395 protein-coding genes, 17 tRNA genes, 1 other RNA gene and 5 pseudogenes (1 of these 418 cut by a window edge) are annotated in these 372,303 nt (G+C 43.2%); 395 read left to right on the plus strand and 23 right to left on the minus strand.

Annotated elements, in window-relative coordinates:
• The 50 genes from PHG87_03995 to PHG87_04240 all read left to right on the plus strand — a co-directional run.
• Window positions 1-206: the final stretch of a hypothetical protein gene (locus PHG87_03995; GenBank protein ID MDD5477349.1), read on the plus strand. The gene continues 15,418 nt to the left of window position 1, outside the view; the window shows 206 of its 15,624 coding nt (coding positions 15,419-15,624); its start codon lies off the left edge, out of view; its stop codon occupies window positions 204-206.
• A 132-nt stretch (window positions 207-338) separates the two neighbouring features.
• Window positions 339-1,025, plus strand: a complete 687-nt coding sequence (locus PHG87_04000) for a hypothetical protein (protein MDD5477350.1) — start codon at window positions 339-341, stop codon at window positions 1,023-1,025.
• Between the two features lie 5 nt (window positions 1,026-1,030).
• A complete protein-coding gene (locus PHG87_04005; GenBank protein MDD5477351.1) occupies window positions 1,031-1,900 on the plus strand; it encodes a hypothetical protein in 870 nt (289 codons plus the stop codon).
• Between the two features lie 115 nt (window positions 1,901-2,015).
• Window positions 2,016-2,687 (plus strand): transposase, encoded by a 672-nt coding sequence (locus tag PHG87_04010; GenBank protein MDD5477352.1) that lies wholly within the window; start codon window positions 2,016-2,018, stop codon window positions 2,685-2,687.
• A 39-nt stretch (window positions 2,688-2,726) separates the two neighbouring features.
• A complete protein-coding gene (locus PHG87_04015) occupies window positions 2,727-3,605 on the plus strand; it encodes a diguanylate cyclase (GenBank protein MDD5477353.1) in 879 nt (292 codons plus the stop codon).
• A gap of 6 nt (window positions 3,606-3,611) precedes the next feature.
• Complete coding sequence (locus PHG87_04020) at window positions 3,612-3,836, plus strand: hypothetical protein (GenBank protein MDD5477354.1); 225 nt, start codon at window positions 3,612-3,614, stop codon at window positions 3,834-3,836.
• A gap of 74 nt (window positions 3,837-3,910) precedes the next feature.
• Complete coding sequence (locus PHG87_04025; GenBank protein ID MDD5477355.1) at window positions 3,911-4,123, plus strand: ATP synthase F0 subunit C; 213 nt, start codon at window positions 3,911-3,913, stop codon at window positions 4,121-4,123.
• A 12-nt stretch (window positions 4,124-4,135) separates the two neighbouring features.
• Window positions 4,136-4,849, plus strand: coding sequence for a F0F1 ATP synthase subunit delta (locus tag PHG87_04030; GenBank protein ID MDD5477356.1), 714 nt, complete (start codon window positions 4,136-4,138; stop codon window positions 4,847-4,849).
• A gap of 4 nt (window positions 4,850-4,853) precedes the next feature.
• Window positions 4,854-6,311 (plus strand): F0F1 ATP synthase subunit alpha, encoded by a 1,458-nt coding sequence (locus PHG87_04035; protein ID MDD5477357.1) that lies wholly within the window; start codon window positions 4,854-4,856, stop codon window positions 6,309-6,311.
• A gap of 72 nt (window positions 6,312-6,383) precedes the next feature.
• Window positions 6,384-7,226: a F0F1 ATP synthase subunit gamma gene (locus tag PHG87_04040; GenBank protein MDD5477358.1), complete on the plus strand. Its 843-nt coding sequence runs from the start codon at window positions 6,384-6,386 to the stop codon at window positions 7,224-7,226.
• 3 nt (window positions 7,227-7,229) lie between these two features.
• Window positions 7,230-8,624: a F0F1 ATP synthase subunit beta gene (gene atpD, locus PHG87_04045; protein ID MDD5477359.1), complete on the plus strand. Its 1,395-nt coding sequence runs from the start codon at window positions 7,230-7,232 to the stop codon at window positions 8,622-8,624.
• Window positions 8,625-8,626: 2 nt separating this feature from the next.
• Entirely contained in the window at window positions 8,627-10,246 is a 1,620-nt protein-coding gene (locus PHG87_04050; GenBank protein ID MDD5477360.1) for an ATPase, T2SS/T4P/T4SS family, read from the plus strand.
• 1 nt (window position 10,247) lies between these two features.
• Window positions 10,248-11,486 carry a type II secretion system F family protein gene (locus tag PHG87_04055; protein ID MDD5477361.1) on the plus strand — a complete coding sequence of 413 codons (1,239 nt, stop codon included), beginning with the start codon at window positions 10,248-10,250 and terminating at the stop codon, window positions 11,484-11,486.
• Between the two features lie 78 nt (window positions 11,487-11,564).
• Window positions 11,565-12,938 carry a hypothetical protein gene (locus PHG87_04060; GenBank protein MDD5477362.1) on the plus strand — a complete coding sequence of 458 codons (1,374 nt, stop codon included), beginning with the start codon at window positions 11,565-11,567 and terminating at the stop codon, window positions 12,936-12,938.
• Window positions 12,935-13,468 (plus strand): hypothetical protein, encoded by a 534-nt coding sequence (locus PHG87_04065; GenBank protein ID MDD5477363.1) that lies wholly within the window; start codon window positions 12,935-12,937, stop codon window positions 13,466-13,468. Before PHG87_04060 ends, PHG87_04065 begins: the two co-directional genes overlap by 4 nt.
• Before the next feature lie 78 nt (window positions 13,469-13,546).
• Window positions 13,547-13,972, plus strand: coding sequence for a type II secretion system major pseudopilin GspG (gene gspG / locus PHG87_04070; GenBank protein ID MDD5477364.1), 426 nt, complete (start codon window positions 13,547-13,549; stop codon window positions 13,970-13,972).
• Window position 13,973: 1 nt separating this feature from the next.
• Entirely contained in the window at window positions 13,974-14,381 is a 408-nt protein-coding gene (locus PHG87_04075) for a prepilin-type N-terminal cleavage/methylation domain-containing protein (protein MDD5477365.1), read from the plus strand.
• Entirely contained in the window at window positions 14,329-14,937 is a 609-nt protein-coding gene (locus tag PHG87_04080) for a prepilin-type N-terminal cleavage/methylation domain-containing protein (protein MDD5477366.1), read from the plus strand. Before PHG87_04075 ends, PHG87_04080 begins: the two co-directional genes overlap by 53 nt.
• Window positions 14,906-15,844, plus strand: coding sequence for a DUF3964 family protein (locus PHG87_04085; GenBank protein MDD5477367.1), 939 nt, complete (start codon window positions 14,906-14,908; stop codon window positions 15,842-15,844). The genes PHG87_04080 and PHG87_04085 overlap by 32 nt, the downstream gene beginning before the upstream one ends.
• 145 nt (window positions 15,845-15,989) lie before the next feature.
• Window positions 15,990-16,256, plus strand: coding sequence for a hypothetical protein (locus PHG87_04090; protein ID MDD5477368.1), 267 nt, complete (start codon window positions 15,990-15,992; stop codon window positions 16,254-16,256).
• Window positions 16,256-17,260 (plus strand): 2-dehydropantoate 2-reductase, encoded by a 1,005-nt coding sequence (locus PHG87_04095; protein ID MDD5477369.1) that lies wholly within the window; start codon window positions 16,256-16,258, stop codon window positions 17,258-17,260. Before PHG87_04090 ends, PHG87_04095 begins: the two co-directional genes overlap by 1 nt.
• A 4-nt stretch (window positions 17,261-17,264) precedes the next feature.
• Window positions 17,265-17,861: a TIGR04076 family protein gene (locus PHG87_04100; protein ID MDD5477370.1), complete on the plus strand. Its 597-nt coding sequence runs from the start codon at window positions 17,265-17,267 to the stop codon at window positions 17,859-17,861.
• Between the two features lie 4 nt (window positions 17,862-17,865).
• On the plus strand, window positions 17,866-19,128 hold the full coding sequence (locus PHG87_04105; GenBank protein MDD5477371.1) for a beta-ketoacyl-[acyl-carrier-protein] synthase family protein: 1,263 nt from the start codon (window positions 17,866-17,868) through the stop codon (window positions 19,126-19,128).
• On the plus strand, window positions 19,128-20,357 hold the full coding sequence (locus PHG87_04110) for a beta-ketoacyl-[acyl-carrier-protein] synthase family protein (GenBank protein MDD5477372.1): 1,230 nt from the start codon (window positions 19,128-19,130) through the stop codon (window positions 20,355-20,357). Before PHG87_04105 ends, PHG87_04110 begins: the two co-directional genes overlap by 1 nt.
• A gap of 93 nt (window positions 20,358-20,450) precedes the next feature.
• Entirely contained in the window at window positions 20,451-21,911 is a 1,461-nt protein-coding gene (locus tag PHG87_04115) for a radical SAM protein (protein ID MDD5477373.1), read from the plus strand.
• A 209-nt stretch (window positions 21,912-22,120) separates the two neighbouring features.
• A complete protein-coding gene (locus tag PHG87_04120) occupies window positions 22,121-22,357 on the plus strand; it encodes a phosphopantetheine-binding protein (GenBank protein ID MDD5477374.1) in 237 nt (78 codons plus the stop codon).
• The gene (locus PHG87_04125) at window positions 22,354-23,151 is read left to right on the plus strand and encodes a cyclase family protein (GenBank protein MDD5477375.1); all 798 of its coding nucleotides are present in this window, start codon (window positions 22,354-22,356) and stop codon (window positions 23,149-23,151) included. Before PHG87_04120 ends, PHG87_04125 begins: the two co-directional genes overlap by 4 nt.
• A gap of 15 nt (window positions 23,152-23,166) precedes the next feature.
• Window positions 23,167-23,604: an SRPBCC family protein gene (locus PHG87_04130; GenBank protein ID MDD5477376.1), complete on the plus strand. Its 438-nt coding sequence runs from the start codon at window positions 23,167-23,169 to the stop codon at window positions 23,602-23,604.
• A gap of 73 nt (window positions 23,605-23,677) precedes the next feature.
• Window positions 23,678-24,454 (plus strand): SDR family oxidoreductase, encoded by a 777-nt coding sequence (locus PHG87_04135; protein ID MDD5477377.1) that lies wholly within the window; start codon window positions 23,678-23,680, stop codon window positions 24,452-24,454.
• 12 nt (window positions 24,455-24,466) lie between these two features.
• Window positions 24,467-25,078, plus strand: a complete 612-nt coding sequence (locus PHG87_04140) for a carbohydrate binding domain-containing protein (GenBank protein MDD5477378.1) — start codon at window positions 24,467-24,469, stop codon at window positions 25,076-25,078.
• 55 nt (window positions 25,079-25,133) lie between these two features.
• Window positions 25,134-25,550, plus strand: a complete 417-nt coding sequence (locus tag PHG87_04145) for a hypothetical protein (protein ID MDD5477379.1) — start codon at window positions 25,134-25,136, stop codon at window positions 25,548-25,550.
• Window positions 25,551-25,580: 30 nt separating this feature from the next.
• Window positions 25,581-26,492 carry an amidohydrolase family protein gene (locus PHG87_04150; GenBank protein MDD5477380.1) on the plus strand — a complete coding sequence of 304 codons (912 nt, stop codon included), beginning with the start codon at window positions 25,581-25,583 and terminating at the stop codon, window positions 26,490-26,492.
• A gap of 224 nt (window positions 26,493-26,716) precedes the next feature.
• The gene (gene crcB, locus PHG87_04155) at window positions 26,717-27,091 is read left to right on the plus strand and encodes a fluoride efflux transporter CrcB (protein MDD5477381.1); all 375 of its coding nucleotides are present in this window, start codon (window positions 26,717-26,719) and stop codon (window positions 27,089-27,091) included.
• Window positions 27,088-27,417, plus strand: coding sequence for a DUF190 domain-containing protein (locus PHG87_04160; protein MDD5477382.1), 330 nt, complete (start codon window positions 27,088-27,090; stop codon window positions 27,415-27,417). Before crcB ends, PHG87_04160 begins: the two co-directional genes overlap by 4 nt.
• 78 nt (window positions 27,418-27,495) lie before the next feature.
• Window positions 27,496-28,068: a nucleotidyltransferase domain-containing protein gene (locus PHG87_04165; GenBank protein MDD5477383.1), complete on the plus strand. Its 573-nt coding sequence runs from the start codon at window positions 27,496-27,498 to the stop codon at window positions 28,066-28,068.
• Window positions 28,061-28,525, plus strand: a complete 465-nt coding sequence (locus PHG87_04170; protein ID MDD5477384.1) for a hypothetical protein — start codon at window positions 28,061-28,063, stop codon at window positions 28,523-28,525. Before PHG87_04165 ends, PHG87_04170 begins: the two co-directional genes overlap by 8 nt.
• Before the next feature lie 43 nt (window positions 28,526-28,568).
• Window positions 28,569-29,042 (plus strand): hypothetical protein, encoded by a 474-nt coding sequence (locus tag PHG87_04175; protein ID MDD5477385.1) that lies wholly within the window; start codon window positions 28,569-28,571, stop codon window positions 29,040-29,042.
• A gap of 70 nt (window positions 29,043-29,112) precedes the next feature.
• Entirely contained in the window at window positions 29,113-29,856 is a 744-nt protein-coding gene (locus PHG87_04180; protein MDD5477386.1) for a hypothetical protein, read from the plus strand.
• Between the two features lie 87 nt (window positions 29,857-29,943).
• Window positions 29,944-30,858, plus strand: coding sequence for an S-methyl-5-thioribose-1-phosphate isomerase (locus PHG87_04185; GenBank protein MDD5477387.1), 915 nt, complete (start codon window positions 29,944-29,946; stop codon window positions 30,856-30,858).
• Entirely contained in the window at window positions 30,859-31,854 is a 996-nt protein-coding gene (locus tag PHG87_04190; GenBank protein ID MDD5477388.1) for a class II aldolase/adducin family protein, read from the plus strand.
• Window positions 31,851-33,338, plus strand: coding sequence for an aldehyde dehydrogenase family protein (locus tag PHG87_04195; protein ID MDD5477389.1), 1,488 nt, complete (start codon window positions 31,851-31,853; stop codon window positions 33,336-33,338). The genes PHG87_04190 and PHG87_04195 overlap by 4 nt, the downstream gene beginning before the upstream one ends.
• On the plus strand, window positions 33,338-34,879 hold the full coding sequence (locus tag PHG87_04200) for an AMP-binding protein (protein ID MDD5477390.1): 1,542 nt from the start codon (window positions 33,338-33,340) through the stop codon (window positions 34,877-34,879). The genes PHG87_04195 and PHG87_04200 overlap by 1 nt, the downstream gene beginning before the upstream one ends.
• A 31-nt stretch (window positions 34,880-34,910) precedes the next feature.
• Window positions 34,911-35,942, plus strand: coding sequence for a 23S rRNA (adenine(2503)-C(2))-methyltransferase RlmN (rlmN, locus tag PHG87_04205; protein MDD5477391.1), 1,032 nt, complete (start codon window positions 34,911-34,913; stop codon window positions 35,940-35,942).
• A complete protein-coding gene (locus PHG87_04210; GenBank protein ID MDD5477392.1) occupies window positions 35,929-36,537 on the plus strand; it encodes a GDSL-type esterase/lipase family protein in 609 nt (202 codons plus the stop codon). Before rlmN ends, PHG87_04210 begins: the two co-directional genes overlap by 14 nt.
• An 88-nt stretch (window positions 36,538-36,625) precedes the next feature.
• Window positions 36,626-37,054 (plus strand): transcriptional repressor, encoded by a 429-nt coding sequence (locus PHG87_04215; GenBank protein ID MDD5477393.1) that lies wholly within the window; start codon window positions 36,626-36,628, stop codon window positions 37,052-37,054.
• 55 nt (window positions 37,055-37,109) lie between these two features.
• On the plus strand, window positions 37,110-37,307 hold the full coding sequence (locus PHG87_04220; GenBank protein ID MDD5477394.1) for a hypothetical protein: 198 nt from the start codon (window positions 37,110-37,112) through the stop codon (window positions 37,305-37,307).
• Between the two features lie 54 nt (window positions 37,308-37,361).
• Window positions 37,362-37,832 carry a hypothetical protein gene (locus PHG87_04225; protein MDD5477395.1) on the plus strand — a complete coding sequence of 157 codons (471 nt, stop codon included), beginning with the start codon at window positions 37,362-37,364 and terminating at the stop codon, window positions 37,830-37,832.
• 29 nt (window positions 37,833-37,861) lie between these two features.
• On the plus strand, window positions 37,862-38,440 hold the full coding sequence (locus PHG87_04230; GenBank protein MDD5477396.1) for a FeoB small GTPase domain-containing protein: 579 nt from the start codon (window positions 37,862-37,864) through the stop codon (window positions 38,438-38,440).
• On the plus strand, window positions 38,424-39,872 hold the full coding sequence (locus PHG87_04235; GenBank protein MDD5477397.1) for a ferrous iron transporter B: 1,449 nt from the start codon (window positions 38,424-38,426) through the stop codon (window positions 39,870-39,872). Before PHG87_04230 ends, PHG87_04235 begins: the two co-directional genes overlap by 17 nt.
• Entirely contained in the window at window positions 39,869-40,246 is a 378-nt protein-coding gene (locus PHG87_04240) for a FeoA domain-containing protein (GenBank protein MDD5477398.1), read from the plus strand. The genes PHG87_04235 and PHG87_04240 overlap by 4 nt, the downstream gene beginning before the upstream one ends.
• A 151-nt stretch (window positions 40,247-40,397) precedes the next feature.
• Here PHG87_04240 and PHG87_04245 read toward each other — a convergent pair whose 3' ends face one another.
• Entirely contained in the window at window positions 40,398-41,057 is a 660-nt protein-coding gene (locus tag PHG87_04245; GenBank protein ID MDD5477399.1) for an LAGLIDADG family homing endonuclease, read from the minus strand.
• 8 nt (window positions 41,058-41,065) lie between these two features.
• Window positions 41,066-41,148, minus strand: a tRNA-Leu gene (locus PHG87_04250).
• A gap of 66 nt (window positions 41,149-41,214) precedes the next feature.
• Here PHG87_04250 and PHG87_04255 point away from each other — a divergent pair.
• The 4 genes from PHG87_04255 to PHG87_04270 all read left to right on the plus strand — a co-directional run bounded on the left by PHG87_04255 (window position 41,215) and on the right by PHG87_04270 (window position 45,323).
• Window positions 41,215-41,290: transfer RNA gene (locus tag PHG87_04255), tRNA-Ala, on the plus strand.
• Window positions 41,291-41,375: 85 nt separating this feature from the next.
• The gene (locus PHG87_04260) at window positions 41,376-42,224 is read left to right on the plus strand and encodes a deoxyribonuclease IV (GenBank protein MDD5477400.1); all 849 of its coding nucleotides are present in this window, start codon (window positions 41,376-41,378) and stop codon (window positions 42,222-42,224) included.
• A gap of 1 nt (window position 42,225) precedes the next feature.
• Window positions 42,226-44,625, plus strand: a complete 2,400-nt coding sequence (gene leuS / locus PHG87_04265; protein ID MDD5477401.1) for a leucine--tRNA ligase — start codon at window positions 42,226-42,228, stop codon at window positions 44,623-44,625.
• 107 nt (window positions 44,626-44,732) lie between these two features.
• Window positions 44,733-45,323, plus strand: a complete 591-nt coding sequence (locus PHG87_04270) for a transposase (GenBank protein ID MDD5477402.1) — start codon at window positions 44,733-44,735, stop codon at window positions 45,321-45,323.
• A gap of 25 nt (window positions 45,324-45,348) precedes the next feature.
• On the opposite strand, the gene PHG87_04275 is transcribed toward PHG87_04270, so the two are convergent.
• Window positions 45,349-45,717: a response regulator gene (locus PHG87_04275; protein ID MDD5477403.1), complete on the minus strand. Its 369-nt coding sequence runs from the start codon at window positions 45,715-45,717 to the stop codon at window positions 45,349-45,351.
• Window positions 45,718-45,851: 134 nt separating this feature from the next.
• On the opposite strand from PHG87_04275, the gene PHG87_04280 reads away from it, so the two are divergent.
• The 5 genes from PHG87_04280 (at window position 45,852) to PHG87_04300 (ending at window position 49,819) form a co-directional block, all read left to right on the plus strand.
• A complete protein-coding gene (locus PHG87_04280) occupies window positions 45,852-46,181 on the plus strand; it encodes a helix-hairpin-helix domain-containing protein (protein MDD5477404.1) in 330 nt (109 codons plus the stop codon).
• Entirely contained in the window at window positions 46,178-47,593 is a 1,416-nt protein-coding gene (locus PHG87_04285) for a ComEC/Rec2 family competence protein (GenBank protein ID MDD5477405.1), read from the plus strand. Before PHG87_04280 ends, PHG87_04285 begins: the two co-directional genes overlap by 4 nt.
• A 67-nt stretch (window positions 47,594-47,660) precedes the next feature.
• Entirely contained in the window at window positions 47,661-48,614 is a 954-nt protein-coding gene (bamD, locus tag PHG87_04290; GenBank protein MDD5477406.1) for an outer membrane protein assembly factor BamD, read from the plus strand.
• Window positions 48,598-49,179 (plus strand): LptE family protein, encoded by a 582-nt coding sequence (locus PHG87_04295; protein MDD5477407.1) that lies wholly within the window; start codon window positions 48,598-48,600, stop codon window positions 49,177-49,179. Before bamD ends, PHG87_04295 begins: the two co-directional genes overlap by 17 nt.
• Before the next feature lies 1 nt (window position 49,180).
• On the plus strand, window positions 49,181-49,819 hold the full coding sequence (locus tag PHG87_04300) for a hypothetical protein (GenBank protein ID MDD5477408.1): 639 nt from the start codon (window positions 49,181-49,183) through the stop codon (window positions 49,817-49,819).
• Here PHG87_04300 and rpsT read toward each other — a convergent pair.
• Window positions 49,802-50,065, minus strand: a complete 264-nt coding sequence (gene rpsT / locus PHG87_04305) for a 30S ribosomal protein S20 (GenBank protein MDD5477409.1) — start codon at window positions 50,063-50,065, stop codon at window positions 49,802-49,804. The genes PHG87_04300 and rpsT overlap by 18 nt on opposite strands.
• Before the next feature lie 98 nt (window positions 50,066-50,163).
• Here rpsT and murJ point away from each other — a divergent pair, with 98 nt between their 5' ends.
• From murJ to PHG87_04415, 22 genes are all read left to right on the plus strand, one after another.
• Window positions 50,164-51,714 carry a murein biosynthesis integral membrane protein MurJ gene (murJ, locus tag PHG87_04310; GenBank protein MDD5477410.1) on the plus strand — a complete coding sequence of 517 codons (1,551 nt, stop codon included), beginning with the start codon at window positions 50,164-50,166 and terminating at the stop codon, window positions 51,712-51,714.
• On the plus strand, window positions 51,693-52,937 hold the full coding sequence (locus PHG87_04315) for an excinuclease ABC subunit UvrC (protein ID MDD5477411.1): 1,245 nt from the start codon (window positions 51,693-51,695) through the stop codon (window positions 52,935-52,937). Before murJ ends, PHG87_04315 begins: the two co-directional genes overlap by 22 nt.
• Complete coding sequence (locus tag PHG87_04320) at window positions 52,931-53,923, plus strand: PEGA domain-containing protein (GenBank protein MDD5477412.1); 993 nt, start codon at window positions 52,931-52,933, stop codon at window positions 53,921-53,923. The genes PHG87_04315 and PHG87_04320 overlap by 7 nt, the downstream gene beginning before the upstream one ends.
• Window positions 53,916-55,409 (plus strand): glycosyltransferase family 2 protein, encoded by a 1,494-nt coding sequence (locus PHG87_04325; protein ID MDD5477413.1) that lies wholly within the window; start codon window positions 53,916-53,918, stop codon window positions 55,407-55,409. The genes PHG87_04320 and PHG87_04325 overlap by 8 nt, the downstream gene beginning before the upstream one ends.
• A gap of 62 nt (window positions 55,410-55,471) precedes the next feature.
• Window positions 55,472-56,545, plus strand: a complete 1,074-nt coding sequence (locus tag PHG87_04330; protein ID MDD5477414.1) for a PilT/PilU family type 4a pilus ATPase — start codon at window positions 55,472-55,474, stop codon at window positions 56,543-56,545.
• A 120-nt stretch (window positions 56,546-56,665) separates the two neighbouring features.
• Window positions 56,666-57,764, plus strand: a protein-coding gene (gene prfB, locus PHG87_04335; GenBank protein MDD5477415.1) for a peptide chain release factor 2 whose coding sequence is annotated in 2 segments (ribosomal slippage) — window positions 56,666-56,725 and window positions 56,727-57,764 — 1,098 coding nt in all. Because the reading frame shifts where the segments join, the coding sequence is not laid out codon by codon here.
• A gap of 6 nt (window positions 57,765-57,770) precedes the next feature.
• On the plus strand, window positions 57,771-60,701 hold the full coding sequence (secA, locus tag PHG87_04340; protein ID MDD5477416.1) for a preprotein translocase subunit SecA: 2,931 nt from the start codon (window positions 57,771-57,773) through the stop codon (window positions 60,699-60,701).
• Complete coding sequence (gene lnt / locus PHG87_04345; GenBank protein MDD5477417.1) at window positions 60,698-62,194, plus strand: apolipoprotein N-acyltransferase; 1,497 nt, start codon at window positions 60,698-60,700, stop codon at window positions 62,192-62,194. The genes secA and lnt overlap by 4 nt, the downstream gene beginning before the upstream one ends.
• Window positions 62,184-63,590 carry a PIG-L family deacetylase gene (locus PHG87_04350; protein MDD5477418.1) on the plus strand — a complete coding sequence of 469 codons (1,407 nt, stop codon included), beginning with the start codon at window positions 62,184-62,186 and terminating at the stop codon, window positions 63,588-63,590. The genes lnt and PHG87_04350 overlap by 11 nt, the downstream gene beginning before the upstream one ends.
• A 55-nt stretch (window positions 63,591-63,645) precedes the next feature.
• Window positions 63,646-64,131 (plus strand): adenosine-specific kinase, encoded by a 486-nt coding sequence (locus tag PHG87_04355; GenBank protein MDD5477419.1) that lies wholly within the window; start codon window positions 63,646-63,648, stop codon window positions 64,129-64,131.
• Window positions 64,132-64,174: 43 nt separating this feature from the next.
• The gene (locus PHG87_04360) at window positions 64,175-65,086 is read left to right on the plus strand and encodes a lysophospholipid acyltransferase family protein (protein MDD5477420.1); all 912 of its coding nucleotides are present in this window, start codon (window positions 64,175-64,177) and stop codon (window positions 65,084-65,086) included.
• 13 nt (window positions 65,087-65,099) lie between these two features.
• Entirely contained in the window at window positions 65,100-65,324 is a 225-nt protein-coding gene (locus PHG87_04365; GenBank protein ID MDD5477421.1) for a hypothetical protein, read from the plus strand.
• Window positions 65,325-65,356: 32 nt separating this feature from the next.
• On the plus strand, window positions 65,357-66,718 hold the full coding sequence (locus PHG87_04370) for an SLC13 family permease (GenBank protein MDD5477422.1): 1,362 nt from the start codon (window positions 65,357-65,359) through the stop codon (window positions 66,716-66,718).
• Between the two features lie 183 nt (window positions 66,719-66,901).
• Window positions 66,902-67,447 (plus strand): hypothetical protein, encoded by a 546-nt coding sequence (locus PHG87_04375; GenBank protein ID MDD5477423.1) that lies wholly within the window; start codon window positions 66,902-66,904, stop codon window positions 67,445-67,447.
• A 93-nt stretch (window positions 67,448-67,540) separates the two neighbouring features.
• A complete protein-coding gene (locus PHG87_04380) occupies window positions 67,541-68,194 on the plus strand; it encodes an HAD family hydrolase (GenBank protein ID MDD5477424.1) in 654 nt (217 codons plus the stop codon).
• A gap of 46 nt (window positions 68,195-68,240) precedes the next feature.
• Window positions 68,241-68,891, plus strand: coding sequence for a CsgG/HfaB family protein (locus tag PHG87_04385; protein MDD5477425.1), 651 nt, complete (start codon window positions 68,241-68,243; stop codon window positions 68,889-68,891).
• A 143-nt stretch (window positions 68,892-69,034) separates the two neighbouring features.
• Window positions 69,035-69,775, plus strand: coding sequence for a ZIP family metal transporter (locus PHG87_04390; protein MDD5477426.1), 741 nt, complete (start codon window positions 69,035-69,037; stop codon window positions 69,773-69,775).
• 22 nt (window positions 69,776-69,797) lie between these two features.
• Complete coding sequence (locus PHG87_04395; protein MDD5477427.1) at window positions 69,798-70,778, plus strand: tRNA 4-thiouridine(8) synthase ThiI; 981 nt, start codon at window positions 69,798-69,800, stop codon at window positions 70,776-70,778.
• A complete protein-coding gene (amrS, locus tag PHG87_04400) occupies window positions 70,775-71,848 on the plus strand; it encodes an AmmeMemoRadiSam system radical SAM enzyme (protein MDD5477428.1) in 1,074 nt (357 codons plus the stop codon). The genes PHG87_04395 and amrS (PHG87_04400) overlap by 4 nt, the downstream gene beginning before the upstream one ends.
• A 175-nt stretch (window positions 71,849-72,023) precedes the next feature.
• Complete coding sequence (locus PHG87_04405; protein MDD5477429.1) at window positions 72,024-72,698, plus strand: MtnX-like HAD-IB family phosphatase; 675 nt, start codon at window positions 72,024-72,026, stop codon at window positions 72,696-72,698.
• A complete protein-coding gene (locus tag PHG87_04410) occupies window positions 72,695-74,110 on the plus strand; it encodes an aspartate aminotransferase family protein (protein MDD5477430.1) in 1,416 nt (471 codons plus the stop codon). Before PHG87_04405 ends, PHG87_04410 begins: the two co-directional genes overlap by 4 nt.
• 9 nt (window positions 74,111-74,119) lie before the next feature.
• Window positions 74,120-75,049: a hypothetical protein gene (locus tag PHG87_04415; protein ID MDD5477431.1), complete on the plus strand. Its 930-nt coding sequence runs from the start codon at window positions 74,120-74,122 to the stop codon at window positions 75,047-75,049.
• Here the strand turns inward: PHG87_04415 and PHG87_04420 are convergent.
• Both PHG87_04420 and PHG87_04425 read right to left on the minus strand, forming a co-directional pair.
• Window positions 75,046-75,918, minus strand: a complete 873-nt coding sequence (locus PHG87_04420) for an alpha/beta hydrolase (protein MDD5477432.1) — start codon at window positions 75,916-75,918, stop codon at window positions 75,046-75,048. The genes PHG87_04415 and PHG87_04420 overlap by 4 nt on opposite strands.
• A gap of 10 nt (window positions 75,919-75,928) precedes the next feature.
• On the minus strand, window positions 75,929-77,149 hold the full coding sequence (locus PHG87_04425) for a DegT/DnrJ/EryC1/StrS family aminotransferase (protein ID MDD5477433.1): 1,221 nt from the start codon (window positions 77,147-77,149) through the stop codon (window positions 75,929-75,931).
• A gap of 113 nt (window positions 77,150-77,262) precedes the next feature.
• Between PHG87_04425 and PHG87_04430 the strand changes: the two genes are divergently transcribed.
• The 20 genes and pseudogenes from PHG87_04430 (at window position 77,263) to PHG87_04525 (ending at window position 91,818) form a co-directional block, all read left to right on the plus strand.
• Window positions 77,263-78,384, plus strand: a complete 1,122-nt coding sequence (locus tag PHG87_04430) for a GNAT family N-acetyltransferase (protein ID MDD5477434.1) — start codon at window positions 77,263-77,265, stop codon at window positions 78,382-78,384.
• A gap of 5 nt (window positions 78,385-78,389) precedes the next feature.
• The gene (locus PHG87_04435; protein ID MDD5477435.1) at window positions 78,390-78,803 is read left to right on the plus strand and encodes an EamA family transporter; all 414 of its coding nucleotides are present in this window, start codon (window positions 78,390-78,392) and stop codon (window positions 78,801-78,803) included.
• A complete protein-coding gene (locus PHG87_04440) occupies window positions 78,803-79,186 on the plus strand; it encodes an EamA family transporter (GenBank protein MDD5477436.1) in 384 nt (127 codons plus the stop codon). Before PHG87_04435 ends, PHG87_04440 begins: the two co-directional genes overlap by 1 nt.
• 36 nt (window positions 79,187-79,222) lie before the next feature.
• The gene (locus PHG87_04445; protein ID MDD5477437.1) at window positions 79,223-80,491 is read left to right on the plus strand and encodes an SLC13 family permease; all 1,269 of its coding nucleotides are present in this window, start codon (window positions 79,223-79,225) and stop codon (window positions 80,489-80,491) included.
• 232 nt (window positions 80,492-80,723) lie between these two features.
• Complete coding sequence (locus PHG87_04450) at window positions 80,724-81,116, plus strand: Rrf2 family transcriptional regulator (GenBank protein MDD5477438.1); 393 nt, start codon at window positions 80,724-80,726, stop codon at window positions 81,114-81,116.
• Between the two features lie 11 nt (window positions 81,117-81,127).
• Window positions 81,128-81,328 (plus strand): annotated as a pseudogene (locus PHG87_04455) (4Fe-4S dicluster domain-containing protein).
• Between the two features lie 206 nt (window positions 81,329-81,534).
• Complete coding sequence (hcp, locus tag PHG87_04460; protein MDD5477439.1) at window positions 81,535-82,830, plus strand: hydroxylamine reductase; 1,296 nt, start codon at window positions 81,535-81,537, stop codon at window positions 82,828-82,830.
• Window positions 82,831-82,895: 65 nt separating this feature from the next.
• Window positions 82,896-83,237 carry a hypothetical protein gene (locus PHG87_04465; GenBank protein ID MDD5477440.1) on the plus strand — a complete coding sequence of 114 codons (342 nt, stop codon included), beginning with the start codon at window positions 82,896-82,898 and terminating at the stop codon, window positions 83,235-83,237.
• A gap of 32 nt (window positions 83,238-83,269) precedes the next feature.
• A complete protein-coding gene (locus PHG87_04470; protein ID MDD5477441.1) occupies window positions 83,270-83,431 on the plus strand; it encodes a rubredoxin in 162 nt (53 codons plus the stop codon).
• Between the two features lie 12 nt (window positions 83,432-83,443).
• Complete coding sequence (gene tpx / locus PHG87_04475) at window positions 83,444-83,971, plus strand: thiol peroxidase (GenBank protein MDD5477442.1); 528 nt, start codon at window positions 83,444-83,446, stop codon at window positions 83,969-83,971.
• Window positions 83,972-83,973: 2 nt separating this feature from the next.
• Window positions 83,974-84,678, plus strand: coding sequence for an FAD-dependent oxidoreductase (locus PHG87_04480; protein MDD5477443.1), 705 nt, complete (start codon window positions 83,974-83,976; stop codon window positions 84,676-84,678).
• Window positions 84,679-84,691: 13 nt separating this feature from the next.
• Window positions 84,692-85,879 (plus strand): flavodoxin domain-containing protein, encoded by a 1,188-nt coding sequence (locus PHG87_04485; GenBank protein ID MDD5477444.1) that lies wholly within the window; start codon window positions 84,692-84,694, stop codon window positions 85,877-85,879.
• Entirely contained in the window at window positions 85,876-86,346 is a 471-nt protein-coding gene (locus PHG87_04490) for a pyridoxamine 5'-phosphate oxidase family protein (GenBank protein ID MDD5477445.1), read from the plus strand. The genes PHG87_04485 and PHG87_04490 overlap by 4 nt, the downstream gene beginning before the upstream one ends.
• A 1-nt stretch (window position 86,347) precedes the next feature.
• Window positions 86,348-86,584 (plus strand): glutaredoxin domain-containing protein, encoded by a 237-nt coding sequence (locus PHG87_04495; protein ID MDD5477446.1) that lies wholly within the window; start codon window positions 86,348-86,350, stop codon window positions 86,582-86,584.
• A gap of 187 nt (window positions 86,585-86,771) precedes the next feature.
• Window positions 86,772-87,683 (plus strand): FAD-dependent oxidoreductase, encoded by a 912-nt coding sequence (locus tag PHG87_04500; GenBank protein MDD5477447.1) that lies wholly within the window; start codon window positions 86,772-86,774, stop codon window positions 87,681-87,683.
• Between the two features lie 64 nt (window positions 87,684-87,747).
• Window positions 87,748-87,969 carry a NifU family protein gene (locus PHG87_04505; GenBank protein MDD5477448.1) on the plus strand — a complete coding sequence of 74 codons (222 nt, stop codon included), beginning with the start codon at window positions 87,748-87,750 and terminating at the stop codon, window positions 87,967-87,969.
• Between the two features lie 13 nt (window positions 87,970-87,982).
• Complete coding sequence (gene larE / locus PHG87_04510; GenBank protein ID MDD5477449.1) at window positions 87,983-88,786, plus strand: ATP-dependent sacrificial sulfur transferase LarE; 804 nt, start codon at window positions 87,983-87,985, stop codon at window positions 88,784-88,786.
• The gene (nifS, locus tag PHG87_04515) at window positions 88,783-89,952 is read left to right on the plus strand and encodes a cysteine desulfurase NifS (protein ID MDD5477450.1); all 1,170 of its coding nucleotides are present in this window, start codon (window positions 88,783-88,785) and stop codon (window positions 89,950-89,952) included. The genes larE and nifS overlap by 4 nt, the downstream gene beginning before the upstream one ends.
• On the plus strand, window positions 89,933-90,889 hold the full coding sequence (locus PHG87_04520) for a biotin--[acetyl-CoA-carboxylase] ligase (protein MDD5477451.1): 957 nt from the start codon (window positions 89,933-89,935) through the stop codon (window positions 90,887-90,889). The genes nifS and PHG87_04520 overlap by 20 nt, the downstream gene beginning before the upstream one ends.
• Before the next feature lie 110 nt (window positions 90,890-90,999).
• Window positions 91,000-91,818 (plus strand): Bro-N domain-containing protein, encoded by an 819-nt coding sequence (locus tag PHG87_04525; protein MDD5477452.1) that lies wholly within the window; start codon window positions 91,000-91,002, stop codon window positions 91,816-91,818.
• A 78-nt stretch (window positions 91,819-91,896) separates the two neighbouring features.
• Here the strand turns inward: PHG87_04525 and PHG87_04530 are convergent, their stop codons facing one another.
• Complete coding sequence (locus PHG87_04530) at window positions 91,897-92,109, minus strand: helix-turn-helix transcriptional regulator (GenBank protein MDD5477453.1); 213 nt, start codon at window positions 92,107-92,109, stop codon at window positions 91,897-91,899.
• 677 nt (window positions 92,110-92,786) lie between these two features.
• On the opposite strand from PHG87_04530, the gene bioB reads away from it, so the two are divergent.
• The 46 genes from bioB to PHG87_04760 all read left to right on the plus strand — a co-directional run bounded on the left by bioB (window position 92,787) and on the right by PHG87_04760 (window position 133,660).
• Complete coding sequence (gene bioB / locus PHG87_04535; GenBank protein ID MDD5477454.1) at window positions 92,787-93,704, plus strand: biotin synthase BioB; 918 nt, start codon at window positions 92,787-92,789, stop codon at window positions 93,702-93,704.
• Window positions 93,692-94,843 (plus strand): 8-amino-7-oxononanoate synthase, encoded by a 1,152-nt coding sequence (bioF, locus tag PHG87_04540; GenBank protein ID MDD5477455.1) that lies wholly within the window; start codon window positions 93,692-93,694, stop codon window positions 94,841-94,843. Before bioB ends, bioF begins: the two co-directional genes overlap by 13 nt.
• Window positions 94,818-95,519 carry an alpha/beta fold hydrolase gene (locus PHG87_04545; GenBank protein MDD5477456.1) on the plus strand — a complete coding sequence of 234 codons (702 nt, stop codon included), beginning with the start codon at window positions 94,818-94,820 and terminating at the stop codon, window positions 95,517-95,519. Before bioF ends, PHG87_04545 begins: the two co-directional genes overlap by 26 nt.
• On the plus strand, window positions 95,512-96,276 hold the full coding sequence (bioC, locus tag PHG87_04550; protein ID MDD5477457.1) for a malonyl-ACP O-methyltransferase BioC: 765 nt from the start codon (window positions 95,512-95,514) through the stop codon (window positions 96,274-96,276). The genes PHG87_04545 and bioC overlap by 8 nt, the downstream gene beginning before the upstream one ends.
• On the plus strand, window positions 96,273-96,950 hold the full coding sequence (gene bioD / locus PHG87_04555; GenBank protein MDD5477458.1) for a dethiobiotin synthase: 678 nt from the start codon (window positions 96,273-96,275) through the stop codon (window positions 96,948-96,950). Before bioC ends, bioD begins: the two co-directional genes overlap by 4 nt.
• Complete coding sequence (gene bioA, locus PHG87_04560; protein ID MDD5477459.1) at window positions 96,947-98,287, plus strand: adenosylmethionine--8-amino-7-oxononanoate transaminase; 1,341 nt, start codon at window positions 96,947-96,949, stop codon at window positions 98,285-98,287. The genes bioD and bioA overlap by 4 nt, the downstream gene beginning before the upstream one ends.
• Window positions 98,288-98,304: 17 nt before the next feature.
• Window positions 98,305-98,598 (plus strand): hypothetical protein, encoded by a 294-nt coding sequence (locus PHG87_04565; protein MDD5477460.1) that lies wholly within the window; start codon window positions 98,305-98,307, stop codon window positions 98,596-98,598.
• 185 nt (window positions 98,599-98,783) lie between these two features.
• Entirely contained in the window at window positions 98,784-99,128 is a 345-nt protein-coding gene (locus PHG87_04570) for a metalloregulator ArsR/SmtB family transcription factor (GenBank protein MDD5477461.1), read from the plus strand.
• Window positions 99,125-101,467 carry an MMPL family transporter gene (locus PHG87_04575; GenBank protein MDD5477462.1) on the plus strand — a complete coding sequence of 781 codons (2,343 nt, stop codon included), beginning with the start codon at window positions 99,125-99,127 and terminating at the stop codon, window positions 101,465-101,467. The genes PHG87_04570 and PHG87_04575 overlap by 4 nt, the downstream gene beginning before the upstream one ends.
• Entirely contained in the window at window positions 101,464-102,285 is an 822-nt protein-coding gene (locus tag PHG87_04580; protein MDD5477463.1) for an outer membrane lipoprotein-sorting protein, read from the plus strand. Before PHG87_04575 ends, PHG87_04580 begins: the two co-directional genes overlap by 4 nt.
• Window positions 102,286-102,463: 178 nt before the next feature.
• The gene (locus PHG87_04585) at window positions 102,464-103,666 is read left to right on the plus strand and encodes a hypothetical protein (protein MDD5477464.1); all 1,203 of its coding nucleotides are present in this window, start codon (window positions 102,464-102,466) and stop codon (window positions 103,664-103,666) included.
• A gap of 15 nt (window positions 103,667-103,681) precedes the next feature.
• Window positions 103,682-104,488 (plus strand): nucleoside phosphorylase, encoded by an 807-nt coding sequence (locus PHG87_04590; protein MDD5477465.1) that lies wholly within the window; start codon window positions 103,682-103,684, stop codon window positions 104,486-104,488.
• A gap of 25 nt (window positions 104,489-104,513) precedes the next feature.
• Window positions 104,514-105,113: a class I SAM-dependent methyltransferase gene (locus PHG87_04595; GenBank protein MDD5477466.1), complete on the plus strand. Its 600-nt coding sequence runs from the start codon at window positions 104,514-104,516 to the stop codon at window positions 105,111-105,113.
• Window positions 105,085-105,405 (plus strand): DsrE family protein, encoded by a 321-nt coding sequence (locus PHG87_04600; GenBank protein ID MDD5477467.1) that lies wholly within the window; start codon window positions 105,085-105,087, stop codon window positions 105,403-105,405. The genes PHG87_04595 and PHG87_04600 overlap by 29 nt, the downstream gene beginning before the upstream one ends.
• A 100-nt stretch (window positions 105,406-105,505) precedes the next feature.
• Window positions 105,506-106,201, plus strand: coding sequence for a M15 family metallopeptidase (locus tag PHG87_04605; protein MDD5477468.1), 696 nt, complete (start codon window positions 105,506-105,508; stop codon window positions 106,199-106,201).
• Window positions 106,202-106,344: 143 nt separating this feature from the next.
• Window positions 106,345-107,337, plus strand: coding sequence for a MoxR family ATPase (locus PHG87_04610; protein ID MDD5477469.1), 993 nt, complete (start codon window positions 106,345-106,347; stop codon window positions 107,335-107,337).
• A 12-nt stretch (window positions 107,338-107,349) separates the two neighbouring features.
• The gene (locus tag PHG87_04615; protein MDD5477470.1) at window positions 107,350-108,228 is read left to right on the plus strand and encodes a DUF58 domain-containing protein; all 879 of its coding nucleotides are present in this window, start codon (window positions 107,350-107,352) and stop codon (window positions 108,226-108,228) included.
• Window positions 108,225-108,737 (plus strand): hypothetical protein, encoded by a 513-nt coding sequence (locus tag PHG87_04620; protein ID MDD5477471.1) that lies wholly within the window; start codon window positions 108,225-108,227, stop codon window positions 108,735-108,737. Before PHG87_04615 ends, PHG87_04620 begins: the two co-directional genes overlap by 4 nt.
• Window positions 108,734-109,729 (plus strand): VWA domain-containing protein, encoded by a 996-nt coding sequence (locus tag PHG87_04625; GenBank protein ID MDD5477472.1) that lies wholly within the window; start codon window positions 108,734-108,736, stop codon window positions 109,727-109,729. The genes PHG87_04620 and PHG87_04625 overlap by 4 nt, the downstream gene beginning before the upstream one ends.
• Window positions 109,730-109,732: 3 nt before the next feature.
• Window positions 109,733-110,731, plus strand: coding sequence for a VWA domain-containing protein (locus PHG87_04630; GenBank protein MDD5477473.1), 999 nt, complete (start codon window positions 109,733-109,735; stop codon window positions 110,729-110,731).
• 1 nt (window position 110,732) lies between these two features.
• On the plus strand, window positions 110,733-111,596 hold the full coding sequence (locus PHG87_04635) for a hypothetical protein (protein ID MDD5477474.1): 864 nt from the start codon (window positions 110,733-110,735) through the stop codon (window positions 111,594-111,596).
• A complete protein-coding gene (locus PHG87_04640) occupies window positions 111,596-113,422 on the plus strand; it encodes a BatD family protein (protein ID MDD5477475.1) in 1,827 nt (608 codons plus the stop codon). Before PHG87_04635 ends, PHG87_04640 begins: the two co-directional genes overlap by 1 nt.
• Complete coding sequence (locus PHG87_04645) at window positions 113,419-114,222, plus strand: tetratricopeptide repeat protein (protein ID MDD5477476.1); 804 nt, start codon at window positions 113,419-113,421, stop codon at window positions 114,220-114,222. Before PHG87_04640 ends, PHG87_04645 begins: the two co-directional genes overlap by 4 nt.
• A gap of 96 nt (window positions 114,223-114,318) precedes the next feature.
• Entirely contained in the window at window positions 114,319-115,167 is an 849-nt protein-coding gene (gene lgt / locus PHG87_04650; GenBank protein MDD5477477.1) for a prolipoprotein diacylglyceryl transferase, read from the plus strand.
• Window positions 115,168-115,186: 19 nt separating this feature from the next.
• Window positions 115,187-117,607, plus strand: a complete 2,421-nt coding sequence (locus PHG87_04655; protein MDD5477478.1) for a plasma-membrane proton-efflux P-type ATPase — start codon at window positions 115,187-115,189, stop codon at window positions 117,605-117,607.
• A 35-nt stretch (window positions 117,608-117,642) separates the two neighbouring features.
• Window positions 117,643-118,692, plus strand: coding sequence for a pyruvate kinase (pyk, locus tag PHG87_04660; GenBank protein MDD5477479.1), 1,050 nt, complete (start codon window positions 117,643-117,645; stop codon window positions 118,690-118,692).
• Between the two features lie 164 nt (window positions 118,693-118,856).
• Window positions 118,857-119,057 carry a cold-shock protein gene (locus tag PHG87_04665; GenBank protein ID MDD5477480.1) on the plus strand — a complete coding sequence of 67 codons (201 nt, stop codon included), beginning with the start codon at window positions 118,857-118,859 and terminating at the stop codon, window positions 119,055-119,057.
• A gap of 77 nt (window positions 119,058-119,134) precedes the next feature.
• Window positions 119,135-120,220, plus strand: a complete 1,086-nt coding sequence (gene mnmA, locus PHG87_04670; GenBank protein MDD5477481.1) for a tRNA 2-thiouridine(34) synthase MnmA — start codon at window positions 119,135-119,137, stop codon at window positions 120,218-120,220.
• Window positions 120,204-121,121 carry a quinolinate synthase NadA gene (nadA, locus tag PHG87_04675; protein ID MDD5477482.1) on the plus strand — a complete coding sequence of 306 codons (918 nt, stop codon included), beginning with the start codon at window positions 120,204-120,206 and terminating at the stop codon, window positions 121,119-121,121. The genes mnmA and nadA overlap by 17 nt, the downstream gene beginning before the upstream one ends.
• Window positions 121,121-121,744: an RluA family pseudouridine synthase gene (locus PHG87_04680; protein MDD5477483.1), complete on the plus strand. Its 624-nt coding sequence runs from the start codon at window positions 121,121-121,123 to the stop codon at window positions 121,742-121,744. The genes nadA and PHG87_04680 overlap by 1 nt, the downstream gene beginning before the upstream one ends.
• Before the next feature lie 15 nt (window positions 121,745-121,759).
• Complete coding sequence (gene uppP / locus PHG87_04685; protein MDD5477484.1) at window positions 121,760-122,530, plus strand: undecaprenyl-diphosphatase UppP; 771 nt, start codon at window positions 121,760-121,762, stop codon at window positions 122,528-122,530.
• Between the two features lie 14 nt (window positions 122,531-122,544).
• Window positions 122,545-123,462, plus strand: a complete 918-nt coding sequence (locus PHG87_04690) for a PfkB family carbohydrate kinase (protein ID MDD5477485.1) — start codon at window positions 122,545-122,547, stop codon at window positions 123,460-123,462.
• A 103-nt stretch (window positions 123,463-123,565) separates the two neighbouring features.
• Entirely contained in the window at window positions 123,566-123,877 is a 312-nt protein-coding gene (locus tag PHG87_04695) for an MscL family protein (protein MDD5477486.1), read from the plus strand.
• A gap of 57 nt (window positions 123,878-123,934) precedes the next feature.
• Window positions 123,935-124,387 carry a GatB/YqeY domain-containing protein gene (locus PHG87_04700; GenBank protein MDD5477487.1) on the plus strand — a complete coding sequence of 151 codons (453 nt, stop codon included), beginning with the start codon at window positions 123,935-123,937 and terminating at the stop codon, window positions 124,385-124,387.
• A gap of 15 nt (window positions 124,388-124,402) precedes the next feature.
• Window positions 124,403-125,596 (plus strand): MFS transporter, encoded by a 1,194-nt coding sequence (locus PHG87_04705; GenBank protein MDD5477488.1) that lies wholly within the window; start codon window positions 124,403-124,405, stop codon window positions 125,594-125,596.
• A gap of 265 nt (window positions 125,597-125,861) precedes the next feature.
• Window positions 125,862-126,311, plus strand: coding sequence for a peptidoglycan-binding domain-containing protein (locus PHG87_04710; GenBank protein ID MDD5477489.1), 450 nt, complete (start codon window positions 125,862-125,864; stop codon window positions 126,309-126,311).
• An 86-nt stretch (window positions 126,312-126,397) separates the two neighbouring features.
• On the plus strand, window positions 126,398-127,615 hold the full coding sequence (locus PHG87_04715) for a glycoside hydrolase family 1 protein (GenBank protein MDD5477490.1): 1,218 nt from the start codon (window positions 126,398-126,400) through the stop codon (window positions 127,613-127,615).
• The gene (locus tag PHG87_04720; protein ID MDD5477491.1) at window positions 127,616-129,619 is read left to right on the plus strand and encodes a patatin-like phospholipase family protein; all 2,004 of its coding nucleotides are present in this window, start codon (window positions 127,616-127,618) and stop codon (window positions 129,617-129,619) included.
• 14 nt (window positions 129,620-129,633) lie between these two features.
• Window positions 129,634-130,125, plus strand: coding sequence for a hypothetical protein (locus PHG87_04725; GenBank protein ID MDD5477492.1), 492 nt, complete (start codon window positions 129,634-129,636; stop codon window positions 130,123-130,125).
• Window positions 130,097-130,405, plus strand: coding sequence for a MazG nucleotide pyrophosphohydrolase domain-containing protein (locus PHG87_04730; protein ID MDD5477493.1), 309 nt, complete (start codon window positions 130,097-130,099; stop codon window positions 130,403-130,405). The genes PHG87_04725 and PHG87_04730 overlap by 29 nt, the downstream gene beginning before the upstream one ends.
• 59 nt (window positions 130,406-130,464) lie before the next feature.
• Window positions 130,465-130,698 carry a hypothetical protein gene (locus tag PHG87_04735; GenBank protein ID MDD5477494.1) on the plus strand — a complete coding sequence of 78 codons (234 nt, stop codon included), beginning with the start codon at window positions 130,465-130,467 and terminating at the stop codon, window positions 130,696-130,698.
• A 5-nt stretch (window positions 130,699-130,703) separates the two neighbouring features.
• Window positions 130,704-132,257 carry a sodium-dependent transporter gene (locus tag PHG87_04740; protein ID MDD5477495.1) on the plus strand — a complete coding sequence of 518 codons (1,554 nt, stop codon included), beginning with the start codon at window positions 130,704-130,706 and terminating at the stop codon, window positions 132,255-132,257.
• A gap of 162 nt (window positions 132,258-132,419) precedes the next feature.
• Window positions 132,420-132,803 carry a hypothetical protein gene (locus PHG87_04745; protein ID MDD5477496.1) on the plus strand — a complete coding sequence of 128 codons (384 nt, stop codon included), beginning with the start codon at window positions 132,420-132,422 and terminating at the stop codon, window positions 132,801-132,803.
• Window positions 132,804-132,878: 75 nt separating this feature from the next.
• Window positions 132,879-132,950: transfer RNA gene (locus PHG87_04750), tRNA-Phe, on the plus strand.
• A 123-nt stretch (window positions 132,951-133,073) separates the two neighbouring features.
• Window positions 133,074-133,358, plus strand: coding sequence for a hypothetical protein (locus tag PHG87_04755; GenBank protein MDD5477497.1), 285 nt, complete (start codon window positions 133,074-133,076; stop codon window positions 133,356-133,358).
• Complete coding sequence (locus PHG87_04760; protein ID MDD5477498.1) at window positions 133,355-133,660, plus strand: hypothetical protein; 306 nt, start codon at window positions 133,355-133,357, stop codon at window positions 133,658-133,660. The genes PHG87_04755 and PHG87_04760 overlap by 4 nt, the downstream gene beginning before the upstream one ends.
• A gap of 47 nt (window positions 133,661-133,707) precedes the next feature.
• On the opposite strand, the gene PHG87_04765 is transcribed toward PHG87_04760, so the two are convergent.
• The gene (locus tag PHG87_04765) at window positions 133,708-133,908 is read right to left on the minus strand and encodes a cold-shock protein (GenBank protein ID MDD5477499.1); all 201 of its coding nucleotides are present in this window, start codon (window positions 133,906-133,908) and stop codon (window positions 133,708-133,710) included.
• Window positions 133,909-134,130: 222 nt separating this feature from the next.
• Here PHG87_04765 and PHG87_04770 point away from each other — a divergent pair.
• The 9 genes from PHG87_04770 (at window position 134,131) to purN (ending at window position 140,767) form a co-directional block, all read left to right on the plus strand.
• Window positions 134,131-134,203: transfer RNA gene (locus PHG87_04770), tRNA-Thr, on the plus strand.
• Between the two features lie 10 nt (window positions 134,204-134,213).
• On the plus strand, window positions 134,214-135,467 hold the full coding sequence (locus PHG87_04775; protein MDD5477500.1) for an MFS transporter: 1,254 nt from the start codon (window positions 134,214-134,216) through the stop codon (window positions 135,465-135,467).
• Window positions 135,455-136,723, plus strand: coding sequence for an electron transport complex subunit RsxC (gene rsxC / locus PHG87_04780; protein MDD5477501.1), 1,269 nt, complete (start codon window positions 135,455-135,457; stop codon window positions 136,721-136,723). The genes PHG87_04775 and rsxC overlap by 13 nt, the downstream gene beginning before the upstream one ends.
• Window position 136,724: 1 nt before the next feature.
• The gene (locus PHG87_04785) at window positions 136,725-137,255 is read left to right on the plus strand and encodes an FMN-binding protein (GenBank protein ID MDD5477502.1); all 531 of its coding nucleotides are present in this window, start codon (window positions 136,725-136,727) and stop codon (window positions 137,253-137,255) included.
• Window positions 137,245-138,186, plus strand: coding sequence for an RnfABCDGE type electron transport complex subunit D (locus PHG87_04790; protein MDD5477503.1), 942 nt, complete (start codon window positions 137,245-137,247; stop codon window positions 138,184-138,186). The genes PHG87_04785 and PHG87_04790 overlap by 11 nt, the downstream gene beginning before the upstream one ends.
• Window positions 138,183-138,776: an electron transport complex subunit E gene (locus PHG87_04795; GenBank protein ID MDD5477504.1), complete on the plus strand. Its 594-nt coding sequence runs from the start codon at window positions 138,183-138,185 to the stop codon at window positions 138,774-138,776. The genes PHG87_04790 and PHG87_04795 overlap by 4 nt, the downstream gene beginning before the upstream one ends.
• On the plus strand, window positions 138,773-139,381 hold the full coding sequence (locus PHG87_04800; GenBank protein ID MDD5477505.1) for an RnfABCDGE type electron transport complex subunit A: 609 nt from the start codon (window positions 138,773-138,775) through the stop codon (window positions 139,379-139,381). The genes PHG87_04795 and PHG87_04800 overlap by 4 nt, the downstream gene beginning before the upstream one ends.
• A 4-nt stretch (window positions 139,382-139,385) precedes the next feature.
• Complete coding sequence (locus PHG87_04805) at window positions 139,386-140,174, plus strand: RnfABCDGE type electron transport complex subunit B (GenBank protein ID MDD5477506.1); 789 nt, start codon at window positions 139,386-139,388, stop codon at window positions 140,172-140,174.
• Window positions 140,171-140,767, plus strand: a complete 597-nt coding sequence (gene purN, locus PHG87_04810) for a phosphoribosylglycinamide formyltransferase (GenBank protein ID MDD5477507.1) — start codon at window positions 140,171-140,173, stop codon at window positions 140,765-140,767. Before PHG87_04805 ends, purN begins: the two co-directional genes overlap by 4 nt.
• Here purN and PHG87_04815 read toward each other — a convergent pair.
• Entirely contained in the window at window positions 140,757-141,644 is an 888-nt protein-coding gene (locus PHG87_04815; protein MDD5477508.1) for a hypothetical protein, read from the minus strand. The two genes, purN and PHG87_04815, sit on opposite strands and share 11 nt — an antisense overlap.
• A complete protein-coding gene (locus PHG87_04820) occupies window positions 141,595-143,244 on the minus strand; it encodes an AAA family ATPase (protein MDD5477509.1) in 1,650 nt (549 codons plus the stop codon). The genes PHG87_04815 and PHG87_04820 overlap by 50 nt, the downstream gene beginning before the upstream one ends.
• A 144-nt stretch (window positions 143,245-143,388) precedes the next feature.
• On the opposite strand from PHG87_04820, the gene eno reads away from it, so the two are divergent.
• The 48 genes and pseudogenes from eno (at window position 143,389) to PHG87_05060 (ending at window position 182,399) form a co-directional block, all read left to right on the plus strand.
• Window positions 143,389-144,654 (plus strand): phosphopyruvate hydratase, encoded by a 1,266-nt coding sequence (eno, locus tag PHG87_04825; protein ID MDD5477510.1) that lies wholly within the window; start codon window positions 143,389-143,391, stop codon window positions 144,652-144,654.
• Window positions 144,655-144,936: a septum formation initiator family protein gene (locus PHG87_04830; protein MDD5477511.1), complete on the plus strand. Its 282-nt coding sequence runs from the start codon at window positions 144,655-144,657 to the stop codon at window positions 144,934-144,936. It begins immediately after the preceding gene.
• Window positions 144,937-145,359: 423 nt separating this feature from the next.
• Window positions 145,360-146,217, plus strand: coding sequence for a PilZ domain-containing protein (locus tag PHG87_04835; protein MDD5477512.1), 858 nt, complete (start codon window positions 145,360-145,362; stop codon window positions 146,215-146,217).
• A 102-nt stretch (window positions 146,218-146,319) separates the two neighbouring features.
• Complete coding sequence (locus PHG87_04840; GenBank protein MDD5477513.1) at window positions 146,320-146,733, plus strand: PilZ domain-containing protein; 414 nt, start codon at window positions 146,320-146,322, stop codon at window positions 146,731-146,733.
• A gap of 47 nt (window positions 146,734-146,780) precedes the next feature.
• Window positions 146,781-147,083: a hypothetical protein gene (locus PHG87_04845; GenBank protein ID MDD5477514.1), complete on the plus strand. Its 303-nt coding sequence runs from the start codon at window positions 146,781-146,783 to the stop codon at window positions 147,081-147,083.
• Window positions 147,084-147,092: 9 nt separating this feature from the next.
• On the plus strand, window positions 147,093-149,786 hold the full coding sequence (locus tag PHG87_04850; GenBank protein ID MDD5477515.1) for a cellobiose phosphorylase: 2,694 nt from the start codon (window positions 147,093-147,095) through the stop codon (window positions 149,784-149,786).
• A 166-nt stretch (window positions 149,787-149,952) separates the two neighbouring features.
• Window positions 149,953-150,837 carry an ATP phosphoribosyltransferase gene (hisG, locus tag PHG87_04855; GenBank protein ID MDD5477516.1) on the plus strand — a complete coding sequence of 295 codons (885 nt, stop codon included), beginning with the start codon at window positions 149,953-149,955 and terminating at the stop codon, window positions 150,835-150,837.
• Between the two features lie 115 nt (window positions 150,838-150,952).
• Window positions 150,953-151,933 (plus strand): tetratricopeptide repeat protein, encoded by a 981-nt coding sequence (locus tag PHG87_04860; GenBank protein MDD5477517.1) that lies wholly within the window; start codon window positions 150,953-150,955, stop codon window positions 151,931-151,933.
• Window positions 151,923-152,744 (plus strand): transketolase, encoded by an 822-nt coding sequence (locus tag PHG87_04865; protein ID MDD5477518.1) that lies wholly within the window; start codon window positions 151,923-151,925, stop codon window positions 152,742-152,744. Before PHG87_04860 ends, PHG87_04865 begins: the two co-directional genes overlap by 11 nt.
• On the plus strand, window positions 152,744-153,670 hold the full coding sequence (locus tag PHG87_04870) for a transketolase family protein (protein MDD5477519.1): 927 nt from the start codon (window positions 152,744-152,746) through the stop codon (window positions 153,668-153,670). Before PHG87_04865 ends, PHG87_04870 begins: the two co-directional genes overlap by 1 nt.
• A gap of 55 nt (window positions 153,671-153,725) precedes the next feature.
• Window positions 153,726-154,598 carry a 4-(cytidine 5'-diphospho)-2-C-methyl-D-erythritol kinase gene (ispE, locus tag PHG87_04875; protein ID MDD5477520.1) on the plus strand — a complete coding sequence of 291 codons (873 nt, stop codon included), beginning with the start codon at window positions 153,726-153,728 and terminating at the stop codon, window positions 154,596-154,598.
• A gap of 17 nt (window positions 154,599-154,615) precedes the next feature.
• Window positions 154,616-155,020 carry a septation protein SpoVG family protein gene (locus PHG87_04880; GenBank protein ID MDD5477521.1) on the plus strand — a complete coding sequence of 135 codons (405 nt, stop codon included), beginning with the start codon at window positions 154,616-154,618 and terminating at the stop codon, window positions 155,018-155,020.
• A 3-nt stretch (window positions 155,021-155,023) separates the two neighbouring features.
• Window positions 155,024-155,094 (plus strand) — tRNA-Gln (locus PHG87_04885).
• 122 nt (window positions 155,095-155,216) lie between these two features.
• The gene (locus tag PHG87_04890; GenBank protein ID MDD5477522.1) at window positions 155,217-156,473 is read left to right on the plus strand and encodes an NTP transferase domain-containing protein; all 1,257 of its coding nucleotides are present in this window, start codon (window positions 155,217-155,219) and stop codon (window positions 156,471-156,473) included.
• A gap of 2 nt (window positions 156,474-156,475) precedes the next feature.
• Window positions 156,476-157,414 carry a ribose-phosphate pyrophosphokinase gene (locus tag PHG87_04895; GenBank protein ID MDD5477523.1) on the plus strand — a complete coding sequence of 313 codons (939 nt, stop codon included), beginning with the start codon at window positions 156,476-156,478 and terminating at the stop codon, window positions 157,412-157,414.
• A 15-nt stretch (window positions 157,415-157,429) separates the two neighbouring features.
• Window positions 157,430-158,131: a 50S ribosomal protein L25 gene (locus PHG87_04900; GenBank protein MDD5477524.1), complete on the plus strand. Its 702-nt coding sequence runs from the start codon at window positions 157,430-157,432 to the stop codon at window positions 158,129-158,131.
• Window positions 158,128-158,706 (plus strand): aminoacyl-tRNA hydrolase, encoded by a 579-nt coding sequence (pth, locus tag PHG87_04905; protein MDD5477525.1) that lies wholly within the window; start codon window positions 158,128-158,130, stop codon window positions 158,704-158,706. The genes PHG87_04900 and pth overlap by 4 nt, the downstream gene beginning before the upstream one ends.
• Before the next feature lie 41 nt (window positions 158,707-158,747).
• Window positions 158,748-159,038, plus strand: coding sequence for a 30S ribosomal protein S6 (rpsF, locus tag PHG87_04910; protein MDD5477526.1), 291 nt, complete (start codon window positions 158,748-158,750; stop codon window positions 159,036-159,038).
• Between the two features lie 39 nt (window positions 159,039-159,077).
• Window positions 159,078-159,539 (plus strand): single-stranded DNA-binding protein, encoded by a 462-nt coding sequence (locus PHG87_04915; GenBank protein ID MDD5477527.1) that lies wholly within the window; start codon window positions 159,078-159,080, stop codon window positions 159,537-159,539.
• A complete protein-coding gene (rpsR, locus tag PHG87_04920; protein MDD5477528.1) occupies window positions 159,529-159,807 on the plus strand; it encodes a 30S ribosomal protein S18 in 279 nt (92 codons plus the stop codon). Before PHG87_04915 ends, rpsR begins: the two co-directional genes overlap by 11 nt.
• 6 nt (window positions 159,808-159,813) lie before the next feature.
• Window positions 159,814-160,266, plus strand: a complete 453-nt coding sequence (gene rplI / locus PHG87_04925; GenBank protein ID MDD5477529.1) for a 50S ribosomal protein L9 — start codon at window positions 159,814-159,816, stop codon at window positions 160,264-160,266.
• A gap of 76 nt (window positions 160,267-160,342) precedes the next feature.
• Entirely contained in the window at window positions 160,343-161,683 is a 1,341-nt protein-coding gene (dnaB, locus tag PHG87_04930) for a replicative DNA helicase (protein ID MDD5477530.1), read from the plus strand.
• Between the two features lie 62 nt (window positions 161,684-161,745).
• A complete protein-coding gene (gene bamA / locus PHG87_04935; protein ID MDD5477531.1) occupies window positions 161,746-164,130 on the plus strand; it encodes an outer membrane protein assembly factor BamA in 2,385 nt (794 codons plus the stop codon).
• Window positions 164,131-164,165: 35 nt separating this feature from the next.
• Window positions 164,166-164,666, plus strand: a complete 501-nt coding sequence (locus PHG87_04940) for an OmpH family outer membrane protein (protein ID MDD5477532.1) — start codon at window positions 164,166-164,168, stop codon at window positions 164,664-164,666.
• 6 nt (window positions 164,667-164,672) lie between these two features.
• The gene (gene lpxD / locus PHG87_04945) at window positions 164,673-165,704 is read left to right on the plus strand and encodes a UDP-3-O-(3-hydroxymyristoyl)glucosamine N-acyltransferase (protein MDD5477533.1); all 1,032 of its coding nucleotides are present in this window, start codon (window positions 164,673-164,675) and stop codon (window positions 165,702-165,704) included.
• A gap of 60 nt (window positions 165,705-165,764) precedes the next feature.
• Window positions 165,765-167,057 carry a bifunctional UDP-3-O-[3-hydroxymyristoyl] N-acetylglucosamine deacetylase/3-hydroxyacyl-ACP dehydratase gene (locus PHG87_04950; protein MDD5477534.1) on the plus strand — a complete coding sequence of 431 codons (1,293 nt, stop codon included), beginning with the start codon at window positions 165,765-165,767 and terminating at the stop codon, window positions 167,055-167,057.
• A gap of 2 nt (window positions 167,058-167,059) precedes the next feature.
• Window positions 167,060-167,839, plus strand: a complete 780-nt coding sequence (gene lpxA / locus PHG87_04955; GenBank protein ID MDD5477535.1) for an acyl-ACP--UDP-N-acetylglucosamine O-acyltransferase — start codon at window positions 167,060-167,062, stop codon at window positions 167,837-167,839.
• Window positions 167,840-167,843: 4 nt separating this feature from the next.
• Entirely contained in the window at window positions 167,844-168,647 is an 804-nt protein-coding gene (gene lpxI, locus PHG87_04960; protein ID MDD5477536.1) for a UDP-2,3-diacylglucosamine diphosphatase LpxI, read from the plus strand.
• Between the two features lie 58 nt (window positions 168,648-168,705).
• A complete protein-coding gene (locus PHG87_04965) occupies window positions 168,706-168,981 on the plus strand; it encodes a glycogen-binding domain-containing protein (GenBank protein ID MDD5477537.1) in 276 nt (91 codons plus the stop codon).
• A 165-nt stretch (window positions 168,982-169,146) separates the two neighbouring features.
• Entirely contained in the window at window positions 169,147-169,866 is a 720-nt protein-coding gene (locus PHG87_04970; GenBank protein ID MDD5477538.1) for a radical SAM protein, read from the plus strand.
• A 23-nt stretch (window positions 169,867-169,889) separates the two neighbouring features.
• Window positions 169,890-169,963 (plus strand) — tRNA-Arg (locus PHG87_04975).
• 64 nt (window positions 169,964-170,027) lie between these two features.
• Entirely contained in the window at window positions 170,028-171,476 is a 1,449-nt protein-coding gene (locus tag PHG87_04980) for a hypothetical protein (protein MDD5477539.1), read from the plus strand.
• Between the two features lie 25 nt (window positions 171,477-171,501).
• The gene (locus PHG87_04985) at window positions 171,502-172,494 is read left to right on the plus strand and encodes a PEGA domain-containing protein (GenBank protein MDD5477540.1); all 993 of its coding nucleotides are present in this window, start codon (window positions 171,502-171,504) and stop codon (window positions 172,492-172,494) included.
• Window positions 172,491-173,480 carry a CsgG/HfaB family protein gene (locus PHG87_04990; GenBank protein ID MDD5477541.1) on the plus strand — a complete coding sequence of 330 codons (990 nt, stop codon included), beginning with the start codon at window positions 172,491-172,493 and terminating at the stop codon, window positions 173,478-173,480. The genes PHG87_04985 and PHG87_04990 overlap by 4 nt, the downstream gene beginning before the upstream one ends.
• A gap of 12 nt (window positions 173,481-173,492) precedes the next feature.
• Window positions 173,493-173,948, plus strand: a complete 456-nt coding sequence (locus PHG87_04995; protein MDD5477542.1) for a DUF1425 domain-containing protein — start codon at window positions 173,493-173,495, stop codon at window positions 173,946-173,948.
• Window positions 173,949-173,964: 16 nt separating this feature from the next.
• On the plus strand, window positions 173,965-174,573 hold the full coding sequence (lpoB, locus tag PHG87_05000) for a penicillin-binding protein activator LpoB (GenBank protein MDD5477543.1): 609 nt from the start codon (window positions 173,965-173,967) through the stop codon (window positions 174,571-174,573).
• A 236-nt stretch (window positions 174,574-174,809) separates the two neighbouring features.
• Window positions 174,810-174,882 (plus strand) — tRNA-Lys (locus PHG87_05005).
• Between the two features lie 27 nt (window positions 174,883-174,909).
• Window positions 174,910-175,326, plus strand: a complete 417-nt coding sequence (locus PHG87_05010) for an archease (protein ID MDD5477544.1) — start codon at window positions 174,910-174,912, stop codon at window positions 175,324-175,326.
• Window positions 175,327-175,334: 8 nt separating this feature from the next.
• Window positions 175,335-176,789, plus strand: coding sequence for an RtcB family protein (locus PHG87_05015; GenBank protein ID MDD5477545.1), 1,455 nt, complete (start codon window positions 175,335-175,337; stop codon window positions 176,787-176,789).
• A 2-nt stretch (window positions 176,790-176,791) separates the two neighbouring features.
• On the plus strand, window positions 176,792-178,060 hold the full coding sequence (serS, locus tag PHG87_05020; GenBank protein MDD5477546.1) for a serine--tRNA ligase: 1,269 nt from the start codon (window positions 176,792-176,794) through the stop codon (window positions 178,058-178,060).
• On the plus strand, window positions 178,038-178,754 hold the full coding sequence (locus tag PHG87_05025; GenBank protein MDD5477547.1) for a hypothetical protein: 717 nt from the start codon (window positions 178,038-178,040) through the stop codon (window positions 178,752-178,754). The genes serS and PHG87_05025 overlap by 23 nt, the downstream gene beginning before the upstream one ends.
• 2 nt (window positions 178,755-178,756) lie before the next feature.
• Window positions 178,757-178,843 (plus strand) — tRNA-Ser (locus PHG87_05030).
• 12 nt (window positions 178,844-178,855) lie between these two features.
• Window positions 178,856-178,944 (plus strand) — tRNA-Ser (locus PHG87_05035).
• 32 nt (window positions 178,945-178,976) lie between these two features.
• A complete protein-coding gene (locus tag PHG87_05040) occupies window positions 178,977-179,306 on the plus strand; it encodes a hypothetical protein (protein ID MDD5477548.1) in 330 nt (109 codons plus the stop codon).
• 27 nt (window positions 179,307-179,333) lie between these two features.
• Window positions 179,334-179,418, plus strand: a tRNA-Ser gene (locus tag PHG87_05045).
• Between the two features lie 86 nt (window positions 179,419-179,504).
• Window positions 179,505-180,479: a DUF6268 family outer membrane beta-barrel protein gene (locus tag PHG87_05050; GenBank protein ID MDD5477549.1), complete on the plus strand. Its 975-nt coding sequence runs from the start codon at window positions 179,505-179,507 to the stop codon at window positions 180,477-180,479.
• 102 nt (window positions 180,480-180,581) lie between these two features.
• Window positions 180,582-181,351, plus strand: a pseudogene (locus tag PHG87_05055) (polysaccharide deacetylase family protein).
• 277 nt (window positions 181,352-181,628) lie between these two features.
• Window positions 181,629-182,399 (plus strand): alpha/beta hydrolase, encoded by a 771-nt coding sequence (locus PHG87_05060; protein MDD5477550.1) that lies wholly within the window; start codon window positions 181,629-181,631, stop codon window positions 182,397-182,399.
• 73 nt (window positions 182,400-182,472) lie between these two features.
• Here PHG87_05060 and PHG87_05065 read toward each other — a convergent pair whose 3' ends face one another.
• The 4 genes from PHG87_05065 to PHG87_05080 form a co-directional block, all read right to left on the minus strand.
• On the minus strand, window positions 182,473-182,841 hold the full coding sequence (locus PHG87_05065; protein MDD5477551.1) for a response regulator: 369 nt from the start codon (window positions 182,839-182,841) through the stop codon (window positions 182,473-182,475).
• Between the two features lie 62 nt (window positions 182,842-182,903).
• Window positions 182,904-185,081, minus strand: coding sequence for an ATP-binding protein (locus tag PHG87_05070; GenBank protein MDD5477552.1), 2,178 nt, complete (start codon window positions 185,079-185,081; stop codon window positions 182,904-182,906).
• On the minus strand, window positions 185,062-186,381 hold the full coding sequence (locus PHG87_05075) for a radical SAM protein (GenBank protein ID MDD5477553.1): 1,320 nt from the start codon (window positions 186,379-186,381) through the stop codon (window positions 185,062-185,064). The genes PHG87_05070 and PHG87_05075 overlap by 20 nt, the downstream gene beginning before the upstream one ends.
• A 17-nt stretch (window positions 186,382-186,398) precedes the next feature.
• Window positions 186,399-187,706 carry an outer membrane protein transport protein gene (locus tag PHG87_05080; protein MDD5477554.1) on the minus strand — a complete coding sequence of 436 codons (1,308 nt, stop codon included), beginning with the start codon at window positions 187,704-187,706 and terminating at the stop codon, window positions 186,399-186,401.
• Between the two features lie 161 nt (window positions 187,707-187,867).
• On the opposite strand from PHG87_05080, the gene PHG87_05085 reads away from it, so the two are divergent.
• Window positions 187,868-188,359 carry a response regulator transcription factor gene (locus PHG87_05085; GenBank protein ID MDD5477555.1) on the plus strand — a complete coding sequence of 164 codons (492 nt, stop codon included), beginning with the start codon at window positions 187,868-187,870 and terminating at the stop codon, window positions 188,357-188,359.
• 85 nt (window positions 188,360-188,444) lie between these two features.
• Window positions 188,445-189,482, plus strand: a pseudogene (amrS, locus tag PHG87_05090) (AmmeMemoRadiSam system radical SAM enzyme).
• On the opposite strand, the gene PHG87_05095 reads toward amrS (PHG87_05090), so the two are convergent.
• Window positions 189,479-191,584, minus strand: coding sequence for a hypothetical protein (locus PHG87_05095; protein ID MDD5477556.1), 2,106 nt, complete (start codon window positions 191,582-191,584; stop codon window positions 189,479-189,481). The pseudogene amrS (PHG87_05090) and the gene PHG87_05095 sit on opposite strands and share 4 nt — an antisense overlap.
• A 37-nt stretch (window positions 191,585-191,621) precedes the next feature.
• On the opposite strand from PHG87_05095, the gene PHG87_05100 reads away from it, so the two are divergent.
• The 27 genes and pseudogenes from PHG87_05100 (at window position 191,622) to PHG87_05230 (ending at window position 209,879) form a co-directional block, all read left to right on the plus strand.
• Window positions 191,622-192,269 carry a sulfite exporter TauE/SafE family protein gene (locus PHG87_05100; protein ID MDD5477557.1) on the plus strand — a complete coding sequence of 216 codons (648 nt, stop codon included), beginning with the start codon at window positions 191,622-191,624 and terminating at the stop codon, window positions 192,267-192,269.
• A 92-nt stretch (window positions 192,270-192,361) separates the two neighbouring features.
• On the plus strand, window positions 192,362-192,751 hold the full coding sequence (locus PHG87_05105) for a prepilin-type N-terminal cleavage/methylation domain-containing protein (GenBank protein ID MDD5477558.1): 390 nt from the start codon (window positions 192,362-192,364) through the stop codon (window positions 192,749-192,751).
• A 19-nt stretch (window positions 192,752-192,770) separates the two neighbouring features.
• Window positions 192,771-193,286 carry a hypothetical protein gene (locus PHG87_05110; GenBank protein ID MDD5477559.1) on the plus strand — a complete coding sequence of 172 codons (516 nt, stop codon included), beginning with the start codon at window positions 192,771-192,773 and terminating at the stop codon, window positions 193,284-193,286.
• Entirely contained in the window at window positions 193,279-194,163 is an 885-nt protein-coding gene (locus tag PHG87_05115; GenBank protein MDD5477560.1) for a hypothetical protein, read from the plus strand. The genes PHG87_05110 and PHG87_05115 overlap by 8 nt, the downstream gene beginning before the upstream one ends.
• Before the next feature lie 9 nt (window positions 194,164-194,172).
• The gene (locus PHG87_05120; protein ID MDD5477561.1) at window positions 194,173-194,688 is read left to right on the plus strand and encodes a PilZ domain-containing protein; all 516 of its coding nucleotides are present in this window, start codon (window positions 194,173-194,175) and stop codon (window positions 194,686-194,688) included.
• A gap of 14 nt (window positions 194,689-194,702) precedes the next feature.
• Window positions 194,703-194,954: pseudogene (locus PHG87_05125) on the plus strand (RNA-binding protein).
• 323 nt (window positions 194,955-195,277) lie between these two features.
• A complete protein-coding gene (locus PHG87_05130) occupies window positions 195,278-195,523 on the plus strand; it encodes a DNA mismatch repair protein MutS (protein MDD5477562.1) in 246 nt (81 codons plus the stop codon).
• A 5-nt stretch (window positions 195,524-195,528) separates the two neighbouring features.
• The gene (glgP, locus tag PHG87_05135; protein MDD5477563.1) at window positions 195,529-197,538 is read left to right on the plus strand and encodes an alpha-glucan family phosphorylase; all 2,010 of its coding nucleotides are present in this window, start codon (window positions 195,529-195,531) and stop codon (window positions 197,536-197,538) included.
• A 48-nt stretch (window positions 197,539-197,586) separates the two neighbouring features.
• Window positions 197,587-197,660: transfer RNA gene (locus PHG87_05140), tRNA-Arg, on the plus strand.
• Between the two features lie 31 nt (window positions 197,661-197,691).
• Window positions 197,692-198,126: a tRNA adenosine(34) deaminase TadA gene (gene tadA / locus PHG87_05145; GenBank protein ID MDD5477564.1), complete on the plus strand. Its 435-nt coding sequence runs from the start codon at window positions 197,692-197,694 to the stop codon at window positions 198,124-198,126.
• Window positions 198,127-198,139: 13 nt separating this feature from the next.
• A tRNA-Ser gene (locus tag PHG87_05150) sits at window positions 198,140-198,228 on the plus strand.
• A gap of 29 nt (window positions 198,229-198,257) precedes the next feature.
• The gene (locus PHG87_05155) at window positions 198,258-198,491 is read left to right on the plus strand and encodes an NIL domain-containing protein (protein ID MDD5477565.1); all 234 of its coding nucleotides are present in this window, start codon (window positions 198,258-198,260) and stop codon (window positions 198,489-198,491) included.
• Between the two features lie 11 nt (window positions 198,492-198,502).
• Entirely contained in the window at window positions 198,503-200,050 is a 1,548-nt protein-coding gene (gene dnaX, locus PHG87_05160; GenBank protein MDD5477566.1) for a DNA polymerase III subunit gamma/tau, read from the plus strand.
• Complete coding sequence (gene recR / locus PHG87_05165) at window positions 200,050-200,649, plus strand: recombination mediator RecR (protein MDD5477567.1); 600 nt, start codon at window positions 200,050-200,052, stop codon at window positions 200,647-200,649. Before dnaX ends, recR begins: the two co-directional genes overlap by 1 nt.
• 5 nt (window positions 200,650-200,654) lie before the next feature.
• Complete coding sequence (locus PHG87_05170) at window positions 200,655-202,580, plus strand: ABC-F family ATP-binding cassette domain-containing protein (GenBank protein MDD5477568.1); 1,926 nt, start codon at window positions 200,655-200,657, stop codon at window positions 202,578-202,580.
• 29 nt (window positions 202,581-202,609) lie between these two features.
• Window positions 202,610-202,682 (plus strand) — tRNA-Asn (locus PHG87_05175).
• Window positions 202,683-202,845: 163 nt separating this feature from the next.
• Complete coding sequence (locus tag PHG87_05180) at window positions 202,846-203,394, plus strand: hypothetical protein (GenBank protein ID MDD5477569.1); 549 nt, start codon at window positions 202,846-202,848, stop codon at window positions 203,392-203,394.
• Between the two features lie 387 nt (window positions 203,395-203,781).
• Entirely contained in the window at window positions 203,782-204,357 is a 576-nt protein-coding gene (locus PHG87_05185) for a hypothetical protein (GenBank protein ID MDD5477570.1), read from the plus strand.
• Between the two features lie 35 nt (window positions 204,358-204,392).
• Entirely contained in the window at window positions 204,393-204,929 is a 537-nt protein-coding gene (locus PHG87_05190) for a DUF2846 domain-containing protein (GenBank protein MDD5477571.1), read from the plus strand.
• Between the two features lie 38 nt (window positions 204,930-204,967).
• Window positions 204,968-205,582 (plus strand): hypothetical protein, encoded by a 615-nt coding sequence (locus tag PHG87_05195; GenBank protein MDD5477572.1) that lies wholly within the window; start codon window positions 204,968-204,970, stop codon window positions 205,580-205,582.
• A 193-nt stretch (window positions 205,583-205,775) separates the two neighbouring features.
• The gene (gene tsaA, locus PHG87_05200; GenBank protein ID MDD5477573.1) at window positions 205,776-206,267 is read left to right on the plus strand and encodes a tRNA (N6-threonylcarbamoyladenosine(37)-N6)-methyltransferase TrmO; all 492 of its coding nucleotides are present in this window, start codon (window positions 205,776-205,778) and stop codon (window positions 206,265-206,267) included.
• Window positions 206,268-206,290: 23 nt separating this feature from the next.
• On the plus strand, window positions 206,291-206,680 hold the full coding sequence (locus PHG87_05205) for a DUF3568 family protein (GenBank protein MDD5477574.1): 390 nt from the start codon (window positions 206,291-206,293) through the stop codon (window positions 206,678-206,680).
• Between the two features lie 46 nt (window positions 206,681-206,726).
• Window positions 206,727-207,089, plus strand: a complete 363-nt coding sequence (locus PHG87_05210) for a hypothetical protein (GenBank protein MDD5477575.1) — start codon at window positions 206,727-206,729, stop codon at window positions 207,087-207,089.
• Window positions 207,090-207,121: 32 nt separating this feature from the next.
• Window positions 207,122-207,604, plus strand: coding sequence for a methylated-DNA--[protein]-cysteine S-methyltransferase (locus tag PHG87_05215; protein MDD5477576.1), 483 nt, complete (start codon window positions 207,122-207,124; stop codon window positions 207,602-207,604).
• Window positions 207,591-208,538 carry an AsmA family protein gene (locus PHG87_05220; protein MDD5477577.1) on the plus strand — a complete coding sequence of 316 codons (948 nt, stop codon included), beginning with the start codon at window positions 207,591-207,593 and terminating at the stop codon, window positions 208,536-208,538. Before PHG87_05215 ends, PHG87_05220 begins: the two co-directional genes overlap by 14 nt.
• Before the next feature lie 108 nt (window positions 208,539-208,646).
• Complete coding sequence (gene purU, locus PHG87_05225; protein ID MDD5477578.1) at window positions 208,647-209,489, plus strand: formyltetrahydrofolate deformylase; 843 nt, start codon at window positions 208,647-208,649, stop codon at window positions 209,487-209,489.
• A 15-nt stretch (window positions 209,490-209,504) separates the two neighbouring features.
• Window positions 209,505-209,879: a DUF2934 domain-containing protein gene (locus PHG87_05230; protein ID MDD5477579.1), complete on the plus strand. Its 375-nt coding sequence runs from the start codon at window positions 209,505-209,507 to the stop codon at window positions 209,877-209,879.
• Here PHG87_05230 and ispH read toward each other — a convergent pair.
• Together ispH and PHG87_05240 are read right to left on the minus strand one after the other, a co-directional pair.
• Entirely contained in the window at window positions 209,866-210,702 is an 837-nt protein-coding gene (gene ispH / locus PHG87_05235) for a 4-hydroxy-3-methylbut-2-enyl diphosphate reductase (GenBank protein ID MDD5477580.1), read from the minus strand. The genes PHG87_05230 and ispH overlap by 14 nt on opposite strands.
• Window positions 210,699-211,739, minus strand: coding sequence for a polyprenyl synthetase family protein (locus PHG87_05240; protein ID MDD5477581.1), 1,041 nt, complete (start codon window positions 211,737-211,739; stop codon window positions 210,699-210,701). Before PHG87_05240 ends, ispH begins: the two co-directional genes overlap by 4 nt.
• 55 nt (window positions 211,740-211,794) lie before the next feature.
• Between PHG87_05240 and PHG87_05245 the strand changes: the two genes are divergently transcribed.
• From PHG87_05245 to alr, 37 genes are all read left to right on the plus strand, one after another.
• On the plus strand, window positions 211,795-212,940 hold the full coding sequence (locus PHG87_05245; protein ID MDD5477582.1) for an FAD-dependent oxidoreductase: 1,146 nt from the start codon (window positions 211,795-211,797) through the stop codon (window positions 212,938-212,940).
• The gene (locus PHG87_05250) at window positions 212,934-213,323 is read left to right on the plus strand and encodes a DoxX family protein (protein MDD5477583.1); all 390 of its coding nucleotides are present in this window, start codon (window positions 212,934-212,936) and stop codon (window positions 213,321-213,323) included. The genes PHG87_05245 and PHG87_05250 overlap by 7 nt, the downstream gene beginning before the upstream one ends.
• A gap of 31 nt (window positions 213,324-213,354) precedes the next feature.
• Window positions 213,355-214,533, plus strand: a complete 1,179-nt coding sequence (locus tag PHG87_05255; protein MDD5477584.1) for a hypothetical protein — start codon at window positions 213,355-213,357, stop codon at window positions 214,531-214,533.
• On the plus strand, window positions 214,533-214,904 hold the full coding sequence (locus PHG87_05260) for a DUF1573 domain-containing protein (GenBank protein MDD5477585.1): 372 nt from the start codon (window positions 214,533-214,535) through the stop codon (window positions 214,902-214,904). The genes PHG87_05255 and PHG87_05260 overlap by 1 nt, the downstream gene beginning before the upstream one ends.
• Before the next feature lie 16 nt (window positions 214,905-214,920).
• Window positions 214,921-215,883 (plus strand): zinc metalloprotease HtpX, encoded by a 963-nt coding sequence (locus PHG87_05265; protein MDD5477586.1) that lies wholly within the window; start codon window positions 214,921-214,923, stop codon window positions 215,881-215,883.
• A gap of 310 nt (window positions 215,884-216,193) precedes the next feature.
• The gene (lysS, locus tag PHG87_05270) at window positions 216,194-217,651 is read left to right on the plus strand and encodes a lysine--tRNA ligase (protein ID MDD5477587.1); all 1,458 of its coding nucleotides are present in this window, start codon (window positions 216,194-216,196) and stop codon (window positions 217,649-217,651) included.
• Window position 217,652: 1 nt separating this feature from the next.
• Complete coding sequence (locus PHG87_05275; GenBank protein ID MDD5477588.1) at window positions 217,653-218,864, plus strand: ABC transporter permease; 1,212 nt, start codon at window positions 217,653-217,655, stop codon at window positions 218,862-218,864.
• On the plus strand, window positions 218,857-219,543 hold the full coding sequence (locus tag PHG87_05280; protein ID MDD5477589.1) for an ABC transporter ATP-binding protein: 687 nt from the start codon (window positions 218,857-218,859) through the stop codon (window positions 219,541-219,543). Before PHG87_05275 ends, PHG87_05280 begins: the two co-directional genes overlap by 8 nt.
• Before the next feature lie 26 nt (window positions 219,544-219,569).
• Window positions 219,570-220,439 carry a branched-chain-amino-acid transaminase gene (gene ilvE, locus PHG87_05285; GenBank protein ID MDD5477590.1) on the plus strand — a complete coding sequence of 290 codons (870 nt, stop codon included), beginning with the start codon at window positions 219,570-219,572 and terminating at the stop codon, window positions 220,437-220,439.
• 1 nt (window position 220,440) lies between these two features.
• A complete protein-coding gene (locus tag PHG87_05290; protein ID MDD5477591.1) occupies window positions 220,441-220,959 on the plus strand; it encodes a UvrB/UvrC motif-containing protein in 519 nt (172 codons plus the stop codon).
• A 1-nt stretch (window position 220,960) separates the two neighbouring features.
• Window positions 220,961-222,013 carry a protein arginine kinase gene (locus PHG87_05295; protein MDD5477592.1) on the plus strand — a complete coding sequence of 351 codons (1,053 nt, stop codon included), beginning with the start codon at window positions 220,961-220,963 and terminating at the stop codon, window positions 222,011-222,013.
• Between the two features lie 96 nt (window positions 222,014-222,109).
• On the plus strand, window positions 222,110-224,530 hold the full coding sequence (locus PHG87_05300; protein MDD5477593.1) for an ATP-dependent Clp protease ATP-binding subunit: 2,421 nt from the start codon (window positions 222,110-222,112) through the stop codon (window positions 224,528-224,530).
• Window positions 224,530-225,315, plus strand: a complete 786-nt coding sequence (locus tag PHG87_05305; protein MDD5477594.1) for an ABC transporter permease — start codon at window positions 224,530-224,532, stop codon at window positions 225,313-225,315. The genes PHG87_05300 and PHG87_05305 overlap by 1 nt, the downstream gene beginning before the upstream one ends.
• A gap of 3 nt (window positions 225,316-225,318) precedes the next feature.
• A complete protein-coding gene (locus PHG87_05310; protein MDD5477595.1) occupies window positions 225,319-226,074 on the plus strand; it encodes an ABC transporter ATP-binding protein in 756 nt (251 codons plus the stop codon).
• Between the two features lie 12 nt (window positions 226,075-226,086).
• Window positions 226,087-226,701 carry an MlaD family protein gene (locus PHG87_05315; GenBank protein MDD5477596.1) on the plus strand — a complete coding sequence of 205 codons (615 nt, stop codon included), beginning with the start codon at window positions 226,087-226,089 and terminating at the stop codon, window positions 226,699-226,701.
• Complete coding sequence (gene radA, locus PHG87_05320) at window positions 226,701-228,095, plus strand: DNA repair protein RadA (protein ID MDD5477597.1); 1,395 nt, start codon at window positions 226,701-226,703, stop codon at window positions 228,093-228,095. Before PHG87_05315 ends, radA begins: the two co-directional genes overlap by 1 nt.
• Window positions 228,092-229,072 carry a PIN domain nuclease gene (locus PHG87_05325; protein MDD5477598.1) on the plus strand — a complete coding sequence of 327 codons (981 nt, stop codon included), beginning with the start codon at window positions 228,092-228,094 and terminating at the stop codon, window positions 229,070-229,072. The genes radA and PHG87_05325 overlap by 4 nt, the downstream gene beginning before the upstream one ends.
• 2 nt (window positions 229,073-229,074) lie before the next feature.
• Window positions 229,075-229,752, plus strand: coding sequence for a 2-C-methyl-D-erythritol 4-phosphate cytidylyltransferase (gene ispD, locus PHG87_05330; protein MDD5477599.1), 678 nt, complete (start codon window positions 229,075-229,077; stop codon window positions 229,750-229,752).
• Entirely contained in the window at window positions 229,749-230,234 is a 486-nt protein-coding gene (ispF, locus tag PHG87_05335; GenBank protein ID MDD5477600.1) for a 2-C-methyl-D-erythritol 2,4-cyclodiphosphate synthase, read from the plus strand. The genes ispD and ispF overlap by 4 nt, the downstream gene beginning before the upstream one ends.
• 62 nt (window positions 230,235-230,296) lie before the next feature.
• Window positions 230,297-230,920, plus strand: a complete 624-nt coding sequence (gene cysE / locus PHG87_05340) for a serine O-acetyltransferase (protein ID MDD5477601.1) — start codon at window positions 230,297-230,299, stop codon at window positions 230,918-230,920.
• A gap of 5 nt (window positions 230,921-230,925) precedes the next feature.
• Window positions 230,926-232,326: a cysteine--tRNA ligase gene (gene cysS, locus PHG87_05345; GenBank protein MDD5477602.1), complete on the plus strand. Its 1,401-nt coding sequence runs from the start codon at window positions 230,926-230,928 to the stop codon at window positions 232,324-232,326.
• A gap of 167 nt (window positions 232,327-232,493) precedes the next feature.
• Window positions 232,494-232,889 (plus strand): hypothetical protein, encoded by a 396-nt coding sequence (locus PHG87_05350; GenBank protein ID MDD5477603.1) that lies wholly within the window; start codon window positions 232,494-232,496, stop codon window positions 232,887-232,889.
• A gap of 21 nt (window positions 232,890-232,910) precedes the next feature.
• Window positions 232,911-233,216 carry a transposase gene (locus PHG87_05355; protein MDD5477604.1) on the plus strand — a complete coding sequence of 102 codons (306 nt, stop codon included), beginning with the start codon at window positions 232,911-232,913 and terminating at the stop codon, window positions 233,214-233,216.
• A gap of 308 nt (window positions 233,217-233,524) precedes the next feature.
• Window positions 233,525-234,550, plus strand: a complete 1,026-nt coding sequence (locus tag PHG87_05360; protein MDD5477605.1) for a PDDEXK nuclease domain-containing protein — start codon at window positions 233,525-233,527, stop codon at window positions 234,548-234,550.
• Between the two features lie 128 nt (window positions 234,551-234,678).
• Entirely contained in the window at window positions 234,679-235,020 is a 342-nt protein-coding gene (locus PHG87_05365; protein ID MDD5477606.1) for a phage holin family protein, read from the plus strand.
• Between the two features lie 46 nt (window positions 235,021-235,066).
• Window positions 235,067-236,101: a patatin-like phospholipase family protein gene (locus PHG87_05370; GenBank protein ID MDD5477607.1), complete on the plus strand. Its 1,035-nt coding sequence runs from the start codon at window positions 235,067-235,069 to the stop codon at window positions 236,099-236,101.
• A 117-nt stretch (window positions 236,102-236,218) separates the two neighbouring features.
• The gene (gene tmk, locus PHG87_05375; GenBank protein ID MDD5477608.1) at window positions 236,219-236,827 is read left to right on the plus strand and encodes a dTMP kinase; all 609 of its coding nucleotides are present in this window, start codon (window positions 236,219-236,221) and stop codon (window positions 236,825-236,827) included.
• Window positions 236,814-237,773: a DNA polymerase III subunit delta' gene (gene holB / locus PHG87_05380; GenBank protein ID MDD5477609.1), complete on the plus strand. Its 960-nt coding sequence runs from the start codon at window positions 236,814-236,816 to the stop codon at window positions 237,771-237,773. The genes tmk and holB overlap by 14 nt, the downstream gene beginning before the upstream one ends.
• Window positions 237,761-238,573 carry a stage 0 sporulation family protein gene (locus PHG87_05385; GenBank protein ID MDD5477610.1) on the plus strand — a complete coding sequence of 271 codons (813 nt, stop codon included), beginning with the start codon at window positions 237,761-237,763 and terminating at the stop codon, window positions 238,571-238,573. Before holB ends, PHG87_05385 begins: the two co-directional genes overlap by 13 nt.
• Window positions 238,563-240,098 (plus strand): methionine--tRNA ligase, encoded by a 1,536-nt coding sequence (metG, locus tag PHG87_05390; GenBank protein ID MDD5477611.1) that lies wholly within the window; start codon window positions 238,563-238,565, stop codon window positions 240,096-240,098. The genes PHG87_05385 and metG overlap by 11 nt, the downstream gene beginning before the upstream one ends.
• Before the next feature lie 11 nt (window positions 240,099-240,109).
• Window positions 240,110-240,874, plus strand: a complete 765-nt coding sequence (locus PHG87_05395) for a TatD family hydrolase (protein ID MDD5477612.1) — start codon at window positions 240,110-240,112, stop codon at window positions 240,872-240,874.
• Window positions 240,875-240,898: 24 nt separating this feature from the next.
• Window positions 240,899-242,020, plus strand: a complete 1,122-nt coding sequence (locus PHG87_05400) for a DUF362 domain-containing protein (protein MDD5477613.1) — start codon at window positions 240,899-240,901, stop codon at window positions 242,018-242,020.
• Window positions 242,020-243,075: an S-methyl-5-thioribose-1-phosphate isomerase gene (mtnA, locus tag PHG87_05405; GenBank protein MDD5477614.1), complete on the plus strand. Its 1,056-nt coding sequence runs from the start codon at window positions 242,020-242,022 to the stop codon at window positions 243,073-243,075. Before PHG87_05400 ends, mtnA begins: the two co-directional genes overlap by 1 nt.
• Window positions 243,066-243,962 carry a thiamine-phosphate kinase gene (thiL, locus tag PHG87_05410; GenBank protein MDD5477615.1) on the plus strand — a complete coding sequence of 299 codons (897 nt, stop codon included), beginning with the start codon at window positions 243,066-243,068 and terminating at the stop codon, window positions 243,960-243,962. Before mtnA ends, thiL begins: the two co-directional genes overlap by 10 nt.
• Window positions 243,963-244,430, plus strand: a complete 468-nt coding sequence (tsaE, locus tag PHG87_05415) for a tRNA (adenosine(37)-N6)-threonylcarbamoyltransferase complex ATPase subunit type 1 TsaE (GenBank protein MDD5477616.1) — start codon at window positions 243,963-243,965, stop codon at window positions 244,428-244,430.
• The gene (gene tsaB, locus PHG87_05420; GenBank protein MDD5477617.1) at window positions 244,411-245,085 is read left to right on the plus strand and encodes a tRNA (adenosine(37)-N6)-threonylcarbamoyltransferase complex dimerization subunit type 1 TsaB; all 675 of its coding nucleotides are present in this window, start codon (window positions 244,411-244,413) and stop codon (window positions 245,083-245,085) included. The genes tsaE and tsaB overlap by 20 nt, the downstream gene beginning before the upstream one ends.
• On the plus strand, window positions 245,064-246,185 hold the full coding sequence (alr, locus tag PHG87_05425; GenBank protein ID MDD5477618.1) for an alanine racemase: 1,122 nt from the start codon (window positions 245,064-245,066) through the stop codon (window positions 246,183-246,185). The genes tsaB and alr overlap by 22 nt, the downstream gene beginning before the upstream one ends.
• A gap of 60 nt (window positions 246,186-246,245) precedes the next feature.
• On the opposite strand, the gene PHG87_05430 is transcribed toward alr, so the two are convergent.
• From PHG87_05430 to PHG87_05440, 3 genes are read right to left on the minus strand one after another with little or no spacing between them, the layout of a single operon-like run.
• Complete coding sequence (locus PHG87_05430) at window positions 246,246-247,349, minus strand: LptF/LptG family permease (GenBank protein ID MDD5477619.1); 1,104 nt, start codon at window positions 247,347-247,349, stop codon at window positions 246,246-246,248.
• Entirely contained in the window at window positions 247,337-248,440 is a 1,104-nt protein-coding gene (locus PHG87_05435; protein ID MDD5477620.1) for an LptF/LptG family permease, read from the minus strand. Before PHG87_05435 ends, PHG87_05430 begins: the two co-directional genes overlap by 13 nt.
• 1 nt (window position 248,441) lies before the next feature.
• Window positions 248,442-249,167 (minus strand): ComF family protein, encoded by a 726-nt coding sequence (locus PHG87_05440; protein ID MDD5477621.1) that lies wholly within the window; start codon window positions 249,165-249,167, stop codon window positions 248,442-248,444.
• A gap of 76 nt (window positions 249,168-249,243) precedes the next feature.
• Between PHG87_05440 and pyrE the strand changes: the two genes are divergently transcribed.
• The 4 genes from pyrE to PHG87_05460 all read left to right on the plus strand — a co-directional run bounded on the left by pyrE (window position 249,244) and on the right by PHG87_05460 (window position 253,687).
• Window positions 249,244-249,804, plus strand: a complete 561-nt coding sequence (pyrE, locus tag PHG87_05445; protein ID MDD5477622.1) for an orotate phosphoribosyltransferase — start codon at window positions 249,244-249,246, stop codon at window positions 249,802-249,804.
• 8 nt (window positions 249,805-249,812) lie between these two features.
• The gene (locus PHG87_05450) at window positions 249,813-251,057 is read left to right on the plus strand and encodes an NAD(P)/FAD-dependent oxidoreductase (GenBank protein ID MDD5477623.1); all 1,245 of its coding nucleotides are present in this window, start codon (window positions 249,813-249,815) and stop codon (window positions 251,055-251,057) included.
• 187 nt (window positions 251,058-251,244) lie between these two features.
• Window positions 251,245-252,591 (plus strand): Maf and M48 domain-containing protein, encoded by a 1,347-nt coding sequence (locus PHG87_05455; protein ID MDD5477624.1) that lies wholly within the window; start codon window positions 251,245-251,247, stop codon window positions 252,589-252,591.
• Between the two features lie 76 nt (window positions 252,592-252,667).
• Window positions 252,668-253,687 (plus strand): family 1 glycosylhydrolase, encoded by a 1,020-nt coding sequence (locus PHG87_05460; protein ID MDD5477625.1) that lies wholly within the window; start codon window positions 252,668-252,670, stop codon window positions 253,685-253,687.
• A gap of 5 nt (window positions 253,688-253,692) precedes the next feature.
• Here the strand turns inward: PHG87_05460 and PHG87_05465 are convergent.
• Window positions 253,693-253,773: transfer RNA gene (locus tag PHG87_05465), tRNA-Leu, on the minus strand.
• A 166-nt stretch (window positions 253,774-253,939) separates the two neighbouring features.
• On the opposite strand from PHG87_05465, the gene PHG87_05470 reads away from it, so the two are divergent.
• The 50 genes from PHG87_05470 (at window position 253,940) to PHG87_05715 (ending at window position 298,565) form a co-directional block, all read left to right on the plus strand.
• The gene (locus PHG87_05470; GenBank protein ID MDD5477626.1) at window positions 253,940-254,896 is read left to right on the plus strand and encodes an AEC family transporter; all 957 of its coding nucleotides are present in this window, start codon (window positions 253,940-253,942) and stop codon (window positions 254,894-254,896) included.
• The gene (smpB, locus tag PHG87_05475) at window positions 254,893-255,348 is read left to right on the plus strand and encodes an SsrA-binding protein SmpB (GenBank protein MDD5477627.1); all 456 of its coding nucleotides are present in this window, start codon (window positions 254,893-254,895) and stop codon (window positions 255,346-255,348) included. Before PHG87_05470 ends, smpB begins: the two co-directional genes overlap by 4 nt.
• A 4-nt stretch (window positions 255,349-255,352) precedes the next feature.
• Window positions 255,353-255,756: a transfer-messenger RNA gene (gene ssrA / locus PHG87_05480) on the plus strand.
• 7 nt (window positions 255,757-255,763) lie between these two features.
• Window positions 255,764-256,858 carry an N-acetylmuramoyl-L-alanine amidase gene (locus PHG87_05485; protein ID MDD5477628.1) on the plus strand — a complete coding sequence of 365 codons (1,095 nt, stop codon included), beginning with the start codon at window positions 255,764-255,766 and terminating at the stop codon, window positions 256,856-256,858.
• Entirely contained in the window at window positions 256,855-257,646 is a 792-nt protein-coding gene (gene murI / locus PHG87_05490; GenBank protein MDD5477629.1) for a glutamate racemase, read from the plus strand. Before PHG87_05485 ends, murI begins: the two co-directional genes overlap by 4 nt.
• The gene (queD, locus tag PHG87_05495; protein MDD5477630.1) at window positions 257,639-257,995 is read left to right on the plus strand and encodes a 6-carboxytetrahydropterin synthase QueD; all 357 of its coding nucleotides are present in this window, start codon (window positions 257,639-257,641) and stop codon (window positions 257,993-257,995) included. Before murI ends, queD begins: the two co-directional genes overlap by 8 nt.
• Window positions 257,985-258,638, plus strand: a complete 654-nt coding sequence (gene queC / locus PHG87_05500) for a 7-cyano-7-deazaguanine synthase QueC (protein MDD5477631.1) — start codon at window positions 257,985-257,987, stop codon at window positions 258,636-258,638. Before queD ends, queC begins: the two co-directional genes overlap by 11 nt.
• On the plus strand, window positions 258,635-259,306 hold the full coding sequence (locus tag PHG87_05505; GenBank protein MDD5477632.1) for a 7-carboxy-7-deazaguanine synthase QueE: 672 nt from the start codon (window positions 258,635-258,637) through the stop codon (window positions 259,304-259,306). The genes queC and PHG87_05505 overlap by 4 nt, the downstream gene beginning before the upstream one ends.
• The gene (gene queF / locus PHG87_05510) at window positions 259,307-259,699 is read left to right on the plus strand and encodes a preQ(1) synthase (protein ID MDD5477633.1); all 393 of its coding nucleotides are present in this window, start codon (window positions 259,307-259,309) and stop codon (window positions 259,697-259,699) included. It begins immediately after the preceding gene.
• Window positions 259,696-260,517, plus strand: a complete 822-nt coding sequence (locus PHG87_05515; GenBank protein MDD5477634.1) for a fumarate hydratase — start codon at window positions 259,696-259,698, stop codon at window positions 260,515-260,517. The genes queF and PHG87_05515 overlap by 4 nt, the downstream gene beginning before the upstream one ends.
• Window positions 260,514-261,014: a FumA C-terminus/TtdB family hydratase beta subunit gene (locus PHG87_05520; protein ID MDD5477635.1), complete on the plus strand. Its 501-nt coding sequence runs from the start codon at window positions 260,514-260,516 to the stop codon at window positions 261,012-261,014. The genes PHG87_05515 and PHG87_05520 overlap by 4 nt, the downstream gene beginning before the upstream one ends.
• On the plus strand, window positions 261,001-261,717 hold the full coding sequence (rph, locus tag PHG87_05525; GenBank protein ID MDD5477636.1) for a ribonuclease PH: 717 nt from the start codon (window positions 261,001-261,003) through the stop codon (window positions 261,715-261,717). Before PHG87_05520 ends, rph begins: the two co-directional genes overlap by 14 nt.
• The gene (gene rdgB / locus PHG87_05530) at window positions 261,717-262,334 is read left to right on the plus strand and encodes an RdgB/HAM1 family non-canonical purine NTP pyrophosphatase (protein ID MDD5477637.1); all 618 of its coding nucleotides are present in this window, start codon (window positions 261,717-261,719) and stop codon (window positions 262,332-262,334) included. The genes rph and rdgB overlap by 1 nt, the downstream gene beginning before the upstream one ends.
• Window positions 262,335-262,347: 13 nt before the next feature.
• Window positions 262,348-262,422 (plus strand) — tRNA-Pro (locus tag PHG87_05535).
• Between the two features lie 14 nt (window positions 262,423-262,436).
• Window positions 262,437-262,510: transfer RNA gene (locus tag PHG87_05540), tRNA-Arg, on the plus strand.
• 8 nt (window positions 262,511-262,518) lie between these two features.
• A complete protein-coding gene (locus PHG87_05545; GenBank protein MDD5477638.1) occupies window positions 262,519-263,739 on the plus strand; it encodes a DUF748 domain-containing protein in 1,221 nt (406 codons plus the stop codon).
• A gap of 14 nt (window positions 263,740-263,753) precedes the next feature.
• A tRNA-His gene (locus PHG87_05550) sits at window positions 263,754-263,830 on the plus strand.
• A gap of 2,052 nt (window positions 263,831-265,882) precedes the next feature.
• The gene (locus PHG87_05555; GenBank protein ID MDD5477639.1) at window positions 265,883-266,014 is read left to right on the plus strand and encodes a hypothetical protein; all 132 of its coding nucleotides are present in this window, start codon (window positions 265,883-265,885) and stop codon (window positions 266,012-266,014) included.
• 61 nt (window positions 266,015-266,075) lie between these two features.
• Window positions 266,076-266,273 (plus strand): helix-turn-helix transcriptional regulator, encoded by a 198-nt coding sequence (locus tag PHG87_05560; GenBank protein ID MDD5477640.1) that lies wholly within the window; start codon window positions 266,076-266,078, stop codon window positions 266,271-266,273.
• Between the two features lie 143 nt (window positions 266,274-266,416).
• Window positions 266,417-267,532 (plus strand): class I SAM-dependent methyltransferase, encoded by a 1,116-nt coding sequence (locus tag PHG87_05565; protein MDD5477641.1) that lies wholly within the window; start codon window positions 266,417-266,419, stop codon window positions 267,530-267,532.
• Between the two features lie 5 nt (window positions 267,533-267,537).
• Window positions 267,538-269,046 carry a DNA methyltransferase gene (locus tag PHG87_05570; protein ID MDD5477642.1) on the plus strand — a complete coding sequence of 503 codons (1,509 nt, stop codon included), beginning with the start codon at window positions 267,538-267,540 and terminating at the stop codon, window positions 269,044-269,046.
• Window positions 269,043-270,137, plus strand: a complete 1,095-nt coding sequence (locus tag PHG87_05575) for a restriction endonuclease (protein MDD5477643.1) — start codon at window positions 269,043-269,045, stop codon at window positions 270,135-270,137. The genes PHG87_05570 and PHG87_05575 overlap by 4 nt, the downstream gene beginning before the upstream one ends.
• Before the next feature lie 80 nt (window positions 270,138-270,217).
• Window positions 270,218-272,146, plus strand: coding sequence for an ATP-dependent endonuclease (locus PHG87_05580; GenBank protein ID MDD5477644.1), 1,929 nt, complete (start codon window positions 270,218-270,220; stop codon window positions 272,144-272,146).
• Window positions 272,147-272,225: 79 nt separating this feature from the next.
• Window positions 272,226-273,350, plus strand: a complete 1,125-nt coding sequence (locus PHG87_05585; GenBank protein MDD5477645.1) for an exonuclease SbcCD subunit D — start codon at window positions 272,226-272,228, stop codon at window positions 273,348-273,350.
• Window positions 273,351-275,756, plus strand: coding sequence for an SMC family ATPase (locus PHG87_05590; GenBank protein MDD5477646.1), 2,406 nt, complete (start codon window positions 273,351-273,353; stop codon window positions 275,754-275,756).
• 557 nt (window positions 275,757-276,313) lie between these two features.
• The gene (locus PHG87_05595; GenBank protein ID MDD5477647.1) at window positions 276,314-277,573 is read left to right on the plus strand and encodes a DUF2846 domain-containing protein; all 1,260 of its coding nucleotides are present in this window, start codon (window positions 276,314-276,316) and stop codon (window positions 277,571-277,573) included.
• Window positions 277,574-277,838: 265 nt separating this feature from the next.
• Window positions 277,839-278,549, plus strand: coding sequence for a hypothetical protein (locus tag PHG87_05600; protein MDD5477648.1), 711 nt, complete (start codon window positions 277,839-277,841; stop codon window positions 278,547-278,549).
• A 14-nt stretch (window positions 278,550-278,563) separates the two neighbouring features.
• Window positions 278,564-278,767 carry an RNA-binding S4 domain-containing protein gene (locus PHG87_05605; protein ID MDD5477649.1) on the plus strand — a complete coding sequence of 68 codons (204 nt, stop codon included), beginning with the start codon at window positions 278,564-278,566 and terminating at the stop codon, window positions 278,765-278,767.
• Window positions 278,768-278,845: 78 nt separating this feature from the next.
• Entirely contained in the window at window positions 278,846-279,010 is a 165-nt protein-coding gene (locus PHG87_05610) for a hypothetical protein (GenBank protein ID MDD5477650.1), read from the plus strand.
• Window positions 279,011-279,157: 147 nt separating this feature from the next.
• Window positions 279,158-279,547, plus strand: a complete 390-nt coding sequence (locus PHG87_05615) for a DUF3568 family protein (GenBank protein MDD5477651.1) — start codon at window positions 279,158-279,160, stop codon at window positions 279,545-279,547.
• A complete protein-coding gene (gene arsB / locus PHG87_05620; GenBank protein ID MDD5477652.1) occupies window positions 279,547-280,596 on the plus strand; it encodes an ACR3 family arsenite efflux transporter in 1,050 nt (349 codons plus the stop codon). Before PHG87_05615 ends, arsB begins: the two co-directional genes overlap by 1 nt.
• 12 nt (window positions 280,597-280,608) lie before the next feature.
• Window positions 280,609-280,992: a DoxX family protein gene (locus PHG87_05625; GenBank protein ID MDD5477653.1), complete on the plus strand. Its 384-nt coding sequence runs from the start codon at window positions 280,609-280,611 to the stop codon at window positions 280,990-280,992.
• Window positions 280,989-281,390, plus strand: coding sequence for a cupredoxin domain-containing protein (locus PHG87_05630; protein ID MDD5477654.1), 402 nt, complete (start codon window positions 280,989-280,991; stop codon window positions 281,388-281,390). Before PHG87_05625 ends, PHG87_05630 begins: the two co-directional genes overlap by 4 nt.
• Window positions 281,380-282,405, plus strand: a complete 1,026-nt coding sequence (gene chrA / locus PHG87_05635) for a chromate efflux transporter (protein MDD5477655.1) — start codon at window positions 281,380-281,382, stop codon at window positions 282,403-282,405. Before PHG87_05630 ends, chrA begins: the two co-directional genes overlap by 11 nt.
• 202 nt (window positions 282,406-282,607) lie before the next feature.
• Window positions 282,608-283,072, plus strand: a complete 465-nt coding sequence (locus PHG87_05640; GenBank protein ID MDD5477656.1) for a MarR family winged helix-turn-helix transcriptional regulator — start codon at window positions 282,608-282,610, stop codon at window positions 283,070-283,072.
• Window positions 283,073-283,074: 2 nt separating this feature from the next.
• A complete protein-coding gene (locus tag PHG87_05645; GenBank protein ID MDD5477657.1) occupies window positions 283,075-284,355 on the plus strand; it encodes a TolC family protein in 1,281 nt (426 codons plus the stop codon).
• Window positions 284,352-287,435 (plus strand): efflux RND transporter permease subunit, encoded by a 3,084-nt coding sequence (locus tag PHG87_05650; GenBank protein MDD5477658.1) that lies wholly within the window; start codon window positions 284,352-284,354, stop codon window positions 287,433-287,435. The genes PHG87_05645 and PHG87_05650 overlap by 4 nt, the downstream gene beginning before the upstream one ends.
• 78 nt (window positions 287,436-287,513) lie before the next feature.
• Window positions 287,514-288,236, plus strand: coding sequence for a hypothetical protein (locus PHG87_05655; GenBank protein MDD5477659.1), 723 nt, complete (start codon window positions 287,514-287,516; stop codon window positions 288,234-288,236).
• 4 nt (window positions 288,237-288,240) lie between these two features.
• The gene (locus tag PHG87_05660) at window positions 288,241-288,987 is read left to right on the plus strand and encodes a TPM domain-containing protein (GenBank protein MDD5477660.1); all 747 of its coding nucleotides are present in this window, start codon (window positions 288,241-288,243) and stop codon (window positions 288,985-288,987) included.
• 32 nt (window positions 288,988-289,019) lie between these two features.
• Complete coding sequence (locus PHG87_05665) at window positions 289,020-289,586, plus strand: LemA family protein (GenBank protein MDD5477661.1); 567 nt, start codon at window positions 289,020-289,022, stop codon at window positions 289,584-289,586.
• 163 nt (window positions 289,587-289,749) lie between these two features.
• A complete protein-coding gene (locus PHG87_05670; protein ID MDD5477662.1) occupies window positions 289,750-291,576 on the plus strand; it encodes a proton-conducting transporter membrane subunit in 1,827 nt (608 codons plus the stop codon).
• Window positions 291,577-291,585: 9 nt separating this feature from the next.
• The gene (locus PHG87_05675; GenBank protein MDD5477663.1) at window positions 291,586-292,479 is read left to right on the plus strand and encodes an NADH-quinone oxidoreductase subunit H; all 894 of its coding nucleotides are present in this window, start codon (window positions 291,586-291,588) and stop codon (window positions 292,477-292,479) included.
• 1 nt (window position 292,480) lies between these two features.
• Window positions 292,481-293,116: a hypothetical protein gene (locus PHG87_05680; GenBank protein MDD5477664.1), complete on the plus strand. Its 636-nt coding sequence runs from the start codon at window positions 292,481-292,483 to the stop codon at window positions 293,114-293,116.
• A 3-nt stretch (window positions 293,117-293,119) separates the two neighbouring features.
• Entirely contained in the window at window positions 293,120-294,577 is a 1,458-nt protein-coding gene (locus PHG87_05685; GenBank protein ID MDD5477665.1) for a hydrogenase 4 subunit F, read from the plus strand.
• Complete coding sequence (locus tag PHG87_05690; GenBank protein MDD5477666.1) at window positions 294,547-296,124, plus strand: NADH-quinone oxidoreductase subunit C; 1,578 nt, start codon at window positions 294,547-294,549, stop codon at window positions 296,122-296,124. Before PHG87_05685 ends, PHG87_05690 begins: the two co-directional genes overlap by 31 nt.
• Window positions 296,125-296,127: 3 nt before the next feature.
• Window positions 296,128-296,640 carry an NADH-quinone oxidoreductase subunit B family protein gene (locus PHG87_05695; protein MDD5477667.1) on the plus strand — a complete coding sequence of 171 codons (513 nt, stop codon included), beginning with the start codon at window positions 296,128-296,130 and terminating at the stop codon, window positions 296,638-296,640.
• 45 nt (window positions 296,641-296,685) lie between these two features.
• On the plus strand, window positions 296,686-297,021 hold the full coding sequence (locus tag PHG87_05700; GenBank protein ID MDD5477668.1) for a helix-turn-helix domain-containing protein: 336 nt from the start codon (window positions 296,686-296,688) through the stop codon (window positions 297,019-297,021).
• Between the two features lie 101 nt (window positions 297,022-297,122).
• Complete coding sequence (locus tag PHG87_05705) at window positions 297,123-297,293, plus strand: hypothetical protein (GenBank protein ID MDD5477669.1); 171 nt, start codon at window positions 297,123-297,125, stop codon at window positions 297,291-297,293.
• Window positions 297,294-297,381: 88 nt separating this feature from the next.
• Window positions 297,382-297,885, plus strand: a complete 504-nt coding sequence (locus tag PHG87_05710) for a putative zinc-binding protein (GenBank protein MDD5477670.1) — start codon at window positions 297,382-297,384, stop codon at window positions 297,883-297,885.
• 14 nt (window positions 297,886-297,899) lie between these two features.
• Window positions 297,900-298,565: a class I SAM-dependent methyltransferase gene (locus PHG87_05715; protein MDD5477671.1), complete on the plus strand. Its 666-nt coding sequence runs from the start codon at window positions 297,900-297,902 to the stop codon at window positions 298,563-298,565.
• Here the strand turns inward: PHG87_05715 and PHG87_05720 are convergent.
• The gene (locus PHG87_05720; protein ID MDD5477672.1) at window positions 298,549-298,932 is read right to left on the minus strand and encodes a response regulator; all 384 of its coding nucleotides are present in this window, start codon (window positions 298,930-298,932) and stop codon (window positions 298,549-298,551) included. The two genes, PHG87_05715 and PHG87_05720, sit on opposite strands and share 17 nt — an antisense overlap.
• Window positions 298,933-299,013: 81 nt before the next feature.
• On the opposite strand from PHG87_05720, the gene PHG87_05725 reads away from it, so the two are divergent.
• Window positions 299,014-299,235 (plus strand): helix-turn-helix transcriptional regulator, encoded by a 222-nt coding sequence (locus tag PHG87_05725; GenBank protein ID MDD5477673.1) that lies wholly within the window; start codon window positions 299,014-299,016, stop codon window positions 299,233-299,235.
• A gap of 26 nt (window positions 299,236-299,261) precedes the next feature.
• On the opposite strand, the gene radC is transcribed toward PHG87_05725, so the two are convergent.
• Entirely contained in the window at window positions 299,262-299,960 is a 699-nt protein-coding gene (gene radC / locus PHG87_05730) for a DNA repair protein RadC (GenBank protein MDD5477674.1), read from the minus strand.
• 238 nt (window positions 299,961-300,198) lie between these two features.
• Between radC and PHG87_05735 the strand changes: the two genes are divergently transcribed.
• The 70 genes and pseudogenes from PHG87_05735 to PHG87_06080 all read left to right on the plus strand — a co-directional run.
• Window positions 300,199-305,406, plus strand: a complete 5,208-nt coding sequence (locus tag PHG87_05735) for an AAA family ATPase (protein MDD5477675.1) — start codon at window positions 300,199-300,201, stop codon at window positions 305,404-305,406.
• A gap of 20 nt (window positions 305,407-305,426) precedes the next feature.
• Window positions 305,427-305,807 carry a response regulator gene (locus tag PHG87_05740; GenBank protein ID MDD5477676.1) on the plus strand — a complete coding sequence of 127 codons (381 nt, stop codon included), beginning with the start codon at window positions 305,427-305,429 and terminating at the stop codon, window positions 305,805-305,807.
• Between the two features lie 20 nt (window positions 305,808-305,827).
• Window positions 305,828-307,264 (plus strand): ATP-binding protein, encoded by a 1,437-nt coding sequence (locus PHG87_05745; protein ID MDD5477677.1) that lies wholly within the window; start codon window positions 305,828-305,830, stop codon window positions 307,262-307,264.
• Window positions 307,257-308,840, plus strand: coding sequence for a diguanylate cyclase (locus tag PHG87_05750; GenBank protein MDD5477678.1), 1,584 nt, complete (start codon window positions 307,257-307,259; stop codon window positions 308,838-308,840). Before PHG87_05745 ends, PHG87_05750 begins: the two co-directional genes overlap by 8 nt.
• Before the next feature lie 2 nt (window positions 308,841-308,842).
• The gene (locus PHG87_05755; GenBank protein MDD5477679.1) at window positions 308,843-309,199 is read left to right on the plus strand and encodes a response regulator; all 357 of its coding nucleotides are present in this window, start codon (window positions 308,843-308,845) and stop codon (window positions 309,197-309,199) included.
• A gap of 93 nt (window positions 309,200-309,292) precedes the next feature.
• Window positions 309,293-309,577, plus strand: coding sequence for a metal-sensitive transcriptional regulator (locus tag PHG87_05760; GenBank protein MDD5477680.1), 285 nt, complete (start codon window positions 309,293-309,295; stop codon window positions 309,575-309,577).
• Between the two features lie 4 nt (window positions 309,578-309,581).
• Entirely contained in the window at window positions 309,582-310,862 is a 1,281-nt protein-coding gene (locus PHG87_05765) for a TolC family protein (protein ID MDD5477681.1), read from the plus strand.
• Window positions 310,852-312,051: an efflux RND transporter periplasmic adaptor subunit gene (locus PHG87_05770; protein MDD5477682.1), complete on the plus strand. Its 1,200-nt coding sequence runs from the start codon at window positions 310,852-310,854 to the stop codon at window positions 312,049-312,051. Before PHG87_05765 ends, PHG87_05770 begins: the two co-directional genes overlap by 11 nt.
• A gap of 12 nt (window positions 312,052-312,063) precedes the next feature.
• Window positions 312,064-315,354 carry a CusA/CzcA family heavy metal efflux RND transporter gene (locus PHG87_05775; protein ID MDD5477683.1) on the plus strand — a complete coding sequence of 1,097 codons (3,291 nt, stop codon included), beginning with the start codon at window positions 312,064-312,066 and terminating at the stop codon, window positions 315,352-315,354.
• A 19-nt stretch (window positions 315,355-315,373) separates the two neighbouring features.
• The gene (locus tag PHG87_05780) at window positions 315,374-316,720 is read left to right on the plus strand and encodes an SLC13 family permease (protein MDD5477684.1); all 1,347 of its coding nucleotides are present in this window, start codon (window positions 315,374-315,376) and stop codon (window positions 316,718-316,720) included.
• A 40-nt stretch (window positions 316,721-316,760) separates the two neighbouring features.
• A complete protein-coding gene (locus PHG87_05785; protein ID MDD5477685.1) occupies window positions 316,761-317,153 on the plus strand; it encodes a YHS domain-containing protein in 393 nt (130 codons plus the stop codon).
• A gap of 29 nt (window positions 317,154-317,182) precedes the next feature.
• Entirely contained in the window at window positions 317,183-317,896 is a 714-nt protein-coding gene (locus tag PHG87_05790; protein ID MDD5477686.1) for a DUF1573 domain-containing protein, read from the plus strand.
• A gap of 18 nt (window positions 317,897-317,914) precedes the next feature.
• Window positions 317,915-320,140: a heavy metal translocating P-type ATPase gene (locus PHG87_05795; GenBank protein MDD5477687.1), complete on the plus strand. Its 2,226-nt coding sequence runs from the start codon at window positions 317,915-317,917 to the stop codon at window positions 320,138-320,140.
• Between the two features lie 98 nt (window positions 320,141-320,238).
• A complete protein-coding gene (locus tag PHG87_05800) occupies window positions 320,239-321,786 on the plus strand; it encodes a TolC family protein (protein MDD5477688.1) in 1,548 nt (515 codons plus the stop codon).
• 58 nt (window positions 321,787-321,844) lie between these two features.
• On the plus strand, window positions 321,845-322,678 hold the full coding sequence (locus PHG87_05805) for an efflux RND transporter periplasmic adaptor subunit (GenBank protein MDD5477689.1): 834 nt from the start codon (window positions 321,845-321,847) through the stop codon (window positions 322,676-322,678).
• 1 nt (window position 322,679) lies between these two features.
• Window positions 322,680-323,342 (plus strand): annotated as a pseudogene (locus PHG87_05810) (ABC transporter ATP-binding protein).
• A 49-nt stretch (window positions 323,343-323,391) separates the two neighbouring features.
• Window positions 323,392-324,363 (plus strand): ABC transporter ATP-binding protein, encoded by a 972-nt coding sequence (locus tag PHG87_05815; protein ID MDD5477690.1) that lies wholly within the window; start codon window positions 323,392-323,394, stop codon window positions 324,361-324,363.
• Window positions 324,360-325,493, plus strand: coding sequence for an ABC transporter permease (locus PHG87_05820; GenBank protein MDD5477691.1), 1,134 nt, complete (start codon window positions 324,360-324,362; stop codon window positions 325,491-325,493). Before PHG87_05815 ends, PHG87_05820 begins: the two co-directional genes overlap by 4 nt.
• A gap of 3 nt (window positions 325,494-325,496) precedes the next feature.
• Window positions 325,497-326,624: an ABC transporter permease gene (locus tag PHG87_05825; protein ID MDD5477692.1), complete on the plus strand. Its 1,128-nt coding sequence runs from the start codon at window positions 325,497-325,499 to the stop codon at window positions 326,622-326,624.
• Window positions 326,625-326,646: 22 nt separating this feature from the next.
• Window positions 326,647-327,606 (plus strand): permease, encoded by a 960-nt coding sequence (locus PHG87_05830; GenBank protein MDD5477693.1) that lies wholly within the window; start codon window positions 326,647-326,649, stop codon window positions 327,604-327,606.
• 95 nt (window positions 327,607-327,701) lie between these two features.
• Window positions 327,702-328,097 carry a class II SORL domain-containing protein gene (locus PHG87_05835; protein ID MDD5477694.1) on the plus strand — a complete coding sequence of 132 codons (396 nt, stop codon included), beginning with the start codon at window positions 327,702-327,704 and terminating at the stop codon, window positions 328,095-328,097.
• Window positions 328,098-328,136: 39 nt separating this feature from the next.
• The gene (locus tag PHG87_05840; protein ID MDD5477695.1) at window positions 328,137-328,820 is read left to right on the plus strand and encodes a phosphoribosyltransferase family protein; all 684 of its coding nucleotides are present in this window, start codon (window positions 328,137-328,139) and stop codon (window positions 328,818-328,820) included.
• A gap of 228 nt (window positions 328,821-329,048) precedes the next feature.
• Window positions 329,049-329,390 carry a hypothetical protein gene (locus PHG87_05845; protein MDD5477696.1) on the plus strand — a complete coding sequence of 114 codons (342 nt, stop codon included), beginning with the start codon at window positions 329,049-329,051 and terminating at the stop codon, window positions 329,388-329,390.
• A gap of 155 nt (window positions 329,391-329,545) precedes the next feature.
• On the plus strand, window positions 329,546-330,199 hold the full coding sequence (locus tag PHG87_05850) for a TetR/AcrR family transcriptional regulator (GenBank protein MDD5477697.1): 654 nt from the start codon (window positions 329,546-329,548) through the stop codon (window positions 330,197-330,199).
• Window positions 330,200-331,543 (plus strand): TolC family protein, encoded by a 1,344-nt coding sequence (locus PHG87_05855; protein MDD5477698.1) that lies wholly within the window; start codon window positions 330,200-330,202, stop codon window positions 331,541-331,543.
• Window positions 331,503-332,408: an HlyD family secretion protein gene (locus PHG87_05860; protein ID MDD5477699.1), complete on the plus strand. Its 906-nt coding sequence runs from the start codon at window positions 331,503-331,505 to the stop codon at window positions 332,406-332,408. The genes PHG87_05855 and PHG87_05860 overlap by 41 nt, the downstream gene beginning before the upstream one ends.
• The gene (locus tag PHG87_05865) at window positions 332,392-333,927 is read left to right on the plus strand and encodes a DHA2 family efflux MFS transporter permease subunit (GenBank protein ID MDD5477700.1); all 1,536 of its coding nucleotides are present in this window, start codon (window positions 332,392-332,394) and stop codon (window positions 333,925-333,927) included. The genes PHG87_05860 and PHG87_05865 overlap by 17 nt, the downstream gene beginning before the upstream one ends.
• A 1-nt stretch (window position 333,928) precedes the next feature.
• Window positions 333,929-335,203 carry a TolC family protein gene (locus tag PHG87_05870; protein ID MDD5477701.1) on the plus strand — a complete coding sequence of 425 codons (1,275 nt, stop codon included), beginning with the start codon at window positions 333,929-333,931 and terminating at the stop codon, window positions 335,201-335,203.
• Window positions 335,196-336,167, plus strand: coding sequence for an HlyD family efflux transporter periplasmic adaptor subunit (locus PHG87_05875; GenBank protein MDD5477702.1), 972 nt, complete (start codon window positions 335,196-335,198; stop codon window positions 336,165-336,167). The genes PHG87_05870 and PHG87_05875 overlap by 8 nt, the downstream gene beginning before the upstream one ends.
• Before the next feature lie 7 nt (window positions 336,168-336,174).
• Complete coding sequence (locus PHG87_05880) at window positions 336,175-338,148, plus strand: ABC transporter permease (protein ID MDD5477703.1); 1,974 nt, start codon at window positions 336,175-336,177, stop codon at window positions 338,146-338,148.
• 60 nt (window positions 338,149-338,208) lie between these two features.
• Entirely contained in the window at window positions 338,209-339,327 is a 1,119-nt protein-coding gene (locus PHG87_05885; GenBank protein ID MDD5477704.1) for a chorismate-binding protein, read from the plus strand.
• A gap of 263 nt (window positions 339,328-339,590) precedes the next feature.
• Complete coding sequence (locus PHG87_05890) at window positions 339,591-339,791, plus strand: cold-shock protein (protein MDD5477705.1); 201 nt, start codon at window positions 339,591-339,593, stop codon at window positions 339,789-339,791.
• 69 nt (window positions 339,792-339,860) lie between these two features.
• Window positions 339,861-340,061, plus strand: coding sequence for a cold shock domain-containing protein (locus PHG87_05895; protein MDD5477706.1), 201 nt, complete (start codon window positions 339,861-339,863; stop codon window positions 340,059-340,061).
• Between the two features lie 43 nt (window positions 340,062-340,104).
• Entirely contained in the window at window positions 340,105-340,491 is a 387-nt protein-coding gene (locus PHG87_05900; protein ID MDD5477707.1) for a YkgJ family cysteine cluster protein, read from the plus strand.
• Window positions 340,492-340,493: 2 nt separating this feature from the next.
• Window positions 340,494-340,724, plus strand: coding sequence for a hypothetical protein (locus PHG87_05905; protein ID MDD5477708.1), 231 nt, complete (start codon window positions 340,494-340,496; stop codon window positions 340,722-340,724).
• 17 nt (window positions 340,725-340,741) lie between these two features.
• Window positions 340,742-340,939 carry a zinc ribbon domain-containing protein gene (locus tag PHG87_05910; protein ID MDD5477709.1) on the plus strand — a complete coding sequence of 66 codons (198 nt, stop codon included), beginning with the start codon at window positions 340,742-340,744 and terminating at the stop codon, window positions 340,937-340,939.
• Window positions 340,940-340,964: 25 nt separating this feature from the next.
• Window positions 340,965-341,402, plus strand: coding sequence for a DUF296 domain-containing protein (locus PHG87_05915; GenBank protein ID MDD5477710.1), 438 nt, complete (start codon window positions 340,965-340,967; stop codon window positions 341,400-341,402).
• A 59-nt stretch (window positions 341,403-341,461) separates the two neighbouring features.
• Window positions 341,462-341,782, plus strand: a complete 321-nt coding sequence (locus PHG87_05920) for a hypothetical protein (protein MDD5477711.1) — start codon at window positions 341,462-341,464, stop codon at window positions 341,780-341,782.
• A gap of 16 nt (window positions 341,783-341,798) precedes the next feature.
• A complete protein-coding gene (locus PHG87_05925) occupies window positions 341,799-343,196 on the plus strand; it encodes a glucose-6-phosphate isomerase (protein MDD5477712.1) in 1,398 nt (465 codons plus the stop codon).
• 69 nt (window positions 343,197-343,265) lie between these two features.
• Complete coding sequence (gene dusB, locus PHG87_05930) at window positions 343,266-344,231, plus strand: tRNA dihydrouridine synthase DusB (GenBank protein MDD5477713.1); 966 nt, start codon at window positions 343,266-343,268, stop codon at window positions 344,229-344,231.
• Between the two features lie 197 nt (window positions 344,232-344,428).
• Window positions 344,429-344,701 carry a BrnT family toxin gene (locus tag PHG87_05935; protein MDD5477714.1) on the plus strand — a complete coding sequence of 91 codons (273 nt, stop codon included), beginning with the start codon at window positions 344,429-344,431 and terminating at the stop codon, window positions 344,699-344,701.
• 7 nt (window positions 344,702-344,708) lie between these two features.
• Window positions 344,709-345,062 carry a CopG family antitoxin gene (locus PHG87_05940; GenBank protein ID MDD5477715.1) on the plus strand — a complete coding sequence of 118 codons (354 nt, stop codon included), beginning with the start codon at window positions 344,709-344,711 and terminating at the stop codon, window positions 345,060-345,062.
• A 210-nt stretch (window positions 345,063-345,272) separates the two neighbouring features.
• Window positions 345,273-346,301, plus strand: a complete 1,029-nt coding sequence (locus PHG87_05945; GenBank protein MDD5477716.1) for a M42 family metallopeptidase — start codon at window positions 345,273-345,275, stop codon at window positions 346,299-346,301.
• Window positions 346,302-346,505: 204 nt separating this feature from the next.
• Window positions 346,506-349,040 (plus strand): hypothetical protein, encoded by a 2,535-nt coding sequence (locus tag PHG87_05950; GenBank protein MDD5477717.1) that lies wholly within the window; start codon window positions 346,506-346,508, stop codon window positions 349,038-349,040.
• Complete coding sequence (locus tag PHG87_05955) at window positions 349,024-350,019, plus strand: hypothetical protein (protein MDD5477718.1); 996 nt, start codon at window positions 349,024-349,026, stop codon at window positions 350,017-350,019. The genes PHG87_05950 and PHG87_05955 overlap by 17 nt, the downstream gene beginning before the upstream one ends.
• A 69-nt stretch (window positions 350,020-350,088) precedes the next feature.
• The gene (locus PHG87_05960; GenBank protein ID MDD5477719.1) at window positions 350,089-350,949 is read left to right on the plus strand and encodes a hypothetical protein; all 861 of its coding nucleotides are present in this window, start codon (window positions 350,089-350,091) and stop codon (window positions 350,947-350,949) included.
• Window positions 350,950-351,439: 490 nt separating this feature from the next.
• On the plus strand, window positions 351,440-353,518 hold the full coding sequence (gene recG / locus PHG87_05965; protein ID MDD5477720.1) for an ATP-dependent DNA helicase RecG: 2,079 nt from the start codon (window positions 351,440-351,442) through the stop codon (window positions 353,516-353,518).
• A 1-nt stretch (window position 353,519) separates the two neighbouring features.
• Entirely contained in the window at window positions 353,520-354,062 is a 543-nt protein-coding gene (rsmD, locus tag PHG87_05970; protein MDD5477721.1) for a 16S rRNA (guanine(966)-N(2))-methyltransferase RsmD, read from the plus strand.
• 1 nt (window position 354,063) lies between these two features.
• Entirely contained in the window at window positions 354,064-354,555 is a 492-nt protein-coding gene (gene coaD, locus PHG87_05975; protein MDD5477722.1) for a pantetheine-phosphate adenylyltransferase, read from the plus strand.
• Entirely contained in the window at window positions 354,555-354,968 is a 414-nt protein-coding gene (locus PHG87_05980) for a YceD family protein (protein ID MDD5477723.1), read from the plus strand. The genes coaD and PHG87_05980 overlap by 1 nt, the downstream gene beginning before the upstream one ends.
• A complete protein-coding gene (gene rpmF / locus PHG87_05985; protein MDD5477724.1) occupies window positions 354,955-355,158 on the plus strand; it encodes a 50S ribosomal protein L32 in 204 nt (67 codons plus the stop codon). Before PHG87_05980 ends, rpmF begins: the two co-directional genes overlap by 14 nt.
• Window positions 355,159-355,234: 76 nt before the next feature.
• Window positions 355,235-356,218, plus strand: coding sequence for a phosphate acyltransferase PlsX (gene plsX / locus PHG87_05990; GenBank protein ID MDD5477725.1), 984 nt, complete (start codon window positions 355,235-355,237; stop codon window positions 356,216-356,218).
• A gap of 12 nt (window positions 356,219-356,230) precedes the next feature.
• Entirely contained in the window at window positions 356,231-357,208 is a 978-nt protein-coding gene (locus tag PHG87_05995; protein ID MDD5477726.1) for a ketoacyl-ACP synthase III, read from the plus strand.
• Window positions 357,202-358,107 carry an ACP S-malonyltransferase gene (fabD, locus tag PHG87_06000; protein MDD5477727.1) on the plus strand — a complete coding sequence of 302 codons (906 nt, stop codon included), beginning with the start codon at window positions 357,202-357,204 and terminating at the stop codon, window positions 358,105-358,107. The genes PHG87_05995 and fabD overlap by 7 nt, the downstream gene beginning before the upstream one ends.
• Before the next feature lie 128 nt (window positions 358,108-358,235).
• Window positions 358,236-358,979: a 3-oxoacyl-[acyl-carrier-protein] reductase gene (gene fabG, locus PHG87_06005; GenBank protein ID MDD5477728.1), complete on the plus strand. Its 744-nt coding sequence runs from the start codon at window positions 358,236-358,238 to the stop codon at window positions 358,977-358,979.
• 38 nt (window positions 358,980-359,017) lie between these two features.
• A complete protein-coding gene (acpP, locus tag PHG87_06010) occupies window positions 359,018-359,254 on the plus strand; it encodes an acyl carrier protein (protein ID MDD5477729.1) in 237 nt (78 codons plus the stop codon).
• Between the two features lie 71 nt (window positions 359,255-359,325).
• Complete coding sequence (gene fabF, locus PHG87_06015; protein MDD5477730.1) at window positions 359,326-360,573, plus strand: beta-ketoacyl-ACP synthase II; 1,248 nt, start codon at window positions 359,326-359,328, stop codon at window positions 360,571-360,573.
• Between the two features lie 16 nt (window positions 360,574-360,589).
• Window positions 360,590-361,849 (plus strand): 3-isopropylmalate dehydratase large subunit, encoded by a 1,260-nt coding sequence (leuC, locus tag PHG87_06020; protein MDD5477731.1) that lies wholly within the window; start codon window positions 360,590-360,592, stop codon window positions 361,847-361,849.
• Complete coding sequence (locus PHG87_06025; protein MDD5477732.1) at window positions 361,846-362,340, plus strand: 3-isopropylmalate dehydratase small subunit; 495 nt, start codon at window positions 361,846-361,848, stop codon at window positions 362,338-362,340. Before leuC ends, PHG87_06025 begins: the two co-directional genes overlap by 4 nt.
• A complete protein-coding gene (locus tag PHG87_06030) occupies window positions 362,333-363,382 on the plus strand; it encodes a 3-isopropylmalate dehydrogenase (protein ID MDD5477733.1) in 1,050 nt (349 codons plus the stop codon). The genes PHG87_06025 and PHG87_06030 overlap by 8 nt, the downstream gene beginning before the upstream one ends.
• A 190-nt stretch (window positions 363,383-363,572) precedes the next feature.
• A complete protein-coding gene (locus tag PHG87_06035) occupies window positions 363,573-364,598 on the plus strand; it encodes an aspartate-semialdehyde dehydrogenase (protein MDD5477734.1) in 1,026 nt (341 codons plus the stop codon).
• Window positions 364,574-365,329, plus strand: a complete 756-nt coding sequence (gene truA / locus PHG87_06040; GenBank protein MDD5477735.1) for a tRNA pseudouridine(38-40) synthase TruA — start codon at window positions 364,574-364,576, stop codon at window positions 365,327-365,329. Before PHG87_06035 ends, truA begins: the two co-directional genes overlap by 25 nt.
• Window positions 365,330-365,439: 110 nt before the next feature.
• Window positions 365,440-365,877, plus strand: a complete 438-nt coding sequence (gene rplM / locus PHG87_06045; GenBank protein MDD5477736.1) for a 50S ribosomal protein L13 — start codon at window positions 365,440-365,442, stop codon at window positions 365,875-365,877.
• A complete protein-coding gene (gene rpsI / locus PHG87_06050) occupies window positions 365,877-366,272 on the plus strand; it encodes a 30S ribosomal protein S9 (protein ID MDD5477737.1) in 396 nt (131 codons plus the stop codon). The genes rplM and rpsI overlap by 1 nt, the downstream gene beginning before the upstream one ends.
• 378 nt (window positions 366,273-366,650) lie before the next feature.
• Window positions 366,651-367,682: an N-acetyl-gamma-glutamyl-phosphate reductase gene (argC, locus tag PHG87_06055; GenBank protein ID MDD5477738.1), complete on the plus strand. Its 1,032-nt coding sequence runs from the start codon at window positions 366,651-366,653 to the stop codon at window positions 367,680-367,682.
• Window positions 367,679-368,815 carry a bifunctional glutamate N-acetyltransferase/amino-acid acetyltransferase ArgJ gene (gene argJ, locus PHG87_06060; GenBank protein ID MDD5477739.1) on the plus strand — a complete coding sequence of 379 codons (1,137 nt, stop codon included), beginning with the start codon at window positions 367,679-367,681 and terminating at the stop codon, window positions 368,813-368,815. Before argC ends, argJ begins: the two co-directional genes overlap by 4 nt.
• Window positions 368,816-368,826: 11 nt before the next feature.
• Window positions 368,827-369,681: an acetylglutamate kinase gene (gene argB / locus PHG87_06065; protein ID MDD5477740.1), complete on the plus strand. Its 855-nt coding sequence runs from the start codon at window positions 368,827-368,829 to the stop codon at window positions 369,679-369,681.
• Window positions 369,678-370,856 carry an aspartate aminotransferase family protein gene (locus PHG87_06070; protein MDD5477741.1) on the plus strand — a complete coding sequence of 393 codons (1,179 nt, stop codon included), beginning with the start codon at window positions 369,678-369,680 and terminating at the stop codon, window positions 370,854-370,856. The genes argB and PHG87_06070 overlap by 4 nt, the downstream gene beginning before the upstream one ends.
• On the plus strand, window positions 370,856-371,779 hold the full coding sequence (gene argF, locus PHG87_06075) for an ornithine carbamoyltransferase (protein ID MDD5477742.1): 924 nt from the start codon (window positions 370,856-370,858) through the stop codon (window positions 371,777-371,779). Before PHG87_06070 ends, argF begins: the two co-directional genes overlap by 1 nt.
• Window positions 371,780-371,963: 184 nt before the next feature.
• Window positions 371,964-372,303 (plus strand): argininosuccinate synthase (locus PHG87_06080; GenBank protein ID MDD5477743.1); only part of this gene is annotated, 340 nt, incomplete at its 3' end.

Genomic DNA, 372,303 nt, shown 5'->3' on the forward strand with positions numbered 1-372,303 from the left:
ACATGAGCAAGCAGATTAAGAATATCGGCGGGACAAAAGGCATCAATTTGGAAAAACTTTATGAAGTTTCCAAGGATAAGAAAGCGGACCTCGAGTATTTGAAGAATAAGAGCGAAGAATTAAAGGCGACCATGGAATTGAATCAGAAGATGCTGGAAAATGCCGGCAAGAAACCGGTAGTGCAGACCTGGTTTGAATTTAAGTAAGGACAGGAATAAAGGGACCGTTTCTATTTTTTAATAATAGAAACGAAGAAAAAAATAGAAGCGGTCCCTTTATTTTAGAAACTTATTGAATATAGAAAGTTTCCTTGGTAAAATAAGCCTTGGAGGATTATTATGAAAATTGGGAAGCTTGCTTTCCTATTTTTTGTTTTGGGCCTGTTATTATGCCAACCCGCGCAGGCAGGGATCTCAATGCGCCTTATGGCGTTAAATCCCGCGGATTCGGTACAGACGGTTACGATTAAAGCTTATCTTCCCCTGGAGGTAAAACCCGAGGATGTAATTTATAAAGACGATCTGGAGGTTATTTACGATACTCAACAGGGCAGTTATTATGTTTACGGAGAATATGAGCTTAAGCCCAAAGAGGTCCTGGAAAAAGAAATAGAGTTAAGGGATATCTGGGTAATCGATGCTTCCCAGATAGCGATGATCCGCCAGGAGGCCAAAGAGATCCTGGAAGGTTTTAAGAAAACAGATTCCATGGAGCGGGCAACGGTTCTTTACAATGGCATAGATAAGAAATTAAAAGATGTGGAACAGATGCAAGCCATCGCATCTGCCAGCCCGGGCTACAAGATATCGAATTACCGCAATAGCATGACTCTTTTAAATTCCGCAAAAGCCGACCTGCTGGCGGCAAAGACGCTGTTAGCCGAAGTTACGCCCAAGGGAATGGCCAAGCTTACCTGGAAGATTATTTTATTTATCATTATATTTCTGGGTATTTTGGCCGCCGGGTTCTTTTTTGTCTGGCAGCGCCAGAGCAAACTGGAAGCGGAACAAAAACCCCCCGAATAAATATCATGAGAATAAATAGGGACAGCGACCATTTTTCCCATTCTTTCCGTCATTCCCGCGTAAGTGGGAATCTGATCCCCGCTTTTGCGGATATGACAATTTTGAAAAAATGGTCGCTGTCCCTATTTATTTTGTTTTTTATCCCAGCCTGTGCCTGGGCTGAAGTGAGCACTTCGCTTTGGCAGACCAAAAAATCCCAGCATTTTATTATTTATTATCAGGAAAGCGCCGATGATTTTGTCAATGAGCTGGATGTTTCAGCGGAAAATTATTATAACAGCATCGTCGAAGAATTAGGTTTCCGCCGGATGGATTTCTGGAGCTGGGATGACCGGGCAAAGATATATTTATTCAATAACAGCGCCGATTATTTAAATGAGACCGGCGGCTTGGCCTGGAGCGGGGCGCAGGTTTCGGTAAAGCTACGCACGATCAAGACCTTTATCGGCCAGGAGACTTTTTTCGATTCTATACTTCCGCATGAGCTGACGCATATAATCTTCCGGGAATTTATCGGTACCAAAACAGAGCTGCCGCTTTGGCTGGATGAAGGTATCGCCTGTTCTCAGGAAAAAAGCAGCCTGATTTCGCGGATGGATTCAGCCAGGGCGCTGGTTAAGCAGGATACATATTTAAAATTTGATAAACTCTTCCAGATATATAACTCCACGCTTATCGTGCCGAATGTATTTTATTCCGAGTCCGCATCGATTATCGTTTTTTTGCTAAAAAAATATGACCGGGAATTATTTTTGGATTTCAGCCGGAAGCTTCGCGACGGCATGCAGTGGAAAAACGCCCTTTTAAACACGTATCATTTTTCAAATTTTGAAGAAATGGAATCTGCCTGGAAGGATTTTATGTTGAATAAATAGGGACAGCGACCATTTTTCCTTCAGTCGTTCTTTGATAGATTAGCTTAAATATTTTAGTTAGATTTCCTTTTTTCTGGCGTCTATTGATAATAGAAGAAAGGGAGGAAAAACTAATATGCCTAGAATTGCCAGAGTTGTAGCGATAGGTCAACCTCACCACATTACACAAAGAGGTAACTATCGGCAAGACGTATTCCTTAACGCGGATAACCGAAAACAATACCTTGCCTGGATTAATGAATATAGCGTAAAATACGGGGTTCTCGTTTTGGCCCATTGCCTGATGGCAAATCATGTTCACTTTATCGCTATTCCTAATGAAAGCGATTCGCTGGCTAAAACATTCAATACCGCTCATATGCGTTATTCCCAGTATTTTAATAAAAAGTTGAAGCAGAGCGGGCATCTTTGGCAGGGACGTTTTTATTCTTGTGTGTTGGATCAATCTCATCTTATACTTGCCGCTCGTTATATTGAAAGGAATCCTGTGCGCGCAGGACGCGTAGAGAAACCTTGGCAGTGGCCATGGTCAAGCGCCGCCGCCCATACGAATAGGAAGGATAATAAATCGATTGAGTTTGGGGATCTTCTCGGGATTATCGGCATGTCAAGCACCGCGTGGGAAAAATACATTGATTCCGCGGAAGAGGACAATTTTTTACAGGATATAAGAAAGCATACGTATGCCGGTCGTCCCCTCGGGGCGCCGGAATTTACTATAGGTTTAGAGGAAAAATGTGGTAGAAGGTTATGCGCGTTACCGATAGGGAGGCCAAGAAAAAGCTAGAAAAATGGTCGCTGTCCCTATTTATTAAAGGAGGATTAGATGCAGCAGGAGATTAATATTTTAGTAGTTGAGGATGACCCGTCCGCGGCCAGTTGTTTAGAGGCAGCTTTAAAACTCGCGGATTACCACGTTTGGCTAGCCGCCACTCCGCAGGAAGGCCTGGAACTCCTGCATTCAAATACATTTCCCGTGGCAATCACGGAGTTACGTTCACCAAAGATGAACGGGATCCAGTTTACCCGCCAAGCGCATAAAATTTCCGCGGGGACAAATATTTTGGTTTTAACGCCCTACTCTTTTGTCGGTTCAGCCATAGAAGCAATGGAGGAAGGGGCTTACGGTTATATCACCAAGCCTTTAAACAATTCAGAGATACGCATTGTAGTCGAGCGGGCGGTAGAAAGGTATTTTTTGCTTTCCACCAGTGATGAAAAAGACTATTTTGTGGACCTGGCCGTGCGCGACGGGCTCACCGGTTTGTTTAACCGACGGTATTTCAATGAGTTAATTAACGTGGAAGTCAACCGCGTAAAACGGTTCCCGACGGCATTATCCTTACTAATGCTTGACATCGATAATTTTAAAAACTATAATGATACCCAAGGCCATCAGGCCGGAGACGAATTGCTTAAGAGCGCGGCAAAAGTATTTAGGAATTCCGTGCGCGCGGTAGATATCGTCAGCCGTTACGGCGGAGAAGAATTTATTATTATACTTCCTCAGGCCGATAAAAAAGCCGCGCAGATTATCGCCGAACGCCTGCGGGTGCAGGTAAGTCTCTATCTTCCGACAACGGTAAGTATCGGCATTGCTACTTTGCCGGATGACGCCAGCGAAGTAGAACAGTTGATTGAAAAAGCGGACAACGCTCTTTATCAGGCAAAAAAAACCGGTAAAAACAAGTGGTGCGTAGCTTAAAAAATTATGCGTTTTGCGATTTTAGAGCCTAAAGGGGCAATCTGGCGGGGAATGGCTAAAAAAGTAAATCTGCCGGCGGCGGAGGGAGAAATGTGCGTGCTGGATTTTCACCAGCCTTTTGTAGCCCGGCTTAAAAAAGGCAATATTGTTTTTTCCAATACGCGTATCGCGATAAAAGACGGAATCGCCTTTATGCGTTCGAATAACCTGACGGTTTTTGCGAATAAATAGATAAATAGGGACAGCGACCATTTTTTCTTGGTCGTTTAGATAAAAAATGGTCGCTGTCCCTATTTAATTAACCTATGTCCACACTGGCATTAACAATCCTGATGTTTTTAAGCACTGCCGGCCCTTCCGCGGTGATTGCCTTTGTGGGATATTCCGCTGTTAAATCTATTGCCCGTAATCCTTCCGCAAGCCCAAAAATATTTATTGTCATGATTTTATCTTTTATTTTTGCCGAAGCAATCGCGATTTTAGCGCTTTTGATTTTATATAACCTGTTCTCTAAATAGGGCCAATATATAATGCTTATCCAGCTTTTAATTCTCCAGTTCATTACTTTTATTGGAATTATTTTCCTTCTGCGTTTTTTATTTGCCCGCCAGCTGAAATCAGCCCTTGAGAGGCTGAATATCCTGCACGAAGAGAATCTATCTAAAGAAGAGGAACTTAAAGAAGAGTTGCGCCGGGCTAAGGAAGAAAGCCAGGTGCAGATCCAGCAGGGTAAGGATGAAGCGGAACTGATTATTGAAGAGGCAGGCAAGGAGGCCCAGCGTATACGGATGAATATGGAAGTTCAGGCCAAACAGCAGGCAGAGAAAATTATTGCCGACAGCCACCTAGAAGTTGAAAAGCTTAAAGTAAGCGTAATTAAGGATGTTCAGGCGCAAAGCGTTGAGCTTGCCTCCCGGATGATTGCCGAACTGCTTACGGAAACCGATAAGATTGCCCTGCAGTATGAGTTTGCCAATGGTGTTATCGAAGAGATCTCCCGCCTGCCGAAAGAACAGTTTAATGTGCGGGGAAATCAAGTTAAGGTTGTTTCCAGCTTTCTGCTTTTAGACAGGCAAAAAAACGCGATTAAGCGCGTTTTAGCAGAGAAGATCGGCAAGGAGATAGAATTAAATGAGCAGATAGATCCCAAGCTTATCGGGGGCCTGACCATAGAGCTGGGCGGTATGGTTATCGACGGAACGCTAAAGAGCAAGCTCCAGAGAATCATTCCTCATCTTAAATAAAAAAATGAAGATTGAAGCCTTAGACATAAAAGAAATCGGAAGGATCGAAGAGCTTAAGCAGGGGATTGTGAAAATCAGCGGTTTGCCTAATTGCGCCTATGGGGCTGTAATCGAATTCGATAATGGATTAAAAGGAATGATCGTTGAATTTGACGCGCAATTTGCCTTTGGGATTGTTTTTGGGGATGAACGCAGGATTAAGGTCGGCGATACGGTTTCCACCCGCGGCCAGCTGCTTAATGTTCCGGTAGGGGATAATTTTATCGGCAGAGTGGTTGATCCTTTGGGTAACCCGATAGACGCAAAAGGTAAAATTGAGCCGGCAGCGGTAAATCCGGTCTTCCATCAGGCATCCGGGGTTATGGAGCGCGAGCCAATAAGCCATCCTTTGCATACTGGGATAAAAATTATCGATATGCTTATCCCGCTGGGCAAAGGCCAGCGGGAATTGATCGTCGGAGACCGGCAGATCGGCAAAACCAGCATCAGTTTGGATATGATCATCAATCAAAAAGGCAAAAATGTTATCTGCATTTACTGTTGGATCGGAGGAAGCAGCGCGGCTTTTAATAAGATTATCCAGGTGCTTAACCAACAGGGTTGTATGGACTTTTGCCTTGCTGTCTGCGCCTCGGCAAGCGCCTCGGCAAGCGAACAATATATTTGTCCTTATACCGCCGCGGCATTAGGTGAATATTTTATGTATAATGGTAAGGATGTCCTGGTAATTTTTGACGATTTGACTAAGCACAGCTGGGTTTACCGGCAGATGTCTTTGCTGCTTGAGCGGGCCCCGGGAAGGGAAGCGTATCCGGGAGATATCTTTTTCTTACATTCACAGCTTATGGAGCGCGCCGGCCGCCTGAAGAAAGAATTCGGAGGCGGGACAATGACATTCTTGCCGTTAGCCGAAACACTGCAAGGTGATATTACCGGTTATATCTGCTCGAATATCGTTTCGATGACCGACGGGCAGATTTATTTAAACTCCGGGCTTTTTCAGGAAGGTTTCAAACCGGCGATCGATTTGGAACTTTCAGTTTCGCGTATCGGAAGCAAGGTGCAATGCCCGGCCATCCGTAAATTAAGTGAAGGCCTGCGTTATGAATACGTGCAATACCGTTCTTTACTGCGTTTGACCCGCCTGCGCACCAAACTTAGCCCGGAGAGCGCCCAGCAACTGCAGCGGGGCCGGGCCCTTTATGAGCTTTTGATTCAGGAAAACGGTTCTCCTTTATCTCAGGCAGAGGAGATCGCTGTTTTTTTTGCCTTTCGCCAGAAGATACTTGAGTCAATCAGTATCGAGCAGGTAAAATTGTTTAAAAATAATTTCTTTGCCTATTTAGGCAAGCATCAGCAGAATTTAGTGGGGCAACTGGATAGCAAAGGTGAGCTTACGGAAGAAATTAAACTGCTTTTGGATAAAACGATAAAAGATTTTTTCCGCAGCCAGGATAAATAGGGACAGCGACCATTTTTTTGGCCGCTACACTTAGAGAAAAATGGTCGCTGTCCCTATTTTATTTATTATTAAATGATACCCGTAGGAAAGTTAAAATCAAACCTGCAATTTAATAAAAACCTCGGGGATTTAATTGAGGTAATGAAGTTGGCGGCAACCCTGCAGTTTAACCAGTTCCGCCTGAAACAGGAGCCTTCCGAAGATTCTGTCCGGTTTTTGGAAGAGATCCTTGGCATATTGTTTTCTTCGGGGGTAAAAGATGGCTTGCTGCAGCCGAAGGAGAACCTGCCTTCGCTTTTGCTTTTGATAAGTTCCGACGAAGGATTTTTAGGCGAACTAAACTTTCTTCTGGTAAATAAGCTGCTTTCTGGCCGAAGGCAGCAGGATAGAATCGTCTGCTCAGGCCAGCAGGGGGCCAATTATCTAAGAGAGATCCAGATAGATTTTTCTTTTTTTGATTCACCGGGCGAAAAAATAGAAACTCAGCCATTGGCCAAGATAAGGGATTATCTCTTACGCCAGTATTTTGACCGTAAGGTCGGCAGGATTTATGTCGTTTATTCGCGTTTCACCAACATTACCCAGCAGCAGGCAGAGTTTGAAATCCTGCTGCCTTTGCCCCTAACTCCCGGTGCTTCCGGAAAGGGGCTGGCGCATCTTTTGATTGAGCCTGATTCTCGAGAGGTAATCAAAGGATGGATTAAATGCTGGTTGGATTTTCGCCTTTATCAAATATTCTGGTCAAGCAAGCTGGCGGAGTTTGCCGCCCGGGTTATGCATTTAGAAGGCAGCGTGCAGGAATTAGGCAAGATCAACAGCCATTTGCGCATGGAGTATTTTAAATACCTGCACGGTTTATCTGATAAATCAGTGCGTGAATTGACTGCGGCCCGGCTAATCGGGAAAGAAAGATAAAATATGGATTCCTCTGGTTCTTTAGCGAAAGTAGTTGCGGTTTATGGCTCAGTGGTGGACGCGCAGTTTGCCTCCGCAGGAGGTATGCCGCCAGTGGGCACGATGCTTAATGTTTGCACGAGCCTGGGTGAGAATATTGGTTTACAGATAGTTGAGCACCGGGGGGATAATATCTGCCGTTGCGTGGCATTAGGATTTACTTACGGGGTAGGCAGGAATATGCCCATCCGCCTGCGGGAAAACGGGATAATTGTTCCGCGGGATTTAAATCAACTTTACGGCCGGGTGCTGAATGCTTTGGCCAGCCCCATTGACCACAAAAAAGAACTTGACACCAGCGATGCCCTGTCTTTAAAAAATATATCCGTAAATTCTAAATTAGAGGTTGATCCGGATGGCGGAGGAAAGCCCCAGGTAATTTCTACCGGGATAAAAATGATCGACCTTCTTTTCCCTCTGGTCAAGGGGTCTAAAAGCGGCTTGCTCGGAGGCGCTGCCTGCGGGAAAACCATCCTCATTTTGGAGATTATCCATAATATTATCAGTTATCAGAGCGGTACCTGCATTTTTGCCGGAGTCGGAGAGCGTATCCGCGAGGGCAATGAACTTTACCACGAATTCTTGCGCGCTGACCTGCTGAAGCGTTCCATCTTAGTTTTTGGCCAGATGAATGAATCTCCGGGTATGCGTTTTGAAGCAGCGCATACCGCCGTTGCCTTGGCGGAACTGGTATTAGCCCAGAGAAAAGACGTGCTTTTCTTTATGGATAATGTTTTTCGTTTTGTGCAGGCAGGCAGCGAATTGGCTACTCTTTTAGGAAGAATTCCGTCTGAGGGCGGATACCAGTCAACCTTGACCAGTGAAATAAGCCAATTACATGAAAAAATACGCTCGGAGAAAAGCGCCAGTATCACCGCTATTGAGGCGGTTTATGTGCCCGCCGATGACATGACGGATCCGGCGGTTGTGGCGATATTCGCGCATATGGATAGTTTGATTGTTCTTTCCCGCTCATTAGTACAGCGCGGGCTTTATCCGGCAATCGACCCTTTGCAATCGTCGGCAAATTCTTTAACTCCGGCAATCGTCGGCAGGAGGCATTTTGATGTTGCCCAGGATGTCCTGCGGCATTTCCGGCGCTACGATGAATTGGAGCGCATTGTTTCAATCATCGGTAAAGAGGAGCTTGCCCCCGAAGAGAAAATCATTTTTGACCGGGCAAAGAAAATGCAGAATTTTCTTTCCCAGCCGTTTTTTACCGCCGAAGATTATACCGGCAGGCCCGGCGCGTTTGTTTCATTAGAAGATACGATTTCCGGATGCGAACGCATAATCAGCGGGGAACTGGATAAGGTTGATGAGAGCCGCCTTTATTGCATAGGAAAACTGGAGAGCTAAATATGTCGACGAATAAATTATTAGGGGAGATGCTGGTAAAAAGAAATTGTATTACCCAGGAGCAGCTTGATCAGGTGCTTAAGGACTCTGTCTGCCAGGAGGATATGCTTGGGGCTATTCTGGTGAACAAGGGCCTGTTAAAAGAAGAGGATTTGCTCAAAGCGCTTTCTGAACAGTTCAATTTACCGTTTTTTGCCCGCTTAAAAGACGCCCATATCTCTACGGAGGCGATTAAAGCCGTGCCGGCAAAATTCGTCAAGCACTATGGTTTTATGCCGATTAGTTTGGAGGGTGAGGCTTTGACTGTGGCGGTATTTAATCCCATGGATGTTTGGCTGGCGGAAAATATCAAATTGAACCTGGGGTTTAGGGTCAGCCGGATTTTAACTTCCCGCCGCGAGGTGGAGGCGGCGATACATAAATATTACGGGGCAGTGGCCGGAACCGTCGATAAGATCATGGAAGAGAAGATCGGCCAGGGCACAAAGTTAGCCAAGGATGAGAGCGTTGAAGATATTGAAAAAAACGCGGGCGAAGCATCGGTGATCGAGCTGGTTAACCAGATAATCAGCGAGGCAATCAAGATGCGCGCCACGGATATCCATATTGAGATATACGTGGACAAGGTAGTCTTACGTTACCGTATTGACGGGGTCCTTCGGGAAATGAAGATGCCCCAGGACGCTTATTATATAGAGCCGGCGATTGTTTCGCGGATTAAAATTATGTGCCATTTGGATGTTGTCGAACACCGCATTCCGCAGGACGGCCGGGCAAAGGTGCGCTTGCTTGACGGGCAGGAAGTAGATTTAAGGGTTTCGATATTACAGGGGTATTTCGGAGAAAATGTGGTTATCCGGATCCTTCCTTCCCAGGTGTTGTTAGATTTAGATAAAATTGGGTTTGCCCCCGAAGATTTAAAAACGATCGTGAAGCTTTTGCAAAAACCGCACGGGATTATCTTAATTACCGGGCCTACCGGAAGCGGTAAGACCACCACGCTTTATACCTGTTTAAGCCGCCTGAACCGTAAGGAGGTAAAAATTATCAGTATTGAAGACCCGGTTGAATACGCCATTGAAGGGATAACCCAGATCCATGTTAATCCCAAGGTGGGCTTAACTTTTGCCAGCGCCTTGAGAAGCGTCTTAAGGCATGACCCGGATATTATGATGATCGGTGAGATTCGTGATTCTGAGACCGCCGACCTGGCAATCCGCTCATCCCTTACCGGGCATTTGGTTTTCTCCACCTTGCATACTAATGATTCTGCCAGTGGTATTGCCCGGCTTATGGATATGGGTATTGAGCCCTACCTTTTAGCTTCTTCGGTTGAGGTAATTATCGCCCAGCGCCTGGTGCGCCTGCTCTGCCCGTTGTGTAAAGGCAAGGGGTGCGAATCTTGCAGTGAGACGGGATTTAAAGGGAGAAAGCCGATATATGAAATTATGCTTATCGATAATGAAATCCGCGGGATGATTACCGAACATAAGAACGCCCAGGATATTAAGGCCAAAGCCAGGGAAAAAGGCATGCGCACGCTTATGGAGAATGGTATGCTTTTGGTCCAAGAAGGTTTAACGACTAAGGAAGAGATCATGCGCGTGGTGGAGTTGGAATAAAATGATATTTTTATATAAGGCTAAGAAAAACCTTAAGGAGGTTGTCGAGGGCAAAATCGACGGGGGCAGTGTCGAGCAGGTGCTTGAAGATCTGCAGGCAAAAGGGCTTGTGCCGATTTCCGTCGAGCCGTTAATCGGCCCGCCTGTTTCCGCAGCGGCATCCGCAAAAACTTCCCCCAAACCCGAAACAGTTTCCAACCCAATCGGGAAATGGGGTTTAAAAAACCTAGTTTTGTTCACCCAGAAACTTTACAATCTGGTTAATTCCCGCGTAGAGTTACTTAGCGCCTTAAGGCTTTTAGAAAAGGACTGCCAAAATCAGACCGAAAAATTATTACTTTCCGATATCATAAAGAATATTAAAGACGGTGTTTCATTTTCCAATTGCCTTAGCCGCTACCCGCAGTATTTCCCGCAATTTTACGTCAATATTGTCCACACCGGCGAGGCAACCGGCAAGCTCAAAGATTCCCTGATCCAACTTTTGGACTATCTGCGCCGGTTTGAAGATTTAAGGACCAAGGTAAAACAGGCGCTTGCTTATCCAATATTTATGACTTTGGTTGGCGTAGGCACGATATTTGTAATGCTTACTTTTGTCCTGCCGAGGCTGGCCGGGATGTTTGAAGATTTTCAGGCGCAGCTGCCCTTACCCACACTTATTTTACTCAATATCGCGAATTTCCTTAAAGCTTATTGGGTATTTGTAATCGGATTTATTGTTATTCTTGTCTTTGCGTTTAAGGTCAACGGCGCAGGCAAGGAAAGTGTTTTTAGCCGCCTGAAATATCATATTCCCATTGCCAAAGATATTGTTTATAAACAGTCGGTGGCCAACTTTTCCAGAAGTTTATCCCTGCTTTTGCAAAGCGGAGTGAACCTGCTTTCCGCCTTGGCCGACGCCGGTCCGATAATCGGCAATCCGGTTTATGTCAGCCAACTTGAACAGGTGCGCCGTGATATCAGCCAAGGCATGCCTTTTTCAGACTCCTTGGCCAAATTCAAAATCTTCCCGGATTTTTTTGTGCAGATGATCCGCGTCGGCGAAGAAGGCGGCAGGCTGGACAGCGTACTGGCGGATATCGCCGAGTCTTATGAAAAAGAGATTGAGGCAGATTTAAAGGTCGTCAGTTCCCTTATTGAACCGGCGATAATTTTGGTCCTGGGCCTGGTGATCGGGGCGATGGTTATTGCCATGCTCCTGCCGATATTTAATATGAACAGCCTTGTCGGTGGCTAATAAATAGGGACAGCGACCATTTTTTGTTCGCTATCCCTATTAAAAAAATGGTCGCTGTCCCTATTTATTAAGATAATTATGAGAACTAAAGTAATCATAGAGCTTGCGGAGTCCTGCCTTAAGGTTGTTATCGGCCGTAAGGTTGCGGTTGAGCCTCTGGCCAGCACTGAACCGGCGGTTATTTCCAACACTTTAAGCTTGATATTAAAACAAAATAAATGCGGCAAAAATTTTGATGTTTTCGTGGTGTTTAACCGCAATAAAATAACTGTGCGCCGCCTAGACCTGCCCTCCCAAGACCCCAAGGAACTCGAACAGATGCTGGGCCTCTGCCTCGTGCGCCAGATCCCCTATCATAAAGAAGAGGTTTGCTGGGCATATCAGAATTTAGGGTTTGACGGCACAAGCAACAGCCACCTGATTTTGGCCATTGCCTTAAAAAATGTTTTTAAAAATGTGGTCAACGCTTTTATTCCCATAAATATCCTTCCGGAAGCCATATTAATGAGCTCGCAAGGTCTCCTGCATTATGTGGCTGAAGCATGCAAAGATAAATCTTTACTGCAGGGTTCATACCTGATCCTGGATATTGACGCAAACTATAGCGACCTGGTGCTGGTGGATGAGCGTAAGTTAGGCTCAAGCGTGGTGATACCGCAGGGGGCAGTCCAGTTAAAAAACGAGCAGGAAAAAGAAAAATTTGCCATTGAATTGAAGCAGGCGCTGGTTGCCTTGAATAACGAAATCCCCGATGCCAAATGCGACAGATTATTCTTAACCGGCGCCTCAGCAGCGTATCTTACCCTTATCGAGTCAGCCCTGGCCAGGGATTTTAATTTGAAGGCGCAGTATATCTCTTCCAAGGAGTACGATAATTTCATCTCCGGAGGCTTAAAGGATATTTCTTTATCCGCGGTGCTGGGGTTTAGTTCGCAGATAGCCAAAGATGATATTAAATTTGTTGTCCCCGAGCTGCAGGTAAAAAAAGAAATGAAATCCAAGGTGCAGCAACTGATGATCCTGGGGGTGGTCCTGGTTTATATCCTGATTTCTTTAGGCGGAATTGCTTTGCTCAGGCTTATTCAGCAGCAGCTTTATTCAGCCAGCCTTAAGGAGAGGGTCGTTTCTTTAGGTAAAAAAACCAAGGACCTGGAGGATATTACCGAAAAATTAAAAATTGCCAAACAATACGCGGATCCCAAGTCTTCGGTATTATCTTCCCTGTATTCGCTAAATAGGTTGTGCCCGGAGAGCGTAACCATTACCAATTTTAATTGGGAACTTCAAAAGAGCCTGTCTTTTAGAGGATACGCTCAACAGATACCCGATATTTTAACTTTTACCAATACTCTTAGTAATTCCGAATCTTTTAAGGGCGCGCAAAACCGTTACACCCGCAGGCGTAAATTAAAAGATAAAGATGTGGTTGATTTTGAGGTGGTCGTAAAATGAGAAAACTAACCACCAAGGAAAAAATATTATCGCTATGTATCGGTTTATTGTTAGGGTTATTTGCGGTTAAAAGTTTTGTCCTGGGCCCGATATATGAAAAAACCGCTGTTTTTTCCGCAGAGATCGAACAGTCTAAAATGGCCATCCATAAATACCTGGCCTTGGAACATAATCGCCCGGGAATTCTTAAGGCGCAGAAACAAATCGAAGGTTATTCCAGCCTTCGGGGCTCTGATGAAGAGAAATCAGCGATGGTGATGAGCAAAGTTGAGGCTGAGGCCAGGAAATCCAAACTGCAAATATTAGATATGAATGTTATCGGTTCCACCAAGGTAAAAGGCGGAGTAGTGACGCTTTACCGCGTTTCCTTGCGCGCCGAAGGCCAGCTGAAAAATATTTTGGATTTTATTTCCGGTATTGAAGGGGCCAACATTTTGTTGCAAGTTGAGAAAATCACTTTGTCTGCCAAGGATGAAACTGGGAGCGTCTTAAAAATAGACACCACTATATTAGGAGTTTCATTTTCATAGACCCCATTTCCCCTTCAGGTCCGAAACAGTTTCGATTCTAAAGAGGAAATGGGGCCATAAAGCTATAAGGAGATTATCATGAAAAAAGTTTTCGCTCCGTTAGGAATAAGACAAGGATTCACTTTGATTGAGTTAATACTGGTAGTAATTATTATCGGAATTTTGTCGGCGATGGTCGTGCCGCGGCTTGCCGGCCGCTCCGAGCAGGCGCGCGCGCAGGCGGCAAAAACAGATATTAATTCCAGCATCCCTCTTGCCCTGGATCTTTATGAAATGGATATGGGCCATTATCCCGAATCCCTGGATTACCTGAGGACGCGTCCGGCAGGGGACGCCGATAACTGGCATGGGCCATACTTAAAGAAGAAGCCGGTGGATCCCTGGAATAAGCCTTATCTATATAAAGCCCCGGGCGACCATAATCAGGAGGGCTATGATCTTTCTTCTGCCGGCAAGGATGGGCAACCCGGCACAGCAGATGATATTGTAAATTGGAGTGAATAAGGTGAATAATTTGAAAGGGTTCGCCCCTTCGGGGTTCACTTTAGTTGAGGTGATGATTAGCGTGCTGATACTGGGGGTTGGCTTGACCCTGGTAGCCAATTCTTATATCGTTGCCTTAAGGGGAGTAAACTCTACGGCTAACAATATCGGAGCTTTGCGCCTGGGGCGAGAAAAGTTGGATGAACTTGAGCTCTTAAGTTTAAAAGACGGCTTATCCGCTTCCGTTACCCAGGATATTTTAAAATCTCCTGCTAAAAGTTATGATTATAAACAGGAAATCATTGAAATAACCCAGCCAAAAGATTTGGCTAAATTCCTTGTACAGGCCTGCCTGAGCCTTAGTTGGCAGGAACAGAATGCCACAAAAAATGTCACTTTTTCCACATACCTGCCCAGGCAAAAACAATAAACTAAGCGCTTTTACTTTAGTGGAACTGCTTATTGCGGTTTCTATATTTTCCGTCGTCAGCATCGCGATTTATTCGACTTTTAGTTCAGGAACTTCTGTTTTAGGCCGGGTAAAGAATATTGATTTTATCCAACAGAGGATTTTACTTAAAACCGAGAGATTTTCCAGGGAATTAAGAGAGCTTCCCGCCTGTAGAAAACAGCTGTTTTCGGGTACGAAAACAAAGATTAGTTTCCCCGGGAATCCAGATTATATCCCCTGCCGCATAACTTATTATTTTGACAGTTCCTCTTTTTGTCTTATGCGCGTAGTAGATAAACTCAGCCAGATCATTACGCCCGAGGGGAAAGTGGATGCGCAATTTAAATCAAAACCGGCGGTTTTTTTATCCAAGATTAAAGAAGTAAAATTTAGCTATCTTAATTTAGATCTGATTAAGAATGAATATAACTGGATAGATGAGTGGAGGCAGGATTATTTGCCTGTTGCTGTTAAATTGACTGTTACCAGCCAAACCCAAGAATATGTCTCGACAGTATTTTTACCTAAAGCGTAAGCCGCAAGGCAATAAGAAAGCAAGCATCCTGGTGCTCTGCCTCTGGGCAATAATGATCCTCTCCATATTGGGCATGGGCTTAACCGGATTGGTTTTTCAGGAGATACGGTTTGCCAGAACTTACCAACGATTAAGTTTCTCTTTGCCTGCCGCCAGAGGGGCGCTAAAAACAGTGTTCTACTTAAGAGAAAAAGACGCCACACCTACTTTTGATACCTTTGGGGAATTAGCCGAAGAAAATGAGATGGCTTTATGCGGGAACAACTCTTATAAATACTATTTTGCGGATAAAAGTAATTCGGCTGATAAAAGCCTGGCTGTTACCAGCCAGATTATCGATGAGAGCGCGTTGATTAATTTAAACACCGCTTCTAAGGACGTGCTGATGCGGCTGCCGGGGATGGATGAAGAGTTGGCGGAAAAAACAGTTAATTCCGGGTTGCGCCCTTTTAGCTCAATCAATGAAGTGCTTTTAGTTGAAGGCATGAGCCGCGATAATTTTATACTTTTTAAGGATTTGGTTACTGTGTATGGGGCAGGAAAAATAAACATTAATACCGCAAGCAAGGCAGTACTTTTAGCTTTAGGTTTAGATGACCAGCTGGTAGAGGCGATTTTGCGTTTTCGGCAAGAGCACAAAATCATCAATCCTGATCCGGTAGCTATTCCCCAAGTGCTGGGCTATGGTTTTTCCAGCACTGATAAGATACTTGATGATTTAAGGGCATTTACTTTTTTGAGTTTAAAGCAGGAGCAGGATCTCCTGGCGCTGGTTTCTATATTGGGTGTAAAATCAGAGTATCTGCGTTTTAATATTATCCCTTACTCCGGTAGCAGGCAGGGGCTGCACTATAGCATTGTTATCCATCCCGCAAGTAAGAAGATTCTCTCCTGGAACGAACAATAATTGACTTGACAAAGAACCCTCTATTTACTAAAATTAAATAGTAAAATTTTACTATATTAAATAGATAAATAGGGACAGCGACCATTTTTTCTTGGTCGCGTAGATGAAAAAATGGTCGCTGTCCCTATTTAAATGAGGTTAAGTTATGATTTGGGAAACTAAGACTGAAAGTAAGTTCAAAACTCTGATTTCCAAAATACCCGTATTCCATCGGCGGATTACCGAATCAGTGGTCAGCCGTCAAGCCGAGAAAATCGCCGGTAATCGTAATTGCCGCCAGGTGGAAGATCAGGATGTAATTGCCGCTTTTTTCTCCGATGTCCCGTCGCCGTTCTACAGCATGATGGTCCGTCTTCTTGAGCAGAATGGTTTTGATTATAAAAAGTATGGTTTTCCAAAGGAGACTCGGTAATGCGTATCGCCATCATTGGCGCCGGGGCCATCGGTTGTTTAGTTGCCGCTTATCTTAAGGAAAAGGGCGAAGAGGTAACCTTAGTCGGCCGCAGCGGGGCGGTCAAGGTGATCAGAGAAAACGGCATCGTTGTTTCGGGGGTCAGGGGCAATTTTCTGGCGCATATCGGTATTTCCGACACCCTAAATTATGTTCCGGATTTAGCCATCTTGGCTACTAAAACACAGGATATCAATTCTGTTTTGCAGGACAACTCCCATTTACTGCAGAATTCCCTCTTATTAACTGTGCAAAACGGCGTACGTGCGGATAACTTGGTTGCCCGATACGTCCCTGCGGAAAAGGTCATTTCCAGTATAGTTATGTTCGGGGCAACTAGCTTAGAGCCGGGCAAAGTAGTGCATAATTTTGAAGGCAGCTGGGTATTGGGGAGCTTCTTTAATCCCAATCCTTCCGAGTCCTTACTTTCCGTAAGCCTGGTTTTAGATAAGGCATTTCCGACAATAATAAGCAAAGACATAAAAGGGATGAAATATTTAAAGATTTTTGTCAATGCCAACAACTGCCTGCCGGCAATCATCGGCAAGAGTATGCAGGAGGTCTTTAGCGACCTGGCGATCAGCCGGATCAGTATTGCCATCTGGAGAGAAGCTTTCAGGATTATCGATTATATCGGGATAGATTTGGTTTCTCTCCCCGGATTCCCGCTGGAAAACCTTACCAAGCTTACGGCTATGCCCAGCGAGTTGGCAGCCCAGGTTTTTTCGGAGCGCATGAAAAACCTGAGCAAAGAACCGTTATACGGTTCGATATTGCAGAGTATAATGCGCGGTAACCTTTCGGAGATTGATTATATTAATGGCGAATTTGTGCGTCTGGCCGAAGAAAATAATATGCCGGCGCCTTTAAATAAGATTTTAGTGGAGATGGTGCATCAGGTGGAAAAGAATAACCGGTTTTTCAGCAAAGAAGATTTGATCCAAAAGACCAGGGAACTAATTTAGAAAAATGAAAGAAGTTAAAACCCCTTTTCCCCGCTTGAAACTTACCGTAACGCAAGTTTTAGGAGATTGTTACCACGGTTATAAGAGCGGCGATGAAATCATTTTAGAAGATTTTACCCATGCCCCGGTCCATTTCTGTTTGGGGCTGGCGCACGCGCTTTTTCCGGTAATCTATGCTTTAAGTTTTGGGGCAAAATTCGGGTTCCGCGATAACCAGCGTTCTTTGCTGGTGACCTGTCCCGACGGAGGAAAGCTGGAATTTAAAGCCGAAATTCTGGATAAGCAGGGCAAGCTTGAGGTTGTTCCAAGAGACCCCCAACATAAAGGGCCAAATCCTAAGAAGATGATTATTGAGGTAGCTGAGGCAAAAGGAAAATGCGCCTTTGGATATAAAGTCGGGGATAAATGGGAAACGCAGGGTTTAAAATGTATCCCGGGTTTTTGCGGGGCGGCATTCCACACGGCATTCCCGGCTTTGTTTGCTTTAAATTTTGGAGCCAAGTTTTTCTTTGTGCCGGATCCGGATTCAATTGATACGGTTACCTGTCCGGACGGGGGCAATATTGTTTTTAAGGTTACCAGAATTGGGGAGAAGAAATAATTTTATGGCTAAACGCAGAGTAGTAATAACCGGTATAGGAGTAATCTCGCCTAATGGCATCGGTAAACATAACGCCTGGGAAGGTTTTTCCAGCGGAAAAAGCGGGGTGCGTTTAGTTGACGGCTTTGATGTTTCTGTTTTTAATACCAAGATTGCCGCCGAAGTCAGGGATTTTGACCCTTTTAAATTGGGTCTGAATCACCAGGAGGCCATGCGCATGGATCGCTATGTGCAGTTTGGAGTGACTGCCGGCAAGATGGCAATAGAGGACAGTAAATTAGATTTTTCCCAAGAAGATACCCGGCGTATCGGGGTTTGTTTAGCCAATGCCATCTGCGGGACAAAATATATGGAAGAGGAGTTTGCTTTAGTTACCGAGGACGGGAAAAAACCGATCAACCCGGCGCAGGTTAGGCCCGATCTCTATGACGCAGCGATGTTTAACACTCCTTCGATAGAAATCAGCGCGCGTTTTGGCTTAAAAGGGATTTGTAACACTATTTCTACGGGATGCACTGCCGGCACAGACTCATTGGGTTTTGGTTTAGAAAGCATTCAGGATGGGGAGCAGGATGTAATGATCTGCGGAGCTGCGGAAGCCCCGCTTACCCCGATTACCTTCGGCGCTTTTGATGTGGTCAATGTTTTATCCGTGCGTAATGATGAGCCGCAGAAAGCCTCGCGTCCTTTTGATAATAAGCGTGACGGATTTGTGCTCGGAGAAGGAGCGGGAATCTTAATTCTTGAAGAATTAAATCACGCCTTAAAACGCAATGCCCCGATTTATTGCGAAGTTTTAGGTTTTGGCACCAGCTGTAATGCCTTTCACATGACCGACCTGCCTTCTGACGGACGGGCGATGGAAACCTGCATCAGTTTGGCCTTAAAAGATGCGCAGGTCAAGCCCGGCGAGATTGATTATATCAACGCGCACGGCTCAAGCACGCGGATGAACGATATCTTTGAGACCAATGCTTACAAGGCAATTTTTGGCCAGTATGCTTATAAGCTGCCGATCAGTTCGCTTAAATCCATGATCGGCCATCCTCTGGCCGCGGCAAACGCCATTGAGATGACCATGGTCTCGATGATTTTTGAGAAAAATATCCTTCCTCCGACGATAAATCAGGATGAAAAAGATCCGCAGTGCGATTTGTATTATATTCCCAACCAGGCAATCCAGAAAAAAGTTAACACAATTATAAAAACCAGCAGCGGTTTTTCGGGGATACATTCTTCGCTTATTTTAAGAAGGTTCGGTGGATAATGGAAAAAATCGCAATTACCGGTATTGGAGTTGTCAGTCCTTCGGGTATCGGAAAGCGGCAGTTTTGGGCAAACCTTAAAAGCGGTCGTTCATTTATTAAAGAGATTACCCGTTTTGACGCTTCACTATACGCTGCGCATATCGCCGGACAGATTGATGATTTGGAAAAATACAGCCATATCTCCGAAAGGCTTTTAAAAAAAATCGATGCTTTTTCGCATATGGCGCTGGTTGCTTCGGAGATGGCCCTGCAGGATGCCGGGATCGATATTAAAAATGAGGATCCCAATCTTGTGGGGATTTTTTTGGGCAACGCTATCGGCGGCTGGCTCTATGCCGAAACTGAATTAAGGGATTTATATTTAGAGGGCCGGGAAGGTGTTTCACCTTATATGGCCTCTGCCTGGTTTCCCGCCGCTCCCCAGGGACAGGTCTCCATTTATTATGGAATAAAAGGTTTTAGTAAGACCGTGGTCAGCGACCGGGCCAGTTCTTCGATGGCTTTAGGGTACGCCCGGAAAGTTTTAGCGAAAAATAAACTGAATATGATTTTGGCAGGCGGTATGGAGGCTCCGGTTACCCCTTATGCCTTATTATGCTGTAATACCTATGGGGCGCTATCCAAAAATAATCATAATCCCCAGGGGGCGTACCGGCCATTTGATAAACAGCGCAATGGTTTTGTAATCGGCGAGGGCGCCGGAATTGTAGTCATGGAAAGTGTCCGGCGCGCCCAAAAAAGAGGCGCAAATATCTTGGGGGCAATCTGCGGATACGGCACGACTTGCGACGGGGTGGACAGGATCAATTGTGCCAGCGACGGAAAAGAGCTGGCGCGGGCAATTAATATGGCGCTTAGTGACGCCAAGGTAAATCCCGAAGAGATCGGTTATATTAGTTTAGATGGTTTAGCAGTTGATCTCTGGGATAATTCTGAAATCAAAGCTTTAAAGATGGTTTTCGGGGATAATTTAAAGAATATTCCGTTGAGTTGCCCCAAATCCATGTTTGGAAATTTGCTTGGAGCATCGGGTGTGCTGGATATGATTATCGCGCTTTTAACTATGAAGCATAGTTTAGTCGCCCCGACTTTAAATTTAGAGGTTCCGGCTTTAAATAATTTAAATTATGTGGCCAAGAAAGCCAGGGAATATAAAGTAAACAAGTCTTTGATCATCTCGCGCGGCCGCGGCGGGATTAATGCGGTTTTAGTAGTTGAAAAAAACTAGAAACAGTTTCCAAGCTAATCGGGAAACAGTTTCTGCTTTAACTTGGAAACAGTTTCGAAGTTAAAGAGGAAATGGGGGTAAAGGGAGGGTAAAATGAAGATATTATTTGTTATGCCCAGGGTCGGCGCATGGGCAACGCACGGCATACACCGGTCACCAAACCAGCTTTACGCGCACTGGGCTGCGTATGTGCGGGAGAGGGGTTATGAAGATGTCGCGGTCATCGACGGAAGAGCACTGGAAATACCCATGGACCAGCTGGTGGAGCAGGTAAAGGCAAAAAACCCGGATGTCGTGGTTATGGGCGAGCAATTGCACGGTTATGGCGGCTACGGCGTATTACGGCATTTTAAAGAGGCAGCGATCAACATTAAAAAAGCGCTGCCTAAAACAAAAATAATTCTCGGCGGGTTATGGTATTCGGCGATGCCGGTGCCGACATTAGAAGAGAACCCTGCGGTTGACTTTGTGGTTATGGGGGAAGAGGAATCTTTTGGAGATTTGATCGAAGCCATCGATAAAAAGAAAAATTTTAAGGATGTTGGCGGGGTAACTTCGCGGGTTGACGGACAAATCGTCATGGGCCCGCATAAGCCGCTGATGGAAGATCTAGACAAGCTTCCTTTACCGGCCTATGACTTATTTCCGATGGATAAATATGTCGGCCACACTTATTGGAAACCATTTGTGGATATGGTTACTTCGCGGGGCTGCCCTTCAGCATGCACCTTTTGTTATGAATGGGACCAGTTTGATCCGCGTTCGCCTTCGGATTTCTTGAAATGGCGGGCTAAATCTCCGGAAAGAGTTATGGAAGAGATGAATCTTCTGCATAGAAAATACGGGGTTAAAGTCGCGGTTATCCAGGACGATAATTTTAATGTCGACCCCAAAAGAGTGCAGAAATTTTGTGAACTTAAAAAAGCATCGAATAATCCAATTAAATGGGTATCTTTGGGCCGGGCTATTGATTGGGTTAATTGCGAATCGATCTTGCCCCTGATGAAAGAAAATGGTTTATTCATGGGTGTTTTTGGCATCGAGGTGACAACTCAGTCAGAGCTCAAGCGAATCGCTAAAGGTATTACTATCGACCAGATTAAGAAAACCATCGAGATCTTGCGTAAAAATGATATCGCGATTGTCGCGGATATCATGATGGGTTTTGATTATGATACCGAGGCCATTGTTAAGCAGCGTTTTGAGTTTACGGATCAGGTTGATCCGGATATCCTTTGGGTAGGCTATGTTACTCCCGCCCCAAATTCGCCGATGTGGAGAATTGCTTTAAAGAAAAACTGGATCGATCCCAAAAAGGTAGATTTTAGCCAATGGGATTTTCTCCATCCGGTAATCCCCACGGATCATCTATCCACAGAAGACCTTGGCCGTTTGGGTTCCTGGTGCATGCGTGAATTTTTCTCTAAGCCGGGGAGGATAAACAGGATTATGGAAAGTAATTTTGACCCGTTGGCCAAACTTTGCTTTCAGGATGTTATGGCTGGGGTAGGTAAATGGGAAGCAGCCGCGACCAAGGGCGAAGTGCAGATATAAATTTTGCGGGTTTTGCCGAGACTTGTTCCCACAGCACCGCTCGATTTTCCCCTGCGAGGAAAATCTTCGCTTCGGCAAAAATTTTCGCTCTGCCGGGACATATATTGTGGGCAACCGTGCCCGCTCAAATTTTTGAGATGCTGTTCGAATCAAGTCTCGGCACCCGCAAAAGCGGCGTTATTAATTTTATATTGCAACAGGAGGAAAGAATGGATATAAAAGTAAGAGTTAAAGAAGTCTTAGCCGGATTGTTAAAAGTTAAAATTGACGAATTGAAGGATGAAGTGTCTTTGATCAATAGTATCGGCGTAGATTCTACCGAGATGGTGGAGTCGGTAATTGCCCTGGAAAAATCATTCGGGGTCAAGCTTAGCCCTAAGGAGATTACCAAGAATTCGACGATTAACGATATCGTAAATAATATCCAGTCAAAATCGGTAAAATGAAGATAATTGACTTAAGCCTGCCTATCGATGAAAAGGCTTTTGAAGTGCACAAGGTTGATATCCAGCGGATCACCCATAAAGCCGGCGTGGATAAATTTAACCGGGTGATTATGGGCAAGACTATTTTAGGTAAAATAAAATACGCCTTAGGCGCCCGCATCATCAAAAAAGAGCAGCTGCCTGATGAAGAATTTCTCTCCCTGGAAATTGTGCATGCTCCGGTGCATACCGGCACGCACTTGGATTACTCCTTTCATTATGGATCAAAATCAGAAAATCGCCCTGCCAAGACCGCGGATGAAATCCCGTTGGAATATTGTTACCAGGATGGGGTTAAACTTGACTTCCGGCATAAAAAACCCAATGAAGTAATCAAGGCGGAGGATATCGAAAGCGCCCTAAAGAAGATGAATTATCAACTTAAGCCTTTAGATATTGTCTTATTGCATACTGCCGCGGATAAGCTTTATGGCGGGCCAAAATATTTTTCAGATTACCCCGGGGTTGATCCCTCGGCTATTGATTATCTTCTGGATAAAGGAATTAAAATCTTTGGCGTAGACACGATGGGGATTGACCGGCCATACCGGTTTATGCTCAAGGAATTCCTGGAAACAGGGGATCCTAAAACTTTTTATCCGGCGCATTTCTATGGCCGCAAAAGAGAGTTTATTCATATCGAGCGCCTGGCGAACCTGGAAAAAATACCGGATTTTGGTTTTAAGATTATTTGTTTCCCTATACGTATAAAAAATACCGGGGCCGCTTGGGCCAGGGTAGTTGCTACTATTTAATGAAACGGAGGACAAATGGGACATACATGTAATTCAATAATTATTAAAGCGCCATATGATTTGGTTTTTGATATTTCCAATGACATCCCGCGCTGGACGCAGTTATTCGGCAGTGAATATAAAAAAGCCGAGATCCTAAAAAAAGAAGCCAACAAAATCACTTTTCGCCTTACCGACGACGAAAATAAATCCTGGGCCTCCTGGAGATTATTATACAAGAATAATTTTTTCACTTATTCGGAACGTTATGAGCCAAAATTCCCTTTTAATTATATGAAGATTATCTGGCTCTATACGCCAAAGCCTGAAGGAGTGGAGCTTACCTGGATCCAGCATTTTCAGATGGATGAGAAGGCCAAGTTTAGCGATGAGCAGGTGGAAGGTTTTATCAATAAACATTCCAAAGAGAACTTATTGATTTTTAAGAAGGTCATTGAAGAATCAGCCAAGTAATTATTAAGGGGAGGAGCCCCTTGTTCGCTTACGCTCACAGGGTTTTACTAGATAAAAGATTAAAGGAGGAATTATGAGTACGGATTTAAAAGGTAAGGTTGCCATTGTTACCGGAGCCAGCCGCGGCATCGGTAAATCTTTAGCTTCAACCGCAGCGGGTTTGGGCATAAATTTAGCCCTTGCCGCCAGAGGCGAGGGGCCTTTAAAAGAAACCGCGGATGAGATTGCCAAGAAACATAAGGTTGAGGTATTAGCCGTAGCCTGCGACGTCACAAAATTAGAAGATCTGGAGAATCTGGTAAACAAGGCTAAAGCTAAATTCGGCAAAGTCGATATTTTGATTAATTGCGCCGGAGTTTCCTCGCAGTATCCTTTTAACGAACAGCCAATTGAGGATTTTGAAAAATTGGCGCAGACGAATTATCTGGGTTATGTGCGGTTAATCCGCCTGGTGATTAATGATATGATGAAACAGAAATACGGGGCAATTATCAATATAGTTTCCGGCTCGACGCTAGTGGATCCTGTCCCCAGAAACTTTATTGTCTACAGCTCGCTTAAAGTCGGCTTGCGCGCTTTTTCAAAAGGCCTGTTTTGGGAGTTGCGCGACCATGGGATCAAGGTAACTTCTATTTTGCCCGGAGTCACGGATACGGATTTAACCGGCAAACTTAAAGATATTACCGGCGATACGTCGCGTTTAATGGGCACGCAGGCAATTGAGGACGCGGTGCGTTTTGCTTTAACCGTGCCGGCTAATGTTTGCCCGCTGGAGATTTCGGTAATTAACCAACAAACACCTTGGACTGCTCCGGTAATACCGTTTAAACAGCAGCACCCGGGAAAATAACGGAGAGAATAAATGAAAAAAATATTTTTTCTGGCGGCAGCGGTGGTTTTATTTGCCCGGGGTGTTTGTTTAGCCGAAGGCAATAATTTATTGCTTGATGATTTTGAGATTTCAGTCACCGGTGGCCCCACAGGAACGGTTGATTTTGGCGCAGGTAACGGCTCGACTGTTACGGTAACAGCGGCTAATGATATTAAAAACAGCGGTAATCAGTCGTTAAAAGTAGTTTATGAGGCGGTTCCGGGAGGTTATATTTATGTGGCCCGCGGCTTTGGGCTTGATGCCAAGAATGCTAACTGGCCAATTAAGCCTTCCGATATTAAATGGGGAGAATACAGCGCGATATCATTCTATGTTTACGGGACGGATTCTAAAGCAAAAATTGCTTTTGATATAAAAGATAACGGGGGGGAGATCTGGCGTTTTATAACCGAGGATGATTTTAAAGGCTGGAAGAGGATAGTTTGCGGTTTTGATAAATTTGTTGTGCGCGATGACTGGCAGCCAAACGACGCAGACAATAACAAGCAGCTGGATTTTCCGATTAAGGTCTTCCAGTTTGAACCGCTTCCCGGATCAAAAGGGACTCTTTATTTTGACACGGTGGAGTTAGTGAAAAAATAGCACCCGACTCTATTGGATGAGCCGGTGCGCGCTTCTGCGCAGGAAAGGTGGGAATATGAATAATCAGGATATTAAGAATTTAAAGAAGCGTTATTTTATCTGGCTCTATAAAACCGCCAAGGAAACCTTTGATAAATACGAACGCAAGTTTACTCAAGTTGATATCGATAAGGATCTCCTGGCGGAAATGGAAAAAGAGCTTTTAGGCTCCTACCTTCCTCATGAGAAAGACGCCCTCCAAAGGCAGATCAACGATTTTCAAAAATACATCGAGAATAAAGAAAAGGCTTGTTCAGAATTCAGGGACCAGCATAGAAAGATCAATCCGGATTTTATTTTTTCAGAAATAAAACTGAATGCGATTGAGAAGATAACCGTTAAGGAATTAGGCAGAAGAGGTTTGGAAGAGATTAAATCCCTTTATGAAAAAGAAATGACTGAACGTATCTTAAAGAACACGGAGTCCCGTTAAAGATTATTTCTCGAACGGGATAAACTATTAATGTTAATAGACGCGCATAGCCACTGGCTGCCGGATGAAATAATCACCAATGCCCATTTTTTTCATAAGGGCTGGGGGGATATTCAGGCGCAGCTGGCGATTATGGACGCGCTGGGGATTGACCGGGCAGTTTTAAGTTATCCTACCTCGGATGCGCATCTAAAATTAGGTAGCATCGGCCAAGTGGCGCATATTTATAATGATAATGTTGCCAAAATTTTAAAATCCCACCCCAAAAGATTTATCGGCGCGGCAATCTTACCTGTAGATAATTCCATCGATATGTTGGAAGAGTTAAAGCGGGCAATCAATGAGTTGGGTTTTAAAGCGATTTCTCTTGCCTCAAGTTATAACGGTATATACTTGGATGATCAGATGTTTTTACCTGTATATAAAGAAGCGCAAGAGAAGAGTATCCCGATCTTTGTGCATCCGCAGATTGTAAACCCGATAGGTTTTGAGCGGATCAAGGATCCGCTGCTTACCCCGGCTGTTGAATATATTTTTGACACTACTATTTCCATCGGCAAGCTTTTAATGTCGGATATCTTACGGCAGTATCCTAAGGTAAAATTTATTTTTGCCCATTTTGGCGGGGCAATCTGCTATCTTAAGCAGCGTTTTGACGCAACTTACCAGATGCTGCGGGGGTTGAACTTTGTCAAAGACCTCCAGGGGCTTCCTTCGGATTATCTTAAGAATATTTACGTTGATACCAGCGGCGATACTACCGGCGCCAATTTCCTGTTAAGTTTAGAATTGGTGGGGCCAAAGCATATTTTGTGGGGCAGCGATTGGCCGGCAAAGAAGGATGTTGTCAGCGGTATCAAAGCCGTCAACGATCTGGATATATCTCAGGAGAATAAACATAATATCCTGGGGGGGAATTTAGAAAAGCTATTTGTTCTTTAATATTTTGCTCATCAGGATATTGTTCGCGTGCGAAATTTTTCGCCGTGTGCTGCGGCTTACGGCTCCTTTCGGCAGCGCAGTGTTCCTTACGTATAAAGGTATTGCCTGTACTCGCCGTAATTCCTTGCACACGTTTGCCGAAAAATTTCTAATGCACGCTCCACAATATCCTTCGAGCAAAATTTAATCGAGCAAGCTTCGACACCGCAAAAGGGAATAGCATTATGCTAAAATTGTTAAATTTGATTATCGGTGGAGCGGCGGGGACAATTGCCAGGTATCTTCTGACCGGTGTTGTCTACAGGTTTATGGGCGCCGGTTTTCCTTACGGCACCTTAATTGTCAATATCAGCGGCTGTTTTATCCTGGGTTTTTTAGCTTCCCTATCGGATAAGAAATTTATCCTGGGCCCGGATGCCAGAGTTCTCTTGATGATCGGTTTTTGCGGGGCGTATACCACATTTTCAACCTTGATCTTTGAAACCGACAGTTTAGCCAGGAATGGACAGGCAGTCCGCGCTTTTACCAATATTTTTGCCAGCGTAATTTTAGGTTTTATATTATTCAGAGTCGGCAGCTTATTAGGAGAGATAATATGAAAATTCCCGCGGATGGAAAGCTTTTGAGGATTTTTATCGGTGAGGCGGATAAATGGAATGGCCGGCCGCTTTATGAAGAGATTGTATTGCTGGCTAAGAAGAACAAGTTAGCCGGGGCAACGGCAATCAAGGGGTTTATGGGATTTGGCTGTAAAAGCCATATGCATACCGCTAATTTATTGCGGCTTTCCGAGGACCTGCCGGTGATTATTGAAATCGTAGATAGCGAAGAGAAAATCAATCAGTTTATTCCGCAGTTGGATAGAATGGTTAAAGAAGGATTGATTACTCTTGAAAAAGCAAACGTAATTATGTACCGCGCGTAATCTAAGAAAAAACGCGGGAAAATAAAATATTGACATTGTTGTATAAATATACTACAATTGTTGTAGAGGTGAACAACAATGACAGTATTTCCGGAAATAGGAAAATCAAGGTTAAGAAGAGCGCTTTTAGGGTATTTTTGCACTAATACCGATGCCCGGCTATATTTACGCCAAGCGGCTTGTTTATTGAGCGAGGATCCGGGTAATCTCTCCAAGGAATTAGCGCATTTGGTCAGTATCGGTATCTTCAACTCGAGCACAAGCGGCAAGCAGAGGTATTATTCGCTTAATAAAGAATACCCGCTTTTTAATGAACTAAAGTCAATTGTTTTCAAGACCGTAGGTGTAGAGGCTGCGCTTAAGGAGATAGTTGTTTCTACCCCGGGGCTAGTTAAAGCCTTTATCTATGGCTCTTTTGCCCGGGATGAAGAGAAGGTTTCAAGTGATATTGACATTTTACTGGTAGGAAATTTCAGCGAAGATGAGTTTATTAAAAAGCTTACTCCTTTAGAAAGTAAATTGCAAAGGGAAATCAATTACACAATTTATTCTCCGCAGGAATTTGCTAAGAAAATGAAGATTAAGGGTGGTTTTCTAAACGAAGTTTTAAAAACAAAGCTTATTTCATTAAAAGGTGAGCCTAATGATTGAGGCGTTACTCAAGAAACTTTTAGAACAAGGTAAAATAAAAAAGCAGTCCACAGGATTTATTCAGATAGAGGGATTTCTTAAAGAGGCATTGGTTGATTTAAGCGAAGCAAAAAAGACGTTTAAAGTATCAAAAAGAGGGGCGTATTTATTGGCTTATAATGCCATGTTGAAGGCCGGCCGAGGCCTAATGCTTTTGGAAGGCTATGTTCCTGATGACGGCGGCCAGCACAAAACTGTAATTGAGGTTTGTGGCCTAATATTGAGCGAGCAATTTAAGATTGCCGTAAGAAAATTTGATAATATGCGGCGCAAGCGCAATGAGCTTACTTATGAGGCGGGGATTTTATTATCTGACAGAGATACAGAGAGCGCGTTAAATGAAGCACAGTTATTAATATCGGGAATATTTAAGAAAGTAAAATCGCGCAATCCGCAATTTGAGTTGAAATTGGGTTGACTAGAATATTTAAAAGGATAACGATAATATCCTGGGTGTAAATTTGAAAAGTATTTTTGCTCTGAATAGAATATTCAGAATGTCCCTACTATATTTTTGTTTGAGCGTAATTGGTTGCGCTGCAGCGCCTACAAAAGCGGCTACGCAAAATGGGACATTCAATTGGAAAATTTATTCCAGTCCAGGGATAGACTTCACTTTTAGATATCCTCCGAATTGGGAAATTAAAGAAGAGTATCAATACAAAAGTGCCGCTTGTGGAATAGACCCAAAATGTAAAGGAGCGAGGTATATTTTTCTTAATAAAACAGTGGATCCTAGGCCACCAAGGGTGCGTGAAAGAGAAAAGTTGGGGATTGCAATAAATATGCCGCAATGCACCGGAGTCAAACATTCTAGTTTACCTGGGAATAATTGGATTTGTGTTTTTGATAAAGACCCCGCGGCATTAAATAGCTATGAAAAAATTAAGAATTCTTTTCAACTTATCAAAACCGCAAAAGATGGAAGGCATTAACAGAGTTAATCTGGCGCCGTGGTGACATTGTGATTTGGCGATATGTAAAAGAGGAGAAGATAAAATGCAGATGCAGAAAGAAGTTCATTTAACAGGGCGAGATTTGACCGAGATGGTGCAGCTGCGGCCGCAGGATGTGGGAAAATACGCGATTGTGCCCGGCCCGCGCGACCGCCTGGATGCTTTAATGAAAAAAATAGAGAACCCGGTGCGTAATTTTTCCTTTATGGAATACACTATGTATACCGGCACCTATGAGGGGATCAAAGTTACCGGAATTAACGGCGGAAGGTTTTCCACGGACACTTCGATTACTACGGAGGTAATGTGTAATGCCGGAATACAAAATATCATCCGCATCGGCACAGCCGGGGCGCTTGATGAAAATATTAAAGTCGGCGATTTGTTCGTGGTCGATGAGGTTATCCGCGGGGATGGGGTAACTCCTTATTATGTGGATAAGGATTTTAAAACAGCCAGCGATAAAAAAATATCCGATTTGCTTTTTGAGATTGCCAAAGGCATGGGTTTAAATGTGCACCGCGGCAAGGCCTGGACCACGGACGCGCTTTTACGCGAAACCCGCGAAATCGTGGAGGCAAAGCGTAAAGAGGGAGCAAGGGCAGTAGATATGGTTTCTTCGACACTGTTGACTATTTGTCAGACTTATAATATTAAAGCCGGATCGATTCTGGCGGTCAGCGATAACGTAATTACCGGCGAGATGGGTTTTATGAATCCGCTTTATTATATGGCGGAAAGTAATTTAATAAAAATTGCGTTAGAATTAGTTAAAAAACTAGAAGGCAGGTAGGATATTTTGCGGGTCCTGTCTTGAACTGTTTCTCGGCCGCCTGGAGCGTCCTCGAATCCAGTTCAAGCCACCCGCAAATAAATGACTATGAAATTTTCTCCATTGTTTTGGCCGATACAATTAAAGGGCAATATAATTTACATTCTGGATGAAACTAAATTGCCGCAAAGATTGGTTTATCTAAAGGCCAAAAATTACTTAGAAGCATGCCGGGCAATCAAGCAGATGAAAACCCGCGCCGTGGGCCAGGTGCTCTTGGTAATGTATACCTTTTTTTTAAGTAAACGGCAGAACAAAAATTTAGCCAAAGTTGCCAAAGCCATCAATGCCACCCGGCCGACATTATCATTTAGATTTTTAACTGATATGGTTTTAGGCTGGCAAAATTGCGGCGCGCCGCTTGAGAAAAGTATTTTAGGTTTTTTGGGAATGCTTAAAGCCAAGCGTATCGAACAAGCCAGGGAGATGGCTAAATTGCTTAAAGACGGCGATGTAGTCCTTACGCACTGTAATATCAGCGGCCTAATGCCATTAATCGCCGAGTTTGCCAAAGAACAGGGTAAGAGAACAAGTTTTTATGTCACCGAAACCCGTCCGTATTTGCAAGGGTCGCGCCTTACCGCCTGGGAGATCCAGCGCGCGGGCTTTGAGGTAACCATCATTACCGATAATATGGTGGCGTATTTATTATCTTTAGGTAAAGTGACCAAAGTTATCGTCGGAGCAGACCATTTAACCTTAAACGGAGATATCGCCAATAAGATCGGCACTTATCAGATCGCGGTAGTTGCCAAATATTTCAAGATTCCTTTTTATGTAATCTGCCCGCCGGCATCGAAATTAAAAAGCGGAAAAGAAATTAAAATTGAGATCCGCCCGGATAATGAATTAAAGATTTATCAGGGGCTGCATTTGGCGCCCAAAGAGGTTAAAGCGTATTATCCGGCCTTTGACGTTACGCCGGCAAAATTAATTACCCGGCATATTCATTTGGGGGTTTAAATGCCAGAGCAGGAATTAAAGCTGGAAATTATCCAGGTAGGTAAGCGGCTTTATGCTGCCGGCCTGGCCGTAGCCAAGTCCGGAAATTTAAGCGCGCGGCTTGACAGCGAGAATATCCTAATTACCGCCACCGGAACAGCCTTGGGCCAGTTAAAAGAAAGCGATATCGTTAAGGTAAATTTAATTGCCGGTAAATCCGCGCCAGGGCCAAACCCAAGCTCCGAACTGCCCTTACACGGTTTAGTCTATAAAAATTTTCCGGTAAAAGTTGTAATTCATTGCCATCCTCCTTTAATTAACGGATATTTCACGGTTGCCAAGGCGCTCAAAGCGATGAGCTTTGAAACTAAATTTTATCTCGGAGATATTCCGGTAATCCCCCAGGAAACACCGACGGTTACTGACCCCGCACCGGTTATCGCGGCTTTAAAAACAAATGATTTGGTTATCCTTAAGAATCACGGGACAGTGGCGATTGCCGATAATTTCGAAGAGGCCCTTAATATTACCGAGGCATTAGAGGAAGCAGTTAAAAGCGCCGCGGTTGCCCGCCTGTTTGATAAAAACATCCTGGATGATTTAGACCTGGCTTTAAAAGATGATTTAAAGCGCAATGACCCGGCCTATCCTATGTTTAGCCGTCCGCATATCCAGGCAATCGTGGATTTAGTCAATAAAGATGAGTTCATCACGCAAAAGGGAAAAGAGCTGGGCCTGACGGTGCAGCTGGCGATTAAGCTTGATGACACTAATGAGGTTTTTAAATTTAGTTTTGAGCAGGGTAAAATTGTAAAACTGGATACTGACAGCCAGGCTCCTTTTATTATTTCCGCGCCCGGGCCGGTATGGGAACAGGTATTTTTAGGCAAACTCGATTCATTTGTGGCGGTTACCCAAGGCAAAATGAAATTAAGCGGCCAATTAGGCCAGCTTTCCAAATGGTATGTCCCGTTTAACCGGCTTTTTGCTTTATTCCGGGAGGTAAAAATCAAATGAATTTAAAATGCCCGCTTTATATAAACGGACAATTTATCGAAACCGCGGAAAAGCAGAATATCCTCAATCCCTCTACCGGTAAGGTGATTGCTGAAGCCTGCCTTGCTTCATCAAAAGAGGTGGAACTGGCTATATCCAGCGCCCGGGAAGCCTTTGATCATGGGCCATGGCCGCATCTTTCTTTAGGCGAGCGCAAGGAATTTATTTCAAAGATCGCCCGGGGAATTCTAGATAATGCCGGAGAGCTTGCCCAGTTGGAGATGCAGAATACCGGCAAGCCGATCAAAGAAACTACTTTTATGGATATCCCCTCTAGCGCCAAAACCTTTGAGTTTATGGCTGACAATTTTGCCGCCTATCTTCACAATGAAAAGGTCAATATTCCTGAAGATGCTCGGGCCAAGATAGTTTCTGAACCTATAGGGGTGGTGGTTTTGATTGTACCTTGGAACTATCCGCTATTAATCGCCTGTTGGAAACTGGCTTCCGCCTTGGCTGCCGGCAATACGGTTATTTTAAAGCCTTCCAGCCTTACTCCGCTTACTGCCTTGGAACTTGCAAAGATTATTCATCAGGCCGGTTTTCCCGCCGGAGTAATAAACGTGATTAACGCAACCGGCGCAAAAATCGGGGAGCAGCTTTGCGCGGATAAACGCGTGGATATGGTTTCATTTACCGGCAGCAATGAAATAGGCAAACAGATCCTGCAGTATTCTTCCAAAAACGTGAAGAAATTGATTATGGAGCTTGGCGGTAAATCCGCCAACTTGATATTTAATGATGTGGACTTGGATGTGGCGGTGAATAGTTCCCTTACCTCTATTTTTTTAAACCAGGGGCAGATGTGCACGGCGATGTCCCGGATCTTTGTGCAAGAAGGTATTTATGATAATTTTCTGGCCAGCTTTATCGAGAAAGCCAAACGCATAAAATTGGGTTTAGCCGATAATTTTGAAACCCAAATGGGCCCTTTAATTACCGACGCGCAGCGCAAAAAAGTCATTGCTTACATTGACAAGGCAAAAGCCGAAGGAGGCCAGGTTTTGTGCGGCGGGAAAATCCCGGAAAGCGCGGAATTGAAAAACGGCTATTTCTTTGAGCCCACGGTTTTAGCCGACATCGGGGCACACTTGCATATAGCTAAGGAAGAGGCTTTTGGCCCGGTAGTTTTGGTCCATAAATTTTCCGGTCCGGATGAGGCGGTGGCTTTAGCCAATAGCGTGGATTTTGGTTTGGCTGCCTGTATTTGGAGCAAAGATTTATCTCTGGCGCAGGATTTGGCTAAAAAAATAAATGCCGGCACGATTTGGATCAATACTTACGGTATGTTTTATAACCAGCTTCCTTACGGCGGATTTAAGCAGAGCGGCTTTGGCAAGGAACTGGGGCGGCAGGGATTTTTGGAATATACCCGTTTAAAAAATATAATTATCGACCAGTCCCAGGCAGGTAAGCCCCTGGTTAATTATTGGTACGGATTCTAATGAATGCAGCTAATCTCCTAGAGCAGCGCGCAAAAGAATACGGGCAGAAAACGGCAGTTATTTTCCGCCAGGAGGAGATTTCATTCGCCCAGTTAAAGGACAGGGTATTTTCTCTAAGCGCCAGCCTGCTTAAATTGGGTGTAAAGCCGCGGGATTCAGTCGCGATCTATCTTCCCAGCTGGCCGGAATATATTGTCAGTTATCTGGCGATCTGGTCCATCGGCGCCTGCAGTGTGCCTTTGGATTTTATGCTTACCGAGGAGGAAATAACTTCCTGCCTGGAACACTGCCAAGCAAAAATTTTAATTACCAAACATAAAGCCAATATCGCATTTAGGAATTTAAAGGCCAAACTTCCTTTATTGAAGGATATTATCTTCTGCCAATCCGAGGATAAAGAGGGTTTAAGTTTCGAAAAATTACTGGAACAGCCGGCCAAAGACGGCCCCGGAATAGAAATCAATGAAAAAGATCCGGCCATAATTTTTTATACTTCAGGCACTACCGGTAAACCCAAGGGCGTCTTAATTAACTACGCGCAATTAGATGCTCCGCCAAAATCTATGGCCTTTTTTGTCAATTCGGATTTAAGCGCCAAAGATACCGCGCTTTGCGCCTTGCCGTTTTCACATTTAGGCGGGTTGATTTATATCCAGAATATGCTTTCTTTCGGTTTGTCCATTGTTTTAATGGAGCGTTTTATGCCGTTAGATTTTTTGAAAAATGTGCAGAATTATAACATTAATTTTTTCTGGATCGTCCCTTCGATGTATTACGCGCTCTTGCAATTAAAAGAATTTGAGACCTTTGACTTGTCTAGCCTGCGCTGGATTGTTACTTTCGGCGCTTCCAATTCTCCGGATGCTTTACGCCGGTTTCATCAGTTTTGCCCCAAGGCCTATCTTTTAAACGGCTGGGGCCTGACTGAAACCAATGCCCCTACCGTTGTGCTGCCGATGGGTTCGGAAAATATCGAAAGTGTTGGCCGTCCCGCGCCTTGGATTGAGGTCAAAGTATTTTCAGAGAGCGGCCAGGAGCTGCCCGCCGGCCAGATCGGCGAAGTAGCGGTAAAGAGCTGGGTAGTTACCGACGGATATTTTAAAGACGCCAAATTAACCCAGGAAACTATCCGCAACGGCTGGTTTTACACCGGAGACTTAGGTAGGTTTGATGCCCAGGGTTTTCTTTATATCGTCGGCAGAAAAAAAGAGATGATCAAAGTCGGGGGCGAGATTGTTTTTGAGCCGGAGGTGGAAGCAAGCTTACAGAAACATCCGGATATCGCCGAGGCCGCGGTAATCGGAGTGGCCGATAAACTAAGAGGAGAGGTACCCAAGGCATTTTTGGTGGCCAAAGAAGGCAAAAAAGTTTTCGAAGAAGATTTACGTTATTTCTTGCGCCAGCATTTAGCGCATTTTAAGATTCCGCATTATTTCGAATTTCGCGCTTCACTTCCTAAGAACCGCACCGGTAAAATTGACAAGGAACGATTAAGAAATGGTTCCTTGTCATCCCCGCAAAGCGGGGACCTAAAGAAATAGATTCCCGTTTTCACGGGAATGACTAAAGATCATGCAAGATATTAAGGAATTAGGTTTAAAAGAGCTGGAAGACAAATTACTCTCCTGGGGCCTGCCCAAATACCACGCCAAACAAATATTCAGCTGGATTTATCAAAAAGGAGCTTTTGATTTTAACAGTATGAGTAATTTGCCGCTGGCTTTAAGGAAAAAGTTAGCCGGTGAATTTTATATCCTGGGCTTGGCGCTTGCGGATATGCAGGTCTCTGGCGACGGAACAACTAAATTTCTTTTTGAATTGGCAGATAAGAACCTGATTGAAGCCGTGAATATCCCGGCGGCCAGACGGGTTACCGGCTGCGTCTCCTCGCAGGTAGGCTGCAAATTTTCCTGCCAATTTTGTGCCAGTGGCTTAAAAGGGTTTAAGCGGAACCTAACCGTCGGTGAAATTCTGGATGAAGCGCTTTATTTAAAAAATAATACCCAGCAAGCTGAACTGACGCATATCGTATTTATGGGTACCGGAGAGCCGCTGGACAATTACGAGAATGTGATTAAATCCATCCGCTTGATTAATTCCCCGGATGCCTTGAATATCGGCGCCCGGCGGATTACCATCTCAACTAGCGGGATTATCCCGGGAATAGAGAGGCTGGCAGGCGAGGGTTTACAGATCGAGCTTTCCATATCTTTGCATGCGGCTGATGATAAAACCCGCAGTCAGCTTATGCCGGTGAATAAAAAATATCCCTTGGCGGATTTAATCAAATGCTGCCATGATTATACCGCTAAGACTAACCGGCAGATTACTTTTGAGTATATTTTAATCAAAGGGCTTAATTCTAATTTAGCTTCAGCGCAAAACCTGGTTAAGCTTTTAAAAGATTTAAGATTAGCCAAGGTAAACCTGATTCCGGTAAATCCGCTTGCGGAGTTGAAAATTTTTTCTCCGTTAAAAGAGGAGATTGAAGCTTTTAAAGAATGTTTGTTTAAAAGCGGGATTAATGTTACATTAAGGCAGGAGCGCGGGCAGGATATCCAGGCGGCCTGCGGACAGCTGAGGTTAAGGTATGAACAGAAATAAATTACCGGCAATCTTGATTATTCTGAGCATTGTTTTCTCCGGTTGCCTGAAATATGAAATTAAAAATTCCGGGGCCAAAGGCCAGAATATTATCTGTTTCGGAGACAGCCTTACCTTTGGTTATGGCGCCTCAGCCGGGGAGGATTACCCGGCAGCGCTGGCAAAATTAGTAAAACTTCCGGTGATTAATGCCGGCGGAGACGGAGATACTACATTTATTGCTTTAGAGCGTTTAGATAATGATGTCCTGGCCAAAAACCCGCGCCTGGTGATTGTGGAGTTTTGCGGGAACGATTTTCTTAAAAAAATACCCAAAGAGGATACGGTTAAGAACTTAAGCAAGATTATTGACCGCATCCAGGAGAAAGGGGCGATGGTTGCCTTGGTGGATATCAGTTCCGGGATGTTTTTCCAGGAATACCGCCGGGTTTTTAAAAAGCTGGCGCTTGAGAAAAGAGCGATATTTATCCCGGTAGTTTTAAGTAAAATTATTACTAATCCTTCGATGAAAAGCGATTTTTTCCATCCCAACGCCCGCGGATACAGGATTATTGCCAGGCGGGTATATCAAGCAGTCTCTCCTTATATTAAATAATTGGAACTTCCCCTTGACAATAAATAAAAAGCCTGGTATTATTGAAATCGATTTTCAATAACTTAATTGTTCAGATTGCTTAGAAAATATGAAAAGAGAGATTGAAATATTAGATGACTTTATTCGAGATAAAGGGTTAAGGCGCACTCCCCAAAGAGAGGCAATATTAAGGGTGTTCTTGTCGGTAGAAAGACATCTATCCATAGATGAATTATATAAGATTGTCAAAAGAAAAGATTCTAAAATAGGGTATGTTACCGTGTATAGGACGATGAAGGTGCTGGAAGAGGCAGGACTTTGTAATGAGATAGATTTTGGAGATGGCATATCCAGGTTTGAACATCAATATGGGCATGGACATCATGACCACCTTGTTTGTTTGAAATGCGGCAGTTATATCGAAGTAATAAATCCGGAAATTGAGAAGCTTCAAGATGAGTTGGCAAGGGAAAACAGGTTTGTCCCCTTAAAACACAAGTTACAGATATTTGGAACATGTAAGAAGTGTTTGGGTTAAGTTAAGTTTTTTCGATTAACAACTGAAAGTAATTTTCAATAATATAGAAAGCTACATGTTAAAGACAAAAATATTCTGTTTGGGGGTATTAATCTTTGTTTTAACTATTTTTCAGAATAGCTATGCTGACAGAAGAGCCTATGTCTGGACCTATGAATATCAGACTATGCCTAAGGGGAAATGGGAGCTCGAGTATTATTTTACTTCTATCATCCCGAAACTCGATAAGCCAGATATAAATACTCTAGGATAGCAAGTAGAGGTGGAGTATGGTATTACCAGCAACTGGGATGTGGCAATGTATCAGATGTATAAGATTGATAATAAAGAATCTGAAACTGATTCAAAATACGATGGTTTTAAGATTCGTAGCCGCTACAAGTTCGGCAAAAAAGAAAAGTTTATAGTTGATCCTTTACTATATTTAGGATATATCCGTGATCCTGATTTTCATAAGCCGAATGTAATCGAAGGTAAACTTATTTTAGCTAAGGATCTCGGTGATTTCAATATAAGCTATAATCAAATCTTTGAAAGGAATCTGGAGCGAAGAGGCAAAACTGAATCAGAATATGCTGTTGGCGTAAGCTATAGAGCCATGCAGGGACTAAGGTTAGGCGTAGAGTCTAAGGGAAGCTATAACAAGCGTGAAACTGCCATCGGGCCTATCGTATCATTATCGGCGAAGGAATTATTTATTACCTTGGGGGTTGCCTGGGGGACAAATAGAAGAACAGATGATTTGCAGACAAGAATGATTGTGGGGATGCATTTCTGAGGCGAGAAGCCAAATGTTATTGAGGGATAATGGTATTTATTAAGAAGTTATTCAATAGGTGTAAGCCGCCTGACTCTTGTTGTGCAAGAAATGAAGTAGTTTTCGGGACAGGTTTAAGCAAGATTGCTATTGTCGGCAGCCCCAATGTCGGCAAGTCTATGCTTTTTAACTGCCTTACAGGAACTTATGTGGCGGTATCCAATTACCCGGGGACCACAGTTGAGGTTTCCCGTGGCAGGACTAAGATAGGCGACCTGGAGTTTGAGGTGATTGACACACCCGGTATGTACTCACTCTTACCGATCAGCGAAGAAGAGAGGGTTGCCAGGACATTATTGCTGGAGGAAAAGCCAAATATAGTCATACATATCGTTGATGCTAAAAATTTAGAAAGAATGCTGCCGCTCACCTTGCAGTTAATTGAAGCAAAACTTCCGGTTATACTGGTCCTGAATATCATCGATGAAGCAGAAGAAATAGGCATGAAGATAAACCTGGGATATTTGGAAAGAGATTTGAAGATTCCCGTAGTGGCCACTGTTTCAACAACCGGAAGAGGAATCGATGTTTTGAAAGGGAGGATTGAAGAGTATGCCCGAAGAGCTTGAAAATAGAGGGGATATCTTGGAAATATCCCTTGAAACAATAGAAGGTTTATTAAAGGAAGATTATGGTATCTCTAGGCGTTCTATCGGGCTCTTATTGTTACAGGAAGACGAAGAAATTACTGCCCAAGTAAAATCCCGGGAACCGGAAAATTATAAACTTATTGTTGAAATCATAAACCATAGCAAAGAGCATTATCATGAACCGCTTTCTTATATTATTTCCTTGCGCAGGCAAGAGGAAACAAATGATATTTTAAGCCGGGCCTTACAATATCAACCGGCTACAGGTTTATCGTTTAAAGAAAAGCTAAGCAGGATAATGATAAATCCGCTTACGGGTATACCAATTTTGTTGGTGATACTTTATTATGGTTTATACAAATTTGTAGGAAAGTTCGGCGCCGGCGTGCTGGTTGATTTCATTGAAAAAAATATCTTTGAGAAGAGTATTAATCCCTGGATAACACACATATTTGTTTCTTTTCTCCCCTGGCAGCGGTTTCGCGAGCTTTTTGTGGGAGAATATGGGATGATTACTTTAGGGGTGCGCTATGCGGTGGCCCTGATTTTCCCTATCGTTACCACCTTTTTTATCGCTTTTGCGATTATTGAGGATACGGGTTATTTACCCCGGCTGGCCTTGCTCATAGATAGGCTGTTTAAAAAAATAGGCTTAACCGGGAGGGCGGTTATTCCTATGGTGCTTGGATTAGGATGTTCTACGATGGCAACCATGGTTACCCGTACTCTCCCTACAAAAAGAGAAAGGATTATCGCCACTATCCTGCTGGCTTTGGCCATTCCCTGTTCAGCTCAGTTAGGGGTGATTCTTTCTTTACTCCACGGAACCTCCAAAGGGCTATTGATTTGGGCCGGGGTGGTAAGTTTAGTCTTTCTTTTTATAGGGTTCCTTTCTTCTAAGATATTACCAGGTGATTCACCGTCGTTTTATATGGAAGTTCCGCCGCTGCGGTTACCAAAATTATTCAATGTGTTTATTAAAACTTACAGCCGGGTTAAATGGTATTTTGCCGAGATATTTCCCATGTTTATATTGGCAAGCATTATAATCTGGATCGGCCAGCTTACCGGGCTATTCGTTATTTTCACCAGAGTATTAGAGTATCCCGTGCGTTGGATAGGTTTGCCGGATAAAACAGCGGTTGCTTTTTTATTCGGGTTTTTTAGGAGAGATTACGGAGCCGGCGGGCTCTACGATATTAAGAAAGCCGGTTTGTTTTCTACAAATCAGCTGGTTGTGGCTTGCGTTACCTTAACTTTATTTCTTCCCTGTATTGCCCAGTTTCTGATGAATGCCAAGGAGAGAGGGTGGAAAACAGGAATTGCCATATCGGTATTTATACTCTTCTTTTCTTTTTTTGTAGGTTTTCTTCTCAATTCAATATTCAATATTTCAGGAGTTCATTTATGAAGTGCAGCCTTTGCGGGTTTGTATTTAAAGAAGATCAGGCTCAAGCGGCTTGTGGAAATTGCCCGTTAATAAAAGGGTGCAAACTGATTAGGTGCCCAAAGTGCGGATTTGAAACTCCGCCTGAACCAAAATGGGGAAAATACCTTAAGAAAGGGGGAGGGTTTGTAATGACTGATTTAAATGTTAACCAAAGCGGCAGGATTTGCAGGATTAATACATGCGACCATAAGAAATTGAATAAAATTATGGCCATGGGCGTTTTACCCGGAATGACTATCACTTTGATCCAGAAATTTCCTTCCTACGTTTTCCAGATTGGCCAATCCCAATTTGCAATAGATAAAAGATTAGCCGAATGCATTTTTGTCGAGTAGATGTTTATAGGCAGGCAGATGGAAAGCTTGATGCTCTTCTTCTGAAGAATACCCAAAAGGCAATTTGTCAAATATCGTACTGCCTTTCAGATTACTACAGGTAAAATTGTTTAGATTCGGCGGCGAGGAAAAAAGTTAAGCTTGAGGTGTTTTATTTAAGAAACTGCTCAGCAATCTTTCTTTTACGATTTAAGCAAGGTAGGTTGGGTTTGTAGTAGAGCCAGGATAGAAGTTTTAAAGAATCATTTTTAGCAAAACGAAGTTGCCAAATAGGAAATTCTCTATTTATTTTAAGATAGTGAGTTAATGACCTTTCTACATTCAATGTTTCTTTTATTTTTCCCCTAATCCAGCTAATTTGGTTAAAATTAGTTGAGATAAATTTAGTATATAATCTATGGTAGGTATATCTTTTCCCTTTATATTTCATGTATTTATCGGTATAAGTAAAAACAGAACCATCACCATCAAGATGCCCACGCAAGAAATCAACGAAATATTGATCTGGAATATCTAATTTACCCATTAACATTGTTTTCTTGGGCAGCAACCCAATTTTTTGCAACCATTGGTAAAATTTTATATTTCCAAAATTTATTCTATAAGTGAGTTTCTTTCCAAATCCGCTTGGAGGCGTGACCATTGTTTTATTTTTGATACCAAGACACTCTTTGAAGGTATTTGCTAACTGCTGGTCAGTTGTGGTGAAGAGGATGTGCCTTTTGTCTTTTGATAGGTTTCCATCAGTCGCTATAAGGCCGATAGCGTACGCTAAATTTGAATTCCATTCGTGGTTAATATTTTGTCTCATTAAAAAAGTACCGGGAGAGGGACTTGAACCCACATGAGCTTGCGCTCGGCAGCTTTTGAGGCTGCTGCGTCTGCCATTTCGCCATCCCGGCATATATTTTTAAGTTGACGCTAAGCATTTTATATTCTAAAATAGCAAAGGTCAATACATAAATTTTGGGGCTGTAGCTCAGCTGGGAGAGCACTTGCATGGCATGCAAGGGGTCAGGAGTTCGATCCTCCTCAGCTCCACCAACTTTTTACAAAGGGCGGATAATCTCCGTCCTTTGTTTTATAAGCTATTGACGCTCATTTTAGGAGGGGGTATAATCTAAGCATTATGATTCTAGGCGCGCATATTTCCGGGGCAGGAAAGATTTACCAGACACTGGATATCGCTCACGATTTAAAATGCGATACCATGCAGATCTTCAGCCGTTCCCCGCAGTCCTGGCGTAACGGCGCTCAAATTGCCCCTGAAGATATCGAGGAATTTATCGCCCGGCGCAAGAAATATAAAATTAACCCGGTTTTTATCCATATATCTTACCTGATTAATTTGGCTTCTCCTGATGCGCGCCTCTACCACGGTTCGATCCAGGCTTATATTGAGGATATTCAGGAGGCGGATAAATTAGGCGTTGATTATATTGTTACGCATATGGGCAGCCATAAGGAGACCTCCGAGGATGCCGGAATTAAGCGGTTGATTGAAGCGCTAAATAAAATAATCGAGAAGACCAAAGATTCTAAAGTCGGAATATTATTGGAAAATACTTCCGGCAGCGGATCCTGGCTGGGCTACAGGTTTTATCATCAACATAAAATTATCAAAGGCATCAAAGAAAAATCCCGCGTAGGTTTATGTCTGGATACCGCCCATGCTTATTTAGCCGGATATAACCTGGCTACCAAAGAAGGCCTTGAAAAAATGATCGATGAGATTGATGAGATGGTTGGGACAAAATTGATTAAACTCATCCACCTTAATGACGCAGCAGGAGAATTGGGTTGCCACCATGACCGCCACGACCATATCGGACAGGGCCACATTGGCCTGGCCGGGATGAAAAGAATTATCAATCATCCTAAATTAAAGAATATCCCGATGATTTTAGAAACACCCAAAAGCACTGAAGACAGCGATAAGAAAAACTTGGCTTTGGTAAGAAAACTGGGGCGTAAATAAAATGCATTATAATTTTAAAAAGATCGAAGAAAAATGGCAAAAAAAATGGCAGCAAGCTTATGCCTTCCGCGCGCAAGCCGATCCTAAACGTAAAAAATATTATCTGCTGGAAATGTTTCCCTACCCCAGCGGTAAAATTCACATGGGCCATGTGCGTAATTACACTATCGGCGATGTTGCCAGCCGTTTTAAAAGTTTAGAGGGTTATAACGTAATGCACCCGATGGGCTTTGATGCTTTTGGCCAGCCGGCGGAGAACGCGGCGATAAAAAACAAAACCAAGCCTGGCGACTGGACGCGTAAATGTATCAAGGAGATGGAAACAGAATTAAAGAAAATGGGTTTTTCCTACGATTGGGAGCGGGAAGTTTCCACCTGCCAAAGCGATTATTATAAATGGAACCAGTGGATTTTCCTCAAGATGCTTGAACGCGGCCTGGCTTATAGGAAGGCTTCACAAGTTAACTGGTGCCCCAGCTGCGCCACAACTTTAGCGAATGAAGAAGTGATCGAAGGCGAGTGCTGGCGCTGCCAGACAAAAGTAGAGCAAAAAGATTTAGAGCAATGGTATTTAAAGATTACCGGATATAAAGAAAGATTATTGGAGGATTTAAACCAGCTTAAAAATTGGCCGGCGCGGGTTTTGGCAATGCAGAATAACTGGATCGGCAAAAGCAGCGGCGTGGATATTTATTTTCGCCTGGAAAATAGCGATAAATTGATTTCGGTTTTTACTACCCGGGTGGATACTATTTTTGGGGCAACTTACATTGTCCTGGCTCCGGAGCACCCTTTAGTTTTAGATTTAATTAAGGGCAAACCTCAGGAAAAAGAGGCTTTAGAGTTTATCAAAAAGGTTGCCAGCGAAAGTAAAATAGTGCGCGCCGCATCCGACGTTAAAAAAGAAGGGGTTTTTACCGGAAGCTTCGCGATTAATCCGGTAAATAATGAAAAGGTCCCGGTTTGGATTGCCGATTATGTTTTAATGGAATATGGAACAGGGGCGATTATGGCTGTGCCCACGCATGATCAGCGGGATTTTCTTTTTGCCAAAGAGCATAAGCTGCCAATGCGCATTGTCATTTCGCCTGAAGATAATTCTCTAAAATCCGCGGAAGTATTAACCCGGGCATATGAAGGCGATGGCATTCAGGTGAATTCCGGAGAATTTGACGGGTTAAACAATCAGGAGGCCAAGACAAAAATTGCCCAATGGATGGAGGCTAAGGGCATCGGTAAAATACAAACCCATTGGCGCCTGCGTGACTGGTTGATTTCCCGCCAGCGTTATTGGGGCACTCCCATACCGGTGATTTATTGCCCGGCTTGCGGCATTGTCCCGGTTCCTTTTAAAGATTTGCCCGTTGAGCTGCCGGCTGATGCGCCTTTTACCGGAGAAGGCGGAAGCCCTTTAGGCAAGGTTAAGCAATTTGTAGAAGTAAAATGTCCTAAGTGTAAAGGAAAAGCTCGCCGGGAAACCGATACCATGGCTACTTTTTTTGACTCCTCCTGGTATTTCTTAAGGTTCTGCTCGTCTAAATTTAACGCGGCGCCGTTTGATGTAAATGAAGCCAAATACTGGATGGCCGTTGATCAGTATATCGGAGGTATTGAGCATGCGATCCTGCATTTGTTGTATTCGCGGTTTTTTACTAAATTTTTCCAGGATTTAAAGATGATTGATTTCAGTGAGCCGTTTGATAAGCTGCTCACTCAGGGGATGGTTTTAAAAGACGGCGAAGTTATGTCAAAGTCCAGGGGTAATATCGTTGATCCGGATTCGATGATTAAGAATTACGGCGCCGATGCCCTGCGCCTGTTTATCTTATTTGCCGCTCCGCCGGAGACGGAGTTGGAGTGGGAGGAGCGCGGGTTAGAAGGAGCGTATAAATTTTTAAACCGTGTCTGGCGGATCCAGGAAAATTTAAAGGGTAACGCTGATCCGCAGGTATTAAAAGCCCTGCACAAGACAATAAAAAAAGTAGGCGCGGATTTTAGCGAATTTAAGTTTAACACCGCCATTGCCGGTTTGATGGAGCTAACCAACATTATTTATCAATTAGGCGCAGATAAGCAGGTATTTTCCAGCCTTGTCATTATGCTTAGCCCGATTGTCCCGCATTTTTCCGAAGAGCTTTGGCAGATTTTAGGCAACAAGGAAAGTATATTTAAAACCAGCTGGCCTAAATATGATCCTCAGTTGCTGGTTGAAGAAAATGTGGAGTTGGTAATTCAGGTTAACGGTAAAGTACGCAGTAAAATCGAAGTTGCCCGCGGTATGTCCGAAGATAAACTTAAAGAATTGGTGCTTAAAGATGAAAAATTAATTCCCTGGCTGGAAGGCAAAACCCCGAAGAAATTCATCATTGTCCCGCAAAAACTCGTCAATATCGTAATTTAATAAGGGGGACAATAAGGGGGACGTCCTCTTAGGGGACACCCTTTTATTAAAATAATTGTTAGAAGCGGCCTCTTTTTACGTCAATTAAAGTAAAAGGAGGATTTTTTATGCCAAGAAAAGCGCGAAGGTTGATTGACGGGGGACATTACCATGTTGTAACCAGGGGTATTGACTGCAGAAAATTGTTTAGAGATAAAGCGGATAATCAGTATTTTTTAAACATCATATCTGCTAATCTGCCAAAATTCAAAATTTCAATTTTTCATTATTGTCTTATGGTAAACCACATCCATCTATTGATTAAAGCTATAAGAGCAGCGGATCTGCCAAAGTTTATGCAGGCAGTTCTACAAGGATACGCTCATTATTTCAGAAAGAAATATCTTTCGGTAGGATTTGTTTTCCAGAATCGATATAAAAGTCGGTTAATTGATAATGATACATATCTCTTGGAATGCGGTCGATATATCGAAAGGAATCCTTTGAGATCAAAAACAGTGCTAGAGCTTTCCAGGTATCATTGGAGCAGTTATCTGCTATATGCAACAGGTGAACAAAATGGCATAGTTAGAGTATTGGATCCTTTATATTTAGATTTAGCCAGTACAGACGAGAAACGCAGGGAGGCGTATGTTAATTATGTCTTACAGGGGCGGCCGTATGAAGATATTTTAGATAAGGAATTTCATATTAAATAGAGTGTCCCTTTTTAGGACGTCCCCTTTATTCTTCTAAAACATCCTTAATATCAAAAAGTAGCCTTTGGTAATCGATGGGTTTTTCGACATAGACGGTGATCCCGCTTTTGGCGGCGATATGCTTGTCAATTTCTTCATGTTTTAAGGAGGTGGCGATGATCGGGGTATCGATAAATTCCGGCAGGCTTTTTATGTCCTGAGCAACTTTAAAACCGCTTTCATCCGGCAGGACCAGATCAAGGAGTATGCAGTCAGGTTTCTCCGCCTTAACTTTTTCTACGCCTTCCTGACCACTGTAGGCAGTCACTACCCGGTAACCTGCTTTAAGCAGCTTTTCCTTACTTTCCTTGACGATGTTATAATCATCGTCAATAATCAGGATCTTCTTAGGCATAGATAAATTATACACTAAAAAACCTATGATTACAATTAGATAAGACCCTGTTTCCCGATTGACTGGGAAACAGGGTCTTATAAATAGTTAGATTATGGGGTTTTGTGCGTCTATTAAAACGAGGAGGGTTGGCCATGTTTAATTTTACCCCGGAAGAAAAAAAGGTAATTTTGTTTATTTTAGGCCTGGCGTTTTGCGGGTTAGCGTTAAGTAATTTAGCCAAAGCCGGCTGCCGCGTAGAGAAAATGGTCTATCCGCAAGTCCAATTAGCCAGGATAAACCTTAACCAAGTAACTTTGGCAGAGTTAATCCGGTTTAAATGCGTCTCGGGAAAATTGGCTCAAGCCATCGTAGAGTACCGTAATTTACATAAAGAGTTTGCTAGTTTAGAAGAACTAAAAGAAATTAAAGGGATAGGGGAGAAGCGTTACGAGAAGCTAAAGGAGATATTTTTTGTTGAATGAAAACTCCGTTTGTAGCGCTAACCGTATTTTATTGCTTAGGAATTATTTTAGCCGAATTTATACCGGCTAACTTTTGGCTGATTATGGCAGTAGGAGCAATTATCTTTTTTGCGGCAAGCTTATCGAAGGCAAAAAATTATATATTTTTGGTTTTGCTATCATTTTTAGTGCTGTTTTTGGGAATTCTAAGCTTAAAGAATTCTTATCGATTACCTAAATGCCATATTAGTAATTTTGTTTACTACAAGAATAATTCTTTTTATAGCTTAAGCGGATCTATCGATAGCCAGCCAGTATTAAACAATAATCGGCTTTGGTTTAGTTTTCGCACACAAGAAATCCAGGTTAATAAATTAAAGTGGCATTGTTGCGGCCAGGTTCTGGTTAAAATTGATTTTCCACAAGAATTAAATTATGGAGATAACTTAACGCTGTTGGGGAATTTAACCCGCCCGTATAATTTTAACAGTACCAGACAGGGGTATAAAGATTTTTTGGCGCGTCAGGGTATTCATTTAATCATGCGTATAAAGGATCCCCGGCAAATTATCCGCCGGAGCGGCTTTGGCGGATCCCGATTAATTGGCGCTTCATTTTGGCTGCGCTCTAAGATGGAAGAGGTGGTTAACCACAATCTTCCGGATTTACCGGCAAGCATACTTTCGGCGATGATTTTAGGCCAAAGGCGCAATATTCCCTGGGTAGTAAATGATTCGATGATTAAATCCGGCACGGTGCATATTTTAGTTGTCAGCGGTTTTAACGTTGGCATTGTCGCTTTTAGCATTAACCTATTGTTAAAAATTTTGCGGATTGCGCGTAAGGGGCGGATTATTTTGACAATAATCTGCCTGCTCGCCTATTGCTTAATCACCGGCTCAAGCAATCCGGTTATCCGCGCTACGGTTATGGGGATAGTTTTTTTAGCGGCGTATCTCTTAAAAAGAGATCCGGATATATATAATTCTTTGGCTGGTGCTGCGTTATTTATTTTAATAATCAATCCCCGGCAATTGTTTGATGTTGGTTTTCAATTATCTTTTATTAGCGTACTGGCAATTGTTTACCTTTACCCCAGACTAAAAGCTTTAACTCATTTAGAGAATTACAAAAATAAAGTATGGAAATTTATCGGTGAGGGGTTTTTGGTTTCATTTTCTGCCTGGTTGGGCACACTATGGATTATTGTTTTTAATTTCAGGATTATTGCCCCGGTAACAATTTTGGCCAATATTTTGATTGTTCCCCTGGCTACCGTAATTACTTTATGCGGGTTTACCCTGGTTCTCTCCGGCCTGATTTATCCGCACCTGGCCAGCCTCTTTAGCGCTCCCGCCTCAGCGTTGATTACCCTGCTTTTAAATATAAATTGCGCGGTAATCCGGCTGCCACTAGCTTATTTTTACCTTTGACAAAGCCATCCGGCTATGATAAATTGAAAAGGTTGCAAAAACCGTTTTTTCGAGGGATCTCAACAATATGAAACGCATAATCTTAAGTTTATTAATAATTTCTTTTTTATCCATCCAGCCGGCGTATTCCTATTGGATCTGGACCCCTAAGAGCGGCAAATGGGTAAACCCCAAAAATCTGCCCAAGGATAACCCTAAGGAGCAATTTGCGTATGCCAAGTCTTATTTTGATAATAATAAATACGAAGAGGCAAAGCGTGAATTCCGTAAATTGCTTAAGGCTTATCCTAAGTCTGCCGAGGCGGCGGAAAGCCAATATTATCTGGGTTTAGTCGAGGAACATCAGGGTAAACTATACGAAGCATTTCAGGCTTATCAACTGGTTATCGATAAGTATCCTTTTAGTGAGCGTATTCAGGAAATTATCGAGAAGGAATATAAAATCGCCGAGAAATTTATGGCCGGGGAAAAACGTAAAGCATTGGGCATAGATTTACCTGTGGATAATCCGGCAATTGAGATATTTGGAAAGGTGGTCGAAAATTCTACCTACGGGCCGCTGGCGCCAAAAGCGCAATATAAATTAGGCTTGGTTTTAAAAGGGTTGCTGCGTTATTACGAGGCGGAAGAGGAGTTTAATAAAGTGGTTTCCCGCTATCCGGATAGCGAATGGGCATCCGCGGCAAAATTTCAGATCGCCTCCTGTCGGGCCAGCCTGTCCAAAGGCTCAGCTTATGACCAGGGCGCAGCGCAGGAGGCAAAAGAAAGGTTCGAGGAGTTTGTGAAGGAGCATCCTGATGCCGTGCTTTCCCTGGACGCGCAGAAGAATATCGATCAGATCCGGGAGAAAGAGGCGCAAGCCAGCTATGATATTGGGCGTTTTTATGAGAAACAAAAAGCTTTTGATTCGGCAAAGATCTATTATAATGACATCATCAATAACCACGCAGAAAGCCCCTGGGCTAAGGAAGCGGCGGCTAGATTACAGATAATGGAGCAGAAAAATGAAAAAAAGAATTAAGTTTTCTTTATTCCTGATTAGCGTATCCTGCCTCTTGAGCGCTGTTTTGGCCGGTTGCGGCTATACTACCCGTTCAATGATTTCCGGAAAATACAAAACAATCTACATAACTCCTTTCCTGAATAAAGTAGATATAACTCAGGAGGTTTATTCTGCCAATAAATATCGTCTTTACCGGCCGATACTGGAAACAGATATCACCAAGAAGGTAATTAACCGCTATCTTTTCGACGGGAATCTCAAACCGGTGAAAGAGGATCGGGCGGATTTGGTGCTTAAAGGGGAATTGATTGAATACCGTAAAGACCCCTTAAGTTATACTGCAGATAATAATGATGTTACCGAATACCGCATCAATATTAACGTGAATTTAAGCCTCTGGGACACTAGAGAGAATAAACTGGTCTGGCAGGAGAATAATTTTAATGGTAACTATTCTTATTTTGTCAAAACTCCCACGATAAATCCAGGGAACGTGGTGGTGGTATCCGAAGATGCAGCGGTAACCAATGCTGTCGAGGATTTGGCCCGCCGGATTGTCGAGCGTACAGTTGAACAATGGTAATATGGTTTATTTGCTTATCGGCCAGGATATCGCGGCCAAAGAAACCCAGCTTAAGAAAATAAAGCAGGAACTCCTTCCAAAAGAGCTGCAAGATTTCAATCTCGATACCTTATACGCTAAAGAAGTAACCTTAAAAGATATCCAGGAGCGCCTTTTGGCCATTCCGCTAAAAAGCGCTAAAAGAATTATGGTGATTAAAGACGCGCATTTTCTTAACACGGAATCCCGCAATTTCCTCTTGAGCTATGCCAAAAAACCGCATCAACAATTAGTCCTGGTTTTGGATTTCCAGCAGCATGATTATAAGGATGAATTTATTAAGGCCGTATCCGCGCATGCCTCGATACTGCGTTTTAAGGAGATAACCGTTCCGGACACCTTTGTTTTAAACCGGCAGATTGAATTAAGGAAAACTGATTATGCCCTGCGCATATTAAATCAGCTCCTTAAGGAGGGAGAGGCCCCGGAGCGTATCCTCGGAGGCTTGCGTTTTGCCTGGGAAAAGCAGGATATTCAGACCCCGGCAGCCAAGCGGAAACTCAAGCTCCTGCTTAGCTGCGATATTGAAATAAAGACAGGCAGGTTGCGGCCTGCCTTTGCTTTGGAAAAATTAGTGGTTAGTTTATGCGGATTTGCTTAAGCGGCGCATCAGGCGTGATTTTTTGCGGTTAGCCGCCCCAGCGGGAATTATATTTTTCTTGGCCGCCTTATCTAGCTGGGAAAAGACCCTGGAAATAAATGTTTTGGCTTCAGCGACGCTTTTTTTAGCAATTAACTCCTGAAATTTTTTGACGGATTTTTTAAGTTGCACCTTGACCTTAAGATTACGGGTATGTTTTCTTTTATTTACGCGGTTGCTTTTTAATGATGTTTTGCGTCTTGGCATATATTCTCCTTGCCCACAAGGGCACACCCGCGCAATACCTTATAAGCGCGGGGTGTTTGGTTAATCGAAGGTAATATTATTAGCATAATTAATTGCCCATGTCAACAAACAAATATTCCTTAAATAGCCAGAATCACGCGGTTGCCCGTTCAGCCGGGGTGATTAGTTTGGCTACCCTTGCCTCGCGCATCCTGGGCTTTATCCGGGACATCGTTATCGCCCGGCTTTTTGGGATTTATGTTTATGCCCAGGCTTTTGTCATTGCTTTCCGCATACCCAACCTTTTTCGCGACCTGGTCGGTGAAGGAGCTTCTAATGCCGCGATTGTCCCGGTCTTAAGCGAATATAACCTTAAGCGCTCCAAAGAAGATTTCTGGGAGCTGGCCAATATCCTGCTTAACCTGCTGGTGGTTATCTTAAGCGTAATAACCATCCTGGGGATTATTTTTTCTCCGTTGATTGTGCGCCTGATTGCCCCCGGATTTATTGCTTCCCCGGATAAATTGCAGGCAACCATTAATTTAAACCGGATCATCTTCCCCTATATACTGCTTATCGGCCTGGCGGCTTATGCCATGGCTGTGCTTAACTCGCTGAAGAATTTTACGGTTTCGGCATTCGCGCCCTGCCTTTTAAATATTTCGATAATCATCTGCGCCATGCTTTTGGGGGAAGGTATAAAGGGCCTGGCGACCGGAGTTCTGCTTGGCGGCATCCTGCAGTTGGCAGTGCAGGTTCCGGTTTTATATAAGAAGGGATTGCGCCCAAAACTCAGCTTTTGTTTTAAACATCCCGGGTTAATCGAGATTAAAAGATTAATGCTCCCCCGGTTGGCCAGCTCCAGCATTTACCAGCTGAATAATTTTGTGGATTCGATTTTCGGTTCATTGGCAGTTGTTGTCGGGGAAGGAGGGGTAGCCGTGCTTTATTTTGCCTATCGGCTGATCCAGTTTCCCATCGGTATTTTTAGTAATGCCATTGCCCAGGCAATCCTGCCCACGTTCTCGACGCAGGTATTAGAAGAGAGCCGCGAGAACCTTAAAATCACCCTCTCCTGGGGATTACGCGCCGTTTTTTTTGTGATGTTGCCGATAAGCGCGCTTTTTATGGTTTTGGCCCAGCCTTTGGTTTTTACTTTTTTTGGCGGCGGCAGGTTTGATTCTCATTCGGGTTTCTTAACTAGCAATGCCTTATTTTTCTATAGTATCGGCTTGTGTGCTTACGGGGGTACAAAAATATTACAATGCTGTTTTTTTGCCCTCAGGGATACGGTTACTCCGACAAAAGTAGCCGGCCTTGCCCTGGTGATGAATATTATTCTTAATACGCTTTTGATGTTTCCGCTTAAGCTCGGCGGCCTGGCTTTGGCCACCTCGATTTCCGGAATAGTTGCTTTTTTCTTCTTGTTTTTCATTCTGGCCAGGCGCCTGGGGGGATTTGGAGAACCTCAAATATTATTTTCGTTTTTGCGTATTTTTGCCGCCGCCGTTTGTATGGCCGGGGTCTGTTTCCTGGTGAACCAGGCGTTAAACCTTGGCTGGGCGTTATTTTGCGGGGTTCTATCTTATATTGTTTTTTGTTTTCTTTTTGGCGTAGTTGAGTTAAAAGAGCTTATACGGAAATCTTTATGGGGAAGGCAGAGAATTTAAGAGAAAAGATTTTATCGGCTCCGGACTCTGCGGGTGTTTATTTGATGCGCGATAGCCGCGGAGAAGTGCTTTATGTCGGCAAGGCCAATTCACTGAAAAAGAGGCTTTTTAGTTATCTGGCTAAGGATTTAGACGATAAAACAGCGGCCTTAATGTCTAGGGTAACCAATCTGGAACTTAAGTTATCCGCTAATGAAGCGATGGCCTTATTACTGGAGGCCAGCCTTATCCATAATCTTAAACCCAAATACAATATTTCTCTTAAAGATGACAAAAGTTTTCCTTTGGTTAAAATTTCCGGCGAGGAATTTCCGTCAATTTCTATTACGCGTAAAAAAAATGGAGCTGCCGGACAATACCTGGGCCCCTATACCAACGCCAAACTCCTGAAAAATGCCCTTAAAATTATCCGGCATAGTTTTGGGTACCGCTCCTGCCGGCGCCTGCCCAAACAGAGCTGTATTTATTACCGGATCAATCTCTGCCCGGCTCCCTGTATCGGTAAGATCAGCCCTAAAGAATATAAGGCCCTCATTGATAAAATTATTTTTGTTTTAAAGGGCCGAACGGATTTGTTAATCCGCAAGCTGAATAAATCAATGCGGGATAAATCCCAAACTCAGGATTTTAAGGCAGCCGCCAGGATCCGCGATCAGATTATTGTTTTATCTGAAATGTCGGCAGCTCCGGGCAAATTCACCCGCCGGGGGGAATTAGAGGATTTAAAAAACAGGCTGGGTTTGAAAAATCTGCCTAAAAGGATCGAGGGGTTTGATATTTCCAATATTTCGGGAAAACAATCCGTTGGTTCAATGGTCAGTTTTAAAAATGGCAGCGCGGATAAAAATAACTACCGCCGTTTTCGCATAAAGACGTTTGCCGGGATTAATGATTATAAAATGCTTGCGGAGGTGGTGGCCCGGCGCTATAGTAGGCTGGCCAAGGAAAAGGCGGCCCTGCCGGATCTCCTGCTTATCGACGGAGGCAGGGGGCATCTTTTGGCCGCTTCTTCAGAATTAAGAAGGCTCAACCTTGCCATCCCCCTGGCGAGCATTGCTAAAGAAAAAGAGAATATTTATAGCAGCCGGAAATCTGGCGTTTTAGTTTTTCCTAAAGATACGCCAGCGATAAATTTAATCCGCCGCATACGCGATGAGGCGCATCGGTTTGCTTTGAGTTATCACCGTATCTTGCGCGGAAAAGAGATATTTAAAAAATGTTAACCCCGTTAGAGAAAAATCATACCCCAAGAGAACATGGTTCTTTAGCGGGGTTAAATTTTCAAAGGATAAGAGGGACCTTGTTTTATTTAAGCGTATTTTTGTTTTTTGCCGGCCTGCCGCTTATTCTTTCTTTTGCTTTAGGGTATAAATTTAACGCGCGTACTTTAAAATTCACCAAGACCGGGCTGATTTTTGTCAAGACCCAGCCCGACGGGGCAAAGATATACCTTAACGGGAAGCTTCTCCCCCAAAAAAGCCCGGCAAGTATGCAGGAGCTGGTCCCCGGTGTTTATAAAGTTACCATAGAATTAAAGCAGCATTATCCCTGGAAAGGGGAAGTCGATGTTGAGGCAGGCAAGATCAGCCGCCTGGATAAGGTTATCCTTTTTCCGTTGCGGCCCAACCTGCAGCAGTTAAACCAGGAAAAGTTTTCTTCTTTTCACATTGATACTGAAAAGAAACTAATTTATTATCTGGATCAGGAAAATAAGGTTGTTTACCGGTCGGATTTAGAGGCAAACAATTTTGAGGATGTGGCAAGCTTACCTGAAAAATTCACGCAGATTGCCGGTTGGCAGGTTTCTGAGGATAAAAGAAAACTGTTTGTTTTTAATCCGCATCAGATTAGCGTGGTTTTTTTTGATAATCAGGGTGATTATGGGTACCCGGATTCCCCCGTGTTCTTGGATTACCCGCAGGAGAAGATCGCCAATGTTTTTTGGCATTCGGACAGCTACCATTTAATCGTCCTGACCGACAGGCACGTCCAGGTAATTGAATCCAGGGCGAGGGCCTTGCCGGTTAATTTGGTGGAATTAAATAAGGAAGGGGCATCGGCATTTTATGACAGCCAAGAAAACGCGCTTTATTTTAGCGACAGCCAAAGAAGCCCCGATGGCAGTTTTTATAATAACCTGTATAAGCTGGATTTAAGCCCCAGTTTTCTTTTATTGGAAAGGTTGATGAAAAAGAAGGCAAATGGATAAGAGAGCATGCTTAAGGCGTATCTTTGAAATTATACCCGGAGGATTATCTTGGGGGATAATCATTTCGTTAATCCTGTTGTCTATTGTGCATCCGGTAGCCAGCGCGATAATAATTATTACTTTTGATTTCTATTGGATTATCCGTACGGTTTATCTGACCACTCTTTTGATTATGGCCCATCACCGGCTTTTCCGGCTTCGGGGCGAGGACTGGTTGCAGCGTTGTTTGAGTCTGCCCGAGGATAAAGGCTTCTTGCAGTTATATCAATTGGTCATATTTCCGGTTTATAATGAGGGCCTGGAGGTTTTGCGGCCGTCTTTGTCCTCTTTAAGCAGGAGCCATTATCCGAAAGAAAAGATCATCGTCGTTATGGCTTTTGAAGAACGCAATATCCACGCGCATGATAATGCTTTAGTTTTGGAAAAAGAATTTGGAGGCCGGTTCGGCGCCTATTTGTCCACCTTTCATCCTGATGGTTTAGCCGGCGATGCCCGTACCAAAGGGGCAAATGCCACCTGGAGCGCTAAAGCCGCCAGAAAGTTCATCGATAGCCGCAGGATTGCTTATGAAGATGTCGTCGTTTCCTGTTTTGATGCGGATACCTGTGTTGAACCGGAATATTTCGGCTGCCTGGCCTATCATTTCTTAACTTCCGATAAGAGGCATCAGGCAAGTTACCAGCCGATGCCGGTCTATAACAATAATATCTGGCAGGCGCCTTCCTTTGCCAGGTTAGTTGAAATCAGCAGTTCATTTTGCCAGTTGATCGAAAGCATGCGTTTGGAAAAGTTTGTTACCTTCTCCAGCCACAGCATGAGTTTTAAGACGCTGGTGGAGGTGGATTATTGGCCGACGAATATGATCTCCGATGATTCGGTGATCTATTGGAAAGGATACTTGCATTATAACGGAGATTACCGGGTGGTCCCGTTATATATTACGGTTTCCATGGATGTGGCTTACTCCAGCAATATCTGGCGGACCATTGTTGTGCAGTATAAGCAGAAGAGAAGATGGGCCTGGGGGGTGGAGAATTTTCCTTTTGTCGCAGACGGATTTATAAAAAATAAGAATATTCCGTTTTTCAATAAATTGAGGAGGTTATTCCATCTTTTAGAAAGCCATGTTACCTGGGCCGTCTGGGCGCTTATCCTGGTGGTGATCGGATACCTGCCCATGCTTTTTGGCGGGGCTTTTTTTAGCCAGATGGCCATTGCTTATAATTTACCGAAAATCACCGGGTTATTGTTCCAGTTCACTTTATTGACCAGTTTGACCTGGATATTTTTAAGCTGGACAATTTTACCGCCGCGGCCTAAAGGGGTCAGTTGGCTTAAGAATGTACTTTTGGTTTTGGAGTGGGTTTTTGTTCCGTTTATAATCTTGATTGTCGGATCCTTTCCGGCAATTGATGCCCAGAGCCGGCTGATGTTTGCCAAATATATGGAATTTAATCCTACGTTAAAAGGGGATAAGGTGTTATAATATTTTTTCACTCCGCGCTTATAAGGTATTGCGCGGGTGTGCCCTTGTGGGCAGGAGGAAAAATGGATATCAAGAAATTAATGCGAGAGATGGTGGACAGGAATGCCTCGGATCTTTTTTACCGGGCCGGAGGCACTCCTCGTCTGCGCATTGACGGCAAGATCGTTTCTATGGATACCAGGGTTTTAAGCGTAGAAGAGGTTATGTTTGCCACTGAACAACTGGCCAATACCAAGCAGTTGGAAGTTTTTAGAAACTACCTGGATGTGGATTTTGCAGTATACCTGGAGGAATTCGGCCGCCGTTTCCGGATAAGTATATTTACGCAAAGAAATTGGCCTTCAATTGTTATTCGAAATGTGCATAACACTATATCTACATTCGAAGAGCTGAACCTTCCTGCTGAAATATTTAAAAAACTCTCAATGGAAACCCGCGGCCTTGTGCTTATGACCGGAAGTATGGGCAGCGGCAAGTCCACCACGATTGCCAGCATGATCGAATATATCAATAATAACTCCAAAAAGCACATCTTAACTGCCGAGGAGCCGATTGAATTTACTTTCGAAGATAAACAGTCAATTATAAACCAGCGGGAACTGGGGGTCGATGTTACAACTTATTCTACCGCCCTGCGCGCCTTTACCTTGCAGAGCCCGGATGTGATGTTTATCGGCAATATCCGCGATTATGAAACCGTCTCTAGCGCTATAGCTGCTGCGGAGACCGGAGTTTTGGTCTTGAGTACTTTGCACACGATTAATGCTTCTCAGTCCGTGGAGAGATTGATTAACTTTTTTCCTCCACATCAGCATCAGGAGGTAAGGAATCAATTAGCCTCGCTGCTCAAAGGGGTAATTTCATTGCGCCTGGTGCCGGCCAAACACGGTATCGGAAGAGTCCCCGCTTATGAGATTATGCTTTTGACTCCCACGATCAGCCGCTTGATCCGCGAAGGGAAGATTTGGGAGATCCCCGATTTTATCGACGATGGAGCGGTATTCGGCATGCAGTCATTTACCCAGTCCTTGGTTAAATTAGTGCACGAAGGTAAAATAAGTCCAGAGGATGCCGCGCTTGCTGCGGATAGCCGCGAAGAATTTATGCTGGCTTACAAGGGGATCAAGAAATCTTAATAAAACAGTTTCCTCTTCAGCTTGGAAACTGTTTCGAAGCTAATCGGGAAATGGGGTCTAAGACACCCCGCGCTTATAAGGTATTGCGCGGGTGTGCCCCTTGCGGGCAAGGAGATAATTATGCTAGAAGAAATTAAAAGTAAGCTTAGTGAAATCGGAGTAAGGATTGAGAACCTACGAGGTTATCTTTGACGTTGCCGACAAAAAAAAGCGGATAGATATTTTATCCGGCCAGATGTCTTCTGAAGGATTCTGGAACAACACCGAACAGTCTACCAGGATAGTCAGGGAATTAAAGGATCTTAAAGCCACGGTTGAGCCATGGGAGTTAGCCAATAAAAAATACCAGGAGTTGGCCGAACTTATTCCCTTGCTTAAAGAAAATGATCAGGATCTGGTTTTAGATTTAACCAGCAATGCCACGGCCCTTGCGTCGATAATCGATAAATTGGAATTCCAGGTGCTTTTAGGCGGCAGGCTGGATAAGAATAGCACAATCTTAAGTATCAATGCCGGAGCCGGGGGCACGGAATCCTGCGATTGGGCAGGGATGCTCTTTAGGATGTACAGCCGTTTTGCGGAAAGGCATGGCTACAGCGTAAAGACAATTGATATTCTTGCCGGAGAAGAAGCGGGGATTAAAAATATAACTATTTTAATCGAAGGCCCGTATGCCTTTGGTTATTTAAAGGCAGAGCGCGGGGTGCACCGGTTAGTGCGCATTTCGCCTTTTGACGCTAATAAACGCAGGCACACCTCTTTTGCTTCCGTAGATGTGATCCCGGAAATAGAGGAAGAGCTGGATATAAAAATCGAGGAGAAAGACCTGCGTATCGATGTTTACCGGTCCAAGGGGGCCGGAGGCCAAAGCGTCAACACCACGGATTCAGCGGTGAGGATTACCCATATACCGACCGGGATCGTGGCGCAGTGCCAGAATGAGCGTTCGCAGTTTCAAAATAAACAGACGGCCTTAAAAATACTTAAGGCCCGTATTTATGAAGCCCAACAGGCGAAGAAGCAGGAAGAATTAAAACAGCAGGATGCGGATAAAAAGAAAATTGAGTGGGGCAGCCAGATCCGCTCTTATGTTTTGCATCCTTATAATTTGGTTAAAGACCACCGCACGGAGTTTGAAACCGGAGATAGTCAGAAAGTTTTAGACGGCGGCCTGGATGAATTTATCGAGGCTTTTCTTAAATATAGTGCCAATAAGTAGCTTGAGGTGTTTAAGGTGTTAGGTTTAATTAAAAAAATTATTCTGCAAAATAAACAGAATGCTATTGCCAGCAGGTTCCCTAATTTAAATATAACTTTGCATTCTGAGATGCCCAGCCCTTCGATGAATAAGATGGTTGAAGTAGCCAGGCTGGTTAATTTGGTGAATTCTTTGGAGCCTAAGATAAGCGCGCTTAGCGATGCGGCCTTGGCCGCCAAGTCCAATGAATTTAAAGAACATTTAAAAATTAAATCCGCACAATTTTCCCGGGAGCTGGAAGATTGGCATCAGTCCATGCTCAAGGTGGCTATCCCCGAAGAGAAGGAAAAATTAAAAGAAAAGTTAAAGAACAGCCGTAACAAGATCTTTGCCGATATATTGCCTGAGGCTTTTGCCGTGGTCAGGGAAGCCTCCAAGCGCACAATCGGCCTGAGGCATTTTGACGTGCAGATTGCCGGAGGGATTATCCTGCACGAAGGCCGGATCGCCGAGATGTCTACCGGAGAAGGAAAGACTTTGGTGGCTACCTTGGCGGCCTATCTCAATGCTTTATTAGGTAAAGGGGTGCATGTGGTTACCGTCAATGATTATCTTGCCCGGCGCGACCGCGAGTGGATGGGTCCGATTTATGAATTCTTGGGTTTATCCGTAGGCACTATCCAGCATGATATGAGCGATGAAGAAAGAAAGGCCGCTTATGCCTGCGATATAACTTATGGCACCAACAATGAATTTGGTTTTGATTATCTGCGCGATAATATGAAATATTCTATCCAGGAGCTGGTGCAGAGGCCTTTCTATTACGCGATCGTGGATGAGGTTGATTCGATATTAGTTGATGAGGCGCGCACCCCGTTGATTATTTCAGGCCCGGCGGAGGAGTCCACGGAAAAATATTACACTGCCAAAAAAATAGTCGAGCAATTAGATGGCCGCCGGGTTACGGAAAAAGACGAGATCGACGCAAAATATAAAGGGATCGACCTGGGCAAAGGATTTGATTATGTCGCCGATGAGAAGGCCCAGACCGTGGCCCTGACTGAAGCAGGAGAGATCAAGGCCTCCAAACTCTGGGGGCTAGATTCCCTGCATGCTTTAGAAACAATTGAATACCGGCACCATACGATCCAGGCTTTGCGGGCAAAAGAATTCTTTGAGCGCGATGTGGATTATGTAATTAAGGACGGCCAGGTAATTATCGTCGATGAATTTACGGGGCGCCTGATGCCCGGCCGGCGCTGGTCAGACGGGCTGCATCAGGCGGTTGAGTCTAAAGAAGGCTTAAAGATTGAGCGGGAGAACCAGACTTTAGCCACGATAACTTTTCAGAATTATTTCCGCATGTATGAGAAATTAGCGGGGATGACCGGCACTGCTTTTACCGAAGCCAGTGAATTTAAAAGCATTTATCAATTGGACGTGGTTGTTTTGCCCACCAACAAGGTTTTAGCGCGCAAGAACTATTCCGACCGTATTTATAAAACTGAAAAAGAAAAATTTAACGCTGTAGTCGATGAGATTGCCGAGCTGTACAATTTAGGCAAGCCCGTATTAGTCGGTACGATTACTATCGATAAATCCGAGAGGCTTTCTGAAATGCTCAAGCGCCGGGGGATTCCGCACCAGGTATTAAATGCCAAATACCATGAAATGGAAGCCCAGATTATCGCCCAGGCCGGCAGCTATAAAGCCGTAACGATTGCCACCAATATGGCCGGACGCGGCACGGACATACTTTTAGGAGGCAACCCTGAATTTATTGCCAAAAATGTGGCCAAAGAGAAATTAGATCCCCAGGATCCAAATTATCATAGCGAATATAAGAAGATACTCGAGCGTTATAAGTCCGAATCCGCTATTGAACATAATAAAGTAGTGGAATTAGGCGGGTTGCATGTTTTGGGTACAGAGCGCCATGAGGCCAGGCGGATTGATAACCAGTTGCGCGGCCGCAGCGGCCGCCAGGGGGATCCGGGTTCTTCGCGTTTTTATGTATCGTTGAAGGATGACCTTATGCGCCTGTTCGGCTCAGACAGGATTATCGGGTTGATGGATAAATTGGGCCTTGAGGAAGGCCAGGTTATCGAACACCCCTGGGTCAGCGGCTCCATTGAGATCGCCCAGCGCCGGGTTGAACAGCATAACTTTGAAATCAGGAAGCAGCTCTTAGAGTATGATAACGTAATGAATAAGCAAAGGGAGATTATTTACGGCCAGCGCCTGCAGATCCTGGAAGGTTTTTCTCTGAAAGAAAATATTATTGAAATTATTCCCAGGTTAGTGGATGATTATCTAAAAATTTACGATCAGGGGGATTCCTCTGGAGTGGATATAACCGGTTTGGTTAACTCGATAGTTTTAAATTTTGGCCTGGAGTTAGACGCGCAGGTATTTGTGAACCAGGGTAGCGAAGAATTGAAAGATAAATTAACCCAAAAGATACTTGAAGCTTATGAAAACAAAGAGAAGGCGATTGAACCGCAGCTGCTGCGTAATTTAGAACGCATGGTCTTCCTGCAGATTATCGATAGCAAATGGAAGGACCATCTTTATGCCATGGATAGCCTGCGCGAGGGCATTGGTTTGCGCGCCTATGGGCAAAGGGACCCTTTAATCGAGTATAAGCGGGAAGCCTTCGGAATGTTTAGCCAGATGATCGGGGCGATCGAAGAAGACGCGGTGCAGACTATTTTTAAATTACAGCCGGCCAAACCGGACAGGTTTCACGGTGTTTTTAGTTCTTTACCTAAAGAGCTTTCTCATCCAGAGGCAGATAAATTCCAGGCTTCTTTTCAGGAGGAAAGTGCTCCGGAATTAGCCGTCATGCCGCAGAAGCAGGCAGCTAAACCTGTTCAATCCCATCAACCTAAGGTAGGCCGTAATGACCCCTGTCCTTGCGGTTCGTCTAAGAAATATAAAAAATGTTGCGGAAAATGAGTGCTGTGATCCTGGCTGTCTTAGCCGCAGTCCTGTTGTCGCTTTCCTTCTCCAGTTTTAATCTTTGGTTATTTGGCTGGTGCGGTTTTATTCCTCTTTTTGTGGCGCTGGAAAATAAATCCCTGCGCCAGTCATTTATTGCTGCTTATCTGTGCGGAATTGTTTTCTGGAGCCTGACAATATACTGGCTTATCCATGTCACTTTAGCCGGCCAGATAGTTTTAATTCTCTATCTGGCTGTTTATCCGGCTATTTTTGGCGGTGTTTTTTATTTCTCCCGTTCTTTTTCACCGGCTGGCCGCCTGTTTTTTATGCCCGCATCCTGGGTATTATTGGAATATATCCGCAGCCATTTATTTACCGGATTTCCCTGGTCGCTCACCGGATTTTCACAATACAAAATTTTGCCGGTTATCCAAATTGCCGATGTTACCGGGGCCTGGGGAGTCAGTTTTTTGGTGGTCTTAGTTAACGTCGCGCTCTATCTAATTTTACGTAAACAATCAAGAGTAAAGGTTTTTTTAATCTGCGCGGCAATACTGTTTTTATCTTTGGCCTACGGATTTTATAAATTAAGTTATAAGCCTGATTTAGCCGGCAAGGGAAGGCGGTTAAAGATTTCCGTAGTCCAGGGCAATATCCCCCAATATTTAAAATGGAATAAACAGGCGGTTGATTTTATCTTAAATAATTATAAGGAATTGACGGCCGCAGCTGCTCAGGATAAGCCGGACCTGGTTATCTGGCCTGAGGCATCTGTGCCGGGGCTTTGGGGCCAGGATGATGCCGAATTCAAGCAGGTTTTTTCTTTAGCCAGCCGGCTAAAAATCAATTTATTAACCGGGGCGGTTTCGCGTTTTGGGCAGAGTTATTTTAATAGCGCCCTATTTATTGATAATTCGGGTGAGCCGATAGCAATTTATAATAAGCTCCATTTGGTGCCGTTTGGAGAATATGTGCCGTTTAAAAATATTTTCCCATTTTTGGAGACGATTGCCCCTATCGGGGACATCGAGCCCGGAAGGGATTACACTATATTTAGCCAGCCGGCTGATTTTGGCGTGCTCATTTGTTTTGAGGATCTGTTTCCCGAGTTATCCCGCCAGTTTATAAAAAGAGGCGCAAGATTTTTAGTGAATATTACCAACGACGCCTGGTATAAAGAGGGCAGCGCTCCTTACCAGCATTTTGCCGCTTCGGTTTTTAGGGCAGTTGAGAACCATGTCTATCTGGCCCGGGCAGCCAATACCGGTATCTCCGGGTTCATTGATCCCTGCGGCAGAATTTTATCACTAGTGGGGGATGCCCATGGCCGCGAAATTTTTGTAAAAGGTTACAGCAGCCAGGATATTTATTTAATACCGGCTAAGCGCACTTTTTACAGCCGTTACGGAGATGTCTTCATTATTTTTTGCCTGCTGCTTGAGTGTTTGATTATGGTATTTTCTCAACCACGAATTTATAAGATGCTAAAATATAACCATGCGCAATAGAAAATTTTTGATTTTTTTGCTGCTCTTGTCGCTTGGCGGCTGTACTGCGGTTAAAAAACCGGATTTAAACCGCTGGAACAGCCTGTCGGAATTAGGGCCGTTTAAAAAAAATGAGCGGGTTTTAATTTTAGCTCCGCATCCCGATGATGAAGCAATTGCTTGCGCCGGGGTTATCCAAAAGGCGCTTGCAGCCGGAGCCAAGGTGAAAGTGGCTTACTTGACCAACGGTGATCATAATGAGCTGGCGTTTATCGTCTATGAAAAAAGAATAACCGTCCGCCAGGGTGAGTTTATCCACATGGGGCAGGTGCGCCAGAAAGAAGCAATTAAAGCGATGAAATCTTTAGGACTTTCTGAAAATGACCTTGTTTTTTTGGGATACCCTGATTTTGGCACCTTTGAAATCTTTTGCAATTATTGGCGCAGCCAGCGGCCGTTTCGTGATCGCCTGACCCGCATATCCTATGTTCCCTACAAAAACAATCCTTCTTACGGGGCGCCATATTACGGAGAAAGTATTTTAAACGACCTGGTCAGCCAGATTTTAGATTACAAACCGGATAAAATATTTGTTTCGCATCCAGCCGATGTTAACGTGGATCATAAAGCATTATATCTGTTTCTCCAGGTTGCTTTGAGCGATTTAGAGACTAAGATCCTTAAGCCTAGAGTTTATCCATATCTGGTGCATTGTCTGGGCTGGCCCAAGCCGAGTTATTATCATCCGGAACTAGAACTGTATCCGCCGCATAAATTCATCGGCTCCAAGATTAATTGGCAACGCTTGGATTTGAGTCTTAAGGAACTGGATAAAAAATATCAGGCAATCCTTTTTTATAAAAGCCAGACGCAATCCAGCGCTTTTTATTTATTATCTTTTGCCAGGAAAAATGAGCTCTTTGGTGATTATCCGTTTTTAGAGCTGACCCCAAGAGCAAGATCAAAAGATAAGCCCGTCGCTTATCCGGATACTCTAAAAACATTTGGAATGACGCAGCCCGCGCAAGATTCCGAAGAATCCGATGCGGCCGAAGATCGGGGGCTGGTGAGCTACGCGCAGGAAAATAATAATTTTATTCTCCGCGTAGATACGCCTAAACAGCTTAGCAGCAGGTTTGGGGTAATGCTTTATATCTTTGGATACGCCAAGAATACCGCCTTTGCCCGGATGCCTAAAATTCGGATTATTACTGCGGGTAAGAAATTCAAGGTATTCAGCGCCGAAGATAAAGTTGTCAATTCCGGGGTTATCTTGAATCTTGGTAAAAACTATTTAATTTTAAGAGTTCCGCTTAAACTTCTAGGGGAACCGGATTACCTGCTTACATCGCTTAAGGTTTACCATGGTAATCTATCCGTTAACGCTATAGGTTACCGTAAGATAAAGATTAAATAGCACCCCGCACTTATAAGGAATTACGCGGGTATAGCCTTGTGGCCAAGGAGGGCGTATGTTAGAGCTAAAGATAGTAAAAATAGATAAGCCTCTTGATCTGAATTTTATTCTCGGGCAGGGACATTTTATCAAAATAGTAGAGGACCTTTATGAAGCTTTAGTTAATAGCGTCCCGGGAATAAAATTCGGCTTGGCATTTACCGAAGCTTCCGGAGCATGTAAAATAAGGTGCGAAGGCAATGATCCTGCCCTTAAAGAGTTAGCTTGTAAAAATGCGCTGGAGCTTGCCAGCGGGCACAGCTTTATTATTTTCTTAAAAGATGCCTATCCGATCAATGTTTTAAATGCCATAAAAAATACCCCGGAAGTATGTAATATATATTGCGCCACTGCTAACCCTGTGGAAGTAATTGTCGCAGAGAGCCAAAGCGGCCGGGGGATATTGGGGGTAATTGACGGCCTAAGCCCTAAGGGTGCAGAGAATGATTCGGATGTCGCCTGGCGCAAGGATCTGCTGCGTAAAATTGGCTATAAACTATAGCTATTGAAATTTAAAAGCAGTTTGCTATAATCTGACTAAATTAATGGATACTAAAAAAGTTCGTAAAAGCGCCGGCCGTTTTGCGGCATGGCTGGGATTAAATATATGTTCTTTGATTGTTAGGGTTATTCCTGCCGGCTGCCTCTATGCTTTTGCCAAAAACATTGCTGTTTTGGCTTATTTTTTTGCGAAAAAACAAAAAAAGATCGCTTTGGACAGCTTGAGCATTGCCTTTGGCAGGGAAAAATCCCGCCGGGAAATTGAAGAAATAGCCAGAAATTGTTTTATCTATATGGCTAAAAGCGCCGTTGAGCTGATGTTCCTTTTTGACAAGCCCCAGGCTTTAAGAGAACTGGTAGAAATTCAGGGCCGCCAAAATTTAGATAAAGCATTAGCTAACGGCCGCGGCGCGATTTTAGTCAGCGCGCATTTTGGTAATTTTCCGCTTCTTTTAGGAAGGCTGGCGCTGGAGGGATACAAAGCCGGCGGAATTATGCGGCCGATGCGCGATGCCAAAGTGGAGAAGATTTTTCTGGAGAAAAGGGACAAGTTTGGCGTGAAGACAATTTACAGCCAGCCGCGTAATGAATGCGTAAATAATACCATTGCCGCTTTGCGCAATAATGAATTGGTTTTTATCCCGATTGACCAGAATTTTGGGACCGGAGGGGTGTTCGTGAATTTTTTCGGAGAAAAAGCGGCAACGGCTACCGGCCCGGTAATTTTTGCGCAGAGGACAAAAGCTGCGCTTATTCCGTGTTTTATCCTCAGGCAGCCTGGTGATAAGCACAAGATAATTTTTGAAGCGGAATTGGAATTAAAAGAGGGCAAGGGCTCCCAGGATACCGTCTTGATAAATATTCAGAGGCTCACCGATATTATCGAGTCTTATATACGCAGATATCCTGCGGAGTGGGGTTGGATCCACCGCAGATGGAAGAGTAAGCCCAGTTAAAGGAGGTGTTCTGATGGCACAGGAAGAGAAAAAATGCTGTGGTACAGAGGAGAAATGTTGTGATCCTAAAAAAATGTTTTCTACGCTGCTTAAGGTTATTTTAGGTTTGGTATTTTTAGTTTTAGGGGGATTGGCAATTTATAAATTTTGGCCGGATCTTCTTACGATTATTAAAGGCGGAGTGGGTTTATTCCTGCTTTTAGCCGGCGTAATTACTTTAGCCATAGCTAAGGAGTAAAAATAAAAAGCCAGGTTTTTAAGCTGATTTCTTTGTTTCTGTTAGCCTTCTCCCTCGGCGCCTGCGCCAGTTTTTCCGGGATGAACGCGCATCAGGCTCTTTCCATAGGCATATTCTCCGCCTCAATATTAGGCACTCTTTTCTTCTGGGATTTCCGCCTCAGTTTTGCTTTTATCGGCACATCCGTATTGTTGATGACCAAGACCATCGATTTGGAGCATGTTATCGAATTCTCATCGCTTGAGGTCATCCTTTTTCTGGTGGGGATGATGGTGATTATCGGGTTGCTTAAAGACTCCGGAGTTTTCACCTGGATCGTCAGCCTTATCTTACGCATACATAAATTGACCGGTAGGAAATTCACCCTTTTTATCGCCCTCATTTCGTTTTTGCTTGCCTGCGCGGTATCCGAAGTAATCTCCATTATTTTCATCGTCGCGGCTATTCTGGAGGTCTGCGATTATTTTGAGGCTGATCCTGTCCCGTTTATTATAATCTCCGTTTTGTCTACCAATATTGGTTCGGCGGCAACGGTTTTAGGGAATCCTATCGGTATCCTGATTGCTTCTAAGTCCGGCTTGACATTTGAAGATTTTATCATCAAGGCTTTTCCGCTGGCCATAATTTGTTTACTGGCTGCTATTTTCATTTCCCTGTTTTGGTACAGAAAATCCATCAAATTTCTTAACGAGCAGATGAAAAAATTAGGGGCTAATGAGATATTAATCCGGCTGATTTCCGTACCTGCGGAGAAAAGCCTAAAGATAAGTTTGTGGATATTTGGGGTAATGCTTATTTTTATATCCCTGCACCATCGTCTGGAGATAGCCTGGGGCCTGCCGCCAAATACTGTTTTGTTGGTTGTGCCTTTGGTTGCCAGCGGCGCCGTAATGATCTGGAAGCATCAACGGGCCAGGAAGTTCATTGAAAAAGACGTGGAATGGTGGACCTTGCTTTTTTTCCTGCTCTTATTCGTGCAGGCAGGGACATTAAAGTATACCGGGGCGACTGTCTTTATCGCCAAGCATATGCTGGAGGCAACCGGGAATAATTTGAACTTTTTAATTTCTTCCATGCTTTGGGTAAGCACAATCGGCTCAAGCATCCTGGATAACGTGGTTTTGGTGGCAGCTTTTATCCCGGTGGTGCAGGGGTTCCAAAGTTTGAATATGAACCTACAGCCGTTATGGTGGGCTTTACTTTTTGGCGGCTGCCTGGGGGGCAATATTACTCTTGTCGGCTCTACCGCAAATATCGTGGCCATCGGTATTGTTGAAAAGGAAAAACGGATCAAGATAAGTTTCCTTACCTGGTTTTGGATTGGACTGTTGGTGGGTCTGGCCACCACTTTGATTGTTATGGCAGCGCTGGTCTTTTTGCCATTTTATAGATAGCTTGACAAACAGAAAAATCTGTGATAATTTGATATCTAATAAGGTATACTCTCTCGCTTAAACGCTTGAAAATTCCTATGAAATTTTCTGCGCAAGCTCGGGATAAATTCGCAGACGGCCTGAAGGCCTACGATTTAGGTCGTTGTACTCCGTAAGTCGTCTGCTCATTTAAAGGAGGCTAAGATGAATTTCAAAAAATTTGCGTTTTTGTCCGGTTTTATTATTTTAATTATGGTCACAACGCTGATTGCCTTTGCCGAGGAGCCTGCGGCGGCTCCGGCGGGTTCTGCGGCAGCTGCGGTTGAGCAACAGGCTGCGCCAAGAAGTGAAAATGAGATGCAGTGGGCTTGGGGAGAGGTAACAAATTTAGATGCGCAGGCAAAAACGCTTACCTTAAAGTACCTGGATTATGAGACTGATCAGGAGAAGGAGCTCGTTTTAAGCGTTGATGAAAAGACGACTTTTGAAAATATTAAAAGTTTCGATGAGATAAAAATAAACGATACTTTAAGTATAGATTATACGGTTGGCCCCGACGGTAAGAATATCGCCAAGAATATCAATTTTGAGAAACCGGATTCTTCGCCCGCTGCTCCTGCGCCGGCTGCGGAAAGTACCCAGCCAGCAGCCCAGCCAGCAGAAGCATCCAGCGGGTCATCTGCGCCAGCAGTAGTAGCAAATGCGCCAGCACCGGCAGAGGCAGCACCGGCAGCCGGCCAAGCCCAGTAATTATCCAGTAGCAATAGGAATCTCTCCGCAGTTAAAATAGGCAGGGCCTTAAAAACCCTGCCTAAATTTTGTGTTACAAAATTTAATTTTATTATGCAAAATATAAAACTGATTATTTTTGACTTAGACGGCACCCTGGTGGATGCTTATGCGGCGATAAACAGCAGCTTTAATTATGTGCTGGCCAGATTGGGATTAAAACCGCAAAGAGCAGATACCATCCGGCGCTCTGTGGGCTGGGGGGACCTGAATTTACTTAAACCGTATGTTCCAGAGAGGGATTTAAAGCGGGCTTTGGGCCTATACCGTAAACACCATAAACATAGCCTGCTTAAGCAGGCGCATCTTTATCCTTATGCCGGGTCTCTTTTGCGCCAGCTTAAAGCAGAAGGCTATAAATTGGCAGTAGCCAGTAATCGGCCGACCGAATTTTCCCTTATTTTGTTAAGGCATCTGCGGCTGATAGATTTATTTGATTATGTGCTTTGTGCCGATAAATTAAAATACGGCAAGCCTAATCCGGAAATATTAAATAAAATAATTAAGCGTTTTCCTTTTAAAAAATCACAGGTTTTATATGTAGGAGATATGGCCATTGATGCGCAGGCGGGCCGGCGCGCCAAGGTTAAGACAATAATCGTTACTGGTGGTTCCAGCAGTAACCTTGAGATCAAGAGAGAGAAGCCATTCAGAGTCATTCCTTCAATTGGCAAGGTTGCCGGGATATTAAAACGCAGTATTCATTAGGTTTCCCTTGACAGTCGGGTTAATCGGTAATATTATAAAAATAAGCATGAAGAAAAGTTTGCAATTACTTGGATGCGCGGTTACGTTGTTATTTCTGGCAGGGTGTTTTTCAACCAAGGCGCATTCTGTATTAGATAAGTCTTTGATGGGCCAGCCTCTTAGCCCATACACCGGAGCCCACGCTAAAATCGCACTTAACGATTTTGAATTAAAAACCTCCGGGATAGACGCGCAGGCCGGTTTGGCTCTGAAAGAATATTTAATCAGTATTTTAAATACTACCAAGCGTTTTGTGGTCGTTGTCCCGCAAGAGGCGGATTTAATCATCACCGTTGGAGTTATTGAGTTTATACCGGAGAGCTCAGGCGGAAAATCCGGTTTAGCCGGAGGTGGAAGCAGCGCCAGTAGTTTTATGGGAGGCCTGTTGGGGGAGGTTTTAAACAAAGCAAATATGCAATTGAGTTTGCGCATTATTGACCGGGTCAGTTCAACGGTGCTAAGCAGCCGGGACATCCAGAGCCAGGCGGTGGAAAATCCCGGGAAGAAAACAAAAACTCCCCGCGATAAGGTTTTTAAGGCAGGTTTAAGCGAATATGCCGGTAAGCCTATGGGTAAGGTTATCCATGATTGCTTGATTGAGGCAGGCCGTTATATCGCCCAAAACGTACCATTAAGTTATTATAACACCCCGCGCTAATAAGGTATTGCGCGGGTGTGCCCTTTTGGGCAAAAATTAAGGTGTAGTAGATATGGGAAAGAGAAAACGCAGGGGAAAACTTAACTGGCGTTCCAAGAAAGCTAATAAAGGCAGAAAACCTAATTTAGGTTAAATTCCTGTATATGGTCTTATTCTGGATCTTAGCCAGCACGTCCTTAGTCAGCCTTATATCCTTAGTGGGGATTCTTACCCTGGCGCTAAAGGATAATTTGCTGCATAAGATTATTTTCTGCCTGATTGGTTTTTCCGCCGGAGCCCTCATCGGCAGCGCCTTTTTGCACATCCTTCCGGAAGCAATTCAAACATCAAGCAGCATATTTGTTTTTTACTGCCTCATTTTGGGGATAATTTTATTTTTCCTGATGGAAAGATACCTCCATTGGAGGCATTGCCATGATAAAGATTGCCATATCCACGCTTTTACCTACCTGAACCTTTTTGGAGAGGCGTTCCATAATTTTATCGACGGTATTGCCATCGCCGCGAGTTTCATTATTTCGATTAAATTGGGGGTGGCAACCACCCTGGCCATTATTTTTCATGAGATCCCCAAGGAATTGGGTAATTTCGGCGTGCTTATTTACGGAGGTTTTAGCCGCAAGCGGGCTTTGCTTTATAATTTTATCTCGGCGCTCATGGCAATATTAGGAGCGGTAACGGGTTATTTTATTTCTGATTTTGCGCATGGTTTCTCCCATTTTATTATGCCTTTGACTGCGGGCGGTTTTATTTATATTGCCATGTCGGATCTTATTCCGGAGGTGCATAAGGAGAACAATCAAAGGCAGGCTACTTTGGCGTTCATCTCTTTTTTACTGGGTATCGTATTTATGGCAATTGCGAAAACTTTCCTGTCAGACTAGCTAAACTATTTTAAATATTACTGTGAAAATAAAAGCATTAGCTTTGGTTTCCGGAGGTTTGGACAGCCTCCTGGCGGCAAAGCTCATTCAGGACCAGGGTTTGGAGGTTATCGGGATACATTTTAAAATCCCTTTTTGCAAATTAAACATAAGAAAGGTTTTTCCCGATATTGGCATAGAAATAATCGAAGTTGACTTAAGCCAAGAGTTTCTTAAGCTCATTGAAGAACCGCGTTATGGCTTTGGCGCGAACATGAACCCTTGTATCGATTGTAAGATCCTTATGTTCAGCAAAGCCAAAGAGCTGATGAGCGGGCTGGGAGCCAAATTCATCATTACCGGCGAAGTGCTTGGGCAGCGCCCGATGTCCCAGAATAAACAGGCCTTGAAGTTGATTAAGCTGCAAAGCGGGCTTGATGATTTATTGCTGCGCCCGCTATCGGCGCAGTTTTTTCCGCCAAGCTTAGCGGAAAAAGAAGGTTGGGTCAAAAGAGAAAAGCTTCTTAATTTTAACGGCCGCCGGCGCAGCGCGCAGATGCAATTGGCTAAAAATTTGGGGTTTCTAAAATATTCAACACCTGCCGGAGGATGTTTATTGACTGATCCTTGTTTTTGCCGAAGGCTGGGAGAACTTCTTGCGCATAAAGAATTGGACCTGGATAACCTGGCGCTTTTAAAGGTGGGCAGGCATTTTCGTATAGGGAATAATGCCCGGCTTGTTGTCGGCAGAGATGAAGATGAAAATAACCTGCTTATGCGCTTAGCCAAGCCGGGTGATTATTTATTCGGCCCGCAAAAGGATTTAGCCGGGCCTACTTCATTAGCCCGGGGCTTAATTACTCCGGATTTAACTTTTTTAGCTTCAGAGATAACTTCTGCTTATACTGATGCTGTTGATTTAAAAGAAATAGCGGTGCTTTATCGCCAGGTTCCTATAGCCAAAGATGATATACATAAGACAGTTTGTCTGCCCAAAAGCAGGTTTGCGCATTTATTAATATGAAAGAAGCTTTGCTTTATACCCGGTTAGACGGCCTAAGCGTGCATTGTCAGCTCTGCGCGCATAGCTGTAAAATCCCGGAAGGTAAATTTGGTTTTTGCGGAGTAAGGCAGAATATCGAGGGGATCCTTTATTCGCATAATTATGGCAAGCTGGTAGCGGTAAATGTAGATCCGGTTGAGAAAAAACCGCTGTACCATTTTCTTCCCGGCACAACAACTTTTTCTATTGCCAGCGCCGGGTGTAATTTCCGTTGCGGCTTTTGCCAGAATTGGCAGATTTCCCAGCTTGGTCCCCGTTCGCTTACGCTTACAGGGACTGCGCTGGATAAAAGATTAAATGTGCTTGATTTTCTTAAGCAGTATCCGGGAGAAGATTTTAGCGCCGATAAGGTTGTAAAACTGGCTAAGCAGAATAATTGTAAAAGCATAGCTTATACTTATACCGAGCCAACGATTTATTTTGAGTTTGCTTTAGAGGCAGCGATATTGGCTAAAAAAGCGGGGCTGGCGAATATATTTGTTACTAATGGTTATATGAGCCTTCAGGCAATTTCTTTGCTCAAGCCTTATTTAGACGCCGCTAATGTGGATTTAAAGTTTTACAAGGAAAGCTCTTACCAGAAGATTTGCGCCGCAAAACTTGCGCCGGTTTTAGATTCTATCCGGCGCTTACATGCTGCCGGAGTCTGGGTTGAGATTACGACTTTGGTGATCCCCGGTGAAAATGATTCTCCGGAAGAATTATCCGGGATCGCGAAATTTATCGCTGGAATAAGTAAGGATATCCCCTGGCATATTTCTGCTTTTCATGCGGATTATAAGTTTATTTCTTATCCCAACACCCCTGAACACGCCCTTAAACTGGCCTATGATTTGGGTAAAAACTGCGGGTTAGGTTATGTATATGCCGGAAATGTCTATGGTTGGGGCCAGGATACCTCTTGTGGTCGATGCCAAAGAGTCCTTATTAAGAGAGAAGGGTTTGATATAACCGCATCCCATCTTACAGGGAATAAATGCGTATTTTGCCAGGCAGCCTTGCCTGGAGTATTCTCGCCCGGGTTGGTTTAGGCTCTAGATCCTTGGACTCGCTAGCGTTGGATCAAGGATTTCGCCAGATCAAACCTTAAAGGTGCTCAAGATTAGTATTGACAGCTTTAAGCGCTAGGTTTAAAATAAGTTACAAAGTTAAGCTAACTTACAATTGCCCCTATAAAACAATAGGGGTATGTTTTTATAAATTCATATGGTAGATAAAAATAACCAACTTAACCCTAAAAAGTGTATTGTTTTTTTTGATTTTGATAATACCATCGCCACCTGTGATGTTTTTGATAACATGCTCTTACTTTTTTCCAAAGATGACCGCTGGGTGGAGCTGGAAAAAAGGTGGAAAAGCGGCAGGATCGGCTCAAAGACCTGCCTGGAGGGCCAGCTTCGGGGCATGGATTTAAGTAATAAGACGCTGGATGCCTATCTGCCTAAGATAAAACTGGATCCTTATTTTAAGCAGGTTTATAAGTTTTTGCAGGCTAAAAAAATTAAAGCCTTTATTTTAAGCGATAACTACGACTACATAATCAACCGGGTTTTAAAGATCAACCGGATAAACAAGCTTAAAGTTTACGCTAATAAATTGCGTTTCTCTAAGGGTAAAGTAATCACGGATTATCCCTTTAAGAATAAAGATTGCCAGATCTGCGCGCATTGTAAGACAAAAAACCTTCTGGCAAAAGCACCCAAAGATTCCACAATAATTTATGTCGGCGACGGTGAATCCGATGCCTGCCCGGCAAAATACGCACAGGTTGTCTTTGCCAAGGACCATCTGCTCAGGCATCTTAAAGAAAGTAAACTAGATCACCTGGCTTTTAATAACCTAAGAGACGTGCTTATTTATTTAAAAAGGAAGCTAATATGAGCCCAAAACAATTGACCAAAACAGCTAAAAATAAGAAAACTTTTACCCATGACGAGCTCCTGGATCTTGAGGCAAAATACTGTTCATGGGGGGATACGGTGCATTATGCCGAAAAGCTCGATATATTTAAGAGCGCCCAAGGCAGCTATCTTTATGACCGCCAGGGCACAGAGTATTTAGACTTACAGATGTGGTATTCGGCGGTTAATTTCGGCTATAGAAATCCGCGCCTGAATGAAGCTTTAAAAAAACAGATTGATACCTTACCGCAATTGGCCTGTCAGTATCTGCACGAAGAGAAGATCCTGTTGGCTGCGAAATTAGCGCAGAAGAACCAGCGCACCTTTGAAGAAAAAGGGAGGATCCATTTTAATGTCGGAGGTTCAAGCGCCTTGGAAGATTCGTTGAAACTGGTGCGCAATCATACCGGCAGGAGCCTGGTTTTCGCTTTTATGGGCGGTTATCACGGCCGGACATTAGCGGCTTCGGCGATTACCTCAAGCTTTAGGTACCGGGAGCGTTTTGGCCATTTCGGCGACCGGGCGATGTTCGTGCCTTATCCTTATTGTTTCCGGTGCCCGTATGATAAAAAAAGGGATTTTTGCGATTTATATTGCCTCAAGCAATTTGAGAGGCTTTTTGAAACCGAGTATTATTCGGTCGTAAACAAGAAGAATAACAAATGTGAATTTGCCGCTTTTTACGCCGAACCAATCCAGGGCACCGGTGGTTATATTGTCCCGCCCCAGGAATATTATGCGGGATTAAAAAACATCCTGGACCGTTACGGGATCCTTTTTGTCGACGATGAGATCCAGATGGGTTTTTTCCGCACGGGCAAGTTCTGGGCGATCGAGCATTTTAATATTACTCCGGATATAATTGTTTTTGGCAAGGCGCTGACCAACGGATTAAATCCGATCAGCGGAGTCTGGGCCAAAGAGGAGCTTATTTCACCGGATGTTTTCCCCCCGGGTTCAACCCATGCCACATTTTCGTCCAATCCTCTGGGCACAGCCGCGGGCTTAGAAGTGATGAAATTGATCGAGGAATCCGATTTTTCTACCTCGGTTCCCAAAAAAGGCCGCTATTTTATCGCCCAATTAAAGAAGTTGCAGAAAAAATATCCGCAGATCGGCGATGTGGATGGGATCGGCCTGGCTTTGAGGGTAGAGATATGCGAGAAGGACGGCTATACCCCGAATAAGGAGCTGACCGACAAGATCGTAAATCTGGGATTAAGCGGATCCTTGAATGTCAGGGGAAAACGCCGGGGGCTGATTCTGGATGTCGGGGGCTATTATAAAAATGTCTTTACCATTGCCCCGTCATTTTATATTACCGAAGAAGAGATCGACCTGGGTGTGGAGCTTTTTGAAGAGGCGTTAAACAGGGCGCTTAAGAAATCATAAGAATTTACTATGCTGGATAAACGCATCCGCGTTTTGAATTTCGATAACAGCGTTATTACCCAGCTCAAACTCCTTAGCCGCTATCCGGCAGAAATTATTGATTTTACTAGTTTCTCTTCTTCAGCCAGGCTTTATTTCTCAAGAGGCCTGCGCCAAAAAATCCTGGATCTTTTTTCCCCGCGAGAGAAAAAATACCCCACCTTTCTGGGTTCGGGTGATTTTCACCATATCAGCGAAATATTAATCAGCCAAATCGATGAACCCGCCTGTTTAATCGTGTTTGATTTCCATCCGGACTGGGATATTTTTCCGCCGCGTTTTGCCTGCGGCTCATGGGTAAGTGCGGCGCTAAAAAACAAAAATATTTCTAAATGCATACTTATCGGCGCTTGTTCCGCTGATTTATCCAGTCCCGCGTTACAGACAGCCAACCTTGGCGGCCTGGCTGGGAATCGCCTGGAGATTTATCCTTACCGGCACGAACCGAGCAGGGTTTATTTCAGGCGCGTTGCGCCAAACCGCTCAATCACCGTTCAAAAAGGTATTTTCTCGAATAAAATCATCTGGCACCAATTGGAGCAGGAAGATTTAGCCGTCTTTACTCTGGAATTGATCAAGCGCCTGCCGGCGCGGAAGGTTTATATCTCAGTCGACAAGGACTGCCTAAAAAAGGATTTTGCCTTGACCAACTGGGAAGAGGGTTTTTTGCGTTTAGACCAACTCTTGACCATGCTTAAGCTTATGCGGGAGAATTTGGATCTAATCGGTTTAGATGTGGCCGGCGACTATTCTGTTCCGGTGATTTTAAACAAAGTAAAGGCGATTATTTCAAAACTGGATCACCCCAGAGAAGTTGCTGCCAAAAATTACCCAGCTGATTTGATCTCTTCGCTGAATGAACAAACCAACCTGGCCATCCTTGCTGAGGTATTTTCTTAAGCTTTGTGTTTTTCAAAAAAAACCGCTGTTTGTTCGGCGACCTTGTCTCTTTCCTGATCCGCGGTGATAATGTGGTAAGAATTTTCCAGAAAGAATATTTCTTTTTCCCGGGAGCTTACGTGGTCACGGATGTAGTAAGAGTTTTTGGGGCTGGTCACATCATCATCCCTGGCCTGCATCAGCTGGATCGGAGTTGTTATGTTTTTAAGTATTGATATTACTTCTTTTGAAAGCAGGTAATTTTGATACATGCAGGCAATTGGGATTACCGGATAACCGTAAAGGTGGACCTTGCTGTAATCAAAGAGTTTAGCTCCTTTATAGAAACTTTCTATTTTTTTCCTCAAGCGTTCATTTTTTATCCCGTAAGGGTATTCTTCTTTGAAATAAAACCAATATTTAAACGGGGTTCTATAAACCAAGGGCAGAAAAATTCTGGATTTAGGTTTGCTACCCTTGCTCCATCCGTCAAAGAATAGGGTGGGAGAGAAACAGTTTAGCGCTTTTACTTTTTTAGGAAATTCATGCGCAAGCATGATCCCGATTAACGCGCCGAAGGATAGCCCGGCGACAAAGATATTTTCATAATCATCGGCGTATTTAATAAATTCATTGCGCACAGAGCCATAAAGCTCCTGCCAGGAGGTCCGCTTAAGGCAGGAGATCGATTTATCGTGATTGGCCATCAGCGGGGCGGCTACGGAAAATCCCTTTTTATTTAGATGCTGGGCAATTGATCCCATTTCTTTGGCTGTGCCGGTAAGCCCATGAATCAGGAAACAAAGATTCTTATCTCCCGGAAGAAAAAAACTGCTATCGGGTATATTTGTAATTAAACGCCGGTCTTCTTTTAGTGAAAAAATTACCATATTTCCTTTCTTAATTTTTTTTAACTTTCTTGATTATATTTTTCAGGTCAGTTTCTTTCAAAAAGCTGCTTGTGCTTAAGGTCATTGTTTTCTCTGCCAGGATGCGGCTATTTGGGCAATCCGCAGCCGGGATGATATCTTTTAGATAGGCATAATCTGTGATTGCGTACAAATATACCTGGGATATTCCCAGCCCGGAATTCCTGAAAGTATGCAGGGCCAGGTCTCTTTTTTGCCGGTTATTAAAAATAAGGGCCAGGTATGGATAGCTTGCTTTTGTTTGCGGCAGTTCAATAATAGGCTTAACCCCCGGAAGATCAACCAACCCTTTTAAATAAATTTCTACTTTTTCCCGCTGCGCGTTAATTTTTTCGTTTAAGTGAGGAAAATTAAGATGTCCGATATATTCCCTGAAAGCAGAAACCCTATGCACGGGAAAATCAAGATTAAAATATTCGCCCATTGCCCTTATGGGATCATTGCGTATCTGCCAGAATATCTGCGGAAGCCTGAAGGCAAACCAGAATAAGCTCGGCCGGTAAAAAATACTGTAAGCAAAGAGTTCGGCGACTTTTAAGCATTCAGACGGCATATCCTTTTTCATAATCTCTCCGGAGGTTTCTTTTAAAATCCGCGCGTATTCCGGCCGGTTGGCTGCGGCTACGCCGCCTTCATAAATACTCAGCCCTTTTCCCCGGCAGAGGCTAAAGAACGAAAAATCTCCTAAAGAGCCGGTTTTTTTACCATGATATTGCGCGCCCAAACTCTGCGCGCAGTCTTCGATAATAAAAGAATTTTTGGCTTGGGCGATTTTTTTTAATGCGTCAAAATCTATCGGCAGGCCTCCCAGATGCACGGCTAATATCGCCAAAACATCGTTGTTCTCCTCGCAGATACTCTTAAGTTTATCTATATCAAAATCGAAATTAAACGCATTTGTATCGCAGGCCTTTATCTTAAGGCTGGCCCTTTTAATTGCTAAGGGTATTAACGGGCAAATAAAAGCCGGAATAATTACAGTTTTTTTACCGGAAAGTTTTTTTAAACTTTCCAGGATTAAGTAAAACGCGGCGGTCCCTGAATAGGTAAGCAGGGCCCTTGGTGCTCCAAGGTAGCTTTTAAAGTCTTCTTCCAACAATCCTTTGGGGTGTTTTTTAAAAGAGGAGAAGATTAAGCTTTTGATTGTAAGCGGCCAACCGGCGGTTGGCGGTATTTCGCGTATGAGGCTCAAATTTTAATTCCTTTTCTATTATCCAATTTATCTATTTTATGTTAAAATAAGCAAGAATTCAAGTTAACTCTACGGCTTCGCCCAAAGGAAGGCAAACCATAGCTCGCTAGCTTATGCCTAAAATTAGCTGCAAGGTATTTGATAATATAAACAAGATCGAAGAAAAAGACTGGGATGCTGTTTTCGGAGATATCCCGGAGAGCTATCCTTTTTATAGGGCGCTGGCTAATTCTGAACTTCCTGATTTTACGTTTTATTATTTGGTTATTTATCGCGATACTGAAATTGTGTTCATCACTCCGTTATTTGCTACTGATTTTAACGGGGATATCGCCGCAGAAGGCTGGATTTCCAGAGTTATTAAATTTATTCGCAGAGTATTTCCGCGTTTTCTAACTTTCAATACACTTTTCTGCGGTACGCCTTTTGGAGAGTACGGGGTTTTAGGGATCAAGCAGGATTTTCAGGATGATCCCAGGCTCATCCCGTTGTTATTGGAAGGCATAAATAATCTAGCCGTAAAAATCAATGCTCCGCTGGTAATCTTTAAGGATTTTTTAAAAGAGAGCACGCTGTTTTTAGACGCCTTAACGCAACAAGGCTATTCTAAAGTGAAAAGTTTTCCCACGGTGCTTTTGGATCTTAATTTTGCTTCTTTTGAAGATTATCTTAAAAGCTTAGGCAGCTCTACCCGCAAGAGCTTAAAGAAGAAACTAAAAGAAGCATACGGCCGGGGCAAGATAGAGGTTAAGGCAGTCCAGGAGATCCAGGGCCAGATCGACCAAATAGTTAAGCTTTATGAAAATACTTATCGTGAAGGCCTGACCAAGTTTGAACGCCTGACCCCGAAATTCTTTTTACAGGTTACTCATGATCTGCATCCGCATACCCGTTTTTTCCTCTACTATGTGAATGGTAAATTAGCCGCCTTTAATCTTTGTTTTGTCTACCCGGATTTACTTATTGATAAATTTATCGGTTTCGATTATGATATATCCAATCACTACAATTTATATTTTGTCAGTTGGGCCTATAACATCAAATGGTGCATAGATAATTCCCTGCGCTATTATCATCCGGGACAGACTGATTACCAGCCAAAGATCAGGTTGGGCGGCAGGATTATTCCGCTTTACGCTTACTTAAAACATAAAAACGCATTTTTTAATCTATTTGTCAAATTACTCATTCTTCTTTTAAAGCCGGAGAATTTTGATGAGGATATCAGAAAGTAAAAGCGATGTTTAAGAAGAAAATTACGCTGAGAATGTTAGCGGTGCTTATTTTTGTAGATGTGCTGGAGACTTGTACCCACCTGTTTTTTAAGAAAAGCGCTTTACCTGAAAGCGCGCTGCGAATCGATAATTTGGCCGGAGCGTTAATTTTCCTGAAGGCTGTTTTTTCTTCGCCTTTCTTATGGTGCGGGCTGTTTATGGTTTTTCTGGTTTTTATCATCTGGTCAACTATCCTTTCTAAGATAGATTTAAGTGTGGCTGTAGCGGTATGCAGCTTTAGCTATATACTGGTCCCGATAGCCTCCATTATTTTTTTAAATGAAAAGATCGGTATTTTAAGGTGGTTGGGGATAGTCTTTATCCTTATCGGGATTATTTTTGTTGCCTTAAGCAGTAAAGAGAAGATAGGGGCCAGCTGATGAAGGCAAATTTATTTTTCATTCTTTCTTTAATTGCCTTAACCAGTATTTGCGATACCATCAGCCAGATTTTTTTAAAATCTACAATTAATTCATTGAGCTTTAATTTCTCCTGGCATTTAACCAGATTTGTTAGGTTCATCCGTAACATTATGCTCACCCCGCTGGTTTGGGTAGGCTTGTTTTTTAGTACAACCTCTTTGTGCATTTGGTTATTTGTCCTCTCCAAGGCGGATCTCAATTTCGCCTTTTCCGCCGACAGTATGCATTATATCTTTATCGCCTTGGCCTCTAAGTTTATCTTAAAAGAAAAAGTCAGCTGGCAGCGCTGGCTGGGGATATTATCCATAATCATCGGGATAGTTTTTGTAAGCTTAAGTTAGGGCTTAGCACGACGTTAAGATTCAGAAGGCTAATCTATGGATCCTAAAATAATATCATTATCAATTTTCGTCATTTCTTATGTGTTATTTATTGCCCTTCCCCAAAAGCGTAGCTTGGTTGCTTTAGGAGGAGGGTTTCTTTTGATTTTAACCCAAACCATATCGCCAAAAGAAGCATTTTCGGCGATCAATTGGAATGTTATGGGTATATTTGTAGGCACCCTGATTATTGCCGATGTTTTTATGCAAAGCCGGGTTCCTGCTTATATAGCAGAGGTGATTGTTGATAAAGCTAAGAACATTACTTGGGCAATCTTATTTATCTGCCTGTTGACCGGATTTATTTCGGCATTTGTCGAAAATGTGGCTACGGTATTAATTGTTGCTCCTATCGCTCTGGCTTTAGCCAAGAAGCTTAAAATAAACCCCGCTAAAATGATGATTGCCATTGCCGTCTCAAGCAATCTCCAAGGCGCGGCTACTTTGATCGGGGATCCGCCGAGTATGCTGCTGGGAGGTTTTGCCAGGATGAATTTCGGTGATTTCTTTATTTACAAAGGCAAGCCAAGTATTTTCTTTGCCGTAGAACTGGGGGCTTTGGTGTCTTTTTTTGTGCTTTATTTTATATTCAGGAGACATAGCGAAAAAACACAGCTTATTCCGGTTGAGAAAGTAAGGTCGTGGGTGCCGACGATTTTGTTGGTAAGTCTGGTTATTTTATTGGCGGCATCTTCATTCTTTGATAAGAGTTTTAGTTATTTAGCCGGCCAGATTTGCATGGTTTTTGGGATTATTGCTTTGGCCTGGGAGAAGTTCATCAATAAAGCTTCCATTAGGGCCGGCCTTAAAAAACTTGATTGGGACACCACGTTTTTTCTTATGGGTATTTTTGTCATTGTCGGCGGGATCACGCTTACCGGGTGGATCCAGGTCCTGGCCAATTATTTGGCCAGCCTTGTTGGTTCAAATATATTTCTGGGCTATACCGCAATCGTGTTTCTTTCGGTAATCCTTTCGGCTTTTATCGACAATGTCCCGTTCTTGGCGGCGATGCTGCCGGTGGCGATAATTATGTCTAATAAATTGCAAATTAATCCTGCGTTGTTTCTTTTTGGTTTGCTTATCGGGGCTAGCTTAGGCGGCAATATTACGCCAATTGGGGCCTCGGCTAACATTGTCGCCTGCGGCTTGCTTAAAAAAGAAGGCTATCCGGTTAAATTCAGCGATTTTATGAAAATAGGAATTCCTTTTACCCTTACCGCAGTAACCGCCGCTTATTTATTGATCTGGTTTATCTGGAGATAATTTTTTCTTGACAAATGATACTAATGTGGTATCATTAATTATAGTAACACCCCGCGCTTATAAGGTATTGCGCGGGTGTGCCTTACTGGCAAGGAGGTGATCAGGTATGGATATAACGGTTAAGTATATGCTTAGGCCGGTAGCGCATTGTAAAGAGGGTTGCAGTAGATTGTCCCGGGCAAGACGATAAACTGCCCAATGCGTTTTTATAAAATATCATAGGGGTATATTTATGAAACTGATTACCAGAGATACCGATTATGCTTTGCGGGCGCTTTGTTATATGTCAAAGCAGCAGGATGTTGTAGCGGTAGATGAGTTAGTTAAAAAGCTTGGCGTGCCGCGGCCGTTTATGCGCAAGATTCTTCAACAGTTAAATAAAGAAAGGATCTTGGAATCTTATAAAGGACAAGGGGGAGGTTTTAAGCTTAAAGTTCCCCCTGCCAAAATTTTTATAATTAAGATAATGCGTATTTTTCAGGGACAAGTTGGCCTAAACGGGTGTTTTCTGAAAAAAGATATCTGCCCGGATAAAGGTAAATGTGTTTTAAGAAAAAAAATACACGCGATTGAAGATGACCTGGTTGACCGGCTTAAACAGATCAATGTCGCTTCTTTAATTTAAAGGGTAATTATATGGCTAGAAGGAAGATCATTAGTATTGATGAAAAGAAATGTAATGGGTGTGGCCTGTGTATTCATAATTGTCTTGAGGGGGTAATCCAGATCATTGATAATAAAGCCCGGATAATTAGCGATTTATCTTGCGATGGTTTGGGTGCTTGTCTTGGGCATTGTCCGCAGGGAGCAATCAGTATAGAGGAGAGAAAACCTGATGTTTCATAAGTGTCCGGGTCAGGATAAGCGCCTTGCCAAAGCAGAAAACATAACTTGTTCTAATTGCGGGTAGGCAGCGGAGATTCTTTCCGATGAGCTTAAAGTGCGCTGCCCGCAGTGTAGAGATTTAATCTGCAAGGAGAGATTGCCTTCCTGCGTGGATTGGTGCAGGGCAGCTAAAAAGTGTATTGGATAGGAGGTGCTCAATGTTTTGTTATCAATGCGAACAGACGGCCGGCGGTACAGGCTGCACAAAGTTGGGGGTCTGCGGCAAAAATGAGGATATCCAGAGCCTGCAGGATATGCTTTTATTCGGTTTAAAAGGTATTGCTGCTTATGCTTATCACGCGCGGCAATTAGGCGCCCGCGATGAAGAAGTGGATGCTTTTATGCACGGAGGGCTTTTTAAAACCGTAACCAATGTTAGTTTTGACCTGAATCAGTATCTGGAATTGGTTTTAAAATGCGGAGCGATGAATTATAAAACTATGGAGATGCTGGATAAGGCGCATACGCAAAAGTTCGGCAATCCGGTTCCTACCGCGGTAGAAACCGGCATCAAAGCCGGGCCGGCAATTTTAGTCACCGGGCATGATTTATTGGATCTTTATGAATTGCTTAAACAGTCTGAAGGGGCCGGAGTAAATATTTATACGCACAGTGAAATGCTACCCGCGCACGGTTATCCGCAGCTTAAGAAGTTTAAGCATCTGGCGGGCAACTATGGCGGGGCCTGGCAGGAGCAGAAAAAAGAATTCAATGCCTTTAGCGGGGCAATACTGGCAACGACCAACTGTGTATTAATTCCGCCGGAAAATTCCTATCTGGACAGGTTATTTACGATAGGCATAACCGGCGTAGCGGGAGCAATACATTTGAAATCCCGGGACTTTAAATCTTTAATTGCAAAAGCTAAATCCCTGCCGCCTTTACCGGAGGCTCCCGGTAAGAAGATCTGGACAGGTTTTCACCATACGGCAATTTTAGGATTAGCGGATAAAATCGTCAGCTTAGTTAAAGCCGGCAAGATTAAGCATTTTTTCTTAATCGGCGGTTGTGACGGCGCAAAACCCGGGCGTAATTATTACACCGAGTTTGCGGAAAGAGTGCCCAAGGATTGTGTAATCCTTACGCTTGCCTGCGGTAAATACCGGTTTAACAAACTTGAATTCGGGGATATCGAAGGGATGCCCAGATTAATTGACATTGGCCAGTGCAATAATGCTTACTCCGCGATTCAGGTAGCCGTGGCTTTAGCCGATGCTTTTGGCTGTAGTGTAAATGACCTGCCTCTGACCCTGGTGTTATCTTGGTTTGAGCAAAAAGCAGTTGCTATCCTGCTTACTTTGTTGTACCTTAATATTAAGGGCATCTATATCGGGCCAACCCCGCCTGCCTTTATAAGTAAAAATGTTTTTAAGCTTTTACAGGAGAAATTTGACTTAAGGCTGATCTCTACGCCGGATGAAGACTTAAAGCAAATATTAAAGAAATTAAAATAGGATAACAATACCCCGCGCTTACAAGGAATTGCGCGGGTATGCCCTTGTGGGCAAAGGAGGCAAAGATGTGCATGGTAAGATTATCGCATTTGCTGGCCATTGTACCGATTTCAATTTTATTGACCATAAGTTTTTTTGTTCTTTTTGTGATGCGCAAGGTTGAAGATAAAGCTCTTAAAACCTTTGGTTATGTGGTAGTCAGCTTTCTTTGGCTGGCGGCACTAGTTGTGTTTTCAGGCGCGGTTTATAAGACGGCTAAAGGCGCCATGGCAATGAAATGCATGATGCATAAAGACAGTATGCCGGCTATGTCCATGCCTGAGAAAGGACAGCTTCCTAAGGATGATAAAAAGCCCGCTGTTCCCAGATGCGGCGCGAACAAAGGGATTATTTTTAAAGCCCAATAGCTGGTTTGGCGGACCATGTTCGGGAGGAAAAAATGAGCAAATACCGATGTTTAGTTTGCGGCTATATTTATAATCCTGCCGCAGGAGACCCGGATAATGGGGTTGCCCCCGGCACAAGTTTTGAAGATTTGCCGGATACCTGGGTTTGCCCTGAATGCGGCGTGGGTAAAGATCAGTTTGAGAAAATAGCTTAAGGAAAAAATAATATGGCCAGGTTGATTACTTTTAAAGGGGCGCCTTTGGCCTTAACCGGCAGACCGGTTAAGGTAGGTAAGCGCGCTTTTGATTTTAAATTAATTTCTCAGGATTTAAAAGTTGTCAGGTTATCGGATTTTAGCGGAAAAATCAAAGTAGTCAATTTTTTCCCTTCTTTGGACACTCCGGTCTGCGATTTACAGGTAAAAGAGTTTAATAAAAAGGCTGCCGGGATTTCCGGCGATATCGTCGTCATCGGGGTAAGCAAGGATTTGCCTTTTGCCCAAGCCCGATTTTGCTCGGTAAATGAAATAAAAAATGAAGTTGTGCTTTCGGATTACCGCTTTTCCTCCTTTGGTTTAAATTATGGATTCCTGGTGAAAGAGTTGAATCTTCTGGCCAGAGGCTCGCTGATTATCGATAAAAGCGACCGCATCAGGTATATCCAGCTTGTTAATGAGTTGACCCATCCGGTTAATTTTGACGAGGTTTTTAGTAAGCTGCAGGAAGTAGTTAATCTGTACCGCCGCAGCGAATAAGAATGCCCGTAAAGATCAAAACCAAGATAAAAGAAATTATCCAGCGTAACTATAACGTCAAGAGTTTCCGCCTGGAGGCTCCCGGCGCGTTGGATTTTAAAGCCGGGCAATTCCTGTCGGTTGAGCTTGAAAATAATCCAAAATTAAAAAGATACCTTTCTATTTCCAGCTCCCCGACTGAAAAATGCCATTTGGAATTTACCAAAAAGCTGACCCAGAGTGATTTTTCCAAGGCGCTGAATAATCTCAAAGCCGGCGATCAAGTCGCAATCGAGTATCCTTTCGGGAAATTTATTCTGGATGAATCTTTGGCCAAGGTTGCTTTTTTATCCGGAGGCATAGGAATTACCCCTGTCCGCAGTATTTGTAAATACGCGGTTGATAAAAATTTAGGCATCGATATGGTGCTGGTCTATTCTAACCGGTCGGTGCGGGACATAGTTTTCAAGGATGATTTTGACGCTATGGCCAAGAGTTATCCCGCTTTGAGAATCGCGCATGTCCTCTGCGAGACTGAAGCCGGCTTTAAATGCACTGTCGGTTTGATTAACAGCAGTGTAATCAGGAATGAAATTCCGGATTACCGGGGAAGAAAGTTTTATCTTTGCGGTCCGCCGCAGATGGTTGAGGCGATGCGTAAGATACTGGTTGAAGAGTTAGGCTTAAATAGCGGCAAGATTATTATCGAAAATTTTCAGGGCTATTAGGAAGGAGGGAAAAATGGCTGCGCTAAAAATATTACCGGGTATATATTCGGTGGGAGTAGTTGATTGGAATGTGCGTAATTTCCACGGGCATACTTATACTACCAGAAGAGGCTCAACTTACAATGCCTACCTGATTATCGATGAGAAAATCGCCCTTATTGATACTGTTTATACCCCCTTTTCCGAAGAACTAATCAATAATATTAAAGAGGTTATCCCCCTGGAAAAGATCGATTATATTATCGCTAATCATGTTGAGGTCGACCACTCCGGAGCCCTGCCGGCCATCATGCCGCTTTGCCCCAAAGCCAAGATTTTCGGTACCGCCAAATGCAAGGAAGGGCTTTACCGGCATTATTACCAAAACTGGAATTTTCAAACCGTAAAAACCGGGGATAAATTAGAATTAGGCAAGCGTACTCTTAATTTTATTGAGGCGCCGATGATCCATTGGCCGGACAGCATGTTTACTTATTGCCCGCTTGATTCTCTGCTGATGCCTAATGACGCCTTTGGCCAGCATTTCGCCACCGCCGAGCGGTTTGACGACCAGGTTGATCAATGCGCGTTAATGGAGGAGGCAGAGGAATATTATGCCAATATCCTTTGGCCGCTTAGCTCCGTAATTTCAAGAAAAATCCAGGAAATCCAGAAATTAAATCTACCGATTAAAATGATTGCTCCCAGCCACGGGATTATCTGGCGCAAGGATCCGGCTAAGATAATCAATGCCTACCGCTCTTGGAGCGCAGGCGATACCAAAAATAAAGCGGTGATTGTTTATGAGACGATGTGGGGGGCAACTGATAAGATGGCTAAACAAATAGCCCAAGGCATAGCCAGCCAAGGGATAGAAGTCAAGCTTTATAATATCGCGGAAACCGACCGTACCGAGGTAATTACGCAGATGTTATCGGCCAAAGGTTTTCTTTTTGGTTCTTCTACCCATGACAATGATATGCTGCCGAATATTGCCGCGTTCCTTGAAATAGTTAAAGGCTTAAAACCCAAAGGCCGGCAGGTTAGTTTTTTTGGTTCTTATGGCTGGGCTGGCGGGGCAGTCGGCGAGATGCGGGAGTTGCTTAAAGATAGCGGCGCCGATTTTACTATCCCCGGCATAGCTTTTAAATATATTCCCGATCAAACTGAATTAGGGGGCTGTTTTGAATTTGGCAGTAAATTCGCCCAACTCTTGAAATGATAAAGATTCCCGCCGGGGTCATCGATTTTTTACGCGCCCAAAGTTTTGTGGTAATTTCGTCCGTAGACAAAGCCGGTTTTCCGCATAGTTCATGCAAGGCGATAATCAAGATTGATCAAGCCGGCAAGATTTTTTTAATGGATGTTTACCATGGCGCAACCTGTGAAAATATAAAACGTAATCCGCAAATAAGTATTAGCGCGGTGGATGACCATAAGTTTATGGGGTATTGCCTTAAAGGCAAGGGGGAAATTATCTTTGATGACAATGTTAGCCAGGAGATGATCAAAATCTGGGAGGACAATATCACGTCGCGCCTGGCAAAAAGACTGTTGCGTAACTTATCCGGAGACCGGGGCCACGGCCACCATCCTGAGGCCAGCCTGCCGCATCCCAAACATATTATCGCAATCGAAGTGGAAGAGATAGTCGATCTTGCTCCGTATCATTTAAGGAAGGAGGAATAATATGGCTAAGAGCGTAATCGTTTACAGTACTCCGAGTTGCCCTTGGTGCATCCGGGTCAAGCAGTTTTTAAAAGAGAACAACATATTATTTCTGGATTGGGATGTTTCCGTGGACCAGCTTGCGGCGGACGAAATGATTAAGAAGAGCGGGCAGATGGGGGTGCCGGTGCTGGATATCGACGGTCAGATTATCGTAGGGTTTGACAAAGAGAAAATTAAATCAGCTTTAGGAGTATAAGTTATATTTTGTACTCAGGACTTTGTCGCGTGCGAAATTTTTCGCCGTGTGCTGCGTTTACGACTCACTCTCGGACTGACTTACGTTGTGTGAAGGTCCTCCGTTCGTCGTAATTCCTTGCACACAGTTGCCGAAAAATTTCTAATTGCACGCTTACAAAGTCCTTCGACAAAATATAATTAACATTATGTATATCTACGATTTGATTATTATCGGGGCAGGGCCGGCGGGAATTACCGCCAGTGTTTACGCCGCCAGAAAAAAGTTGGATTTTCTGGTGATCAGCCTGGATATCGGCGGCCAGACCGCCTGGAGCGGTGATATCGAAAATTATACAGGATACCAATTCATTACCGGCCCGGAGTTAACCCGGAAGTTCGAAGAACATATGCGTAAATACGGCATTGCCTTAAAAGAAAATGAAGAAGTTTTAGGGCTTGAGAAAACCGCCGAGGTATTTTTAGTAAAAACCAATAAAGCGGATTATCAAGCCCACAGCGTGATTATTGCTTCCGGGAAAAAATCCAGAGAGCTGGGGGTTCCGGGGGAAAAAGAATTCAAGAATCACGGCCTGACATATTGCGCTACCTGCGATGGTCCATTATTTGCGGGCAAGGTTGTGGCGGTAATCGGAGGCGGTAACTCCGCGCTGGATGCCAGCCTGCAACTGATAAAAATCGCCAAGCATATCTATATTATCAACAATACCGAGCGCTTGGCCGGCGATGCGATAATGCTTCAGAAAGTCCAAGAAGCCGGCAATGTGACGATTTTAAATAATCATCAGGTTAGTGCCGTCCTGGGGGATAAATTTGTCCGCGCGATTAAAATCAAAAATAAGGACCAGGAAAAAGAGTTGGCTGTCGAGGGAGTATTTGTGGAGATTGGGCTTATCCCTAATTCCGGGTTCCTTAAAGGTATAGAAAAGAACGCCTGGAATGAAATAAATATAAATTTAGATAACCAAACCAATATCCCGGGAATATTTGCCGCCGGCGATGTTACCAATGTTCTGGAGAAACAGATTATTATTGCCGCCGGGGAAGGCTCAAAAGCCGCCTTAAGCGCTTTCCGTTATTTGGCCCAGAAAAAATTTTAGAAAATAAGTTGCGGGTAATTCAGGCAATGGTACAATGAACTAAAAATTACAGGAGGAAAACAAGATGAGAGACAGAATTGAAAAAGCGTTAGATAAAGTCCGGCCGATGCTGGCCGCCGACGGCGGAAATGTCGAATTGGTCGATGTCACCAGTGACGGGATAGTCAAGCTAAAGTTAAAAGGAAGCTGCGGATGCTGTCCGATGAGCTCGATGACTTTAAAGATGGGGATTGAAAAGATCTTAAGGCAGGAAGTCCCGGAAATAAAAGAAGTCATCGCTTTATAGAAGAAATTTTCTGATGGCTCTTCAGGATAAGCTGACTTTTCTTAAACGCAAAATTTGCGGATATAAATCCTGCGTCGTGGCGTTCTCCGGAGGACAAGACAGCGCGTTTTTGCTTAAAGTTTGTGCGCTGGCGCTGCCGGCGGATAGAATACTGGCGGTGACGGCAGTTTCTGCTACTTATCCGGAAGCAGAGCTGGCTAAGGCAAAAATATTGGCTAAAGATATCGGGGTAAGGCTTAAAGTAATCAATACTCGCGAACTGGATAATAAGAAGTTCGCCGCTAACCCCATTAAACGCTGCTATTTTTGCAAAAAAGAGCTTTTTTCAAAGTTAATTGCGATTGCCAGGCGGAATAAATTACATTCTGTTCTGGAGGCAAGCAACATTACCGATAAAAAAGATTATCGGCCGGGAAATATTGCTAAGATTGAATTTAAAATCAAGTCACCTTTGGTGGAAGCTGGTTTTAGTAAAGAGGATATCCGTAAATTAAGCAAAAGGCTGGGGCTTTCCAGCTGGAATAAACCCAGTTTAGCCTGCTTAGCTTCGCGCATACCTTACGGCACTAAAATTACTGCCAAACTGCTTAGGCGTATCGACCAGGCGGAAGAATATCTGGTTAGTCTGGGTTTCAAGCAGGTGCGCTTGCGCCATCATAACGGGCTCTGCCGCATTGAAGTGGATAAAAAAGACATGCCTGGCCTGTTAAAGAAACGTCAGGCGGTAGTTGAGCGTTTGAAAAATTTAGGGTATAATTATATCACCTTGGATTTAGAGGGGTATCGGCAGGGTAGTTTAAATGAGGTAATCAGATGAAAAAAGTATATTTAGATTACGCGGCAACTACGCCAACTGACCCGGAAGTTATGGCGGCGATGGAGCCGTATTATTTTGAGAAATTCGGTAATGCCTCCAGCCTTCACGCTTACGGCCAGGAGGCCAAGAAGGCCCTTGAGGATAGCCGCCAAACACTGGCGGATTTTATCGGGGCAAAACCCGAAGAGATTGTTTTTACCTCCGGCGGAACAGAATCGGATAATTCCGCGCTTTTGGGCGCGGCCTACGCGTTAGAAAAAAAAGGCAATCATATCATTACTTCTGCCATTGAACATCACGCGATTATCGAGCCGGCAAAATTCCTGGAGAAAAAAGGGTTCAAGGTTACTTATCTGGGCGTGGATAAAGACGGCCTGGTTTCCGGCGATGATTTAAAAAAGGCAATTACGGATAAAACTATCCTGATCAGCGTTATGCATGCCAATAATGAGATCGGCACGCTGCAGCCGATTGAGCAACTGGGCAAGATCGCCAAAGAGCAAGGAATTTATTTTCATACCGACGCGGTGCAGACGCTTGGGCATATCCCGATAAACGTTGGCCAACTCAACGTTGATCTCTTATCGCTTTCGGCCCACAAATTTTACGGGCCCAAGGGAGTAGGCGCTTTGTATATTCGAAAAGGCACGCGTTTAGAAACATTCCTGCGCGGCGGAGACCAGGAAAGAGGCCGGCGCGCTTCCACGCATAATATCACCGGCATCGTCGGTTTGGCCAAGGCAATTGAGCTTTGCCAGGAAAAAATGGAGAGTGAAATTAAATTCCAGAGCGCCCTGCGCGACCGGCTGATTAAAGAGATTCCCCTTAAGGTTCCCGAAGTCAGGCTTAATGGGCATGCGCAAAAGCGCCTGCCGAATAATGTGAATTTTTCGATTAAATACATTGAAGGGGAGTCAATGCTTTTGAGCCTGGATCTGCTGGGGATTGCCTGTTCCACCGGCTCAGCCTGCACTTCCAGCTCTCTTGAACCTTCACATGTTTTATTGGCAATTGGTTTAGACCACGCAACCGCCCACGGCTCACTTAGGATAACCCTCGGCCGTTTTACCCGTGAAAGCGATATCGATTATCTTCTGGAGAAATTACCCCTGGTTGTGCAAAAGCTGCGCGCCATGTCCCCGCTTTATGAGAGAAAAAATCCTTGATTATTTAAACAAAAAACACGACTATCTCTCCGGGGATGAAATCAGCAGGCACCTGGGGATCAGCCGCCAGGGTTTATGGAAGCATATCCAGGAGTTAAAAGATTCCGGTTATGAAATAGTTGCTGTCCCGCATTTAGGCTACCGGCTTGAGTCCAGCCCGGATCGGCTTTTCCCTTTTGAAATTTCACGTAATCTCCATACAAAATTTATCGGTAAAAAAATCCATTATTTTGATTATTTGGCTTCCACGATGGATCTGGCGATGCAGTTGGGCCTGCAGGGGGCTGGCGATGGGGCGCTGGTATTGGCGGAATCGCAGACCAAGGGGCGCGGCAGGCTGGGCAGGAGCTGGTTTTCTCCAAAATACAAAGGGATTTACCTGTCTTTGATTTTAAGGCCTAAGTTTGCCCCGGCGGTTTCCCCGATTTTAACGCTGCTGAGTGCGGTAAGCATCTGCGAGGCAGTCAAGAATGTTACCGGCCTGGACGCGCAGATTAAATGGCCTAATGACGTATTCATCCACAATAAAAAATTTGCCGGCATACTTACCGAGATGAATGCCGAGGTGGATAAAGTTAATTTTGTAGTCATTGGCATTGGTTTAAATGTCAATAATGACAAAAAATCTCTGATTGCCCAGGCGACTTCGTTAAAAGAGCAGCTTGGCCATCCGCTAAGCCGTCTTGTCCTGCTGCAGGAGCTCTTGCGCAGGATGGAGGGTAATTATTTTCTCTTAGAGGATAAGGGGAACCGAGTGATCATCGATAAATGGCGTAATTTCAGCGCTACTTTAGGCAGGCACGTTAAGGTGTATTGCCAGAACAAGCATATCGAAGGATGCGCCGTGGATATCGACGGTGATGGAAGCCTGCTTGTCCGCAAAGCCTCCGGGATCATCCAAAAGATCTCCAGCGGTGACGTCATGCATTGCCGGTAATGGGGGCTGTTTTTTTTATAGTCAGATAAGATTTTGTTGTTAGATTTGGCCTTTTCTTGCGTCAATTGGGCTAGAAGAGATTCTACTAACGCGCAAGAGGGGAGGAGCATATGAAAACAAGAATAGCGGTGTTTAAAGGGCAGAAGGTACGAAAAACTATTCATAATAATGAATGGTGGTTTGTGGTTGAGGATGTAGTTTTGGTTTTGACTGATTCAAGCGATCCGAAGCAGTACATCCAAAGGATGAAACAGCGGGATGAGGAGCTTGCTAAAGGGTGGGTACAAATTGTACATACCCTTGCTATTGGAACCGTAGGCGGTAAACAGCGGATGCTTTGCGCTAATACAGAGGGCATTTTCCGTATTATTCAGTCAATCCCATCGCCCAAGGCAGAACCTTTTAAGCTATGGCTGGCCAGAGTGGGATATGAAAGGATTAAGGAGATAGAAGATCCCGAGCTTGCCACGAAAAGGACCCGCGCGCTCTACAAAGCCAAGGGGTATAGTGATGATTGGATAGAGAAGAGAATGCGCGGCATTGCTATCCGCGAAGAGTTAACCGATCAATGGGAGAAAAGAGGCATAAAGCAGGCTAAGGAATATGAAATCCTGACTGCTGAGATATCAAGCGCGACATTCGGCATGACTCCATCGGCGTATAAAAAATACAAAAAATTAAAACGGGAAAATCTGCGGGATCACATGACGGATTTAGAGCTGATTTTTTCCATGCTTGGGGAGGCCTCAACAAAAGAAATCGCCGTTAATAAAGATGCGCGGGGATTTGTTGAGAATAAACAGGCGGCGCATGAGGGCGGAACCGTTGCCGGAAACGCGAGGAAGGAATTAGAGAAAAAGAGCGGCAAGAGAGTGTCAACGCGCGAAAATTATTTAAAGGGGCCGCAAGATAAGAGCTTATTGAAGTAGGCAAAAAACTATGGGATGTTTCGGGTTTTTAAAAAAGATGAAGTAGTGATAAATAGCCGTTTCTATTTTTTTCGGTAATTAAAATTCCAACAATTTAGAAGGTTTAATTTTAAATGCATTGGCAATTTTTTCTACTGAGTTCAGAGTAGGAGAAGAAGGTCTCTTACCTTCCAACCGCTGAATGTATTTATAGTCGAGCCCTGAAGCCTCAGAAAGACCTTCCTGCGTCAGTTTATTTTCCTTCCTTAATTCCTTTAAGCGCCTACCAAATCTAACATTGATGTTTTCCATTTGTTTATATTTTCCAATAGAACTCTTCTTTTGAACACCTACAATTGTAGGTGTTTTCTATTTACACCTATTAAATTAGGTGGTAATCTATATTGAATTTCATAGGAGATCTTCTATAAAGATATGGCGAATAAACAAAATTACCTTTTTGAAGCTGTTGTCCATTATTTATTAATCTTCCAAAAGGCAGGGTATTAGATTTAGGTTGTGGAGATGGAGATTAAGGAGGGTTAAAAATGCCTAGAAAACCAAAATTCAGGCCGGTAATTACGCGGGTAAAACTTAATCCAGAGCAGGCGGTGTTGTCGTGTAATTGTTATTATCTCGGAAAACAAGATTCAATTTCATTGGCTTGGCGTACTGACATAGTTCCGTTACAAACGGGGTGGTGCGTAGGCGGTTTTAAGTCGCTTGCTCCTTATGGGCGTTGTGATAGTCATACGAAGGGTCGGTATGCAGTAACTGGTGATTATGAAGTAGCCTCCGCAAATAGTTAAATTCTTTTGAGAATTCCGGGGACATAATATTTATTTCAAAAGATAAGCAGCTGAAACAAATAAATAGAACTGTTTCCCTGATTTTGCTATGTAAACCGTTAAATAAAATTAAGTTGACAATATCTCAGCTCTTTTCTATACTGAAATCATATGAGCTGGGATTTTTTTATAAAGGATACTATGGAAAAGAAAGCTATCGCTAAACTTTTGGAATTGCCTTTGGCTGAGCTTATCGGTAGGGCCGATAAGGTAAGAAAGCAGTTTGCCGGCAACAGGGTGGAATTATGCAATATACTCAACGCCAAGTCGGGTTTATGCCCCGAGGATTGCAAATTTTGCGCCCAATCCGCCAGGCATAAGACCGGCAGCCAGGCCTATCCTCTTAAAAGCAAAGCAGAGATGCTGGAAGCCGCCCGGCGCGCCAAAGTAATCGGCGCGGAGAGATTCGATATTGTGACCAGCGGGGATAAATTGTCTAAGGAAGATTTTGGCGTGATTGTCGATGCGATTAAGGAAATAACCAGGGAGGTTAAAATCAAGACCTGCGCTTCGCTGGGGAGCATGGGGGATAAAGAGTTCTCTCTGCTTAAAGCAGCAGGGCTTTCCCGTTATCACCATAATATCGAAAGTTCTCCCCGGTTTTTTGCCAAGATAGTTTCCACGCATACCTTTGAAGATAGGTTAAAGACGATTAAGGCGGCAAAGCGCGCCGGTTTAGAGGTTTGTTCCGGAGGTATCATCGGCATGGGTGAAACAATGGAGGACAGGATTGAAATGGCGCTGATATTAAAAGAGTTAGATGTTGACTCTGTCCCCCTGAATATTTTAGTTCCGATACCCGGAACCCCGTTGGGAAACAATACGGTTTTGTCTTGCCAGGAAGTAATCCGGACTATCGCGATCTTCAGGATTATCTTGAAAGATAAAATAATAAAAATTGCCGCCGGCCGGGAATCGCTATTCAAAGATTTTCAGGCTTTAGGGTTTATGGCCGGAGCAAACGGCATGCTGATCGGCGGGTATCTGACGATTAAAGGAAGATCCGTGGAAGAGGACCGCAACCTGGTTAGCCAGATTGAGAAATTATGGCAGGCATAGAAGAATTTTTAAAAGAACGGCAGGAGCAGGGATTGTTCAGGAGATTAAAACCCGCCTCTTTGCGTTTAGGCGGCAAAATTTATTTTGGAAATAAAGAATATGTCGATCTCTCCTCCAATGATTATCTGGGATTATCCGGCCATCCGGAACTTAAAAAAGCGGTAATCGAGGCAACAGGCAAATTTGGTTCAGCCAGTTGCGCTTCCCGATTATTAAGCGGTGATTCAGAATTATTCCATGAGTTAGAAGACGCGGTAGCCAAATTCAAGGGCAAAGAAGCGGGGCTGGTCTTTAATTCCGGTTATCAAGCAAATGTTGGTATCATTAGCTCTCTTTTTACAAGAGGGGATTGTATTTTCTCCGATCGTCTTAATCACGCCAGCATTATTGATGGGATACTTTTATCGCAGGCGAGAATTTTTCGTTTCCAGCATAATGATTACGGGCACCTAGAGGCGCTTTTAAAAAAAGAAAGAGCTAAATTCAAGAACGCCCTGATTATTACTGAATCAATTTTTAGCATGGATGGGGATCGGGCTGCGCTAAAAGAGCCGGTGGGATTAAAAGAAAAATATAATTGCCGATTGATGGTTGATGAGGCACACGCCACCGGGGTCTTTGGAGACAACGGCAGCGGAGTAGTTGAGGAGGAGGGATTAAGCGCCCAAGTAGATTTGATTATGGGTACCTTTAGCAAGGCCTTAGCCGGTTTCGGCGCTTACCTGGCTACTTCCAAAAATATCGCGGATTATCTGGTGAATACCTGCAGGAGTTTTATTTATTCTACCGCCTTGCCTCCGGCGGTGATCGCCTCTAATTTAACCAGCCTTAAATTGGTTAAGGATGAGCCGCATCGGCGCAAAACACTTTTGTCTTTGGCTAAAATGTTGCGCGAGAAATTGCAAGAAAAGGGTTTTTCCCCCAAAGGCGCTTCGCAAATTATTCCGTTAATCCTGGGAGACAATTTACGGGCGCTGGAATTTGCCAAAAAAATTCAAGAGCAGGGTTATTGGGTTTTAGCGGTAAGGCCTCCGACCGTGCCTGTGGGGCAGGCGCGCTTAAGGCTTTCCTTGAGTTATGACCATAACACGGAAACTTTAAATAAACTAATCGATGTTATCTCTGAAATCAGAATTTGAATTCCGCGACCGGGGTTTTAAGGATGTCCTGGTTCTTATTCCCGGTTGGGCAACTGACTGGCGAATATTTGAGGGTTTGGAATTAGATTATAATTATCTTTTGTCAACTAAACTGAATACTTCTGATTTTAATCAGCAGCTTTTGAGCCGGATGGAGCAGCTCAAAATCAGTAAGGTTTCTGTGCTCGGCTTTTCTTTAGGCGGGTTTTTAGCAGCCGAGTTTGCCTGTGCCTATCCTGAGAAGACAGCCAAACTTATCCTTGCAAGCGTGCGCAAGCGCTATGATCCGCAATTATTGGAAAATATTAGAAGTCAAATCCGCTCGGATCGGCAGCCATGGCTCTATAAATTCTATCTTAACTGTTTCTCCAAGGCTGATATTCGTGGCAGGGATTGGTTTAGGAAGAATTTGTTAAAAGATTATCTGGATAAGTTAAGCTCCGATGAACTCATCCAGGGGCTTGATTATTTAGCCGCTTGCGCGTTAAACCTTAAGATTCTCAAAAGCATAGAAGATCTCAGGATGTTCCACGGTAGTGATGATAGTGTCGCTCCGGTCAAGGAGGCTTTAGAGATTAAAGCGGATTTACCGCAAGCCAAATTTACGCTGCTTGCGGATAGAGGGCATCTGTTTTTCTTAAGCGGGGATTTTAGGGAGAAGTTCTACAATGGATAAGTCCAAGATTGCCTATAATTTTTCCCGCTACGCGCGCCTTTACGATCAATACGCCTCGGTGCAGAACCAGGCCGCTTTTGAACTGGCGGATTCTTTAAAAAACAATAATTTTTCCAAGATCCTGGAGTTGGGATGCGGGACAGGCAATTATACGCTCATGCTGCGGGAGGAGTTTAACGGCGCAAGGATCAAGGCGTTGGATATTTCAGAGGAGATGATTTCTGTTGCGCAAAACAAATTAAAGAATGAAGATATTGAATTTATGGTTGCCGACGCCGAAAAGCCAATCCCGGATCATGATTTTGATCTGATTACCTCCAACGCCTGTTTCCAGTGGCTGGATGATCTAGGGAAAGCCTTGCGAGGATACGCAACATCACTGCGCAAAGGAGGGGCGGTCTGTTTTTCAATCTTCGGGCCGCGTACTTTTTGTGAATTGAATACGGCCTTAAAAAGCGTCCGGGAAGAGAGCTGCCTGGATTCGGCTTATTTTTGTAACCGCGCCAGCCTCCAGGCAATGCTTAAAGATAATTTTAAATCCGTGAAGATAAACGAGGTTTGTTACAAAGAAAGTTTTAGCAGTCTGAAAGGATTATTGGAGAAAATAAAATACTCCGGAATCAGGGGAAACGGTCTAGGTAAGAAAGTTTATGTTAGCCGCGGGCTGTTAGCCAGGGTGGAAAAGGCGTACCGGGATAGATTTCAGGGGATTGGCGCTACTTATCAGGTATTTTTTTGCCGGGGAGTAAAACGATGAAAGGGATATTTGTTACCGGCACGGATACCGGCTCAGGTAAATCAACGGTTACCGGTCTTCTGGCGAAATATTTACGGGAAAAAGGCGATAAAGTAATAACTCAGAAATGGGTGCAGACCGGCAGCCGTTTTAGCACGGATATTAACCTGCATCTTAAAATTATGGGGGTATCCAAAAACGAAATTACGGAGTATCTTGATTACGTTTGTCCTTACGTATTTAAACTGCCCGCCTCGCCGCATTTAGCCGCCAAAGCCGAAAATAAAAAAATCAAGATCGCCAAGATCAAACAAAGCTTCAAATCACTATCCTTAAAATTCGATCTTGTGATTGTTGAAGGTATCGGCGGAGCGCTGGTGCCGGTTGACGAAAAACGTTTGGTAATTGATATAGCAAATGAGCTTGGCCTGCCGGTGTTGGTGGTGGCGCAAAATAAATTAGGGGCGATAAATCATATCCTGATGACCATTGAAGTTTTAAAACAGAGAAAGATGAAAATTTTGGGCATCGTATTCAATAATTGCCCGGGCCAGGATAAATTGATCCTTCAGGATAACCCGGAGATTGTCCGCAAAATTACCAAACAAAAGATACTGGGTGTTTTACCTCAAGAGAAGAGGCTGGATTTATTGTACAAAAAGTTTTTACCGATAGCCGCAAGGATAAGCGTATGAAAGATTGGCTGGGCACGGACCTAAAACATATTTGGCATCCTTACACTCAGATGAAGGAGGCGTTGCGCCTACCGCCGGTTTTAATTGAAAGGGCCAAAGGAATCAAGCTTTATGACGCAAAAGGCAACTTTTATTACGATACTATCTCAAGCTGGTGGTGTAATGTTCACGGGCATAACCATCCGTGGATAAAAGCAGCGATTAAAAAACAGGTTGATGTTTTGGAGCATGTGTTATTTGCCGGTTTTACCCACAAACCCGCGATTGAACTTGCCAGCAAGCTCATCTCTCTTACGAAAAACAAATTTAACCGGGTATTTTTTTCGGATAACGGCTCAAACAGTGTTGAGGTGGCATTAAAGATGTCATTTCAATATTGGCAGAATTGCGGCAGGACCAGAAAGAAAAAGTTTGTTTCTCTTGATCACGGTTATCACGGAGACACAATTGGCACGATGAGCGTAAGCGGTTTGGATCTTTTTAACGCGGTATTTTCTCCCCTGTTGTTTCCGTCATATAAAGTGCCGTCTCCTTATTGCTACCGTTGCCCGATGAAAAAACAGAGGCTTACTTGCGCGCTTGATTGTCTCAAACCGTTGGAGAAACTACTTAAGGGTAAGCATGAAGAGATCTGCGCTTTGATCATTGAGCCTTTGGTAATGGGCGCAGCCGGGATGATTATTTATCCCAAAGAGTATTTAAAGAAAGCTGCAGCTTTAGCGAAAAAATACAAAGTTCATCTTATCTTGGATGAGGTGGCTGTTGGTTTTGGCCGCACCGGTAAAATGTTCGCTTATGAGCATACACCCGGGATCAAGGTGGATTTTCTCTGTCTTTCCAAAGGCATAACCTCTGGCTATCTTCCTTTGGCGGTGACTTTGACTACCGAAGGGATATTCCGCCGGTTTTACGGGGATTATGAAAAAAGAAAGACATTTTTCCACGGGCATACTTATACCGCTAATCCGGTTGCCTGCTCTGCCGCTCTGGCGAGCCTGGGTATCTTTAACGAAGAAAAAACACTGCTGAAAGTAAAAAAATTGATGCCTTTTTTTCATCGGGGGCTGGAAAAATTCCGGGATCTGGCTTTAGTAGGGGATGTACGCTATATCGGATTTATCGGAGCAATAGAATTGGTTAAAAATAAAAAGACCAAGCAGGGTTTTGGACTTAAAAAAAGGCTAGGCTTAGAAGTTTATAAGCGCGGGCTTAAAGAGAATCTTGTACTCAGGCCGTTAGGTGATATAATCTATCTGTTTTTGCCGCTTTGTGCCTCTAAGGCGGAAATCGAGGATATTTTAAAAAGGTCGTATTCAATAATCAAAACTTTATCTTAAGAAAGGCGAAAAGGGTCATGTTTATTCACAGCGTGTTATTTGAGATTAAGCCTAAAGAAGTAAGTAAATACCGTAAAGACAGTTTAATGTGGGCGCGCCAAGCTAAGAAATCCGAAGGTTTTCTGGCCTATTACACGATGAAGCGTTACGGTTTCAAAAACCAGTACGCCTCGGTTTATCAGTGGATAAAAAAATCCGACCATGACCGTTTCATGCGCAAATACCATGATTGGTTTGTAAGCAAATCCAGGGCTAAAGTAAAGGTCTTAGGTTATTATAATCTTAAGGCAATAGATAAACTGCCTCTTTAGCTATATGGGAGTTTTTCTGCCATGCTATATTTCTGGGCGTCCTGAACGGAGAAACCCTTAGCAAGTATCCTGACCTAATTGCCAATCCAATATCTTCCAATAAAAAGTTTGACAAACAACATGATTCATAATAATATAGTTGCGAAATCAATTAACTATGAAAATTACTGAAAGGAAAGGCTATAGTGAATAAAGACATGGAAGAAAAAATGTTTCAAATGCATGCCGAGGTTTGTAAGAGCATGGCCAACCCGACACGGCTAAAGATTATAAACCTATTGCGTGAAGGAGAAAAAAGCGTTGAAGAATTAAGAAAAAGGCTCAAATTGCCAAAAGCGAATCTTTCCCAGCATTTGAGTATATTGCGTCAACGTAGAATTGTAGTTACAAGACGAGAAGGGGTTAATATTTACTATAAGTGCGCAAATCCAAAAATGCTCAAGGCCTGCGCGATTCTACGGGAAGTGTTGATGGAGCAGCTCGCAGATGGCGGCCGTTTGGGTAAATGGATAAATAAGGGGGAGAAATGAAATCCGAACGCTTAACACAAGCTGTTCTGGGCCGTCCGAAGCTTATTATTGGACTTGTAGTTGCCATTAGTCTTTTCTTCATAGCGCAGTTCCCAAAGATTAAAATCGATACTGATCCCAAGCATATGCTCCCGGCAACTTCGCCTGTGCGCCAGTATAATGACAAGGTTGAAAAAGACTTCCTCCTTCATCCTGATGTAATTGCGTTGGGGATAGTCAATGCGGATGGAATTTTTAACCCCCAGACACTTACCTATATTAAAGACTTGACTAATGCCGTTCGACAAGTCACCGGTGTAATCGTGCGGGACGTGGATAGCCTATCAACAGTAGAGAATGTATTCTCTGATAAGGGTGAACTCGTTGTCAGGCCTGCTTTAGGCGATATTCCAGAGACTAAAGAAGGGCTGTCAGCTTTACGCAAAAGCATTTTAGATAATTCACTCTTTGCAGGCCGATTTATTTCTTCGGATGGGAAAGCCGCAGCGATCTTCATTCCTATAGAGCCAACCGCCAATGGAAAGGAAATCGCAGACAAGATTCGTGCGTTACTGCCGAAAAATTCAGGCCAAAATCATTTCTATCTTGCCGGAGATCCGGTTGCCCGCGACACATTCGGGACAGAGATGTTTCGTCAGATGGGGCTTTTTTCTCCGATAGCAGGCCTTGTGATGTGTATTGCCCTTTGGTTCATGTTTCGTAATGTTATCTTGATTGTTGCCAACATAGCTGCCGCGATGATCAGTATTATCTGGAGTATGGGAGGCTTGATTGGTTTAGGGCTTCCCGTTCACATCATGAGTTCTATGGCCCCAGTTTTTTTAATGGCGATTGCAACGGACTCAGTGCATATTTTTAATGAGTTCGCGTTCCGACTAAGCGAAGGCCAAGATAAACGTAGAGCCATCTTGGAGACAATGAAGGTTGTTGGTCCTCCGGTTTTTTATTCAGATATTACCACCGCCGTGGGTTTTGCCGCGCTGGCAACAGTCACCATCGTTCCAGTCAAGATTTTCGGGTTAGTTGTCGCGTTCGGGACACTGGCTATCCTGCTCATGAGTTTTACCTTTATTCCAGCCCTGCTTATGCTTATTCCCGAAAAGCATATTTTAAAGCTTGCATCGGCGCATGGAAAAGGAGAAAAACTTTCCCCTTCACTTTTACGTCTGGGGCGTTTTTGCGTAGAGAAGGCCAAGTCCATTCTGCTTGTGGGTATTGTGCTATTTATTGTGGCAATAGTAGGCCTTGTGCGCATTCATGTTAATAACAACATGGTTCATTGGTTTAAATTCAATAGTGAAGTCAGGACTGCAGACCGTGTCATGAATAAATATCTCGGTGGAACTTCCACAGCCTATTTGGTTATTCAGGCAAAAAATGATGGTGCGGTAGGGGACCCCGCTTTTTTACGTCAAATCGAAGGCCTTCAGGTTGAATTGGAAAAAGATCCTCTTATTGGGAAAACTTTTTCCTTGGCAGACTATATTAAACGCGCGAATCTGGTTATGCATGATAACGCGCCTCTATTTAATCGCATACCGGATTCTAAGCAAGAAGTAGGGCAATACCTATTTCTTTTACAGTCAGCGGCAAAACCCCGGCACCTTGATAACGTTGTCGATTTTTCCCTTAAAACTGCCAATATCATCATCCAGTTGAAAAGTTGGGATGCTGATGCGATGAAATCAGTCATTAGCCGCGCCAATAGTTTCTTTGCTTCGCATCCATTGCCGGAAGGAGTGAATTTTAAGCCAGCCGGGATCGCCTATTTTAATATGGTCTGGAACCATGAGGTGCTTTGGGGGATGGTTACTAGTTTTCTCTGGGGGCTCATTCTGGTATTGATACTTCTTATCTTTCAGACTCGCTCGTTTCTCTGGGGGGTTTTAAGTTTTCTGCCGCTTCTTTTCACAATAGCATTGATTTATGGCGTCGTAGGCTTAATCGGAAAAGATTTTGATATGCCGGTTGCCGTGTTATCCACGCTTTCCTTGGGTATGGCGATTGATTTTGCTATCCATTTCGTCGGCCGGTTCCATCAGCGGTATAAAGAAGACTCCCGCAAGCCAGAGGGCAGTGGTTTGGCTTCCGATAGCCAAAGCCACTTGAAAGAAGCGCTGATTTGGACCGTAGCCCGGCCAGGCAAGGGGATTTTTCTCAATGCATTACTTTTTGCCCTGGGGTTTGCAGTAATGGCTTTTGCAGCCTTAACCCCGTATATCACCGTTGGAGTTTTTATGGCGGCGATTATGGTTCTTTCATCGGTAATGAGCGTGATTTATTTACCAGCCCTTATTCAATTAGGGCATCGAAAACTAATCAAGGAAGGTGGCGTATGAAAAAAATACTCTCTGTTTCAGTTATTGTTTTTCTGTTATTTGTGAGCGTATTTTGGACCAAAAATGTCTATGCTCAAGACGCGCAAAGCGGCAAGGCAGCGATGAATGAAATGCTTTTAGCTTATTACTATCCTCAGACAGATGCTAAAAGCGATATATCCATGCGTATCGTGAACCGTCAAGGCCAGGCCCGCCAAAGGCGCCTGACTATGCTGCGCCTTAATAAGACAGCCGGTGGCGATCAGTTTTATTACATCTATTTTCACGAGCCTGCCGATGTCAAGGGGATGAGCTTTTTAGTCTTGAAGCATATTGGCTACGATGACGACCGCTGGCTGTATTTGCCGGCGATTGATCTGGTCAAGCGCATTGCTACAAGCGACAAGCGTACCAGCTTTGCAGGGTCAGACTTTACTTATGAGGATGTTTCCGGCCGCGCTCTTGATGAGGACGCTCATGGACTGATAGGAGAAGAAAATCTTGGCACGCAACCTTGCCTTGTAGTTAAAAGTACGCCGAAACGCCCGGGAGAGGCGGAATTTAGCTATCGGAAATTCTGGATTGATAAAGTAACGCATCTTCCACTCAAAGTAGAGCATTACGATCTTAAAGGGAAGCTTTACAAAGTTTATGAAACCCAGGAGATTCAAACCATTCAGGGTACCCCAACGATTACAAAAGCGGTGATGAGGGATCTTGAGAACGAGCGCTATACCGAGATTGCTATGAAAAACGTCTCCTATAATGTGGGGATTACTTCAGATATCTTCCAAGAGAGGCTATTGAGCAGGCCTCCCAGGCAATGGATTGGAGAATAATTCCTTGGGCAAGGTTTGTATTATTATCCTTATATGTTTTATTCTGTCCATATCTAGTACCAGAGTCTTATTTGCCGAAACTGCGCCCCTTGATACTGAAAAAATAACAGATATTGCTCAAATTAAAAAGAAACCTCCAGAGTCATGGACTAAAATTTTCGATTCAGTACATGGATTTATGGAGGCTGCTTACGGCCCTAAATTCTCAGGAGATAAGCTGACGCAAAAGAACGACTATAATCTTTTAGAGCAGCGCCTTCAGCTTAAAGCGGACTATCGGCCGCAGAAACCTGCATGGCTTGCCTCGTGGAATCCGGAATTTTTTTTCAAAGGAGATCTCCTGGCGGATGAATATAAAGAAACCCTGCGCTATCAGATCCGCGAGGCAAACGGGCTTCTTAGCCCTCTTTCATGGATGGATGTTAAACTAGGAAGGCAGATTCTTACCTGGGGTGTGGGAGATTATCTTTTTATTAATGACGTATTCCCAAAGGACTATGAGTCGTTCTTTATAGGCAGGGATGATGAGTATCTTAAAGTTCCATCAGATGCTGCAAAATTCTCGATCTACAGCAAGTTGGTTTCGATGGACATGGTAGTTATTCCTTCTTTTACGCCTGATGTTTCTGTCAATGAATCCGCAGACCGATTGAGTTTTTATGATAGTTTTCTTGGCAGGATTGCAGGCGTGGATTCAAGCCAGACATTTATAGAACCAGTGTTCCAATTTAAGAATACGCAAGTAGCCGCTCGGCTGTACCGTAATTTCGCTGAGTACGAAACTGCTATTTACGCATTTAAAGGTTTCTATAACGAACCCGTCGGAATCAAGAATGAAAATACAAAAGAACTCTTTTACCCAAAACTTGCGGTTTTTGGCTCAAGTATCCGCGGGCCTGCGCCATTGTCTGTCGGCGGTATTGTTTTCGGTGAAATCGGCTATTTTGATTCCTTGCAGGACCGTAACGGCAAAAACCGGCTCATCGAGAATTCATCGATGAAGTACCTTCTTGGCTACGAGCGGGATTTCCCCAAGGATTGGCGTTTAGGTTCTCAGTATTATGTGGAACAAATGCTAAATTTCGATGAATTCAAGGCAAACAGCCAGCCGGGGGATGTTCCCCGGGACGAATTCCGGCAGCTTTTAACTTTTCGCATCACCAAGCTCTTCTGGTTTCAGACTTTAGAGGCGTCATTGTTTACTTTTTATAGCCCTACGGACAGCGATGCCTACATACGGCCGCATCTTGCTTGGCAGGCAAATGATCGTTGGAAATTAACAGTAGGGGCAAATATTTTTTTCGGCAAACATGACTGGACCCAATTTGGCCAGCTGGAAGGTAATGATAACTTCTACATAAGGCTTAGATATAGTTTCTAAAAAGTTTGGAGTGAAATGAATAAGGGGAAAGATAAGCGCATGATACCGATACTTGCAAATAAACATTACCGGAAACCGTCAGTTTTTGACCCGGCAAATTTACTGAAGCAGGCTCGGCGTCAGAAGTTATTGCCATCTGGTAGCGTGCCGGAGATATGCGTACTCGATCCCGATGGTGACCTATCTTCATATATCCGGGATTCTTCTGTAGGCACGCGTAACCCTTATTGGGCTTGTTATCACACGGACCTTTACAATATAGAAATTGAAAGTCTAACTGTAGGTGTAATTGGACGGGCTGTAGGCGCTTCCTTTGCCGTACTCGTAGCAGAAGAATTATTCGCATCGGGGTGCCGGTTGCTAATTAGTATCACTTCGGCCGGGCAAATTAAACCTGTCCGTAAATCACCGTATTTTATTTTAATCGATCGTGCCTTAAGAGACGAGGGAACTAGTTATCATTATATACAAGAATCGGCTTACGCTTTTATTCACCCAGACATCCTTGCTATGTTAAAAGGAATTGTTAAAAAGAAGCCATTAGTTATACAGGGCGCGGTTTGGACAACCGATGCGCCATTTAGAGAGACAAAAGAAGCTATTTCCTTTGCGCGCTCGGAAAATTTACTTGCTGTCGAAATGGAGGCCGCGGCACTCTATGCTTTTGCGCAGGCGCGAAAAAAGAAAGTTGTATGTTTTGCCCATGTCACAAACCAAATGGGCTTGATTGAAAAGGATTTCGAAAAAGGCAAAGATAACGGGAATGCGGTTTTGCTTAAGCTTATTTCCAATGTAATTTACGAATGGAAAAAAGCTGCTTAATATCTTTTATTTGAGGAGAACAATGATGAAGGCCAGAGAAAGCGGGATGCCTGAGCGTGATATGTGGGAAAAGTTTTTTAGCCCGGCAAAGATTTTAGCTACGCTTGGCGTAAACAGCCAAACGGTCGATGTGGCTGAATTTGGGTGCGGTTATGGCACGTTTACGATTCCTGCTGCCAGGGTCATCAAAGGCAAAATCTACGCGCTGGATATTGAGCCGGATATGATTCGTATTACCAATGAAGAAGCCAAAAAACATGGCTTAAACAATGTGCAGATAACACTGCGTGATTTTGTAGCAGAAGGTTCCGGCCTTTCCGAAGAAAGTGTTGACTATGTGATGCTCTTTAATATTCTTCATCTCGAGAAACCAATGCTGCTTATTAACGAAGCAAGGCGGGTTTTAAAAGATGGCGGCAAACTCGGGATTATTCATTGGAATTACGATCCTAAGACACCAAGGGGTCCTTCAATGGATATCCGGCCAAAACCGGAACAATGCGTCAAGTGGGCTGAGAGCGTCGGATTTAGCAATCCGGTTCAATATGATTTAAAACCGTATCATTACGGGATCGTTCTTACGAAAGGAGCTTCAAATGAAAATAGGGGTTATAATCTCAAGTAATGACACCGAGACATGCTGGAATGCCTTACGGTACGCTAATTTTTGTCTTGGGCAGAAAGATGAAGTAAGGGTGTTTCTTACGGGCAAAGGCGTTGAGTATCAGAAAATAAGCACTGAGAAATTCAACACGATTGAGCAGGCAGAAAAATTGCTTCAGGAGGGCGGCAGGATACTGGCTTGCGGAACATGCATCAAATCCCGGAATCAGGAAGGCACGGAAATGTGTCCGATCAACACGATGAAAGATATGTACGAGATTATCAAGGAAAGCGACAAAGTAGTCACATTCTAATAATGGCCGGACAAATAGAGGCCGGTCGTAAACGGTTTATAGGGAGGGATTGCCAAAGGTTTATCTTCGTATAACAGGAGAGGCGTCCTTGAGTTTGAATATGACAAAGAAATATCCAATCTTTTTTCTCTTATTCCTAATTTTAATTTTATCCGGTTGCGTCGCCTGGGTTAGCGGCATAGGAAGAGCGCCGGCCGGACAACTTAAGCAACCACCAGCCGGAACTATAGAGGATCCGATTGTCGATAGCAATATCACATTATTTGAAGCGTTAAGAAAAGAGAGCCCGCCTGAATTTAAAAAAAGACAAAGGCTTATAGAGGTGTTATATTATTCATTTGATAAAAAAATCCACAAGGGCCAACTGGTTATAGATGGAAGGCTCGTAGAAGATATCCGGGAAGTATTCCGGGTTGCTTTAGAAAACAAATTTCCCATTAATTCCGTTATCCCTATTTCCGATGACCGGTTTTTTAAGGATGGGAAGTGGAATGAAGATGACCAGTCAATGTTATCCAATAATACTTCCGCGTTTAATTATAGAACGGTAACCGCAGGCAAATCCCTTTCTAAACATGCTTATGGTTTTGCTATTGATATTAACCCTGTGCAAAATCCTTATATCAAGGGAAACATTGTATTGCCTGCTAATGCAGTATACGATATACGTAAACTTGGAACTCTAGCCCATGATTCACCGGTTGTAAAAACTTTTATGCGTTTGGGCTGGACCTGGGGAGGCAGCTGGAAATCTTTAAAAGATTACCAGCATTTTGAGAAAATCCCGCCGAAATAGCATCTATTTTATCCTAAAGGTTCTCTCTGCCGTAGCAGATAACTCATCTTGAATGTTTTGAAGCTGATGCCTTATTTTTTATTTGAAAAGAACACAAAAAAGAGATAAAATCTTAACAATTAATACCGTAAAAGGAGGAGAATATGAACACAGGCCTTACTGCTATAAACGAAAAAGTTCAGAAGGAAAGCCTATTCGTACAAGCTCTCACGGCTGAAATAGAAAAAGTTATCGTCGGCCAAAAGTATTTAATTGAGAGGTTGCTTGTAGGCTTACTCGCTAATGGCCATATTCTTGTCGAGGGCGTACCGGGATTAGCCAAGACGCTTTCCATAAAGACATTAGCCCAGGCAATAGATACTAAATTTCAAAGGATTCAATTTACGCCGGACCTTTTGCCGGCGGATTTAATCGGGACCCTCATCTATAATCCTAAAGAGGGGGGTTTTTCTACAAAAAAAGGCCCTATTTTTGCCAATATCATTCTGGCTGACGAAATTAACCGCGCGCCGGCAAAAGTCCAAAGCGCTTTGCTTGAAGCAATGCAAGAAAGGCAGGTTACTATCGGTGAAAATACTTTTAAGCTTGACGATCCATTTTTAGTTATGGCTACTCAGAATCCCATAGAACAGGAGGGCACATACCCTCTCCCTGAGGCCCAGATTGACAGGTTTATGCTTAAAATCAATATTACCTATCCGAATATGGAAGAGGAGCATAAGATTTTAAAGCGCATGAGTTTCACCGATAAGAAGAATGAAGTAAAAGCTGTGGTCGGGCCGCGAGATATTATCAGGGTTCGAAGCGTTGTGGATGAAATCTATATGGATGAAAAAATAGAAAAATATATCCTCGATATTGTTTTTGCTACAAGAGATCCTAAAAAATATAAACTCGATGAACTTTTAAGTTTAATACAATATGGCGCTTCTCCCCGGGCAAGCATTTATTTGACATTAGCTTCCAAGGCATACGCCTTTATTCAAGGCAGAGGATATGTTACGCCCCAGGATGTAAAATCCATCGGGCCGGATGTCTTAAGGCACAGGATTATTGTTAGTTATGAAGCAGAGGCTGAAGAGAAAACCTCCAATGATATAATCAAGAAGATTTTTGACGAGGTGGAAGTCCCTTAATAATCTTAAGCGATGATACCAAAAGAAATATTACGCGAAATACGCCGTATTCAGATAACTACTTCCCGTATGGTCACCGATGTATTTGCCGGCCAGTACCAGAGCGTATTTAAGGGCAAAGGCATGGAATTTTATGAAGTGCGGGAGTATTTACCGGGAGATGAGATTCGTTCTATCGACTGGAATGTTACAGCGCGCACCGGCCACCCCTTTGTGAAAAAATTTGTGGAAGAGCGGGAGTTGACGGTGATGCTGCTTTTAGATATGTCTGCTTCCTCCTATTTTGGTACTGCGCATCAGTCAAAAATGCAGCTTGCGGCAAAACTCTGTTCTCTTCTGGCATTCTCCGCGATTAAAAATAATGATAAGGTAGGGTTTATTGCTTTTACCGACAGAATAGAGAAATTTATCCCGCCAAGAAAAGGTTTACGCCATGTCCTACGCGTTATCCGTGAAGCGCTCTATTCTAAGCCCCAAGGCGCAGGTACAGAGATAAATGCTGCCTTAGAATATCTTAACCGTGTGACTACCCGCAAGACCGTTACATTCATCATTTCAGATTTCTTTGCGCCGGGATTTAAAAAGATGCTTGCTGTGGCGAATAAGCGCCATGATGTCGTAGCTGTAACTATAACCGATCCCAAGGAACTGGAGTTTCCCGATATCGGATTGGTAAAATTATTTGATCCGGAAAAAAAGCGCGATTTTATTTTAGATACCTCGGATAAATCCTTGCGCCGGGAATATGCGCAGAAAAATCAACAGAGGGTTAAGCAGAGAGAAACGTTTTTCCGCTCCTTGCATATTGATGCCATTGATGTGCGTACGGATATGCCTTATTCGCAGAGCATATTGAAATTCTTTAAATCCCGCCAGAGGAGAATGCATTGATAAGTGAAACGCTGCGTGATATTAAGGGCCCTTTAAGTTTAAACAGCCGCTTGAACTTTCTCCTATTGCTGGGGATTTTGGTTTTTATCGCCATCTTGGTATTGCTATTTATATTTTTATCCAGAAGGAAGAAACCTCCTGCGATTTTGCCTAAAAGGCCAGCGCATACATCCGCTTATGAGCAATTAGAAAAACTTAAAGCAAAAGACCTTATCCGGCAGGCTAGGTTTAAAGAATATTACAGTGAAATTTCGGATATTATCCGGCACTATCTTGAAAACAGGTTTTTACTGAAAGCCCCGGAAATGACTACGGAGGAATTCTTATTCTATGTCCGAGATTATGGACGCTTGGACAGGGGGCATAAAATCCTATTAAAAGAATTCCTTTTAGCCTGCGACCTGGTTAAATTCGCAAAGTATGTGCCGCCGATAGAAGAAATGGACGCTATTTTTCTATCCGCTAAAAAATTGGTGGATGAAACAAAAGAGGAAGTGCCTGTAAAATGATTTTTCATAATCCATTATTTCTGCTTTTGTTGCCGCTTGCTGCTTTTATAATTATTTATGCCCAAAGCAAAGACTTAGCCGGTGGATTTAAATTTTCCTCAGGAGAGCTCATTAAGGATCTAAAGCCGACCTTCAAAGTTTTCTTGAGCCAAAAAATTATTTATTTACGGTTGGCAGCTGTGGCATTGATTATTTTGGCTTTAGCTAGGCCGCAATCACCGTTCGCAGGTTCAAAGATTACCACTGAAGGGGTGGATATCGTTTTAGCCCTTGATTCCTCAACAAGTATGTTAGCCGAAGATTTCAAAATAAATGGCAGAAGAGAAAACAGGATTGAGGTTATTAAGGATGTAGTAAGGGATTTTATTAAAGAACGACAGAATGACCGGATAGCGATTATCACTTTTGCTGCCAGGGCTTATACAGTTTGCCCCTTAACCTTAGATTACAGTTGGCTTTTGACTAATTTAGAGCGGATAAGGGCGGGAATGTTAGAAGATGGCACTGCCATTGGTTCAGGTATAGCCACATCTTTAAACCGCTTAAAAAACAGCAAGGCTAAGAGTAAAATAATAATCCTCCTTACCGATGGCCGCAATAATCTGGGAACAATTTCACCTTCAACCGCAGCCGAAGCTGCAAAGGCCTTGAAGGTCAAAATCTATACTATTGGCGCAGGTTCTAAAGGTCTTATCCCTTATCCTGTGCGCGACCTCTTTGGCAATAAAGTCTATCAACAGATAGAGGCTGATCTTGACGAAGGCACCCTGAGTAAAATTGCTTCTCTAACCGCCGCTAAATTCTATCGGGCTACGGATACGGAGAGTTTACGCAATATCTACGGAGAAATCGATAAATTAGAAAAGACCCCTATACAGGAGAAAGGTTACCTGCAATACAATGAATTATTCCCGTTGTTTCTTATACCGGGATTAATACTTTTGTTCTTAGAGATTGTTTTAACCAACACGGTTTTAAGAAAGGTTCCTTAAAAGATGCGGTTTGCGCAGCCTTATTTTATACTTTTTATTTTTATCGCCATTGGTTTGATCTTGTTTTACACCTGGGCTTTTAGAAAACGTAAGAAGGTTTGGGACAAATTTGCGCAAGAAAGTTTGCTTCAGGAATTGCTCGCTCAGGTTAGTCCTGGAAGGCAAAAATTAAAAGCAATCCTACTTGTTCTAGGCTTGCTTTTCTGTTCCTTTGCTTTGATGCGGCCGCAATGGGGGTTCAAATGGCAGGAGCTAAAGCGTAAAGGACTGGATATAATCATCGCATTAGATGCTTCAAAAAGCATGCTGGCTAATGATATCAAGCCTAGCCGTTTGGAACGTGCAAAACTAGCAATCGGTGATTTTACGCAGAATCTTAAAGGGGACAGGATTGGTTTGATTGCCTTTGCCGGGAGCGCGTTTCTAGAATGCCCGCTGACTATTGATTACGGCGGATTTTTGTTATCTCTAGAAAATATAGATGTTAATACTATTTCCAAGGGGGGCACTTCGATATCAAGTGCGATAAAAGAAGCCATGCGCAGTTATCCTGCCGGAGAAGGAAAATATAAGGTATTAATCATTATTACGGACGGCGAGGATCATGAAGGGGACCCTTTGAGGCTGGCTGAGGAAGCTAAAAAAGCAGGCATAATGATCTGTTGTATCGGCATAGGCACTAAAGAAGGAGAATTGGTTTTTGTGGAGCAGGCGGATGGTAGTAAGGAATTTTTGAAAGACAGTGAGGGCAACGCAGTTAAAACCCGTTTAAATGAAGAGATCCTCCAGAAAATCGCCATAGCTACCGCAGGTACGTATATCCGTTCTAGCAACACCGAATTTGGTTTAAATCTGCTCTATAAAGAAAAATTGTCAAAAATGGAAAAACACGAATTTGCAGGAAAGATGAACAAGCTTTACGATGAGAGATTCCAGATACCCTTAGCAATCGGTCTTTGCTTAATTTTATTAGAAACAGTAATGAGTGATAGAAAAAAGTGAAATGATGAAAAAATTATTTCTTAGCGCTATAATTATAGTATGCTTATTTCTTGGACAGTTATTCGCATCAGGTGCTGCAGGGATAGTTGAAAAAGGGAACAGGCTGTATAAGGACCAAAAATATAAAGATGCTCTGAAGCTTTACGATCAGGCGCTTTCCGGCCAGCCGGATTCAACTGTTATTAACTTTGATGCAGGCGCAGCTTGGTACAAAATTAATAATTATCAAAAGGCAAATAGTTCTTTTGAGAAGGCATTAATCACGGAAAATAAAAACCTTGAAGCCAAGGCAAATTATAATTTAGGAAATTCTAGATATATGCTAGGGTTATCGAAGGAGAATACCGATCTTTCCGGGGCAGTACAGTTATTGGAGGGGGCGCTTACTAATTATAAGCGAACACTGGAATTAATTCCCAAAGACGAAGATGCAAAAATTAATTATACGATTGCTGAGAAGAAACTTAAAGAACTTAGGGAAAGATTAAAACAGCAGCCGCAAGAAAATAAAAATAGCCAGAAACAACAGGAACAGAATAAAGAACAAGCGCGGCAGCAACAGGGAGAAGGTAAACAAATGGAAGAAGAAAAGCAGGTAAAGCAGGAAGAGAAGAAAGCCGCGGATAAAAAAGAACAATTTCATCAAGAACAAGCTTCGCAGGCGCAACGACAGCCCCAGAAGCAGAAACAAGAGGAGCAAAAAAAGCAAGAGCAGCAAGCTGCAGCACAACCAGAAGAGTCAAAAGAAATGTCCAAGGAAGAAGCGAATATGCTTCTTGAAGGGTATCGCCAGGAAGAAAATACCTCCGGCATGCTTAAGGATGATAGGAAGGGCGTTGAAGAGAAGGTATTAAAGGATTGGTAATGGATGCTATTAGAAGAGTTAACGTCTTTATTATTATAGGTTTAACTTTCTTACTGCATACGGTTGCTTTGGCCAAAGATATTAATTTTGAGGCAACCGTAGATAGAAATAAAGTCGGTTTAGGGCAAACTCTGCAGCTTGAACTTACCTTTGATGGCACACAAAATATGCCTGCCTTGGAATTACCAGCCATAGAGGGATTCCAGGCCCGCTATTTAGGCCCTTCCACAAGAATGTCTATTATTAATGGCCAGGCATCCAGTTCTATTACCCATGTTTACACACTGTTGCCGGTTAAGAAAGGAACATTTAAAATCGGTCCTTTTAAATTTGAACATAATGGCGATAAATATAGCTCTAATTCAATTAACCTTGAAGTTGCAGAAGAAGCGAAGCTGTCAGAAGATAAACCTTCGCAAGAAGGACAGTTAGAAACAAAAGATCTGAATGAGCGGATATTTTTAAGGATGCAGGTGGGGAAGGATAAAGTTTATTTAAATGAAGTTCTTCCCGTAACTATTAAATTATTTGTGAATAGGTTAGGAGTTAGGGATATCCAGTATCCCCAATTTAGTCATGATGGTTTTTCCATAGGGGAGTTCGGGCAGCCAAGGCAATACCAGGAGACCCTCGGCGGGATAAACTATGATATTATTGAGTTTAATACCACTATCTTTGGGTTAGAACCGGGAGAATTTCGCCTTGGGCCGGCTAACCTACAATGCAATCTTATCGTTAAAAAACAAAACAGGCGACAAGCGCCTGCTTCTTCCGAAGATTTTTTTAATTCGGATGTCTTTGATAACTTTTTTGGCGGATACCAAACTTACCCTCTGAGCTTAAAATCAGCGGATATTCCCATAACGATTTTACCTTTACCTGAAGAAAATAAGCCCGCAGGCTTTTCTGGGGCATTAGGCTTCTTTGATTTTGAAGCAACAGTAAATCCTTTAGAGGTAAAAGTAGGGGATCCGGTTACTTTAAAAGCAACTGTTCGCGGGCAAGGAAATTTTAATACTGTAAATCTTTCCACTGTTAGTTTAGGTAACGACTTCAAGGCTTATGAGCCGCAGGTCAAGCAAGAGAAAGAGACAAAGACCTTTGAACAGGTACTTATACCCTTGAACACGAATATTAAAGAAATACCGGCTATTAGTTTTAGCTTCTTTAACACCCGGACCGGCCAGTATGAAACAATTACAAGAGGACCGTTTCCTGTCAAAATCGTTAGGCCTGAAAAAGAAGAAGGACTTAAGGTAGTAGAGAGTAAGCAACCCGCTGTTCCTTCTCTTAAAGAAGAGAAATTAGGAAAAGATATTATTTATATTAAAGATAATCCCGGAGAATTAAGGAAAAAAGGAGATTATCTTTATAAGAATAAGATATTTTTGGGATTTCAGGTTATCCCTTTATTGGTTTATTTGTTTATCGTAGTGGTTCATGCACGGAATAGGAAGCTTAAAACAGACATAAAATACGCCAGGCAGTTTTTGGCACCCCGGAAGGCAAGGGTAGGCATTCGCCGGGCAAATAGCTATCTCGAGAAAGGGAGTGTTCAAGAATTTTATGATACTCTTTTTGAGACCCTGCAAGAATATTTAGGTGATAAGTTTCATTTGCCCTCAAAAGGCATAACTATAAGCGTTATAGATGAACAGCTAAAGAATAGAGGTATATCCGAAGAAATCTTAGCTAAGCTAAAAGATATATTTCTCGAGTGCGATATGGTTCGATATGCGGCTTCGCAATTGACTAAAGAAAATATGCAAAATTCTTTAAAGAAATTAGAAGAAGCAATTGACTATTTACAGAGAGATAAAGTATGAACAAACGAATTTTAGCAAAATTAGTTGGATTTGGTTTACTGTTTTTCGTAGCGATTTTTAATCCGTGTAGCTCCTTTGCGCAAGGAGCAGGGCTTACAACGGCAAATCAATTCTTTTATCAGGGCAACTCTGCTTATAAAGAAGGTAAATATGATACGGCAATTGATAGCTACGAAAAAGTCGCTAGCTTAGGCCTAGAAAGCGGGAACCTTTATTACAATTTAGGGAATAGCTATTTTAAAAAAGGGGAATTGGGTAAAGCGGTCCTTAACTATGAGAGAGCATTATTTTTCATTCCCAATGATAGCGATTCAAAATCCAATCACGAATATACTCTTTCTTTTTTAAATTCAGGTCCGCAGTCTTTCGGAAACTGGTTTGAGAGATTTGCCAACAGGTTCTTTGAAGAGGTAACGGTTAATTTTTTAACCATTCTTTTGTCAGTTGTCTATCTAATTACGATTTTAGCTCTTATCCGTAATTTATTTTTTGATGGTGCGAAAAGGAGCATTAAAATATTACCGTTGGTTTTGATACCACTATTTATTTTGTCGGCTGTCTCGCTGAGCAGAAAAATAATATACCTCAATAAGGGTGCTATTGTTATAAGCAAAGAAGCTGATGTTAAATTTGAGCCGATTACAGGTGCAACAACGTATTTTAAGCTGACCGAAGGCAGCAAAGTTGAGATATTAGAGAGAGCTGATAGCTGGTATAAGATAAAACGGCCCGATGGGAAGATAGGCTGGGTAGATAAAACGAATTTGGAATCACTTTTTGGAAGGCCTGGTTATAGATAAAGGCATCGCGGTAAAAGATAAATAATCCAAAAATCGTACTAATTACGTTAGTTACTGTTATCATAGATTACGCGCGTAAATATCTTTATCTCTTAAATGAAAGAATTAGTTAGTTGGTGGGGTCATATCCCCGAGCATATTAACCCTATTTTCCTAAAGGTAGGCATTATCCAGGTGCATTATTACGGGTTGATGTATCTGTTGGCTTTTCTCACCGTATATTTGCTGGTTCTCTATAGGCTCAAAACGGAAAATATAGGATTCAAGAAAGAAGTTATAGTCAATTATTTTACTTGGTTAATTTTAGCAGTTTTAATCGGTGGTAGATTAGGTTATGTTCTGTTTTATAATTTATTTTATTACCTTAAACATCCTTTAGAGATATTTTTACCGTTTGATATTAATAACGGTTTTCAATATACCGGCCTTTATGGGATGAGTTATCATGGCGCGCTCATAGCAATAGTTATCGCATCAGTAATTTTTTGTCGCAACTATAAACTTAATTTCTGGTTACTTTCGGATTTATTAGCTCCTGCTGTTCCTTTGGGATATACCTTTGGCAGGTTAGGGAATTTTATTAATGGCGAACTTTACGGCCGCATTACTACAGTGCCGTGGGGTATGTATTTCCCTTTAGACTCAATGCATCGGTTACGGCATCCCTCTCAGCTTTATGAAGCGTTGTTTGAAGGGATATTTCTTTTTATTATCCTGTGGAGCCTGCGTAAGAGGATCCGGCCTTCGGGAGCGCTTTTCTCTTTGTATCTTATCGGCTATGGGACGATAAGGTTATTTTTAGAGTTTTTTCGTCAACCGGATGTTCAATTAGGATTTGTTTTGGGTATATTTACCATGGGGCAAATCCTTTGTTTTACGATGATTATATCGGGAGTAATTATTTTTTTAATAAGAATATCAAAAAATAAAAAAGCAGTGTATTAGTCTATGGGGTGCCTTAATTATGGATTTAAAAATTAAAAGTACCTCCGATTATAAAACAATTTCTTTAGAAGAGGTCTTTAAATTTCTAGAAACAACCTCAGACGGCCTCTCCGCTTCGCAAGCCGGGAATCGCCTTGCCATATTTGGAGCTAACGAAATAGCAGAAAAGAAACCGAATCCTTTCTTGGAGTTTGTTTCGCGTTACTGGGGCCCCATGCCATGGCTGTTGGAACTGGCGATAGCGCTTTCGTTAGTATTGCGGCATTATCTGGAAGGAATAATTATTTTTGTGCTGCTTACATTGAACGTCATCATCGGTCATATGCACGCACGCGGTTCGCAGAAGGCAATCCAACTCCTTAAACAAAAGCTGGCCATTAAAGCAAAAGTATTACGAGATGGAGAATGGGTAATGCAAGCGGCAGAAGAGATTGTGCCCGGAGATATCCTTGTAGTTAAGCTTGGAGATATAGTGCCTGCTGATGCCAAGATTGTAAGCGGCGATTTATCGGTTGATGAATCAGCCTTAACCGGAGAATCCTTCCCTAAAGATGCACATCCGTTAGACGTTATTTATTCAGGATCTGTAGTGAAGCGGGGGCAAGCCAGGTGCGCCGTGGTAAATACCGGGGCAAATACCTACTTTGGTAAAACAGCCGAACTAGTCAAAATAGCAAAACCCAAGTCGCATCAAGAGGAAGTTATGATGGCCGTAGTTAAATACATGATGTACCTGGGCATTGCCGCGTCAATCCTTGTTGCAATATACGCCTTATTCCTTCACTTAAGCGTCTTTTTGATACTAACCTTTGTTGTGATTTTTCTTATGGGGGCAGTCCCTGTGGCGCTTCCAGCAGTAATGACAATTGTTCAATCGGTAGGTGCGATGGAACTTAGTAAGAAGGGGGTGTTGGTAACCAGGCTTGATTCGATTGAAGATGCCGCTTCTATAGATGTGCTTTGTTTTGATAAGACAGGCACGGTAACGCAGAACAGATTATCAGTTATAGATAGCATAGTGTTTTCAGGATATCAAAAAGAGAATGTTATCAGATTAGCTGCTTTGGCATCCCGAGCAGAGGGGATGGACGTAATCGACCTTGCGGTTATTGAATATGCTAAAGACGCGCGGGTAGATTTAAATGCGTTTAAACAGATTTCGTACGCGCCTTTTAATCCGTCGCTCAAGAGAACAGAAGCGATTATCGAAAATAATGGAGCGCGTTTTAAGGCCATTAAGGGTGCCTCTCAGGCTGTCCTAGCTTTGTGCCGCGGAATTGGTCAAGAAACGATAGCTGGGGCTAATAAAACAATAAAGGAGTTTTCTCAAAAAGGATACAGGACGATTGCAGTTGCGCAGTCGCGCGGGGATGATCTAGAAAACTTTCAACTTGCAGGGCTGCTGGCATTAGCTGATCCTCTTCGGCCGGATTCAAAGAGCATGATCGAGGAAGCAAAAAAGCTGGGGATAAAGCCCATTATGCTGACCGGAGATAATATTGCCATAGCTCAAGAGATAGCCCGGCAGGTTGGCATTGGCAGTAAAATTATCAGGTTTTCTGATATTGCGGGCTTAAGTGAAGATACGCAGATAAGGTCTATTGAAGAAAGCGATGGGTTTGCCGAGATATATCCTGAGGATAAGTATAAAATAGTAAAATTGCTGCAATCAAGAAATCATATGGTAGGGATGACCGGAGACGGGGTGAATGATGCGCCGGCGCTAAAGCAGGCGGAGATGGGAATAGCGGTAAGAAGATCAACTGATGTGGCCAAAGCATCAGCAAGCGTAGTCTTAACTGAACCGGGAATAAGCGTAATAATTAATGCGATAGAGATAAGTAGAGAGATATACCAACGGATGCTGACATGGGTTATAAATAAAGTTACTAAGGTTATAGAATTTGTAGGGTTATTAACCGTAGGTTTCTTTTGGCTGCATAATATTGTGCTTTCACTTTTGGGAATGTCGCTACTTGTATTTGCCAATGATTTTGTAACCATGTCTCTGGCAACCGACAATGTAAAGTCCACAGATAATCCTAACAAGTGGAATGTAAAAAATATTACTGTGTTATCCATCATTCCGGGTATACTCTTAGTGGTGGAAGGCTTAATTATAATTCTGGTAGGGCTGAGATATTTTCATTTGGAATGGGAGAAGCTGCGTACTTTGGTAATGCTGAACCTTATATTTAATAGCCAATTTCGAGTATTGATTGTTAGGGAAAGGAGGCACTTTTGGGCATCTGTTCCCGGTAAAGCGTTGCTCATCTTCAGCCTATCGACCATAATAATATTCTTTCTGTTAGGTATTTACGGTATTTTTATTCCAGCTCTTACCGTAAAACAAATTCTTATTGTTCTGGGATTCTCGGCGTTATTCACTCTGGGTATTGATTTTCCTAAATACTATTTATTTAGGAGATTTGGGTTATAATTACATATATAAGGAACAGAAGGAAAGAGCCGTAAATGCCAAAGACTAAAATAATCTGCACTTTAGGGCCGGCTTCAAGCAAAGAAAATGTTTTGATCAAGATGATGGGCGCCGGTATGGCAGTGGCAAGGTTAAATTTCTCTCACTCTACCTCAAAGGTTCATTTAGCCCGGATACGGCTGATAAGGAAACTAAATAAAAAATATCGCCTAAATATCAAGATATTGGGGGATTTGGAGGGTTACCGCATAAGGGTGGGTAGATTAGAAGGAGGTCAGGCGATCAAGGTAAATAAAGGGCAGGTCGTTTGGTTGACACAAGAAAATACTTTAGGAAAAGGCAGCCTGATACCATTTGATTACAAAGGCCCTTTAAGCAAGATCTGCAAAGGCCAATACATTTATATTGATGATGGTAATATCGCCCTTATAGTTTTAGGGGGCCGGATAAATAGATTAAAGGCTAAAGTGGTTATTCCCGGGTTGATTAAAGAGCGCAAAGGCATAAATATGCCCGGAGTAAAAATGAGCTTTAAAGGATTGACAGCCAAAGACAAGGAGGATATCCGTTTTTGTTTAGAAAATAAAGTTGATTATCTAGCCCAGTCTTTTGTAAGGAGTAAGGACGATATCCTCGTTATTAGGGAATATCTTAAGGATTGTGCGTATAAATGCAAGATCATTGCAAAAATTGAGAACCGGGAAGGTATTAAAAATATTGCTGAAATAATCAAAGTCTGCGATGGAATTATGGTCGCCAGAGGCGATCTGGGCGTCTCCATTCCTATATATGAGGTGCCGATAGTGCAAAAAGAAATAATCAAAAAATGTAACCGGGCAAAAGAATTTGTCATTACCGCTACCCAGATGCTGGAGAGCATGACTGAAAACCGTATCCCTGAAAGGGCGGAGGTTTCAGACGTGGCTAACGCCATATTGGACGGTTCGGATTACCTGATGCTTTCCGCGGAGACTGCGGTTGGTTTATATCCTGCGGAATGCGTTGATATGATGAATAAAATAATTAAGTTTACGGAGAAGAACACCCCTGGCGATCTCCGTCTTACGAGACCGGGCAAGAGATAATATTTTATTCCTCGAAGAGTGGCCGTTGTTAAATTTTAGTTGACAAACCGCAAAAATAGTGTATACTTTTTGGCGTAGTGAGCAAGGGAGTAGAAGTCTTGAACCGTAAGGAGAAAGAATGACACACCTTACGGTTTTTTTATGGAAAGGAGGAAACAGAGAAAATGGCAAAGGGTAAAGTAAAGTGGTTTTCCAATCAAAAGGGATATGGTTTTATTACTCCTGAGAATGGCGCTGATGTATTCGTGCATCACACCGCGATCCAGGGTGAAGGCTATAAAACCTTAGAGGAGGGCCAGGATGTCGAATTCGAGATCGAAAAAGGTCCTAAAGGTGAACAAGCTACTAAAGTAGTGAAGTTATAACCTAATCAGGAAAACAAAAAAGGCCCGGCACAAAATGCTGGGCCTTTTTTGTTTAAAATCGTGGTAGAATAAAAGAGATGAAAAAATTTGCAGCGGTAGCCATGAGCGGCGGCGTGGATTCTTCGGTAGCCGCGGCTTTATTAAAAGAGCAAGGGTATGAGGTAGTCGGCCTGACGATGTGTTTTAACCTGGCGGAAAAGGACGGCAAGAAGCCCAGTTGCTGCGGTTTAACCGGAATTGAGGATGCCCGGCGGGTTTGTCAAAAGCTGGGAATCCGGCATTATGTTATCAATTTGGATAAAGATTTTTCCCGGGATGTAATCCAGAATTTTCACCAGGAATATTTAAACGGCAGGACCCCCAATCCCTGCGTTAGATGCAATCAGTTTATAAAATTCGGTATTTTACTTAAAAAGGCGCTTGGCCTGGGGGCCAAATTTTTAGCCACCGGACATTATGCCGGGATCGTAAAGTCAAAACAGGGATATCTGCTTAAAAAGGCCAGGGACATTAGAAAAGATCAATCCTATTTTTTATACCGCTTAAACCAGAAACAACTAAAACACATAATTTTCCCGTTGGGTAATTTTACCAAATCTAAAGTCAGGGAGCTGGCCAGGGATTTTGGACTAAAGGTAGCGGAAAAACAGGATAGCCAGGAGATTTGTTTTCTGCCGGACGGCAAACACGGGGATTTGATCAAGGCCAAAGGTTTAAACCGCGTTCAGCCGGGTGAATTGGCGGATAAAGAAGGCAATATCCTTGGGGTGCATCAAGGAATACCATTTTATACTATCGGCCAGCGCCATGGATTGGGAGTTGCCAAGGGATACCCGTTGTATGTAACGCGGATTAATGCCAGAGCCAACCGGATTACCGTAGGAAAACGGCAGGAGGCTTATAAAAGCGGATGCATTATAAAAGAAGTGAATTTTCTGGGTGAGCCTTTTAAAAAGAAGGTTGAGATAAAGGTAAGGATACGCTATAATCATAAAGAAATGCCGGCAGTTGTTTATCCGGATGCAAAAGCATTGAAGGTAATTTTTAAAGAGCCGCAGTTTGCGATAACACCCGGCCAATCCGCGGTCTTTTACGATAAAGATATAGTTTTAGGCGGAGGAATAATCCAAAAGGTTATTGATGAGAATGATCAAGGAAGATAAAGAATTAGTTGCCAAGATTAAAGAGTTAAAGAAAAAACGCAATGCCATAATCCTGGCGCATAACTACCAGTTGCCGGAAGTCCAGGATATCGCGGATTTCCGCGGGGATTCCCTTGAGCTTTCGCGGATGGCCGCCAAAACCGAAGCAAAAGTAATTGTTTTCTGCGGAGTTTATTTTATGGCCGAAACCGCTTCGATTCTTTCTCCGGATAAATTAGTAATTATGCCGGATGTATCCGCCGGATGCCCCATGGCCAATATGATGACTGCCGCTGACCTAAGGAAGCTAAAAGCCGAGCATCCCCGGGCAGTCGCCGTAGGTTACGTGAATACCTCGGCGCAGGTGAAAGCGGAACTGGATTATTGCTGCACTTCGACTAACGCGGTTGCGGTAATCAACTTTTTAAAGAATGAGAAAGAAATAATTTTTATCCCGGATAAATACCTGGCCGATTATGTTTCCAAAAAGAGCGGCAGAAAATTGATCACCTGGCACGGTTTTTGCCCGACGCATGTTAAGATATTGCCGGAGGATTTAAAAAGAGAGAAAAAATTTCACCCTAAGGCCAAGAGAATGGTGCATCCGGAGTGCCTGCCTTCCGTAGTTGCGCTGGCGGACGCGGTATTATCTACCAGCCAGATGGCTAAATATGCCAAGGAAAATCCGGCCAAAGAGTTTATCGTCGGTACGGAGGCCGGGTTAGTTTACCGCCTAAAGCAGGATAATCCGGATAAAGAGTTTTATTTAGCCAGCGAACGCGCGATGTGCCCGAACATGAAACGGACCACGCTGGAAAAAGTGCTCTGGGCTCTGGAGGATCTTAAAGAAGAGGTTAAGGTGCCGGAAAATATCAGGGCAAAAGCGTACCTGGCTATTGAACGTATGTTAAAGATTATTTAATGAATATCCCGATCGTCTTTGAAGATGATTGGCTACTGGTGGTTAATAAGCCTGCCGGCCTATTGAGTGTCCCAACACCTAAAAACGAATCGCGTACTTTGACCAGCATTTTAAACCAAGATGCCCAGGATCGAGGATTAAAGTATCGGCTTTATCCCTGCCACCGCCTTGATCGGGAAACCTCGGGGCTGCTGATTTATGCTAAAACCAAGGGCATTGAGTCAAAAATGGCGGATGCTTTCAGGAGCAGGCAGGTAAGTAAAAAATATATCGCTTTTGTGCATGGAAAATTGGCGCATCCGCAAGGCACTATCGCTTCGGCTATCGAGGCAAAGAGCGCGGTTACAAACTACGAGGTTATGCAGGAAAAAAATAATTACAGCGTAGTTGAGGTTTCTCCGGTTACCGGCAGGACTAATCAGGTCCGGATCCACTTCAAGCGTATCCAGCATCCCTTAGTCGGTGAAGATAAATTTATTTTTCGCAAGGATTTTGCTTTGCGGGCAAAGCGGGTTTGCTTGCATGCCGAATATTTAGAGTTCAAGCATCCTGTGACCGGTAAAACTGTGGCGGTCCAGGCGCCTCTGGCCGCAGATATGCAAAAGTTTTTGGAAGATCACTAATCTTAGGAGAACCCGATGCACATAGTGTCTGTTTTGATCTTTGGTATTGTCGAGGGGATTACGGAGTTCCTGCCTGTTTCTTCGACCGGCCACTTAATGCTAACCGCAAAACTTCTTCAGATCAGCCAATCGGAATTTATCAAAAGTTTTGAAATCTCTATCCAACTGGGTGCAATACTGGCAGTGGTTGTTTTGTATTGGGACAGGTTGATCAAGGGCTGGGAGATCTGGAAACGCTTATTGGTTGCTTTTTTGCCCGCGGCCCTGATTGGGGCCCTGTTTTATAAAATGATCAAAAGATATCTTTTGGGCAATAATGAAGTGGTGCTTTGGTCCTTGTTTATCGGCGGGTTATTTTTGATTGTCTTTGAATTGCTGCACCGCGAAAAAAAAGGCGCGGTTGAGGAATTGTCCGCTGTTTCTTATCCGCAGGCATTGGTTATTGGTTTGTTCCAATCGGTAGCGATGATTCCGGGAGTTTCCCGGGCCGCGGCTACGATTATCGGGGGCTTGGTGGTGGGGTTAAAAAGAAAAACTATCGTGGAGTTTTCATTCCTCCTGGCGGTTCCCACTATGCTGGCGGCAACGGCTTTGGATCTTTTTAAAAGCGCCCAGGTCTTTAAATCGGGCCAGTTTGTTTCTTTGGGGACAGGTTTTATTGTTTCATTTTTTGTGGCTCTTGCTGCGATTAAGTTTTTGCTCAGCTTTATCAAGCGCCACAGTTTTATTGCTTTCGGGGTATACCGCGTAATTATTGTTTTGGTGTTTTGGTTAATAGTGAAGTAAACGGAGGAACTGATATGAGTATTATAGTGTTGGGCACAGTGGCATTAGACAGCGTAAAAACTCCTTTTGGCAGGCGTAAAGAATTACTCGGAGGATCAGCGGCACATTTTTCCATGGCTGCCCGGCTTTTTACCAAAGTTAACCTGATCGCCATTGTGGGAAGTGATTTTCCAAAGGAACACATCGCTTTTTTAAGAAGCAAGGGGATTAATCTTAGTTCTTTGATCATGGAGGGCGGTAAAACCTTCAGGTGGGAAGGCGAATATAAAGGGGATTTAAATTCAGCCCTTACCATTAACACCGAGTTGGGCGTGCTTTCGGTATTTAAACCGCAGGTTTCTGAAGAGCAGCGTAAAATAGAAAACATATTCTTAGCCAACGTTGACCCGGATATTCAGGAGCACCTTTTGCGTAAGATGCATTCTCCGAAATTAGTCGGTTTAGACAGCATGAACTATTGGATTAATACTAAGCGCAGAGAACTGATCAAACTGCTTAAGCTTATAGATATTTACGTGGCTAATGACCAGGAGGCCAGGGATTTATCAGGAGAGAGTAATTTAATTAAGGCAGCCAAACGCCTCTCCTCTTTTGGTCCTAAAATGGTGCTGATTAAAAAAGGGGAGCATGGAGTTTTATTTTACAGCCGGTCTTTGCATGCTGCAAACGGGTTGGTTTTTTCTCTTCCGGCATATCCGGTTGAGAAGGTAATCGATCCTACGGGAGCAGGGGATACTTTTGCCGGAGGGTTCATGGGTTATCTGGCAAAGAGTGGTAAGATAAACTCTTCAGCAATAAAGAAGGCATTGGCTTACGGGACTGTGGCCGCTTCTTTTAACGTGGAAGATTTTGGTCTGTATCGGACAAGCAAACTGGTCCCGCAAGACCTACAAAGACGTCTAGTTAAATTTAAGAGCTGTTTTTTATTTTAATTTTACACCCCGCGCTTAGAGGAGTTGCGCGGGTGTGCCTTTGTGGGCAACACGCCGCGTTTATGAGGAATTACGCGGGTGTGGCCTTCTGGCCAAGGAGACAATGATGAAAGAGATCCGCGAAGAATTTTTGAGGTTTATCAAGTCCTACGGAGTGATCGGCGTGGCTATCGGTATTGTTATGGGCCAGGCGGTAGCCAAGGTTATTACGGTTATCGTCGAAGGCCTGGTTATGCCGGTCTTAGAAGTATTACTTCCCGGGAACAAATGGCAGGAAGCGGTTTTACATCTCTGGAGGATAAATATCAAGATTGGCTTGATTATCGCCGGGCTGATCGATTTTTTTATTATCTCGGTGGTAGTTTTCTTTTTGGTTAAATATATATTAAAGATCGAACCTGGTCATAAACATTAACACCCCGCGTTTATAAGGAATTACGCGGGTGTGCCCGTGTGGGCAAGGAGGACAATTATGTTGGCAGAAAAGATTTTCAACGATTATAAGGAGGCAATGAAAGCCCGCGACACTCTGAAGAGTTCGGTTTTAAGTTTTTTACGGGCAGATATGCTTAATTTGGCAACCGCCAAGAAAAAAGATAAGCTCGATGACGCCGAAATTATTACCGTAATCAAGAAACAAATAAAGCAGCGCCAGGATTCGATTGAACAGTTTACCAAGGGCGCAAGGCCGGAAGCTGCGGAAAAAGAGAAAAAAGAATCAGAGATTCTCAAAGGTTATTTACCCGCCCAGATGCCGGTTGAGGAAATTAAACGTTTGATTGAAGAAGCGGTTGCGGCAACCGGAGCAAGCGGCGCCAAAGATATGGGCCGGCTGATGAAGGAGCTGTCTGTAAAGATCGCCGGAGGGGCTGACGGGAAACTGGTCAGTGATTTGGTAAGGCAAAGGTTAAGTCCTCCTTCCTAAAAAGAAAGTTCAAATATGTTTTCTTCGTTACAGGTTAAATATTTTCGCATCTATTGGCTGGGCATGTTTGTGTCTTTGATCGGTACCTGGATACAAACCGTAGCTCAGAGCTGGCTGGTGTTTGAGTTAACCAACTCCGCGTTTCTTTTAGGGGTGGTTGGTTTCTTAAGTTCAATACCTATATTTGTGCTTTCTTTATTTGGAGGCGTGTTGGCTGACAGGGTAAATAAAAGAAATATACTGATTTTTACCCAAGTAACTTTTATGTTCCTGGCTTTTTTACTGGCAATCCTGACCCAATTCAAACTGATCACCCCTTTACAGATTATGTTCATTGCTTTGTTTAACGGGATCGTGATGGCTTTTGACGCTCCGGCCCGGCAGTCGATAGTGGTGGAGCTGGTCGGTAAAAAACATCTTTTTAACGCCATCGCCTTAAACTCGGTAGCTTTCAATTCTTCGCGGATTATCGGGCCGGCAATCGCCGGTGTATTGGTTTCGGTGATCGGGATGAGCGGGTGTTTTTATTTAAACGGAGTCAGCTTCCTGGCAGTCATTATCGCCCTCTTTTACATTAGATTGGGAACAGGCAAAGCGCGGAATAATAATTCAGCGATAAAAGATCTTAAAGAAGGTTTGATCTTTATCAGCCGCCACCCGCTTATTTTAGCTTTAGTGAGCATGGTGGGGGCGATGAGCCTTTTTGGTATTTCCTATGTTATCCTGATGCCGGTTTTTGTCAACCATGTGCTGGCCGCCGGAGTAAAGGGCTTGGGTATACTGATGTCCAGCACCGGACTTGGGGCCTTGATTGGAGCTTTAATTCTGGCCCGGTTGGGAGATTTTAAATATAAGGGAAGGCTGCTAATCGGCTCGGCGTTCTTATTTTCCTTGTCGCTGATCATTTTTTCATTATCTAAAAATTACGCTTTGGCCGTTTTCTCTTTGATCCTTATAGGATGCACAAGCGTTATTCCAATTGCCCTGATCAATACTTTATTGCAAATTAACGTGCCGGATGAATTTCGCGGCAGGGTAATGAGCCTTTTTATGATTACTTTCGCCGGGATTATGCCTTTTGGAAATTTGATTTCCGGAGGCCTGGCGCAAACATTGGGGGTATCGGCGGCTCTTTTTTTCTGCGGCCTGACTTGTCTGGCATTATTTACGTTGATTAACTTTGTATTTTCAGGATTAAGAGATTTATAGTAGTTTTGCGCCTTAAAATAAAGGGACCGTTTCTATTTTTTCTTTGTTCCTATTTTTAAAAAATAAAAACGGTTCCTGGTTTCACTCAAATTTCAGTTGATTTATTTATATATTTTGTTAAAATTAGTGTTGGTAACAACCCGCGCTTAAAGGTATTGCGCGGGTGTGCCCTTGTGGGCAAGGAGGTGAATTAAATTCCCGCAATTTGATAATAATAAAACGTCATAATAACAAATTTTAATAAATTATAGAGAGGAGAGTAAGTATGAAGAGGTTATTAAGTTTAGGGGTAGTGGTTTTGATGTTGGCGGGATTATCCGGTTGCGGTAAGAAACAAGAAGCAGAGGAGTTGCAGCCCATTACCATGGAGTCCCTGAGTACGCCCAGCAGCCCGGCCGCGGCTATGCCGGACATAAAGGCCCAAGAGTCCAAAATTTTAACTGCTCCGGCAGTTACCCAAGCCAAAGAAGTTGTACCTGTACCGCCGCAGGGGCCTTATAAGCCTACGGGCATCGAAATCCAGACTGCTTTAAAGAACGCCGGTTTCTACACCGGCAATATCGACGGAAAAATCGGCCCGAAGAGCAAGAAGGCGATCGAAGATTTTCAAACCGCAAATGGCCTCAAAGCTGATGGCAAGGTGGGCACCAAGACCTGGGAAGCCCTGAGTAAGCATCTGAGCGCTGAAGCCGCTCCGGTTAAGCATAAGCGGTAACGGAAATTTTTAAATTTGTTTCAAAAGAAGATCCCAATGTAAAATATTGGGATTTTCTTTTTTACAGTGGTATAATGTAAACCTATATGAAGAAATTTCCGCAAAATTTCCTTTGGGGCGCCGCAACTTCAGCGCATCAGGTTGAAGGCCAAAACATTCATAATGATTGGTGGCTGGCTGAGCAGAGCCTCTGCTTAAAAGAAGCTTCGGGCAGCGCCTGCCGGCATTATGAACTTTACGCGCAGGATTTCGACATCGCCAGAGAGCTTAACCATAATTGCCATCGTTTTTCCATAGAGTGGAGCCGCATTGAGCCGCAGGAAGGAAAATTTGACTCCTCGGAAATCGAACATTACCGTAAAGTTATTTCCGAATTAAAGAGCCGGGGAATTGAACCGGTGGTTACCCTGCATCATTTTACCAACCCGATCTGGTTTAGCCAAAAAGGCGGCTGGACCAAAGCTGGCCTCCAGAAATATTTTTTGCGTTTTGTCGATAAAATAGTCAAAGAGTTTGCCGGCCAGGTAAAATTTTGGATAACCATAAATGAACCTCTGATTTATTCATCGCATTCCTATCTATTGGGTGTCTGGCCTCCCAAGGAGTGTTCGCTGTTTAAGGCTGCCAAAGTAACCTTTAATATGGCCGGCGCCCATATAAAAGCTTACCGTCTTATCCATAAAATTTACCGGGAAAAGTCTTTAGCCAGGCCCATGGTGAGTATCGCGGCTAATTTGCAGGCATTTGAGATTTGCCAGCCGACATTAAAAAATAAATTGGCCCTGTATTTACGGCATAAATTATATAACTTGTATTTCATCGAGAAGCTTTTACGTAAAAAGGCCTTAGATTTTATCGGGATAAATTATTACGGCAGGAACCTGGCGGATGTGCGTAACTGGAAAATAAGGAGTTTATTGCTGGATACCTGCAGTTATAACCATCATCCTTTGCGTAAAAATTCTTTAGGTTGGGATATTTACCCGCAGGGGCTCTACAAGCTTTTAATGGCCCTGAAGAGGTATAATCTTCCAATTATGATTACCGAAAACGGCATCTGTACTGAAGATGATGATTTGAGATGGGACTATATCCGGGAGCATCTGGAGCAGATACATCAGGCTATTGATCAGGGGGCCAAGGTTTTAGGTTATATTTACTGGTCACTGATCGACAATTTTGAATGGGATAAAGGGTTTAGCCCGCGTTTTGGCTTGGTAGCTGTGGATTATCAAAATCAAAAACGCACAATTAAGACAAGCGCCAGAAAACTTGCGCAGGTGGCCCAAAGCAATGAAATTTAAATGGAACCCAAAGACAAAGAATTTATCATAAAAGAATTGCCGTTTTTTGCCGGCCTGAGCAAGGCGGAACTGGCGATAATTTACGCCAAGAGCCGGATTGTTGAATACCGCAAAGGCCAGATTATTTATGAAGAGGGTTCGGCTCCGAGCGCTTTTTATTGCATTATCTGCGGCCGGGTGCAGATTTATGCCAAAGATAAAGACGGGAAACAATCGATCTTGGAGTATTTGCACCGCGGTAAATATTTCGGCATTATTTCCCTGCTGACCAACGAAACGCATTCGGTGACCAGTGCTGCCATCAATGATTGCTCGATATTGGTAATCAATAAAGACGATTTTAATTCTGTGTTAGAGGGTATTCCGCGCCTGGCTATTGACCTAAGCCGCACATTAAGCCGCCGCCTTAAGCGCAAAGATATCCATCAGAAAAAAATCTTTGAGAGCACGGTTATTTCGGTTTTTAGTTCCTACGCGCAGGCAGGCAAAACTATCTACGCTTTAAATCTTGGTTTAAGCCTTAACCGTGAAACCCATAAGTCTGTAATCATTTTAGACATTTTATCTAAAGAAAAGATCCACACTTTACCGGACAAGCTGGAAATCCAGCAGCCGCCTATTTTTGACCTATCTTCCAGCGAAGAAATTTATACCCTGCCAAAAGATTTTGTTTTAAAAAGCAGCTTTGGCATCGACTTGTTTTGTTTCTACTACCAGGAAGATAATGAAGCCTGCCTTAAGCGGTTGATTGAGATATTAAGTATTTTGGTTAATGATTATCATTATATTCTTTTAGACCTGCCTGCGGCGATGGACCGTTCGATTATCAGTATGCTGAACCAATCGGACTTAATCCACATCTTAAGCAGCCCGGACCCGGTGGATTTAAAGCGTACCAATAATCTCATCAGCCGGCTTAAGACAGATTTTAATTTTGATCCGCAGAAGATCAAGACCATTGTTAATGAATATAAATTAGCCCGGATCCATTATAGCGATCAGCTGGAAATCCTGGGGCAGGATATTTTTGCTACCATTCCTAAAATAGAATTTGATTCCCCGGCCCGCCTGATTATCGATGAGCCTGATTGTGAATATTCCAAGGCAGTCAGGCGGATTGCCCGCCATTTGGGAGATTGTCTTGTGGGCTTGGTCCTGGGGGTAGGGGTGGGGTATGGTTTTTGCCATGTAGGAGTATTAAAGGTCCTTGAAGAAGAGAAGATCCCAATTGATGTGATTGCCGGTTCCAGTATCGGCGCCCTTATCGCCAGCCTTTGGGCCATCGGAAACAATAGCCGGGAGATCCTGGAGATTACCCGTGAGTTCAGAGAGCCCAAACATATCTGGGGATTAGTCGATATAACTTTTCCGCGGCTGGGCTTTCTCAAAGGCAATAAATTATACCGTTTCCTGAAGAAACATCTGGGGGATAAAACTTTTTATGATGTGAAACTCCCTTTAAAAGTAATCGCCAGCGATGTTCACCGGAAGGAGCCCAAAATTTTAGACAAAGGGCCGCTGGTTGATGCTATAATGGCAAGTTGTTCGATGCCCGGGGTATTTACCCCTTTTAAATTCAGGGAAGAAATACTTTTTGACGGCGGAGTGACCTATCCTTTGCCTACCGAGCCGCTGATGCAGATGGGGGTAAAAAAGATTATTGCGGTAAACGTTACTCCGTCGCGGGAGGATATTTTAAAACAGCTAAAAAAGCTAAAGGAAGAGGTTGCCTCCGGTAATGCCGTTGAAAATAAGCGGCCGGGTTTTCTTGCCCGGCTCAAGCGCTTCTTTAGCCTGAATATCGTGGATATTATTTTTAGCAGTGTTGAGGTGTTGCAGTCTGAGGTAGCCCGGCGCGAAGGGGAGCTGGCGGATATCGTTTTGCATCCGGATACCGCGGGTTTATTCTGGCTGGAATTGCATCGAGCCGATGAATTCGCCAAACGCGGAGAGGAAGAGGCGCGTAAGCATTTGAATGAAATCCGGCAATTGATCAATGAATAATTGGGGGAGGAACAATGAAAAGTAATGCGCGATTTATTTTAGCTATTTCAGGCTGCCTGTTATCCACTGTTTTGTTAGGGTGCGCGACGATCAAAGAAATGGGCAAAGGCTTTGCCGGCGTATCTACCCAGGTTCTCGAGGATAAACGCAAGGATGCTTTGAAAAAATCTTTTGCCCTGGACTACAATGGCTGCTACGCCAAGGTCAAGGATATCTTAAGCCAGAAAGATAGAGCGTCCTATATATACGCAGAGGATCCCAAGAAGAAGATGATTGCTATTTATGTTTCTGCGCAAGATACTACTCCTGTAGGGATATTTTTTACCGAGGAAACAGGAACCGGCACTTTGATTGAAATATCCAGCCCGAGCACTTATGCTAACGAGGAAATCGCAAGCAGAATATTTACCGGTATTGATACGTTACTTAATCCTAAGCCCAAGCCTAATACGCAAAACCAAATGGAGAAGAAAGCCGATGTTAAAGAAAAAGTTATCAATCAATGATTTGATTAAGGAGTGCCACCGCGTTGCTAAAAGCAAGGGTTGGTGGGATGATCTGCGTAATGACGGTGAGTTGATTGCGCTGATGCATTCTGAACTATCCGAGGCTCTAGAGGCAATGCGCGGCCATGATAAAGAAAATAATTTGGCGGAGGAGTTAGCGGACTGCTGTATCCGCATATTTGATTATTGCGGCTCGCGGAAAATAGATTTGGAAAAAGCGTTATTAAAGAAGATCGAATATAATAAAACCCGTCCTTACCGGCACGGAAAGAAATTCTAAGCAACACCCCGCGCTTATAAGGAATTGCGCGGGTGTGCCCTTGTGGGCAAGGAGGAACAATGCCATACGATAGCAGTTTGGACGCGCAGGTTTTTACGCGTTTTTGGGAGAATGATTCCGGAAAAGTGGTGGTCAGTGTTTTTTCTTATAACAATGGCCCTAAAAAGATCCAGCTTGTCAGAGAGATAAAAGATAAAAACGGCGAATATGCTTTTGCCAAACTCGGCCGCTTGACCAAAGAAGAGGCGCAAGGCATATTACCTTTGATTCAGGAAGCGCTTAAAAATATGTAAGGATTATGGCCCAAATTAAGAAGCGGGACAGTTGGGGATCGCGCCTGGGAATTATTATGGCCGTGGCTGGTTCAGCTATCGGCCTGGGTAATTTCTTGCGTTTTCCGGCTAAAGCGGCGGCAAATGGCGGCGGAGCTTTTATGATCCCCTATTTTATTTCCCTGCTTCTTTTAGGAATCCCGCTGATGTGGATTGAATGGACCCTGGGCCGTTACGGCGGGGGTTTTGAACACGGCACTGCCCCTGGAATATTCCACAGCCTTTGGCAGAAAAACCGTTTTATTAAATATTTTGGAGTGATCGGAATATTCGGCCCGCTGGTTATTTTTATCTACTATGTCTTTATTGAATCCTGGACGCTGGCTTACAGTTTTTTTGCTTTAGCCGGCAAATACACCGCGTTGACGGATCAGCAGTCACTGCGCCATTTTTTAACCGGTTTTCAGGGTTTGGAGAAAAATCAGTATTTTAACGGCATCGGAACCGCCTACCTGTTTTTCTTAGTTACTTTCTTATTGAATATTTGGGTAATTTATTATGGGATAAAAGGGGGAATAGAGAAGCTTTGCAAATGGGCAATGCCGCTGCTATTTGTTTTTGGTTTGGTGCTGATGTCCAGAGTTTTGACATTGGGTGCCCCGGATTTAAGCCGGCCAGCTTGGAATGTGTCAGGAGGTTTTGGTTTCTTATGGAACCCGGATTTTTCCGCGCTTAAATCCGCCAAGGTTTGGCTTGAAGCAGCAGGACAAATATTTTTTACTTTAAGCGTGGGGATAGGTGTGATCCTTACCTACGCCAGTTACTTAAAGAAAGCCGATGATGTTGTGCTTTCCGGGACAACCGCGGCGATGACCAATGAATTTGCCGAGGTTATTCTAGGCGGAAGTATTATTATTCCGGCGGCTTTTGTGTTTTTTGGGCCGGTGGATATTAAATCCATCGCCCAGTCAGGGGTATTTAATCTAGGTTTTGTAACTATGCCGTTGGTTTTGAATAAGCTGCCGCTTGCCGGATTCTTCGGATTCTGCTGGTTCTTTTTATTATTTTTAGCCGGGATAACTTCTTCGATTTCGCTGGCCCAGCCGGCAGTGGCATTTCTGGAAGATGAGTTCAATATTAACCGTAAGCGGGCGGTTTCCATATTTGCCGCAGTTTCATTCATCTTATGCCAGCCGGCGATATTTTTCCTGGGCCGGGGAGTGGTTGATGAATTGGATTTTTGGGGCGGCACATTTTTTCTGGTAGTTTTTGCGACAATTGAGACAATATTATTTGCCTGGGTATTTGGTATGGAGCGGGCTTGGGAGGAAATACATCAGGGCGCGGATATGATTATACCTAAAATCTATAAATTTATCATAAAGTATATCACGCCTTTATTTTTATTTATTATATTGGGAATGTGGTTTGCCCAGGAATGGCTGCCGATAATAATGATGAAAAATGTATCCGGGGCAGATAAGCCATTTATTTTTTGCACGCGCTTAGGTTTATTGTTCGTATTTATAATTTTGGCGGTTTTAGTAAAGATTGCCTGGAAGCGTAGAAAGCTAAAATAAGGGAGGATAATAGAGGTGAAATTAGGAGGATGGATTTTTTTAATTTTTTCCTGGGGGCTGATTATTGGTTTGACAGTTTTTTGTTTTTTAAAAGTTTTTTCAAAAAACACTCCGCGCTTATAAGGTATTGCGCGGGTATGCCCTTGTGGGCAAGGAGCTAAGATGAAAAAGTTTTTATCGTTAGGTTTGGCATTAACTCTGCTGGTATCAATTTGCGGATGCGCGCCCCTGATTATCGGAGCAGCCGCAGGCAGCCTGGGCGCATACGCGGTAAGCAAGGATACTGTGCAGGGAGATACGGATAAGAATTATGATGCGCTTTGGAGTTCAGCTCTTAGTGTTGCCGGCTCTTATGGCATAATCCAGCAGGAAAATGCCGGTACCGGTTATATTGAATTAGGGGCACAGTCCACTAAAGTTTGGATAAAATTAGTCCGCCTGACTCAGGCGACAACCCGGCTTCGGGTTTCTGCGCGTAAATACCATTTCCCAAACATGGAGCTGGCCCAGGATATTTTTGTTAAGATTATCACGAGTGTAAGATAAGCGGTTTTTCATATTTTTCCCTTTTCTTTTTGGGGAATTTGTGTACAATATAACAAAAGCTCAAAACAATATTTAGCCGAGATAGCTCAGTGGTAGAGCGCGGCCCTGAAAAGGCCGGCGTGGGGGGTCCGATTCCCTCTCTCGGCATTTTTTAGTTTGTAAGGCGAACTTTATTTAAAGTTTGCCTTATTTTTTGGCTATAAAAAGATTAAATTTTCGCACGGCAGCGGTATAATATATTAACGTCAAAAGGATGCGTTTGGGGGTTATGTGAACATCAAGAAAACCATAGCCAGGGAAGGGTTAATTTTGTTGGGAATCGCGGCCTTGGGACTGGCTGTTTATTTTATAAGCAGGCATTTAAATGGTATCTATTTAAGTGAACACTGGGAATCCAGGTTTAAAGTTATACAAAATATGAAATATTCCCTGGTAGGTTATACCCCATATATAAGAATGATGTCTTTTGGTTTAAATATAGCTATATTTGGTTATCCGGTTGTTGCCTTTATCCGCTTTATCCTCTGGGCGGTAAGGACATTGAGAGCGAAATGAAGAAGAAACTAAACTGTTGGGAATATAAAAAATGCGGGCGCCAGCCAGGCGGAGTTAATGTCGCTGAATCTGGCGTATGCCCCGCGGCAGCAGAGAAGAAAGCCAACGGGTTTAATGGCGGGAAGAACGCCGGACGCATCTGTTGGGCGATAGCCTATACGCTATGTGATGAAAAAATTAACAGGACAACTACCGGAAGGTTTAGTAATTGCATGGAGTGTGATTTTTTTAAATTGGTTAGTAAGGAAGAGGGACTTGCTTTCAAAAGCATCCGGGATTTTCTTCCTAAGCTTAAAAAATAAAAAAGCCAATTCTATTTTTTAGAATTGGCTTTTTCTATGTGTAAAACTTATATCTTTTTTACGTTAGTTGCCTGGTCGCCTTTGGGCCCTTGAGTAACCTCAAATTCAACTTCATCGCCTTCTGCCAAAGATTTATATCCATCTCCAACGATAGCGCTGAAGTGAATGAATACATCCTTGCCGTCTTCAGAAGTAACAAAGCCGTAACCTTTCTGATTACTGAACCACTTTACCTTGCCTTTTGCCATTTCTGTTTCTCACCTCCTCCAAGAGTAAAAAAAATCCGCAAAGCAGGGTTAATTTTTGTTCTGCCTTACGGTTTGTCGATAAAACTAATCAATTTCTTTGTTTCTCCTCTTAAAATCTACCTGGTTTTTAATTTACCATGATTTATCAATTTGTCAATCATTTTCTAGTCTTAAGTGAGTGATTGACTATTAGTTAGGAATTGATATAATATTGGACAAATTGCCGATGTAGCTCAGTTGGTAGAGCAGGACTTTCGTAAAGTCAAGGTCGGTGGTTCGATTCCACTCATCGGCTTAATTTCTTTATGGCTAAATTCCGTGAAGTTTTAAAAAATCGTAACTTTTTTTTATTATGGCTTGGGCAGATTATCTCCCAGATGGGGGATAGGCTGGGGCAAATGGCTTTGATTGGGTTTGTTTACCTGCGTTCGCCCGGCTCAACACTGCAGATTGCCAAAATCCTGTCTTTTACCATCATTCCGGTATTCCTTATCGGGCCTTTAGCCGGGGTTTATGTGGATCGTTGGGACAGGCGCAAGACAATGTATATCTGCGACTTCCTGCGCAGCCTGTTGGTTTTAGCCATCCCCTTGTTCTTATTTTACGCTAAGAACTTAACCTTGATTTACCTGCTTATTTTTATCGCTTTTTCTATCGGCAGATTTTTTGTACCGGCGAAACTCTCCATTATTCCGGATTTAGTGGATAATAAAGACTTGTTGGTTGCTAACACTCTGATTAACACTTCCGGGATGATTGCGGCGGTCTTGGGGTTTGGAATAAGCGGGGTGCTGGTAGAGAAACTTGGGGCCAAAAGCGGTTTTTATCTGAACTCCCTGACTTTTCTGGTTTCGGCGGCATTTATTTTTCTGATCTCCAAGAAATTTACCGCGGCGCCAAGCTTTGAGGAGGTAGGCAAAGAGATCGTTGAGGTAATCAGGAAATCCGTTTTTCAGGAGATCAAAGAGGGCATTCTTTATTTTATCCATACCAAGGATATCCGTTTTACCGCCGCGATTATCTTTGCGCTTTGGTCGGCATTAGGCTCGGTTTATGTAGTGATCATTGTTTTTGTGCAAAAGACTTTGCATTCGGCAACCAAGGACCTGGGGCTCTTGGTGATGTTTTTGGGGATCGGTTTATTCCTGGGTTCTTTGGTTTATGGAAAATTCGGACAGCGTATTTCGCATTACAAAATAATTTTTGTTTCCCTGGTCCTCAGTGGTATAATGTTAACCATCTTTGCCCTGGGAATACATTATTTTCCTAATTTTCTCCTGGCCGCGCTTCTGGCTTTAGGCTTGGGATTAATTGTTTCTCCGATAATGATCGCCTCTAATACCATTATCCATAATGTCAGTGACAATGAAATGCTGGGCAAGATTTTCAGTTCTCTTGAGATAGTCATGCACCTGGGTTTTATTTTATTCATGTTTATCAGCAGTATCCTTGCCGAAAAGTTTTCGCCCTTATTAATCCTGGTTATTGTCGGTTCCCTGCTAAGCTTACTGGGTTTAGTAAGCTTATTTTTTAATCGAAAGGTGGCATGGTTAGATTAGCGGAAAACAAACATTATTCAGAAAATAAGGCAATTGAAAAATTGCCGCTTCCTCAAAAGGTATACCTTCCTTTAATCCAGCATCTGGGAAAAATCTGTAATCCTGAAGTAAAAGCCGGTGATACGGTTAGCCTTGGGCAGAGAATTGCCAGTGTCGCAGCCCATGTCTATGCGCCGATCCATGCTTCGCTATCCGGAAAGGTGATCGCTATACAGGATTGGCCGCACCCTGTTTTGGGCCGGGCTAAGGCAGTGGTTATCGAAGGGGATGGCCGGGATGATCAATCGCTATTTGGCCTAAAAGGGCAGCAAGAGGTAGATAAGCTTGCTCCGCAAGATATTCGCAAAATTGTTTTAGATGCCGGGATCGTGGGCATGGGCGGGGCAAGCTTTCCTACGCATATAAAACTTAATCCCCCGCAGCCGGTAGATACCCTGATTATTAATGGCGCGGAGTGCGAGCCGTATTTAACCGCGGATGCCCGGTTAATGGTTGAGAAGACCGCGGAAATATCCTTAGGCATTAATTTGGCCGCCAAGTGTTTGGGGGTGCAAAAAATTTATATTGGAATAGAGGCAAATAAACCTGAAGCTATAGAGGCTTTCTCCAAAATCTCAGGGATTAAGATTAAGGTCCTCAAGCCGGAGTATCCTCAAGGCGGAGAGAAACAATTAATTCAGAATATATTAGGCAAGGAGATTCCCCGCGGCAAGCTGCCTTTTGATATCGGGGTTGTGGTTCAAAATGTAGCTACGGTTTACGCGATTTATGAGGCGGTTTATCAAGGCAAGCCTTTGATTGAACGGATCGTCACGGTTACGGGAAGCTGTGTGCAAAACCCCAAGAACCTGCTGGTGCGTTTAGGCACACCGATAAAGAATTTGATTGAATTTTGCGGTCCGCTAAAAAAGGAGCCGGCAAAAATTATTATCGGCGGGCCGATGATGGGTATTGCCCAGTATACGGATGAGGTGCCCATAATCAAATCCAGCGGCGGCTTATTGCTGATGAATAAAAAAGAGGCCAAAGTTTTAGAGGAGGATCCTTGTATCCGCTGCGCGGCCTGCGTTCGCGGCTGCCCGGTGGGATTAATGCCTTGCCAGATTAATCTGGCTTCCGAGAAAACACTTTGGAATTTAGCTAAAGAGTATGGAGCCCTTGATTGCATCGAATGCGGCATCTGTAATTTTGTCTGCCCTTCCAACCGCAGGTTATTGCAGACGATTAAAAGGGCAAAGTTAGAGGTAATCAAATAAGATGAAAGAAATGGCCCGTTACGGTTTTATTCTGGCGCTTATTTGTACAATTGCCGCGGGGTTATTAGCCGCAGCTAACGCCCTTACTCGGCCTAAGATCCTTGCTCAAGCCATATTAGAAGAACAGTCAGCGCTTAAAGAGGTGATGCCGGCTGCAGCCAGGTTTACGGCAGTTAAGCCTGATGTGGAGAAGCAAACTTTGTATTATAAGGCATTCGATAGCCAGGATAAGCTGATCGGTTTTGTTTTTAAGGCCAGTGGAAAAGGTTATTCCAGTGTTGTTGAGACCTTGGCCGGAATTTTTCTGGATGATAAAATCAGCGCTATAAAAGTCATTTCGCAAAATGAGACTCCGGGCTTAGGGGTGCGGGTAACTGAAAATAAATTTACCGGCCAATTTAATAACCGCAATAGCCTGGATTTATCCGGGGTGCAGGCAATTACCGGAGCAACGGTTTCCAGCCGCGCGATAATGGATTCAGTGATGAAAAAGGCGCGGGAAATAAAAGAGTTGATAAAAAATGAAAGATAAACTTATAGTTTCAGGCTCTCCACATATCCATAAGGAAGAATCCATCTCCCGGATTATGTGGACAGTGGTGGCTAGTGTTATCCCTGCCGGAATCGCGGGTATAATTATATTTGGATTAGATGCTTTATGGGTAACCTTAGTCGCGGTTGCCACCGCAATATTAACCGAATTGGCATTTGAGATATGGACCAAGAGGAAGATTACGATTTTTGACGGTTCGGCTGTAATTACCGGAATACTCTTAGCCTACAATCTTCCGCCGAATGTACCCTTGTGGCTGCCGATAGTCGGGGCGGTATTTTCAATCGCCATTGGTAAACAGGTCTTTGGCGGTATCGGCCAGAATATTTTTAACCCGGCATTAGTGGGCAGGGTTTTTCTGATGGCCTCCTGGCCAAAATATATGACCACTTTTGCCAAACCGTTTAGCTGCGATGCCGTAACCGGCGCTACTCCTTTGGCGTTGCTTAAAGAAGGTAAGCTGTTGGAACATATCTCATATCTGGATTTGTTTCTGGGCAAGCGCGGCGGATGTATCGGTGAAGTTTGTATTTTGGCGCTGTTGATTGGCGCCGCATTTCTTTTCATCCGGGGTTATATTACCTGGCATATACCGGCAACTTATATTTTTACTACCGCCGCCTTTACCTATATTTTTGGAGCCCCGCAGCTTTTTCACGGCGACTGGCTATTCCATATATTAAGCGGCGGATTGATCCTGGGAGCGTTTTTTATGGCTACCGATTATGTGGCTACTCCGTTGACTGCCAGAGGTCAGCTGATTTTTGGCGTGGGGTGCGGCTTGCTTACGGCGATTATCCGGCTTTGGGGCGGGTATCCTGAAGGGGCTTCATATGCCATATTGATGATGAACGCGGCAACGCCCTTTATTGACCGTTATACCAGAAACAGGATTTACGGGACAAGATGAAAAATTTCATTAAAGATTTTACTAAAGGCATCATCCGGGAGAATCCCACCTTTGTCCTGGTCTTAGGGTTATGCCCGACGCTGGCAGTATCCGTATCCGTAGCTAACGGTATTGGCATGGGGATTGCCGCGACCTTTGTGCTTCTGGGTTCAAGTTTAATTGTTTCATTAGTCAGGGATTTTATTCCCGACAAGATCCGGATACCCTGTTATATCGTCATCATTGCCACCTTTGTTACGATTGCCGAATTATGTATGAAGGCTTACAGCCCGGTATTGGACCGGGCTTTAGGTATTTATGTCCCGCTGATCGTGGTTAACTGTATAGTTTTAGGCCGCGCGGAAGCATTTGCCTGCAAGAACAATTTCAGAAGTTCATTCTGCGACGGTTTAGGAATGGGGGTAGGTTTTACTTTGGCGCTCCTTCTCATTTCAGCGATCCGGGAATTTTTGGGTTCAGGCCAGATATTAGGCCATACCCTGATTAAAGGATTTGAACCGGTATTTGTTTTTGGCATGCCTTCAGGGGCTCTTTTAGTCATTGGTTTATTGCTGGGATTCTTTAATTTTTTAAAAAATAGGAAAACATGAACCTTCAGGAATTTCTGACCATCTTTATTTCCGCGGTATTTATTTATAACGTTATCCTTTCCCGTTTCTTAGGGCTGTGTTCTTTTATCGCTATTTCTAAAGAGACTAAGCCGGCGCTGGCAATGAGTTCGGCGGTAATGTTTGTGATTGTGATGTCCTCTGCGATTACCTGGTTTGTTTACCGTTTCCTGCTTTTGCCGCTTAATCTTAGTTATTTACGCACTATTTCATTTATTTTAGTTATTGCTGCTTTTGTCCAGTTTGTGGAAATGGTGGTGAAAAAGGCCAGCCCGCAGCTTTATCGGGCATTCGGAATTTATCTGCCGTTGATTACCGTCAACTGCGCGGTTTTAGGCGTGGCAGTATTAAATATCGACATGTTTTTTGTAAATGGCAAGGCAGTTGCGGGGAGTTTTTATTATTCTGTTTTCCAGGGAGTATGTGTGGGCTTAGGCTATACTTTAGCCATGCTGTTAATGTCCGGGATAAGGGAGAGGCTGGAGCTTTGCAATATTCCAAAATCCCTAAAGGATTTCCCCCTGGCTTTTATCATTGCTTCAATTTTAAGTTTAAGTTTTATGGGTTTTAGCGGGTTTAAATTTTAATACGATGGAAATCTTAATTGCGATTTTAGTTTTAGGTTCTCTGGGGTTATTGTTTGGCATCGGCCTAGCGATTGCCTCAAAGAAATTAGCAGTCCAGGTAAACCCGAAACTGGAAGAAGTCAGCCACCTGTTACCCGGAGCAAATTGCGGGGCTTGCGGAAATCCCGGATGTTTTGGTTTTGCCGAAAGCCTGCTGGCAGGCAAGACTACTTTAGAAAGCTGCCGGGTTTGCAATGAAGAGGTAAAAGAAAAGATTGCCAAGATCCTGGGACTTGCACTTGAAAAACAAACTAAAAAGATTGCTACTTTACATTGTAACGGCGGTATAAGAGTTAAAGATAAATATTTGTATAATGGCGTTGATGATTGTATTGCCGCAAACCTGGTTTTAGGCGGGCAGAAGTCATGCGTTTATGCTTGTCTTGGTTTTGGCACCTGCGTAAAGGCCTGTCCGTTTGGGGCCATCACGATGTCAGCTGAAAAATTACCGGTAGTGGATAAAGTTAAATGCCGCTCTTGTAATAAATGCGTACTGGTTTGCCCAAAGAAATTATTTTCACTGGTATCGGTAACCTATGCTGTTTATGTTGCCTGTAGTTCGCATGATTTAGGCAGGGATGTTAAAAGCGTCTGTCCTGTGGGTTGTATCGCCTGTAAATTATGCGAGAAGACCTGCAGGTTTGATGCTATCCATGTCATCGATAACCTGGCGGTCATCGATTACCATAAATGCACTTCCTGTAAAGAGTGTGTTCCAGTTTGCCCCACTAAAACAATAAGGATAAGAGAATGAGCAAGTCCGGGGTAAATTTAGCGATATTCGCTTCCGGTTTCGGGAGTAATTTTTCGGCAATTATTAAAGCGGTAAAGCAGAATGAGATTAAGGCGAAGTTGGTAATTTTGGTTTGTGATCAACCTGAGGCTTTGGTGATTAAGCGGGCGCAAAAAGCTAAAGTCCGGATAGTTCTGATCAGGCGCGAAGATTTTACCAGCCGCGCTGATTTTGAAGAAGCGATAATCCAAAGATTAAGAAACTACAAGATAGATTTAATTGCCTTGGCCGGGTTTATGCGCATACTTAGCGCCTCTTTTGTAAAGCTTTACCATAACCGCATCATGAATATCCACCCGTCGTTGCTTCCTGATTTTAAGGGGGCTTGTGCGATAAAAGATGCTTTTAACCATAAAGCGGCCTCAACCGGGGTTACGGTGCATTTTGTTGACGAGGAAGTGGATAACGGGCCGATTATCCTGCAGCAGGAAGTAGCCATAACCAAGAATGATACCTTGGTTTCGCTTGAGAAGAAAATCCATTCCGTGGAGCACAAGCTTTATCCCGAGGCAATCAGGTTATTTATCAGCGGTAAAATAAAGCCTATTCCTTAGAATCGGCAAATACCGCTTTTTGGTTAAGGATGGCCCTTGTTCCGGTTGCCAAATTCGTCATTTCCGCAAGGATAAAATCCTTAAATCCATAGGTATTCAAAGTATAGGCAGCTATCTTCAAGACTTCTTTATCAATATCCGCGTTTTTTTCAACTTCCGGTTTTTGAAATTTTAATTTTATCCGGCCCTGAATCTGATTAGCGATGAATTCTTCCAAAGTTATCTCCCGGTAATCCAGGTGGTTACCCTCTTTATCGCCGATAATTTGCGCTGAAATTGCCGTATCCTGGACAATGCGGTGCTGGTATTCGCTCTGGGAAATCAGCCCGTAGGATAGTTTTTTCAAATCCATTAAATAAAAAACCTGTTTTATCTCCAAGCCGTTTTTGATATCCGCGGTAACAATGCAGAAAAATAAAGGCTTGTCCTTTTTTGAGTTATCCATGCTAAAAAGCACCCTGCGGATAACCTGCAGCACATCAAAGATTTTTTCATTAACGGATTTATCTATTGCTATCTCCTGTTGTTTTTCCTTCTCCGCGGTGGGCTTAATAAGATAATTTACTTTTAAAATTTTTTCATTAAGAGAGTTCTTTTGGTCTTCTAATAAGAACCTTTCGATGTACTTCTCCGGTTTGGCGGGTTTAGAGACCATATCTTCAAGCGGCAGATATACCCAAAGAGTGTTGCCGGCCAGCCGGGTTGAGAGATCAAGTTTGTATTCTTTTTTGCAGATATCTTTAACTGCCTGAGTTATGTCTTCTTTTAAAAATGAGGGGCTGACTGAGGAGTTACAGGCGGATAAGAATAAGACAAAAGGAAGGATCTTAAGGCCGGCTTTTACCAAACTCTTTGAAAATAGCTTCGATTTCATCATAGTTAAGTTCGCCTTTTGCCACCAGTTCCTTGGCCAGCCGGTCCATGAGGGGTTCTTCTTTTTTAAGCAGTTTGGTTACTTCTTCAAGGCAGGTATTTAATATATCTTGGACATCAGCATCAAGCTTGGCTTTAATATCTTCAGATATTTTATCAACAATCTCCCAGTTGCCCAGGAACCCGCTTTTGCCCATACCGCAAACCCAGACCATATTGTGGGCATGGTGCATGGCGCTGGAGAAGTCTCCATATACGCCGCTGGTTGTCGCGTTATATTTAATTTTTTCAGCAGCGTAGGAACCCACGCTGATTTTTATTTTAGCCAGCAGGTCATTGGAATCTTCGATGAAAATATCTTCTCTTTCCGGGATCCAGGTTGCCCCGCCGGTTGGCCCGCGCGGAGTAATGGTAATTTTAAAGACATCTTTAGAAGGAGCGAGTATATAGGTGACGATGGCATGTCCTGCTTCATGATAGGCGGTTTGCCATTTTTCCTTTTCGCTTAACCTAACCCGGCGTTTTATACCTAGGGCGATCCTTTCCCGCGCTTCGTCGATTTCTTTCATCGAAACCAATGGATTTTGATTGCGCACGGTAATTAAGGCTGCTTCGTGCACGATGTTGGCGATATCTGCCGGGCTCTGGCCCACAGTAATCCGCGCCAGCCGGTCAATTTTTACATCCTGGGCGTTATATTTTATGTTCCTCAGGTAATAGGCAAAAAGTTTAGCGCGGTCCTCAAGGTTTGGTTTATCCACGATGATCTTGCGGTCAAACCTTCCCGGCCTAAGCAGCGCCGGGTCAAGGTAGGTTTCCAGGGCGTTGGTAGCGCCGATTAAAATAATATTATAATCTTTATCTTTTAGGCCATCCATTTCCACCAGCAGTTGGTTTAAAGTAGTATTATGTTCGGTAGTCCCGCCAAACCCGCGGTCCATAGAGCGCTGCGCGCCGATGGCATCGATTTCATCGATAAAAATGATACAGCCGCCTTCAAGCTCGGCCAGCTGCTGGGCCCTTTTAAAAAGAGAACGCACGCGGCCGGCGCCTACGCCGACAAACATTTCCACAAATTCCGAACCGGACATGGAAATAAAAGGAAGCTTTGTTTCCGTGGCGATTGCCTTGGCCAGGTAAGTTTTTCCGCAGCCCGGGGGCCCCAGCATAAGGATGCCTTTTAGGATTTTTCCTCCGATACGCTGGAGGCTGACGCGGTCGGTAATCAGCTTAACCACTTCCAGGGCTTCTTGTTTGGCTTCATCCATTCCGATAACATCATTCCAGGTAATGCCGATATTGGCTCCGGCAACGGATTTTTTGCTGGTTTGGGAAAATGAAGAAGCCCCGCGTTTAAAATAGAGCCAATACATTAAATACGTGTAAACAAAGCCGAAGATCAGGGCCATGATAATTTGCAAGTATAACTGCAGCGGGATCATCGCTAGCTGTGATTGCCTCAGGTAGGATTCGGATTCATTCCAGGCGCGCAGCCCGATAACCACAAGGCTAACCAAAGATATGGTTAGGGCGGCCAGGAAACCAAAAAGTACGGCTTTTAACCAATGCAGCTTTACGTAAAATCTAAGTTTTTTCCAATTCATAATCGCTCCATTTTTTGATACGAGTACTTAAAAAATAACATATCCGCTACCTTAAGTCAAACCTTTTCTTGACTTAAGAATTTTTGAAGGTATAATTATTGAGTTGTTAAATTTTCTAAAACTTATTGTTAAGGAGAAACTAGCATGGCAAAGATCAAAAAAGTTCTGGCACGGCAAATCCTGGATTCGCGCGGTAATCCCACGGTTGAGGTAGATTGCCTTCTGACAAACGGTATTTTAGGCCGCGCCGCGGTTCCCTCCGGAGCTTCTACCGGAGATAATGAGGCTTTGGAATTAAGGGATAATGATAAGACCAGGTATTTAGGTAAGGGGGTATTAAAAGCAGTTGCTAATGTGAATACCATAATCAATCCCGCGATCAAAGGCCAGACAGCGGATTTTGCCAAGATCGATAAGCTTTTGATTAAACTGGATGGTACGGAATTTAAATCCAAACTCGGAGCAAATGCCATTCTAGGGGTTTCTATGGCAGTGGCTAAGGCCGCCGCGCTTGCTAAGAAGCAGCCTCTTTATAGATTTTTAGGCAAAGATAAGGCAAAAATCTTACCGATCCCGTTAATGAACATTTTAAACGGCGGTATGCACGCTGATAACAACCTGGATATCCAGGAGTTCATGATTATGCCCCAAGGCGCTCCCACTTTTTCCGATGCCCTGCGCCTGGCAACCGAGGTTTTTCATAATCTAAAATCAATCCTTAAATCTAAAAAACTTTCCACATCCGTCGGAGATGAGGGCGGTTTTGCTCCCAGCCTTAATTCCAATGAAGAGGCGTTAAGCTTAATCATCGAGGCGATAAAAAAAGCCGGGTATGTCCCCGGCCGCGATATTTCTTTAGCCTTGGATTGCGCTGCCAGTTCTTTCTGCAAAGACGGCAAATATACCTTTGAAGGCTCGGTGAAAACTTCCGCGGATTTAATCGCTATTTATGAAGGATGGCTTTTGAAATACCCTATTTTGTCTATCGAAGACGGGCTCTCCGAGCATGATTGGAGCGGCTGGCAGGAGATGACCAAAAGAATCGGCGCTAAAGTACAGCTGGTGGGGGATGATATTTTTGTGACTAATCCCAAGATATTCAAAAAAGGGATTGCGGAAAATATAGGCAATGCTATACTGATTAAGGTTAATCAGATTGGCACGCTTTCGGAAACGCTTGAGACAATCGCGATTGCCAAAAAGAATAAATATAACGCTATAATTTCGCATCGTTCCGGCGAGACCGAAGACACAACTATCGCCCAGCTGGCGGTAGCCACCGGCGTGGGCCAGATAAAAACCGGTTCTTTGTCCCGCACCGACAGGATCTGTAAATATAACGAGCTCTTAAGGATTGAAGAGGAGCTGGGTAAAAAAGCAATTTACGCGGGGAAGACTTGGAAGAGATAAATGCTCTCCACGCTGAGAAGGTCATTTTGGCTTTTTGGGTTCGCAGTTTTGCTGCTGGTTTTATTCCTGCCGGGTTATACAAAGCTGCAGGAATCAAGGATTAAGAATCGCAAGCTGGAAGAGAATTTCCGCAAGATGGCAGTTGAAAACTACCTTTTGCAGGAAGAGCTCAAGCGGATTGAAAATGATCCGGTTTATCAGGAAAAGATCGCCCGGGATAAGATGGGCGTGGTAAGAAAAGGGGAGATCCCGATTAAGATCTTCTCCGAGAAGAAAAGATAAAGTCTCGCTTTTTTAAAGCGATCAATGGTATAATATAGTTGTTCTTTAAAAAGTTTCGCGGGGTGGAGCAGCCTGGTAGCTCGCAAGGCTCAATTTTGGGCTCTTCAGCCGGTAACGGTTGAAGGATAACCTGTCAAATTCGGTGAAGCCTTAATTTGCAAAGGTAATACCGAGCCAAGTTCGCCAATATTTGTGGTGAAAAGGTGTAGAGACTAAACGGCAGGGGCCCGCCATAGGATTTTGGCGGGTCAAGATATAGTCCAGACTACGAATCCACTATTTGTGGAGCAGCGTAAGCTGAAGTAGCAAGCATAACCTTGAGGTCGTCCGTTCAAATCGGGCCCCCGCAACCAACTAAACCCGCTTTAAAGAGCGGGTTTTTTTGTTATTATTTTTTAAATGAAGATGGTATAATTAAAACCTATGAGCCCGCAGAGAATCTTAAAAACAAAAATCGGAGAGATGTTAATCGAGCGCGGTTTGATATCCAAAGAACAGCTGTCTACGGCATTAGCGCAGCAGAGAGAAAAAGGCGGCTACCTCAGTCAGCATCTTATAGCGTTAGGTTTTGTAAGCGAGGTACATATAGCTGAGTGCCTTGCCAGCCAATATGGTTTTGCGTATCTGCCCTTAGACAGGTATCAGATTTCCCCCCAAACGTTAAAAATTATACCATTTAAATTAATTAATATTTATTCACTCCTTCCGATAGAGAAAGCAGGGAATTCTTTAGATGTAGTTATGGCTGACCCGTTGAATGAAGGTGTTATCGATATGCTTAAACATATCAGCGGCTGCGATATCGAAGTTTTTATCAGCACATACAGCCAGATAAGGCAGGCAATAGATACTTATTTTCATGCTGAAATGCAAGATACCAGCCTGGGCAGGCTTGATGCGGTGGAATTGATCAAGGAGGATATGCTTGAGTCATTCATCCAGGTTAAAGATTACGGCAGTGGCAGGGAAAAGAGGAGATATAAGAGGAAGGATGTAGACCTGGATATGGTCTATTTCTTGCAAAACAAAAGTTATAAAGCAAAAATAAAAAATATCAGCTACGGCGGGCTTTTGTTTACCTGCGAATTATTTATACCTATAGAAAAAAATATCTACACAAATATTGTCTGTAGGATCCTTACGCAGAATGTGGATATCAGCGCCGTAGTCCAGGTGATCAGGGTGGAAAAAACAGGGGAAACCCAGTATAGCATCGCAGGTTTTTTTAATTTCATCACCGATGACGACAGGATGAAACTTACATTATTGCTGCAGCAGTAAATAAACATTCCTTTACTGCCTTTTAATATTAGTGATATAATTTGGTTAAAGTTATCCGGGCTTTTTTATGGAATTAACAGGAGGCCTGACAGGCTTTTTGAAATGATTAATAGAAGGAATTATGTACGTTATATTATGGAGGTAAAGGTATCTGTTAAGAGTGAAGGAGACGCTTCCAAAACCATGGTCGGAGAGGTATTGGATCTTAGCTCTATAGGATGGGGGGCCATTTTTAAAGAAAGTATTGCCATAAATACCATTATTCAGTTTGATTTAACCTCAAATTTTTTAGATGAGCATCTGGAAGGCAAGGCTAAAATCGTCCACGTGAGCCAGCAGAGAGAATCCGGCGGTAAAGGTTTCAGGATAGGCGTGGAGTTTATCCAAGTCGATAAAGGGATTGTTTCCAGATTTATCAGCGAGAAACAAAGAATAGCCCGGCAGGAGCAAATAAGGGTACTGGAGGTAGAAAGAAAAAAGCAGCAATCGCAAGGTTCAGATATCGGGCCTTTCTAGCTGCGGGTAGCATATAAATAAAAGAATCGCTTAGCAGGGAGAGAAGGATGAGAAAAGCCCTTGTTTTATTGTGTTTAGGATTAATCGGATGCGCAACATCTGCAAAGGAAACGCCGGTAGTTCCGGTATTTAGTGAAATGGAGATGGATAAGATTATTTCCACTTTTAGCGAAACAATAAAAAACAATCCCAACTATACCGGGGCTTATTACAACAGAGCAATGGCTTATTTTCATAAAAATAACTATGCGCAATGCTGGCAGGATGTCCACAAAGCAGAATCATTGGGTTTGAAATTTAGCGCTAATTTTCTAGCATCATTGAGAAAATCTTCGGGAAGGCAAGAGTAAATCCCTCCGATGGACGTAGACAAGCCGAAAGAAGCAATGAGAAAGAATAATTTATATATATTTACGGATGAAGCGGGTAGTTTTAAGTCATTCTCCGCGGATAAGCTAAAAAGCCTGTATTTGCCGCTTTGTAACCAAGTTTTAATGTCATCCATTTCTCCGGATTTACACGGAGATATAAAAAGCGGCCAGAACAGCTTTCTGCTTGAACCGGTTTCTCGGATCAACCTTTCTCTCTCCAGGGCCTCAAGGAATTTTTGGGTCTATATCAATCAAGATAAAATCTGGTCGGCTACCGGTGTTTCTAAAAACCAAAAGCAGCTCCAGCAGGATAAATTTTGGCTGGAGGCCGGCCAGCTTTGGCAGCGGATCAGCCGGGAAAATAAAAATATCGGATTAAAATCCTCAATTTTGTCTTTTGTACCCGCAGGCCCTGATGCGCTGGAGGTAATGCAGGTTACCCTTACCAATATCAGCAAAAAAAAGATCAGCTTTATTCCTTACGCGGCGATACCTTTATACTGCCGCAGTGCCGATAATTTACGGGATCACCGGCATGTAACTTCGCTGCTTACCAGAATTAAAGAAGAGAAGTATGGGATTAAAGTCAAGCCAACATTGCTTTTTGATGAATCCGGCCATAAGCCGAATCATACGGTTTATTTTGCGGCCGCTTGCGATAATCAGGAAAGACCGCCGCGGTATATTTACCCTACTCAGGAGAGCTTCTGCGGCGAGTCCGGGGACCTGGAAGCTCCGGAAGCTGTTTTTAAAAACAAGCTTCCTCGGAAAATATCGATTCAAGGTAGAGAGCCGATGGCCGCACTGCGTTTTACCGAAGTCACTTTGTCTCCCGGAGCCCAGGCAACTTACATTATTGTTATGGGGCTCAGCCAGAAGGACTCTAATCTAAGCTCCCTGATAAAAAAATTTGGCCAAAGCGCCAAAGTAGCCGCGCATTTTGAAAAAACTAAAAATTTCTGGCAGGGGCAGTCCAAGCTCCTGGATATTTCCAGCGGCAATAAACATTTCGACAATTGGTTGCGCTGGGTAAATATTCAGCCGGTGTTGCGAAAAATATTCGGCTGTTCATTTTTGCCGGATTTTGATTATGGAAAAGGCGGCCGGGGATGGCGCGACCTCTGGCAGGATTGCCTGGGGCTTATTTTAAATAACCCGCAGTCAGTGCGGCAGCTTTTAATCGATAATTTTTACGGGGTCAAGATCGATGGCTCTAACGCCACGATTATCGGCAAAAAACCGGGTGAGTTCATCGCCGACCGTAATAATATCAGCCGGGTGTGGATGGACCACGGAGTCTGGCCTTTGCTCACCCTGGATCTGTACATTCAGGAAACCGGGGACCTGGGAATCCTATTCGAATACGCGGCTTATTTCAGGAACCATCAAATAAACCGCGGCCGGGATATCGATTACCAATGGAACGCCTCCTATGGTCAACAACTAAAGACAAAATCCGGGAAAATTTATCAGGGTACTATTTTAGAGCATTTGCTGGTGCAGAACCTGGCGCAGTTTTATAATGTCGGCGCGCACAACCATGTCCGGTTGGAAGGCGCGGATTGGAATGACGGCCTGGATATGGCCAAAGAGAACGGAGAAAGCGCGGTCTTTTCTTCGATGTACGCGCAGAATCTTTCGACTTTAGCGCGACTGGCGCTTAAATGCGGCGCAAAAAGCCTGGAGGTTGCCGAAGAGTTAAAAATTTTATTTACTGATTTTGATTATCAAAACATAGCGCAGAAACACAAGATACTGGAAAAATATTTTTCTAAAACTAAAGAAAATATTTCCGGCAAAAAAATCCGCCTGGAGGCGGTTGTATTGAGCCGCCTCTTAAACAAAAAATCCCTTTGGATGAGGAAACATATTCAGAAGAGCGAGTGGTTGAAAGAAGGGTTTTTTAACGGATATTACGATAATTGTAAAAGGAAGGTGGATGGTAAAAGAGGAAATCTCTTGCGGATGACTTTGACCTCCCAGGTGTTCCCGATTATGAGCGGCGTAGCCAGCCCCGGGCAGATCAAGAAAATTTTAGCCAATGTTTACCGGTATTTATATGATGAACCTGTTGGGGGAATTCGTTTGAATACCGATTTTAAGAAAGAGCAGCATGATTTAGGCCGGGCATTTTCTTTTGCTTACGGAGATAAGGAAAATGGCGCGGTGTTTAGCCATATGGTAGTGATGTTTGCCTATGCCTTATATAAACAGAGTTATTCTCAAGAAGGATGGAGGGTTTTAAGTTCGCTATATAAAATGGCAGCCAATACCGCACGCAGCAAGATCTATCCCTGTCTGCCGGAATATTTTGACCTTAGCGGCCGGGGGATGTACAGCTATCTTACCGGTTCAGCCAGTTGGTTTATGCTTACTTTACTTACCCAGTCATTTGGAATCAGGGGGTTTGATGGGGATCTGCTTATTGAACCAAAGCTTTCCGCTGAACAATTTAAATCCGTTGATAAATTAAGCATCAGCCGTGTTTTTGCCGCAAGAAAGCTAAAAATAGTTTTCCTGAATCCTAAACGCCTGGGAGCGGGGAAATACCGCATCAAGCGTTTCCTGCTCAACGCGGAACAGTTACCGATCGAAGAAACCAGCCGGATAGTTGTGTCCAGAGAAGTTATTACCAGCTTACCGAAAGAAAAGCTTAATATAATTCAAGTACATCTAGGTTAATATGTACGCGGGTCCTGCCGATGACTGTTTTTCGGCCACCTGAAGTGGCCGCAAATCCAGTCATCGTCACCCGCTAATGGTATCCTGATACAATATTTTTGCTTTACAAGATATGCTAATGCCGTTATAATGTTTTCCGTTATCAATTTATTAAAAAGGAAAATAGATGAAAAATAAAGTCTTAAAATTGGGTTTACCTAAGGGCAGCCTTCAGGAATCTACTTTTAGGATGCTCAAGAAGGCCGGATTTAACGTCAACCTTCCCAGTTCGCGTTCTTATATCCCGTCGATAGATGATGTCGAAATCCAGGCAACTTTACTGCGGGCACAGGAGATGTCGCGCTATGTCCAGGACGGAGCTCTTGATTGCGGGATTACCGGCAACGACTGGATTCTTGAGAATAAATCCGATGTCGTCAGGATCGCGGATTTAACTTATTCCAAACAGAGCTTAAATAAAGTCCGGTGGGTTTTAGCCGTGCCGCAGGATTCCGGGATAAAAAAAGTCAAAGATTTAAACGGAAAGCGGGTGGCAACCGAATTGGTCAATGTCGCCAAAGATTATTTCCGGAAAAATAAAGTTAAAGTAGAGGTGGAGTTTAGCTGGGGGGCAACGGAGGTCAAGGTCAGCGCGGGTTTAGTTGATGCCATCGTTGAACTTACCGAAACCGGCAGTTCCCTGAGAGCCAATAAATTAATCGAGATTGCCACCCTTTGCGAATCGATCACCCAGTTTATCGCCAATAAGAGCGCTTACCAGGACAGTTGGAAGAAGGCCAAAATGGAACAGATTGCCCTGCTTTTAAAAGGGGCAATTGCCGCTGAAGAAAAAGTCGGCTTAAAGATGAATGTAAAAAAAGAAAATCTTAAAGCAGTCTTAGCCAGGCTTCCGGCATTAAAAAAACCCACAATTTCCGGCTTAAGTGATGACGGTTGGTTTGCCATCGAGACAATTATCGACGAGAAAGTTGTCCGGGTGCTTATTCCCGCGTTAAAAGCGGCGGGTGCCTGCGGGATCATTGAATATCCGTTGAATAAGGTTATTTACTAATCATAAGGAGATGTAGTTATGCCTTGCGGAAAGAAAAGAAAGAGACAGAAGATCAAAACCCATAAGCGTAAGAAATTACGCCGTCGTCTTCGTCACTTGAAGAAAAGAGCTTGGGGTGGTAAAGGTTAAATATCTTATCAGTGTAATCTGCCTTTGTCTTGCATTGGCCCTAACGGCATATCCTGTAGGCGCCTCAAATACAGATAGCGATGAAGCCAGGAGTTTAAGCCACTATATCCTGGGGGTTTATTATGACGACCTGGGAGATTTAGACAAGGCGATCCAAGAATATAAGAAAGCCCTTGCAGCCGACCCCAACAGCGCTTTATTACATTTAAATCTGGCATCAGTTTTCATTAAGAAGGACAAGACGGCTCTGGCAATTGAGCAGCTTAAGCAGTCTATCGGGCTTGCTCCCGAAGCCATTGAGCCGCATGTGATATTGGCGCTGGTTTACGCGGCGCAAAATAAAGCGGATCTGGCTACCCAGGAATATACGCTGGCGCTTAAAAACGCCGCTAGACTCCAACCCAAGAACATTGAAATTTACAAAAGCTTAGGCGTAATTTACCTGCAGCAAAAGAAATTAAAGGAAGCGGAAGGGATTTTTAAATTGATTGCGGGTATGGATCCGGCGGACCCGCAGGCGCATTTTTATTTAGGCAGTATTTATTTTGATTTAAAGGACAATCCTTCCGCAGAAAAAGAGCTTAATACCGCGTTAAAATTAAAGCCGGATTATCATGAAGCCCTGAATTTCCTGGGTTATTTTTATCTGGAACAGGATAAAAATATTAACCGGGCAGGCCAGCTGATCAGGAAGGCTTTGGTTTCTGAGCCGGAGAACGGCGCTTATATTGACAGCCTGGGATGGTTTTATTTCAAAAAAGGCAAGTTTAAAGACGCGCTGCGTGAATTGGAAAAAGCAGCTTCCTTGTTAAGCGACCCGACGATCTATGATCATCTGGGGGATACTTACCTTAAGCTCGGTGACCGCAACAACGCAAAATTAAACTGGGAGAAATCCCTGAAATTAGATTCTACGCAGGAAAATATAAAATCAAAACTGCTTAAGCTCACCAATAATGGCAAATAAACAATTAACCATCGAGGAGTTAGAAGCCAAAGCCAAAGTAACCCGGCGTTTAATTATTCAAATGCTGGCCAAGGCCGGCTCAGGGCATCCCGGAGGCAGCCTCTCAGCCGTGGATTTGATTACCGCGCTATATTTTAATGTTTTACGTTTTAATCCCCGCGATCCGCAATGGCCGGACCGCGACCGTTTCCATATGTCTAAAGGCCACTGCTGCCCGCTTTGGTATGCGGTATTGGCCCAAGCCGGTTACTTTGCGGAAGAAAAATTATTTACTTTGCGGCAATTAGGTTCAATTCTTCAGGGGCATCCTGATCGTAAAACACCGGGTGTTGAATCGGCATCCGGTTCTCTTGGCCAGGGGCTTTCGATTGCTTTAGGGATGAGCCTGGCCGCAAAAATAGATAAAAAAGATTACCGGGTTTATGTTTTATTGGGCGACGGAGAAATTCAGGAGGGCAATATCTGGGAGGCAGCGATGGCTTGCGGGCATTTTGGCTGCAGCAATATTTGCGCTATCCTGGATGCCAACGGCTGCCAGATCGACGGAAGATGCGAGGATATCATGGGCCTGGAGCCTTTGGCGGCTAAATGGCAGGCATTCGGCTGGCATGTCCTGGAGATCAACGGCCATGATATGCGCCAGATTTTAGCGGCTTATGAAGAGGCCAAAACAATCAAAGATAAACCGACAATAATTATTGCCCGCACGGTTAAAGGTAAAGGTGTATCTTTTATGGAAGGGGTAATTGGTTTTCATGGCCGGGCGCCTACTCCGGAAGAGGCCCAGAGGGCCTTAAAGGAATTAGCATAATGTCAGAGCAACTTTATCAGCGGGATATTTACGGCCAGATCCTAGTTAAGCTGGGTTCATTGAATAAAGATATTGTGGTTTTGGATGCCGATCTCTCCAGTTCTACCCGCACCAATCTTTTTGCCAAGCAATTTCCGGATAGATTTTTTAATCTTGGAGTAGCTGAACAGAATATGATGGCAACCGCGGCGGGATTAGCCAGCTGCGGCAAGACGGTTTTTGTTTCCACCTTTGCCGTATTTGCTTCCGGCCGCGCCTGGGATCAGGTAAGATTAGCCATAAGTTACAATAATTTTAATGTTAAGATTGTCGCCACCCACGCCGGCATTACCGTTGGACCGGATGGGGCCAGCCATCAGGCTTTAGAGGATATCGCTTTAATGCGCGCCCTGCCGAACATGAATATTATCGTCCCCTGCGACGGGCCCCAGACATCTGACGCGGTGGAGACCGCGGCAAATCATCCTGGGCCTTTTTATGTCCGTTTAGGCAGGTCCAAAGTTGCCACCATCGAGAATAAGGGTGAATTTAAATTTGGCCAAGCCCAGCTAATTTCTGAGGGCAATGATGTGGCTATCATTGCCTGCGGGATTATGGTTTCGGAGGCGTCTTTGGCGGTAAAGAATTTAGCTCAGAAAGGCATAAAAGCGCGCCTGATCAATATGCATTCCATCCGGCCCCTGGATAATGAAGTTATCCTTAAAGCGGCAAAAGAAACCAAGCTGATTATTGCTTGTGAAGAGCATAATATTATTGGAAGTTTGGCTTCTAGCATAGATGAGGTCGTGGCTGAGAATTTTCCGGTGAAGGTGATCCGCGTAGGCATACGTAATCGTTTTGGCCAATCGGGTGAGCCGCAAGAACTTCTAAAAGAATATAACTTGAGCAGTTCGGATATTGAGAAAGCGGTCCTGGCTAATATATAAAAACATAGGCGGCGGAAAAACAGAACCGTCCCCTAGTTTTAAATGAGCACTCTTATTGCCGTTGGTTATTAAATCCTTCGCTAAGTTAAATCTTTATCTGCAAATCCTGAATAAACGCAAGGATAATTTCCATAATTTAAATACTTTATTTTGCCGGATTGATTTAGCCGACACGCTGATCTTTAAAAAGCGCCAAGACGACTTAATTAAAATCAGGTGTAAGAATCCGGGTGTGCCTTCTGATAAAACCAATCTTTGCTGGCGCGCCGCTGAATTACTAAAGCGGGAATTAGATGTAGATTTTGGAATAGATATTGAGATTAGAAAGCGAATACCGGTTGGCGCGGGTTTAGGCGGGGGTTCTTCCAATGCTGCCGGTGTCCTTTTGGGGTTAAACCGGTATTGGAACCTGAATTTACCCAAGGCAAGGCTGGTAAAATTAGGGGCTAAAATAGGCAGCGATGTTCCGTTCTTTCTCTATGATACAAAGTTTGCTTTAGGAAGCCGGCGCGGAGATAAAATTAAACCGCTAACTTCTTTAGGTAAACTCAAGCTTTGGTTTATACTGGTTTATCCCAAAATCAAGGTTTCTACGCCTTGGATTTATCAGAAATTTGATGCTTTTTCTGGATTGACAAGGAGGCGGTGTAATGTTAAAATGTTGACTTCTGAGTTGCGGCAAAAAGGCAAGGGGATGAATGCCCAATGCCTTGTCAACGACTTAGAGATTGTTACCGCTAGCCTTTATCCTGTAGTTAACCAGGTTAAAAAAGCGTTTTCCGGCATAGGGTTAGAAAAAATAATGATGTCCGGAAGCGGGCCGGCAGTATTCGCGCTCTGTAATGGCCGCAAACAGGCTGGAGATTTATGCAGGAAATTAGCTAAAGCGCATAAATCCTGGCAAGTTTTTGTAAGTTCTACGGTTTAACAATCAGGAGGTAGGCGATGGAGGCCACTGAAATCAGGGTGATATTAAAGGATTCTCCGGATAAGAAATTGAAAGCGTATGCCACGGTTACTTTTGATAATGTTTTTGTGGTCAGGGATATTAAGGTGATCGAGGGCAGCGCGGGTTTATTTATTGCCATGCCTTCCCGTAAAGTAAAGCACTCTTGTCCTAAATGCGCCTTTAAAAATGAATTACGCAGTAAATATTGTAACCAGTGCGCCGCTCCTTTGCCGGTTGAAACCAACCTGCAACGCGGTGAAGAGATACCCAGCAGCCAGGCCGAGCATAAAGATATCGCCCATCCGATAACGCAGTCGTTTCGGGAAAATTTGCAGAAAAAAGTTTTAGAGGCTTATGTTCAAGAGAAAGACAAGGTGCATTCCGGTTCTGCCTTGGAGTAATTTTGGGACGTCGTCCAATGGTAGGACATCAGAATTTGGGTCTGACTATCATGGTTCGAATCCATGCGTCCCAGTGATAATATTAGGGGGACGTCCTCTGTGGGGACACCCCTTGCAGGAGGAAGATTTAATTTAGTTAGTAATATAATGGTTACGGTGTGATAGGGTGTCCCCTTGAGGGACGTCCCCCTTGAATATGAAAAAAGAGATTGCGGTAATAATTTTAGCGGCAGGCAAAAGCACGCGGATGAAATCCGAACTGCCCAAGGTATTGCACCCGCTTTGCGGCAGGCCGATGCTGGGTTATGTTTTGGATTTAGTCGCCGGCTTAAAACCAAAACAGGTGGTCGCGGTTTTAGGGTATAAGCATGATCTGGTGCGCAAAATTATCCCTAAAGGGATTAAAATCGCTATCCAGAAGAAACTTAGCGGAACAGCCGACGCGGTCAAAGCGGGGCTGTCGGCTTTAAAAGGTTTTAAAGGCACCGTACTTGTCCTTTACGGAGACAGTCCTCTCCTAAAAAAGGAGACGTTGAAGAAACTCCTGGATTACCATTTAGAGAATGATGTCGATGCCACCTTATTAACCGCAAAACTCAAAAAGCCCTTTGGGTACGGCCGGATTATGCGCGATAAATATTCCAGCATCTGCGGCATCGTCGAAGAAAAAGACGCCGATGAAGTGCAGAAAGATATTAAAGAAATCAATACCGGTATTATGGTTTTTAAAAAAGACAGCTTAGCCGGCAATTTAAAATACATCCGGCCGAATAACCGCAAAAAAGAATATTATTTAACCGACATAATCGAAATTTTAGCTAAAAAAGATTGTCTGGTTGACGGGGTAAGGGCCGAAGACGCCCAGGAAGCTTTGGGGATCAATACCCGCGCGGAATTGACTAAGGCCAATTCCCTTATGCAAAAAACCATTAATGATAAATTAATGCACAGCGGCGTGACTATTTTGGATCCGGCGTCCACCTTTATCAATTTCGGCACTAAAATCGGCATGGATACGGTGATTTATCCCTTTACAGTAATTGAAAGGGGTGTTAAAATTGGGAAGCGTTGTTCAGTAGGCCCTTTCGCGCACCTGCGTGAAGATGTCTCTCTTGGTGATAATGTGAGAGTCGGCAATTTTATTGAAGTGGTGCGTGCCAAAATCGGCGCTAAAACATTCGTTAAACACTTTTCTTATATCGGAGACAGTTCTGTCGGCTCCAGCGTTAATATCGGAGCAGGGACGGTTACGGCTAACTTTGACGGCCTCAAGAAAAATTACACGGTTATTGAGGATAATGTTAGTATTGGTTCAGATACCGTGATTGTTGCTCCGGTAAAAATCGGTAAATTCGCCATTACCGGCGCCGGCTCGGTAATTACTAAGAATATCCCGCAGAGGTCTGTTGCGGTAGGGGTTCCGGCCAGAATTTTAAAGAAACGGGGGAGGTAGGGATGGATAAGCTGGCAATTTTTAGCGGTAACGCAAACCCGGAGTTAGCCTGCGCTATCTGTAAAAATTTAAGGGTAAAATTACAGGATGCTTTAGTTGGCCGCTTCAGCGAAGGCGAAATACGGGTAAAGATCAATGAAAATGTGCGCGGCAAAGACGTTTTTATCGTGCAGCCGACCTGTCCGCCGTCAAATGATAACCTGATGGAATTATTAATTATGATTGATGCTTTGCGCAGGGCAAGCGCCAATAGGATTACCGCGGTCATTCCGTATTTTGGTTATGCCCGCCAGGACCGCAAGGATCAGCCGCGCGTGCCGATTACCGCCAAATTAGTGGCTAATCTTTTGACTACCGCCGGGGCAAACCGGATCCTGACCATGGATTTACATGCCGGCCAGATCCAGGGTTTTTTCGATATCCCCGTAGACCATCTTTTTTCCGTGAATGTATTCGTAGATTATTTTTCCAAAATGAATATCAAAGATTTGGTTGCCGTTTCTCCCGATGTGGGAAGTATTAAGATGGCCAGGGCTTACGCCAAAAGAGTCAGCGCGGACCTTGCGATTATTGATAAGCGCCGGGTCTCGCCCGAGAAAGCTGAAGCAATGCATATCATGGGTGAAGTCGAAGGCAAGAATGTGATTATTGTCGATGATTTAATTGCCACAGGCAGTTCGTTGGTGGAGGCGGTAGGGGCTTTAAAAAAAGCCGGAGCCAAAACTATTTATGCCGCAATTGCCCACGGTATTTTATCGGGGCCGGCAATTCAGCGTATTGACCAATGTGACGGCCTGGAAAAGCTGCTGATCTCCGACAGCATTCCTCAGTCCCCGGAAAAGAGCAACCCAAAAATTCAAGTACTTTCAGTGGCCAATCTATTGGCCGAAGCGATAAAAAGAATACACAACGAGGAGTCAGTTAGCTGCCTATTTGATTAGGAGAGAAAGGTTGAAATGGAAGAGATAGTTTTAGAAGCAGAGTTAAGAGAGGGCAAGGGAAGAGCCAACACTAAAGATTTAAGGGAAAGCGGTTATCTGCCCGCGGTAATTTATTCCCGCGCTAAGGATGCCTTATCCATAAAAATTTCCAGGGGCGCACTTTTAAAATTGGTCCATCAGTATCATTTAGAAAACACGATTATTAATCTAAAGATCAAGGATGATAAGAAGGCCAAAGGCCGCTCCTGCCTGGTCAAAGAAATTCAGTATGGCCCGGTTAGCGAAGATATCATCCATGTGGATTTTAATGAGATCTCCCTGACCGAGGCGATCAAAGTCAATGTGCCTGTTGAAACTAAAGGCGAACCTGTCGGCGTGAAACAGGAGGGCGGGTCTTTAGAGCACCTGCTTTGGGAAATCGAAATAGAATGTTTACCCACCAGTATCCCTAAGAATATAGAGGTAGACATTAGCGCCCTTAAGCTGGGGGAAGCAATCCATGTTAAGGATCTAGTTTTTGCAGCGGGAATTAAGCCTTTAAGCGACCCGGCGGCAATTGTTTTACATATCATCGCTCCGATGAAGGAAGAAGCGCCGGCGGAAGCAGTTGAAGGAGAAGCCAAAGAGGAGCCTGAAGTAATTAAAGAGAAGAAGGAAATTCCCGGTGAAGGCGCTCCTGCTGAAGCGGCCAAAGAAAAAGAGAAAGAGAAGAAGTGAAGATAATTGCGGGCCTGGGAAATCCCGGTTTGATCTACGCGGGCTCCCGGCACAACATAGGCTGCGCGATTTTAAAATCTTTAGCCCGTTCTTTAAAAGTTTCGCTTAAAAGAGACAATTCGGTTCTTGCTTTAATAGGCACGGCTAAATTGGGCTCGCATAATGTGATCTTGGCCCTGCCGCAGACTTTTATGAATTTAAGCGGTAAAGCCGTCAGCGCTTTGCTTAAGAAATTTAAAGGCGCTCCGTCCGATCTTTTGGTGGTTTGCGATGATTTGGATTTGGAGTTGGGCAGGATGAAGATTCGCCCCAGCGGCTCAAGCGGCGGGCACCGGGGGTTACTTTCGATCATTGAACATTTGGGAACACAAAATTTTAGCCGCCTGCGTATCGGGATCGGCCGGCCAAAAAATTCAAACGATGCCGCGGATTATGTGCTGGCGGGTTTTTTACGCGGCCAGAAAATGCTGGTCCAGGAAGTAAAAGAGGATGCCGTCAACTGCTGCCTAAGCTGGGCGGAAAAAGGCGTAGTTGAAACCATGAATCTGTTTAACACAAAGACACCCCGCGCTTAAAGGAATTGCGCGGGTGTTGTCTACGTAGACAAGGAGCAGAAATGAATAAGTATGAAGCAATGGTAATTGTTAGGCCTGACTTATCTGACGAAAATAAAAAAACGTTATTTAAGCAGATCGATGACGCGGTGGCTAAGAATAACGGCCAGATCTCCAGCTCAGGAGTTTGGGCGGAAAGGCGTAAATTTTATTTCCCGATCAATAAATTTATGGAAGGGATTTATTACCTGGTAGCGTTCAGCGCTCCGTCGGCAGCAATCAAAGAGATGCGTAATATTTATAAACTTAATGAGAATATCCTAAGAGTCCTGTTTACGCGTATGGATGCCTAATCCGGATTTTTCTGGAAAAAGTATTTTAGGAGGATTTATATGGCCAGCTATAATAAAGTTTTATTGATGGGCAATCTTACTAAAGATCCTGAGTTGCGTTATACTCCGCAGGGCACAGCCGTAGCTAACCTGCGCCTGGCGGTAAACCGCAAATATCGCACCAAAGACCAGGAGTTAAAAGAAGAGGTTTGTTTTATAACCGCGGTAGTCTGGAATAAGCAGGCCGAAACATGCAACCAGTATTTACATAAAGGAAGCAGTGTTTTTGTCGAAGGCAGGCTGCAGTCGCGCAGCTGGGAGGATAATACCGGGGCAAAGCGATCAGTAATCGAAGTCAGGGCAGAGCGCGTTCAATTTATGGGTGCTCCGGGCGGGGCGGCTAAGGCGCAGGAACAAGTGAGCCCGATACATACTCAGGCCGTGCCTGAGGCATTAGCTGAGGAGCCCACTAGTGAATCAACATGGTTAGCAGAAAGCGAGGATGAAGCGCATGAAGGTTAAGACCAGGGGTTTTGACAAAGATAAAAAGAAGCTGTTGAAGAAAAAGAAAGACGCGCTTGGCCCGGTGAGAAAAAGATTTTGCCGGTTTTGCGCGGATAAATTAGGCAGTATTGATTATAAGGATATAAAAAGACTGGAAGTCTTTATTACCGAAAAAGGCAAGATCAATTCCAGCCGTTTTTCCGGTAATTGCGCCAGGCACCAAAGAAGAATTAGGGAGTTAATTAATAAGGCCAGGTTCCTGTCTTTACTTCCCTATACACGGTAAATCAAGATGGAAGTAATTTTAAATAAGGATGTAGAAAAAATCGGCAAGGCAGGGGCGGTGGTCCAGGTTAAAGAGGGGTTTGCCCGGAATTTTCTCTTCCCGCATAATTTAGCCAAGCCGGCTACCGCCGGCAGCCTTAAGAAATTAGAACAAGAGAAACAGGCAAGGAACGCCCAATCCGCTAAAGCCAAAGAAGAATTGCTTGTGGTCAAGGATCGCTTGGTCGAACTTTCTTTAACTATTTCCGCGCTGGCTCAGGATGACCAAAATTTATACGGCAGCATCAGCGCCCAGGATATCTCTGAGGCCTTAAAAGCAGAAGGTTTTTCTATCGATAAGAACATTATCGATTTGGCTGAGCCGATAAAATCTTTAGGGATTTATGAAATTCAGGTAAAACTGCATCCGGAAATAACCGCTAAACTTAAATTATGGGTAGTCAAAACAAGCACCATATAGTTTTTATCTAGCGCAGTCCCTGTGAGCGTCAGCGAACAGGGATTAAGTATCTTATAAACTTTAAAAAGGTTGTTACATGCTAAAAGAATTAGTTTTAGACAAGCTGCCTCCGCAGAACCTGGAAGCTGAGATGGCGGTATTGGGATCCATGCTTCTGGATGAAGAGGCGGTATCTTCGGCGGCCGAAAAATTAGACGCCGGGTGTTTTTATAAAGATACGCATAAGAAAATCTTCCAGGCAATAATGGATCTTTATAACGCCAATAAAGCCGTAGACTTGATCACCCTGACCGATGCCTTAAAGAAGGATGGGGCACTCGATGAAACAGGCGGGGCAAGCTATCTTACCTCTTTAGCCAATGCTGTTCCGACTGCCGCCAATATCAACCATTATGCCGGCATCGTGCGTGAAAAATATATCTTAAGGACCTTAATTAATAATTCCACCAGGATTATTACTGTCTGCCATGAAAGCCAGGGGAATATCGCTGAGGTCGTGGATACCGCCGAGAAGCTTATTTTTGAAGTCAGCGACCGGAAAAATCAGGGCACCTATCTGCACCTTAAAGAAATTATCAAGGATAGCATTGAAACAATTGACAGGCTTTATCAGAATAAAGCGCACGTTACCGGAGTACCCACCGGTTATGTGGATTTTGATATTAAGACCGCCGGGTTGCAGCCGTCGGATTTAGTGATTATTGCCGGCCGGCCTTCAATGGGAAAAAGCGCTTTTGCCCTGGGAATCGCCGAATATGCCGGAGTGATTGAAAAGATACCCACCGCGATTTTTAGCTTAGAGATGTCCAAAGAGCAGCTGGTGCAAAGGATGCTTTGTTCGCACGCCCGGGTGGATGCGCATAAAGTGAGGACCGGATATCTGGCGACCAGCGATTGGCCGCGCCTGACCGCGGCTGCCGGAAAGCTTTCGGAAGCCCCCATTTTTATTGACGATACTCCGGCAATCTCGGTCATGGAGCTGCGCGCCCGCGCCCGAAGGCTGAAATCCCATCACGATATAAAATTAATTATTTTAGATTACATGCAGTTAATGCGCGGCTCGGCGATGAATATGGAAAGCCGGCAGCAGGAGATCTCGGAAATTTCGCGTTCGCTTAAAGCTTTGGCCAGGGAATTAAATGTCCCGGTGATTGCCATCAGCCAGCTGTCCCGGGCGGTTGAATCGCGCACGGACCACCGCCCGCAGCTTTCGGATTTAAGGGAGTCCGGAGCAATCGAGCAGGATGCCGATGTAGTCGTGCTGATCTTAAGGGAAGAGTATTATAATCCTTCTCCCGATAACCAGGGAATCGCCGAAGCGATTATTGCCAAGCAGCGTAACGGCCCGGTGGGGTCTTTGAAGTTAGCTTTTATCAAGGAATTCACCAGGTTCGATAATTTGTCCAGGATTGAATAATTATTTGATTAAAGCCGTCCATTCTTATATAATAAACAATAAGTTTTAATCTAGGAGAATCCTTGCGTAAATTAATCCCGGTACTTTTAGCACCTCTACTTATCTTTAGCACAATATCCATAGTTTTGGCTGAAGAAAAACCTGTCTCCGCACCCGCAGTCCCTCCCGCGGCCGCCCCGGTAACTGTCAAAAATGTCACTGCCATGGAAGTTGTCGGCAATAAATCGATCAGTACCAATGTGATTATCTCTAAGATGAAGACGCGCATCGGCAGCGCCTATCAGGAAAATATTATCAGTGATGATTTGAAGAGGCTTTACCTGCTGGGGTTTTTTAGCGATATTAAAATCGACACGCAGGATTATAAAGACGGCCTGAAGGTTATTATCAGCGTTGTCGAAAGGCCGATTATCGAGAAGATCAGTTTTTCCGGAATCAGCCGCATTACCATGAAGGATGATAAAATAAAGCAGCAGCTTAAATCCCGCGAAACACAATATTTAGATTATCCCAGCCTTACCGAAGATGTCCATATATTGAAAAAGATGTATGAAAAAATGGGTTATAGCCAGGCCGAGATTACTTATAAAGTTGACGTCGATGCCCAGAAGGATAAAGCGAAGATAGTATTTACTGTTGTCGAAGGCAGGAAGGTGCGCATTAAAGATATTATTATCCAGGGGAATAAAACTTTTTCCAGCGGCCGCATCCTGAAACTGCTGAAGACCAAGCGCGCCTGGTTTTTTAATGCCGGAGTTTTAAAAGATGAAGTGCTGACGGAAGATATCGCGCGGGTCAAGTCTTTTTATCAACGCGAAGGTTTTACCGATGTCGCGGTAGATTACGGAGTTAAATCCGATGCCAAAAAAACATACCTGCTTTTTATTACCATCAAGATTAATGAAGGAAAAAAATACCTGGTAGGCTCGGTTATGGTAAAAGGCAATAAGGAGATTACCGAAAAAGAGATCTTAAGCCGCTTAAGCGACTGTATTCCCGGAAAAGTTTTCAGCCAGGAGGCGATGAAGAAGGATATTAGCAATGTTCAGGGCCTGTATTTTGACCGGGGATATATTTCCGCGGTTGTCCAGGAGTCCACGGTAGTCAATGCCGACAGCGGCAGGGTGGACATAACTTACGCGATTACTGAAAATCAAATTGTTTATGTTGATAAGATTAAAATCCGGGGTAACATTAAAACCAAGGACCTGGTTATCCGCAGGGAATTGAGGATCCATCCCGGAGAAAAATTTGACGGAGAGAAACTGCGGCGCAGCAAGGAGAGGCTGACAAATTTAGGATATTTTGATGAAGTAAGCTATGATACCGAGGAGAGTTCTGAACCGGATAAAAAGAACCTGCTGGTAGATGTAAAAGAGACCAAGACCGGCTCATTCAGCTTCGGCGGCGGTTACAGCACGGTTGATCAGTTCATCGGTTTTGTGGAGGTCGAGCAGAAAAACTTCGACTGGAGGAATTGGCCTTATTTTACCGGCGCCGGGCAGAATTTAAAGGTGCGCGCCTCTATCGGCAATTTGAGTAATGGCGCGGAGTTAAGTTTTACCGAACCCTGGATGTTCGATTATCCGGTTTCTTTCGGCTTCGATGCGTACCGGCGCGACCATAAGCGGGATACCGATGTAGGATATGGTTATGATGAGAAGGTAACCGGCGGGGATTTGCGTTTAGGCAAGGAGATCTCTGAGTATCTGCGTACAGATATCACCTATCGTTTGGATCAGATACAAATCTCAAATATTAATACCCCCGCCTCAGATGCTCTTTTAAATGAGGAGGGCACGAATGTAATCAGCAGTATTACTCCTTCTTTGACCTATGATAGCCGGGATAATGTTTTTGATACCCGAAAAGGTAATTATCTTACCGGGGCAATGGAATTTGCCGGAGGCCCGCTTGCCGGCGACAAGAATTACTGGAAGTTCTCCGGGCAGGCTTCGCATTTTATGCCTATGCCGTATAACGCGGTGCTGGAATTTAGAGGCAGGGTAGGTTTGGCAGATCCATTCAGTAATTCCAGCAGCCTTCCTATTTATGAAAGATTCTTTGCCGGAGGCGCGTACAGTTTAAGAGGTTATGAAGAAAGAAAAGTGGGCCCCGTTGATTCCAAATCAAATGATCCTTTAGGCGGCAATTCTATGTTGGTGGGAAATATCGAATATACTTATCCATTATTTGCTTTTTTAAAAGTAGCGGCATTCTATGATGTAGGTAACGTTTGGGAAAAACTAGGCGATATTGGTTCTTCTAAAAATGCCAACGGAGTTATCAACAGCGGAGGATTTAAATCTGACGTGGGTTTAGGCCTAAGAATTAAAACCCCGATTGGCCCGATAATGCTGGATTATGGTTTTCCCATGAATAAGGCATCCGGCGAAGACAGAAAGAAAAGCGGCAGATTTAACTTCAGCGCCAGCCACGGGTTTTAATAAATAAAAAATTATTAATCAAAACGGGAGGAAAGATGAAAAAGGCAGCAGTAGTTTTGTGGGGGGCAATCTTTGGTTTGGTCTTATTTGCCGCAAGCGCTCAGGCCGCGGATAAGCTCGGTTATATCGATCTAAGCCGCACCTTCAGTGAATATAGCAAGACCAAAGGATATGATAAAACTTTAACCGATAAAGAAAAGGCTTATACCGAAGAACGTGACAAAAAAGTGGCCGACCTTAAGGCCTTTCAAGATAAATTGAATTTACTTAATGACAAAGAAAGAGAAGCAAAAAAAGATGACCTTCAAAATAAGGTGAAAGCCTTTCAGGATTATGACCGCCAGAAGCAGACTGAACTGCGTAAAGAGCAGGATGAAAGAATGAAGGAGATCCTTAAAGATATCGAGGAAGCGGTTAAGAAATATTCCGAAAAAGAAGGGTACACCTTTGTTTTTAATGACCGGGTGTTGGTTTATCAAAATAAAACTCTGGACATTACCAGCCAGATTATTGATATTTTGAATAAAGGAAAGTAATAGGCAGTGCAGAAAACACTTAAGGAAATAGCCAAACTTATCGGCGGACAAGTTATCGGCGACGGCGATATCCTGATTACCGGGGCCTCAGGAATTAAAGAGGCGGCTGAAGGGGAGATTACTTTCCTGGCCAATCCCAAATACAACTCGCTTATGGATAAGACCCGGGCCGCGGCGATTGTTACCTCAGCTGAGGCGCAGAAAACTACCAAGCCGGTAATCTTAATTGAAAATCCTTCTCTGGCTTTTACCAAGATTATTTCTATGTTCATGCCTGATGAAGTAGGGCATCCCAAGAACATAGATTATACCGTAGTCCTGGGCAAGGATGTTTTTTTAGGCAAAGACGTGGCTATCGGGCCTTATACGGTTATCGGCGATAATGTTGTAATAGGAGATAACGCCATAATTTACGCCGGCTGTTATATCGGCCACCATACAAAAATAGGCGACAATACTTTAATTTATCCGCATGTTTCCATACGCGAACGCATCAGTATTGGCAGAAGCGTAATTATTCATTCCGGCACAGTCATCGGTTCGGATGGGTTTGGATTCGCTACGATTAAGGGGCTGCACCATAAGATCCCTCAGGTGGGGACAGTTGAGATCGGCGATGATGTTGAGATCGGCGCCAATGTTACCATTGACCGGGCGCGTTTTGATAAGACGGTTATCGGCCGGGGAACTAAAATCGATAACCTTGTCCAAATTGCCCATAATGTAGTTATCGGTGAAAATTCTCTTATCGTCGCCCAGGTAGGTATATCCGGCAGCACGATTATCGGTAATAATGTGACTTTAGGCGGCCAAGCCGGTTTGGTCGGCCACATCAATATCGGTAATAACGCCATTGTAACCGCCCAATCCGGAGTAGCAAAATCCGTTCCACCGGATACGATGGTCTCAGGCTATCCGGCCCGGCCTTTTATGACTACGCAGAGAGCAAACGCCAGCCTTCAGAACTTACCTAAGCTATTTGATCTGGTTAAGGAATTAAAGAAAAAGATTGAAGAGCTGGAAGCTAAATTAAAATAAATCAATCCCTTAATTTTGTCAGGATTGATACTAGAGCGGCGATAGCCGCGAAAGTATAAAATGGAAAAACAAAGGACAATCGCCAAAGAAATTCAGCTTAAAGGTATTGGCATCCATACGGGCAATAAGGTTAATCTTACCCTTAAGCCGGCAGAGGCAGATAGCGGCGTAACTTTTATCCGCACAGATATTCCCGCGGCTCCCAGGATAAAGGCCAATGTGGAATTTTTGCTGGCGCAGAAATTGAGCCGGCGCTCCTCCATCGGAAATGGCCAGGTAGAGGTGCAGACTGTCGAGCACCTTATGGCGGCATTATCCTGCTTAGGAATTGATAATATTGATATCCAGATAGATAATAATGAGCTCCCTGGCTTAGACGGCAGCGCCAGCGGTTTTGTCGAGGCCCTGGAAAAGGCCGGGATAGCTCAACAGGAAAAACAAAAATATATTTATACGGTTAAGGCGCCCATAAGCATCCAGGAAGGCCCAAGTTCCGTTACTATCTTGCCGTCTAAAGAGTTTAAGGTTTCCTACACCTTAAACTATGACCATCCTCTGCTTGAGTCGCAGTTTTTAGAGGTGGCGGTTAACCCGGAGTCTTTTAAGAAAGAGATTGCTCCGGCGCGGACTTTCTGCATGGAGAGCGAAGCCCGGCAATTACAAAATCAGGGCTTAGGCCTGGGGGCCAATTATGAAAATACCCTGGTCGTCGGCACCGCGGGGGTAATTAAAAATAAGCTTAGGTTCAAGGATGAATTTGTCAGGCATAAGATCCTGGATTTAATCGGCGATCTCTATTTAGCCGGTTGTCCGATTTACGGCCACGTGATCGCCATAAAAAGCGGGCATTCTTTGAATCTCAAGATCGCCCAGAAAATCCATGAGCAAAGAATAAAAACACAAGGAGCTGCGGATATGAAAGAGGTCTTGGATGTTAACGAGATTATGAAGATTTTACCGCACCGCCAACCGTTCCTGTTTGTTGACCGGGTTACCCATTTGGAAAAGGGCAAGCGGGCAGTCGGGATTAAAAACGTAACCATAAATGATTATTTTTTCAAAGGCCATTTTCCGGGCCGTCCGGTTATGCCGGGGGTGCTTATTTTAGAGGCGATGGCCCAGGTTGGCGGGGTAATGATGCTGGCCAGCGAGGAGAACCGGGGGAAGCTGGCGTTTTTTATGGCCATTGATAACGCCAAGTTCAGAAAAACAGTTGTTCCCGGGGACCAATTGGTTTTTGAAGTAGAGGCCGGAAAGATGCGCTCAAAGATCGGCTTGGTGCATGGCAAGGCATTGGTAGACGGCAAAGTGGTCGCCGAAGCCGATTTAATGTTCGCCTTGGTAGAGGATTAATTATGCAGATACACCCTTCAGCAATAGTTTCTCCGAAAGCAAAATTAGCATCAGGGGTAACGGTCGGCCCCTTTAGCATAATCAGCGATAATGTCAGTATCGGCGCCGATACCAAAGTCGGCGCGCATTGCGTAATCGAAGGAAACACCGCTATCGGCCGCGGCTGTGAAATATTTACCGGAAGCGTCATCGGCAGCCGGCCGCAAGACCTTAAATTCAAAGGTGAAAAAGTATTCTTAGAAATAGGCAACAATAATATTATCCGCGAGTATTGCACGCTTAATCCGGGGACAAAAGAAGGGGCAAAAACAATTATCGGTGACAATAATTTACTGATGGCTTATTCGCATGTCGCCCACGATTGCCAGGTTGGCAGCGGGTGTGTTTTGGCCAATAACTGCACCCTGGCCGGCCATGTCACCATTGAAGACTCCGCGGTTATCGGCGGGATAGTGGCCATACATCAGTTTGTGCGCATTGGCAGGCTTTCAATTATCGGAGGATGCTCTAAAGTCGTCCAGGATATTCCCCCGTTTTCTACCTGCGATGGGCATCCGGCGCGCGTCTACGGTTTGAATCTTATCGGTTTAAGGCGTAAAGGCATTTCCAACGCGTCCATCAAACAGCTTGATCAAGCGTTTAAAATGATCTTTAATTCCGGATTATCCGTAAAGCACGCCGTTGAAAGAGTAGAAAAAGAACTGGAGAAAAGCCAAGAGATAACTTATCTGGTTAATTTCACTAAAAACTCTGAGCGCGGTTTAACCCGCTCCTGTCGCTAAATTAATGCCAAAGATCGGTTTGATTGCCGGAAACAGAAAATTCCCCCTGCTTTTTGCCGCCGCGGCCCGCAAAAAAGACTGTTCAATTGTCGCTATTGCCATTAAAGGCGATACCTCGCCCAAACTAAAGAAACTGGTTGATAAAATATACTGGATCGGCCTGCCTGAATTTCAGAAAATCTTTGAGATATTTAAATCCGAAGCAGTAGAGGGCGTGGTCATGGCCGGACAAATCAGCCCGCACAGATTATTCAGTAAAGAGATTAATAAAAGCCCGGAATTAAAACAGATTTTAGAGAGCCTAAAAGACAAAAAGACGGATACATTATTCGGGGCGGTGGCGCAAAAATTGGAAGAAGCCGGTTTATCTCTTTTAGACTCAACGACATTTATCGAAGAGTATCTGCCTAAAAAAGGCACGCTGACCAAACATCAGCCGGATTTTAATACCTGGGAAGATGTCTATTTCGGTTTAAGTTTGGCTAAGGCGGTGGCCAGTTTAGATATCGGCCAGACGGTGGCGGTAAAAAGCAAGACCATAGTTGCCGTTGAGGCTTTTGAAGGGACGGATAATTTGATTCGCCGGGCAGGCAAAATCAGCCGCGGCAGGATGGTAATCGTTAAGGTAAGTAAACCCAAGCAGGACATGCGCTTTGATATTCCGGTTATCGGCTTAAATACGATAAAAAATCTGACCAAGGCCAAAGCCAGGTGCCTGGCGTTTGAAGCCGGCAAAACACTTTTTATCGACCAAGAAGAAAGCATCCGGCTGGCGGATAAAAAGGGTATCTCCATTGTCGCGGTATAAAATTTCTTGACAGAGGCTCTTTGTAGTGCAAGAATGATATAACAAAAAGGAGGGAAACATGCCACGGACAGCTGAAACAAAACCAACGGAGTTTAAGTTATATGCCCCTGGGGCCAAAAAGGTTATGGTTGCCGGAAGTTTCAATAAATGGGATACCAAGAAATTATCTGCCAAGAAAGACAGCAAGGGTAATTGGTTGGCAAAGGTAGCCCTTAAGCCGGGCAGGTATGAGTATAAATTTGTCGTTGATGAAAATTGGACAAATGACCCCCGTTGCACCTCTTGCGTAGCCAATTCGCTGGGTTCGCATAACTCTGTAGTTGAGGTTAAATAAGTTAACCTTTTCATCATTAATTATCAAGCTAATCATTCCCTGCCATTCATAGCGGGAATGATTACTTTAGGGCGCTGCTTATTAAGTAGCGCCCTCTTACTTGTTCGCCGACGCTCACAAGTATTTCGCTAGATTAAAACTTATGGTGCTCAAACTTATCCAACTATGAAATATATCTACGGCCCGATAAAATCGCGCAGGCTGGGGCTTTCCTTAGGTTTAAGCCTAAGCCCTAATAAAATATGCAATCTGGATTGTATTTATTGCCAATGGGGCTCTGTCGGCAAAACTGTTGCTGAAAGAAAAGAATACGCCAGCCCAGCTGAAATTATCTCTGAGTTAAAATCCTGGATCCAAAATAATCCCCAAGAATTTAAAGAGCTAAAATTCGTCACTCTTTCCGGTTTAGGCGAGCCGACGCTAAATACCTGCATCGGGGAACTGATCGATCAGGTAAAGGCGATTACCGGCGCAAGCATCGCTGTAATTACCAATTCTGCGCTTCTGGGGGATCCTTTGGTGCGTAAGGGGATTTTGAAAGCGGATTTAATTGTTCCTTCTCTGGATGCGGTTGACCCGCAAATCTTTAAACAGATCGACCGGCCGGATACGGCTATAAAATTAAATGAAATTATCGACGGCTTAATTGCTTTAAAAAAAGAATTCCGCGGTAAGATCTGGCTTGAGATCATGCTGGTTGCCGGGGTCAATGATGATTTTGGCCATATCGAGGAATTAAAAAAGATAATCCAGCGCATCAATCCGGATAAAATCCAGCTTAATTCTCCGGTGCGCTCAACCGCCGAGAAAAACGTTCTTCCCGTCGAGAGGGCAAAATTAGAGAAGATAAAAGAGTTCTTAGGGGATAAGGCGGAGATTGTTTAGGAATTTGCGCCAGCCTATATTGCGCGCCTGTAGCTCAACTGGATAGAGCATCAGTCTTCGGAACTGATTGTTGCTGGTTCGACCCCAGCCAGGCGCATAAAGCCTTTGACTATCTTAGACGGGGGCGTATAATAAATCATATTTAAAATCAAGGAGATACAGTGATAATATGGGATTATCAGAATAAGGGCAGCTTATTGATTTATTTAGGGGTAATTTGCCTATCTCTTTTAGTTTCGGGTTGCGCTTCAACAAGCACTTTCAATTCGTATTCCTCCCAGCTTAATCCCATGATAAATGATATGCGAAACAGTAAGCCAATTGATCTTACAAGGCAGTTTAACGGTAGAATAAATTCTAGCGATAAAATTCTTTATTTAACGGAAATGGGACGCATTGCACAAATTCAAGGTGATTTTGTTAGAAGTAAGAAGAGTTTTGAATCCGCGATCCAAGCAATTAAAGAATCTGACCAGAAGGCCGTCATGAGTGCTTCCGGTGCCGTAGCGCAAGCATCAAGTGTTATCGTAAACGATAATACTATCCCTTATAAGGGAGATGGGTATGAGCGTGTAATGCTGCATCATTTTCAGGCCTTAAACTATCTTGCGCAGAATGATGTCGAAAATGCCGGTGTTGAGATACGCCTTGCAAACGCAGAGCAAGAGAATGCTCTCAAATTACATGAGCAGGAAATTGAGCGCGCGCAGGAATCGGCTAGAAAACAGAACATATCTGGCCAAGAACCAGGTGCGGTAGTTAATGCTTACGCGCAAATGGATGCTGCCATAGGCGGCATTAAAAGTTCTTTTCAGAATGCTGCCACTTTTTATTTATCAGGAGTTATATATGAGGCCTTAAGTCAGGCCAACGATGCCTATATCGATTATAAAAAAGCGCTGGAAATCTTTCCTAACAATATATATCTCCAAAAGGACGCTATACGTCTGGCAAGGCAACTTAATATGGGCTCAGACTTAAATAAATTCAAGTCTCTTTATCCAGCAGCCTTTGAAATTAAACAATCTGTTCCTAAAAATAGCGGAGAATTGATTGTTTTATTCGATGATGATTTCGTAGCCCAAAAACAACAAATAAAAATTCCTATTCCAATTTCACTCCAAACGATTAATTTTATTGCCGTGGCTTTTCCCATATATAATATAAGACCGTTTAATCCTGCTGGATTATATATTCAAGAGTTTGGCAATATGCTTGGAGAGACCCAGCCGATTTGCAATCTTAATGCGCTAGCCCTCAAATCATTAAAGGAAAAAGTTCCTGTTGTCACTATTCGTCAGTTAATCCGGGCCGGGGCAAAGGCTTCAATGGCAAAAGTTGCTGAAAAACAAGGCGGATGGCTAGGTTCTTTAGCTGCTAGTGTTTACAATGTTTTTAGCGAGAATGCCGATTTGCGCAGTTGGGTTACGCTCCCTGCTGATGTACAGATTATGCGTTTAAATCTTTCTCCAGGGGAACACCAGTTTAATATCTTCCATAAAGAATCCGATGCTAATACCGCATTAAATGTTAATATAAAGGAAAAAACCAAAACAATCGTTTATATAATTCGTGCTGGAAATAAGTTATATTCTAAGGTAATGTTATAGGGTATAGAGTTATATGGAGGCTGAGATGATGAAAAAATACACTTTAGCTGCGCTTTTAATGGCCGCATTTTTATTTACATCGGTTTTTGCTGCTGAGCCTGATCAGAAAGAATTGGGTTCTAAGATTAAAGTTGCTATCTTTGTTCAAAATCGAGCGGATTCATTTTTACTGAAAAAGTTAGGCACCTTTAATGATTTAATCACCAGCCGTCTTACGCAAAAAGGGCTTACTGTTATAGACAAAAATGATGTATTGGCTAAATTTAGAGAATCGCGTGTAGCTGAGCCCGGTCTCTCTAATACGATTAAGATGCTCACGGATATCGTTAAAGCCATAAAAACAGAAGCTCCAGTTGAGACGATTAGTGATGGCAGCGCGCTACGAATATCTCAAATGATCGGAGCAGACTATTTACTTTTTGTTTCCATTGTTTCTTTCGGTGAAGAGCATAAGAAATTTAAAGGAGAAGGCACTATCTATGGCACTAATACAGAAGCCGCAGATTACATTCTGCGTCTTTCTATTAAAGTTTTAGATGGATCTCAGGGGGGAAGCATATTTGCCGATATCGCTACAGTTTCTGAACGCATGGCGTATCTGCCAAGCCTTGAGATTCAATCGAGTGAGATTATTAATAAGCTGCTAGATGCAGGCTCATTAAAGTTGGCGGACAGCATATCCACGAAGATTGGCGACATTCGTAAAGCCGAACCCCAAAAGTTACCACCTGTAAATTTTACTATTAAAAGTAATGTTGACGGAGCAACAGTTGAATTAGATGGTGCGGCTATTGGTTCGACTTCAGGTAATTTCAAGGCTAGCCCAGGATTGCATCAGATACGTATTTCAAAAGAGCGCTTTGCTACCTGGGAGAAAACTGTAAATATTTATGCGGGTCAGGCCCTCAATGTAAAGTTAGAGTTGTCTAGCGAGGGTCTTGAAAGAGCGAAAGAACAAAAAGATATAGATAGCCTGCTGTATCGGGTTACAAAAGATAAGAAGGGAGATGACAAATGAAATTTCTAAAAGAAAAGTTGTTCCTTGCAGTAATATTCATGGGCTCATCTTTATTAGTTAGTATTCCTTTGGTATCGGCGGAAGAACATGGTCAGGAAGGGAAAGACACGATTTTAATTGGCCGCATTCAGATTCAACCTTCAGTTCAGGAAATGGCGCAGGCCAAGGGTTATAATTTGCAGTTGAAACGCGTTGCAGAGTCTATTGAGTCACAACTTATAAATACTTTAGGCGCTTCAGAATTATTTCTTATGGTAGAACGTAAACGCAAAAGCGATATAGAATTGGAACAAGCTTTCGCTGCGGTAGCAACTAATCCTGGGGATAAAAATGCGGCACAGGTTTTGAAAATGACAGGAGCTAAGTATATATTTCTTCCCCAAATTGATGGTTTTGAAGATATCGTTGAAACTCAAGAACATGCTGCTATAGGCAGGGTATCTAGAGAGAGAAAGTTATATCTTTCAGTTGTTGTGCAGATCGTAGACGCAACGACTGCAGAAATGTTGCCTGCTATTGCGAGCATTCAGATTGAGAAAAGATTAGATGCGGAAATGGTACGCCTGGGAACAGAGATGTCTAGCGAGAAAGGTTTGGTTGAACTTTCTAAGGAAATGGCAGAGAAACTCACCCAAAGCGTAGTTTGTGCTTTACGTCCTCCAACGATTTTAACAGTTACAGGACAACAGGTATTGATTAACCGAGGCCAAGATGCGGGTTTTAAAAATGGCGATGAAATTGAGATTTTTGCGACTCAACACATAAAGGATGCAGAAAATAACCGGTTTATAAAAAACGAGGCTCTAGTCGGTAAAGCTATTATTTTTCGCTCTGAACGCTCAAATAGTTCTGCTAATCTTACAGGGGAAAATTTGGGTGTCACAGGTGGCTGTATAGTTAAACCGGCTATGAATAATTCTCAACCAACAGGGCAAAATGTTCTTACGCCAGGTTCAAGTGAAAAGCCTTTAAAATGGACTCAATAAAAGGGGGATTGTATGGGATATACTACAAAAAACAAAAATTACAATATTTTTAAGTTCCTTGGATTATTTGTGCTGATTTTTGCTTTAGCAGAAGTTTTGAATGGATGTGGAACTGCGGGTATGGCAGGTTCGGCTAATGTAGTAGAAGGTCCTAATGGATATATGCAAGAAAGTAGAGTTGTGGTGTATAATAACTGGCTTGCCCATTATATTAAGATTACAGACTTAAAAAGCTTTTTTGTCGGGGATTTATTAAAGGCGAACGTCACAGTATTTTCAAAAGCATTAAGTACTCTAAATTTACAATATAAATTTAGGTGGTATAATTCTCAGAGTTCAGAGGTAGAATCTGAGTCTTCGCCATGGCAACCACTAATCTTGTATGGAAAAGAGACCAAGAGCGTGCAAGCTGTAGCACCTAATCCCAGCGTAAAAGAATTTAAAATCGAAATAAGATTTAGAGAATAAGAAGGAGTGAGCAGATATGAAAAAGAATAAATATTTATTAATCAGCAGTCTTGGGCTAAGTTTATTTATTTTTCCAGGATGTGCAACAGCACCTGTTGTCCAATATGGCGATGCACAAGCTTTACAGCAAATTTCCACTGATTTTAGTTCTTCCGACCTTCAGCAGATTGCTGCGTCCATGGTAGATTCCCTGTTGACTTTTCCGCCCATAGTTGAAGTTACGAATCAAAGGCGGCCTGTTATTACCGTAGATAAGATTAAGAATAAAACAATGCAGCACATTGATACAGAATCCGTTACTGATTCTATACGGGCAAAATTGGTTAAATCTGGAAAGTTTCGTTTTATTGATCGCAGCACCGATGAAGCAACTACCGATGAGGTTAAAACACAACAGGATAGCGGCCTAGTAGATAAAAGTACAGCTGTCCAATTTGGTAAACAGATAGGCGCTGAATATATGTTAACAGGTAATATATCAGAAATTCAGCAACATGGCGGTAGAGTGGAAGATGTATATTATAAGTTTACTCTTAATCTGAAAAATATCTCTACAGGAATTTTGGAGTGGACGGACGAAAAGGAAATTAGGAAAGTAAGCAAGCGCCCAGTTTTTGGCACCTAAGCTGTATAGTAATTTACGTAAAAAGATATTTTATTTTACAGATATCCCCACAACTTTTGTGGGGATATCTGTAATAGTATGATAAAATAACCTTTTTAAAGAACAGCAAAATTCCCAGTGCAGTTGATATCTTGGCCAAGCGCATAGATACAAGTTGGTCAGGAGAGCCGATTCTAGAAATAGTTGACAAAAAGGCAATTTTGTAATACTTTGATAAAGCGCTAGTTACGTTATTTGGGCCATTAGCTCAATTGGCAGAGCAGGACACTCTTAATGTCAAGGTCGGTGGTTCGACTCCACCATGGCCCATTTTATTCATTCTACTAAAAAAACCCGATGAAGAATTATGAAGTATTAGAGCATACCGCGGATATCGGCATCAGGGTAAAATCCTCATCTCTGGAAGGCCTGTTTAAGAGCGCCGGCCTGGCTATAACCGAGTTTTCCGCGAAAAAACAAAAAAATCAATTTCCGGAAAAACATAAATTTGTCATTACGCAAAAAGCAGCTAATGTCGAGGAGCTTTTTGTCAATTGGCTTAATGAGTTATTGTCCTTATCTTGCGCCGAGGCGCTTATCTTTGAAGATATCAAAATAAATCAGATCAACGAGCAGTTTGTCGACGCCGTCGCCACAGGAACCGACAACAGGAATTATAAGACAAGCGTCGAGATCAAGGCGGCAACCTACCATCAGCTTAAAGTCCAAAAAATTAACTCTCACTGGCAGGCAGAAGTAATTTTTGACGTTTAAAAGTCAAAATGCCCGATCATATCCAATTAGAAAAAATTGATGATTACCGCTGGCGTATTCCCAAAAGCTATAAACCGGGAATGCGGGTGCCCGGATTAATTTATGCCAGCGAAAAGCTGTTAGAGAGTATTTATAAGGATAAGGCGTTAGAGCAGGTGGCCAATGTGGCGTTTTTGCCCGGAATTGTCAAACATTCCCTGGCTATGCCTGATATTCATTGGGGTTACGGATTCCCAATCGGCGGAGTTGCGGCTACGGATATTGATGAGGGTGGGGTTATCTCACCCGGGGGAGTTGGTTTTGACATAAATTGCGGGGTAAGATTAGTAAAAACTAATTTAGGGTATGATGATGTTAAAGACAAGCTTGAAGATTTAACTAACCGTTTGTTTTCCGATGTGCCTGCCGGAGTCGGCTCTGAAGGTAATATCAGAGTAGGGACCAAAGAAGAGAAACAAATATTATTAAAAGGCAGCCGCTGGGCGGTAGAAAACGGATTTGGCACAGAGGATGACCTTGAATGTACTGAAGAAAACGGCGCAATCCAGGGAGCAGACCCGGAGGCGGTTTCCGAGCGCGCTTTTCAAAGAGGCAAAGCCCAATCAGGTACCCTGGGTTCGGGAAATCATTTTTTAGAGGTGCAGGTAATCGATCAACTTTATGACCGGGAGGCTTGCGATACGCTGGGCCTGAATTTAGGCCAGGTAATGGTAATGATCCATTCCGGTTCGCGCGGATTTGGCTACCAGATTTGCGAAGATTACGCGCGCAAGATGGTCGAAATTTTACCAAAATATAAAATAAATGTTCCCGACAGGCAGCTGGCTTGCGCGCCGGTTAACTCCAATGAAGGTAAGGCTTATTTGGGAGCAATGCGCTGCGCGGCAAATTATGCCTGGGCAAACCGCCAATGTCTGATGCATTTAACCCGGCAGGCGTTTGAGAAAGTATTTGGTTTGTCCTGGCAAAAACTGGGAATGTTTCTGATTTATGATGTTGCCCATAATATCGCCAAGATCGAGAAGCATGAGGTTGATGGCGTAAAGAAAAATCTTTGCGTGCACCGTAAAGGCGCCACCCGCGCCTTTGGGCCGGGAAATCCGGCCATACCGGAAAGGTATAGAAAAATCGGCCAGCCGGTAATTATCCCCGGAGATATGGGTAGGAATTCATATTTGTTGGTGGGTACGCAAAAGGCAATGGAGGATACTTTTGGCAGCACTTGTCATGGGGCAGGCCGGCTGATGTCACGCACTGCCTCGGCCAAATCTACCAGCGCAGATATATTGTTGAAAGAATTAAGATCTAAAGGTATAATAGTGAAAGCTTCCGGCCGTAAAACCGTCGTCGAAGAGGCGCCAATGGCCTATAAAGATGTAAATGAAGTGGTCGATGTGGTGGCCAACGCCGGAATCGGAAAACGCGTCTGCCGGATGCGGCCGCTGGGCGTAGTTAAAGGATAAAAATGTTAGATATAAAATTTATTAGAGAAAATCAGGAGCTGGTCAAGAATTCGATTAAGAATCGCGCCCTGAAAATTGACATTGATGGCCTTATTAAAATTGATGACCAGCGCCGTAAGGCGTTGACGGAGTTTGAGGAATTAGCCTCTAAACGCAATAAAGCCAATGATGAGATCGGTGTTCTTTTAAAAGAAAAGAAAGACGCTAAAACTAAAATCGCTTCAATGAAGGAGATTTCAAAGCGTATCGGTGAGTTGGAAGCCCAGATTAAGGATAAGGAATCTCAGTTAAATAAACTGCTTTTAAATATTCCTAACGTTGCCCATGCTTCTTTACCGGTTGGCGATGCTTCCCAAAATAAAGTTGTGCGCAGCTGGGGGGAGCCCGGAAAATTAAATTTTAAACCGCTTAGCCACATCGAGCTTTGCCAGAATTTGGATATTGTGGATTTTAACCGCGCGACTAAAATTACCGGTTCCAATTTCATTCTTTTTAAAGGCTGGGGGGCAAAACTTGAACGGGCGCTGATTAATTTTATGCTGGATTTGCATACGGACAAGCACGGTTATACGGAAATTTTTCCGCCATTTTTGGTTAACCGCGCCTCGATGCTGGGCACCGGGCAGCTGCCGAAATTAGAAGAGGATATGTATAAATTAAAAGATGATGACCTTTTTCTGATCCCCACTGCGGAGGTTCCGGTAACCAATATATTCCGCGATGAAATATTGGAAGAAGAAAAACTGCCAATTTATTATACCGCCTATACTGCCTGCTTTAGAAGAGAAGCGGGTTCTTACGGCAAAGATACCCGGGGCCTGTCCCGCGTGCATGAATTTGATAAAATTGAGATGGTTAAATTTGTTAAGCCCGAAGATTCTTTTGACGAATTAGAAAAACTGGTAGCCAATGCCGAAAAAGTTTTACAGCTTTTGGAATTACCTTACCGGGTGGCCATGCTTTCCACGCAGGATTTGAGTTTTGCCGCCAGCAAATGCTATGATCTGGAGGTATATGCCGCCGGAGCCGATAAGTGGCTTGAGGTATCCAGCTGCAGTAATTTTGAAAGTTTCCAGGCCCGCAGGGCAAATATCAGGTTCCGCCGCAAAGAGGGGAAAAAAGTCGAATTTGTGCATACCTTGAATGGCTCAGGCGTGGCCCTGGCCCGCACAGTGATAGCGATATTAGAAAATTATCAACAGGAGGATGGCTCGGTATTGATCCCTAAAATACTACAGCCATATTTAAATGGCCAAAAAAGAATTTCCTGAAAAGTTAGCGTCGAAAGGCAAAGAAGGCCCCGCGCAAAATGATTTTGGCGGCGGGCTTTCCGGAGATTTTTCCAGCAAGATATCCGGGTTATCCAGTAAGCTTTTTGGGTTAGTTAAAGTTATTTTAGCAGTGCTTATCCTGCCGTTTGTTTATTCATCCGTTGTGTCTTTCCTGAATGAATTCGCGCAGGTGGATAAATACCTGCAGCAGATTTTCTGGAATGGGACAATTACTTTTTTAGCGGTCTATTTATTTATCTGGGAGCCGGTAATAATTTATAATAAAGGGCATAAGCTTTTAGAGATCATGTTTAGTTTCTTTAAGCCGATGGTCAATGTGGCGCCGTTTTTATTGCCCATCTACACTATTTTGTTTTTTATTCTTTATGGCCTGTTATCGCTAGGAATTAAGGACAACTGGCTGATTGAATACGCGCTTTTCTTGATTGGATTCAGTTCGATTTTACATTTAACTTTTTCGGCCAAGACTATTCGTTCTAAAAAAGGGGATTTCTTAAAGGCAAATTACATTTTCGGTTTTTCATTTATTTTTATCCTAAATATCACTTTGCTTGCCTTTGGCTTTAGCCTTATTTTTTCTAAGTTTTCATTCGTTAATTTCTGCAACATCTCCTTTGAGATAGCCAAGAGTATATTTTACGCTGTTTTTAAGCAGCTTTTCTTGTTTAAATAATTGGTGGGGTGGCTGAGTGGTCGATAGCGGCGGTCTTGAAAACCGTTGTGGGCGTAAGTCCACCCAGAGTTCGAATCTCTGCCCCACCGAATAAAAATTTTGGAGGCGTCGCATAGCTGGTTTATTGCGCTGGTCTCGAAAACCGGTTGGGCGAAAGCCCTCGGAGGTTCGAATCCTCCCGCCTCCGCCAACTAATGTTATGGATCATCAAGGATGAGAAGAATGCGTTATATACTGATTATTAGTATTTTAGCTTCTTTACTCTTGGCACCGATTTGTGGATTTAAGGCTCAAGCCGAAGAAGGGTTATTTTCTTTAACCAAAGATGTAAATTATGATATTACTGTTCAGCTTTCTCAGGGGATAGTTTCAAAGATAAAGAATGTCCGCGTCCTTGGTACAGTTGAAATAGCAGGCAAGGTATTTCTTGTAGCTGAGCTTCAAAATGAGGTTAAGGCAGCAAAAAGTCTTATTGTTTTAGATAGTATTAAGACAATCGTGCCGAGCAACACAGCACATGAAACGCTTATTTCGGATAGTTCTCTTAAGTAATATTTTAATTTAGGTTCAATAAATTTTGGAGAGGTGGCAGAGTGGTCGAATGCGCGCGCTTGGAGAGCGCGTGACTCGCAAGGGTCCCAGGGTTCGAATCCCTGCCTCTCCGATAACTTTCTCTTGTTGGTAATTTTCTCCTCAGATACTAATAGCATGTTAAACGGCCCGACAAGAGCCATAGCGGGCTTAAATTTAATGATAAAAACAGGAGCCAATCCAATAAATAAATATTTGGTTTTTCCTCATGTGTTTATCACGTGTTTAATTTTTGGTTTTCTACATTTAGCTGAGGCCGGACCGCAAGCCTCGCCAAATACACAGCCAGGGCAGGAAGTAGAATATAGCCAGAATTTGAAGCAAGGAATAACTAAAGAGAGCCGCGAAGAGGAAAACCTTCCTCTGGCCGCCGATTCTTATTTCCGTTTTATGCCCTCTTCGGGAGCAATAGCGCAGTCAGGCAGTATCAGTTTAGACAGGTTTGCCTCTGAATTTAGTTATGATGTAAAAGCATCCAATGGACTCCCCGTTGAATTCATAGTTTCCTTATCCCAAATCGATATAAATAATTCTACCATAATCAAGTTTCCGGCTCATCTAACCGCTTTCTCGTTTCAGGCGGCAACCACACTGCCATTTTTCAATTTCTATAAAACTTATTTACGCCTTGAGCTTGAGCCATCATGGTATACGGCCAATTGGAATTTCCGCGGCTCGTCTTTTACGGTGCCCTCCCGCGTAATCCTGATATGGCAGCGTAACGATAAATTTACATTAGTCACGGGGGTATCCGAATATCCGGATAACAATACGCCGGTATTACCGATCTTAGGGTTCATTTATGCCCCTGATGACAAATTAACCTTTAACATAATACCTCTCAAGCCCAATATTACCTATAAACTTTCCGATAAGTGGAGTATTTTTGCGGAAGGAGGCGTTACTTTCGAAGAATATTTCTTAAAGAATAAAAGAGAGGGGAAGGTGATATTGGAGTATCACGCAGGTTCCTTGGGCTCGGGGTTGAAATATACGTTCAATAAATTCATCCAGGCCTCTTTTTCGACAGGCGCGCTATTCCAACGTTATCTCGGTTACGATCCGGATAAAGTCGGCAAAGTTAACCTTAAGAACGGCTTATACACGGAATTCCGGCTTCAGATGAATATTTAAACACCCCGATGAAACTTGAAAAGACTGTACGATTTCTGTATACCAAATGAGTTGCATTAACATAAGCTGTTGATTATAATTACCTTGTGAGCGTCGGAGTTTATGAAGAAAATTAAAATAGCTGCATTAGCGATTTTTAGTATTGTATTAATTTTATCCGTAAATAAAGCCTATGCCGGTCTGGATAAAAAACGTAATGAGGCAGGTCTTGTGTATTGGCATGGTGACATAAACCAGCCCAAGATCGCTTTAACCTTTGACGATGGGCCAAATGAGCCCTATACATCAGAAATCTTAGACATATTGAAGAAGCATGGTATTAAACAACATTTTTTGTATTAGGGAAGAATGTTGAGCGTTATCCGGATATTGCGAAAAAGATTGTTGCAGAAGGCCATGTAATTGGAAATCACACCTACGACCATCCTTACTTGTTGATCCAATCTAAGGCGCATATCAGATATGAAATTGAGAAAGCAGAACAGGCTATTTTTAAGGCTACACATACCAAGCCGCATTTGTTTAGGCCGCCTTATGGAGTAACGGATAACTGGATATATCATACCGTTAAAGAGCATGGTTATGTTACAGTCGAATGGTCAGTGACTGGTAACAATGGAGGTAAAGAAATACGTACCGATGCTATTGAGAAAGATGTTTTGAGCAGAGTAACAAACGGAGCAATTATACTTCTTCACGATGGAGACAGGCTTATCAAAGGAGCTAATCGCAGGAATATTGTAAGGGCCCTGCCGGTTATTATCGAATCTTTACAGCAGAAAGGGTACCAGCTTGTTACGGTACCACAGCTATTAGGTATTAAAAATATCAATGAGGCTAAATCTCCTGTAATGGAAACACCTCACCAGTAAACCCGTCGATAGGACGATGGTTAACGAAAACTGTACGATTACTGTATACCAAATAGGTTGCATTAAGATAACTTCTTAATTATAATAGCCTTGTGAGCGTCGGGGGTTTATTTCCCTGCCTCTCCGATTTTTTCTTGCGGAGTAGCAAGATCAATTCTATTTAAATCACAGAAAGGATAGCTTGATGTTTAGGAAGCTAGCCCAAACAGGCATTATAAACGCGTGCAGTAAAAATAACCTTATAATCATAGTGTTGACTATAATTGCGATCATAGCTATGTTAAAAGTAGTCGTTCTTTTAACTGAAGAGAGAGGTTTATATCAACCTGATAAGGAAGTGGATATCAGTCCTCAATCTATTGGCCTTGTTTATGATGATGTTTATTTTGAAACAGAAGACGGGGAGACATTAAATGGTTGGTTTGTGCCTGCAAAAGATACAAAAATTACTATTTTATTCTGTGCTGGCCGCGGAGGCAATCTGTCAGATAGGCTGCAAAGGATAAAGTTTTTTAACGAGATGGGCTTAAATATATTTACCTTTGATTATAGAGGATTTGGAAACAGCTCAGGAAAACCAGGCGAACAGGGTTTGTACAGGGATGTACGGGCAGCTTACAATTACCTAGTGAAAAGGAAAGATATTAATAAGGACAAAATTGTGGTTTATGGTAAATCATTAGGCGGGCCGGTTGCCGCGGATTTATGCCTGCATTTTAAGCTCTCGGCTTTGATCCTGGAAGCCGCTTTTCCATCACTTAAGGAATATGTAGGAGACATAGGCGGGATCTTGCCGACAGAATGGTTAGTTTCTGAAAAGTTCGATTCATTATCAAGGGTTAAGAATATACATATACCAAAGCTTTTTGTCCAGGGGATGGATGATGAAATTATAAGTTTTTCCGAAGGGCGCCGTATTTTTAATAAAGCCGCGCCTCCTAAAGAGTTTGTTCCTTTTGACGGCCATCATGATGACAATATGTTCACTGTCTCTGATGCCTACAAAGAGAAGATTATGAAGTTTCTGCTTAACAACAATATATTATAAAGATTCATTCAAATACCGCATTAAATTTGCCCATCCAAGTGAAAAGCATCATATTTTGTTGTATTGACGCCGGTTAGTTCTGTTCTTGTCCCGGGATATATTTTTTAATTATTCTATCCATTTCGTCTAAATCTATAGGTTTAATAAGGTAATCGCTTGCCCCCAGCGCCCGCGCTTCGTTCTGGTTTGAGTTATCATCTCTTCCGCTGATCATTATGGCTTTTATGCCGATATTTATTTCTTTCATCTTCCTCAAGAGGTCAAGCCCGTTTATATCCGGCATTTTAATATCCAGAAAAACCCATTCAGGTTTATGACGGTTAAATAACTCAAGCGCTTCTTGGCCGCAAGTTGCCTTTTCTACGTTTAGGCCAAGCCGTTTAAGAAAAATACTAAAGAAATTAACAACCTCAATTTCATTATCGACTACGAGGACATTCATATCTACCTCCTGGTCTACGAAGACAACACCCGCGCAATTCCGCTAAGCGCGGGGTGTCTCACCTATTGTTTTTTTGGTAATTCTATAATAAAAGAAGTCCCTTCCATATAGTTTGAAGTAAACCGGATTTTGCCTCTGTGGTTTTCTTCTATAATCCTCTTTACCACATATACTCCTATGCCTGAGCCGGATTTATAGGAAGTTTTGGTGGTAAAGAAAGGGGCAAATATCTTAGGTTTATCCTCTGCTTTTATGCCTATGCCGTTATCCGATATTTTTATTATTTGTTGGCCTTGCGTATGCGTTAAGCTTAATCCTATGGCCGGGACAAAGGATCCCGGCTCTTTTTTTGCGCCAATCTGCATTTTTCTTTCTTCGATGGCTTCATAGGCGTTGTCCAGCAGATTATAAATGACTTCGGTTAATTGCGACTTGATTCCGTATATTGCCTCTTCATTATCAATTTTTACAGTAAGGGGGAGGGAGGCGGTTTCGTGTTTAAACATTAATAGGTCAGAGGAAAGCTTTACGGCTTCTTTCAGGGAAAAGACGGTGAAGAGATTTTCTTTATTTTCTACTTTGGCAAAGTCAAGGATCCCTTTGATAATAGCGTCAGTCCTTTTTACGTTATCCAGGATGGTAGCGGCTATCTCATTCAGGTATTTAAATGTTTTATTTAGTTCCGGGTTGTGGTTAACCAGCTTATCGTTTTTTTCTATAAAGTTTCTTACCTCAATTTTTAATTCCCCGCCTGTCAAGGAAAACAGGTTAAGCCTGTTTTTGATCTGGTGGGCAATGCCGTCAGCCATGCCTCCGATTGAAGCAAGCTTTTCGGCGGCGAACATCCTTTGCTGCGAGTCTTTTGATTCTTCGAAGAATATGCAATTTTCAATTGCCAGCGCTACCTGCCGCGAAAGAATTTTAAAAACATTAATATCTTCATTAGAATAAGGATGGGTGTTTGTTTTCTCACCCAGAAATACAAAACCAAAAAGCTCTTCCCCGATTAACACGGGGATAACTATTTTGGTTTTAGAAAGTATATTTGAAGAATTTTTTATTTGTTCGGGAGCATTTTCAAAGAAAAAGTTTCCGCGGTTTTCCTTTAGATAACGGATAAAAGGATCATCTATATCAAAACTTTTAACGCATTCTCCGATATTAGATTCTCCGCGTATTGATTTTAGTTGATACAAATTGTTTTTCTTATCTTTAATAAAGATCGCGGAGAAATTAATCCGGATTGTATTTTTTAAGATATAAACAATAAGTCTTGATAATTTTTTTAGGTCATGTTCGGTAACCATGCCAACCGCGGCCCGCAAAAGTATCCTTTGATAACGGCGTTGTTGAGCTAAAATAGCCGATTCGGCTTTCATCTGCAGGAAACGGTAGACCAGCGGTCCTATTGTTGCGAAAATAACCGCAAGGGAAGTGGCGAGTAATCCCGAACCCGTGCGCTTAAGCACGATAAACGGTATGCCTAGAACAATAGTGTAGACCGCAAGAAATATGCCTGCGCGGGTAAAGACAATTCTTATGTCCATAAGGTGATAACGGATAATTGCATAACTCATCAAAAAAGAAAAAATAAGTACTGGAATAAAGCCAAAGGGGTATATCTCTAATCCATAGCAAGGCAGCCAATCTGTTGCCCCCAGATAAGCAACAAGTGTCGCAATGAGGACTATTTTATATTGCCTCTTTTTCAGTCCAGCCGCTTTTTTATAAAGATTAATATAGTTTATTAAAGTTGCAATAAGGGGAATAATCCAATAAATTATAAATATATTTCCACCAATACCATTTTTAAAATAGCGTCCCCAGAAATAATGGTGAACTCCCGATAAAATATAATTGTATTTTAAATTAGTTAAATAAAATATCAAACTGATTATAGCGCCAAGGATTACATATTTTCTTTGTTTATTGAGTAATTCTTTGTCATGGCATAAACTAAGCCAATAATTAGCGATTGAAATAAAACACACGCCCAGGAATTCAAATTTATTATACAACTCTATTACTATCCAATCATATTTTGACATATACGTAAGGCCATTGCCAAACAGCCAAAAATTTGCCAGAATTATCCATATTGAAAAAGATATATTTAAGCGTACCTTGTTTTTTAAGCCGACAAATAACCCCAAGAAAATGGATATTACACCACTGAGAAAAACAGGTATCGCATAAGGATTCCAAAAGTAATTCTGCGGGTTAAACATCTCTTTTAGCATCAAGGGTTCTCACCGTTAATTTTTTGGTATGCATAGTCGAAAGATACATTCTAATTAGAGACAAAAACGATTCTTTATCTTTGAGCACCAATCCTGCATATAGCGCTACTTTTGTAACGGATCTGCAATATAAATGCGAAGAATTATTACCTATTGCGCAGGGTGTGCGTATATTCCCGTCGTTACGCATATGCAGGCAATATGTTTTCCGGGTTTTGTTAAAAACATTCATTGGGCAATTTTCAGCCAGCTCTTCTCCGTATTTTGTTCGCAACAATTCTATCATAAGTTTGCTATTACAAATAAAGTTTCCATATTTTTTCTTTAAACCTAATAATAAAGATACTGTTTTTTCTCTTTGCTCATCGTTCAAAATAAGATAGGAAGATTTTCCTTTGATAGGGGTATACATTGTAAAGACTACGCCGTCAATTTTTGTTTTGCTCCATTCTTCCAAAAATTCTGAAATACAACCGGTATTTATAGCATTCAAGCAATATATAATAGCTGTTGATATTCTTTTCTCTGTCGCAGAAAATGCATTTTTCTTAATTTTATCATATACTCCTGCGCCTCTTAGTTTATCATTTATTTCTTTAGTGCCATCCACAGATATGGCAACTTGGACGTTATTGCCAAGAACTGGGATCGGAAACGTGCCGTTAGTTATAACTAAGTTGTTTTTTTTAAAGTTAACTCCCCGTTTTAATAATTCAATTATTTCTTCTTTGGCAAAAGGTTCCCCTCCAAACCATGTTATGTTTGTAATGCCGGGGTATTTGTTAAGGACATTTTTAACCGAATCTAAGATGTTTGTGTTTACCGTTGTCGGTAACTGTTCGTCATATGAATCCCAAAAGCAGTGTTTGCATCTTAAATTGCACGTATTTGTAATATCAACTGACAAAGCGCGGGGATGTAAGTCTTCTATTAGCTTTGAGGAAAGAGGTATGGATGAAGTGTCGAAAGGTTGGCAGATTGCGTTAACTTTAATTTCTAATAAGGCCTTCTGTAAGATTTCTGATGTTTTTTCATCTAACTTTGTAAAACAAGCACCATAAATGAATCTGTTTTCTTTACGCTTATCCCAAATAGTATTTATTTCTATATCTATTATATCGCCAAAAGGAAATTCTATTCTAATTCCCATCTTTGATAGTAGTAAAGGTTTTTCTGATAAGAAACTTATGCCTGTTTCGTTTAGGTTAATAGTTTCTCCAGAAACTTCCGAAGCAATTCTTACCGGTAATACGGAATTGTATCTTGTAGATTTTCTTTTTTCTATGGTAAGGTCATTCACTTTAAGCGCATTTCTTTTTAAAGTTTAAAAGTCAAGGTTAATATATAAACATTAATAAAGGATTTATACCTTCCGTTAATACTGGTGCCGCTGGATGAGCCTACGGCATTATTGATTTTTCTTGGATTGTAAAACATCGCCGCATACGCAAAATCAAGGCCTAAATTTTTATTAATCTGATACCCTGTTCCCAAAGTCAGGGAATTTGAGGTAGAATCCGGTAAAGCGGTATCAAAAGTTCCCTCGGGTATGGGTGTTTTATGGAAAAAATATCCTGCTCTTAATTTCCAGCTTTCATTAACCTTATATTCTGTCCCGAAAGCGTACGATAAAACAGCCCGCCAGTCCCTTTGGACAGGGTTGCCGGCATTCAAAACAGCCAGCCGCGCAACATTTGTTTCCGACGGGTAATCGATCTGCTCTTTATCTACTGAAGACCAATCCATCCATTCCATGTCTGCCTCAAACCGCCATTTGTCGTCCGGCTTAAAACAATAACCGAATAATATGCTCTGCGGTAATCTTGACTTTGTGGACATGTCGGTTTCGTAAGAGCTCCCCCCGAAGATGCCTTGATAGTTAGAGCCGGAACTATTCAGATCATTAAGATAGACCTTGCCTTTATACGTTAAATCTACAGCGCTGCGGTACATCAGCCCAAAAGAATGGTTTTTATTAAGCTTATATAGCGCAGATAACCGATAACCCCAGGCATTATTATCTCTTCCTTTTAGCTGGAAATCTCCGTCGGCTCCGCCCGCCTGGAGAAGCTTCTTTTTTTTATTTGCCAGGGCTTTTGTATAATCCAGGCCTACGCCTACAGAAATATTGTCATTTATCTCATATGCCGCAGTAAGCATAACGTCCTGCGTAATTACATCGCTTTTCGTAGCCACGTATTTTGAGAAACTATCTTCCGCCCAAAAGGTTCCCAGACCCCAGTAAGAAGTTGCGCCCAAGCCAAAGGAAAATTTTTCCAGGCCAAAGTCGCTTACGATAAAACCACTAGGGATCGTAAATATCTGCCTGCGCCTGTCTGTTTGGTTTCCGGCGGTATCTTCATAAGTACAAAATGGCTGGACTACAGAAGCGCCCACAGAAACATATGTTTTTCCTTTTAACTGGGTAAGTCCGGCGGGATTATAGTAAATAGCCGAGGGATTATCTGCCTGGGCCACAAAAGCAGAGCCTTTTCCTAAGGCTTCAGCGTCCGGGACTTCAAGACGATAGGCTCCTGAACCGGCAGAGTAGGCATTCTTTAGAGGGAAGGATAATGTTAACCCAAGCGAAAAAATAATTACTATCTTTTTCGTTTTTCCGTTCATCCTTTTAGTTTTGAGTATGGAACATTATGCCATTATTAAAGTTGCGGGATTTATTTTTAGCAAAACTTACAAAATCATTATAATGGATTTCTCGGGTTTGTCCACGGTTTTTTATTTAACTATTAGAAAACAGGAGACTTAGGAAAGTTAGGAATTGACTTTTGTATGCCAAGGTGGTATTATTTATTCAAATTAAGGCCGGGCGTAATTTTAAAGAGACGGCCAAAGATAGCGGCAATGTTAGCGTGGAGGAGAGGGGGATGGGAAAGAATAAAATTATGATTATTGATGATGAGAGCGGCACCGTTGATTTATTGGCGCACCGCCTGGAAAGTGAGGGCTATCAGGTGGTTGCGTTATCGGATGCCAAAGGGGTCATCTCTAAACTCCATAGTTTTATCCCGGATCTGATAATATTAGATCTGCTGATGCCGGAATACGGGGGGCTGGATGTTTGCGAGATGCTGAATAAAGAACCCCTGGGGTTAAACACGCCGATTATCGTAGTAAGCGGTTTGAATAAAGATGCCGATAAAAAGAAGGCTTATAGCCTGGGGATAGAGAAATATTTTGTAAAACCCGTGGATATGGATGTTTTGTTAGCGGCAATTAAGAAGCTTATAAAGGATAAGAGCAATGCCAGCGAAAATTAAAATATTCTCGGCAATAATTTTTACCACGCTTATAATCGCCGGATTTTTTCTTGCGCGAGGATGCATCTCTAATTTATCAGGATCCTTGGCTAAAGATAAAGTTGCCCCGAGAGAATTAAAAGAAGCATTATATTGGCAGGAGGCGGGCGAAGGCAAGGTGCAGTGTTTTTTATGCCCCAGGCGATGTTTGATACCTTTGGGCCAGCGGGGTTTTTGCCGCGCAAGAAAGAATATCAAAGGCAAGCTCTATGCCTTAACTTACGGCTAGCCCGTGGCCATACATATCGACCCGGTAGAGAAGAAGCCGCTTTTTCATGTTTACCCGGGGACAAAATCTTTTTCCATTGCTACCGCCGGATGCAATTTAAGATGCAAGTTTTGCCAGAACTGGGAAATTTCCCAACTGGATCCTGAAACAGTAAAAGTGGCTTATATTTCGCCGCAGGATATCGTAAGGGAGGCCAAGCAGAGCGGCGCAAAGACGATAGCTTTTACTTACACTGAGCCGGCGATCTTCTATGAATATATGCTTGATATCGCCAAATTGGCCAAAAAGGAGGGCATTGCCTGCGTTATGCATTCGGCAGGTTTTGTTAATGAGGAGCCCCTGCGCCAGCTGTCTAAATACTTAACCGCCGCAAATATCGACCTGAAAGGTTTTAGCGATAAATATTATTCTTCTTTTTGCGAAGGCAACTTAACCAGCGTCCTTAATTCTCTTAAGGTATTAAAAGAGGAAAAAGTCTGGGTGGAGGTAACCAATCTCATTATCCCTTCCGCCAATGATTCCGACGAAGATATCGGCAATCTTTGTTTGTGGGTAAAAGATAACCTTGGCCCGGATACCCCGGTGCATTTTTCCAGGTTCTTCCCGATGTATAAGCTGGCGGATTTATCTCCTACGCCGCTTAAAACATTAATCCGCGCAAAAGAGATCGCCTATAAAACAGGGCTGCGCTATGTGTACATCGGCAATGTCCCGGAAAATTTAGGAGAGGATACAATTTGTCCCGTATGCGCCAAATTTCTGATTAAGCGCGCAGGCTATACCATATTGGAGAATAATGTTATTAAAGGTAAGTGCAAATTCTGCGGCGCTAAGATCTCCGGCGTATGGGATTAGTTGCGCAGGTTTTTCAGGGCAAAGATCGCGTTGAGCAAGATTAAAGTTAAAAGGCTATACGGTGTCCCCAGAAATGGTATAAGCAGTATCCCGCTTACCATTGTCCCCAGGAATGCCCCGATTAAATCCGCTGAATAGATAGTCATAGCTAAATTTTTGTTGTCGAATTTATTTTTAAGCAGGTTTTGCGCCAGGAGCGGATAGGAGCTGCCGGTAAGGAACCCGCAGATCAAGGAATAGAAATAGAAGATAAACTCGGCGTAACCAACCTTTGTGATTATTTTCAGGTTCCAAAATAAAATAAAGATCGAGATCATCCAGAAGAGGTAAAGCCCGGAGAGCAGGTTGGCCCGATAGGTTTTGATGGTATTTAAGAGAAATGTCCCGATGCTAAGCCCGGCCATAAACAAGGCGATTAATAAGCCTAACTTCCAAAACAAAGCCCCGCAATAAAGTTGGAATAACACAAAAATTATCGAACTAAAGCTGATCGAAGTAAAGCCGATCATCCCGGTATTTAAGAGGCAGGAAATTTTTTTAAAAAGATAGCCGAAAATTATTATCAGTGCTGCCAAAAGCAAAAGAGCCGCGGCTATGCTTGAGCGCATTTTATTGAAATCTATTTTGAGGTTAGGATAAAACTTAATTTGTTCCAGGATAAGATAATTAAGGAAACCTGACGGGTTAAGGTCGGTATTTGCCGGGACATTTCTATCCAGCATACTTTCCGTATAACTGCGCATCGCAGGGTCAAGATAGTCCTTAAAATGATAGATTGTGAAAAACTTAGTCCGGGGGTTTACCTTGGTAAAATTGTTCAGCAGATCGTCAGCATTAATTTTTAGCTTATCGGAGGCGATTACAATCATGGAATCAGAAGGGATAATGAAGGTATTCGTAAATACCCTGTCTATGGCATTTATTATGCTGGAGTCAAACCTGGCAAATTGCGGGCTTAATATTTCTCTTTTAGAAGGGATGGTAAATGCAAATATGCCTTTTGGTTTCAAGCGCCCGGGAATAAGTTTAAAAAATTCTTCGGTAAAATAGCGGTTTAAGGCCAGGTTAACCGGCGCGGGCATATTCATTAAAATAGCGTCATATTGCCTGTTTGTGTTCTTAAGGTATAGGCGGGGATCATCAGTAATAAAATTAACTTTACTTTTTAGCCCGGCAGGCAATTTATTTTTGGCAAGTTTTGAGATCAGGGGGTTTATCTGCAGGCAATCCAGCGAGTTTAATTTATACTTAGCTATTTCTTCAACCTGTCCGGAGATGGCCGCGCCGACAAAGAGGACATCTTTATTAACGAGGGGGCTGGTTGCGGACAAACTCATATGGATAAATTCTTCATTGGCGGATCTATCTTCGCTTGTAGCTAAAGAAGATCCTCCGGAAAACAAGGTGGTTGCTCCTGCTTTGCAAGTGGCAATAATCGGGCCATAGCTAGAGCCAAGATTTACCAGGATATCAGCGTTAGCGAATTCTTTCTTAAGAATAGAGTTAAAACTTACTGCAGAGATTATAGTTATGATAATGATGAGGCAAGCCGGAAGGATTTTTTTATAGTGATTTTTAATGGCCGGCAACAAAATCAACGGTGATAACGCGAAAATCAGCGGATTTGTATAATCGATAAAGCAAAAAGTAAAAGCCATGCCCCCCAAGAAAAAACCTATTGCCTCAAAGGCAAAGAACTTAGCGTAAATATCTTTTTGCGGCTGATTTTCTCTAATGTATTCTTGCACAAAATGCCTGAAGGCAAGGCCGATGGTAAAAGCAGTTGGCCCGATCAAAATAATACTTAAAAATAATACCAGGCCCAGGCCCGCGGCTTCGTAATATTTTAATCCTGCCAGTGATTTTGCCAGATGGATCAGGCATACGGAGAAAGAAAAAGATAGAGAGGCTAAAATACAGAGTAGTGTTGTGCGCAGTCTTTTAGAAGTTTTGAGGATACTGCCTAAGGAGCAAAAAATAATCCAGAAACCCACAGCGACCACAAAGGCCAGCTCATTTTTGGCGATGGAGAAGCTGAATTCACGCAAGATGACCAGCTGAAATATCGCGGCAATTATCCCTAATGCTATAAAGATAATCATGGACAATCTTTCCTTTTGTTATTATATTAAACCCAAGATGAACGAAAGTCTATATTATTTATTTTTAAGCGGCTTGATCCTCGGTTCGGGCCCTTGTTTAGGTTTCTGCGCGCCGATCTTAATCGGTTTTACCGCGGCTTATAAACCGTCGCTAAAGGGGGCGCTGGTTTCCTACCTGTCTTTTTCTTCGGCTAAACTGGTTAGCTATATGGTTATCGGAGCTTTATGCGGTGTATTCTCCGGCATATTAAAAAGCGGTTTTTTCGCGGGCTACCTTAATATCGTAAACATAACTTTAGGTTTTTTTGTTTTACTCATCGGGGTTTTGACAATTATTTCCAAAGAACCGTTAAGCAGTAAGTATTGCGCGTTTCTCTCTAAAGGGAACTTAAGGAACGCGGGCATTTTGGGTTTTTTAGCGGGTTTTTCTCCGTGCCTTCCGCTTCTGGGTATCTTAAATTATATCATTATTATTGCTCACTCGCCGCTTGAAGGATTGTTTTACGCTTTTATCTTTGGGCTGGGGACCAGCATTTCTCCGGCGATCTTATTGGTCGGCTTATCGGGCAAGCTTTTCGGTAATTTTTCAAGCAATAATAAGATCAGGGCATTAATCCGGATTGTCTCTAGTTTTATCCTGATATATTTGGGGGCAGGAATCATTTTTCAGAGGTTCATGCGGTAGCAAATCTTAGGGATTGACAATAAAGCAAGAACATTGTAATATGTTGTAGCGACGAGATCTGGGGAAAAATCAGCCGGGTTAAAGAGGTAAGGATGGCAAGGAAAAAAATAATAAAATTAAGGTGCCGAGGTTTTTCATTAATTGAGTTGATGTTCGGTGTTTCGATTTTATTGGTTACGATTATCGCCGCCCTGTCCTCGACTATTGGCTCTATGTTTCTGAATGAATCCAGCAGGAACCTGGTCACCGCAGCCAATGACGCGCAGTATGTGCTGGAGCAGATAAAAGCGCAAAGTTTCAGCAATATCTCAACCTATATTTCAGGTTTTTCTCCTACGAAATTCAATAATTTATTGGGAGAGACAGTTACTTTCCCCGGTCCTGTATATACTGCAAATCTGGATACAATAACCGTAGACATTACCTGGAATGAAAGAAATGCTGCCAGAACCCTCTCGATTACTACGCGTTTCGCGCAATAAAATAAGGGGCTTTACCCTGATGGAAACGCTCTTTGTCGCCCTTATTTTAGGCGCGATTATCGGGGTATTCTTTTACGCTGAAAACGCAGTGCAGCATTCTTTTACCTTAAGCTCGGCAAGAGGCAATCTCCAGTCGGAGGTAAGGCGGACAATTGGCTGGATAATCAAGGATACCCGCCAGACGGTTAGCTGGGATATCGCCAATAATAGCCCCACTCCAAGTTATATTAAATTCAGGCAAGTTACCGGGTGGGATACCGCCAATAATACCTTTTCATTAAGTGATTATTATATAGAATATACGTATAATGCCGTTAATCATACAATCATCCGCAGAAAAAGCGACTTAAGCAATGGTACTTTAGGGTTATGGACTTTAAATGACATAGTCGCCGCGCCTTTCTTTACGGTAAATTCTTTAGGGGCGATTGTCCCGTTGAACAATAGCGATTTGCTCACCAGTAAGCAATTAGTTATTACTATATCCGGAGGCACCTATAGCTTGACTGAAGAGGTGCAAATAAGAAATGGTTAATAACCGAAGCGTAGTTTTGGTTTATTCTCTTTTGGTAACTATGGTTTTATCTATTCTGCTCGGATCATTATATCTTAGCAGTATAAACGAAAACCTGCAGGTTAACCAATACGTAAACTCTATGCGCGCTTTTTGGCTGGCTGAAGCGGGGATTGCTACCGTCAAAGCCAATCCGGGGCTTAGCGCGGTAAGTGAACATCTCCCTTTTGGATCCTCTAATTTTTACAATGTGCCTCCGCCTCAGGTTGTACCGAATACCGGTAATGTATATTGGATTATAAATTCTACAGGTACTGTAACCTTACCGAGTGGTTCTAGTGTAAGCAGGACCCTGACTGCCACCGTAAAAACAGCCGGGGCCGATTCTTCAAAGTTCCCATATGCGGTAGATACGACTACTGATTTGGTTACCAAAGGAAGCGTGACTATAAATGGCACTCCAAAACAAAATGATAATACTATTAATTTTACCAATATGTTTGGCGTTTCGAAAGCAACCATGAAAGCCGATGCCACTCATCTTTATACCAATAGTAATTTTAATGCGCCTGTTGATGGCATAACTTGGGTAGATGTGGCTTCGGGGAATAGCCTGAGTATATCCGGAAATCTTACTGGAAGCGGTATTTTGGTTATCAATGGTGATGTGCATATATCCGGCACAGTGGTTTTTAACGGCATAATTTATGTTATAGGGACATTAACTATGACTGGCACCGTGACGACTAGCGGCAGCGTTATTGCAGAGAGTTCCGCGACAGCAGATACTACAGTATCAGGGCATGTTACGCTGAACTTTGAACTTCCTGAGATAGAGAATGCATTGGCTAATGTGCAGTTTTTAAACAAGCAGATAGTTGCCTGGCGAGAACAATAAGCTTCATCGATGAAAAAGGTAAAACAAAAATATAAAAATAATCGGATCAGCGGCGTAAAGGCCCCTGATTATTTACAAATAATAGAACGCCGTCATTTTATCCGCCATCCATTGTCTTTGCCTCTTACTTACAAGGTTATCAGCCCGGGATTAGGCAAGAGCCGGGAGGATATGCAGGCTCAAACAAGCAATATAAGCGTAGGAGGATTGTTGTTCCCGGGAAAACGTTCTGTCCAGCCCAATTCTATGATTGCGATAAAAATGCCTTTTGAGGATAAGATGTTTAATATTAAGGCAAAAGTTGTCCGCTGCGTTAATAATCCGGAGACCAAACTTTATGATATCGCGGTAAGTTTTTTCAGGTTCCATGAAGCTTTTAAGGCAAAAATGATTGAGCAGATTTATCTTATTTCGGAATACCGGGATTTGCTTATTTTGCAGTCGGGCAAAGAGATTTCTCTTGCCGAAGCATCGCGTAAGTGGGTGAAACGATATTCAGAACGATTTAAAAGGCTTTACTGGTAGGATTTAAGGAACTAATGAACATATTCGTAGGTAATTTATCTTTTGAAGCCAAAGAAGCGGATGTGCATAAAGCTTTTGCGGTTTTTGGCACGGTTTCTTCCGTGGCAATCGTAATGGAGAAAAAAGGCAAGAAGTCGCGGGGGTTCGGGTTTGTTGAAATGGTTAATGAGCAGGAGGCGCTTGCCGCGATTGCTCAATTGCAGGGCAAAGAGATATTGGGCCGGCCGGTTAATGTCATGTTTTCTGTGGCCAAGCCCAAGAAGCCAAAAGGCCAGATTTCAGCTAAAAAAGTTACGCCGCGCCCGGATTTTAAGCGGACAGGAAAATATAGAGAAGGCCGGCGCACAATTAGTTATATGAAACAGCGCTTAGACGCCGGGATTAGCGCTCCGGTTGGTGAGCGTAAATATAAACCTAATCCTCTGCGTTGGCGCAAGAAGCCAAGGCCGCAAGCACGTTTTGCCAAACCTGAAGGTGAGCCTAAGCCTTGGGAGAAAAGCCGAGGCGGCGCTAAGCCTTGGCGAAAGAGTAGTGACGCTCGTCAGCAATCAAATTTTAAAAAACGCCGCAGCCCAATCAGCCATAAGAAATGAAATTAAAACTTAATCTTTTTCCGTCGGTCCCGGATATGGAAGAGAAGATGTCTAAGATTTTGCAGGAGGCGGTGGATGGCCGGGCCAGCATAGTTGAGATTGCTTACGGTACTGCTTCGGATAGTGTAAAAAAACGCATCCTTAATTTTTTAAATAAAAAAGAGATCCGCCAGCTTTATTCAAGATTGGAGAAAACCGATAAAGGCTGGGGGAGGGTTTATCTGCATTTTAGGTGGAAGTAAAGATTATGGAAAAAAATAAACTACTTGAAGAATTCCATTCATTAGTCCAGGTTGATGATCCTGACGGCCATTATGCTCAAGATATAAAAGATGGCGACTATTTTGGCATGCCCTTAAAGAGTATTGCTGAGGCGGAAAAGCGCCTGCGTTCTTCCGGTCAGCGGGGCATTGCCTATTTTTCGATGGAATATGGCCTGGCCACCAGCTGTTATAATAAATTATCCAGCCAGCTTCCTTTAAATCCCGGAAATAAAGTTCCGGAAAACGCGGTTTTTTCTAATTTTCGCGTGGCGGATTATTTCTTTGCCTTGCACCAGGATAATATCATCGACTTGCCTATTTACAGCGGCGGCCTGGGGATTTTAGCCGGGGACACGGTCAAAACCATGGCTGATTATAAGCTTCCGGTAGCCGCCATTGGGATACTTTGGAGTTCGGGTTATTTCAGGCAGAAGTTTTGGTTTAAATACGGCCAGGCTCCCGAGAAAATGCGCTGGGATCCGCGCACTTATCCGGGCCTTATCCCCTTAAAGAATAAAATAAAAATTTCCCTTAAGTCCGAGGATGTTTATCTTCGGCTTTGGAAATATTATGTTTATAGCCATAAGCATGATGCTGTTGTGCCCTTGATATTATTGGATTCGAATATCGAAGGCAATAGCGCATCCGCCAAAGAGTTGACCGACCAGCTTTACCGCAGTGATAATGTGTTTTTGAAGTTATTGCAGAGGGTGATGCTGGGGTTTGGCGGAGTGAGCGCGTTAAATGAATTGGGATATCAGATCAATACCTATCATCTCAACGAAGGGCATGCCGTATTTGCTTTTGTTGCCAAGGCGCGGGGTTTAAAAAGTGATGCGGTGGATAAGCTTAAAAACAATTTTGTTTATACCTGTCATACTCCGGTTGAAGCCGGCCATGATAAGTTTTCTTTTGACGATTTAGATAAGGTGCTTAAAAAAGAAGATACGGAGGTTATCGAAAAATACGGTAAGGAACATTCGGGATTAGCCAATCTTACTCTGCTTTCAATGAATATATCTTCGGCGATTAACGCGGTTTCCCATAGCCATCAAGAAGTAATGCATATCCAGTTTCCCCAATATAAGGAGCGCATACAGTATATTACTAACGGCGTGCATCACTGCACCTGGATGTCGCAGAAGTTCCAGGAACTTTTTGAAAAGTTCCCCGCGGCTTTCCCTGATTTTAAGAATAATCCGATGATCCTATCCCGGGCTGCGGAGCTTAAAAACAATCCTGATTTTCGCGCCCAGCTTTGGGAAGCGCATCAGTCGAATAAAGGCGATTTCTGTAAATTCCTGGGTAAGTGGTCGCTGAAGAAAGATTTATTTACGATCTGCTGGGCAAGGAGGATCGCCGCCTATAAGAGGCCCAGCCTTATTTTGCACGATGTCAACAGGCTGGTGCGTATCGCCGAGGAAATCGGCCCTTTACAGATTATTCTGGCCGGCAAGGCCCATCCCAGCGATAACCTGGGTTTTACTTATATTAATGAAATGCTGGATAAGGTGGACAAGCTAAATGTAAATTATGACAAATTAAAAATAATCGTGCTGGAGAATTATGATATTTCCCTTGCCCGGATGCTTACTTCCAGCGTCGATGCCTGGTTGAATAACCCTCTGCCGCCTTTTGAGGCTTCCGGGACAAGCGGGATGAAGGCGATTTTAAATGCCGTCCTGCAGATGAGCACGGTTGACGGCTGGGTGGCTGAAGCAACCGACAGAAAAATCGGCGCATTCTTCGGGTATAAGAATAGCGAAGGCAGCGTTGGCAATGAATTTGATCTGCACATGGATGATGATTCCGAAGAATTGTATCAGGCCTTAGAAGGGATGGTCGGCCTTTATTATAAGGCTAACCGCAAAGGCAAAGTTGATATTTCTTCCAAATGGATAGACATGATGATCGAATGTATCTCTACCGCCGCGCAGTTTAATACCTATCGCATGCTCGATCAATATAAACACCTTATTTGGAAAATTGCTTAAAATCCGTATAGATTTATTTCCGGAATATGATAAGATAACTAAAACTTTGCGCCCATAGCTCAACTGGATAGAGCACCAGCCTACGGAGCTGGTTGTTGCTGGTTCGACCCCAGCTGGGCGCACTAAATCGTGATCAAAAAACAGATTATCTATATGCAAGAAGCTTTAAAAGAAGCAGAGAAGGCTTTTTGCGAAGATGAAGTTCCGGTCGGAGCGGTAATCGTCCACAAGGATAAAATTATTGCCCGCGGCCATAATCAGATTGAGCGCCTGAAAGACCCCACAGCGCATGCCGAAATAATTGCCATAACCAGCGCCGCCAGTTATCTTGGGACAAAGTGGTTGAACCAGGCCAGCCTCTATGTTACAATTGAGCCGTGCAGTATGTGCGCGGGGGCATTGGTCCTGGCGCGGATAAAAAACCTGTATTTTGGCTCAAGCGACCCCAAAACCGGCGCCTGCGGTTCGATAATCAATATTGTAAACCATAAAAAATTAAATCACCGGATTAAAGTTACCGGTGGAATTTTGCAGGAAGAATGCAGTAGTATTTTAAAGGATTTTTTTAAAAAGAAACGCAAGCAATAGCTAGAAAATTTTTGGAGAGATGGCTGAGTGGTCGAAAGCGAATCACTGCTAATGATTCGACCTGAGTAATCGGGTCCCTGGGTTCGAATCCCAGTCTCTCCGTTAAAATTTTGCAACAAGGAGAATAAACTATGATTATGTCAATCGGATTGACTTTTCCAGGCTCACTGCAGGATGAAAGCATACTTTGTTATATTTGTAAAAAGTACAATGTTAACTTAAACATTATTGAGGCGTCTTTTTCCATGGATGCCGGATGGGCGATCCTGCAGATAGAGGGGCTTGAGGAAGAAATTAAAACGGTCTTTACCTACCTGTCAGAAAAAGGCGTGAAAGTACAGCAGATCCAAATAAATAAAAAATAATATTTTTCCCCATGTCTTATACCGTATTTGCCCTAAAATGGCGCCCGCAGGATTTTGAAAGCATTATCGGACAAGACCATATCGTCGGCACTCTTAAAAACGCGATTCAGAAGGATCGCCTTGCTCACGCCTATCTTTTTGCCGGGCCAAGAGGAGTGGGCAAAACTTCAACCGCAAGGATTTTGGCCAAAGCGCTTAATTGTAAAGAAGGCCCGACTTTAAAACCCTGCCAGAAATGCCCATCATGTTTAGAGATTAATCAGGGCCGCTCCCTGGATGTTATTGAAATTGACGGCGCCTCTAACCGCGGTATCGATGAAATAAGGGCTTTGCGCGAAAATGTAAAATTCTCTCCCACCCAGGGTAAATATAAAGTTTATATCATTGATGAGGTGCATCAGATAACCCCGGATGGTTTTAATGCTTTACTGAAAACCCTTGAGGAGCCGCCGGAATTCGTAAAATTTATTTTTGCCACAACCCATCCGCAGAAGGTTATGCCGACGATTATTTCCCGCTGCCAGCGTATGGATTTTCGCCGGATTACGGTCATTGAAATTATCGCCCAGCTTGAGAAAATTATCCGCGCAGAAAAAATCACCATCGATAAGGAAGTGCTTTTTGCGATTGCCAAAAGCAGCGATGGTTCGTTGCGGGATGCTGAATCCATTTTGGACCAGCTGGTATCTTTTTCCCGGGGCAATGTATCTTTAAAAGATGCTATTTCTGTTTTAGGCATGGTTGAACAGGATGTATTGTTTGAGCTCACCGGCAAGATAATCCAAAAAGACCCTGCGCAAGCCCTGAAGCTTTTTAACGCGATTATCGACGATGGAAAAGACCCGGGTGTGTTTTTGGTTAACCTGATCGAACATTTCCGTAACCTGATGGTGGCTAAAGTTTCTAAGGCGGATTCAAAATTGGTTGACCTGCCGCAGGAGGTTTGCGACCGCCTATTTAAGCAGAGCCAGTTACTCAGCTTAGAGGAGATTTTTACCGCTTTTAATATTTTAATCGCTACGCAGGAAATGACCAGGCGCCTGGATTCCCAGCGGATACCCCTCGAGATAAGTTTGGTAAGATTAGCGTATAAGAAGTTGGAGAGTAAGAATCAGGTTGAGCCAAAGCCGGCAGCCGTAGTTCCTGAAAGAAAAGAGCAGCCGCTTCCGGAAGAACCGGTTCAAGATGCCTCAACGCAAACTCCGCAAGCGTCAATTTCTTTAGAAAGCGTAAAGAATGTTTGGAGTAATATTATTAATAATCTGGCCAAGATTAAAATGTCGGTATCGACCTATTTGAGTGAAGGGGAGCCGACGAAAGTGCAGGGTAATATGGTAACCATAGGATTTCCTAAAAGTTGTTCTTTGCATAAAGAATCTTTGGACCGCAAAGAAAATAAGGATCTCATCGAGAAAACCGCCTCTGAATTATGCAACGCGGATTTAAGGGTAAATTTTATTTTGACCGCGCAGATGCAGCAGGAAACAGACACGCGCAGCAACCCTTTTATTAAATCCGCCATCGAGATGTTCGGAGGAAGGGTGGTTAGAGAAGACTAATGGCTAATTATACGGCTTCTATAGATAAATTAATCGATTGTTTAATCAAGCTGCCCGGTGTTGGCAGGCGTAGCGCTGAACGTATTGTCGCCCATGTTTTAGGCGCCTCTAATGATGAAATCAAAATTTTAGCCGAATGTTTGAATAAGGTAAAAGAGAACGTGCGTTCCTGCCAAATTTGCAATAACCTCAGCGAAGAAGAAACTTGTAAGATTTGCCAGGACCTTAGCCGGCAGAAGGATATTGTCTGCGTAGTGGAAAAACCCAGCGATGTTACGGCGATTGAAAAGGCGGGCAATTTCCACGGGGTTTATCATGTTTTGCTTGGTTCGATATCTCCTCTTGAAGGAAGGGGCCCCGGCGACTTGAAGATTGACGGGCTTATCCAGAGGACAAAACAGGGCGGCATTAAAGAGATAATTATTGCTACCGACGCGGATACCGAAGGCGAAACTACCGGTATTTATCTTACTAAATTACTTAAACCACTAGGCGTGCATTTAAGCCGCATCGGATTAGGAATACCGGTAGGTTCAAACCTGGAATACGCTGATGCCACTACCCTTTCGAAGTCTTTAGAATCTCGCCGCGCAATTTAATTCTTATGATCAATATTACTAATCTCTCAAAAAATTACGGCGCCAAAGTCCTTTTTGAGAATATTTCCCTTAATATAAACCAGGGGGAGAAGATCGGCCTGATCGGGCCAAACGGTACAGGCAAGAGTACATTGTTTTCTTTAATCCTGCGGGAAACCGAACCTTCCAAAGGAGAGGTGAGGGTAAATAAGGGGGTGCATATCGGCTATCTCCCCCAGGAGGCAAGTTTTAAATCCGATCATACGGTGCTGGCGGAATTAACCGAAGGCGATGAGCGGATCATGCGTTTTAAAAAAGAAAAGGAAATGCTGGAGTCCAAAAACGAAGCCGGCTCAAAGCGTTACGGTGAAATCTTGCATGAGCTGGAAACTTTGGGTTTTTTTGAATTGGAGCATAAAGCCGAAAAGATCCTTTCGGGATTAGGTTTTAAAGAGAGAGATTTCAGCCGCTTGATTTCGCAAATGAGCGGAGGCTGGCAGATGCGCGCTCTTTTGGCCAAACTGCTTACTTATCATTACGATCTTTTGCTTTTAGATGAACCGACTAACTATCTGGATTTAAATGCCGCTTTATGGCTTAAAGATTATTTGGCAGGTTTTCGGGGAACTTTTATCATGATTTCCCACGATAAGGCTTTTTTGACCGATGTCACCAATTATACGTTGATTTTAGAAAATGGCTCGATTTTTAAGGTCCAAGGTAATTATGAACATTACGAGGAGATCAAAGCGCAGAAGCGCACGCATTTGCTTAAGCAATCCAAGGAGCAGGATAAAAAAATTCAGCAGCTGGAAAAGTTTGTCTCAAGATTCCACGCCCAGCCAAATAAGGCGGCTTCGGTGCGGGCAAAACGGCGGGTTTTGGAAAAAATGGAAGAAGAAAAAATTGTTTTGCCTGCTGACCCGCGCCAGAGTATCCATGAGTTTGTTTTTCCGCAAACCCGCCGGTCAGGGCACAGGATAATCACCCTGGAGAATATTTCAAAATCTTACGGAGAGATTAAGGTTTATGAGGGCCTGGATTTTGAAATAACCCAGGGAGAAAAAGCGGTTTTAGCCGGTGAAAACGGCGCGGGTAAATCTACCTTGCTGAAAATATTGGCCGGCATTGTTGATATTGACAGCGGAAACAGGATCGTCGGCCATAATGTGGATATCGGTTATTTCTCGCAAACCCGTACCGATGTTCTTAATGTTGAAAATACCGTTTTGCAGGAGGCTTATTCGGCGGCGCCCGGATATATGGCCGAAGAGTCGGTCAGGACGATCCTAGGCGCGTTTTTATTCAGCGGCGATGACGCTGATAAAAAAGTTAAGGTATTATCCGGAGGAGAGAAGAGCCGGCTTATTTTGGCTAAACTTTTGATCGACCCTCCGAACTTCCTGCTTTTGGATGAGCCGACTACTCATCTGGATGTAGACGCTGTTGATGCTTTGGTGCGCGCGCTAAAAAATTATGAGGGCACGATTGTTTTTATCAGCCATGATATTTATTTTGTAAGTTCGGTGGCAAATAATGTTTTCGAGGTAAAAAGCGGCAGGGTCAGGAAATTTCCCGGGACTTTTGATTATTACCTTGAGAAACGCGATACTTTAGTTAATACTGAGGAAGTTAAAAAATCAAAGGCTATTGCTCATAAACCAACTGATGAAGTAAAAGAGAAAGCCAAAGAAGAAGAGCGCCTGCGTAAGACCGAAGAGAAGAAACGTAAAGCTGATAATTCAGTTATCCGCGATAAAATTAATAAACTGCTGAAGAAAAAAGAGGAATTGGAGTTGGAAAGTTACGCCAAGGCCCGGGCCTTATCCAATCCGCATTTTTATCGCGACGAAGAAACAGCCAAGGAATATGGCCGCCGGATGAAGGAGATTGAGAAGCTTATTTTGGAGATTTTAGAGCAGATAAAAGCCCTTGAAAACCAGATTATTTAGTGTTAAAATGCCAGACAAATTTGGCTTATTCCCCCTTAGCTCAGTTGGTAGAGCGAGAGACTGTTAATCTCCAGGTCCTAGGTTCGAGTCCTAGAGGGGGAGATTTTATTGCGTATATTTTTGTTTGCATATACAATATATAAATAAGACTAATAAGTACAGAGTCGTCCTTATTGGGTGATAAGCGCAAAGTAGGCGTTCATAATGTTGTTGTTTAAACATAATGGATGCCTTTTATTTTTGAGGAAATAGAGAGTAACGCATAATGAAAAAAAATATAATCGCTGCAACAGCGCTGGTTCTTAGTTTATGTTACACTTCCTGTTTTGCGGGAGAGATTGACGTCCATTTTTTCGGGTTTAGTTATCATTTTGACAAGAATGGGGCTAAAAAGGATGCTCCAAACAGGTTAGATAGGAATGACCAGTTGATATTTAATCCGGGCATGGGCATGGGTTATGATTTTCGGGAGAGTATAAAGAAAGAAGGGTTTTCTCCGGTTACCTTACTCGGATTTTTCCAGAATTGCTCTAATTCGCCGTTTTTCTTCGGCGGCGGAGGGTTAAGGTATAGGAAATTCGTGATTGGAAAATTATTCTGGGAGGCAAATGCTCTTGGGATATTTGCCTGCGGAAAAGATTGGGATGAAAATAGTTTTATATACGGCGTTATGCCTTATGCAAACACCGGCTTTGGCTATGATTTTGGCGGCCATCTTATGACGCTATTATTCGGTTACGCGCCCAAGAACAGCGGCAATTCCATAACAAACGGTACGGATATGTTGTTTGTTAGCTTGGAAGTTTCCTTTTGAAAGAAAGATATTAATTAAAAGGATAAATATAATGATCAGAAAAGTAAGCCCAAAGACTGTAAAGGCAACCTCAAAAGCGAAAAAAGGGATGAGATTTGTCTGTGATTCATGTGGGATGATTCTTACAGTGGAAAAGACCTGCTCGTGTGATTGTTGCGATATTATCTGTTGCGGTCAGGATATGAAGGTTTTAAGTTTCTGTCCCAAAGTTAAGGAATAGCTTAAGCAGCCAAGGCGAGTTCTTGACGTAGTTTCTCTATTTCCCCTGAGGCTATAAAAGTTCTAAACTCGTCCACGATGGGGAGTTTGACTTCCTAATTTTCTATGGTAAAATATATTACAGAGGATTTTAATTTGGGATAAAATAAAACTAAAAAAGGAGGGAAGATGAAAAGGTTCTTGGGGTTAGTAATAATATTTGGTTCTGTAAGTTTTTTTGCTCTAACGTCAATTTATGCTGCAGTTGACACGGATAAAGTTTTTAATGATATTAAGGGTGACCTACAAAATAAAGGGATAGAGGCTGGAGAGATTGACGGGGTTAGAAAACCAGTGGTAGAGATGCTGGAAAAGGGTGCCGCCAAGGATGAGATAGAAAATTCTCTGTTAGACTTATCAAAAAATGGCGTAAAAGGAAAAGAGTTGAGAGAATCAGTTAATTCAATGGATGATTTGGTGAAAGGTGGTAAATCGCCCAGGGAGGCAGGAAATGTTGTTTCTCGGGCGGTTCATCAGGCTCAGGCTGAAGGATTAAGAGGAACGGCTCTAGCTGATAAGGTCCATGAGGCTATCAAAAAAATGCAGACAGAAAAAAGAGAATCAATAGAAACGAAAGAGGAACGAAAGGAAACTGAGAATGTTGGAACAAAGATGGAAGAAGGAAGCAGGAAAGGCAATTTTCCATCTGGAGCACACGGCGGTGGCATGGGGCATATGGGTCAAGGACACGGTCACAACAGGTAAGTTGTATAATATTTTTAATACAAAGGAGAAACATCATGAAAAGGCTTCAACTTTTCTTGGCACCAATGATTATGTCCGGGGTATTGGTTTTATCCGGCTGTGAACCGGCTCCAGGCTCAGCAGCGTATAACTCAATGCTGCGACACCCGCTGGCTGCGCAAGTTACGGGTGGCTCAACATCGGCCCCAACACTGGGCCCAAGCTTCAAACAGGCGCAAATACCTGCTGGCAAAGCGGTAGTCTTCATTTATCGTCCCGCTGGTTCCGGTGTCGGAGGCGCAGCGTTACCTTTCGACGTAAAAGCAAATGGCAAAGCTCTAACAACACTGACTCAGGGTGGGTATTACGCGTATGTCACCGAACCCGGCAATATAGAATTTACGGCTTTTGATACTGGATTTATGGCGCCAAGCTCAATATTCTCCATAGCTGTCGATGCAAAAGCAGGTCTTGCATATTACCTTAAAGGCGCACATGGCAAGGGAACTATGGGAAGGGCGCATCTGGAATTAGTCTCCCCGGAAGCAGGAGCGCATGAAATAGCTGACTGCAAACTAACAACAACGCAGTGAGTGTCAGCGTGATGAGTTAAAGAAAGAAAGGAGCTTATATGCACTCCAAGTTCAGAATGGCGGTTCTGTTTTTATTGATCGTAGTTACGGCCCTATCGTTAACAGGTTGCTGCGGAGTTTTCCCCTCGCTGCCTTGGTGTTCTCATGTGTCAAAACCCACTGATTCAGAAATTGCGGCCAGGATAGAAGTTAGGAAGAATCGGGAACTGGCAGAATCGACAGTTTCGGCAATTAAGGAAAAGTTCAAAGGCAAAGAAACAGAAGCAGCCTACATTAATGCCAGGGATCTATATGTTAAAGCTATGAGCGAAAATAATGCTTGGTTGTCAGTGCTTGCATCGAGTATAGAAAACAATGAGGATTTGGAAGGAGCGGATTCTTTTAAAAAGCAGTCAAAGGTAGCCGCTGATACCGCGGAATCCTTCCTGGCGTATGGAAAAGAGACATTGATGGGGAAGCCAAGCATAGAAAAAGCTGCTTTTACAACCAAGAGTTTAGCGCTAGCGCCTATCGCTGATCTGATAACAGCACTTGTGACTAATGGGATAACTATCTGGAAAGAAAATAGAGCTCAAGCAGCCAGAGAAAGAATGGCAAGGGCAGAGAACATTAGGAAAGAATTAAGCTGGAAAACATGGAAACAGATTGAATAGGTTTATCTGCCACCCAGGTTTGTGTGCAAGCTGAGCCGATAAAATCGTAAAAGCCCTGTTATTTATGTAACAGGGCTTTTTTGTGGGAACATCACCAGAGATAATGAGAGCCTAAAAAGTGATTATTGAGGGGGGCTAATTTTTGCTTGCAAGGCCTCTTTTTCAAGACTACAATATTAAAGAATGGTATTAAATGGAATCTAATGATAAAAAATATATGCAATATACAATTAAACAGATAGGCCTAATCCGTACTCCTTACAAGTCAAAAGAAGCTTGTCCTATTCAAGGGAATGTTAATCCTGAAAGTAAAGGAACCGTTGAGTTATTCCCGGAATATTCCGACGGCCTTAAAGATATAGGTGCTTTTTCGCATATTTATCTTTTTTATGTATTTGACCGGGCCGGAGAAGTCAAATTGGTGCGTTCTACATTCCTCGATGATACCGAACATGGCATTTTCGCCTCAAGGCATCCCTGTCGTCCTAACGGGATAGGTATTTCTATCGTAAAATTGATAAAACACAATAACAACATCCTTGAAGTCAGCGGTGTAGACATCCTTGATAATACACCCCTTATAGACATTAAACCTTATATCCCCCGGTTTGATATTTTCCAAGAAGCCTCTAACGGGTGGACGGAGTTAAAAAAACTGAGGCCTAAACTCCCGGATAGGGAATAGTTCATAACACAAGGAGGCGCGGCATGTTTAAGAAAGTCGGAGTTTTTATTTTCTCCGGGGTGGTTTTGTTAAATATCTGCGGTTGTTTTGCTTTATTAGCAGGAGCAGGCGCCGGGGCAGGGACTGCGGCTTGGCTATCCGGAAAGTTAACGCAGGAATTCCACGCTACTTACGCACAAACCATTAATGCCAGTAAAAAAGCTTTAAGGTCACTTAAATTGGAACTGACAAAGGAAACAAAAGAAATCAATGTTGCCCAATTAAAAAGTAAATATAGCGACGGTAAAGAGATTTGGATCGATATTCGTAAAGTCACCGAAGATTCTACCAAGGTAGAGATCCGGGTGGGAGCGGTTAGCCCGGATAAGGACGCCGCGGATAAGATATTGAAAAGGATACAGAGATATTTATAAGTTTTTCCCAGTCGGCAGATAGTTTCTTCTAAAAGGGCCTATCGATATGGAAAGAGTCGGATTTATTACTTATAAAAACAAAAATATCCTATTTATAGACCTATCGTATTGTAGTAAAGAACATGCTTTTGCGGTCATTGAGAAAAGCAAGGAGATCATTAAAGGCCAACCAAAACGTTCTGTCTTAGCTTTAACTGACATTAATAATGAGAATGTCTATGTCCCCGATTTATTCCTGACCATGCAGGAATTCGTCAAGCATAATAAACCATATATAAAAGCCTCCGCGATTATCGCATCTGAAGAACGCCTGAAACTTTTCGTGGATACTTTATCTTATTCATCAGACAGGGAGTTTTCTGTCTTTGATGATGTCCAAAAAGCTAAGGATTGGTTAATAAAAATATAGTCTTACAAATAGGTTGGTGTTATGGTAAACCGATGAAGATAAAAGAAGCAATCAGTTATCCGGTTATTCTCTGGTCAGTTTATAAGAAAAAACCTAAAATACTCCGTATTGTTTTATCTAAAAATTCTAAATCATTTCCAAATTTCAACGCTTCTTTGTGCCCGGAAATTAATATTCTTGCCAATCAGATTGAAAAATTTTTAAACGGAAAAGATGTCCGTTTTCCTTTAAGCATGCTGCGCCTTGACCTTTGTTCTGTTTTTCAGCAAAAAGTTCTGGCCGCCGTCTATGCTATTGCCCGTGGAAAAACCAGCACGTATCAACTTATTGCAAAGCAGTTGGGCAAGCCCAATGCTGCCAGGGCGGTTGGTGCGGCTTTAGCCGCCAATCCTTTTCCGCTGCTTATTCCTTGCCATCGAGTTATTCATTCCGACGGATCGCTGGGCGGTTATCTGGGCGGGACAAAGATGAAACGAGAATTACTGCGTAAGGAGGGTAGCTATGAAAAAAATTAGAAATATATTGATTGTAGTTGTTATTTCTATCTTTGCTGTTGTCATCGTCAGGGACCAGGTGATTAAGTCCGTAATAACGGTTGCAGCTACGCAGGTTCTCGGAGCGCCCATCCATATCAATGGATTTTCTTTAGGTGTTTTTAACCAGTCAGTGAGAATATCCGGATTTAAAATATATAACCCCAAAGGATTTTCCAGGGGCATCCTTGTGGATCTGCCAAAGATCAATGTCCTTTATGATTTAGGCGCTTTATTTAAGAAGGAAATACATTTGGTAAATGTTGAGATTGAATTAAAAGAGATGGGTTTGGAGAAAAATAGCGCAGGTAAATTAAATATCGACGCCTTGAAAGCGGCAAAACAAGAGCGGGGCAAGGAGGATAAGTCATCCAAACAGATGCCGATGCGGCTGGATACGGTTAAGCTGGGGATCGGAAGGATTGTTTTAAAAGATTACAGCGCGGGAGAAGAACCGGCTGTGAAGGTATACGATATAAATATAAATAAAACTTATAAAAATATTACCAGCGCCCAGCAGTTGGCAGCCCTGATACTGGCTGAGCCGATGAAATCAGCCGGAATAGAGGGGGCTAAAATTTACGGAGCCGCGATGTTAGCCGGGGTGGCGGTTTTACCGGTAGCGGTGGCGGCAACATTTATCGGCAGAGACAGCGTCCAGCATGAATTTATTGCCGGTTTTGATAAGGTGTTTGAAACAAGCTCGGTTGTTTTGAAAAAAATGGGCAGGCTTACCAAAGAGGATAAGCCAAACGGTATCCTGGGGGCCGAAATTGACTCCGCTCAGGTAGCTTTAAAGATCAGGAAAAAACCTGATAATAAAACCGAAGTGGTTATTTCTGCGAGAAAATATCTTTTTCCCAAGCCGGAAATAGCCGGCGGGGTTCTTTACGAAATTTCTGAAAAAATAAAATAGGCCGGATATATTTATTGAAAAAAAATACGATATTGAGGTATAATAACCTCTGTCACCCCGCGCTTATAAGGAATTGCGCGGGTGTGCCCTTGTGGGCAAGGAGGCGTTATGCGCACATTCATTCTGTTATTCCAGTGTCAGGACCGAAAAGGCATTGTTGCTAAAATCTCGGATTTTATTTTAAAGCATGAAGGCAATATCGTTACTGCCGATCAGCATAGCACCGACCCGCAGGGCGGGTATTTCTTTATCCGCGTTGAGTTTATTTTAGATAAAGATCAATATGCCAAAAAAGATTTAATTTCGGCATTTTCTCCCATTGGCAAAGATTTTGGCGCGGATTGGAATTTTTATGATAAATCCGAAGAGTTGCGCATGGGGATATTTGTATCGGAGCCGGACCATTGCTTGGTAGATTTACTGTATTTATGGAATGCGGGGGAATTAAAAGTCAAGATTCCTTTTGTCCTGAGCAATTATGAAAAACACCGTAAAGTAGTAACCAGCTACAACATTCCATTTTATTATGTGCCGGCAAATAAAGATAACCGAAGGGAATCAGAGCTGCTTTCTTACGCGGCTGGTTCTACGGATTTCCTGGTATTGGCCCGTTATATGCTGGTGCTTTCCCCGGATTTCCTGAAAAAATATAATCAGGACATAGTTAATATCCACCACGGCTTCCTTCCTTTTTTTAAAGGCGCTGACCCGGCTGGCAGGGCGCTTGCTGAAGGGGTAAAGGTTATCGGCTCAACCGCGCATTTTGTAAGTAACCAGCTTGACGAAGGGCCGATCATTGCTCAGGAGGTTGAACATGTATCGCATAAGGATGACCGCGAAGTGCTGATCAGCAAAGGCAGGAATTTAGAGAAGAGGGCGCTGGCAGCAGCCGTATCCAGTTATATCGACCATCGTATTATTAAACACGAAAATAAAACCATAGTTTTTTAAAAAAGGAGGCTTCTTATGGCAAAGTTATATGTAAAGGGTTTTGGGTTTGCTTGCGGTATTGTCGCCGCCGCGCTTACCCTGATCGTAGGCACATTAAAGATACTTTTTTATCTGGAATGCGGATTGAATAAGACGATGTCGATGATTTACCTGGACTATCAACCGACGCTCTTTAGCGTAATCTTGAATTCGGTCTGGGGTTTTATTTTCGCGGCTGTAATCGGCAGCGCCCTTGCCTGGCTCTATAACCGGATTATCGAGGATAGCAGCAAAGAGATCCAGGAGAAGATAAAATCGGTTGCCCGCTCCATTTGGGAAAGTAAAGGCAAGCCGGAAGGCAGCTGTGCGGATGATTGGAGAGAGGCGGAAAAAAGAGTCAAAGGGTTTTGATTTTTTGGATTACAGCAAGGATACTTGATTCCGGAGTAGAGGCGCCCGCGGTTATGCCTACGTTTTTAGCATTATTGAGCCAGTTTCTTTTTATTTCTTTGGCCGAGTTGATCCAGTGGGTATGTTTATTTAAAGGTTTGGCGATCTCATAGATTCTTTTGGTATTGGCGCTGGTTTTTGAGCCGATAATAATCATAACATCATTTTCCAGCGGCATAGTTTTTACTTCGCCCTGTTTGATCCTGGTGGGATTGCAGATAGTGTTATGAAATTCCACTACCGGGATATACCGGCGCAGCACGTCCAGGATCTTTTGCACGTTATCCAGGTTTTGAGTTGATTGCACGAGGATCCCCGCCCGCCGGATATGTTTGATTTTTTCTATCGGTATATTTTCAAGTTTATCGATTATAATCGCTTTTGATTTAAGCCCTCCGGCAATTCCCTGCACTTCATCATGCAGTTTATCCCCGATGATAATTATCCGGCAGCCGCTATTTTCCAGTTTACCGGCAATCGCGTGGATTTCTTTGACCATCGGGCAGGTAGCATCGATAATCGTATAACCTAATTTCAATGCTTTCTTCAATGTTTTATTGGAGCAGCCATGCGCCCGGATGAGCAATGTTTTTCCGCTGCCTTTACCAAGCCGGTTGATTTTTTTAATCCCGGCGCGCTGGATCTGCTTGACTACCTCTTCGTTATGCACGATATCCCCGAGCATAAATATCGGTTTTTTGGTTTTTACGGTTTCCAGGGCGATAGTAATTGCTTTTCTTACGCCGAAGCAGAATCCCGCTGATTTTGCTAAATGTATTTTCATACTTTAAGGGTTTTTTGGGAAAAATCAACCAGCGCCTGGTTATATCTTTTATCCATTTTTAAACTGTCAATTTGGTTCACGGCTTTTGCGTATAAATATTTTATCTGATTTTGCGCGTAAGCCAGCGCGCCGGTTTTGACAATAATTTCGCGTATTTTAATCAGCCCGCCCTGCTTTACAGTTTTGCCCTCCAGGATTTTTTTTATCGCCAGTTTGTCTTTTTTGTCAGCTTTGCCAAAGGCATACCAGATAAGCAGGGTTCTTTTTGCTTCCTTAATGTCGGTTATATTCGATTTACCGGTTTCTTTTTCTTCGCTGAATGTTCCGATTATATCGTCTTTGATCTGGAAAGCCCTGCCCAGGAGCATGCCGTAAGAATATAGTTTTTTAATCTGGCTGGTTTTTGCTCCGGCAAGAGCGGCTCCCATAGTCAGCGGAGAGGCAAAAGTGTAGTTTGCGGTTTTATAATCATAAATTTTGTAAACATCTTCCCGGGTAACTTTCTCGATGGGTTTGATTCCCAACAATAGCTCAATAAATTCTCCGCTGCCTGTGTATAAGGCTGCCCGGATAAGTTTTTCCAGCGCTGCTTCTTTGCGTTTTGGTTCCTCTCTAACCGCCAAAAAAGCATCCAGGGCCATGGCGTACATGACATCGCCGGCAACTATAGCCAAATCTTCTCCGCCGAACTTAACTTTTTTATTTCCGGAAAGACATCCCTTTAACAGCGTATGCATAGAGGGTTTACCGCGGCGCATAGAAGATTTATCGATAATATCATCGTGGACTAACATGAAATCATGCAGCAGTTCTAAGGATAGGGCGCTGCGGTAAAGGCCGGCCGGGTTCTTTCTAGAGAATCCCAGATAGCCGATACAGAATAAAATCGGCCTTACCCTTTTACCGTCGCGCAAGATAAACTCTTTTATGCTCTCAAAAAGTATAGGCGAGAGTTTGTTTAAGGTGTATAATTGATCTATCGAGCGGGTATAAGCACGCAGTTCTTTTTCAATCCTATTTTTTATTTTCAAAAACATAGGGTTATGTTAACATATAAAGTATGATTATGCAATTATTTTGCCCCCTTTGGATATGAAAAAAGTTATGATTATCGGCGCTGGTTTTGCCGGCTTAAGCGCGGCAAGAAAGCTGGCTAAGTGTGCAGGAGGCTTAGGGTTGGAGGTTACTCTTTTTGACAAAAAAGAGTATTCTGCCTTTCTGCCGCTTATCCCTGACTGCATCGGTAGAAGAATCAATCCGCAGTTCCTCCTTTGTAATATTGGGGATTTTTGCAGAAAGCTAAAAATAAAGCTGGTTTGTGAAGAGGTCGCTGCCGTTGACTTTGAATCCAAACATGTTGTTACCGCGGCTTCTAATTATGCCTATGATTTTTTAATTATTGCCAGCGGCAGCCAGACAAATTTTTTTTCCAATCAAGCGGCGCAAAATTATGCTTATGCTTTAAACAATATAGATGATGCCAAGAAGATTACCGCGGCGCTTAAAAGCAATAAATTTGAGCATTTTATCGTCTGCGGAGGAGGTTACACCGGAGTAGAGGCCGCCGCTAATTTATGGCTATATTTTAAAAAATCCGGCCGGGAAAAGAAAATTATCATTGTTGAGCGGGCTGCGTCAATATTAGGGTCCCTGCCGGATTGGATGAAAACTTATGCGTGGGATAATTTAAAGAGTATGGGGATTGAAATCCTGGCCAATTCAGTTATCGAAGAGATCCAGGAGGATAAAGTCAGGGTTTCCGCAAGGCCGGCATTTGAGAAAGCCATGCTGATCTGGGTACCCGGTGTTAGGACCGCTGATTTCATACAGAAGCTGCCGGTTAAAAAGAATCCTCAGGGCAGGATAGTTGCGGATGAATATTTAAGGGTAAACCCGCACTGTTTTTGCGCCGGGGATACCGCTTTTTTTGGGGATAAAAATAATTTTTTGAGAATGGCGGTCCAGTTTGCCATTAGCCAGGGATCCCATGCGGCAGTTAATATAATCAGAAGCATTAAAAACCTTCCGCTTGAAAAATTCCGGCCGCTGGATTTAGGTTATATTGTCCCCCTGGCCAACAACCGCTCCTGCGGCGAGGTTTTTGGTCTCAAGGTAAAGGGGTTATTAGCGACGCTGCTGCATTTTATGATGTGTATTTTTCGCCTGCAGGGTTTAAGTAACCGCTGGGGTTTGGTCTGTAATCTTTTAAATACCGGGCAAGGAGGTGAAAGATGTTAGACTGGGGAATATTGATTTTGAGGTTGGGAATAGGTATTATGTTTGTGGCGCACGGCCTGCAAATGGCTTTTGGATTATTCGGCGGGCCGGGAGTCAAAGGTTTTTCCGGAATGCTTTCCAGTTTAGGATTTTTTCCGGCGATATTCTGGTCCTATGTTGCCTCATACACGGTGTTAGTTGGGGGGCTATTGCTGATTGCCGGGGTACAAACCCGGCCGGCCGCAACCCTGCTTTTGATTTTTATCCTTACTGCCGCAATTAAAGTACATTTAAGTAAGGGGTTCTTTTTGTCTAACGGCGGTTTTGAATATACCTTTGTTATTGCCGCAACCTGTCTTGCCCTTATTTTCTTGGGGCCGGGAAACTTTAGTATTTTACGTTGATTGGCGGATTTATTGTGCTATATTTAATAACATGCTAAAAAAAATAACGCGCAATTTCTTTATCTTTTTATTGTTGGCCGTACTATTACCGGCAAAAATACTGGCAGCTAATAAACAGGATTTGCCTAAACTTATTATTTTTCATTCAACCAGTTGCCATCGCTGCCTTGAGGTAAAGCAGGAAGTGATGCCTGCGATGGAGAATGAATTTAAGGATAAGGTTGTTTTTGAATACCGCGATGTAGGCCAGATAGGGAATTACACGATGATTTTGGGCTTATTGAAGAAAGCCGGCGCCAGCCCTTCATTCCGGATTCCGCTTTTTTATTTAGGGGGTAAATTTCTAAGTGCCGAAGGAGAGGTTAGGGGTAATTTACGTAATTTTATCCTGGAAGGATTAAAGGGGATCCCTCCTAGCGCCCAGCCCGCCTCTTTTGATTTAACCGCATATTTTAAGAGTTTTGTCCCGGCGGCAATAATTATCGCCGGACTTGAGGACGGGATTAATCCCTGCGCCTTTACGGTTATCGTATTCTTTATATCTTTTCTTGCCGTGCAAGGCTACCGCAAAAGAGACCTTATTATTATCGGTTCGGCGTTTATCTTTGCCGTATTCCTGACCTATTTATCTATTGGTTTAGGGATTTTTAATTTCTTTTATCATTTTAAGGGTTTTTGGGTGATTACGCACCTGTTGAATCTAATTATTGGGTGGTTGAGTATTTTGTTCGGTATCCTGGCAGTTTATGATTTTATAAAATTTAAGAAAACCGGCGCCACGGATGAACTAATTTTACAGCTGCCTAAGCCAATTAAGGAGCGCATCCATAAGGTAGTAGGATTTTTTTACCGCAAGAACCCGCAGGAGAAACAGGCTAAAGCATTGCCCGGCCTGAATAAGCTTGTGTTTAGCGCCTTGATTACCGGGTTTTTGGTTTCACTCCTTGAGGCGGTTTGCACCGGCCAAATGTATTTACCGACGATATCCTTTGTCTTAAAGGCCAGCCCGCTTAAACTGCAGGCCTTAGGCTATCTTTTGTTGTATAATATTATGTTTGTAATTCCGCTGATCGTGATTTTCATTTTTGCGCTGGTGGGCACATCCAGCGCGCAGTTTGCTAAGTTCCTAAAAAGGCATTTGGGTCTAATAAAAATTCTCATGGCAGTTTTATTTTTTAGTTTGGGGTTATTTTTAATCTGGAGAGCTTGATGCGTAAAATTATAAGTTTATTTTGTTTAAGTTTTCTTGTTTTCCAATTCGCCTGCGCGGAAAAAGAAGTTATTGATCCAAATGCGTGGGATTTTGGCAAGGCCAAGCAGGGCGAGGTTTTAAAACACGATTTTCTATTTAAAAATGAAACTAAAAGTGTTTTAAACATAACCTCCGTAAATACATCCTGCGGATGCACTGCTTCGCAATCGGACAAGAAATCCTTAAAACCCGGGGAGAAGACGACGATAAATGTAAGTTTTAACTCTCACGGATATCTGGGCCAAGTTCAACAGTTTGTATATGTGAATACCGATAATGCCGATCTGGCGGTAGCCAGGTTTACCATTAAAGCGCAAATAACTAAATAAAGAGAGGATGGATAATATGTGGTCATTACAGTTAAGGATGTGGTTATTGGTAACTCTTTTGTTCGGGATTATCTATGCGTTACTAGTTATCGTAGGCAGGAGTTTTTTCCATGTTGGCGGTTTTAGTTTCTATTTAATTATTTCTTTAGTGATGATGTTTATCCAGTATATGCTGGGGCCCAAGCTTGTGGAATGGAGCATGCGCGTAAAATACATCAAGCGGGAAGAAAACCCCCGCTTGTTTCAGATGGTCGAATCTTTGAGCATGCGCGCCAATATCCCGATGCCCAGAATCGGTATTGCCCAGATCGATATCCCCAATGCTTTTGCTTTTGGCCGCTCGTTAAGGGATGGCCGGGTTTGCGTAACTGCCGGAATTATGCAGTTACTCGACGATGAAGAATTAAAAGCAGTGCTTGGGCATGAATTAAGCCATTTGAAGAACCACGATGTGCTGACGATTACTTTGCTTTCCGTGATCCCGATGATCATGTACCGGATTGCCTGGCAGTTTTTATTTTACGGCCGCCGGCGTGATGAGCGGGGCGGCAATACCGTATTAATCGGACTGGCCGCTTTCTTATTTTATTTTGTGACCAATCTTTTGGTGCTCTATGCCTCGCGGATCCGGGAGTATTTTGCCGACCGGGGTTCAGTGCTTTTGGGAAACCAGCCCAAGGCTTTGGCTTCCAGCCTGTATAAATTGGCTTACGGGTCAGCAAAATTAAATCCGGAATCTTTAAAGCAAACTGAAGGAATGAAGGCCTTTTTCATCAATGACCCGTCTCAAGGCCGCAAGGAAGTCTTGGAGTTATCGCAATTGGATCTGGATAAAAGCGGCACGATCGACGCTTCCGAGCTGGATTTACTTAGAAGATCAAATATACGTCTGAATTTAGGGGATAAGATGCTTGAGCTTTTAAGCACGCACCCGAATATGCTTAAGCGCATCAAGAAGCTTTCCGAATATAGGGCTTAATTCCATCTGCCTTCCTCAAAAGCTGGAAATTTTATGAAGTAGTATATATTATTAGCGGGTGGCAAGCCTTGGACTCGAGTGAGCATCTCAAAAATTCGAGCGGGCAAGGCTGCCCGCAATAAATGTCCTGGCAGAGCGAGAATTTTTGCCGAAGCGAAGATTTTCCACGCTGGGGAAAATCGAGCGGTGCTGCGAGAGACAAGGCTTGACAGGACCCGCGTAAATTATTAAATTTCCCTATAAAATTTACAGCTTTATCCCTCCATTTTCTTTTGACATAACCCTAAATCTACTATATAATTACTAAACTATGGACATTAATGAGATTATTCAGCAAAGAACCGCTAAATTAGGGGCGCTTAAAGCTAAAAACGTGCCTTTGTATCCTGCCAATGTGCCTGATCACATTACGATCGGCAAGGTTTTGGAGAGTTTTGAAGAAGGCAAAAAGGTTACTCTTTGCGGCAGGGTGATGGCTAATCGGGCCCATGGTAAGGTCAATTTTATGGACCTGCGGGATGCCACCGGCAAGATCCAGCTTTATGTTAAAAGGGATATTGTTGGGGAAGAAAAAGCCGCGCTGCTTGAGCAGTTGGATATTGCCGATATCATCAGCGCAAGCGGAGAGCTTTTTAAAACGCATACCGGTGAATTTACGCTTAAAGTAGAAGATTTTACCATTTTATCCAAGGCCCTGCGGCCTTTGCCTGAAAAATGGCACGGTTTAAAAGACGTAGAGCTGCGTTACCGGCAGCGTTACCTGGACTTGCTTTGCAATGAAGATGTCAAAAAAGTATTTTTGTTACGCGCAAAGATCATCCGGGCGATGCGTAATTTTCTCGACGAGAGAGGTTTTTTGGAAGTTGAAACTCCGATGATGCATGATATCGCCGGAGGGGCGGCCGGCCGGCCTTTTAAGACATTCCATAATGAATACGCAATGGACCTATTTTTAAGGATTGCTCCGGAACTGTATTTAAAACGGCTTTTGGTGGGCGGCCTTGACCGGGTCTATGAAATTAACCGTTCTTTTCGCAATGAAGGCGTATCCACGCGGCATAATCCGGAGTTTACGATGCTGGAGGTTTATCAGGCTTACACTGATTGCGAAGGGATGATTAATTTAACGCAGGATTTAATTTGCCATATCGCCAAAGAGGTTTTAGGCAAAGAGGAGTTGGTTTATCAGGGTAAAACTCTTAGCCTTAAAGTTCCCTGGGCCAGGCAATCATTCGCCCAATTAGTTAAAGATAAGTTTGGCATAGAGCCGCAAGATGATGCGGCTAAAATGCTTAATAAATTACAGGCCAAAGGATTTGCCAAAGATAAGGACCGCCTGAGCCGCTCTCAGATAAATAAAATTGTTGAGGATGCCTTGGAGCAGGAGCTGCAAACCAATCCGGTATTCATTACGGATTATTTTACCAGCCTTTGTCCTTTGGCCAAGGTGAATAAAGATAACCCGTTGATTTCAGAGAGGTTTGAGCTCTACGTTGCGGGTATGGAAATTGCCAATGCTTATTCCGAGTTAAATGACCCCTTGGAACAGCGCCGGCGTTTTGAAGAAGAGATCAAGGACCTTGCCTCCGAAGAGAAGAAAAATGTAGATAATGATTATCTCTTAGCTTTAGAGCACGGTATGCCTCCGGCAGGAGGATTGGGCATTGGCATTGACCGGTTGTTGATGTTATTCACGGATCAGGCCTCAATCAGGGATGTAATTTTATTTCCCCTTTTACGTAATCAGCAGGAAGAGGAAAAAGTTTAAGATGTTTTCAGAATTATGGCTGAGCCAGAGGTATTTAAGGGCAGGCAAGAAAGAAAAGATTATCTCGATTACCGCTTTGATTTCGATGATTGGTATCGGTATCGGGGTGATGGTTTTAATCGTGGTGATCTCGGTGATGAGCGGATTTGACCGGTTCCTGGAGGATAAAATGGTCGGTACCAATGCCCACCTTTCGCTGGAATTTGGCGGCGGGTCAAAGGATCCTTACCGGGTAATCGATAAGTTAAAAACTTTTTCTTATGTCAAAGGAGCTGCTCCTTTTATCGACGGCCAAGCTTTGGTCAGGAGCGGGAAATCGATTTTCGGGGTAGAGGTACGCGGTATCGACCCGAAATTGCAGGCAGAGATATCCAAAATTAACGAGTATTTAAAATTAGGAAGCTATAATTTGGCAGGCAACGAAGTGGCTATCGGAGAAGAGCTGGCTTTGCGCCTGAATCTGGCAATCGGGGACAGTATCAGCTTGATCTCTCCGGTTACTTTGGCCAAAACCGATTTTAATATCAAAGGTATTTTTAACAGCGGGATGTATCTCTATGATTCCAGCCTGATTTTAACCAGTATGAAGGGGGCGCAGGATTTTTATAAAATTCCCGATACGGTAAGCGGTATCGCTATCAAAGTAGATAATATTTATAAAGTAGGGGACGTAAAGGAAAAGCTGTACCGGGATTTAAAAGGTTTTGGAACTTACCAGGCGCGCACCTGGGTAGACGCCAACAGGAATTTCCTGGAGGCTTTAAAGCTTGAGAAGATCGTGATGTTTATCGTGGTGACGATGACCACCGTGGTTGCCGCGTTCGGGATTGTGGGCACCTTGATCATGTCGGTGATGAGCCGGATAAAGGATATCGGTATTCTGCGTTCGGTCGGAGCAAAAACCAAAAGTATCCTGCAGATTTTTATTTTTCAGGGCATGGCCATCGGCTTAACCGGTATTTTGCTGGGGTTGGCCGGAGGGATATCTTTAGCGTTTTCATTAGACAAAGTCGTGGATCTTATTTCCCGGATTATCGGCAGGAGCCTGATCCCGCAGGATATTTATTATTTTAACCGGATCCCGGTCAATATAAACAGCGCGGATATCAGTTTAATCGTAATCTGTGCTTTAGTTATAACTTTACTTGCCAGTATTTACCCGGCATATTACGCCACCAGGATAATTCCCAGCGAGGCTGTCCGGCATGAATAACAACAAGGAGATGCTCAAGGTCAGTTCAATTTGTAAAAGTTACCGCGATATTACCAGCAACCTTGAAGTATTAAAGAATATAAATTTTAGCGTCGCCGAAGGAGAATTTCTGGCAATCCAGGGGCCGTCAGGGGCGGGAAAATCAACGCTCTTGCATATTTTAGGAGGGTTAGATAACCCTACTTCCGGTAAAGTTTATTTTGAAGGAAACAGTATCTACGGTTTAAATGAAGACGAGCTGGCGGGTTTTCGTAACCGCAAAGTTGGTTTTGTTTTTCAGTTTTTCCATTTGTTACCGGAGTTAAACGCGCTGGAAAATGTTTTACTGCCCGGCATTTTAAAATCGTGGTGGGAAAGGAAAAAAAGTTCCGGCCAGGCCGCAGCGCTTTTAGAAAGGCTGGGTTTAGCCCAAAGGCTTACGCATCGGCCGCTGGCTTTGTCCGGCGGAGAGCAGCAGAGGGTGGCGATTGCCCGGGCATTGATCAATAAGCCGCGGCTTTTGCTTTGCGATGAACCGACGGGTAACCTGGATTCGGAGAACGGAAAGAATATCCTGCGGCTTTTAATCGACCTTAACCGCAACGAGAAGATTACGATTGTCATGGTTACTCATGATAAAGAGATTGCTATCGGGGCAAGCAGAGTTATACATTTGAAAGACGGTATTCTTTTACATTAGCACCCCGCGCTTATAAGGAGGAATCAATGAAGATTTATATCAACGGGAAATTTTATGAAAAAGAAAATGCCAAGGTTTCGGTGTTTGATCACGGCCTGCTTTATGGCGACGGAGTTTTTGAAGGGATCCGTTCCTATAGCCGCCGCGTGTTTAAATTAAAGGAGCACATTGACCGGCTCTTTGAATCCGCCCAGAGTATTATGTTAAAGATTCCTTTGACTAAGGAGCAGGTGATTAAGGCCGTAGTGAATACGCTTAAGGCCAATAAATTAGACAATGCTTATATCCGCTTAGTGGTTACCCGCGGGGAAGGTGATTTGGGGCTTGATCCGCGTAAATGCTATAAAGGAGCGACAATTATTATTATTGCCGACAAGATCGCTCTTTATCCGCAGAAGCTTTATCAAGATGGTTTAAGTATCGTTACCGTGCCAACGGTGCGCAATTTGCCTGAGGCGCTTAATCCCCAGATCAAGTCTTTGAATTATTTAAATAATATCCTGGCCAAGATCGAAGCCGGCAATGCCGGATGCGACGAGGCGATCATGCTTGATTCCTTGGGTTACGTGGCTGAATGTACCGCCGATAATATTTTTGTGGTAAAAGGCGGGCATCTTTACACGCCGCCGCAATGCATGGGTACTTTACGCGGGATCACCCGGGATTCGATTTTAGAAATCGCCCGCAAAAACAAGATTGCCGCGCACGAACATGTGATTACGCGGCATGAAGTTTATATCTCTGATGAGTGTTTTATTACAGGCACAGCCGCACAGATTATTCCGGTGGTTAAAGTTGACGGCAGAACGATTGGAACCGGAAAACCCGGCAAGCTTACGTTTGTTCTGATGAAGAAATTTAAAGAGTTAACCGCCAAAAACGGAGTAAAATATTAATATGCTTTGCGATATCTGCGGAAAAAATCCGGCAACCGTGCACTTGACTGAAATTATCGATGACCAGATGAATGAATTGCATTTATGCGAAGAGTGCGCCAGGACCAAAAGCGCGGCCATGGAGCAGCAGTTTGGTTTAAGCGATCTTTTGGCCGGGATGGTTGATTTCCAGAAGCCCTCCAGCAAAGAAGAGGAGCTGGTTAATATCAAATGCCCCAGCTGCGGCCTAAGTTACGCGGATTTTAAGAAGATCGGCAGGCTGGGCTGCGGAGAGTGTTATGATGTTTTTCGCAAGTACCTGGCGCCTTTGTTAAAACGCATACACGGCTCAAACCAGCATGTCGGTAAAAGCCCTTTAAAAATAAAAACTACCCTTACCCGGGTTAGTAAAAAGAAGATCGATCTTGCGGAATTAAAAGAGCAGCTGCAAAAAGCAATCCAGAAAGAGGCTTTTGAAGAAGCGGCGCGCCTGCGCGATCAGATCAAAGAGATAGAAACTAAAAAAGGAAAAGAAGGTTAATATGCAGATCAATGATTTGATCAACCACACCAGCGAATGGCTTAAAGGGACCGGCCCGAATTCGGATGTGGTTATTTCCAGCCGGATCCGGCTGGCCAGGAACCTCAATAAACTTCCTTTCCCGCATTGGGCCAGTAAGGCGCAATTGAATGAGGTGATGGAGAAAACCAGCCAGGCGATGTTAAAGATCGAACCGCTTAAAAAATCCACGCTTTTTACGCTGGCGAATTTAGACAACATTGATAAACAGTTTTTAGTGGAAAGGCACCTGATGTCCATCGAACATACCCAGAAGACAGAGCAGAAGGCGGTGCTGGTCAATGATGAAGAAAACATCGCGGTAATGATCAATGAAGAGGATCATTTACGCGTGCAGCTGATGCAGTCAGGGTTTAATCTTTTTGAGGCCTGGAATATTATTAACGGTATCGATGACGCTTTGGCCAAGATTTTGGATTACGCGTATCTGCCGGATTTTGGTTATCTTACCGCCTGCCCGACAAATACCGGCACCGGCATGCGCGGTTCAGTGATGCTGCATTTGCCGGCGCTGGTAATGAGCCGGCAGATCGAGCGGGTGCTGGCGGCAATAGCCAAATTAAGCTTTACAACGCGCGGCCTTTACGGCGAAGGCACGCAGGCCAGCGGTAATTTTTTCCAGATTTCCAATCAGGTTTCTTTGGGGCACAGTGAAAACGAGATTATTGAGAACCTCAACAGCCTGATCCGCCAGATCATCGAGCAGGAAACGCAGACCAGGGAGATCATGCTTTCTAAAAGTAAAGATGTTTTAGAGGACAGGATCAACCGCTCTTTGGGTATTTTAAAAAGCGCCCGGATTATTACCAGCCAGGAGACGATTGAATTGTTATCGATGGTGCGGCTGGGCAGCGACCTAGGCATGATTAAGGATATCGGCCGGCTGACGATTAACGAGCTTTTCATTACCACTCAACCGGCGCATCTGCAGAAACTGGAAAACAAAAAACTTTCATCGCAGGAAAGGGATTTAGCCAGGGCGGAATTGATTCGCAAAAAATTGAATTTATTATGACACCCCGCGCGGCACCTGGCGCTTATTTGAATTGCGCCAGTATTCGCCTTGTGGCGAAAATTGCGCGGGTGTTGTCTAGGTAGACAAGGAGAAATCATGTTTAATCGTTTTACGGAGAGAGCAAGAAAAGTAATTATTTTAGCAAAAGAAGAGGCCAGGCGTTTTAACCACGATTATATCGGCACTGAGCATATATTATTGGGGTTAGTCCGGGAAGGGGAAGGGGTGGCCGCGGCGGTATTGCAGAAGCTGGATGTTTCGCTTGAGAATATCCGCCTGGAGATCGAAAAGCTGGTCCAGCCCGGGCCCACTACCCAGATTATCGGCGATATTCCTTTCACGCCCCGGGCTAAAAAAGCTTTAGAGCTGGCCGCTGAAGAAGCCCGTTCCCTGGGGCACAATTATATCGGCACCGAACATCTTCTTTTAGGGCTTATCCGTGAAGGTGAAGGTATTGCTTCGCAGGTACTGTTAAATTTAGGCATGGATTTAAACTCGGTGCGTAATGAAGTGATGGGACTTTTAGGTTCCTCTTTACCAGGGGGCAATGTAGGAGGCGCTCAGGCGGCAAAATCCAAGACTCCGGCCCTTGACGCTTTTGGCCGCGACCTTACGGCATTGGCCCGGGAAAATAAATTGGATCCGGTGATTAACCGCAAGCAGGAAATTGAGCGGGTAGTCCAGATTTTAAGCCGGCGCACCAAGAATAATCCCGTACTTTTGGGTGAGGCCGGAGTGGGAAAAACAGCAATTGTCGAAGGCTTAGCCCAGTTGATTATCGCCGGCAATATCCCGGAAGTTTTAAGGGGCAAGCGGCTGATAGTTTTAGATTTGGCGCTGATGGTTGCCGGGACCAAATACCGCGGGCAGTTTGAGGAAAGAATCAAAGCGATTATGGAGGAGATCAAACGTTCGCAGGACATAATTATTTTTATCGATGAGTTGCACACTTTGGTGGGCGCCGGAGCCGCGGAAGGGGCAATCGATGCCTCCAATATTATGAAGCCGGCGCTTTCCCGCGGAGAGATGCAGTGCATCGGCGCCACCACCGTGGATGAATACCGTAAATATATCGAGAAGGACGCGGCTTTAGAGCGCCGTTTCCAGACGATCATGGTTGAGCCTCCGACGGTGGAACAAACTATCGAGATCTTAAAAGGCCTGCGCGATAAATACGAAGCGCATCACCGCGTTACTTTTAAAGATGAGTCCCTGGAGGCTGCCGCTAAATTAAGCGACCGTTATATTTCCGGAAGGTTTATGCCGGATAAGGCGATTGATTTAATCGATGAAGCCGGTTCACGGGCGCGCTTAAATGTTTTGATCGTCCCGGACAATATAAAAAAGATCGAAGCCGATGTCGAATCATTAAGAAAAGAAAAAGAGTCTTATATCAAGAGCCAGGATTTTGAAAAAGCCGCGTCTTTGCGCGACCAGGAACGCCTGGCCCGCCAGGAGCTGGAAAAATTAAATAAGGAGTGGAGCCAGGCAAAAGAAAAAATGCGGCCGGAAGTTACTGCCGAAGATATCGCCAAAATACTGGCGCAGTGGACAGGGATCCCGATCTTCAGGTTAGAGGAAAAGGAAAGCGAAAAATTGCTCAAGATCGAAGAAGAGCTGCATAAACGGGTAGTCGGCCAGAATGAAGCAATTGAAGCTATCGCCCACGCGGTCAGGCGGTCAAGGGCGGGGATTAAAGACCCCAAGCGGCCAATCGGTTCATTCATATTTTTGGGCCCTACTGGCGTCGGAAAAACCCTGCTGGCCCGGGCGCTGGCGGAATTTATGTTTGGCGACGAAGACGCTCTGTTACAATTGGATATGTCAGAGTATATGGAGAAGTTTAATGTTTCTCGCTTGATCGGAGCTCCTCCGGGATACGTCGGCTATGAAGAGGGCGGCCAGCTTACGGAACGGGTGCGCCGCCGGCCGTACGCGGTCATACTTCTAGATGAGATTGAAAAAGCGCATCCGGATGTTTTTAATTTGCTGCTGCAGGTTTTTGAGGAAGGCCGGCTTACTGATAGCTTTGGCCGGAAAGTTGATTTTAAGAATACGATTATCATTATGACCTCTAACGTCGGCGCGGAATTGATCCGCAAGACCGGCTCATTGGGATTTAGGACCCAGAAAGAAGAAGGCACTTACCAGGATATGAAAGATAAATTGCTGGAAGCAGTCAAGCATGCTTTTAAACCGGAGTTCTTAAACCGCGTTGATGATATTATTGTTTTCCGGCAGTTAGCTAAGGAGGAGCTCTCGCAAATTATCGATATCGAGATCGGTTATGTCATCCAGCGCCTGAAGGACCAGAAAATAACTTTAGAGGTCAGTAAGGAGGCCAAGGAACTTTTAATTGAAAAAGGATTTGACCCGGTTTTTGGCGCCCGGCCTCTAAAGAGGACTATCCAGAGGTTCCTGGAGGATCCCTTGGCAGGGGAGATTATCTCTAAAAAATATAAGGAGGGCTCTTCAATTAAGGTAACCCGTAAAAATGAAGAGCTTATTTTCGAATAATGTTTACATTATTTTTCATTGACCTGGGCCGTAAAATTCTTGAATTCATGTATTTTGTCGGCGGCTTAACTAACCTCTCCGTGCAAACCGTGTATTTAACATTCAAGCCTCCGTATAAATATGGCCATATAATCGAGCAGTCCAAGAAAGCCGGTTACGACAGCTTCCCGATTGTTTCGCTGCTGGCTTTGTTTATCGGTTTTATTTTCGCTTTACAGACGGCGTATTTTATGCAGCGCATCGGCTCAGAGATGTATATTGCCAGCATGGTCGCTTTGTCGATTGTGCGCGAGTTAGGCCCGGTAATCACGGCGCTGGTAGTTGCCGGAAGAGTCGGCGCATCCCATACCGCGGAGTTAGGGTCGATGCAGGTTACCGAACAGATCGATGCCTTGGAAACTATGGCGACCAATCCGGTAAAATACCTGGTCGTCCCGCGCTTTGTGGCTTTAAGCGTTATGCTTCCCATCCTTACATTGTACGCCAATATTATCGGAATACTCGGAAGCTACCTTATTTGCGTATTAAAGCTGGGGATTACCAGCAGTATGTATATGAATATAACTTTTAGCGCGTTATTTTATAAAGATTTATTTACGGGTTTATTTAAAGCCTGGATTTTTGGGATGGTTATCGCTTTAGTCAGCTGCTATGAAGGTTTTAATGTCGAGGGCGGGGCAGCCGGAGTCGGTAAGGCAACGACGCGATCGGTGGTGATTACTTTTATCATGATCATCGCGGCGGATTGTTTCTTTACCGCGCTGTTTTATTTTATTTTTCCTTAAAAAATGATCGAGATACAAAACTTAACCAAAAAATTCGGTAATAACTTAGTTTTGGACCAGCTGAATTTAACGGTCCCCACCGGCCAAACCTGCGTAATTATCGGCAGAAGCGGCTGCGGAAAATCAGTCCTGCTTAAACATATCGTCGGGCTGTTAAAACCGGACGAGGGCAAGGTTTTAGTTAACAGCAAAGAGGTGGGCGGTTTAAAAGAATTGGAATTAACCGCCCTGCGGGCCAAAATCAGCTTAGTATTCCAAGGCGGGGCTCTTTTTGATTCGATGAACGTTGCTGAAAATGTCGGGTTTAGCCTTTTTGAACATACGCATATTAATCGTGAAGAAATTTTAGCGCGGGTGGAGGAGTCTTTGTCCTTAGTAGATTTAGGCGGTATCGGTAATCTTATGCCTTCGGAGTTAAGCGGAGGAATGAAAAAACGCGTAGCTTTAGCGCGGGCAATTTGCATCAAGCCGGAAATTATCCTTTATGACGAACCGACGACCGGAGTCGACCCGATTACCGCCGACAGTATCAATCGGCTTATCCGCTCGCTCCATGATAAATTAAAAGTCACTTCCTTTGTGGTCACGCATGATATGCGCAGCGCCTACCACATCGCCAACAAGATTGCCATGCTGTATAAAGGGAAAATAATTTTAGAGGGTACTCCTGAAGAGATCCAGCATACTCAGTATCCGGTAGTGCACCAGTTTATTCATGGGCTCTCCAAGGGGCCGATAACTGAATCAATCGATACTTAAATGGAGGCTTAAATGATATTCGGAAAAACCAAATTAGAGCTAAGGGTGGGCGTCTTTGTTTTTATCGGCATGGTAATTTTAGTTATTTTTATATTGTCGATCGGCGGATTTAAAACCTGGAGTTCCGGGTACCGGATTAATGTTAACTTTAATTTTGTTAACGGGATAAAGGTGGGGGCGCCGGTGCGTTTTGCCGGAGTCGATGTAGGCGAGGTAAAAAGAATTAAGCTGGAGTTTATTCCCGAAGAAAGCCGTTCAAATGTGCGCCTGATAGTTTGGGTCAGGGATATTATCAAGATTCCCGTTGATTCCACTGTTTGGGTCAATACCCTGGGGTTATTGGGTGAAAAATATATCGAGATAATGCCCGGCAAAGACTATGCCAACCCGATTAAAGAAAATGGATCCATGATCGGCGTTGATCCGTTGCCGATACACGCGATATTTAACCGGGCCGAAAGTATAATGCATAATCTGGATGACGGGCTTGCCCAGATCAGGAATAAAGAAGGCACATTAGGCAAGCTTATTTATGACGATACGGTTTATAATGAATTGCAAGCGCTGGTTACCGATGTGCGCAAGAATCCCTGGAAGTTATTTTTCAGGACTAAAGAGAAAAAATAATGAGGACAAAGTCGGTTTTTAGCTGTTCAAATTGCGGGTATCAATCGCCGAAATGGCTGGGCAAGTGCCCGGATTGCAACAGCTGGAATTCTTTTAACGAAGAGGATTATGCCGTTCCTTCATCCGGGATCAAAGAAAGGGTCTCTTTGTATAAAGAAGGGCCGGTACTTTTAAGGGATGTGGTGGCTAAAGATGAAGACCGGTTAAAGACTAATATTATTGAGCTGGACCGGGTTTTAGGCGGCGGGATTGTCAAGGGCTCGGTGATCTTAATCGGCGGCGACCCCGGGGTAGGCAAATCGACCATCTCTTTACAGGTTTCCAACCATTTGACTAAGCAGGGGATCGGGGTGCTTTATGTCAGCGGCGAAGAAAGCGTGGCCCAGACTAAATTACGCGCCAGACGCTTGGGGGAATCGGGCGCGGATAATCTTTATATCGTCAATCAAACGGACTTATCTTTAATTGTCGAATACATTAAAAAATTAAAACCTCAGGTAGTCATCATCGATTCAATCCAGGTTATTTTTGATTCCGGGATCAGCTCTTCTCCCGGCAGCGTCAGCCAGGTGCGGGAATGCGCGGGGATCCTGACGCAATTAGCCAAAACTACCGGGACCTCGATTTTTATTATCGGCCATGTGACCAAAGAAGGGACTTTGGCTGGGCCGCGGGTTTTAGAGCATATCGTGGACACGGTGCTTTATTTTGAAGGGGACCGTTTCGCGATCTATAGAATACTGCGCGCGGTGAAAAACCGGTTTGGCTCAACCAATGAAATCGGCGTATTTGAAATGGGGGCGCAGGGTTTGGCGGAAGTAAGGAACCCGTCGGAAATATTCCTTTCGGAGCGGCCCAGCGATGTATCCGGGACGATCGTAACCTCGATTTTGGAAGGGACGCGGCCGCTTTTGGTTGAGATCCAGTCGTTGGTTTCCAGGAGCAGTTTCGGTTATGCCCGCAGGCGGGCGCAGGGTTTTGATTTTAACCGCCTTTCTTTGCTGGTGGCGGTTTTAGAAAAACGCATGGGGCTGGCCCTTGAGGCAGAAGATATCTTTGTCAATGTCGCCGGAGGGATAAAAATCGAAGACCCGGCGGCGGATTTAGCGGTATGCGCGGTGGTTGCCTCGAGTTTCCGGGAGCAGGTGGTTTTACCCCGGGCGGTAGTTTTAGGAGAGGTGGGGTTAAGCGGCGAGATTAGAAGTATTTCCCAGGTGCTGACGCGGATCAATGAAGCGCAAAAGCTGGGCTTTAAGCATTGCGTTTTACCTAAAAACAGCATTAAGAACCTTAAACTTAAGAGTTCGGATATGGAAATTATTCCCGTGTCTACTTTAAAGGAAGCTTTAGATATTATACTCGGGTTAGGGATTAAATTGGAGGCAAAGAAATGAATTTATTATTAGCGCGGCTTTTGTTTATTTTAGGCAGTATGGCGATTGGTTATCAGACGGTGGTAATTAATGGTTCCGGCTTAATCGGTTTGATAGTTGGCGCTTTAGTGGCATTAGCAATGATCGCCGCTGAAGCAGGGTTGCGTAAAGTTTCGGTAAGCGGTTTGTCCAGCGCGGTATTTGGATTAATCTTAGGCTTGATTATGGCCAAGCTGGTCGGAGATGCTTTTAGCATTGCTCCTATCGATCCGGTTGTGCTTTCCAGAATCAGGGTGGGGCTGACTTTGGTTTTTTGCTATCTGGGTATGGTCATGGCCCTGCGCGGAAAAGATGAATTTAATGTCATCATTCCTTATGTGCGGCTGCGCCGGCAGGACCAGGCGCAAGATGTGGTGCTTTTAGATACCAGCGTGATTATCGACGGCAGGATTGTGGATCTTTGTAAAACTCGTTTTTTAGGGGGTAAAATTATCATCCCGAAATTCGTGCTGCGGGAATTACAGCAGATCGCCGATTCTACCGATCCGATCAAACGCCAGCGGGGCAGGCGGGGTCTGGAGATACTGAATGTGATCCAAAATGAGCCGGGAATGGATATTACGATCCATGAGCAGGATTTTACCGAGACCACTGAGGTGGATGCAAAACTGGTTTTGTTGGCTAAATTATTGGAAGCCAAAATCTTAACCGTTGATTTTAATTTAAACCGCGTTGCCAGCATCCAGGGGATCAAAGTTTTAAATATAAATGAACTGGCTAACGCTTTAAAACCCGTGGTTTTTCCCGGGGAAGAGATGCGGATCAAGTTGATTAAAGAAGGTAAAGAGCATAACCAGGCGGTGGGTTATCTTGATGACGGGACGATGGTGGTAGTTGAGGATGCCCGCAAGTTACTTGGCCAGGAGGTTAAGGTTGTGGTGACTTCGGTCCTGCAAACTCAGGCCGGCAGGATGATCTTTACCAAGACAGAAAAATAATAATGGTTAGCGCGATAATCCTGGCAGCTGGACGGGGAAAACGGCTTAATACGCCAGTACCGAAACCTTTAGTAAAAATTGGTAATTTGCCGGCAATAGTTTATTCTCTTAGGGCCTTAAACAGGCATCTGGATATCGCTGAGATTATCGTGGTGGTTAGCCCGGGCAATCAGCAGGCAATTACCAATGCGCTAAAGAAATATCCTTTTAAAAAAATAAAGGTTTTTGTTTTGGGCGGGGCGCGCCGGCAGGATTCGGTAGCTAATGGGCTCAAAGAAGTCAGCGTAAAAAGTGATTGGGTTTTAATCCATGATTCCGCGCGGCCGTTTATTGACCGTAAATCGATTAGCAAGGTTATCTTCGCCGCTAAAAAAACCGGCGCAGCAATATTAGGGATACCGGTTAAAGCAACGATTAAGAGCGTCAAAGCGGGCTTGCTGGTTGATAGGACTGTGGACAGGGCCAATCTCTGGGAGATACAAACTCCACAGGTTTTTAAAAAAGAGCTTATTGTCCAGGCCTATAAAAAATATTCTAAAAGCAATGTTACGGATGACGCTTCTTTGGTTGAGAAATTGGGGAAAAAGGTCCAGGTTGTTCCGGGGAGTGATGAAAATATCAAAATTACGACTAGCGTTGACCTGTTATTGGCCGGGGAGATTGCCAGGAGGCGTTTATGATGCAATTTAAAGTCGGAATAGGTTATGATATCCACCGTTTAATTACGGGCAGGCCGTTATTTTTAGGCGCTGTGGAGATTCCTTATATTAAAGGACTCTTGGGGCATTCCGACGGTGACGCATTGATCCACGCGCTTTGCGACGCGCTATTGGGTGCCTTAGCGCTTGGCGATATCGGCGAACATTTTCCGGATACGGATCCTAAATATCAGGGTATTGCCAGTAGTAAGCTGCTTGAGGCCGTTAAGGGATTAGTGGACCAGAGCGGTTATCAAATCAATAATCTGGATGTTGTCATTATCGCCCAGGAGCCCAAGCTTGTGCCGTTTAAGCAACAGATGAAAGAAAAGATTTCCGCGCTTCTTGGTATCGGCCAGGAGATTGTAAACATAAAAGCAAAAACAAATGAAGGGCTGGACGCGGTAGGAAATCGGGAGGCAATTGCCTGTTACGCGGCAGCTTCTTTGGCAAAGGGGGTATAAACATGTTCTCCATAATTATAAATATATTGATTTTAATCGCGGCGCTTTATTTAATTAAGTTTATGCTTATTTCCGTGATTTTTTACGCTGATATTAGGGCGGCGCAGAAAAGGGATCCGGCGGCAAAAAGTTTTATCGAGGTGATTTTGCTTTATCCCGGGCTGCACGCTTTGATTTATTACCGGGTCGCCCATTTCTTCTATCAAACACATTTATTTTTTCTGGCGCGCCTTTTATCCCAGGTTGCCCGGTTTTCTACCGGCATTGAAATCCATCCGGGGGCCAAAATCGGCAAGCGGTTTTTTATCGACCATGGATTAGGCGTGGTGATCGGAGAGACCGCGATTGTCGGAGATGATGTTTTGCTTTATCAGGGCACAACCTTGGGCGGGACCGGAATCATACAGGGAAAACGCCATCCTACTGTCGGCAATAATGTGGTGATCGGGGCCGGCGCAAAAGTTTTAGGCAATATTACCATCGGCGACAATTCTTATATCGGGGCAAACGCGGTAGTGGTCAAAGATGTTCCGCCAAATTCCACGGTCGTCGGTGTTCCCGGAAGGATCACCAAGCAGGACGGTAAAAAAATGGATGTCAGCTTAGACCACGCGCGGATGCTGGACCCGATTATGCAGTCAATCGAAGAGCTGCAGGATAGAATTAAAAATTTGGAAAAGAAGTAGAGTGCATGCCTATCTTTATATATAATTCCCTCACCAGAAAAAAAGAAGAGTTTGTTCCGATAAAGGCTCCGCAGGTAAAAATGTATACTTGCGGAGTTACGGTTTATGACGCCTGCCATATTGGCCATGCCCGCAGTTTATTTATTTTCGATTTGATCCGCAGGTATTTAAAATACCGCGGTTTTGACGTGAGTTTTACGCGCAATATCACCGATATCGACGATAAGATAATTAACCGGGCTAATGAGCTTAAAGTTGACTGGCAGGAGTTGGTTAGTAAATATATCGCCAGTTACAATCAGGATCTAGAAAGCCTGGGGATAGAAAAAGCGGATTTTGAGCCGCGGGCAACCGAAAATATTACCGATATGATTGAATATATTAAAAAGCTGGTGGATAAAGGCCTGGCTTATGAATCCGCCGGCGATGTTTATTTTGATGTGCGTAAATTTGCCGGATACGGGAAATTATCCGGCCAAAGCATCGACCAGATGGAGACCGGGGTGAGGATCGGCCCGTCGGAGTTAAAGCATGACCCGTTGGATTTTGCCCTTTGGAAACGCTCTAAGGAAAATGAGCCTTGCTGGCCCAGCATTTTTGGGCCGGGCAGGCCGGGCTGGCATATCGAGTGTTCGGTGATGTCGCAGAAGTTTTTAAAAACCGAAACTTTGGATATCCACGCCGGAGGCAGGGATTTGATTTTTCCGCACCATGAGAATGAATTGGCGCAGAGTGAATCCTATAGCGGTAAGCCATTTGCTAAATATTGGATACACCATGGACTGCTTACGATCAACACGCAAAAGATGTCTAAGTCGCTGGGGAATTTTATCACGATTAAGGATTTTATCGCCAAATACCATAATCCCGAGCTGTTGAAGTTTTTCTTTTTGTCCGCCCACTATGCCCACCCAATCGATTACAGCGACGCAAAAATCGAGGAGGCCAGGCAAGCATTGCAGAGGATTAGTATTTTTATGGATAAGGCCAAGGCAGTCAAGCCGGGTTTGGCGCTAACCCTGTTAAAGAGACATTCTAAAGAGGTGGCTAAGTTAAAAAATAAATTTACCGCTTCTTTAGATGATGATTTTAACACGCCGGAAGCCTTGGCTTGTGTTTTTGAGCTGGTGAACCTGGCGAATAAAAATATCGGGAAGGCGGATCTTGTTTTTAGCGCTCAAGTTGTTTTAAAAGAGATGCTTGAGATCCTCGGCATTACGCTTAAGGCGGTAAGAATCGACACCCAGATCAGCGAAGATGAAATTAAGTCTAAGATTCAGAGTAGGTCGGATGCTAAAAAATCCAAGGACTACGCGCTGGCCGATAAAATCAGAAAAGAGCTGGAAGAAAAAGGGGTAATTCTCGAGGATACCAAGAACGGCGCAACTTGGAGAAGGAAGTTGTAGTGAATAGTTTGATTTGAAGTAGGGGATTGGAGATTCTCATTAAAAAGCCCATAACTTGCGTTACGGGCTTTTTAATTTGTTAGATGCTATGTTAAACTGCCAAGCTTTTCAAGGAATGGTATGATACCTTCATTAAGTGAGTTCAACCATTTCGAAAGGAGGAAAGCATGGCCTACAATTCACAGGACTATGACATATTTATCGGAATCGATGTTGACCAAAAAAGCTTCTCGTTTACCGTCAAGGACCACGAACAGATGAACCGTTCACACAGAATACCCGCAGATCCAGAGAACCTTTACCGCCATATAGAAAATACCTATAATGGCAAAAGAGTCATCTGCGCCTATGAAACCGGAGGGAGTGGTTATTATCTTCATGATTATTTAACCTCCGCTACGCGCCAACGGTTAGATTTGCTGCTTGCGGATTTAGAGTATGCACGTAACCAGCAATTAAAGGTCATTAACGAATTAAGGGCAATAGCGTTAAATAATCCCTGCCTTACGGCTAATGTGCATTGCTTGCGTTCTATCCCTGGTATAGGTTTATTACGGCAATAACCATATTGGCAAATATCGGCGATACAGCTAAGCAACCCCAGAGAGCTGGGGGCGTTTATCGGGCTTGTGCCTCGTGAACATTCCACCGGAGACAAAATATCCAAAGGCTCTATCACCCACATGGGCGATGTTTTCCTGCGCTCTCTGCTGATTGAGGCCAGTTGGGTAATTATCCGTAAGGATACACGTATGCGGCAATTCTATGATCGCATTCGCTCCAGGCATCATCCGCATATTGCCGCTCGCAAGGCCATTGTCGCGGTAGCGCGTAAATTAACCTTGATTATTTATAGGGTCTTGAAAGAACAGCGTGACTATATAGCTTAATGATAAGAAATAGTGTTAGAGATAGGACCTTTAAGTAACGCTTGCCTTGGGGGACGCCTCGTGGTCAAAATCAGAGTCAATGTTTTTAGACTCGTTGTTAGATAGAGACCCCTGGGGCCTTAAACGCAAAATCAAATAGTGTGAACCCATGTGGGTTGCCACGTATAACAGAGAGTTAAAGGGTTCTAGATTTAACACGAGGAGCTAGAATAAGAAAAGCTTGACACTTTACATAACAGATTTTGGCCTTTTCTGCGTCAGTTGCGGTAGGAAGAAAATAATAATGACGCAAGAAAGGAGAGAAAGGAATGAAGAATTCGATAGGCAAAGAATATATCAATTTCTTGAATGGAATCAAATCGCGCATTGTTACAGCGCGGATTCAGGCGATTAGGTCGGTCAATAAAGAGCTTATAAAGTTATATTGGGATATCGGCAGAACTATCGTCGAGAGGCAGAAAAAATATAAGTGGGGAGATGCGGTAGTTGAAAGGTTTGCCTTTGATTTAGCCGCAGAATTTAATGGTAGGGCGGGTTTTTCCGTGCAAAATTTATGGCGGATGAGGCTTTTATATCTTGAGTACAAAGATAGCCTGAAACTCGCACAGCTTGTGCGAGAAATTCCCTGGGGACAAAATATTGTCATAATGCAGATGGTTAAAGATATCAAAGAGCGAGAGTATTATATTCGCGCTACAGCGGAAATGGGATGGAGCCGCAATGTGCTTCTCAACCAGATAAAAGCCGGAGTTTATACCTTCTACTTGAAACAGAAAACCCATAATTTTCCTAAAGTCCTTCCCGGCTATCTTGCTGAACAGGCAGATGAATCCATAAAAAGCGTTTATAACCTTGATTTTCTTGATATCACAAAATCATTGGTTGAACGGGAGTTAGAGCGCCGCCTTGTTGAAAGAATTAAGCGCTTTATGCTTGAACTGGGTAAAGGATTTTCATTTCTTGGTGATCAATACCGCCTAATATTGGGGAATAATGAATATTTTGTTGATCTTTTATTTTTTAACCGTCTATTAAAATGCCTTGTGGCAGTTGAGTTTAAAACCGGTAAGTTTGAGCCCGAATATGCCGGGAAGATAGATTTTTATCTTCACCTATTGGATGAACAAGTAAAACTGAAAGATGAAAATCCGTCAATAGGCATTATTCTATGCGCGGCTAAAGACAATATTGTGGTTGAGTATGCTTTGCGTAGTACCAAAAAGCCCGTGGGGGTTGCCGAATACTGTCTTACGAATAAACTGCCTAAATATTTGGCCAGAAAACTTCCTGATGCCAGCGCGTTGAAATTATCGATACAAGAGGAATTGAAGTAGCTATGCTCTCTAGTGCCATGGACTCTACATCTTTTTCTATTGAGCTAATTGGCCTTAGGCGGTATAATCAAAAATCAGGGGCGTTTCTGGAGTTTTTATTGGAAGTAAAAAAAGGAGGACTTTAGATGATGCACTTCTTGGTAAGATGGGGAATTAACGCGCTGTCGATTTTTATTGTCGCGCACATTGTCAGGGGCATCGAGGTTTCAAGTACCGCCACTGTCCTGGTGATTGCTTTGGTCTTGGGGATCATTAACGCTTTCTTGAGGCCTTTGATTATTCTGGTTACGCTGCCGATCAATATTATTACCTTAGGGGTATTTACCCTTTTTATCAACGGAGCTCTTTTCCTTTTGGTGTCTAAGATTGTCAAAGGTTTCGTGATTACGGGTTTCTGGACAGCTTTCTGGGGGTATATCCTTTTTAGCATCATTAGTTTCTTGTTAAGCCTGTTAGTTTTTTCTGTTTAATTAAGTGATAAATAGAAACGGTCCCATTATTTCTAGAGGGAGGATTATGCTTTATCATTTTAAAAATCTGGTTTTTGAAGGCGGGGGCGTTAAGGGGATGGCGTATTCCGGGGCGATGGAGATATTGGCTGAGAAAGGCATCTTGCAGAAAATCGAGCGGGTGGGAGGGACATCGGCCGGGGCGATTAATTCCGTTTTAGTCGGTTTGAATTATTCGGTTGATGATATGAAAGAAGTCCTTTGGAAGCTAAACTTTAATGATTTAATGGATAACCAGTGGGGGATAATCGAAGGCCTGCCGAGGCTGGCGGGAAAATACGGCTGGTATAAAGGGGATTTTTTCAGGAAGTGGATTGGAGAAATAATCCGCAGGAAAACCGGAAGCAGTGAGGCGAGTTTTGCCGATATCTCCGCGCAGAAAGAGCAAAAGGGGTTTAAGGATTTGTATGTTATCGGGACGAATCTTTCCACGCATTTTAGCGAGGTTTTTTCAAATGAAAAGACACCAGATATGCCGGTTGCCGATGCTGTGAGGATCTCTATGTCGATCCCGTTGTTTTTCGCGAGCAAACGCGCAGGCAGGCGCAGGGATGTTTATGTTGACGGGGGAGTTTTGGCCAATTACCCGGTTAAACTTTTTGACCGTGAAAAATACGTTCAAGAGAACAAAAGAAGCACGGATTATTATGAGGCGCATAATAAGAAGCTGAAAGAGCAGGGGATTAAGATCAGTAAGTACGTTTACAACCAGGAAACACTGGGATTCAGGCTGGATTCTCGGGAGGAAATTGGTGTCTTCCGCGACCAAAAAGAACCGGCGCACCATAAAATCAAGAGTTTTGTCGCTTACGCCAAAGGGTTAGTCCAGACGATAATCGACCATCAGCTTAATCTGCATCTGCACAGTGATGATTGGCAGAGGACGATTTATATCGATGCTTCGGCGGCCAAGACAACGGAGTTTTACTTGTCAGATGAGAAAAAGGCGGCCTTGGTTGAAGCCGGCCGCAAAGGCGCCAGAGAATATTTTGAGTGGTTTGATAAGGGGAATTCCATTAATAAGGTAGTTGCTACTCTTTAAAACTAGGGACGGTTCTATTAAGGAGTTTTATGAAAAATAGAACTGTCCCCTTTATTTTAGTGTTCTTTGCCTCCCGCCTGTGGTAAAATGGTCCCTGTCCCTATTTAAAGGAAGGCTATGAGAGGAAAATTTATTACATTTGAAGGGTCTGAAGGTTGCGGGAAGAGCACGCAGTCGAAGATGCTTTTTGGGTATCTTAAGGCCAAGGGGTTAAAGGCAATTTATCTGCGTGAGCCTGGCGGCGTCAAGGTAAGCGAGATGATTAGAGAGATATTGCTTAATCCTAAGAACAAGATATCGCCGGCGGCTGAGACTTTACTTTATATGGCTGCCCGCGCCCAGGTGGTTGAAGAGATTATTAAACCCGCGCTGATTGCCGGAAGAATAGTTGTCTGCGACCGGTTCATGGATTCGACGATTGCTTATCAAGGTTATGGTTTAGGCATCGATATCAAACTGATTAAAGTTATTGGTAATTTTGCCACCCAAGGCATCGCGCCGGATCTGACCATTTTTTTAGACCTGCCGATTAAAAGCGGGCTGAAACATCGGGATAACTGCAAGGACCGCATCGAGCAGCGCTCGGTTAGTTATCATGAAAAGGTAAGAAGAGGTTATCTTGCGCTGGCCAAGAATGAACCGCGAAGGATTAAAATCGTCAAAGTCCAGGAAGATAAATTTAAGACGCAAGAGAAGATCAGGGAGATCGTCAATGCGCTTGGCTGATATTTTAGGGCACCAAAAACCTTTAGCGATAATTAACGCTTATATCCAAGGCTCCGGTTTTTCCGGAGGATTTATTTTTAGCGGGCCGGAGGGGATCGGCAAGCGGATGGTCGCTAAAATGGCTGCCCAAAAATTAAACTGTACGGCTCAAACTGATAAACCCTGCGGCCTCTGTGATTCCTGCCGCAAGATCGAAAATTCAGGGCATCCGGATTTGCATATTATCGAAAACGGCGAAGCGCAAATAAAGATCGAAGATATCCGCGGTATTTTGCGGGAGGCAAGTTTTAAGCCGTATGAAGGGGCAATGAAGGTTTTTATTATCGATAACGCCCATAAGCTTAATACTGAAGCGGCAAACTCTTTGCTGAAAATCCTGGAGGAGCCGCCTAAGAGCACGTTGATTATTTTAATCACGCATAAACCGCAGAATATTATCAAGACTGTGCTTAGCCGTTGCAGGATGATCAAATTTCCTTCTTTGGTCAGGGCGGAACTTGAAGAGGTTTTGATTAAAAATTATTCATTGGATAAGCTGAGCGCGCATTTTCTGGCCTATTATGCCGAAGGCAGATTAGGCTTGGCTTTGAAGCTCAAGGATTCTTTGCAATTGCGGGAGAAGAACAAAATATTCGATTCTTTTGTGTTGTCCGCAAAGCCGCTGGATCGAAATTTAATGGGGCAAACTAAAGAGCAGCTGCGCTTTTCCTTAAATATTCTTGCTTCCTGGTTCAGGGATCTGTATCTGCTGAAAGCAGGATTGCGGGATAAAGAAATAATCCATTTAGACCGCCAGGAGGATTTATTAAAATTAATACCTAAATATTCATTTAAGCAGCTTGACGATATTATGGCTACGATCTCAGAGAGCACCTTGTATTTGGAAAGAAATATTAACAGCAAATTACTTTTGCACAACTTAGGAGCGCAACTATGGAAGGCATGATTTTAGTCCAACTGAGGAATTCCGGCATGGTCCAGCTTTATCAGGCGGGAAATTTAGTTTTAAAAGCCGGGGATTGCGTGATTGTCGAGCATGACCGGGGTTTGGATTACGGAAGCGTGGTTTTGCCGGGGCATGCCCGCTGCTGCGCCGTCGAAGAAGGCGGCGCAAAAGAGCCGCCGAAAAAGATAATCCGCCTGGCCAGGGAAAGCGACTTAAAACAGATCGAAGATAACGTGATCAAAGCTAAGGAAGCGTATAGGGTTTGCGAGAAAAAGATCCTGGAGCATAAATTGGATATGAAGCTGGTTAAGGCGGAGTATTCTTTTGACCGGACCAAAATTTTATTTTACTTTACCTCCGACGGCAGGGTGGATTTTCGTAACCTGGTAAAGGATTTGGCGAAAATGTTTAAGGCGCGCATTGAATTAAGGCAGATCGGGGTCAGGGATGAGGCCCGGCTTTTTGGCGGATATGGCTCATGCGGCCGCGAGCTTTGCTGCAAAAAATTCCTGAAAGATTTTGAGCCGGTAACCATCAAAATGGCCAAGGAAGAAGGCCTGCCGTTAAACCCTCCTAAAATTTCCGGTTTATGCGGGCGCCTGATGTGTTGCCTTTCGTATGAATATGAAACTTATAAGCTGCTTTCAAAAGGCCTGCCGCACGAAGGGGAGCATGTTAGCACCCCGCAGGGCAAAGGCAAGGTGATCAACATTAATGTTTTTAAACGGGTAGTCACTGTCGAACTGGAAGAAGGCGGATACCTCGAGGTAAGTTATAAAGAAAAAGAGCATGGCAAATAAATTTTATATTACTACTCCCATCTATTACGTGAATGCTTCTCCACATATCGGCCATTCATACACTAATATTGCCGCAGATACTTTGGCCCGCTATAACCGTAATATCCTGGGAAAAGAGAATGTTTGGTTTCTTACCGGAACCGATGAACACGGACAGAAGATCAAAAAAGCAGCGGATGAGGCCAAGCTTTCCCCGATTGAATTTGTCGATAAAGTAGTGATTCAATTCCGGGATTTATGGAAGAAACTTGAAATATCCAACGACGATTTTATTCGTACAACCCAAGATAGACATATTAAATTCGTGCAAAAAGCGCTGCAGATCGTCTATGGTCAAGGGGATATTTACGAGGGTAAATACGAGGGTTGGTATTGCACTCCTTGTGAAACATTCTGGCCGCTTTCGCAGATCACGGATAATCTTTGCCCGGATTGCCACCGGCCGCTGGAAAAAATCAGTGAAACTAATTTTTTCTTTAAATTATCAAAATACCAGGATTGGTTGATTAAATATATCAAAGATACTGATGAAAATCCGGAGCGGATCCATTATATCCAGCCGGTTTCCAGAAGGAATGAAGTTTTAGGGTTTTTAGAGAATAATAAATTAGAGGATCTTTGTATATCCAGGCCGGTTGAGCGGCTCAGCTGGGGCATACCTTTGCCGTTTAGCCCAAAGCATGTTACTTATGTCTGGTTTGACGCCTTAATTAATTATATCAGCGCGGTTGGTGAATTTGACAGTAAGGATATTTATCACTCCGACTGGTGGGATAAGGATGTTAAGGTGGTGCAGCTTTTGGGTAAAGATATTTTAAGACATCACGCGATTTACTGGCCGATTATGCTGGAGGCTTTAGGGATCAGGCAGCCGGATACGATTTTTGCCCATGGCTGGTGGATGATCAATGAAGATAAGATGTCAAAATCGCGCGGTAATGTGGTTAATCCGGTGGAGATGGCCGATAAATTCGGCATTGACGTTTACCGCTATTTTCTCCTTCGCGATGTGCCGTTTGGTTTAGACGGTAATTTTTCCGAAGAAGCGATAATCAAGAGATTTAACGGTGATCTAGCCAATGATTTAGGCAATCTTATTTATCGTACGCTGACGATGATTGAGAAATACTACGCGGGAAAAATCCCGGATTTGAATATTGAGAATACCATTTATGACCAGAGCGGGGAGGCTATTAAAAGTAAATTGGCGGATTTAGGCAAAGAAGTTTCTCTGCCGCTTAGCTGGGGAAATGATTTTAGCCTGGCGCTGGAAAAAATTTGGGAGGTTATAGGAATAACGAATAAATATGTTGAAGAGACTAAGCCCTGGAATTTGGTGAAAGAAGGTAAAGATGAAGAGCTTAAAAGGTTCATTTCTTTATTGGTCCAGGCGATTCGAAAGATTGGCCGGGAAATCGCCCCGTTTATGCCAAAAACCGCGGAGTCGATTATCTTGCAATTGGGCGGCACCGAGATTAAAAAAGGCGCTCCTTTATTCCCGCGTATTGAAATTAAAAAGAAATAAGTTCTCGTTTTATGTTAATTGACACGCATTGCCATCTTGATTTTCCTCCCTTTGACCCGGACCGCGACGCGGTTATCCAGCGGGCAAAAGCAGCGGGAATCGCTTATTTTATCAATATCGGTTCAACATTAGAATCTTCAGCTGCTTCCTGCGAATTGGCGCAAAAGTATGCGGAGGTTTATGCCAGCGTGGGAGTGCATCCGCATGATGCCGATACTTTTGATCCTCAGGCGGAAAATAAATTAAAAAGCCTGGCGCGGAATAATAAGGTTGTCGCCATCGGTGAAACCGGTTTGGATTATTACCGCAACTTATCCAGTCAAGATAACCAAAAACAGGCATTTATTAAACAGATTGCGTTAGCCAAAGATTTAAAGTTGCCGCTGGTGATCCACTGCCGGCAGGCGGAGAAAGATACGCTGCAGATTTTAAAAGCCGCATTGCCGCTTCGGGCGGTGGTGCATTGTTTTTCCGGGGATGAAAGTTTTTTGCGGGAATGTTTAAGCTGCGGATTTTTTATTTCATTTACCTGCAATATTACTTATAAAAAAGCTCAAGGCCTAAGGGATATGGTTAGCCTGACTCCGCTGGATAGGTTAATGCTTGAAACTGACGCGCCGTATTTGTCGCCGGAAGGTTTGCGCGGAAAACGCAATGAGCCGTTTCAGATAAAATTATTGGCAGAAGAGGTCAGCCGGATTAAGGGAGTAAGCTTTGAAGAGATTGCGAATAGGACAACTCGAAACGCCAAAGAATTCTTTAATTTAAAGGAATAAATAGAAACGGTCCCATTATTTAGAATGGATGCTAAAGTTTCCGTAGTTAAATGCGCTGGGTATGAACCGGCAATAGTTGAGCAAGCGATAAGGGATACAGTTAATCTCTTAGGCGGGGTCACTAATTTTATTAAGCCCGGCTCCAGCGTGTTGGTTAAGCCCAATCTTTTAATGTCTAAGGGGCCGGAGTGCGGCATTACCACCCATCCGGAAGTAGTCAGGGCGGTAATTCATATATTAAAGGAAATAAACTGCAAGATTATTATCGGTGATGGCCCAAGTGTCTGGGGTAAGTATATTGAAAATGTTGACCAGGTATATGATCTTACCGGCATGAGGAAAGTTTGCCAGGAAGAGGATGTGCGCCTGGTTACTTTTGACAAGCGCAGGATGCGTGCTAAATTTCCGCTGACAACTTGGCTTGATGAATGCGATCATTTAATCAGCCTGCCTAAATTTAAAACTCATGAATTTACTTTGCTTACCGGAGCAATTAAGAATCTTTTCGGCCTGGTTTCCGGCACCTATAAAACCGAGCTGCATAAAAATTATTTTGAGCCGGCGGAATTTTCCAAGATCCTGGTGGATATATACCAGGAGGCTAGGCCCGCCCTGACGATTATCGATGGGATATTAGCCATGGAAGGGGATGGACCGGCAACCAACGGAAAACTTCGGCCGCTTGGCCTTTTATTAGGCGGTTCGGATTGCGTGGCTCTGGATACGGTGATGGCTAAGATTATGGGGATTACCAATCAGGAGGTTTTAACGACAAAAGAGGCAGCCCGGCGCGGCTTAGGGGAAAATCAGCTCAGCAGAATTAAGATTGAGGGGGAGGATATCGCTAAATTAAATATCCGGCCGTTTATCCTGCCGGTAACTTCGGCAAAAATAAGCAAGTTACCAACCGCGGTTAGAAAGATACTTAAATCCCTGATCAGGTATTATCCTTATTGTTTGAGCCCAAAATGCATCCGCTGCGGCCACTGCGTTAAGGTTTGCCCGCGCCAGTGTATTACTTTTAAAAAAAGCCGCATTCATTTTGATTACAAAAAATGTATCGCCTGTTTCTGTTGCCAGGAGAGCTGCCCGGAAGCAGCCATCGGAATAAAGAAAAGTATGTTGGCTAAACTCATAGGATTATAATGTATATTCGCACAATTGATTGGAAAAATAATAAGATCAGGCTGATCGATCAAACAAAATTACCGCGTAAGTTTGTTTATATTGACATTGATAGATTGAAAGATCTTTGGCAGGCAATAAAGGTAATGCAGGTGCGCGGGGCTCCGGCATTGGGGGTGGCTGCCGGCCTGGGAATGTACTTAGGCATAAAAGATTATCCGGGTTCTGATTGGCTGGGGTTTAGCCGTAAATTAAACGCGGCAGCAAGATATATTGCCAGTTCCCGGCCGACAGCCAGGAATTTATTCTGGGGTATTGAAAGGATTTGTCGGGTTGCCGCGAATAATAAAAAGCAGCCAATCTCTAAGATTAAAAAAATTATTCTTTCTGAAGGTAAAAAGATTATGCAGGAGGATATGGCCTCCTGCCGCAAAATCGGTTTTTACGGCGCAAAGCTGTTTAAAGATAACAGCACGGTTTTGACAATCTGTAATACCGGGATTTTAGCTACCATTGACTATGGCACAGCTTTGGGAGTAATTTACCGGGCCAAGGAAGAGGGTAAGAAGATAAAAGTTTTTTCTTGTGAAACGCGGCCCTTATTGCAGGGGGCGCGTTTATCCGCCTGGGAATTGCATCAAAAAGGCGTGGATGTGACGATGATTGCCGATAATACCGCAGCTTCGCTTATGTGTAATGGAGAAATCGACGCGGTGATTGCCGGAGCAGACCGGATTGCCGCCAATGGGGATTCCGCCAATAAAATCGGCACCTTAAACCTGGCCATTTTATGCAAACACCACAAGATACCTTTTTATATCGCCGCACCCCAAAGCACCTTTGATCTAAAGATAAAAAACGGACAGGGCATCGAGATTGAAACGCGCAAAAGCGAAGAAGTAACCAAGATTCTATTGAAGAAAGATATTGCTCCGTTTGGGGCCAGAGTATTAAATCCCGCTTTTGATGTTACGCCGCATCAGTTAATCAGCGCGCTGATCACGGATAGAGGAGTTATCAAGCGGCCTTATTTTAAAAATATCCGGGAAATTTTGGAGACAGAAAAATGCGTTTAAAAGAGATTGGCGAATTTGGACTAATTACAAGATTTCAAAAGAAAATCAAAACCGACTCTTCGGTGGTTGTGGGCAGCGGGGATGATTGCGCGGTTTTGAAGTTGAATAAAAAGAATTATCAGCTATTTACTACGGATATGATAGTGGAAGGGGTGGATTTTCGAAAAAAAGATAATTTGAAGTTGGTTGGTAGAAAAGCCCTGGCTATTTCAATCAGCGATATTGCCGCCTGCGCCGGCCTGCCGAAACAGGCGGTAGTCGCCCTTGGCCTGCCCAAAAATATGCAGGTTAGTCAGATTGACCTGTTGGCAGAAGGTTTATTTGATTTGGCAAAAAAATTTAAGATCAATATTGTCGGCGGAGATATCAGCGCTTCGGATAAATTGATTATTAATGTCAGTATGCTCGGGGATGTTGAAAAAAATAAACTTTGCCTGCGCCGCGGCGCCAAGGTTGGCGATATAATTATGGTTACCGGTGAGTTTGGCGGCTCAATCAAGGGAAAGCATTTGAAATTCACTTCCCGCCTGGAAGAGGCGCGTTTTCTGGTGGATAATTTTAAAGTTAACGCGATGATCGATGTTTCCGACGGGCTGGTTCAGGATTTGGGGCATATTTTAGAACAGAGCAAGTTAGGGGCGGTTTTATATGAAAGCCTTATTCCGCTAAGCGCGGCGGCAGAAGGCATAGAGGACGCGCTTTGTTCTGGAGAGGAGTTTGAGTTACTTTTTACTGCCTCCCGGGATTGGGCCAATAAAATTATTAAGAATTCCAAATATCATTTTAAAGTTATCGGTGAAATCATGCCGGAAACATTTGGGTTAAGATTGATTAACCTTCAAAATAAATATTCTAAACTTAAACTTCAAGGATACAAGCATTTCTAAATGGAAAAATTATCCGCTTCGGTTAACCAAACATTAAGAATAGGCAAGCAAATAGCGCGTAATCTGGCCGGCGGGGAAATTATCCTTTTATCCGGTTCCCTTGGCGCAGGCAAGACGGTTTTAGCCAAAGGGATTGCCCAGGGGCTGGGGATCAATAAGAATAACGTGATCAGCCCGACTTTTGTTTTGTTACGCGTGCACCAAGGCAGACATTTGTTGCAGCATTTTGACCTTTACCGGCTTAGATCTATCGAGGATATTTTTAGTTTAGGGTATGAAGAGTATTTTTACGCGCAAGCCGTGACAATTATCGAATGGCCCGAACGGTTGAAATTCCTCTTGCCAAAGGAATTTTTAAAGATTAAGCTATTGACAAAGGCCAAGAACAAAAGGCTGCTTAAATTCAGCGCCCGTGGCATGCGGCATAAAGCATTATTGGAAAAAATCCATGAAGATACTCGGCATTGATACGACGACTAAAATTCTTTGCCTGGGGGTTTACGCCGGCGGCAAGCTCTACGAATATAATCTTGAGGTGGGCAGGAGCCTTTCGGAATTACTGGCTCCGACGATCCAGAGGGTAGTTGAGGCGGTAGGATTAAAAATAGCGGATATCGATTATTTTGCCTGCGGCTTGGGGCCGGGGTCTTTTACCGGCATGCGGATTGGTTTGGCTACCATTAAAGGATTAAGCGTGGTCAGAAATAAACCGGTTGCCGGGATATCTTCGCTGGATATTTTAGCCAAAAATGTTCAAGCCACAGAGCGGCTGATCGTTACCGCCCTGGATGCCAGAAGAGGGCTTATTTACTGCAGTTCTTATAAATATGAGCGGGGATTGTTAAAACGTAAAAGCGAATATTCTCTTTTAAGCTTGGATGAATTTTTAAAAAAATTCCGCGGCAAGCCGGTAATTTTAGGAGACGCTTTAGCTTTATATGGAAACAAGATCTCAGGCGGCATAAAAGGCGCGGCTGTTTTAGATAAGGATTATTGGAGTTTAAAAGCGCATAATCTTATGGAGCTGGCGCTGGTAAAAATCAAGGCCAAACAATTTACTTCGGCGCTGAATGTAAAACCTATTTATTTATATCCTAAAGAATGCCAGATAAAGACAAAATAGGTTACCGGCCCACCTGGGCAGAGGTTAACCTGAATAATTTAGAGCATAATTTCAGAGAGGTTAAATCTCTCCTTGGGAGCCGGACAAAAATCCTGGTTACCGTCAAAGCCGATGCTTACGGCCACGGGTTGATCCCGGTAGCCAAAAGATTGTCCGCCTGCGGCGTGGATTACTTAGGGGTTGCCTCTATCGATGAAGGGATAAAATTAAGAAAGGCGGGGGTAAAAACACCTATCCTGCTCCTTGGCTTGATCCTGAAAAAAGATATCCGGCCGCTTTTTACCTATTGCCTTACGCCGACGGTTTGCGATAAAGAAATGGCTTCTGCCATTAACGCCAAAGCCGCTAAGCTAAAAAAGAAAATAAACTTGCATATTAAAGTGGACACCGGCATGGGCAGGATCGGGGTTTTGCCCGATGGCGCGTTTAAATTAGTCAAAGATATACACCAGCTTAAGAATATCGCCATTGAAGGCATTTTCACGCATTTTGCTTTCGCGGATCTTGACCGCAAGTTTACCGATTATCAAATCAATTTATTTGAGAAGCTGGTTAGTGATTTGGAAAAAAGTGGCATAGCTATTCCTTTAGTGCACGCTGCCAATAGCATCGGTTTGATCGACTATAAAGACAGCCATTTTACCATGGTCAGGCCGGGTTTGGTAATTTACGGCTTGCATCCGAAAGAAGGTTTACGTATAAATTTAAAACCTGTTTTAAGTTTGAAGACACGCATTGTTTTCATTAAGCAGGTTCCTCAAGGCACCGGCATAAGTTATGGCCGCACTTATATAACTAAACGGCCGACGCGCATCATTACTTTACCCATTGGTTACGGCGACGGTTATCCGCGCAACCTTTCCAATTTAGCCTGGCTTTTGATCGGAGGCAGGAGATTCCGTATCGCCGGCAGGATTTGTATGGATCAGATCATGGTTGATGTCGGTAATTTCAAGCCCAAGATCGGCGATGAGGTTGTTTTGATCGGACAGCAGGGCAGGCAGAAAATTACCGCTGAAGAGCTTGCCAGGTTATCCGGCACGATTTCCTATGAGATTGTCTGCGGTTTGGGCAGCCGCATCCCCAGAATTTATAAATAAAATAGGGACAGCGACCATTTTTATTCTAATATTTTATTAAAAAATGGTCGCTGTCCCTATTTAAGGCAGCTTGGTGATAAGATATAGGCTGGTGGATAAGACGATGATATGGCTTAAGGAGGCAGCTAAAGCCGGCATAAGTAACCCGGATTTTCCCAGTGCCAGGCATACGGCATCCAGTACGTAGTAAAAGAATCCCACGATAATCGACACTCCGATCGCTGACATCCCCGTGGCGCGTTTGCGCATCATCAGAGAAAAAGGAATTCCCAGAAATATAATTATTAGGCTTGTAAAGGGCGAGGTAAACCGTTGGTAAAGATCCACCTTTAAATTCCGGGTTACCCCGGTTGCCCCGCTTTTAGAGAGCCTCCAGATATAATCTTGCATCTGGCGGATACTCATCTCTTCCGGTTTCTGCCTTAAGCTAGCCATGTTCTCGGGAGTTTCCGGTATATCCATAATTTCTTCTTCAAGATAAAGCGGTTCATCGATTATCTGTCCGTTTTGGTCAAAATTATAAGTGATGCTTTGAAAAAATCTCCAAAGCCCCTCCTGATAAACTCCTTTGGTGGCGATGATTTTTTTTATCAGATTTTGGTTCTGGTCGTGCTCCAAAATCGTAATTCCTTCCATAGTTTTTGTTGCCAGAGAAAATTTATTGATGAAAAATAACCTGTTTCTTAATCCGTACATCGAAAGGTTGGTAATTGTTTCGCTTTTTTTGAGTTTTGAGTTTTTTGCCAAGCCTTCATCCATCTGGAGCTTAATTTTTTGATTTTCAGCCGAAGAGGAAGGGACAAATCTGTCGCCTACCCACAATACCGACAAGCTGATCAGCAGGCCGAAAAGCAGGGCATTGCCGGCAATCCCAAATATGCTTAAACCGCTTGAGCGCATGGCGATTATTTCATTATTATGGTTGAGCCTGCCGAAGGTATAAACCGTGCTCAACAGGCAGGCGAAGGGGGAAACCTGCACGAACATTATCGGCAGGTAGGTCAGGTAATAGCGGGCCAAAAGCGCTAAAGTTGCCTGGTGTTTCAAGATCTCATCTAAATTTGAAAGCAGGTCGATAATAATATAAAGAAAAAGGAAAACAAAAACACAGGAAAAAAATATAGTGATAATTGATTTTAAGATGTAGCGGTCTAAGATGCGCATAGTTTATAGGTTAAGTAACCTCCAACTGCGGCAAATATAATATTTGGGATCCAGCAGGCCAGGGCAGCCGGGATGATCCCTTCGATGGCCATTGCCACCAGGCCTATATACAAGGGATAATAGCAGATGATAATTAAGACGGCAATCCCGATGTTGATGGTTTTTTCGCGCCGGCGCGTAATGATCCCCAGCGATGAACCCAGGAGCATAAACACAAAACAGGAAAATGCCAAAGCCAGCTTTTCATGGATCTTGGTAATCAGGGGGGCAGGGCTTATTCCTTCGCTTTTTAATTTTTTCGCCTCTTTTTTTAATTCATGAATAGTCATCTCTTTGTATTTTTTATCCACAACTTTGTCCTGCATCTGGGCCATGTCCAGGTTCATAAAATAGGTGCGGAAATTAAGCTTATAAAAGTTAGTGGGATTTTCCGGGTCAGGTTCATCGCTTGTTCCGTCGATGAGCTTTAATTTTATGGTGTTTTTGCCGGGAACGGTGATAAATTCTCCGGCGCGGGCGACAATGGTGCGGGTGGGCTTGTCTTCACCTTGAGGTTCATAAATACGGATGTTATTGAGCCGGTTCTTTTTCTGGTCTACGTGATAGATGAAAAGGACGTATTTTTGAAAGGAATCAATGAATACCCCTTCTTCGAAGGCGGCGGTAGGATTTTTTATCCCCATTTCCTGCAGGACTCTGCGGTAAGCAAAATGCGCGTAGGAGGCCGCCTTATCGTTAAAAACCGCCAGCGCCAAGCTTAAAGCCAGGCCGATAGTCAATAAGGGAAGGATTAATTTAAACAGGTTTATTCCGCTTGCCCGTATCGCGATTACTTCGTTATCTCCGGATAATCTGCCGAAAGCGAGTAATATCGCCACCAGTATCGATATAGGCAGGGTATAGGTAACGATATAAGGAGTAAGGTAGATAAAAATCTGCACCACGCTGAAGAAATCCACTCCTTTATTGATGACTAAATCGGCAATGCGCTTTAGGTTGCCGATTAATACCATCAGGAAGGTTAATGTCCCCAGGCACAGGAGCAGGGGCCCGATAAATTCTCTTAAAATATAATTACGCAGTATTTTCATTCTAGTCGGCTAAAGTCATTAAAAGCACTATTTTTGCTCCGGCTTGCTTTAAACTTTTAGCTGCTTCGTTTGAGGTGGCTCCGGTAGTCAAGACATCGTCGATCAGCAATAAATTTGTATCCTTAATTAACTCCGGACGAGCAACCCGAAAACTTTCTTCTACATTCCTGCGCCGCTCTTCTAAAGTTAGTTCGGTTTGGGTTTTGGTTGGTTTGCTGCGAATAAGCGCCTCAGTGAGCAGTTCCTTATTAAATTCTTCGGCCACCTGCCGGCTTAAAATTTCAGCCTGATTGAATTCTCTTTCTCTTTGCCGGCTTTTATGCAGCGGTACAGGGATAATGAAATCAAGATGTTGGATCGGTAAATTATAATCCCGGATAAAAGTATTCATAATCGAGCCTAGCGGTTTTCCCAGGTAATCTTTACCGCCATATTTGAATTCATGGATCAATTTTTTTACGGAACCTGTGTATGGGCAGGGGCTGAATGCCCGGTCAAAATAAAATTTTACGTTCGCGCAGCTGGCGCAAGTGTTTTTCTCTATTGCTTTGGCGTCCAGGTGCCTGCCGCATGAAGCGCAGAAAGGAGGCAGGTTCTTTTCGACCTTGTCCCAGCAGCCGCGGCAGACTAAATCCCGCTCTTTGGTTGCCTCAACCCTGTTTTTACAAACCAGGCAGTAGTTTGGATAAATTAAATCCTTTAATCCTTTAAGCAAACCGGGCAACATAAAGATATAATAACAATGAAAATTGGCTTTGTCAAAGTAATTGACAGCCGGCTCTATCGATAGTAGAATTATTATCATGGAAAAGGCGAACCGCGCGGAATTAAAGGAAAAATTATTTAAATTATTGAATAAAGAGGCTTTAAAAAGAGGTAAATTTATTCTTTCTTCGGGTAAAGAGAGTAACTATTATCTTGATGGCCGGGTAATTACCTTGAGTCCGGAAGGCGCATATTTAGTTGCCGGCATTATTCTGGATATGGTTAAAGATGAAGCTGTGGATGCTATCGGCGGTCCGACTTTGGGAGCTGATCCTATTGTAGGAGCCTTGGCCGTTTTAAGCTATATCAATAAACAGCCGATTAAAACATTTATTGTGCGTAAACAGGCCAAAGAGCATGGGACACAGAGGCAGGTCGAAGGCCCGGAGTTAAAAAAAGGCGGCCGTGTAATCCTGATCGATGACGTGGCGACCAGCGGCAAGGCGATCTTGGAAGCAAAACAGGCATTGGATAAAATCGGGGTAATCGCCGAGAAGGCAATCGTAATTGTCGATCGCAACCAGGGGGCTGTTGAAAATTTAGCTAAAGCAGGTTTAAAATTAGAGCCAATCTTCAAAATTTCGGAATTCGGCCTCTAGGTGTTCTTGTGGAAAAAATAAAAATTGTCGTAGTCGGCGCAGGGCCATCGGGGATGATGGCGGCAATCCGGGCAGCAGCTCTTGGCCAGGATGTAACCCTGCTTGAAAAAAAGAGCACCCTCGGAAACAAGCTCCTCTTAAGCGGCAAAGGACGCTGTAATCTTACCAATACCGAAGATCTCCAGTATTTTCTCAAACGTTTCTCAAAGAGCGGCGACTTTTTAAGGGATGCCTTTAAGAAGTTTTTTAGCCAAGAGTTGATTTCTTTTTTTGAAGAGCGCGGTTTAAAGCTAAAAGTTGAGCGTCAGATGCGCGTTTTTCCTCAAAGCGACCGCTCTTCCAGTGTCCTGGATATATTAAAAAAAGAGTTGGAAAAGCTTAAAGTAAAGATTATTTACAAAAGCCAGGTTATTGATTTGCTGGTTAAAGATGGAGGAGCCCGGGGGGTACGTTTAGAGGATGAAAAGATCATCACGGCCCAGCGGATAATTTTAGCCGGCGGAGGGGCAAGTTACAGTTTTACCGGTTCCGACGCCTCAGCAATAAATATCGCTAAAAAATCCGGTCATACCATTGTGCCTTTGCGGGCAGGTTTGGTCGCTTTGGATGTGAAACAAAGTTATCCTAAAAAATTAGAGGGTTTAACCTTGCGCAATATCCGGCTTGAGTTTTCCGACGGCAAAACGCAGATTATTTCCGAGGTAGGGGAATTAGTTTTTACAGCGACCGGAATATCCGGGCCGCTGGTAATTACTTTAAGCGGCAGGGTGATCGATTTGCTGGCTGAAAGTAAAAAAGTTTACGCGGAGATAGATTTAAAGCCGGCATTATCTATCGAGCAGCTGGATGGCCGCCTGCTTAGGGAGTTTAAAACCAATTCTAAAAAAATTATCCAGAATGCGCTTAAAAGATTATTACCCTTGCGTTTAATTAAAGTTTTTATGGATGCCACGGGAATCGCTCCGCTTACAAAATGCAGCCAGATTACCCAGAGTCAAAGGCAAAAGATAATTTCCTTGCTTAAAGGTTTTCGTTTGGATATTTCCGGACCCCGGCCGCTTGAAGAAGCGATGGTGACCCGCGGCGGGGTGAGTTTAAAGGAGATCAATCCGCGGACCATGGAGTCGCGCCTGGTTAAGGGGCTGTATTTTTGCGGGGAGATGCTCGATGTTGACGCCGATACCGGCGGATTTAACCTTCAGGCGGCATTCTCGACCGGATATCTTGCGGGAGAAAGCGCGGCATCGAATTAAGGTCATATTTACGGGTGACGAGCCTTGATTCGAGCAGCATCTCAAAAATTTGAGCGCGGGCACGGTTGCCCGCAATAAATGTCCCGGCAGAGCGAAAATTTTTGCCGAAGCGAAGATTTTCCTCGCAGGGGAAAATCGAGCGGTGCTGGGAGAACAAGGCTCGGCAGGACCCGTAAATAATAATCTGATGAATAAAATTTACTTAGCCTCTAAATCAAAAGCCAGGAAAAAGTTGCTGGAGAAATTCGGCCTGAAGTTTAAAGTCCTTCCTTCTAAAGTTAAAGAGAATGACCGGCGCGGGAATTTATCTTACGCGCAATTAGTCAAGAATAACGCGCGCGACAAGGCCAAAGAGGTTGCCGCCAGAGTAAAAGAGGGGATCATTATCGCCGCCGATACTATCTGCGTGCAGGATGGCAAGATTTTCGGCAAGCCCAAAAACATACGCGCTGCCCGGCTTATGCTTAAGAAATTATCGAGCGCGCCGCAATGGCTTTATACCGGTCTGGCAGTTATAAAAAAAGATAAAGGCAAAGATCGAATCGCCATTGACTATGAAAAAACAAAAGTTTATATGGACCGATTAAGCGATAGAGAAATTAATAATTATTTCAAGCAGGTTTCTCCGTTGGATAAAGCGGGGAGTTTTGATATCCAGGGCAAGGGGGCATTTTTTATCAAGAGGATCGACGGCTGTTTTTATAATGTCGTCGGCTTGCCTTTGCGGAAACTCTATCGTATTTTTCAGAAACTGGGGGTGTTGTCTTTAATTTGTTTTGCCTGGGCGCTCTCCGGTTGTTCCACCGAGTATAACCTGGCTACCAAACAAGAGGAAAAATATTACTACAGCACGGATCAGGAAGTAGCCATGGGCCAGGCGATTAACCGCCAGCTGGAAAAAGAATTAAAATTTTCCAACGACCCTTTACAGAAGAAACGCGTAGAGGATATCGGCAAAAAGATAGCCGCGGTAAGTGATAGAAAAGAGATTGATTACTATTTTCAGGTTTTGGATGATGACACGGTAAATGCCGTTTCTCTGCCCGGAGGCTATGTCTATGTCAACAGCGGATTACTGGATAAAGTTTCCAATGATGATGAACTGGCTTGTGTTTTGGCGCATGAAGTAGGGCATATCGTCGCCCGGCACAGCATTAAAAAACTCCAGGCAATGCAAAGTTATTCCATATTAAGATTATTGGTGGCAGTAACTCCTGTCTCCGGAGCAGGGGAAGTAGGCTCTGCCGCGGACGCCGCTTTTACTCAATTTCTCCTCGGTTACAGCCGGGAGGATGAGCTGCTGGCGGACCAATTGGGGACCCGCTACGCTAAATTGGCAGGTTATAACCCGCACGCGATGATTACTTTTTTAACCAAACTGCAGGATATAAACCGCAGGACGCCGCTCCAGGAGCGTTCCTATTTTAAGACCCACCCCTATGTGCCTGACAGGATCAGGGTAGTCAAACAGGAACTGGGAGAGCAAATCAGCTTCGGGGATTATATCAACATTGAACAAGAAACTCACAAATAAAATATTTTATTTTTTAGCGGTAATTTTGTTAACCTTTTCTAGCCTTCCGGCTGCGGAGATTTTGCGTAAGGAAAATATGGAGAATAATTTAGTAGATTTAAGTAAAGCCAATTTCGATAATCCATTTGGAGTTTTAGAGTTTCTGCACTGGAATCATTCTTGGAATAGCTATAAATATCCCGGTAATCGTGATTTGGAGAAAACTATTTCTTTGATGCAGGAGGCCGGGGTTGGCTGGGTAAGATTGGATTTCCTATGGGGGGATATTGAAGCGCAAGAGGGTAAGTTTGATTTTTCTAAATATGATAATGTCGTTAAATTACTCAAAGGTAAAGGAATTCATATCCTGGGTATTTTGCATTACAGTACAAGTTGGGCTTCTTCCTGTGGGGAGTGGAATTGTCCGCCTAAAGATAATAAAATATTCGTCAATTACGCGAACAAGGTTATACAGCGCTATAAAGATCAGGTTAAATACTGGGAGGTTTGGAACGAGCCGGATTCTGCTATCTACTGGAAACAACAGGACAGCCTTAACTCCTATTGCGGCCTGCTAAAAGAAGTGTATCTGGCGGCTAAAAGAATAGATCCGGATTGTAAGATCCTAAACGGCGGTATTGCCAATGGGCCGGCCAGCATTAATCACCTTTATGATAACGGAGCCAAAGATTATTTCGATATATTAAACCTGCATTTTTTCGAAAGCCCTTTACATAGCAAGGATGCCATAAAAGCTTTAGCCGGTTATTTTAAGCTTGTCCATAAGATAATGGCGCGCAACGGGGATGCCAACAAGAAAATCTGGATAACTGAAATCGGTTGTCCCGGGGTAAAGTTGGGATTAAGGGCAGATAATTGGTGGATGGGCAAAAATCCTGATGAACGCCAACAAGCCCAGTGGCTAAAAGACGTGTATACTGAACTATTAAAAGATCCCCAGGTAGAGAAAATTTTTTGGGCCTTTTTCCGGGACACTAAAAATCACTGGAAAAATGGGGTAGATTATTTTGGTTTGGTGCGCTGGGATTATTCCCGCAAATCCTCTTTTAAAGCCTATCGAGAGTGTCACCGGAAGTGGAAGGATAGAGCCGTATAATTTAGTGCGGGAGGAGGGAGTTGAACCCTCAAGGGTTGCCCCACACGCTTCTGAGACGTGCGCGTCTGCCATTCCGCCACCCCCGCAAAATTAATCTTAAGTATATATTAGCCTCTTTATCCTGTCAATCAGTTATCGGGGACGTTTTCCTTCTCCCCCATTTCCCGATTAGGTTGGAAACAGTTTCGGTATAAAAGAATTGCGGCTGAGTTTTTTTGCTGTTATAATATTGGTTTATTACAGGAGAAAATTATGTTTTTGGAGCATTTTAAAATCACCGGACTTGCCATGGCCCAGATCTTCATTTTGGGGGCTTTAGGCTATATTTTGGTAAGGAAAAATATGCTTTCTCACTTGGGCTTAGATGCTTTAAGCCGCCTGGTGATCCAGATTATTTTCCCGGCGATGATCTTTACCCAGTTGTTGCAGAATTTCAGCTTCAGCCTTTATCCGAACTGGTGGATTTTTCCGCTGGCCAGCCTGACAATTACCGCTTGCGGCCTGCTGGTGGGTTTCTTTTTGCTTAAGCTGATCAGGTTAAAAAATCATAAATTGCAGTTTTTAAGCCTGGTGGGTTTTCAGAATTCCGGATACCTGCCTTTGGCGATGGTGGCAGCCATATTTTCCGGCCAGGAGTTGAACAATATTTTTATTTATATCTTCTTGTTCCTGCTGGGTTTTGATTTGGTGGCCTGGTCATTGGGAATATATATGCTTACTTACGATAAAGAGGTAAAATTTAAGTTGCGGCATATTTTCAGCCCTCCGGTAATCGCGAATTTATCGACTCTTACGCTTATAGCGCTGGGGTTAAATAAATTCATACCGGCGGTCATATTTAAACCTATCCAAATGATCGGTAACTGCACTTTGCCTTTGGCCTTGATTGTCGTCGGAGGCAACGTTGCTTTAGCGCGGCTGAAGAATATCGATAAGCAGGCGGTTTCTTTTTTTCTCTTAGGCAAGCTGATTATTTTGCCGCTGTTAGGCCTGTGGCTTGTGCTTAAGCTGGGGCTGCCGCAATTATTTGGTTTTTTGATCGTTATGCAGTTAGCCATGCCCTCGGCAACATCTTTATCGGTGATTATCCGCCATTATAACCGGGAAGACGCCTTGATCAGCCAGGGTGTATTTTTTAGCCACATCATCAGCCTGGTTACGATACCGTTATTTTTAGGTTTATATTTATCGCTGGTTGTGCTAAAATGAGTAAAAATATCATCACTAACCGCAAGGCTTACCGGGATTATGATGTCCTGGAATCCGTAGAGAGCGGCATTGAGCTTAAGGGTTCGGAAGTAAAATCCCTGCGCGCCGGTAAAATTAATTTAGACGACAGTTTTGCCCGCGCTGAAAAAGAAGAGATTTTTTTATACAACGCCCACATTAGCCATTATACCGAGGCCAGTTATTTAAACGTTGACCCGGACCGGCCGCGTAAGCTTCTTTTGCATAAGGGCCAGATCGAGAGGATTATCGGCAAGCTTACCCAAAAAGGCCTGACTTTAATTCCGTTAAAGATTTATTTTAATGACCGGGGTTTTGTTAAGGTGGAGTTGGCGCTTTGTAAAGGTAAAAAACTTTACGATAAACGCGAGAGTATTAAGCGCAGGGAAACGGATCGTGAGATGCGCCGGGTGGTAAAGAATAGGAGAAAATAAATAGGGGGGTGAAAGGGTTCGACTTAAGATATGTCGGATAAGAGCAGCATGCCGCGGACGCATGGTTAGCCGCGTTAATAACCCGTGCACAATTCAAACGCAAACACGCAAGTGTCACGTTTAGGAACATTTGTTACGCCGTCATTGGCGAAACCGATGTTCTTTAGTCCAGTCTGCTTTAACTAAGTTAAAGCAGCCTCTAACCATCCTCGCCTACGGGATGGATTAGGGCCTTAGTAGGATAGTTCCGGTGGTTGCCTTTGAAGCCGGAGCGAGATTTAAAAGGCTGCTCCTTGCAAATCCTGCCCTGTAGAAGTTGCAAGGTTAAGATAAATTACAAGGCTAAGCATGTAGCGGCTTTTGTTTGATTACTTAGGGACGGCGGTCCGATTCCGCCCACCTCCACCATAAAATTATGAAAATAAATATATCTTTAAAATCATTTTTTCTTTATATCTGCTTGATTCTTCTAATCAACGGTTGCGCCACAATTCCAACCGATGAGAATATCGCCACTTATTCTATCGGCGGGCAGACCTACTATCCTTTGGTCAGCCTCTGCGATCTGCGCCAGATTCGGATGCAGTATGAGCCGCTTTTGCGCACGGTTTATTTGAGTAATGGCAGTAAGTCCGTAAATTTGCGGGTAGGGGACAGCGTAATTTTAGTTAATGATGACATCATGCATTTAAGTTTTCCGGTAGATGTTTATCAAGGCACAATTGTGGTGCCCCGGCAGTTTAAGGAAGAGGTCTTTGATGTATTATTTAAACCAGTTGTCGCGGCGCATCGGCGCATCGGCACGGGTAAAATAAAATTAACCCGGGTGGTTATCGACGCCGGCCACGGAGGAAATGATCCCGGAGCCATCGGCAGGAGCGGCTTAAGGGAAAAGGATGTAAATTTAGATATTGCCAAAAGATTAAGCAGCCTTTTAAGAGAAGAGGGCGTGCAGACAGTCCTTACCCGTTCAACGGATAGGTTTATTCCTCTTTCCAGCCGGGTGAGTATCGCCAATAGATCCGGAGCGGATTTATTTATTTGTATTCATTCTAACGCGGCTCGTTCGCGTTCTTTGAGCGGTTTTGAAGTTTATTATGTGGCTCCCAGCGTGAGTGACGCCAAGCGCGCCGCGCTTACGGCAAGGAACGCTTCATTAAATTTAAAAGACGCCGCGTTTGCCAGCAGCTCCCAGGATTTAAGGACGATTATCTGGGATATGATTTATGCCAATAGCCGGGCTGAATCTATCGAGCTCTCCCATTCTTTATGCAGGATTATGGATTCTTGTATTGACGCTAATATTTTGGGGGTAAAAAATGCCCGTTTCCAGGTGTTAAAAGGGATCAGGATGCCGGGCATATTGATTGAGGTTGGTTTTGTTTCGAATTTAAATGAAGAAAGATTGTTGAGGACCGCGGCGTATCGCCAAAAATTAGCCGAAGGCATATTGGAAGGCCTGAGGGATTATTCACAGAATATGGCATTAGTGGAGGTATCGACAAGATGAGCTCAATCGGTATTTTTGATTCAGGCGTAGGCGGGCTTACGGTAGCCAGGGAGATAATCCGCCAGCTGCCCAATGAAAATATAGTTTATTTCGGCGATACCGCCCGGGTTCCTTACGGGATCAAGTCGCCGCAGACAGTTATCCGTTTTTCCATCGAGAATATTTTATTTTTATTGAAACAGGATGTTAAGCTTATCTGCGTTGCCTGTAACACCGCCTCCAGTTTTGCCCTGCCGGTAATCAAGAACCATTTCCGCGCCCCGATTATCGGCGTAATTACCCCCGGAGCAAGAGAAGCGGTTTATGCTTCGCAGAATAAACGCATTGGGGTAATCGGGACCAAGGGGACGATTAAAAGCCGCACTTATGAAAAAGAGATCAGGCAGCTGGATCCTGCGGCCAAAGTTACCGCGGTTGCCTGCCCATTGTTTGTCCCTTTTGTCGAGGAGGGATGGTTTAGCGGCGAGGTTGTTTTAAGCGTGGCCAGGACTTATTTAAAACCGCTGCGCCAGGCCGGAGTAGATACGGTAATTTTAGGCTGCACGCATTATCCCTTGCTTAAACCGGTAATCCAGGAAATTTTAGGCAAACATGTCACTTTGATTGACTCGGCTAAACAAGTAGCTTTTGAGGTAAAGAAGATTTTAGCCGGTGAAGATATGCTTAACCGCGGTAAAGGCGGAAAACATAAATTTTATGTCAGCGATAATCCGGAGTGGTTTAGTTCTTTAGCCCAGAGGTTTATGGGCAAGAAATTAAGCAACGTTAAGAAGGTGGATAATGTATAGCTTAAAAGTAGAAGGCAGTTTTAGTTCCGCGCATAATTTAAGAGGCTATAAGGGCAAGTGCGAAGACCTGCACGGCCACAACTGGCGGATAGAAGTAATTGTTAAATCTGAAGAGCTGAATAATATCGGCATAGTTATAGATTTCAAGGAGTTGAAGAAAAAATTAAACGCTGTCTTAGAAGAGATGGACCATAAATATTTAAATAAACTGGTCTATTTCAAGAAAGTCAACCCGACATCCGAGAATATCGCAAAATATATTTATAAAAAGCTTATAACTAAAATTCCTTTACTTGATTCCGTCACTGTTTGGGAAAACGCCGCCAGCTGCGCTACTTATGGAGAATAAACCGGCGGTAGTGCTTTTATCCGGCGGCCTGGATTCGGCGACGGTTTTATATTTGGCCAAAGCAAAAGGATATACCTGTTACTGCCTGATTTTTGATTATGGCCAGCGGCATCGAAAAGAAATTAACTGCGCCGTTAAGCTTGCCAAGGCCAGCGGATCCGCGTACAGAATTTTAAAAATTGATTTTCCCTGGAAGGGTTCGGCGCTCTTAGACAGGAAAATAAAAGTCCCGGATAAAATTACCAAAGGCATTCCGCCTACTTATGTTCCGGCGCGCAATATTATATTTTTAAGTTTCGCCTTATCGTTTGCCGAAACGATCAAGGCCAAGGCAATTTTTATCGGCGCGCATGCCCAGGATTATTCCGGTTATCCTGATTGCCGTCCTGAATTTTTTAAAGCTTTTGCGCAGATGGCCAAGGTGGGTACATATGGCGGCGTCCGGATTAAAATTTTAGCTCCGTTATTAAATAAGAAAAAAGCGCAAATTATCAGTTTGGGGCAAAGACTGGGCGTGCCGTTTAATTTAAGCTGGTCATGTTACCGCGGGGCAAAACTTTCCTGCGGGATATGCGACAGCTGCCATTACCGCGCCAAAGGTTTTCAAGAGGCGGGTTTAGTTGATCCGCTAAGCAAAAGATGAAGGCCAAGATTGCCGAGGTGTTTGAAAGCGTGCAGGGCGAAGGTATTTATTTAGGGGAGAGGCAGATCTTTGTGCGTTTTTTTAACTGCAATTTGAGCTGCAGCTACTGCGATACCAAACTTGACCGGTTTATGGAATATGAGCCGCGTGAGCTTTTCGAGGAGATCAAGCTTTACCGCAATAAATACCATTCCGTCTCATTTACCGGTGGAGAACCGCTTTTATATAAGGATTTTTTAAAAGAGATATTAAAGCTTACCGCAAAACACGGCCACCGGCATTACCTGGAAACCAACGGCACATTATTTTTTGAGTTAGAGGAGATAATTGACCACATCGATATCGTGGCCATGGATTTAAAATTCCCCAGTTCAAGCGGGATGGGCAACCTTTGGCAGATGCACCGGAAATTTTTAAAAGTTGCCGTAAAAAAAGAAGTATTTCTTAAGGCAATTATTTGCCAGGCTACGCAGGAAGAAGATTTGCTGGAGGCCCTGGGCCTGATCAGGGAGATAAGCCCTTCCAGCGTCTTGGTTTTACAGCCGAATAGTTACGAAAGCATGAATGTTTTAGGTGAAAAGTTATCGCGGTTCAAAGAGATAGCTAACCAACATAGAGTTACGGCTTGCGTTATACCGCAAATCCATAAAATAGCGGGGTTAAGATAAATGAAAAAATCGGATTATGAAGGTTTACAGAAAAATATACGGAAATTAAAAACTCCTCCCATTGAGGTTTGGCTCAATCAATACGCGGATAAAGTTTATATGATCAATCTGGATATTCCGGAGTTTACCTGTATTTGCCCGAAGACCGGTCTGCCGGATTTTGCGGTTATCCGCATCGAATATTCCCCGGCTAAATTCTGTGTGGAGTTAAAATCTTTTAAGATGTACACCATATCTTTCCGCAATATGGGAATTTTCCATGAGCATCTGATCAATAAAATGCTTGAGGATTTTGCGGCCGCAGTCAAGCCGCGCTGGTTAAAGATTACCGGAGTTTTTAATCCCCGGGGCGGTATCACGACTACTGTATCGCGGGAATATAAAGCTAAATGAGAGAAATTAAGGCAAGTCAAATAAGCCAAGCCGTTACTGAACTAGTGCGGCGGGCTAATTTTATTTTGCGCCAGGATGTTTTAACTGTTTTGCGCAGAGCTTATGAATTTGAGAAAAATAAGCGGGCAAAAACAATCCTTAAGGCGATACTGGATAATGCCGCTTATGCCAGGAAAAAAAACCTGGCGATCTGCCAGGATACCGGCATGCCGGTTGTGTTTACCGAAGTTGGCCAGGATGTAAAAATAAGCGGAGATCTAAAAGTTGCGATCAATAAGGGAATTGATGATGGCTATAAAAAATACTCTTTGAGAAATTCGATTGTTAATGATCCGCTTTTAAGAGGGAATCCTAAATTTTCTCCCTGTATAATCCATACGGATATAGTTAAGGGAAATAAAATAAAATTAACGGTCCTGCCTAAAGGCTTTGGCTGTGAAAATAAATCGCGCCTGATGATGTTTAAGCCTACAGCCGGCATAGAAGAGATCAAGAAATTTATTGTTGACGCGGTGATAAGCGCGGGCCCGGATGCCTGCCCGCCGTATATTGTGGGCGTGGGGATCGGAGGGACGGCCGATTACGCCGGCATTTTGGCCAAGAAGGCCTTATTGACTAAAATACAAGCTAAAAATTCAAAATTAGAAAATGATTTATTAAAAAAAATAAATAAAACCGGGATCGGGCCGATGGGTTTGGGCGGCAGGTGTACGGCATTGGCCGTAAAAATCCAAAAATATCCCACGCATATCGCCGGCCTGCCGGTGAGCGTGAATATCAGTTGCCACGCCTTACGAAGCGCTTCAGTAATCTTATGAAAAAATTAAACTCTTTGAAAGCCGGGCAACAGATTTTTTTTAGCGGGACAATTTATACCGCCCGCGACCAGGCGCATAAACGGATGGTTGCGGCAATTAAAGCCGGCAAGCGCCTGCCTTTTGAACTTAAAGGTGCGATTATTTATTATTGTGGCCCGACGCAGACCCCGAAGGGCAAAATTATCGGTTCGTGCGGCCCGACGACCAGCTCGCGCATGGATGAGTTTACTCCGTTTTTACTGGCCAAGGGATTAAGCGGGATGATTGGTAAGGGGAGCCGCTCCAAAGAAGTAAGAGATGCGATTAAAAAACATCAAGGAGTTTATTTTATAACTTACGCCGGTTGCGGGGCGCTTTTGAGCCGTTATGTTAAAAGTGCCAAAACAATTACTTACCGGGATTTAGGCCCGGAGGCAATCGTAAAATTGGAAGTAAAGGATTTTCCTTTGATTGTGGCAATCGATGCTAATGGAGGATGTATTTATGATGCGGATTGACGGGCGCGGGGCGGATAAAATCAGAAAAGTCAACATTACCAGAAATTATATTAAATTTCCGGAAGGATCCTGTTTAATCGAATTAGGGAATACCAAAGTAATTTGCACCGCGTCCGTTGAAGAGATTGTTCCGCCTTTTTTAAGGGGCTCAGGCACCGGCTGGGTTACTGCGGAATATGGCATGCTTCCCCGTTCCTGCGGAACGCGTATTCCGCGCGGAAAAGATTCCGGCCGCACTTATGAAATTCAGCGTCTGATCGGTAGATCGCTTCGGGCAGTTACGGAGATGAAATATTTGGGTGAGCGCACCATTTGGATTGACTGCGATGTCATTCAGGGCGACGGAGGCACGCGCACTGCTTCGATTACCGGCAGTTTTATCGCTTTAGTCGATGCTTTGCAAAAACTTAAAAAAGACGGCAAGATTACCCGGGTTCCGATTCAGGATTATGTTGCCGCTACCAGCGTGGGAATTTTAAACGATAACCTGCTTTTAGATTTATGTTACGAGGAGGATTCCAAGGCGGAAGTGGATATGAATGTGATTATGACCGGTGCGGGTGAATTTATCGAGATCCAGGGTAATGCCGAACGCAAGCCTTTTTCTAAAGATAAAATGGATAGCATGCTGGATTTTGCCAGGAAAGGTATCGAGGAGCTTTTTAGCATCCAAAGAAAATTAGTCGGGGATATCTTAGCATAATGAAGTTAGTAGTTGCCACGCGAAATAGAAAGAAGTTACTTGAAATAAAAGAAATTTTAAAGGGGATGGATTTAACTCTTTTATCCCTTGATGCCTATAAAAATTCTCCGAAGGTAGTTGAGAATGGCAAGACTTTCAAGGAAAACGCGGTAAAGAAAGCAGTAAAGTTAGCGCGATTTACGGGGGAGTTTTGTTTGGGCGAAGATTCGGGGTTGTGCGTCGATGCTCTGGATGGGGCTCCGGGGATTTATTCGGCGCGTTTTTCAGGCAGAGACAAAAGCGATATTAAGAATAATCTTAAACTTTTAAGATTGCTCAAAGATTTGCCCCTGTTAAAAAGAAAAGCGTATTATGTTTGCGCTGTGGCGCTGGCCGATAAGCGGGGGCTGGTGGGAGTGGTTGAGGGAAAATGCAACGGTTTGATTGCTTTTGAGGTGAAAGGCAGCGCCGGATTTGGTTATGATCCGGTATTCTATATTCCGAAACACAAAAAGACATTTGCCCAGCTTGGGGAAAAAATTAAGCATAAGATGAGCCATCGCTACCATGCTTTAGAGAAGGCCAAGCGGATAATTCAGAAATACATTGTTAAGCAAGTAGCGAGTTGTTATAATTGAAATTTACGTAAAACGGGGCGTGGCTCAGCTTGGCTAGAGCGCCTGCTTTGGGAGCAGGAGGTCACAGGTTCAAGTCCTGTCGCCCCGACTTTGAAAATTAATGCGCCTGTAGCTCATATGGATAGAGCATCTGCCTTCTAAGCAGAATGTAGCAGGTCCGATCCCTGCCAGGCGCATAAAACTTATGAAAAACTGGAAGAAAATATTCAAAATTATTGCGATTGTAGTTATCTTTTTTACCCTTGCCTACGCCTTTTTTCTGATGGAAGCTAGGAATGTAATCGCGGCAAAGATTGAGCGGGCATGCGGCCATAAAACCACCATAGGTTCGCTGGATATTAAGCCGCCCCTAAATTTGGAGATAAGAGATTTAGCGATCGAAGGTTTGCTGAAAGCCAGCTACATTTATGTATCGCCCAGCATTCCCGGTTTTTTAATCGGCAGGATTGCTCTTAATAAAGTTAAAATTGTCAGCCCGCAGCTTACTTATCAGCGCATACCTGCGCCTGTTCCGGCACAGGATAGCGGTGCTCCTGTTGTAGAAACCGTGCCAACTGTTGCGCCTGCGCCTGAGCCAGCACCAACTGTGGCACCCGCTGCGCAAAACAAAGTTTTACCCATAATCATAAAAAACCTGAAGGTTTATTCCGGTTTGTTAAATTTTATCGATTCAACGGCAACCAGCGGAAGCATAAAATTTAAAATCAAGGATATTTACTTTTATGCCACTAATTTGTCCACTGTCAGCACCGACGCGGTAACTAATTTTGGTTTAAAAGGCAACATCTCCTGGAATACCGGAGAGCCCGACGGAAAACTCCTTGCGCAGGGATGGATAAATTCTCACAAAAAGGATATGCTGGCTACTTTAAAGATTGAAAATATCGATGCCATTGTTTTCTATCCTTATTACTCAACTTGGGTGGATTTAGGGAAGGCGCGCATCGAAAAAGCAAAGCTAAATTTCAGCAGCAATATCAAAGGGGTAAATAATGAGGTTGCGGCGGTTTGCCATTTAGAACTAGCCGATATCGTGCGTAAGGTGCGGCTTCCTGAAGAGAAGCAGCAGAAGGCAGAGCGGCTGACCGACGCGGTGCTGGATATGTTTAAAACGATGAATCAGGGAAAGGTAGTTTTGGATTTTACCCTGCATACAAAAATGAACCAGCCGGTTTTTGGTTTTGGCGATATAAAATCCGCGTTTGAGGGCAAGCTTATGCAGGGCAGGGCCAGGGCTGGATTGCGGCCTCAGGATATGCTATTATTACCGGGTAAAATGCTGCAAAACGGGTTTAAAAGCGGCGTGGATTTCTCCAATGCCGCAATTGACGGGGTATTTGCCGTAGGCAACGGCATAAAGAAATTTTTTGAAGAGGCTATAAATAAGCCGGCTGCGGCAAATTAGTTTTTTAGATTATGGTGGGTATAGCTCAATTGGTCAGAGCGTTAGACTGTGGCTCTAAAGGTTGCGGGTTCGATCCCCGTTACCCACCCCAATTCTAAATGCGCGTTTTCCGCGTGAATTCTAAATGCGGAACTGTAAGAAACAATTAGGGTTTTGTTATACAGCTTAAGGTTCGATACAATTTTTTGCAAAAAATCCCGCTGGGCGTCGGGATTTGCCTCCGCTGCGATGTAACTGGCTTGGTGAGCAAGAGTTAGGAAGTTTTTGAAGTGTTCGAGCCAGTCCCCGTTACTGTCACCCTTTTCTGAAATATCGAACTTCCTGTTGATCAATTCGGCTTTCTTCTGCTTATACTCTTCGTCGGTGATTATACCTTTCAGCGACATATCTAAGAGCCGCTTTAACTGCTCGTCAACCTCTTGCGCTCTCACTTCACCACTAATCCGATTATGAACTTTCTCGGCTTGAAGGAGCGCCCGCTCTCGTTCTAATTCTTTTATCATCCAGGCGTAGGCGTTGTCATCAAGCGCAACTTTCTTAATGGCCTCTTTGACTTGTTGGGCGAGATTTTCCCCTCTAATAAAAACGGAGGATTGGGGGCAGGGGTCGCGTTTCTTTGAGCAGTGATAATAGTGATGCCCTTTTTGTCCTTCGGCTGTAATTTGGCAGCCACACTCCGCACACCTTATAAACCCACGAAATACAAAATAATGTTTTCTCTCGTAAGAAGGTCGGCTCCTGAACCTTAAAATCTCTTGCACCTTATCAAACAATTCTTTGTTTATTATAGGCGGGTGGCTGCCTTGGAAAATCTCGCCCTTATACACAAAGAGGCCAAGATAGAACTGATTCGTTAATATCCTGTGGACGTTACTGTACGAGAGCGGGCGCTTGGCTCTCTTGCTCACCAAGCCAGACGCAGTCGCCAATTTTCTTATCTCATCAACCGTATATCTTCCTTCAGCGCACAAGGCATACAATCTTTGAACCAGAGGGGAGGCGAGAGGGTCAATAGTTATTTTCCCTCTATCGTTTAAGTAGCCGATTGGCGCGAAGGCGGGGTATTCGCCAAGCCTTACCTTCTCGCGCAAGCCGCGCTTTGTGTTCTCACTTAGATTATCAACGTAGTACTTACTTTGACCGAAAATAATATTGAGCATAAACTTGCCTTGTGCGCTGTTGTCGAAGCGGTAAGTAGGGAAGCGAAGATCAATAATATCCCCGGTATCTACAAGGTAAATTATTTTACCGCCATCTATCGAATTGCGCGCAAGTCTATCCGGATGCCAGGTAATGATACCGGACGCCTCGCCTTTCTCAATTCGTTTAATCATTTCGTTAAATATCGGGCGTCCGGGTGATTTCGCTGTTTTGGCTTCCTGAAACTCTTGTGTTATTACAAGATTTTCTTTCTTTGCGTATTCACGGACTTCGGTCAATTGCGACTGAATAGAGAGGACTTGTTTATCTTCCGTATCGGTAGACTTGCGCGCATACAGGAAATATTTCATTTTTGTACCTCCTTAGAAAATTGGCGACTGCGTCTGCCAAGAATTGGCGGAACTTACATCGCAGCGGGTCTGCTCAAAGAGCAGACAGTTATAAAATTTTGAGCCCTCGAAAGCTCAAAATTATATAACCGGCAAATCCCGACGCCCAGCGGGATTTTTTGCAAAAAATTGTATCGAACCTTAAGCTGTATAACAAAACCCTAATTGTTTCTTACAGTTCCGCATTTAGAATTCACGCGGAAAACGCGCATTTAGAATTGGGGTCCTTATATCCGATAGATCGAAAGTATTTTCGTCCCTGAGAAACCCCTAATCCGTTTTTTGTCTCTAATACCGGGGTAAAGCTGGTCTCTAATGAAACAGCTTAAATGCACCGCGCCCTGGGGGGGCGCTCCCACATTGAGCGGGCAATGGCGCTCGCTGGGCCGCTCGCTTCCAGCTAATTTTAATGCGTGTGCGGCGCAGCTGTGGCTTGCGCCGGGTGGGGGCGGCGCAAGCCACAGCGTCCTCACCCGACACGTTACTACAAGCTAAAAACAAAATTTTTTAAAGGTTCGTCCGCTATGCCGCAATTTACGAGTAAAAGCTGGCGGTGCGGCAAGCTGCGCCTCTCCCGATAAACACTTAAAGAAGTGCTGGCAAAAAGGCAAATTTTGGTGCGGGCAAAATTTGCCTTTTTGCTCAAAGAACAAGCTAAAATTCAAATGATGCTAGGGGCGGAAATTGATTTGCAAAGAGCATTTTTAGTGATAAGATACAATTGAATTGGTTGTTATGAAGTATACTTAATATAGTAGTCTAATCGTGGTATATTGTCAAGATAAAATGTTAGAACAAAGACTAAGGCAGCTAAGAAAGAAAGCGGGTTGGTCTCAGCAGAAGTTAGCCGAGAAAGCCGGCTTATCTTATAATGTGATAACAAAAATCGAACAGGGCGTCGCGAAAAGACCGACTATCCAGACGATGATTAAGTTAGCGGATGCTTTTAAAATTAGTATAGATGAATTGATAGGGAGAAATTAATTGACAGATATGCTTTTCTATGGTTATAATAATTCAACAATTAGGTTGCAAAGTGGTATGTTTGAAGGGGGAATCTGCCACGTTAAAATAAATCAAACCTTCGCCAAAAGAGGCGAAGGTTTTTTTATTTAAGAGAGTATTTTATGTCAATAGCGACGTTATCTCCTGAAACTGACTGGAATTTTACGGATATTAGTTATTCGAAGAATATCTATTCTTTACATCCGTATCCTGCTAAATTTATTCCCGATATTCCTAGGGAGCTTATTAAGCAATTAGGCGTTCCTTTGGGCACTGCAATTTTCGATCCTTTTTGTGGCAGTGGAACAACTTTAATTGAAGCTCAGAGGAGTGGATTTTGTTCTATCGGAGTTGATTTAAATCCCATAGCCTGTTTAATAAGTAGGGTTAAAACTAGGGATTTACCGAAGGGATTTTTTGATGTTGCACTTGAAGTTTTTGAGAAAGCAAGGGATACCTATGATATTAAAACAGAAATTAATTTGCCTAATGTTGATCATTGGTTCAAAAAAGATGTACAAAATGCAATTAATGCAATTCTTAGGGAAATAAACGAAGTTAGAAATAAAATTATTCAGGAAACTTTGAAATTTATTCTTTCAAGTATAATTGTTAAAGTGTCTAATCAGGAAAGTGATACTCGTTACGCTTCGATCGAGAAGAATACTTCAGCAGAGTTCGTGTTTCAATCTTTTATAGCAAATAGTCTTCGTTTTTCAAAAGTAATGGAAAAAGAGGAGACTAAGACGACATGGGCTACAGTTATTAACAAAGATATTTGTGATGTTGCGCCAACAGATTTATCTATGCCCATAGGTTTAGTAATTACTTCGCCACCTTATCCCAATGCTTATGAGTATTGGCTTTATCATAAATATCGTATGTTGTGGCTTGGCTATGATCCAATTGGAGTAAAAAATCGGGAAATAGGCGCAAGGGCACATTTCTTTAAAAAGGACCCTCATACAGCATTTAATTTTAAGAGTGCTTTAAGCAAGACATTTGCTTTGCTTGAAGAAACAGTAATTTCAGGGGGGCATGTTTGTTTTGTTGTGGGTAGATCAAAAATACACGGGCAGATTATTAATAATGGTTTTATAGTAGAATGTGTAGCGAAAGATCACGGGTTCTTTTTTCTAGACAAAGTGAAGCGAAACATTGAATCTAGAAGGAAATCTTTTAATTTATCCTATGCAAAGATTAGAACAGAAGAGATCTTAGTTTTTAAAAGAAGGTAGGTATTATGGCGGCAGCTAATATTTATTGGCATGATTATAGATACTTCCCCTACGAAAGAGATATCGCTTATAAGGAAGTAGTAGGGCTTTTAGACCCTCCAGAAATTAAAAACAAAAAAGACGGTTTTCAGTTATTAGGTAGATTTAATAATTCGGATATTTCGAAACTTGTTTACTTTTCGCACTATGAAATCAATAATCAGAAGCATCCTACCTTGCAGTATCTTTTTGAGAAAAAAAACAACGGAAACGGGAAAAAACGACAATCGACACGGTACTCTTCACACGATTTACATGAATACAAGGGGAGGTTTAATCCACAAATAGTTCGTTCGATTCTGAACATACTGGGTATCGATAGAAAAGCAAAGATTCTTGATCCTTTTTGTGGTTGTGGTACGACATTAGTAGAGTGTGCCCATGTGGATATCTCTGCTGTAGGATGTGATATTAATCCATTGGCTATATTTATAGCAAACGCAAAAGTTAAAGCGTTAGGTATTAGAACGAGAAAACTTAAAGAAGAAGGAGATGTTGTTTTCGATAAATTTTATTCCGATAGAAGAAGAAAAGTCGTGAGTAACATGGATGATAGGCTCAGATATTTGTCGCAGTGGTTTCCACCTGATGAACTGAATGATATTGAACTGCTTCGGAAAATTATTTTATCTCATAGCAGTGTAGGTAAAGAAATTCTGCTTTCTATCGTTAGTAATTTATTAAGAGATTATTCATTGCAAGAGCCAGCAGATTTGAGAATAAGAAGGAGAAAAAGTCCTTTTCCGGCTGTGGCTTTGATTGATGTTTTCCGAGAAGATTTATATTCTTTTTGTGCAAGTCTGGAGCAAGTGCAAGAAGCCATTGGAGTCAAAAGATCTAAGAATAAAGCCTACCATTGTGAAGCTCAAGAGATAGGAAAGAGGTTTCGGAGATGGGGCACAGGCTCATTTTTCGATGCAGTAATAACAAGTCCTCCTTATGCTACTGCATTGCCATATATTGATACGCAAAGATTAAGTTTGATATGGCTCGGTTTGTGTGATGTCAATGATTTGCGGAGATATGAGGCCAATCTGACAGGTAGCCGTGAATTTATGGGAGCCCAAAAGAAATCTTGTGCTTACGATTTTAATAATAATCTGGCTGATTTGCCTAAGACTCTCTATAGTTTTTTGTTGAAATTAGAAAATGCAGTCTCTGATGATGATGGATTCCGAAGAAGAGACTTACCTATTTTGCTGTATAGATATTTTTCAAATATGAAAAATATTTTTTATTCAGTAGCAAAAGTGGTTAAACCCAAAGGGGCCTTTGTTCTAATTGTCGGACACAATAAAACCTATTTGGGAGGAATGAAATATGATATCAATACACCCGTCTTATTAAAAGAATTAGCACGGGAATCAGGATGGATTATCGATTTTTCCTATCCTTTGCAAACTTACCAACGATATAGTATCCATATGGAAAATGCAGTGTCTTCTGAAGACATGATTTGCTTGAGGCGAAAATGAACGAGTTTGCGTTACATCCTAATGTCTATGCTACTGGTGGACATCCCGGGTTAATTAGTATGTTAGAAAATATATGGGTGAGGGATCATACTCCTGGAGAGGGGGCGTTTTATCTCGTATCGGGGTTTGCAAATTACAATGGAGGTGTTAGGTTTTATGATACTTTTAAGAATCATGTCGACCGCGGTGGTCACATTTATGCATATTTGGGAGGAAGCACTTCACAAAAGCTTACAAGTCAGCAAGTAGTAGAAGCTCTTTTAGAGTGTGGAGTAGAAGTAAACATAATTAATAGAAAGAGGATTTTGCATGCAAAGCTTTATGGACGAGTTAATTCTTTAGGAGAGCGTTTAGTTGTTACTTCTGGAAATTTTACTGGCCCTGGAATGTCTCAGAATGTAGAGGGGTCAATTATGTTAGATACCGATACAGTTTCTTCTATGGGGTTTTCATGGAGAAGTTTAATTGGAGAGATAAATAAGCAAAAATGGGAAATATACAAACCTACACTTCGTAATAGAAGAGCTCCGGCTTGGAATCTGTTGTTTGATGAAATTTCGGGTGCGGTTGTTCTTGATGAAACCCAAGAAGTTACAATGGTAATAACTTTAGGCCATAATGATGTAGCGCGAATCCAGGCCTCTCCAGGGAGTAAAGCTGGGCTTGGGACTCAATATTTCTGGTTAAGTCGTGATTGCTTTGATTTCTTTCCAGCTTTAACAGTTAGAAATCAAAGAGGAGTTAAGACGACTTACTCAACTTTAATTAAGCTATATTATATAGATTTAAATATTCTAGATAAAAAAACCAGGGTGACTTTTGAAGCTGAGAATAACTTAGATTTTCGCCTTGGTACAAGTAGGCTAAGATATACCAAACTAGCTGATGTGGGTGATCTCGCGATTATTTCTAGGGTTGGCGAAGATGAATACGAGTTACGTATAGCGAAGCAGGGTACAGAAGAGTATAGAAAATTGTCCCCTTATGCCATTAATTTTATTGGTCATCGCGGTAAAAGATTTGGTTATTTGTCTAATCAAGAGTTTGGCAAATTGCTGAATTTACACCTTCCTACGAGTTCTTTTGATTAGTCTTGTAGATCCTTCGCGTTTTACTCCGAATAATCAGATAAGTATAGTTATTATAATTCAATAGATTAGGGGTGGAAAACATGAAAATTTCCAAAATCGAGATAAAAAATTTTCGATCATTACACGATGTTACTATTTATCCGAATAACATTTTAACTTTAGTAGGGCGAAATAATAGCGGTAAATCTAATATAACTAAAGCGTTGGCACTTTTCTTTGATCCCTCTACTAAGGGTATGGATTCCGAATGTTTTTATAATCATAAGACTGATAAGCCGATACAGATTACTTTAACTTTTGAGAAATTGAGTGGTTGGGAGAGTGAACAGTTTAAGGCATGGATGGATGGGGAAAAACTGATTGTAGGAAGAGAGATTGTTTGTAAATCGGAAGATGAGTTTGAAGTTAAAACCTTGGCTTTTACAAAAGTACCTGAACCTGAATGGTTACAAGATGATTTAATTACTGGAGAAAAGATAGCTGAGTGGTGGAGTAAAAAAGCAGAGTTGAAGATAAAAGGAATTGATTTTTCTTCGGAACTTGGTTCTGCAAAGCCGAGCGTTACGAAGTGGAAAGAAGTGGCGAAAAAATTCCTAGATGTAAATAAAGATAAAATTCCTTGGAAGGATGAAAGACGGGAGAATCCAAAGGGGTATCCCGGTGTATTGAAAGGGGCCTTACCGGAATTTGTTTATGTGCCCGCTATTAGGGATGTGTCAGATGAGGCTAAGGTTTCCCAGACTAGTCCTTTTGGTAAACTTATAAATTCCGTGCTTGAAAAGATTGCTGATAAGGAAAAAGAGGCGATTGCTGGACAGCTAAAGGAGATTGAAAATAAGCTTAATCGTACGGGAGGGAAAGACCGAGTGGCTGAGGTTAAAGCGATTGAAGATCAGCTTAACAGGCTTATAAGAGAGATTATGGAGTGTGATATTGAAATTGAAATGGGGGTTCCCCAGCTTAAAGAAATCTTTGGGGGTGTTAAAATATATGCGAATGATGGAGTAAGGACAATTATTGATACAAAAGGACATGGTCTCCAGCGGTCGATGATTTTCACAATACTTCGGGCTTACGCTGAACTTTCGCATACGCAAAAGGCAGTTGAGAAAGCAGGGGAAAGGACAACTATATTTGCGATAGAAGAACCGGAATTATATCTGCATCCACAGTCGCAAAGAACTTTTATGAATGTTTTTAGGAATATAGCCAAAGGAAAAGATCAGGTTATTTATAGTACTCATTCAAGTCTTTTTGTTGATATTACCTGGTTTGATGAAATATGTATAGTCAGAAGAGATAAAGAAGGGGATGAATATAAGAGTAAAGTTACGCAATTGTCTATGAAGGATATGCTTGGAGATTTGAAAGCTCGTAAAGGTATAGATGGGAATGAAGTGGGTATAAGAGAACAGTATTCAAACGCTTTTAACCCCTTGATTAATGAGGGGTTCTTTGCAAGTAAAGTAGTTATTGTCGAAGGTCCATCTGAACAATATTTATTTCCTATATATTCCGAAGCGATGGGGTACAATCTTGATCAAAATAATGTGTCAGTAGTGCATTCTGATGGCAAAGGTTCAATGGATAGATTGTTACGCGTTTTTAACGGTTTCAAAATTCCTACCTACCTTTGGTTTGATGGTGATAAAGATAACGCGGATTCGGAGGTAAAGAAAAAAACACTAGAGCTTCTTGAATTGTTAGGTAATAAGAAAAGCAAGATCGAGGAAGTTGGCACGGAAATTTCTGATTGCTATGCAGTGCTTGAATATAAATTGGAAAAAATCTTAAAAGAAGAAATCAAGGATTATGATGTCATAATTAGTGAAGCAGCTAAAATTCTGGGACCTGTTGGCAAGCCTTTAGAGCAAAGATACTTAGCTGTCCAAATAAAAAAGAAAATAGATAATAAGGCGAAGCCTGAAGATGTCATACCTAAAACTATCATAGAAATCATTGGGAAGATAAAAAACTTGAAATTTAATTGTAGTGTATTACGTAAATAGTATACATAGTTATCGTAAGGTATCATTCTTAGGGATACTCATTGATTTGTTTTAGATGCCATAGCTATTTTAATTAAATATGCGAATAATCCATTTTTCCGATACACATTTAGGATTCTCGGATTTTACAAAAGTTGATCCAGAAACCGGAATCAACTTAAGGGAAGCTGATGTTTATGATGCTTTCTCTCAAGTAATTAACTATATCATTAGTAATCCTCCAGATATTGTAATTCATGCAGGTGATCTTTTTGATACCTACAGACCGCCTAATCGTGCAATAAACTTCGCTTTAAAAGAAATAGCAAGAGTATCTCAAAAACAAATACCAGTTATAATGATTTCTGGCAATCATTCAACTCCTCGAATTAGGATTTCTGGGTCAATCTTTGAGGCGTTTGAGATTTTGGAGAACGTTTACCCTGTTTATCAATCAAAATACCAGGAGATTATTATTAAAGATGTCGCGGTCCACTGCGTCCCTCATATGGGAACAGAGGAAGAATTGAATAGAGCATTTGACGAAATTAGAATCAATACAAAGGTAAAGTATAATGTAATCGTTGCTCATCTTGGGATTACTGCTGAAGTACAATATAAAATGGGGGAGTTTAATGAGTTAATAATTCCTCAAGGTGCTTTAAAAAAGAAGAGTGAACTCGATTATATAGCTCTCGGACACTATCACAGAAATCTGGTTCTTGCTGAAAACTGCTGTTATTCTGGGTCTACGGAACGTTTTAGTTTTAATGAAGCCGGTCAGCCAAAAGGTTTTATGGAAGTTGATTTAGCTGCAAAAAAGAGGATGTTTATACCGATAAAAGTAAGAGAGATGATAGCATTTGATCCAATTGATTGTAAAGACCAAAGCTCCGCAAAAATTGTTGAAGAAATTGAGCAATTAATTAAAGATAGGACGCAAGGCAATATCCTTCAGATTACTTTTGCCAATATAAGAAGGCAACAATATTTAGAGATGAATTTCTCAAAAATTAAAGAAATTGTCAGTGATGCAGTACATCTAAAAATTATCTGTAACTGGATGACTGAAAAGGGAAGTGAAGTCACTAAAACTTCTATAGGTGCACTTTCATCAGAGTTTGAAAGCTTTATCGCTCACCAAGATATTAAAGATTTGGATAAGAAAAAATTGAAAGAATTAGGAGTGGGGTATTTATCACAAGCACAAGAAGAGGAAGAGTAAATGTTTTTAAGAAGTCTTAAGCTTAGAAATTATAGAAAGTTTAGAGATGAGCCAATTGAATTTCCTGAAGGGATAATTGGTATAATTGGGCCTAACGGCGCAGGAAAATCCTCCATATTAGAGGCAATAGGTTGGGCATTATATGGTAATCAATTGACGCGATCTGACAAATCGGAAGTAAAAAGTCAAAATGCAGCTTTAGAAGAAGACTGTGAAGTGGAACTGATATTCGATTTAGGAGGTCATTCTTACAAAGTTCTTAGACAATTAAAGGGGAGAAACTCAATTTCTAATGCATTAGCGTTTATAGATGGGAATATTGAGCCAGTTGCTGAAAGGGATAGTGGAGTAAACCAATATATAGAATTATTGCTAGGTATGGATTACGTTACATTTTTAAGGACCATTTATGCAAAGCAAAAAGATTTAGCTGCGCTTTCTTCCTTGGCTCCTGAAGCAAGGAAAAAGGTTATCAGGAGAATGTTGAATATCGATCGTATTGATTCAGCAGTAACTCAAATTAGGGTAGACACAAGAGATAAACAAAGATTTGTTGAAGGTATCCAATCCAGCCTTGAAAATATTGAAGAGTTGGAAGTAGATAAAAAGGAATTAGAGGGGCAGCAGAGTTCAATAAATAAAAATATTGGTGTTTTCACTACCGAGCTTAATATTATTAAAGACGAAAGGCAAAAACTAAGAAAAGAAAAGGAAGATCAAGAAGCGAAATATAAAACTTATAATCAATTTTCCAGCGATGTATCTCGCTTATCAACTCAAATAACCTCTTTAAAAAGGAAACTAAGTGATTCAGAAAAAGACCTTGAAGAGCTAAAGAAAAATAAGGAAACATTAGATAAGCTTGAGCCGAAAGAAAAAGAATATCTAAAAGTTAAGGAAGATAAGTCAGCGCAGGAAACATTAAGGCTTAAATTTCAAGAGAAATTGGCATTTGAGAAAAACTGGAAAGAAATGAAAGAAGAAATAGATGGTCGCGAAAAAGAATTAAAGGCTGCGATAGAGCAGCTTAAACTATTTTCTAGTATACAGAAAGATTCTGATTCTACAGAGAAAGCACTAAGAGATAAAGAAGTTAGTAGAAGGAAGCTTGAGAAAGAAGTAAAGGACGCTGAAGGGAAAGTGAGTGTTTATTCATCCCAATTAGAAGAATTGATTCACAAGAAGAAGAGCATAAGCCAATTGGGCGGTAGTGGCAAATGTCCTACTTGCTTCCGTGAATTAGGGGAAGATGGCAAAGACATTTTGCTTCATTTAGATAATGAAATAAGTAAAGTGAAAGAGAAACTAATACCTTCTCATGAAAATAGAGATAAGGTAAGTGAGCAATTAGAAGATGTTATGGCAGAACAAGAGAAATTGGTAGAGCAAAAGAATAAATTAAATGAAAAATTGAAGAAAAAATCCAAGATAGAGCAGTCAATAGAAGAGCAAGATAACGAGGTAAAGAAATTGAGTTTTAAAATTACAAGAACAGAAGAAAAGATTTCCGGAATGAAAGATATAAAATTTGATCGGGGATTTTACGCGGAATTATTAAGAAAGTTTGATACGTTATCGGAAACAAGAGATTCAATTCTTGAATTAAGAAAAGAGATTCAAAGAATTCCTAAAATTGTTGAAGCAATAGATAGCACAAGAAAAGAGATCAATGATTTGGAAAATACGCTTGAGAATAAAGAAGAAGATTTAAAGAAGCTTGAGTTTAATGAGAAAAGGTTTGAGAAAATAAAAGCAAACTATGAGGAACTAAGTGATAAATTATTGACAGGTCAGAATAAATTAGATGAAGCCAAAGGTAAAACAGAAGTTTTAAAACAAAGAATTTCTAATATTAAAGAAAGAATGGCCCGCCGAAAAGAAAACCAAAAGAGAATTGAAGCCGCAAGTTTAGAACTTCAATATTTGCAGCGTCTTGAATTGCTTTTAGATAAATTCAGGCTTGAATTAACAGGAAGGATACGCCCTTTATTAGAAGCGAGAACATCCTTTCTTTTTAGCGAAATTACGGATGGGCGTTATCCTTCTGTCGAACTTGATGAAGACTATGAATTATCAATTTTGGACGGAGATAAATATTTCAAGTTAAAAAGATTTTCAGGTGGAGAAGAGGATCTCGCTAATTTATGTTTGAGAATTGCAATGTCACAAGTAATCGCAGAGAGAAGTGGTGGAGTAGAGATAAATTTTATAGCATTAGACGAAATATTTGGTAGCCAAGATGAAGACAGGCGACAAAATATAATGAATTCTTTCAATAAACTATCTTCTCAATTTCGGCAAATATTCCTTATCTCCCATATTGAGGAAATTCGGGAGATGCTGAATAGAGTTTTACGAGTAGAGGAAAATGGAACGAGGAAAGAAAGTAAAGTTTCGTTAGTTTGAAGTTTATTGATTTTTTTTAAGCAATCTGTGATAAAATATAGCAATCGCATTAGATTATTCCGCCCCCTAGCATCATTTGAATTTTAGCTTGTTCTTTGAGCAAAAAGGCAAATTTTGCCCGCACCAAAATTTGCCTTTTTGCCAGCACTTCTTTAAGTGTTTATCGGGAGAGGCGCAGCTTGCCGCACCGCCAGCTTTTACTCGTAAATTGCGGCATAGCGGACGAACCTTTAAAAAATTTTGTTTTTAGCTTGTAGTAACGTGTCGGGTGAGGACGCTGTGGCTTGCGCCGCCCCCACCCGGCGCAAGCCACAGCTGCGCCGCACACGCATTAAAATTAGCTGGAAGCGAGCGGCCCAGCGAGCGCCATTGCCCGCTCAATGTGGGAGCGCCCCCCCAGGGCGCGGTGCATTTAAGCTGTTTCATTAGAGACCAGCTTTACCCCGGTATTAGAGACAAAAAACGGATTAGGGGTTTCTCAGGGACGAAAATACTTTCGATCTATCGGATATAAGGACCCCATTTTATTTCTAACAAAACAGTAAAGGATAAATATCTTGAGAAAGCTTGAACGTCTCTTGGTGCCAATGATAATGATGGGAATGTTAGTCCTATCTGGTTGTGAAAAACCAGGCTCAGCAATGTGGCCCGCACACTCCTTTTCGCAAACTGACAAAAGCATAACATCAAGCCCAGCATCGGCTCCAATATCGACATCAACATCGGGTAAAGTAGTTTTGGCGTTAATAGCCGGGGTTGATGGAACTAAAACCTTTACAGGCAAGATTATAGAAGTTGCTCCTGTATTATTAAAACATCCGCCAAGATATTCATTTTGTAGGATTCAGATCGTTTCTGATAATGGCGGCAAATCTGGATTTTTTGTCCCACGAGCTACCATTATTACCGATCTTAATGGTAAAGATATAAGCGGCAAGTGGCCTGGTAAAGGAGAAAGAGTTGAAATAAAGTATTATACGTTAAAGCCTGGGAAGGATGATCGCACCTACACAGTTTCTATTCGCTACGTTCCTTCGGATTATGTTCCAAATCCGGCGGCTCCGAGCAAACCGGCGACAGCTTCCGCAACACCGGGTAATGCAGCTAAAGATAATATCTTTGTAGGTAAGGTTGATACAGCGTTCAGCTTTCCACCAATTGGGTATTTTTGGAAATTTGCTGCTGTTGCTGATAACGGCGAGAAGAAAGAGTTTTGTATCCTGAAGAATAATACAACCATTATACAGATTGATGGTAAACAAAGATACGGCGAAGCGCCCAGAAAAGGCAGGAAAATTGAGGTTAAATATTCAGTCGCACAAGATGGTCATAATGTGACTACCTCGATGCGTTACGTGTCATTGGATTACGTCCGGCAGCCGACAGCATCAAGTGTATCGGCAAACGCAGCTTCATCAACATCTGCTCCGATACCGAGTTTAAGTTTTCAACTTGGGGAGAAGATACCGGCTGGCAAAGCGGTAGTCTACATTTATCGTCCCACTGGTTCCGGTGCCGGAGGTGCAGCGATGCCCTTCGGCATAAAAGCAAATGGTAAAGACGCAATAACGCTGGTGCAGGGCGGATATTACGAATATGTCACTGAACCAGGTAATGTAGAATTTACGACTTTCGAAATGGGGTTTATGGCGCCGAGTTCACAATCTTCCGTAACTGTTGATGCAAAAGCCGGTCAAACGTATTATCTTAAAGGCACACATGGCAAGGGAGCAATGGGAAGGGCACACCTGGAATCAGCCTCTCCAGAAGTAGGAGCGCAGGAAATAGCAAACTGTAAAGTAATTAGGACGCAGTGAGAATGTAGGGGCAGCGAATATTTTTAATCTATCCAGCCCGGAAATCAGCGAGGAATTGCCTCTCTGAATTGCAGAATTTAGCATATATTAAGGTAATCGATACATTTAGCGTGCTTTAAAGGTTAGAGAGGCTTCCCCTTGTGCTATATGGGAGTGGCCCATAAATTCTTGTGTACCGGTTAGTTACATCATTAAAATTTAAAATGATATTTAAAGGCTATTGGTCTAATACGGTCAATAGCCTTTCTTATTTGTTTAGTTTATTATGAACTTAATTGATTTTGGTTTCCAGAATTCAAATCTCTTTCGGCATATGCCGCTTTTTGACGAAATTTCATATATCGGGCATAATGAGGAGAAGGTCCGCCAATATAAAGCGATTCGCGAGGATCAAACCTGCAATCTTTTGGTCTTAAATTTTATTCGCGATGATGAAAAAATCCTTTGGGATGCGATAGGGGATTTTTTAAAGCGCAGCACAATTAATGCCGCATCTAGCGTCCGGGGCGTTTACATTTTTGACCTTTTGACTGTTGATATACACAAAGAAATTAAAACATTTAAACACGCCGAGCTTACTGCCGTAATTGTAAATGTGGCCAGTAAACTAGCCCCCGGGGAAATTAAGATGATCAAATATTCTTCCGTCTACGCGCTCATTCATAAAACTGTCGCTGCCGATTGGGGGAAAATTACTTTTAAAACCGCGGTGGATGTATTCAAAGACAAGCCGGATTATTTGGACATTCTTATCAAGCAACTTTTGAAGGATTATATGTTTTCACGCGATCCCGTTATCCTTTTATTAAATGATCTGAGTCAAAATCCCATCTTTGATCTGCAAAATGAAACGCAGCAAGCACGCATAAAAAAAGTTATAGCCAATCTTATTCCCAACTCAATCGAATTTATCCCGGAAGTCTACATCCAGGATAAGAATGGCGCCAGAGAACTTCTCTCGGGGTCTAAATTATAAAACTAGGGGCAGGTATGGATTTTAAACTAAAAACTGAGTTTATTGAGCTGGATAATTTGCTTAAGGCAACGCACCTTGCTGTTAGCGGAGCTCAGGCCCGGCAAAGCATCCTGTCGGGTGAGGTCAAAGTCAATGGCCAAGTTGAAAATCGTATTCGTAGGAAGCTGCGAACGGGAGATTTAGTGGAATTTAGCCAGCAGCGGATTAGTATTGTGTGAAAAATAGCTTGCAGAAAGCGGTTGTGTGCAGTAAAGTCTTAACTATGCGCTATCATCAGCGGGATAAAGGAGAGTATTGTGGCTAGAGATAATTATTCATATAAAAAGTATCAGAGGGAATTGGACAGAAAAAAGAAGGTCGAGGAAAAGAAGCAGAGAAAGCTTGAGAAAAAAATGATGGAGGCCATGCCTGCGCCCGTGCAGGCCCCCAATGACCAGGCCTCTTTGCAACTGAAATCTTGATAATCGCCATATTCGGTCTTATAATACATATTTGTAAATAGCCAGAGGGATCCCATATTTATATTTTAAAAAAGGAGGGGACGCTTCTATTTTTTTTGTAAGGATCAGGAAAATAGAGCCGTCCCCATTTTTATTAAGTTATAAAAGATGCTTAAAAAATTAATCAAGCTGATTTTTGCGGTTTTTCTGGCTATAAATCTCTGTGGGTGTGCGGTAGTTATGATATTTATATCTGAGAATCTTAAAGTTAAGCAAACTTTAAATGTTTCTTATTCTCAGGCAATTGATATTGTTAAGGGGTCGGTGATCGAGCAGGGAATAAAGTTCCGGGAAGCATTGGTAGAAAAAGATGTTGCCAGGATAAAAGGAAGGTATGATGGCGGTAAGAGCCTGCATATTTATATCCATAAAATCAACGATAACCAATGTGCTATCGCAGTGCGGGCGGGAACAAGCGAAGCTGATAAAGAAATCGCCGAAAAAATCCTACAAGGTATTATAGATTATTCTAATAAGAAAAACAGGGTAGGAGTGTAATGTCCGAGAACATTGTAAAAAAACTTTCATTTCTGGATAAGTTCTTAACCCTGTGGATATTCCTGGCTATGGCATTGGGAGTCTTGCTGGGTTATTTTTACCCGCCGATAGTCAGTTTTTGGAATAAATTTCAGGTAGGCACGACAAATATACCGATTGCTATCGGCCTTATCCTGATGATGTATCCGCCGCTGGCTAAAGTCAGGTATGAAGATTTGGGTGATGTCCTGCGGGATAAAAAAGTGCTTACCTTGTCGCTGGTTCAGAACTGGGTCATTGGCCCGGTTTTAATGTTCCTTCTGGCAATCGTATTCTTAAGGACTTATCCGGAATATATGGTGGGTTTAATCCTGATAGGTTTAGCCCGTTGTATCGCCATGGTAATTGTCTGGAATGATTTGGCCGGCGGCGATACGGAATACTGCGCCGGGCTGGTGGCGTTTAATTCATTTTTCCAGGTTTTATTTTATTCTGCCTACGCCTGGTTTTTTATCACCATTGCGCCTGCTTGGTTCGGGTTAAAAGGAATGGTTGCGGCTGTTTCCATGGGGCAGATTGCCTATAGCGTCTTTATTTATCTGGGCATCCCTTTTATCGCCGGGATGCTGACCCGGTTTGTCGTAATCAAGACAAAAGGTAAAGCCTGGCACCATGAGAAATTTATTCCCAAAATCAGCCCTTTGACCCTGATTGCGCTTTTAGTCACCATCGTGGTAATGTTCTCGATGAAGGGGGAGTATATTGTTAAAATTCCCTTGGATGTACTCAGGATTGCCTTACCGCTTTTAATTTATTTTGTGGTGATGTTTCTGGTTTCATTCTATATGGGCAAAAAGGCTAAAGCCAGCTACGCCAAGAGCGCCACGCTTTCCTTTACCGCTGCCAGCAATAATTTTGAGCTGGCCATCGCGGTGGCTATCGTAACCTTTGGAATCAATTCCGGCCAGGCGTTTGCCGCGGTAATCGGGCCGCTGGTAGAGGTGCCGGTATTAATCGGCCTGGTGAATGTCGCGTTGTATTTTAAAAGAAGATACTTTCAGCATGGATAAGAGAAAGGATCTATGAAGAATCGCTTGGCTTTTTTAATCTTAAGATTAAGTTTAGGGTTGGTATTTTTGATATTTGGAATCGGCAAATTCAGAAATGATGTTTGGGCCCAGACTATTAGAAGCATGGATTTTTTCTTAAGATTACCATGGGATGTCAGCGTTTCCGTATTTTTGATCGGATTAACAGAGGCCGCAACTGGTCTGGCATTAATTGCGGGGTTCTTTATCCGCTTCTTTGCGGTAATCGCGGCATTGCAATTATCAGCCATATTGGTTTTACTTAATTTCCAGGAAAACAGGGATATAGCTTTGCTTGGGGCAGCCATCTGTATCGCAATTGTAAATGATTGTTCCTTTAATATATGTTCTTTATGGAAAAAGGAGGGGAATAAATGAAAAAATATTATCTGGCTATGGTTAGCGCATTCTGTTTTATCGTATTTGCTTGTTCATATTCTTTAGCGCTTGATGATGCGAAAACAAAACAACCTGAATTATCCGGCAAAATTGAAAATAATGTAAGAGTGGTTAAAGTTAAGGCCTTCAGGTATGGCTATGAACCCGATCCGATTGTGGTAAAACTGGGAGAGAAAGTTCGTATTGTTGCTGCAACCGGCGATGTAACCCACGGCCTGGCTATATCCGAATTTAATATAAATTTGGTGGTCGAACCCGGCCAGACAGAAACTGCGGAATTCCTGGCCGATAAGGAAGGCGTATTTACGGTATATTGTACTGTTTATTGCGGGGCCGGCCATACGCATATGCACGGAAAGCTTATTGTTGAGAAATAAAGATTTAGCTAACGAGAAACCATCATATTCTCTATGGCAGCTTATCCGGTATTTTTTAAAATTGGGTACAGTGGGATTCGGAGGGCCAGTTGCTTTAATCGGCTATATGCGCCGGGATTTGGTTGAAGAAAGGAAATGGATCCAGGAGATCGATTACAAGGATGGAGTTGTTTTAGCGCAGCTTGCGCCCGGGCCGATGGCCACGCAGACGGCTATTTATATCGCCTATGTGCATTACCGTATCCTCGGAGCAACGCTGGTAGGAATCACTTTTGTTTTGCCTTCCTTTCTGATGGTGGTGGCTTTGGGAGTCGCCTATAAACTCTACGGCGGATTGGTTTGGATGCAGGCGGTGTTTTACGGAGTAAGCGCCAGCGTAATCGGCATTATTGCAGTCAGCGCGTATCATTTGACAAAAAAGACTATTGCCAAAGATTGGCTGCTTTGGGTTATTTATATTATCACTGCTTTGTTTACCGTAATTACCGAGTCTGAACAGGGTTTACTTTTTATTTTATCGGGAATTTTAGTCTGGTTGATCAAATCTCCACCGAAAATCAAATGGCCGCCAGCCAATACTTCAAACTTAATGGTTTTATCAATTCTTCCGCTAAATTTATTATTTTTTCCGGCCGGGGCAACGTCGCAACTCTTACGAATCTTTGGATTTTTCTCAAAAGCAGGGGCTTTTGTATTTGGCAGCGGGTTGGCGATCGTGCCGTTTCTTTATGGGGGGGGCTGGTTAAACAGTATCACTGGCAAAGCTGCACAGATGGACGCGGTCTATGTGTTTAGCAAACAAGAAGAGAAAAGACAGTATATATCTCCCGATGACTGCTATGTTCATGAGGGATATTATTATCCGTATTATCGTTTTGGCTGGCACCGCTATCATCCTCGCTATTATTACCCCAGGGGATATTACTATTCTTACGGGTATCAATCGACGATAGAAACAACGGTATTCATATCCGCTGTCGGGATCGCTATAAAATATACCGGCTCTGCATCGTGAGAAAAGTTTTTTTGTTCCCATTCCATCAAACAAAATCTTGACAATTATAACTCTGGGTGTATATTTTAGTTAGTTAATAGTTTATAGTATTAACTATATAGGTACCCCGCGCCAAGTAAGGCACCCGACGCTAGTAGGTATTGCGTCGGTGTGCGCTAGGTAGCGCAAATTGCGCGGGTGTGCCCTTGTGGGCAAGGACCAAATGAATATCAAAGAATTCGCAAGTAAAGTGATCGAGTTGTCCCCCCAGATTATCAGAGGTTTTAAACAGTATGAAAATAACTATTTAACAAGAGGCGAAATCACTTTGCCTCAGTTTTGTGCGTTAGGCTATCTTGGATCTAATGGCAAGAGCAAGATGAATACCTTGGCTAAACACCTGAAGATTTCACCGGCTGCCTCAACCGGCCTAATTGATCGGCTTATGGCGCAAAAACTGGTGATTAGAATGGCGGATTCAGGAGACAGGCGGATAGTCTGGATAGAATTAACTGCCAAAGGAAGAGAAATAATTAAAAATATAAATAAACAAAAAACCGAAACATTAATAAGGGTCTTTGGAAAAATTTCTCCCAAGGACAGGGAGCATTACCTGAATATTCTCCAACAGGTCGTAAAAATCACTGCCTCACTGCCGGATAGAAAATCACAGTTAATAAAATATTAAGAATGAAAAGTTTATTTAGAGGTTTAATTATTATGCTATTTTTCCCGGTTCTGGTTTTTGGCGCGGATGTTGTAAATAAAGATTACTCGCCTAAAAACGAATTTCTTACGCTTGCGGACTGCTATAAACTCGCGCTAAAGCAAAGTGAACTTATTGCCATAGATGCCGAACAGATCAAGATAGCCCAGGCGCATTTCCTGGAAGCCTTTGGAACGATTATGCCGCAGGTTTCTTTCTCGCACACAGAAACCAGGAACCGGTCCGGCAGTTCTTCATTAAATAATACTCACGAAGAAAAATTTATTTTCACTCAGGATCTGTTCTCCGGTTTTAAAGAATTTGCCGCAATCAAGGGCAGTAACTTTGAAAAGAGCCAGCGCCAAATGGAGAAATGGCGCGCCGAACAGCTTCTTTTTACAGATGTCTCCGATGCCTTTTATCTGCTTTTAGAAATAGAGCAAGACCTTAACGCGCTTAAGGCAATCGAATTTGCACTTAAAGACAGGGTCGCAGAATTAAAGGCGCGCCAGATTATCGGTAAATCCAGGGCCAGCGAGGTGTCGACTACAGAATACCAGCTTTATAATCTTGAAGCCCAGATGCAGCTGGAGAGAAATCAGGAGCTTTTGGTGCGCCAACTTATTGAATTTTTAATCGGCAGGCCGTTTGACAAAATAGCAGAATTAAAGTTTGATTTTAATATCAAGGCGGAATCGCAATATTTAGCGCAAGCTTCTTTGCGTCCGGATGTGCAAGCGGCTTATTATGCTTTGCGGTCGGACCAGGAAAAAATAGCCATTGCCAGGAGCGGTTTCTTTCCTCAGGTAAGTTTAGAGGGAGATTATTTTACCCATCGTTCCTTGGCGCCTGCGGATAGCAAATGGAGAACTTTGCTTACAGTGAGTGTCCCCATTTTTGAAGGGACCACTACTTATGGCCAGGTTAAAGAAGCAGATTCCGTAGCCAGGCAAACCGGGCTGTTGTATAGCAGAATAGGCAGGATTGCGATTGAGAACATCCATGATGCTTATGTGAATATGCAGATATCTATTTTAAGGAAGAAGACTCTGGGCAAGGCCTTAGGGTCTGCCGAATTAAGCTATCATTTACAAACTCAGGATTATAAATTAAATGTTGTGAACAACCTGGATGTCTTGACGGCGATACAAAATTTGGAAGATGTCCGCAGAAGTTATATCCATACTTCTTACGAAAGTAAACGTTTTTACTGGCAGTTATTGGCTGCCGCAGGGGAGATTAACCCGGAAACAATAATAAAATGACACTATCCGACATATCGATTAAAAATCCCGTTTTTGGCTGGATGCTCATGATTGGCGTTTTGGTTTTTGGTTGGATTGGCTTCCAGCGTTTAGGGGTAAGCCAACTGCCGGATGTGGATTTTCCGGTTGTATCGGTTTCGGTAACCTGGGAAGGTGCTTCTCCGGAAGTTATGGAAACCGATGTAACCGATATTATTGAAAACGCGGTGATGAGCGTAGAGGGGTTGAAAGAAGTAACTTCTGTTTCAATGCAGGGGGTTACGCAAATCACGCTGGAATTTAATCTTAACCGCAATATCGATGTCGCTCTTCAAGAGGTCCAGGCCAAGATTGCCCAAGCCCAAAGAAATTTACCGCGGGATATCGACCCGCCGGTTATAAACAAGACTAACCCCGAAGACCAGCCGATAGTTTGGCTTGCTCTTTCCGGAGACCTTCCGATCAAAGATTTATGCCGTTATACCAATGAAACTTTAAAAGATCAGTTTACGATTGTACCGGGGGTTGGCGATATCAGGTTAGGAGGTTATGTCGATCCGAATCTTCGGGTTTGGCTTGATGCTGAAAAGATGCAGCAAATGGAACTTACGGTTGAAGACGTGCTCAATGCGATAAACTTCCAGCACGCCGATATTCCTTCCGGATATATCGACTCAGGCCCCAAAGAAATTAATGTCCGGGTTTACGGTGAGGCTAAGACCCCGGAACAATTTGAAAATATAATTATACCGACACGCGTGCGCGGCGGCCCGATCTGGAAGAGCCTGCGTATCGGAGATGTCGGTAGTGTCGAAGACGGCCTGGCGGATATCCGCAGGATTTCGCGCAGCTGGGGGAAGACGGCAATCGGCTTAGGGGTAATTAAACAACGCGGAACCAATGCCGTGGCCGTGGCAGACGGCGTAAAGCGTAAAATGGAGGAGCTTCAAAAAGGTCTGCCTGCCGGGATGCACCTGAGCCTGGTTTTCGATACTACCCAATTTATTAAAGACTCAGTCAATGAGTTGAAGTTTAACCTGATGCTTTCGATCATCCTTACCTCGCTGGTCTGTTATTTATTTTTGGGCTCCTGGAGCGCCAACGTTAATGTTTTGTTGTCCATACCTTTCTCGATTATGGGAGCGTTTTTCATTCTTTATTTTGCAGGATTTACTATTAATACATTTACGATGCTCGGGCTTTCCTTAGTTATCGGAATTGTTGTGGATGATGCCATAATGGTCCTGGAGAATATTTCGCGTTATCAGGAACGCGGGCTGGCGCGAAAAGAAGCGGCTTTGACCGGAGCCCGGGAGATAACCTTTGCAGCTATCGCGGCATCTATAGCGATTTTAGCGATTTTTATACCGGTTATCTTTATGCAGGGGATTGTCGGTAAATTTTTCTTCCAGTTTGGAGTGACGATATCGGTAGCGGTAATTTTTTCTTTGGTCGAGGCCTTGACCATTACGCCGATGAGATGCTCGCAATTTTTAGCTGTAGGGCATACTACAGGGCTGGGAAGAGCCATGGATAGGCTTATGAAATGGCTATCCGAAAGTTATCGTTTTACACTCAAGTTTATATTGGGGCGGCCCAAGACAATCCTGATTATTGCAATTTTTATTTTTGTTTCGTCTTTAGGCATAGCGATGATTTTGAAAAAAGAATTTATCCCTCCGCAAGATCAAAGCAGGTTTCTTGCCCGGATAACATTGCCTCTGGGCAGTTCTATCGAAAAAACCGATAATCTCTTTAAGGAAGCGGAGAAATTCCTAATGCAGCGTCCGGAAGTATTAACTTATTATAGCGCGGTAGGCAGTTTTTCCGGAGGACAGGTAAATCAGGGGTTTGTTTTTATTACGATGAAGCCCCCAAAAGAGAGACCGCTATTGAGCGGGCATCATGAGACTCAAGCTGAATTTATGCAGATAGTGCGCAAGCAATTCAGCGGTATTGCCGGCGTAGATCGTGCGACGATTCAGGATCTTTCACTTACCGGTTTTACCGCGCAGCGCGGATTTCCCATTGAATTCACGGTCCGCGGCCCTGATTGGGAAAAATTAGGCCAATTGAGCCAGGAAATCATGAAGCGAATGAAGGCCTCGGGCGCGATGGTCGATGTTGATACCGATTATCAACTTGGCATGCCGGAACTGCAAGTTTATCCGGATCGGCAGAAGGCGGCAGAGCATGGCGTAAGCGTCCTTTCTATAGCCGACACCATTAATGCTATGGTCGGAGGGGTCCGTAATGGTAAGTTCACCAGCCGCGGAAAACGTTATGATATCCGCGTGCGCTTAGCCGAAGCCGACCGTTCGAATACAAAAGATGTTCAAAGGATGTGGGTGCGTAATGAATTCGGAGAGGTAGTGCCGCTATCGGCAGTTGTGACTGCAAATGAAAAGCCTTCTTTATTTTCAATTACCCGTAAAAACCGCGAGCGCGCTGTTAGTATTTATGCAAACCCGGCTTCCGGCCATTCTCAGCAAGAGGCTTTGGATGCTGTTTTAAAAATCGGCAAAGAAGTCCTTCCGGATGATTACCGCCTGGTTTTTTCCGGCGGTTCGCAGGCCTTCAAAGATTCTTTTCAGAGCCTGATCTTTGCCCTTATTTTGGGAATTTTTGTTGCTTATATGATCCTGGGAACGCAGTTTAACAGTTTTATCTACCCTTTTACCGTACTTTTGGCATTACCTTTTAGCGTCACCGGAGCTTTTTTATTCCTGTTCCTAACTCACAATTCACTTAATCTTTATAGCATGATCGGCCTTATCCTGCTCATGGGCATTGTTAAGAAAAATTCTATCCTCCTGGTTGATTTTACTAATGTGCGGCGCAAACAGGGCATGGGAGTAAAAGAGGCGCTTTTAGATGCTTGCCCCATACGCCTCAGGCCTATTCTGATGACTTCGGTTGCCATGATTGCGGCCGCGACGCCGGCGGCACTGGCGATCGGCCCGGGTTCGGAGGTTATGGTTCCCATGGCTGTCGCGGTTATCGGAGGAGTTTTGTTCTCGACGATATTAACACTTTTTGTTGTTCCTTGCGCTTATGAAGTATTCTCAAAACTCGAACGCCATAAGGATAGGATTAATTGAAAGAATAAATAAAATTAAGCGCTGCAAAAAGTGTGTTTGGTTCAGCGATAAAGTAGTATAATTTAATCGGAGGTACTTATGGAGCAATTAAAGATAGCCGGTCAGTATAAAAATATTCTTCAACAGTTTACTCAAGGGTTAAAAGACATATATCCTGAAGAATTAGTGTCGCTTATTCTTTATGGCAGCGCGGTAAGCGGTGAGTTTGTGGATAAACATTCCAATCTAAATTTGCTTGCCGTGTTGATTAATACCGATTTAGAGTTAATCAGAAAATCGTCGAAGTTAATCCGCAAGTTTAAGCTAATCAATACGTTATTTCTCACCGAAGATTACATCGTTAATTCTATAGATATTTTTCCGATTGAATTCCTGGATATGCAGGAAAATTATTTTGTGCTCTACGGCAAAGATGTTTTAAAAGATATTCAAGTTGATATCCGCAATTTAAGGTTCCAGTGTGAACATGAGCTAAAGGCAAAGCTGCTTAAATTAAGGCAGGCATATTTATTGCTGAATAATAATCTGCCCGCATTGCGTAGTTTATTATTTATGTCTTTTACTTCTGTCCTGCATATATTACGCAATGTCTTACGGATAAAAGGGAGAAAGCCGCCCTATTTAAAACATGAGGTTCTCAAAGAATTGGCTCTTGAGTTTAAAATTGATCTGGCTGTTTGGGAGAAAGTATTGTCAGCTAAGAATAAAAAGATCAAATTGAGCGCAAGAGAAATTGAACAATTATTCGTTAGTTTTGTCAGAGAATTAGATTCGCTAGTCGCTACTGTCGATAAGTTATAACTATATGCGTAAAATATTTCTTACACTCGCTTTTTTTATTCTGCCTTTTTTGGGTTACGCCCAAAATGTTCCCCAACCGGTTGGCTGGGTCAATGACTTTGCAAATGTCATCGATCAAGGCAATGCTGATAAACTAAACTCTTTAATTGCGGAAGTAGAGCAAAAGACCTCTACGGAAATTTCCGTAGTGACGGTTAATTCCATCGCCCCTTATGACGAAAAGGAATATGCGCGATTGCTCTTTGATAATTGGAAACCGGGGAAAAAAGGAAAAGATAATGGCGCGTTAGTACTCTTAGCGGTTAAAGAAAGACGCTGGCGTATTGAGACCGGATATGGAGTGGAAGGTATCCTGCCGGATGGCCTCTGCGGCGAAATTGGCCGAAACTATATGGTCCCGTATTTTAAGGAAGCTAAATTTGGGGAAGGTTTATATCAAGGCATACGCGCCATCGCCAATATTATTGCTAAAGATGCCCATGTTACTTTGGCTGCGCTCGGTGATTTTGAAGAAATTACGCCGGAAAAACAATCTGCATCAACTATTCCTGATAGTTTAGCAACGGTGATTATTTTCATTGTTGTTGTATTCTTTGTAGTGATAAGCAATCTGGGAGCATATCGAAACAGATATTACGGCGGTGGTTATTATGGTGGATCCTATGGTGGAGGTTTTGGAGGCGGTGGGGGTGGTTTTGGAGGTTTTGGCGGAGGTGGCGGCGGAGGTGGCGGGGCCGGAGGAGGATTCTAGATTTTTCTAAAAGAGAAAAGAGAGGAGAAGGGGTGAAAAAATTTCTGATTGTATTAGCGGTGTTAGCAATCCTGGTGATCGTGGTTAGTGCGTCATTTATCGGGGTGTATAACGGTATTGTCAGTAAAAATGAAACCATTACCGCCAAATGGGCGCAGGTAGAAAATCAATTGCAGAGGCGTAATGACTTGATCCCAAATTTAGTCAATACGGTTAAAGGTTACGCCGCGCATGAGAAGACTGTTTTGGAAGATATCACCAATGCCCGTTCTCAATGGGCAAAAGCCGGCTCAACGGAAGAAAAAGTTAAAGCAGCCGGGGCAATAGATAGGGCATTGGGCCGGCTTCTGTTGGTTACGGAAAATTACCCGAATTTAAAAGCGGACCAGACATTCTTGAAACTTATGGATGAATTATCCGGGACTGAAAATCGCATCTCGGTAGAAAGGATGCGCTATAACGAGGCTGTCCAAGATTATAATATTACCGTGAGAGTGTTTCCGGGCAATATTGTGGCAGGAATGTTTGGTTATAAGGTGGCCACGGAATATTTTAAAGCGGAAGAAAAATCAAAAACTGTTCCCGAAGTAAAGTTCTAAGAAATTTTCTTGATTTTAATTGGAAAAGTGATACTATTTTAAAATAGTAAAGCAGCTCCGAGTTTTAAGGTGGGTCTGGGCTAAGAAAATAACGAGAAACCTTTGCCGGTGGGTTATATCCACTGACAAAGGTTTCTCTTTTTATAGAGGTTATTGGGTTAAAATGTCGAATCTTTTACCGCAACAACTTTTTCAATTTGATCCGCTTTCACTATTCTTCCTTTGCGTCATCTTTATTGTTTGCCTGCCGTCAGCTATTTATTCCTTTGGCTACTTAAAAGGGAAATACTCATCTTTTAAAATAACCCTTTCCTGGTTTCTTCTGGTTATTTTTGTATTGTCCATGGCCGCTGTGGTCAGCGTAGGCAACGCCTTAATCTTTCTTGTTGCCTGGGAAATCATGTCTCTGGTTTCTTACTTTCTGGTGGTTTTTGATACTACCCATGAAAAATCAATCCAGGCCGGCATGGTTTATATAATCATGACCCATATCGGAACGGCGTTTTTGGTAGCGGCGTTTTTGATCCTGTATAAACAGGCGCATTCATTTGATTTTATGGCGATAAAAAATGCCAGCCTTTCTATGCCGGCCCGGACAAAAGATATTGTTTTTTTGTTACTCTTAGCGGGCTTTGGGACAAAAGCCGGTATCGTGCCTTTACATGTTTGGCTGCCTTACGCTCACCCGCAGGCCCCCAGCCATATTTCAAGTATTATGTCCGGGGTAATGATTAAGACCGCAATCTACGGGATAATCCGGTTTGTCATTTTCTTGCTGGGCGTGAATTCTTCCTGGTGGGGAATCCTGATTTTAACCTTAGCGGTAATTTCTTGTCTGGTGGGAATAATTTACGCGCTCATGGATCGCGACATCAAGAGGCTTCTGGCTTATTCCAGCGTGGAAAATATCGGAATAATCCTGTTGGGGGTGGGCCTGGCAATGCTATTTATATCTAAGAACATGCCGTATTTAGCCGTATTTTCGCTAATTGCCGGATTGTATCATTTGGTAAATCACGCGATTTTTAAAGGGCTTTTATTTTTATGCGTCGGCAGCGTATATAAAGCTACCGGAACCCGCAATATTGAAAAGTTAGGGGGCCTGATTAAGAAAATGCCGCAGACCGCCGCTTATTTTTTGCTCGGGGCAATGGCGATTTCCGCCCTGCCTCCTTTGAATGGTTTTGTGAGCGAATGGCTTACCTTGCAGGCATTCTTTTTAGGCGCGTTTAATTCAGCAGGAGGGATGAAGCTTTTCTTGGGGATTTGCGCGGCGCTATTGGCTTTAACCGGCGGCTTGGCCGCTGCCTGTTTTGTCAAGGCCTTTGGAGTGGCGTTTCTTGGCCTGCCAAGGAGCCATTATGCTGAAAGCGCAAGAGAAGTATCTTTATCGATGAGGCTGGGCATGTTTTTCTTATCGCTGCTTGCGGTTATTTTTGGTTTAGCCGCAAGTTTAATCATTAAATTATTGGCCAGGGTTGCCGGTACGGCAATAAATATTGATATTAGCAGCATGAATTTTTCTTTAAATAATTTCACCCTAAGCCCGCAGATCGGTAAAAATACCTATCTTTCTGCGCCTTTACTTGGGTTATGGCTGATTGTTTTTGGGGTTGCCGGTTTTGCCATCTATAAAATATTTGCCCGGGGCAGGCGGGTTTATAAAACCTGGGATTGCGGCTACTACAAATTGGACGCGCGTAATGAATACACCGCGACCGCTTTTTCTAAGCCGTTCAGGATTGCTTTTAGTTTCTTTTTGCTGCCTTACCGCAAAACGCAAAAGATCCGGGAGTCATTTTATCACGTTAAATCGATCACCTATGAAACCTACACAACTAAGGTTTTTAAAAAGTACATTTATGACCCTTTGCTGGCTTTAATTTTTAAATCCGCCAAGTCAATGCGGCGCCTTCAGCCGGGCAGCATCCATCTGTATCTGGGTTATATTTTTGTTACTTTATTATTGTTAATTATATTTATGCGTTAATTCTAAAAAATGGAAATAATCATAATCATCGCCCAATTAATTTTATTTATCGTAATCGCCCCGCTTTTAAGCGGCTTGATCTCTAAGCTTAAGAATAATATCCGCATGCGCAAAGGCCAGAGTATTTTTCAGCCGTATTATAATTTAGCAAAGCTTTTTTCTAAAGAAGAGGTAGTTTCGGAAACCGCCTCCTGGATATTTAAGGTTACCCCGTTTATCGTGTTTTCTGCGATGCTTACCGCGGCAATACTCATTCCGGTGTTTATCGCCAGCCCCCTGCATCGCATGGGAGATTTTTTAGCCCTGATATTTATTTTTGCTTTAGGCCGGTTTTTTATGGCCTTGGCGGCATTAGACACCGGCAGTTCTTTCGGCGGCCTGGGCGCGTCAAGAGAAATGTTTATTTCAAGCTTGGTTGAACCGGCGCTTTGTTTAGTCGTGTTTTCCATATTTTTACAATTTGGTTCCACGGATATCTCGGTGTTTGGCGCGGCTCATCCGGTATCGGTTTGTTCGATTGTCGCTGCTTTTGCTTTATTTATGGTTACGCTTGCCGAAACTTCCCGGATCCCCGTGGATAATCAGGAGACGCACCTGGAATTGACCATGGTGCATGAGGCGATGGCTTTGGAATATTCGGGAAGATTCCTGGCTTTCATAGAGCTGTCTTCACATATAAAACAGATGATTTTATTTTTTCTGATTGCGCAGTTAATTTTTCCGGTTAATTTTTCCGGTTTTTGGATCGGGTGGTATTTGGCGCGGATAATGATCATCGTGATTGCTGTGGCGCTGGTTGAGGTTGCGGTTGCCAAGATGCGCTTATTCAGAGTAACGGATTTTTTGGGAATTGCTTTTGTTCTAGGGATGATCGCCGTAGTCTGCGCGGTGTTAGGAGTTTAAGATGAAGGAAATTATCCTGCTGGGTATTTTGATCTCAACATATTTTATGATTATTGCCAAAAGGATGCCGGCTTTGATCCGTTCTTTCCGATATCAGTCATTTTTTTTATTCCTGGCAACTTTTGTCATCGCCTGGGGGGAAGATCAGCCGGATCTGTATATTATCTGCGGACTCCTGTTTATTATAAAAGTATCGCTGATTCCTTATTTATTGTATAGGATTACCAATAAGATAAAGGCAGGCCAGGATTTGGGATTGATTGTAAATTCCCAATTATCTTTATTGTGCGCTTTAGGTTTTACGTATTTGGCCTGGATTTTTTCCGCGCACCTGTTTTCTGACCTAAACCAGGCGATGGTGAGTATTCTGGCGGTAGCTTTTTTTATGGTTTTAACGGGGTTATTTTTAATGATTTCCAGGATGACCGCGCTTGCCCAGGTGGTCGGCCTTCTGGTTATGGAAAATGGTTTATTTCTGCTTGCTTCCACTGTTTCGGGAGGTATGCCATTTTTTGTCGAAATTGCCATATTTTTTGATGTGTTTATCAGCGTAGTGATCATGGGTTTTTTTGTTTATCGGATCAATAAGCTCTTTACGCACATTGACGTAGATAAGCTTTCGCATTTAAGAGGATAAGTTATGCAGGTATTTTTCATTTTAGGAATTCCGTTTGTACTTGCCATAAGCGCCCTGTTGATTAAAAACAGGAAGATCCTGGGGTTGCTGAATTGCCTGGGGTATCTGGCGGTTTTATTTTTTAGTACTGTCCTGCTAAAACAAATAGCTTTATCGGAAGGCACCAGGGCATATTTGGGTTTTATCTACCTGGATACTTTAAGCGTATTTTTTATCCTGGTTACCTCCGTCGTTGCTTTGGCTGTGGCGTTATATTCTATCGGCTATCTAAAAAAAGATATAGAAGAGGGCCGGATATCGGAAAGAAAATCCAGGATCTATTACCTTCTTTTTAATTTATTTTGCTGTTCGATGTTTGTTGTCCCGGCAGTTAATAATCTGGGGATACTTTGGGTAGCAATTGAGATGACGACTTTACTTTCGGCTTTTTTGGTAGGATTTTATAATACCAAGAAGTCGATTGAAGCAGCCTGGAAGTATATTATTATTTGTTCGGTGGGGATAATTTTTGCGCTCCTGGGCACAATTCTTTTTTCTTACGCATTCTCCATCTCCGGTCTTTCCAAAAGCCTGAATTGGTCGGATATTGTCCCGGTTGCCCACATTTTGGATAAAGATATCTTAAAAATCGCTTTTATTTTTATTTTAGTCGGCTATGGGACAAAGGCCGGTTTGGCGCCGATGCATACCTGGCTGCCCGACGCCCACAGCCAGGCGCCTGCTCCGATCAGCGCGTTACTTTCCGGGGTATTATTAAAGATGGCCATTTACGCTATCTTAAGGTTCGGTATTATCACGATCAAGGGCGTGGGTTTTGCTTATTTTTCCAATTTAATGATTTTACTGGGCGTAGTTTCTTTGGTGATATCCAGCGGATTTATTCTGGTGCAAAAGGACTTTAAAAGGCTGCTTGCTTATAGCAGTATCGAGCATATCGGGATAATTGCCATTGGTTTTGGTTTAGGCACTCCTTTGGCGGTTGCCGGAGCAGCTTTGCATGTATTTAATCACGCGGTAGCTAAGTCGCTGATGTTTTTTGGCGCCGGCAATATTGTCGGTGTTTACAAAAAGCATAATCTGAATGCTATCCGGGGAGTGATCAAGGTCTTGCCGTTTACGGGCATTGCGGTATTGATCGGCGTTTTTGTGCTTACGGGATTTCCCCCGTTTTCGTTATTTGTAAGCGAGATGATGATTATAATTTCCGCTTTTACCAATGGTTCATATTTGGTCGGGGCTTTGTTGTTATTATTTCTTGCGGTTATTTTTGGAGGGTTCATTTATCATTTTGGAAAAATGCTTTTTGGCAATCTTCCTAAAGGTATGACTAGGGCCCAGGAGCCGTTAAGTACAAAAATTGCGTTCATCTTTTTGTTTTTTCCCGTTTGCGCTTTAGGGATTACGTTGTTATTTATAAATAAGGATTGGTTATGGCTGGCCCAGAGATTATTACAGAGATAAAAAATAAAATTCCGGATTTTGCTCCTCTTGCGGTATTACAAAATTACCCGGATGAAATTAATATTAAGGTCAGAGCGCAGGTTTTTAAGGATACTTGCCTGGCCCTGCATAAAATCCTTTCTTCTCCGGTTGCGGCGCTTTTCGCTTTGGATGAGCGCAAGGAAAGCGGGTGTTTTGAAATTAATTCCATATTTGTGGATTTTAAAAATAGCCGTTGGATCACGGTCAATATGGATATCCCGCAGGAAAACCCCGGTTTTGATTCACTGGCAAAAAGTATGTATTCAGCCAGCCTCTTTGAAAGAGAGATTTGGGAGATGTTTGGGATCCAGCCAAAAGGCCATCCTGACCTAAGGAGGCTAAGGCTGCATAATGAAGTTTGGGCCAACGAGAATTATCCCTTACGTAAAGATTTCCGGAAAATGCAATCCGGTAATTTAAGTGATTATAAGTTTGGCCGGGTAGAAGGGGATGGTATATTTGAAGTTCCGGTTGGGCCGGTGCATGCCGGGATTATCGGGCCGGGGCATTTCAGGTTCAGCGTTGCCGGAGAGCCGATTATAAACTTGGAGCTTCGTATGGGGTTTGCGCATCGGGGAGTAGAGAAGCTTTTTGAGGGTAAGCTTTGCGATGACGCGCTTGGGCTGTCAGAATGTGTTTGCGGGGATTCAAGCTTTGCGCACAGCCTGGCATTCACTCAGGCCATCGAGAAGATCTCGGGTGTAGTGATTCCGGAGCGAGCGGCTTATTTAAGAGGGATTTTTTTAGAGTTGGAGCGTATGTATAATCATATAAATGATATGGGAGGAATCGCCACTGATGTGGGTTTTAGTTTTCCCTCGGTTTTTGCTTCGATCATTAAAGAGGCGATCTTGCAATTAAACGCCCGGCTTACCGGAAATAGGTATCTGAGAAAGGTTAATACCATCGGAGGAGTTTTAGCAAATATTGATGAAACCAAGAAACAGGTGCTCCTCGATTCGATTAAGCATTTAAAGCGGGATTTTAATGAATTGGTTAAAATGTTATATTCCAGCGTTTCTTTCATGGATAGAGTGGATACCACCGGGGTTTTGCGCCGGAAAACCGCTGAGGACTTGGGTGTTGTCGGGCTCACCGCGCGGGCATCAGGTATTCCTGCGGATTTGAGAAAATATTTTTCCGGGTTATACAAGGAAGCTAAATTTAAAATGGCGACGCAGGAATCCGGAGATGTTTTGGCCAGACTGCGCGTCAGGATCTCTGAATTTCAAGAATCCTGCCGTTTGATCGAAGAATTTGCGGCAAGGCTTAATAAAGGCGGAAAATTAAAAACTGAGCCGGAATTAAAGGCAGGCAGCGCTTTGGGTTATGCCGAAGGTTGGAGGGGGCCGGTTTTATACTGGTTTAAAATAGACCCCGCGGGCTTGATCCAGAGGTGCAAAATAGTTGACCCGTCTTTTCTTAACTGGCAGGGGCTGGCCTATGCCGTATTAGGCAATATTATCCCGGATTTTCCGTTGTGTAACAAAAGCTTTGATTTGTCCTACGCAGGAAACGATCTCTAAATTATGCTAAATATACTAAAAAACAGGATCTTAAAAGGTATCGTCACCAGGCATATTAGGCCGGAATTATCTAAAGAGATAGAGGCGGCTGGTTCTGAATTACGGTCTTTGATCCGGAAAAAATTCGGCAGATCTTTACATATACGCGAAATCGACACGGGTTCTTGCGGAGCCTGTGAATCCGAGATCATTGCGGCAAATAACCCGATTTATGACTTACAGCGATTCGGGATTAATTTCGTCGCCTCGCCCCGTCATGCCGACTGTCTTTTAGTTACCGGCCCCGTATCTAAAAATATGTTGATTGCCCTCAAAAAAACCTATGCAGCCATGCCTGAGCCTAAATTTGTCATCACCTGTGGAGATTGCGCTTTAGACGGAGGGTCGTTTAAAGGTTCTTATTACGTGGAAGGCGCTGTAAAGGATATACTGCCGGTGGTCTTGCATATTTCAGGCTGTCCCCCAAGTCCGCTGCAAATTATATTATCCCTGAATATTCTATTGCAGAAAGCCTAAAAAATACTTGACATTTATTTGAGGATAGGTTATACTTCTATTGTTATGGAACTATCAAACTACCTAAAGATATTTAAAGCTTTATCCAACGAACAGCGGCTTAAGATTTTTATTATGATTTACAAAGGCTGTTGTTCGACGCAGGGCAAGAAAGGTTCGGAATTCCGGATAGAAAATAAAGCCTGTTGCCCGGTAGCCGGGGTTATTGAAAAAGCTTTTACCAAGGTATGCGCGTGTATGCATCTTTCAAAGTCGACAGTCTCACATCATTTTAAAGAACTGCAAAACGCCGGGCTGATTACCTGTGAACGGGATGGGCAAATGTATCGTTGCAAGGTTAATGATGAAACAATTAATTTGATCAAAGATTTCCTGAAATAATTTTTTTGTCTTTATAGTTCGACAGTACTGGAACAATAGAATGCGCCCTGCGCTATCGGAAGCGCAGGCATGCCCTTGTGGGCAAAAAGGAGGTGATTGGAATGTTTAACTGTTGCGGCAAAGATGGAAAGTCTATTTGCGAACAGCTTGATTGTAATGCAAAAGAAACGCCAAAAGGCATTCAAGTTGAAATAAGCGCAAAAGACCCTGCTAAGACGGAATCGTTGAAGGCCTTGATAAAAGCTCTTCATGATTTCTGCGGATGTTCTTAAGGTAGATAATGTCGGGAGGTGGGCCCGCTTCCCGGCATTTCTCGAATCTAAGATGCTATTAAAAAATATTTAGAACCGGGAGTAAAAAATGACTGAGAAAAAACGCTCTGGAATTAATCGGCGGGGAGTTAGCAAATATAAAACTGTCAGAATAGCAAAAACCGATAATGTCTGTCCGATGTGCGAAGATTACGCCAAGAAACATGCGGCTAAACCAATTGCGGTAATATGTTGCGAGGGCGCTTGTTTACGCGGTGAAATGGCCAGGCAGGCGGCCAATATTTTATGCCATTCTCTTGCCTCTGAGAAAACCGCCCGGATTTGTTTAGGGGGCGCTTTTACTAAAGATACAGGACAAAGAAATTTAGTGAAAAACGCTAAAAGGGTCATTGTACTGGAAGGTTGTTTTATCAAGTGCGCTTCACGGATGATGGCGGGAGTAGTTAAGAAGTTTAATCCAGAGGTCATTATAGCCGATGAGCTTTATGATTTTAACCGGAATCTCTTCAGCATCGATGAAATGCCTGAAGATCAAATAAAAATTCAGGCAAAAGAAGTGGCAAAAAAAGTTGCTGAAAAATTATATAAATAACTGCGGAGAGAAATATGGAAAATCTAAAAAGTAAAGATGGAATAATTGAGGCGCCTGTAGAAGTGGATAGAATAAGAGAAAAATATAATTGGATGAGCAAAATTTATTTTCTGGCAACCCCGCTGGAAAAGAAAGCCCGGATGAGAGAAATTGAATTGGCGCAAATCAAATCCAATGATAAAGTTTTGAAAATCGCCGTGGGTCTCGGACAATCATTCTTGGAATTTCTAAAAAAAGTTGACACAAAGAATATCGTCTATGGGATTGATTTGACCCCGGCTATGATTGAGAAAACAAGAAAACGGGTAATGCGAAACGGTTTTTCTAATTTTGAATTGAAAGAGGGCGACGCCAGGCATTTGCCATTTCCAGGTGAAAGTTTTGATGTTCTTTATAATAGCTATATGTTGGATTTTATTCCGCTTGCAGATTTTTCTGTCGTGCTGAGAGAGTTCTACCGGGTTCTTAAGAAAGAGGGACGCTTGGTATTGGTTAACCTTAGCAAAAGAGATAGCTCCCTGGTTTTTTACGAAAGGCCATATAAATTAAGTCCATATTTTTGGGGAGGTTGCCGTCCTGTTTTAATGGAGTCTTTCGTAAAGGAGGCGGGGTTCAGAAATGTTATAAGAGAGATCCCAAGGAATCTTTTGCCATCAGAGATTGTTAGTGGATTAAAGTGAGGTTGTTAATCTCTCTAAGTAAATATTCCAGGTCGCAGGGTTTTTCAATATATTTTATTGCCGCCCCCGGCATTGTCCGGATTATTTCTCCGGGTTCATGCGATGACAAAATAATAATCGGGATATCCTGAGTATCGGGGTTTTCCTTTAATTGTTTGCATACCTCTAAGCCGTCCAGCACCGGCATTACAATATCCAGAATTATGATGTTGGGTTTGTCCTGCCCTATTTTCTCCAGCGCTTCTTTCCCATTGCTTGCGCCTTCAGAAATAAACCCCCTTCTTTGGAGTAAACCAACGATACAGTTTTTGATACAATCTTCGTCATCCACAACCAAAATCTTTATTTTTTTCTTTTCTGTGCTCATATTTATCCTTCGTAGTATGATATTCCATTTTGGAATATCATTAAAATAAGTGTATCATTAAAAATCAAAGGTGTCAACTGAATGGATAAAACTATTTTTACAAAAAGCCACAAGGACCTGGTTGCCAGGTTGATCAAGGCCCGCAGAGAAGCAAAGCTCAGGCAGGCCGATGCAGCCGGTAAATTAGGCAAAACACAATCCTATATTTCCAAGATAGAGGCAGGGCAGCGCCGTATTGATATTGTGCAGCTGAAAGAACTTGCTGCGGTCTATAAAAAGAAAGTCAGCCACTTCATTCAGTAAGAATCGCCGGTATTTCCTCCGGGGGTTTAAATTAACCCCTCATCGCAAAAACTAAAGTAATCTTGGTTTCCGATAATTATATGGTCAAGGCATTTTAGAAGAAGAATGTTTCCCGCCTGGACTAATGCTTGCGTGAATTCCCTGTCTTCCTGGCTGGGGCTGGGGTTGCCCGACGGGTGATTGTGAACGCAGATTATAAAGGATGCGAAATGTTGCATCGCCTTTTGGAAGATCTCTCTTATTATAGGTTTTGCCTGGTTTACGGTTCCTTCCTCGACCTCCAATATATCCATAATCCTGTTTTCTGAATTTAAAAGCACAACTTTGAACACCTCTTTTTTTAAGTCCTGCATTCGCGGCATTAGGATTTCAGTTATATCTTCCGAAGATTCTATTTTTGGCCGGTCTTCCTTGATCTCTTCTTCTTTGGATCTTTTTCCTATCTCAATAGCTGCTTTTATCCGGGCAACTTTCGCATTTCCTAACCCCCGCAATCCTCTCCAGCAATCTAAATCCACCCGGTCTATATTGCGAAAGGCCTTAAATTTCTGCAAAATCATCCTCGCTAGATCCATGGCGCTTTCTCCTTTTGCCCCTGTTCCTAAAATGATTGCCAGTAATTCGGAATTGCTTAGGGTGTGTTCTCCATTTTTTAGCAATTTTTCTCTAGGCCTATCCTCCTGCGGCCAATTGTTTATAGGTATGAATTTCCTAACTCGTCCCATATCCTAGCCTTTTTTATCCGCCTTCGCAGAAAACCACGGTTATGGCCGTGAAGTGTCCCATTTCAATATAGCTTTCTATATATAACAGACGTAGAAAACCCGATTTTCTAACAGTTAAAACCTGCAATATCTTAAGACACCAAAAAGCGCATCCAGCTTCAGCTTGTTTTTTTCTAATTTTGTGTTAAACTTATATTTATCAGCTTTATCAATATAAGTATGAACAAGTTAGGAGAAAATGAGCGCTGAAAAGGTCTCGATCCCTAATTATGAAATCGTTCAAAAGCTAGGAGAGGGTCCGCAATCGGTTGTTTACAAGGCCTTCCATAAGAAATTCCCCGAACGTCCGCTTGTCCTGAAAGTCCTAAAAGTAGGATTCCTTCCCGAGCATCAGAAACTGCATTTCCGGCAAAAAATCGAGCGGCTTAAGGTTTTAAACGACCCGATGCTTATCCGGCCGCTTTCTTTCGAGGTAATTGAAGATACCCAGTTTATCACGCGGGAATATTTTGACGGTATCCCGCTTAACGAATGGGCGGCTCTCCAGACGAAGATTTCCCTAAAGGATTTTTTTACTATAAGCTGCCTTTTGGCGCAGGCGGTCAATAAAATCTACGAGGGCGGCATTATTTACGGGGGGCTTAAACCGCATAATATACTGATCCATCCCAAAAGCCTGGATATCCGGCTGGTCGATTTCATCTCTTCAATAGACGTCCGGGAAGTAAGCCATTTTATTTACGACCGGGGTTTTGTCGAGGGTACCCTTGCTTATACCTCGCCGGAACAGACCGGGCGGATAAACCACAGGGTGGATTTTTCTTCGGATTTTTACGCGATGGGCATTATCTTTTATGAATTATTGACGCGCAAGCTTCCTTTTTTCTCGCTGGATCCGCTGGAACTTATCCATTCACACCTGGCGGAAGAGGCTCCGTATGTCAGCGAGTTAAACCCTGAGATCCCCCAAATGCTCAGCAGGATAGTTGCCAAGCTCATCTTAAAACAGCCGGAGAAACGCTATTTGAGCGCTTCAGGATTGCTGGCGGACCTGGTCCAATGCCATAATGAATACGCGGCAAAAGGAATTATCGACGAGTTCCCTCTGGGCGTTTACGATTACACGCGCAGGGTCACGTTTGTTTCTAAGATGGTCGGCCGGGACGATGAGGCCAAAACGATCCTGGATGAGTACGAGCGGTCCACGAAAGGTTTCTTCCGCTCGATGTTTATATCGGGACTGCCGGGTATCGGCAAGACCCGCCTTATCCAGGAGCTGCAAAAGCCGATAGTTAAAGGCCGCGGTTATTTTACCTCCGGTAAATTCGACCTCTATCAAAAAAACATCCCGTATAGCGCCCTTATCCAGAGCCTGCGTAATCTTATCAGGACTTTTTTAACGGAAAGCGACGAAAGGGTTGAGCTTTGGAAAGATAAAATCCTCAAGACGCTGGTAAATAACGGCAGGATCATCACCGACGTCATCCCTGAACTTGAAGTATTAATCGGCCCCCAGCCGGAGATCAAGCCTCTTCCGCCGGTTGAGGCCAGAAATCGTTTTAACGACCTCTTCGGGAAGTTCTTGGCTTGCCTGGCCAATGAAGAGAACCCGCTTACGATATTTATCGACGATCTGCAGTGGTGCGATATCGCCACCTTCGATTTTTTAGACACTCTTTTTACTAATTATCGCGACTACAAATGTATCTTTTTCATCGGGGCTTACCGGCATAATGAAGTAAGTCCCGAACATCCTTTAACCCGCCTGATCCGCGACATCAAAGAACAAAAAAGCCCGCTCAAAGAGACAAGATTAGGGCCCCTGCAGCCTGAGCATTGCCATGAGATGGTGGCTTATATACTTGATTCGCCTCTTTCTCAAACCGGGGAGCTGTCCGTTTTTATCGCCGACCTTTCGGAAGGTAATCCCTTGTTTGTGAGCGAAATACTTTCTTACCTTAATAACGAAAACCTTATGTATTCGGATGAGCACCGGCATTGGCAGTGGGATATCAATAAGATCAGGCAATCAAACATGCCGCCGACAGTGGTCGCGCTCTTTAGCTCCAAAGTTAAGAAACTTCCCATTACGGCGATAGGATTGCTTGAATACTGCGCCTGCATGGGCAACCGTTTTTCTCCTACCGAAATCTCAATGGTTAAGGAAATATCTTTACCGGATGTGTTTGAGATCTTAAAGCCTGCTTTGGCTCAGGGGCTTTTGATGGAGAGCAAGGACGACCTGCAATTTGTTCATGACCGCGTGCAGGAAGCGGTCTTAAGCGCCATAGACACCCAGAGCCGGCGCCAGATCCATTGGGCCATCGGGACGCATTTGTTAAGCGGTATGCCTGAAGGCGCGGATCCGGAGAGGGTTGACAGCATGTTCAACATCTTCTCGATGACCGCCCATTTAAACCTCGGCAAGCCGGATAGCTTGGAAGCTAAGATGGCCTACCGGCTATCGGATATAAACTATCATTCCGGCAACAAGGCTTTGGACGCCTTGGCTACGGAAGCGGCGAATGAATATTTCCGGCTGGCCAGAGAACTTCTGCCCTCGGACTGCTGGGAAGCGCAATACGAGAAGACCTTTAAGATATATCAGAAATCGGCAAAGACAGAGCTGATGTGCGGCAAATACGATGACTCGGAAAAGCTGCTTAATAAACTGCTTGAAAACGCCAAGACGGATTTGGATAAAGCGGAGTGTCTTGCCGAACAGACTACCTCGCTTTCCTCGATCGGAAATTTTATTAAAGCCATCGAGACCGCCAACCGCGGGCTTGCTTATTTCAACAAATCCATTCCTGATGATCCCGCGGAAGCAGAGAGAAAAAGAGAAGAGTTGATGCGGGATATAGAATCCAAGAACATCGATGTCTGGAACATCATCTTGAATATGCCGTTTACCAATGACAGGAAGAGCAAGATAGAATTAGCTTTTTACAGCGAACTTATTCCCGATCTTTATATGTCGGGGCTTGTGCCGCAGCTTTATCTTTCGGCAGCCCAGTCGACCCAGCATTGCCTGGAAGGCGGCATGGATGAATCGGTTATCTACTCTTTTTCCATAATGGGCCTTTGCCTGGGAGAGAAGGGTGAATTTGAAAAAGCGTTTAAATATGAGGACCTGGCGCGCGATCTAAGCGAAAAATACCCGAATACCTTCGGCGCTACGCGGGGTATGAACGGGATCGTCTGGTGTAACGCGCATTCGCGAAGTTATCCCGAAGAGATAGTTGATTATTGCCTGAAGTCCATACAGTGCGGTAAAAATTCCGGGGATCTTTACAACGCGGGGCTCTCTTACGGGCCGCTGATGTGGAACCTCCAGGTGCAAGGAAATGATTTCAGAAGGACAGAGGAATACGCCCGCGAGTGCCTGGAGTTCTCCAAGAAATACCACCTTTATTTTTCTGTCCGCCTGGCTGAAGCGATGCAGGCCGGATGGATAGAGCCGATGAAGAAGGGTTATACGCCCATTGAGATGGAGGAGAAGCTCAAGCTTTGGGAGAAGGATAATCACGTTGCCGCTTCCGGCAGTTATTATGTGCATATGGGCCTGATGCATTATTATTTCGGGGAATATGAAAAAGCCGAAGAGTATTTGCAGGGAGTAAAAAAATACCTTACCGGCTTGACCGATAATGTTCTAAAGCGGCAGTGGCATATCTTTTTAGTTTTGAACGCCCTTAGTCTTTACGAAAAAGGGATTGGATATAAGAATAGAGAAGAGCTGCGTTTGTATATTGAGCCGTTAATAAAAGAGATCCAGTCCTGGGCCGGCCTGGGGCCGTTATTGAAACCGTATCTGGCGTTTTTATATGCCGAGCTTGAAAGGGTTACCGGGGATTTAAAACAGGCCCATGTTTTGTATATCAAGGCCATCGACCTTGCGTATCAATCCCGGTATACTTTTTTACAAGCTCACATAAATGAATGTCTGGGGGAACTGATTGAAAAAGTGCCCCTGGCCGTTAAAAATAATCGAAATAAGGGCAGCCCGGGGAGCGCGGCTGCGGTGACATTTTTTAAGGAAGCGGCGCGGTTGTATAAAAAATGCAGTGCCCAGCGGAAGGAATCATTTTTGATTGAGAACCGCCCGGAATATTTCGAGGAAGAAGCGCCTGTTTACGGGGTTGGTTTTTCCGCTCCGGCCTTGACGCTGCCGAATATCGATATAAATTATCTTATCAAATCCTGCCTGATTATTCCGGCGGAGACGGAAGAAAAAATTTTGTTGGATAAGATCATGAACGTGGTTCTGGAGAGCTCCGGCGCCCAGCACGGCTATTTGATCATGGAAGAAGGCGGCGAACTGATAATCCGCGCCGAAAGCCACATTACCGAGAAAAATATTGTCCGGGCTACCAACCAGAAATTTGAGGATTGTAAAGATATCTGCCATGCGATTATCCGCTACGTCCATCGCACCAAGGAGATGGTCCTTCTTGAAAACGCCTCGGAAAAAGGGGAATTCAAGGATAATCCCGAAGTCCAGGAGATGAAGCTTAAATCCGTGCTTTGCCTTCCGGTAATCAAACAGAACAAACTGGTCGGCATCCTTTATTTGGAAAACCGTCTTTCCGATTCGGTCTTTACCGCGGATAGGGCCAATATAACCAATTTGTTTACCTACGAGGCGGCTGTTTCCCTGGAGAACGCTAAATTGCTGGAAAAGATGAAACAAGCTGAAGCCGCCCTGCACAAGCATCAGGAGCATCTGGAAGAGATGGTCCAGGAGAGGACAAGCCAGCTGCGCAAGACGCAGGAGGACCTGCTTATCGCCGAGCGGCTGGCGGTATTGGGGCAGTTGGCCGGGAGCGTCTCGCATGAGATCCGCAACCCGTTAAATGTTATCAGCAGCTCCGCTTATTATATTAAAATGAAACTCGGAAGCATGGATAAGAAACTCAAAGAGCATATCGAGCGGATTGAATCTGAAGTCAAAAATTCAACCGCGATCATCGATAGCCTCTTAAGCCTCTCCGGGATGAAGGAGCCGAATAAAACACGCCTTAACCTTATTGCCGTTTTTAATGAAGCCGTGAGTACTTCGCGGATTCCCCAGACGGTAAAGATAGTCAAAGAGATGCCCGATAATGAGATTTTTACGGAAGCGGACAAGGAGCAGTTAAGTATGGTATTTCATAATGTTATCAAAAATGCCGTGGAAGCAATGAACGATGAAGGCGTATTGACTTTAAAGGCAGCTAAGCAGGCCGACGGGAAAGTGAAGGTATCGTTTATGGATACGGGCGCGGGTATTGCGCCGGAGAATATGGGTAAATTATTTAAACCCCTGTTTACCACCAAGGCGCGCGGCATCGGGTTTGGCCTGGCTATTTGCAAGATGATCGTAAATAAACATAAAGGCGTTATCGATATAACGTCCCAGGAAGGCGCAGGGACAACTGTTACTATGACCCTTCCTACAAGTTAAGATTAAAGGAGTATAATGTTATGAAATCAAAGGCGAGAATACTCATCGTGGATGATAATAAGCTTCTATGCAAGAATTTGAAAGATATCCTGGAGCTGAAGGGTTACGACATTGCTTGTGCTTATGACGGCCAGGAGGCGATCAAAGCTGTTAAAGATGGTAATTTTAAGATTGCTCTGATGGATGTCAAGATGCCCGGAATGAGCGGTATCGATGCCTTAAAGAGCCTAAGACAGATTGCCCCCGGGCTAACCGTCATTTTTATAACTGCTTTCACCGACGATATCTTTTATAAAGAAGGATTAAAGAGCGGGGATTTTGAGGTCATCACCAAACCCATCGATATTGATAAATTCCTTGGGCGGCTGGAAGAGGTTGTTAAAAAAAGTCCGGCAAGTTGATCAATAAGTTGAGGTAGGAGATGCTGACGGAGTTTTTAATAAAAAACTTAGACATTGTCTTTTTTGTTTACGGGTTGGCTTTTTTTGCCATGGGGACAGCGATTTTTCTGCAGCCGCGCCATAAGAGTGCCTTTAAACTGGCCGGTATAATCTGGATATTGGGGGCTTTTGGGTTAATCCACGGCATAAATGAATGGCTGGATATGTTTACCATAATCAGGGCGCAGGATTTGCATATGTGGGGCCTGACGCGGGCGGTGGTTTTAACCGTCTCGTTTATTTTTTTATTTGAGTTTGGGCGCCGTCTTTTCTGCTTGAGTTTTAACAAGAGATTTTTCAGCAAATGGATTACGCTGGCTATCTCTGTACTTGTTTTTATATTTCTCTTCGCCTTAGGAGAACATACCATCTGGCCCCGCTATTTTTTATGCTTTCCCGGAGGGGTATTAACGGCTTTAGGTTTCATGGCGTACTATCGAAAGAATGAAGCTGAGTTAGAGCCGTTTAAGGCCCGGAAGTATTTCCTTATAGCCGCCTCTTCGATAGGTATTTATGGTATCTTGGGCGGACTCATTGTTCCAAAAGCGGATTTTTTTCCTGCTTCGGCCATAAACAACGCCTCTTTCTTAAGCCTCTTTGGTATTCCGGTACAGTCCTTCCGTGCTCTTTGTGCCATTGTTTTGGCGTGGGCCTGCTGGTATATTCTCGGGATTTTTAACCGGGAGATCATCCATAAGCTCAAGGCCGATCTGGAAGAGCTCACCATGGCAAAAGAAAAACTGGTCCGTTCCGAAAGCCTCGCCGCTTTAGGCAGGTTTTCCGGCATAATGGGGCATGAATTTAAAAATGAATTATGCGCTATGAAGAACACGGTTTATTTCCTTCAGATGAAATTACAAAATGGGGATGAAAACGTAAAAAAACATCTCAAGATGTTAGATGAAGAGATCGCCGACACCGAAAGATTAATCGATAATATCGCAAGTTTTGCCAGGAATAAGGCTCCGGAGTTTGAACCTATCGACCTGGAAGATTTTTTATCCAGAAGCATTAAGAAACTTAAAATACCTGATACGATCGAGGTTGTCACTAAGATAGAAAAGGGGCTGGGTCCGGTGCGGGCAGACAGGATACAACTTTGGAGCGTCTTCAACAATATAATTTTAAATTCCCTGCAGGCGATGGCTAAGAAAGGCAGGTTGACAGTGGAGGCAAGCAGTTCAGGCGGCTATGTGGACATTATCTTTGAAGATACCGGTTCCGGAATAAAAGAAGAGGATATGAAAACGATCTTTGTCCCCTTCTCTTCCACCAAAGCCGGGGGCATGGGGTTAGGGCTGGTAATTTCTAAAATTATTATCGAGGCACATCATGGTACTATCGAAATCGCCAGTAAAACCGGCAAAGGGACTGCTGTTATGATAAGGCTGCCGATAGGAGAAAGTAAAAATGTATAAAGACATCCGGATATTGATTATCGATGATGACCCTAATATATGCGAATCTTTGAAAGATATATTAAGCGAAGAGGGCTATGAGATAGCCACGGCGGGAAATATCGCCCCCGCAAAAGAGGACCTGGCGAAAGAATTTTATAACGTCGTTTTGCTTGATCTTAAGTTTCCCAACGGTTCGGGATTGGATTTGTTGAAAGAGTTAAAGGCATCCAACAGCGATACTGCCGTCATAGTGTTTACCGGGTATGCTTCTGCGGAGAACGCTATCGCCGCTTTGAACGAAGGGGCGTTTAGCTATATGCAGAAGCCTCTTAATATAGATGAGTTGAAGATAACCATCAAAAAAGCGATCCAGGGGCAGGAGCTTATGTTAAGCAATAAAGACCTGTTGAACAGACTCAAAGAGCTTAGCGTTAAAGATCCTCTTACCGGACTTTACAATTACCGGTACCTGGAGGAAAGGCTGTCGTCGGAATTTAAAAGGGCGCATAGATATGTGCTGCCGCTTTCGGTAATAATGATCGATATAGATTATTTTAAATCCATAAATGACATATATGGGCATCAATACGGAGACCTGATCCTGAAGGAGTTCGGGCAATGTTTAAGGGATGCTTCCAGGACCAACGATATAGTTGTCCGTTACGGCGGCGAGGAGTTTCTTGCTCTTTTACCCGATACCAATAAAACGGGCGCCGTTATTTTCGGCAACAGGCTGCTGGAAAAATTAGTCGGACATGTATTTGATCCCCAGGGCCAGAAAATAAAATTAAAGATAAGCATGGGGCTGGTCAGTTTCCCGGAGGACGGCGTGGATACGGAGATGGCCCTTACGGATTTGGCAGATAAGACGCTGCGCACGGCAAAAGAGGCCGGCGGCAACAGGTTAGCGACATTGGCGGAGATGACCGAAAAGCAGGCAAATAACGGCGCAAACAAAGGTGAAAAAGAGAGCGTAGAACAGATGAAGGAGAAGCTGCTTAAGATGGAAGGCAGGGTCAACCAGACTTTACTGGAATCCATTTACGCTTTTGCCAAGACCATCGAAGCCAAAGATTATTACACCAGTGAGCACGGTGAAAATATGGTTTCTATAGCCGTTGAGATCGGTAAAAAGCTCAACATTTCCGAGAAGGAACTGGAAAACCTCAAACACGCGGCGATATTGCATGATTTAGGCAAGATCGGCATTCCCGATAAAATCCTGCACAAAAAAGGGAAACTCAATGAAAATGAACTAAAGAAAATAAGGGCCCATCCTCAGATTGGGGCCGAGATTATCAGGAGCGTGCATTTTTTGAGCGCAGTGGTCCCAATAGTCCTTCATCACCATGAGAGGTTTGACGGCCTGGGATACTCCAGCGGCCTTAAGGGCAAAGATATACTCCTGGGAGCAAGGATTATCGCGGTGGCTGATGTTTATCAGGCGCTGGTTTCGGACCGGCCGTATCGCAAGGCTTATAGCAAAAGAGAAGCGCTAAAGATTATTCAGGAAGGCGCCGGCACGCAATTTGATCCGGAGATAGTTAAGATATTCCTGGAAATATCAAAATCTAAAAGCAGAGGGCCTAAGTAATCATGCAAAAAGAGATCGCTATAGTCATTGCTGATGATAACCAGAGTATTCGCGAAACCCTCAAGGACATCTTGAGCGAAAAGGGGTATTTTGTCGAAACAGTCAATAACGGTTACGAGTTGTATGATTATTTAAAGAAGAAATCACCGGAGATTGTAATCCTGGACCTAATGATGCCCGAGAAGGACGGAACTGAAACTATTTTTAGCATTAAGACCGTTTCTCCCAAGTCCAAGATTATAATTTATACCGGATTTCAAAGATATGAAAATTCGATCTACGCCCAGGCCGCGGACAGGTTTCTGTTAAAAGGTAATACCCTGGAAGATTTATTAAAGGCCATCGAGGAATTGTTATAATTTCTCCGCCTGCGGGGTGGGTATTTTTTTTTTAAACAACTTGACAAGGGTAGGGGGGTATGGTATTATTGATTTGGAAAGGAGACACAGAAGATGGAACAGTCAACTACCCATGAAGGACAATTGGAATTTTTGAAAAAAATCGAAGGGCAGGTCCGCGGCATACAAAAGATGATTGAAGAAAAACGCTACTGTGTGGATATAATTACCCAGATTCATTCCATTGTCGGGGCGCTGCACAGAGTAGAAGATGAGATATTTAAGAAACATATTGACGGCTGTGTGGTGAGCGCCTTAAAGGGAAAATCAGAAAGCGAAAAGCAAAAGAAAATCAATGAAATCGTAAAACTTATTTCCAGGTTCAGGAAGGCGGCTTAGGCGTATGCTTAAAAAGACTTTGGCCCTAATTTTGGTTGGCGTATGCGTATTCAATAGCGGCTTTGCTTATCCCTTGGACCGGCTGTCCTTGGATCCTTTAATCGAAGAAGCCAGAAAAAATAATCCGGATATTTTAGCCGCCAAGAAACGCTGGGAAGCTTCCAACGCCCGCATACCGCTGTCAAAGTCTTTGGATGACCCGGTATTAAGTTTTACTTTCGAAAAAACACGCGGCAGCCCTTTTCAATTAAGCAAAACAATGCCTGAAGACAGGATGCTCTCTCTCTCTCAATTTTTGCCCCTCTTTGGCAAATTGTCCCTGAAAGGGAAAATTTCCGTGGTTGAATCCCGGATGTTTGCCGCTGAATATAAAAATAAGGAATTGGAAGTAATCAATCAAATCAAAAATGCTTATTACGATTTATTTATGGACTATAAGGAGATTGGATTGAATCAGGAAAGCCTGGTATTGTTAGAAGGCCTGATCAAAGTTGCCGAAGCAAAATATGCGGTTGGCGGTATGCCTCAGGAGGAAATTTATAAGCTGCATTCGGAGGCAGCCAGCCTTAAAAACAAAATCAAAAACCTGCAAGAGGGCAAGCTTGCCAAACAAACAATCCTGAATACCTTATTAAACAGGGATCCGCAAGGGCCATTAGGAATTCCGGAATTAAGCCAGGATGTTTCCTTTGCTAAAGACATCCGCGCCTTGTATCAAGCTGTTTTGCTTAACCAGCCGGAATTGCTTATTTTCGCATCAGCTATAGAAAGAAATAAATACGCCAAGTCTCTGGCAAAACGAAGCTTCTTTCCGGATTTATTGGCCCAAATTACGGAGCGGGGTTTTACTACGGGAACCATCGGCCCCTGGGATTTAATGTTGGCATTTACAGTGCCGTTATGGTTCTGGACAAAACAACGTTATCAAGTAAAAGAAGCGATCGCTAATTTAGAAGAAGCAGAGGAGGCATATAAGGCAATGCAGAATAAGGCGTTTGCCGAAGTTAAGGATTTAGCCGCAAAAATAGAGATCGCCAAAAATAAAATAAAACTCTATAAAACCGACCTTATACCGATATTAGAGAATTCTTTTGAAGTGTCTTTGGCTTCGTTTCGTTCCGGAAGAAGTGATTTTATGGCGCTTATCGATACCCAAAGAATGCTTATCGAGACCAAAATGGACTATTATAAAGCGCTGGTTGAATACAATATGGCTTTGGCCGACCTGGAACGCTCCGTAGGCTTGAGTTTTACCGAAAAATCCGAGGTGAAAAATGAGAAATAAAAATGTTTTAGTCATCGCTTTGTTTTCGCTTATTGCCGTATTGTTAGTGGTGATTACATTGTTTTTTGTTAGGCATTACCGTATTTTAGGAAAGCAATCCGTAACCGGATCGGTAAGCGCGGAAAAAGATATATATTATTGCCCGATGCATCCTGCTTATACTTCTGGGAGGCCGGGAGATTGCCCTATCTGTGGAATGAAATTAGTCAAAAAAGAAAAATCCGAAAATCAAAACCATAGTGCCGCGTCAAAAAAAGAACGCAAGTTGCTTTATTACCGCAATCCCATGAATCCAGAAGTTACTTCGCCTGTACCCATGAAAGATTCAATGGGTATGGATTATGTTCCGGTATATGAGGAAGAAGCTTCCGGAAACTCTGGGATTTACATGAGCCCGGAGAAACAGCAGCTTATCGGGGTAACCAAAGAGAAGATCCAAAAAAGAGAGCTTACCCAGCAAATTCTTACAGTAGGCAAGGTAGCTTATGATCCGGCTCTGTATATAGCGCAAGAGGAATTTCTGCAGGCATTAAAAACGCAAGGCGAATTGTCAGGTTCTTCTATTGCAGCCCAGGGTAAATCCTTGTTAGAAGCAGCAAAACGAAAACTCTTATTATTGGGGATGGACAAGGTACAGATTGAAGAGTTAGCTAAACAAAATAAGCCTCAAGGCAACCTTTATTTACCGACAACAGAAAATACAGTCTGGGTGTATATAACCATCTACGAGTATGAAGCAGGTTTTATTAAAATGGGATTACCGGTTGAGATAGAAGCGATTGCTTTCCCGGGAGAAATATTTAACGGAAAAATTTCCGCGATAACACCGGTGTTGGATTCAATGACCCGCTCTATACAGGTAAGGGCGGAAGTGGATAATTCTGACAATAAACTTAAGCCCGAAATGTTCGTTAATGTTAAGATTAATGTGGACCTCGGAGAAGTCCTTGCCGTTCCTGAAACCGCTGTTCTGGATACGGGCGCAAGAAAGATTGTTTACCTTGCCAAAGACGCGGATATGCTGGAGCAGCGCGACGTCACCTTGGGCCAGAAAGCTCAAGGCTATTATACGGTACTTAAAGGATTAGTTGAAGGGGACCAGGTAGTTACCAGTGGAAATTTCCTGGTGGATTCTGAGAGTAAATTAAAAGGCGCCACCCAGGGCGCCACTCATAAACACGGGGAATAATGAGAAAATAAGATGATTGAAAAGATAATTGAATTTTCGGCAAAAAATAAATATATCATTATCATTTTGGCTATTGTGGCGATGGTGGTGGCGGTTTATTGCATTAAGAATATACCGTTGGACGCGATTCCGGATCTTTCCGACACTCAAGTCATAATTTATTCCCGTTGGGACCGTTCTCCCGATATCATCGAGGATCAGGTAACCTATCCTATAGTGACCGCAATGCTCGGAGCGCCTAAAGTCAAAGCCATCCGCGGCTTTTCTGATTTCGGGTTTTCTTACGTGTACATTATTTTTAAAGATGGGACGGATATATATTGGGCGCGCAGCCGTGTGCTTGAATATTTAAGTAAAATTATACCGAAATTACCGGAAGGCGTGCGCACGGAAATTGGGCCGGACGCAACCGGTGTAGGCTGGGTGTATCAATACGCCCTGGTCGATAAGAGCGGAAAAAATAACCTGGCGCAGCTGCGCACTTTCCAGGACTGGTATTTGCGTTATTGGCTGCAGAGTGTTCCGGGTGTGGCGGAAGTGGCTTCGCTAGGCGGATTTCAGAAACAGTATCAGGTCAATATTAATCCGAATGCCTTGTTGGCGTATAAGATTCCTTTGGTGAAAGTTTTGGACGCCATTCGAGACGGTAATAATGACATAGGCGGCCGTTTAGTGGAATTTTCCGGGACCGAATATATGGTCAGGGGCAGAGGCTATGCTAAATCCGTAAAAGACATTGAAAATGTTGTTTTAGGAAATGATCTGTCCGGCACCCCGATTTTAGTTAAGAATGTGGCTCAGGTAGTAATGGGCCCGGAAATACGCCGGGGGGTCGCGGATCTGGATGGGCAAGGCGATACGGTCGGCGGTATCGTGATAATGCGTTACGGTGAGAACGCGCTCAATGTTATTAATAATGTTAAAGAAAAGATCGAAGAGATTAAACCTTCCTTACCCAAGGGTGTCCAGATCATTACTACCTATGACCGTTCGGAGCTGATAAAACGTTCCATTGAAACATTAAAGCATCAGTTAATTGAGGAAATGATCATCGTCAGTTTTGTTATCCTTCTTTTCTTATGGCATTTCCCTTCGGCAATTATCCCGATTGTCACCATTCCGATAGCGGTACTTTTGTCGTTCATTCCGCTGTTTGGATTGAAATTAACTTCAAACATTATGTCTCTTTCGGGCATAGCGATTTCTATAGGCGTGCTTGTTGATGGAGCGATTGTTGAAGTGGAAAACGCTTATAAAAAATTGCAGTTATGGGAAGCAGGGGGCCGTAAAGGCGATTATCATATAGTGAGGCTCAACGCGTTAAAGGAAGTCGGGCCTTCCGTATTTTTCTCACTTTTGGTTATTGCGGTCGCGTTTTTACCGGTATTTACGCTGGTTGATCAGGAGGGAAGGTTATTTAAACCCCTGGCGTTTAGCAAAAATTTTGCCATGGCCATTGCCGCCATATTAGCGATAACACTCGATCCGGCGATGCGGATGTTGTTTACCAGAATGGATTATAAACATTTCCGGCCCAGATGGTTCTCCAACATATTCAATACGATTACAGTAGGCAGGTATTATCCTGAAGAAAAACATCCGGTAAGCAAAATTTTATTTAGATTTTATGAGCCTGTATGTAATTTCGTGCTTAAACACCGTAAAACCACATTAATCGCTGCGGCTATATTGATTCTTGCGACCATACCCGTTTATTTGCAATTAGGTTCGGAATTTATGCCTCCGCTTAATGAGGGGACAATCCTTTATATGCCGACTACTTTACCGGGTATCTCAGTGACTGAAACGCAAAGGCTCCTTCAGACGATGGATAAAATTATAAAAACTGTTCCTGAAGTTGAGCGGGTGTTTGGAAAGGCCGGCCGCGCCGAAACCTCGACTGATCCGGCGCCATTTTCAATGATGGAAACCACCATTGTGTTAAAACCGGAAAGCCAGTGGCGTAAGGTACACCGTTGGTATTCCTGGATGCCCGCAGGTTTACAGGGGCCATTGCGGCCGATTTGGCGCGATAGGATTACCTGGGAAGATATAATCAATGAGTTAGATAAAAAAATGCAATTTCCCGGGGTCAGTAATGCCTGGACGATGCCGATTAAGGCCAGAATTGATATGTTATCTACGGGAGTGCGCACGCCCATAGGAATCAAGGTTTATGGGGCGGATTTAAAAGAGATAGAGAAGATCGGCACGCATTTGGAAATGATTATGAAGGGGGTTAAAGGCACACGCAGTATTTACGCCGAGCGGGTTACCGGCGGATATTTCGTGGATTTTGACATTAAGCGCGATCAGATCGCCCGCTACGGCTTGAGTATAAAAGAAGTGGAGATGGTGATCATGTCGGCTATCGGCGGTGAACCGGTTACTACCACCGTAGAAGGCAGAGAAAGGTATACGGTGAATGTGCGCTATGCCCGGGAACTTCGGGATGACTTGCCGAAACTGCGCAGGGTATTGGTATCCACAATGTCCGGGGCGCAGATTCCGTTGGAAGAGTTAGCCGATATCCATCTGGCATTAGGGCCGGCAATGATCAGGGATGAAAACGGGATGCTCTCCGGTTACGTGTATGTGGATATCGCCGGGCGGGATGTTGGCAGTTATGTAACTGAGGCAAAAAAGATAGTGCAAAAAGAACTGCAAATACCTACGGGGTATTCGATTGTCTGGAGCGGGCAGTACGAAAATATGCTCAGAGTCAGGGAAAGATTAAAGCTGGTAATACCCATTACTATATTCATAATCTTTGTCTTGCTTTATATGAACACAAAATCGCCGGTAAAAGCGGGCATTGTTATGTTAGCCGTTCCGTTTTCATTGATCGGAGCGGTATGGTTTCTCTATATTCTAAAATACAATATTTCCATTGCCGTCTGGGTCGGGATGATCGCCTTGATGGGTTTAGACGCGGAAACCGGGGTGTTTATGCTGTTGTTCTTGGATCTTTCTTACTACGATATGGTCAGGCAGGGAAGAATGAAAACTTTTGAAGATTTAAAAGAGGCAATTATCCATGGCGCGGTAAAGCGTATCCGGCCGAAGATGATGACCGTGATGGCGATGTTCATGGGTTTAATTCCGATAATGTATTCTATGGGTACCGGCAGCGATATGATGAAACGCATTGCCGCGCCGATGATCGGAGGGGTATTTACAAGTTTTATTCTTGAATTATTAGTCTACCCTCCGATTTATTTGATTTGGAAATGGCGCTTTGAAATGAAATATGGCACGGTAGACGTAAGTAAATTACCGATACCGGAATTACGCAGACATTAGAAAAAGGGGAGCAGGCTAAATGATAATGGTGCACACGCAAAATGGCATGCATGCGATGAATTTTGTATGCTTCCTTACCTTCTTGACCTTTATTTTCATATTCGGCCTGATAATTTGGGAAAAAATCCCCCGAATGTACCTGGCGCTATGCGGGGCAGTCCTGGTTGTTGCTTTGGGCGTTTTTGATGTCAAGGAAGCCATAAACACGGTAAGTTGGGAAACGATCGGTTTTTTGCTGGGGATGTTCCTGCTTGTAGAGATACTTGTTGAAGCGGGTTTTTTCCGTTGGGTAGCATTGGTTCTGGCCGGAAAGCTCAATTACCAGCCGATTAAAATACTCATATTTTTTCCTCTATTGTCCTTTGGATTATCCGCGTTTATTAATTCCATAACCGTCATGGTTTTTTTGACGGTAGTTACTTTTGAGTTGAGCAGATTGCTTAAATTCGATCCTGTGCCGGTAGTAATAAGCGAGGTAGTGTTGGCCAATATCGGCGGGGCGGCTACCCTGGTCGGAGATCCTCCGAATGTCATCTTAGGGACAGTGCTCGGTTTTAATTTCAATGATTTTCTCGTTCACAACGGGCCCATAGCTGTACTTTCTGCCCTGGTTGCCATAGGCGTGAGTTTTTTGATGAATAAAAAAGCATTTTCACAGTTGCACCCCGAGGCAGATTTAGAGGGAATAAAAAATATCCAGCCGCGTTCCCAGATAAAAGATAAGTTTCTGCTTAAAATCGGCTTGATCGGAATGGCCGTGGCATTGATTTTTCTTATCGGCAGGCCCTTATTTGAAAAATTCGGTATTCCGATGTATGTTTCGACTTCTTCGCTGCTTCCGGCATTCCTCATTCTTACCTTTGGCGGAAAAAGGATTTATAAACACCATTTTATGCGCCGGATTGATGCTGAAACCATTATGTTTTTTATTGGTTTGTTTATCATTATCGGCGCTTTAGAGAAAAGATTCATTATCCAGATGGCGGCAAACTTTCTTGGCGAAATATTTAAAACTCCCCTGGGTTTTATAAGTTCGACCTTTTGGGGTTCAGCGATAATTTCGGCGTTTGTGGATAATGTGCCTTTGGCCATGGCCATGACTTATATAATAAAACAGAGCGTGGCTGCAAAAATAATCCCGGGGGCCGGTATTATGGTTTGGGCAACCAGCCTGGGTGTGGATTTAGGAGGCAATCTTACCCCCATAGGCGCCTCGGCAAATGTGGTGGCGTATTCTTCTTTAGAAAAAAATGAGATTAAAGTCGGCTGGGGGAGGTGGTTAAAATTAGCGCTTCCGCAGGGTTTGGCGGCGCTTGCCGTAAGTTATCTAGGTATTTTACTTAAATTACACTTAAAGTTTTTTTAATGGCGGTATAGGTATTAACAAAAGTGAAAGGAGAGCTAAAATGGTTAAGGCAATATTTTTGTTTTTGATTATGGGGACGTTTGTTTTTGGAATGAGTAGATTATCTTTGGCGATGAACTGTGGAGAGCATAGCGAACATATGCAGGTTGCTCAGACAAGTAGCAGCGAGCATAATCATGAAACGATGGCCAAGCAGGAGGTTTCAGCTCAAGACCTGCCTCAGGAGGCTGTCAATGTGGGTAATAAAATTTGCCCGGTTTCCGGAGAAAAGGTTAGCCAGGGAGGAATGCAATCAGCAACCTATGAATATAAAGGGAAAATTTATAATTTCTGTTGTGCCGCCTGTATCGAGGATTTCAAAAAAGATCCGCAGAAATACATCAAAAAAGTAGAGCAGGAATTACAGGGAATGCATCAAGGCCATCAGCATTGAAAATTTAAATCATAAGAAGGGAGTTTTAGATGCAGATTTATCCTAGAAGATATTTGGTTATTTTTTTATTTTTTTGTTTAACATTTTTTTCGCATATAGGATTGGCCCAGAGCGCCACCGATTTAAAGGCGGAAATTTATCCTAAACTCAGGGATAAGCGCTGCCCGACGATGACCCTTGCTCAATGCGATTGTCCTGATGCCAGGGAAATGAAGGCCTATATCGATGCGCTTATAGAGACAGGCATAAGTAAGGATGAAATTTTTTACAGAGTGGCAAAAAAATTTACTCTGAATACGATACTGGATGAACAGATCAGGCAGGTTGTAGAGAAAAGGCTGGTTAAGGAGACTGGTGAAAAACGGCCGCAGATAGTTTTAGAGGACTCTTCTTTTAATTTCGGTAAAGTAAGCAAAAAGCAGGGAAAACTTACTAAAAATATCAAGTTGTTTAACCGGGGCAATTCGGATCTGGCTATTGAAAATATAAAAGTTTCCTGCAGCTGCGTAACCGCCGCATTAACCGTGGGCAAAGATAAAAGCCCTTATTTCGGCAGCCAGGGAGCGCCAGCCGGCTGGCAGATGGTTATTGGCGCGGATAAAGGCGGCGAATTAGAGGTCATCCTTGATTTAGCCCATCCGTCAATAAGTAACGGAAAGGTAATCCGGGATGTCTTTATCAGCAGCAACGACCCTCTTTATCCCGAAAGTACGCTGAGAATCGAAGCAGAACTAAGCGACTAAGATCTTATCAAAATAAAAATGGAAAAAATTACTCTTAATATTACCGGTATGCACTGTGCCTCGTGCGCAAGTAATATCGAAGCTGCCTTAAAAAGGTTTCCCGGGGTTTTTAGCGCCCGGGTTAATTTTGCTACAGAGAAGGCCTATATTGAATTCGAACCTCGAAAATTAAAGCTAGCGGATTTAATCAGAACGGTTGAAAAATCGGGATATAAGGCCTCTTTACCCGGACTATCCCCGGATAGAGAAAAAGAAATAAGGGAGAGGGAAGTAAGGAGCCTAAAAATAAAATTTATACTTTCGATAACCTTATCCAGCATATTGATGTATATTGCCATGGGGCCATGTATAGGATTAGGTATCCATAAAACTATCATGGATAATATGGCCCTTATTCAATTCTTATTGGCAAGCGGGGTCTTAATCTGCGGGTATCAGTTTTTTGCGCGCGGGATCTTTTCGCTGGTAAGGATTCATCGGGCGAATATGGATACACTGGTAGCTTTAGGCGTAGGCAGCGCCTATCTGTATAGTTTATTTGTCAGTATTAACATCTGGCTGGGCAATAAATCCTTTGGGATGAGAAATCTTTATTATGAGGTGGCTGCATTCCTGCTTACCTTTGTTCTATTGGGCAAGTATTTAGAGGCGATTACCAAGAGGAAAACTTCGCAAAGCATCAAGCGCTTATGGAATTTACGCCCCAAGACTGCGATAGTGATGCGTCAGGGGCAAGAAGTGGAAATTCCCGTTGAAGAATTGCTGGTTGGAGATACGGTGGTAGTGAAGCCCGGGCAGAGGATCCCGGTTGACGGCAAGATTACCGAAGGGTATTCCAGTATTGATGAATCGATGATCACCGGAGAGAGTATCCCCCTAGAGAAGACACTAAATGACAAGGTTATCGGCGGCTCGATAAACAAATACGGGACTTTTAAGTTCAAAGCCACAAAGGTAGGCAAAGACACTGCCTTGGCCCAGATCATAAAATTAGTTGAAGAGGCTCAAGGGTCAAAAGCCCCCATACAGGAATTAGCGGATAAGGTTGCCGCCATTTTTGTGCCTATGGTATTAATCATCGCTTTTGCTTCCTTCTTTATTTGGATTTTCTTAGGTAAAGGTTTTATTTTCGGTTTAACTACTTTTATCGCGGTGTTAATTATTGCCTGTCCCTGTTCTCTGGGTCTGGCTACTCCCACCGCGGTTATGGTGGGAACCGGAAAAGCGGCAGAAAATGGAATAATTATCAAGAACGCGGCCTCTTTACAGATAGCTGCAGAAATCGACAAAATTATTTTTGATAAAACCGGAACCCTTACTGAGGGTAAGCCTAAGCTTACAGATATCGTAAGTTATATCGGGAATAAAGATGAGGTGTTAATGCTTGCCGCGTCCTTGGAGAAACCATCCGGCCATGTCCTTTCCGATGCTATCGTTGGCGCTGCCAAAGAAAAAGGCATCTCTTTAACGCAGCTGCAGCAGTTTGAAACCATATCCGGCGAAGGGGTGGTGGGTAAAATTGAAGAGGGCCAAACGATCCTGGCGGGTAACCGCCGGCTTATGCAAGAGAGGGCAATTGATATAAAAATCGCAGCAGGGGATTTAGATAGATTAGAGAAGCAGGGAAAGACCATAACCTTGGTTGCCAAAAATGATAGGCTTATCGGCTTAGTGGCAGTAAGGGACACTTTAAAGGAGTTTTCTAAAACCTTAATTGATAAACTGAAGAGAATGGGTAAGGATGTGATTATGATCACTGGCGACAATAAACGGACTGCCGTGGCAATTGCCAAAGAGATAGGTATTGAAAAGGTTCTAGCGGAAGTTTTGCCAAAAGACAAATTAGATGAAATTAAGAAATTACAGAACGAGGGTTTTAAAGTTGCTTTTGTGGGAGACGGAATCAATGATGCCCCGGCCTTATCTCAAGCTAATTTGGGTATAGCTATCGGAAGCGGTACAGATGTAGCCATTGAATCAGGAGATATTATTTTAATTAAAGACGACCTGCGTGATGTAGCAATGGCTATAGATCTATCGGGCTATGCAATGAGAAAGATAAGGCAGAATCTTTTCTGGGCATTCTTTTATAATATAATCGGGATCCCTATTGCCGCAGGAATACTCTATCCATTTAACGGCCTGCTGCTTAATCCGATGGTGGCCGGGGCGGCGATGGCCTTTAGTTCGGTGTCTGTGGTGTCGAATTCCTTATTGATGAATAAATATAAGCCAAAAATGTAGCGGCCGGCTTATATTTTTTTGTTGACAATATATGCAAATTGTATATAATAATATCTAATTACATATAATTGTATTCAGAAAGTATATAGGAAGCATATATGAAGATACTGAACAAGAATACGATCAAACTGCTCAAGCTTTTTTATAAGCACCCCGAAAGCCAGTTTTACATTCAGCAGATCGGCCGGCTCTTGGGGAAGAAGCCCGGGGTATTCCAAAGGACTTTGAACAATCTCTATAAGGACGGTTTGCTTTTAAGCGAATATAAGGCCAATGCAAGATTTTTCAGGATTAACAAAAATTATTATATCTATAATGAGCTAAAGAGCATCATCGATAAATCGGTTAAAATATTTTTGATTATATTCTTATTCTCTGTCCCGTTTTTATATGCCGCAGAAAATCCGCTTACCTTAAGCCAGGTAATAGAGATCGCCTACAAAAACAACAAGGATATCCGGATACAAGAGCAGGAGATCGCCGCCGCCGGAGCCGGTATACTGGGAGCTTCCAGTAATTTCCTGCCGCATCTGGATATTGATGCCGCCTATACGCGCAATGGAGCGGTTGCCGTTTCTACGGCCCAGGGTAAGAAAGATCCCGGGATATTTACCGGATATAAGAACGATAATTCTTTGGGAGCAAGTTTAAGCCAGATAATTTATAACGGCGGTTTTAATACCGCTAATCTTAACCAGGCAAAAGTCGCTTTGAATGTCCAGAAAGAAACCCTGCGGGCTAAAAAACTGGATATCGAATTTGAGGCAAAGCGGCTTTATTACGGTTTGCTGCTGGCTTATGAAACAGAGAGGATTGCTCAGGAGTTGGTAGATAATGCCAAGGATCACTATACGGATGTTAAAAATAGATATGGGCAGGGGACATCTTCGAAATTTGACCTGCTGCAGTCGGATGTCCAGGCATCTTTGCTTATCCCGGAACTGGTAAAAGCCCGGAATGCGGTGGATTTGATTAAAGCGGAGCTGAAAAAACTTTTAGCTTTTAAACAACAAGAGGAACTAGAGGTGGCGGATAAACAGCTGCATTATTCTTTACTTAAAATCCAGGAGGATGATTTCTTAAAACAGGCTTATCTGAACAAGCCGGAAATGATTTTAAAGTCCCTGGGCATAGATATCAGCCGGTGGTCGATACAAATAGCAAAATCCGGATGGCTGCCGCAGGTAAACGCCAGTTTAGGCTATGATTATCGTTCAAATGATATAGGAAATATGTTTAATCGCCGGCATAATAATTGGAATACCGGAATTTCCTTATCCATGCCGCTATTTGACGGTTTTTCCACAAAAGCAAAAGTAGATGCTGCCCGGGCCCGCTATAGCCAGGCGCTCCTGACTAAAGAAAACCTGGTGGATCAGATTGCCGTTAGTGTCCGGCAGGCCTGCCTGGATTTAAAGCAGGCCGAAGCAATCATTAATTCGCAAAAGGATAATGTGGGAAAAGCAAGAGAGGCCTTAAGAATTGCCAATGTCAGTTATGATAACGGAGAGGCAAAGAACCTTGATGTGCTCGATGCGCAGGTCTCATTGGGCCAGGTGGAAACAAATCTTTCACAGGGAATTTACGATTATCTTATGGCAAAAGCAGAACTTGACAGGGTCTTGGGTTTAAGTTTTATTCAGTAACACCCCGCGCTTATAAGGAATTGCGCGGGTGTGCCCTTGTGGGCAAAGGAGGCAGGTAATGAAAATAAAAATTAAACCGGCAGTATTTGTTTTAATTCTTATTCTTGCCGCGGGAAGTATCGTTGCCTATTTTTGGCAGGTGCGTCATTACAGCCGCGGAAGAATTAAAGTTTCAGGCAATATCGAAGGGGATGATGTCCGGCTTTCCTTTCGCGTACAGGGCCAGATTCTGGATCTGCTTAGCGATGAAGGCCAAGTAGTTAAAATAGGCCAGCCGGTAGCCAGGTTAAATACTGATGAGCTGACTAAAATCCGCGATAATGCCGAAGGCGCGCTGAAAGCGGCGCAATACCAGTATTCGCTGGACAAGCTTGATTATGAACGGGCTGAAAATTTATATAAGGCCGGAGCAATATCGATGCAACAAAGGGATGCCGCCAAGACTTTGGCCTCCGCGGATAAAGCGAATATGCAGGCGCTGCGCGCTTCTTTTGAATTAGCTGAAACCAGATTAGGTTTTGCGGAATTGGTTTCTCCGCTTAATGGTTTTGTGCTGGTCAAAAGCGCTTTAACCGGCGAGGTGGTGCAAATTGGGGCTCCGGTATTTACCGTAATTGATTTAAACAGCCTCTGGGTTACCGCTTATATCAATGAGACGGATTTAGGCAAAGTAAAACTTAATCAGGAAGCCGAAGTTGTTGCCGATACCTATCCCGGGAAAAAATACAAAGGAAGAGTTTCTTTTATTTCAAATGAGGCGGAGTTCACGCCGAAAACCATTCAGACCACGGAAGAAAGGGTAAAACTTGTTTATAGAATAAAAGTTGACGTGGATAATTCAAGCTTGGAGCTTAAACCCGGGATGCCGGCAGACGCCTATATAATCGAATAAAATGATTACCATAAAAGCAAGCGCTCTTACCAGGAAATTCGGTGACAATACCGCGGTGAACAGCCTGAACCTTGAAATTGAGGAGGGTGAGATCTTCGGGCTGGTCGGGCCGGACGGGGCCGGAAAGACAACGACTATGCGGCTTTTAACCGGCATACTTGATCCGACTTCCGGGGAAGGCTGGGTTTATAATAAGCACATAGTCAAGGAATCCGAGGCGCTGAAAGAAAACATTGCTTATATGTCTCAGCGTTTCGGGCTGTATGAGGAATTGACTGTCCTGGAGAACATTAATTTTTATGCCGATGTGTTTTGCATTCCGAAGAAGGAAAGAGAAGCGGTAATTGAAAGGCTGCTTGGTTTTTCCGGGCTTACTCCGTTTAAACAGAGGCTTGCCGGGAAATTATCCGGCGGCATGAAGCAGAAACTGGGGCTTTCCTGCGCCTTGATCCATACCCCGAAAGTTTTATTCCTGGATGAGCCGACCAACGGGGTTGACCCGGTTTCCCGCCGGGATTTCTGGAAAATACTTTATGATTTGCTGAAAGAAAAGGTAACTATTCTTTATTCCACCTCTTACCTTGATGAGGCTGAACGCTGCCGCAGGGTCGGTTTGATCAATAAAGGCCGCCTGCTTAAATGCGATACCCCGGATAATATTAAAAAAGAATGTAATGTTGCGACACTGGAGCAGGCTTTTATCAAGATCATTAATGATTATGAATCCCGGTAACGATAGTAATAATATCGCGGTAAAGGTGGAGGACCTTGAAAAAAAGTTCGGCAGCTTTACCGCCGTCAACCAAATTAACTTTGAGGTCAAGCAGGGGGAGATCTTCGGCTTTCTTGGCCCAAACGGGGCGGGAAAATCCACGACCATCAGGATGCTCTGTGGTATTTATTCGCCGACATCCGGAAGAGGCACGGTAGGCGGTTATGATATAGTCAAAGAGCAGGATAAGATCAAGGAGCATATCGGTTACATGTCACAGAAATTTTCCCTTTACGATGACCTGACTGTCGAGGAGAATATCGATTTTTACAGCCGTATTTACAATATCCCCGCGGCAGAGAGGGAAAAACGCAAAGAGGAGACGATAAGGTTAGCCGGCATCGAAGGGTTCCGCAAGAACCTCACCAGCACCCTTTCCGGGGGATGGAAGCAGCGCCTGGCGCTGGGGTGCGCGATCATCCACCAGCCGAAAATTATTTTTCTGGATGAGCCGACTTCCGGGGTGGATCCGATAACCCGCAATAATTTCTGGAATATTATCAAGGGGATGGCCAAAGAAGGGAAGACAGTTTTTGTGACTACCCACTATATGGAGGAGGCAGAAAACTGCAACCGCCTGGTGATGATTTATCATGGGACGATGATTGCCATGGGCAGCCCCGAAGAAATGAAAATCAGGATTATGAAAAATGATATTCTTGAGGTGATCATGCCGCAGGCGGAAAACTGGCTGGAAAAAATTTCGCAACTGGAGTCGGTCAAGGAAAGCGCGCTTTTTGGGGTCAACATCCACGCGGTAGTTACCCAGGCGCAAAAAGCAGCCCAGGAGATAACCAGCCTTCTTGAGCAGGGAAAAGTCAGCGGATATTCCGTAAAAAAGATCAAGGCCTCCCTTGAAGATGTTTTTGTTTCTTTGATCGAGAATTATGACGCGCAGCATAAAGAAAAATGAATTTAAAAAGGATCGGCGCCATAGCAAATAAGGAATTTATCCAGATTAAACGCGACCCCCGTTCCCTGGGGCTGGCCCTGGTAATACCGGTAGTGCTTTTATTAATTTTTGGGTACGGGCTTTCATTGGATATCGATAAGGTGCCTACCGTCATTTGGAACCAGGATGCCTCTTCCCAGCTTACGCGTAATTTCCTGCTCAATTTCAAATACTCGAAATATTTTAAAATAATCAGGTATACCGATAATTACCGGGATATCGAACACCTGATTGATAACGGCCAGGCAATGATGGCCCTGGTTATCCCCAAAGATTTTTCGCATTATATCGAGTCGGGAAAAGCTGCGCCGCTACAACTATTGGTGGACGGCAGCGATTCCAATACCGCAACTGTCGCCATGGGCTATGTGCGGGCTGTGGTTGCCAAATATAACCTGGATTTACTCGTTGAGACGTTCCGTCAGCAGGGTTTAGTTCCCCGGAAATCAGCCGAGCTGCGTCCGAGAGTATGGTTTAATATGGGTTTAAATAGCCGCTGGTTTATCGTGCCGGGAGTAATCGCGATGATTATTATGATTATTGCCGCGTTGCTTACCTCAATCTGTATAGCCCGCGAATGGGAAAGAGGCACAATGGAGCAATTGGTTTCTACTCCCGTAAAACCCCGGGAGCTGATCATCGGAAAATTCCTGCCTTATTTTATCATTGGTTTCTTTGATCTTTTTATAGCGGTAGTTATGGCCAGGTTCCTTTTTGGCGTCCCTTTTCAGGGAAGTTATTTTACACTCATTGTTTTAAGCGCGCTCTTTTTAACCGGCGCCTTATCCCAGGGTATTTTGATTTCTACCGTTGGCCGGACGCAATTATTAGCCAGCCAGCTGGCAATGCTTTCTACCTTTATACCGACGATGCTTTTATCCGGTTTTATCTATCCGATCTTCAATATGCCGCCGCTGGTCCAAGCGATTACCTATCTTATCCCCGCCCGTTATTACATCGTCATCTTGCGGGGATTATTCTTAAAAGGTAACGGGATGGAGGTAATGTGGAATGAGGCTCTTTTTTTGGCGTTATTTGCTTTTTTGATGTTTGGGTTGGCGATAAATAAATTCAAGAAGAAGGTGGCCTGATTTATGTTTGAGCGGATCAAAGCTGTTTTGATCAAAGAATTTAAGCAGGTCCTGCGCGACCCAAGGATGAAGACGGTTATTTTTATCTCTCCGCTTATTCAGATAATCATCTTTGGCTATGCCGCCAATAAAGATATCAATTATATCCCCACCGCTATTTACGATCAGGATAATACCAAGGAGAGCCGTAACCTCCTGCATAAATTTACTTACTCCGGGTACTTTGTCCCTAAATATTACATCGATGACCAAAGCCAACAGGATGGGCTAATCGATAAGGGGCTGGTAAATGCGGTTATCTGCATTGACCGGGGTTTTAGCCGTAATCTTAATGCCGATAAACCGGCCAATATCCAATTAATCCTGGACGGATCGGATTCAAATACAGCGATGATCATTATGGGTTATGCCAATACGATTGTCAGTAAATATCAGTATGACCTGTTCAAGGATGAAGCTGCGGCAAAAGGGTTAACCGCGCAGTGGCCCGGTGTTGACCTTAGGGAGCGGGCCTGGTTTAACGATAATCTTATATCGAGAAATTATTACCTGCCGGGAGTCATCGCCTCGATCGTGACGATAATGTCGCTTTTACTGACGGCCATGGCTATCGTCAGAGAAAAAGAGATCGGCACCATGGAGCAGTTGATCGTCAGTCCCTTAAAGCCCATTGAGCTTATTTTAGGAAAGCTCCTGCCTTTTGGCGTAATCGCGCTTATGCAATTTACGTTTATTGCTTCCCTGGGCGTATTCTGGTTCCATATACCGTTTAGAGGAAGCCTGCTTTTATTGACGCTGGCTACAATAATATACTTATTTACTAGTTTGGGGGCAGGCCTGTTTATTTCAACCATAGCCTCAACCCAGCAGGAGGCAATGATGTCGGTTTTCCTGTTTTATATGCCGACAATACTGTTGTCCGGGTTTGCTTATCCCATCGCGAATATGCCGGAGGTTATCCGCTGGTTTACCTTGCTCAACCCGATGCGTTATTTTTTAGTGGTTATCAGGGGGATATTCTTAAAAGGCACAGGGATAGAGGTGCTTTTGGACCAGCTTATCCCGCTGGTTATCTTTGGGCTGGTCGTCATTACCTTAAGTACCTTGAGGTTCAGGAAAAAACTTACTTGATTTTCTTAATGGAGGACAATTTATGCTGCAGCTGATCGTCGATTGGTTGATGTATTCTGTTTTTAAGCTGGACGCTAATTCCAGGATAAATGCGGCTATTAATTTTTTTATTTATGATTCCGTAAAGATAATTTTACTTTTATTCGTGATGATTTCCGCAATAGGATTTTTACGGAGTTTTTTATCGCAGCAAAAAATCAAAGCCTGGATTACGGGGACTAAAGGATGGGGCAATTTCTTTGCCTCCTTATTCGGCGCGATAACGCCATTTTGCTCCTGCTCTTCGATCCCGCTGTTTATGAGCTTTTTGGCCGCCGGAATTCCCCTGGGCGTAACTTTTTCTTTCCTGGTCACCTCGCCGCTTATTAATGAGTACCTGGTTGTATTGATGATCGGCTTTTTCGGTTGGAAGATCACATTGGCGTATGTGATCAGCGGGATGACTATCGGGATTGTCACCGGGATAATTTTAGGCAAAATGGAATTGGAAAAGTACCTTGAGAAAGATATTTTTACCGCCAGTCTCGGAGATACCTGTGAAATCAAGACCAAAGGGATAAAACAGAGGATCATCTTTGGAATGAATGAGGCGGTATGCGTTATAAATAAAATATGGGCTTGGGTCCTTGCAGGCGTGGGCCTGGGCGCGCTTATCCACAATTATGTCCCTCAATCAGCGGTCCAGGTGATCGTAAATAAAACAGGATTTTTTTCCGTGCCTTTAGCGACTGTTATTGGCGTGCCGATGTATGGCAGTTGCGCGGCCATTGTCCCTATCGCGGTTGTTTTGTTCCAGAAGGGTTTCCCCTTAGGCACTGCTTTAGCGTTTATGATGGCAGTAGCCGCCTTAAGTTTGCCTGAGGCAATCATGCTTAGAAGAGCAATGAAGCCAAAACTGATCTTTATCTTTTTTGGCATAACAACGTTAGGCATCATATTTACAGGTTATTTATTTAATTTATTGCAAAAGATATTGAGCTAAGAGTTCTTTATAAATTGCTAAAAAACTTATTATTTATGGTAAAATATAACAAATGGAAGTAAAGATTAAGCTAAGGATAGAAAGGAGGGATAAAGATGGCGGACTTTAAGGATTTGCTGCAAACCGCGGACTGGAAAACCGAAAAACATGTTCCGGTAATTGAGATGCCTGATGCCGTAAAAAAGGGCGAGTTCTTCAGGATTACCGTGACGGTTGGTAAAGAAATTACCCATCCGAATAAGGCCGAGCACCACATCCGCTGGATAGCGGTGTATTTTTTACCCGAAGGAGAAAAATTCCCTTACCAAATCGCCAAGGCTGAATTTAGCGCCCACGGAGAATCTGCCAAAGGCCCGGATACAAGCACGGTATATACGCATCCGGAAGTAGGATTAAATTTTAAGACCGAAAAGCCCGGAACAGTTTATGCCTCCAGTTATTGTAATATACACGGATTATGGCAGAGCGCTAAAGACATGCAAATTAAGTAGTCATCCTTAAATGATGGGGGTGGTTATATCATACGCATCATTTCTCATAGTGATGAATCATTTAAAGACCGTCAAGAAGCAGGGGAACTTTTGGCTAATGAATTAAAATATCTGTCCGGAAAAGACGTTGTCGTATTAGGTATCCCGCGGGGAGGTATTATTATAGCCGCCGAAGTTGCCCGCCTGCTGCAGGCTAAATTAGATATCGTGCTTTCCCGTAAGATAGGGGCTCCGGGCAATCCTGAACTGGCGATCGGCTCGGTTGGTGAAAATGGAAAACTTTTTCTTAATGATGGCCTGGTTTCCCGGGTAGGCGCGGATAAGAATTATATCGAATCAGAAAAAATACGGCAGTTAGCCGAGATTAAAAATCGGATCAAAAAGTGCCGGCAGATTAAGCCCAAAGTTTCTTTAGAAGGGCAAACAGTTATTGTTATTGATGATGGGATAGCAACCGGCGCGACAATGCAAGCAGCGCTTTTAGCTGCCGGCCGCCAAAAGGCGAAAAAAGTTATTGCCGCGGTTCCGGTGGCTGCTAAAGAATCCATTGTTTTGTTGGCTAATTATGCCGATGAACTGATAGTGTTAAGAGTGCCGGAGTTTTTGGGATCAATTGGGCAGTTCTACGAAAATTTTGGTCAAACTTCCGAAGGAGAAGTTTTAAGCGCGTTGAGAGAAGCGGCAGAAAAAGAAAAACAATTAGGTAAGACACCCCGCGCTTAGCGGAATTGCGCGGGTGTTGTCTTCGTAGACAAGGAGGCCAAGATGTGTAAAACCTGCGGTTGTTCACCCTGCAAGTGCGGAAAGAAAATAGTAAAAGGGGTATGCGAGGGCTGCGGTAAAAAAAGCGATGAATGCAGTTGTCTTAAGAAATAGCTTTACGGGTTTAAAGGGTTTCTAATTTTTCAACGATGAAGTACTAAGTGTATCGCTTAGTAAAAGGAGGAAGGCATGAAGCGGAAATTGTGGATTGCGGTTTTTAGCTTATGTTTTGCGGGTGCTTTAATATTGACAGCCAATGCCGAACAGCTAACAGCAACCGGCAAAGGAGAGGGGCAAGGTGAGGGTGCTCAATTGAGGCAAGAAATTCAATCATTACATCTACAAGCCGAACAGATACGCGCGCAGCTTCAACAGCTCCAAGCTCAGGCGAAGCCGTTAAGGGAACAATTGCGTTCTCTACGTGAAAAAATAAAAGCTGATCGTGAAAAGATTGAACATTTACGCCAAGAGCATAAAGAGCATCGCCAGGAAATGAAACAAGAGCATAAGGGGCAGCAGCAACAAATATAAAATTCCCGCCCGAGGCAAATTTTATAGTACAGGAAAGTATAAAACACTTTCCTGTACTACTGCGAAAATCGCTTAAAGTTATCCCCGCAGGCGATTTTCTTGAATTTTCTTAAAATATCCCTTGCAAAATATTAAAAAAGCCGTATATTTTAATTATGAACGTAAATTCATTAATTGAAGATAAATTCATTATGGAAAAACAGCACCAATCCTTAAACCGCAGGGATAGGGACAGGTTGTTACGGCAGGCAGATATCTTGAGGGCGGCAGAGCATGTTTTTGCCTTAAAGGGATATCATGAAGCAACCATGCAGGATATTGCCAAAGAGGCCGAGTATGGCACCGGCACGGTTTATTTATATTTTAAGGATAAGGACGCGCTTTATTTTTCTTTATTTGAGCAGAAGTTTAAAGATTTGTTACTTATGCTAAAAGAAGAAACGGCTAAGGCTAGCGATGCCAAGAGCAAACTTGAAATTTTTGTGTTGGAAAAACTTTCTTTTTTTGAAAGAAACCAGGATTTCTTCCGCATCTTTATTTCAGAGAGCAGCAAGTTCCAGGCAATGAAAGCCAGCAAGTATTCCAAATCTTCGGTGATCACCCAGCATCGGGAGCTGGTTAATGAATTAATCAAAACCGGCCAAGGCCAGAGAATAATCAGGAGCGATTTTCATTTTACCCAGATTGCCGATATTTTCACTTCGATGTTTATGGCCGTAGTTTTTGATTGGTTCCGGGACGGGTCAAAAAACGTGAAACAGATGTCGGCTTTTATTTTGGATATGTTTTTTAACGGGGCCGGAAAATAAATGCAGTGTAAACTCACTAAAATCTTCCTATTTATTTTTATAGCTTGTTTCTGCCGGGCTGCCTGTGCCGGAGAAGGGGGCAGGCTGATTACTATTTCCCAGGGAATCCGGATGGTGCTTAAGGATAGTCGCTTGATAAAAATAGCGCTGCCGGATAATGAGATGGCTTATCAGGATTCCTTGATTGCCCGTTCGGCGCTCCTGCCGCAGCTAAACGCAAACCTGATCCAGACATTTAATCAATATCAACCGGCAATGAAATTCAACTCTAGCAGCGTGAAGACTGCGGATAAAGACGCCTTGGCTTACGGTTTTGATGTTTATCAGACCCTTTTTGATTTCGGCAAAAGTCTTGCCAACTGGCGGGCTTCGAATAAATTGTTCAAAGCCCAAAAAGCGCATACCCAGAGCGTAATCAGGGTGGCGACGCTGGAATTTATCATCGCCTATTTTAATTTATTGGAAGCCGACCGGATGATCGCGGTCTTCCAAAAAGAAGCCGACAGCCTGACCGCCTATCTTGGCGATATCGAGCATCTTTATGAGCAGGGGGTTGTGGTCAAAAACGATCTGTTGCCGGCTAAAGTCAGGTTGGCGGACATAAAACAGAAGCTGATTGCTGCAGTCAATGACCGGGAGATTGCCGCCTCTAGATTGAACAACATTCTTGGTTTACCGTTGAGAGAAAAAATTATGGTTCAGGATATCAAAATGCAGCCTCCCAAGTTTCCGGAAATGCAGGATGCCTGGAATATGGCGCAGGTGCAAAGGCCGGAAGTTGCTTTCTACAGCGACCAGATAAATTCTTCATTTTTTAGCCAAAGGGCAAAAGCAGTTGAGAATTTTCCCGCGCTTTTTGTTGATTTGGGATACGCGCATACCCAGAATCAATTCTTAACCCATGAAGACAATGCTTCGATCCAACTGGGGGCCAAGATGAATCTTTATGACGGAGGCGCAACTCAAGCCGGGTTACGTAAGGAAAGATCCCTGCAGACCAAGCTTAATGAGCAGAAGAGCAAAATTATTGAAGACATCAAGTTTGAGATCGAGGACAGTTACTTCAGTTTAAAGAATGCCTGTGAAAAAGTAGCTGTGGCAACCGAAGCGCTTGTCCAGGCGGAGGAGAACGTGCGTTTTTATCGGGTCAAATATCAAGCCGGAAGCGCGACTCCGACAGAGGTGCTTGATGCTATAACCATGCAGACAAAAGCCCAGACTAATTATTACAGCGATGATTACGAATTAAAACGCAGTTACGCCAAACTTATGTATTCTATAGGGATTGATCTGGGATTAATTTATGAAAGAATGGAGAGTGAGAAAAATGGGGCCACAAAATAATAAAAAACAAAAATTAATTTATTTATTGGTTGTGCCGTTGGTTTTGGGGCTGATTTTATTAACCTTATTCTTGATTAATAGTTTTAACCGGATTACTACCGATGACGCTTATACGGAAGGAAGAATCCACAGTATTGCCTCTAAAATCAGCGGAACGGTAATGAAGGTGTCTGTTGAAGATAACCAGAGCGTTAAAGAGGGCAGTTTACTTGTTGAGATCGATCCGGCGGATTACCAGTTGAAGGTAAATGAGGCGCAGGCAACACTTCATTTACGCCAAGCTTCATTTGAACAGGCCGGGCGCGACATAAGGCGAGCGCAGGTTCTCTGTAAACAAGAGGTCCTTCCAAAAGAGAAATATGAGAATATTTTGACCGCTTATAATTTGGCAAAAGCCCAGGAGCAGGTAGCCCAGGCGCAGCTTAAAATCGCCTTGCGTAATTTGGAGTATACAAAAATATATGCTCCTGCTGACGGCTATATAACCAAGAAAGCAGTTGAAACAGGAAACCAGATACAGCCTGGCCAGCCGCTGATGGCGGTTATTTCCCTTGATGATCTATGGGTAATTGCTAATTATAAGGAAACGCAGTTAAAGAATGTAAGAAGCGGCCAAAGAGCAGAGATAAAGGTGGATACTTATCCGGGTAAGATTTTTAGCGGTAAAGTCGATAGTATTATGGCCGGAACCGGCGCGGCGTTTTCGCTGTTCCCTCCTGAGAATGCCTTGGGCAATTACGTGAAGGTTGTCCAGAGAGTACCGGTAAAGATCATTTTTGACAAAAATACCGATAGCAGCCATATATTACGGATTGGGATGTCCTGCGTTCCGACGATTATAACCAAAGATGATCAAAGCAAATAAATGGATTATTGCTTTAGCGGTTGTGCTTCCCACGCTGCTGGAAGTTATTGATATTTCGGTGGTGAATGTTTCGCTTGACCATATCCGCGGCAGCTTATCCGCCGGAATTGACGAGGCCACTTGGACAATTACCGCTTATCTGGTCTCCAACGCCATAATTATTCCTTTAACCGGTTGGCTAAGCCGGGTTTTTGGCAGGAAGCGCTATCTTATATTTTCGATGATGTTATTTACCGCCAGTTCTTTTATGTGCGGAAGCGCCACAACCCTGTCTGCCTTGGTTTTTTTTAGGGTTATTCAGGGATTAGGAGGAGGCGCTTTACAGCCGCTCTCCCAGGCAATATTGTTTGAAGCATTCCCGCCGGCTGAATATGGCATGGCTATGGCTTTGTTTGGTATTGGTGTGATGGTCGGGCCGATTGTCGGCCCGGTTCTAGGCGGTTGGATCACCGATAATTGGTCCTGGCACTGGATTTTTTATATTAACATTCCTATCGGTATTATTTCAGTAATCATTATTATGTTATTCATCCGGGATCCTGATTATTTAAAGAGAGTAAAAGAAAAGATTGATTATTGGGGCCTGGCTTTGATTGTTATTGGTATCGGTTGTTTACAGGTCATATTGGATAAAGGCCAGCGGGAGGATTGGTTTTCATCCGCCTTTATCATCAGGTTATCGATTATATCCGTTGTTGCTTTAATTTTATTTATTATTGTTGAGCAGAAAGTGCGCGAGCCGGTATTGAATTTAAGGCAATTTAAGGACCTTTCTTTTACCAGCGCCAATATTATTCAGTGTGTTTCCTTTTTTGTGCTCTTTGCAACTATTTTATTATTGCCGATGTTTCTGCAGCAGTTGATGGGTTATAACGCGTTTCTTTCGGGCTTAGCGCTTGCTCCCGGAGGCATCGCTACGCTTTTTTCTATGCCTTTGGCAGCTAGATTGATTATCAAGTTCAATCCCAAGGCAGTTTTAGTTTCAGGGCTTTTTATCACCGCGTATTCTGTTTTTATTATGTCCGGTTTCAACTTCTACATTGATTTTGATACTATAGGTTTATCCAGGATTATTATGGGGATTGGGCTGGGGTTGATTTTTGTTCCGTTGACAAGTATGGCCTTTAGCACCATAAATAAAGAGCACATGGGTAATGCCACCAGTATTTTTAACTTGTTGCGGAATATCTCAGGGAGTTTTGGAGTAGCGGTTATGACTACGCTTATTGCCAGAAGGATGCAATTCCACCAGTTTAGGCTTACCGAACAGCTTAATCCTCTGGATTATCATTACCAGATCGGTATGCATCAGGCTAAAGCTGTTTTAGGAGCAACCGGAGCAGCCGTAAATAATTCAGCTGCCCAGGGGATTATTTATCGGCAGTTAATCCGGCAGGCAAATCTTTTTTCTTTTAATGACGCATTTTATGTTTCAACGATCATACTGCTCTGTGTTATTCCGGTTGTTTTATTGCTAAAAGGGGCTAAAAATACTAAAGTAGTTTTGGGGGCGCATTAATATGTGTAGATGTTTTAAGCTATTCTTAATTTTATTTTTATTTTGTTTGGTTTCTTCCGGCAGAGCAGAAGCAGAAGAGGTGCTTACTTGGGGTGATTGTATCAAGGAGGCAGCCAAGAACCACCCGGATTTAATCGCCGCCCAGGAAAGCGTCAAACAATCCCGGGCTTCTAAGCAGCAAACCGCCAGCGGTTTATTTCCTCAAATAACCGCGGATGCCAGCGGAGCTACCGCTAAAACCGCAGGCAGTTTAGGCAGCAAAACTGCCGATACGTATAGTTATGGAGTAACCGGAACACAGCTTATCTTCGACGGGCTTAAGACAATTAATAATGTGAGAGCGGCTTCAGAAACTATATCCGCGGCAAAGCAGGGATTTAAATTTACTTCCACTACGGTCAGATTCAGGCTGCGTTCGGCATTCATCGATCTCCTGAAAGCCCAAGAGATGCTGCGGATTACCGAAGAGATTTATAATATCAGGAGGGATAATTTAGAGTTGATTACTTTGCGTTACGGGTCCGGGCTTGAACATAAAGGCGCTTTATTAACCGCGGAGGCGGATTTAGCGCAGGCAAAATACGGGATCTCCCAAACCAAAAGAGAGGTTGAGGTTGCCCAGAGGGAAATGGTCAAAGAGATGGGCAGGAAGCAACCGACAGCAATGTATGCTCAGGGGGATTTCCGGGTAAAAGACAGCGCTTTAGAAAAACCTGATTTTCCGGCTTTAGCAAAAAATAATCCTTCTTTACAGCAGCTTATCGCCCAAAAACGTTCAGCCGAATTTAGTTTAAAATCCGCTTACGCTAATTTTTTCCCGCAGCTTACCGGCAGCGCCGGCGCCAATAGGACCGGGGCCCATTGGACTCCCACAGGAGACCAGTACAATTTAGGGCTTGCTCTATCTCTGCCTTTATTTGAAGGCGGATTAAGAATCGCCCAGGTATCCCAAGCCAGCGCTTTAGTCAAGCAACTGCAGGAAAATGAAAGAAGCACTCTAGACGGTGTTATTTTGACATTACAGCAAACCTGGGCAACTTTACAGGATACGCTGGAGAATGTTAATGTGCAGTATAAAGTATTAATTGCCGCGCAAGAGCGTTCCAAAATTGCCCAGGCGCAATATTCAATCGGATTAGTTAGCTTTGATAACTGGACGATCATTGAGGATAACCTGGTAAAAGCCAAAAGTAATTATTTAGATGCCCAGGCGGCCGCGCTATTAGCCGAAGCAAAATGGATTCAGGCGAAAGGAGAAACTTTAGAATATGACTAAAAAATTAAAAATAGGTTTAATCGCCGCAGGAGTTTTAATCGCTATCGTCTTTATGGTGATGAAGTTTAAGCCCAAGGCGGATACGGATAATATTGTTAAAGAGATAAACCCCGCTCACGGTTCAATCCAAGCGATTATATCGACCACCGGAACAGTTTTGCCCAAAAACCGGCTGGAGATTAAACCTCCGGTTGGCGGCCGGATAGAAAGTATTCTGGTCAAGGAGGGCCAGAAGGTTAAGGCAGGAGAAATAGTTGCCTGGATGAGCTCAACTGAAAGGGCGGCCCTGCTTGATGCTGCCCGCGGCCAAGGGGAAGAAAAATTAAAATATTGGCAGGAGGCTTATAAGCCGATAGCCTTGCTGGCTCCTATTGACGCGGAGGTTATTGTGGCTACGACTCAACCCGGGCAAACCGTGACTACCGCTGATGCGGTGGTTGTTTTATCGGACAAGCTTATCGCCCGGGCCCAGGTCGATGAAACAGATATCGGAAAAGTAAAGCTTGGACAGAGGGCCGTAATCATCCTCGATGCCTATCCGGATACTAAGATTAAGGCTGCGGTTGAACATATATATTATGAATCACAAACCGTAAACAATGTAACTATATATCCGGTTGATCTTCTTCCCGAGGAGGTTCCGGATTTCTTCCGCTCCGGGATGAATGCGACCATAAATTTTGTAGAGAAAAGCAAAGAAGATGCCTTGCTTATCCCGGCGGGGGCCGTGTATAATGATAAAGAGAAAAGGTTTGTTTTGATCAAAAAAGAAGGCCAGGCTGAACCGGTTATTCAAACAGTTAAATTGGGTATAACCGATGATAAAAATGCCGAGGTTATTTCCGGGGTTACCGAGCAAGACACCTTAATATTGAAAAACAAGAAATTTGTCCTTCCAAAAAGCGATATGGGAAGCAGCCCGTTTATACCGTTTGGCCGGAAAAAAGAAGCGCCTGAAAAATAATTTTAAAATGATCGAAATAAAAAATATATTTAAAACCTATCAAATGGGGCAAACCGAGGTTAAGGCTTTAAATGACGTATCCTTAAAAATCTCTTCGGGAGAGCTTGTCGCCATTATGGGGGCTTCCGGATCCGGCAAATCCACGCTTATGCATATTTTAGGTTTGCTTGACCGTCCGGATTCGGGTTCTTATTATTTGGGCGGCAAGGAGATTACCAGGCTTTCCGATGAAGAATTGGCCGCTTTACGCAACAGGACCATCGGTTTTGTTTTTCAGCAGTTTCATTTATTACCGCGCATGACCGCTCTTGAAAATGCGGAGCTGCCTTTAATTTATGCCGGTAAAAGGCATCTAAAAGATAAGGCCAAACAGGAGCTTGAGGAGGTAGGTTTAAAAGACAGGATGCTCCACCGGCCCAATGAAATGTCCGGAGGCCAGCAGCAGAGGGTAGCCATTGCGCGTTCCTTGGTTAATGAACCTTTAATTATACTCGCGGATGAACCTACGGGTAACCTGGACTCAAAAAGCAAGACCGAGATAGTTACCATACTGCAAAGGCTTAACCAAAAAGGGAAAACCGTGGTTATAGTTACGCATGAACCGGAGATCGCCTCTTTCTGCCGCAGGGTTATCCAGATGCGCGACGGAGTGATTATTTCCGATAAGCGTACTCAGGAAGAAACAAAAGTAACCGAAGTAGTTTCTATAGAAAACAGCCTGGTAAACAACGTTCTTTCAAAACCCCGGAAAATTTCCGGAGAAACTAAATTTCTCGATTATCTGCGTCAGGCGGTATCGGCTATGTTTTCCCATAAGATGCGTTCAGTCCTGTCTATTCTGGGCATATTAATCGGAGTGGCCGCGGTTATTGCTATGTTGGCATTGGGCCAGGGGGCTAAGGAGTCCATTGAGAAACAACTGGCATCTTTAGGGTCTAATCTCCTGGTAGTCAGGCCTGGTTCTTCAAGGCTGCACGGAGTAGCAATGCAGACAGGTACGGTTACGCGTTTTACCCTGGCAGACGTAGCTGCCATTGGTAAGCTAACTGACGTGGTTAAGAGCGCCAGCCCCTCGGTAAGAGGAAGAGGCCAGATGGTCTATGGAAATAATAACTGGAATACGCAGGTTGAAGGGGTGGGGGTTGAATATGAGTCTATCCGCGCGGCATCTCCGCCGGTAGGAAGATTTTTTAGTGAGACGGAATTAAAGATGCGGGATAAAGTTGTTTTACTGGGCACAACCGTAGTGAAAGAATTATTTGGAGAAACCGATCCTATCGGCCAGACAATAAAGATAAACCTGCTTAATTTTAAAGTGATCGGTATTCTGCCGGTTAAAGGAGCCAATGCTTTTCAAGATCAGGATGATATGGCGATTATTCCAATTACCACGGCTATGTTCCGGGTTTTTGGCAAGGAATATGTTGATACTATTTATGTGGAAGCAAAAACTCCGGATACCATTGACGCGGCCCAAACCGCGGTATCCGATTTAATCATAAAACAGCACCGGATTAATCCTAAGGACGCGGATGATTCATTCCAGATCCGTAACACAGCAGATATCAAGAATACGCTTGAGACCACCACTAAAACGATGTCAATGCTATTAGGGGCGATCGCGGCAATATCGCTTCTTGTCGGCGGCATTGGGATTATGAATATTATGCTTGTTTCGGTAACTGAAAGAACGCGTGAGATTGGCCTACGCAAGGCAATCGGGGCAACCAATAAAGATATCATGGTGCAGTTTCTCATTGAAGCAATGCTGATGTCGTTTCTCGGCGGATTATTTGGCGTGGCTTTTGGATGGGGCATCGCTACATTGATTACAATTTTTGCCGGATGGAGCGTAAAGGTTTCATTGTTCTCTGTGCTTCTTTCAACCATATTTTCTTTAGTCATCGGGATAATCTTCGGCCTCTGGCCTGCGAAAAAAGCAGCTTCCCTTGACCCTATCGAAGCATTAAGATACGAGTAAAATAGGGACAGCGACCATTTATTTTAAAATAAATGGTCGCTGTCCCTATTTAAAATAACCATGAAGGTATTAACTCAGTTTGAAAGAAAATCGTTTTTATTTCAGGATCCGGAATTTATTATATCCTGCACCGATCCCGCTTTATTTACGGCAGCTTTTGAAAATATCGAAGAAGCGCTTGGTAAGGGATATTATTTAGCCGGGTTTTTATCTTACGAAGCCGGATATTGTTTTGAAGAAAAATTACGTAAGGACAAACAGTATGAATTTCCGCTAATCTATCTGGGCGCGTATAAAAAGCCTGAGCAAAACAAAACTGAATTTCCTAAATTAGCCCCTTCGGATTATCCGGAAAATTTCTTTTTAAATATCACCCGCCAACAATATTCTTTGGATATAGAAGCGATTCGCGATTATATCGCCAAAGGCGACGTCTACCAGATTACTTACTGCATTAAATTATTTTTTAGATTTAATGGTCAAGCGCTCTCCCTTTATAATCAGCTGTTGAAAGAGCAGCCTGTGCCGTATCCGGCCTATATCCAAACCGACAACTTCCATATCCTTTCTTTATCCCCGGAGTTGTTTATTAAGAAAAAATCGGCACATTTGGTCACCAAGCCGATGAAAGGCACCTGGTCGCGAGGTAATGGAATGCTTTCGGATTTAATCGCGCCGCTGCGCCTTAAGTACGACCGTAAAAACCGGGCGGAAAACGTGATGATTGCCGATCTTTTAAGGAATGACTTGGGGAGGATGGGGGTCAATATTAAGGCGCCAACTCTTTTTGAGGTAGCCAGGTATAAAACTCTTTGCCAGATGACCTCCACCGTAACTGCCAAGATCGACAAGAATCTACCTGTTTATAAACTGCTTTCTTCGATTTTTCCTTCCGGATCAGTTACCGGAGCTCCCAAAATCCGCGCTATGCAGATAATCAATGAGCTGGAAAGAGAAGAGCGCAAGATCTATACCGGAGCCATCGGCTATATCACTCCTGATAGGGATATGTTTTTTAATATTCCCATCCGCACGCTTTTAATCCAAGGCAATCAGGGGGAGATGGGTATTGGCGGGGGGATAGTTTGGGACTCCACCCCTGACGGAGAATGGAGCGAAGGCCTGCTTAAAGCCAAATTCCTGACGGATCTTGCCAAGACGCCTTTTATCCCAGAATAAGACCCTGTTTCCTAGCCAATCGGGAAACAGGGTCTTATTCCAAAAATAAATAACTTTTTACTGGACAAATCCCAAAAATGTGTTAGACTTATCAACGTAGTGAATAAAGGATAAGAGGTTTGTAGACCGCGAGGTTTAGAAAACTAACCTTCGCGGTTTTTTGTTCCCAACGCTTCTGGCGTTGGGATTCCGCCGAGAAGTTATTGGGTGGCTGCATTCTGCCGTTATTTGCTAAAATTTTAGAGGAGAGGGGGTAGTAAATAATGGCAAAGGGAAAAGTAAAGTGGTTTTCAGACCAAAAAGGTTTTGGGTTTATCACACCTGAATCCGGTAGCGATGTATTCGTTCATCACAGCGCGATCCAGGGTGAAGGTTATAAATCTTTAGCCGAGGGCCAGGATGTTGAGTTTAACATCGAAAAAGGACCTAAGGGCGAACAGGCTACTAATGTAGTCAAGCTCTAAAGCTAAAAAAACAAAATAGCCTGGCTTCTATAACTGGAGGCCAGGCTATTTTTTAAAAAAGGAGTCAGAATGAATACGGGAAAAATCAAAAAGCTGGTCCGCGATCGCGGGTTTGGTTTTATCAGCGATACCGACGGCAGGGAAGTGTTTTTTCACCAGAATAGCTTGGTTGAAGTAAAATTTGACGCTTTAAACGAAGAACAGGTAGTAACCTATGATATTGAAAAATCCGATAAAGGCCCGCGCGCGGTCAATGTGCATATCGCCTGATTTTTCTTGTTGATTTAGCGTAAAAGATTGTATAATGTAGGCTATGAAAGTTAAAAGAAACACCAAAAAACTAATTATCGACTGCCTTAAATGCAAGAATCAGGCGGATTGCTGCCGGTTTGGGGCCTGGATTGACTTAGATGAGGCCAAGAAAATATTAGCGCTGGGCATAAAAGGCGACTTTTTTCATTTAGAAAAAGACAAATCTTTTCCTTCCGGATATAAAGTCGGCACCAGCTATGAAGATGAGCAGTGCGTCTTTTTGGATGCCGATGGCCTATGCCGGATCCATAAGGTTGATTACGCCGTTAAACCGGTAACCTGCAAGGAATTCCCCTACGAAGGCAAAAAAATCGCCCCAATCGCTAAAGTGTTGTGTGTTGTGCATAAATCTAAAATTAAGAGATCTAAAGCCAACCGGAGAAAATAGATATGGAGAATGAAAATAAGCCAAAGTGGTATTTTAAAAGTTGGTCGCTGGTCATATCTTTTCTTTGTGTCGGCCCGTTTATGCTTCCGCTGGTCTGGATAAATCCTCAACTAAATAAAAAAGCCAAAATAATTATCACCGCGGTAATTTTGGTTTTAACGTACCTGTTAGTCATAGTTTCCCTGAAATCATTAAAAACGATAAGCACTTATTACCAATTATCTACGCTTTAAAGTAGAAAACTGGTTTTATGTCCGAATATATTTGTCCGCATTGCAAAAATCCAATCTTTGATGACGATGCCCTATTGTGCCTTTATTGCGGGGAAAGTCTCGGACGCGGTAAAGGTTTTATCAGCAGCCTGAAATACTCTAAACCAAAAGTAATCGCGATAACCGTAACAATCCTGATTTTATTGAGTTTTATCATATTAATCATGCGTTCATAACTCCATTTTCATTCAAGGAAAAAATATGAAATATACTAAAGGAACGATCGGCAGGGTTTTTCTGGTAAAATTTGAAAATGATGATGTTTTAATCGATAACTTAAGCCAACTGGCTAAAAAGGAAGGGATTAAAGCGGCAACCCTGATTTTTATCGGCGCGCTTAAGCAGGGGGATATAGTTACCGGACCCAAGAAACCGGTGATTCCGCCACAGCCCAATAAACTCACCTTTAAAGATGGTTGGGAGGTAATGGGGATTGGCACAATTTTTACCAATTCCAAAGGCCCGCAATTACACATTCACGCCAGTATGGGCAAGAAGAATAAAGTTTTGACCGGATGCGTGCGCGGCAAATCCAAGGTATTTCTGGTTATCGAAGCGATAATCATCGAGTTAAAAGGGGTAAAGGCCGGCAAAGATATCGATCCTAAAACCGGGCTTAATCTTTTAAAAATTATTTGATTTGAAACTTGGTTTAAATATTTTCCCCGGTATGTTATAATATCCCAAAAGGAGCGGCTATGGATTTTGGCGCGGTTAGAAAAGGTATGAAGTTGTTTAGTTTTGAGACGCGTACTGATTGCGATAATCTTTTCGAAGGGGTGATTCTCCAGCAGGAACTGGAGAAGCTTAATTTGCAATTGAAAAGTTTGCTTGGGGAGCCGGTTTATCCGTCGAAAAACAGGCTGGCGCACAAAGTGCGCACAACAGTGGATGGCTTTGGCGGGATTATGCCCGGCCAGATGCTCTATTATAAAGATTCGGGAAAAGACAGTATTTTCGCGATGCTCTGGCCCTGGAAAGACGGCCAGCACACTACCGTAAAGATTATTCAGCAATAATCAGATAGGAGATTCGATGGGTTTAAAATTTGATTTTAACAATCTGTTCGATTTTAGCGTGCAAGAGCACGGGGTAAGCCAGCAGGATATTAATGAAATTTTACCTGAAGCGCAGAAGGCAGACGCGTACCTAAGAAAGATCATTGCTGATCCTGCCGCAAGGGTCAAATTGAGTTTGGAATGGGTAAAATTACCCGAACAGGATAAAGAGAATATTACTAAAATCAAGAGTCTTGCCCGTCAGATTTCCAGGAAATATGAAAATGTACTTTTCTTAGGAATCGGCGGTTCATACCTGGGTTTAAAAGCGGCGCAAGACGCGCTGTGTGTTCCTTATTATAACGAATTTAAATCTTTGCGCAAAAAATTACCGCGGATTTATTTAGAAGGCAATAACCTGGATCCGGATACTTTAACCGCGTTATTGAAAAACCTTAATCCCAAAAAAACATTTGTGGTGGTTATTTCCAAGTCCGGCGAGACTACCGAAACCAAAGTAGCTTTTATCTTAGTCGAGGCTTGGCTTAAAAAAGGAGCAGGGGCAAAATACGGCAGGCAGATTTTGGCAATTACCGATCCTGAGTCAGGGTCTTTACGCAAAAGGGTTGAGGTTGAACAGAAAAAAGATGCTTTGAGTTTTCAATCCTTGCCGCTTTTAAAAGGTGTTGGCGGCAGGTTTTCGGAGTTTAATATGGGCCTGCTCCATTTGGCAATAGCCGGTGTGGATATAGCGCCAGTTTTGGCCGGGGCCAAGGAAATGTTTGCCAGATGCAGCCAGGAGGATATTTTAAAAAATCCCGCTTATCTGTACGCTTTGTTGCACACCATACTTTATCGCAAAAAGGCAAAATCGCTGGCGATTTTAATGCCGTTTTCACAAACTCTTAAATCCACCGCCGATTGGTACGTCCAGCTTTTAGCGGAAAGCTTAGGCAAGAATAATCAGGGCCGCACGCCGATATCGGCGGCCGGCACCAATGACCTGCATTCCATCCAACAAAATAATGTCGAAGGAGAAAATAATAAAGTAGTGACATTTATCCGGGTGGAAAAATTCAAAACCGAGTTAAAAATACCCGCTAAGCATGATTTCTTATCCGGTAAAAGTTTTAGCGAGCTTATGCGTTTAGCTCAAGAAGCTACGGAGTGGGCTTTAGTCAGCCGCAGCCGGCCGAATTGCACCATTATTATGCCTGAAGTTAACGCCTATAACTGGGGTGCTTTATTATTTTTCTTTGAGTTAGCCACCGCCTTTGAAGGGGAGTTGCTTAAGGTAAATGCCTTTGATCAGCCGGGAGTAGAAGGATACAAGAACTATATGTACTATAAATTAGGCAAACCCGGAATTCCGCCGTCAGTCGCCGAAGAAATCAAGAATAAGCCTCTAATTAAAAATCCTGAATATATACTTTGAAAAAAGGGACCGTTTCTATTTTTCATTCTCTAAAACTAAGAAAAATAGAAACGGTCCCTTTTTACCCTTATGCTAAAAATTGGAAAATTAAAACTCGAATCTAATTTAATTCTGGCGCCGATGGCCGGAATTACGGATTTGCCCTATCGTATGCTCTGCCGGAGGTTTGGGGCGGAGTTGGCTTTTGTGGAGATGATTAATTGTCGTTCGGTTAGCTTTAAAAGCAGGAGAACCAAGCAAATGCTTTTAACTCTGCCCAAGGATAAACCTTTAGGCGTTCAGATATTAGGATGCGAAGAGCAATATATCTTAAAATCTTTGGAGGTTTTAAAAAATTATAAATTTGATATTTTAGATTTTAACGCGGCTTGCCCGGCAAAAAAAGTGGTTCGCCGGGGGGAAGGTTCAGGATTATTGAGAGAGCCGAAAAAATTTGCCAAATTATTGAAATTAGTGGTCAAAGAGTCATGGCTTCCGGTAAGCGTAAAGATCCGTTTAGGCTGGGATAAAGATTCAGTTAATGCCCGCCAGATTGCTCTGCTGGCTCAAGATTGCGGGGTAAATGCTTTGTTTATCCATGGCCGGACCAAAACCCAGGGCTACAGCGGGCAGGTAGACTATAAGATCATTAGCGAAGTCAGGAAAGCCCTCAATATACCTTTGATTGCCAGCGGAGATGTTTTTTCCGGTTTACTGGCGAAGAAAATGCTGGATGAAACCGGATGCGCCGGCCTGGCGATTGCCCGGGGATCTTTGGGCAACCCCTGGATATTTAAAGAGATCAAGGAATATTTAGAGAGCGGCAAGATTGTCAGCCGGCCCGTGGAAAAGGAAATTGCTAAAGTTATGCTCGAACATTTAGACGCTTGCATCGATTTTTATGGCGAGCGAAACGGGGTGGTCATCTTCCGGAAGTTTTACACCTGGTATACCAAAGGATTACGCAAAGTGCGCCAGTTAAGAGAAAGGTCTTCGCGGGTTAAAACCAAAGAGGAAGTGGTAAAAATTATTAGTGAGGGGTTGGGGCAGAGATAATTAATCTGTCACTGTAACCCCCCCTAAAAAAATTAAACCTTCGCTAGAAATGGCGAAGGTTTTTTGCTTAAATATTATGTTAGAAATCAATAATTTAAACGTCTATTGCAATTAGATAAGAGTGATATTGTAAGGGGGAAATGTTTTATATTGACAATGTACATACATTATGTTAAAATTTAACCGTAAGTGAAAATATGATACAAATAAGCAATTTCGATTGGGATGAGCAAAATTTAGAGCATATACATAACCACTTTGTTAAGGATTATGAAGTCGAAGATGTCTTATTGTTCGATGAGCCAATTTATTATAGAAGAAAGGAAAACAAATATTGCGCCTTTGGCATTAGTAATGGAGGCAGATATCTATTCATTGTTTTTGTAGTTAAGGATACAGGGTTGATAAGAGTTATTACGGCAAGAAATATGACCAATACGGAAAAGAATCTTTATAACAAGAGAAGGTAAAGAAAAAATGAAAAAAAAGATACCTGAATTTAAGAACGAGAAGGAAGAAGCAAGATTCTGGAGTAAGCATAGCCCGATTGAGTTTTTGGATGAATTTAAAGAAGAAAAGGCGCCATTTGAATTTACTATGGGATTACTTAAGAAAGCGGCCGAAGAACATAGAGAGAAAAAGAGCGCTTTAACCCTCAGAATGGAGCCCAGCCAGATTTATCTTACAAAAATCATCGCTAAAATTAAAGGAGATAAGTATCAATCCTTAATGAGGAGATGGATTCGCGAGAGAGTATATAAAGAAATTAAGGAGCATCCTGAGGTAGAAGATGAAATTCGTAAACAAAAAGCACATCTAGTGAGCAGATAGATTAGGTTTAATTGGCTGCACCCTCAAGATTTTATATCCCGTAAATAACAGGAATTTTCAATAACCATCCCTTGATTTCCTAACCCTCTGTGATAAAATATATAACAATAGGTTTTGTTGAGATGAATAAAGCGAAAAAAGGGCTGGATCTAACCATTCAGCCATTTTTATTTCGCGCGCCCGACAGGGCGAATTACTTAAGGAGGTAAAGTGGACGCATTGTTAAAAAAAATTATTGAGGCACCCGGCATTCCGGGGTATGAAACTCAAATCGCCAAAATTATGCATGATGAACTCAAAAAGGTTTGCGACGACGTGCAAATCGATAATTTCGGTAATGTCATTGCCAAAAAAGGCAAAGGCAAAAAGAAGATTATGCTTGCCGCGCATATGGATGAAATTGGCCTGATGGTCAAGCACATCACTAAGGAGGGGTTTTTGTATTTTATAAAAGTAGGCGGAATCGATGACCGGATTCTTCCTGCCCAGCGGGTAATCGTCAAGGCTAAAAAAGGCGACTGCCTGGGAATAATCGGCGCCAAGCCGCCGCACCTGCAGAGAGAAGAGGATAAGAAAAAGCCCCTTAAATATGAAGATATGTTTATCGATATCGGCTGTAAGAGCAAAGAAGAGGCGGAGAAAAAGGTAGAGGTGGGGGATGTGGTAATTTTTGAGCCTAATTCCGGGGTATTAAACGGCAAGCTATATTACGGCAAGGCCATTGACGACAGGATTGGGTGTTTCGCGCTGATTAAAATAATGGAGAAATTAAAAACTGAAGCGGAAGTTTACGCGGTTGCCACAACTCAGGAAGAGGTCGGTTTAAAAGGCGCGCGCACTTCGGCATTTAAGGTTGATCCGGATTATGCTCTAGCCATCGACACTAATGCCGCCGGCGATACTCCTCAGATAACCGAACGCGAATCTTCTTTAAAGCTGGGCTCAGGGGTGGCCATCACCATTATTGAGGCATCCGGAAGAGGGTTGATCGTCAATGAAAAGATAAAGGACCTGCTCATTGATGTTGCCAAGAAGAATAAAATTAAATATCAGATCGATGTAATCGAGGGCGGGATGACTGACGGAGCGATTATCCATATGAACAGGGAAGGGGTTCCCACGGGAGTATTAAGCATACCTACTCGTTATATTCATTCGCCAACCGGAGTTTTTAATATTGAAGATTTAGACGCTGCCGTGGAGCTGGCGGTAAAGGCGGTGGAGAGTTTGAGTAAATGAGGTAGATTTCATTAATATTCCAGCATAGATTTTGGTTGTAAAAGGAGGGGTAGAGGGGTAAAATATAGCCCTAGTACAAAGGGGCGTTATATGGAGTTTGGATATCAAAATCTAAAGGCAACTCTCTAAAAAATAGGGGGCTGCTTTTTTATTGGCCATCTCTAATTTGTGAAAAATAGAAACAGTATCTAATTTTACCAACAGATGTTTAATTTATTTAAATTTCAAAATTATCGTTTTTATTGGAAAGTAAGAAGTTTAATTTTATTTCTTAAGTTTAAAATAAATAGTCTATTTTTTAAAGGTAATCTAAGAATAAAAGAAGTTAAGGAAGAGTTATCAATTACTACTCAGCTAGCATGGCTTTCCTCCAAGACAATTCTTTTCTCTATTTTTATTGTAATATTTCTTGAATTACTCGAAAAAGTAATATTAAAACTCCTTCCTGTAGATAAAACAATCTTTCTAGCTAAAACACACTCCTTAATTACGGGGAATCCTTACTCTTTAGAGAATTTTCTTATGACAATTGCTTCGGTATTGGGAGTATTTTTGGGTCTTTACTTCACGGCAGTTAGTATAGTAGCTAGTTCTGTATTTACAACTGTACCAAGCGATGTTAGAGAATTGTATTTGAGAGAGAAAATTGGGAATACATATATAAAAATATTAGCCATTCTTTTGGCAGTCTCAATTATAATGTTTGGTTACAGAATATTCAATTATTATCCGGGTATATTGCCAATCGTTTTAATGCTCATTTTTAGTTGTATTAGCATATTCGCATTTGTGATGTTAGGAATTAGGGCCTTTTCCTTTTTTGACCCTACCATATTGGCAGATACTATCTTTAGTGATTTGTATGCTAATATAAAATTGGCAAGTGTTAACGGGCTAAAATGGTCTGATTCTAGCCTCCAATCCCATTATCATAAGCTTGCAGCAAAGAACATAAATACCCTGAATAATTTAGTAGAAATATGTTTGAAAAATCCTAACTTATACAAAAAGTCTGTTCCATTGTTATCATGGCGGGTATGTTATTTTTTAAAAGATTATCAAATTCAGAAGGCTTTAATACCCACTGATAGCTATTGGTTTTCTCGTGTACCAAAATATAAGGATACTTTTCTTGTGGACGGTTCAGTATTGCAAATAGCATTACAAACACAAACTTCTATACAGCCAGAAGTTATAACTGATAATTATTGGTTTGAAGATGAGGTATTTAAAATACTTACGAATATGCTCAAGGTTATGTTAGATAGCCATAATATTGCTATTGCAGCAGATATTCTCGATGGAATTAATAAATATTTTGAAGAGTTAGGAGAAAAGCTAGAAGGAAAGAAATGCTGCGGAATGCTAAAAAATATAGAGACAGTGATGGAACCTTATTTTTTAGGTCTTTCTGAAGATAAATGTAAAGGAACGGGTGACATAAATTTTGCATTATTTGATAGATATAATATGCTTCTACTATCTTGTGTTATAGGATTTAATAAATTTAGTCGCGAATTCAAACTATCTTCATTTATGCAAAGCGTGGATTCAATTTTATGGGAAGATAAGGGAGCCATATATCGAAGTTCTGTTATGTCTATTACATTAGAAAGACTAGAATTCCTTCAAAAGCGTCTTGAATTTGAACAAAAGGTGGAAGGAAAGTTTATTAGTCCTGTTTGGTATAGGAGGCAGTTAGTCGGTATTAAAATTGGTCATGTGATAAATGAGTGTTTTGAATCGGTAGTAGATTCATTACAGAAATTCTATGTTGATAGTTCTAATATTCTATTAGATAAAAAACTTATTGTTTTAACAACATATAGGACTAGAAGAGGGCTTGAAGCGTTTTCGAAAATACAAGTTCATCTTTCGAGCATTAAAAAACTAATAGAAGGTTTCGATAAATTTAATATAGAAAAGGAATTGCCTTGGCCAAAGTGGGATTGGGATACTATTGAGAAGAGGATAGACAAGAATAACGATTCCCTTATCCAGCAAGAGGCCAAATGTCTCCCAATGCTATCTCTCATAAATAAAACAGAAAACGAGCCAGACCTTTTCGGAGAAACATATCATAGAATTTGTCAGGAATGTTTTGAATCCTTATCAAATAATAAAGATGAAAAATTCTCCATTGTATTTCCTTCTTTATTTATAAGTGCGCTTCAAGCCCACGACTTGCTTAGAGTTTCATATAAAGACCGTGATGCCAGAACGCAAATATTAATTTCCTTTCAGCCACTATCAGACCTTATTGAGTTAAGTGGTTATGCCAAAATATATTCTGAATTATTCTCTTCTCCAAATCTATGGCAGACATGTCAGAAGAGTTGGGATAATTATTTAAGTAATCAGGTGAAAAAAGATGAAACAATAAAATATATCATTACAAGTTATCAATATAAACGGGCTCAATTTGGTTTATTTGCGCGTGACATATGGAAAACAAATTGGCAAATGGAGCTTAATAATAAATTACGAGAAAATAATTTGATTAACAGTAGATTTAGAGGAGATGATTATTGGAAAGGGCTAGAGGGGAAGCAAATACATAAAAGTCCTTTTATTCGAACTCTATGTAGGGGTAGGTATGAGCCATTTATTACAGCCTCGGAAATTTTCCTTCTTGTTTATTTTGTAAAACAACATGGAATCAATGATTTTGTTGATAATCGTGATTTTATTAAACATTTAGAAGAGGAAGAAGCTCTCCACAATGAAGATAAGGCATAAAGAAATAAGCGAAAACGAGCTAAGTTCTGGTAAATCTATATATTATTCTAATCCAGAGCCTGGGAAAGAAAGAGATTTGTTTGCTTCTTTTTACGGTCATATGCTGACTGAAGATATTCATTTAGGTATAATGCCTATTGGTGGTAGAACCAAGAACAATCTTTTTAAGATAACGCTTAAGCCACAGAATGCAGAAGTAGAGAATTTGATAAAGGATAGCTTACCGACGCATTATGGTGAACCTCAGGATTTGAAAGAGGCCGTTTGCGATTTTATTGATGAAGCTGCTGGATTATTAGGATATGGTGGTGTGGCTTATTATGAAACTGTATATTATTACAAGGTTCCTAGTAAACCAATACGATTTGAACTACGACATATCATCAATAATACTATAAAAGATACTTTTGGATTATATTGGCAGTATGTTCCAGGTGCTGCATTAGAGTATGTGGAGGGAGACAAAAGATTTATTTGGCTACCTAGAAAGAGCATTATAAAGATAAGATTCCCAGATACGATAGGCGGTTCAAATAATCAACGAAAATTAATCTATAATCTTGCTTGGTTGAGTAAAAGTAGCGTAATGCCTGAATTCGCAAGAGATGATATGGAAAAAAGAGAGCAACAAACAAGTTATGATTTTACAGTTTATCGTAGAAACAAGGATATATTTTTAGCTAGAATTACTCAGCATTTAGGGTGGCCTGCTAGGAGCTTAATGAATGATTGCGCTTCAGAGATTTATGAATTATATAGACATTTAAAATTTGAGAAAACAAAAGCGATTATTAGGGAAACTATCTTACATAGTCTCAATAAAGCATTAGTCAATATTGGTAAAGAAATTGGTTTTAACGCAGCAATCGAAATAAGCGGTATTCCTTCAGTATCAGATTTTGATACCTACATTAAGCAGCTTCTCTCCGGAGAGATGTCATTCAAAAAGGTTGCTGAAGTAATGAGATATGATTTTTAGTTTAAACTTTGGGTTGTCTATTCAAGATATAGGTCTGGTTGTTAAAGAGACATAGATAGTACAATATACATGGAACAGGAACAAATAAATCAAACCTCCTCACCATTAGAATTAGGGCAATTCAAGCCTAAAGGGTTCTTGGATGGCCTTGTTGATTTTGTTGAATCTCTTGATAAAACATTCCGAAAAATCATAAATTCCGAGGGTTTTAAATTATTCATAGATTCACTGGCTCAGATTGGAAAGATTCTGGTTGATTATGCCAATAAGACAGCGAAAGCAGCAGATATTATTTTAATTAATATGGGATGGTGGATTCTGCCAGAATGGACTCCGACAGATATTTTTAATGTAGTTTTACTATATAGAGAAGGGAAAGAGAAGCAAATTGAAAAACAGATTATGACTTTCTTTGATAACAAAAAACTAAATAAAATGTTAAAAGAGTGGAAGCAAAGTCATTTATTAAAATCAAGAATACATATACTTAAGGATGCAATTTGGGCACACAATCAAGGCAAGTATACATTGTCAGTGCCAGCATTATTACCGCAGTTAGAGGGTATTATGGTTGAAGGGTTAGAACTTAAAGGAAACGTTCGATACAAGGAGATAAAGGACTCATTTCAGGATAAGCTTAAGGCGTCAGAAGTTGACTTTATTTTCACTATTAAGAGTTCCGGTTATAGAATTATTGAGCAGTATATTAGTGAAAAGTTTGAGTGGGGTCAGATAACGAGTTCAAAGTTTAGTAGACATGCCATATTGCACGGTCATTATACAAACTATAACAGAAAAAAGACTTCCCTTAAGTTGATATTGCTTATTGATTATGTGCAAAAGGTATTGAGTAATAACCTTAAGATTCTTCCTTCTCATCCGTCAACCATACAGTATGAAGACTCATTAGTCTATAATAAGGAGAAATAAATGGATTGGTTGAAGAGAATGAAACTGTAATGATTGCAGACATAAATTATTTTGAAATGGAAATAGTAAAATCAAGAAAAGGAGGAATAAATTAAAAATAAAGCCCTAAAGGTTGCGGGAGTTATTTTCCTCTTAGTGGCAATTATGCATTTATTAAGAGTAATCCTGAAGTCTGAAGTAATAATAGCGGGTTTTACTCTGCCAATTTGGTTTAGCATATTGGGTTTATATTTGCGCTATTGCTATCACTATGGATGTTCAAATCTCTTAAATAGCCCAAAATTATTGCAAAGATACTGTGTCTAACTATAAACAAAAAAACCCCGAATGTTACCGGGGTTTTTTGTAGGTGATAGGCCTAATAGCCTTCGCTATCGTTTCCAGCCTCCTGTTACGTTAACTTCTCTCACCTCTCTAACGTAAGTATGCCACATAAATATCCAAATTTCAAGTCCCCCTAAAATAAATTTTATAGTATAATAATCCCAGAATGCAAAGCACAGCTATTCAATATCTTAAGGGTATCGGACCAAAGCGCTCAATGAGCTTTGAGGCCAGGGGTGTCAAGACCATTGAAGACCTGTTGTATTATTTTCCGCGCCGCTACGAAGACCGCACCAATTTTGCCAGCATCTCCGTCCTTAAAGAGGGGCAGGTTTATACCATTAAAGCCCAGGTTTTAGCCGGAGGCCAGCGTAACTCTTGGCGCAGGCGCAGCTTTAGCATTACCGAGGCAGCCCTGGAGGATGGTACCGGTAAAATTTCCTGTGTTTGGTTTAACCAGCCGTATCTTAAGGAATATCTTAAAGTCGGCGTATCCCTGATTCTTTACGGGAAAGTTGAGCGATATAACGGTCGGCTGCAGATGAGTAATCCGGAGTTTGAGATTCTGGACAGCCAGGATGAAGACTCTTTAAATATCGGCAGGATCGTGCCGGTTTATACTTTGCCAAAAGGCTTTAGTCAGCGGAGTATGCGCTCGCTAATCAAGAATACCCTGGACGGATATTTACCCAAAATTAATGACCCGCTGACCTATGACCTGCGCACCCGCAATAACCTGTTGAATTTGGCGCAGAGCCTGTTAAATATCCATTTTCCGCAGGATTTGGATTTACAAAAACAGGCGCACCGGCGTTTAAGTTTTGAGGAGTTTTTTATTTTTCAACTGCCGCTGGTTTTAAGAAAGCTTAGCCGTAAAGAAAAAAAAGGAATCCAGCATTCGGTCGAAGGCAAGTTAGTCGATGATTTTATTTCCAAGTTATCTTTTAAATTAACCGCAGCCCAAGAAAAGGTTTTGACGGAGATAAAAAAGGATATGGCCGCTCCTGTAGCCATGCAGCGGCTTTTGCAAGGGGATGTTGGATCAGGAAAAACCGTAGTGGCGACTTTAGCTTGTTTAGTTGCCATTCAGGGCGGATATCAGGCGGCATTTATGGCCCCGACTGAAATCCTTGCCCGGCAGCATTATGAAAAAATATCCGCTCAGCTGGTCGGGTTAGCTTTTGCCGGCCGTAAATTACGCGTAGGTTTATTGGTCGGACAGGATAAAGAAAAGGAAAATACATATCTTGATCTAGAAGAGGGCAAAATCGATCTGATTATCGGCACGCACGCCCTGCTTCAGGAAGAGTTAAGTTTTAAGAATTTGGGCTTTATTGTCATCGATGAACAGCACAAATTTGGCGTTGGGCAAAGGGCGCTTCTGCCAAAGAAAGGCAATAATCCGGATGTCTTGATTATGACCGCCACCCCGATTCCCCGCACTCTGGCAATCACTCTTTACGGAGACCTGGATATTTCGGTAATTAATGAGCTGCCCGCCGGCCGTCTTCCGATCAAGACCCTGCTTTTTAATCAAGAGAACTGTAAAAAAGCATACGCCATTGCTAAAGAAGAACTTAATTACCGGCGCCAGGCCTATATTATTTATCCGGTAATCGAGGAGTCTTACGCTTTAGACATTGCCGGAGCTAAAAAAATGTTCACTGAGCTTAAAACAGGGGAGTTTAAGGATTTTAGGCTGGGCTTAATCCATGGCCAGTTAAAAACTAAAACGCAGGAAGCGGCAATGCTTAAATTTAAAAACCGCGAGTTGGATCTTTTGGTTTCCACTTCGATTCTGGAAGTAGGTATTGACATTCCCAATGCTACCTGTATGATTATTGCTTTTGCTGAGCGTTTTGGCCTAAGCCAGCTGCATCAGTTACGCGGCAGGATCGGCAGGAGCAATCTGCAGTCTTTTTGTATTCTGATCTCGGATGGCCAAACCGAGGAGGCCAAGGCGCGCCTGGCAGCGATGGTGGCTTCAACTGATGGTTTCCGGATCTCAGAGGAGGATTTAAAGATTAGGGGGCCAGGTGAATTTTTCGGCAACCGCCAGCACGGTTTAGCCGAGCTAAAAATTGCCAATCCCTTAACTCAAATGCAGCTACTCAAGGCTGCCAGAGAAGAAGCCATTGCCTTGATTAAGCAAGATAGCCGGCTGGAAGACCGCGCGCATCAATTATTAAAAGAAAAACTTTTACAGAGGTTTCCGGAGTATAAAACGATAATGTTGGTGGGTTAAGATGAGAATAACTACGGGAAAATACCGCAACCGTAAAATATATATGCCTAAGGGTATCCGGCCGACCCAGGATAAAGTGCGCAAGGCGGTTTTTGATATACTGGGGGATATCAGCGGATTAACATTTTTAGAGATTTTTGCCGGTTCAGGGGCAGTTGGGCTTGAGGCGCTCTCCCGGGGCGTCCGTGAGCTGACCATAGTTGAGAGTAACCGGGATTCCATCCTCGCCATTAAGAAGAATATTGAGCTGCTGAAAGCCCCGGACTGTAATCTCTACCATTTGGAAGCGGATAAAGCGATTAAGCTGCTGTCCTTGGATAAAAAGAGCTTCGATATCATATTTATTGACCCGCCTTACCACAAGGATATGGCAAAAAAAATCTTGCAAACCCTGGAGGCTTATGATATATTATCGCCTCATGGCCTGATAGTTATACAGCATTTTAAGGCGGAATTGTTGCCAAAAGAGAGCCTGAATTTCAGCTTAATCAAAGAAGCCAAGTATGGAGATACCTGGCTTTCAATTTTCAGGAAGAAAGAGTAAAATGTGCCAGACCGCGATTTATCCAGGGACATTCGATCCGGTAACTAACGGCCATATTGATTTAATTTGCCGGGCGCATGAAATTTTCCATGATGTCATTGTGGCGGTGGCGCATAATCCACACAAGAAGCCGATTTTTAGCGTTGCCGAAAGAGTTTCGATGCTTAAAAAAGCTACTGAAGGCATGGACGGAGTAACGGTTACGCATTTTGACGGTTTGGTGGTGGATTTCGCGCATAAAATGAAGGCAAAAGTGCTGGTGCGCGGGGTACGCATGCTTTCCGATTTTGAATACGAGTTTCAGATGGCTTTGACTAACCGCAAACTTTCCAGCGATATTGAAACAATTTTTCTTATGCCGCATGAATCCTACAGTTATTTATCGGCTAAACTGATTAAAGAAGCGGCTATTTTAGGGGCGGATCTGTCAAGTTTTGTCCCGGATTTTGTCGGTTCGGCTTTGCGGAAAAAATACGCGCTACGCAAAAAATAGTGAAAATAATTGTTAATCAGGTTCCCGCAGAGGGCCTGTATTTAGAAGAAGAGATTAATCCGGCGGAACTGGACCTGGAAACAGATTTAATCAAGCCCCGTTCTGATTTGAAAATAAAGGCGCAGGTTTACCGGATTACCAATGCCTTGACCGTAGAGTTAAATATCCGGGCGTTTCTTTACGCGGATTGTTCTCGCTGCCTTGAAGAATTTGGATGGGAATTTAATAAAGATGTGCAGTTGAGTTTCCCTTTAGACACTGATACCACTTTTATTGATTTAAATCCCAGTATAAGAGAAGAGGTAATTTTAGATTACCCCATAAAGCCTTTATGTAAAATAACTTGCAAAGGACTTTGTGTAAAATGCGGTAAAAACAAAAACGAAGGAGGATGCAACTGTGCCATTACCTAAACGAAAGCATTCAGCAGCGCGCGGCCGCAAACGCCGTACGCATTGGAAGGTCAAATCAACCAGTTTAATTTCCTGTCCGCAATGCAAACAGCTTAAGCTGGCGCACCGGGCTTGTCTGGCCTGCGGCTATTATGACGGCCGCCAAGTGATGGAAATTAAGGTCAAAGAGAAGAAGAAAAAGTCCCGTTAATTATTAAGATGAGCACCTTAAAGTTTTTATCCAGCGAAATCCCCCGAAGCTTGGCGAAGGGAGAGGAAAGCCTCTGATGAAAATAGTCGTTGATGCTATGGGCGGAGATTTTGCCCCCGGCGTAGTTATTGATGGCAGTTTGGCCGCGGTGAAAGAGTATGATGTGGAGGTCATTTTGGTTGGAGACCAGCCAAAAATTGAGGCTCTTTTGAAGAAAGCTAGATATACCGGCAACAGGATTAGCGTGCAGCATGCCACGGAAGTAATTGAGATGAGCGAGTCCGCGGCAACCAGCGTGCGGCGTAAGCGGAATTCCTCGATTGTCCTGGGCTTAAATTTGGTCAAAGAAGGCAAGGCGGATGCTTTCTTTAGCGCGGGCAATACCGGAGCGGTTGTCTGCGCCGCTACTTTAGAATTAAGGTTATTGCCGGGAATCGAGCGGCCGGGGATCGGCATTGTTACACCCACTTTAAAAGGGGTGTCTTTGATCATTGATGTCGGCGCCAATATCGATCCTAAGCCCACGCAATTATTGCAATATGGGATTATGGCCGATGCTTATTGCAAAAATATTTTAAATAAACCTAATCCTAGCGTGGCGTTGTTGAATATCGGAGAAGAAGAGAAAAAGGGCACGGAGTTTATCCGCGAGGCTTATGGGCTCTTGGAAACGAGCAAATTAAATTTTATCGGCAATGTCGAGGGTAAAGACCTTTTTAAAGGTAAATGCGATATTATCGTCTGCGATGGTTTTGTGGGCAATGTGGCTTTGAAGGTTTCCGAAAGCGCCGCCGAAGCTATGCAGACATTTTTAAAGCGTCATCTGCTCAGTAATATTTGGGGCAAGATCGGGTTGATTTTTATGATGCCCAGCCTCAAGCGTTTTAAGAAAGAGCTGGATTACGCCGAATACGGCGGAGCGTTATTGCTGGGGGTAAATGGCGTAGTGATTATCGGCCATGGCCGTTCGAATATGAGGGCGATTAAGAACGCGATCCGGGTCGCCAAGGAAGAGGTTGAACGCCAGGTTAATACTAAGATTATGGAAGCGCTAAAATAGGAAGGTAAAGATTTGAAAAAAGTAGGGATTATCGGGGTAGGCGAATACCTGCCGGAAAGAATTCTCACCAACGCCGACCTTGAAAAAATGGTCGATACATCCGATGAGTGGATTACCACGCGCACCGGAATAAAAGAAAGGCATCTGGTTGCCGAAGGCCAGGCTACTTCGGATTTAGCTTTTAACGCGGCTCACCGGGCGTTGGAAAATGCCAAACTCAAGGCCGAAGATTTAGATTTGATCGTCGTGGCCACAATTACCGGCGATATGCCTTTTCCTTCGGTGGCCGCGCTTGTTCAGGAAAAGCTTGGTGCAAAAAACGCGGCCTGCTTTGATATCTCCGCTGCCTGCGCCGGTTTCTTATATGGGATTTCCGTAGCTGAAAAATTCATTGCTTGTTCCGTTTATAAAAACGCGTTAGTAATTGGCGCCGAAGCCTTATCTACGATTACCGACTGGCAGGACCGTAATACCTGCGTATTGTTCGGCGATGGGGCAGGGGCGGCAGTATTATCGGAAGTAAAAAAAGGCGGGATTATTTCGACATATTTAGGCTGCGACGGATCAAAGGCCGGCATATTGAATCTGCCTGCCGGCGGCTCGCGCAATCCGGCAACTAGCGAAACCGTAAGGAACCGCCAGCATTTCCTGAAGATGCAGGGAAATGAATTATTCAAGATCGCGGTTAACACGATGACCCGGGCCGCCGAGATTGTTTTAAAACAAGCGGGGATGACTTTCGCGGATGTGGATTTAATCATTCCGCACCAGGCCAACGCGCGCATCATTATGGCGGTAGCCAAAAAATTGGGTATTCCTGAAGACAGGGTCTATCTTAATATCGAAAGATGCGGTAATATGTCCAGCGCTTCCACAGTTACCGCGCTTTGTGAAGCAGTGCAGGAAGGAAAAGTTAAGAAGGGTGATATCATCCTCTTAGACGCGTTCGGAGCGGGTTTGGTTTGGGGCGCCTGCATTATTGAATGGTAGGCTATCTTTTTGCCGGCCAGGGCAGCCAATACGCGGGGATGGGAAAAGATTTATACGAAGCATTTCCCGAAAGCAAAGCGATTTTTGAGCGGGCAGATAAGGCGTTAGGATTTTCTATATCCAAGGTTTGTTTTGCCGGCCAGCCGGAGACTTTAAAGCAGACTATTTTTTCTCAACCAGCCATACTTACGGTAAGTATGGCCGCGTATGAAGCGTTTAAAGCCAGAGTAAAAACAAAACCATCTTTTATGGCCGGTTTAAGCTTAGGTGAATATTCCGCTTTAATTGCCGGGGGAGTTTTTACTTTTGAGGATGGATTAAAGTTAGTGCGTAGAAGAGCGGAGATAATGGAAGAAGCTACGTTCAAACATCCCGGTAAAATGGCAGCGGTTTTGGAATTGCCTTTTGATAAAGTGAAAGATATTTGTTTAAAAAGCGGAGCTGAGGTTGCCAATATTAATGCTCCCGGGCAGATTGTTATTTCCGGAAAAAAAGACGCGGTGGATAAGGCCAAAGATTTATGTGTTGAGGCCGGGGCAAAAAGAGTAATTGAATTAGAGGTCAGTGGAGGCTTCCACTCTTCGTTGATGTTTGAAGCTTCAGGAGAATTAAAAAAAAGATTAGATTTAACGCCCATATCCCCGCCCACCATACCCGTAATTAGTAATTATACCGCTTCTGCGCAGTACCAGGTTACGCAGATAAAAGAAAATTTAGTTTACCAGATCTATAAATCCGTAAGATGGGAAGAATCAATGAAGTATATCTTATCGCAAGGGATAACTAATTTCATTGAGTTTGGGCCGGGTAAGGTATTAAAAGGATTAATGCGCCGTATTGATAGCAATGCGCAAGTTGTGAATATAGAGAAGAAAGAAGATATTCTAGCGTTGCAGTAAGTAGGGGTATTTATGAGTGCGCGGGTGACTGCCAAGACGAAGCCCTTGCCGCGCGCAACGAAAGTGAGCACGGCGAGGTGGATTGGCAGGCAGGACCCCGTCATAGAGAAATCATCATGGGAGGTCTTATGCGTCTAAAAGATAAGGTAGCTTTAGTAACTGGTGGAGCCAGGGGCATTGGCCGGGCGATTGCCCTGGCTTTTGCCAAAGAAGGCGCCGGTATTGTGGTAGCGGATGTTAACCTGGAAGTAGCCCAGAAAACCGCCCTGGAAATCGAAGGTTTAGGCGTTAAAGCGCTGGCTTTGGAGATGGATGTAACCAACTATGATAAGGTCGAAGAAGGCATAAACAAAATTCTTGACAAAATGGGAAAGGTTGATATATTAGTTAACAACGCCGGAATTACTAAGGATAATCTTTTGCTTAGAATGTCCCCGGCGGATTGGGATGCGGTAATCAATGTTAATTTAAAAGGCACATTTAACTGTATTAAAGCCGTATCCCGGCCGATGATTAAACAAAGAAGCGGCCGGATTATCAGCATTGCTTCGATTATCGGTTTGATGGGTAACCCGGGTCAGGCAAATTATGCCGCTTCCAAAGCCGGGATCATCGCTCTTACCAAGACAGTAGCTAAGGAGTTAGCCAGCCGTAATATTAACGCTAACGCGGTAGCTCCGGGGTTTATTCAGACGGAGATGACGGCTAAGCTTCCTGAGGATTTAAAAAAGAAAATGCTGGAGGCAATTCCTTTAGCGAAATTAGGCACACCGGAAGATGTAGCAAATGTCTGCTTATTTTTGGCTTCTGATGAGTCAAGTTATATAACCGGGCAGACAATTACCATTGATGGCGGGATGGTCATGGCGTAAAGCATATGACGTGTCTCTCTACACAAGGAGGAAAAAGAATGGCATCACAAGAGAAAGTAAAATCAATCATAGCGGAACAGTTAGGCGTAAAACCGGAGGAAGTAACTCCTGAAGCATCATTTGTTGATGATTTGGGCGCGGATTCCCTGGATACCGTGGAGTTAGTTATGGCTTTAGAAGAGGAATTTGGTATTGAGATTCCTGATGAGGACGCGGAAAAGATCACCACTGTTGGCGATGCCATCAAGTATATTGATGAGAAAAGCGCCAAATAATATATCCAATTAACAGCAAATAAATAATTTACCCCGCATTTTTTAATCCAGCGGGGTAAATTTATATTAGTATGCATACAAAAAAAAGAGTGGTAATAACAGGTTTAGGGGTAATTAGCCCCGTAGGTAATGACATTTCCAGCTTTTGGGGATCTTTGAAAGCCGGCAAAAGCGGAATAGGGCCGATTACCAGCTTTGATGCCAAGGATTTTGATTCCCGGATTGCGGCGGAAGTAAAGAATTTTGACCCCACCCAGTATGGAATTTCCCTTAAAGATATTAAAAGGACGGCAAGATTCGTGCAATTTGCCGTAGCCTCGGCCAAGCAGGCGGTTGAGTCTTCGGGCCTTGAATTAGATAAAGAAGACAGGAATCGTATCGGCGTAATTATTGGTTCCGGCATCGGCAGTTTGCATACAATTGAGGAAGAGCATAAAGTTTTTCTTAGTAAGGGCCCCTCCAGATTATCCCCATTCCTTATCCCGATGCTTATCGTTAACGAAGCAAGCGGTCTGGTGGCGATTATCCACGGATTAAAGGGGCCAAATTCCTGCGTGGCTACTGCTTGCGCTTCAGGTTCTCATGCCATAGGAGAAGCCTACCGCACTATTCTTTATGGTGATGCCGACGCAATGATTACCGGAGGCACGGAGAGTTGTATTGTGCCTACCGCGTTAGGCGGTTTTTGCGCTTTAAAAGCCCTTTCGACCAGGAATAATGAACCGGAGAAAGCCAGCCGTCCTTTTGAACGGGATCGTGATGGTTTTGTTATGGCCGAAGGAAGCGGTTTAGTAGTCTTAGAAAGTTTAGAGCACGCTCAAAAGAGAAATGCCAATATAATCGCCGAGATTGTCGGTTTTGGCATGACTTGCGATGCTTATCATATAACCGCTCCTGATCCCGGCGGAGAGGGTGCTGCTTCAGCGATGATTGTCGCGCTCAAAGACGCGCAGATGAATCCCAGCCAGATAGATTATATTAACGCGCACGGCACTTCCACTAAGCTCAACGATAAAATTGAAACTCTATCCATGAAAAAAGCATTTGGCCAGCACAGCAAGAAGGTAATGGTCTCTTCGACTAAGTCGATGACCGGCCATCTTTTGGGCGCCGCCGGTGGAGTAGAGTTTGTGGCTTGTTGCCTGGCAATCAAAGACGGAGTTGTTCCCCCTACCATCAATTATGAGCATCCTGATCCGGAATGCGACTTGGATTACGTGCCCAATACCGCGCGTAAAGTAAAAGTAACAGCCTGCATGTCCAATTCTTTAGGGTTTGGCGGACATAACGCCTCTCTGATTGTCAAAAAGTTTAAATAAGCACCTATTTAAAAAAATGGGCTATACGATTGCGGAAAAAATATTATTGAAGCATTGCGCTCAAAAGTCGATTGCGCCGGGAGAGTTTATCGAAGCCAGCGTTGATGTTGCTTTGGCCAACGATATTACCGCTCCTCTTGCCATCGCTGAATTTAAAAAATCCGGTTTTAAGCAGGTATTTAATAAAAATAAAGTTGTTTTAGTTCCGGACCATTTTGCCCCGGCCAAAGATTTAAAAAGCGCCAATCAATGCAAAATTTTAGCTAATTTTGCTAAAGAGCAGGGGATTAAGAATTATTTTGAAATCGGGAATATGGGGATTGAGCATGCCCTTTTGCCGGAAAAAGGAATTGTCTTACCCGGAGATCTGGTAGTCGGTGCGGACTCGCATACCTGCACTTACGGGGCTTTGGGCGCCTATGCCACCGGGATGGGTTCAACGGATTTAGCCCGGGCCTATATCGACGGCAAATGCTGGCTAAAGGTTCCGGCAACGCATAAGTTTATATATAAAGGTAAGTTGAATAAGTGGGTGGGCGGCAAAGATTTGATTCTTTATACCATCGGCCAGATCGGTGTTGATGGGGCTTTGTATAAGGTAATGGAATTTTGCGGCCCGGTGATTGAAAAATTGGGGATGGATGACCGTTTTTCAATGTCTAATATGGCGATTGAAGCCGGGGCAAGGGCGGGAATAATCGCCCCGGACGCGGCTACTAAAAAATTCGTAGCCGGCTTTAAACGCAAATCTAAATTTTACCATTCAGATCCTGACGCGGTCTATGAAAAAACATATGAATGGGATGTTACTAAATTAGAACCAATGGTTGCCTGCCCGCATTTACCGAGCAATGTTAAGCCGGCAGGCGAACTAAAAAATGTTAAAGTTGACCAGGTAGTTATTGGTTCATGCACTAACGGCCGGATTTCGGATTTACGGATCGCGGCATCTTTAATTAAAGGTAAAAAAGCAGCCAAGGGAGTGAAATTAATCGTTTTTCCGGCAACGCAAAAAATTTACCTGCAAGCGGTAAAAGAAGGGCTGGCTGAGATCTTTGTTAAGGCCGGGGGAGTTTTTTCAACCCCGACTTGCGGCCCATGCCTGGGCGGACATATGGGTATTTTAACCGACGGCGAGGTAGCCATTGCTACCACCAACCGGAACTTTTTAGGCAGGATGGGCAGCCCTAAATCTTTTGTGTATCTGTCTAATCCGGCAGTGGCCGCGGCATCGGCAGTAACCGGTAAAATTACGCATCCGGGAGCGTTAAAATGATTATTAAAGGCAAAGTCCATAAATTTAACGATGATATAAATACCGATGATATCATCGCGGCCAAATATCTGGTTTCTACTGACGCGCAAGAATTAGGCAGGCACTGTATGGAAACCATCAGCCCGGATTTTTCGCAAAAGGTCAGCCCCGGGGATATAATCGTTGCCGGGGATAATTTTGGCTGTGGTTCAAGCCGGGAGCACGCGCCTTTGGCGATTAAAGGGTGCGGGATCGCCGCGGTGATTGCTAAAAGTTTCGCGGCCATATTTTTTCGAAACGCCATAAACATCGGTTTGCCTTTCTTAGAATCAGCGGATGTGGATAAAATTAATAACGGAGATATTATTGAAATCGACCTGGATTCCGGCGTAATTAAAAATATAACACAGGATAAAAATTATAAAACGCAGGCCTTTCCGAAGTTCTTACAGCAGATTGTTGAGAGCGGCGGCCTGATTAATTATATTAAAAAGAAGGTGTCCAATGTATAAAATTGCGGTAATCCCCGGTGACGGAACCGGCCCGGAGGTAGTTAACGAGGGCTTGAAAGTTTTACAGGCAGCTTCCAAGAAGTTTAATTTTCAGTATGAAACAAAGTCTTTTGATTTCAGCGGACAGAGGTATTTAAAAACCGGAAAATTGGTTGATGATAACGATATCGCCGAATTAAAAAAATATAATGTAATTTATCTTGGCGCGGTGGGGGACCCGAATGTAAAACCCGGAATTATTGAGACAGGGGTGCTGCTTAAATTAAGGTTTGCTTTGGATCAATATATCAACCTGCGCCCGGTCAAGCTTTATAATTCCAATTTTTGCCCGCTTAAGGATAAAAAACCGGAGGACATCGATTTTGTGGTCGTGCGCGAGAACTCCGAAGGCTTATATAAAGGTATGGGGGAGTTTAAAGACAAGGGGACGGCTGATGAAGTGGCTATCCAGATTTCCTATAATACCCGTAAAGGGGTGGAGCGCTGTATCCGTTACGCTTTTGAGTACACGCGTAAGCGCAATAAAAGGAAGAAGCTGACCCTTTGCGGTAAAACCAATGTTTTGACCTATGCCTGGGACCTTTGGCAGCGCACATTTAATGAAGTAGCCAAAGAATACCCCGATGTAACCACGGATTACGCCCACGTTGACGCCACGACAATGTGGTTTGTAAAAAATCCCGAATGGTTCGATGTCATTGTTACGGACAATATGTTTGGCGATATTATCACGGATTTAGGCGCGATGATCCAGGGTGGTATGGGAATAGCTGCCGGGGGAAATATTAATCCGCAGGGAGTTTCGATGTTTGAGCCTATCGGCGGAAGCGCGCCAAAATATACCGGTAAAAACGTGATTAACCCTTTGGCCGCGATTTGCGCGGTAGGGATGATGCTTGAGAGTTTAGGAGAAACTGAAGCTGGGAAGGCAATCGAGAACGCGGTTATTGAACTAGTAAGTAAGAAACTGAAATCACTTGCTGCCGGTAAAATGGGTTATTCGACAACAGAAATAGGCGATCTCGTAGTTAAGAATCTATAATTTCTAGCGGGTGGCGAGACTTGATTCGAGCGGCATCTTAAAATTCGAGCGGGCACGGTTGCCCGCAATAAATGTTTCGGCAGAGCGAGAATTTTACCGAAGCGCAGCGAGCCACGCTGGGGCGAGCAAGCGGTGCGGCGAGAACAAGTCTCGGCAGGATCCTCTAAGTAATAAAGAAAGGTTATAAAAGATGAAGAAATATAATGTGGCGGTAATCGGGGCGGGAGTTGTGGGGATTGAGATGTTGCGGGTTTTAAAGCAGCGGAATTTTCCCGTGAATACCTTAAAAGTTTTTGCCCGTTCAGCCCGCGATATAAATATCGATGGGCAGGTTTATTCAGTTGAGCCGATTACTCCGGACGGTTTTAACGGAATCGATATCGCATTATTTGCCGGTACCGAAGGTGAGAAGGGGGCTGCGGTTAGTTACGCGCCTGAGGCGGTAAAGCGAGGCGCTGTGGTTATTGATAACGGCGCGGATTTTCGCATGGATCCCAAGGTGCCTTTAGTTGTTCCGGAAGTTAATCCCAATGATGTTAAAAAACATAAAGGAATTATCGCCAATCCTAATTGTTCGACCATCCAGATGGTGGTAGCTTTGAATCCTATCCATAAGAAGGTAGGAATCAAGAAAATTATCGTTACCACTCTGCAGGCTTCCAGCGGGGCAGGGAAAGGAGCGGTTGAGCAATTAAAAGAAGAATCAAGCTTAATTGCCCAGGGTGGATTTGAAAATATTCAAGTCAGCGTTTTAAACAAAGCTATGCCGCAACAGTTGGCTTACAATTGTTTTCCGCATATCGGCAGTTTTGTTGAGGGTGATTATACAAATGAAGAGTGGAAGCTGGTCAAGGAAACACACAAAATTATGCACGCGCCAAAGATTAAAATTTCGGCAACTACCGTGCGTGTTCCGGTCAGGACCGGGCATTCCGAATCTGTTTATATTGAAACTACTAAGCCCTTAACTGCCGAAGGAGCCAGGAAAATTTTAGCCAAGGCTCCGGGCGTTGTGCTGATGGATGATCCTAAGAATAATTTATATCCCATGCCTAAGGATGTCGAGGGTAAGGATGAAACTTTTGTCGGCCGCATCCGCCAGGATGCCTTTAATAAAAAGGGATTGTGGCTGTGGGTAGTGGCGGATAATTTGCGTAAAGGCGCTGCCACAAATGCCGTGCAAATCGCTGAATGCCTAATTTCAAGCTCCAAATAGAGTATGACGGCACGCATTATTACGGTTGGCAGGTGCAGAATGGTAAAAAGGTAAGTTACCGGGCAAACAAAACCATCCAGCATGTTTTAGAGCAGGTCCTTAAGAAAATCCTCCAGGAAGAGATTAAGCTCACCGTTGCCGGACGCACGGATTCAGGAGTGCACGCTCTTTCCCAGGTTGCTAATTTTAAAAGTTATTCAAAAATGCCTCTGGCAAGATTGCGCTGGGCGATAAATTGCCTTCTGCCTGAAGATATAAAGGTAACGCGGATTCAAAAGGTGGGTTTAGATTTTAACAGCCGGTTTTGCGCCAAATCTAAGATTTATCGTTATACGATTTTAAATCGAAAATATTCTTCGCCTCTGTCGGCAGGCAGGGTATATTTTTTTCATCATCCTCTGGATGCAAGATTAATGTGCAGTGAGGCCAAATTTCTTCTTGGCCGGCATAATTTTAAAGCTTTTCAGGCTGCTGAAGACAGGCAGAGGAATCCTGTGCGTACCATTAAGCGTATCAGGATCATCAAGGATAAAGATTTTTTGTATTTTGACATTGAAGCAGACAGTTTTTTGTATAATATGGTCAGAAATATCGCCGGAACCTTGCTAGAGATTGGCAGGGGAAGGTTTCCAAAAGGGAGTATGCGTAAGATCCTTAAATCAGGCGACCGTTCGCTTGCCGGGCCGACTTTGCCGGCAAAAGGATTATGCTTAGTTAAGGTAAAATATTAATAAACAGAGTCGAAACAGTTTCGAATCTAATCGGGAAATAGGGTACATATAAGTTAAAAAGCAAAAATTTTATTTGACTTAATTTATAATTCTGTTATAATTATTTTTCTATGAAAAAGACATATACAGCTAAGCCGGAAGACATTAAAATGAAGTGGTATATCGCTGATGCCAAAGGCCAGACCTTGGGAAGGCTGGCAGCCAGGATTGCCACTATCTTAAGAGGCAAGCATAAGCCGATTTTTACTCCGCATCTGGATACTGGTGACGGGGTAATCGTGATTAATGCCAGCCAGATTAAGGTTACCGGGCGTAAACTCAAGCAAAAGGTTTATCGCCGATATTCCGGGTATCCGGGAGGCTTACGCGAAATAAAATTAGAGGTGCTTTTAGCTAAAAAGCCGGCGACAGTTATGCATTTAGCCGTGCAGAGGATGCTGCCTTCAGGCCCGTTAGGAAGGGATTTAATTAAAAAGTTAAGGGTTTTTGCCGATGATAAACATGATTTAACCGGTATAAAACCGATTGTTTTGGAGGCCAAGAAATAATGAGTGAGTCAACTAAATATATAGCATTGGGTAGGCGTAAGGAATCAACTGCCAGGGTGCGTATGGAACCGGGCAGCGGCTTGATTACTATCAATGGCCGTCCTTTTGAGAAATATTTCCTGCGTGAAACAGACCGGATTATTGTTTTACAGCCTTTGGCGCTTACGGAAAGCGCAGGTAAGTTTAATATCGCTGCCAGGCTCGCTGGTGGTGGATTAACCGGCCAGGCCGGCGCTCTGCGCCTGGGTATTGCCCGCGCGCTTTTAAACGCGGATGAAAATTTTAAGGCGATATTCCGTAAGAATGGGTATTTAACGCGTGATCCGCGAATGAAGGAGCGTAAGAAATACGGCCAGAAGGGCGCGCGCAAACGCTTCCAGTGGACAAAGAGGTAAGCGATAAATAAATTTAAAATATAAGTTTGTAAAAAGTCCCGCTGATGAAGCGGGATTTTTTGTTTGTACAGCATTAAGCTCTACGCGGGTCCTGTCAGGCCTTGTCTCTCGCAGCACCGCTCGATTTTCCCCAGCGTGGAAAATCTTCGCTTCGGCAAAAATTCTCGCTCTGCCGGGAGATTTATTGCGGGCAACCCTGCCCGCTCGAATTTTTGAGATGCTCACTCGAGTCCAAGGCTTGCCACCCGCGTTAAGATTTGAGCCGCTGAATTTTATGTCCCGTCGAGAAAAATCCTTGACGGAAGATTGATTTTATTCTAAGATGTTTAAATTAGGGAATTGCGCGGGTGTGCCCTTGCGGGCAAGGAGAGTCCAATGATTATCAATGTTGGAATAATCGGAGCCACCGGTCATACTGGAGAGGTTCTTATTGAACTTTTGCTTAGCCATCCCAATGTTAAGATTACCCGCCTTTACAATAGCGGAAAAAGTAGCCAAGGGGCTTGCGTTATTTCCGATATTTTTCCAAAATTTAAGAAGAGACTGGACCTGGTTTGCACAAAACCGGATTGGGCCCAAATTAAAAAAGATTGTGACCTGATTTTTTTGGCCCTGCCGCATACCATATCGATGAAATTCGCGCCTAAACTTTTGAGTTTAGGCAAGAGGGTCATTGACTTAAGTGCCGACTATAGGATTAAAAATCAGGCGCTTTATGAAAAATTTTATAAGATAAGCCATCTGGATAAGGCCAATTTAAAACAAGCAGTTTACGGGTTGCCGGAATTAAATAGAGCAAAGATTAAAACCGCAAAACTCTTGGCCAATCCCGGATGTTATCCGACTTCGGCGATTCTTGCGCTTGCCCCATTGCTGGCGGTAAATTTAGTGGATACGGATTCGATTATTATCGACGCTAAATCCGGAGTAAGCGGGGCGGGGAAAAAACTGGAAAAGGAATATTTATTTTCTGAGATACAGGGAGATTTTCGGGCTTACAAAGTTAACGTGCATCAACATTCGCCGGAAATAAACCAGAGTCTCTCTAAGCTATCCGGAAAAAAGATTGAGGTGGTATTTGTGCCGCATCTTTTACCCATTGAAAGGGGCATACTTTCGACGATTTATCTTAAGAAGTCTCCGGGAGCAAAACTTAAAGTAAACAGCGTAGTAGAATTATATAAAAAATTCTATAAGAATGAGCCGTTTATCCGGATCAAACCGGATGGTGTTTTTCCCCGGATCAAGGATGTGGTTAAGACTAATTTTTGCGACATTGGGGTCAAGGATTTTGGTAAAACAATTATTGTCATTTGCGCCATCGATAATTTATTAAAAGGAGCATCAGCTCAAGCAGTACAGAATATGAATATTATGTATAAGCTGCCTGAGACAGCGGGATTATTATGAAGAAGGTTTTAAAAGCAATTTTACCTGCGGGATTTAAGGCAAACGGCATAGCTTGCGGATTAAAGAAGTCCGGTAAGTTGGATTTGGCGTTGCTTTATTCCGAGTATCCGGCCATAGCCAGCGCGAAATTCACCACCAACAGTATTATTGCCGCGCCGCTGGTAGTGTCTAAAATGCACTTAAAATCTGCCAAGAGATTTCAGGCTGTTTTGATTAATAGCGGCAATGCCAATTGTTTTACCGGCAAAGCCGGGATTAAAGATGCCCAAGTTTCTGCCGGATATGTGGCCGATAGATTAAAAATCGCCAAGAGCAGCGTTTTAGTTAATTCTACGGGGATTATCGGAAAGAAACTGGATATTGAAAAAATTAAGCGAGGTATTCAGGAATTAGCCAGCGGGTTATCTACTTCCGGTATTCATAAGGCAAAAAAAGCGATTATGACCACGGATACCTTTGCTAAAGAAATCAGCTTAAGTATAAGGATTGCCGGCAAGCCGGTGCATATTTGCGGCATCGCCAAAGGCGCAGGGATGATTGCTCCGGATATGGCAACGATGCTTTGTTTTGTTATGACCGATGCCTCGATCACCAAAGAGGCTTTAGATAAAACACTGGCAGTTGCCGTAGATAAAACTTTTAACTGTATTTCCGTAGATGGTTGCATGAGCACAAATGATACGGTATTAGTTTTAGCTAACGCTAAGTCGGGAAATAAAACTATTTCCTCTGGAAAAGATCTGCGGAATTTTTCCAAAGCTTTGGAGTTTATTTGCCTGGAGCTGGCTAAGATGATAGTTTTGGATGCTGAGGGGGCTACTAAATTTATCCAGATTGAAGTTTGCCGGGCAAAGGATTGGCATGAAGCAAAAAAAGTAGCTTTAAATATCGCCAACTCAGCGCTTTTTAAGACCGCTGTTTTTGGAGAGAATCGAAACTTTGGCAGGGTGGCCGCCGCGGTTGGCGCGAGTGGTTTTGATATTAAAGAGAGCCAGTTAAAAATAAAGCTCGGTTCATTAAAGGCAAAACAGGTTAAACTGTGGGTGAGTTTATCCCGGGGTAAAGCCAAGTGCGCGGTTTTTACTTCCGATCTTACTCCGGAATATATAAAGATCAACGCCACTTACAACTAGGGAGAGAGCCAATGAAAGACGCGATCAGGAAAGCAGATGTTTTAATTGAAGCATTGCCTTATATAAAGAAGTTTCATAAAAAGGTAATTGTGATTAAATACGGCGGAAGCATCTTGGGGGATGAAAAAATCCGCAGCGGTGTTTTAGAGGACATCGTCTTTTTGAATTTTATGGGATTACGGCCGATCGTTGTACATGGGGGCGGCCCGAATATCAGTGAGCGTATGCGCGCCTCTGGTAAGAAGACGGAGTTTGTGGAAGGAATGCGGGTTACCGATGAAGAGACCTTAAAATTGGTGGAAGAAGAATTATTGGTGTTGAATGAATTGATCGTTAAAGAACTGGATGTATTGGGAGCAAAGGCTTTTAGCTTAAACGGTAAGGATGACGATCTGATTCAGGTTGAGAAGAAAAAGACTGAAGTTGACATTGGCTTGGTGGGCCAGATTAAGGGTATTAATACGCAGTTATTGAATAAGGAACTGGGAAAAGATAAAGTAGCGGTAATCCTGCCTATGGGGATAGGAAAAGATGGGAAGGCTTATAATGTAAATGCCGATGAAGTAGCGGCCAGTATTGCCGCAAATATCCAGGCGGAGAAGCTGGTCTTGTTGACCAATGTCAAAGGGATTCTGCGTCATGCTGATGATCCGTATTCCTTTATTTCTACTTTGACAGTTGCTGAAGTAAGCGGATTGATTGAAAATAAGATTATTCAACAGGGGATGATCCCCAAGGTTATGGCTTGCGTGGAAGCGTTAAACGGCGGAGTAAAGAAAACACATATTATTGATGCGCGCACTCCCCATGGCCTGCTCCTTGAGATTTTTACTGATCATGGTATCGGGACAGAAATTATAAAATGAAACTAGAAGAGATTTTTCAGGTTTACCAAGAAAACATAATGCCCACCTATAGCAAGGTGCCGCTGGTATTTGTTAAAGGCAAGGGTTCGCGGCTTTGGGATATTAATGGAAGGGCCTATCTGGATTTTTTCCCGGGTTGGGGTGTGGGCAATCTGGGGCATTGTCATCCTAAAGTAATGCAGGGTGTGCGGGATCAAATCAGTAAACTAATCTTTGTGCCGAATAATTATTATCATCCTTTTCAGGCAAAGTTGGCCAAAGAGTTGATTTACTTAAGTTTTCCGGGTAAGGTCTTTTTTGCCAACTCCGGAGCAGAAGCCAATGAAGGGGCGATTAAGCTGGCGCGGAAGTTTGGTAAAGGCAGGTATGAGATAATTACTTTTGAAAATGCCTTCCACGGCAGGACCTTAGCCGCCTTGGCCGCTACCGGCCAGAAGAAATACCAGGCTGGTTTTGAGCCGATGCCGGAGGGTTTTAAGCAGGTTAAGTTTAACGATATAAAAGCGGTCAAGCAGGCGGTTACGGATAAGACGGTTGCGATCATGCTTGAACTTATTCAGGGAGAAGGCGGAGTAAATGTCGCTGATAAAGATTTTATTTTGGCGCTTAGAAAATTATGCGATGAGAAGAATTTACTTTTAATCATTGATGAAGTGCAGACCGGTATCGGCAGGACAGCTAAGATGTTTGGTTATCAGCATTATGGCATAACTCCCGATATTATGACTTTGGCTAAGGCTTTAGGCGGAGGCCTGCCCATCGGTGTGATGATTGCCAAAAGAGAACTGAGCGATCTTTTTGCTCCGGGTATGCATGCCTCTACTTTTGGCGGCGGCCCGGTAATTTGCCGGGCGGCTTTAGGGGTTTTTAAGGCGATGCAGAAAGAAAAAATATTAAAGAATTGTCAGAACATGGGGGAGTACCTTTTGGAAAAATTAAAGCTTTTAAAAGATGCTTTTCCGGTGATCAAGGAAATAAGGGGTATAGGGTTGATGCTGGGAGTGGAATTGGCTATTGAAGGAAAGCCAATCGTAGAGAAATGTATGCTCCAGGGTTTGTTGATCAATTGCACGCATGATAAGGTTTTAAGATTGATGCCGGCGTTAAACATTACTAAAAATGAAATCGATAAAGCCGTAAAGATCTTAGAGAATGTCTTAAAGGAGCGCGCATAATGAAAAAGGATCTGCTTTCAATCAGGGATTTAACTTTAGAAGAGATTAATTCTATTTTTAAACTTTCATCCGGGCTTAAGAAGAATAAAAGGAAATTTAACAAGGTATTATCCGGTAAAACTTTGGTTTTGATTTTTCAGAAACCGTCGAATAGGACACGGGTTTCTTTTGAGGTTGGGATGTACCAGTTAGGAGGGAATTCCCTGTATCTGTCGCCAGCTGAGATTAATATCGGCGTAAGAGAGAGCGTAAGGGATGTGGCTAAAACTATTTCCCGCTATGTCGACGGGATTGTTTTAAGGACATTTGAGCATAAAAACTGTTTGGATATGGCCGCTGCCGCAACCGTTCCGGTTATCAACGGTTTGTCGGATTTCTCGCATCCTTGCCAGGGGCTGGCCGATATTTTTACGATTAAAGAGAAATTGAAAGACCTGAAAAATGCCACCTTAGCTTATGTTGGGGACGGCAATAATGTCTGTAACTCTTTGCTTTTCGCGGCAGCTAAAACCGGGATGAATATTACCGTGGCTAGCCCTAAGGGGTATTTTCCAGATGAGCAGGTAGTTAAGCACGCGCAGGAGATCGCCAAAGACACGGGCAGTAGGATAAAAATTACCGAAGATCCGGTTAGCGCGGTAAAAGGGGCGCAGGTTGTTTATACTGATGTTTGGGCCAGTATGGGACAGGAAGAGGAGATCGCCAAGCGAAAAATTATCTTTAAGGATTTTCAGATCAATGCCAGGTTTTTGGCCAATGCCGCGCCGGGAGTCCTGGTTATGCACTGTTTACCCGCGCACAGGGGCGAAGAGATAACCGATGAGGTTATGGACAGTAAAAATTCAATTGTTTTTGATCAGGCGGAAAACAGGATGCATGTTCAAAAAGCAATTTTGATTAAGTTGCTTAAGAGTCAAGCTTAGCGGGTGGCGAGGCTTGATTCGAGCAACATCTTAAAATTCGAGCGGGCACGGTTGCCCGCGATAGATGTTCCGGCAGAGCGAGAATTTTACTGAAGCGCAGCTGTCCACGCTGGGGACAGCAAGCGGTGATGCGAGAACAAGACTCGCCAAACCCGCTAACATTTGAAATTTAAGGAGACTCTGGATGAAAAAAGTAGTGTTGGCTTATTCAGGCGGATTGGATACCTCTTGTATAGTCAGGTGGTTAAAGGAAAGAGGTCATGATGTGGTCTGTTTTGTGGCGGATCTTGGCCAGGGGCTTGGCCAAGGAGAAAACTTTGAAGCAATCGAAAAGCGGGCGCTTGCCGCCGGGGCATCCAAAGTTTATATCCGTGATCTTCAGGAGGAATTTATCAGTGATTTCATTATTCCCGCTTTAAAGGCCAATGCTGTTTATGAGGGTAAATACCTTTTGGCTACGGCGTTGGGCAGGCCGTTAATCGCTAAATATTTAGTGCAGATTGCGCATAAAGAGAAGGCCGGAC

It is taken from the genome of Candidatus Omnitrophota bacterium, assembly GCA_028716245.1.
Classification (GTDB): Bacteria; Omnitrophota; Gorgyraeia; order Gygaellales; family Profunditerraquicolaceae; genus UBA6249.

Excerpts from the sequence above, each read along its gene's own strand:
- PHG87_04380 (MDD5477424.1), top strand. The coding sequence starts at position 67,541 with ATGCAAAATATAAAACTGATTATTTTTGACTTAGACGGCACCCTGGTG.
- PHG87_04655 (MDD5477478.1), top strand. The coding sequence starts at position 115,187 with ATGGATTTAAAAATTAAAAGTACCTCCGATTATAAAACAATTTCTTTA.
- PHG87_04445 (MDD5477437.1), top strand. The coding sequence starts at position 79,223 with ATGGATCCTAAAATAATATCATTATCAATTTTCGTCATTTCTTATGTG.
- PHG87_05825 (MDD5477692.1), top strand. The coding sequence starts at position 325,497 with ATGTTTGAGCGGATCAAAGCTGTTTTGATCAAAGAATTTAAGCAGGTC.
- PHG87_05230 (MDD5477579.1), top strand. The coding sequence starts at position 209,505 with ATGGCAAAGTTATATGTAAAGGGTTTTGGGTTTGCTTGCGGTATTGTC.
- PHG87_04315 (MDD5477411.1), top strand. The coding sequence starts at position 51,693 with ATGGGGAAGGCAGAGAATTTAAGAGAAAAGATTTTATCGGCTCCGGAC.
- PHG87_04275 (MDD5477403.1), bottom strand. The coding sequence starts at position 45,717 with ATGCCTAAGAAGATCCTGATTATTGACGATGATTATAACATCGTCAAG.
- tadA (MDD5477564.1), top strand. The coding sequence starts at position 197,692 with ATGCAAGAAGCTTTAAAAGAAGCAGAGAAGGCTTTTTGCGAAGATGAA.
- leuC (MDD5477731.1), top strand. The coding sequence starts at position 360,590 with ATGGGCTATACGATTGCGGAAAAAATATTATTGAAGCATTGCGCTCAA.
- PHG87_04795 (MDD5477504.1), top strand. The coding sequence starts at position 138,183 with ATGAAAAATTTCATTAAAGATTTTACTAAAGGCATCATCCGGGAGAAT.
- gspG (MDD5477364.1), top strand. The coding sequence starts at position 13,547 with ATGAAAAAAGTTTTCGCTCCGTTAGGAATAAGACAAGGATTCACTTTG.
- amrS (MDD5477428.1), top strand. The coding sequence starts at position 70,775 with ATGAAAGAAGCTTTGCTTTATACCCGGTTAGACGGCCTAAGCGTGCAT.
- PHG87_05370 (MDD5477607.1), top strand. The coding sequence starts at position 235,067 with ATGCTTTATCATTTTAAAAATCTGGTTTTTGAAGGCGGGGGCGTTAAG.
- PHG87_06030 (MDD5477733.1), top strand. The coding sequence starts at position 362,333 with ATGTATAAAATTGCGGTAATCCCCGGTGACGGAACCGGCCCGGAGGTA.
- PHG87_05025 (MDD5477547.1), top strand. The coding sequence starts at position 178,038 with ATGGCCAAAAAAGAATTTCCTGAAAAGTTAGCGTCGAAAGGCAAAGAA.
- PHG87_04990 (MDD5477541.1), top strand. The coding sequence starts at position 172,491 with ATGAAATTTCTAAAAGAAAAGTTGTTCCTTGCAGTAATATTCATGGGC.
- lpxI (MDD5477536.1), top strand. The coding sequence starts at position 167,844 with ATGCCAAAGATCGGTTTGATTGCCGGAAACAGAAAATTCCCCCTGCTT.
- PHG87_04435 (MDD5477435.1), top strand. The coding sequence starts at position 78,390 with ATGTTTAAGAAGAAAATTACGCTGAGAATGTTAGCGGTGCTTATTTTT.
- PHG87_05600 (MDD5477648.1), top strand. The coding sequence starts at position 277,839 with ATGAACTTAATTGATTTTGGTTTCCAGAATTCAAATCTCTTTCGGCAT.
- bamD (MDD5477406.1), top strand. The coding sequence starts at position 47,661 with ATGAAACGCATAATCTTAAGTTTATTAATAATTTCTTTTTTATCCATC.
- PHG87_05680 (MDD5477664.1), top strand. The coding sequence starts at position 292,481 with ATGAAGGAAATTATCCTGCTGGGTATTTTGATCTCAACATATTTTATG.
- PHG87_04890 (MDD5477522.1), top strand. The coding sequence starts at position 155,217 with ATGAAAAAAGAGATTGCGGTAATAATTTTAGCGGCAGGCAAAAGCACG.
- PHG87_04320 (MDD5477412.1), top strand. The coding sequence starts at position 52,931 with ATGTTAACCCCGTTAGAGAAAAATCATACCCCAAGAGAACATGGTTCT.
- PHG87_05770 (MDD5477682.1), top strand. The coding sequence starts at position 310,852 with ATGAGAAATAAAAATGTTTTAGTCATCGCTTTGTTTTCGCTTATTGCC.
- PHG87_05365 (MDD5477606.1), top strand. The coding sequence starts at position 234,679 with ATGCACTTCTTGGTAAGATGGGGAATTAACGCGCTGTCGATTTTTATT.
- PHG87_05630 (MDD5477654.1), top strand. The coding sequence starts at position 280,989 with ATGAAAAAATATTATCTGGCTATGGTTAGCGCATTCTGTTTTATCGTA.
- PHG87_05700 (MDD5477668.1), top strand. The coding sequence starts at position 296,686 with ATGGAACTATCAAACTACCTAAAGATATTTAAAGCTTTATCCAACGAA.
- PHG87_05585 (MDD5477645.1), top strand. The coding sequence starts at position 272,226 with ATGCGAATAATCCATTTTTCCGATACACATTTAGGATTCTCGGATTTT.
- PHG87_04385 (MDD5477425.1), top strand. The coding sequence starts at position 68,241 with ATGAAGAAAAGTTTGCAATTACTTGGATGCGCGGTTACGTTGTTATTT.
- PHG87_04365 (MDD5477421.1), top strand. The coding sequence starts at position 65,100 with ATGGCACAGGAAGAGAAAAAATGCTGTGGTACAGAGGAGAAATGTTGT.
- PHG87_05590 (MDD5477646.1), top strand. The coding sequence starts at position 273,351 with ATGTTTTTAAGAAGTCTTAAGCTTAGAAATTATAGAAAGTTTAGAGAT.
- PHG87_04210 (MDD5477392.1), top strand. The coding sequence starts at position 35,929 with ATGAACAGAAATAAATTACCGGCAATCTTGATTATTCTGAGCATTGTT.
- queD (MDD5477630.1), top strand. The coding sequence starts at position 257,639 with ATGTATAGCTTAAAAGTAGAAGGCAGTTTTAGTTCCGCGCATAATTTA.
- PHG87_05575 (MDD5477643.1), top strand. The coding sequence starts at position 269,043 with ATGAACGAGTTTGCGTTACATCCTAATGTCTATGCTACTGGTGGACAT.
- PHG87_05385 (MDD5477610.1), top strand. The coding sequence starts at position 237,761 with ATGGAAGGCATGATTTTAGTCCAACTGAGGAATTCCGGCATGGTCCAG.
- PHG87_04240 (MDD5477398.1), top strand. The coding sequence starts at position 39,869 with ATGAAGTGCAGCCTTTGCGGGTTTGTATTTAAAGAAGATCAGGCTCAA.
- PHG87_04495 (MDD5477446.1), top strand. The coding sequence starts at position 86,348 with ATGGCTAAGAGCGTAATCGTTTACAGTACTCCGAGTTGCCCTTGGTGC.
- PHG87_05920 (MDD5477711.1), top strand. The coding sequence starts at position 341,462 with ATGGATTTTGGCGCGGTTAGAAAAGGTATGAAGTTGTTTAGTTTTGAG.
- PHG87_04565 (MDD5477460.1), top strand. The coding sequence starts at position 98,305 with ATGTTTATTCACAGCGTGTTATTTGAGATTAAGCCTAAAGAAGTAAGT.
- PHG87_05460 (MDD5477625.1), top strand. The coding sequence starts at position 252,668 with ATGGAGAATAATTTAGTAGATTTAAGTAAAGCCAATTTCGATAATCCA.
- PHG87_05705 (MDD5477669.1), top strand. The coding sequence starts at position 297,123 with ATGTTTAACTGTTGCGGCAAAGATGGAAAGTCTATTTGCGAACAGCTT.
- PHG87_05765 (MDD5477681.1), top strand. The coding sequence starts at position 309,582 with ATGCTTAAAAAGACTTTGGCCCTAATTTTGGTTGGCGTATGCGTATTC.
- PHG87_05050 (MDD5477549.1), top strand. The coding sequence starts at position 179,505 with ATGATAAAAACAGGAGCCAATCCAATAAATAAATATTTGGTTTTTCCT.
- PHG87_05795 (MDD5477687.1), top strand. The coding sequence starts at position 317,915 with ATGGAAAAAATTACTCTTAATATTACCGGTATGCACTGTGCCTCGTGC.
- PHG87_05805 (MDD5477689.1), top strand. The coding sequence starts at position 321,845 with ATGAAAATAAAAATTAAACCGGCAGTATTTGTTTTAATTCTTATTCTT.
- hcp (MDD5477439.1), top strand. The coding sequence starts at position 81,535 with ATGTTTTGTTATCAATGCGAACAGACGGCCGGCGGTACAGGCTGCACA.
- PHG87_05315 (MDD5477596.1), top strand. The coding sequence starts at position 226,087 with ATGATATTCGGAAAAACCAAATTAGAGCTAAGGGTGGGCGTCTTTGTT.
- PHG87_05755 (MDD5477679.1), top strand. The coding sequence starts at position 308,843 with ATGCAAAAAGAGATCGCTATAGTCATTGCTGATGATAACCAGAGTATT.
- PHG87_04420 (MDD5477432.1), bottom strand. The coding sequence starts at position 75,918 with ATGGTAATTTTTTCACTAAAAGAAGACCGGCGTTTAATTACAAATATA.
- PHG87_05040 (MDD5477548.1), top strand. The coding sequence starts at position 178,977 with ATGCGTTATATACTGATTATTAGTATTTTAGCTTCTTTACTCTTGGCA.
- PHG87_04635 (MDD5477474.1), top strand. The coding sequence starts at position 110,733 with ATGATGAAAAAATTATTTCTTAGCGCTATAATTATAGTATGCTTATTT.
- PHG87_04030 (MDD5477356.1), top strand. The coding sequence starts at position 4,136 with ATGCTTATCCAGCTTTTAATTCTCCAGTTCATTACTTTTATTGGAATT.
- PHG87_05155 (MDD5477565.1), top strand. The coding sequence starts at position 198,258 with ATGATTATGTCAATCGGATTGACTTTTCCAGGCTCACTGCAGGATGAA.
- PHG87_04415 (MDD5477431.1), top strand. The coding sequence starts at position 74,120 with ATGCTGGATAAACGCATCCGCGTTTTGAATTTCGATAACAGCGTTATT.
- mtnA (MDD5477614.1), top strand. The coding sequence starts at position 242,020 with ATGTATATTCGCACAATTGATTGGAAAAATAATAAGATCAGGCTGATC.
- PHG87_04280 (MDD5477404.1), top strand. The coding sequence starts at position 45,852 with ATGTTTAATTTTACCCCGGAAGAAAAAAAGGTAATTTTGTTTATTTTA.
- PHG87_05905 (MDD5477708.1), top strand. The coding sequence starts at position 340,494 with ATGGAGAATGAAAATAAGCCAAAGTGGTATTTTAAAAGTTGGTCGCTG.
- PHG87_05295 (MDD5477592.1), top strand. The coding sequence starts at position 220,961 with ATGCAGATCAATGATTTGATCAACCACACCAGCGAATGGCTTAAAGGG.
- PHG87_04470 (MDD5477441.1), top strand. The coding sequence starts at position 83,270 with ATGAGCAAATACCGATGTTTAGTTTGCGGCTATATTTATAATCCTGCC.
- rsxC (MDD5477501.1), top strand. The coding sequence starts at position 135,455 with ATGGTTAGATTAGCGGAAAACAAACATTATTCAGAAAATAAGGCAATT.
- PHG87_04520 (MDD5477451.1), top strand. The coding sequence starts at position 89,933 with ATGAGAGAAAAAATCCTTGATTATTTAAACAAAAAACACGACTATCTC.
- larE (MDD5477449.1), top strand. The coding sequence starts at position 87,983 with ATGGCTCTTCAGGATAAGCTGACTTTTCTTAAACGCAAAATTTGCGGA.
- lpoB (MDD5477543.1), top strand. The coding sequence starts at position 173,965 with ATGAAAAAGAATAAATATTTATTAATCAGCAGTCTTGGGCTAAGTTTA.
- PHG87_05895 (MDD5477706.1), top strand. The coding sequence starts at position 339,861 with ATGAATACGGGAAAAATCAAAAAGCTGGTCCGCGATCGCGGGTTTGGT.
- PHG87_04880 (MDD5477521.1), top strand. The coding sequence starts at position 154,616 with ATGGAGGCCACTGAAATCAGGGTGATATTAAAGGATTCTCCGGATAAG.
- PHG87_04940 (MDD5477532.1), top strand. The coding sequence starts at position 164,166 with ATGAAAAAGGCAGCAGTAGTTTTGTGGGGGGCAATCTTTGGTTTGGTC.
- PHG87_05860 (MDD5477699.1), top strand. The coding sequence starts at position 331,503 with ATGAAAGAATGGAGAGTGAGAAAAATGGGGCCACAAAATAATAAAAAA.
- PHG87_05560 (MDD5477640.1), top strand. The coding sequence starts at position 266,076 with ATGTTAGAACAAAGACTAAGGCAGCTAAGAAAGAAAGCGGGTTGGTCT.
- cysE (MDD5477601.1), top strand. The coding sequence starts at position 230,297 with ATGCTTATTTCCGTGATTTTTTACGCTGATATTAGGGCGGCGCAGAAA.
- PHG87_04995 (MDD5477542.1), top strand. The coding sequence starts at position 173,493 with ATGGGATATACTACAAAAAACAAAAATTACAATATTTTTAAGTTCCTT.
- PHG87_04040 (MDD5477358.1), top strand. The coding sequence starts at position 6,384 with ATGATACCCGTAGGAAAGTTAAAATCAAACCTGCAATTTAATAAAAAC.
- PHG87_04630 (MDD5477473.1), top strand. The coding sequence starts at position 109,733 with ATGCGGTTTGCGCAGCCTTATTTTATACTTTTTATTTTTATCGCCATT.
- radC (MDD5477674.1), bottom strand. The coding sequence starts at position 299,960 with ATGGGACGAGTTAGGAAATTCATACCTATAAACAATTGGCCGCAGGAG.
- PHG87_04545 (MDD5477456.1), top strand. The coding sequence starts at position 94,818 with ATGTTATCTCTGAAATCAGAATTTGAATTCCGCGACCGGGGTTTTAAG.
- rdgB (MDD5477637.1), top strand. The coding sequence starts at position 261,717 with ATGAAGTTAGTAGTTGCCACGCGAAATAGAAAGAAGTTACTTGAAATA.
- hisG (MDD5477516.1), top strand. The coding sequence starts at position 149,953 with ATGAAAAATAAAGTCTTAAAATTGGGTTTACCTAAGGGCAGCCTTCAG.
- PHG87_04350 (MDD5477418.1), top strand. The coding sequence starts at position 62,184 with ATGCGCAATAGAAAATTTTTGATTTTTTTGCTGCTCTTGTCGCTTGGC.
- PHG87_04095 (MDD5477369.1), top strand. The coding sequence starts at position 16,256 with ATGCGTATCGCCATCATTGGCGCCGGGGCCATCGGTTGTTTAGTTGCC.
- rpsI (MDD5477737.1), top strand. The coding sequence starts at position 365,877 with ATGAGTGAGTCAACTAAATATATAGCATTGGGTAGGCGTAAGGAATCA.
- PHG87_04140 (MDD5477378.1), top strand. The coding sequence starts at position 24,467 with ATGAAAAAAATATTTTTTCTGGCGGCAGCGGTGGTTTTATTTGCCCGG.
- PHG87_04270 (MDD5477402.1), top strand. The coding sequence starts at position 44,733 with ATGCCAAGAAAAGCGCGAAGGTTGATTGACGGGGGACATTACCATGTT.
- PHG87_04595 (MDD5477466.1), top strand. The coding sequence starts at position 104,514 with ATGAAGGCCAGAGAAAGCGGGATGCCTGAGCGTGATATGTGGGAAAAG.
- rph (MDD5477636.1), top strand. The coding sequence starts at position 261,001 with ATGATGCGGATTGACGGGCGCGGGGCGGATAAAATCAGAAAAGTCAAC.
- murJ (MDD5477410.1), top strand. The coding sequence starts at position 50,164 with ATGTCAACAAACAAATATTCCTTAAATAGCCAGAATCACGCGGTTGCC.
- PHG87_05100 (MDD5477557.1), top strand. The coding sequence starts at position 191,622 with ATGAACGAAAGTCTATATTATTTATTTTTAAGCGGCTTGATCCTCGGT.
- PHG87_04000 (MDD5477350.1), top strand. The coding sequence starts at position 339 with ATGAAAATTGGGAAGCTTGCTTTCCTATTTTTTGTTTTGGGCCTGTTA.
- PHG87_04775 (MDD5477500.1), top strand. The coding sequence starts at position 134,214 with ATGGCTAAATTCCGTGAAGTTTTAAAAAATCGTAACTTTTTTTTATTA.
- thiL (MDD5477615.1), top strand. The coding sequence starts at position 243,066 with ATGCGTTTAAAAGAGATTGGCGAATTTGGACTAATTACAAGATTTCAA.
- PHG87_04405 (MDD5477429.1), top strand. The coding sequence starts at position 72,024 with ATGGTAGATAAAAATAACCAACTTAACCCTAAAAAGTGTATTGTTTTT.
- ispD (MDD5477599.1), top strand. The coding sequence starts at position 229,075 with ATGGTTAGCGCGATAATCCTGGCAGCTGGACGGGGAAAACGGCTTAAT.
- leuS (MDD5477401.1), top strand. The coding sequence starts at position 42,226 with ATGCATTATAATTTTAAAAAGATCGAAGAAAAATGGCAAAAAAAATGG.
- PHG87_04170 (MDD5477384.1), top strand. The coding sequence starts at position 28,061 with ATGATTGAGGCGTTACTCAAGAAACTTTTAGAACAAGGTAAAATAAAA.
- PHG87_06070 (MDD5477741.1), top strand. The coding sequence starts at position 369,678 with ATGAAACTAGAAGAGATTTTTCAGGTTTACCAAGAAAACATAATGCCC.
- PHG87_04800 (MDD5477505.1), top strand. The coding sequence starts at position 138,773 with ATGAACCTTCAGGAATTTCTGACCATCTTTATTTCCGCGGTATTTATT.
- PHG87_04200 (MDD5477390.1), top strand. The coding sequence starts at position 33,338 with ATGAATGCAGCTAATCTCCTAGAGCAGCGCGCAAAAGAATACGGGCAG.
- PHG87_04625 (MDD5477472.1), top strand. The coding sequence starts at position 108,734 with ATGATTTTTCATAATCCATTATTTCTGCTTTTGTTGCCGCTTGCTGCT.
- PHG87_04525 (MDD5477452.1), top strand. The coding sequence starts at position 91,000 with ATGAAAACAAGAATAGCGGTGTTTAAAGGGCAGAAGGTACGAAAAACT.
- PHG87_05870 (MDD5477701.1), top strand. The coding sequence starts at position 333,929 with ATGTGTAGATGTTTTAAGCTATTCTTAATTTTATTTTTATTTTGTTTG.
- PHG87_05960 (MDD5477719.1), top strand. The coding sequence starts at position 350,089 with ATGGAACAGGAACAAATAAATCAAACCTCCTCACCATTAGAATTAGGG.
- PHG87_04865 (MDD5477518.1), top strand. The coding sequence starts at position 151,923 with ATGGCAAATAAACAATTAACCATCGAGGAGTTAGAAGCCAAAGCCAAA.
- PHG87_04085 (MDD5477367.1), top strand. The coding sequence starts at position 14,906 with ATGTCTCGACAGTATTTTTACCTAAAGCGTAAGCCGCAAGGCAATAAG.
- PHG87_04110 (MDD5477372.1), top strand. The coding sequence starts at position 19,128 with ATGGAAAAAATCGCAATTACCGGTATTGGAGTTGTCAGTCCTTCGGGT.
- PHG87_04785 (MDD5477502.1), top strand. The coding sequence starts at position 136,725 with ATGAAAGAAATGGCCCGTTACGGTTTTATTCTGGCGCTTATTTGTACA.
- PHG87_04020 (MDD5477354.1), top strand. The coding sequence starts at position 3,612 with ATGCGTTTTGCGATTTTAGAGCCTAAAGGGGCAATCTGGCGGGGAATG.
- PHG87_05725 (MDD5477673.1), top strand. The coding sequence starts at position 299,014 with ATGGATAAAACTATTTTTACAAAAAGCCACAAGGACCTGGTTGCCAGG.
- PHG87_05900 (MDD5477707.1), top strand. The coding sequence starts at position 340,105 with ATGAAAGTTAAAAGAAACACCAAAAAACTAATTATCGACTGCCTTAAA.
- PHG87_04190 (MDD5477388.1), top strand. The coding sequence starts at position 30,859 with ATGCCAGAGCAGGAATTAAAGCTGGAAATTATCCAGGTAGGTAAGCGG.
- PHG87_05850 (MDD5477697.1), top strand. The coding sequence starts at position 329,546 with ATGAACGTAAATTCATTAATTGAAGATAAATTCATTATGGAAAAACAG.
- PHG87_05430 (MDD5477619.1), bottom strand. The coding sequence starts at position 247,349 with ATGCGCATCTTAGACCGCTACATCTTAAAATCAATTATCACTATATTT.
- PHG87_05260 (MDD5477585.1), top strand. The coding sequence starts at position 214,533 with ATGCGTAAAATTATAAGTTTATTTTGTTTAAGTTTTCTTGTTTTCCAA.
- tsaE (MDD5477616.1), top strand. The coding sequence starts at position 243,963 with ATGGAAAAATTATCCGCTTCGGTTAACCAAACATTAAGAATAGGCAAG.
- PHG87_04900 (MDD5477524.1), top strand. The coding sequence starts at position 157,430 with ATGGAAGAGATAGTTTTAGAAGCAGAGTTAAGAGAGGGCAAGGGAAGA.
- PHG87_05715 (MDD5477671.1), top strand. The coding sequence starts at position 297,900 with ATGGAAAATCTAAAAAGTAAAGATGGAATAATTGAGGCGCCTGTAGAA.
- PHG87_05395 (MDD5477612.1), top strand. The coding sequence starts at position 240,110 with ATGTTAATTGACACGCATTGCCATCTTGATTTTCCTCCCTTTGACCCG.
- PHG87_04185 (MDD5477387.1), top strand. The coding sequence starts at position 29,944 with ATGAAATTTTCTCCATTGTTTTGGCCGATACAATTAAAGGGCAATATA.
- PHG87_04985 (MDD5477540.1), top strand. The coding sequence starts at position 171,502 with ATGATGAAAAAATACACTTTAGCTGCGCTTTTAATGGCCGCATTTTTA.
- PHG87_04895 (MDD5477523.1), top strand. The coding sequence starts at position 156,476 with ATGGATAAGCTGGCAATTTTTAGCGGTAACGCAAACCCGGAGTTAGCC.
- PHG87_05130 (MDD5477562.1), top strand. The coding sequence starts at position 195,278 with ATGAAATTAAAACTTAATCTTTTTCCGTCGGTCCCGGATATGGAAGAG.
- PHG87_04450 (MDD5477438.1), top strand. The coding sequence starts at position 80,724 with ATGAAACTGATTACCAGAGATACCGATTATGCTTTGCGGGCGCTTTGT.
- PHG87_05865 (MDD5477700.1), top strand. The coding sequence starts at position 332,392 with ATGATCAAAGCAAATAAATGGATTATTGCTTTAGCGGTTGTGCTTCCC.
- PHG87_05885 (MDD5477704.1), top strand. The coding sequence starts at position 338,209 with ATGAAGGTATTAACTCAGTTTGAAAGAAAATCGTTTTTATTTCAGGAT.
- PHG87_05800 (MDD5477688.1), top strand. The coding sequence starts at position 320,239 with ATGAAGATACTGAACAAGAATACGATCAAACTGCTCAAGCTTTTTTAT.
- PHG87_05110 (MDD5477559.1), top strand. The coding sequence starts at position 192,771 with ATGGAAACGCTCTTTGTCGCCCTTATTTTAGGCGCGATTATCGGGGTA.
- PHG87_04215 (MDD5477393.1), top strand. The coding sequence starts at position 36,626 with ATGAAAAGAGAGATTGAAATATTAGATGACTTTATTCGAGATAAAGGG.
- PHG87_05300 (MDD5477593.1), top strand. The coding sequence starts at position 222,110 with ATGTTTAATCGTTTTACGGAGAGAGCAAGAAAAGTAATTATTTTAGCA.
- PHG87_04790 (MDD5477503.1), top strand. The coding sequence starts at position 137,245 with ATGAAAGATAAACTTATAGTTTCAGGCTCTCCACATATCCATAAGGAA.
- pyrE (MDD5477622.1), top strand. The coding sequence starts at position 249,244 with ATGGAAAAGGCGAACCGCGCGGAATTAAAGGAAAAATTATTTAAATTA.
- PHG87_05940 (MDD5477715.1), top strand. The coding sequence starts at position 344,709 with ATGAAAAAAAAGATACCTGAATTTAAGAACGAGAAGGAAGAAGCAAGA.
- PHG87_04465 (MDD5477440.1), top strand. The coding sequence starts at position 82,896 with ATGTGCATGGTAAGATTATCGCATTTGCTGGCCATTGTACCGATTTCA.
- PHG87_05790 (MDD5477686.1), top strand. The coding sequence starts at position 317,183 with ATGCAGATTTATCCTAGAAGATATTTGGTTATTTTTTTATTTTTTTGT.
- alr (MDD5477618.1), top strand. The coding sequence starts at position 245,064 with ATGCCAGATAAAGACAAAATAGGTTACCGGCCCACCTGGGCAGAGGTT.
- tsaB (MDD5477617.1), top strand. The coding sequence starts at position 244,411 with ATGAAGATACTCGGCATTGATACGACGACTAAAATTCTTTGCCTGGGG.
- PHG87_04760 (MDD5477498.1), top strand. The coding sequence starts at position 133,355 with ATGAAGAAGAAACTAAACTGTTGGGAATATAAAAAATGCGGGCGCCAG.
- PHG87_04815 (MDD5477508.1), bottom strand. The coding sequence starts at position 141,644 with ATGATGAAATCGAAGCTATTTTCAAAGAGTTTGGTAAAAGCCGGCCTT.
- PHG87_05210 (MDD5477575.1), top strand. The coding sequence starts at position 206,727 with ATGGAAAGAGTCGGATTTATTACTTATAAAAACAAAAATATCCTATTT.
- PHG87_04740 (MDD5477495.1), top strand. The coding sequence starts at position 130,704 with ATGGCCCAAATTAAGAAGCGGGACAGTTGGGGATCGCGCCTGGGAATT.
- ilvE (MDD5477590.1), top strand. The coding sequence starts at position 219,570 with ATGAAGATTTATATCAACGGGAAATTTTATGAAAAAGAAAATGCCAAG.
- PHG87_05305 (MDD5477594.1), top strand. The coding sequence starts at position 224,530 with ATGTTTACATTATTTTTCATTGACCTGGGCCGTAAAATTCTTGAATTC.
- PHG87_04970 (MDD5477538.1), top strand. The coding sequence starts at position 169,147 with ATGAAATATATCTACGGCCCGATAAAATCGCGCAGGCTGGGGCTTTCC.
- PHG87_04235 (MDD5477397.1), top strand. The coding sequence starts at position 38,424 with ATGCCCGAAGAGCTTGAAAATAGAGGGGATATCTTGGAAATATCCCTT.
- PHG87_04295 (MDD5477407.1), top strand. The coding sequence starts at position 48,598 with ATGAAAAAAAGAATTAAGTTTTCTTTATTCCTGATTAGCGTATCCTGC.
- PHG87_04160 (MDD5477382.1), top strand. The coding sequence starts at position 27,088 with ATGAAAATTCCCGCGGATGGAAAGCTTTTGAGGATTTTTATCGGTGAG.
- PHG87_04665 (MDD5477480.1), top strand. The coding sequence starts at position 118,857 with ATGGCAAAGGGTAAAGTAAAGTGGTTTTCCAATCAAAAGGGATATGGT.
- PHG87_05215 (MDD5477576.1), top strand. The coding sequence starts at position 207,122 with ATGAAGATAAAAGAAGCAATCAGTTATCCGGTTATTCTCTGGTCAGTT.
- PHG87_04325 (MDD5477413.1), top strand. The coding sequence starts at position 53,916 with ATGGATAAGAGAGCATGCTTAAGGCGTATCTTTGAAATTATACCCGGA.
- coaD (MDD5477722.1), top strand. The coding sequence starts at position 354,064 with ATGTGCCAGACCGCGATTTATCCAGGGACATTCGATCCGGTAACTAAC.
- PHG87_04225 (MDD5477395.1), top strand. The coding sequence starts at position 37,362 with ATGTATAAGATTGATAATAAAGAATCTGAAACTGATTCAAAATACGAT.
- nadA (MDD5477482.1), top strand. The coding sequence starts at position 120,204 with ATGATCAAGGAAGATAAAGAATTAGTTGCCAAGATTAAAGAGTTAAAG.
- PHG87_04850 (MDD5477515.1), top strand. The coding sequence starts at position 147,093 with ATGGACGTAGACAAGCCGAAAGAAGCAATGAGAAAGAATAATTTATAT.
- PHG87_04950 (MDD5477534.1), top strand. The coding sequence starts at position 165,765 with ATGGAAAAACAAAGGACAATCGCCAAAGAAATTCAGCTTAAAGGTATT.
- PHG87_04605 (MDD5477468.1), top strand. The coding sequence starts at position 105,506 with ATGACAAAGAAATATCCAATCTTTTTTCTCTTATTCCTAATTTTAATT.
- ispH (MDD5477580.1), bottom strand. The coding sequence starts at position 210,702 with ATGAAAATACATTTAGCAAAATCAGCGGGATTCTGCTTCGGCGTAAGA.
- smpB (MDD5477627.1), top strand. The coding sequence starts at position 254,893 with ATGAGTAAAAATATCATCACTAACCGCAAGGCTTACCGGGATTATGAT.
- PHG87_05400 (MDD5477613.1), top strand. The coding sequence starts at position 240,899 with ATGGATGCTAAAGTTTCCGTAGTTAAATGCGCTGGGTATGAACCGGCA.
- bioF (MDD5477455.1), top strand. The coding sequence starts at position 93,692 with ATGGCAGGCATAGAAGAATTTTTAAAAGAACGGCAGGAGCAGGGATTG.
- PHG87_04485 (MDD5477444.1), top strand. The coding sequence starts at position 84,692 with ATGGCTGCGCTAAAAATATTACCGGGTATATATTCGGTGGGAGTAGTT.
- PHG87_04100 (MDD5477370.1), top strand. The coding sequence starts at position 17,265 with ATGAAAGAAGTTAAAACCCCTTTTCCCCGCTTGAAACTTACCGTAACG.
- PHG87_06035 (MDD5477734.1), top strand. The coding sequence starts at position 363,573 with ATGAAGAAATATAATGTGGCGGTAATCGGGGCGGGAGTTGTGGGGATT.
- PHG87_04355 (MDD5477419.1), top strand. The coding sequence starts at position 63,646 with ATGTTAGAGCTAAAGATAGTAAAAATAGATAAGCCTCTTGATCTGAAT.
- PHG87_04745 (MDD5477496.1), top strand. The coding sequence starts at position 132,420 with ATGAAAAAGTTTTTATCGTTAGGTTTGGCATTAACTCTGCTGGTATCA.
- PHG87_04360 (MDD5477420.1), top strand. The coding sequence starts at position 64,175 with ATGGATACTAAAAAAGTTCGTAAAAGCGCCGGCCGTTTTGCGGCATGG.
- PHG87_05875 (MDD5477702.1), top strand. The coding sequence starts at position 335,196 with ATGACTAAAAAATTAAAAATAGGTTTAATCGCCGCAGGAGTTTTAATC.
- PHG87_04830 (MDD5477511.1), top strand. The coding sequence starts at position 144,655 with ATGCTCTCCACGCTGAGAAGGTCATTTTGGCTTTTTGGGTTCGCAGTT.
- PHG87_05855 (MDD5477698.1), top strand. The coding sequence starts at position 330,200 with ATGCAGTGTAAACTCACTAAAATCTTCCTATTTATTTTTATAGCTTGT.
- PHG87_06025 (MDD5477732.1), top strand. The coding sequence starts at position 361,846 with ATGATTATTAAAGGCAAAGTCCATAAATTTAACGATGATATAAATACC.
- PHG87_05195 (MDD5477572.1), top strand. The coding sequence starts at position 204,968 with ATGCACTCCAAGTTCAGAATGGCGGTTCTGTTTTTATTGATCGTAGTT.
- PHG87_05205 (MDD5477574.1), top strand. The coding sequence starts at position 206,291 with ATGTTTAAGAAAGTCGGAGTTTTTATTTTCTCCGGGGTGGTTTTGTTA.
- queF (MDD5477633.1), top strand. The coding sequence starts at position 259,307 with ATGAAAAAATCGGATTATGAAGGTTTACAGAAAAATATACGGAAATTA.
- lpxA (MDD5477535.1), top strand. The coding sequence starts at position 167,060 with ATGCAGATACACCCTTCAGCAATAGTTTCTCCGAAAGCAAAATTAGCA.
- PHG87_04615 (MDD5477470.1), top strand. The coding sequence starts at position 107,350 with ATGATACCAAAAGAAATATTACGCGAAATACGCCGTATTCAGATAACT.
- PHG87_04375 (MDD5477423.1), top strand. The coding sequence starts at position 66,902 with ATGAATTTCAAAAAATTTGCGTTTTTGTCCGGTTTTATTATTTTAATT.
- PHG87_05080 (MDD5477554.1), bottom strand. The coding sequence starts at position 187,706 with ATGAACGGAAAAACGAAAAAGATAGTAATTATTTTTTCGCTTGGGTTA.
- bioD (MDD5477458.1), top strand. The coding sequence starts at position 96,273 with ATGAAAGGGATATTTGTTACCGGCACGGATACCGGCTCAGGTAAATCA.
- PHG87_04260 (MDD5477400.1), top strand. The coding sequence starts at position 41,376 with ATGATTCTAGGCGCGCATATTTCCGGGGCAGGAAAGATTTACCAGACA.
- fabD (MDD5477727.1), top strand. The coding sequence starts at position 357,202 with ATGGTAGGCTATCTTTTTGCCGGCCAGGGCAGCCAATACGCGGGGATG.
- PHG87_05565 (MDD5477641.1), top strand. The coding sequence starts at position 266,417 with ATGTCAATAGCGACGTTATCTCCTGAAACTGACTGGAATTTTACGGAT.
- PHG87_04130 (MDD5477376.1), top strand. The coding sequence starts at position 23,167 with ATGGGACATACATGTAATTCAATAATTATTAAAGCGCCATATGATTTG.
- cysS (MDD5477602.1), top strand. The coding sequence starts at position 230,926 with ATGCCTATCTTTATATATAATTCCCTCACCAGAAAAAAAGAAGAGTTT.
- PHG87_05545 (MDD5477638.1), top strand. The coding sequence starts at position 262,519 with ATGAAAAACTGGAAGAAAATATTCAAAATTATTGCGATTGTAGTTATC.
- PHG87_04600 (MDD5477467.1), top strand. The coding sequence starts at position 105,085 with ATGAAAATAGGGGTTATAATCTCAAGTAATGACACCGAGACATGCTGG.
- PHG87_05580 (MDD5477644.1), top strand. The coding sequence starts at position 270,218 with ATGAAAATTTCCAAAATCGAGATAAAAAATTTTCGATCATTACACGAT.
- PHG87_04530 (MDD5477453.1), bottom strand. The coding sequence starts at position 92,109 with ATGGAAAACATCAATGTTAGATTTGGTAGGCGCTTAAAGGAATTAAGG.
- PHG87_04065 (MDD5477363.1), top strand. The coding sequence starts at position 12,935 with ATGAGAAAACTAACCACCAAGGAAAAAATATTATCGCTATGTATCGGT.
- argF (MDD5477742.1), top strand. The coding sequence starts at position 370,856 with ATGAAAAAGGATCTGCTTTCAATCAGGGATTTAACTTTAGAAGAGATT.
- PHG87_05955 (MDD5477718.1), top strand. The coding sequence starts at position 349,024 with ATGAAGATAAGGCATAAAGAAATAAGCGAAAACGAGCTAAGTTCTGGT.
- PHG87_05880 (MDD5477703.1), top strand. The coding sequence starts at position 336,175 with ATGATCGAAATAAAAAATATATTTAAAACCTATCAAATGGGGCAAACC.
- PHG87_05265 (MDD5477586.1), top strand. The coding sequence starts at position 214,921 with ATGTGGTCATTACAGTTAAGGATGTGGTTATTGGTAACTCTTTTGTTC.
- PHG87_05455 (MDD5477624.1), top strand. The coding sequence starts at position 251,245 with ATGAATAAAATTTACTTAGCCTCTAAATCAAAAGCCAGGAAAAAGTTG.
- PHG87_04680 (MDD5477483.1), top strand. The coding sequence starts at position 121,121 with ATGAATATCCCGATCGTCTTTGAAGATGATTGGCTACTGGTGGTTAAT.
- PHG87_05240 (MDD5477581.1), bottom strand. The coding sequence starts at position 211,739 with ATGTTTTTGAAAATAAAAAATAGGATTGAAAAAGAACTGCGTGCTTAT.
- ispF (MDD5477600.1), top strand. The coding sequence starts at position 229,749 with ATGATGCAATTTAAAGTCGGAATAGGTTATGATATCCACCGTTTAATT.
- queC (MDD5477631.1), top strand. The coding sequence starts at position 257,985 with ATGGAGAATAAACCGGCGGTAGTGCTTTTATCCGGCGGCCTGGATTCG.
- PHG87_04005 (MDD5477351.1), top strand. The coding sequence starts at position 1,031 with ATGAGAATAAATAGGGACAGCGACCATTTTTCCCATTCTTTCCGTCAT.
- PHG87_05470 (MDD5477626.1), top strand. The coding sequence starts at position 253,940 with ATGTTTTTGGAGCATTTTAAAATCACCGGACTTGCCATGGCCCAGATC.
- PHG87_05275 (MDD5477588.1), top strand. The coding sequence starts at position 217,653 with ATGTTTTCAGAATTATGGCTGAGCCAGAGGTATTTAAGGGCAGGCAAG.
- PHG87_04575 (MDD5477462.1), top strand. The coding sequence starts at position 99,125 with ATGAAATCCGAACGCTTAACACAAGCTGTTCTGGGCCGTCCGAAGCTT.
- glgP (MDD5477563.1), top strand. The coding sequence starts at position 195,529 with ATGGAAAAAAATAAACTACTTGAAGAATTCCATTCATTAGTCCAGGTT.
- rpsF (MDD5477526.1), top strand. The coding sequence starts at position 158,748 with ATGAATAAGTATGAAGCAATGGTAATTGTTAGGCCTGACTTATCTGAC.
- PHG87_05845 (MDD5477696.1), top strand. The coding sequence starts at position 329,049 with ATGAAGCGGAAATTGTGGATTGCGGTTTTTAGCTTATGTTTTGCGGGT.
- PHG87_05950 (MDD5477717.1), top strand. The coding sequence starts at position 346,506 with ATGTTTAATTTATTTAAATTTCAAAATTATCGTTTTTATTGGAAAGTA.
- PHG87_05830 (MDD5477693.1), top strand. The coding sequence starts at position 326,647 with ATGCTGCAGCTGATCGTCGATTGGTTGATGTATTCTGTTTTTAAGCTG.
- PHG87_05310 (MDD5477595.1), top strand. The coding sequence starts at position 225,319 with ATGATCGAGATACAAAACTTAACCAAAAAATTCGGTAATAACTTAGTT.
- PHG87_04135 (MDD5477377.1), top strand. The coding sequence starts at position 23,678 with ATGAGTACGGATTTAAAAGGTAAGGTTGCCATTGTTACCGGAGCCAGC.
- rlmN (MDD5477391.1), top strand. The coding sequence starts at position 34,911 with ATGCAAGATATTAAGGAATTAGGTTTAAAAGAGCTGGAAGACAAATTA.
- PHG87_04720 (MDD5477491.1), top strand. The coding sequence starts at position 127,616 with ATGGAACCCAAAGACAAAGAATTTATCATAAAAGAATTGCCGTTTTTT.
- pyk (MDD5477479.1), top strand. The coding sequence starts at position 117,643 with ATGCCAAAGACTAAAATAATCTGCACTTTAGGGCCGGCTTCAAGCAAA.
- PHG87_05655 (MDD5477659.1), top strand. The coding sequence starts at position 287,514 with ATGGAGCAATTAAAGATAGCCGGTCAGTATAAAAATATTCTTCAACAG.
- PHG87_05740 (MDD5477676.1), top strand. The coding sequence starts at position 305,427 with ATGAAATCAAAGGCGAGAATACTCATCGTGGATGATAATAAGCTTCTA.
- PHG87_04430 (MDD5477434.1), top strand. The coding sequence starts at position 77,263 with ATGCCTAAAATTAGCTGCAAGGTATTTGATAATATAAACAAGATCGAA.
- PHG87_04640 (MDD5477475.1), top strand. The coding sequence starts at position 111,596 with ATGGATGCTATTAGAAGAGTTAACGTCTTTATTATTATAGGTTTAACT.
- dnaB (MDD5477530.1), top strand. The coding sequence starts at position 160,343 with ATGCTAAAAGAATTAGTTTTAGACAAGCTGCCTCCGCAGAACCTGGAA.
- PHG87_05245 (MDD5477582.1), top strand. The coding sequence starts at position 211,795 with ATGAAAAAAGTTATGATTATCGGCGCTGGTTTTGCCGGCTTAAGCGCG.
- PHG87_04245 (MDD5477399.1), bottom strand. The coding sequence starts at position 41,057 with ATGAGACAAAATATTAACCACGAATGGAATTCAAATTTAGCGTACGCT.
- PHG87_05690 (MDD5477666.1), top strand. The coding sequence starts at position 294,547 with ATGGCTGGCCCAGAGATTATTACAGAGATAAAAAATAAAATTCCGGAT.
- arsB (MDD5477652.1), top strand. The coding sequence starts at position 279,547 with ATGTCCGAGAACATTGTAAAAAAACTTTCATTTCTGGATAAGTTCTTA.
- PHG87_05915 (MDD5477710.1), top strand. The coding sequence starts at position 340,965 with ATGAAATATACTAAAGGAACGATCGGCAGGGTTTTTCTGGTAAAATTT.
- bioA (MDD5477459.1), top strand. The coding sequence starts at position 96,947 with ATGAAAGATTGGCTGGGCACGGACCTAAAACATATTTGGCATCCTTAC.
- PHG87_04060 (MDD5477362.1), top strand. The coding sequence starts at position 11,565 with ATGAGAACTAAAGTAATCATAGAGCTTGCGGAGTCCTGCCTTAAGGTT.
- PHG87_05170 (MDD5477568.1), top strand. The coding sequence starts at position 200,655 with ATGATCAATATTACTAATCTCTCAAAAAATTACGGCGCCAAAGTCCTT.
- PHG87_04390 (MDD5477426.1), top strand. The coding sequence starts at position 69,035 with ATGGTCTTATTCTGGATCTTAGCCAGCACGTCCTTAGTCAGCCTTATA.
- PHG87_05290 (MDD5477591.1), top strand. The coding sequence starts at position 220,441 with ATGCTTTGCGATATCTGCGGAAAAAATCCGGCAACCGTGCACTTGACT.
- lnt (MDD5477417.1), top strand. The coding sequence starts at position 60,698 with ATGAGTGCTGTGATCCTGGCTGTCTTAGCCGCAGTCCTGTTGTCGCTT.
- PHG87_04965 (MDD5477537.1), top strand. The coding sequence starts at position 168,706 with ATGCCACGGACAGCTGAAACAAAACCAACGGAGTTTAAGTTATATGCC.
- PHG87_05105 (MDD5477558.1), top strand. The coding sequence starts at position 192,362 with ATGGCAAGGAAAAAAATAATAAAATTAAGGTGCCGAGGTTTTTCATTA.
- PHG87_05255 (MDD5477584.1), top strand. The coding sequence starts at position 213,355 with ATGCTAAAAAAAATAACGCGCAATTTCTTTATCTTTTTATTGTTGGCC.
- PHG87_05190 (MDD5477571.1), top strand. The coding sequence starts at position 204,393 with ATGAAAAGGCTTCAACTTTTCTTGGCACCAATGATTATGTCCGGGGTA.
- PHG87_04440 (MDD5477436.1), top strand. The coding sequence starts at position 78,803 with ATGAAGGCAAATTTATTTTTCATTCTTTCTTTAATTGCCTTAACCAGT.
- PHG87_04105 (MDD5477371.1), top strand. The coding sequence starts at position 17,866 with ATGGCTAAACGCAGAGTAGTAATAACCGGTATAGGAGTAATCTCGCCT.
- PHG87_05685 (MDD5477665.1), top strand. The coding sequence starts at position 293,120 with ATGCAGGTATTTTTCATTTTAGGAATTCCGTTTGTACTTGCCATAAGC.
- rplM (MDD5477736.1), top strand. The coding sequence starts at position 365,440 with ATGAAAAAGACATATACAGCTAAGCCGGAAGACATTAAAATGAAGTGG.
- fabG (MDD5477728.1), top strand. The coding sequence starts at position 358,236 with ATGCGTCTAAAAGATAAGGTAGCTTTAGTAACTGGTGGAGCCAGGGGC.
- rplI (MDD5477529.1), top strand. The coding sequence starts at position 159,814 with ATGGAAGTAATTTTAAATAAGGATGTAGAAAAAATCGGCAAGGCAGGG.
- PHG87_05115 (MDD5477560.1), top strand. The coding sequence starts at position 193,279 with ATGGTTAATAACCGAAGCGTAGTTTTGGTTTATTCTCTTTTGGTAACT.
- uppP (MDD5477484.1), top strand. The coding sequence starts at position 121,760 with ATGCACATAGTGTCTGTTTTGATCTTTGGTATTGTCGAGGGGATTACG.
- holB (MDD5477609.1), top strand. The coding sequence starts at position 236,814 with ATGCGCTTGGCTGATATTTTAGGGCACCAAAAACCTTTAGCGATAATT.
- PHG87_05325 (MDD5477598.1), top strand. The coding sequence starts at position 228,092 with ATGAATTTATTATTAGCGCGGCTTTTGTTTATTTTAGGCAGTATGGCG.
- dusB (MDD5477713.1), top strand. The coding sequence starts at position 343,266 with ATGCTAAAAATTGGAAAATTAAAACTCGAATCTAATTTAATTCTGGCG.
- PHG87_05640 (MDD5477656.1), top strand. The coding sequence starts at position 282,608 with ATGAATATCAAAGAATTCGCAAGTAAAGTGATCGAGTTGTCCCCCCAG.
- PHG87_04585 (MDD5477464.1), top strand. The coding sequence starts at position 102,464 with ATGGAGGCTGCTTACGGCCCTAAATTCTCAGGAGATAAGCTGACGCAA.
- PHG87_04505 (MDD5477448.1), top strand. The coding sequence starts at position 87,748 with ATGAGAGACAGAATTGAAAAAGCGTTAGATAAAGTCCGGCCGATGCTG.
- murI (MDD5477629.1), top strand. The coding sequence starts at position 256,855 with ATGAGCTCAATCGGTATTTTTGATTCAGGCGTAGGCGGGCTTACGGTA.
- PHG87_05350 (MDD5477603.1), top strand. The coding sequence starts at position 232,494 with ATGGCCTACAATTCACAGGACTATGACATATTTATCGGAATCGATGTT.
- PHG87_05670 (MDD5477662.1), top strand. The coding sequence starts at position 289,750 with ATGTCGAATCTTTTACCGCAACAACTTTTTCAATTTGATCCGCTTTCA.
- PHG87_05720 (MDD5477672.1), bottom strand. The coding sequence starts at position 298,932 with ATGAGCACAGAAAAGAAAAAAATAAAGATTTTGGTTGTGGATGACGAA.
- PHG87_04645 (MDD5477476.1), top strand. The coding sequence starts at position 113,419 with ATGAACAAACGAATTTTAGCAAAATTAGTTGGATTTGGTTTACTGTTT.
- recR (MDD5477567.1), top strand. The coding sequence starts at position 200,050 with ATGGCTAATTATACGGCTTCTATAGATAAATTAATCGATTGTTTAATC.
- PHG87_05650 (MDD5477658.1), top strand. The coding sequence starts at position 284,352 with ATGACACTATCCGACATATCGATTAAAAATCCCGTTTTTGGCTGGATG.
- PHG87_04080 (MDD5477366.1), top strand. The coding sequence starts at position 14,329 with ATGCCACAAAAAATGTCACTTTTTCCACATACCTGCCCAGGCAAAAAC.
- PHG87_05645 (MDD5477657.1), top strand. The coding sequence starts at position 283,075 with ATGAAAAGTTTATTTAGAGGTTTAATTATTATGCTATTTTTCCCGGTT.
- purU (MDD5477578.1), top strand. The coding sequence starts at position 208,647 with ATGCGCACATTCATTCTGTTATTCCAGTGTCAGGACCGAAAAGGCATT.
- PHG87_05060 (MDD5477550.1), top strand. The coding sequence starts at position 181,629 with ATGTTAAAAGTAGTCGTTCTTTTAACTGAAGAGAGAGGTTTATATCAA.
- PHG87_05785 (MDD5477685.1), top strand. The coding sequence starts at position 316,761 with ATGGTTAAGGCAATATTTTTGTTTTTGATTATGGGGACGTTTGTTTTT.
- PHG87_04330 (MDD5477414.1), top strand. The coding sequence starts at position 55,472 with ATGGATATCAAGAAATTAATGCGAGAGATGGTGGACAGGAATGCCTCG.
- PHG87_04120 (MDD5477374.1), top strand. The coding sequence starts at position 22,121 with ATGGATATAAAAGTAAGAGTTAAAGAAGTCTTAGCCGGATTGTTAAAA.
- PHG87_05820 (MDD5477691.1), top strand. The coding sequence starts at position 324,360 with ATGAATTTAAAAAGGATCGGCGCCATAGCAAATAAGGAATTTATCCAG.
- PHG87_04870 (MDD5477519.1), top strand. The coding sequence starts at position 152,744 with ATGTCAGAGCAACTTTATCAGCGGGATATTTACGGCCAGATCCTAGTT.
- PHG87_05780 (MDD5477684.1), top strand. The coding sequence starts at position 315,374 with ATGATAATGGTGCACACGCAAAATGGCATGCATGCGATGAATTTTGTA.
- PHG87_05435 (MDD5477620.1), bottom strand. The coding sequence starts at position 248,440 with ATGAAAATACTGCGTAATTATATTTTAAGAGAATTTATCGGGCCCCTG.
- crcB (MDD5477381.1), top strand. The coding sequence starts at position 26,717 with ATGCTAAAATTGTTAAATTTGATTATCGGTGGAGCGGCGGGGACAATT.
- PHG87_05070 (MDD5477552.1), bottom strand. The coding sequence starts at position 185,081 with ATGCTAAAAGAGATGTTTAACCCGCAGAATTACTTTTGGAATCCTTAT.
- PHG87_04050 (MDD5477360.1), top strand. The coding sequence starts at position 8,627 with ATGTCGACGAATAAATTATTAGGGGAGATGCTGGTAAAAAGAAATTGT.
- PHG87_05180 (MDD5477569.1), top strand. The coding sequence starts at position 202,846 with ATGAAAAAAAATATAATCGCTGCAACAGCGCTGGTTCTTAGTTTATGT.
- PHG87_04480 (MDD5477443.1), top strand. The coding sequence starts at position 83,974 with ATGCCCGTAAAGATCAAAACCAAGATAAAAGAAATTATCCAGCGTAAC.
- PHG87_04090 (MDD5477368.1), top strand. The coding sequence starts at position 15,990 with ATGATTTGGGAAACTAAGACTGAAAGTAAGTTCAAAACTCTGATTTCC.
- PHG87_05440 (MDD5477621.1), bottom strand. The coding sequence starts at position 249,167 with ATGTTGCCCGGTTTGCTTAAAGGATTAAAGGATTTAATTTATCCAAAC.
- PHG87_05695 (MDD5477667.1), top strand. The coding sequence starts at position 296,128 with ATGCTAAATATACTAAAAAACAGGATCTTAAAAGGTATCGTCACCAGG.
- PHG87_04590 (MDD5477465.1), top strand. The coding sequence starts at position 103,682 with ATGAATAAGGGGAAAGATAAGCGCATGATACCGATACTTGCAAATAAA.
- PHG87_04835 (MDD5477512.1), top strand. The coding sequence starts at position 145,360 with ATGAGCCCGCAGAGAATCTTAAAAACAAAAATCGGAGAGATGTTAATC.
- PHG87_04725 (MDD5477492.1), top strand. The coding sequence starts at position 129,634 with ATGAAAAGTAATGCGCGATTTATTTTAGCTATTTCAGGCTGCCTGTTA.
- PHG87_05815 (MDD5477690.1), top strand. The coding sequence starts at position 323,392 with ATGATTATGAATCCCGGTAACGATAGTAATAATATCGCGGTAAAGGTG.
- PHG87_04690 (MDD5477485.1), top strand. The coding sequence starts at position 122,545 with ATGAGTATTATAGTGTTGGGCACAGTGGCATTAGACAGCGTAAAAACT.
- tpx (MDD5477442.1), top strand. The coding sequence starts at position 83,444 with ATGGCCAGGTTGATTACTTTTAAAGGGGCGCCTTTGGCCTTAACCGGC.
- recG (MDD5477720.1), top strand. The coding sequence starts at position 351,440 with ATGCAAAGCACAGCTATTCAATATCTTAAGGGTATCGGACCAAAGCGC.
- radA (MDD5477597.1), top strand. The coding sequence starts at position 226,701 with ATGAGGACAAAGTCGGTTTTTAGCTGTTCAAATTGCGGGTATCAATCG.
- bioB (MDD5477454.1), top strand. The coding sequence starts at position 92,787 with ATGGAAAAGAAAGCTATCGCTAAACTTTTGGAATTGCCTTTGGCTGAG.
- PHG87_04145 (MDD5477379.1), top strand. The coding sequence starts at position 25,134 with ATGAATAATCAGGATATTAAGAATTTAAAGAAGCGTTATTTTATCTGG.
- lgt (MDD5477477.1), top strand. The coding sequence starts at position 114,319 with ATGAAAGAATTAGTTAGTTGGTGGGGTCATATCCCCGAGCATATTAAC.
- PHG87_05065 (MDD5477551.1), bottom strand. The coding sequence starts at position 182,841 with ATGAATGTCCTCGTAGTCGATAATGAAATTGAGGTTGTTAATTTCTTT.
- PHG87_04025 (MDD5477355.1), top strand. The coding sequence starts at position 3,911 with ATGTCCACACTGGCATTAACAATCCTGATGTTTTTAAGCACTGCCGGC.
- PHG87_04730 (MDD5477493.1), top strand. The coding sequence starts at position 130,097 with ATGTTAAAGAAAAAGTTATCAATCAATGATTTGATTAAGGAGTGCCAC.
- acpP (MDD5477729.1), top strand. The coding sequence starts at position 359,018 with ATGGCATCACAAGAGAAAGTAAAATCAATCATAGCGGAACAGTTAGGC.
- purN (MDD5477507.1), top strand. The coding sequence starts at position 140,171 with ATGAGCAAGTCCGGGGTAAATTTAGCGATATTCGCTTCCGGTTTCGGG.
- PHG87_05220 (MDD5477577.1), top strand. The coding sequence starts at position 207,591 with ATGAAAAAAATTAGAAATATATTGATTGTAGTTGTTATTTCTATCTTT.
- PHG87_04180 (MDD5477386.1), top strand. The coding sequence starts at position 29,113 with ATGCAGAAAGAAGTTCATTTAACAGGGCGAGATTTGACCGAGATGGTG.
- PHG87_04410 (MDD5477430.1), top strand. The coding sequence starts at position 72,695 with ATGAGCCCAAAACAATTGACCAAAACAGCTAAAAATAAGAAAACTTTT.
- PHG87_05505 (MDD5477632.1), top strand. The coding sequence starts at position 258,635 with ATGAAGGCCAAGATTGCCGAGGTGTTTGAAAGCGTGCAGGGCGAAGGT.
- PHG87_05925 (MDD5477712.1), top strand. The coding sequence starts at position 341,799 with ATGGGTTTAAAATTTGATTTTAACAATCTGTTCGATTTTAGCGTGCAA.
- PHG87_05750 (MDD5477678.1), top strand. The coding sequence starts at position 307,257 with ATGTATAAAGACATCCGGATATTGATTATCGATGATGACCCTAATATA.
- PHG87_04165 (MDD5477383.1), top strand. The coding sequence starts at position 27,496 with ATGACAGTATTTCCGGAAATAGGAAAATCAAGGTTAAGAAGAGCGCTT.
- PHG87_05890 (MDD5477705.1), top strand. The coding sequence starts at position 339,591 with ATGGCAAAGGGAAAAGTAAAGTGGTTTTCAGACCAAAAAGGTTTTGGG.
- nifS (MDD5477450.1), top strand. The coding sequence starts at position 88,783 with ATGAAAAAAGTATATTTAGATTACGCGGCAACTACGCCAACTGACCCG.
- serS (MDD5477546.1), top strand. The coding sequence starts at position 176,792 with ATGTTAGATATAAAATTTATTAGAGAAAATCAGGAGCTGGTCAAGAAT.
- PHG87_04735 (MDD5477494.1), top strand. The coding sequence starts at position 130,465 with ATGCCATACGATAGCAGTTTGGACGCGCAGGTTTTTACGCGTTTTTGG.
- PHG87_04035 (MDD5477357.1), top strand. The coding sequence starts at position 4,854 with ATGAAGATTGAAGCCTTAGACATAAAAGAAATCGGAAGGATCGAAGAG.
- PHG87_05710 (MDD5477670.1), top strand. The coding sequence starts at position 297,382 with ATGACTGAGAAAAAACGCTCTGGAATTAATCGGCGGGGAGTTAGCAAA.
- PHG87_04805 (MDD5477506.1), top strand. The coding sequence starts at position 139,386 with ATGGAAATCTTAATTGCGATTTTAGTTTTAGGTTCTCTGGGGTTATTG.
- PHG87_05570 (MDD5477642.1), top strand. The coding sequence starts at position 267,538 with ATGGCGGCAGCTAATATTTATTGGCATGATTATAGATACTTCCCCTAC.
- PHG87_04700 (MDD5477487.1), top strand. The coding sequence starts at position 123,935 with ATGTTGGCAGAAAAGATTTTCAACGATTATAAGGAGGCAATGAAAGCC.
- PHG87_04710 (MDD5477489.1), top strand. The coding sequence starts at position 125,862 with ATGAAGAGGTTATTAAGTTTAGGGGTAGTGGTTTTGATGTTGGCGGGA.
- PHG87_04705 (MDD5477488.1), top strand. The coding sequence starts at position 124,403 with ATGTTTTCTTCGTTACAGGTTAAATATTTTCGCATCTATTGGCTGGGC.
- PHG87_05185 (MDD5477570.1), top strand. The coding sequence starts at position 203,782 with ATGAAAAGGTTCTTGGGGTTAGTAATAATATTTGGTTCTGTAAGTTTT.
- PHG87_04010 (MDD5477352.1), top strand. The coding sequence starts at position 2,016 with ATGCCTAGAATTGCCAGAGTTGTAGCGATAGGTCAACCTCACCACATT.
- PHG87_04715 (MDD5477490.1), top strand. The coding sequence starts at position 126,398 with ATGAAGAAATTTCCGCAAAATTTCCTTTGGGGCGCCGCAACTTCAGCG.
- PHG87_05520 (MDD5477635.1), top strand. The coding sequence starts at position 260,514 with ATGAAAAAATTAAACTCTTTGAAAGCCGGGCAACAGATTTTTTTTAGC.
- rpsT (MDD5477409.1), bottom strand. The coding sequence starts at position 50,065 with ATGCCAAGACGCAAAACATCATTAAAAAGCAACCGCGTAAATAAAAGA.
- PHG87_05250 (MDD5477583.1), top strand. The coding sequence starts at position 212,934 with ATGTTAGACTGGGGAATATTGATTTTGAGGTTGGGAATAGGTATTATG.
- PHG87_04220 (MDD5477394.1), top strand. The coding sequence starts at position 37,110 with ATGTTAAAGACAAAAATATTCTGTTTGGGGGTATTAATCTTTGTTTTA.
- atpD (MDD5477359.1), top strand. The coding sequence starts at position 7,230 with ATGGATTCCTCTGGTTCTTTAGCGAAAGTAGTTGCGGTTTATGGCTCA.
- PHG87_05935 (MDD5477714.1), top strand. The coding sequence starts at position 344,429 with ATGATACAAATAAGCAATTTCGATTGGGATGAGCAAAATTTAGAGCAT.
- tmk (MDD5477608.1), top strand. The coding sequence starts at position 236,219 with ATGAGAGGAAAATTTATTACATTTGAAGGGTCTGAAGGTTGCGGGAAG.
- PHG87_05280 (MDD5477589.1), top strand. The coding sequence starts at position 218,857 with ATGAATAACAACAAGGAGATGCTCAAGGTCAGTTCAATTTGTAAAAGT.
- plsX (MDD5477725.1), top strand. The coding sequence starts at position 355,235 with ATGAAAATAGTCGTTGATGCTATGGGCGGAGATTTTGCCCCCGGCGTA.
- rsmD (MDD5477721.1), top strand. The coding sequence starts at position 353,520 with ATGAGAATAACTACGGGAAAATACCGCAACCGTAAAATATATATGCCT.
- PHG87_04580 (MDD5477463.1), top strand. The coding sequence starts at position 101,464 with ATGAAAAAAATACTCTCTGTTTCAGTTATTGTTTTTCTGTTATTTGTG.
- PHG87_04840 (MDD5477513.1), top strand. The coding sequence starts at position 146,320 with ATGATTAATAGAAGGAATTATGTACGTTATATTATGGAGGTAAAGGTA.
- PHG87_04765 (MDD5477499.1), bottom strand. The coding sequence starts at position 133,908 with ATGGCAAAAGGCAAGGTAAAGTGGTTCAGTAATCAGAAAGGTTACGGC.
- PHG87_04015 (MDD5477353.1), top strand. The coding sequence starts at position 2,727 with ATGCAGCAGGAGATTAATATTTTAGTAGTTGAGGATGACCCGTCCGCG.
- PHG87_04125 (MDD5477375.1), top strand. The coding sequence starts at position 22,354 with ATGAAGATAATTGACTTAAGCCTGCCTATCGATGAAAAGGCTTTTGAA.
- PHG87_04845 (MDD5477514.1), top strand. The coding sequence starts at position 146,781 with ATGAGAAAAGCCCTTGTTTTATTGTGTTTAGGATTAATCGGATGCGCA.
- PHG87_05360 (MDD5477605.1), top strand. The coding sequence starts at position 233,525 with ATGAAGAATTCGATAGGCAAAGAATATATCAATTTCTTGAATGGAATC.
- mnmA (MDD5477481.1), top strand. The coding sequence starts at position 119,135 with ATGAAAAAATTTGCAGCGGTAGCCATGAGCGGCGGCGTGGATTCTTCG.
- argJ (MDD5477739.1), top strand. The coding sequence starts at position 367,679 with ATGAAGAAGGTTTTAAAAGCAATTTTACCTGCGGGATTTAAGGCAAAC.
- PHG87_05120 (MDD5477561.1), top strand. The coding sequence starts at position 194,173 with ATGAAAAAGGTAAAACAAAAATATAAAAATAATCGGATCAGCGGCGTA.
- PHG87_05095 (MDD5477556.1), bottom strand. The coding sequence starts at position 191,584 with ATGATTATCTTTATAGCATTAGGGATAATTGCCGCGATATTTCAGCTG.
- PHG87_05625 (MDD5477653.1), top strand. The coding sequence starts at position 280,609 with ATGAAGAATCGCTTGGCTTTTTTAATCTTAAGATTAAGTTTAGGGTTG.
- PHG87_05745 (MDD5477677.1), top strand. The coding sequence starts at position 305,828 with ATGCTGACGGAGTTTTTAATAAAAAACTTAGACATTGTCTTTTTTGTT.
- PHG87_04820 (MDD5477509.1), bottom strand. The coding sequence starts at position 143,244 with ATGAATTGGAAAAAACTTAGATTTTACGTAAAGCTGCATTGGTTAAAA.
- PHG87_05515 (MDD5477634.1), top strand. The coding sequence starts at position 259,696 with ATGAGAGAAATTAAGGCAAGTCAAATAAGCCAAGCCGTTACTGAACTA.
- PHG87_05735 (MDD5477675.1), top strand. The coding sequence starts at position 300,199 with ATGAGCGCTGAAAAGGTCTCGATCCCTAATTATGAAATCGTTCAAAAG.
- PHG87_05775 (MDD5477683.1), top strand. The coding sequence starts at position 312,064 with ATGATTGAAAAGATAATTGAATTTTCGGCAAAAAATAAATATATCATT.
- PHG87_04500 (MDD5477447.1), top strand. The coding sequence starts at position 86,772 with ATGTATATCTACGATTTGATTATTATCGGGGCAGGGCCGGCGGGAATT.
- PHG87_04195 (MDD5477389.1), top strand. The coding sequence starts at position 31,851 with ATGAATTTAAAATGCCCGCTTTATATAAACGGACAATTTATCGAAACC.
- eno (MDD5477510.1), top strand. The coding sequence starts at position 143,389 with ATGGCAAAGATCAAAAAAGTTCTGGCACGGCAAATCCTGGATTCGCGC.
- PHG87_04915 (MDD5477527.1), top strand. The coding sequence starts at position 159,078 with ATGGCCAGCTATAATAAAGTTTTATTGATGGGCAATCTTACTAAAGAT.
- PHG87_05010 (MDD5477544.1), top strand. The coding sequence starts at position 174,910 with ATGAAGAATTATGAAGTATTAGAGCATACCGCGGATATCGGCATCAGG.
- PHG87_05615 (MDD5477651.1), top strand. The coding sequence starts at position 279,158 with ATGCTTAAAAAATTAATCAAGCTGATTTTTGCGGTTTTTCTGGCTATA.
- dnaX (MDD5477566.1), top strand. The coding sequence starts at position 198,503 with ATGTCTTATACCGTATTTGCCCTAAAATGGCGCCCGCAGGATTTTGAA.
- PHG87_04230 (MDD5477396.1), top strand. The coding sequence starts at position 37,862 with ATGGTATTTATTAAGAAGTTATTCAATAGGTGTAAGCCGCCTGACTCT.
- PHG87_04115 (MDD5477373.1), top strand. The coding sequence starts at position 20,451 with ATGAAGATATTATTTGTTATGCCCAGGGTCGGCGCATGGGCAACGCAC.
- PHG87_05660 (MDD5477660.1), top strand. The coding sequence starts at position 288,241 with ATGCGTAAAATATTTCTTACACTCGCTTTTTTTATTCTGCCTTTTTTG.
- PHG87_04055 (MDD5477361.1), top strand. The coding sequence starts at position 10,248 with ATGATATTTTTATATAAGGCTAAGAAAAACCTTAAGGAGGTTGTCGAG.
- PHG87_04285 (MDD5477405.1), top strand. The coding sequence starts at position 46,178 with ATGAAAACTCCGTTTGTAGCGCTAACCGTATTTTATTGCTTAGGAATT.
- PHG87_04490 (MDD5477445.1), top strand. The coding sequence starts at position 85,876 with ATGATAAAGATTCCCGCCGGGGTCATCGATTTTTTACGCGCCCAAAGT.
- argB (MDD5477740.1), top strand. The coding sequence starts at position 368,827 with ATGAAAGACGCGATCAGGAAAGCAGATGTTTTAATTGAAGCATTGCCT.
- PHG87_05485 (MDD5477628.1), top strand. The coding sequence starts at position 255,764 with ATGAAAATAAATATATCTTTAAAATCATTTTTTCTTTATATCTGCTTG.
- PHG87_05675 (MDD5477663.1), top strand. The coding sequence starts at position 291,586 with ATGGAAATAATCATAATCATCGCCCAATTAATTTTATTTATCGTAATC.
- PHG87_04300 (MDD5477408.1), top strand. The coding sequence starts at position 49,181 with ATGGTTTATTTGCTTATCGGCCAGGATATCGCGGCCAAAGAAACCCAG.
- bioC (MDD5477457.1), top strand. The coding sequence starts at position 95,512 with ATGGATAAGTCCAAGATTGCCTATAATTTTTCCCGCTACGCGCGCCTT.
- PHG87_04695 (MDD5477486.1), top strand. The coding sequence starts at position 123,566 with ATGATGAAAGAGATCCGCGAAGAATTTTTGAGGTTTATCAAGTCCTAC.
- tsaA (MDD5477573.1), top strand. The coding sequence starts at position 205,776 with ATGGAATCTAATGATAAAAAATATATGCAATATACAATTAAACAGATA.
- rpsR (MDD5477528.1), top strand. The coding sequence starts at position 159,529 with ATGAAGGTTAAGACCAGGGGTTTTGACAAAGATAAAAAGAAGCTGTTG.
- PHG87_05910 (MDD5477709.1), top strand. The coding sequence starts at position 340,742 with ATGTCCGAATATATTTGTCCGCATTGCAAAAATCCAATCTTTGATGAC.
- metG (MDD5477611.1), top strand. The coding sequence starts at position 238,563 with ATGGCAAATAAATTTTATATTACTACTCCCATCTATTACGTGAATGCT.
- fabF (MDD5477730.1), top strand. The coding sequence starts at position 359,326 with ATGCATACAAAAAAAAGAGTGGTAATAACAGGTTTAGGGGTAATTAGC.
- PHG87_05760 (MDD5477680.1), top strand. The coding sequence starts at position 309,293 with ATGGAACAGTCAACTACCCATGAAGGACAATTGGAATTTTTGAAAAAA.
- PHG87_04610 (MDD5477469.1), top strand. The coding sequence starts at position 106,345 with ATGAACACAGGCCTTACTGCTATAAACGAAAAAGTTCAGAAGGAAAGC.
- PHG87_05835 (MDD5477694.1), top strand. The coding sequence starts at position 327,702 with ATGGCGGACTTTAAGGATTTGCTGCAAACCGCGGACTGGAAAACCGAA.
- truA (MDD5477735.1), top strand. The coding sequence starts at position 364,574 with ATGCCTAATTTCAAGCTCCAAATAGAGTATGACGGCACGCATTATTAC.
- PHG87_05605 (MDD5477649.1), top strand. The coding sequence starts at position 278,564 with ATGGATTTTAAACTAAAAACTGAGTTTATTGAGCTGGATAATTTGCTT.
- lysS (MDD5477587.1), top strand. The coding sequence starts at position 216,194 with ATGGACATTAATGAGATTATTCAGCAAAGAACCGCTAAATTAGGGGCG.
- PHG87_05015 (MDD5477545.1), top strand. The coding sequence starts at position 175,335 with ATGCCCGATCATATCCAATTAGAAAAAATTGATGATTACCGCTGGCGT.
- PHG87_04150 (MDD5477380.1), top strand. The coding sequence starts at position 25,581 with ATGTTAATAGACGCGCATAGCCACTGGCTGCCGGATGAAATAATCACC.